Source organism: Pararhizobium arenae (assembly GCF_001931685.1).
GTDB lineage: Bacteria > Pseudomonadota > Alphaproteobacteria > Rhizobiales > Rhizobiaceae > Pararhizobium > Pararhizobium arenae.
Map to the genome: position 1 here is coordinate 1 of NZ_MOOY01000006.1, position 433524 is coordinate 433524.

The window sequence follows — 433524 nt, forward strand, 5'->3', positions numbered from 1 at the left end:
TAACAACCACATGAAATCAAACACTAATTTCAAAAACAAACCACCCAAACACTCAAATCACACACAAAGCCAGCCAAACAACACACAAACCAAATCCCAAAATCTTGTCCAAATAGTCAAAAATACCGGCGGGGCTGATTTGCGCGCTGAAGGGGCTGATGGATGTCGTGAAAACAGGTAAGGCGGTGCCCTGCACCGCCCTTCGACCACACACAAACTTCAGTGTTCCTGGCTGCTGTTCTCAGCCTATTCCGCCGCAGCCATTCTTTGGGACGGAACGTAATTCAGGATCGGCCCCAGCCAACGCTCTGCGGCCTCCACCGCCATACCTTTGCGCGCGGCATAATCTTCCACCTGATCACGCTCGACCTTGGCGACGCCGAAATAGTAGGCGTCCGGATGGCCGATGTAGAGTCCGGAGACGGAGGATCCGGGCCACATCGCAAAACTCTCGGTCAGGCTGACGCCGATTTCGGCCTCGGCCTGTAGAAGATCGAACAGGGTGGTCTTTTCGGTATGGTCAGGTTGTGCCGGATATCCCGGCGCCGGGCGGATGCCGGCATAGGGTTCAGCGATGAGATCGCTGGGTACAAAATCCTCCTGTGGCGCGTAGGCCCAGAGCTCCTTGCGCACATATTCGTGCATCCGCTCGGCGAAGGCCTCCGCAAAACGGTCCGCCAGCGCTTTCACAAGGATCGAGGAATAGTCGTCATTGGCTCGCTCGAAACGTTCCGCAATCGCCACCTCCTCGATGCCTGCCGTCACGACGAAGCCGCCGATGTAATCTCGGCAGCCACTCTCGATCGGCGCGACGAAATCGGAAAGCGCCACATTGGGACGCCCGTCCCGTTTGGTCATCTGCTGGCGCAGCGTGTGGAAGGTGGCCAGCTCGACCTGTCGCGTATCGTCGGTGAAGAGGCGGATATCGTCACCCACTGCCCCCGCAGGCCAGAAGCCGATGACGGCCTTCGGCGCGAACCACTTTTCCGCGACGATCTTTTCGAGCATCGCCTGCGCATCGGCAAAAAGCTGACGCGCGGCTTCGCCCTGTCGCTCGTCATCCAAGATTTTCGGGTAGACGCCTTTCATCTCCCAGGTCTGGAAGAAAGGCGTCCAGTCGATATAGGCGGCAAGCTCTGCGAGATCCCAGCCCTGAAAGACCCGCGTACCCAGAAAGCTCGGTGTTTTCGGCTTGTAGGCCTGCCAATCGATCTTGTGGGCGTTGGCGCGCGCCTTTTCGAGCGGCAAGCGCTGCTTTTCAAGCTCATTGCGGGCATGGGCCTCGGCAACCTTGCGGTATTCGGCCCTCAGAGTTTCGACGTAGCTATCCTTGGCATCCGGAGAAAGCAGGCTGGAAACCACGCCCACGGCACGGCTGGCATCCGTGACATAAACCGTCTGCCCCCGCTCGTAGCGTGGATTGATCTTGACTGCTGTGTGCACCCGGCTCGTCGTTGCGCCGCCAATCAGCAGGGGAATGTCAAATCCCTCACGCTCCATTTCGGAGGCGACATGCACCATCTCGTCGAGCGACGGCGTGATCAGACCCGACAGGCCGATGATATCGACCTTTTCCGCTCGCGCCGTTTCCAGGATTTTTGTTGAAGACACCATGACGCCGAGGTCGATGATCTCGTAGTTGTTACAGGCAAGCACGACGCCGACGATGTTCTTACCGATATCATGCACATCGCCCTTGACGGTTGCCATCAGCACCTTGCCGGCGCTCTGACGCTCTTCGCCGCCGCCATTGGCGCGCTTTTCCTCTTCCATGTAAGGCAGCAACACGGCCACGGCCTGCTTCATCACGCGCGCCGACTTCACCACCTGCGGCAGGAACATCTTGCCGGCACCGAAGAGATCACCCACCACGTTCATGCCGGCCATCAATGCGCCTTCGATGACATGCAACGGCCGCTCGGCATTCTGGCGTGCTTCTTCCGTATCAGCATCGATAAACTCGGTGATGCCGTTGACCAGCGCATGCTCCAGCCGCTTTTCGACCGGCCATTCGCGCCACTTCAGATCCCGCTCCTTGGCTTCCTTGCCGGCCGCACCCTTGAAACGCTCGGCGAGCGTCAACAGCCGTTCGGTCGAATCGCCGCGCCGGTTGAGAACCACGTCCTCACAGGCCTCGCGCAGCTCGGGCTCGATCGTGTCGTAGACGGCGAGCTGCCCGGCATTGACGATGCCCATATCCATGCCGGCCTGGATGGCGTGATAGAGGAAGACAGCGTGCATGGCTTCGCGCACCGGCTCGTTGCCGCGAAACGAGAAGGACAGGTTGGAAACACCACCGGATATGTGCACATGCGGCAGCGTCTCGATGATCGTCCGCGTCGCCTCAATGAAATCGACGCCGTAATTGTTGTGCTCCTCGATCCCAGTCGCCACTGCGAAAATGTTGGGATCGAAGATGATATCCTCGGGTGCGAAACCCGCCTTTTCGGTGAGCAGCCGGTAGGCGCGGGTGCAGATTTCGACCTTGCGTTCCTTGGTATCGGCCTGCCCCAGTTCGTCGAATGCCATCACCACGACGGCCGCTCCATAGGCCCGGCAGAGCCTGGCGTGATGCAGGAAAGCTTCCTCACCCTCCTTCATCGAGATCGAATTGACCAGCGGCTTGCCCTGCACGCATTTCAGGCCGGCTTCGATCACCTCCCATTTGGAGCTATCGATCATCACGGGAACGCGGGCGATATCCGGCTCGGCGGCAACGAGGTTCAGGAACTCGATCATCGCCTGCTTCGAATCGATCAGGCCCTCGTCCATGTTGATGTCGATGATCTGGGCACCGTTGGCCACCTGATCGCGCGCCACACCGAGAGCCGCCGCATAGTCGCCGGCCGTGATCAGTTTTCGGAATTTCGCCGAGCCGGTGACGTTGGTGCGCTCGCCGACATTGACGAAGGGGATATCCTTGGTCAGCGTAAAGGGTTCGAGCCCCGACAGCTTCATCAGGCGCGGCACGTCAGGGATCGCGCGCGGCGGATGCTTGGCAACGGCCTCGGCGATCGCCCTGATATGCGCCGGCGTCGAACCGCAGCAGCCGCCGACGATGTTGACGAGACCGTCACGGGCGAAGCCCTCGATCTGGGCGGCCATTTCCTCCGGGCTTTCGTCATACTGGCCAAATTCGTTCGGGAGACCTGCATTGGGATAGGCGCAGACGAAAGTGTCCGCCACGCCGGAAATTTCGGCGAGGTGCGCGCGCATCGCATTGGCGCCGAGCGCGCAGTTGAGGCCGATGGTGAAGGGATCGGCATGGCGTACGGAATGCCAGAAGGCCGTCGGCGTCTGGCCGGAGAGCGTACGGCCGGAAAGGTCGGTGATCGTGCCGGAAATCATCACCGGCAGACGGATACCCTTTTCGATGAACACTTCCTCGGTCGCGAAAATGGCGGCCTTGGCGTTCAGCGTATCGAAGATCGTCTCGATCAGGATGATATCGGCGCCGCCATCGATCAAACCGCGCAGCTGCTCGGCATAGGCGATGCGCAGATCGTCGAAGGTCACCGCGCGGTAGCCGGGGTTGTTGACGTCAGGCGAGATCGAAGCAGTTCGGTTGGTTGGTCCAAGCGCGCCGGCCACGAAGCGGCGGCGGCCATCGACTTTTTCCGCCCGCAGGGCCGCGCGCCGCGCAAGCCGGGCTCCGTCGCGGTTCAGCTCGTAAACCATCTCTTCCATGCCGTAGTCGGCCTGGGCGATCGAGGTGGAGGAGAAGGTGTTGGTTTCGAGGATATCGGCGCCGGCGATCGCATACTGGTAGTGAATTTCTTCGATCGCGCCGGGTTGGGTCAGCGTCAGAAGGTCGTTGTTGCCCTGCAGATGGCATTCGCAGGCCTGAAACCGCTCGCCCCGAAAATGATCTTCCTTGAGACCGAGCTGCTGGATTTCCGTTCCCATTGCGCCATCCATGATCAGGATGCGCTCACTCGCCGCCGCCTTCAGCGCCCGGAAGATTTCGGTTCCATCCTGTTTCGGCAAGACATCGCCGAAGAGAGCGTTGATGGCGGACATGGGAAATCTCCCGTTCTGAAAACGACAATGGACTATCGAAATCACATAAAGATATCTTTATGTCAATATATGATTGTCGTTGACCTCAAAGCAAACGGCCCGCTTATAAGGCGGGCCGCTTGAGAAATCGGGTTAGGCAATAGGCAATAGAAGAACGGACATGATCAAGCCAAGGCACCAAGGCTTCCGATGGCCTATATCGCCTACTGCCTACTGCCTACTGCCTCCAAACAATCATCCATCTCATAGATTGCGCAGAGAATATGATAGAAGCTGCTGGCCGGTGCGGGCTCTTCGATGTAGCTGCCGTCCTCCTTCTGCTTGTCCCGCCACAGCCCTGCGACAGGAACAGACAGAAAACCCTTGAGAGCATAGGCCGCACGCGTAGCAGAGCGCAGATAGCGCGCCCGCTCTTCGCCATCCGTCAGCGTCGCAAAGCGGATCGCCGCCTTCAGCCATTCCGTCTGTGGCCAGAGGCGCGCGATCGGATCGGCCACCGAAAAATCATCCAGCAAGGTCATCACGGCGACATCGCGGCTGACAGGGATACCGTATTGCTCGCCGATCTCGAACAGCCGCCTCGCCTTGACGATGGCCTCGGCATTGCCGCGCCGCTCGCTCCAGCGAAGCAGCAGCCAGGCCCATTCGAACTGATGGCCCGGTTCGACGATTCGCCCCTTCTCCCCCGCCATCGGCTGCCAGTCGTGATCGAAAAACTCCCGCAGCGCGCCGGTTTCCCGATCGATGAAGCTGTCCATGCAAAGCGTTGCAATCTCGTCGGCGAGGTTGGCCCAGGCGACCTGATCGAAACCCTCGACCTCTTCGCTGGCAAGGCACGCCTCGAACAGATGCATATGCGGATTGGAGCACAACGGCAGCCGCGGCGGATTGTCCTCCTCGAAGCCGGCAACGGGATGTTTGCAATAGGCTTCAAGCTTTTCCCTGAGACCGTTGCTGCGCCCGATCATTTCGGCTCGTCGCTCCGGAAACACTTCGGCCAGATAGGCAAAAGACAGAAGCGCGAAAGCCTGATTGTAGAGATCGAAGCTCGCGTCGATCAGCGTGCCATCCGCATCGGCAAGGGCGCCGTAAAAACCGTTCGGCTGGAGGTAGACCCGATCGAAATAGGCAAGGCCAGCTTCCGCAACCGGCTTCCAGTCCCCCTGCCAGCCGCGCCTTCCAGCCTCCGCAAAACAATAGACCTGCCGCGGCTGCACCCGCGACCGACGATTGGCCCGGGTCGCCTTCCCCGCCATATCGATGGTTTCGACAAAACCGCCGCCCTCCGTGTCGAAACCCTCTTCCCGCCAGAGCGGCAAGGCCTTGGTCTCGAGCCAGTCTTTCAATTCTGCGGCTAGATCATGGACATCCATCGACAGACCTTTCAGTGTTTCTGCTTCAAAGGGGAGACATCGGCTGGAAACGGCTGAAGCTCAGCCAAGTTTCAGGGCATCGTGATCCTTGTTGAGGATTTCGCAGAGTGCTTCGACCACCATTGCATGGTCCTCGCGTTGCGGCAGACCTGAAACGGTGACGGCGCCGATGACGCCTGTGCCCTTGACGGTGATGGGAAAACTGCCGCCGTGACTTGCAAATTCGCTGTCAGGCAGACCGAACTTGGCCTGCAGCGAACTCTCCTGCTTGGCAAGCGAGAGGCCGACGGCATAGCTGCTCTTGAAGAACCGGAACACGCAGTTGCGCTTGCGACGCACCCAGTTCGGATTGTCCGGGGTTGCACCTTCGAGTGCCGTGTAGAAAAGCGGCATGGAGAAAAGCGTAATATCGATGACGACGCCCAGCTTGCGGTCGCTCGCCATCGTCCGCAGTCGCGCGCCAAGCTCCCAGGCGTCTTCCGGATCAAACCGCTCGAACTGCAACTCGCGTTCCTGCAACGCAATCCGCTCGATATCGTCTTCTATCGTCATGCCTCTTCCCTTCCTCGCCGAGAAATTCCGGCAACCATTGCCCGCGGCACCTGCGCCGCGCCTAAAGCGCGTCGCGATCTCTTAGATTCGCTCATACGCTTTAGGTCTCCGTTTTTTTTAAGCATGTCTTTTCGCAAAACCGCAGCACATTGTTGCGAGGCATGCTTTAGTCCTTCCAAAGCCATGCAGCGCCGCGCACGCCGGAACTATCGCCATGAACCGCCTTGCGGATGGGCGTTTCGAACGTGTCTCCGAAAAGATAGTTCACGATGAGCGGCGGCAACTCGTCATAGATTTCGTCAACGTTGGACATGCCGCCGCCCAGCACGAAGACGTCGGGGTCGACCACATTCGTCAGCAGCGCCAGGCTGCGCGCGAGACGATCAACGAAACGGCGATAGACATCCGTTGCGACGAGATCGCCCGCCCGCTTGTCGGCAATGATGTCGCGTCCGCGCCTGTCGATCCCTGTCGTCAGCCGATAGTCCAGCTCCACGCCGGTTCCACAGGCATACATATCGAGACAGCCGTGTTTTCCGCACCAGCATTTGTGGCCCGGATATTCCTGCGGCGTCATCCACGGAAGCGGGTAGTGACCGATCTCCGCGGCCACCCCCTGATAGCCGGCATGCACATGCTTTCCGATCGCCAGACCGCCGCCATGGCCAGTACCGACGATAATGCCGAACACGATATTCGCATTCTTGCCGGCGCCATCGACGGCTTCCGATACGGCAAGGCAATTGGCATCGTTGGCTAGGCGCACGGGTCTTCCAAGTGCCTGCTCGAGATCGCGACCAAGAGCCCGCCCATTCAGGAGAACCGCATTGGAATTGCGCACGATCCCGGTTCGCGGGTTGGGGCTACCGGGAATGCCGATGCCGATCGATCCGCTTTCGCCCGACATCTGCTCGGCAGCGGCAACGAGTTCGAGCACCGCGCGGATGCAGGCATCATATCCGCTTGTGGGCGTTGCTATGCGATGACGGGCTCGCGTTTCACCATTGCGATCAAGCGCAATGATTTCCATTTTCGTGCCGCCCCAATCAATGCCGAAATACATTCCGCCCGCACCCTGTCCTGAAACATGTCACCCCAGATTCGACCGGCAGGGCTACTTCAATACCCTGCGCTGGAAAATCGAAGCGGCTCTCCCCTCACTCGCGAGCTTCCTGATTAACATTGGCAAACAGGCGAATACCAGCCCCGAGATCCGCAATATTTGGAGCCGGTTTATGGACATCAGAGGAGGACGGCGACAAAAGGGCTTGGCTTCGCGCCGGAGCTTTTGTAAGGGTTTTCGCGGCTGGTCCCATAGCTCAGCAGGATAGAGCGCAGGATTCCTAATCCTGAGGCCATTGGTTCGAATCCAATTGGGATCACCACCCTCTTAGTCATGAAGCAGTGACGGCAGGGCCTCCGCAAGCTGCTGCATGGCATTCTGATCCGCCCACCCCTTGTAGATGCCGATCCTTTTCTGCAGCGCAGCAGGATTGAAACGTGTTTTGTCCGGGTTGATGCTCTCCGGCGGAATTCCAAGCCTCTCGAGAAGATCGAGCCTCAAACCGTCATCGCGCACGAAGTCTTCGTAGGCCACGCTCCAGATGTTCGGATGCGAGACCGCTGAAAATTCTTTTACCTGACGGGTGCGACGCTTGACGTAGGTTTCGATGGCGACCGGATCGGCTTTGCTGGCGCGCGCATGGGACACGTATTGATCCCGAACGTCGCGCGTCATCGCAATGCAGGTCGCGTTCTCAAGCAGAGGAAACACGTTGATCTGGCTCTGCGGAATAAGATTATGCCAGTAAAGAAAAGGTCCGTTGCCCTTTATGCGCAAGGCGCTGTTGAGGAAACGGGAGACCGCACCAACAATCTCGCCGTCTTCCGCATCCCGCAGCAGCAGACGCGCATGGGCAAGCAATCTCTCCGTTCGCATCGCATCGTTGCGAAAGAGCGAGGCCAGCGCCTGCTGCTTTGCTTGCCGGGCAGCCGCTTCACTTGGATGTTCTTCAAGTGAAATCCCCAAAACACAGGCGCGGATAAAATTGATGACCGTTTCCCGCGTCGGCTTGGCAAGCACCGCAAGCACGCCGTGCTTTGCACGAATGCAGGACAGGTTGACGGCATCGAACGGCGCTTGGACCACGTTCGATTGGGAGAGATAGGAGCTGAAGGCAGTGGTTCCGGCATATCCGGAATCGCTGGTCAGGATGATGTGCTGATCGCTGGGTGGCGGCGGCACAAAGGCAAGCGGCGCCAGAACCACCTGTGTTGCAAAGCGCTCAATGTCGTCAAGCAGTTCGCGCGCGGCCGGCAGTGAATCCGACGGCAATTCCAGCGTCTCCAGAGACTTTACGTCCGCCTTGTGCCGCGCGTTTTCCGAAAGCCCCTGATGGCGCGGCGGCGATCGACGGATGGCTCCGGATTTTTCCAGCTGCATGATCATGGCAACAGCCTTGGCCGGTGCCTCCATCGGCACATCCTGAAGCACAAACGCGTCGAAGTCCCACCATTTTACCGCCAGCAGGACACGAATGACCTCCGGCGCGAACCGATAGCGCGTGACCCTCGCCGGCGCACCTTCGACAACAGCATAAGGCGGTACATCCTCGGTCACATGCGCTTTTGCCGTGACTATCGCCCCGTCGCCGATCGTCACACCACGCGTTACGGACACGTCGGGACCGATCCAGACATCGTTTCCGATCACCGGATCAGAAAGCAAATCGGGGGCGGGGCGAACCGGGTATTTCCCCAACGCCCACTCGAATGTCTGCTGCTCATGAAATGCTGGCGACGAAGCGAGCCAGTTTGCCTGATAGTCCGCCTCGCCGCATCGAAACCCCGGACCTATCGTGCAATATCGACCAATGGATCCGACCGCTGCAATATCGCTGCTGCGTATGAGCGTGTAGGCTCCGATGCGCGCCGGAACTCTGATCCTGACCGCGCCTTCCGCCCGGAAGGGCCATTCGACAACGGTCTCCGGATGAAGATCGGCGCCCGTGTCCAAGTTTGCAGTCGGCACGTTTATTCCTCACGTCTTTCAGCGGCCTGTTCGAGTTCGATCAAGCCGGTCTCACTATCAAACCGCAGGAACAGCTAGCACATCCCGGCCAAGACCGGACCGCTGTTCTGCTTGCAGCCTGTTCGCGCGGAAAAACCCTGGCGTCAATGGTCAACATGCTCGCGATACAGCCAGCCTCGCGACGATGCCAGGCTTTTCGCCGAAACGCACGCCGGCCGCGGCCGGCATTGTGCGTTGCAATATAGCGGCCTTTCGCTATTGTTACAGAATGATGACAAAAACTTTTTTCAAGCTATTCAGCTGGATTCTGATTGCAGCCGTAGTGTTCGTTACCGTCTCACCCATCGGCCTTCGCCCGCACACCATGCTCACCGTTTCCTTTGATCGCGCGGCAGCTTTCGCTTTGATCGGCTGCGCTTTCGCGATTGCCTATCCGAGGCGCTGGCTTTCGCTGACGCTCTTTCTGCTGGCTGCGGCTTTCGGCATCGAACTCATGCAATTCATCTCGCCCTCGCGTCATCCGCAATTTGCGGACGCCTCTGTGAAGGCGGCTGGTGCGATGGTGGGTATGATCGCCGGCAAGACTGTCCTTATTATACGCAGGGTTCGCATCGCCCGGATGGCGTAGAACGTATCAGATCTCGGCTTACAGCCTGTTGCGGAAAACCGATGCACGCGTTCGAGGAACATGCTTTAAAACTGCCGTGCGTCCGGCCGATATCATCAGATCTCAAGCAGGCATTCCTCGCAGAGAGGTTGAACGACCTCACCGGCTTGCCAGCATTCGAAACTCTTCTGGCACTGGACGCAGGTAACGGTCGTGCGGCGACCCTCGCGTCCGAAACCAAGTTCGTCGAGGCGGTCATGTTTATGATCTTGAACTGTATCGCTGTGATCGAGGTTCATGCGGGGTTCCCAGTTTCGTGAAATCCGCCAGTGCGGGCATCTACGGCTTGCCCATATCGAGCGGAATGCACCACAATTGGTTGTATCGAATAAAAAATCACCAATTAGTATATCAGCATTAATCAAAATTGTAAAATAAAAACCTTCCGGTCTCTGGGCAACATTACCAATCAGACCGGATGTGATACACTGAGTTCCAAAGTATAGAGTAAAAGTTCCACTTAAGGAGGCCCGCGCGTTGACCCCGTTTTATATTCTGGAGGCAATCTACGTGGTCATTGCCTTTGCCTGCGGCTACTATACCTTCGCCGAAGGTGAGAACAATCGCGCCCTGTGGAACCGGCCGCGCCTTATGGGACTGCTAGCCTGCGTTTTCTGGCCGGTCCTGATGCTTGTTGTTCTTTCGCAAGCCCGCCAATCAGGCGCGAAAACCCGGCGGGGAAACACGTAACCCTCCAAAACTGTCTCTCGTCAAGGCGCGCGCTTGCACTCCACGCCGGCATCATCGCCGCCCTTGGTCAAATCGACGAGCGTCGCTGCTTCGCCCTTCGTCCACCACGAATACGGCCCGCCCATATATTTGGCGCCGGACGCCGAGACGACGTTCGAGGCGATCACAACGGTTTCGCCGATCGCCAGTTGAACAAGGGAAATATTACCGGCATTGATATATTCGGCCGTAACGGCAAACCCACCGCAATCGTAGCGTATCTCGGATCGTTCACCGGCCGCCGATGGCACCCGAAGCACGAGGTCGCTCAACGGATCGTGACGGATGAGCCTCAGCGGCACCGTGTAGTCGAGGGCAAAGAAGCGCAGTCCGCCATTTTCCTGAAGTTCGTAGGATAGCCCTTCGGACAGAGCCTTGAAGAACTTCGTTTCCTGATCCATTACCGCCGGCGGACACAGCTTTCGGGTCGCCGCCGCCGGAGCGAAACTGATCTGCAACCCGCTGACCGTGAAGACGCCGGTGTAGCTGTTGCACCCCGCCATCCCGGAATAGGTGCCGTCATCATGAAGCTCAAGCGTGGTCTGCAGATCGTCGATCACACCACCGGAGCGAATATCCTCGACCAGCCATGTTCCCACAAGGCCCGGTGGTACCGTGCCGGCTTCAACGGTTTGGACCGCGCCAGCCTCGATCAACACGCAGGCACATCCCAGAAACAAGACAGATCGCAGCATCTCTTTTCCTCCGTCAACCGGCGCATTCCGAGCCCGAAGCAGCGCTGCCCCCTTCTTATACCAAGGATCGATGATAGGAACCTATAGGATCGGCTCGATCGGGTTTTCCGGCTAGGAGAGGTCCGCAGAGCGATGCTTGCGCATCGGTCAAGGGCCTCGACGCCGCCGGAAAACCCGAGAAGCCGACCGGAGGTGGCATGGGACTGGTTTCTGGCGTCGTTGCGATGCTTGCCCGATGCGCGAGCATCGCCCCTCGCATCGCGCCTAGCCAGAAACCAGTCCGATGCCATCCTATAGGTTCCTATCATCGATCCTTGGTATTACAGCTCACCGCCTGACATTTCCACGACACTCTTGTTGCACGACGCTTTCGACTGTAGAGCCTTCACGAAACAGAAACGGGATTTGGCCATGGCATCCGGCGCCGGGAACAAGCGACGCATCAGCATTCTGGGCTCCACCGGCTCGATCGGCACCAACACGCTGGACGTGGTTGCCCAACTCGGCGGTCGCGATCGCTTCGAAGTCGCCGCGCTCACCGGCAGCAACAACATCACCCTGCTCGTGCAACAGGCAAAGGCAACGGGCGCCGAACTTGCCGTTACGGCCGATGACGCGCTTTACGGTGAGCTTAAGTCCGCATTAGCCGGCACGGGCATCGCCGTTGCCGCCGGCAGAAGCGGCCTGATCGAGGCAGCGGAACGTGACGCCGGCTGGGTCATGGCCGCCATCGTCGGCACCGCCGGTCTCGCTCCCACCCTCGCCGCCGCCCGCCGCGGCGCCGATATCGCGCTTGCCAACAAGGAATGTCTGGTGTCCGCCGGCGACCTCTTCGTCTCCGCCGTCCATGCCGGCGGCGGACGCCTGATCCCGGTCGACAGCGAACACAGCGCCATCTTCCAGTCTCTGGAAGACGACCAGCGCCACGCCGTCGAGCGCATCGTACTGACGGCTTCGGGCGGGCCCTTCCGCACTTGGACGCGCGAACGCATGGCTGGCGTCACCGCCGATATTGCCCGCGCTCATCCCAACTGGTCGATGGGCCTGAAGATCTCCATCGGCAGTGCCTCGATGTTCAACAAGGCACTGGAGATGATCGAGGCAAAGCATCTTTTTGACGTGCACCCCGACCAGATCGAGGTCGTCGTGCACCCGCAATCGATCATCCATTCCATGGTGGGCTACCGCGATGGTTCCGTCATTGCCCAGCTTGGCTGCCCCGATATGCGCACCGCCATCGGCTACGCGCTCACTTATCCGGATCGCCCCTTGCTCAATGTCGATCGTCTTGATTTTGCCAAGCTCGCGCGGCTTGATTTCGAAGCGCCGGATGAAGAACGCTTCCCGGCGCTTCGCCTCGCCCGGACGGCCATGCAGCGCGGTGGCCTTCAGGGCGCGATCATGAACGCGGCGGAAGAAACCGCCTTCCACGCCTTCGTCGACGGCCGCATCGGCTTCCTCGACATGGCCGATATCGCCGAAGCGGTCATGGACCGTCTCGTCTCAACTCCGGCAGCATCGGGCATGGAGGATGTTTTTGCGGCGGATGAAGCAGCCCGGGCGGAAGCAGCCGACGTGATCGCCGCAAAAGAAAAGGCCGCCTGAGACAGACGGCCAATCTTCACTTCATTCCGGCTGAGCTCAAGCGACCGCCCGCGCCAGCGCGCAGCGCGACCAGAGCTGATGCAGCGCGCCAACCAGATGCTCGATATCGGCATCTGAATGCAGCGGCGTCGGCGTGATGCGCAGACGCTCGGTCTTCTTCGGCACTGTCGGATAGTTGATCGGCTGGACATAGACGCCGCAATTGTCGAGGAGCAGGTCCGAAATCCATTTGCACTTGGCGGCATCGCCGACAATCACAGGCACGATATGGCTCGGATTGGCCATATGCGGAATGCCGGCCTTGTCGAGCAGATTGCGCAGCCGGCGCACCCGTTCCTGATGGGCGAAACGCTCGACCTGGCTTTCCTTCAGGTGGCGGATGGAGGCGACGGCACCGGCAGCAAGAGCCGGCGGAAGTGCCGTCGTGAAGATGAAGCCGGAAGCAAACGAACGGATGAAATCGCACAGCGCAGCCGACGCCGCGATATAGCCGCCCATTACGCCAAAAGCCTTGCCAAGCGTGCCTTCGATCACCGTCAGACGATCCATCAGGCCCTCGCGCTCAGCAATACCGCCGCCGCGCGGACCATACATGCCCACCGCATGAACTTCGTCGAGATAGGTCATCGCGCCGTATTTATCGGCGACGTCACAGATGTCCTTGATCGGCGCGATATCGCCGTCCATCGAATAGACGCTCTCGAAGGCAACAATCTTGGGTGCGCGCGGATCGGCGGCGGCAAGCTTCGCTTCGAGGTCCGCCACGGAATTGTGCTTGAAGATAACGCGCTCGCACTTGGAGTGCCTGATCCCCTCGATCATCGAAGCGTGATTCCCGGCGTCAGAGAAGACGATCACACCGGGAATCTTCGAACAGAGCGTTCCGAGTGCGGCCCAGTTGGACACGTAGCCGGAGGTAAACAACAGCGCGGATTCCTTGCCGTGCAGGTCGGCAAGCTCACGCTCCAGAAGAACATGGTGGTGGTTGGTGCCCGAGATATTGCGGGTGCCACCCGCGCCAGCGCCGCATTCGTCGATTGCGCGCTTCATCGCCTCGGTCACCTTCGGATGCTGCCCCATGCCGAGATAGTCGTTGGAGCACCAGACCGTGACATCATGCTTGTTGCCGTTGGCATCGTAACGGATCGCCTTGGGAAACTGCCCGCGCTGGCGCTCCAGATCGGCAAAAACGCGGTAGCGACCTTCCTGGTGCAGCCCGGCGATCTCGCCTTTGAAGAAACTTTCAAAATCCATCATCGTCTCCAGAACCAGGCCGTCTTCTTGATGCAAACATGCCTGGGGTCAACCCGAAATGGGCGTCGCGGGCCAGCCTGCGGCAAATGGCCCCTAGTTTTGAACCATTCCAGACTATTTTACCGGTTTCAATCCTCCCATTCTTGATTTGCGTCAAGCTGGCGAAAAAATGATCAGTTTATTGTAAAAATGAGCAATCGGAATTCAAAACCACCAAAACCTGTGACGCAGGGAACAGACCTTTCAGCCCTTGTTCAGCTTTGATGGCCTTCTCTTGCTCCGGAAGGAAACGTTTGCGCTGTCTGTAGACTTTATCGAGCGACAAATTATCCTCTCGTTTGCAAGCTTATAGGGATGAAACCCAGAGGTTTCCTCCTCCCCGGGGGTAAGGTCGGACGCGAAACATCGCGCTGCCCATTTTTGGAGATTGAAATGAAGAAAACTATTGCTCTGGTCCTGGTTGCCCTGGCTGCCGCAAGCTGCACCCAGACGGAGAAGGGCGCCGGCATCGGCGCGGTTTCCGGCGCCATCATCGGCGGCGCCATTACCGGCGACGTCCGCGGTGCAGCGGTAGGTGCTGCAATCGGCGGGGTTTCCGGCGCGGTCATCGGCAATGTCACGGAGCAGCCCGGCCAGTGCTACTACCGCGACCGTTACGGCCGCCGCTACATCGATGATTGCCCGCGTTGATCACGCTTGATTTTTAACGATTGAACTCTTGAAGCCCTGGCCTTGCCGGGGCTTCTGTTTCTTCAAGGTCACAGCCTGTATCGCTTTTTTCAGAAAATCACCTCCACGGCTTCATCAATCCGGCCGAGGTGTGTAGGGTCGCCGTTAACAAAGGGAGAACCTTGCCATGCAATTCTGCGCCTGCCATGACGGCGGGCCTGTGTCGAGAGTAGCCTGAAGGACGGAATGCGGAAGCGTCTGCCGACTGTAAGTAGTGCGTATCGGAAGACTGGGACTGCACTTGCGGTTCTGGCCGTGATGCTGTGTGCCCCGCCATCGCTGCGCGATGCCCATGCTTTCAAGATCTTCGGCATATCGTTTTTCGAGGATGATGACGAAAGCGCCGAGGTTATCGACCCCGTCAATTACACGCTCGATCTCGACACCGGCAAAGCCGACGACGACCTGAAGGAATCTCTGGAAAATGCCTCGCGCCTCTTCCAAGAGAAAGAAGAGCCGGTTTCCGGCAATCTCGGCCTCGTCATCCGCGCCCGCGATGATCGCGACCGGCTGCTGGCGGCGCTTTACGAAAACGCCCGTTATGGCGGCGTCGTTGCGATCACCGTCAATGGCCAGGATATCGACAGCCTTCCGCCGGACCCGGTTTTCCCGGAAGGCGCGCCGATCCCCGTGAGCGTCACCGTTACGCCCGGGCCTGTCTTTACCATCGGCAAGGTCACGCTCCAGGGCGATGCGCTTGGCAAGGACCCCGAAGATTACGACCTTGTTCCCGGCGCGCAGGCCAACTCGACACTGATCATCAAGGCCGGCGAACAGGTGGTTGAGGACCTGAAGACGGAAGGCCGCCCGCTCGCCAGGCTCACCCGCCGGGCCGCCGTCGCCGATCACACCACCAATACCGTCGATATCGATATCGCTGCCGAGGGCGGTACTGTCGCGCCGTTTGGCGCGGTCACCGTCATCGGCACAAAGACCGTCGATCCGCAATTCGTGGCGGACTATTCCCGCCTGAACACGGGCGGTCGCTATTCGCCGGAAGAAATCCGCAAGGCCAATGAGCGATTGCGCGCGCTCGGCGTCTTTGCCAGCATTACCATCAAGGAGCCGACGGCACTGGCACCCGATGGTTCGCTGCCGCTGACCATTGAGGTCTCCGAAGGCAAGCATCGCTATTTCGGCGGCGGCGCACAGTATTCGACAACGGACGGCTTCGGTATCCAGGGCTATTGGGGCCACCGCAACCTGTTCGGCCAGGCCGAGTCGCTGCGTGTCGAAGGCTCGGTCAGCAGGCTCGGCGAAAACGACATCAGCTCGCTGGATTACAACGCCGGTATCCTCTTTGCCAAACCGGGCGCTTTCGGCCCGGCGTCCACCTTCAACGCCAGCCTCAAGGCGTCCCTGCTCGACCCTGATGCCTACAGCGCAACGGTTTTCACCGGAGCGGCCGGCGCCACCTTCGAGCTTTCGGACGTCGATACGCTCTCCGGCGGCGCGGAACTGAGCTGGGCCGATATCGAAGACCCCTTCGGCACCAACGAATACCTCACGGCTGCTCTACCGTTCGAATTCGTGCGCGACACGCGCGACAACAAGCTCAACCCGACCGAAGGCTACCGCGCCTCGATCAATGCCAAGCCAAGTTACGAATTCAACGGCCAGACCTTCTTCTCGTCTTTCGAAGGCTCGATTTCCGGCTATTACGGATTTGGCGACGAGAACAGCACCGTGCTGGCCGGTCGCCTTGCCGCGGGAACCATTGTCGGCGGCGACGGTCTGGTCGATATTCCCGCGACCCGGCGCTTCTATCTCGGCGGCGGCGGCACGGTGCGCGGTTATTCCTATCAGGAAATCAGCCCGCGCAACGACGATGACGAGCTTCTGGGCGGTCGTTCCTATGTGAACGCAACTGTCGAGGCGCGAATCGGGATCACCGATACGATCGGTCTCGTGCCTTTTGTCGATGTCGGCACGGTCTCGGCCAACACGGCGCCTGATTTCTCCGATATCAAGGCCGGTGCCGGTATCGGTGTTCGGTACCTGACGCCGTTCGGCCCGATCCGTCTCGACGTTGCGGTACCGCTCAACCCTTATCCGGGCGGCACGAGCTACGGCATCTATGCAGGTATCGGCCAGTCCTTCTGAGGATCAGCCGTCTGACACCTGTCCGGCGCCAGCGCCGACCAAATCCTTGACGCGGAATGAATTTCGCCGCGACACAACTTGCGTTATGGGTAGAGCATGAATCGTCCGGTCCAGATCCTCAAAGTCGCTGCACGCTGGCTTGCCTATTTCCTCGGTTTCGGTGTCGTTGCCGTCGTCCTGCTGTTCCTGTTCGCCGGTTTCACCGCGCCCGGGGCGCGCATGGTCGCGTCGCTGATTGAAAAATATGCCTCGACCCCGGACCAGATCGTCCGCATCTCGGACCCCAGCGCGCTTCTGACCGGCGATTTCAAGGCCTCGGCCGTCACGCTCTTCGACAGCAAGGGCGTCTATGCCGAAATCCGCGACGTCGCCATCGACTGGTCGCCGACCGCGCTTTTCTCTTCACGCTTCGATGCCAATCTGATCAAGGCCGGCACCGTACGCGTCGAGCGCCTGCCCATCCCCTCGCAGGAAACCAAGGAAGTCCGCTCGACCTTCGCGCTGCCGCTCGACGTGAAAATCGGGGCTATCGACCTGCCCGAAATCGTCATCGGCAAGGAGATCGCCGGCGCCGACCAGTTCCTGAGCCTTACCGGCAATCTTGACGCCACCAACACCAGCATCGCCACTTCGCTCGCCGTCGCTCAGCGCGATCAGCCGGATGCGAAGGCCATCGCCAACATCGTCTTCAATCCCTCGGCCAATACGCTGAAGCTCGATGCGACCGTCAACGATATCAGCGGCGGCCTGCTTTCGCGCGCCCTGCAGCTTCCAGGCACGCCGGCCGTGCAAATCGCCGTCAAGGGCGACGGCCCGCTCTCCAACTGGGCGGGCAAGGCAACCGCCGCACTTGATGGCAGCCAGATTCTCGATGTCGATGCCCGTCATGTCGAAAACACCGATGGCAGCCGCAATGTGGCCGTAACCGGCGGCGGCACCTTCGCCTCGCTGCTACCGGAGAACCTTCGTCCGCTCTTTGAGGGCGACACCGCAATAGACCTCGCTGCCGTCCTGTCCGGCGGCACCCGGATCAGCATCGAACGTGGCACGCTGTCCAGCGGCGCGCTCGATATCGCCGCATCCGGCACCTACGACACCGCCGGCGAAAACGACCTGCAGGCAACACTCTCGGGTAAGAACGGCCCTGTCGGTCTGACGATTGCCGGCCGCGAGGGCGACACCAAACTCGCTCTCAATTCGGCCATGCTCTCGCTCGATGGTCAGGCAAATGCAGCCAAGCTGGAACTCTCCGCCAATCTGGCGACCGTCTCGCTGCCGCAAGGTGTCATCGAGGCGGTCAAGCTCACGGCCACCAGCGACAGCTTCGATCTCGCCGGCCGCAGCGGCCCGGTGCAGGCGCATGTCGAAACAGGTGCGATCAATCTTATCGACCCGAATCTCGCCCGCCTCGTGCGCGGTCCGGCAAAGGTCGATGCGACGCTTGCCGTCTCGCCCGAGACCATCGTCTTCAACCCGGCGACGCTGGAAAGCCCTGGCATTGGCGGCACGCTTGGCGGCACCTACCACCTGACGGACAACACCCTTGACATGGCCTTCAAGCTGTTTGCCATGCCTGACACACTGCCACCGGCGCTTTCGGAAAAATTCGACACCACCATCGCCGCAACCGGCAATCTCGCGCTCGCCGAAGACGGCGCGGTCTCCGTGAGCGATCTCGCAGTCACATCCGGTACGCTGGAACTCGCCGGCAATGTCAGTTTCGATGCCGGCAACCTGACCACGGCCATCACCGGCACGCTGCCGGATCTCGGCAAGCTTCTCGCCGACGCCAAGGGTGTTGCCGCCTTCAAGATCGAGACATCCGGCGCCATCGCCACGCTGGGCGTGAAAGCCGAAATCACGTCCGACGGCGCGACCCTGGCCGGCCGCGCGCTGAGCGATCTCGTCGTTACCGCCAATGGCACGGCCAACCCATCGAGCCCGCTCGCCGATATCACCGCCACCGGTGCGATCGACGGTCAGGCCATCGACGTGAAGGCGAGCCTGGCTTCGCAAAACAACAACATCACCATCCCGACGCTCGAAGCGACAATCGGCACCAACACGCTCAACGGCTCGCTGATGCTGACGCCGGAGTTTCTTCCAAATGGCGAATTGGCCTTCAACCTGCCCGACCTCGCCCTTCTCGCCGCCATGGCCGGCCAGCAGGCAACCGGCGATCTCGCCGGTTCCGTCGTCATCGGAAGCCGCAATGGCACGACATCCGCCACCATCAAGGCCAATGGCTCCGGTATCGAGCGCAACGGTCTGAAGATCGTCAAACCGGTTGCGGACGTTTCGATCGCCGATCTCCGGACGCTCGCCATCCGCGGGAATGTTTCCGTCGAGGAAATCGTCCAGGGCGACAACCGCCTGCAGGCGCTGACGCTCGGCTTCCAGCAGCAGGACGGAAAGACGGATTTCGATCTCAAGGGCAGCTATGGCGACAAGCCGCTTGCGCTGACCGGCGCGCTCGCCAGCAACGGTACCCGCACGGATATCACCCTCAATTCGCTGGCCGCGACGCTGAAGGACATCCCGCTCTCCATATCGACCCCGACAACCGTCGCGATCGAAAACGGCGCCGTCCAGCTCAAGGATTTCGTGATCGGAACCCAAGGCGGCACCCTCACCGTAAACGGCACCGCTGGAGAGACGCTCGATCTCGTGGCCACGCTTGCCGGCAGCCCGCAGCTCGAATTCACGCTTCCTCAGGAAAACGGCGAAATGCGCGCCCTGATCAATGGCGCCACGGCCACCGTGAAGGGCCGCCTTGAAGCGCTCGCGCTTGACGTGAGTGCGGATATAGCAAGCCTTTCCCTGCCACAGGGCGAAATCGGCGCCGTTACCTTGAAGGCCCACAGTGATGCCTTCAATGCCACGGCCCAGAGCGGTGTCATCACCGCCCGCATCGAAGCCGGCTCCACCCGGTTCGTCGATGCCAATATCGATCGTCTCATGAAGGCCCCCGTGGCAATCGATGCGCGCTTGAACATCGCCAACCGCGCCATCGCGTTCGAACCGGTTGCCATAGACAGCGCCAATCTGGACGGCGCGCTGAATGGCCGCTTCACGCTTGACGACAATCTCCTGTCGATGACCTTTTCGCTGCAGGCAGCGCCCGGCGCACTGCCACCGGCTGCAGCAAGCCGTTTCGATGCACCGATCGCCATCACCGGTCGCGTCGCCACCGGCGCGGAAGGCGCGGTTGATGTCAGCAATCTGCAGATCGCATCGGGCACGGTCAACGCCGCGGGCTCCGTATCGCTGAAGGCTAACCAGCTGCAAGCCGCCCTTGCCGGCGAACTGCCGGATATCGGCAAGGCACTTGCCGATGCTTCCGGCATGGCGCGTTTCAAGATCGACGCCACAGGCCCGCTCGAAGCCCCCGTCATCAAGGCCGAAATCACATCCAGCGGCGCGACGATGGCCGGCCGCACCCTGAGCGACCTCGTCGCCAGCATCGATGCAACCGCCGATCCGAAAAACCCGCAGGCAAAGGTAACCGCGACCGGCGCCATCGGCGGACAGGCGATCAACGTCAAGGCCGACCTGGTTTCCCAGGACGGCCGCACGAGCATCCCGACACTCGAAGCCCGCATCGGTGACAACACGCTGAATGGCGCGGTCAATTTCAGCGAGGATTTCAAGCCGGATGGCGCCGTCACCTTCAATTTTCCAGATGTCGCACTTCTGGCGGCCATGGCGGGCGAAAAGGCGAGCGGCGATATCGCCGGCTCGGCAGACATCCGCACGGCCAATGGCACGACATCCGTTGCTCTGAAAGCGAGCGGTAGCGGCATCAAGCGCGGCGATCTCGTAATCTCCAAGCCCGTCGCCGATATCACCATCGCCGACCTTTCAGCGCTTGCCATTCGCGGCAATCTATCGGTCGAAACCTTCTCGCAAGGGACCAACCGCCTCACCGGCCTGAAGCTCGATTTCGACCAGCAGGGGGGAAAAACCAACGTCCGCCTCGACGGCAAATATGATGGCGCCCCGCTCGCGCTGCGCGGCGATATCCAGAACGCGAGCGGCAAGACCACCGTCAACCTCGCCTCCTTCAACGCCGCACCGCGCAAGGTCGCTGTCAAGCTCGCTCGCCCCACGACCATCGTCATCGAGAACGGCACGGTAACACTCGACAGCCTCGCCTTCGGCGCTTCGAGCGGCACCGTCACGGTTAGCGGAAAGGCCGGCGAAAACCTCGGCCTCGACGTCAGGATCGCCTCGCTGCCGGCGGCCTTGATCAACACATTCGTCCCATCGCTCGGCGCAGAGGGCGCGATTACCGGCACCGTCAACGTCAAGGGCACGGCGGCAGCACCGGTCGTCGCCTACGATCTCCGCTGGAACAACGCCAATGTCGCCCAGGCCCGCAGTGCAGGCGTCGGCAGGCTGAACATCGTGGCCAACGGTCGCTTCGCCAACAACACGGTCGACCTTCAAACGACGATTTCGGGTGCTGGCGGCCTCTCCTTCCGCGGCGGCGGCAAGGTCGGCATCGCCGGCAACCGGCCGATCTCGATGAAATTCGATGGCGATCTGCCCTTCTCGCTTCTGTCGGCCATTCTCTCCCAACAGGGCTTCACCCTGACGGGCAACGCCCGTGTGGACGTCGCAATCGCCGGCAACGCCAGCGCGCCTGTCGTCACCGGAACCATCACCACATCAGGCGCCCGTTTCGTCGATGTGCGCCGCAATCTGGCGATCACCAATCTGGCGGCCAATATCGCACTTGATGGCCGGCAGGCGCGAATCAACGAACTTGGCGGACGGCTTGCCAGCGGCGGCAACGTTTCGGCAACGGGCACGGTCGGCATCCAGCCCGGCTCAGGCTTTCCCGCCGATCTCTCCATCCGCCTCGACAATGCCAATTATGTCGATGGAACGCTGCTGACCGCCCGCCTTGACGGCACCGTGACGATCAAAGGCTCGCTGGTCGCCTCGCCTGTGGTGGGCGGCCAGGTGACGATCACCAAGGCGGCGATCACCATTCCCGAAAAGCTGCCGCCTTCGCTCTCGGACATCGATATCAAGCACCGCAATGCGCCGGCCGACGTCCGCCGGATGCAAGCCGACCTCAAGAAGGACACGGGCGGCCGCAGCAAAAGCAACGACATCAATTTCGATCTCGTCGTCAGCGCGCCGAACAACCTGTTCGTTCGCGGCCGCGGCATCGATGCCGAACTCGACGGCGATCTGACGATCCGTGGCACCGCATCACAACCCGCCGTCGCCGGCGGTTTTGAAATGCGTCGCGGTCGCCTCGAAATCCTCGGCAAGCGCCTGACTTTCACCGAAGGCACCATCACCTTCGGCGGCGATCTTATTCCCGCACTCGATCTCGTTGCGACGTCTTCTGCCGGCTCGACGACGATCACCGTCAATGTCGTTGGCCTCGCCAACAATCCGACGGTCACCTTCTCCTCCTCGCCTGCCTTACCGCAGGATGAAATCCTGGCGCAGCTGATCTTCAACCGCTCGCTCTCCAACCTTTCCGCTTTCCAGATCGCACAACTTGCCAGCGCCGTGGCCGAGCTCGCCGGCGGCGGCTCGAATTCGCTGCTTGGCGGGCTTCGCAACAAACTCGGCGTCGATGATCTGGACGTCAGCACCGATTCCAGCGGCGGCGCGCAGGTCACGGCCGGCAAATATCTGAACGATCGCACCTATCTGGAACTGCAATCAGGCTCCGAAGCTGGCGGCGGCAAGGCGATCATCAACCTCGATGTCGGCCGCGGCGTGAAGCTGCGCGGCGAAGCCGGCGCCAACGGCACAGGCGGCGGCATCTTCTATGAAAAGGAATACTGACCGAGAAGCTTGAAGGCTCGCAAACGTCAAACGATCGGCGTCGAAATCTTGCTGGTCTTCAGGAGAATGTTGGTCTCCGTCAGGTTGATACCGTCGATCAACCGGATACGCCGCAGCGTTTCGTCGAAACTTGAGAGGTCGCGATCGGTCAGCTCGGCGATGAAATCCCAGCGGCCGTTGGTGGAATGCAGCGACGTCACCTGCGGCATGCCGCGCAACTGGTCGGCCACCTTGTCGGCCATCTTGCCGTGAACCTCGATCATCACGATCGCCCTCACCCCGCCCCCATGCACCTCGGTTCCGGTACGGATGGTGAAGGCCGCAATGGTGCCCGACGAGACGAGGCGATCGATGCGGGCGGCAATCGTGGCGCGCGATACACCTGTCACGGCCGATAGCGCCGAAACGGAAGCGCGGGCATTGCGCCGAAGAGCGCCGATCAGTTCATAATCGAGGTCGTCAAGGCTTATCATTATGCGAACTCATACCCGTCAAAATGGTCATCTGATGTTATCTTTTTGACAGAATTTCCTCTTTTTGCCCACAGGCGAAACGGCAATAATGCCGGAAAATTCCAACAAGCGGCTTACGGAAATCTGCGGGGAAACCATGGCTGAAACCACCAAGAAAATTGCCCTCATCGGCGCTCCTCTTGAAGAAGGCTCCGGCCGTCGGGGTGCCGCCATGGGACCGGCTGCGCTGCGCATCGCCGGCATCGATACGATGCTCGCCGAGCTTGGCCACGATGTCACCGACGAAGGCGACGTGCGTCCCTTGCCGGCTCGCGACCTCGCCAACTATCCAGGCGCCAACAACCTGCAGATCGTCGCCGCCTTTACCCGCGAGTTGGATGCTGCCGTGCACGATGCCGCCCGCGCGGGAAGATTTCCGCTGATCCTCGGTGGCGATCATGCGCTGGCCATGGGCACGGTTTCCGGCATGGCGCGTTATGCCGCCGAGCAGAACCGTCCGCTCTTCGTGCTCTGGCTCGATGCCCATGCCGACTTCAATTCGCCGGCCACCTCGCCGTCCGGCAACATGCACGGCATGCCCGTCGCCTTTTATTGCGGCGAAGCTGAATTCGCGCCGATCCTGGACAGGAACCGCCCTCTGGTTGATCCGAAGCGGGTCTATCAGGTCGGCATCCGCTCGGTCGACCCGCGCGAGCGCGAGGAAATCAACGAGCATGGCGTCAATGTCTATGACATGCGCGCCATCGACGAGATCGGCGTTGCGCCGATCATGCGCGAGATCCTTGCCGAAGTGCGCGCACAAAATGGCCTCCTGCATGTAAGCTTCGACGTCGATTTCCTCGATCCAGACATTGCCCCCGGCGTCGGCACCACCGTTCCCGGCGGCGCAACCTTCCGCGAAGGGCACCTGATCATGGAAATGCTCTGCGACAGCGGCCTCGTCTCTTCGCTCGATCTCGTCGAACTCAACCCGTTCCTCGACGATCGCGGCAAGAGCGCCCGTATCCTTGTCGAAATGACCGCCAGCCTTTTTGGCCGCCGCATCTTCGATCGCCCCACCCGCAGCGCCTGAACCTCGGAGACCGCAATGAACACGACATCCGCTTTGATCGAAACCGAATACCGGCTCGGCGCCCACAATTACAAGCCACTCGACGTCATCCTGTCGCGCGGTGAAGGCGTTTATGTCTGGGATATCGACGGCAACCGTTATCTTGACTGCCTCTCGGCCTACTCCGCCGTCAACCAGGGCCATTGCCACCCGAAGATTCTCGCCGCGATGATCGAGCAGGCGCAGAAGCTGACGCTCACCTCCCGCGCCTTCCGCAACGACCAGCTCGCCCATCTCTATGAAGAGCTGGCGGCCCTCACCGGCAGCCACAAGATCCTGCCGATGAACTCCGGCGCCGAAGCGGTGGAGACGGCGATCAAGGCCGTGCGCAAGTGGGGCTATGAAGTGAAGGGCGTGCCGGAAGACAAGGCGGAGATCATCGTCTGCTCCAACAACTTCCACGGCCGCACCATGGGCATCGTCGGCTTCTCCACCGATCCGGATGCCCGCGCCAACTTCGGCCCCTTCGCGCCGGGCTTCAGGACCGTGCCATTCGGCGATATCGAAGCCTTCCGCAATGCCATCACCGAAAACACCGTCGCCTTCCTGATCGAGCCGATCCAGGGCGAAGCCGGCGTGATGATCCCGTCGGCCGGTTACTTCCCGGAAGTCCGCGCACTCTGCACCCGCCACGGCGTGACGCTGATCCTTGATGAAATCCAGACCGGCCTTGGCCGCACCGGCAAGCTGCTGGCGGAAGAGCATGAAGGCATCGAGGCCGACGTGACGCTGATCGGCAAGGCGCTTTCGGGTGGTTTCTATCCGGTCTCGGCGGTGCTTTCGAACTCCGAGGTTCTGGGCGTGCTGAAGCCCGGCCAGCACGGCTCGACATTCGGCGGCAATCCGCTTGCCTGCGCCATCGCCCGCGCGGCGCTGAAGGCCCTGACCGAGGAAGGCATGATCGAGAACTCGGCCGTCATGGGCGAGCGCTTCATGACCGGCCTCAAGGACATCCGCTCCAACATCATCAAGGAAGTGCGCGGCCGCGGCCTGATGATTGCCGTCGAACTCGTTCCGGAAGCCGGCGGCGCCCGCAAATATTGCGAAGCCCTGAAGGACCGCGGCATCCTCGCCAAGGACACCCATGGCGACACGATCCGAATCGCCCCGCCGTTGGTCATCAATGCGGATCAGGTGGATTGGGCTGTCGAGCAGTTTGCCGGCGTGCTTTCGGCAGCGTAATCAGCCAAACAACCCCTTGTGGCCGCAGCCATGCGGCCACATCACGCCCACTCAGACCGCAGGCGGCGAAACGAACTGGTAATAGGCCCAGACAAGCACGACGGCAGCGATCACGGCAAGCCAGATCAGGACCTTGCGCCCCTTGGGGCTGAGTTTCGGCGGCTCTTTCTGCGGCTTGGGGCGCTGAAACTTGATGACGTTGTCGTTCATGCGATCTTGGTTCCTCCCATACTTGGCGCACCGGCACGCGGCCGGGCACCCTTTCTGACGCAGTTTTCAGGAAATCGCTACCGTGCTTTTTCTGCCGGCATGGCATTTCTTGGTTCCGGCACCAGCCACGTCTCTCCGGTGGGCTGCGTGCGCGACAGGGAAAACAGCGACCAGACCGCCAGAAACAGAGCGGCCACCAATGGACCGACGACAAAGCCGTTCATGCCAATTGCCGAAATGCCGCCAAGCGTCGAAATCAGCACCAGCCAGTCCGGCATCCGCGTTGCGGCGCCCACCAGAGGCGGGCGGAGCAGATTGTCGATCATGCCGATCACGAAGACGCCGACAACGATCAGAATGCCCCCCTTGATATAGCTGCCGGCAATAAGCAGCGTCGCAGCCGTCGGTCCCCAGACGAGGAAGGCCCCCACCGCGGGCAGAAGCGACAGCACCGCCATCAGAGCGCCCCAGAGTAAGGCCGCCTGGATGCCGAGCAGCCAGAAGGCAATGCCACCGATAGTGCCCTGCAGCACGGCGATGATGACGTTGCCCTTCACCGTCGCCGAAACGACCGAGGAAAACTGCCGGATCAGATGATCCGTGTGGCTGCGGTTGAGCGGGCTTGAGGTGCGCAGCGTCGCGACCAGTTGCGGCCCGTCACGAAACAGGAAAAACAACAGATAGATCATAACCCCGAGGCTGATCAGCAGTTGCGCCGTGTTCTGGCCGATCGACAGCGCCCTGCTCGCGATCATCTGGCTGACCTGCCCGATTAAGGATGTGAGCCGCGCCTGGATTTCCGAAAATTCGGCCAGATTGAGGGCCGCCAAGGCGTCCAGCACGAAGCCCGGCAACATATCGCGTCCTTGCGCCAGAACAGCGGCGGGATCGAATTCGCGGTTGCTGAGGCGCGTGACGAGGCCGCTTGCCTCCCGCGTCAGCGACGCCAGAAGCAGCGAGACGGGAATGACCACGATGAAGACGCAGATCAGCGTGCTCGCACCCGCCGCCAGACCACGCCGCTCACCAAACGGCGTCGTGAGCCTGCCTTGCAACGGATTGAAGAGGATCGCGAGAATGACCGCCCACAGGATCGCTCCGTAAAACGGCAGAACGAGAGCAAAAAAAGCGATGGAGACGAGCACGACCAGCGTGATGAAACTGGCCCTCTGGATTTTCGACGTATTCAACACTCTTCTCCAAGCAGGGCTCCGTCCGGAAAGGATAACCTTCCCGAACAAGCCGACGCAACCGCCGGATTGTCGATACAGGCGAGATGCGTCTTCCAACCCCGGTGTTTGATGCCGCTTAAAACCCTTCGAGCACCATCTTGCCTTTGGCCTTGCCGCTTTCGATCACCGCATGCGCCTTCTTCAGATTGGCGGCATTGATCGGAGACAGCGTTTCCGTCACGGTCGATCGGATTTTGCCGGCATCGATCAAGTCGGCAACGGCGTTCAGGAGCTTGCCCTGCTCGTCCATATCCGGCGTTTCGAAGATGGGCCTTGTGAACATCAGCTCCCAATGGGTGGAAACCGACTTGCGCTTGAAACCCATGACGTCGAGCGTCGCCGGATCGTCGATCAGGCCGAAACGCCCCTGCGGCGCGATCAATTCAATGATCTCCTTCAGGTGCTGGTGCGTTTCGGTGGTCGAGAAGACAAAGGCAGGCGCGCCGATCCCAAGTGCCGCGACTTCCGCCGCCAGCGGCTTCGAATGATCGATTACGTGGTGGGCGCCGAGTTCCTTCACCCAGGCCTGCGTCTCCGGCCGGGACGCGGTGGCGATGACGGTGAGGTCGGTGAGCGCCCGGGCAAGCTGGATCGCAATCGAGCCGACACCGCCGGAACCACCGATGATCAGGATCGCATTGGCAGCTCCCGGCACCGGCTTTTTCACATCCAGCCGGTCGAACAGCATTTCCCATGCGGTGATCGAGGTCAGCGGCAGGGCGGCAGCTTCGGCATTGCCGAGGCTCTTCGGCTTTTTCCCGACGATACGCTCGTCGACGAGATGGAACTGGCTGTTGGCGCCGGGCCGGATCAGCGAGCCCGCATAAAACACCTTGTCGCCCGGTTTGAACTGGGTGACGTCCGGACCGACCTCCACGACCTTGCCGACAGCATCCCAGCCGAGCACCTTCCACTCGCCCTCAACAGGCGAGACATTCTTTCGGATCTTGGTATCGACCGGATTGACCGAGATCGCCTTGACCTCGACCAGCAGATCGCGCCCCGCCGCAACCGGGCGCGGCAGCTCGATATCCAAGAGGGCATCGTCCCTATCGATCGGGCCGGCAGATGCGTAACCAATGGCTTTCATGGCTCTTCCTTCGTCGCGTTGATATGGAGCCTAATTTGCGCTTATAATCATTTTAAGCAATACGCACAAGAACCGCCTATAGTGTAAAAAGGATACTGTTATGGCCAAGGCGCGCTACTCCCGTTTCGACTGCAGCCCCGGCTGCGCCGTGGAAGCCGCCATCGGGCTGATCGACGGCAAGTGGAAATCGGTGGTGCTGTTTCATCTTCTCGACGGCACGCTGCGCTTCAACGAAATCCGCCGCCATCTCGGCAGCGTCACACCGCGCATGCTGACGAACCAACTCAGAGAACTGGAAGACGATGGGCTGATCGAGCGCAAAGTCTACGCGCAGGTGCCGCCCAAGGTGGAATACACCCTCTCCCCGCTCGGCCGCAGCATGGAGCCTATCCTGCTCTCGCTGAAGGTGTGGGGTGATGCCAATATCGGCCTCTACGGCAAGCCGCGCGGCCACGATCCACGCGAGCCGGCCAATGACGGCAAGATTTCTCCACAGAGCGCCAGTGGCTGAGTGAAAATCGTCAGCTTGACGAAGCCGTGCCGTCACGCTCAAAGATGGGCGCAAGACAGGAAAGTGCGGACATGACGGAACACCAGCAGGGCAATTTTCACGAGCGCATGACGATCACGGGCGAGCTCGATGCCGCATCCTTCCTGCCCTGGATCCGCCGCCATGCCGCCAAGCTTGGCCTTTCACAGGAAATTTCCCATGCTGATGCCGAGCGCATCGAGCTTGAGCTTGCAGGTCCCGTAGAGCTGATCGACATGATGGAAATGGGCTGCTCGCTTGGCCCGATCGATGTCTGGGTGGAGACCATTGAACGCGCGAAGATTGAAGCACGCTGAGCATCTTCATCCTATGCGGTTATTCCCAGTCCTGAATATGTGCAACTTATTTAATCATCGTTGCCATTGCGGAATATTTATGCAAACGTGCATTTCGCTGAACAGACGGACAACACTTCAAGTGGCCCATCTTTAACCGGCAAAACGTTGAAATTGTTCAGAGAGCTTACCCATGCATACCCTTACGACCGGCCCTTGGACGCCAGTCGCGCTTTCCGCCGATCTGCCGGTGGGAACCGTTATTCCGGCGCGTATTCCTGCCGGCTCGATCGCCCTCTGGCGCAGCGAAAGCGGGCGCCTCTCCGCATCCGCTGATCGCTGTCCCCATCGCGGCATGAGCCTATCGCACGGCTTCGTGCGCGGCGAAAACCTGTCCTGCATCTATCATGGCTGGAGCTACGCCCGGAGCGGACAATGCATTCGCATCCCCGCCCATCCCGGCCTGGAACCGCCGGAAACCATTCGCGCCAAGACCTTTACAGTTGAGGAAGTGGGCGGCGTGATCTGGGTGGCCACCGATGAAGCCACGACGGCCCCGCCTGCGTTTGAAGGCCTGGCACCCCTTCGCTCGATGACAACGACGGCCGGCATTGCCGCAATTGAGGCCGCTGCCGGCGCCAAGGCAAGCGCCGAAGGGCTTGTCGTGCCGGTCGGTGACACGCTCTGTCTTCTCGTGTCTACCCGCGATGATGGGCAGACACTGATCCATGTGCTCGTGACGGGCGCGGCGAGCGCAGAGGCCCGTATCGGCGCGTCGCGCGCTGCGGAAAGCCTGCGCCGGGCCGCCGAGGCTGTTCAGAAGGAGAACGCAGCATGAGCGTTCAAGCCATGATCGACGAATGGTATCCGGTCGGCATCGCCGCCCAGCTTGATGCGGCTGGCCGCAACACCATGCTGATGGGCGAGCCGATTGTCGTTGCCAAGGATGCCAATGGTCAGGCGAAAGTGACGGGCGGCAATGGCCGCTTGCTGCCGGTCAAGATGCGCTACGGCCATGTCTGGACCTCGCTCGGTGAGCCGAAGAAAGACCTGTTCCCGATCCCCGAGGCAGACCAGCCCGGCCGCCGCTTCGTCGATGTCGGCGTTGTCCGCGTGCGCTGCTCGCCGCTGCGCGCGGTCGAAAATTTCCTCGATGTCGCCCATTTCCCCTTCGTTCACACCGATATCCTCGGCGCCGAGCCCCATACCGAAGTGCAGAACTACAAGGTGGAAATCCGCGAGGACGTGGATGAGGTCTGGGCAACGCAGGTGAAATTTTACCAGCCGCAGGCGGCGAAATCCGCAAGCGGCGGCATCACCACGGAATATATGTACCGCGTCGCCGCCCCGACCTGCACGGTTCTCTACAAGACTTGCCCGCCGCGTCCCAGCGAATGGGATGTGATCACCCTCTTCGTGCAGCCGCTGACTGAGGAGCTTTGTGACGTCTGGCCGTGGATGGCGCTGTTCGATGACGAAACGTCGATGACCGATCTCATCCATTTCCAGCAGACGATCTTCCTGCAGGACCGCTCGATCCTGGAAAACCAGATCCCCCGCCTGCTGCCGCTCGATCCCGGCATGGAAATTCCCACACGGGCGGACCTGACCTCTATTGCCTATCGTCGCTGGCTGAAGCGCCACAACTATACCTACGGTGCGCAGCTGGTGGCCCAATAATGAAGCTCTACGACTACATCCTCTCGCCCAGCTGCTACAAGGTTCGCCTGATGGCGGCGCTGACCGGCGTGAAGCTAGACCTCCGCCCCGTCGATTTCCACCCCGGCCTTGAGCATCGTAGCCCTGAACTGCTGGCGCTCAATCCGGCAGGCTCGATCCCGATCCTCGAAGAGGGTGATCTGATCCTCACCGAATCCTCGGCAATACTCGTCTATCTCGCGGCACAGGCCGCCCCTGAATGGCTGGCAGGCACGAAGCCGGAAGAGGCCGCAAGGGTGCAGCAATGGCTGTCCTTCTCCGGCCGGCTGACGGCAAATCTCGGCGGCGCGCGGCTGCACGAAATGCTGCTGCGCCCCGGAGATATCGGCGCGCTGCAGGCCCAGGGCATCGCCGCCCTTCGCGAACTCGAAGCCGGTCTCGTCGAGCAGAACCTGCGCGGCGAACGTTTCCTTGCGGCAGATCGGCCGACGGTCGCCGATATCGCCTGCTTCCCCTACGTGGCGCTGGCGCCGGATGGCGGGGTTTCGCTCGATCCTTATCCGGCAATCCGCCTGTGGTCGCGGGCACTGCGTTCGCTCGACGGCTTTATCGAAATGCCGGGCATTCACCGGCTGCATGAACTGAAGGCCGAACCAACGGTCGAGGAAAGCAAGGCATGAGCGGATACCTCCTGAAAAACTGCGCGGCCGTGGTCGTCGACGAAGGCAAGGGGCCGATCGTCAAGCGCAACGTCGATCTGCTGACCGATGGCCCGGCCATCAAGGCGATCGGCGAAAACCTCGTCGCGCCAGTGGGCGTCACGGTTCAGGATGCGACCGGGTGGTTTGTCTATCCCGGCCTCGTCAACACCCACCACCACTTCTTCCAGTGCTTCGTGCGCAACCGCGCCGATCTCGACTGGACCAAACTTTCGGTCATCGAGTGGCTGGACAAGATCTATCCGATCTTCTCGCAACTCAACGAGGAATGCTTCTATCATTCCTCCGTCACCGCCATGGCCGAGCAGATCAAGCACGGCTGCACCACCGCCTTCGATCACCAGTATAATTTCCCGCGCCATGCCGGAAAGCGGCTGATCGACCGCCAGTTCGAGGCGGCTGACCTGCTCGGCATACGTTTCCACGCCGGTCGCGGCGGCAATACGCTGCCGAAGTCGGAAGGCTCCACCATCCCCGACGAGATGCTGGAAACGACGGACGAGTTCATCGCCGATTGCGCCCGCCTGATCGACACCTATCACGACACCAGCCCCTTCAGCATGCGCCAGGTCGTCGTCGCGCCCTGCCAGCCGGTGAACTGCTACCGCGAGACCTTCGTGGAATCCGTCGCACTAGCGCGGGACAAGGGCGTGCTGATGCACACCCATGTCGGCGAAGGCGAAAGCCCGGTCATTCTCGCCCGCCACGGCAAGCGCACCGTCGATTATCTCGAAGAACTCGGCTTTGCCGGTCCTGACGCCTTCTACGCCCATTGCTGGGAACTGACCCATGATGAGCTGCGGACAATGGCGGCGAGCGGCACGGGCGTCGCCCATTGCCCGGAACCGGTCTATCTCGTCGGCGCCGAAGTCACCGATATTCCGGCCATGGCCGCGCTCGGCGTGCGCGTCGGTCTCGGCTGCGATGGTGCGGCCTCCAACGACAACTCGAACCTGATGCACTGCCTGCATTCGGCTTACATGCTGCAATGCCTCGTCGCCTCCACCCGCAGGCATCCCGTTCCGCCCCCGGTCGATTTCCTTGGCTACGGCACGACGGGCGGCGCGAGCCTGCTCGGCCGTAGCGATATCGGCCGTCTCGCCCCCGGCATGGCGGCGGACCTGTTTGCCATCAACACCCGCCGCATGGATTATGTCGGCACGCGGCACGATCCCCTGAGCCTCATCCCGCGCGTCGGCATCGGCATGGCGACCGACATGACCATGATCAATGGCCGCATCGTCTGGCAGGACGGCGCGTTTCCGGGCCTCGACGAAGCCAAGCTTGCCGCCAACGCCGAGGCGGCGCTCGCCACCGTGAATTTCTCATAAAAACCAACAGAGGGAATAAGAACATGACCAACATTACCCGTAGAACCCTGATGAAGGCCGCAGCCGCCACCGGCCTTGCCGGCGCGCTCGGCAGCCGCATGGCCTTCGCCGCCGACGAGCCTTTGGGCATTGCCCTCGTCATTCCCTCGCCGATCGGCGATGTGGGCTGGGGCCATGCGCTTGCCGCCGGCCTCGAGCCGATCAAGGCCGCCTATGGCGACAAGGTGAAAGTCACCATCCTCGAAAACATTCCGGAAGGCCCGGATGCAGACCGCATCATGAACAAGACCGTCGCCGACGGTAACAAGTTCCTGATCGCCGGCTCCTTCGGCTACCAGAACGGCGCGCTGCAGATCGCCCGCCGCGACCCGAGCGTTACGGTCCTTCACGCTTCCGGCTTCCAGGTCGCGCCGAACTTCTCGCCTTTTGCCGCCAAGTATTTCCAGGGCACCTACCTGCTCGGCATGGCCGCCGCCGCTCTTTCCAAGACCGGCAAGCTTGGCTCCGTCTCGGCCTTTGCCATCCCGGAACTGATCACCTCGATCAATGCGTTTACGCTCGGCGCCCAGACCGTCAACCCGAACATCGAAGTCTCGGTCGTCTGGGTCAACTCCTGGTTCGACCCGGCCACGGAGCAGGAAGCCGCCAAGGCGCTGATCGCCCAGAATTGTGACGTGATCTTCTCCAACGCGCAGGACACGCCATCCGTCATCTCCGCGTGCGAGGAAGCCGGCGTCTATTCCTTCAACCTCAATTCCTCGATGAAGAAGTACGCCGAGAAGACCTATCTCGGCTGCGTCGCCACCGACTGGTCGCCCTTCTTCAAGGCTTCGGTCGAAGATCACCTCGCCGGCACCTTCAAGGGCGCGAACGCCTTCCTCGGCGTTGCCGACAAGGTTGTCGAGGTCACCGACTGGAACCCGGCTATCCCGGCCGAGACCATGACCAAGATCAAGGAACTGGAAGCCAAGATCGCAGACGGCAGCTTCTCGCCCTTCACCGGCCCGCTCACCAAGGCTGACGGTTCGGAAGGCGTGGCTGCCGGCGTGACCATGGCCGATGCCGAGATCGTTGCCATGGACTGGCACGTCAAGGGTGTAGCAACACCGCTGCCGAAGTAAGCCGATATGACCACCCCGCTCCTGTCGCTGCGCGGCATTTCCAAGAGCTACGGACCGATCAAGGCCAATCAGGAGATTGACCTTGATGTGGCCGAGAATTCGATCCATGCGATCCTCGGGGAAAACGGGGCGGGCAAATCGACGCTGATGAAACTCATCTACGGCGTGGAACAGCCGGACGGCGGAACCGCCGTCTGGCAGGGAGAACCCTTGCACCTTGCTTCGCCCGCCGAAGCGAGGCGCCGGGGCATCGGCATGGTCTTCCAGCACTTCTCTCTGTTCGAGACCCTGACGGTGGTGGAGAATATCCGCCTCGTCGTGCCCGGTCGCAAGGCCGAGCTCACCGAGCGCATCCGCACGCTGGGCCGCGATTTCGGGCTTGAGGTCGATCCGCTTGCGCATGTGCATGCGCTCTCCGTCGGGGAGCGCCAGCGGGTGGAAATCATCCGCTGCCTGATGACCAATCCCAAGCTCTTAATCCTCGACGAGCCGACTTCGGTGCTGCCGCCGCAGCTGGTCGAGAAGCTTTTCGACACCCTGCGACGCCTGCGCGATGGCGGCGTTTCCATCCTCTTCATCTCCCACAAGCTGGAAGAAATCCGGGCGATCTGCGACCGCGCCACCATCCTGCGCGGCGGCCGCGTCACCGGCCATGTCGATCCGCGCGAGCATGACGCCCATGATCTCGCCCGCATGATGATCGGCCGTGACATGCCCGAGCCGATGCCGGCCGTGGCAACCGAAGGCGGCGACAAGCAGCTCGAGATCATCGGCCTCAGCTACACGCCGGACGATCCCTTCGCCGTGCCGCTCTCGGATATCACGCTGAGCGTCCGCGCCGGCGAAATCCTCGGCATCGCCGGCATTTCCGGCAACGGCCAGAGCGAGCTTGCCGGGCTGATTTCCGGCGAGACTGTCCTCGGCCGCGAGCAGCACGACCGCATCTTCATGATGGGCAAGGACGTCGGTCAGCTTCCCGCCGCCGCCCGCCGCAAACTCGGCTTCGCCTTCGTGCCGGAAGACCGGCTGGGACGCGGTGCCGTTCCGGAAATGTCGCTGGTGATGAACAGCCTGCTGACCGCCCATTCCCTGAAGCTCGTGAACGGCGGCCTCGTCGACAAGTCACGCGCCACCGCCTTCACCAATGACTGCATCCGCGACTACGACGTGCGCACCCCCGGCCCGGAAGCCGAAGCCGGCGCGCTTTCCGGCGGCAACCTGCAGAAGTTCATCGTCGGTCGCGAGATCATGCTGGCGCCGAAGCTGCTGTTCGTGGCGCAGCCGACATGGGGCGTCGATATCGGTGCAGCCTCCGCCATCCGCCGCCGGCTGATCGCGCTGCGCAACGAAGGCATGGCCATCCTCGTCATATCGGAGGAACTGGAAGAGCTGTTTGAACTCTCGGACACCATCCAGGTCCTGCACCACGGCACCTTGAGCCAGCCGCTGGTGACCCGCGACACGAAGGCCGAGGAGATCGGCCGCTACATGATCGGGGCGAGCCCCATGAAAGCCTCCGCATGAGCCTGTTTGCCTCCCTGCCCCATCTTGTCCGACGCCAGCGCGCCTCTCTGGCGGCCACGCTGATCGCACCGCCTGCAGCACTTGCCGTCGCCATCGTGCTCAACCTTATTCTTTATATGATCATGGGTCGCGATCCGCTCGCCGTGCTGCACGCCATGGTCCTCGAACCCTTCCTCTCCTGGGCCTCTTTTTCGGAAGTGCTATTGAAGACCGGCCCGCTGCTTCTGATCGCGCAGGGCCTCGCCATCGGCTTTCGCGCGAAGGTGTTCAACATCGGCGCGGAAGGCCAGTTCATCCTCGGCGCGATCTTCGCCTCGGCCATTCCCGTCTGGTTTCCGCAGGCGACCGGCGGCTGGATCTGGCCGGTCATGCTGCTGCTCGGCGCCATCGGCGGCGCGCTCTGGGCCTCGATCACCGCCTTCTGGCGCGTGCGGCTTAATGCCAACGAAATCCTCGTCTCGCTGATGCTGAGCCTCGTTGCCGCGCAGTTTCTTTATTACCTGCTGCTTGGCCCCTGGAAGGACCCGGCCGGTTTCAATTTCCCGCAGTCCGTGATGTTCCAGTATGACGCCATGGTGCCGACGCTGATTGCCGGTACGCGGCTCAATGTTTCGATCCTGATCGCGCTCGCCCTGTCCATCGTCGCCTGGGTGTTCATGGAAAAGAGCTTCATGGGCTACAAGCTGCAGGTCGGCGGCCTTGCCCCGCGTGCGGCCGGTTATGCCGGCTTCAAGGAAAGCCGCGCGATCTGGCTGTCGTTGCTGATCGGCGGCTTTGCCGCAGGGCTTGCGGGTGCGGCGGAAGTCGCAGGACCGCTTGGCCAGTTGCAACGCTCGATCTCCACCGGCTACGGTTATGCCGCGATCATCGTCGCCTATCTCGGCGCGTTGCATCCCATCGGCATCATCATCTCCTCCGTCGTCATGGCGGTCATCTATATCGGCGGCGACAACGCTATGGTCTCCGCCAATCTGCCGATTGCCGCCGTGCGCGTCTTCCAGGGCAGCCTGCTGCTCGCCTATCTCATCGCCGTCGCCTTCGTGCGCTACCGCCTTGAATGGCCCGCCCAAACATCCGCGAAGGGGAGCACGCCATGAACGCCATCGAGTTCATCCTGGCCGGCATGCTGGCGGCCGCGACACCCTTCCTGCTAGCAGCCCTCGGCGAAATGGTGACAGAGCGCGCCGGCGTGCTCAATCTCGGCGTCGAGGGGCTGATGGCGCTCGGCGCGGTCATCGCCTTCATCGTCGTCTATCATGGCGGCGGCCACTTCTTTGCCTTCATCGCCGCGGGCATCAGCGCCACTCTGCTGTCGCTGGTTTTCGCCTTCGTCGCGCTCGGCTTCCGCGCCAATCAGGTGGCGACCGGCCTTGCCATCGGCATCCTGGGCCAAGGCCTGTCTGCCCTGTTCGGCAAGACCTATGAGAGCCTGACGGTGAAAGGCCTGCCGAAGATCGCCATTCCCGGCCTCTCCGACATCCCTGTCGTCGGTGGCCTGTTCGAGCGGGATATCGTCGTCTGGCTGTCGCTCTTGGCGACGCTGGCGATCTGGGCGACCTTCGCCTTTACCAAGACCGGTCTCGTCATCCGCGCCGTCGGCGAGAACCCGAAGGCGGCGCACGCGATCGGCTATCCGGTCATCGCGGTGCGCGTCGCGGCCATCGCCTTCGGCGGCATGATGGCGGGTTTTGCCGGCGCCTATGCCTCGGTTATCTACACGCCTCTCTGGGCCGACGGCATGATCGCCGGCCGTGGCTGGATCGCGATTGCGCTGGTTGTCTTCGGCACATGGCTGACGGGCCGCATCTTCCTCGGCGCCTGCCTGTTCGGCGCCGTGTCGCTGATGAGCCTTGCAGCGCAGGCAACCGGCCTCGACCTGCCCTCGCAGCTCCTCTCCAGCCTGCCCTACATCGTCACCATCATCGTTCTCGGCATCATCTCCGCAGATCGCCGCCTGCTCAAGCTCAACGGCGTCGCCTCGCTCGGCGAACCGTTCGAGCGGCGGTAAACCATTCCCAGGATTGGCGAAATTTCGCAGTTCTTGGTGCGCCCGGGAATAATCTTGGAATAAACTTGCTTGAAGAAGGGTGCGCAAGCATCGAAAGTGACGCCTGAGGTTTGCCGCCCCGCCGCGGCGCGACATTGTGAGAGAGGATCGACCCCATGAGCTTACGCATCAATCAGACGGCACCGGACTTTACCGCCGACACGACCCACGGCACCATTCAGTTCCATGACTGGATCGGCGACGGCTGGGCAGTCCTGTTCTCTCATCCGAAGAATTTCACCCCGGTCTGCACGACCGAGCTGGGCACCATGGCGGGTCTCGAAGGCGAGTTCCAGAAGCGCGGTGTCAAGATCATCGGCATCTCGGTTGATCCGGTCGAGAACCACGCCAAGTGGAAGCAGGACATCAAGGTCGCGACCAGTTTCGACGTTGAATATCCGCTGATCGGCGACAAGGATCTGAAGGTCGCCAAGCTCTATGACATGCTGCCCGAAGATGCGGGCTCCTCCTCCGAAGGCCGTACGCCCGCCGACAACGCGACGGTTCGCTCCGTCTACGTCATCGGTCCGGACAAGAAGATCAAGCTGATCCTCACCTACCCGATGACCACCGGCCGCAACTTCAACGAAATCCTGCGCGCCATCGATTCGATCCAGCTCACCGCCAAGCATCAGGTCGCGACCCCTGCCAACTGGCAGCAGGGCGACGACGTCATCATCACCGCAGCCGTTTCCAACGAAGATGCCATCACCCGCTTCGGCTCCTTCGACACCGTGCTGCCCTACCTGCGCAAGACCAAGCAGCCAACCGCCTGATCTCGATCGCCCCGACCAAAACCGGACCCTGGCTGCGCGGCGCAGCCGGGGTTTTTCTTTTCGAAGGGCAGGATGGAGCATGCTGAGCCTCAGAAACCTTTACTTCCGCCCCCTTTGCAAGGCCGCCAGTACCGAGCGCTCCGACCTCAGCAGGTAGGCATCCAGCTGCTCTTCTGCGGCAGCGATGGCTCCCTGCCGAAGCAAGTCGAGCAGGGAAGCATTCAGCGCGATGTAGGGCTCATGCAGATGATCCGTATCCCTGAGCTGCCCGAACACAAGCCGCAACTCGGCAAGGACGAGATCGAAGCCGGCGCTGAGCCGCGGGCTGTCGCAAAGCTCAACCATGGCGCGGTGATATTCCATGTTCGTGGTCCCGACCTGACGCCAGTCGCCCTCAGCTTTTGCAAGCTCCGCCTGTGTGACGAGCGAGCGCATACGATCAAGCGCCGGATGGCCGGGCGTTGCCGCCTGCACGGCACCCATTTGAACGACACGCCGCACGCGGTAGATATCGATGACGGCGGCCTCGTCAGGCGCCACGACAAAAACGCCGCGATTGGGAATGTGGGTCAGCAGACCCTGGCTCGTCAAAAGGCGGAAAACCTCGCGCAGGGTGTTGCGAGAAATGCCGAAATGGCCTGCGATCTGCTGTTCTGAAAGCCGTTCAGCAGGCGCAAACGCGCCCGCGATCAGCATATCCCTGATGTTGGCGGCTATGCGGCCGGCAAGCGACTGCTGCGCGTCTTCCCCGGATGATACGTCCACCATTACTGGTTTTTCCGCATGTCAATTCTGCCTTTCTGACAGACGAAAACTCGATGTGCGCCGCCCTCTCGCCAAATATACGACGTGCCGATAACTGCGAGCATCTTTTTAACGATTTTTCTTTTATAATCGCACTTATGGCGCAAGCGATCCCGAAGATCGCGCATGAAGCACTGCGCCCGGACCGGATGTAGCCGGCAATCCAGATCATTTTCCGACGCTCATGCCGCACGTCCCAGGCGCAACGTGCGCTGCATCTGCGTGAGGGTTTACGGCGCAGGAAGGAAACGAGATGACGACTGCTTTGAAAATGGCCGGCTTTGACGGTGAAACGCTCGAGATCATCGCGTTCCGCCTGCATGATCAGGAGTTCTGCGTGCGCACGACGACAATCCGCGAAATCCGCGGCTGGGCGCCGTCGACGCCGATCCCGCATTCTCCGCCGGAAGTCATCGGCGTCATGAACCTGCGCGGCACCGTCATCCCGATCATCGACCTCGCCCACAAGCTGGGCATGAAGAGCACAACCGCCAACGAGCGCAGCGCCATCGTCGTTGCCGAAGTGCACAACATGGTCATCGGCCTCGTCGTCGACCGCGTTTCCGATATCCTGACCATCCAGGGCAATCAGGTTCAGCCGGTTCCAGAAATCACCACATCCTTCGACAAGAGCTATGCGGAAGGCATCATCGCCAATGAAAACGGCATGATCTGCTTCCTCAACCTGGCCCGCATGTTCAAGGAACGCGAGATGGACGACATGGCGGCCTGATCGCCGTTTATTCGTTTCGTGACATTCAAGGGGCGGCCGCAGGGCCGCTCTTTTCGTTTTTGGGCTACTTTTCTGCATCATCCCAGACGTTGAGGCGCGTGACGACATTCGTGCCGAACACATGACTAACAGTCTATACCGGGGCGCCGCACGGGATTACCGATAGGCACATGGACCAGTCGAACGCCGACCTGTTTAGGCTCGCGCGGTCCTGATCGAAGCAACCCTGAGCCGTCGGCCGCCACCACCACGGCTCTGCTCCGGCACCGTTTCCTCCCGGTGTCGGAGCATCCCTCAATCGGATCCAAGCTCCAAGGAGACCTGCCATGTCCCGCGCTTCCATTGCCACCGAGATTCTCTTCGATCAAAACCGCCGCCGGTTTCTCGGCCTCGGACTTTCACTTGCAGCTTTTTCGCTTCTGCCGAAAAGGCTCTTAGCCGCTGAAGCGCCGTCCATCAAACAAGGCGCCTTCGATATCACCGTCCTCAGCGACGGTTTCATCAACCTTCCCGCCAGCATTATCATGCCGGAAGCCAGCGAGGACGAGCGCGATGCTATCCTGAAACGCCTGGGCGGCACCGTCGAGGCGACGCCGACACCGTCGAACATTCCGTTGATCCGGACCGGCAATGACCTGATCCTGATTGATGTCGGCTCCGGCGACAATTTCCAGGCGACGGCCGGCATGCTGGAAACCAACCTGAAGCTCGCAGGGATCAACCCGGCCGATATCACCAAGGTCGTCTTCACCCATGCCCATCCGGACCACACCGGCGCGACGGTGAAGAAGGATGGCACGCTACGCTATCCCAATGCCGATTATATCGTTGGCGAAGCCGAGTGGACTTTCTGGACCGATCCCGATTTTGAACAAAAGTATCCTGAGCCGCTGCATGCCTTCGCTGTTGGCGCCAAGCGTGACCTGCTTGCCGTGAAGGATCGGGTGCGGATGGTGAAGGCCGGCGACGACATCGTGACCGGTATGCGCGTACTCGACACGGCCGGTCATACGCCAGGTCACATCTCGCTGGAACTGGATGGTGGCGACGGCATGATCATCACCGCGGATGCGGCAACCAATGGTGTGGTTTCCTTCGAGCATCCCGGCTGGAAATTCGGTTTCGATACCGATCAGGAGCTTGCAATCCGGAACCGGATGAAGCTGATGGACCGGGTTGCGACAGAAAAGACCATGCTGATCGGCTATCACTGGGCCCATTCCGGCCTTGGCCATGCAGAGCGAGAAGGCACCGCCTATCGTTATGTGCCGCTGAACGGCGCCAAGCTTTGATATCTCCAGATCCAGCGCGCGGACACGATTTTCGTCTCCGCGCGCAAAAACGCCGGAGAGAAAGACAATAAGGCCGGGGCGCCGGAAGCTGCCGCACGGAAAATTATAAAGATGACACCTTCCGGTGCCCCGTTCGGTTTCCAGCAACGCCCCCCGGTTCCTCTTCCAACGGTTGGCGGCGACCCTTTCGGGGTGACACATGCGGACAAGCCGCCATGCACGAAAGGCCAGATGGCCAGTTGCCGCTCCTCTAGCGCCTCACAGGCGCGCACCACTCTCTTTCAAGCAGCAGGGGAACCATTCCGACGTCTCCCTGAACGAAGGCTTGCGTCGCTCCTCCGCCAAGATACCGGTTGCGCCTCGTCGCGACGCCTCGCGATGCAGCCGATGACACAACGCGATGATGGTGGCACAGGCTTAAGATGCGGGGATAAACGGGGAGAAGAATAGTCGCCGCCAAACGAAGAATCGACGCCGAAGTGAGCGGGCCGCTCCGGCGGGACGATCTCAGATGACCCGCAGGCTCAGCTCGTCAGGCGTGGCGAGGTGATGATCTTCTTGAAGAGCGCTTCCATCGCCTCGGTGATGCCTTCGGTCGGGCTGACCTCGAAATAAAGACCGGAAGACGCGCAGGCCTCCATGTTCGAGCCGATCTGCGACTGGAAGGGCGCGATCCATGTGTTGTACCAGTTGTTGGTCGGCAAAGGCAGATACGTCGTATAGAGCACGGCGATCTTGTAGCCCTTGTTCTTCAACGCCGTGCAGTACGAGATATCGATGGGTTCCTGGCAGCGCCCGCCGGTGGTTTTCTTGGTGCAGGTCGATGGCTTGTAGCTATCACCGACGCCATCCGAGACGAAATAGAGGATTTTTTCCGGCGAGGCGGATGTCAGCCCGGTGCCAGGGGTTCCTATCTTGGTCGGGATCTGGGTCAGCGCGCGGTCGAAGTTGGTCTGCTGGTCGTTGTCGTACCCCTGATAAGGGATCGACATCAGCTCGATCTTGCCGGCGTTTTTCTTGGCGTCCGCGAGGTCGGAGGTCAGCGACACGACCTCAAGGAGCTTGGTATCTTCTGCCTTTTCGCCGAAGGTGTAGACGGCCATGCGATACTGGTTGGCGCTGCGACGGGATTCCTGCGCCGTGTCCCTGAGGCTTGCCGTTGCCTGGGCAACCACGTTAATGCGGGTGGAAACGCCGAGGCTTTTGGCCAGATTGTAGTAGCTTTTCTTGTCTTCCACACCGCTCTTGACGATGTGACAGGCAAACGCACATTTGTCGGAGGTACTGGCGACCATCTTCGCGACATCGGACGGGGTCGCGCCGACGCCCATGGACGGCGTGTTGTCGAGAAGCAGGTAGAAATCGCTGAAAGTCTGGGTCTGGTATTCCGCCGTGGAGCGGACATGCATCTTGATCTGCTTCTGCCCGATGATGCGCGAGAACGTGGTGTAAAGGGTCGCTTCCAGCTCGACGCTGGCGGTCAGGATATTGTCCTTCTTGACCACCTTCGCATCGACGGAGTTCAGCACCAGATCGCTATATCCGGCCGATTGGGCGGCGAAGAACTGCTTGGCATACTCCGCGCCGACAGCGACTTCCCCATCGCCGGTCATTTCGAGAGCCTTCTGCACGCCGGCGGATTTTTCGGATATCGCCGCAAGGGCCGCGGCGTCAGCGGCGTCCTGAAGCTGCGTCTTGGACATCAGGGCCGTGCCGTAATCCAGCGCGAGACCAACCGTGCCGAAAATCGGCACGAGCATGATCGCCGTCAGCATACCGAAATTCCCGGAACGATCCTTTTTGAAACGCGCAAACATCAGTCTCTCCTAAGTCTGCGAGAAACGTATCGGCGCGCGGTTAAAAAATGTTGGAATCATCATACTTTATCGCGGTTCCAAACCGGCCTTGCTGCAAATATGATTAACGAAATCCAGCCCTTGCGACAGGATGACGGCCAGCGCTTGACCTGAGCGGGGCTTCGCCGTTATCTCGGCAAACACGGGATGCGGGACGAAGCTGATGACGCTGGACACGATCCGCACGAGATTGCGCGGGCTCTACCTCGGGACGACGAAGAAGGCGATCCGCTTTCAGATCGCCATGGCGCTCATCGATATCGCCATTATTTTCTTCTTCATCCTCGGCCCCTATCTCGGCGATGGCCGCTCCTACCTGATTGTCGATTACACCATCGCCTTCATCATCGCCTGCGAACTGGTGGCCCGCGTTCTCGTCGCGAGCGATCTTCGGCGCTGGCTGCTAAAGCCGATGACATGGGTGGATATCATCGTGCTGGGCACGCTGCTCTTCCCGCAGCAGCTCTCGAATTTCGCGTTTCTCCGGGCCTTCCGCATCTGGTCGCTGGGGCAGAGCAAGGCATTCACGATGCTGGTGGCGCGGGCGCGCTGTTCCGAATGGGAAGACACGATCAAGGCGGTGATCAATTTCGTCACCTTCCTGTTTCTCGTCACCGGCTTCGTCTACACGACGTTTTTCTACCATGAGCCGGGGATCAAGGGGTTCGTCGATGCGCTCTACTTCACGGTGGCGACGATCACCACCACGGGTTTCGGCGACATCACTCTGCCCGGCATGCTGGGCAAGCTGACCTCGATCGTGACCATGATCTTCGGCATCTCGCTGTTCGTGCGGCTGGCGCAGACGATCGTCCGGCCACACAAGGTCTTGTTTCCCTGCCCGCAATGCGGCCTGCAACGGCATGACTATGACGCCGTGCATTGCAAGGCCTGCGGGCATGTGCTGAACATTCCCGACGAAGGGACCTGACGCAGCTCAGATCTTCGTTACTGCGAGCCGTTCCTCATCCAGCACGACACCGAGGCCCGGCGCTTCGCCAAGCTCCAGCCAGCCGTCCTTGTGCTTCAGGGGCGCTGCCATCGGGTAATCGCGACGGGCTTCGCTCCATTCCGGATTGTCGTAGGGGTATTCGAGGAAGGGAGCGTCGCCGCAGCCGGCCGTCAGATGGGCGTTGGCGAGCACGCCGATGCCGTTGGTCCAGGAATGCGGGGTGAACATCACGCCGGCTTCGCGCGCCTGGAAGGCAAGGCGGCGGCAACCGGTGATGCCGCCGACCAGTGCCACATCGGGCTGGATGACGTCGAAGGCGCGTTGTTCAATGATATCCCGGAACTCATAGACTTCGCGGGTCATCTCACCGCCGGCGATGCGGATCGAGGTGGCATCGGACAGGCGGCGCATGCCTTCGCGGTCCGAACGATGCAGCGGCTCTTCCATCCAGTAGACGCCGAGGCGCTCCAGCTCGCGGGCAACGGCCAGCGCATCCTTGAAAGTCCAGGAGAGCGTCGTATCCCAGGGCATGCGCCAGCCCTGGTTACAGTCGACCATCAGCTCCAGCCGGTCGCCGACGCGGGCGCGGATGGCTTCGAGCGCCTTTACATCCGCCTTCCAACTGCCGCGACCGCCGGCAGACGACGAGAAGCGCACCTTCATCGCTGGAAAACCTTCCTCCATATAACGCTCGGCCTGATCGGCCATGGCGGATGGTTCGCGCAGAACGCCGGAGGAGGCATAGAGGCGCACACGATCGGCACGGCCGCCGAGCATGCGCCAGACCGGCTCGGCGGTGATCTTGCCGGCGAGATCCCAGAGCGCGAGATCCATCGGCCAGCAGCGGCCGTAATGGAAATTGATATGGGAGAGGACTTCGTAATGCCGTTCCAGATGGCGCGGGTCCTGACCGATGAACAGCTCCTCGTGCCCTTCGAAACCCTTCATCAGGTCGCCGGAGCCGATGCCCTCGCGGCCTTCATCATCGCGCACGCGCACGATCGTCGCATCGAAATATCTGCGTGGGCGGCCGTCCCAGCTGGCCTTGAAGGCCGGATCGAGGGGCAAACGGTGATGGGTGATTTCGATGGAAGCGATCTTGCTCATGGGGCTCTCCTCTCATTGTGGTCCCCTCTCCCCGCATGCGGGGAGAGGGCTAGGGTGAGGGGCAAGCTCGCATCCTTGAGAATGCCGAGGCTCCTGCCCCTCATCCGGCCTGTCGGCCACCTTCTCCCCGCTCGCGGGGAGAAGGGAAGTCCGCCACCGTATCAGCCGAACTGCTGCCAGATCGTCTTGTAATCACAATATTTATCGATGGCATGCACGGAGCGGTCACGGCCGAAGCCGGATTGCTTGAAGCCGCCGAAGGGGGTGGCGAAGTTCGACATGTCATAGGTGTTGATCCAGACCGTGCCGGCATGGATCGCCTCAGAGAAGCGATGCGCGCGGTTCATATCGCGGGTGAAGACTGCGCCGGCAAGGCCGTAGATCGTGTCGTTGGCGATCTTCAGGGCTTCCTCCTCCGTCTCGAAGGGGATCGCGGCGAGAACGGGGCCGAAGATTTCCTGACGCGCGAGGCTCATGTCGTTGGTGAGATCGACGAAGACACCGGGGGAGACATAATAACCGCCCGTCTCGCTCATCACCTGCTCGGCACCGAAGGCGCGGCGTGCGCCTTCCTTCTCGCCGGCGGCGATCATTGATAGAACTTTGTCCATATGCTCCTTCTCGATCAGCGCACCGATCTGGGCCGATGGTTCGAAGGGATGGGCAAGGGCGATATCGGACTTCGCGACGGCCTCGATCTTTTCGATCAGCGCCTGTTGCACCGAGCGGTGCACGATGAGACGGGTCGAGGCATGGCAGGTTTCGCCGGAATTGTAGAAGCAGCCCCAAGCGGCGGCGGAGGCGGCGGCATCGAGATCGGCATCCTCGAAGACGACGAGCGGCGACTTGCCGCCAAGCTCCAGCGCCACGCGCTTGACGTTGGATTGCGCGGCATAGCCCATAATCAGCTTGCCGACCTCGGTGGAGCCGGTAAACGCGATCATGTCGACATCCATATGCAGCGCCAGCGGCTTGCCGGTTTCTTCGCCAAAACCGGTCACGACATTGAAGACGCCGGCGGGAAGGCCTGCCTCGATAGCAAGCTGGGCAAGGCGGATGGCCGAGAGCGAGGATTGCTCGGCCGGCTTCAGCACCACGGAATTGCCGGCGGCAATCGCCGGACCGAGCTTCCAGGCGTCGATGATCATCGGGTAGTTCCAGGGCGTGATCGCGCCGATGACGCCGAGCGGCACCTTGCGCACGAGGGCGCGGGCATTCGGCCCGGTCGGCGCGATCTCGTCATACATCTTGTCGATCATTTCGCCGTAGAACTGGATGCCATCGGCGCAGAGCCGGACATCGACATTGAGCGAGGCGAGGACCGGCTTGCCGACATCGAGCGTTTCGAGAAGCGCCAGTTCCTCGCCATGAGCACGGATCAGCTCTGCCCATTTCAGCATGATCTTCTTCTTTTCCAGCGGCTCCTTGTGGCGCCAGATGCCGCTTGCGAAGGCGGCGCGCCCAGATGCAACCGCACGGTCGATATCGGCGGCATCACCACGCTGCAGAACGGCGCCTAGCTGGCCATCCATGGGTCGGGTGCGGGTGAAGGTGCGGCCGGAAAGGGCATCGACAGATTGGCCGTCAATGAAATGCTGGCCGTTGATGGCGAGAGCGGAGAGGGCTTTTTCCCAATAGTCGCGAGTGTAGGAGGTGGTCATGATCAGGTGGCCTTCGGCAGGGACATGATGGATGCGGCGAAGTGATCGATATCGGCATCGGTCACCTCGCGGATGGTCGAGCGGCGCATCGGTTGATTTTCCGGCGCCTTCATCTCCGTGGCGAGAGCGTGCCCGTCGAAGGCGGAGAAGCCGGCGGGCAGCGCGCGGACGATGCCGGTGCGATCCATCAACGCGGTGACGAAGGCCGGGAGGGCGTCTGCATCGTCAAGGCCTGCGGCGCGGGCGGCAGCATTGAGGTCGGCGCTATCGGCTTCGGCAAGCCAGGCAATCGTCGCCTCAAAGCCGAGCGCGGTGGCAAGGCCGTGATGAATGGGTGCGAGGCCGGCCATGGCATGGCTGACATTGTGGGCGATGGCCGTGCCGCAATTGTCGATGGCGATGCCGGCATAACAGGAGCCCAGCAGCACCTTACCGCGGGCTTCGAGATTGTCCGGTTCCTTGACCGCCGTTTCCAGCGCCGATGTCAGGAGGCGGATAGCTTCATGGGCGTAGAACTTGCCGCCGGCATGGGCATTACGGTTGGTCGCGGCCTCGAAGGCGTGGATGAAGGCATCCATGCCGCACCATGCGGTGAGGTTGGCCGGCAACGTCGCGGTCAGGACCGGATCGAGGATGACGAGATCGGCCTTGGTCTCTGCACCCCAGATCCAGAGCTTCTTGCCTTCCGGGCCTGCGAAGATGTTAGTCGCAGAAGTTTCAGACCCTGTGCCGGCCGTGGTCGGCACCATGATCTTGTTCAGCGGGTTTTTCGGCAGGGGATTGGCCGCCAGAGCATAATGCATCGCATCTTCGCCGGAGGCGGCGCAACAGGCGGCGATCTTGGCGATATCCAGCGCCGAGCCGCCGCCGACGCCGATGACGAGATCGGTGCCCTTCACAATCTCGCTTGCGGCACGGACATGGGCGAGCTTCGGTTCGCCTGCGAAATCGGAGAAGATTTTGGTTTCGATGCCGTTTTCGGCAAGGCTGGCGGCTATGGTATCGGCGAGGCCGGAGCGGGCGAGAAAACCGTCAATGACGAGTGCGGCGGACTTGATGTCGCCGAGGCCCGCCGCAGCCGCGCCGATGGTGCGATGCAGATCGTTGCCGAAGCGGATTTCGGGCACGAAGGAGGTGGAGAAGCTCAACGGTTTGATATCCTGATGCCAATGTACAGCTTTACCCTGCATCACGATCTGATATTTTCAAATCCGGGCAATTCTCGGGTATATTGATGATCTCAGGTTATGCAGGATGATGCTGAGCCATATTCCGCTCGAAGCGTTTCGCGTGTTCGATGCCGCCTGCCGGCATATGAACTTTTCCCGTGCCGGGCGTGAGCTGAATATTACCCAGGCCGCCGTCAGCCGGCGGATCAAGGGACTGGAGGACCATCTGGGGGCCGACCTCTTCCAAAGGCGCGGCAAGAACCTTGCCCTGACGCCGAAGGGCGAAAGGCTTTTCCAGCGGGTGCGGGCGACGCTGGATTATCTGGAAGAGAGCCTGGAAGCCTTTCGCCCGCAGACGGGCGGCACGATTGCGATCGCGGCGAGCGGCTCGGTCTCGCATCTGTGGCTTGGGCGGCGGCTGCGCGATTTTGGCAACGAGAACCCGCAGACATCGCTGCGCCTCCTGACCTCCGATACGCCCTCGGATCTCGCCTCGGAAAACAACGACCTCGTCATTCTCTATTCCACCGGCGAACATCCGCGCTGGGACCTGACGCTTCTGATGCCGGAGGCGCTAGCACCCGTGGCGGCACCGGCCTATCTCGAAAGCCGGGGGATCGACCCCTCCACGGTCACCACAGACGAGATCGCCCGCCTCGATCTCATCGACTATGAGCGCTTCAACGCCCACTGGATCTCCTTCCGGCAATGGTTCGACCGGGTTTCGCCGGCACCGCGCTCAAAAACACCATCGCCGCGCTATTCCTTCTCGACCTATGTGATGGCGATTGATGCAGCGTTGCGGGGCGATGGCATCGCGCTCGGAAGCCTCGGGCTGATCGACCGGCAGCTTGAGGACGGGCTGCTGGTGCGGGTGGGAACGGCGGCGCTTTCGACCGGCTATGGTTATTATCTCGGCCTGCCACGCCACAAGACGGTGGCGCCAGAGGTGATGCGGCTGCATGCGGCGCTGATCGGCCAATCGCAGGCATGATCTTTTCGCCGGCGTCGAATCGTGCAACTGATAGGTTTATCGCGCCGCTTGCAGGGATTGTATCCGGGTTACCCTGAAGCGAGATAGCCAAGCCCTGGCGTGCGCGCGTAATCTGGAATGTGCCGATGCTCTGGTCCTATCTGTTCTCGACGCTGTATGGCGGGATCGCGCTGCTGTTTCTCGACGGCAGTTTTCGCGAAGGAGAACTCGAGGGCGGCGAATGGGATGTGATGCGGGTGCTAGGGCTGCTGCTCTGCCTCGTCTGGCCGCTGCTGATCGTCTACGTGATCCTCTCGGCCTTCCGTCAAAAACAGATCCATCGCCGGACACGGTAAATTGCGCAGACCGCCGTCCTACCATTAGGGATTCTGCAGTAGATTGCAGATAAGCGGTATGGAACGCGGCGGACGGATCAGGCAATGGCGCAGGGAAAAAGGAGGGGATCGGGAAAACTGTTTTTCCTCATCGCCCTGCTGGTGATTTTTGCCGGCATCCTGACCACCGTTCTGCTTGCCAACGAGGGGCGCAATCTGCGGGTGTTTCTGCGATATTTCGATATCGAGATGCCGGCGGCGATCACGCTGTCACCGCAGACGGAAGAGCCTTTGGGTTTCCGCGCGATCAAGGGCAAAAGGCTGCCGCCGGCGCGCATGGCGCTGCCAACCTATGCCTTCGCCGACATGAGAAGCCCCCCACAGACTTTTTTGCGCGCCATTCGCAGCGATCCGCGCAGCCTGTGCGATCAGGTGAAGGAAGCCGGCTTTCGCGGCATGGACTGGGTGATCAGCAGCAGCAACACGGACAACTGGGAATGCTCGTCGCTGACGACGCTGTTGCCCTCGACGGATGGGGACGGCGCTGCCCAATCCTCGATCTTCGTGCTGATCAAGGGCGACGGCGAAAACCGGGTGACCTCCTTCCGCGTCAAGCTCAACATAGAGCGCCCGGCCGACAGCGGCCCGGTGGCGGCTCTCGCCGCCGATGCGGCGATGATCTTTCTTGAACGGGTGCAGTGGGAAAACAGCGAGGAGGTCGTGCGCCTCGTGCGCTCGCTGAAGGAATTCGAACTCGAAAGCTTCGGCAGCCGCATCCGCTTCAGGAAGGAGATGGGCGAGGTGCCGCGCTACAACTTCATTGCCAGCCAAGCCCCGGGCAAACCCCGCAAATCGCCGGTCGCCGCCTATTTCGACCGCGAACGGTGGCTACCGCTTTCCGACGACTACAAGGCGCCGTTGGTGGGCGGGATGATGGCTGGGGAAGGTTCGGGGGGACTGCCGCTGTCGGACGAAACCACCCAGCCCTGATCAGTTTGCCATCGTCGAGCGATGCGCCCAGCCGGTCATACGTTTTTCCACCCAGGCCATCAGCGCGTACATCGCGATGCCTTCGACAGCCAGCATCAGCAGGCCGGCGAAAACAAGCGGCACGTTGAACTGGCTTTGAGCCGAGCTCATCATATTGCCGAGGCCGTAATTGGAGGCCACGGTTTCCGAGACGACGGAGCCAACGAAAGCGAGCGTGATCGCGATCTTCAGTGAGCCAAAGAAATAGGGCATCGAACGGGGGATACCGACCTTCAGCATGATATCCATCTTTCGGGCGCCGAGCGCGCGCAGCACGTCTTCCGTTTCAGGCTCGATGGTCGCCAGACCGGTCGCGACATTGACGACGATCGGGAAAAAGGAAATCAGGAACGCCGTCAACACCGCCGGCACCGTGCCGATGCCGAACCAGATGACGAGAATCGGAACCAGCGCCACTTTGGGAATGGCATTGAAGCCCACCATCAGAGGATAAAGACCGGCATAGATGGTCTTCGACCAACCGATGAAAAGGCCGATAGCGAGGCCGGCGACAACGGCGATGATGAAACCGAGTGTTGTCGTGTAAAGCGTTTGCAGCGAGTTTTTCCAGATCGGCGACCAGTATTGCACGACAGCCTGGAAGACGCGAGTGGGTGCCGGAAGCACGGTCTGCGGCATGGCGAGCGCGAGGACCAGCAATTCCCAGGCGAGGAAAAGCGCTATCGTATAGACAAAGGGGGCAGCCTTAACCCAATCGATGCGTTGCATCAGCGGCTTGGCGGACGGGGAGAGTTTGACAATCTCTGTCATGCCGCGACCCTCGCCTTGGCGATTTCGCCATGAAGCGCCTGCACCATGTCGTTGAACCCCTTCTCATACATGATCTCAAGCTCGCGAGGCCGCGCGAACGGTACCTCGCGATCGCGGATGACGCGGCCTGGCCGGGCGCTCATGACGAAGATGCGATCGGCCAGAAAGACGGCTTCGCGCAGATCATGGGTGACGAGGATGATGGTGACGCCCTGCGCCGCATGAAGGTCGCGGATTACGCACCACAGTTCCTCACGGGTAAAGGCATCGAGCGCGCCAAAGGGCTCGTCGAGCATCAGAAGCTCCGGCTCGTGGATGAGCGCGCGGCAGAGATTGGCGCGCTGCTGCATGCCGCCGGAAAGCTGCCAGGGAAACTTGCCACCGAAACCGCCAAGGCCGACGATTTCCAGCAACTTCTCCGCCTTGGCCACGTATTGCTTCTTGTTGGCACGAAGACGATGGCGGTGCTTCTCGACGATCTCGAGCGGTAGCAGGATATTTTCCAGCGTCGTGCGCCAGGGCAGCATCGTCGGGTTCTGAAAAGCCATGCCGACAATGGAGACCGGCTTCGTCACCTGCTTTTCCGCAACGATGACGTCGCCAGCCTGCGGAATCTGAAGGCCGGTCACCAGCTTCATCAGCGTCGATTTTCCGCAACCGGACGGGCCAACAACGGCTGCAAACTCGCCTTTTGCCACCTTGAGGTTCAGATTGGAGACGGCAAGCGTTCCAGCTGCACCGCCATAGCGCATGTCGACATTTTCAATGGAAACGAGAGGTGTCATCGGCAATCCCCGGTCGATGCAGGAGGGAAGAAAGCAGCGGCCAGATGGGCCGCTGCCATTCGACATCAGGGAAGCATGCGCTCTTCCTTCGTCGGCAAGTAACTGGCGTCGAAGACCTGCTCCGCCTTGACATTGCCCTTCAGGCCCAGCGACACCTTGAGCGTATCGATCGAGGCGGCGAGACGGGCCGGATCGATGCCGCCCATGCCGTTTTCGACGACATAGGGGGTCTTGATGTTCATGCTGTTGGCCATGTTGAGGCGCTCAAGCTCGATTTCCGGATTGAGCGTTTCATTGCGCTTCAGAACGGCATCGACGCCTTCCTGGGGATTGGCAACCGCATCGGCAAAGCCCTTGGCCAGCGCCTTGAGGAAGCCCTTCACAGCATCCGGATTGGCAGCGGCGAAGTCGCTGTTGACCAGAACGCTGTTGCCATAGAGGTTGAGGCCGTTTTCGGCCATCAGGATGGTGGCGATATCGTCATCCGCGATGCCCTGCGCCTTGAGGTTCAGAATGACGGAGAAGGCGAAACCGAAAACGGCATCGACGTCACCCTTGGCGAGCATCGGCTCGCGCACCGGAAAACCGATGCTTTCGATGGTGATGGCGCTGTCGTCGATCTTGGCAACCTGCTTGAAGGCCGGCCACTGGGCAAAAGCACCATCCGGTGGGGGCGCGCCGAGCTTCTTGCCTTCGAGAGACTTCGGATCCGTGCTGACGCCGAGCGACTTGCGACCAACAACCGCGAAGGTCGGACGCTCATAGACCATGTAGACGGCCTTGATCTTCTGGCTCGGATCTTCGTCGAGGAACTTCATGAGCGAGTTGATATCGCCGAAACCCATTTCATAGGCGCCGGTTGCGACACGCGGGATCGCCTCGACCGAACCATTGCCGGTATCGATCGTGACATCCAGGCCTTCAGCCTTGAAATATCCCTTGTCGAGCGCCAGCAGGAAGCCGGCGGCCGGGCCTTCGAATTTCCAGTCAAGCGTGAACTTGATCGGCGTTTCGGCAAGTGCGGGCGTCGCCTGCAAGGAAATACCGGCCATGAGCGCCCCGGCCAAGGTGGCAATCGTCTTCGTGAAAAACCGACGTGTGAGCAATGTTTTTCTCCCTCTGGATTTGAAGACAACATTGATCCCGATTGGCCGTCGATTGGCAAGAAGAATATGCACATTAAGGAGGCAAAATTTTTATCGTATATATTTTAGGCAGGACTGTTTGACGCGCACAAAAAACCGCCCGGACCTTCATCCGGACGGCTTTCGGGAGTTAGAAATTAGCCGGCTTACTTCTGCCAGCTCTTGACCAGTTCGTCGTAGTTGACGGTGATCGGCTTTTCCTTCTCGTTTTCGATCTTCAGCTGCGGCGCGAGGTTGCCGGCCTTGACGGCTTCCGCGTTCCAGTAGGCGAGATCGTGTTCCTCGGCGAGAACAGGACCCATTTCGCCCTGAACGCCTGCGCGTTCCAGACGTTCCAGGACCTTTTCCTGCTCGGCGCACAGCGAATCCATGGCTTCCTGGGCGGTTTTCGCGCCGGAGGAAGCATCACCGATTGCCTGCCACCACAGCTGGGCCAGCTTCGGATAGTCCGGGATGTTCGTGCCGGTCGGCGACCACTGAACGCGGGCCGGCGAACGGTAGAACTCGATCAGACCGCCAAGCTTCGGCGCACGTTCCGTGAAGCTCGGATGCTGAACCGTCGATTCGCGGATGAGCGTCAGGCCGACATGCGCCTTCTTGACGTCAACGGTCTTCGAGGTGACGAACTGCGCATAAAGCCATGCAGCCTTGGCGCGGTCGTCCGGGGTGGACTTCAGCAGCGTCCAGGAACCCACGTCCTGATAGCCGAGCTTCATGCCGTCCTTCCAGTAGACGCCGTGCGGGCTCGGAGCGAAACGCCACTTCGGCGTGCCGTCCTCGTTGACGACAGGCAGGCCTTCCTTGACGAAATCGGCAGTGAACGCCGTGTAGGTGAACATCTGCTGGGCGACTTCACCCTGGGCAGGCACCGGACCGGCTTCGCCGAAGGTCATGCCCTGGGCAGCGGCCGGAGCGTAAGCCTTCAACCAGTCGAGGTACTTCTGGATGGCGTAAACCGAAGCCGGGCCGTTGGTGTCACCACCGCGCGCAACGCAGGAGCCGACCGGCTGGGACTTTTCGTTGACCTTGATGCCCCATTCGTCGACCGGCAGACCGTTTGGCAGGCCCTTGTCGCCGTTGCCGGCCATCGAAAGCCACGCGTCGGTGAAGCGCCAGCCGAGCGACGGGTCCTTCTTGCCGTAGTCCATGTGACCATAGACCTTCTTGCCGTCGATTTCGCGACCGGTGAAGAACTCGGCGATATCCTCGTAAGCGGACCAGTTGACCGGAACGCCGAGGTCGTAGCCGTACTTCGCCTTGAAGTCGGCCTTGTTCTTCTCGTCGTTGAACCAGTCATAGCGGAACCAGTAGAGGTTCGCGAACTGCTGGTCGGGCAGCTGGTAGAGATCGCCGTCCGGAGCGGTCGTGAACTTGGTGCCGATGAAGTCATCGAGGTCGAGACCGGGGTTGGTCACGTCCTTGCCTTCGTTGGCCATCCACTTGGTCAGCGAACGGGCCTGCTGGTAGCGCCAGTGGGTGCCGATCAGGTCCGAGTCGTTGACATAGGCGTCATAGACGTTTTCGCCGGACTGCATCTGCGTCTGCAGCTTTTCGACGACGTCGCCTTCGCCGATCAGGTCGTGGGTGATCTTGATGCCGGTGATGGCGGTGAAGGCCGGAGCCAGAACCTTTGATTCGTATTCATGCGTGGTGATGGTTTCGGAGACCACCTTGATGTCCATGCCTTCGAACGGCTTGGCGGCATCGATGAACCACTGCATTTCCTTTTCCTGATCCGCGCGGGACAGCGACGAAAGATCGCCGATTTCCGCGTCCAGGAACTGTTTGGCTTCATCCATGCCCGCGAATGCGGTTCCGGTGAATGCCAGGAGCATTGCTGCCGTAGATGTCAGTAGGTGCCGTCGCATGATTTCCTCCCTTAAAGGTTTGCGAGTGCGGTTGCTTTCCGTCCGGCTCCTTCCCGGACGGCATTTCCAGTCCTTGCCTCAGACCAGCTTGAAGACGCCGAAAGCGTAGACAAGCGAGAGGGCAAGAGCCCACCACTGGCCGGTGCCGACGAGGCCCAGCCAAGCGAGATTGATAAACGCGCTGCCAAGCAGCGAGATGAACAGACGGTCACCGCGCGTCGTCTCGAAGCGCAGGATGCCGACGCGCGGATTGCCGCCCGGACGGGCATATTCCCACACCGCCATCAGCGCGAGCAGCAGGAAGATGGTCAGGAAGAACATAGCCGTCGGGAAGGTCCATGCCATCCAGCCGCCGCGAACCAGCGGTGCGAACCAGTCGCGCACGCCATCCTTGACCGGTAGCACCGAGACGAGCAGCCCGGCAATGGCGGCATAGACGGCAAGCACGATGACGAGGGCCACCGGCCAGCGGTTGGGACGTTGCGAAACAGCGGCCATTATACCCTCCCCAGGGCAAAGCCCTTGGCGATGTAGTTTCTGACGAAGTAGATGACGATGGCGCCGGGGATGATGGTGAGCACACCCGCTGCAGCCAGCACGCCCCAGTCCATGCCCGAAGCCGAGACCGTGCGCGTCATGATGGCGGCGATCGGCTTGGCGTCCGTGGTCGTCAGCGTACGGGCAATGAGCAGCTCGACCCATGAGAACATGAAGCAGAAGAAGGCGGCGACACCGATGCCCGAGGCGATCAGCGGGATATAGATGCGCAAGAAGAAGCGCGGGAAGGAATAGCCGTCGATGTAAGCGGTCTCGTCGATTTCCTTTGGCACGCCCGACATGAAACCTTCCAAAATCCAGACGGCGAGCGGCACGTTGAACAAGCAATGCGCGAGGGCAACCGCGATGTGCGTGTCGATCAGGCCGAAGGCGGAATAGAGCTGGAAGAACGGCAGCGCGAACACGGCGGGCGGCGCCATGCGGTTTGTCAGCAGCCAGAAGAACAGGTGCTTGTCGCCGAGGAACCGGTAGCGCGAGAAGGCATAGGCCGCCGGCAGGGCCACCGAAACCGAGATCACCGTGTTCAGCACCACATAGATGATCGAGTTGATATAGCCCTTGTACCAGGACGGATCAGTGAAGATGACGGCGTAGTTGCGCAGCGTCGGCTCGTGCGGATAGAGCGAGAAGGTGCCGGTGATCTCGGTGTTCGTCTTGAAGCTCATGTTGACCAGCCAGTAGATCGGCAGGAGCAGGAAGAGGATGTAGAGGGTCGGCACGATCCAGGAGAGGTTACGGCCGGAAGTCTGTGTTGCTGTGGTCATGGTCGTTCCTCCTTTCTCAATTCTCGGCGTCGCTGTTGGTCATGACGGTGTAGAAGATCCACGACAGCAGCAGGATGATCAGGAAGTAGATGATCGATAGGGCTGCTGCCGGACCGAGGTCGAACTGGCCGATGGCCGTCTTGACGAGATCGATCGACAGGAAGGTCGTGGCATTGCCGGGGCCGCCGCCGGTGACGACGAAGGGCTCGGTGTAGATCATGAAACTGTCCATGAAGCGCAGGAGGAAGGCGATCAGCAGCACGCGCTTCATCTTCGGCAGCTGGATGTAGCGGAACACCGCCCAACGCGAGGCGCCATCGATACTGGCCGCCTGATAATAGGCATCCGGGATCGAGACGAGACCGGCATAGCAGAGCAGCACGACGAGGCTCGTCCAATGCCAGATATCCATGACGATCAGGGTGATCCAGGCGTCGAAGACATTGTTGACGTAGTTGTAGGGAATGCCGAGCGCTGCCAGCGTATACCCGAGCAGGCCGATATCGACGCGACCGAACACCTGCCAGATCGTACCGACCACGTTCCACGGAATGAGCAGCGGCAGCGACATGAAGACGAGGCAGAAGGGCACGCCGAGACCCTTTTTCGGCATGTTGAGCGCGATCAGGATGCCGAGCGGGATTTCGATCGCGAGGATGATCGCCGAGAAGATCAGGTTGCGGGTGAGCGCATCCCAGAAACGGTCCGACTCGAGCACATCGGTGAACCAGTCCGTGCCGGCCCAGAAGAATTCGTTATTGCCGAAGGTATCCTGCACCGAATAGTTCACCACCGTCATCAGGGGGATGACCGCCGAGAAGGCGACGAGCACCAGCACCGGCAGCACCATGAACCAGGCCTTGTTGTTCCAGGTCTTTTCCATGGATCAGCCCTCCCCGCCGACGCGCCAGGAATTGGCATAGATATTGATGGCCGAAGGATCGAAGGTGATCTTCGGATCGGCCGGGATCTCGCCATCCTCATGAACGACGATGGCCAGCGGACGGCCGGCAAAGGAAGCGCGCACGATCTTCTGGCGGCCGATATCCTCCACCTTGGTGATCGAGACCGGCATGCCCTCGCGGCCAAGACGGACGAATTCCGGACGGATACCCAGCTCCGTCCTGGCGCCGGCCGCGATCTTCGGGGCAAACCCGAGAGAAACGCTGCCATCGCCGAGATCGACGGCGGAACCGTCGATCTTAGCCGGCAGCACGTTCATGCCCGGGGAGCCGATGAAATAGCCGACGAAAGTGTGCTTCGGCTTTTCGAAGAGCTCGGCCGGCGTGCCGATCTGCACGATCTCGCCGTCATACATGACGACGACCTTGTCGGCGAAGGTGAGCGCCTCGGTCTGGTCGTGGGTGACATAGACCATGGTGAAGCCGAACTGCTTGTGCAGCCGCTTCAGCTGAGAGCGCAGCACCCACTTCATATGCGGATCGATAACCGTCAGTGGTTCGTCGAACAGGATGGCGCTGACATCGTTGCGCACTAGACCTCGACCGAGCGAGATCTTCTGCTTCTGATCGGCGGTGAGGCCGCGGGCCTTCTTCTTCGCGCGGTCGGCAAGGCCGATCATGTCGAGGATTTCGGTGACGCGACGATCGACCTCGTTTTCCGGAACCTTGCGGTTGCGAAGCGGGAAGGCAAGATTGTCGTAGACGGTCATCGTGTCGTAGATGACCGGGAACTGAAACACCTGGGCGATGTTGCGCTCCTGGGTCGACAGGTTGGTGACATCCTTGCCGTCGAAGAGAATCTTGCCTTCGGAGGGCTGCAGGAGCCCCGAGATGATGTTGAGCAGCGTGGTCTTGCCGCAACCGGAAGGACCGAGCAGCGCATAGGCGCCGCCGTCGTTCCATTCGTGATGGACTTCCTTCAGCGAATAATCCGACGGCGATTTCGGGTTCGGGCCGTAGGCGTGACGAAGATGTTCGAGCGTGATGCGTGCCATGATGGTCTCCTCACGCCGCGTGGGCGGCTAGGCCGCCAGTTGCCCGACCATCCGGCGAAAAGGCCATCAGGTGACGGGTATCGACAAAGAGTTCGATGGCCGTGTCGGGATCGAAATCATGGATGCCATGCTCCAGCATGACCCAGCGGGAACCGGCGGCTTCCACATGGATGAAGCTTTCAGAACCGGCGATTTCCGAGATGATCACCCGCGCCTTGAGGGCGGCGGCAGAGGCATCCGGGCGCGCGATCGACAGATGATGCGGCTGGAAGGCAATGGTCACGGGACCATCGGCAACGGCAGACAGATGCGCCGGAACCGGCAGGACGACGAGGCCATCGCGCTCGAAATGGGCGCCCGCCTTGACGAGATTGACCGTATTCAGCGGCGGGTCGGCGAAAGTCTTGGCCGAAACGAGATCGACCGGGCTGCGATAGACCGAGATGGTGGGGCCGAACTGGGTGACGCGGCCTTCGCTCAAGGTCGCGGTATTGCCGCCGAGAAGCAGTGCTTCGGTCGGCTCCGTCGTCGCATAGACGAAGATCGAGCCGGTGGCGGCGAACAGCTTCGGCAGCTCTTCGCGCAGTTCCTCGCGTAGCTTGTAGTCGAGGTTGGCGAGCGGCTCGTCGAGCAGAACCAGGCTGGCATTCTTGACGATGGCGCGGGCAAGCGCCGTGCGCTGCTGCTGGCCGCCGGAAAGATTGAGAGGGGTGCGATCGAGATAGGGCGTGAGCTTCATCAGCTCGGCGGCCTTCTTGACTTCCCGGTCTATGGTAGCGGCATCCTTGCCGGCAATGCGCATCGGCGAGGCGATGTTTTCATACACGGTCATCGCCGGATAGTTGATGAATTGCTGGTAGACCATGGCGACGCTGCGATCCTGCACGCGCACGCCGGTTACATCCTTGCCGTCGAAATGGATCGTGCCGGAGGTGGGCTTGTCCAGCCCCGCCATCAGCCGCATCAGCGATGTCTTGCCGGAGAGTGTCGGGCCGAGCAGCACGTTCAGCGACCCCCGCTCCAGCACAAGGTTGGTCGGGTGGATATGCGTATCCGCCCCAACAACCTTGGTTATGTTTTTCAGTTCAAGCATTACCAGGCTTCCTCCCAGCCGGAGCTAAAATGGCATATCGCCCTCAGGCGACGTCGCGCATCTTCTCCCGCATAAATTCCTCCAGTCCGGCAACATCAGCCGGACCCACTTTCAGGCCGAGCTTGGTGCGGCGCCACAACACGTCTTCAGCGTATCGCGCCCACTCCCTGTTCATCAGCCAGACAACTTCAACTTCGTAGAGATCCGCACCGAAATGGCGGCCGAGATCGGCAACAGTCTTCGCCTCTCCCAGCAGGCGCGCCGCGAGCGTACCATAAAGACGGACGAGACGCCGCGCATGGCGATCTTCCAGGAATGAATAGCGGCTCTTGAGCGCCGAGACCTGCGCCTCGTAACCGGTCGCGGGAAAATCGCCACCGGGAAGCGAGCTGCCGGCCGTCCAGGGCGCACCCTTGGCACCGATCGCTTCCACGATTTTTTCCATCGCGTGTTCGCCGAGGCGACGATAGGTGGTGAGCTTGCCGCCGAAGATATTCAGAACCGGCGCATTGCCGGCATCGCCCTCGACCTTCAGCACATAATCGCGTGTCGCTTCCTGTGCTTTGGAAGCGCCGTCGTCGAACAGCGGCCGCACGCCGGAATAGGTCCAGACGATATCGGCGGTCTCTACCGGCTCCTTGAAATATTCACTGGCGGCCTTGCAGAGATACTCTGTCTCCGCATCGCTGATGCGGACCTCGTGGGGATCGCCGGTATAGTCCTGATCGGTGGTGCCGATCAGCGTAAAATCCGTTTCGTACGGAATGGCGAAGATGATGCGGCCATCGGGATTCTGGAAGAAATAGGCGCGCGGATCATCGAACTTCTTGCGCACGACGATGTGACTGCCCTGCACGAGGCGGACATTGTGGGCGCTGTTCTTCCCGAACACGCCGGACAAAACCACATCGATCCAGGGGCCGGCCGCATTGACGAGCATGCGCGCCTTGAAGCTGCGGATCGTGCCGGTGGCGCGATCTTCGACATCGATATGCCAGAGACCGCCATCACGCCGCGCCGACGTCACGCGGCTGCGGCTCATGATAAGGGCGCCGCGATCGGCGGCATCGCGGGCGTTCAGCACCACCATGCGGGCATCATCAACCCAGCCATCGGAATATTCGAACGCCTTGGTGAACAGCGCCTTCAGCGGCTTTGCCGCCGGATCGCGCCGCATGTCGAGCGTCTTTGTTGCCGGCAACAGCTTGCGGCCGCCGATATGATCATAAAGGAACAGGCCAAGGCGGATGAGCCAGGCCGGACGAATGCCGCCCTTGTGGAACGGCAGCACGAAGCGCATCGGCCAGATGATATGCGGCGCCATCGCCCAGAGCACTTCGCGCTCCATCAGCGATTCCCGCACGAGACGAAATTCATAATGTTCGAGATACCGCAGCCCACCATGAATGAGCTTGGTCGCGGCCGAGGATGTGCCGGACGCGAAATCGTTCATTTCGGCAAGGGCGACCTTGTACCCACGGCCAGACGCATCGCGTGCGATACCGCAGCCGTTTATACCGCCACCGATGACGAAGATGTCGAATTGATCCTGCGCAGGCACGCCTTCTCTCCCCCCACTTTTCGCATCGCACAATTTTGCGCATTTGCGAAAGTAAATTTAGTTAAAGCGAAAATTTTTCGAATGTCAAACGAATGTTACAGGAAAAACATACGCTCGTGCCCTGCGCTCAGCGCCGCGCACTGGTTTCAATCAGCCGAACGTCCTGTTCCTGGCAGATCACGCGCACGTTTTCGACCGGACAGCTATCGGTGATAAAGGTGTGAACCTGGCTAATATGGCCGATGCGCACCGGGGCCGTGCGTTCGAATTTGGTCGAATCGGAGACCAAGATAACGTGGCGGGCATTGGCGATGATCGCCTGCGCCACTTTCACTTCGCGATAATCGAAATCCAGAAGCGCGCCATCCTGATCGATCGCGGAGGCACCGATGACCGCGTAATCGACCTTGAACTGGCGGATGAAATCAACCGCGGCTTCACCGACGATACCGCCATCGGCACCGCGCACCACGCCGCCGGCAATCACCACCTCGATGGAGGGGAAGACACGCAAGCGATTGGCAACGTTGATGTTGTTGGTAATGATCATCAACTCTTTGTGGTCAAGCAACGCTTCGCCCACCGCTTCTGTGGTCGTGCCGATATTGATGAACAGTGAGGAATTGTGCGGGATCATGGCGGCGGCGGCGGCGCCGATCGCCTGCTTTTCCCCGGCCGCGATCGACCGGCGCGCTTCGTATTTCACATTTTCGTTTCCGCTCGGAAATATCGCGCCGCCGTGAATGCGGGTCAGCACGCGCGCATCACAGAGATCGTTTAAATCCTTGCGGATGGTCTGCGGCGTTACCGCAAAACGGCCGGCCAGTTCATCGACCAGCACACGACCTTCCGTCTTTGCAAGCTCGAGGATTTCGGACTGTCGGCCCGTCAGATACATGGATGTTCCCCCGCCCTATTTCGTTTTCTTTCATAATAGGCAAAAACGAAAGCGGAGCAAATGGGGAAATCAAGCCATTTGGGAGGAGCGACCCCGTTACGGCGGCCATTGCATTGCAATTGCTACATGAATGGGTCAGCGTGATTTTATGACGGGAGGATTGCAAAATGTTTCACCCATCCTTGTTCAAGGGAATGAACGTTGTCGTGACCGGCGCGGGGCGCGGCATCGGCCTTGAGGTTGCGCGCCTGTTTCTCGATTGCGGCGCGCATGTGCTGCTGCATGCAGGACGCAGTTCGCAAGGCGAGATGCCGGATTTCCTTCAGGCCGCAGTCGAGGAAGCGCGCGCGCATATCGTTTATGGCGACTTCCTGACTGATCAGGGCATTGAGGATGTCGTGCGCCGCGCAGACAGCCTGTTCGAACACGTCGATGTGCTGATCAACAATGCCGGCACCATGGTCGGGCGCTTTCCGGCGGCGGAGCTGACGGACGATCAATACGAGACAGTTGTGCAGCTCAACCAGACCTCGGTGGTCGAGATCACCCGCGGACTGCTGCCGCAATTGCGCCGCGCGGCGCAGGGTGCGATCGTCAACACGGTTTCCATTTCCGCGCTGACGGGCGGCAGCGCCGGTTCGGCCATCTATTCGGCGAGCAAGGCTTTTGTCGCCACCTATTCGAAAGCCCTGGCACGCGAACTGGCGCCCGATGGCATCCGCGTCAACTGCGTTTCGCCCGGCACGATTACCACCGATTTCCACGAGCGCTATTCGAGCGCGGAAAAGCTGGAAGCGACGCGGAAATCGATCCCGCTGCAGCGGCTCGGCACGCCGGAAGATTGCGCGCCGGCCTATCTCTTCCTCGCATCATCTGCGCTTTCCGGCTACATCACCGGCCAGGTGCTGGAGGTGAATGGCGGCCAGCTGATCTGCTGACATGATCGACAAGCTGGAATTCTTCATCGCGTTGGCGCAGGAGCGGCATTTCGGCCGGGCGGCGGAGCTGTGCGGCATCACCCAGCCGACGCTGTCCGCCGCCATCCGCCAGCTGGAGGATCAGCTGGGCGTAATGCTGGTCGTGCGCGGCGCCCGTTATCAGGGACTGACGCCGGAGGGCCAGCGGGTGCTGGAATGGGCTCGCCGAATCGTCGGCGACAGCCGCACCATGCGCGAGGAAATGCGGGCGGCGCGCAAGGGGCTCGTCGGTCATATCCGCATCGGCGCCGTCCCGACGACGCTGGCCATGGTGCCGAGCATCACCGGGCCGTTTCAGGAAAAACACCCGGAGGTGACGTTCAGCATCATCTCCACGACTTCGCTGAAAATCCTCGGCCTGTTGGAAAATCTGGAGATCGATGCCGGGCTGACCTATCTCGAAAACGAACCGCTGGGGCGGGTGACCAGCGTGCCGCTGCAGGTGGAGCGCTACCATCTGGTGACGGCGGCGGGAACGCCGCTTGCCGATCGCGAAAGCGTGACGTGGAAGGAAGTGAGCGGTCTTCGGCTTTGTCTATTGACCGCCGATATGCAGAACCGCCGCATCATCAACCAGCATTTTGCCGAGGCCGGCGCGGTTGCGGCACCGACGCTGGAATCCAACTCGATGATCGTGCTGTTTTCACATGTGCGTACCGGTCACTGGGCGAGCATCATGCCCTTCAACGTCGCGAATTCATTCGGTTTTCACAAGGACATCAAGATCATTCCGATCACCGAGCCCGATGCGCACCACACGGTTGGACTGGTTGCGACCCATCGCGAACCGTTCACGCCACTGGTTTCGGCCTTGCTGCACGAAGCACGCCTTTTGAGCGAGCGACAGATGGCTTGATAGAAATTTTCTATCGCCCGACGAAACACCCGTATTGACCCGGAACGGCCCTGCTGCGAAGCTTTTTTTAAAGGAATAGGCGCGCGACGGGCGGGAGGCCTCATGGGCTGCCTTTGCTGATGCCGCATCGACAACAGGCTTTGGCTTGCCGGGAGGGAAGACCGTGAATTTGCATATGCCCGTGCCCGATATCGACGCGCGAACGCTCGCGATCGTCAATGAACTCAAGGGGCTGGAAGGCCCGCTGCTGCCGATCCTGCATGAGATCCAGGCCGAGTTCGGCTATGTGCCGGAAGACTGTCTTCCCGTGATTGCACGCGAGCTCAACCTTTCCCGCGCCGAAGTGCATGGGGTCGTGACCTTCTATCACGATTATCGCCGCCATCCCGCCGGCCGCCATGTATTAAAGCTCTGCCAGGCCGAGGCCTGCCAGTCGATGGGCTCTGATGCCGTCGCCGCGAAGGTAAAGGCGCTGCTCGGCATCGATTTCCATGAAACCACCGAGGATGGCGCGGTGACGCTGGAGCCGGTCTACTGTCTCGGGCTCTGTTCCACCGCACCCGCCGCGATGCTCGATGGCGAGGTGCATGGGAGGCTCGATGACGATGCCATTGCCGACCTCGTTGCGGAGGCGCGCCGATGACCGTCACCATTTTCGTTCCCCGCGATGCCGCAGCGCTGGCCGTCGGCGCAGACAGGGTGGCGAAAGCCATCGAGACGGAAATCGCGGCCCGCGGCCTTGATGCGCGCATCGTGCGCAACGGTTCGCGCGGCATGCTCTGGCTGGAGCCCTTAGTCGAAGTTCGTACCGATCACGGCCGCATCGCCTATGGGCCTGTGCGTCCCGCCGATGTCGCCTCGCTCTTCGATGCCGGCTTCCTTGAAGGCGGCGCGCATCCGCTCTGCCATGGACCGACCCATGACATTCCCTATTATGCCAGCCAGACCCGTCTCACCTTTTCCCGCTGCGGCGTGACCGATCCGCTGTCGATCGAGGACTATCGCCATTATCAAGGCCTGACGGGTCTCACAAAAGCGATCTCGATGACGCCTGCCGAGATCGTCAGCCAAGTTACCGACAGCGGCTTGCGCGGGCGCGGCGGCGCGGGCTTTCCGACCGGAATCAAATGGAAGACGGTGATGGATGCGGCCGGGCCGCAGAAATATATCGTCTGCAATGCCGACGAGGGCGATAGCGCGACGTTTGCCGACCGGATGATCATGGAAGGTGACCCCTTCGTGCTGATCGAAGGCATGGCGATCGCCGGCATCGCGACAGGCGCGACCAAGGGTTACGTCTATATCCGCTCGGAATATCCGCATGCGATCAAGACCATGGACGAGGCGATCCGCATCGCTCGCCAGAACGGGATGCTTGGGCCTTCGGTGCTGGGTTCGGCCTACGCCTTCGACATGGAAGTGCGCAGCGGCGCAGGCGCCTATGTCTGCGGCGAGGAAACATCGCTGCTGAACAGCCTGGAGGGCAAACGCGGCATCGTGCGCGCCAAGCCGCCGCTGCCGGCGCTTCAGGGTTTTCTGGGACGACCGACCGTCGTCAACAATGTGATGTCGCTGGCGTCCGTGCCTGTCATTCTCGACCGAGGACCGGAATTCTACCGTGATTTCGGCATGGGCCGCTCGCGCGGCACGATCCCGATCCAGATCGCCGGCAACGTCAAGTATGGCGGCCTCTATGAGGTTGCCTTCGGCCTGACACTCGGCGAGATCGTTGAAAAGATCGGCGGCGGCACGGCCAGTGGGCGGCCGGTAAAGGCCGTGCAGGTCGGCGGGCCGCTCGGGGCCTATTTCCCGGTCTCGATGTTCGACACGCCGTTTGACTACGAGGCTTTTGCCGCGAGAGACGGCTTGATCGGCCATGCCGGCATCACCGTTTTCGACGATACGGTCGACATGCTGAAGCAGGCGCGGTTTGCGATGGAATTCTGCGCCATCGAAAGCTGCGGCAAGTGCACACCCTGCCGCATCGGCTCGACCCGTGGCGTCGAGACCGCCGACAAGATAGCCCGCGGCATCGAGCCCGAAAAGAACAAGGTGTTGCTTGCCGATCTCTGCAACACGATGAAATTCGGCTCGCTTTGTGCGCTGGGCGGCTTCACGCCTTACCCGGTGATGAGCGCGATGACACATTTCCCGGAAGACTTTTCGCCGGCGCCGGTGGTGGAGGCTGCGGAATGATGAGCCTGACGCACCCTACCCCCCTCTGTCACTTCGTGACATCTCCCCCTCAAGGGGGGAGATCGTTCTTTTTCCAAATGAGCCGCGTTTCAACCGCGAACGTGCCACTTGCGATCTCCCCCCTTGAGGGGAAGATGCCCGACAGGGCAGAGGGGGGTAACGCCTCCGCACCACACTCTTTCCTTTCTTCCGCACAGGAGGTCCGCCATGTCCCTCGTTCCTGAAATCGACTACGGCACGCCGGCTTCCCGCGCGGAAAAGATGGTGACGCTGACCATTGATGGTCGCGATATCACTGTGCCGGAAGGCACCTCGATCATGCGGGCATCCATGGAAGCCGGCATCCAGGTGCCGAAACTCTGCGCCACCGACATGGTCGATGCCTTCGGCTCCTGCCGCCTTTGTCTCGTGGAGATCGAGGGGCGCAACGGCACGCCCGCCTCCTGCACGACGCCGGTTGCGCCCGGCCTCAAGGTACACACCCAGACCTCGCGCCTTAAGGACATCCGCAAGGGCGTAATGGAGCTTTATATCTCCGACCACCCGCTCGACTGTCTGACCTGCGCCGCCAATGGCGACTGCGAGCTGCAGGACATGGCCGGCGCCGTGGGCCTGCGTGATGTGCGCTACGGCTATGAAGGCGACAATCACGTCAAGGCGCGGGAGAACGGCGAAGCCAATGCCCGCTGGATGCCGAAGGACGAGTCCAACCCCTATTTCACCTATGATCCTTCCAAGTGCATCGTCTGTTCGCGCTGTGTGCGCGCCTGTGAAGAGGTGCAGGGCACCTTTGCGCTGACCATCGAGGGCCGCGGCTTCGACAGTCGCGTTTCGCCCGGCATGCACGAAAACTTTCTCTCCTCCGAATGCGTTTCCTGCGGCGCCTGCGTGCAGGCCTGCCCGACGGCGACGCTGACGGAAAAATCCGTCATCGAGATCGGCCAGCCGGAGCATTCCGTCGTTACCACCTGCGCCTATTGCGGCGTTGGCTGCTCGTTCAAGGCGGAGATGCGTGGCGAGGAACTTGTGCGCATGGTGCCGTGGAAGGACGGCAAGGCCAATCGCGGCCACTCCTGCGTCAAGGGCCGCTTCGCCTATGGCTACTCTACCCACAAGGAACGCATCCTCAACCCGATGATCCGCGAGAAGGTCTCCGATCCCTGGCGGGAAGTGACCTGGGAGGAGGCCTATGCCCATGTCGCCTCCGAATTCCGTCGCATCCAGTACCAGTATGGCCGCGAGGCGATCGGCGGCATCACGTCTTCTCGCTGCACCAATGAGGAAACCTTCCTCGTGCAGAAGCTGATCCGGGCCGGCTTCGGCAACAACAATGTCGATACCTGCGCCCGTGTCTGCCATTCGCCGACCGGCTACGGTCTTGGCCAGACCTTCGGCACCTCCGCCGGCACGCAGGATTTCGATTCGGTTGAGCATTCCGATGTCGTCGTCATCATCGGCGCCAACCCGACGGACGGCCACCCGGTCTTCGGGTCGCGGCTGAAAAAGCGGCTGCGGCAGGGCGCGAAGCTGATCGTCATCGATCCACGCCGTACCGATATCGTGCGTTCGCCCCATATCGAGGCTGCCTATCACCTGCCGCTGAAGCCGGGCACCAATGTCGCCGTCATGACGGCGCTCGCCCATGTGATCGTCACCGAAGGGCTTTTCGACGAAAAATTCATCCGGGAGCGTTGTGACTGGTCGGAATTCGAGGACTGGGCCGCTTTCGTCGCCGATGAGAGCCATAGTCCGGAAGCGATCGAAAAATACACCGGCGTGAAGCCTGAGGATATTCGCGGCGCGGCCCGTCTGTTCGCCACCGGCGGCAATGGCGCGATCTATTATGGCCTCGGCGTGACCGAGCACAGCCAGGGTTCGACCACCGTCATGGCAATTGCCAACCTTGCCATGGCGACCGGCAATATCGGCCGCCCCGGAGTCGGGGTGAACCCGCTGCGTGGCCAGAACAATGTGCAGGGCTCGTGCGATATGGGCTCCTTCCCGCATGAACTGCCGGGCTATCGCCACGTCTCTGACGATGCGACCCGCGAGATTTTTGAGAAGATGTGGGGCGTGAAGCTCTCGGACGAGCCGGGACTGCGCATTCCCAACATGCTGGATGCCGCCGTCGATGGTTCGTTCAAGGGTATCTACATTCAGGGCGAGGACATCCTGCAATCCGACCCGGACACCAAGCATGTGGCGGCCGGTCTTGCGGCGATGGAATGCGTGGTGGTGCAGGACCTGTTCCTCAACGAAACCGCCAACTACGCCCATGTCTTCCTGCCGGGCTCGACCTTCCTCGAAAAGGACGGCACCTTCACCAATGCCGAGCGCCGCATCAACCGCGTGCGCAAGGTGATGACGCCGCGCAACGGCTATGGCGACTGGGAAATCACCCAGAAGCTGGCGCAGGCCATGGGCCTCGACTGGAACTACACGCACCCGTTCGAGATCATGGACGAGATCGCGGCAACGACGCCGAGCTTCGCCCTCGTCTCCTACGACTATCTCGACAAGATGGGCTCGGTGCAGTGGCCCTGCAACGAGAAAACGCCGTTGGGCTCCCCGATCATGCATATCGACGGCTTTGTGCGCGGCAAGGGCAAGTTCATCCGCACCGAATATGTCGCGACCCACGAGCGCACCGGGCCACGTTTCCCGCTGCTGCTCACCACCGGCCGTATTCTCAGCCAGTACAATGTCGGGGCGCAGACGCGGCGCACCGACAATGTCGTCTGGCACGAGGAGGACCGGCTGGAAATCCATGCCCATGATGCCGAAAACCGCGGCATTCACGATGGCGACTGGGTAAAACTCACCAGCCGTTCGGGCGATACGACGCTGCGCGCGCTGATCACCGATCGCGTGGCGCCGGGCGTGGTCTACACCACGTTCCACCACCCGACGACGCAGGCCAATGTCATCACCACGGATTTCTCCGACTGGGCGACCAACTGCCCGGAATACAAGGTGACGGCCGTGCAGGTCTCGCCCTCCAACGGGCCTTCGGACTGGCAGGTGGAATATGACGAGCAGGCCCGGCAGTCGCGCCGGATCGTGGCGAAGCTTGAGGCGGCGGAATAAGAGCCGATCAATGTGGAGCTTGCCGCCGATACCCCCCTCTGCCCTGCCGGGCATCTCCCCCTCAGGGGGGGAGATCGGCAAGAAGCGCTTTCTCGCTCAAACAAGGAGAGGCTGCGAGGGAAATGAACGATCTCCCCCCTTGAGGGGGAGATGTCACGACGTGACAGAGGGGGGTAGAGCTGCACCCCGTACGCTCCCATGACGTCTCTCCGCACCACCGCAAAGGTCCCAGAAATCTTTCGCCGCAAAGATTCAGTCGGCGAAGGCGAGCGGGTTGTGCCGGAAGAGACGCCGGTGGCCTTCAGCTATGGCGGCTCGACCCATGCCGTGATGATGGCGACGCCGGATGATCATGAGGATTTTGCGGTCGGTTTCAGCCTGACCGAGGGCATCATCACCGATATCAGCGAGATCGAAGAGGTCGAGGCCATCCGGACCGAAATCGGCATCGACCTGCAGATCCGGCTTGCGGAGGATCGCAACGACCGGCTGGTGGCGCGCCGGCGGCATATGGCCGGGCCGGTGGGCTGCGGGCTTTGCGGCATCGAATCGATCGAGGAAGCCGTGCGGCCAACGCCGGATGTCAGCGCTTCACCGCTTCGAATGAGCGAGCGGGATATCGTCGAAGCCGTCGCCGAGCTTGGCAGCCGGCAGCCGCTGCATTTCGAGACGCGCGCCGTGCATGGCGCGGGCTTTTACGTGCCGGGCAAAGGCATCGTTGCCGTGCGCGAGGATGTCGGGCGGCACAATGCGCTGGACAAGCTGGCTGGGGCGGCCGCCCGGGCCGGCTATGCCGGCCGCGATGGCGCCGTTGTCGTTACCAGTCGCGTTTCTGTCGAGATGGTGCAGAAGACGGCGATGATCGGCAGCCCGGTCATCATCGCCATTTCCGCGCCGACGGCGCTTGCCATCCGCACGGCCGAGAAGGCCGGCATGACATTGGTCGCTCTGGTGCGCGGCGACGAGTTCGAGATTTTCACCCATAGCGACCGTATCTATCCAGGAGCAGCCTCCGATGTCGCATGACCAGCCGCACAAGACGACCGACGACAAGCTCATCTACATGGCCAATCAGATCGCCACTTTCTTCAAGTCGCAACCGGAAGGGGAGCAAGTGAAGGGGATTTCCGGCCATATCAACAAATTCTGGGAACAGCGCATGCGCCGCGCTTTCTTTGTCATGATCGATCAAGGCGATTCGCGGTTTGATCCTCTGGTGGTGAAGGCTGCGGCGCTGATCAAGCGGCCTGCGGAGGTGAAGCAGGTTTAAGCCGTCGATTCGCTCTTCTCCCCTTGTGGGAGAAGATGTCCGAAGGACAGATGAGGGGGTCTTTGCGACAGACTCCGAGCCAGCCGCCCCCTCATCCGGCGCTGCGCGCCACCTTCTCCCACAAGGGGAGAAGTGGGAGAGCGCAGCAAGCATCTGCGCTACAAACGCCTCTCCGCGATTTCAGTTCTCAACACCCGCGAATCAGCGACTGATTCGTGTCGATAACACCACCGATGAAAGCGTGCGCTCCACACCGTCGATCTCGCCTATCCGGTCTATGATCAGGTCGAGCGCGCTGATGGACGGGGCCGCGATAATCGCGATCAGATCGAAACTGCCGCTCACCGAATGCAGCGTGCGGACCTGCTGCAACGCATGAAGCTCCTGCGTCACGCGCGCCAGCGCCTTGGGAGCAAGCGTGATCAGCACATGGGCCTTCACAAGTCCCTGCTCGAAATCGTCCGACAGCCGGATGCCATAGCCGGCGATCACGCCGTCCCGCTCCAGCCTCTCGATCCGGGACTGAACCGTGGTGCGCGACAGGCCGAGCTTCCGCGCCAACATTGCCGTTGGCAACCTGGCGTTTTCGCTGAGCAGTGACAGAAGCTGCCGGTCTTTATCCGATATCGTCATTTCGCTTCTTTTGATCGTCTATCTGCCGATATTGATGCGTCATTTCTAACAGAATGAAGCTACGTTTCAACTGCACTTGGGCCCATCATAAAGCATCGAATGCACATGAGGGGATTGCAGACATGAAAAATATCGTCGTTATTGGAGCCGGAAAAATCGGCTCAACCATTGCGCGGCTTCTGGCAAACTCCGGCGACTATCATGTCACGCTTGCCGACCACAGCGCCGACCAGCTCGCCCATATCGAAAAGCACGCGGCAATCGCCACTGCGCAGATCGATATCGCTGACCAGACGGCTCTCGTATCGCTGCTTTCCGGCAAATTCGCCGTGCTGAGCGCCGCCCCCTACCATCTGACGATCGCAATCGCAGAAGCCGCTGCCAAGGCCGGCGTGCACTATCTCGACCTGACCGAAGACGTCGAATCGACCCGCCGTGTCAAGCAGATCGCCGAGACCGCCAAGACCACCTTCATTCCGCAGTGCGGCCTCGCACCGGGCTTCATCTCGATCGTCGCCAACGATCTCGCCAGCCGTTTCGACACGCTCGACAGCGTGCGCATGCGCGTCGGCGCCCTGCCGCAGTATCCGTCCAACGCGCTGAACTATAATCTCACCTGGAGCACGGACGGCGTTATCAACGAATATATCGAACCCTGTGAAGCCATCGTCGAGGGGCAACTGATCGAAGTGCCAGCGCTGGAAGAGCGGGAAGAATTCTCGCTCGACGGCGTGACCTACGAAGCCTTTAACACGTCAGGCGGCCTCGGCACGCTCTGCGAGACACTGAAGGGCAAGGTGCGCACGCTGAACTACCGCACCATCCGTTATCCCGGCCATGCCGCGATCATGAAGGCGCTGCTGAACGACCTCGGTCTGCGCCATCGCCGCGAAGTGCTGAAGGACATCTTTGAGAACGCCCTGCCCTCTACCATGCAGGATGTCGTTATCGTCTTCGTAACCGTATCCGGCCGCAAGGATGGCCGTCTGGTGCAGGAAACCTATGCCAACAAGGTCTACAGCGCCGTCGTTGCCGGGCGCATGATGAGCGCCATCCAAATCACCACGGCCTGCAGCATCTGCGCCGTGCTCGACATGCTCGCCAAGGGCGAACTGCCGGAAAAGGGTTTCGTCCGCCAGGAAGAAATCAGCCTCGACCCGTTCCTGAAGAGCCGCTTCGGCCACTACTACGAGCAGCGTCACTATTCCGAGAAGGCCGCAAGCTAAGACGGTCACCTGCGGAGGAGGAGAACGCCCGGCGTGATGCCGGGCGTTTTCGTTTGGGGTCAGGTGCGGCCGAAGTCGTCGTCGAGGCGGATGATGTCATCGTCGCCAAGATAAGAGCCGGTCTGTACCTCGATCAGTTCCAGCGGGATCTTGCCGGGATTGCTGAGGCGGTGCACGGCGCCCTGAGGGATATCGACGGACTGGTTTTCATGCAGAAGTCGCGTCTGGCCGTCGATGATGATTTCGGCGGTGCCGCGCACCACGATCCAGTGTTCGGCGCGATGATGATGTTTTTGCAGCGAGATACTGGCACCCGGGCGCACGCGAAGCTTCTTTACCTCAAAACGCTTTCCTGCCAGCACCGATGCGACCGAGCCCCACGGGCGGTATGATGTTGGGTGCGTCTGGGTCAAGATGCTGGTGGACTTGGATGCGCCGAGACGCTTGACGATCTGGCCGACGTTCTGGCTTTCCGACAAAGGGCCGATGTAGACGGCATCTTCGCTGGCGATGACCGCAACCTCGGACAATCCTTGCACGGCGATATGGATATCCCGGGAAAGCACCAGCGAGTTGCGGGTGTTGTTGACCGTCACCTTCTCACCCAGCACGTTGCCATCGGCATCCTTGTCGCCCACGGCCCAGACGGAATCCCAGCTGCCGAGGTCGGACCAGCGAAAGCCGGAGGGCACGACGGCGGCATCGGCCGTCTTTTCGAAAACAGCGTAATCGACCGAAATATCCGGGGCTTGCGAGAATGTTTCCTCATCGAGGCGGATGAAATCCAGATCATGCTTCGCCGCCTGAACGGCCCGCTGCGCAGCGTCATAGACGCCCGGCGCGTGGCGCAGGATTTCGCCTAGGAACTGGCTGACCGGCAGCATGAACATGCCGGAATTCCAGAGATACCGACTGTCCGCAACCAGTTCCTCGGCACGCTGCTGATTTGGCTTTTCGATGAAACGGGCAACCTTGTGGGCCCCTGAATCGAGCGAATCGCCCGTTTCGATATAGCCGTAGCCGGTCGCGGCTTCTGTCGGCCTGATGCCGAAGGTAACGAGTTTTCCGGCATCTGCCGTTTCGCGGGCGAGGCGGATGCAGTCGAAATACGTCGTGTCGGCGTCGATCTCATGGTCGGATGCCAGAACCTGCATGATGGCGCCATCGCCATGATCGCGCAAAATGGCAAAAGCGGCGGCGGCAAGCGCCGGCGCGGTGTTGCGGGCGATCGGCTCAAGCAGGATAGCACCAAGCTCCGCATCCACGCTGCGCGCCTGCTCGGCGACGATGAAACGGAAATCGGCATTTGTGACGATGATCGCGGGTTCGTAAAGCGCAGGATCGGACACCCGCTGAAGGGTGCGTTGAAAAAGAGAAAAGTCGCCGAGAAATTGCAGGAACTGCTTTGGTGCTTCGGCGCGGGAAAGCGGCCAAAGGCGCGTTCCCTTGCCACCGGCCATAATGACCGGGATGATTTTTACAGACATGGATACCTCTATACGCGGTGGCGGATAACCGCCCAAATTCAATTCTGGAAATGGCCAAGCCTAACCCAGGACTGTGTCAAAAGGAAACTAGCGCAGAGGCAAACTGTATCCATGATTAATAACCGAACCGGATCCGTGATCACGACCCGAACGGCGTGTCGTTGAAGCCGTGTTACCCCGAAGCCAACAAAAAACCCCGCCGAAGCGGGGTTCTGAAAACGTCCATCGGGTTGAACCGATCAGGCGGCGACAACGATCTCGTTGAGCTGGGTCAGTTCAGCAAGGAACTGCTCAAGACGAGTCAGATGCTCGTCGCTGTGGTTGTTTTCGTCGATTTGTGCCTTGACGGCAGCGATACGCTTATCAAGGGAAGCCCTATCGAACTCATCGGACGACACGGCGGACTCAGCCAGCAGCGTGCAGCCGGTTGGCAGGATATCGGCGAAACCGCCGAAAACCACGTAGCGGTTCGTTGCACCGGCAGCGGTCTTCACGGTGACGACGCCCGGCTTCAGGGTGGTCATGGTCGGGGCATGGTTGGCCATGACGGTCATTTCGCCTTCCGTTGCCGGAATGACGACTTCCGTCACCCGCTCGGAAAGGAGCAGACGTTCCGGAGAAACAAGCTCGAAGTTGAAATCAGCCATCTCAAATTAGCGAATAGCGAATAGTAAATAGCGAATAGGTTGGAAAAACCGTTCCGCACATTCCAATCTATCCCTATTCGCTACTCCCTATTCGCTATTCGCTTCGATTAAGCGGCTTCAGCAGCCAGCTTCTTGGCCTTTTCGATCGCTTCGTCGATGGAGCCGACCATGTAGAAGGCGGCTTCCGGAAGGTGATCGTACTCGCCGTTGACGAGGCCCTTGAAGCCTTTGATCGTGTCTTCGAGAGCAACAAGCTTGCCCGGGGAACCGGTGAAGACTTCGGCGACGAAGAACGGCTGGCTCAGGAAGCGCTCGATCTTACGAGCACGGGCAACGGCCAGCTTGTCTTCTTCAGACAGTTCGTCCATGCCCAGGATGGCGATGATGTCCTGGAGAGCCTTGTAGCGCTGCAGGGTCGTCTGGACCTTACGAGCAACTTCGTAGTGATCCTCACCGACAACCATCGGGTCGAGCATGCGCGAGGTCGAGTCGAGCGGGTCGACAGCCGGGTAGATACCCTTTTCAGCGATCGAGCGCGACAGAACGGTCGTTGCGTCCAAGTGGGCGAACGAGGTTGCCGGCGCCGGGTCGGTCAAGTCGTCGGCGGGAACGTAAATGGCCTGAACCGAGGTGATCGAACCCTTGGTCGTGGTGGTGATGCGTTCCTGCATCTGGCCCATGTCGGTGGCGAGCGTCGGCTGATAACCAACGGCCGAAGGAATACGGCCGAGAAGAGCCGACACTTCGGAACCTGCCTGGGTGAAGCGGAAGATGTTGTCAACGAAGAACAGAACGTCCTGGCCCTTGTCGCGGAAGTCTTCAGCGATGGTCAGACCGGTGAGCGCGACGCGAGCGCGGGCGCCCGGCGGTTCGTTCATCTGGCCGTAAACGAGCGCAGCCTTGGAGCCTTCGCCGCCGCCATGCTTGTTCACGCCGGACTCGATCATTTCGTGGTAAAGGTCGTTGCCTTCGCGGGTACGTTCACCCACGCCTGCGAACACCGAGTAACCACCGTGCGCCTTGGCGACGTTGTTGATCAGTTCCATGATGAGAACGGTCTTGCCGACCCCGGCGCCGCCGAACAGGCCGATCTTGCCGCCCTTTGCGTAAGGCGCGAGCAGGTCGACGACCTTGATGCCGGTGACGAGTATCTGGGCTTCAGTAGACTGCTCGACATAGGCCGGAGCGTCCTGGTGGATGGCGCGCTTGGAAGCGGTGATCAGCGGGCCTGCTTCGTCAACCGGCTCGCCGATGACGTTCATGATGCGGCCGAGGGTCTCGTCGCCGACCGGAACCGAGATCGGGGAGCCCGTGTCCGTGACCGCCTGACCGCGAACCAGACCTTCGGTCGAGTCCATGGCGATGGTGCGGACGGCGTTTTCGCCGAGGTGCTGGGCAACTTCGAGAACAAGGCGGTTGCCGTTGTTGTCGGTTTCCAGCGCGTTCAGGATCGACGGCAGTTGACCTTCTTCGAAGGCAACGTCGACGACGGCGCCGATGACCTGGGTGACCTTACCGATTGCGCCTGCTGCCGCGACGACAGCAGCCGGAGCCTTGGCAGAAGCTGCCTTCCGCGGTGCAGCCGGTTTCTTCACCGCTGCGGTATCTGTGGGGGTAGCTGCCTTAGCCATAATTCTTACCCTCTTTCCGTAACCTTAGAGCGCTTCCGCGCCCGAAATGATTTCAATGAGTTCCTTGGTGATCTGCGCCTGACGCTGACGGTTGTAGTTGAGCGTCAGCTTGTTGATCATCTCACCGGCATTGCGCGTGGCGTTGTCCATCGCGCTCATCTTGGCACCCATTTCACCCGCGACGTTTTCGAGCAGAGCCCGGAACACCTGGACAGAAATGTTGCGCGGGATCAGGTCGCTGAGGATCTCGCCGGCATCGGGCTCATATTCGTAGATCGCGCCCGTATCGGCAGAGACACCTTCCGGAACAGCAGCCGGGATCAGCTGCAGCGCGGTGGGAACCTGCGAAATGACCGACTTGAACTCCGAATAGAACAGCGTGCAGACATCGAACTCGCTCTTTTCGAAGAGCGAGATGATCTTTTTGCCGATCACATCAGCGTTCTCGAAACCGATCTTCTTGACTTCGCGAAGATCGACACGGTCGATGATCAGCGACGCGAATTCGCGACGCAGGATATCGAAGCCCTTCTTGCCGACGCAGATGATCTTGACCGTCTTGCCCTGAGCCAGAAGCTTGCGGACGTGATCGCGCGCAAAACGGGCGATCTGTCCGTTGAAGCCGCCGCAAAGGCCGCGCTCTGCGGTGCAGACGACGAGAAGATGCGTCTGATCCTTGCCGGTGCCCGTCATCAGCAGCGGGGCGTCGGCGTCGCCGCCGACAGCCTGAGCGATGTTCGAGAGAACAGCACTCATACGCTGCGAGTAAGGCCGAGCGGCCTCGGCCGCCTCCTGCGCACGCCGAAGCTTCGCCGCGGCGACCATTTTCATCGCCTTGGTGATCTTCTGCGTCGCCTTGACGGAGGCGATCCTGTTTTTCAGATCCTTAAGTGAAGGCATCCGTTATCCGTCCTTATGGAACCCGATCAGGCGAAAGACTTGGCGAAGGCATCGAGAGCAGCCTTGAGCTTGCCCTTGGTGTCGTCGCTGATAGCCTTTTCCGTGCGGATGGTGTCGAGGATAGCCTTGCCTTCCGAGCGCATGTAGGACAGCACGCCCTGCTCGAAGGCGCCGACCTTGGCGACCGGAATCTTGTCGAGGTAGCCGTTCACGCCTGCGAAGATGACCGCGACCTGCTCTTCCGTCTTCAGCGGCGAGAACTGCGGCTGCTTCAGGAGTTCCGTCAGGCGGGCCCCGCGGTTCAGGAGACGCTGCGTTGCAGCGTCGAGGTCCGAACCGAACTGGGCGAAGGCAGCCATTTCACGATACTGGGCGAGTTCACCCTTGATCGAGCCGGCAACCTGCTTCATCGCCTTGATCTGAGCGGCCGAACCAACGCGGGAAACCGACAGACCGACGTTAACGGCGGGGCGGATACCCTGATAGAACAGGTCCGTTTCAAGGAAGATCTGGCCGTCGGTGATCGAGATCACGTTGGTCGGGATGAACGCCGAAACGTCGTTACCCTGGGTTTCGATGACCGGCAGAGCCGTGAGCGAGCCAGCACCCATTTCGTCGGAGAGCTTTGCAGCGCGCTCGAGCAGGCGGGAGTGAAGGTAGAAAACGTCGCCCGGATAAGCTTCGCGGCCCGGAGGACGGCGCAGCAGCAGGGACATCTGGCGATAGGCAACAGCCTGCTTGGAAAGGTCGTCGTAACCGATCAGAGCGTGCTGGCCGTTGTCGCGGAAGTATTCGCCCATGGCAGCGCCGGCGAACGGAGCGAGGTACTGCATCGGAGCCGGATCGGAAGCCGTCGCCGCAACGATGATCGAGTACTTCAGCGCGCCGCGCTCTTCGAGCACCTTGACGAATTGGGCAACAGTCGAGCGCTTCTGGCCGATAGCGACGTATACGCAGAACAGCTTTTCAGCTTCCGGGCCGTTATCGTGGATCGCCTTCTGGTTCAGGATCGTGTCCAGAATGATGGCGGTCTTGCCGGTCTGACGGTCACCGATGACGAGTTCGCGCTGGCCACGACCAACCGGGATCAGAGCGTCGATAGCCTTGAGGCCGGTCGACATCGGCTCATGAACCGACTTGCGCGGAATGATGCCGGGAGCCTTGACGTCAACACGCGAACGCTTGGCGGCATTGATCGGGCCCTTGCCGTCGATCGGATTGCCGAGAGCGTCAACGACGCGGCCGAGCAGTTCCGGACCAACCGGAACGTCGACGATGGCGCCAGTCCGCTTAACGGTGTCGCCTTCCTTGATTTCGCGGTCGGCGCCGAAAATAACGACACCGACGTTGTCGGCTTCAAGGTTCAGGGCCATGCCGCGAATTCCGCCCGGGAATTCAACCATCTCACCTGCCTGGACGTTGTCCAGACCGTAGACGCGGGCAATACCGTCACCGACGGAAAGCACCTGTCCGACTTCGGAGACTTCTGCCTCCTGGCCGAAATTTTTGATCTGATCTTTGAGAATTGCGGAAATTTCCGCGGCGCGGATATCCATCAGCCGACCTCTTTCAGTGCAAGCTTAAGGCTCGAGAGCTTTGTGCGAAGGGAAGTGTCAATTTGGCGGGACCCGACCTTAACGATCAAACCACCGAGAATAGACGGATCAACGGTCACGTTGATCGCCACGTCTTTGCCGGTGACGCCTTTCAGCGCCGCCTTCAATTCTGTTTCTTGCGCTGCATCCAGCGCATGGGCCGAAGTCACATCAGCAGCCACTTCGCCACGATGACGGGCGGCGATGACGCGATAGGACTTCACGATGCCCGGCACCGCAAAGAGGCGGCGATTGCGGGCAACGACCTTGAGGAAATTTGCGACCAGACCGGAAATGCCGGCCTTGGTGACGATGGCAGAAATTGCCTTGAACTGGTCGTCGGCAGAAAAGACCGGGCTGACGATCAGGCGCTTCAGATCAGCACTCTCATCGATCATGGACTGGAACCGATCCAGATCAGACCCTACGCTCTCCACGGAGTTTGCCTCGAGGGCAAGCTCAAACAGCGAAGACGCGTACCTTTCTGCAACACCGGAAATGAGCTCGGATGTATCTGCCACGGGTACAAGCTTCTCTCATTTTAATCCAAGGGCGATGTCTGCGGCGAGCCGTAAACCCAACACCTTGAATTTGTTGCGATATTTTTTGAGTTCTTCAAGCCGGGCGGCTTGCTTCCCCCACAAGTCGCGGTTCGTCTAGCATAGGATATCTGGACTCGCAACACGCCAAGGCCACGAATGCGCGATAACTCGGCATCGTCAGGCCAAATTTTGCCAAAAATGAGGTTTGAAATGATGCAGTCTAGCGCCGTCCTGCGATCAGGCGCCTCTCAGATCATGCCAAATACGTAAGCCAAAGGCAGCGCTGCAAGCACCGTCTGGGCGGCGAGATAAAGCCAGTTCCAGAGCGTGTTGCCCCCATCCGACAGCATGGAGAGAATGCGGCCGAAAGCCGCCAGCGCAAAGGCTACGCCCAGTGCCAGATAAACCATCGGCTGGGCAAGAAGCACGGCCGCAAGCCCAAGCCCAAGAGGAAAACCGCCCATGACGGAGCGCGCTTCGGCATAACCGCCACGCCGGCCTTCGCGCAGGTCAAGGCCGATCGCCCTGAAGGCGAGGCCGGGGGCAAAGAGAAAGATGAGACCGATCGCCGCAGTCGCAAGCGCCGCGCAGAACGCCAGGAACTCACCGGTTTCCGTTGGGATATAGAATTCCATAGTTCGGATCCTCGATCTATTTCAGCCATCCAACGCGAGCTTTATCCTAGCCCCGAAGAAAAGGGAATCGGGGATGAAGCCGGTTTCCTCGATCAGTTCTCTCGACCATCACGAGACTTTCTGTGAGTGTCACTCCGCTTCTTCGATTTAAAGAAACAGAGTCCCCTTCAGCAGAAAGTTGCCAATGGCGTTAAGTGTTAAAGTGGTGAAGAGGCTTGCTTCACTGATGATAGTCGTCATCGCCTCTTATGCGGGAGGCCTGCTGCTTACGGAATTGGAAAACGGCACTTTGAATATATGGCCTAAAGACCTCTTTGAGGACACCATGAGGCAGTTGGCCGAAGTCGATCCGGCAACGCACGCTATTTTATCCGATCACATGGAAGAGGCGCGCGCGATCATCGAAGCCGCCGACGAGACACAAGATTGGGATGCTAGCCGCAAAACTATTGTGGCGATGGTGGAAAAATATAGCGCCCCCGCGCTTTCAGGCACCAATGATGCAATCGTGATCGTAGTTGCCGAAAAAGCCCTGAATTTGGTTGAAGTTCTCTCTGTTCACTATCAGGAGGGATGCGTACGCTTCATGGAGGGCAGCATCTCAACTCCTGATTTTTCCATTTCGCAGGTGGGCAAGGCTTACAAAATCTATTCCGAGGCATTGCGAATTGCCTACATCGACGGAAAATCCAACAAACTTGGCGAAAAGCTGCCTATTGAACAACTCGGCCCCATACTCAAGGAGAGGCTGGGTCTGACAGAAAACGATGCCAGCGCCCTTCAGGACCCTAACGGTTCCGAGCCTCGTCAACTGTGCGATGCATTAAAGAAGTTCTTCAATGTAAAGCTTGTTCCTCCCTCGCAGCAGGGACCTTATGCACGAACCATTATTGCCGGCGGATAACAGCTTAATTCAGGTCAGTATACTTGTAGCCTGCATTCATCCGTTGCCAATCTGAAGTCATCACAGAAAACTCTGCGGATCGATATCGAGCTGTACGCTGACCGAACCCCTCACCTTCGGCCCCGCTGCAATCATTGTCTTCACAAAGCTCTGCATGTCGCTGTTACGGCGGCCGTGGACGAGAAGGCGGAAGCGGTGGCGGCCGCGGATCAAGGCTAGCGGGGCTTCGGCGGGGCCGAGGATGCTGATGCCGCTGACCTGAGGGGCTGACTGGCGAAGGCCACGGGCATGACCTTCCGCTTCGGCGCGGGTTTCGGCGGAGACAATCAATGACGCAAGACGGCCGAAAGGGGGAAGCAGTGCCTTTTCCCGCTCGCTGATCTCACGCTCGTAAAAGGCGTGCGAATCGCCGGAAACGATGGCCTGCATGACCGGATGCTGCGGCTGGTAGGTTTGCAGCAGGCCGAGCGATTTCAGACCCGTCCGGCCGGCGCGGCCGGTGACCTGTGATAAAAGCTGGAAGGTCCGCTCCGCAGCCCGCGGGTCACCGTTGGAAAGGCCGATATCGGCATCGACGATGCCGACGAAGGTCATCATCGGAAAGTTATGCCCTTTCGCCACGAGCTGTGTGCCGACAACAATATCCGCTTCTCCGCGCTGGATCGCCTCCAGCTCCAGCCGCAGGCGCTTGACACCCATCAGGTCCGAAGAGAGCACGATCGTTCGCGCATCCGGGAAATGACGATCCACCTCTTCGGCGATGCGCTCGACGCCGGGACCGCAGGCAACGAGGTGATCGAAGGTGCCGCACTCCGGGCAGGCTTCCGGCGTCTTCTGCGCGTAGCCGCAATGGTGGCACTGGATCTGGCCGCGAAAACGATGTTCCACCAGCCAGCTTGAGCAATCCGGGCACTGGAAGCGGTGACCACAGACGCGGCAGAGCGTCAGCGGCGCGTAACCGCGGCGATTGAGGAAGAGCAGTGCCTGCTCCCCGCGCCCGACCGCCTTGCCGATCTGGTTGAGCAGCACTGGCGACAGAAAGCCGCCGCGCTCCGGCGGATGGCGGCGCATATCGACGACGCCGAGATGAGGCAATGCCGCATCGCCGTAACGCGTCGGCAGGTGGATCGCTGCGTAGCGGCCGAGATCGCCGTTGACGCGGCTTTCGACGGACGGGGTCGCAGAGACAAGCACGACCGGGAAATCGCCGATGCGGGCACGCACCACAGCCATGTCCCGCGCATTATAGAAGACACGGTCTTCCTGCTTGTAGGCTGGATCGTGCTCTTCATCGACGATGATGAGACCCAAATCTTCGAAGGGCAGGAAAAGCGCGGAGCGGGCGCCGGCTACAACACGCACACCACCTTCCGTGACCTGCCGCCAGACCTTTTCGCGCGTGCGGGGAGCAAGATCGGAATGCCACTCGGCCGGCTTGGAGCCGAACCGGTCCTGGAAGCGTTCGAGGAAGCTCGCGGTCAGGGCGATTTCCGGCAGCAAGATGAGGACCTGCTTGCCCGCCTTCAGGGTCGCAGCGATCGCCTCGAAATAGACTTCCGTCTTGCCGGAGCCGGTGATGCCATCGATCAGCGAGACGGAAAAACTGCCCGCCCCCACTTTCTCCAGCAGTTCCTCGGCCGCGGCTTTCTGCAGGCCTTCCAGTCTGGCGGGTACGAAATCAGGATCCGGCGCAGCAACCACGGGCGGCGGCGGCATGAAGATCGTCTCGAACACGCCCTGTGCCGTCAACCCATCGATGACGCTGGAAGAGACGCCGGCTGCATGGGCAAGGCCGGAGCGGGTCCAGGCAAAGCCGTTATCTGCCGCCGCGATAACCCGTGACCGTGCATCCGTCATACGCTCCGGGCGCGTATCCGTGAGGCGCAGGGCTTCCACCATCGGCTCGGGATCGAGCGCGGCTGGCGCGCGCAAGGCCATGCGGGCCACGAGACCGGGGGGCGAGACGGTGTAAGAGGAGACCCAATCGAGGAAACGGCGCATCTCGGGCTTCAAGGGCGGGCAATCGAAGACGAGGGTGATTTCCTTCAGTTTCTTCGGATCGACAGGCTCCTGCCCCTCCTCATCCCAAACGACGCCTATGACCTGACGCGGCCCAAGCGGCACCTGCACGATGGAGCCAGGCTGCACCGCCATTCCCTCCGGCACGAGATAGGAGTATGCTTTGGGGGCTGGCATAGGCACCAGCACAGGCACGACCCGCGCAGCAAACAGGGCCCTAAACAAATCGGTCGAATCTTCTGTCATCGGCCGTGACCTTGCCTTCGGTTTGCGTTAAAGGAAACCCCGAACAACAGCGCAGCAGCGTGTCCCAAGGGAGAATTCCATGAAGTTTTTTGTCGATACAGCCGATGTAAAAGAAATCCGGGAACTCAATGACCTGGGTCTCGTGGACGGCGTGACGACCAACCCCTCGCTCATCCTGAAGTCGGGCCGCGACATCCTTGAAGTCACCAAGGAAATCTGCGGCATCGTCGAAGGCCCGGTTTCGGCCGAAGTTGCCGCCACCGACTACGAGACGATCATGAAGGAAGCGGCTGTCATCGCAAAGATCGCCGACAACATCTGCATCAAGCTGCCGCTGACGCTCGACGGCCTCAAGGCCTGCAAGAACCTGACCTCGGATGGTCACAAGACCAACGTGACGCTGTGCTTCTCGGCCAACCAGGCGCTGCTTGCCGCCAAGGCCGGCGCGACCTTCGTTTCGCCGTTCATCGGCCGTCTCGACGACATCGCGCTTGATGGTATGGACCTGATCCGCGAAATCCGCCAGATCTTCGACAACTACGGATTCGAGACCGAGATTCTCGCGGCGTCCGCCCGCACGGTCAACCACATCAAGGAAGCGGCTCTGATCGGCGCCGACGTCGTCACCGCGCCGCCGGCAACGCTGAAGGCGCTCGTCAAGCACCCGCTGACGGATGCCGGCCTTGCCACCTTCCTCGCCGACTGGGCAAAGACCGGCCAGAAGATCGCCTGATCTTTTCCGCATCCCAATCCATCGAAAGGCCTCGCGAACCGCTCGCGGGGCCTTTCTCATATGGGGTTGAGGCCTCAGCATTAACAGAAAGCTTCAGCATTAACAGAAAGCTAAAGCCTTCATCGCAGATTGGCCCTTGAACGAGGACAAGACGGCGATGAACGAACTCCTGATTATCGGCCATCCGGAACTGATGGCCGAGCGGCAGAACTGGCTGGGCGCGCTGGCACGGGAGCGACGGCTGTCGGAAAAGACCGTTGAGGCCTATGAGCGCGACAGCCGGCAGTTTCTCACTTTCCTCACCGGTCATCTGAGCGGACCCGCGCGATTGAGCGACATCGAGGCTCTCCGCCCGGCCGATCTGCGCGGGTTTCTCGCCGCCCGCCGCAAGGATGGCGCCGGGGCACGAACACTCGGGCGCGGGTTGGCAGGGCTGCGCTCCTTCCTGCGCTATCTGGAGCGCAAGGGACTTGCCAATGCGGCCGGCGCCAGCGCCATCCGCTCCCCGAAACAGCCGAAATCTCTGCCGAAGCCGTTGACCGATACGGACGCCCTGCAGGTGGTAACAGAAGGAGCGCAGCTTGCCGAAGAGCCCTGGATCGCTGCCCGCAACGCCGCCGTCCTGACGCTTCTCTATGGCTGCGGCCTGCGTATTGCCGAGGCGCTGGACCTTGTCGGCAACGATTTTTCGGGAACGCCGACAGCGCTGCGCATCACCGGCAAGGGCGGCAAGACGCGTATCGTGCCGCTGATTGCGGCGGCAAACGATGCCGTGAGCCGATACCGGAGCCTTTGCCCGTATCATATCGACGGCGACGCGCCGCTGTTTCGCGGCGCGCGCGGCGGCAAGCTGCAGCCGGGCATCATTCAGCGCGAAATGCAGAAAATGCGCGGCGCGCTCGGCCTGCCGGACACCGCGACACCCCACGCCTTGCGCCACTCCTTCGCCACGCATCTTCTGGCGGGCGGTGGGGATCTCAGGACGATCCAGGAACTGCTCGGCCATGCCAGCCTTTCGACCACGCAGGTTTATACCGGTGTCGATTCCGCGCGGCTGCTCGAAATTTACGATCGCGCCCATCCGCGTGCCTGAACTGCCGCAATAGGATCAAAATTAACCTTTTCCATTAAGCTGGGCGTCAAGGCTTCGACAATAGGGTCGGGCACGCTGATTCTCCAGACGGGACAAGACATGTCGGATTCCATGGTTCTCTCCGCACGCCGCGCTGCCGAATATCTCGGCGATGCCGTCGTCGCGCTGGTGACGACGCTGCATTTGGTTTTTGCGCTCAGCCTGATTGCCACTCTGCTCGCCGTCTCGCAGGCCCGCGCCGAAGACGCCAGCTGCGGCGGGCGCAATCTTGTCGATGACTGGCGCGCCAACGCCCCTGCGCGGCTTGCCGCCGTCGAGAAGGAGGCGGCAAACATCCCGAACGGAAAAGGCCTGTTCTGGAAGATCGAGAAGGATGGCGTCGCGCCCTCCTTTCTGCTCGGCACCATGCATGTGACCGATCCGCGGGTTCTCGCCATGCCGAAGGGGGCCCGTGAAGCCTATAAGGCGGCGGACACCGTCATCATCGAATCGGACGAGATCGTCGACGAAAAGAAGGCCGCCGCCGCCATCATGATGCGGCCGGATCTCACCATGTTCACCGATGGCAAGACGATTGGCGACTTCCTGGCGCCGGAAGAAAAAGAGACACTGGAAACGGGTCTCAAGGCACGCGGCATTCCGCTGGCGCTGGTCTCGAAGATGAAGCCTTGGATGATCGCCAGCTTCGTGGCGTTGCCAGCCTGCGAAATGACCCGCAAGGCAGCCGGCGCCTCCTTCCTCGACAAGCAACTTGCCGAAGAGGCGCTGAAGAGCGGCAAGACGCTGAAGGGGCTCGAAACGCTGGTCGAACAGCTGCAGGCCATGGACGCCCTGCCCGCCGAGTTTCACGTTCAGGCGCTGGTCGAGACGTTGAAGCTTGGCGACACGGTGACGGACGTGATGGAAACGACCACCGAGCTTTATCTGCAGGGCGAAATCGGCATGGTCATGCCGATGATGAAGGCTATCTCCGAAGAACAGGCCGGCAGCGCCGACGATGCCGATTTCGAGCAGCGCATCATCACCGATCGCAATCATACGATGGCATCACGCGCCCGCCCGATCCTCGACCAGGGCAAGGCCTTCATGGCTGTTGGTGCCTTGCATCTGCCGGGCACGGAAGGCCTGATCGAGCTGCTACGCAAGGATGGGTTTACCGTGACTGCGGTGAACTGAAAGCCGCAAATAGCGAGAGACCTGCCCTCCCCGACAGACTGAAACAGCAGCGCTCCGGAAGAGCTGCGAAAAAGATCTGCCCCTTGCATCTCAGCCGCCTCTCTGCCTTTTTGCAGACCTAATCTGCAGGGAGACACTGATTCGTATTGCGCGATCAGCCCGCCGCAGCCTTATCCCGAGGGACACGACGCATGAATGTAAAGAAGCCCGACGTTTCGGAAATGAGACCGAAGATCACTGTCATCGGTGTTGGCGGCGGTGGTGGCAATGCCATCAACAACATGATCTCCGAGGGCCTGCAGGGCGCCGAATTCGTGGTGGCCAACACCGACGCGCAGGCGCTCACCATGTCCAAGGCGACCCGGCTGATCCAGCTCGGTTCCGAAGTGACCCAGGGGCTCGGTGCCGGCTCGCTGCCGGAAGTCGGCCGGGCGGCGGCGGAAGAATCGATCGACGAGATCATGGATCATCTCGGTGGCACGCATATGTGCTTCGTCACCGCCGGCATGGGCGGCGGCACCGGAACCGGGGCTGCTCCCGTCATCGCACAGGCAGCCCGCGCGGCCGGCATCCTGACAGTCGCGGTCGTGACCAAGCCCTTCAGCTTCGAAGGCAAGCGCCGCATGCAGACGGCCGAAGAAGGCATCGAAAAGCTGCGGGCAGCCGCCGATACCGTTATCGTCATTCCGAACCAGAACCTGTTCCGGATCGCCGATGCCAAGACCACCTTCGCCGATGCCTTCGTCATCGCCGACCGGGTGCTTTATTCGGGCGTCGGCTGTATCACCGACCTCATCGTCAAGGAAGGCCTGATCAACCTCGACTTCGCCGACGTGAAGACCGTCATGAAGGGCATGGGCCGCGCGATGATGGGCACGGGCGAGGCTTCCGGGGAAGGTCGCGCGCTAAAGGCCGCGGAAGCGGCAATCGCCAACCCGCTGCTGAGCGAAACCTCGATGCGCGGCGCCAAGGGCGTGCTGATTTCGATCTCCGGCGGCATGGACATGACGCTGTTCGAAGTCGACGAAGCCGCGACCCGCATCCGCGAGGAAGTGTTCGAGGAAGCCGATATCGTGGTCGGCGCGATCTTCGACCGCAATCTGGACGGCGTGTTCCGTGTCTCGGTGGTGGCGACCGGGCTCGATCCGAATGGCATGGGCGCGGCCACGAGACCGATCGATGCCCAGCCTGCGGCAGCGCTACAGCCGCGGACGTTACAGTAAGAATATCGCCTGCGCTTAACCGCCCAGAATGGATCAAAAGCTCGCAAGGCCCCGGCTTTGTGAGCTTTTTTATGGATCAGAAGACGGGGCGCATGAAGCTGCGTTCGAAGCTGATGATGCTGCGGTTACGCTTGTCGAGATCGTAGGCGGCGATGCATTCGGGATCGACGGCCATGCGCTGGCGATAATCTTCGTAAGCCGCAAGGCTCGGAAAGCTGAAGAGCGCAAGCGCGATGTTGTTTGCGCCTTCGCTCGGCAGGAAATAGCCGTGATGCGCGCCGCCCATGCGGTTGACGATCGGGATCCAGAGGCGGGCGTATTCCTCGAACTCCACCAACTTGTGCGGATCGATGACATAGCGCAGGTAGCAGGTGATCATTCGAAATTCCTTTGTGAGTATGCAGCCAAAAGAAAAGGGTGACCGAAGCCACCCTTTCAGAGCCTGTGATGTCAGGCGGGATCACATATGGATCGGCTTGAAGAAGGTCGCGAGTGCGGCTTCCTTCACGGCTTCCGACATGGTCGGGTGCGCGTGGCAGGTACGGCCGAGGTCTTCCGAGGAACCGCCGAATTCCATCAGAACGGCAATCTCGTGGATCATTTCGCCGGCGCCGAAGCCGACGATATGGCCGCCGAGAACGCGGTCGGTTTCCTTGTCGGCGAGGATCTTCACGAAGCCATCCGTCTGCAGCATGGCGCGGGCGCGGCCATTGGCTGTGAACGGGAACTTACCGACCTTGTAGGCGATGCCTGCGGCCTTCAGTTCTTCTTCGGTCTTACCAACAGAGGCGACTTCCGGCTGGGTGTAGACGACGCCCGGAATGACATCGTAGTTCACATGGCCGGCCTGGCCTGCGAGGATTTCGGCAAGGGCCACGCCTTCGTCTTCAGCCTTGTGGGCCAGCATCGGGCCGCGCACAACGTCGCCGATTGCGTAGATGCCATCGACATTGGTCTTGAAGTGACCGTCGATCTCGACGCGGCCGCGGTTGTCGAGGACGACGCCCGCTTCTTCGAGGCCGAGGCCCGCCGTGAAGGGTTTGCGGCCGGTGGCGATGAGCACGACTTCGGCATCGAGCGTCTGCGCTTCGCCGCCCTTGACCGGCTCGAAGGTGACCTTGGCGCCGGCGCCGGACTTTTCAACGCCGGTGACCTTGGCGCCGAGCTTGAAGTCAAAGCCTTGCTTCGCCAGCATGCGCTGGAACTGCTTGGAGACCTCGCCATCCATACCGCCGAGGATGGTGTCGAGATACTCGACGACCGTGACCTTGGCGCCGAGGCGCTGCCAGACAGAGCCGAGTTCGAGGCCGATGACACCGCCGCCGACGACGATCAGGGTCTCGGGAACCTTCTTCAGCGCGATGCCGCCGGTGGACGAAATGATGACCTGTTCGTCGATCTCGACCTGAACGCCGGGAATGCCGGCAACGTCGGAGCCGGTGGCGATGACGATGTTCTTGGTTTCGAGAACCTGCTCGGAACCGTCGTCAGCCTTCACCGCAACCTTGCCGGTCGACACGACGCGGCCCGTGCCCTGGAAGCCGTCGATCTTGTTCTTCTTGAACAGGAAGGCGACGCCATCGGTGTTGGACTTCACCGTCGCATCCTTGTGGGCCATCATCTTGTCGAGGTTCAGTGTCGGCGCAGACACCTCGACGCCGAGTTCTTCAATGCCATGGGCGGTGTGCGCAAAGACTTCCGACGCATGCAGTAGCGCCTTGGAGGGGATGCAGCCGATGTTGAGGCAGGTGCCGCCATAGGTCGCACGCTTTTCGACCACGGCGACCTTCAGACCGAGTTGGGCTGCCTTGACGGCGCACACATAACCGCCGGGGCCGGAGCCGATTACGATGAGATCATAGGCCATGATAAATCCTTCCTTGTGGGGCTAACGGCCGCCGCTGACATTGAGGATGGCACCCGTGACATAGGATGCCGAAGACGAAAGAAGATAGAGAACCGCGTCGGCGACTTCCTGCGCCTCGCCGGGCCGCTGCATCGGAATGCTAGGCGCCATATCTCGAGCACGGTTTGGAAGACCGCCGGAAGCATGGATTTCGGTATCGATGACGCCGGGGCGCACGGCGTTGACGCGCACGCCCTCGGTCGCGACTTCGCGCGCAAGGCCGATGGTGAAGGTATCAATTGCGCCCTTGGCGGCGGCATAATCGACATATTGGCTGGCGGAACCGAGAACGGCTGCCATGGACGAGACATTGACGATCACGCCGCCCTTGCCACCCCGGCTTGTCGACATGCGGCGAACAGCCTCGCCGGCGCAAAGAATGGAGCCGGTGACATTGACGCGCAGCATGCGGTCGATGCGGGCGAAATCCATCTCGTCGATCCGCTGCGGCGCGCCGACGATACCGGCATTGTTGACGAGACCGTCGAGCCTGCCATAGGTGCTGTCGATGGTGGCAAACATCGCCTCGATATCGCGGGGCTCTGCGACATCGCCGGCAACGGCAATTGCCTCGCCGCCGGCATTGACGATATCCGTGACGACGGTTTCCGCGGCGCTCGCATTGGTCGCGTAGTTGACGACCACAAGCCAGCCGGCCTGAGCGGCGGAACGGCAGATGGCAGCGCCGATGCCGCGGCTGCCGCCGGTGACGAGAAGAACGGATTTATCCGTCATGCCGCACATCCTTTCAAGCCGAAGACATCCCAGGGCGTGACCGTGATCCTGTCAGCGATGGAGGAGGCTTTCAGCGCGGGGCCGAAATCGGGAAGCAGCAATTGCTCTGCCGCCACCGCCGTTTCAGCTGGCAGAAGGTCGATCCTGCCGGAGGAGGCAACGGAATAGATCACGCCCTGCCAGATGATGCAGGCGGCGAGATCGTCGCCGGTTACATCGCCCTCCGGGCAATTGTGCATGATCATGCCATTGGCGCGTTCCGGATCGCCCGAGATCATCACGAAGCCTTCGAGCCTCAGATCGGTCTTAAGCACGGCCAGTTCGAAACGGTTGCTGGTGGTGGCGCTCTCCGATTCCACGGGCAGGAAGCGGAGTTCGTAAGCACCATCGGCATCGCCGTAGATCGCTTTGCTCTGCAAGCAATCGGCCGCCTGAACCGAGAGGGGTGCCAAACAGAGAAGAATTGTCGAGGCAACGCGCTTCATCATCCGCTTGCCCCTAAAAGACGACGACGGCCGCCATGATCAGCAGGCCTGCCAGCGAGCCGAGCCAGACCAGCGAGCGGATATAGGGCACGCCGCCAAGATAGAGAGGTATATAGACGAGACGCGAAATCAGCCAGAGCCAGGCGCCGATCAGCCCCCACCCACCGGGATCGCCGGCGATGGCAAGAGCAAGCGCAAGCCCAACAAAGGCCGGATAGGTTTCCCGAAAGTTTTTCGACGCCCGGTCGGCACGCCCGGCATATTTGCCGGACGGTGCCTTCTGTTCGTCTCGCGGACCGGCGTTCCATGCGGAACCAAGTTCCATCGTCGCGAGGTGGCCTTGCAGGCTGATATGGAAGATCAGCAGCACGACGCTGACCGCGAGGAGGGTAAGGAACGGCGAACCGGCCAGTGCTGCTGCATCCATGATCGAAAATCCTTAGAGATCGAGAACCAGACGTTCCGGATCTTCCAGGCTTTCCTTGACACGAACCAGGAAGGTCACGGCTTCCTTACCGTCCACCATGCGGTGGTCGTAGGAGAGCGCGAGATACATCATCGGACGGATGACGATCTGGCCGCCGACGACAACCGGACGATCCTGGATCTTGTGCATGCCGAGAATGCCCGACTGCGGCGCGTTGAGGATCGGCGAGGACATCAGCGAGCCGTAAACGCCACCATTGGTGATGGTGAAGGTGCCGCCCTGCATATCGGCCATCGACAGCGAACCATCGCGAGCAGCCTTGGCGAGACGGCCGAGTTCCTTTTCGACTTCCGCAATCGACATCTGGTCGGCATCGCGGATGACCGGGACGACGAGGCCCTTGTCCGTGCCGACGGCCATGCCGATGTGGCAGAAGTTCTTGTAGACGATATCGGTGCCGTCGATCTCGGCGTTGACGGCCGGGATTTCCTTCAAAGCATGCGTCACGGCCTTGGTGAAGAAGCCCATGAAGCCGAGCTTCACGCCATGCTTCTTCTCGAAGATGTCCTTGTAACGGTTGCGCAGCGCCATGACGGCCGACATATCCACCTCGTTATAGGTGGTGAGCATAGCGGCGGTGTTCTGCGCGTCCTTGAGGCGACGGGCAATCGTCTGGCGCAGGCGGGTCATCTTCACGCGCTCTTCGCGCGGTGCGTCTTCCGCCGACGACGGGGCGCGGGCAGCGACAGTCGGAGCAGCAGCAGGGGCGGAGGTACCCTTGGCGACAGCGGCGAGAACGTCACCCTTCAGAACCTGGCCACGCTTGCCGGAGCCATCGACGTCCGACGCCGACAGGTTGTTTTCTGCGAGCAGCTTTGCGGCAGCCGGAGCGGCCGGCATGGAGGAGGCGGCAGCTGCCGGGGCTGCGGCAGGCGCGGCCGCGGCAGCTGCCGGGGCTGCGGCAGGCGCGGCCGGAGCCGGTTCAGCCTTCTTTTCGGCAGCAGCCGGGGCCGGGGCCGCAGCACCTGCACCGCTTGCCGTGATCTGGCCGAGCAGCGCGCCGAGGCCGACGGTTTCACCGGCATTGGCGACGATTTCGGCGAGAACGCCGGCGGCCGGAGCCGGAACCTCGATCGTTACCTTGTCGGTTTCGAGTTCGAGGATCGGTTCGTCGGCATTGACGGTGTCGCCGACCTTCTTGAACCAGGTACCGACGGTGGCTTCGCTGACGGATTCGCCGAGAGTGGGAACGCGGATTTCTGTGGCCATGGTTTTAACGTCCGTTCTTCAAATATCTGTTGTGGGGAGAGCGGGAGGCTGATCAGCCTCCCAGCGCGTCTTCCAGGAATGCCGCGAGCTGGGCGAGGTGTTTCGACATCAGACCGGTTGCCGGGGAGGCAGCCGCCGGACGGCCGGTGTAGCGCACCCGCTGGTACTTGGCATCGATATGCGCCAGCACCCATTCCAGATACGGATCGATGAACGACCAGGCGCCCATGTTCTTCGGCTCTTCCTGGCACCACACCATCTCGGCGTTGCGGAAGCGCGACAGCTCGTTGATGAGCGCCTTTGCCGGGAACGGATAGAGCTGCTCGACGCGCAGCAGGTAGATGTCGTCGATACCGCGCTTTTCACGCTCTTCCAGCAGATCGTAATAGACCTTGCCGGTGCAGAGCACAACGCGACGGATCTTGGCATCCTTCTGGAGCTTGATCGGGCCGTCCTTGATGACTTCGGCATCATCCCACAGCAGGCGGTGGAAGGAGCTTTCGCCGGCCATTTCCGAAAGGCTGGAAACGGCGCGCTTGTGGCGCAGCAGCGACTTCGGCGTCATCATGATCAGCGGCTTGCGGAAGTCGCGCTTCATCTGGCGGCGAAGGATGTGGAAGTAGTTCGCCGGCGTCGTGACGTTTGCAACCTGCATGTTGTCTTCCGCGCACATCTGCAGATAGCGCTCAAGGCGTGCCGACGAGTGCTCCGGCCCCTGGCCTTCGTAACCATGCGGCAACAGGCAGACGAGACCGGACATACGCAGCCACTTACGCTCGCCCGACGAGATGAACTGGTCGAACACGACCTGCGCACCGTTGGCGAAGTCACCGAACTGGGCTTCCCATAGGGTCAGCGCATTCGGACGAGCCAGCGAGTAGCCGTATTCGAAGCCGAGAACGGCTTCTTCCGACAGCATAGAGTTGATGACTTCGTAGCGACCCTGGGTCGGGGAAAGGTTTGCAAGCGGGATATAACGCTCTTCGGTCTCCTGATCGTAGAGAACCGAATGACGCTGAGAGAAGGTGCCGCGTTCGCAATCCTGACCGGAAAGACGGATCTTCGTGCCTTCGACGCAGAGTGTGCCGAACGCCAGCGCTTCCGCCATGGCCCAGTCGATGCCCTCGCCCGTCGATACCATGTTGGCGCGGTTATCCATGAAGCGCTGGATGGTCTTGTGGGCACGGAAACCTTCCGGAACTTCCGAAAGCTTGCGGCCGATTTCTTTCAGCGTCTTCATCGGCACCGACGTCTTGCCGCGGCGCTGCTCATCCTGATTGTCGGCAGTGCGCAGGCCCGACCACGCACCATCCAGCCAGTCGGCCTTGTTGGGCTTGTAGGACTGGCCGGCCTCGAACTCTTGCTCGAGATGGGCACGCCAGTCGGCCTTCATCTTTTCCAGTTCGCCTTCGGTGATCAGGCCTTCGGCGATCAAACGCTCGCCATAGATCTGAACGACCGTCTTGTGGGCGCGGATGACCTTGTACATCTTCGGCTGGGTGAAGGACGGCTCGTCTCCTTCGTTGTGACCGAAGCGGCGGTAGCAGAACATATCCACGACGACCGGCTTGTGGAACTTCATGCGGAATTCGGTGGCGATCTTGGCCGCGTAAGTCACCGCTTCCGGATCGTCGCCGTTGACGTGGAAGATCGGCGCTTCGATCATCTTGGCCATATCCGACGGATAGGGCGAAGAGCGCGAGAAGGCCGGATTGGTGGTGAAGCCGATCTGGTTGTTGATGATGAAATGCACGGTGCCGGCAACGCGGTGTCCGCGCAGGCCCGACAAGCCCAGGATTTCAGCCGTAACGCCCTGGCCGGCGAAAGCAGCATCGCCATGCAAAAGCAGCGGCATGACCTGCGCGCGCTCGGAAAGGGGGATGACGTCGCCTTCGAACACCTTCGCCATCTGGTCCTGCTTGGCGCGGGCCTTGCCCATGACGACGGGATTGACGATTTCGAGGTGCGACGGGTTTGCCGTCAGCGACAGGTGAACCTTGTTGCCGTCGAATTCGCGGTCGGAGGAAGCGCCGAGGTGGTACTTGACGTCGCCCGAACCCTCGACGTCATCCGGTGCGTAGGAGCCGCCCTTGAACTCATGGAAAACAGCGCGGTGCGGCTTGCCCATGACGTTGGTCAGGACGTTCAGACGGCCGCGATGGGCCATGCCGAGGATGACTTCCTTCAGGCCTTCCTGGCCACCGCGCTTGATGATCTGCTCCAGCGCCGGGATTAGGGATTCGCCGCCGTCGAGGCCGAAACGCTTGGTGCCCTTGTACTTGACGTCGATGAACTGCTCGAAGCCTTCAGCCTCGATCAGCTTCGACAGGATCGCCTTCTTACCTTCCGGCGTGAAATCGACACCCTTGTTCTTGCCCTCGATGCGTTCCTGGATCCAGCCTTTGATCTCCGGATCGGAAATGTGCATGAACTCGACGCCCAAAGTGGAGCAGTAGGTGCGCTCCAAAAGATCGACGATTTCGCGCAGCGTCGCATATTCGAGGCCGAGGACATTGTCGAGGAAGATCTTGCGATCCAGATCGGCCTCGCTGAAGCCGTAGTTGGACGGCGATAGCTCGTGATAGTCCTCGACCGGCGCGGCAATCGCCAGCGGGTCGAGCTTGGCATGCAGGTGACCACGGGCGCGGTAGGCGCGGATCAGCATGATGGCGCGGATCGAATCGCGCGTCGCCTGATGAACATCGGCGGAGGAAACGGCAACGCCGGTTGCGGCAGCCTGCTCCTCGGCCTTGGCCTTTACCTTCTTTTCGATAACCTTCTCGACCGTGCCCCAGTCGCCATCGAGCGCGGAAACGAGCTCGCTGCGCTCAGTGATCGGCCAGTTCGGCTTCTTCCAGGAGGCGCCCTTGGCCGCCTTGACCACATCGGCCGGCTCATCCTGCAGCGCCTTGAAGAAGGACTGCCATTCGCCGGAAACCGACGACGGGTCGCTTTCATAGCGCGCATAAAGCTGTTCGATATAGCTGGCATTCGCTCCGTCGAGGAACGAGGTCAGCAGGAATTGTTCGTTGGCCTCTTGCCTTGCCATTGTGTACCGCGGACCTGTCCGTCCGCCTCCTGACTGGTTGATGCCGCCCGGTCCGTCCGGGCGATCGTGCGCTTCAGGCGCGAGCATTCAATGCTTAGATGGTGCAAAGAAGGCGAAACGCCAGTTTCGCCTTCCGCTTTGTCAGTCTCAGCCCTTGAGGACTTCGACGAGGGTCTTGCCGAGGCGCGCCGGGGACGGCGACACCTTGATGCCGGCGGCTTCCATGGCAGCGATCTTCGATTCCGCATCGCCCTTGCCGCCGGAAACGACAGCGCCGGCGTGGCCCATGGTGCGGCCCTTCGGCGCGGTACGGCCCGCGATGAAACCGGCCATCGGCTTCTTGCGGCCCTTCTTGGCTTCGTCGATCAGGAACTGGGCTGCATCTTCTTCAGCCGAACCGCCGATTTCGCCGATCATGATGATCGAGGTCGTGGCTTCGTCGGCGAGGAACATCTCGAGCACGTCGATGAACTCGGTGCCCTTGACCGGGTCGCCGCCGATGCCGACAGCCGTCGTCTGGCCGAGGCCTTCGTTCGAGGTCTGGAACACGGCTTCATAAGTGAGCGTACCCGAGCGCGAAACGATGCCGACCGACCCCTTGCGGAAGATCGAGCCCGGCATGATACCGATCTTGCATTCTTCCGGAGTCAGGATACCCGGGCAGTTGGGCCCAAGCAGTCGGGACTTCGAACGGTCGAGGCGAGCCTTGACGCGAACCATGTCCATGACCGGAATGCCTTCGGTGATGCAGGTGATGAACGGGATTTCCGCATCGATCGCCTCGATGATCGCATCCGCGGCACCGGCCGGCGGAACGTAGATCACGGATGCGTCTGCACCGGTGCGCTCCTTGCCTTCCGCAACGGAAGCGAAGATCGGCAGGCTTTCGCCCTTCGAGCCGGTCCAGGTTTCGCCGCCCTTCTTCGGGTGGATACCGCCGACCATCTGCGTGCCGTAGTAAGCCAGCGCCTGTTCGGTGTGGAAGCTACCGGTCTTGCCGGTCAGGCCCTGAACCAGGACCTTGGTGTTCTTGTTGACGAGAATCGACATAAGTTCCAGGTCCTTCAATTAGCCGTTGATCGCAGCGACGATCTTCTTGGCAGCGTCGTCCAGATCGTCGGCAGCGGTGATCGCCAGACCCGATTCGTTCAGGATCTTCTTGCCAAGCTCGACATTCGTGCCTTCGAGACGAACGACCAGCGGAACCTTGAGGCCGACTTCCTGCACGGCGGCGACAACGCCTTCCGCGATAACGTCGCACTTCATGATGCCGCCGAAGATGTTGACGAGGATGCCCTCGACCTTCGGGTCAGCGGTGATGATCTTGAAGGCTGCAGCGACCTTCTCCTTGCCGGCGCCACCGCCGACGTCGCAGAAGTTTGCCGGCTCCTTGCCGTAAAGCTTGATGATGTCCATGGTCGCCATGGCGAGGCCGGCACCGTTGACCATGCAGCCGATGTTGCCGTCGAGGGCGACATAGGCGAGGTCCCACTTGGAGGCTTCGATTTCCTTGGCGTCTTCTTCGGTCTCGTCGCGCAGCGCCTTGACGTCGTCGTGACGGAAGATCGCATTGCCGTCGAAGGACATCTTGGCGTCGAGAACGCGCAGATGGCCATTCTTCATGACGATCAGCGGGTTGACCTCGAGCAGGGACATGTCCTTGTCGTTGAAGGCCTTGTAGAGCAGCGGGAAGAGCGACTTTGCGTCTTCTGCAGCCGCACCGGAAAGTTCCAGCGCCTTGGAGATCGCGGCCACGTCGGCATCGGTCACGCCGGTTTCCGGGTCGATGGCGATGGTGTGGATTTTTTCCGGCGTGTCATGGGCGACAGCCTCGATATCCATGCCGCCTTCGGTCGAAACGACGAAGGCAACGCGGCCGACCGAACGGTCAACCAGCAGCGAGCAATAGAGTTCGCGGTCGATATCGGCGCCGTCTTCGATGTAGAGACGGTTGACCTGCTTGCCGGCTTCGCCGGTCTGCGCCGTGACCAGCGTGTTGCCGAGCATGTCCTTGGCGTGGGCCTTGGCTTCCTCGATCGAGAACGCCAGGCGAACGCCGCCCTTGGCATCCGGGCCGAGTTCCTTGAACTTGCCCTTGCCGCGACCGCCAGCATGGATCTGGCTCTTGACGACGTAAAGCGGGCCGGGAAGCGACTTTGCAGCAGCTTCAGCTTCATCGGCGGAGAAGATGGCGACACCTTCCGCAACCGGAGCGCCAAAGGTCTTCAAAAGAGCCTTGGCCTGATATTCATGAATGTTCATGGGAAAATTTCCTGTTTAGCCTTAAGGCGATTACTTGAGGCTCGGAGCAATAGCGACGCAGGCTTCGCAGAGGCCGGCAACGGCTGCGACCGACTTGTCGAAGGCTTCCTGTTCGGCCTTGTTGAATTCGACTTCGATGATGCGCTCGACACCGCCGGCACCGATGATCGTCGGTACGCCGACATACATGTCCTTGACGCCGTACTGGCCGGTGAGGTGAGCGGCAACCGGCAGGACGCGCTTCTTGTCCTTGAGGAAGGATTCAGCCATTTCGATCGCCGAAGCGGCCGGAGCGTAGTAAGCGGAACCGGTCTTGAGCAGGCCGACGATTTCAGCGCCGCCGTCACGGGTGCGCTGGATGATTTCTTCGAGGCGCTCCTTGGTGACCCAGCCCATCTTGACGAGATCGGTCAGCGGGATGCCGCCAACGGTCGAGTAACGGGCGAGCGGCACCATGGTATCGCCATGACCACCGAGAACGAAGGCGGTGACGTCCTGAACCGAAACGTTGAATTCCTGGGAGAGGAACAGGCGGAAACGGGCCGAGTCGAGAACGCCGGCCATGCCGACGACCATGTTCTTCGGCAAGCCGGAGAACTTCTGCAGCGCCCAGACCATCGCGTCAAGCGGGTTGGTGATGCAGATGACGAAGGCGTTCGGGGCGTACTTCTTGATGCCGGCGCCGACCTGTTCCATGACCTTGAGGTTGATGCCGAGGAGATCATCGCGGCTCATGCCCGGCTTGCGGGCAACGCCTGCGGTGACGATGCAGACGTCTGCGCCTTCGATGGCGGAGTAGTCGCTGGCGCCGGTGAGGTTGGCATTGAACCCTTCAACCGGGGAGGACTGGGCGATATCGAGGCCCTTGCCCTGCGGAATGCCGTCGGCGATGTCGAACAGAACGATATCGCCCAGCTCCTTGAGGCCGGCGAGATGCGCCAGCGTGCCACCAATCATTCCAGAACCAATAAGTGCGATCTTGTTGCGCGCCATGAAAGTGCTTCCTTTGCGATCAAATCTGACAAGGCCTGAAACGAGGGCGTCTGAGGACGTGCGAGCGCCAAACCTTACGCGGCAAGGACTTAAGGCGCAAATCCTAAAATATCAACTAATACTTTTGAGGGGAACGATTTCAATCGGTTAGATCATAAAATTCTTACGTAAACGTAAGAATTTCTGTCGTCATTTCGTCAAAATCAGCCAGAAACCGAGGCGCTTCGCTGCGCGTATTCTTCGCTCTGCATCTCTGTGAGACGCGAAACGGTGCGATCGAACTCGAACCCTTCCGTGCCTTTCCTGGCCGTCAGAAGCTCTGCCGGCGCGGATGCCGCGGACGCAACCAGCCGCGCGCCCTGATCGTAAATCGTGTCCACGAGCAGGATGAAGCGCTTGGTCTGGTTTCGCTGCTCAGGCCCGAGATGCGGCACATGATCGACGAAGAGCACGCGGTAATGCGAGAGGATGGCAAGGTAATCCGCAGCCGCCAGTGGCTTTTCGCAGAGGTCGGCGAAGGTGAAGCGCGCGCAATCGCCGGCAGCCTGCGGAACGCGAATGGCGCGCCCCTTGTGCTGAATTTCGGTTGGCGCGATGTTGAGGCCGGCAGTGGCCTGCTTCCACGAGCGGTCCATAACGGCATCCGCAGCAGCATCAAGGGGCGCCGACCAGACCGGCAGACCGGAGGTTTTCAGCATGCGATAGTCTGTATCGGTATCCAGCGGCACGATCTCGGCATGGGCGCGCAGAAGATCGATGAACGGCAGGAAGAGACTGCGATTGAGGCCATCCCGGTAGAGATTGGACGGCTCGACGTTGGACGTCGCGACCAGCACACAGCCTTTGGAAAACAGCTCCCCAAACAGCCGCGACAGGATCATCGCATCGGCAATATCGGTAACGGTAAACTCGTCGAAGCAGAGAAGACGGGCCTCGGCAAACAGCGCGGACGCGACCGGCGGGATCGGGTCGGCCTGTTTCGTTTCCCCACTCTTGAGCTTCTGGCGATGCTCGAAGATGCGATTGTGCACATCGGCCATGAATTCATGGAAATGCGCCCGGCGCTTGCGCCTGATGGCGACCGTCTCGAATAACAGGTCCATCAGCATGGTCTTGCCGCGCCCGACGCCGCCATAGAGATAAAGCCCCTTGACCGGCGCGTGATCCTGTCGGCGCGCGGCAAACAGCCAGCCGAGCGCGCTGGACTTGCGCTCGCCACGGCTGCTTTCGAGCTCCATGGCGAGACGATCGAGCTTGCGCACGATGGCGAGTTGCGCCGGATCGCGTTGCATCGCGCCCTCGGCGATCAAGGCCTCGAGTTTTCGTGAAATGCTGTCTTCGGAATTCGGCACGGAAGGCCCCTCGCCTTTCAGGCGACAAAAAAGCCCGGCGAAGGCCGGGCTCTGATCTTAACGGCTGAGGCTGACGGGCTGGCCGCCATTGGTGGAGCCATCGAAGCGGGCGTCGGCGCTCTTGTAGAGACGGGCGATCGGGTTGCCGTTGCGGTCCTTCAGGATGACCTGTTTGCCGGCCACTTCCCAGGACCCCATCTGTGTCAGTTCGCCGGCGCAGCCGCGCGTACCGCCGCGCGAACCGCTGCCGAGATTGGTCAGCGTCAGGAACATGTCGCAGGACGCGCCGGCATTGGTCACGCGCCAGTTGCCGACCATCGATTCCTTGGTGACATCGAGACCCGTTGCGGCGGCAGCCGTATCGGTCGCGCCTGGGGTCACACCGCCGACGGCAGCCGTGCCGCTGACCGGCGCAGCCGGGAATTGTGACGTGTTGCCCGCAGCGTTCATCGTCGGATCGGGAAGCTGGCTGGCAGACACACCACCAACAGGCTGGGCCTGAAGCGGCGCCGGCTGCGGCGCGGTGTTGAAATCGCTCATGGACGTCCGCTGACATCCTGCCAGCGCCAGCACCACTGCCAGACCTGCTGCCGCATGGATTACCCGCATGTCGAAACTCCCGCTGATTGCATACCCGTTAGCAATATAGGCGCCATTAACTTAAAACTATGTTTTCAATCAAGCCTAGGGACGAATCTTTACCTTGATGTGGCGCGTATGAAACTTTTCAGCGGTCATATCCATGCAGATGGCCATAAGAACGGCCGATATGACAACGCCGGGCAGGCCCGGCGTCTATTCTCATTGCGCGCAAATGGCCGAATCAGACGCGGCGCTCGACCATCATCTTCTTGATCTCGCCGATTGCCTTGGCCGGGTTCAAACCCTTGGGGCAGGTTTGGGCGCAGTTCATGATCGTGTGGCAGCGATAGAGGCGGAAGGGGTCTTCCAGGTTGTCGAGGCGCTCCCCCTTGGCTTCGTCGCGGCTGTCGATCAGCCAGCGATAAGCCTGCAAGAGAACAGCCGGACCCAGGTAACGGTCGCCGTTCCACCAGTAGCTCGGACAGGATGTCGAGCAGCAGGCGCAGAGAATGCACTCGTAGAGGCCGTCGAGTTTCTGGCGATCCTCGTGGCTCTGCTTCCATTCCTTGGCCGGGGTTGGCGACACAGTCTTCAACCAAGGCTCGATCGAGCGGTGCTGGGCGTAGAAATTGGTAAGGTCCGGAACGAGATCCTTGACGACCGGCATATGCGGCAGAGGATAGATCTTCACCGCACCCTTGATCTCGTCCATGCCCTTGGTGCAGGCGAGCGTGTTGGTGCCGTCGATGTTCATAGCGCAGGACCCGCAGATCCCCTCGCGACAGGAGCGACGCAGGGTCAATGTCGGATCGATCTTGTTCTTGATGTACAGGAGGGCATCGAGAACCATCGGCCCGCAATCGTCGACATCGATGTAGAAGGTGTCGATCGACGGGTTATTGCCGTCATCCGGGCTCCAGCGATACACGCGGAACTCGCGGGTGTTTGTGGCACCGGCCGGCTTAGGCCAGACCTTGCCTTCGGATATCTGAGAGTTCTTTGGCAGTGCGAGCTCAACCATCGGCGTTCCTTCGTCTCATCTATATAGTATCGTCGGGTCGTGTGACCACAAGCTTGTTCATCATGGTAGCGGCGTCTGCCGAAGGTCGCGGCTGCGGAGCGCATAAGCCACCATCTGAGCCCTCGTCTCGGCACGCCCGTCTATGGCATCCGATATTATCTTCGCATCGAGTTCTGTCAGGCTCTTAGCATGATGTCTGATCCCCGCATCGGTCACGAACGCGCGCACTTTTTCCCGATTGGTCACGGGGAAAAGCGGTGCCAGCGCCAACGTGGAAAAAATGAGGCCGTGCAGTCGGTTTGTTACGAAGAGCTTGCAAACCTTCAGTTCTGCGACGAAATCCTGCCACGTCACCGGAGCATGATAAGCAATGCCGAAATCGAGTTTCAGCCGCTCCAGATTTTCCCGGTCCTCCGGTTCACACGTTGTCAGCGCTTCCACCGTATGGCCGCCTGCGATCAGCGCAGAGGCCGCTGCGGCCAGCATTTCATAGGTGCCTGTAGCGGCCAGCAGTATGCGCTCGTCATTGCGCCCGGCGGCCGGCGCGATCACGTTCACCTCATCCTGAAGCGCGAAGACGCTGTCCGTCCCCACGTTCGCCGTCAGTCCAGACTTGCCCAAAAACTCCGCGGTGCTTGCATCTCGCACAACCATCACTGGCCGAAGCATCCCGAACAGCCGAGCGATGTTCTTGGATGAATAGAACTTTGCAATCTTGGGCTTCACCGAAAAGGGATAGCAGCGGACCGGCACGCCAAGATCGCTCAGCGCCTTCAACGTCGAGAACATGACGGCGCCAAGCCTGCGCCCGTTCCATTGTTCGCCCCCTGCGACATAAACCGCATCATAGTGTGTGAACGGCTGGAAATCATTGGCCTTCGAGCGTGCCAGCCGATCGATCACCGTCCCCAAACCACCGGGAAGAGCGCCCAACTTCAGCGCCATCATCGTAGAGCCGCCGAGCCTCCTGCCGGGCGACACGCCACGATAATCATACGCTGGCGCGAGCGCGCGGAACGCATCCATGCGCACGGTATCGACAGCGGCGAGCGGATGCGCATATACGTCAACGCTCTGCCCGGGATGGGCAGTTGCCAGCGTCTTCAACATGGCATGAAGGATCGCGAAGTCTCCGACATTGCCCTTCATATTGGCAAAGAGGATTGCTATCGGTCGGTCGGTCGCCGCGTGAGCCTCAGTCATGTGCGTCGACCGGGATGGAAGGGACTGGAATGCGGATATGGGTCATCGATACCGGGCTGCCAGGCGTTAACAACCAATGCCTTGGCCTTGCCGCCGCAATCGCGACCCAGGTGCCCTGCGAAGTTGCTACCGTTCGCGGGAAGATCCGGACCAAGCGACTGCGCGGCCTGCTGCGCTGGGCGCTGCGCCGCAAACTCACCGGCCCAGGTCGGAGAACATTCGTGTCTCGCCTGCTGACACGCCTTATCTTCAACGCGCAGTTCTCCGTGGGAGATGCTCCCGATGTGGTCATCACCGCGCTCGGCCGTTCTGAATACACTGCGGCTCTCCTCGGCGGCACGGAAGGCGCCTTTACGATCCATATCGGTGCGCCCGGCAATATGCCGGCGTCCACCTACGATTTTCTGGTGCTCGTCAATGCCGATACGCCGGCAAACATCGGCTCGCACGTCCATCTCTCTACTTACCCGACCCCCGTCCTGAGGCGGGCGGTCGAGACGAAAGCCGCGGCTGGGCCACGCGATGGGCGCAAGTTGGCCGTCTTTCTTGGCGGGAACGGAGCCGGCTATACCTTCACCGCGACCGACTGGGAGAACCTCGCGTCCGGAATTACCAGTCTTGCAAAGCGCACCTGCACGAAATTGCTGATCACCACCTCTCGGCGCACCGGAAAGGCCGCCGAGAGACAGCTTGCCGCCAGCCTCCCGGGCGACGTGATAGAGGATGCCGTCTGGTATGCCTCCGCGCCGAGACCCGTCATCACCGACTATCTCGCCCGCTCCGACGCAACCTTCGTGACCAGCGACAGCCGCTCCATGATCGCCGACGCGATCGCAGCCGGCAAACCCGTCTACGCCATCGATCCGTCTGAAAAGGCACTCGATGCCGTCCACCGACGGTTCCTCGAGGTTCAGGAGGCGGGCCATCGGCTTCGACGGGTCGCAATGTCCGAACTCGATGCGATCGATGTCGATGCGGATTGTCATGAGTGGTTCAAACCGTTGCCACGCTGTTGGTCGAGCGATTTCCTGGAGGCACTCCTCTCGACCGGTTTTCGTCATATGGTGCCGCAGCCGGAGACCGGCCGCGACGCTTAGTAAACCCGCGCTTTCGGGGCGATCTTGTAGGGGTCGATGCCTTCCGCGATCAGTTCGGTGTGAACCGGGCGATAGTCGAGCTTCACGTCGCCGGCCTCATTAACCCAGGCCAGCGTGTGCTTGCGCCAATTGACGTCGTCACGGCCTGCAAACGGACCATCGGTGTAGTCCTCGCGGGCGTGGGAGCCGCGGCTTTCCTTGCGGGCTTCGGCGCCGTAGATGGTAACGATGGCGTTGGCCATCAGGTTTTCCAGTTCCAGCGTTTCGACCAGATCGGAGTTCCAGATCATGGAGCGGTCGGTGACCTTGATGTCCGGCAGTTCCTTCCAGATCGCGCTCATGCGGCGGCAGCCGTTTTCGAGCGATTCCTGGGTGCGGAACACGGCCGCGTCTTCCTGCATGGTGCGCTGCATCTTCTCGCGCAGCACCGCCGTCGGCGTGCCGCCATTGGCGTTCCGGAGGCGGTCGAAGCGCTCCATGATCTTGTCGCAGGCCTTTTCGTTCAGAGCTGGCACCGGCGCTGCACGATCGATGACCTCGCCGGCGCGGATCGCGGCGGCACGGCCGAAGACCACGAGGTCGATCAGCGAGTTGGAGCCCAGGCGGTTTGCACCGTGAACCGATGCGCAGCCGGCTTCACCAACGGCCATCAGGCCGGGGATAATGCGTTCCGGGTTGGAGCTGTCGGCGTTCAGCACTTCGCCCCAATAGTTCGTCGGAATGCCGCCCATGTTGTAGTGAACGGTCGGCAGAACCGGGATCGGCTCGCGGGTCACGTCGACACCGGCAAAGATCTTGGCGCTCTCGGAAATGCCCGGCAGGCGCTCGTGCAGAACGGCCGGATCGAGATGGTCGAGATGCAGGAAGATGTGGTCCTTGTTCTTGCCGACGCCGCGACCTTCACGGATTTCCAGCGTCATGCAGCGCGAAACAACGTCACGCGAGGCGAGGTCCTTCGCCGAAGGTGCGTAACGCTCCATGAAGCGTTCGCCTTCGGAATTGACGAGGTAACCGCCTTCGCCGCGTGCGCCTTCGGTGATCAGGCAGCCCGAACCGTAGATGCCCGTCGGATGGAACTGAACGAATTCCATGTCCTGCAGCGGCAGGCCGGCGCGGGCAATCATGCCGCCGCCGTCACCGGTGCAGGTGTGCGCCGACGTTGCCGAAAAGTAGGCGCGGCCGTAACCGCCGGTCGCAAGCACCACCATCTTGGCGGAGAAGCGATGGATCGTGCCGTCGTCCAGGTTCCAAGCGACGACGCCGGTGCAATGGCTGCCATCATCGGACATGATCAGGTCGAGGGCAAAATACTCGATGAAGAATTCAGCGTTGTTCTTCAGCGACTGGCCGTAAAGCGTGTGCAGGATGGCGTGGCCGGTGCGGTCGGCAACGGCGCAGGTGCGCTGTACCGGCGGACCTTCGCCGTAGTTCTGCATATGACCGCCGAACGGACGCTGGTAGATCTTGCCTTCTTCATTCCGCGAGAAGGGCACGCCGTAATGCTCAAGCTCATAGACCGCCTTCGGCGCTTCCATGGTGAGATACTGCATGGCATCGACATCGCCGAGCCAGTCAGAGCCCTTCACGGTGTCATAGAGGTGCCACTGCCAGCTGTCCGGCGTCATGTTGCGCAGCGAGGCGGCGATGCCGCCCTGGGCAGCAACCGTATGCGAGCGGGTCGGGAAGACCTTGGTGATGCAGGCGGTACGGAAACCCTGTTCGGCCATGCCGAGCGTCGCGCGCAGACCCGCGCCACCGGCACCGACGACGATCACGTCGTAGGAATGGTCCACATACTTGTAAGCTTTGCCGCCAACGGCAGGAGAGGAGGTGGTTGCCATTTTTGATTACCCTGCAAACGCGATCTTCAGGATGGCGAAAAGACAGAGCCCGCCCACCGCAATCGCAAAAAACATATTGAGCATGACGAGCAGCACTTTCGCGGCTTCACCATGCACGTAGTCCTCGATGATCACCTGCATGCCGAGCTTCATATGGATAAGACCGGAGATGACGACCAGACCCATAATGACGGCGACGAAGGGATTGGCGAGTGCCGCGACGACCTCTTCATAGGGAGCGCCCGCGTGGGTCATCACGAAGAAGATGAAGAACAGGATCAGCGGAACGTTGGCAACAGCCGTGACGCGCTGGCGCCAGAAGTGATCGGTGCCTTCCTTGGCGGAGCCAAGACCGCGAACCTTGCCGAGGGGAGTGCGCATATCCATGGGAAACTCCTTCAGCGGATCGCGTAGCCGACGATCCAGATCAGGAGCGTCAGCACGACGGAGCCAACAGCGTTGGCAATGGCAAGCTTGGTGGCGAAGTTCTTCTCGTAGCCGTGACCGAGATCCCACATGAAGTGGCGGAAGCCTCCAATCAGGTGATGCACCAGCGCCCAGGTATAACCGAACAGAATGATCTGGCCGATGATGGTCCCGAAGAACCAGCTGACCCAGGCATAATAACCCGGACCGCTCGCGGCGGCGATCAGCCACCAGGCGACCAGCAGCGTGCCGAAATAGAGCGCGCCGCCGGTGATGCGGTGCATGATCGACATGACCATGGTGGGAATTGGCTTGTAGATTTGAAGATGCGGCGACAAGGGCCGGCTTTTGGTGACATCCGTCATCGGAACCTCACGGAAGAACCGGCACTCAAATGCCCAAAAACTGGACTATTTTTATCCGGTATTGCACATGATTGTGCACAATTCAGTCTGCCGACCTTTAATCACCATAATCATTAACGACAAGTGTCGTTTGCACTGCAAAATCATTTTAATCGATTAGAGATTACAGGCCTTTCCCGCGAAGGCTCGCTCCTCGTTCGTTAACGATAGATCGCTTTTTGCGCCGTAATTCCGTGACTTTTCCGGCGACATGCCCCAGATTGCCTCTTAAGGATTTGTTAAGAGTTATCCGGAGGGTCGCCAAGATGCGTCCGATCAATCTCCTGAATGCGACGAAGGTACTACTGGCAGCGCTCGCCCTGATCATCGGGACGATCGACATCGCAGCCGCGCGCGACATCGACCAGCGCGTTATCTACCGGCGCGGTCACCATGATCGCCCGGATTATTCGGAGCGATCGATCTCCAGCAAAAACATCCGCCGTCATAACGACCGCCGCGACTGGCGCGCCGACCGTCGCTTCGAGCGGCGCCGTCATCGCGAGTGGCGGGCGGACAATCGCAGGGATCGCCGGTTTGATCGGCGTCGTGAGTTCGTGCGCGAATACAGAGAGCCACGCGGCCGCGGCAATGTCATTGTTTACGGCGGCGGTGATGGCTTCCCCTCGCCGGTACCAGGCATCGGCACCTATGCGGGCAACCTTTCGGCGTGGCAAGATCCCGGCAACGGCATCTATTTCAGCCAAGACTACTATGGCGGCTACGGCGACGTAAGCGTCGATGTCGATCTCGGCGCCTATCTGGGCGGACCACAGATTCTCGACGTCGATCCCCAAGCTGTCGACAATGCCTGCTCTTACGAAAAAGGTGTCTGCGTTATCAGGCGTCGGTAAGGCCGCCGAAGCGCCAGACGGTGGTGCGCTTGACCTCGCCGTCTTCCAGCGCGCGTGTCACCGGCACTTCGTAGGTGTCAAGCGGCTGCATCAGGTGCCGGGGGCAATAGCTGCGCCCGGGATCGCCGACAAGCACCGTGCCGCCATGCTGCACGATGTCGGAAAACCAGGGAATAAGAGCGTCGGCGAAGCCCTTGTCGTAGAACACGTCGCCAGCCAGCAGCACTGTGCCGGGCTTGACCTCGCCAACGATATTCCGATCGGTGAAGGCGATGTCCACGCCGTTCAGCGTCGCATTCAATCGAACAGCCGTTTCCGCCCAGGGATCGATATCGGCGGCCAGCACGGAAGCAGCCCCTATCTTCGCTGCAGCGATACCGACCAGCCCGGAGCCGGCCGCAAAATCGATGACATCCCGGCCGCGTATCTGATCAGGATGATCAAGAACGTATCGAGCCAGTCCCTGGCCGCCCGCCCAGGCAAACGCCCAAAACGGTGGCGGCAGGCCAATCTCCTGCAACTCCTCTTCCGTCTTTAGCCAGAGGTCATGTGCCTCCGTTGCCAGATAGAGCCGGATCTCGGGCACATGCGGCGGCACGAGAACATCGGTGTTTTCGAGGATAAAGGCTTCGGGATCGGTCTTCAAACGGGCCTCAGCGCGGCGGATTTTCCAGACCGCCCATGCGGCAGACTTCCAGATACTCCTCTTCCGTCACACCCTGTACGGAAAGCCGCATCGAGGTAACGAGCTGCATCTTTTCAAGCTTCGGGTTTGCCTTGATATCCTTCAGCGACACCGGTTGCGGCATATCGCAGACGGCACGGATATCGACGCAGTCCCAACGAGCATCGCCATCGGCGGTCGAATCGAGGTGGGAGAGCGCGCAGACTTCGGTGATGCCGACGATCTCAAGTCCTTCGTTCGAATGGTAGAAGAAACCCTTGTCGCCAATCTGCATGGCCCGCATGTTGTTGCGGGCGAGATAGTTGCGCACGCCGGTCCATTCGGTGCCGGCTTGACCCGCATCCTTCTGCATCGCCCAAGACCATTTGAACGGTTCGGACTTGTAGAGCCAGTATCCCACGCTCAGGCCTCCGGCTTGTTGAAGACCCAGTTCCAGGGCTTGATGTCGACCTCGGCGAAAAGACCGGCCTTGGCATAAGGATCGGCCGCCGCCGTCGCCCGAGCTTCTTCGATCGTATCGAGCTTGAAGACGACGAGGCTGCCGTTCGGCTTTCCGGCATCGTCAAGGAAGGGACCAGCAAACGTCAGCACGCCCTTGGCGTTCAGGTCTTCGAGAAAGGCGACATGCTCGGGGCGCGTATCCATGCGCAACTGCAGCGAATCGGGCTTGTCCTTGCAGAGAACGGCAAAAAGCATCGGGTTTTCTCCTGAAATCATTCCTGACGGATGGGGCGGGTCATAAGCTGTTCGAGTGCGGATTTCACATCGAGCCGGCCATCGATAATCGCGGCGACGGCATCGGTGATCGGCATCTCGACGTGGAGTTCAGCGGCAACGGCGGCTGCGACCGAGGCGGCAAAGGCGCCCTCGACCAGCTCGCCGGTTTCCTTGCGCACGCTTCCTTCGCGGCCGATGGCGATGCCGTAACGCAGGTTTCGCGACTGGTGGCTGGTGGCCGTCAGCACGAGATCGCCAAGGCCGGAGAGGCCTCGAACCGTTTCAGCCTCGCCGCCACGCGCGGCAATGAAGCGCGACATTTCCGCAAGGCCACGCGAGATCAGCGCGGCCCGGGCCGAATCGCCAAGCTTTGCGCCCTCGACAATGCCGCAGGCGATGGCGAGCACGTTTTTCAAGGCACCGCCGAGCTGCACGCCGATGCGGTCCGCTGAGGGATAGAGCCGGAAGGTCGGGCTGGAAAGCGCTTCGGCGAGATAGGCAGCGCGCTCGTTGGTTTCCGCAGCAATGGCCATGGCTGTCGGCAGCCCCTTGGCGATATCGGCGGCAAAACCCGGCCCGGAAAGAACAGCGACATTGTGCAGATGCAGTTCCTCGGCAACGACGTCCGTCAGAAGCCGACCGCTCGAGCGCTCCATGCCCTTGGCGCAGATAACGACATCGGTACCCGGACGGATAAACCCGAAGAGAGAACGCGCCGCTTCGCGCTGGGCCTGCGACGGCATGGCAAACAGGACAATATCAGCCGCCTGAAGCACTGTCTGGTTCAGAGAAACCTGCAGCGATTGCGGCAGATCGATATCCGGCAAAGCTTCTTCATTGCGACCGGTGCTTTTGATGTCGTCTATCACGCTTTCACGGCGGGCCAGGAGCGTGACCGGCACCTTGTCGGATGCCGAGGCAACGGCGGCAAGGGCGGTGCCAAAGGCGCCTGACCCGACAACGACGATACCTTTTGACGAACCGTCTGCCATTACGCTTTCGCTCCGCGTTTTCCCGAGCCGAGCAAGGTCTGTGCCGTCTGGTCGAGCGGCCAGCGCGAACGCGGCGCGACAGTGAGATCATCCGACGGCAAGCCGGCCGCCATGCGTTCGGCGCCTGCCCAGGCAATCATCGCGGCATTGTCGGTGCAGAGCTGCAAGGGCGGGGCGATGAAGCGGAAGCCATTGGTATCGCAGAGTGATTGCAGCGTGGCGCGCAGCGCCTGATTGGCCGCAACGCCACCGGCAACGACCAGTGCCGGCTCGGTGGAGAGATTGGAGAACTCCTGTTTGAACCGCTGCAGGCCACGGCCGATGCGGTCCTTCAGCGTACGCGAAATCGCCTTCTGGAAGGAGGCGCAGATATCGGCGATATCCTGCTCGCTCACCGGCTCGATGGACTGCGCCGCCTGCCGCACCGCCGTCTTCAGGCCGGAGAAGGAGAAATCGAGCCGCGCTTCGCCGACCAGAGGCCGGGGAAAAACGAAGCGATCGGGATTGCCGTTGCGGGCTGCCCGTTCAACCGCCGGACCGCCGGGATAAGGAAGGCCGAGCAGCTTTGCCGTCTTGTCGAAGGCTTCGCCGAGCGCATCGTCGATCGTCGTGCCCCAGCGCTCGTAGTCGCCAACGCCGCGCACGAGGATGAGCTGGGTGTGGCCGCCGGAAACGAGCAGCATCAGGTAGGGAAACGCAAGGCCATCGGTGAGCCGCGCGGTCAGCGCATGGCCTTCCAGATGGTTGACGGCGTAGAGCGGCTTGCCGGACGAGCGGGCGATCGCCTTGCCGGTCATCAGGCCAACTAGCAACCCGCCGATCAGGCCGGGGCCGCTGGTGGCGGCAATCGCGTCGATATCCTTCAATGTCTTGCCGGCGCGGGCAAGCGCCTCCTCGATCAGCGTATCGAGCGCCTCGACATGGGCACGGGCCGCAATCTCCGGCACGACGCCGCCATAGACGCTGTGTTCTTCGAGCTGGCTGAGCACCACGTCGCCGAGGATTTCACCATGACCTTCCGCGTCGCGCAGCACGACGGACGCCGCGGTTTCGTCGCAGCTCGTTTCGATGCCGAGGATGGTGAGGGGCGCGGGCATGAGGTACTCGAATGTTGCGGTCGCGGGTAAAGGTGGGTACACGGAACTCCGGTAACAATGGATCGCTGCTGATGCAAACAAAACCTTTCCGGATCGGCACGCGCGGCAGCCCGCTGGCGCTGGCACAGGCGCAAGAAACCCGCAGCCGGCTGATGGTCGCTCATGGCATGCCCGCCGAGATGTTCGAGATCGTTGTGCTTTCGACCGCCGGCGACCGCATTACCGACCGGGCTCTCTCTGAAGTCGGCGGCAAGGGCCTATTCACGCAGGAAATCGAAGACCAGCTTTCCTCCGGCGACCTCGATTTCGCCGTGCATTCCTCCAAGGACATGCCGACGAAACTGCCGGACGGATTGTTCCTCTCCGCCTATCTGCCGCGCGAAGATGTGCGCGATGCGTTCATCGGCCGCACCTTCGACAAGCTGATGGATTTGCCGCAAGGTGCGACGATCGGCTCGTCCTCGCTGCGGCGTCAGGCGCTGATCCGCCGGCTTCGGCCGGATATCAACGTCATCACCTATCGCGGCCTTGTCGAAACCCGCCTGCGCAAGCTGGCCGAAGGACAGGTGGATGCAACCCTGCTCGCCTTTGCCGGCCTGAAGCGGCTTGGCAAGCAGGATGTAGCGACAGAACTGCTGGATGAAGCCGAATTTCCGCCAGCCCCGGCACAGGGCGCGATCTGCATCGAAAGCCGGATCGGGGATGACCGGGTGGGTGCATTGCTTGAGGCCATCAACGATGCCCGCACCCATGAGCGCGTGACCTGCGAGCGTGCTTTCTTGTCAACCCTCGACGGCTCCTGTCGCACGCCGATTGCAGGCCATGCCGTTTCGGATGGCGAAACCCTGCGCTTCTTCGGCATGATCCTGACGCCGGACGGCAGCCGCTTCCACCGCATTTCTGCCGAGGGCAAGGCAACCGATGCCGCCGATATCGGCGAGAAAGCCGGCGCGGAGATCCGTGCGGCAGCCGGAGCGGATTTCTTCGCAAGCTGGACGTAACCCATGCGGGTGCTCGTCACGCGCCCTGACGTTTCAGCCCGGAAAACGGCTGCGAAGCTGGCGGCGCTTGGCCATGAACCCCTGTTGCTGCCGCTGATGAAAGCGGCTCACGACACCGATGCCTCAGGGCGGGCTCTGTCTGAAAGCAGGGGTGCAATAGCCGTGACCAGCGCCGAGGCGCTTCGCACCCTGCCACCGGAAAGCCTCGCGGCGGCCCTTCATCGGCCAATTTTCTGCGTTGGCCCGGCAACGGCAAAAGCCGCCGAGGCGCTTGGTTTCAGAGATGTTCGATGCGGTCAAGGAACGGGGCTCGATCTGGCGGACTTGGTCATTGCAGCGGGTAAGGGTGCCGATCCTCTCACCTATTTCGCCGGCTCTCCTCGCTCCCCGGATTTCGAGCGGCGCCTGACGCAGGCGGGAATTTCCTTCCACACGGTGGATGTCTACCGGATGGTTCCGATTGAACACGATCCGATGGCCGTCACCATGCACCTGCGCGAAAAACGACCGGACGTTATCCTGCTGTACTCGCGTGAAATCGCCCGGCGATTTTTCGAGCTTGTCGAACCCGCCGCCCTGCGGGCGATCGGGAATGTTCGTTTTCTCTGCATGAGCGCCCATGTCGCGGATGCCGTGCCAGCGCATTCCGGCGACATCGTCATTGCCGCGGAGCCGAGCGAGAAGGCGCTGCTTTCACTTCTTTAAGCGCTCCGCATATGCTCTGGTCGCGCAATGTCGCAAGCCGGATCAAGGAATTGTGCGAATAGGGCTTTTCCTGATGGGTCTCGGTCTCTAGGTTTGTTCTTACAACATGCGAATAATGGGAAGAGATGACCATGGGACCGGAAAACCCTCCGCGCCGCTCGAAATCCGACCAGGAGCCGTTGACGATCGATCTGGAAGCAAGCAGCGTCGCATCCGACGAGAAGACGGAAACTGCGGCCGAGCAAACCCTGGAAGCGACAGCGACAGAGCCCGCGACTGCCGTGAGCGAGGACGTGGCTTCGAGGATCGCGGAAGACAACGCTGCCGAGGCTGAGCGTGTAGCCACCGAGGCCCAGATCGACGCGAGCGAAACCGCCGACGATGCGCGCACGCAAGCCGCTGCCGCCGCTTTCGCGGAAGAGCCGGATCACACCGAAACCTACAGCCAAGCGGCTGCTCATCAGCCACCGCCGAAGACATCCAGTTCCGGCGCGCTTGCCGCCGGTATCCTTGGCGGCCTGATCACCTTGCTCGCTGCTGGCGGCCTGCAATATGCAGGGATATTTCCGTCGCTTTCTCCGGAACGCGCAAGTTCCGATGCCGGGCTTTCCGCGGAAATCGAAGCGATCAAAACCCAACTCGCGCAGGCACCTGCAGCCTCTGCACCAGCCGATCTTGGACCGCTCGAGCAACGCCTTGCCGCCCTTGAGAAATCACCCGCCGGCGGCGCGGACAGCGCGGCGCTGAAGGCGCAGGTTGACAGCCTGACGAACGAACTGGCCGCCCTGAAATCCGAACTCGCCGATGCTCGCCAGAGCACACAGGCTTCCGCGTCCGAGCTTGCAAGCCGGCTGGATGCCGCCGAGAAGAAGATCGAGGAACCAGCTAGCGATGTACAGCTTGCCCGAGCTGTCGCTGTTACCGCACTCAAAACCGCGATTGATCGCGGCGGGCCGTTTCTGGCCGAGCTTGATGCGCTGAAGAGTGTGTCGGCCGACGATCCGGCCGTCAGTGGCCTTGCCGGCGATGCGGCAACCGGCGTGGTTTCCCGTGCCGATCTGGTCCGTGACTTTCCGGCTGTCGCCGACAGCATGCTGGCGGCGACGCGCGGCACCGATCCGAACCAGGGCATCTTCGGGCGGCTCGTGGATAGCGCGTCTTCTGCCATCCGCGTTCGCCCCGTTGGAAGCGTCGAAGGCACGGCGCCCGAGGCCATTGTTGCCCGCATCGAAAACAAGCTTGCCAATGGCGACCTGAAGGGTGCGGCGCTGGAATGGGAAACTCTGCCGGCCGAAGCGAAATCCGCCGATGAAGGTTTTAAGGCGAAACTGGACCAGCGTCTTCGCGTCGAAGGGCTGATCGACAGTGCCGTTGCCGGCGCCATGACCGCGAAACAGGGCTGAAGGAGACCTCATGATCCGCATTCTTTCCTTCGCCCTCGTTGTTCTCGCGCTCGCAGCCGGCTTTGCCTGGCTTGCAGACCGGCCGGGTGAACTCTCCCTGATCTGGCAGGGCCAGCGCATCGAAATGAGCCTGATGGTGGCGGCAACCCTGCTCGCCTCGCTGATCGCCGCCATCCTGCTCGTCGTCTGGATCATCCGCGTTGTCTGGCTCTCTCCCCATTCGATTTCCCGTTATTTCCGTGCCCGCAAGCGGGACCGCGGCTATCAGGCGCTTTCGACCGGCCTTATTGCCGCCGGTGCCGGCGATGCCGCCCTTGCCCGCAAGATGACGGCGCGCACCCGCGGCCTGATCAGCGCCGACCAGGAGCCGCTCATCCATCTGCTCGAGGCCCAGACGGCCTTGATCGAAGGCAAGAACGACGACGCGCGCAAAAAATTCGAGCTCATGGCCGACGATCCGGAAACACGGGAACTCGGCCTGCGCGGACTTTATCTGGAAGCCAAGCGCCTCGGCGCCAGTGAAGCTGCGCGGCAATATGCCGAGCGTGCCGCTGAAAAATCCCCGCATCTTCCCTGGGCAACACTCGCGACGCTCGATTATCGCAGCCAGTCTGGCAACTGGGACGAGGCGATCAGCCTCATCGACCAGAGCCGGGCATCCCATGTGATCGAGCGCAAGGAAGCCGATCGCAAAAAAGCCGTCCTGCTCACAGCCCGGGCCAAGGACAAGCTGGAATCCGACCCGAAAGGTGCGCGCGACGATGCGCTTGCGGCACTGAAGGTTTCGGAAAACCTGATCCCGGCGGGGCTTATCGCAGCCAAGGCCTTGTTCCGCGAGGACAACCTGCGCAAGGGCGCCTCGATCCTCGAAAAGCTCTGGAAGCACGAGCCGCAAGCGGAGATCGCCAAACTCTATGTTCGGGCCCGCAGCGGCGATTCGGCCGTAGACCGGCTGAAGCGCGCCACCAAGCTGGAAGCGATCCGGCCCAACAATGCCGTTTCGCTGGCGGCCGTGGCCGAAAGCGCGCTGGAAGCGCGCGAACTTTCGCTTGCGCGTGCCAAGGCGGAAGCCGCGGCCCGTATCCAGCCGACGGAAAGCATTTTCCTGTTGCTGGCAGATATCGAGGAGGCCGACACGGGGGATGACGGCCGTATCCGCCACTGGATGAACCAGGCGCTGAAAAGCCCGCGCGACCCCGCGTGGACGGCCGACGGCATCACCTCGCCGGAGTGGCTGCCGGTCTCTCCGGTGAGCGGACGGCTCGATGCCTTCGAATGGAAGATGCCGATCGCGCAGATCGCCGGCCCGGTCGAGGAGCATGCCGCAGAGACGGTTGATGCCGCCATCCGCAGCCTGCCGCCGGTGTCCGTGAAGGCCGCTGCCGAGCCGGTCAAACGTACGCCCGAGCCGGTCGCGACACCTGTCCGGGAAGAACCGATTACCCGCACGATCGCGGTACCCGCTCCGACCGAATCCGTTCTGGTACCTGAGACAGTCGTGGTCGGGACCACGACGGTTGCGGTGCCCGAGCCGAAATCCGAGAAGCCGAAGACGCCACCACGTCAGGTGCCGGATGATGACGGAGCGCCGGTCGAGCCCTTCTTCGGGCGACCGCCGGATGATCCCGGGGTTCGCGAGACGGCGCCATCTGCTGAAAAGACGAATTTCCGGCTCTTTTAGCCGGATTTCGCTCTCTGTTATTTTACTTTACCTCTTTCCTTCCGTGCGGATGATTTAACCGCGTAGCTTTTTTGACGATATGCCTTCAGGAGACCGTATGTTTGACCGCTTCCGTAGCTTTCTGGAAAGTCTTGCCGGCAACGGAACGGACAAAATCGCAGCCGATGATCCACGCATCGCCGTAATGGCGCTCTGCATTCAGGTCATGGAGGCGGACGGGGAAATTCTCGACAGCGAGCGCCGCAAGGTGCGCATGATGATCAAGGAGCATTACGGGCTCGACGACGCGGCCCTTGATGCACTGATCGCGGCGGGCGAAACCGCGGAAAGCGAGGCGATCGACTTTTTCCGCTTCACCTCCGAAATCAAAAGGCATTTTTCCGAGGAGCAACGTATCGACCTGATCGGCATGTTGTGGGAAATTGTCTATTCCGACGGCAAGCGCAGCGAGATGGAGGACCATGTCATCTGGCGCATTGCCGACCTGCTCGGCGTTTCCGGGCGGGATCGGGTGTTGAAGCGGCAGGAGGCGGCCGCCAAATTGGATGTTGCGGAGGAGACGGCGCAACAGGAAGAATGACATGCTTTTCGACGGTCGATTGATCGGCAGCAGCAAGAACAAGCCGATCCTCATCGTGCTACACCAGGAAAGATCGAGCCCCGGCCGTGTCGGGCATATCCTGCTCGAAAAAGGTTTGAGCCTCGACATTCGTCGCCCCGTGCTCGGCGATCCGCTGCCCTCCACGCTTCACGCGCACTCCGGCGCCATCGTCTTCGGCGGGCCGATGAGCGCCAATGACGAGCATGACTATATCCGGCGGGAAATCGATTGGCTTTCCGTTCCCCTTTCGGAAAACAAGCCGTTTCTTGGCATCTGCCTCGGCGCCCAGATGCTGGTGCGCCATCTCGGCGGCGCTGTCGGCACGCATCATGAAGGCTGGGCCGAAATCGGCTGGTATCCACTTCACGCCACCGAACGCGGCAAGGCGTTGATGGATTGGCCGGATATGGTCTACCAATTCCACCGTGAAGGCTTCGACTTGCCGGATGGAGCGGAGCTGCTGGCCGAAGGGCATCACTATCCGAACCAGGCGTTCCGCTATGGGGAGAATGCCTGGGGCATCCAGTTTCATGGCGAACTCACCCGCGCGATGATGCACCGCTGGGTCGTCCATGGCGCGCATCGCTTCGAATTGCCGGGTGCCCAGATGGGACAGGTTCACCTCGACGGGCGCATGGCCCATGACGCGCCGTTGCGCGCCTTCATGGATCGTTTCCTGACCCACATCTTCCAGCGCACCGGCGAACCGGTCGCTGCCTGCGCCTGAGCGGGTTTTATTTCGCGTGACCGGGTGCGTCGAGCGTATCGATGCGGCGCAACTGCGGGAAGCCGACGGACCAGAGCAGCGCCACCAGCAGAGTGCCAGCGCCGCCGAAGGCCACGGCATGCACCGCACCGAAGCCCGAGGCCATCATACCGGCACGGAACTCTCCAAGTTCGTTCGACGCACCGATGAACACCATGTTGACGGCATTGACGCGCCCGCGCAGCTCATCCGGCGTCCAGAGCGTGATCAGGATTTCGCGGACATAGACAGAGATCATGTCCGCCGCGCCCATGACGATGAGTGCTCCTATCGATATCCAGGGCGTTGTCGAAAGACCGAAGACAATCGTGCCGAGCCCGAACAGGGCGACGCCGATAAACATCAAAACGCCTGCGCGATGGCGGATCGGGTGAGCAGCGAGCCAGATGGCCATGCCGACAGCGCCAATGCCGGGCGCTGCACGCAGGAGACCAAGACCCCAGGGTCCAAGCTCGAGAATATCGCGCGCAAACACCGGCATCAGCGCCACCGCGCCGCCGAGCAACACGGCGAAGAGATCGAGAGAGATCGCTCCAAGCACGACCTTTTCGGCCTTGATATAGCGGAAACCGGCGGTGATCGTGTTCCAGCTCTGGGCCGTGGCGCTGCTGCGTTGCGCCGGTTTCGGCACCGCAAACACCATGACGGCACTGGCGGCAAAGAAGCAGAGCGCGACGATATAGGGAACGGCTGCACCCAAAGCATAGATTAACCCGCCGGCCACCGGACCGACGATCATTGCCGTCTGCCACGAGGTTGAATTCCATGCGATGGCGTTCGGCAGGTCTTCGGCGGGCACGAGATTGGGTGCAAGCGACTGAGAGGCCGGCGCCAGAAAAGCACGCTCGATGCCAAAGACGACAAGGATGCCGTAAACCGGCCAAGGTGAAAAGGTGCCGGTCAGGGTCAACGCCAACAGAGCCGCCGCGCAGCCGGTACTGACCAGCATGCAGATTGCCATGATCATGCGGCGGTTATAGCGGTCGGCGACCGTACCCGTGACGAGGATCAGGACAAGCGACGGCAGGAACTGGAAGAGACCGATCAGGCCGAGGTCAAAGGGATCGCGGGTCTGGTCGTAAATCTGCCAGCCGACGGAAACGCTGATGATCTGGATCGCGAAATAGGCGAGGAAGCGGGCGAAAAAATAGCGCCGGTAACCCACATGCCTGAAGGCTGCGAAACGATGGCCTTGGTGGGGCACTGACATCGGCGTGTTGCTCCTGCTTCCGACACGGCATCCGATCCGACAGCATGTCAATGTCTCGGGTAACGGACGCTGCGTTACTCGGCAATGTCAGCAAGACTGTCAACAACCAATCGGATTTGCTGCGATTTCTGCCTACAGGATGCGTGGAGGTTCAGCTGGTTTGCAGTCTTGAAACAACACATTCTCCTGCCGCCGAAGCAGAAGAGCCACAGCAAAGGTTATCAGAAGCTTTACCGCTGCAGCGTAAAATCCAACCGGAAGGAAGGTGTTTCATGAGCTTTGACGGCAAGACTCTGCGCTACCAGTATTATTTTTATGGCTATGACAAGCTGACCGACGACGATCGGAAATGGGGCTCTGCAACTGACACCCTGATCAAAGGCACCACCACCATAAACGGCCTCAAGATTGGCAGCACGCAGGTCTTCACCATGACCGTAACGGATGCGGCGATCGGCTTTGACTTCCATGGAACGGCGCTCTGGAAGACCGGTTACACCAACGTGAAGAACAAGAACGTCGTCGCCCAGTTCAATGGCGCATTTTTCGAAGACGTCAAGAACACCATGCAGCCAATCATCGGCGTTACCATCAAGACCAATATCAAGGAGATCGACGCCAGCGATGTGCGTTTCCATGAGAACGATCTTGCCGTCGATTTCCGCGGCGCGACGACGTTTGAGGATTCCTCGCTTATTCTGAACGTCATTTTCGCGGCAACGAAGAACGGGGCGATCGTCTTTCAGGGAAAGAAAGACAGCGTTTTCGTCCAGGGACAGGATGCGGCCGACAAGCTTTTCGGCGGCACGGCCAATGACGTGCTGGAGGGCGGCAAAGGAAACGACATCCTTATGGGCAACGCCGGCCACGATACGCTCTACGGCGGGGCTGGCGCCGATGACTTGTACGGGGGCGCGGGTCAGGATGTTTTCGTCTTCAAGGCGGCAAGTGATCTTGGAACCACCGCAAACAACAGCGACACCATCTTCGACTTCAACAGTAAGGACGACAGAATCAACCTTTCAGCGATCGACGCCAATAGCAAGCTCGCCGGAAATCAGGCCTTTGCCTTCATTGCCACGAAATCCTTTTCCGGAACGGCAGGGGAGCTACGCTACGAAAAGAAGAGCTCGGACACCAACATCTACGGCGACGTGAACGGCGACAAGAAGGCAGATTTTGTCGTGCATCTCGATACTGCCCTGACGCTGGCTAAAGACGTCTTTATTCTTTAGAGCACTTGCCTGTCCGCTTCTTCATCGAAAATTCTCCAAACTTGCAGGCCGGACTTCAACTACCGACCGGGAACGCCTACATAGGCGACACGTTCACCTGTCTGGTAAGGATCCAGGCGGTACCAGGACATGAAAAGTTGAAGTCTCTTGCAATCGCGCGATACACGGCCCGTTTTGCCTACACGCTCGCAGAGAAGAGAATTTACGCAATAAAAACAAAGGTAAACGGGGATTGACACCCCTAAGTACGAACAATAGTTTGTGCGACGACGAATTTGGAGACCCGCATGCTCGCTGTCATCGGCACCTTGAACTTCATCATCAACATCGCGTGGTTTCTGATCATCGCGTCGGCCATCTTCTCGTGGCTCTATGCGTTCAATGTGATCAATGTGAACAACCAGGCGATCAACATGATCGGCCGCTCCCTCTATCAGTTGACCGAACCGCTCTATCGCCCGATCCGTCGTGTGCTGCCGGACATGGGCGGGGTAGATCTGTCGCCGCTGGTCGTGCTGGTCATTCTCTACTTCATCCAGCTTTTCCTCAACACGACCATCGCCCCGGCCCTTCTCGGCTACTGATCCGAGCTTCGGGAGAAAAAGAAAACCTCCGGAACGACGCCGTTCCGGAGGTTTTTCAGTTGGTCTTAAAGAAACTTACTTCTTCTTTTCGTTCTCAGCGCGCTCGATCGCCTCGACGATCATCTTGCGGGCGAAGTCCGCATCCTTCCAGCCGAAAATCTTGACCCATTTGCCGGGCTCCAGATCCTTGTAGTGCTCGAAGAAGTGCTCGATCTGCTGCAGGGTGATTTCCGGCAGATCGGTGTAATCCTTGACCTTGTCGTAACGCTTGGTCAGGTGATAGTTCGGCACGGCAACGATCTTCTCGTCCTTGCCGGAATTGTCTTCCATCATCATCACGCCGATCGGGCGGACATTGATTACACAGCCAGGAACCAGCGGACGGGTGGAGGCGATAAGCACGTCGATCGGGTCGCCATCGTCAGAGAGCGTGTGCGGTACAAAGCCGTAATTACCCGGATAGGTCATCGGCGTGTAGAGGAAGCGATCGACAACGAGCGTGCCGGCTTCCTTGTCCATTTCGTACTTGATCGGATGGCCGCCGACCGGCACTTCAACGATGACGTTGATATCGTCCGGCGGGTTTTTGCCGATGGAAATTGCATCGATGCGCATTGGGACTCCCCAGCTGTCGTGTTTTGATGGCAAGTCCGATATCGGGAAAACTGTGGCAACGCAACATGACTTTGCTGCAGATTGTCCAAGCACCCAAGCTTGGCGCATCCGATTCTATAAACATCCGGCCAAGGGATGACGTCCGCGCAAAAGCCATGCACACTGCGAACCGCCCCTTCGGAGACCCCGCATGCACCGATATATCACCCTTCTGGCTTTCTCCGCTTTTCTGCCGAGCTCGATCGCCCTTGCAAACGACAGCGCCTATACGGATGTCGATTTCGATGCATGCCAGAAGCTGTCTGAAGATGAGGCGGGCGTTGCGCTGAAATGCGAAGGCTTGAAGGGCTACGCGATCTACTTCAAAGAAGGGGATTTGCGCCAATCCGTGTCCTATGGGCCGCTGAGCAAGGCTTACATAGACGGCGCCTTCGAAAGCTTCACGCCGTTCAACCGAACCGGCAGCAAGGTGGAGTGGCGTCTCGACCCTTCCGGAAAACCCGTGGCCGCGATTCTTCGCTACTTCCTGGAAAATCCTGATCCCGAGACAGGTGCAAGCAACCCAAAGCTTGAGGGACAGGTTCTTGTCATTTCGCGTGTGGCGCAGGAGGAGGATGGAAAAAGCTGCGTCGCCGGCTATGTCGATGCCCTGGCAAATCGTGATGCCAACATATTGGCCCGCAAGATTGCCGACGACATTGCACCGTCTTTTGTCTGCGGAAAAGAAACGCCCGTCTACCACGGCACGCGCGGTCCCCGCGCGGCAGAACCCGGCCTCTATCTACCGGAAGAACCGACCCCGCAATGAATCTGTCGACTCAGTTCCAGATGTAACCGATTTTTTTCAGGTGTTTTTCGCCGAAATCTTCCATGCCTTCACAGATGTCGTTGCCGCCCGCCATCCGGAAGAATCGGTCCGCGTGATGGCTGTCTTCCAGGCACCAAACCACCAGCCCCTGACAACCGAGTGACTTTAGAAGATTCTTGGCTTCGCCGAAGAGAATTCGGCCGAGTCCGATGCCCTGATATTCGGGCCTCAGATAAATCTCGTAAACCTCGCCTTCCTGCGGAAGCGAGCGAGCGCGATTGAGGCCGAGCGTTGCGTATCCTGCAATGACACCCGCCACTTCGACAACAAGCAGCGTTGAAGGCCCCCGGGTTGCCTTCCGCCACCAGTTTTCATTGCGGCGATCAACCATCTGATTGAGCGGGCGATGCGGGATCAGGCCGCTATAGGCCTGAAGCCAGGAAACGCGATGCACTTCCGAGATGGCAGCGGCATCTTTCGGCTCGCCGGGACGCACCTCGATAGACAATGTTTTCATAGCGCAACTCTAAACCGGTGCCGTGCAAACGGGAATCCCGCGCGGATGTCGACCGCCCTCAACCCACAGACAAGATGGGACGGCGACAGGCAAAAAGTTAACGCAATTTTAACTTTCTGGGCAAGCACCAAAAACAATCAGACACAACAAAGCGCGTGACGAAACGCGGCACATGAATGCCGGTCGCGCGATCAACGGATTTTTCATTATTTTCGCAGAGATGCGGAACCTTTTGCGATTCAGGGCGTTCTGAGGCGTCCGGTTATGCGCGCGAAAGTGTGCCTTCCCACACCGGATGCCAGTCGCAGCCGAACCTCTCCGGCTGTCGGTCAACCAGGAAGTAGGGCGTCTCGATTGCCGGTCAAGATTCAATCACCGAATTCGGCAGCTCGAGCGATTTGGGGCCCTCTCCCGCCACGGGGCATTCACACATGCCCGCCACGGAGCAGCCGATGAAAAATTTCTCCGCAGACAGGCGCATGATCAAGATCGCAATGGCCGCTCCCTATCTGGAACGGCAGGAGGAGCAGGAACTGGCGCAAGCCTGGAAGGACAAGCACGACCAGGAGGCTCGCAACAAGATCGCCATGTCGCACATGCGGCTGGTCATCTCCATGGCGGCCAAATTCCGCAACTTCGGACTACCCATGAGCGATCTGGTGCAGGAAGGGCATCTCGGCCTCCTCGAGGCTGCCGCCCGCTTCGAACCGAGCCGCGAAGTTCGTTTCTCCACCTATGCGACCTGGTGGATAAGGGCCTCGATGCAGGATTACGTGCTTCGCAACTGGTCGATCGTCCGCGGCGGTACAAGCTCTGCTCAGAAAGCACTCTTTTTCAATCTGCGGCGCCTTCGCGCCAAGCTGGCTCAAGGCGACAAACATCTGACCGCCCAGGCCGTCCATCAGGAAATCGCGACGGCTCTCGGCGTGAGCTTGGCAGACGTGCAAACCATGGATGCCCGTCTCTCAAGCAACGACACCTCACTTCAGGCGCCGATTTCATCGGGTGATTCCGATAGCGGCGAGCGGCTCGACATGCTGGCCTGCGATGCACCCCTTCCCGACGAACAGGTATCGGACATGATCGATCAGGAGCGCCGCAGCATTTGGTTGAAGCACGCACTGGGCAAGCTGAACGAGCGGGAAATGAAAATCATCCGCGCACGACGCCTCTCAGAAGACAGCGCGACGCTCGAGGAGCTCGGAGTGGATCTCGGGATTTCCAAGGAACGTGTGCGCCAGATCGAAACCCGCGCCCTGGAAAAACTGAAGATTGCCCTGGTGGCCCAGGCGCCGGTGCTGGCGACAATGCCGCACTGAATACCCTTCACACTCAGCACCGACTGGAAACCCGCCCTCGTGGCGGGTTTTTTTGATCTACTCGGTGATGATCTTCAAACGATCGCCAGGCTTGATCGTCGAGGTCATTTGCAGCGCGTTGATCATGCGGAACAGATCGAGCTTGCGGTCGGTCCCCTGCATGCGCGCCGACAGCGTTGCCAGCGTATCCCCTGACCTTGCCGTCACGACGCGGATACGCAGCGGCTTCAGGGCGCTGATTTCCTGTGGCGTCATGCGACGGAACGAGGCGCGCAGCGCATCTGACGTCGGCCCGAGAGACGCTGCGCCCTTTGGAACCGCGGTCAGGAACCGGTAGATCTGCGTGTCGATACGGATGACCGTCACATCGAAATCCCAACGCTCCGCGGACGCGCGCGCCGTAGCGGCTTCGAGGCCGTTAACACTGACTGCACGGATAGTATCGGGCTGCAGGCCGGTCACCCAGCCGCTGGCGATATAGTCGGTCAGACTGCGACGCTGCGCGTCGGCAACGCCGTCAAAGCGGATCGCAACGTCTCCCGGCCCCGTCGCCAGAACGGCTTCTGCCTTGTTATCGATCTGGAATCCTGCGGGCACATCGAAACGGATCCCGAGCTTTCCATGCAGGAACGTCTGGCCACGGACATAACCCTCCTGCGGGCTGTCCCCATAAAGCAGGCCGTCGATACCATCGAGATAATAGTCGCGGCCACGATCGCCCACGCCTTCCGGTCCGAACGCGCGCGCATGGCGGCGCGCGAGATCCACGCGCTGCGGCGCGCTCGGATGGCTCGAAAGGAAGTCAAGGCTTTGGTCTGCCTCCGGATCGACCGAGGAGAAGCGCGCATAGGCCGCCATCGAATCCAGGAACCGGGCGGCGGCATAGGGATCATAACCTGCTTCGCCCAGCATTCGAACGCCGATCACGTCAGCCTGCAGTTCCTGATTGCGCGAAAAGGCAGCCAGTCTGAGCTTGCCGCGGGCCAACGCCTGCTTGCCGGCGAGATCGCTGGACAGGACTTCCGAAACGACGCGGCTGGCGATGACTTCGGCCTCTTCGCGCTGCTGGCGCTCGATGCCGTGGTTCGCCGTGACGTGTGCCATTTCGTGGGAGAGAACAGCCGCAACTTCGGACGCATCGTCGGCAAGGGCCAGCAGACCACGGGTCACGTAGAGATAACCACCGGGCAGCGCAAAAGCGTTGATCGCCGGAGAATTGAGAATGGTGATGCGATAGGACTGGTTCGGGTTTTCCGACACGGCCGTCAGCGCGCCGGCAATGCGGGCCACCAGACGTTCCGTCTTGGCATCCTTGTATTCACCGCCATAGCTTGCGACGATGCGCGGATGCTCGCGTGCGCCCATTTGCGCCCGAGGATCATTCTTCTGGACTTCATCGACGATCTGGGGCGTCGAAGAAGGCGCAACCTGCGGCTCATAGGTTTGTTCGATCACCGACTGGCAGCTGGCCAAAAGCGGCAAGATGAACAGAAAGGCACCGAGACGCGACGACAATCCGGCGCGCTTCACGGATGATCCTCGATCTGCGCCTGCCTCTGCCTTCATCCCTCAGCCTGCTTCCCGTCTTTCAAATCAGCCCGTCAATCCATCGCGTCCCGTCGGCTCACGACAAATTTGTCATACTTTACAGTCGTATAAATAGGTGCCGTATGACTTTCGGCAATAGAATTGCTCTAACCTATTCCTGTTGTCCGTGCCTAGACAAAGCCCGGACAAACGCATCAGAATTCATCGCCCCGTGGTATAGCAGCAACGCATGCGCGCAGTTTCACTATGCTCAAGCGAGGGCTCGCACGGGGCGGCGTTCAAATTGTGGCAGAACCCCGGGGAAGACTATGCCGGGCTCATTTTCCGAGAAACCGTGCAATTTCAGGGGGTGCGGTGCGAAGCATGAAATCGGTTTTCGCTTCTTGCACGAGAATTTGCCCCCCATCGAGAAACACAACGCTATCGGCGAGTCGCGCGACGTCCTGAGGATGATGCGTTACCAGAAGGATGGTCGCCTCTTCGCTCCTTCGAAGGTCAAGGATCAGGTCTCCCATGCCGCTGCGCAGACCCGGATCAAGCGCCGCAAACGGCTCGTCGAGAAGTATGACGGGTCGACGACGCACCATGGCGCGGGCGAGTGCCACGCGCTGGCGTTCTCCCCCCGAAAGGCTTGCCGGCATGCGCTTGGCAAAACCGTCAAGGCCCACCCTCAAAAGCGCGCCGGCAATGCGCGCCTTGTCAGCGACCCCGAGCCTCAAGCCCGGATTGATACCCAGCCCGACATTGCTCACGACATCGAGATGGGTAAAGAGATTGTGCTCCTGAAAGACAACACTGACCGGCCTTTCTCCCGGGGACATCCGGGTGACATCCTGCCCGAGCAGTTCGATCCTGCCGTCGTCCGGCATGTCGAACCCGGCAACAAGATTGAGAAGCGTCGATTTTCCCGAGCCGGACGGGCCGGTGACTGCGATGATCTCGCCCTTGCGGAAAGCGCAATCGAAAGCAAGTTTTGTCGCGCCGAAATCAATGCCGACACCTTTGAGCCGGATGGCGATATCATCGATTTCAGCGGGCATCCGCATTTCCTTCAACCTTGCGTTCCGGCGGCGTACCGATGATCGTCAGGATCACGCACACAAACCCAAGCACCAGCGCAAGCCCCGCGGCATCTGCTGTGCGATAGCTGCCCATGCGGCTGTAAAGCAAATAGGGCAAAGTCACCATATCCTGCGAACCGAAGAGCGCGACGGCTCCAAGATCGCCCAAGGACAGGGCACAGGCGAAAGAGTAGGCCATCAGAGCAGGCCGGCGCAGGCCGGGCCAGTCGATCAGCCGCAACCGGTTGAAAAAGCCGATGCCAAGGCTCTGAGAAAGCCGCCCTGTGCGAGCGCTATGCGTCGCCATTGCGGGATCGAGAATGCCGTAAACGAAGGGAAGCGCCATCATCGCGTTGATCGCCACGACGACAAACGGGGCGAAGACGGCGACATCGCCGAATGGCCGCAACAACAGAAACCAGCCAGCGCCCAGCACCACCGGCGGCACCAGTAGAACGAGGGCAGAGCTTCCGGAAATTGCGCTCGAAAGACCACGCGCCATCGGGGAAGTCCGCCGCGGCTGCAGCAGCGTCTGGCGCGCAGCGACAAGCGCAAGGCCCGAAAGAACGCAGAAAAACGCGGAAGACAGCGCGATGGCAAGGCTCGTCGACAGGGCGCGATGCACCATCGGATCCGCGGCAAGCCGCACCATGTCGGCGCGAAGACCGGAAACCAGGACTGCGGCAAGCGGCAGCAGAATGAAGATCATACCAAGGGAAATGACCAGCGCATCCGCAATCTTGTCCGTGATGTTTCGGCCATCAAATCGGATAACTCGCCTTCCCGTCGTTACGGCCTCGGCCACAGGCGGGGTGAGTAGCCGCGCCATTGCGAGAAGAACACCGGTCAGGACGATTTGCAGCATGCTCAATGCAATGACCCGTGGCGGATCGAAATCGAAACGCAGCGCCTGATAGATCGCAACTTCGATGGTGCTTGCCGCCGGTCCGCCGCCGAGCGTCAGGACGAGGGTGAAGCTTGTCGCGCAGAGCATGAAGATCAGGCCTGCCACGCCGGGAATGAGCCCGCGTATGGCCGGCCATTCGACAAAGCGGAAGAGGCTGAGCCTGCTCATGCCGAGATTGGTGCCGATCAGCCAGTATTCCCCGGGAATACGCTCCAGCCCCGCCAACATGAACCGCGTTGCGAGCGGCAGGTTGAAAAAGACGTGCGCAAGAAGAATGCCGGAGAGGCCGTAGATGCTGACGGGTTGCGCGAGACCGAGATTGGCGAGCAGCGTGTTCATGACACCCTGGCGTCCCCAGATGCCGATCAGACCGAGAGCCGCAACAAGGGCCGGCAGGCCCAGCGGCAGCGCCAGCAGGCGAACGATCCAGATGCGCCCCGGAAAGGCCGGTCTCCGCGCCAATGCCAGCGCCAGCGGGATCGCCAGAAAAATTGAGATCAGGGTGGAAAGAACGGCCTGAAGCAGCGTGAAACGGGTCACCCGCCGGACATAGGCGTCGAAAAATCGGCCTTCGGAAACCGCAGCCACGTCGGCAGCCAACAACGCCCAGGCGGCAGCCCCAACAAAAAGCATGATGCCGCCGAGGCAAAAGACCCCGGCGGCAATCGTCATTCTTCGTTCGGAGAAAACCACGCCAGCCTCAGTTTTGGCTCATGGCGGAGAGCCATTCGTCGATCCAGGCCTTGCGATTGGCGGCGACCTCATCCGACGACATCAGAAAGGTTTTTTTGGGCGATACCAGCTTGCCGAAGGCTTCCGGCAGCGGCTCGTTGCCGGCAGCAACCGGCATCATCCAGTTGGTGGTCGGGATGATCGATTGGAACGCGGGACCGGTGACGAAGGCAAGGAAGGACTTTGCAAGTTCCGGGTCCTGGGCGCTCTTCGTCATGCCAGCGACTTCGATCTGGATATAGTGACCTTCGGAGAAGGAAGCAGCCTGATAGCGCTCCGTGTTCTCGGCAACCATGTGGTAGGCCGGCGAGGTCGTGTAGGAAAAGACCATCGGCGCTTCGCCCTTGGTGAACAGGCCATAGGCTTCCGACCAGCCGGGGGTGACGGTCAGGACACGATCCTTGAGCTTCGCCCAGGCGGCAGCGGCGTCATCACCGTAAACCGACTTCACCCAGAGCAGAAGACCGAGACCGGGCGTTGAGGTGCGCGGATCTTCGATAACGATCTTTTCGTTCGGATCGCCTTCCACCAGTTCTTTCAGGCTCTTCGGCGGGTTCTTCACCGTCTCGGTGTCGTAGACGACCGCGAAATGGGCGTAGTCATAGGGAACGAAGACATTATCACTGAAACCGCCCGGCACCTTCACGGCAGAGACATCAAGGCCGTGTGGTGCGAAATAGCCGGTAGCCTTGGCTTCGGTGATCAGGTTGGTATCGAGGCCAAGCACGATATCAGCCTTGGACGATGCGCCCTCGAGCTTGAGGCGCGTCAGCAGTTCGACGCCATCGGCGACGCTGACATAGTTGACCTTGCAGGCGCAGGTCTTCTCGAAAGCTTCGGCGACCTTGGCACCGGGACCCCACTCACTGGTGAAGCTTTCATAGGTATAGACCGTGAGGGTCTTATCTTCGGCAAAGGCGGCCGAGGACGAAAGGGCGGCAATTGCCGTCATGAGCGATATGATTTTCGTGCGCATCAGCGCCTCCTCTTCAATAAAAATTGGGAATAGGGCGCTGAACTGTGCCGTCTAATCCCTCCGCCGGTACAAACCGGATCAGGTTCCGCGGGTTGGCTGAAAGCCTCTCAGCCATCGAAAACCGATGGCACCCCGTTAGAGCGACTGGAGATTTAGACGCGGCTGCTGTTCTTGGCAAGAGCCGCGTCAAAAGGCGTGTTCAGGCTGCCTTGTGTGGCAGGCGAACCGATTTCAGGCAGATCGCGCAGACGAGCGCCGTCAGAGCAATAACTGCGGCGGTTAGGAAGAGCGGATGGAAGGCCTGCGTGTAGTGTTCGGCAACCATCTGGCGCGAAGCCTCCGGCAAGACGGCGAGCATTTGCGGCGTCAGCTTCTCGATCGAGTCGACGCCGGGGATGGCGAGATCGTGAAGCCTAAGCCCCCCAGCGATGGTTGCGCCATACAGAGAAATGCCGATCGAGGCGCCACCCATGCGCGAGAGGGTCACCGAGCCGGTCGCGGCACCCACATCCCGTTGCTGCGCACTGTTCTGGACACCAAGGATCGGAACCTGTTGACCAAAGCCGATCCCAAGACCATGCAGCGCCATGATCGCGCCGATCAGGAAAATAGGCGTGCCCGGATGCACCAGGCTCATGAGGAGCAGCGCGAGGATGGCGATCGCAGGACTCGCGATGGCAAACGGCTTGTAGCGACCGGACTTCGAAATCAGCCGCCCCGCCGTCAGCGAACCGCAAACAATGCCGCCCGTCAGCAACACGAACATCAAGCCGGCAAAGGATGGCGAAAGCCCGGTCGTGGTCTGCAGGAAGAGCGCGAAATAATTGACGAGGCCGATGCCGATGGCGCCGCTCGCCAGCGAAATGACAAGGAACAGGCTGAAGGTCGAATTGCGGAACAGGGGCAGCGGCACGACCGGCTCTGGCGCACGTCGCTCAACAAGAACCCATGCGATGGCGCAAAGAAGGCCGACCCCCATAACGGTAAGACCGCCGGTGGACAGGAGCGATCCGAAGAGCTCGGAACCATCGGCCAGCAGCACGACGCTGGTGATTGCACCGGCAAGTAGCAGTGCACCAGCGTAATCGATCTTCGGAACCCGCGTCGGGCGGCGGTAGGGCAGGAAGACGGCAAGCCCTGTCAGCACGAGGATACCGATCGGCACGTTGACGAGGAAGATGGAGCGCCAGCCGAAGAGATCGCTGAGCGTGCCGCCCAGCACCGGGCCGATCGCACCGGAGGCCATCAGCACGAGGCTGGAGTAGCTCTGGTAGCGGGCGCGCTCCCGCGGTTCAAAGAGATCGGCATTGATCGCGAAGATCGAAACCATGATGCCGCCGCCGCCGAGACCCTGCAGCACGCGCGCGGCAATCAGCGTGTTCATGGAGGTGGCAAAGCCGCAGGCGATTGAGCCCAGCGTGAAGATGGTGATCGCCGCGAGCATTACATATTTGCGGCCGAAGAGGTCTCCCAGCTTGCCGTAAAGCGGCATCACCGCACAGGTGGCGAGCAGATAGGCGGAGCCCACCCAGCCGAAACGCTCCATCTGGCCGAACTCGCCAACAATGGTCGGCAAAGCGGTGGAAACGATCTGGTTGTCGAGCGTCGCCATGAACAGCGCCGACATCAGGAAAAGAAAAAGCGTGAGCCGAAGCGCCTTGCTCTCGACGAGCGGCGCGGGCGCGACTTGCATGTCCATGGAAGATATCCCGTTTGACGTTAGGATGAATTTATGTGCTAATAGCATATAATTGTCAAACGCATATTTATGCCTAACGCATACAGGGCTTGGAAGGAGCGGCGGGAAGCTGCTATGGTCTGACCATGGACAAACTCGATGCCACCTCTCCCAAGACCGACCGCGACCGCATCAGCGGCGCGCTGACCCGCATGCGCATGCTGATCGGACGGAGGGTGATCGCACGGCTGGCGCTTGATAGCGTGGCACCGGGATTGGAAATTTCCCATGTCGACGTGCTCGACGTCGTGCGGCGTGCCGCCGATGGCCAGGAGGTGACCGTGGGCATGGTCGCCGACAAGCTGCGCATCGATCCCTCGCGCGCCAGCCGGATCGTGGCGGAGATGGTGACACGCGGCGTGCTGCGGCGGGAAGCATCCCAGGCAGACGCACGCCGGATCGTGCTGGTCATGACCGAGATGGGTGACAGGCTTGTAGCAGAGATGCTCAGCGTCAAGCAGGCGATCATCGCCGATATAGTCGCGGACTGGACAGACGAGGAAATCGCTGACTTTTCGCATCTGTTCGACAGGTTCACCTTAGCCTTTGAACGTGCCTATGAGGCGCGGCAAGCGAGCGGAAACCAAACCGCCGAATAGACGCTAATCAAGGCATCGCCCCTTCCCCTTGCTATCACTTCGCGCTATGGCCTTGCGCCATGATTGATCAGGCTTTCACGATACTCATGGGCGGGCCACTTGCCGCCACCGACCGCCTGCTCGGGCGTTTGAAAGAGACACGGGTCATCGCCGCCGATGGCGGCATGCGTCACGCAGCGGGGCTTGGCCTGACCCCGGAACTCTGGGTCGGCGATTTCGACTCGACGCCGGCATCCCTGATCGCAGAATGGCCTGAAGTTCACCGCGAGCCCTACCCTCCCGCAAAGAACGAAACCGACGGCGAGATCGCCGTGGAGGCTGCCCTTTCGCGCGGCGCCCGCTCACTGATCTTTGCCGGTGCACTGGGCGGCGAGCGCAGCGACCATGCCTTCATGCACCTGATCTATGCGGTACGCCTTGCGGAAACGGGTCTCGCCATCCATCTGACATCCGGCGAGGAGGAGGCAACACCGCTTCTGCCGGGAACACTGGAACTCAACCTGCCGAAAGGCAGCCTGTTTTCGATCCTCGGCCTCAATACGCTCGACGGACTTTCCATCGACGGAGCGCGCTACCCGCTCTTCGGCTTCCATCTGCCCTTCGGCTCTTCGCGCACGATTTCCAACGTCGCTGAAGGACCGGTGCGGTTCACCCTTTCTTCCGGCCGGGCGATCGTTCTCGCCCGTCCCTATGACCATACGGGAGCCTGACCATGGCGCCACCGATCCTGAAACTGGATGACATTTTCCTCTCCTTCGGCGGCACGCCGCTGCTTGCCGGTGCGGCATTGCAGGTCGAGCCGGGCGACAAGATCTGCCTTGTCGGCCGCAACGGCTCGGGCAAATCGACGCTGCTCAAGATCGCGGCCGGTCTGGTCGAAGCGCAGTCGGGCGAAGTTTTCCGTCATCCATCCTCGACCGTGCGCTATCTCGAACAGGCGCCTGACTTTGCCGGCTATTCAACGGTTCAGGCCTATGCGGAAGCAGGTCTTGGGCCGGGCGACGATCCTTACCGCGTCACCTATCTGCTCTCGCATCTCGGCCTGACCGGCGAGGAAAATCCGAAGGATCTTTCGGGCGGTGAAGCGCGCCGTGCGGCGCTCGCTCGCGTCATGGCGCCGGAGCCGGATATCCTGTTGCTAGACGAGCCGACCAACCACCTCGATCTACCGACCATCGAATGGCTGGAAGGCGAACTGATCAAAAGCCGCTCGGCACTCGTGGTCATCTCCCACGACCGGCGCTTTCTTGAAAAGGTTTCCAACGCGACGGTCTGGCTCGATCGCGGCAATTCGCGTCGCCTCAGCCAAGGCTTTGCCTTCTTCGAATCCTGGCGCGACAAGGTGCTGGAAGAGGAAGAACTCGAACAGCATAAGCTTGGCAAGGAAATCGAGCGCGAGGAACACTGGCTGCGCTATGGCGTGACCGCTCGGCGCAAGCGCAACATGCGCCGCCTGGGCGCACTGCAGGACCTGCGCTCGCAATATCGCGGCCATAAGGGACCGCAGGGCACAGTGCAGGCCACCGTCTCCGACGCGCAGGAGAGCGGCAAGCTTGTCATCGAGGCGGACAAGATCACCAAGGCCTATGGCGATCGCATCATTGTCGCCCCCTTCTCGATCCGGGTGCATCGCGGCGATTGCATCGGCCTCGTCGGCCCGAACGGTGCCGGCAAGACGACGCTTCTGAAGATGCTGACGGGCCAGCTGACGCCCGACACCGGCATCGTCAAGCTTGGCACCAATCTGGAAATCGCGACCCTCGACCAGAAGCGCGAAGACCTGAACCCGGAAGACACGCTCGCCCACTACCTGACCGACGGACGCGGCGAGAACCTGCTGGTCAACGGCGAGCAGCGCCATGTCACCGGCTACATGAAGGAATTTCTCTTCCAGCCGGAACAGGCCCGCACGCCGATCAAGAACCTTTCCGGTGGCGAGCGCGCCCGCCTAATGCTGGCGCGCATCCTGTCGCGCCCGACCAACCTGCTGATCCTCGACGAACCGACCAACGACCTCGATATCGAGACGCTCGACCTACTGCAGGAGATCGTCGCCGGCTTTTCAGGCACCGTCATTCTCGTCAGCCACGACCGCGACTTCCTCGACCGCACCGTCACCTCGACCATCGCGCCGGCCAATCCGGAAGAGCCCGATGGTCGCTGGATCGAATATGCGGGCGGCTATTCCGACATGATGGCCCAGCGCAAGGGCGCACAAGAGGAGAAACGCAAGGCGGAAAAGGCGGAGAAGGCACGCTCTGCCCTCGCACCATCCCCGGACACGCCGAAGGCCACCGCCAAGGGCAAGCTCTCCTTCAAGCAGAAATTCGCGCTCGAAAATCTGCCGAAGGAAATGGCCAAGGCCGAAGCGGAAATTGCGAAGCGGGAGGCCGAGATGGCCGATCCGAACCTGTTTTCGAAGAACCCCGCCCGGTTTTCGACGCTCGCCGCGGAGATGGAAAAGTTGCGCGCCTCCGTCACCAAGATGGAAGAAGAATGGCTGGAGCTCGAAATGCTGCGTGAGGAACTGGAGGGGTAGAACCGATAGCCCCCAATTTCCGGCCCATTGCAATTGCCGTGGGCCGGCGCTATTTAAGCATTTCGTGGTGATTTGGCCGGCCGGCTTGCAGCCACGTTAAATAAGTCGCTAAAGGGCCGTGGGTGAAGCGGACCGGTTGCGATATTTTTCGTTGCCGGTTTTTTGTTGCCCGGCTCCTTGTTCATCGAGTGAGAACCCATGCCCATCAAGATTCCCGATACGCTGCCCGCATTCGAAACCCTCACCAAAGAGGGCGTGCGGGTGATGACCGAGACGGTGGCTATCCGGCAGGATATCCGCCCCCTCCAGATCGGGCTCCTCAACCTCATGCCGAACAAGATCAAGACCGAGGTGCAGATGGCGCGCCTTGTCGGCGCATCGCCCTTGCAGGTCGAGTTGTCGCTCATCCGCGTCGGCGGACACAAGGCCAAGAACACGTCCGAAGACCATCTGCTCGCCTTCTACGAGACCTGGGAAGAGGTGAAGCATCGCAAGTTCGATGGCCTGATCATCACCGGCGCGCCCGTGGAAACCCTCGATTATGAGGACGTGACCTATTGGGACGAGATGCAGCAGATCTTCGACTGGACGGCGACCAACGTCCACTCGACGCTCAACATCTGCTGGGGCGCGATGGCAGCGATCTACCATTTCCATGGCGTGCCGAAACATGCGCTCAAGGAAAAGGCCTTTGGCGTCTATCGCCACCATAACCTGAACCCGTCATCGGTCTATCTCAGCGGCTTTTCCGACGATTTCCAGATCCCGGTTTCCCGCTGGACCGAGGTGCGCCGCGCCGATATCGAGAAGGTCGACGGTCTCGAGATCCTGATGGAATCGGATGAGATGGGCGTCTGTTTCGTGCACGAGAAGACCTGCAACCGGCTCTACGTTTTCAACCATGTGGAATATGATTCGACCTCGCTGTCGGACGAATATTTCCGCGATGTCGATGCCGGGGTGCCGATCAAGATGCCGTTTAATTATTTCCCGCACAACGATCCCAGCCTGCCGCCGCAGAACCGCTGGCGAAGCCATGCCCACCTGCTTTTCGGCAACTGGATCAACGACATCTATCAAACCACCCCTTACGAGCTCTCAGCCATCGGTACCGACCGCTGAGCGGACAACGAAATGGAATCCGACGTTCGAACGCCCGAAGAGGCATCGGGCGTTCTTGGCCTATAAATTGTATGACTTTTCGGTTGCCGCGCCTTTGGAAATGACGCAGTTTGCCGCAAACGGGTGCGAGGAGGAGATGCAAGGCCGTGGAAGCATTGAGTAGGGAATTCGGCCGACTGCCGTCTGGCGAAACCGTCCAACAACTGACGATCAAGGGTGGTGGCTTGACGGCCCACATTCTCACATGGGGCGCGGTTATCCAAGATCTCCGTCTGGAAGGCCATGGGGCGCCGTTGGTGCTCGGCTTCGAGAAGCTTGAGGATTACCTCGCGCACTCCCCTTACTTCGGCGCAACGCCGGGTCGCAACGCCAACCGCATCGGCGGGGGACGTTTTTCCATCGATGGCACCGCCTATCAGCTGGAATGCAACGAGAAGGGCGTGACCCATCTGCATGGCGGCAGCGACGGCATCGCAAAGCGCGTGTGGAGGGTGGTCGAGCATGCCGCCGATCGCGTCGTGCTTGAAATCGTCGATCCGGAGGGCCGCGCCGGCTATCCCGGCAATTGCCGTATCACCTGTACCTATGAGCTGAAGGATGGCGGCGTGCTGAGCGTCCGCTATGTCTCAACGACCGACAAGGCGACGATCGCCAATGTCTGCCAGCACAGCTATTTCAATCTCGATGGCGGCCCGGATGCCTTCGGCCACGACATCATGATCGATGCCGGGCACTATCTCCCGACGGACGAACGGCAAGTCCCGACCGGCGAAATCCGCCCGGTCGATGGCACCGTCTTCGACCTGCGCAGCATGACCTCGCTGCGCCGGCAGCTGGAGGGCGACAAAATCGCCTACGACCACAATTTTTGCCTTTCGACCGCCCGCGGCCCGAAGCGCACCGTCGCCCTGGTCCGCAGCGTCAATTCCGGCGTCGCGCTTGAAGTCCGGACCGGCGAGCCGGGGGTGCAGTTCTACACCGGCTTCAAGATGGATGTGCCTGTTCCCGGTCTCGAAGGTCGTAAATATGGCCCCTTCGCCGGCTTCTGCCTGGAAACGCAGATCTGGCCGGATGCCGTGAACCATGCCAACTTCCCCGAAGGCATTCTGCGCCCTGGCGAAACGCTGCTGCAGGAGACGGATTACGTCTTCAGCCGCAACTGATAGGACGATCGGGGAGGATTGAAATGTCAGAGAGCAACAAGGCCGCCGGCAGCATAGCGCTCGTGACCGGCGGCGGCACCGGCATCGGTCGCGCTATCAGTGCGGCCCTGCTGAGCGAGGGTTACACCGTGATCATCGCCGGCCGCCGTGCAGACGTCTTGCTAACGTCGGCTGACGAACTGGCTGGGGAGCATCCCGGCGCAACCGTGCGTGCTGTTGCCGCCGATATCGGCGATCCGCGTTCGGTCGAGGCTCTTTTCTCGACCATTGCTGCGGAGTTCGGCCGTCTCGACTTGCTTGTCAACAATGCCGGCATGGGCCTGCCGGCCATCCCGATGGAAGACATCTCCTTCGAGGACTGGAATGCGATCGTCGCCGTAAACCTGACCGGCACCTTCCTCTGCACCCAGCAGGCCATGAAGATGATGAAGGCGCAGACGCCGCGGGGCGGCCGCATCATCAACAACGGCTCGATCTCGGCCTCGACGCCACGCCCGCTTTCCGCGCCCTATACGGCGACCAAACACGCCGTATCCGGCCTCACCAAGTCCACAGCGCTCGATGGTCGCCCCTTCGACATCGCCTGCGGCCAGATCGATATCGGCAACGCCGCGACCGACATGACCAGCCGCATGAGCAAGGGCGTGCTGCAGGCCAATGGTGAGGTGGCGACAGAACCCACGATCCCCGCCCATCTCGTCGCGGAAGCCGTCGTCTACATGGCCGGTCTGCCGCTGACGGCCAATGTGCTGTCCATGACCGTCATGGCGACGCAGATGCCCTATGTCGGGCGCGGGTAGTCTGCGCGCAGGAAACGGGTGGCTGGCCGCAAGGCATGATGTAAATCGCATAGCGCGGCTCTACATCAGCGTAACTCATCAACCTTTGATTGAGCAACGTCGGTATTTGGCGCCGCTGTAAAGTCCGTTACTGCCATTTGGCAATAGTCTCGTTTAATCAGCCATCGATAAACGCCCGGCTTGCCTTACAAGCTTTGGATAGGAACGGACGAGGCTATATTGGAGGCGGCTTGAGGATATCGTTCCTCCGAAGCGCCTATGTAATTCATCCAACATGCGATCGTGTACCCAATCGCCTGACCTATTCTGTCTCATCAAGCTTAGTAAATCAGTTTGCGCCAACGCCCATAAATTTATAGCGAGCGGCGGAATGGCCTTTTCAACTTTTTTCGAATTGAAAGAGTCGGCAAGGCGTTCGTGCGTGGTGATAGTCCATGTTGGGAGCGTGGGAATTTTCAGCGCCTCCGAAATATCCTCATTTTCGGAAATGCTTTCCTGATCGCGATAGAAAGCATATATTAGCGGCAGCAATACAATCAACTCTATGCGCGCTTTACTCGACCATGCAGAAACAATTGTTTCAAGCGTCATGTACATTTGTTCAACCGACCGAAGGTCTGCGTCGGTCTGCGTGTAAAAGCGGCTCAAGAACTCGAGAAGCTCGATCTCATAAGGCGCGGAAACTTTACTCGCATCAATCGGATTGGCAGCATGAAGCGCGGTGACAAATTCTAGGATAGAGGGTTTCTCGAAAACAAAGCTACTATCGAAGAACCGTTTGAGATATTTCCTACTATCAAAATCGGCGCCGTAGACGGCCCGGATCGCGTGCTGCAACTGCCCGCTATCAGTAGCTACGACAAAGACTAGGTGTGGGGTATCGAATAGATGCTTGATGCGCTCCAGCATAGCGATAGCATATGGCGGACGACATCTATCAAGCTCGTCAACAAGAATGAAGAACGGTCGAGCTTTGCCGTCGGCAGCCTCCATTTCTAAAACAAATTTAGACAGGTTTCCCTTGAAGCTTCGAATGGTCTCTTTGTAGGAGAGAAAGTCGGATACGGAGCGCTCTGCCTGCTCGTTGAGTGTCCTTTCAATTGCCAAAGACGCTTCATCAGTTAAGCTCGATCCTACCTTCTCCAGAGATTCTCTCTCACTGACTGCAGCATATCCACTTGTGATCGCGCCTTCGATTGCAGTCGTGACGGTGGAGGTCAACAAAAGCGACATACCACGCAGTGCGAGGCCTTTGGCGACCAAACCGACCACCTTCCCGCCTGTGGCCTTGGTCACGTCCCAAGCTTTTGCCGCAGCTGACCTTGGCTTTAAATGTGAGGCAACCTCGCTATCAATGCCAGCCATAACGGCCACGAGCGGATCGTCGGCGAAGTCGTCCTGCCAAGCGTTCACATAGACAGCCAAGTGGCCCGCCGCTATCAACTGTCGTCGCAAGCGATCAAGGAAAAAGGTCTTCCCTCTGCCCCATCCTGCATCCAGGTTCAATACGTAGGATTTGGCAGAGTTCGCTTCTGTCAACTCATCGGACTTGTTTCGAAGGAAGGTCGCCAAGAACTCAGCGTCGTCCCGGCGCGACAGTTTGTCGTCAGCCCAAATGTCTTTCAGACTCTCGCCCATAAAGTCCTCATCAAATCGAAAGGGCCAGAATACCGAACTGGATCAGGGGGTAAATCGCAAAGACAGACCTTTGACAACTAGATTCTACAATGCTGCTCGCACTAGATGGACATATCGATAACGCCCAATGATCTACGCTGTACTTGTTGGAAGAATGGAGCGGGTGAGGCGATTCGAACGCCCGACCCCAACCTTGGCAAGGTTGTGCTCTACCCCTGAGCTACACCCGCTCATCATCGACGGCCTGGGGTAGTTGGTGGCCGAAGGTCGCTGCGTTGCGGCGACGGGCGCTATATCGCCCATGACCTTTTCAAATGCAACAGGAAAAACGACGGTGATGGAAAATTTTTTGGAAGATCGGTCCAAGCTCCTGAAAACAAGGCTTTCTTTCGTTCATCGATCCGACAAGATTGCGCCATCGGTGCCTTTGGCGTAAGCACTGGGCGCATTTCCAGACGATGAGGACGCCGCCCATGAGCGATATAAAGCCGAAGACCGCCGACGAGCTGTTTGCCTTTCTCGACAGCCTCGGTATCGCCCATAAGACCAAGCGGCATGAGCCGGTTTTCACCGTTGCCGAATCCGTTGCGCTGCGCGACGAAATTCCGGGCGGCCACACCAAGAACCTCTTCGTGAAGGACAAGAAAGACAACTTCTTCCTGCTGACCGTCGAGGAAAACGCGACGGTCGACCTGAAGACGGTGCACCAGATCATCGGTGCGGCAAGCAAGGTTTCCTTCGGAAAACCGGAAAAGCTGATGGAATATCTGGGCGTCATTCCGGGCGCCGTAACCGCCTTCGGCGTCATCAACGATACCAACAAGAATGTCACGATCATCCTCGACGAAGGCCTGATGAAGGACGAGATCATCAATTGCCATCCGCTGACCAACGATGCGACGACATCCATTGCATCCAAGGATCTGCTGCGCTTTATCGAAGCAACCGGTCACGAGCCGCTTGTCTTGAAAGTGACGGCCTGACATACGATCTTTGCGGCAGAAAACAGTCATTCGGACCAAGGTCCGTGAGGAGCAGACATGAGCGGCAGCAACCCCTATCAAGGATCGTTCGGCACACAGATGACGGGCCAGGTGAGCTACGGCGCAAGCCCCGCCCCCGCAGCCGCCGCGCCCACCGGCGACCTCATCAAGGACACGACCACTGCCGGCTTCACCCGCGACGTTCTGGAAGCGTCGCGCCAGCAGCCTGTTCTGGTTGATTTCTGGGCGCCCTGGTGCGGCCCCTGCAAGCAACTGACCCCGATCATCGAGAAGGTCGTGACCGAAGCTGCCGGCCGCGTCAAACTCGTCAAGATGAACATCGACGACCATCCCTCGATCGCCGGCCAGCTCGGCATCCAGTCGATACCGGCGGTGATCGCCTTTTCCGGCGGTCGCCCGGTCGATGGTTTCATGGGCGCTGTTCCCGAAAGCCAGATCCGGGAATTCATCGATAAAGTTGCCGGGCCCGCCATCGATGACCGTCAGGTCGAGATCGACGGTGCGCTTGCCGAGGCAAAGGCACTGTTCGAGAGCGACGATATCGAAAATGCAGGCGGCCTCTATTCGGCCGTGCTTCACGCCGATCCTGAAAATGCGGCGGCGGTTGCCGGTCTGGCCAACTGCCTGATCGCGCTCGGCCAGGTGGCGGAAGCCCGCCAGGTTCTCTCCGACCTGCCGGAAGCCATGGCCGCGGACGCGGCCGTCACCGCCGTCGCCAAGAAGCTGGACCAGATCGAGGAAGCCCGCAAGCTCGGCGATCCGCAGGCGCTGGAGCAGGCGCTTGCCGCCAATCCGGACGATCACGAAGCCCGGATGAAGCTCGCCAAGATCCGCAATGTCGAAGGCGACCGCACGGCTGCCGCCGATCATCTGCTCATGATCATGAAGCGTGACCGGGCTTTCGACGACGACGGCGCGCGGCGCGAACTCTTGAAATTCTTTGAGGTGTGGGGCGCGACGGACCCGGCGACGCTCGCGGCACGCCGCAAGCTATCCTCCATCCTGTTTTCCTGATTGTCAGCGATGCGCAGCATATAGCTGCAGCTTCCGCTTCGCTCCCTTGAGTTTTCAAGTCGGCGCACCATCTCTGTTTCTCAGGCTGGCTTTCTGTTCGCAGAACCGGCCCTTGAGGAGCCGCACGGTCGGCCCGGCCGAACGAGCCACGGGAAAATTCTGATGCAAGTGGGAAATGCACGATATCTGAAATCGCAGGATTTGCCGGAGACGCTGCCGGTGTTTCCACTGACCGGCGTCTTGCTTCTTCCCGGGGCGCAACTGCCGCTCAATATCTTCGAACCGCGTTATCTCGCCATGTTCGACGATGCCCTTGCCGGAAACCGCCTGATCGGCATGGTGCAGCCCGCCTTCACCGAAGACGCGCACGAGACCGCAAGCAAACCGCATCAGCCGCTTTGCAATGTCGGTTGCGTCGGGCGCATCACGTCTTTTGCGGAAATGGAAGACGGCCGCTATCTGGTCTCGCTGACCGGCATCTGCCGTTTCCGGCTGCTCAGCGAAGGCGGCATGGTCAAAGGATACCGCACGTTCAAGACAGCGCCCTTCGTAGCCGACCTCACTGCACCCGATGACGATGCCCGGGTCGATCGCGAGGCGCTCCTTGCGGCCTTCAAGGCCTATCTCGAGGCCAACAAGCTGGAGGCGGACTGGGAAAGCGTCGAGCGCGCCAGCAACCGCACGCTCGTCAATTCGCTTGCGATGATGTCGCCATACGGTCCGGCGGAAAAACAGGCACTGCTGGAGGCGCCGGATCTAAAATCGCGCGCCGAAACCTTGATCGCCATCACCGAAATCGTGCTCGCCCGCACTTTCGGCGATATCGAAACGATGCTGCAATAGGCCGGACATGGAAGACAGAACCAGCCGGGTCGATCCCAAACTGCTCGAACTGCTCGTTTGCCCGCTGACCAAGGGCCGGCTCAGCTATCATGCCGATGCCGGTGAACTGGTTTCGGAGAAGGCAAGGCTCGCCTATCCCATCCGCGATGGCATCCCGATCATGCTGATTTCCGAGGCCCGCAAGATCGAAGACTGACCCATCAGATAGCGCGGCCACCGAGAAGCTTGGGGTCACGCTCATTGGCCAGCCCTTCCGCCTGCTTGATGAAGAAGGATTTGAGGGTCGGCAGCCTGTCAACCAGACCAAGGCCGAAATCCCTCAGCGCGCGAACAGGCGTGATGTCGTTCGAGAACAGCCTGTTGAGCACATCCGTCGTCACCCCCATACGGAACGTGTCAAAACGCCGCCAGGTCTGGTAGCGCTCCAGCACGGCAAGCGAACCGATATCGAGACCGAGGCGATCGGCATCGACAATGGTCTCGGCAAGAGCGGCGACGTCCTTGAAACCAAGATTGAGACCTTGGCCCGAGATCGGGTGAATACCATGGGCGGCATCACCGGCCAGCGCGAAACGCGGCGCGATGAACTCTCGCGCCAGCGTCAGGCCGAGCGGAAAGGCGCGACGGCCGCCGACAACCTTGAGCGTGCCGAGTTTATGGCCGAAACGACGCTCCAACTCCTCTTCGAAAACCAGATCATCGCCGCGGACGAGTTTTTCAGCGTCCGCCGTCCGCTCGGTCCAGACCAGCGAGGAGCGATTGTTGCGCAAAGGCAGGGTCGCGAAGGGGCCGGCGGGCAGAAAATGCTCTTCCGCTGTGCCGTTATGAGGGCGCTCGTGCTCGACTGTCGTGACGATGCCGGACTGGCCGTAGTCGAACTCGACCGTCTTGATGCCGGCGGCAGCCCGCAGTTTCGATTTTACCCCGTCACAGGCGACAAGCAGACGCGCTTCGATTTCCCCGCCCGCAGCAAGCGCGACCGCGACCGCGTGATCGTCGCTCTTGAAGCCGGTGACCGGCGTGGAGTGGCGGATATCGACGCGAAGTTTTTCGGCGGCATTGCGCAACGCGCCGACCATCACGACATTGGGGACCATATGGGCAAAGGGCCGGCCGCTTTCCTCCGCCTCGCCTGCGCCCTCAAAGGTCAGGAAAACCGGGCGCACGGGATCCGCCGTTTTTGAATCAGTGATGACCATCCGGCGGATCGGCTCGGCTTCGGGTTCGATTTCTGACCAGACACCCAGGGCTTCCAGCATATGGGACGCGGCAGAGGCGATCGCCGAGGCGCGCTCGTCCTTTTTCCAGACGCCTTCCGGCGCGCCATCGACCAAGGTCACGGCAAGGTGCGGAGCCGCCGACTTGATCGCGACCGCCAGGGAAAGACCGACATAGCCGCCACCCGCAATGAGCACATCGATCATTTGCCAACTCCCGTCACTCTTGAGCATTTGTTTGACCCTATATAGAGCATTGATCTGCCTGTTCCTACCGCTCCAAGCCGGCTCTCCGCGTTTTGCAGGGCGAGAGCGCGTTTAGGTCGCAGGCAACGGACAGGCAGCGTCCTCCCTATAGGAGCGCCCCGCGACGCATGGAGAAAGACGATGACGGAAACCGCCGACACGATCGCCCCGATGGATGTGCTGCTGCGCACCCTCGACCTGGAAAAGCTGGAAGAGAACCTGTTTCGCGGGCTCTCGCCGCAGGTCGGCTGGCAGCGCGTTTTCGGGGGGCAGGTGATCGGCCAGGCCCTTGTGGCAGCTCAGCGCACCGTCGATGAGGGACGCTACGTGCATTCGCTGCACGCGTATTTCATGCGGCCGGGTGATCCATCGGTGCCGATCATTTACGAGGTGGATCGCATCCGCGACGGCTCAAGCTTCGCCACCCGCAACGTGATCGCCATCCAGCATGGCAAGGCGATCTTCTCCATGTCGGCTTCGTTCCAGTATGACGAGGATGGCTTCGAGCATCAGATACCGCTTCCGAAAGTGAAGATGCCGGAGGAGTTGCTGGGCGAAAACGAGATCAAGGAGAAGTTTCTCGCCAATGCGCCGGAGGCGATCCGGCGCTACTGGGAGCGGCCCCGGCCGATCGAAATTCGCCCGGTTTCGCTGACCCACTATTTTTCCCGCGACAAGCTCGATCCTTCCCAGAACGTCTGGGTGAAAGCTGTGGGAACGGTCCCGAACGAGCGCCACATCCAGGCGGCGGTCCTGGCCTACCTTTCGGACATGACGCTGCTCGACACTGCGCTTTATGCGCACGGTACATCCGTCTTCGATCGCAACCTGCAGGTGGCGAGCCTCGACCACTCCATGTGGTTCCATCGCCCCTGTCGCATGGATGACTGGCTGCTCTACACGCAGGACAGCCCAAGCGCATCAGGTGCCCGCGGCATGACCCGCGGCAGCCTTTTTGACCGTTCAGGCGCACTGATTGCCTCGGTTGCCCAGGAAGGGTTGATCCGCAAAAAGGCAACTGAGTAATTTGTGAGCAAAATTTATTTTTTGCTCATTTTTTAGACAGTAAAATTGACGATTTTTTTACCTTCCGCCAGCCGAAGCTGACGGAATGTGACTTTTTCATGTCTTTTCATAGAGTTACCTGGCCCATCCGAATCTGGCACGCGCCTTGAATATAAAAAGCGCTGCCGTTGGGGGAACTCAGTTCAACGGCGAGGAGAGACGGCACCGCGCCGCTGATGAACAAGGATGGGAAACCAGATGAAAATCGTAATGGCCATTATCAAGCCGTTCAAGCTCGATGAGGTTCGCGAAGCCCTCACCGCCGTTGGCATCCAGGGCCTGACCGTGACCGAAGTGAAGGGTTACGGCCGCCAGAAGGGACACACCGAAATCTATCGCGGCACCGAATATGCCGTCAGCTTCCTGCCGAAGCTGAAGATCGAAATCGCCGTCGCCTCGGAAATCGTCGACACGGCTGTTGAAGCGATCGCTTCGGCTGCCAAGACCGGTCAGATCGGCGACGGCAAGATCTTCGTCTATTCCATTGACCATGCTGTGCGCATCCGCACCGGCGAAACCGATACTGAAGCGCTGTAATCCACGGCCGTTAGGGAGCTCTATTCTATGTCAGACTTCAAACTTTCCACCTCGCTTGGACGCATCGGCGCCATGGCAGCTGCGCTGCTGGCCCCCGTCGTCGCCTTCGCGCAGGAAGCAGCGCCCGCAGCGGCGGAAGCCGCAGCCGCAGCCGCCCCCGCGATGACGGTCGACAAGGGCGACACCACCTGGATGCTTCTTTCCAGCGCTCTCGTTCTGCTCATGACCGTTCCCGGCCTCGCGCTGTTCTACGGCGGCCTGGTCCGCGCCAAGAACATGCTCTCCGTGCTGATGCAGGTCATGATGATTGCGGCCGTCGCAATGATCATCTGGGTCACCTACGGCTATTCGCTGGCCTTCACAGATGGCGGCTCGCTCAACAGCTTCATCGGCGGCTTTTCCAAGCTGTTCCTCGCCGGCGTCGATACCACGACGCTCGCGGAAAGCTTCTCGAAGGGCGTTGCCATTCCGGAACTGACCTTCGTCGTTTTCCAGATGACCTTTGCCGCCATCACGCCCGGCCTGATCATCGGCGCGTTCGCCGAGCGCATCAAGTTCTCGGCCGTGATCCTCTTCACGATCCTGTGGCTGACCTTCATCTACTTCCCGATGGCCCACATGGTCTGGTTCTGGGGTGGCCCGAGCGCCTATGACGGCCCGACCGGCCTCATCTTCGGCTTTGGCGCGATCGACTTTGCCGGTGGTACCGTGGTTCACATCAACGCCGGTATCGCAGGTCTCGTCGGTGCCATCATGGTTGGCAAGCGTACCGGTTTCGGCAAGGACATGATGGCGCCACACTCGATGACGCTTACCATGGTCGGCGCCTCCCTTCTGTGGGTCGGCTGGTTCGGCTTCAACGCCGGCTCCAACCTCGAGTCGAACGCCTACGCTGCGCTCGCAATGATCAACACCTTCGTTGCAACCGCTGCTGCCATCGTTTCCTGGTCGATCGTCGAAACTTTTGCCCGCGGCAAGGCTTCAATGCTGGGTGCTGCTTCGGGTGCCGTCGCCGGCCTCGTCGTGATCACGCCTGCTGCCGGCTTCGTCGGCCCGATGGGCGCCATCGTGATGGGTCTCATCGTCTCGCCGGTCTGCTACCTCTTCGTGACCACGGTCAAGAACAAGTTCGGCTATGACGATACAGCTGACGTCTTCGGCGTTCATGGTATCGGCGGTATCGTCGGCGCGCTTCTGACCGGCGTGTTCGTCAACCCGGCCCTCGGCGGCGCCGGCATTGTCGATTACTCCACGGCCGACTTCGCAGCAGGCTATGCCGGTACGGCAACGCAGGTCTGGGCACAGGCCAAGGGCGTTATCGTTACCGTCCTGTGGTCCGGCATCGGCTCGGCGATCATCTACAAGATCGTCGATATCATCGTCGGCCTGCGCGTTTCCGTCGAAGCCGAGCGCGAAGGTCTCGACCTCTCGTCTCACGGCGAAGCCGCTTACCACTCTTAAGAAATTCGGAAAGGCCGGACGAACCCGGCCTTCCGTCTCCTCCCGTCGTGGTTCCGTGTGGCACGGAACCACACTTGGCCCGGATGCCTTGCATCCGGGCTTTTTTCTTGCCCGCCAGGACCCAACACCCCTTAAACCAAGCATCAAGGTTAATGTCGCATTAACCCTGCCCGGTTTACGATGGCAGCACGTGCACTATGCGCTTTGCAGACAGAAACGGGCAGCAGGCATCATGAGCAGAAGCAATCAGGCGGTGTTCGACAACCGCTCCAACAGGTTTGTGCTTGCCACCTTCGTGTGGCGCCAGATCGCGAGCCTTCTTGGCTTTGCGATCTTCGGAGGCCTTGGCCTTGTCATTGCCGCCCTCTCCACCTGGAACGTCAACGATCCGAGCTTCTCCTACGCCACGGTAAACGAGCCGACCAATATCCTTGGTTATCCCGGCGCAGCGGTTGCCGATCTATTCATGCAGTTCTTCGGCATTGCCAGCGTTGTCGCACTTCTGCCGATCGTTGCCTGGGCGCTGGTGCTGATTTTCGCAAAACCGTTTGACAAGATTCACAAGCGACTGGCGGCCTGGTTCGGCGGCTCGGTGCTTGCGTCTGCAGCGCTCAGCTGTGTCCCGGCTCCCGTAACATGGCCCCTGCCCAATGGCCTTGGCGGTGTTTTCGGCGATATGATCCTGCGCTTTCCGGCGCTGTTCACCGGTGCCTACCCCACCGGCACCTTTGCGCTGGTCGTTGCCGGCGTCCTCGCGCTGCCCTGCGCCTGGATGCTGATCTACGCCGCCGGTCTGATCGCTGTTGCCGACCCGGAAGACGTAATCGAAGAACCGTTGCCGACACCGAGCAAGGCCCGCACCATCCGCGACGAAATCGATGATGACGAACAGGAAGGCATCATCATGCTCTTTGCGGGGGCATTGACCCATATGCGTTATACGGCGCATGCGCGCATGCGTCGCCTGTTCGGCATGTCGGCACGCAAGCCGCAGCGGGAGTACGACGAGCCCTATGATTTCAACGGCGATGAATTCGGTACCCTGAACGAACCTTCCCGCCCCAAGGCGATCTCGCGTGGCGAACGGATCGAGCCGTCGCTTGATCGCTCCGAACGCCGTGCTGTCGCGCCGCATATCTCCATCGATGATGATGGGGATGGCGACCTCACGACATCCAGCCGCGTTCCCGCGGGCATCATCGGCGATGACGACGACATGGACGACGACCCCGCCGCGGACTGGGCACCGATGCCGGCTCCGCGCAAGCAGATACCGCCGTCGGCCAATGGCCGCGTTGCTTCTGCCGCGCCGCGCCCCAAGCCAAGCCCGCGCCAGGATCGCGAGGCACAAACTTCGTTCGTTGAAAACGAGGGCGATTTTGTGCTGCCGCCGCTGCATTTCCTCGCCGAGCCGAAAAGCGTCGCTCGCGATGCAACGCTCTCCGCCGATGCGCTGGAACAGAATGCCCGCATGCTGGAAGGCGTGCTGGAAGATTTCGGCGTCAAGGGCGAGATCATCCATGTGCGCCCCGGCCCGGTCGTCACACTCTATGAACTGGAGCCGGCTCCCGGCATCAAATCGTCCCGCGTCATCGGCCTGGCCGACGACATCGCCCGCTCGATGAGCGCGATTGCCGCTCGCGTCGCCGTCGTGCCCGGCCGCAACGCGATCGGCATCGAGCTGCCGAACCAGCGCCGCGAAACCGTCTACCTGCGCGAACTGATCGGCAGCCGCGATTTCGAGCAGAGCAAGGCCAAGCTCGCCATGGCGCTCGGCAAGAACATCGGCGGCGAGCCCGTCATCGTCGATGTCGCCAAGATGCCTCATCTCCTTGTCGCCGGGACCACCGGCTCGGGCAAATCGGTCGCCATCAATACCTTCATTCTGTCGCTGCTCTATCGCCTGACGCCGGATCAGTGCCGCCTGATCATGATCGACCCGAAAATGCTGGAGCTTTCGGTCTATGACGGCATTCCGCACCTGCTTTCGCCGGTGGTCACCGATCCGAAAAAAGCCGTCGTTGCCCTGAAATGGACCGTGCGGGAGATGGAAGAGCGCTACAAGAAGATGTCCAAGATTGGCGTGCGCAACATCGACGGCTTCAACAGCCGCGTCGAGCAGGCGCTGGCCAAGGGCGAAACGATGAGCCGCACCGTGCAGACCGGGTTCGACCGCCAGACCGGCGAAGCGATCTACGAAACCGAAGAATTCGACCTGCAGCCGATGCCCTATATCGTCGTGATCATCGACGAAATGGCTGACCTGATGATGGTCGCAGGCAAGGACATCGAAGGCGCCGTGCAGCGGCTTGCCCAGATGGCGCGCGCCGCCGGCATCCATGTCATCATGGCGACCCAGCGCCCCTCGGTCGACGTCATCACCGGCACGATCAAGGCCAACTTCCCGACCCGTATCTCCTTCCAGGTAACGTCGAAGATCGACAGCCGCACCATTCTCGGCGAGCAGGGTGCCGAACAGCTTCTCGGCATGGGCGACATGCTTTACATGGCCGGTGGCGGCCGCATCCAGCGCGTCCACGGCCCCTTCGTTTCGGACACGGAAGTCGAGGAAGTCGTTTCCTACCTGAAGACGCAGGGCGCGCCGCAGTATCTCGACGCCATCACCGAGGATGACGACGAGGAAACCGACGGCGGCGGCCCGGCCGGCACGGGCAATCTCTCCGAATCGGACGACCCCTACGATCAGGCCGTGGCGGTGGTGCTACGCGACGGCAAGGCCTCGACGTCCTACGTCCAGCGCCGCCTCGGCATCGGCTACAACCGGGCAGCCTCGCTGATCGAGCGCATGGAGCAGGAGGGCATCATCGGCCCTGCCAACCATGCCGGAAAGCGGGAAATCCTTGTGCCGACCGAGGACGACATCACCGGCCGCTGACCATCCGGCCGGCATGAAACGATGCCATCCGCGGTGGGAACCGAGACACGAGAATGTGCGTTTGCAATGCCTTGACGCTGCCGCAGTTGAGCGCCACATCACACGCGAAGACCCAAGGAGACTGCAATGACAAATACCAGCGCCGCCCGGAACGAATCCGAGACCAGCAACGCCCTGTCGCGGCGCAGTTTCGTGTTTGGCATGGCCATGCTGTCGGCGCTGGCAGTGACCGGTCTTCCGCTGGAACCGGCCATGGCGCAGCAGTCCGGCGTCGCCCAGAAGATCGCCGATCACTTCGCATCGGTAAAGACGATGGCCGGCGAATTCGTGCAGTTCGGACCCCGCGGCGAGCAGACGGGCGGCAAATTCTACATCAGCCGTCCCGGCAAGATCCGCTTCAATTACGAGGCTCCCTCGCCGATGCGTGTGATCGCCGACGGCAAGGTCGTCGTGATCGGCAACCAGAAACTCAAGACCTGGGATCTTTATCCGCTGTCCAAGACGCCGCTGAAGCTGCTTCTTTCGAACACAATCGATCTGTCGAGCAAGATGGTGCGCGACGTGCGCGAGGAACCCGACCTCATCACCATCGTGCTTGGTGACAGAAGCATCTTCGGCGACGCGACCATCACCATGATGTTCGACCCCAAGACCTATGACCTTCGCCAGTGGACGATTACCGACGCTCAGAAAAAGGATACATCGGTGATGATTTTCAACGTCCAGACCGGACTGCCCATGGATGAGGCAGTCTTCAAGGTCCCTTACGATGAAGTTCGCAAATAGGTTCGGACACGAAGCCCTTGTGGACAGGCGTGTCTACCGCGTGATCGCAATTTCTGACGGGTTGTCGCCTCCGGTCAAACTTGCTTAAACAGGCCCGCTCTAAAGGGATCTGTAGAATGGCATTGTCGATTGCGACCTGGAATATCAACTCCGTGCGACTGCGCATGCCGCTCGTCGAGCACCAGCTGAAAACCTGGTCGCCGGATATCCTGTGCCTGCAGGAAACCAAATGTCCCAATGACCAGTTTCCGTCTTCTCCGCTGAAAGCCCTGGGCTACAAGCACATCGCCATGCACGGCCAGAAAGGCTATCACGGGGTGGCGACCATCTCGCGTCTGCCGCTGCATGAACTCGTCGACCGCCGTGACTATTGCGGTGTCGGCGATGCACGTCATCTTTCGGTGGTCTTCGAAAAGGGCGGCAAGAAAATCCGCCTGCACAATTTCTATGTACCGGCCGGGGGTGACGAGCCGGATCGCACGATCAACCCCAAATTCGGCCATAAGCTCGATTTCATTGAGGAAATGAAACTGCTGCACGCCGAGAGCGAGGCTGGCATCTCCTCCGTGCTTGTTGGCGACCTCAACATCGCGCCGCTGGAGCACGACGTCTGGTCGCACAAGCAGCTCCTGAAAATCGTCAGTCACACGCCGGTCGAAACCGAGGGCCTGACATCGGTGCTGACCGGTGGCGCCTGGGTCGATCTCATGCGCCAGCATGCGCCATCACCGGAGAAGCTTTATACCTGGTGGAGCTACCGCGCCAAGGATTGGGAAGCGGCCGATCGCGGCCGGCGTCTCGACCACGTCTGGTCGTCGGCGGACCTTGCTCCGCATCTGACAAGGGTTGATATCCTGAAGGAAGCGCGCGGCTGGGACCGGCCTTCAGACCACGTTCCCGTGATCGCCCATTTCGACCTCTGATCCCTAATCTCAGGTCTCAGGCAAATTTCGGGGCAAGGCGTTCCATCTTGCGGATCATCGACTGGAGACTTTCGCGAATGCGGGCCTCCACGATGGTTGCGACCTCGGGATACTCTTCGAGCATACGCCGAAACAGCGGGCGGTTGATGCGGATGACTTCGCTGTCTTCCTCCGCCGTCGCCGTAAACTTGCGTTCGACCAGCGAGATCATTGCCAGCTCGGACAGAAGTGTACCGGGACCAACGGTCTCGAATGTATCGGAAGTCCCATCGACCAGGGTGCGCGACAGGGAAAACGAGCCGCTGGCGATAGCAAAGGCACAGTCGGCCGGCGCCCCTTCACGAAAAAGCTGCTGTCCCTGGCTCAAACGGCGACGCTCGGCACCAAACGCGATCAGGCGCAGCTTGTCCTCGTCTATCTCCGCAAAAAGCGGTACGCGAGACAGAAGCGCGATGTCGTCATTGAGCGCCAACGGCAAGTCCTCGGGTTACGGCACGATCTTGTAGCCGCCATTCTCTGTCACCAAAATCTCCGCATTGGAAGGGTCGCGTTCGATTTTCTGGCGCAGGCGATAGACGTGTGTCTCAAGCGTATGGGTCGTCACGCCGGAATTGTAACCCCAGACCTCCTCCAGCAACACATCGCGGGTCACGACCTTCTGGTCGGCGCGGTAAAGATAGCGGATGATCGCCGCTTCCTTTTCCGTGAGCCTGATCTTCTGGCCGTTTTCCAGCGTCAACAGCTTCTGGCCCGGCTTGAAGGTGTAAGGGCCAACCGTGAAGGTCGCGTCCTCGCTCTGCTCGTGCTGGCGCAGTTGGGCCCGGATGCGGGCAAGCAGGACGGCGAAGCGGAAGGGTTTCGTCACATAATCATTGGCACCGGCTTCCAGACCAAGGATCGTATCCGAATCGGTATCATGGCCGGTCAGCATGATGATCGGCGATTTGAACCCGCCCTTGCGCAACAGCTTCACGGCTTCGCGACCATCCATATCGGGCAGGCCGACATCCATGACCAGAAGCGCAACCGGCTGGTTGCGCGCCGTCTGCATGCCCCGGGCGGCCGTCGGCTCCTGCAGGATGGTAAATTCATCATAGAGCGAAAGCTGCTCGACCAGCGTTTCGCGCAGATCGTTGTCATCATCGACGAGAAGAATGGTACGGGCCGACATGCCGATGCTCCTGTTGCTTCCGGTCTGAAACTAGCTCACCCGCCGCTTTTGGCAAGCGAGGGAGGCCCTTCACCCGTTTGTTACATCATGTGACGTGCTATGGTGAGCTTTGCCATCACGGGCAAAGCAAAAATCTGTGAGTAAAATGCGCGTTAAAGCCAACCCGCCTCCACGGCCCGCTCGAACCATCACGGTGAGGCGCAAACCGGGCCATCCGACACGCGCCCTGCTTACCTTCGCCGGCTGGACGGAAGAGGCCGCAATCGGCCGCGGCGGCCTTACATCGAGAAAGCGAGAGGGTGATGGCGGCACACCGATTGCCTCCATGCGACTGGTGGGCGGCTATGTCAGGCATGATAAGGGGATCAGCCGATGCCAAACCCGATTGCCTCTGCGCTTCACGCCGCAAAACCTGCTCTGGTGCGATGAGCCGCGCCATGCGCTTTACAATCGACCGGTCTCGGCCCCGTTCAAACCAAGCCACGAAAAGATGCTCCGGGATGACGGGCTTTACGACGTCTGCATCGTCATGGACTGGAACCTGCGACAACGGAAACGGTTCGCTGGCTCGGCCATCTTCTTTCACATCGCCAAGCCCGGATTTCCGCCAACGGAAGGCTGCGTCGCCATCAGCCTGCCGGCAATGCAACGGCTTTTGCATTTCATCGGTCGAGAGACTGTTTTGAAGGTGCTTCCTTGAGGCAATAAAAAAGGGCGCCTGACGGCGCCCCAGAGGGCCGCGTATAAATACACGGCGGGGAAGAAGATTACTGCCAGTTGCGGATATCGACGAAGTGGCCGGAAACGGCGGCAGCGGCTGCCATGGCAGGCGATACGAGATGCGTGCGGCCCTTGAAGCCCTGACGGCCCTCGAAGTTGCGGTTCGAGGTAGAGGCGCAGCGCTCGCCAGGCTTCAAACGGTCGTCGTTCATGGCGAGGCACATGGAGCAACCCGGCTCGCGCCAGTCGAAACCGGCTGCCTTGAAAATCTTGTCTAGGCCTTCGGCTTCCGCCTGTTCCTTGACGAGGCCTGACCCCGGCACGATCATCGCCGATACGGTCGAGGCAACGGTCTTGCCCTCGACGAGCTTGGCGACTTCGCGCAGATCCTCGATACGACCGTTTGTGCAGGAGCCGATGAAAACGCGATCAATCGCGATATCGGTGATCTTCGTGCCCGGCTTCAGACCCATGTAATCAAGCGCACGCCACTTGGAAGCGCGTTTGTTTTCGTCCTGGATCTCATCCGGGTTCGGGACGACACCCTGAATAGAGATGACGTCTTCCGGCGATGAGCCCCAGGAAACGATCGGAGGCAGCTTGGCCGCATCGAGCACGACGACGCGATCGAAATGGGCGCCTTCATCGGTGTTGAGCGTCTTCCAGTAGGCGATCGCCTGCTCCAGCGCTTCGCCTTTCGGTGCGCGCGGCTTGCCCTTTATGTACTCGAAGGTCTTCTCGTCCGGCGCGATCAGGCCGGCGCGGGCGCCGCCTTCGATCGTCATGTTGCAGATGGTCATGCGGCCTTCCATCGACAGCGCGCGGATGGCTTCGCCGGCAAACTCGATAACGTGGCCGGTGCCGCCCGCCGTGCCGATCTCACCGATGATGGCAAGGATGATGTCCTTGGCGGTGACGCCTTCCGGCAACTGGCCATCGACACGCACCAGCATGTTCTTGGCCTTCTTCTGGATCAGCGTCTGGGTCGCCAAAACATGCTCGACTTCGGACGTGCCGATACCATGCGCGAGGGCGCCGAAAGCGCCGTGTGTCGAGGTGTGGCTATCGCCGCAGACGATGGTCATGCCCGGCAGGGTGAAGCCCTGCTCAGGACCAACGATGTGGACGATGCCCTGACGCTTGTCGCTTGCCGAATAATATTCGACGCCGAAATCGGCGGCGTTCTGAGCAAGTGCCTCGACCTGAATGCGGCTTTCCTCGTTCTTGATGCCGAGATGGCGATCCGGCGAGGTCGGGACGTTGTGGTCCACGACGGCAAGCGTCTTTTGCGGGGCACGCACCTGGCGACCCGCCATGCGCAAGCCTTCGAACGCCTGTGGGCTCGTCACTTCGTGAACGAGATGGCGATCGATGTAGAGAAGACAGGTGCCGTCTTCCTGCTGATTGACGACGTGGTCGTCCCAGATTTTGTCGTAGAGGGTCCGTGGTGCGCTCATGGCTTTGCATCCGATGTAGAGATGAAGATCAGGAAAATGTCCGGCAAGAGGGCGCCGGCAGCCGGTCAGGACAAGCCCGACGGTCAGATAAGTCGGCTGCTAAGGGCGCCGGAAACGCACGCGAAAAAACGTGCCGGCAGACGCTTATGGTCCTGCAGCACGACGATTTTCCGCTCGTAACATCCGAATTTGGATTCCATGGGCCGGGATATACCAGCTTTCGCTATGACCGGCAATATGAACCTTTCGTGACCCGAACAGCCGTGATCAGTAGGATTGCACCATGCACGATCGACGCGGCCCGGAGAATGGCTGATAGGTGTTGTCCGATGCCCGGTAGGACCGGTACTGACGGCGACACCACTCGGCACCATCGAAGCTTGCCTCTTCCTGCAGTTCGCCGGCAGCAGCCGCTGTGCCTACAGAGCTGGTCTCCATCATATCGACGGCCTCGACCATCTCGCTCTGCCCATAGGGCGATTCACATTTTCGCCGCGGCCCACCATAGGGTTGATATGTATCGTCATCGACGCGATAGGAACGGTAGCGGCTCATGCACCAATCGAGGTGCGCGAGATTAACGACGTCGTCCTGCGGTTTTTGCGGCTCCTCCCGGCCCGGCTCCGGCGCCACAATCGCGGCGGTTTCATAAGATGATCCCGCAAATTTCACCTTGGCCTCGCTGAGCGTCAGGTTACCGCGGTTCAGATAGGTGGGCTCGGACGTCCAGAGCGGATTGCCGATATGTTCGAACTCGTGAATCTCATCGCTCGCGAGAATTGACGACGCCGCATACGTCCCCGACAGGAAAAACAGCGCGGCAAAGGCAGTGCCCGACAGAAGCAGCAGAGCGGATTTCATCATTCGTCTCCCGGTTATCCTTTGGAAAAAAGAATGCCGGAAGACGTTGCTGGTTCCCTGAAAAATTATGGAAATCTATCTGAACTCATTCCTGCGCAATCGCTTCTCGAAAGCGCGCAGTGCGAGCGAAAGCCCGATCGTCAGGATCAGATAGATATAGGCGACAATCGAATAGGTTTCGAAAAAGCGGAAGGAGCCGGAGGCGTAGACCTTGCCCATCTGCGTGATATCGGCGACGCCGAGCACCGAAACGAGCGATGAATCTTTCACCATCGCAATAAAATCGTTGCCGAGCGGCGGCAGGATCACCCGGATCGCCTGCGGAAAGACGACGAGGCGGAAACGCTGGTAGCGCGACAGGCCGAGCGCTTTCGCCGCCTCGATCTGCCCCCTGTCGACCGATTGAATGCCGGCGCGAAAAACTTCGCCGATGAAGGCGGAATAGCCGATCATCAGCGCAAGGATTGCCCGCCAGACCAAAGAGATATCCCGCACCAGCATCGGCTCCATCGCACCCGATGATATCAAGGGCGAGCAGATGGCATTGATCAACCAGACAAGACCCGGTGCACCGACGAAGGCGATATAGAACAACAGCACAAGGATCGGAACTCCACGGATGACCTCGGTGTAGAACCGCGCGATCTGGCGCAGGACCTTGCTTTCCGAAAGCGCCATCAAGGCGATACCGAGACCGAGGGTCGTTGCCAGAATGAAGCCGACGATGGTGACAAAGACGGTCACGCCGATACCGGCGGCGACCACCGTGAAAACCTGCGCGTAGAGATCATTTGCAAAGATTACGATCGCAATGATAACCGCGATCACAGCAAGGGCGACTAGCCACCAGGGATAGTCGCCCTTTTCAGATGTATTGTGGTAAGGCGTCATCGACGGGAGATCATTCGCCCATCTTGTAATCGACGAACCACTTCTGGTTCAGCTTGTCGAGCGTACCGTCCGCCTTCAGCGCCGCGATGGCGGCGTTGACCGGTGCAACCAGATCCGAGCCCTTCTTGAAGATGAAGCCGAAATCTTCGGTGCCGAGCGGGCCGCCGACGACCTTCAGGCCGCCGTTGGAGGCATCAACATAGCCCTTGGCCGCAACGCTGTCGGTGAGAACCGTATCCACATCACCGGTCTTCAGGGCCTGAACCGTTGCCCCGAAGGTCTCGAACAGTTTTATACGCGGGTTTTGTTCGTTGCCGTCGAGGATTTCATAGACGGCGGTATAGAAGGGCGAGGTGCCCGGCTGCGCGCCGACCAAGGCATCTTCAATGGCCGCAAAACTCTTGGCATCGGTAAAGCGGGCTTCATCGCCGCGCGCCAGCATGAACTGCTGCGAGCGCATGTAGGGGTCGGAGAAATCGACCTTTTCCTTGCGATCGTCCTTGATGGTGATGCCGGTCATGCCGATGTCGTACTGGCCGTCGGATACCGCCTGGATCATCGCATCCCAGCTGGTGTTCTGGATTTCCAGCTTGAAGTTCAGCCGCTTGGCGATCTCGTTCATCGCGTCATATTCCCAGCCGATCGCCTGTCCGCTCTTCGGATCGACGAACTGCAGCGGCGGATAGGCATTTTCCGTCACCACAACAACGGTCTTGCCGCCGAGATCCGGCAGGTCGGCAGCCATTGCAGCAAGCGGAGAAAGGACGAGGGCTGTGAGCCCGGCGAGAACGGTGCGGCGGCAAAACATTGGCAAGCTCCTGAATTGTGGCGAACCGAAATTGTCACACTCCCCAAGGCCGTGGCAAGGCGCTTTCGCCGGTTGCGGGCTGCTCCGATGAAAAGCTTTTCTTTTGCCAATCCTGCGCATGAAAATTGGAAACAGAAAAGGCGGCCGAAGCCGCCTTTTCCGTCAAACTTTGCCGTTCCGTTATTCGCGGTTTCCGAGGAAGCGCAGGAGGAACAGGAAGAGGTTGATGAAGTCGAGGTAGAGCGTCAGCGCGCCCATGATCGCCTTACGGCCGGCAACATCGGCACCATCGGCTTCGAAGTACATTTCCTTGATCTTCTGGGTATCGAAGGCGGTGAGGCCTGCGAAGATCAGAACGCCGATGGCCGAGATCGCGAAATCAAGAGCCGACGAGGCGAGGAAGATGTTGACGATCGACGCGATGATCAGGCCGAACAGGCCCATGATCAGGAACGAGCCCATGCCGGACAGGTCACGCTTCGTGGTGTAGCCGAACAGCGACAGCGCACCGAACGAGGCAGCGGTGACGAAGAAGGTCTGCACGATGCTCTGGCCGGTGTAGATCATGAAGATCGACGACAGCGAGAGGCCCATCAGGCCGGCATAGACCCAGAAGGTTGTCTGCGCGGCGGAAACGCTCATTGAGTTGATGCGGAAGCTGAGGAAGAAGACGAGCGCCAGCGGGGCGAGCATGACAACCCACTTCAGCGGGCTGACATAGATCGCCTGGCCGAAAGCGGTCAACTGACCGTCAGCAAACGCAAAGGTAAAAGCTGCATAGGCCGCAATGCCGGTGATCGCCAGACCAAGGGCCATCAGGTTGTGAACCCGCAGCATGTAGCTGCGCAGGCCTTCGTCGATGACAGCCCCCGCCTGTGCGCCGGCAGGCGACATCCGGGTTTGGTAGTTTCTAGGATCAGACATTGGTTCCTCTTAATAAGCCCCGGGTGAAATGACGGTGTTCGGGCCTCGGCGTCTCCTCAGGAAACGTCTTCAAGGACCGGGCGCCGCTGCGGGGCTCCAGCATGCCTGGAAAGAATATGATGCTGAAACAACGCCTGTACAAGGCCATTCCGATGGCGAGGCGGCCGAAAAGCGACAAAGACCCGCTTTTCGGCCGCAACGTTAACGCTTTGTAATCGATTCACAATTCGCGCAACACGGGCGCAGCCTTCTGCCCCAGGATACGCCACGTTCCGGCAAGGCCGATTCCCACAGTCACCACCAGGGCAATCGCGATGGTCGCAATGGCGACATCCGGCAGGAAGCGGGACGGCAGGGTCATGATCTGGCTGACGACGAACCAAGCCGCAACACCGCCGGCAAACAGCGCGAAGATCGCAGTCGAAAGACCGAGCATGGCGTATTCGTAGCAGAAGGCGCGGATCAGTGTTGTTCGCGTGGCACCAAGTGTTTTCAACACGACGGCATCATGGACGCGCGCCCGGTTGCCGGCCGCCAGAGCCCCCGCAAGCACCAGCACGGAAGCAACGAGCGCAACGGCGGCGGCGGCACGGATCGCCGTCGCGAGCTGCCCCACGAGTTGGTTGACGATATCGAGGGCATCCTTGACCCGTACGCTGGTGATCGTTGGGTAGGTGTTGGTGATCGCACGAAGCGTCGTCGCCTCCTGCTCGGCCGTCGCCCCGGGATCGATGACGGTCGCAAGCCAGGCATGGGGTGCGCCGGCAAAGGTATTCGGCGAGAAGACCATCACGAAATTGATCGACAGCGACTCCCATTCGACGCGGCGGAAATTGGCGATCTTGGCGGTGATGTTGCGACCGAGCACGTTGACCGTCACCATGTCGCCAATCTTAAGGCCAAGCTCGGACGCCTCCTGCGCGGAGAACGAGACGAGCGGTTCGCCCTGATAGTCGGGAGCCCACCACTGGCCTTTGCTCAGCGTTGAGTTTTCCGGAACGTTCTTGGCATAGGTAATGCCACGATCGCCGCGCAGCACCCATTGACCTTCAGGCGGTACGGTCATCTTGGCGACGTCCTGGCCGTTGAAGGCCAGGATGCGGCCGCGCAGCATCGGCACTTCGATGATCTTGCCGTCCGGCAGGTTCTCCCTCAGCAGATTGCGGAAACCGTCGATCTCCGTGCCCTGGATATCGACGAAGAAGAAGTTCGGCGCGCGTTCCGGGAGATTGCCGGTGAGTTCCCGGCGGAGATTTCCGTCTATGAGCGCCAGCGTGACCAGCAACGCCAGCCCGAGACCCAGCGACAGGACGACCGAAGGCGTCAATGCGCCAGGTCGATGGATATTGCCGATGGCAAGCCGAAGTGCTGGCGATTTCACCCGTGGCGCGCGCTTCGCCAGGAAGGCGACGACGATCGACACCCCGCGCAGCACGACAAAGGAGAAGGCGATCGCACCGAGGAACGTCAGCGAAATCCGGCGATCATAGGCGGTCAGAACCGCCAGGCCCGCCAATGCGGCAAGGCAAGCCCCGGCGGCAACCAGATAGGGCCAACGCGGCCAGGCCTGTCGCTCAAAGCTCTGCTCACGGAAAAGCGCCGTGGCCGGCACATTGCGCGCACGCCCCAGCGGCAGGAAAGCGAACGCCAGCGCCGTCAGCACACCGAACAAGGCTGCAAGACCAAGCGCCGACGGGTAAAGCGCGAAATCGGTCGAGACCGGCAGGACGCCAGCCAGGAACTGGGCGGCGACATAAGGAATAAGGATGCCAAGCAGGAGGCCGGCAGCGATACCGATCGCCGCGATCATCAGGATCTGCATCAGGTAGATCGTGGTGATGAGCGAGCCCGGTGCTCCAAGGCATTTGAAGGCGGCGATAACGCCGCGTTTGCTATCGAGATAGGCGCGCACGGCATTGGCCACGCCAACGCCACCGACGATCAACGCTGTCAATCCGACAAGTGTCAGAAACTGCGAAAAGCGGGTGATATTGGCTGTCAGCGATGGAGCGGCATTGCGGCTGGTGCGGACCGACCATCCGGCCTGCGGGAATTTTTCCTGGGCCTGAGCGACAAGAGCCGGCACGGATGTCGGGTCGTTCACCTTCACCTTGTAGGAATATTCGACAAGGCTTCCGGTCTGGACAAGACCGGAAGCGGCCAGCGTTTCGGAGGAAACAAGCAGGCGAGGTGCAAAGCCGAAACCGTCTGAAAGCGCGTCAGGTTCGGTGACGATCGTACCGGCGATCACGATGCGCGCCTTGCCGAGCAGCAGTTCGTCGCCGACGGCGATGCCCAGCCGGTCGAGAAGCAGCGGCGCGACGAGCGCATTGTGCCGGTCGTCCATCGTCGCCAGCATATCGGCCAAGGGCGCCTTCGGCTCGCTCTCGACGGAGCCGTAGAGCGGATAGGCGCCATCGACGGCCTTCAATTCGACCAGCGCCTGATTGGAACCGTCCGGCAGCCGCGCCATAGAGCGCAAGCCAGCCGACGCAGAAACCTCACCCAGGCTGTCGATGAAGGCACGTTCGTCCGTGTTCGCCTCACGATTGTTGAGCTCGAAGCGGATGTCGCCCGCCAGCAGGTCCCGACCCTGGGATGCAATCGAATTGGTGATCGATTGGGAGAGCGAGTTGACGCCCGCAATCGCTGCCGTGCCGAGTGCGATACAGGCGAGGAAGATGTAAAAGCCCCGAAGACCGCCGCGCATTTCGCGAAGCGCCAAGCGGAAGGCAAGGGGGAGACGCAGGCCTGATATAGTCGGTGCGCTGCTCATGCGGTAAGCGCTTCCGCGCGGGCATCATCGCTCTTGTATCCGTGCGACACGATCTCGCCAGACCGCACCTGAATTTGCCGTGAGCATCGTTCCGCAAGGGACGGATCATGGGTGACAAGCACCAGCGTCATGTCTCGTTCCGCCTGCTTGGAGAATATCAGGTCGGCGATCTGGCGACCGGTTTCGGCATCGAGGTTACCGGTCGGCTCGTCGGCGATCAGGAGCTTCGGCGACGGCGCCAGCGCACGGGCGATCGCCACCCGCTGTTGCTCACCTCCGGAAAGCTGCCCCGGATAATGGGACAGTCGCTCGCCGAGACCAACAGACACCAGCTCGCGACGGGCGATGTCGAAGGCGCCGGGAACGTTTGCCAGCTCCAGTGGCACCGCGACGTTTTCGAGGGCCGTCATGTTCGGAATGAGATGGAAGGACTGGAAGACGATACCGATATTGCGGCCTCGGAAGGCCGCTACCTGATCTTCGCTCAGCCCGTGCAGCGGCGTGTTGTCGATGAAGATTTCACCGGAATCGAGTTTCTCCAGTCCCGCCAGCACCATCAGCAGCGTGGATTTGCCGGAGCCCGAGGGGCCGACGATGCCGACGGACTGACCGGCGCCGATATCGAGCGTCATGGATTTGAGAACATGAACCGAGGCAGCCGCCTGGCCGAGGGTGAGGTCCGCATTTTTCAGCGCGATCATGGTTCTTGCCAAAGAAATCCATCCTATATGTAAAAATATCCATTGCCCCGGAAGGCTCGATCTTCCGCCGACTTAGGGACGAAAGCATGTTCATTAAAGGGTTCGCGGCTTTTTTGTTGACGCTCGCAATCGGCTTTACCGTAACGACAACTGCTCGTGCCGAGCCGCTGCAACTGGTTGGTTTCGGCGATAGTTTGATGGCCGGCTACCAGTTGCCGCCTGAAGATGCCTTTCCGGCGCGACTTGAGAAAGCGCTGAAAGCCAAGGGTCACGACATCGTGATCTCGAATGCCGGCGTCTCCGGCGATACGACCTCCGGCGGGTTGGCCCGGATCGACTGGTCGGTGCCGGAAGGCACCAAGGGCGTGATATTGGAACTCGGTGCCAACGACGCCCTGCGCGGTATTCCCCCGGAGGAGAGCCGCAAGAACCTCATTGCCATGATCGAGAAGCTGAAGAGCCGTAATATTCCCGTGCTGTTGGTGGGCATGCTCGCACCGCCGAACATGGGGGACGATTATGCAGCCCGCTTCAATCCCATTTACCCGGAACTTTCCCAGACCTATTCGGTTGGGCTTTATCCATTCTTCCTTGACGGCGTGATTGAAAACCCGGCGCTGAAAATCGAGGACGGAATGCATCCCAATGCAGATGGTGTTCAAGCCATGGTCGATAAATTTCTTCCCTATGCCGAACGATTTCTTGAAGAGATCGCGGAAAAGAAAACTTGATCGGCATGTGAAGAACTTCTTAATTGGTATGGGACAAATATTGCAGGTGCGAAATTGCAGTTGCGCGGCGAACCCGGTCATGATTCGCTGAGATATCTGCAAGAGATTCGGGGAGCTCGATATGCCGAGACTTTTCACCGCCCTCGAGATACCGCGTAATGCCGCAATGAGCCTTTCATTGTTGCGTGGTGGTCTTCCCGGTGCCCGCTGGATCGACGTAGAAAACTATCACATCACCTTGCGCTTCATCGGGGACGTCGATGGCCGCACGGCTGACGAAATCGTGGATCGCCTCGATCGGATCGACCGGCCGGAATTTCAGCTTCAGCTGACCGGCATGGGCGCCTTCGGTTCCAAGAAGCCGCATTCGATTTTTGCTGGGGTCAGCAATCCACCGGAACTATACGCGCTGCAGGCCGAGATAGAGCGTATCTGCCAGCGCCTCGGTCTGCCTGCCGATCCGCGCAAGTTCACGCCGCATGTCACGCTCGCGCGATTGCGCAATTCGCGTGTAGAGGATGTCGTCAATTATCTTTCCGGCCGGGGCGGCTTCCACACCAACAGCTTCACCGTGCCGCGCTTCGTGCTGCTTTCGTCGCGCGATTCGGTCGGTGGCGGGCCTTATCTGACGGAAGAGGTGTTCCCGCTTCGGGAACCGTTCTCCAACGGCACATCCGACAGCTTCATCCACCCGCTTTGATCTGATTTTCCTTGCGACGCCGATCACGTCGTCCCATGCTGATCGAAACGAAGCAGGGAAGGATATGTCATGGCCAGAGATAAACTCGCTGCCGAGGATGTTGCCGAACGTCTGAAAAGCATGGACGGCTGGGTGCTCGCCGAAGATGGCGCGTCCATCTGGAAGGCTTTCCGTTTCAAGACCTTCGTGCAGGCCTTCGGCTTCATGAGCGAATCGGCTCTGGCTGCCGAAAAGCTCGACCACCATCCTGAATGGTTCAACGTCTACAACAAGGTGGACGTGACGCTGACCACGCATTCGTCCGATGGGCTGACGGAACTCGATTTCAAGCTGGCGGAAAAAATGGACAAGGCCGCAGCCGGCCGCATGCCCGATCATTTGAAATAACCGCCGACTGTCCCATATCAGGGGAATGGAAAACGGATCGCGCAAGATGGATGATGTCAAGATCGGGGAAATTCTCCTGCCCGGCGAGGAAAGCGAACAGGAAGCGCGCGCCAGCAAGGTACGCCGCCGTTTCTGGCCGACCATGAAGCGGGCGATGCGGCAAGTGCCGTTCAGCCGCGATGTCGTTGCTGCTTACTACTGTGCGATGGATCCGACGACGCCCATGCGCACCCGTGGCATCCTGCTGGGGGCGCTCGCCTATTTCGTGCTGCCCTTCGATTTCGTACCGGACGTCTTTGCGCTCGTCGGCTTTTCTGACGATATTGCGGTTTTGACGGCCGCTTTTGCCGCGATCAGCGGTCAGATCAAGGAAGACCACTATCTTAGGGCCGATGACGCCCTAAAGGACGAGCTGGCGGAAACCGGAAAGACCGCCCGCTGAGCGCCACTTTCGGGTTCGTGATGGCGCCGCGACGTCTATGTCAAACTCTTGCCTTTTTCTTCCTTCCATAAACGCTCGCTGGGTACATTCCGGGTTTTCGCTCGATCATGACGATCGTCGAAAGGGAGAAGGCCGGCGGGCTAAAGTTTGAGGTCACTTCCGAAATGTCCTCCTGATCCTTTCGTTTTGCTATTGCAGCCAAAACGCTGGCAATGCGCGGACGGTGGCGGCATACCGGGCGGCTCATGTCGCAATTTGCGTCGCCAGCTGTTCCATATTAAAGCGAGATGGTGACGAATACGGCTGATGTTGACGGTTTGGTAACCCGAATTAAGTCAAAATAAATCTAAACATGCGTGCCCGGCTAATGGCTGAACGGGCGTTGGCTAGCAAGAAACCGGCAGGACAAGATGTTTGTAAGAAAGCTCACCACCGCACTCGCAATCGTAATGGCGTGCGCAAGCGCTGCTTCGGCCCAGTCGCCGACCCGCATCCAGCAGTTCAATGCCTGGGGTGCTTATTCCTACACGGCCGGCAGCGGCAAGGTCTGCTACGTGCTTTCGGTTCCGAAGGAAAAGACCCCGGCAACCGTCGATCACGGCGACATCTTCTTCCTCGTGTCGCAGCGCCCGGGTCAGAACATTTCCTATGAGCCGCAGGCGATGATGGGCTATCCGCTGCAGGAAAATTCCAAGGTCACGGTAACGATCGACAACAAGAGCTTCACCATGTTCACCAAGGGCAACTCCGCCTGGGTGGAAAATGCCGCTGAAGAGCCGGCGCTGGTTGCTGCAATGAAGGGCGGCAAGGCGATGTCCGTTGCTGCGAAGTCGCGCAAGGGCACGGCCACCAACTATTCCTATTCGCTCTCGGGCATTTCGGCTGCACTGAAGCAGATCGAATCCTGCAAGTAAGCGCTTGCTGCGATAGAAGTTGAAAAATCCCGCCGGTCTTTCCGATCTGCGGGATTTTTCGTGTCATGGCGTGCCTGCAAGGCTGCTGTGAGGCTGATAGTGGTGACGCGGGGCAAAAACCGTGCTAAAGCGCCGCCAAAGACGGCTGCGAGGATCGGTTTTCGATCCCGGCCATGAATTCTGATCAGCATCACGACCCATGAGACTGGCGCCAAGGCGCTCGCCAAGTCAGCTTGGAATGGTTTGTGCTTGCTTCAAGGATGGGAAATCGCAGGTATGACCGCTACCGAAACGCTTAATCTGGAACGCCCGGCACCGGTGCGACCCGCAATTCTCTCGGAAAAGCCGACACTGGTCGGGCTGACCCGCGAGGAGATGGGCAAGGCGCTGGTCGAGGTCGGCGTGCCGGAGCGTCAGGTCAAGATGCGCGTCAGCCAGCTATGGCACTGGCTCTATGTGCGCGGTGTGTCCGATTTCGATCACATGGCCAATATATCGAAGGACATGCGCGAGATCCTGCGCCGGCATTTCACCATTGCCCGTCCGGAGATCGTCGATGAGCAGATTTCGAGCGACGGCACCCGCAAGTGGCTGTTGCGCTTTCCGCCGCGCGGTGCCGGGCGTCCGGTCGAGATCGAAACCGTCTATATTCCAGAAGAAGGTCGCGGCACGCTCTGCATTTCGAGCCAGGTCGGCTGCACGCTCACCTGTTCCTTCTGCCATACCGGCACGCAGAAGCTGGTGAGGAACCTTACAGCAGAGGAAATTCTGGCACAGCTGCTGCTGGCCCGTGATCGCCTGGGTGATTTCCCGGACCGCGATACGCCCGCCGGCGCCATCGTTCCCGCTGAAGGCCGCAAGGTCTCCAACATCGTCATGATGGGCATGGGCGAGCCGCTCTACAATTTCGAGAACGTCAAGAAGGCACTGCTGATCGCAACCGATGGTGATGGCCTGTCGCTCTCTAAGCGCCGCGTCACGCTCTCGACCTCCGGCATCGTACCTGAAATTTATCGCACCGGCGAAGAGATCGGCGTCATGCTGGCGATCTCGCTACACGCCGTGCGCGACGACCTGCGCGACATGCTGGTGCCGATCAACAAGAAGTATCCGCTGAAGGACCTGCTTGACGCTTGCCGCGCCTATCCGAGCCTGTCGAATGCGCGCCGCATCACTTTCGAATATGTGATGCTGGACGGTGTCAACGACACGCTTGAAGACGCCAAGGAACTGGTGCGCCTCTTGAAGGGCATCCCCGCCAAGATCAACCTGATCCCCTTCAACCCATGGCCGGGCACGAACTACCAGTGTTCCTCCTGGGAGCAGATCGAGAAGTTTGCCGACTTCATCAATCAGGCCGGCTACGCTTCCCCGATCCGCACGCCGCGCGGCCGCGACATCCTTGCCGCCTGCGGCCAGCTGAAGTCGGAATCCGAGCGCATGCGCAAGGTCGACCGCATGGCCTTCGAAGCCATGATGATCACCAACCACGGTGCCGACGACTGATCACGAAGTTTGATGAGACTGCGACATTTCCGCGATTGATTTTATGGGTTGGCTTTCCTAGAACGCCTAAAAATTAATCGAGGAGACACCCATGCGTTCCATCCTGCTCGCTCTCGCAGCGACTGTCGCCCTTTCCATGCCGGCTCGTGCCGATGACGTAACGGTTGCCGTGACCGCGATCGTTGAGCATCCGGCGCTTGATGCCGTTCGTGACGGCGTCAAGGATGCGCTGGCCGCAGCCGGTTACAAGGAAGGCGAGAACCTGACCTTCCTCTATGAATCGGCTCAGGGCAACCCGGCAACGGCCGCCCAGATTGCCCGTCAGTTCGCTGGCGAAGGCCCTGATGTGATCGTGCCGATCTCCACGCCTTCGGCTCAGGCCGTCGTTTCCTCGACGCGCGATATCCCGGTCGTCTTCACCGCCGTTTCCGATCCGCTCGGCGCGCAGCTCGTCACCGACATGGAAAAGCCCGGCGCCAACGTTACCGGCCTTTCCGACATGTCGCCGGTTGCCGAGCACGTTGCCCTCATCAAGGAAATTGTTCCGGCGGCCAAGTCGATCGGCTTCCTCTACAATTCCGGCGAAGCCAACTCGGTGTCGCTGCTCGCCGCGCTGAAGGCGGAAGCTGAAAAGGCCGGCCTGACCGTCGTCGAATCCGCCGCCACCAAGTCGGCTGAAGTTCAGGGCGCTGCCCGCGCGCTCGTTGGCCGCGCTGACGTGATCTACGTTCCGACCGACAACACGATCATCTCCGCCCTCGAAGGTGCTGTTGCCGTTGCCGAAGAAGCCAAGCTGCCGCTCTTCACCGCTGACACCGATTCCGTTGCCCGCGGCTCGCTCGCAGCCCTCGGCTTCAACTACCGCGATGTCGGCAAGCAGACCGGCGAAGTCGTCGTTCGTATCCTCAAGGGTGAAAACCCCGGCGATATCCCGGTTCGCATCGCTGCCGGCTCCGATCTCGTCATCAACAAGGCCGCCGCGACCAAGATGGGCGTGACCTTCCCGGAAAGCGTGCTGACGCGCGCCAACCGCGTCGTCGAATAAGCTTTCGCCTGTAACAGGCAGAAGTGGCCGCCTCCATCACCGATGGGGGCGGTTTCGTGTTATGTGATGGACAACGTCCCGGGGTTCCGGGGCGAGATTTACGAAAGGGCTGGGAGCCTTGAGTCAGATTGCCTTCTGGGGTGCCTTGGAACTGGGGCTGGTGTATGCCTTCGTCGCGCTCGGTGTTTTCCTTGCCTTCCGCGTGCTGGATTTTCCAGACCTCACGGTCGACGGGTCGTTTCCGCTGGGTGCGGCCGTTGCTGCCGTGCTGATCATCGCCGGTCTCAATCCGTGGCTCGCCTCCGGCGTTGCGATGATTGCAGGCGCTGCCGCCGGCCTCGTGACGGCGATGCTCAATGTGCGCTTCCGCATCCTCAATCTGCTCGCCTCGATCCTGACGATGATCGCGCTGTTTTCCGTCAATCTGCGCGTCATGGGCAAACCCAACGTCGCGCTGCTCAATGTCGAGACGATGCTGAGCCCGCTCTACGGCCATGGTCTCCGGGATTTCTATGTTCGTCCGCTGTTCATCGGCGTGCTGGTTGTCATCGCCGTCATCCTCGTCTGGCGCTTTCTTGAAAGCGATGCCGGCCTCGCGATGCGCGCGACCGGGGCGAACGCCCGCATGTCGCGTGCGCAGGGCATCAATACCGATCGCCAGATCTATCTCGGCATCGCCATTTCGAATGCCCTTGTCGCGCTCGGGGGCGCGCTTTTTGCGCAGACGAACGGCTTTGCCGACGTCACCTCCGGCGTCGGCACCATCGTCGTCGGCCTTGCCGCCGTCATCATCGGCGAAACCCTGCTCGGCACGCGCGGCATCCTGATTGCGCTGATCGGCTGCGTTCTCGGCTCAATCCTCTACCGCATCGCCATCCAGCTTGCGCTCTCGACCGACATGCTGGGCTTGCAGGCCTCCGATCTCAATTTCGTAACGGCGGTGCTTGTGACGTTCGCGCTCATCCTTCCGCGTCTTCGCCGCGGAGGTGCCGCATGATCTCGCTCAAGGATATCAAGGTCGTCTTCGGCAAGGGAACGCCGCTGCAGAAGCAGGCGCTGAACGGCGTCAGCCTCACCATTGACCAGGGCTCTTTCGTCACCGTCATCGGCTCCAACGGCGCCGGCAAGTCGACGCTGCTCGGCGTTCTCGCCGGTGATGTGCTGCCGACGGAAGGTCAGGTGCTGATCGGCACGACCGACGTCACCCGCCGCTCCACCGCAAGCCGTGCCGGCCTCGTTGCCCGCGTTTTCCAGGACCCGCTGACGGGAAGCTGCGGCCCGCTGTCGATCGAGGAAAACCTTGCGCTTGCCGCGCGACGTGGCGAACGCCGCGGGCTGGTCTCGGCCCTTGGCCCCAAGCGTCGCGAACATTTCCGCGAGCGCATCGCCGATCTTAACCTCGGCCTCGAAAACCGCATGCAGGATCGCATGGACCTGCTCTCCGGCGGCCAGCGTCAGGCTGTGTCGCTGGTCATGGCAACGCTTGCGGGCTCCGAAGTCCTGCTGCTTGACGAACATACGGCCGCGCTCGATCCGGGCATGGCCGAGTTCATCATGGGCCTGACACAGAAGATCGTATCAGAACGCAAGCTAACGACGCTGATGGTCACCCACTCGATGCGCCAGGCGCTCGATTACGGCCACCGCACGGTCATGCTGCATGGCGGCGAGATCGTGCTCGATGTCGCCGGTGACAGCCGTAAGGATCTGCAGGTCGAAGACTTGATCGCGATGTTCCGCAAGATGCGTGGCCAGACGCTGGACGACGATGCATTGCTGATCGGGTAATTCCCATCAGCGCGCCTGTGTGAACAGGATCTTCACGGCGAAGATCGAGAAGACACCCGAAAACACGTAGTCGATGGTGCGCAGCACGCTTTTGCGCTGCTGCAGCCAGCCGGACAGCCAATCGGCCGTCAGGATGACGGCGATGTTGATCGGCATGGCCGCGACGATGAAGAAGCAGCCAAGGAACAGCAGCTTCTGCGTTACTGCTGGATCATGGGCGGTCACGAACTGCGGCAGGAAGGTCATGAAGAAGATGATGACCTTGGGGTTCAAGAGATTGACCCAGAGCCCTGTCGAGATATTCGACAGCGGGCTTGCGCCGCCGGTGTCGTTTTCCTTTTTCACCGTCAGCGTCGAGCCGTAACGGATCGCCTGCACGGCCAGCCAGAAGAGATAGGCAGCGCCGCCGGTCTTCAGGATCATGAAGGCGGTCGGCGATGCTGTAATCAACGCTGAGATGCCGAAGGCGACGAGCAGCGTGTGCACGAGGCAGCCCAGACTGGTGCCGACAACGACCCACATGGCAGCACCCTTGCCCTGCGACAGCGCCCGGCTGATCGAAAGCGTCATGTCCGGTCCGGGTGTTGCAGCCAGTAGAAGCGTTGCGGCGGTGAAGGCCAGAAGGGTCGGGAGCGAAGGCAGGAAATCCATGGGTCGGGTCTTTCGCGATAGCGTTCGACAATGTCGGCGGTGCTAGCATATCCGCGACACGTAAGCGATATCTTTGATGCCGCGACAAGCACGGCGCGAAGGCATGAAACCGGGTTACTTACCTCTCCGGCTTGACTTTGCGCCCCATTTCCTGTTTATCCGCGAAAATCTGCTGACAAGTGACAACTTGAAGCCGCCGACCGGGACCCGCAAAGGTATAAAGAGATCCCGGAGGTCAACACCCGACAGCGCGTTGCGCCCTCGGGTGCTTTTTGACTTTGCGTCTTGTTTTCACCGTCGCGGATACCACGTTTCCGGATACCGGAAACAAGAAGGATGAGCTTGATGTTTGAAAGTCTCCAGGACCGCCTTGGGTCAATCCTGAATGGGTTGACCGGCCGTGGCGCGCTGTCGGAAGCCGATGTTTCGGCTGCCCTGCGCGAGGTTCGCCGCGCGCTTCTGGAAGCCGACGTTGCGCTTGAGGTCGTGCGCTCCTTTACGGACAAGGTTCGTGAAAAAGCCGTCGGCGCCGAAATCCTGAAGTCGATCAAGCCCGGCCAGATGGTCGTCAAGCTCGTGCATGACGAACTCGTCGCCATGCTCGGCTCGGAAGGCGTGCCGATCGATCTCAACGCGCCCGCTCCGGTCGTCATCATGATGGTCGGTCTGCAGGGCTCGGGCAAGACGACCACGACCGGCAAGATCGCCAATCGCCTGACGACGCGCGACAAGAAGAAGGTCCTGATGGCCTCGCTCGACACGCGCCGACCGGCCGCGCAAGAGCAGTTGCGTCAGCTCGGCGCGCAGACCGGTGTCGATACGCTGCCGATCATCGCCGGCCAGTCGCCGACCGATATCGCCGCACGCGCCGTGCAGGCCGCCAAGCTCGGCGGCCACGACGTCGTCATTCTCGATACCGCCGGCCGCACCCATATCGACGAGCCGCTCATGATCGAGATGGCCGAGATCAAGCGCCGCTCGAACCCGCACGAAATTCTTTTGGTCGCCGATGCGCTGACCGGTCAGGACGCCGTCAATCTCGCCCGCAATTTCGACGAGCGCGTGGGCATCACCGGCCTTGTGCTCACCCGCATGGATGGCGATGGCCGCGGCGGTGCAGCGCTTTCGATGCGCGCCGTCACCGGCAAGCCGATCAAGTTGATCGGTGTCGGCGAAAAGATGTCGGAGATGGAGGAATTCCATCCTCGCCGCGTCGCCGACCGTATCCTCGGCATGGGCGACATCGTCTCGCTGGTCGAGAAGGCCGCTGAAAACATCGATGCCGAGAAGGCGGCGGCCATGGCCGCCAAGATGAAGACCGGCAAATTCGATCTGAACGACCTTGCCGATCAGCTGCGCCAGATGCAGAAGATGGGCGGCATGGGCGGCATCATGGGCATGATGCCCGGTATGTCCGGCATGAAGGACAAGATGGCTGCCGCCGGTCTCGACGACAAGCTCTTCGGCCGCCAGCTCGCCATCATCTCCTCGATGACCAAGGCCGAGCGCGCCAATCCCGATATCCTCAAGCATTCCCGCAAGAAACGCATCGCCGCCGGTTCCGGCACCGATGCGGCCGACATTAACAAGCTCCTGAAAATGCACCGCCAGATGGCCGACATGATGAAAATGATGGGCGGTAAGAAGGGTGGCGGCATGATGAAGCAGATGATGGGCGGCCTTGCCGGCAAGATGGGTCTTGGCGGCGGAATGGGCGGCATGCCCGATCTGTCGAAGATGGATCCGAAGCAGCTTGAAGCCCTGCAGAAGCAGGCCGAAGCTGCCGGCCTTGGCAAGGGGATGCCGGGCCTCGGTGGGGGCGGATTGCCCGGCCTCGGCAAGCTGCCGGGACTTGGCGGCGGCGGTTACCTGGGTCTGCCCGGCCTGCCGAAGAAGAAGTAAGAGGCGGGGAACAAGAATGATTGATCCTGCTGTCAAACAGGAACTTTCGGGCTACCGGCAGTCGATCGACAATATCGATGCCGCGCTGGTCCACATGCTGGCCGAACGGTTTCGCTGCACCCAGGCAGTGGGCGTTCTTAAGGCCAAATACAGTTTGCCGCCGGCTGATCCGGCGCGCGAGGAATACCAGATCGAACGCCTTCGTCATCTTGCGAAGGATGCCAATCTGGACCCGGATTTCGCCGAGAAGTTCCTGAACTTCATCATCAAGGAAGTCATCCGGCATCATGAAGCAATCGCCGCCGATCTCAAGGATTGACGGACAAACCAGATCAGGCCGCGAGAAACGGCTTAGAAAACTATCTCAAGGAGTACATGACATGGCACTGAAAATTCGTCTCGCCCGCGGTGGTTCCAAGAAGCGCCCGTTCTACCAGATCGTCGTTGCCGACGTCCGCAGCCCGCGTGACGGCCGCTTCATCGAAAAGGTCGGTTCATGGAACCCGATGCTCGCCAAGGACGACGCAAAGCGCGTTGAACTGAACAACGAACGCATCCAGCATTGGATCGCAAACGGCGCCCTGCCGACCGACCGCGTTCTGCGCTTCCTCAACGAAGCCGGTATCGCAAAGCGCGACGCCCGTTCGAACCCGACCAAGGGCCTGCCGGGCAAGAAGGCTCAGGAGCGCGCTGCTGAAGCCAAGCAGAAGGCGGAAGACACCGCTGCTGCCGCCGCTGAATAAGCGTCACGCACAACAGCTAAATCGGACGGGCGGCGTTTTCATGCCGCCCGTTTTCGTTTATTGGCATGGCAGGTTTCTGGAAGGCTAAGACGCATGAGCAAACTCGAAAATCCTGTTCACATGGGAACCATCGGTGCGGCGCAAGGTCTGCGCGGCGAAGTGCGCGTCAAATCCTTCGCAGCCGAACCGACGGCCATCGGCGACTACGGTAACCTCTACAGCGAGGACGGCCGCGTCTTCGAAGTGCTGGAGGTGCGTGAAGCCAAGAATGTCGTGATCGTCCGGTTTCGCGGCATCAACGACCGCAACGCCGCCGAAGCCCTGAACGGACTTGAGCTCTTCATCGAGCGCGACAACCTGCCGGACGACGATCTCGACGAAGACGAATTTTTCTACGCCGATCTGGAAGGCCTTGAAGCGCTGGATGCCGAAGGCAAGAGCTACGGCACAGTCACCGGCGTCTTCGATTTCGGCGCGGGCGATCTCCTGGAACTCAAGGGTCCGGGCCGTCGCCCGGTGCTGATCCCGTTTTCCGAATGGTCGGTGCTGGAAATCGATCTGGAAGCCGGCACGATGCTGGTCGATCCGCTCGCTGCTGGCCTTGTCGATGACAAGGACGAAGATCCCGCCGCCCAGTTTCGCCCGAAGTCAAAGTAAGGCCGCGCGATGAGTTTTCGCGCGACGGTTCTGACGCTTTATCCCGAAATGTTTCCGGGTCATCTTGGCCATTCGCTCTCCGGCAAGGCGCTGGAGCGCGGGCAATGGGCTGTCGATGCCGTACAGATCCGCGATTTTGCCGAAGATAAACATCGCACCGTCGATGATACGCCCGCCGGCGGCGGCGCGGGCATGGTGCTGAAGCCGGACGTGCTGGCGCGCGCCATCGATCATGTCTCTGATGGCGATGAGCGCCCCCGCCTGTTGATGAGCCCGCGTGGCCGTCCGTTGACGCAGCAGCGCGTGCGCGAACTCGCTGATGGCCCTGGCGTGATCATCGTCTGCGGCCGCTTCGAGGGCGTCGACCAGCGGGTGATCGATGGTCGCCATCTGGAGGAAGTTTCGATTGGCGATTACATCCTCTCCGGGGGTGAACCGGCGGCGATGATCCTGCTCGATGCCATCGTGCGCATCCTGCCTGGTGTGATGGGCAATGCGCTCTCCGGCGTGCACGAAAGCTTCGAGGGCGGCCTGCTGGAACATCCGCACTACACCCGCCCGCAGGTTTTCGAAGGCGCGGAAATTCCGGCGGTGCTGACCTCGGGCAACCACGGCGCAATCGAAAAATGGCGCCGCGCAGAGGCGGAAAAGCTGACGGCGGAACGCAGGCCCGACCTGCTCTCTCAGCCCGTTACGAAATAATAGACCGCCAGCAGCAGCCCGACGGCGATAACGAAGCTTCTGATGATGACCAACGGCACCCGGCGGGCAAACCACACGCCGGCATAACCGCCAAGCGCCCCGCCGGGGATCATCACGGCAGCATGCAGCCATCCCACGACATTGCCGCTGGCAAAGACGATGATGGCGATCCCCGCGATCACCATGGCGAGGAAATTCTTCAGCGCATTGACGCGGTGATAATCGCCACCGGTGGAGAGACCGAGCACGGCGAGCATCATAATGCCCATGCCGGCGCCGAAGAAGCCGCCATAGATCGAGGTGATGAATTGCCCGATCTTGCCGCCCCAGCCGATCGGCGCGCCTTCCACGTTGCGCGTCGGCCGCAGGAACGGGCCTGCAGCGAAGATGGCGGTCGCGGCGATCAGCAGCCACGGCACCATGGCGCGGAAGGAAGGGTTGGATAGGGAGAGCAGGATCAGTGCACCGGCAAGGCCGCCAATGGCGGAGATGATGCTGAGCGCGATTGCCTCGCGGGCATCCTTGCGGATTTCCTTGGCATAGGCGAGCGCTGATGTGACATAGCCCGGAAACTGGACAATAGAGGATGTCGCGTTGGCGACGATCGGCGGAAGGCCTGCCAGCGTCATGGCGCCAAAGGTCAGGAACGTGCCCCCACCGGCAATGGCATTGACGGCGCTCGACAGAAAGCCTGCCAGGAACAACAGGATCGCGGTGGTTATTGTCATGGGCTCCTCCCCGAGCTAAATCACGGCATATCCCGGCGAAATCGTCGCGACAAGGCATGAAACCGACAATGCTATTGCCCTGCGCAGGAGAAAATCGCTGCCGAGGGGGTGACAAATCCCTGTATTTGGGGTATTCGCGCGGCCGGTTCGGGAAATTCCCGTCTACCGGAAACCAAAGAATAGTGAACTCGCTCCTGCTTCTTCACCGGAAGAAACAACACTTGGCGGCATGACCAATAAGTCAGAATGAGCGCTCTGGCTGTTTTAGAAAAACTTGAGAAGGTAAGACCATGAACATCATTCAGCAGCTCGAGGCCGAACAGGCCGCCAAGATCGAAGCCAAGCGCACCCTGCCGGAATTCTCCGCTGGTGACACGCTGCGCGTCAACGTCCGCGTGACAGAAGGCACCCGTACCCGCGTGCAGGCCTATGAAGGCGTTTGCATCGCCCGTTCCGGCGGCGGCATCAACGAAAGCTTCACCGTTCGCAAGATCTCCTACGGCGAAGGCGTCGAGCGCGTATTCCCGGTTTACTCGCCGCTCGTCGAAAGCGTCGAAGTCGTTCGCCGCGGCAAGGTCCGTCGCGCCAAGCTCTACTACCTGCGCGATCGTCGCGGCAAGTCGGCTCGTATCGTTGAAGACACCGGCGTTCGCGCCCGTAAGCTCAACGACGCCGAGCGTCAGGCCGTTGCCGACGAAAAGGCACGTCTGGAAGCTGAAAAAGTTGCAGCAGCACAGGCTCTCGCCGCCGAAAAGGCAGCAGCCGAAGCCGCTGAAGCAAAGGCCGCTGCAGAAGCAGCTGCTGCCGCTGAAACCGCAGCAGAATAAGCTTTTAAAGGCTTTGGATTATGAAAGGCGGCCTTCGGGTCGCCTTTTTCTTTGCTCGGCAAAACGCCTGATTCTGGAAAATGAATCTTTTGAAGCCGGATTCTCGTTTGTTGCGAAACAATGGCGGACATACCAGATGTTGTCGGGAACAAAGTCGGAACGCCGCTTTGACTCGATTCGTCGCTGATTCGTTCGATCTTTGGCCCGCGTTTCAGTCAACCTCGATGGAAAACTGATTCCAACCAATGGGTTAAATATTTCAGCAGATGCTGTTATCCGGATTCTGAATCCGCTATAGGCAGTTTCGCACTCACCCATGGGCTCATCGCCCCACGCACGTCCCGCGAACACCGCCCTTGCGTTTCTGCCCGCGGATGGGCATGTGTGCATTGCCCTTGTGCGTCAGCGCCTTAGTTGAACCCTGCGGCAACAGGATAATGCCAGGATAAAAACGTGCCTGACCAACCTATGATTTTGAGCGGTCGCGGTGTCATCGCGGTCCTCGGCCCGACAAATACGGGCAAGACGCATTACGCGATCGAGCGGATGGTTGCGCATGAGTCCGGCGTCATCGGCTTACCGTTGCGCCTTTTGGCACGCGAGGTTTACACGCGTCTCGTCGAACGGGTCGGCGCCCATAACGTTGCCCTCATCACCGGCGAAGAAAAGATCACCCCGCATATGGCGCGGTATTCGGTCTGCACCGTTGAAGCCATGCCACGCGAGACCAAAGCCGCCTTCGTCGCCATCGACGAAGTTCAATTGGCGGGCGATCTCGAGCGCGGCCATATCTTTACCGACCGACTGATGCACCTGCGCGGACGCAGCGAAACGCTGCTGCTGGGTGCCGCCACCATGCGGCCGATCTTGGAGCATCTGCTGCCGGGCATTACCGTGGTGGAACGCCCGCGCCTGTCGCAGCTTCTCTATTCAGGCTCTAAAAAGATCACCCGTCTGCCGCAGCGCACGGCCATTGTCGCCTTCTCCGCAGAGGAAGTCTATGCGATCGCAGAACTCATCCGCCGCCAGCGCGGCGGGGCTGCCGTGGTGCTCGGGGCGCTGAGCCCGCGGACACGTAACGCCCAGGTCGCACTCTATCAGGAAGGTGACGTCGAATATCTGGTGGCGACCGACGCGATCGGCATGGGTCTCAACCTTGACGTCGATCACGTCGCCTTCGCCCAGGACCGGAAATTCGACGGCTACCAGTTTCGCAATCTCAACCCCGGCGAACTCGCGCAGATCGCCGGTCGCGCCGGACGGCACCTGCGCGACGGCACGTTTGGCGTGACCTCGCGCGTGGAGCCTTTCGACAAGGAACTGGTGCACCGCATCGAATCGCACCAGTTCGATCCCGTCAAAGTATTGCAATGGCGCTCCAAGGCGATGGATTTTACATCCATCCAGACCTTGAGGAAAAGTCTCGATGCGCCGCCTCGCGTGCACGGACTGGTGCGCGCCCTTCCAGCGATCGATCAGCAAGCTCTGGAATATCTCACCCAATATCCTGAGGTCATGCGACTTGCGACGACGCCGAAAACCGTAGAAACCCTTTGGGAAGCCTGCGCGTTACCGGATTACCGGCGGATTGCGCCGGCGCAGCATGCCGATCTGATTTCGAGTATCTATGCCGATCTCGTACGCCGTGGCACAGTGAACGAAGATTTTATGGCGGAACAAGTTCGCCGTGCCGACCACACGGACGGTGAAATTGACACATTGTCCGCGCGAATTGCGCAAATCAGGACTTGGACCTATGTGTCCAACCGTCCGGGATGGCTTGCCGATCCGACACACTGGCAAGAAAAGACGCGGGAAATCGAGGATCGATTGTCCGATGCGTTACATGAAAGGTTGACGAAACGCTTTGTTGATCGCAGGACATCTGTGCTCATGAAGCGCCTGAGAGAGAATGCGATGCTGGAAGCTGAAATCAGTGTGAATGGCGATGTCTTCGTTGAAGGACATCATGTGGGACAATTGGCCGGCTTCCGGTTCTCGCTCGCGAGCGCGACCGACGGAATGGATGCGCGTGCCGTGCAGGGTGCTGCCCAGAAGGCGCTGGCGCTTGAATTCGAAGCGCGTGCGGCTCGCCTGCATGCCGCCGGCAATTCCGACCTGGCGCTCGGCTCTGACGGCAGCGTGCGCTGGCTCGGCGATCCGGTTGCACGCCTTGCCGCAAGCGATCACATCATGCGCCCGCGCGTCATCCTGCTGGCTGACGAACAACTGCAGGGTGCGGCGCGTGACCACGTTCAGGCCCGCATCGAGCGCTTCGTCAATCATCACATCTCCACGGTGCTGAAGCCGCTCGACGATCTGTCGCGCGCCGAAGATCTCGAGGGACTGGCCAAGGGGCTTGCGTTTCAGCTCGTCGAGAACCTGGGCGTACTCTTCCGCCGCGACGTTGCAGACGACGTCAAGTCGCTGGATCAGGAGGCGCGTGCCTCGATCCGTCGCCACGGCATTCGTTTCGGCGCATACCACATCTTTATGCCGGCCCTTCTGAAGCCGGCTCCGGCGGAGCTGATCACCCTTCTCTGGGCCCTGAAGAACGACGGCCTCGACAAGCCCGGCTACGGCGACCTGATCCCGGTTCTGGCCGCTGGCCGCACATCGGTCGTTACCGATCCGTCGTTTGAGCGTACCTTCTACAAGTTGGCCGGCTTCCGCTTCCTCGGAAAGCGCGCCGTGCGTATCGATATCCTCGAACGACTTGCCGACCTTATCCGTCCGCTGCTGCAGTGGAAGCCGGGCACCGGCAACCGCCCGGACGGCGCCTATGACGGCCGCCGTTTCACCGCGACGACGGCCATGCTTTCCATCCTCGGCGCGACTCCCGACGACATGGAAGAGATCCTGAAGGGGCTCGGCTATCGCGCCGACGCTGTAAAGGCGGAAGAAGCGGCAGCGTTTCTCGGCGCTCAGGTCGCAACTGCGTCAGAGCAGGCTACGGAAGAGAACGCCCCTGCTGAACAGGCAGATCAGGATGACGCGGACACCGCATCTGAAGAGCAGCCGGCGAGCGAAGCTTCAGCTGAAGCCGGTGCCACTCCGGTAGCCGTGGCAGAAGAAGCTGCTCCCGCAGTCGAAACTGCCGCCGCCGAAATTGCCGCGACCGAAGCCGTTGAGCCCGCTGAAGCCAAGCCCGTACTTCTCTGGCGTCCCGGCGGTGGCCGCGACAACAACCAGCGTACCGGCGGCCGTCCACAGGGCGAACGCCGTGGTGGTGGCCAGCGTGGCCAGCAGGCCGGCGAAGCGCGCGAAGACAATCGCGGCGACAACCGCAAGCCCGGTGGTGGCCGCAACGACCGCAATCGCGGCCGTGACGGCAAACCTCATGAAGGTCGCCGGGACGGACAGCGCGACGGCCAACGTGACGGAAAGCCGCAGGGCGGCCAGCGCCCGGATCGCGGCGAGCGGCCGGATCGCAACGATCGCGGCAACCGCCCGCAGGCGGCCAAGTTCGAGGCTCGTCCCCCGCGCAAGGAAAAGCCGATCGACCCGGATTCACCCTTCGCCAAGCTCGCTGCTCTCAAGGAGCAGATGAAGAAATAAGGCCATGAACGAAAAACAGCCCCAACCCGTCGCGCGCCAGCGCCTCGATAAGTGGCTGTTTTTCACGCGCCTGCAAAAATCACGCTCGATCGCCCAGAAGGCGATCGAGTCGGGAGATGTCCGGGTCAACGACCAGCGCATCACTCAGCCATCCTTTGCCCTGAAAGCCGGTGATATCGTCATCCTCTCGCTCGACAAGCGGGATATCACGGCTCGGGTGCTGAAAGCCGGGGAGCGGCGAGGGCCGTATGAGGAAGCAAAACTCCTGTACGAAGACCTGACGCCGGCGGCTGTTCCCGGCGAAAAGACCACGCCTTTCGAACAGGCAACCCGCGAGCGCGGCAGCGGACGCCCGACGAAAAAGGAGCGCCGCGAGGTCGATAGGCTGAACCCCGGCTTTGATTGGGCCGACGATTAGAAAACCATGCCGCTGCAATGCGATATTGAGCATGGATTATTCTTGCAAAGGCACTGCAAAGCCTTTACCTCACACTTCGACCAAGCAGCCATGTCGCGAGGTTTCGCACGGGGCTGATCATCAGGCGCGGACCGGCGCTGTCTGCCGCCAATGCGAGACATCCTGGAGTACCTCATGACGTATGTCGTGACCGACAATTGCATTCGCTGCAAATATACCGATTGCGTGGAAGTTTGCCCGGTGGACTGCTTCTATGAAGGCGAAAACTTCCTCGTAATTCATCCCGACGAATGCATCGACTGCGGCGTCTGCGAGCCTGAATGTCCGGCAGGCGCCATCAAGCCGGACACAGAGCCGGGCCTTGATATGTGGCTGAAGGTAAACGCAGAATTCGCGACGCAGTGGCCCAACATCACCATCAAGCGCGATGCGATGCCGGAAGCCAAGGAAATGGACGGCGTCGAAGGAAAGTACGAACAGTACTTTTCTCCCAAGCCCGGTCAGGGCGACTGAGGACTGACCGGACAGCGCCAGGGACCGCCGATTGAGCTATCCCGAAAAATGGCGGAATTGCGGGAAGTGAGGCTTAACTATGTCCTTCAGGGGCAAGCTGGGCCCTATGATGCTTGTGAAGCAAATTATTGATTTCGGCAGTTTTTTGTGATAGGGTCGAAAAACTGATCCACATCGCGGCGCAAACGCGCGCCCGAAAACCATCACGAAAGCAAACGAAGTCTAAGGCGCGGCTCACCCCAAATACGCAACGTCTGTTGCTTGTCTGTGATCGCACCGAAGAGCCTGTTTGAATTCATGAAGCGGACCAGAATGGAGTCACCCGACGGTGTCCCCGTCCATTCCGGGCCTGCCTGACCCGGCCCCGGCACTTTCGCCGGGAGTGTAACAGGGAGTTTTTGAAACGAATGACGACCCAGCAGAAAAAATCTTCTACCCGCCACGGCTTCAAGACCGGTGAATCGATCGTTTATCCGGCGCATGGCGTCGGCCAGATCGTCGCTATCGAAGAGCAGGTGGTTGCGGGCATGTCGCTCGAACTGTTTGTAATCGATTTCGAGAAAGACAAGATGCGCCTCAAGGTGCCGGTCGCCAAGGCTGTCAGCATCGGTATGCGCAAGCTCTGTGAAACCGATTTCGTCGAGCGCGCGTTGAAGGTGGTTCAGGGCCGGGCTCGCGTCAAGCGCACCATGTGGTCGCGCCGTGCGCAGGAATATGATGCAAAGATCAATTCCGGCGACCTGATCGCTATCGCCGAAGTGGTTCGCGACCTCTATCGCGCCGAAAACCAGCCGGAACAGTCCTATTCCGAACGCCAGCTTTATGAAGCTGCCCTCGACCGCATGGCTCGCGAAATCGCTGCCGTGAACAAGATGTCGGAAACCGAAGCGGTTCGTCTCGTGGAGACAAATCTTGCCAAGGGACCGAAGCGCGGCAAGGCCGTGGATGAAGACGAGACCCAGGACGAAGCTGCGTAATTTCGCAATCTTTGGTTTTCTGCAAAAAGCCCTGTCAGCGATGACGGGGCTTTTTTTGTTGTTACTGAGCGACCATAAGCTCCCAAAGACGCGCTTTGCCATACCGCCCTCCTTCGCCGCAAATACACACAAAGTCCCTCCTGCGTCGTGATACATTGATCTTTGGCGCCTTATTGCGGTCTGCCGGCGCTCAGGCGTCATTGCAACCGGCAGCGGGAGGAGAAAATGGCAGCCACCGTTTCTTTGCATCCATTGCTTGATAAGGGCATACCCGAGGGTCGTGCGGATTTTTCCGGCAGCACCCTCGTCTGCGCCTGCGCCGACAAGCCTGTAAGGGTCAAAGTCGAAGGCAATGTCGCTCATAACCACGCTTGCGGTTGTACCAAATGCTGGAAGCCCGCCGGCGCGACTTTCTCTGTCGTCGCGGTCGTGCCGCATGACAAGATCACCGTTCTGGAAAATGGCTACAAGCTTGAGGTCGTCGATAAGTCCGCGCTGATCCAGCGCCACGCTTGCAGGGGCTGCGGCGTGCATATGTACGGGCCGGTGGAGCGGGAACATCCGTTCCAGGGGCTCGACTTCATCCATCCCGAACGCTTTGAGGACGATGGCTGGGCACCGCCCGGCTTTGCGGCCTTCGTCTCGTCCATCATCGAGTCGGGCACGAATCCCGACGACATGAGCGCCATACGCGCGCAGCTGACCTCACTGGGGCTGACGCCATCGGATTGCCTGGACAACACCCTCATGGACTACATCGCCACCTGGACGGCAAAGAAAACCGGCGTCCTGAAATCCTGACCTGCACATGAAAAAGGGGCGCAGCGATGGATACCGCTGCGCCCCTTTTTTCTACTTCTCCGGCCGCTGCTTATGCTGCGCCACGCGACTTTTCGAAACGCTTGCGGTCGTTCGAGTCGAGGTAGAGCTTGCGCAGACGGATGTTCTTCGGCGTGACTTCGACCAGTTCGTCGTCCTGGATCCAGGAAAGAGCGCGATCGAGGGTCATGCGGATCGGCGGCGTCAGCTTGACAGCTTCATCCTTGCCGGAAGCACGCATGTTGGTGAGCTTTTTGCCCTTCAGCACGTTCACTTCGAGGTCGTTGTCGCGGGTGTGGATGCCGATGATCATGCCGGCATAGACCTTTTCGCCGGCGTCGATGATCATCGGGCCGCGGTCTTCCAGGTTGAACATCGCGTAAGCGACGGATTCGCCGGCATCGTTGGAGAGAAGAACGCCGTTGACGCGACCACCGATCTCGCCCTTGTACGGCTGATATTCATGGAACAGGCGGTTCATGATCGCCGTGCCGCGCGTATCGGTCAGAAGCTCCGACTGATAGCCGATCAGGCCGCGGGTCGGCGCAAAGAACTTCAGACGTACGCGGTTGCCGCCGGACGGGCGAAGCTCGGCCATTTCGGCCTTGCGCTCGGACATCTTCTGGACGACGACGCCGGAGTGTTCTTCATCGACGTCGATGACGACCTCTTCAACCGGCTCCAGCATCTGGCCTGTCGCTTCATCCTTGTGCATGACGACGCGCGGACGCGAGACGGCAAGCTCGAAACCTTCGCGACGCATGGTTTCGATGAGAACGGCCAGCTGCAATTCGCCACGGCCGGAAACGTAGAAGGAATCCTTTCCTTCGGCTTCTTCGATCTTCAGCGCGACGTTGCCTTCGGCTTCCTTGAACAGGCGGTCGCGGATAACACGCGAGGTGACCTTGTCGCCTTCAGTACCGGCGAGCGGGCTGTCGTTGACGATGAAGGACATGGTGACGGTCGGCGGATCGATCGGCTGAGCGTGCAGAGCTTCAGTCACCGAAGGATCGCAGAACGTGTCGGCAACCGTACCCTTGGAGAGACCGGCGATCGCGACGATATCGCCCGCATGGGCTTCTTCGATCGGCGTGCGCTCGATGCCGCGGAAAGCGAGGATCTTCGAGATACGGCCGTTTTCAATCAGCTTGCCGTCCTGGCCAAGAACCTTGACGGCCTGGTTCGGCTTGATCGAGCCGGAGTGAATGCGACCGGTGATGATGCGGCCGAGGAAGGGGTTGGCTTCCAGGATCGTGCCGATCATGCGGAAAGCGCCGTCTTCTTCGCCGACGCTCGGCTCGGGAACATGCTTCAGAACGAGGTCAAGAAGCGGCGCGAGGCCTTCTTCCTTCGGGCCTTCCGGGTTAACGTTCATCCAGCCGTTGCGGCCCGAACCGTAGAGGATCGGGAAGTCGAGCTGCTCGTCGGTGGCGTCGAGGTTGGCGAAGAGGTCGAAGACTTCGTTGATGACTTCTTCGTGGCGGCCGTCCGGACGGTCGATCTTGTTGATCGCGACGATCGGGCGAAGACCGACCTTCAGCGCCTTGGAGACAACGAACTTGGTCTGCGGCATCGGGCCTTCAGACGAATCGACGAGAACGATCGCGCCGTCCACCATCGACAGGATGCGCTCGACTTCGCCGCCGAAGTCGGCGTGGCCGGGCGTGTCGACGATGTTGATGCGTACACCCTTCCATTCGATCGAAGTCGCCTTGGCGAGAATGGTGATGCCACGTTCTTTTTCGAGATCGTTCGAATCCATCATGCGCTCGGTCGTGCGCTGATTGTCACGGAACGAGCCGGACTGCTTCAGAAGTTCATCGACCAGCGTCGTTTTTCCATGGTCAACGTGTGCGATGATCGCGATGTTGCGCATTTTCATGTGTGAATACTCGGAGGTTTGGGGGCGTATCTGTGGCACGCCGCATCTTCAATGGCCGGGCTCATACAGGTTTTTTCGCTTTTGCGAAAGGGGGGCGGGCAAAGACTTGCCGTGCAAGGGCTGCATAGGTCGCTGGCGGGATCATGAAATTCAAAAACATTGAGGGCCGATGCGGCCCTCAATGACAGATTTCAATGTCGGCTGTTTGACAGGCAGACGCGCTTATTCAGGCATCTGAGCCGGATAGCTCTTCCGTCACGGCAAGACCCTTCTTGCGCAGCATGGCATCCGGGCTCGGCAGCTTGCCACGGAAGGCGCGGTAGGCATCTTCCGGATCGACAGAACCGCCGACGGAATAGATGTTCTCCTTGAGCTTCCTTGCCGTCTCGCCGTTGAAGGCGTCGCCGGTTTCCTCAAAAGCGGAGAAGGCATCGGCATCGAGCACCTCCGACCACATATAGGAGTAATATCCGGCCGAATAACCGCCGGAAAAGATGTGCTGGAAGTGCGGCGTGGCGTGGCGCATGACGATGGACTTCGGCATGCCGATCTCATCCAGAATTTCCGCCTGTACCGCCATCGGGTCCTCGACGGTCTCACGGGTATGGAAGGCCATGTCCACAAGTGCCGACGAGGTGAACTCGACCGTATTGAATCCGGCATTGAAAGTGCGGGCGGCCAGGACCTTGTCGAGCAGCGCTTGCGGCATGGGTTCTCCGGTTTCGACATGCACGGCGTATCGCTTCAGGATATCAGGCACCGTCAGCCAGTGTTCGTAAAGCTGTGACGGCAACTCCACGAAGTCGCGCGAGACGCCGGTGCCGGAAACAGACGGATAGGTCACATCCGACAGCATGCCATGAAGCGCATGGCCGAACTCATGGAACAGCGTGCGCGCATCGTCGAGCGACAGCAACGCCGGCTTTCCTTCGGCGGGTTTGGCGAAATTGCAGACATTGTAGATGATCGGCAATTCGCCCCTGTTGCCGTTCTTGAGCGTCAGCTTGTGCTGCGACTGGAAGGAGCTCATCCAGGCGCCCGAACGCTTCGACGAGCGGGCAAAGTAGTCGCCGAGGAAGAGCGCGACAAGGTTGTCATCGCGATCGCGGATTTCGTAGACCCGCACGTCGGGATGATAGGCTGGAACACCTTTTTTCTCGACGGCGCGGATGCCGAACAGCCGACCGGCGACATCGAAGCAAGCGTCGATGATCTTTTCGAGCTGCAAATACGGCTTCAATTCGGCTTCGGAGAAATCAAATTTCTCAGCCCGGATCTTTTCCGCATAGTGGCGCCAGTCCCAGGGCATGACCTCGTGGTTCTTGCTTTCTCGGGCAATCAGTTCGGCAATATCCGCTTCCTCTTCCCCGGCACGTTTCACGGCCTTGGTCCACACGGCTTTCAGCAGATCATTCACAGCATCAGCAGTCTTTGCCATTGTGTTGTCGAGCTTCAGTTCCGCGAAGTTGCGATAGCCGAGGAGCTTGGCCATTTCGCTGCGCAGCGCCAGCGTCTCGCGAACAATCTCGCGGTTGTCGGTCTCGCCGCCATTTTCCCCACGCGCGGCCCAGGCCTTGAAAGCCTGTTCGCGAAGGTCGCGGTTTTCAGAGAAGGTCAAAAAGGGCTCGATAATAGAGCGCGAGAGGGTCACGGCGTATTTTCCATCCTCGCCGCGATCGCGGGCCGCCGAGGCCATGGCATCGCGCAGGAAGGGCGGCAGGCCCACAAGCTCGGCTTCGTCGGAGAGGATCATGGACCAGTTCTTTTCGTCCGCGAGCACGTTCTGGCCGAAACTTGCACCAAGGCCGGCGAGCTTTTCGTTGATGGCGGCAAGCCGCTCCTGCTCAGCCTTCGGCAGCTTGGCGCCGGATTTCACGAAACTCTTCCAGTGGCGCTCCAGAACGCGGGTCGCCTCAGTGTCGAGGCCGAGGCTCTCTCGATTTTCCCAAAGCTTATCGATGCGCTGGAAGAGCGCAGGGTTCATGCCGATCTTCGAATAATGACGCGACATTTTCGGCGCGATCTCGCGTTCCAGCGCCTGGATCGCATCGTTGGTGTGGGCGCCCGCACGGTTCCAGAAAAGAGCCGAAACGCGCGACAGGCTGTCGCCGGCGATTTCCAGAGCGACGACGGTGTTCTCGAAGGTCGGGGCATCCGGGTTGTTGGCGATGGCGTCGATTTCAGCCTCATGTTCCTTTAAAGCGGCTTCGAAAGCGGGTGCGAAATCGCCGTCGGAAACCGCTTCGAAACGCGGCAGGCCGTTCAGCCCGTTCCATTCGGTCACGGCTGGATTGAGCTTCGTTTCGGAGATCATGGAAAATCCTTTCGCATTGAGATGCCCACGTGCTGCAAGCCGGGGCGACGGGTCGCCAAAGTGGAAATGGGCGTGTTTTGAAATGGGGCTGGTCGCCCAAGTGATCAAGGTTTGCGGACACCCAGAAGACCGGGCGCTGCGTGCCAGATCGCCTGAACAGCAAAGCCCATGAACAGCAGGCCCGAAAGCCGCACGATTGCCAGTTCGTGACGCCGATAGAAGCGGCGCACGAAGGATGCACCGATGATCCCGATCAGGATCACATCGGCGACGAGAAAGCCGAGGAAGGAAACGCCGAGGAGCGCCGGCAGGGCATCGAAATCAAGCGCGTTGGAAGACCCAGCCAGCAGCGCAGTAAAGGTCGCAAGCGCTACCGGATAGCCCTTCGGATTGGTCAGCCCAAAGATCAGGCCACGGCGATAAGGGCGTTGCACTGTCATCAGAGGCTGGTTGTCTCCGCGCGGCTTTGCCCTGAGCGCCGACCAGCCGATCCAGCCCAGATAAAGGCCGCAGAGCAGCCCAAGCACGTCGAAGACTGTGCTGCCGATGGTTTTCGCACCAACGATCGCGACCAAGGCCAATGCCGACCAGAGCAGATCGCCTGCCAGATGTCCGCCCATGAACAGCGCGCCAGCCTTGCGGCCCTGCCCCGCCCCGATCCCGAGCAGCGCGAGAAAGGCCGGGCCCGGAATCAGCACATAGAAAAGGGCCGCGAGAAACGCACCAAAAAGCAGAGTTTGTGACATGGGCTCCCCTGACCGTTGTGATTCCGGGTCTTGCGACGCAACGGCGACATTCGATCCCGCCAGGCCGATTCCGTCAAGCCCACCGCAGCAACGGCGCAGGTGGGAAGATACGTTCCCCATGGACACCGGTTTGCCATGCCTCACGCACCCTCAAGATATATGGTTGTGATGGCTTTCGGTGAATTTGCGCGGAAATTCTCGACTTTCCGTTCCAGACCGTGAAAATAAGCAAAACTTATTATCAGTCTTCGGAAGCTTCATGCCCGTCAAACTCGAATCCGACACGATCGGCATGCTGCTTACCGACGTTTCCCGTCTTCTGCGCGGCGCGTTCGATCGGCGGATCAATGCCTCCGATATAGAGCTTACGCCCGGCGAAGCGCGCACCCTTATCCAGGTGGCGCTCGCCGGCGGTATCAAGCAGGCGGATATAGCGACAAAGCTCGGCATCGAGCCAATGACACTTTCTGCCTATCTGGATCGGCTTGAGGCTTTGGCGCTGGTGCGGCGCATCCCTGATCCTTGCGACCGAAGAGCGAAAAATGTTGTCATTACCAATGCCGCGGACCCAGTTTTAACGGCGATCCGCGCGGAAGTTCACGACCTGATGGAGCAGGTGGCGTCGGGCCTTGAACCATCGGCGCGTGAAATGATGCGGCTCAGCCTTCAGACCTTGCGCGACAATCTGCAACAGATTGATCGCGGTACGCCGATGACCGAGAAAAATTCGGTGAGCAAAACCGGCCCAGATTAATCGGCACTCTCGGATAGTGGCGGATATGGAAGCCCCCGCGAAAGAGCATCTCTGGCGGGGGCTAAATTAGACTTCAGCGTCAGGCCAGTGCAGCGCAAGCCCTGGCGATGCGTTCCAGCGCCACTTTCAATTCCTCCTCCGACGTCGCATAGGAAATGCGGAAGTAGGGCGAAAGACCGAAAGCTGAACCGGGAACGACGGCGACATCGGCGTCATCCAGCAGATAGGCGCAGAAGTCGCTATCCGTCTCGATCTTGCGGCCGGACGGCGTGGTCTTGCCGAGAATGCCGGCACAGCCGGAGAAGGTGTAGAACGCACCTTCCGGCGTGCGGCAATCGAGACCTTCGATGGCATTCAACGCGGACACCACGAGATCGCGGCGGCGCTGAAAGCTGGCCGTGCGCTCCTTCAGGAAATCCTGCGGGCCGTTCAGCGCCTCGACGGACGCCGCCTGGCTGACCGAACAGGGGCAGGACGTTGCCTGGCTCTGCACGACCGCCATGGCCTTGATCAGATCGCGCGGGCCGCCGGCATAGCCGATGCGCCAGCCGGTCATGGCATAGGCCTTGGAGACACCGTTGACGGTCAGCGTGCGGCTCTTCAGACGCGGCTCGATGGCAGCTGGGGTCACGAACTTGAAGCCGTCATAGACGATGTGCTCGTACATATCATCGACCAGCAACCAGACATGCGGGTGCCGCAGCAGCACGTCGAGCAGCGGCCGGTAGTCGGCTTCGCTATAGGCAGCGCCTGAAGGGTTGGACGGCGAGTTCAGCATCACCCAGCGGGTCTTCTGTGTGACCGCCGCTTCCAGCTGCTCGGCCTTCAGGCGGAAACCGGCTTCGGCATCGCAGGCGATCAGCACCGGCTTGCCTTCGGCGATCTCTACAATATCGGAATAGGAGGTCCAATAGGGCGTCGGGATGATCACTTCGTCGCCGGGGTTCAGCGTCGCCATCATGGCGTTGAAGAGGATCTGCTTGGCGCCCGTGGCGACCGTGATCTCGTCAAGCGCGTACGAAACGCCGTTTTCGCGTTCGAACTTGCCCTGGATCGCCTTCTTCAGGTCCGGCGAACCATCAAGTGCGGTGTATTTGGTCGCACCCGCATACATCGCCTTGGCGGCCGCGTCCTTGATGTTGTCAGGCGTGTCGAAGTCCGGCTCGCCTGCACCGAGGATGATGACCGGGCGGCCTTCGCGTTTGAGAGCCTGCGCCCGGGCGCCGATTTTCAGGATTTGCGAAACCCCGATCGTCGAGATCCGCGAGGCGGGCGAAAAGCCCGCCTCCTCGATCGTTGCATTGATGGTCATGGTGGTCGCTCCGACTAGTCGATGTCGAAGGACACGCCCTGCGCCAGCGGCAGGGCCTTGGAGTAGTTCACGGTGTTGGTGGCGCGGCGCATGTAGGCCTTCCACGCATCCGAGCCGGATTCGCGACCGCCGCCGGTTTCCTTTTCGCCACCGAAGGCGCCGCCGATTTCAGCGCCTGATGTGCCGATGTTGACGTTGGCGATGCCGCAATCCGAACCGTCCGGCGAAAGGAAGCGCTCAGCTTCCTGCAGATCGAGCGTGAAGACCGACGAGGAAAGACCGGCTGCAACTGCATTGTGGTCGGCAAGTGCAGCGTCAAAATCGCTGTACTTCATGACGTAGAGGATCGGCGCGAAGGTTTCTTCGGTGACCGGACCGGCCTGCTTCGGCATTTCGACCAGAGCCGGCTTGACGTAGTAGCCATTGGCATAGCCGAGATCGACGCGCTCGCCACCGGTGATGCTGCCGCCGTGAGCCTTTGCCTCTTCCAGCGCCTTCTGCATGTTGTCGAAGGCTGCCTTGTCGACCAGCGGGCCAACGAGGGCCGAGGATTCCAGCGGGTTGCCGACGGAAACGCTCTGATAGGCCTTCTTCAGGCGCGGAACGAGCTGATCATAGACGCTCTCGTGGACGAAGAGGCGACGCAGTGTCGTGCAGCGCTGGCCGGCGGTGCCCATGGCGCCGAAGGCGATGGCGCGGAGCGCCATGTCGAGGTCTGCGGACGGGCAGACGATACCGCCATTGTTGCCGCCGAGCTCGAGGATTGCGCGGGCAAAGCGCTTGGCAAGGCGCGGACCGACATCACGACCCATACGGGTCGAGCCGGTGGCCGACACCAGCGGAACCTTCGGATGGTCGACGAGCACTTCGCCAATGGCGCGGTCGCCGATCAGCACCTGGCTCAGGCCTTCCGGCGCATCACCGAAGCGGGCGATGGCGCGGTCAAGGATAGCCTGCGATGCAAGCGCGGTGAGCGGGGTCTTTTCCGACGGCTTCCAGACAACGGAGTTGCCGCAGACGAAGGCCAGTGCGGCATTCCACGACCAGACGGCAACCGGGAAGTTGAAGGCGGAGATGACGCCGACAACGCCGAGCGGATGCCAGGTTTCCATCATGCGGTGACCAGGACGCTCGGTGGCGATAGTGAGGCCGTAGAGCTGACGGGAAAGGCCGACGGCGAAATCGCAGATGTCGATCATTTCCTGAACTTCGCCGAGACCTTCCGACGGGATCTTGCCGGCTTCGAGCGAAACGAGGCGGCCAAGCTCGGCCTTGTGGGTGCGCAGCTCTTCGCCAAGCAGGCGGACGAGTTCACCGCGCTTCGGAGCCGGAACCAGACGCCATGCACGAAACGCTTCGTCGGCCTTGGCGATCTTCTTGGCGGCTTCATCAGCCGAAACGGTCTTCAGGTCGGCGATCTTCTCGCCGGTGACCGGCGAATAGGATGCCATGTCGCCACCCGTGTAGAGCGCCTTGTCGACACCGAGCTTATCGAGGAGGGCGGCGGCTTCGCTGGCGACGTTCACCGGCTTAGTTGCAATGTTCATGGTGAGAACTCCCGTTTTCTTGATGTCTGTTTTTGTCAGAAGCGAACCGTGCCGAGCGCGCCCGGGGAGGTGATCGCCTTCAGGCCCGCCGCAAGCGTGCGGACCGCATGGGGGGTGTACTGGTCGTAATAGGCCTGGTTCTTGCGGCCGACGGCATGTTCGGCACTGAAGCTGCCTTTGAATTTTTCGACCGCGATCGAAAAGACGAAATCGCGCAGGCGCTTTTCGAAATCCGGATCGGAGGCGGCAGCACTGTCCTTCGGCACCACGAGATTGAAATGCACGCCGCCATCGCCGATATGGCCGAAATCGCAGATGGTGATTTCGGGAAAGGCTTGCGGTATTTCCGCCTTCATATGGTCGCAGAAGGCCATGATGTCACCTCTGCGGAAGGAAAGATCGAAGGCAATGAGCTTTCCGAGGTGTTTTACCCCTTCCGAAAGCGCATGGCGCAGCGACCACATCTCATGGGCCGGACCGACAAAGGCATCGGCGAGCGGCGCGGCGTCACTTTCCCAGATTTCCGCAAGCGCGCTTTCCAGGACGGCATCCATCGACTGTTCGGCTTCACGCGGCTCCCAGGTGCGGGAGATTTCGGCGAGGATAACATAGTCAGGAATGTTTCCGCCCTGGAAGGAGTTCTTGAGCGAAGGCACATGGGCAAGGGCGGCCGAAACCGCATTTTTCGACATGCCTTCGAACGCCGAAAGATAGGCGCCGAGCCGTTCTTCCATGGCGCGCAACAGCGGCATGACATGGGCACCGCTCGCAGGCACCAGATAGGCTGTCGCCATCTGGCGCGGCAGCCGCTCCAGATTGACGACGCATTCGGTAACGATACCGAAGGAACCGGAGGTACCGATGAAAATCTGCTTCCAGTCGACGCCAGTGTTGTTCTTGCGCAGGTCTGAATTGAGATCGAGCACGGTGCCGGCTTCGTCAGCGAGCACGACGGTGAGGCCCAGCGTGTTCCTGCGCACGTCACCATATTTCAGGAAGCGTGAGCCGCCGGTGTTGGTGGCGATCATGCCGCCGAGCCTAGGATCGGCACCGAGGTCGATCGGGAAGAACAGGCCGTGCGGTTCCAGCCGACGGTTGATCTCCGACAGGGTGAAACCGGCATCGAGGCGAAGCGAGCGATTGTCGAGATCGAGATCGAAACGCTTCGTCATGCGATCGAGGCTGAGCACGATCTGCGTGCCCGAGGCGTCCGGCGTGGAGCCCGAAACAAGGCCGGTATTGCCGGATTGCGGAACGAGCGGCAGGCTGTTCTTCACGCAATAGGCAACGACGGCCGAGACCTCTTCCGTTGTCTGTGGGCGCAGGACGAAGGCCGCGCGGCCTTCATCATAGCGCGCACCCTTTTCATAGGCCGCCATGTCGCTGGCGTTCTCGACAAGACCCTTGTCCGACACCAGCGCCTTCAGGGCGACTTTATGAGGTTGATCCAGCATTCTCGTCTCTTACTCGGCAGCTTCAGGCTTTGAAAGCGCCCGGATGCAGTCATCGATCGATGCCTGCTCGATACGGGCATAGTGATCGAACTCATTGAGCACGGTCGCGCCGAGATCGATTTCGAAACGCTGCTGGTTCGGGCTTGCGACAAACTCCTGGGCAGCGCCGTCACCCAGGTTCGACTGGAAGATACCCGCTGCGCTGACCGGCAGGAAGTCTTCATAGACGATCGGGTCGAATTGAACGAGACCGGCCGCGATCAGGCCGTCAACATTCGTGGACGCAACGATACCGGCCTTGCGGCCCTTTTCCGTGAGCGAATAGGAGAAATAGCCGAGACCCTTGGCGCGGATTTCAGCCCATGTGTCCGGGAAATCGACGAAAGCGTCGGCAAGGGCCTTTTCATATTCCGCGGCATTGGAACCGTCGGCGGCCGGACGCACGATCTTGCGCGAGGCGTTCAGCAGTTCATCATAAAGCGAGCGCCCTTTCGGTGTCAGCGCGATACCCCGTTGCTCGATCTCACCGAAACGGGCGGTGTGCGAACCTTCCTGCCAACTGCCATCGGCATTCTGGAAGGAAACGGGCTCTTCAAGCGCCTTGAATGAGGTCTGGCGCAGGAGGATGGCGCATTTGCGGGTTGGCGGGCCTTCGACAACGGCCTTCGGCGCGATGTCATAGTCTGGCATGCGAGCCTGAACGGCATCGATGTCGAGCGTGCGCGGCGTCAGGTGGTTGATATGCGGCCCCTTGAAGGAAACCACATCGGCGATCAGACGATGCGCATCATGCAGGCGGCGGTACATCGCCGGGCTGACATTGGCCTTGTCATGCCAGCGGAAGGTTTCCAGCACTTCCAAAACGAAGCGATCGGAATCAGCCTTATTCAGACCGCCGTCGTGCTCGGCCTTTTCGGTGAGCGCGATGGCAAGCGGCGTAAAAATCTGGCGGCGGGAAAGGATTTCCTCGGCTTCGGCACGCAGGGCCACATCGTCGATAAGATCGAGACGCAAGAGAGACGTGAAAACGCGGAAAGGATTGCGCTTCAGCGCCTCTTCTCCAACCGGACGGAAAGCCGTCGAATGCACCGGCACGCCTGCGGTCGAAAGATCGTAATAACCGACCGGATACATGCCCATCACGGCAAAGACGCGGCGCATCATCGAAAGTTCGGCAGGGGTGCCGAGACGGATCGCGCCATGACGCTCCTCGGAGATGCGCTCCAGCGTATCGGTGTCTTCGAGACGCGCCTTGAGCGACGGATCGGCAGAAAGCGTCTCGGCGTTCACTTTCGCGACCAGTTCCATCAACGTGCCATAGGCCGGGACCTCGGTGCGGTACATGGCGGACATTGCGGCCGAGAAGGCTGAGCGGATGTCATCGGTGGAAACGAAACTATTTTCTTTCACGGCAACACGCCTCGCATTAAGGAATAGAACAGGTGATCATTCTCATTTCGGATCATATAGGAGCCGAATGAGCTTTGATTGCGCCCGTTGTGACTATGATCATGCGAGGTCGGAATGAAGTTGAGCAGAAGGCTGGTGCCGGACATCACCACGCTCCAGGCTTTCGAGTGTGCTGCGCGACACGGCAGCTTCACCCAGGCCGCGGCGGAGCTGAACCTGACGCAAAGCGCCGTCAGCCGTCAGATCAAGGATCTGGAAAGCCAGATCGGCGTGCTTCTGTTCGAGCGCATCCGCCAGCGCGTCGTGCTCTCCGATGCCGGCCAGAAGTTTCTGCCGGAGGTGCGGCGGCTTCTGCATCAGTCGGAAGAGATGATGGTGAGGGCCATGGCTTCTGCGCGCTCCGATTCGTCGCTCTCCATCGCCTCTCTTCCGACTTTCGGCAGCCGTTGGCTGACGCCGCGACTGCCGGATTTCATCGCCCGCCATCCCGGCACCGTCGTCAACATTGCCTCGCGATCCAAGCCCTTCGATTTCGAGGAAGAGAATTTCGATCTCGCCATTCACTACGGCCAGCCGATCTGGGCGCATGCGATCTGCAGCTACCTCTGCAGCGAGATCATCGTGCCTGTGGCAAGCCCCTCCCTCATTTCCCGTCATCCGATGAACGAACCGACCGAGCTTGAAAACAAGCCTCTGCTTCATCTCGCAACGCGGCCGAAAATGTGGGCCCAGTGGTTCGAGCTTTACGGCACCGAAATGAAATCCGCCTACCGCGGCAATCGCTTCGACCAGTTTTCAATGGTGATCGAGGCTGCTGTTGCGGGGCTGGGCTTTGGCCTTGTTCCGCGCTACCTGATCGAACAGGAACTGGCGACGGACCGGCTGCAAATCCTTTTCGACTGCCCCATGCAGACCGAAAACTCCTATTATCTCGTCATACCGGAGGGAAAGCTGGAGAACCCGGTCAGCGAGGCCTTCCGCGCATGGATAACTGCCCAGGTCCCGCAGTCGGGGTGATCGAAGGAACCTTCGGGCAGCAGCCGCGTTTAGCGGGCGATGATCATCTATCCGATTACGGCAAGGACCGCCCCGAGATTCAGTCTCGCCCCCGTGGCCAGCCTTCGCATGTCATTGACAGCGAAACGGAATATATTATGCCTTTCAGACCATCCCACATCCTTGCAAGGCATTGGCTCAACGGCTAAAAAATGCCACTTTCTTGCATCACGCGGCCCTGAACCGACTGCTGCTTTCACGACGTCCTATGCCCTGACGGGCAATGCCCAAGGTTGCGGTTTCGCGCATGCGCGAAACCGGAGCTCTGCCGGCGCGATACCGACGAGTATCTAGGGTCGTGGTGGCGCAAGGTCGCTCATCAGGGGCGCGCCTCACTCTGGCGGAACAGAATGAGGACCACACCCGTAAACTCCGCTTGGACCCAGAACCCGCTCCCATGCTCGAAAAAAATACAAACGTACCGCGCGACGCTGAATCCAGGCAAATCGATTTTAACGATTCGATACGCTCGACCTATTTCTCCATCGAGGAGTTGCGGGCCTGCGGCTTGAACCTCGCGGTAAATGGCGTCTCGACACTGCCGGCGTTTTTCCCCCTCGATTTTCACGCCCGCCATCGCGAGAATGAAAACGAGATTTTCCGCGTCTACAAAGTCATTGCACGCGACGTCGAGGCTGGCGCTTCGATTACGCCTGCGGCCGAATGGCTGCTCGACAATCACTATGTCGTCGAAGAGGCTATCCAGGAAGTCCGCCGCGATTTTCCGCGCAAGTTCTATCGCCAGCTGCCAACGATCAATGTCGATGGGGCTACAATTCCTCGCTCCCTGGCGCTCGCTTGGCTGCACGTTGCCCACACGCATGGCAACGTTTCGCGTGAAAACCTGACGGCCATGGTCGAGGGCTTCCAGGAACACGGCACCTTCAAGATCGGCGAACTCTGGGCGCTGCCGTCCCTGCTGCGTTTCGTGCTGATCGAAAACCTGCGCCGCATCGCCATCCGCGTCGATCGCTCGCGCGGCATGCGACGCAAGGCCAATGACATTGCCGACCAGGTGATCCGCCTGAACGATACGGAGAAGGTCAAGGTTCTTCTCAAAGAAATAGAACCGCTTTCTGCCGACAACACCTTCGTCGCGCAGCTGCTCTACCGTCTGCGTGACGGCTCCCAGACGTCCGGACTGGTGATCAACTGGCTGGAAGAACAGCTCGAAAAACGCGACAGCGATGTCGAAAGCGCCTTGCTTGCCGAGCAGAACCGCCTTTCCTCCGGCAATGCGACGATGAGCAACATCATCCGCAGCCTGCGTGAGATCGACGACAACGACTGGGCCGTGTGGTTCGAAAGCGTCAGCAAGCTCGATGAGGCGCTGCGGCAGGGTTCTGATTACTCGGCGCTCGATTTCGGTTCGCGAAACAAGTACCGCAACACCATCGAGCGCCTTGCACGCCGATCAGGTCATACGGAACTTGAGGTCACGGAACTCGCGCTCTCCATGGTGCGGGGGGAATCCGGAACGCCGCAGGAAGACGGCTCGCTCCGTCAGGCCAATGTAGGCGAATTCCTCGTTGGCAAGAAGCGACGGCTTCTGGAAGCCAGGATCGGCTATCGACCGACTGTGGTGCAGCGGATCGTGCGCGCCAGCCGAAAGCTCGACTGGATGGCGATTGCCGGGCCGAATATCCTGTTGACCATTCTGGCGATGGTGCTGGTCTATATCTTCGTCAGCCCGATGGATATCCCGAGCGGCGCGAAGCTGATCATGCTTCTGCTCTTCGCGCTGCCGGCTTCCGAAGGCGCAATGGGTCTGTTCAACACGCTCGTCACCTTCTTCGTCACACCGTCACGGCTGGTGGGCTATGAATTCCTTGAGGGCATTCCGGAAGACGCACGCACGCTGGTCGTCGTACCCTGCCTGATTTCGAAGCGGGATCATGTTGATGAGCTCGTCCGCAATCTTGAGGTCCATTACCTCGCAAATCCTCGGGGCGAGGTCTATTACGCCCTTGTTAGCGACTGGGCCGATAGCCAGGTCGAGGAAACCACGGCAGATATAGAAGTTCTGGATTATGCCAAGGGTGAAATCGCCACCCTTGCCGCACGCTATGCCCATGACGGCCGTACGCGCTTTTATCTTCTGCACCGCCGCCGGCTTTATAACGAGTCCGAAGGCGCCTGGATGGGCTGGGAGCGCAAGCGGGGCAAGCTGCACGAGCTGAACCTGCTTCTGCGTGGCGACAAGGACACCTCTTTCCTCGTCGGCGCCAATACCGTGCCGGATAACGTGCAATATGTGATGACGCTCGATTCCGATACGCGCCTGATGCGCGATGCGGTCACGAAACTCGTCGGCAAGCTCTATCACCCGATCAATCGCCCGGTGGTGGATCCGGAGACACAGACGGTCGTGGCAGGCTACAGCATTCTGCAGCCTCGCGTCACACCGTCCTTGACGACCGGCAGCGAAGCCTCGGCCTTCCAGCGCATCTTCTCTGCCAATCGCGGCATCGATCCCTACGTTTTCACCGTGTCGGACGTCTATCAGGACATCGCCGGCGAAGGCACGTTCACCGGCAAGGGCCTTTATCACGTCGACGCCTTCGAGACCGCCATCAAGGGCAAGATCGAAGAGAACGCGGTTTTGAGCCACGATCTGCTCGAAGGTTCGCTGTCGCGCTGTGCCCTCGTAACGGATGTCGAGTTGGTCGAGGATTTTCCGATCCGCTACGAGGTCGAAATGTCGCGCCAGCACCGCTGGGCGCGCGGTGACTGGCAATTGCTTCCCTATATCATCAACCCGAAGAACGGCTTGTCGGCGCTCGGCCGCTGGAAGATGTACGATAACCTTCGCCGTTCTTTGATCCCCATCGCCTGGCTCGTCGCATCCGTTATGGGCTGGTACTACATGGAACCGACCCAGGCACTGATCTGGCAGTTTGTGCTGATTTTCAGCCTGTTCGTCGCCCCGACGCTTTCGCTTCTCTCGAGCATCATGCCGCGTCGCAGCGATATCGTCGCCCGCGCCCACCTGCATGCGGTTCTCTCGGAAATCCAATCTGCCAACGCACAGGTTGCCCTTCGCATCGTCTTCATCGCCCATTCTGCGGCGATGATGGCCGATGCCATCATGCGCTCGCTTTACCGCACCTTCGTCAGCGGCAAGCTGATGCTGGAATGGCGCACCGCTGCGCAGGTTCAGAGTTCTGCCGCCGACAGCACGATCTGGGACTATTACCGCTCCATGTGGACTGCGCCGGCGCTGGCGTTGGTCTCGCTGGCGCTTGCGGCGATTTCCGACACGGGCCTGCCCTTTATCGGCATACCCTTCGCCGCGCTCTGGATAGCTTCGCCAGCCATTGCCTGGTTTGTGAGCCAATCGGCAGAAACCGAAGACCAGCTTGTTGTGTCAGAACACGTCGTCGGCGAATTCCGCAAGATCGCGCGCCGTACCTGGCGCTACTTCGAGCAGTTCGTGAATGCCGAGCAGAACTTCCTGCCGCCCGACAATTTTCAGGAAACGCCCCATCCGGTTCTCGCCGAGCGCACGTCGCCCACCAATATCGGCGTTTACCTGCTCTCGGTAATGTCGGCCCGAGACTTCGGCTGGATCGGCTTTGAGGAAACCATCCGCAGGCTGGAAGAAACGGTCGCCACGATCGACCGGATGCAGAAATTCCGCGGCCACCTGTTTAACTGGTACAAGACCGACACGCTGGAACCGATGGAGCCGAAATACATTTCGGCGGTCGATTCGGGCAACCTTGCCGGCCACCTGATCGCAGTTTCCTCCATGTGCCGCGACTGGGCAGAAGCCCCTTCCGCGCATGTTCAGGGCAGCCTTGACGGCATCGGCGACGTCGCGGCCATCCTGAAGGAAACTCTCGCCGAGCTGCCGGACGACCGCAAGACCGTGCGCCCGCTGCGCAAACTGCTCGACGAGCGCATCACCGGCTTCGAGAACGCCCTGCAGGCGGTGAAGCGCGAGCATGAATTCGCCTCGATCCGGGTCATCAACCTCGCGGTCCTGGCGCGCGACATGCACAAGCTCGCGGTCAACCTCGATCACGAGGTAAAGAGTGCCAAAAGTACCGAGGTCTCAAACTGGGCGGCGCTGCTCGTCAACACCTGTGAAGCGCATATCTCGGACGGCGTCTTTGACCTTACGGCCATCGAAAACCTGCGTCAGCGGCTGATCGTTCTGCGCGACCGCACCCGCGATCTCGCCTTCAGCATGGATTTCAGCTTCCTGTTCCGCAAGGAGCGTCGTCTGCTGTCGATCGGCTACCGCGTCAACACCGGCGAACTGGACGAGGCCTGCTACGACCTCCTCGCGTCCGAAGCCCGTCTGACCAGCTTGTTTGCGATCGCAAAGGGCGACCTGCCGACGGAGCATTGGTACAAGCTCGGTCGTCCCGTCGTGCCGGTCGGTGCGCGCGGCGCCCTGGTGTCGTGGTCCGGATCGATGTTCGAATATCTGATGCCGCCGCTTGTCATGCAGGAGCGTCAGGGCGGCATCCTCAACCAGACCAACAATCTGATCGTCCAGGAGCAGATGAACCACGGCCGCCGTCTCGGCACGCCATGGGGCATTTCAGAAGCCGCCTTCAACGCGCGTGACCATGAGTTGACCTATCAGTACACCAACTTCGGTGTCCCGACGCTGGGCCTCAAGCGCGGCCTCGGCCAGAACGCCGTCATCGCGCCCTATGCTTCGATCCTCGCCAGCATGTACGACCCGAAGGCGGCGCTCGCAAACCTCGATCGTCTTCGCGCAGTGGGCGCACTCGGCGTTTACGGCTTCCACGATGCGGTGGATTATACGCCGACCCGCGTGCCGGAAGGCCAGACCTGTGCCGTGGTGCGCAACTACTATGCCCACCACCATGGCATGTCGATCGCGGCCGTCGCCAACGTCGTCTTCGAAGGGCGGCTACGCGAATGGTTCCACGCCGATCCGGTTATCGAGGCGGCCGAACTGCTGCTGCAGGAAAAGGCCCCGCGCGACATCCCGATCATGAACGCCAAGCGCGAGCCGGAATCGCTGGGCAAAGGCCAGGAAGACCTGCTGCGTCCGGAAGTACGTGTCATCGAGGAGCCGCTGCAGAAGGATCGCGAAACCGTTTTCCTCTCCAACGGCCATTACGCTGTCATGCTGACCGCGACCGGCTCCGGCTATTCCCGCTGGAATGGCCAGACCGTCGTGCGCTGGAAGCCCGATCCGACGGAAGATCGCTGGGGCACCTTCCTGTTCCTGCGCGATACGACGACGGGCGAATGGTGGTCCGCCACCGCCGAACCGCGCCGTGCGGCGGGCGAAAAGACCACGACACGCTTCGGCGACGACAAGGCCGAGTTCATCAAGATCGTTGGTGATATCACCAGCGAGGTCGAGTGCATTGTCGCGACCGAACACGATGCCGAAGGGCGTCGCCTCACCCTGCTGAACGGAAGCTCGGAAGACCGCTTCATTGAGGTCACCTCCTATGCCGAGCCGGTTTTGACGACCGACGATACCGACAGCGCTCACCCGCTGTTCGCAAAGATGTTTCTGCGCACCGAGATCGATCCGCGCGGCGATGCAATCCGGGTCAGCCGCAATAAGCGCAGCCCCGGTGAGCCGGATATGGAGATTGCCCATCTGGTGGCCGACGATTCCGGTGGCGAACGCCGCACCGAGGCGGAAACCGATCGTCGCAGGTTTGTCGGCGTCGGACGCACGCTCGCCGAGGCCCAGGCATTTGACGAAGGCGCATCGCTCTCGGGTACGGACGGCTATACGCTCGATCCCGTCATGTCTCTGCGCCGCGTGATCCGCGTGCCTGCCAACAAGAAGGTCAGCATCGTCTTCTGGACGATCGCAGCGCCGAATCGTGAGCAGGTCGACCGCGCGATCGACCGCTACCGCAACCCCGACAGCTTCAACCACGAGCAGATTCACGCCTGGACCCGCAGTCAGGTGCAGCTGCGCCATGTCGGCATTACCTCGCAGGAGGCCGCAAGCTTCCAGATGCTCGGCCGCTATCTTGCCTATCCCGATATGCAGCTGCGTGCCGATTCGGCGACCGTGCATGCGGGGCTTGGTCCGCAATCGGCCCTGTGGCCGCTGGCGATCTCCGGTGATTTCCCGATCTTCACGGTCCGCATCAACGATGATGTCGACATGAACATCGCCCGTGAAGCGCTGAAGGCGCAGGAGTATCTGCGTGCTCGCGGCGTAACCGCCGATCTGGTGATCGTCAACGAGCGCGCCGCTTCCTATGCGCAGGATATGCAGCATGCGCTGGACGCGATGTGCGAAAACCTGCGCCTGCGCGGGGCTTCCGATGGTCCTCGCCAGCATATCTTCGCGGTGCGCCGCGACATCATGGAGCCTCAAACCTGGTCGGCGCTGCTCTCAGCCTCGCGTGCGGTGTTCCATGCCCGCAACGGCACGCTGTCGGATCAGATCAGTCGCGCCGGCTCGCTCTTCTCATCGTCCTCGAAAGCAAAGTCCACGGGCTCATTGCCCTTAATGGCAGCCATGCCAAAGGATGAGATCAAGGTGGAGATTTCCGGCGAAGGCCTGGATTTCTGGAACGGTTATGGCGGTTTCTCCCACGACGGACGCGAATATGTCACTCGTCTGCGCGGCGGGGAAGCAACGCCCCAGCCCTGGATCAACGTCATCTCCAACGAGACATTCGGTTTCCATGTGGCCGCCGAAGGCGCTGCCTTTACCTGGAGCCGCAATTCGCGCGACTACCAACTGACCCCCTGGACCAATGATCCCGTCAGCAACCGCCCGGGCGAGGCGATCTTTGTCCGCGACATGGAAAGCGGTTCGGTCGTGACGCCTTATGGCAGCCTGTCGCGCCGCGGCTCGACTGTGTTCGAAACCCGTCACGGACTTGGATACTCGATTTTCGAAAGCAAGCAGGACGATCTTTCGCTTGAGGTAACCCAGACCGTGCATCGTACGCTGCCGGTCAAGGCTGTCCGCCTGAAGCTTCGCAATGACGCATCGGGCGAGCGCAACCTCAAGGTCTACGGCTATCTCGAATGGGTGCTCGGCAACAACCGGTCGAAGACCGCGCCGTTCGTGCTGTCGAAGCATGACGACGTGACCGGAGCACTGCTCGCGACCAATCCTTACAGCATCGACTATTCCGGCCGCACGAGCTTCTTCGTCGCAAGCGAAACCGTAAGCGGCTTCACCGCCAGCCGGCGTGAGTTCCTTGGCCGCAGTGGCGGCATCCAGGCGCCGGGTGCCGTTCTTTCCGGCTCCACGCTTTCGGGTGCAACCGAAGCTGACGGGGATCCCTGTGCCGCTCTGGCGCTCGATCTTACGCTAAAGGCTGGCGAAGTCAGGGAAATAACCTTCCTCGTCGGTGATGGAGACGATGAAGAGCAGGCTCGGGATATCATCGGGCAAGCGCTCAAGGTATCGGTCGATTCGATGCTGGAAGAGGCGAAAGCCTATTGGGCCGACTTTACCAACGTCCTGACGGTCGACACACCGGACAAGGCATTCAACGCGATGGTCAATGCCTGGCTTCCCTATCAGAGCCTCGGTTGCCGCGTCCTCGCGCGTTCCGCATTTTATCAGGCCAGCGGCGCCTTCGGTTTCCGCGACCAGTTGCAGGATACGCTTGCGTTTCTGGTCCATCGTCCGGAACTGGCTCGTGCGCAAATTCTCAACGCCGCCGCCCGGCAGTTCCCGGAAGGGGACGTTCTGCACTGGTGGCTGCCTGGAAATGGCGCAGGCGTACGTACCCTGATCTCGGACGATGTGGTCTGGCTCGGCCATGCCGTGCAGTATTACTGCAAGGTCACCGGCACGAAGGACATTCTCGACGAGCAGATCGCCTTCATTGAAGGTCCGGCTCTGGCGGAAGGCCAGCACGACAGCTTCTTTCAACCTGCGGTTTCCGAGCAGAAGGCTGGCCTCTACGAGCATTGCGCCGTCGCTCTCGACCTTGCCATTCAGCGCACAGGAGAAAACGGCCTACCCCTGATCCTTGGCGGCGACTGGAACGACGGCATGAACCGCGTCGGCATTGAAGGGCGCGGCACAAGTGTCTGGCTGGGCTGGTTCCTCGCCGCCACTTTGCGCTCGTTCATCGTGATTGCGCAGGAACGCGCGGACACAACCCGCGTCGCAGCCTGGGAAAAGCATCTGGAAACGCTCAAGGCGGCCCTCGAAACGGCTGGCTGGGATGGCAGCCATTATCGTCGCGGCTACTACGATGATGGCACGCCGCTTGGCACCGCCGAGGCAAGCCAATGCCGGATCGACTCGATCGCGCAGTCTTGGAGCGTGCTCTCAGCGGAAGGCGATCCGGAGCGATCGCGTCAGGCGATGGACGCGGTTCTCGCCGAACTTGCCGATTTCGATCACCAGATCATCCGGCTGTTCACGCCGCCGCTCTCCGGCACAGCGCAGGATCCCGGCTATATCAAGGGTTATCCACCAGGCGTTCGTGAAAACGGCGGGCAATATACCCATGCAGCGACCTGGGTCGTTCTGGCGCTGGCCGCGCAAGGGCGGGCGGACGACGCCTGGCATGCGTTCGAAATGCTAAACCCGGTCAACCATGCCAAGGACCGGGACGCTGCCGATCTCTATCGGGTGGAACCCTATGTGGTCGCCGCCGATATTTACGGCGAGGGCGCTCTTTCCGGCCGCGGCGGCTGGACCTGGTACACAGGCTCTGCCGCGTGGCTTTACAGGGCAGCTGTCGAGGGCATTCTCGGTATTCGCAAGCGTGGTGACGAGCTGATTGTCGATCCCGCGCTGCCCCAGAGCTGGAGCGGCTTCAGCGCCAAGCTGCGTATCGATGGGAAGGTTCGCGAAATTTCCGTGAGCCGCAACGCCGACGGTACGGTTGCCGCCAGCATCGATAATAAAACTGTCACAAAAAACGCGCATGAAAGCACATTGCTTTAGCCGCCGTGACGGCCTGAACCGGCCTTGCTGATGCAAGGCCGGTTTCCCGAACATTCGATCGGAACATTCGCGACGGGGCGGGGCGCCACAATGCGAGCGACGATGAATGCTTCAGAGAATGCATCTTGCGACCGGCGGCGACACGGCGAATGCGGTGCCTGTGGTACAGCGCGATTCGCGGCTTGACGTCTGCCGCGCCCTCTGCCTGTTGATGATCTTCATCAACCATGTGCCGGGACAATATTTCGAATATCTCACGTCGAAGAATTTCGGATTTTCCGATTCTGCCGAAGCTTTCGTGCTGATCTCCGGCCTTTCTGCCGGTGTGGCCTACGGTCGGAAGTTCGTTTTGGGCAACCGCCTCGCGATCAGCATCCGCGTCTGGCGCAGGGCCTTCTCGCTTTACATTGCCCATATTATGACCAGCATCATCACGTTGGCGATCTTCGCCGGTGGCGCGCTTTATTTTGGCCGGCACGATCTTGTCGGTGAGATCAACATCCTGCCCATCGTCCAGAACACGGAACAAGGCCTTGTCGCCATGGTGCTGCTGGGTCATCAACTCGGCTATAACAACATCCTGTCGATGTATGCGGTGCTGTTCCTCATGCTGCCGGGCATGCTTTGGCTGCGTTCGAAAAGCGCCCTGCTTTTGCTGATCCTCTCGGGGACCTTATGGCTTTTCGCCGGAATCTATCAAATTGCACCTGTGAATTTCCTGGATGAGGGATACTGGTTTCTCAATCCCTGGTCCTGGCAGTTCCTGTTTGTCATCGGCGTCGTAGCGATGATGCACGTCAGGGAAGGCGGTCAACTGCCGCGGCATCCGCTGCTGATCGGGCTGGCGGCAGGCTATGTCGCCCTCTCCTTCTGCTGGGTTGTTTTTTCCTGGTGGAGCATCGATTTTTCCTACGGCCTGCCAGCCGTACTGACCGGCTTCGACAAGACCTTCTTGTCGTCACCAAGGCTTCTTCATGTGTTGGCGATTGCTTATCTTTTCGCCGTCCTTCCACCGCTCGGCGCCCTCGTAAGGCTCAGGATCGACCATCCTCTGGTGGTGATCGGGCGTCACTCGCTCCCGGTTTTCATTTTCGGCACGATACTGGCCATGGTCGGCCAAGTTTTCGTTTTCGTGACCGACAAGAACGCCATTCTGGGCACGGTCTATGTCGCCGCGGGTATCGGGCTTCACTTCGCTTATGCGCGCTATCTCGACTGGCTAGGTTCGGTCTCTTCGGGCGCGGCAGCGCGGGCCTGAAACGAAAAGACCCTGCCGAAGCAGGGTCCAGAGATCATTCGGGGCGGCTTGGCCCGATCAGGCGGCCGTATGGCTCATACGAACATCGACGTCCGTCAGGATGCCACTGGCACGAAGCAGGGCGGCAAAGCGGCCATTGCTGTGGCTCAGCTCATTGAACCCACCCATTTCGACAATGCGACCGTGATCCATGAAGATCACCAGATCGGCCTCCCGCACAGTCGACAGACGGTGCGCAATGATAAAGGTCGTGCGATCCTTGCGCAGATTGTCGATCGCCGTCTTCACGCGGTTTTCGGTTTCGACGTCGAGGGCCGAGGTGGCCTCATCGAGCACGAGGATCGGCGCGTTCTTCAGGATCGCGCGAGCAATGGCGATACGCTGGCGCTCACCGCCGGACAGACGGTTGCCGCGCTCGCCGACGTGGGTATCGTAGCCACCCTGACGACCTTCGATAAAGTCGGCAGCCGCAGCGGCCTCAGCAGCACGCACGACGTCATCATGCGAGGCATCTTCACGGCCGAGCTTGATGTTTTCGCAGATCGAGCGGTTCAGCAAGCCGGCATCCTGGAACACGGTGGCGATCGAACGACGCAGCGACTTGCGGGTCACGGTCGAGATATCGACACCATCGACAAGAATCTTGCCGGAAGCAGGCTCATGGACGCGCTGAAGCAGGTTGACGAGCGTTGTCTTGCCGGCACCGGTCGGACCGACGATCGCAATCGTCTGGCCGGCCTTCGCCGTAAACGAAACATTGTGCAGGCCTTCGTTAGAATTTGCGAAGTTGAACGATACATCGCGAAATTCGACTTCGCCCTTCACATGGTTCAGTTCACCGGCATCGGCAGCTTCTTCGCGCTCACGCACCGAGTCTTCGAGAACAAAGAAGTCCTCCAGCTTGGCGCGGGCTTCGAAGATTTGCGTGACAAACGCTTTCATCTGGTCGAGGCGACCGATGAGCAGGCCGGCAAAGCCGATGAAGGCAATGACGTCGCCGATGCCAAGCTCGCCACGCTGCACGAGAACCGTACCGATCACGAGGATGGCCATCATGGAGATGGTCGATGCCATGCGGTTCAGCGCCGATGCCAGCGCCCACCAGTCGAGGACCGGCAGCTGGGCCGAGATCAGCTTGCTGGTGAACTCCTTGAGCGCACGGGTTTCCGCTTCGATGCGGTTGTAGCTGTGCACGACCGAAACATTGCTGATCGAATCGGAAACATGGGAGAATACGGTATGGTAATGGTCTTCGACGGCGGCTTGGCCTTCCTTCGTCTTACTCATCACCACCTTGCCGATGATGATATAAAGGATGCCGAGGACGAGCAGGACAGCAGACAGGCGCAGGTCCATGGCCATAGCGGTCGGGACGAGAAGAATAAGGGCCACGGCAGTCGCCAGGTGCTGGCGCATGAATTCGAGCCAAAGGCCGAACAGCGTTTCGCAGGCGCGCAAGAGGGTGTGAAGCGCATTCGACGTGCCGCGGTGACTATGCCACGACAGCGGCATGGCAATGATACGCCCAAAGGCCTCGGTAATCAGCGTCGAGCGGCGGGTATGGGCGAGCCTGTCCGCCTCACGGGCGACCAGAACGAAGGCGACGGTGTTGAAAACGCCGAGCCCTGCCCACAGGAAGAGCATGGAAGACACGCCTTCGTTGGAAGAGATCGCGTCAATGATACGACCGAAGAGAACAGGTTCGGCAATGGTGATCGCAGCGAGCACGACATTGGCCAGCACAATCGCCGACACTCGAAACTTATGAACGCCTAGATACTGAAGCGCTCTTGCATAGACCTGAAACAACGACACGGTCTTCATTCCTTGTTGCCAACTATCGGGTGCGGCGTCGTCTCTGCGCCGCAGGGCAATCGACCTCTCCTGTTCCCGTTCCAGCGACTGCGCGTGAACGTTTTGGAACGGGACTGGAAAATCTGCCCTATTCAATCCATCGGTAAGGTCGGCTAAACAGTCTGCAGGCCGCGCGAACAAAACAGACTTAAGCTTCAACCCGGCTTGCGCCGCGTGTGAATTCCATAGTTTGCTATTGTTTCTCTATTGCAGTGACCTGCGTGACACGTTTATGCCGTACCTTGACGTAACGTTTGGGATTATCGCGGTTGCAACATGAATGAGTGCTGAACGGCATATTCATGCTGCAATGCAAGGTGAATCGGCGGGGGTGGCATGATCCGAGGGGATTTCGAATGAATGTATCTTTGCTGGTAAATTTTCTCGCTCTCATCGACGAGATGAAGACCAGAAACGAGATCGTGAAGGAATTCGAGCGGGTGCTCGATATCTACGGGTTCGACTACTACGGTGTCGTCCGGCAGCCCAAACCCAATGAAAATCCGCTGAGTCTTCTTCTGGCAGGGCGCTGGCCGGATGGCTGGCCGCAGGTCTACATCAAGAAGAAATACGTCATCATCGATCCGACGATCCGCTATCTCGGCCATGCCCAACGGGGCTTCCGCTGGCGCGATACCGTCGTTGCCTTTCGCTCCGATCCGCATCGAAAGCGCATGGAACGCATGATGGTGGAAGCCCGCAGCTACGGCCTCTATGATGGCTACATCTTCCCGATCCACGGCCGTCGCGGGCTCCTGGGCAACATGACGATCGGCGGTCGCATTGTCGATCTGAGCCCGGTGGAGATGAACCTGCTTGATGCGATCGCGAAGAAACTCTTCTGGCGGCTTCTCGAACTGACAGATCCGGCGGTGCTTCAGGAAATGGTATCCAGCGTCGAGGTACAGATGACCCGTCGCGAAATGGAAGCGCTCAACTATCTGGCCGATGGCATGACATCGAACGAGATCAGCAAGGTGCTGAACATTTCGAACCACACCGTCGACTGGTACATGAACGGCATCCAGGAGAAGCTGAAGGCCAAGAACCGTCATCACGTTGTTGCATTGTCGTTCCGCCTCGGCCTCATCAACTAGTCGCAATGAATCGAAGCAACGACTTAAACGGAAATTGAACTTCCTGTGACGAACGGCTAATACTGCTTTTCGCGGTGCAGCATTGCCGTGTTTCAAGTCATGGGGAGTTCGACTTGCGCATTACCAAGATCCTTGTCGCCAACCGGTCCGAAATTGCAATTCGCGTGTTTCGCGCAGCAAACGAGCTGGGAATTAAAACGGTTGCGATATGGGCGGAGGAAGACAAACTTGCGCTGCACCGCTTCAAGGCGGATGAAAGTTACCAGATCGGCCGTGGACCCCACCTTGCCCGCGATCTCGGACCCATCGAAAGCTATCTTTCGATCGAGGAAGTGATCCGCGTCGCCAAGCTTTCCGGCGCCGACGCGATCCATCCCGGTTATGGTCTGCTGTCCGAAAGCCCGGAATTTGTCGATGCCTGTCACGCTGCCGGCATTATCTTCATTGGCCCTAAGGGCGACACCATGCGCCGCCTCGGCAACAAGGTTGCCGCCCGCAACCTGGCGATCGAGATCGGCGTTCCTGTCGTTCCGGCAACCGATCCGCTGCCGGAAGACGAGGCGGAAATCCGCCGTCTGGCCGATGAAATCGGCTATCCGGTCATGCTCAAGGCCTCCTGGGGCGGTGGCGGCCGCGGCATGCGCGCCATTCGCGACCCGAAGGACTTGATCCGCGAAGTTACGGAAGCCAAGCGCGAAGCCAAGGCTGCCTTCGGCAAGGATGAGGTTTATCTGGAAAAGCTGGTCGAGCGGGCCCGCCACGTCGAAAGCCAAGTGCTGGGCGATACGCACGGCAATGTCGTTCATCTGTTCGAGCGCGACTGCTCGGTACAGCGCCGTAACCAGAAGGTCGTCGAACGGGCGCCGGCGCCTTACCTTACCGAAGAGCAGCGCCAGGAACTGGCCGGTTATTCGACCCGCATCGCCCAGGCGACCAACTATATCGGCGCGGGCACGGTCGAATATCTGATGGATATGGATACCGGGAAGTTCTACTTCATCGAAGTCAACCCACGCATCCAGGTCGAGCACACCGTCACCGAAGTCGTGACCGGCATCGACATCGTCAAGGCGCAGATCCATATCCTCGAAGGTGCCGCCATCGGCACGCCGGAATCGGGTGTCCCAAAGCAGGAAGACATCCGTCTCAACGGCCACGCGATGCAGTGCCGCATCACCACCGAAGATCCGGAACAAAACTTCATCCCCGATTACGGCCGAATCACCGGCTATCGCTCCGCGTCTGGCTTCGGCATCCGTCTGGATGGCGGCACGGCCTATCCGGGTGCCGTCATCACCCGCTTCTACGATCCGCTTCTGGTCAAGGTTACCGCCTGGTCGCCAAACCCGCAGGAAACCATCGCCCGCATGGACCGCGCACTGCGCGAATTCCGTATCCGCGGCGTCGCCACCAACCTCACCTTCCTCGAAGCGATCATCTCGCATCCGAAATTCAAGGACAACAGCTACACCACCCGTTTCATCGATACGACGCCGGAACTGTTCCAGCAGGTCAAGCGCCAGGACCGCGCCACCAAGCTGCTGACCTATCTCGCCGATGTCACCGTCAACGGTCATCCCGAAGCCAAGGGGCGGCCGAAGCCAAAGACCGATGCTGCAAAGCCGATCGTTCCCTTCATCGACACGCCCGTGCAGGCCGGCACGAAGCAGAAGCTCGATGAACTCGGACCGAAAAAATTCGCCGAATGGGTGCGCGCAGAAAAGCGCGTGCTGATGACCGATACTACGATGCGTGATGGCCACCAGTCGCTGCTGGCGACCCGCGTGCGCACCTATGACATCGCCCGTATCGCTAGCACCTACGCCAAGGCCCTGCCGAACCTCTTCTCGCTGGAGTGCTGGGGCGGTGCGACCTTCGACGTATCCATGCGCTTCCTGACGGAAGACCCATGGGAGCGTCTTGCCAAGGTGCGGGAGGATGCGCCGAACCTGCTCCTGCAGATGCTTCTGCGCGGCGCCAACGGCGTCGGCTACAAGAATTATCCCGACAACGTCGTTAAGTATTTCGTCCGTCAGGCGGCCAGGGGCGGCATCGACGTTTTCCGCGTGTTCGACTGCCTGAACTGGGTCGACAACATGCGCGTCTCGATGGATGCCGTCATCGAGGAAAACAAGATCTGCGAAGCGACGATCTGCTACACGGGCGATATTCTGAATTCGGCTCGCCCGAAATACGACCTGAAATATTACGCCTCGCTCGCCGCCGATCTCGAAAAGGCTGGCGCGCACATGATTGCGCTGAAGGACATGGCCGGCCTTCTGAAGCCGTCCGCCGCCAAGGTGCTGTTCAAGGCGCTGCGGGAAGCAACGGACCTGCCGATCCACTTCCACACGCATGACACCTCGGGCATCGCCGCCGCCACCGTGCTTGCAGCCGTCGATGCTGGCGTCGATGTCGTCGATGCCGCCATGGATGCCTTCTCCGGCAACACCTCGCAGCCTTGCCTTGGCTCCATCGTCGAGGCGCTGAAGGGCTCCGAGCGCGATCCCGGCCTCGACCCGGAATGGATCCGCCGCATTTCGTTTTACTGGGAGGCCGTTCGCAACCAGTACGCCGCATTCGAAAGCGACCTCAAGGGACCGGCATCGGAAGTCTACCTGCATGAAATGCCGGGTGGTCAGTTCACCAACCTCAAGGAACAGGCCCGCTCGCTCGGGCTTGAGACCCGCTGGCATCAGGTGGCGCAGGCCTATGCCGATGCCAACCAGATGTTCGGTGATATCGTCAAGGTAACGCCATCGTCCAAGGTTGTCGGCGATATGGCGCTGATGATGGTGAGCCAAGATCTGACGGTTGCCGATGTCGAAAACCCGGCAAAGGATATTGCCTTCCCGGAATCGGTCGTCTCCATGTTGAAGGGCGATCTTGGCCAGCCTCCGGGTGGATGGCCGAAGGCGCTGCAGAAGAAAGCGCTGAAGGGCGAAGAAGCCTATACCGCCGTTCCCGGTTCGCTTCTCGCCCCCGCCGATCTCGACGCGGAACGCAAAGCGATCGAAACCAAGCTGGAGCGCGAGGTTTCGGACTACGAATTCGCCTCCTATCTGATGTATCCGAAAGTCTTCACCGACTATGCGCTGGCAGTTGACACCTATGGTCCGGTGAGCGTTCTGCCGACGCCCGCTTATTTCTACGGGCTTTCGACCGGCGAAGAACTGTTGCCGGAACTGGAAAAGGGTGTGTCGCTCGTCATCCTGCATCAGGCAAAGAGCGAGCCGGACGAGCAGGCCATGGTCAAGGTGTTCTTCGAACTCAACGGCCAGCCGCGCCTGATCAAGGTGCCAGATCGCAACCGCGCGGCGTCCTCCGCCGTTCGCCGCAAGGCCGACGTCGGTAATGCAGCCCATCTCGGCGCACCCATGCCCGGCGTCATCTCCACGGTCGCGGTTTCGGCGGGCCAGTCCGTCAAGGCGGGCGACGTGTTGCTCTCCATTGAAGCGATGAAGATGGAAACGGCGCTTCATGCCGAGAAGGACGGCACCGTCGCCGAAGTCCTCGTCCGGACCGGCGACCAGATCGATGCCAAGGATCTGCTGATCGTCTACGAGGGCTAGGACTGCGGCGGTTTCTCAACCCGTCATTCCAGAGAACTGTTTTAAGCCGCGGCGCAGGTTTTGCGTCGCGGCTTTTTATCGCTTGCCTGCTTGAGCGACGGACCTATGGTCGCTCCTTGGGTAGATCCAAAGGGATTAGACGATGCGAAGCAGCAAGATCGTGCATGTGGTTGGTGTCCATGCCGAAGGTGAGGTGGGTGACGTCATTGTCGGCGGCGTGCTGCCGCCGCCGGGCGAAACGCTCTGGGCACAATCACGCTACATCGCCAGGGATGAGACGCTGCGCAACTTCGTGCTCAACGAACCCCGTGGTGGCGTCTTCCGCCATGTGAACCTGCTGGTACCGCCGAAGGACCCGCGCGCCCAGATGGGCTTCATCATCATGGAGCCGGCCGATACGCCACCCATGTCCGGCTCCAACTCCATTTGCGTTTCAACCGCGCTGCTCGACAGCGGCATCATCCCAATGCAGGAACCCATCACCGAAATGGTGCTCGAAGCCCCAGGCGGCATCATCGATGTGCGAGCGGAATGCGCGAATGGCAAGGCCGAGCGCATTCATGTCCGCAACGTTGCCTCCTTTGCGGCCAAGCTGGACGCGACGCTTGAGGTCGAAGGGCTTGGAACGTTGACCGTCGATACGGCCTATGGCGGCGATAGCTTCGTCATGGTCGATGCGTACCGACTTGGCTTTTCGCTGACGGTAGATGAGGCGCGCGATCTCGCCGAAACCGGCATGCGCATTACGGCAGCCGCAAACAAGCAGCTTGGCTTCGTCCACCCTGCCAATCCCGATTGGGATCACATTTCCTTCTGCCAGTTCGCGGCACCCATCGTTCGGGACAATGGCGTGCTGACAGGACGCAACGCGGTCGCCATCCGCCCCGGCAAGATCGATCGTTCGCCAACCGGCACCGCCTGCTCGGCAAGGCTTGCGGTGATGCACGCCCGAGGCCAGATCGGCCTCGGGGAAATCTTCATCGGCCGCTCGATCATCGATTCGGAATTCCACTGCCATATTGAATCGACGACAGAGGTGGCCGGCGTGCCGGCAATCCGCCCCGTCATTTCCGGCCGGGCATGGGTCACGCACACGGCTCAGCTGATGCTCGATCCTTCCGATCCTTGGCCGCAGGGTTATCGGCTGTCTGATACCTGGCCTAACCTTGGTTGAGCCTCAAATATCGTAGCTATGCCCGGCACTCAGCGAGGAAATGAACTTCTTCGTTCTCTCGCGCTCCGGCGTCTGAAAGATTGATTTCGGCGCACCGCTCTCGACGATCAGGCCGCCATCGAGGAACAGCACCTGATAGGCGACGCGTGAGGCGAGTCGCAGATCGTGGGTGGCCATGATCATCGTCGTGCCTTCCCGGGCAAGCCGGCTCAGCACTTCCACAACTTCCTCCGCCAGTTCCGGATCGAGAGCAGACGTCGGCTCGTCGCAAAGCAGCACGCGCGGCGACGGCGCAAGCGCGCGGGCAATCGCCACACGCTGCTGCTGGCCGCCGGAAAGCGTCGCCGGCCACGCATCGGCCTTATGCGCCATGCCGACCTTCTGAAGCAGCTCCTCGGCACGGGCGCGGGCCTTCTCTTTCTGCCACTTCAGCACCGTCACCAGACCTTCCATAACGTTCTCGATCGCGGTCTGATGCGGGAAAAGCTGGAAGTTCTGGAACACCATCCCGGTCTGGCGGCGCAGGCGCTGGATCGCGTCCCAACCGACTTTTTTGCCGGGTGAAAACTGGATCGTTTCATCGCCAAGCTTGATCGTGCCGGAGGTCGGTGTTTCCAGGAGGTTGATGCAGCGAAGCATGGTGCTCTTGCCGCCGCCCGAGGGGCCGACGAGAGCCGTTACCGTGCCTTCGGCGATGGAAACGCTGATATCCTTCAGGACGACGTTGTCGCCGAAGCGTTTTTCGATGTGGGAAAGCTCGATCATGTGCGCGCCTCCAGGAAACCGCCATATCGGGCAAAGCGCTTTTCAAGCCGCACCTGCAAGGCGGACAGCACGGAACTGAGGGCCAGATAGATCAGCGCTGCCTCGATATAGAGAATCAACGGCTCGTAGGTCGTGGCGACGATGCGCTGCGCGGTCTGGAAGAGCTCCGGCACCGTGATCGCGGCGGCGAGCGAGGTATCCTTGACCAGAGAGATGAAGGTGTTCGACAAGGGCGGAACGGCGACACGCGCCGCCTGCGGCAGGATCGTGCGCCGCATTGCCTGGCTCCAGCTCATGCCGATCGAATAGGCCGCTTCCCACTGTCCGCGTGGAACCGAGGAGATGACGGCGCGAATGATTTCCGACGTATAGGCGCCGATATTCAGCGTAAAGCCGATCAACGCGGCCGGGAAGGCATCGAGCAGGATGCCGAGGCTTGGGAGACCGTAGAAGATCACGAAGAGCTGCACCAGAAGCGGCGTGCCGCGGATCACCCAGACATAAAACCGCGCAACCGCCACAAGCGGTTTTGGCCCGAACAGCCGGATCACGGCCGTCGCCAAGCCCAGCGCAAGACCGAAGGTAAATGACAGGAGCGTCAGCGGGATCGTAAAGACCAGACCCGCCCAGAGGAGCGGCTGGAGCGAATCCAGCATGAGTTGAAGCCAGGCGGGCAAGGAGAGATCCCTTCAAAAAACAATCCGCTCCGGCGACCGGAGCGGATCGGACTATAACGGAGCACGGGTCACGGCGAAACGCCCGCGCCTTGTGTCATTACTTTGAAACGTCTGCGCCGAAATACTTCTGCGAGATGGCGTCATAGGTGCCGTCTGCCTTGATCTCGGCCAGAGCCTTGTTGATCGCGTCCAGCAATTCCGGCTCGCCCTTGCGGATGATGATGCCGGAGTAATCGGCATCGGCCTTCTCGGCGGCGATCTTGACCGGCGCGTCCGGCTTCTGCTTCTTGAAATCGAGGAAGGAGAGGCTGTCGTTGATGGTCGCATCGGCGCGGCCGGTCAGCACCAGCTGGATCGACTGGTCGAAGCCATCGGTGCCCACGAGTTCGGCGCCGGACGCCGTGGCAAGTTTGCCGAAATTGCTGGTCAGCGACTGGGCCGCCTTCTTGCCCTTCAGGTCTTCGAAGCTCTTGATGCTGTCATCGTCAGCCTTGACGATCAGCACGGCCTTCGAAGCGATATAGGGCTCGGAGAAATCATACTTCTGCTTGCGCTCTTCGGTAATGCCGACCTGATTGATGACCGCGTCGTAACGGTTGGCATCCAGCCCGGCGATCAGGCCGTCCCACTTGCCTTCCAGGAATTCGGCCTTGACGCCGATCTTCTCGGCAACGGCTTGCCCGATCTCCACATCGAAGCCGACAAGCGCCCCGGAGGCGTCATGGTAGGTGAAGGGAGCATAGGTGCCTTCGGTGCCAATCTTCAGCACGCCGGCCGACTTGACCTCTTCAAGGTTGGAACCGGCCTGGGCAGCGCCGGCGAAAACCAGCTGCGCGGCTGCGGCAGCCGCAAGGAGCGTGTGGGTCCATTTCATGATGATTTTTCCGTTCTTTTTGTGATCCGGCCCGTCTGCCGGGAGTGATCGGACAATTGCATTTCCAGATGCGGTTTGATGCGCAAAAAACTTCAAAAGCATCGGGAAACGGCGAAGTTTTTCTTAAACTTCGCGAATACGGGGGGAAAATTGACCTCACGGTCAAAAAATCAAGCACCCTGCCTAGAATTTCGGCATGCCCGATTGAATTCAGAAAAAAAGCTGCTATGCGTGTTTCTACGCATTTATGCCGATTTATGCACGATTTGGGACACCATGCTGACGGATCTTCTTCTCAGGCAAAGACAGACAATCATCAAGGATCGCCTGAAATCGTCGGGCCGCGTCCTTGCCGTAGATCTTGCGAAGGAATTCGGCGTGTCGGAAGACACAATTCGCCGCGACCTTAGAGACATGGCTGCGGCCGGGCTCTGCGAGCGGGTTTATGGTGGCGCGCTACCATTGGCGCCGGGCGGAACATCGCTGACGACCCGCGTCAGCGAATCGGCGGGGCGCAAGCTGACCCTGGCGCACGCTGCGGTATCGACCATCCGCGAAGGAATGACCGTCTTCTTCGATGCAAGCTCCACCAACGTTGCCATCGCACAGGCTCTGCCCGACGCGATCCGTCTGACCGCCGTGACGAACACGCCGGTCATTGCAGCTGCCCTCATGGAAAAGACCGGTATTGAGGTCATCTTGATCGGCGGAAAGATCGACCGGCAGGTGGGCGCTGCCATCGGCTCGGCGGCGCAACGCGAAATGGCGACATTGCGGCCGGACCTCTGCATTCTGGGTGCCTGCGGCATCGACGTCGACGCCGGCATTACCGCCTTTGAATATGAAGATGCCGCCTTCAAGCGCCTTGCCGTGCATCAGAGCGCGGACGTGCTGGTTGCTGTCACGGCAGACAAAATTGGCACCTCGGCACCTCACGCCGTCATACCAACGGAACGCTGCACGACGCTCGTGGTGGAAGCCGGCACGTCGATCGCCGCCTTCAAGAACATGGGCATCCGCATCATCATCGCCAAGGAAAAGACCTGATGCATATCGGACACGTCGCACTCTGGACGCAGGACGTGGAGCGTCTGGCAACCTTCTGGGCCGAAATCTTCGATGCGGACATCGGCGAACGTTATGAAAGCGCAAGACGGCTCGGTTTCGTATCCCGGTTTCTCTCGCTTTCCGAAGGCCCTACGATTGAACTCATGCAGGGCCCTTGGGTTGACGCACCGGGCGCCATGCAGGAACGGGCTGGATATTCGCATATCGCAGTCTCGCTCGGCAGCCGCGAGGCGGTCGATGCGCTCGCTGCAGACGCTGCCCAACGCGGCATTCTGGTTTCGCCGCCGCGCACGACGGGCGACGGCTTTTATGAGGCGGTCCTATGGGACCCCGACAACAACATCATCGAAATCATGATCTGAACCCGGGCTCCCACCGGGAGGAGTGAGATATGGATCAACACACCATCGACAACCCTGCCCTGCGATCGGGCTACATGCCGAAAAGCAGACTTGCTGTTTCGCTGCTCTTTTTGATGAATGGCTTCGTGACAGGCAGCTGGGCACCGAAAATTCCCGAGTTCAAGGACAAACTCGGAATCGGCGAAAGCGTGCTTGGGTTGCTGATCCTCACGTTCGGCATCGGCTCGCTTGTTCTGATGCCGATCGCCGGCGGCTTTATTGCACGATTGGGCTCGCAGAAGGTGGTCAAGGTCACCGCGATCATTCTCTCGCCACTGCTGCTGCTTCTGACGCTGGTTCCCAACGTCTGGGTCGCCGTCGGGGCGATGTTCCTGCTCGGCGGCTTCGTCGGCGCCATGGATGTGGCCATGAACGCGAACGCGGTGGAAGTGGAAAAATCCATGCGCCGCGCGATCATGTCGTCCTGCCACGCCTACTGGAGTCTTGGAGGCCTTATCGGCTCGGCAATTGGTGGCGTGTTTATCGCCCATTTCGGCGTGCTGCCCCATGCAGTCTTCATCACCATCGTCTGTCTTGCCATGCTTGCCATTGCCTGGCCCATGATCCTGCATGACCAGCCGCACCCGGATACGGCCAAGGAAAAGCTGCGTCTGCCGATGACGCCGCTACCGTGGCTCATCGGCCTCGTGGCGCTGTTTTCGATGGTGCCGGAAGGCACGGTTCTCGATTGGGGCGCGCTTTACCTGCGCAACGAACTCGGCGCGTCCGTCGCGCTTTCCGGCTTCGGTTTTGCCGCCTTCTCCGCGACCATGGCGATCATGCGTTTTGCCGGCGATCATGTTCGCGACCGCTTCGGCGGTGTCAGAACGTTGCGGGTCTGCACGGTGACGGCGCTTGTCGGCCTTGTGCTTGCGGGCATTGCTCCCAATGCGCCAGTCGCAATCCTCGGCTTCGCCTTGGCCGGCATCGGCATATCCAACATGGTGCCGATCGCCTTTTCGGCCGCCGGCAACATGCCTGGCCTCGCTCCCGGCATCGGCCTTTCGGTCGCAACCTTCATGGGCTATTCCGGCATGCTGTTTGCGCCGTCCCTGATCGGCTTCGTCGCGGAACACACGGGCTTTGCGATCATCTTCACCTGCGTACCGGTGCTGTTCATCGTCGTGCTGCTTTTGTCCCATCATGCGGTTCACGCGGACCAGAACCGCGGACATTGATACCCAAGGCCGGGCTGCCCCTGCGGCCCGGCATACCTGCTCCGGCTTTTACAGCCATCAATTCGCCGTCAAGGAATGATCTTGCCGTTGACATCTGGGCTTTCGTCCTCCACCTGAAAGCCAGTTGCCGCACCATCTCCAAGAGGCGTTCATGTCTTCGTCCTTCGATTTCGACCCGCAGCCGCGCCGGGCTTCCGTTGCCGTTGATGTCGGCGGGGTGATCGTTGGTGGCGGGGCGCCGGTCGTCGTGCAGTCGATGACCAATACGGATACGGCCGACATCGACGCCACCGTGGCGCAGGTTGCAGCCCTTCATCGGGCCGGCTCGGAAATGGTACGCATTACCGTCGATCGCGACGAAAGCGCCGCTGCCGTCCCCAAAATCCGTGAGCGACTTGAGCGGCTCGGCCTCGACGTGCCGCTCATCGGCGATTTCCATTATATCGGCCACAAGCTGCTCGCCGATCATCCGGCCTGCGCCGAGGCCTTGGCGAAGTATCGCATCAACCCCGGCAATGTCGGCTTCAAGGCGAAGAAGGACAAGCAATTCGCCGAAATCATCGAACAGGCGATCCGCTTCGACAAGCCGGTGCGCATCGGCGTCAACTGGGGCTCGCTCGATCAAGAACTGCTGACCCGCCTGATGGATGATAATCAGGCCAAGGGTTTTCCATTGACCGCCCAGCAGGTGATGCGTGAAACGATCGTGCAGTCCGCACTGATCTCGGCCGAGCTTGCCGAAGAAATCGGCCTGCCGCGCAACCGCATCATTCTCTCGGCCAAGGTTAGTGCCGTGCAGGACCTGATCGCCGTCTATGCGATGCTGTCGGCGCGCTCCAACCATGCACTGCATCTCGGCCTCACCGAAGCCGGCATGGGATCCAAGGGCATCGTCGCCTCCGCCGCATCGCTCGGCATCCTCATGCAACAGGGCATCGGCGATACGATCCGCATATCGCTGACGCCTGAGCCCGGTGGTGACCGCACCCGCGAGGTGCAGGTGGCGCAGGAACTCTTGCAGGTCATGGGCTTTCGGCAGTTCATCCCCGTTGTCGCCGCCTGTCCCGGCTGCGGCCGCACCACCTCGACGGTGTTCCAGGAACTCGCCCAGAAGATTCAGGACGATATCCGCAAGAACATGCCGGTGTGGCGGGAAAAATATCCGGGCGTAGAGGCGCTGAAGGTCGCCGTCATGGGCTGCATCGTCAATGGGCCGGGCGAAAGCAAACATGCCGATATCGGCATCTCCCTTCCCGGCACCGGCGAACTTCCGGCGGCCCCGGTCTATATCGACGGCAAGAAGGCCATGACCATTCGCGGCACCAACATTGCCGGCGATTTCGAACAGCTCGTCTCCGAGTATATCGAGAAGCGCTTCGGCCAGGGCCAAGCGGCCGCCGAATAAGCGGCTACTCCAATCAGATTTTGCTTGTCAGCAGTTTTACGCCGGCAAGACAATAGAAGGCCGACATGGTGCCTTCGATCCAGCGGCGCATTGACGCGTAAATCGTGACGGCCCGGCCAGTCGAAAAGAGCACTGCATACCCGGTAAAGCATGTGATGCCCAGCAGCAGGCAACCGCCGACGATCACGACGGCGACGGAGGCCGGCGCGCCCGCGGGCATACCGAGCGTGATGATCGCCAGCCAGCCGAAGATCGCCTTGGGATTGGTAAGGTGCAGCAGATAGCCACGGGTCAGCAACGCCTTTGCCGAATAGTTTTCCCGGCGAAGATTTGCCGCCGGAACTTCCGCCTGCGCGGCGGCACGAAAGGCCTTGTAGGCGAGATAGAGCAGATAAAGGCCGCCCAGCACCCGCAGCACTTCCAGCGCAACAGCATAGGTGTGTAAGATGGCTGCAAGACCGAGCACGGCGGCGCTGGCCCACGTGGCCGAACCGGCATAAATGCCGAGCGCCATCAGAAGGCCTGCCTTGCGCCCTTGAGTCATCGAGGTGCTGATGATGGCAAAGACGGCGGGGCCGGGGCTTAAAACCGCGATCACATAGGCTGCATAGGCGGCCAGAATGCTTGGCAGATAAGCGTAGATCGCGTCCATGCGGTGACCCCCGTTTCTTATGAAAGCAAGCTTGCGCGACAGTTGACCTTCAGTGGGTCCGCCGTGCGACAAAACGCGCCGCTTCGATCAGCACATCTGCCTTTTGGCCATAGGGTGCCACAAGCGCGCCGGCTTCGGCAACAAGCCGGGTCAGCGTCTGCTCCGCCCAGTCCATGCCATTCAGCCCCACCAGCGTTCCCTTGCCACGTTCCTTGTCCTTGCCGGTCGCCTTGCCCATGGTCGCGGCATCCGCGGTCAGATCGAGAAGGTCGTCCGCGAGCTGGAAGGCAAGGCCGATCTTTTCGCCGTAGCGACGCAACAGCTGGCGCTTCTCGGCGCTGCTGCCGGCGATGATCGCGCCGGCCTCGCAGGCAAAGCGGATCAAAGCGCCTGTCTTCATCGCCTGCAGCGTCACGATACCCGCTTCATCGGGGGGGGAGACTTCGGCGGCAAGATCGAGCGCCTGTCCGCCGGCCATGCCGCCAATACCGGAAGCGCGAGCGAGTGCCAGGATGAGCGCCGTCTTGGCGGCATCCGGCAGTTTCGTTTCGGGTGCCGCGATGATGTCGAAGGCAAGCGTCAGCAGGCTGTCGCCGGCCAGAATGGCGTTGGCCTCGCCATAGGCGATATGCACGGTCGGCTGCCCGCGGCGCAGATCGTCGTCGTCCATGGCCGGCAGGTCGTCGTGGATCAGCGAATAACAATGCACGCATTCGAGCGCTGCACCCACGCGAAGTGCCGCCTCACGATCGCCTTCGGCGAAAGCCGCGCTCTCCATCACGAGGAAAGGGCGCAGCCGTTTGCCACCGTTCAGCACGCCATGGCGCATGGCCTCAAGCAGGGCCGCGGGTCGTACGATCTCGTCGTTCTGGGCTTCCGGCGCAAGAATGTCCCGCAGGCAAGCCTCGATGGCTGTGGCCTCGCGCTTCAGGCGGGCTTCGAAAGAAAGGTCGCTCATGGCCGGCTCTTTGGCATGGCTTGCGGCCCTCGGCAACGGGATTCTGCGCGACAAAGCTGTGGCGGAAAGTCCTGCAGTAAACTTGATGGAGAGAAAGCCATTCAATTTCGGCTGTCATTGCTTTATGAGAGGCGGTGGAAATTCTGGGCGGGCGCTTGAAGACGTGGACATCGTATCGGAGGAACGAAACGGAGAGGACGCGCCGGAACGACGCGGCTCAGCCGTAATGCGCTTCCTGCGCAAGCGTTGGCGGCAGCTTCTGATTGCTCTCGCGATCCTCGTCGCCCTTCCCTATATCCTCATCATCCTCTACGCCCCGAGTTTCGTGCACCCGATCTCGACGCTGATGCTGCGCGATCTCGTGCTGCTACGCGGCTATGATCGGCAGTGGGTTTCTTTTGACGAGATTTCGCCCAATCTCGTGCGCTCCGTCATGATGTCCGAAGACGGGCAGTTCTGCATGCATGGCGGCGTCGATTGGGTGCAGATGCGTGGCGTCATCGATGACGCGCTGGAGGGCGAATCCACTCGCGGCGCCAGCACCATTCCGATGCAGACAGCCAAGAACCTGTTTTTGTGGAACGGCCGCTCCTTCGTGCGCAAGGGGCTGGAACTGCCGCTTGCCATGGCCGCAGATTTCGTCTGGAGCAAGCGGCGCACCATGGAGCTTTACCTCAACATCGCCGAATGGGCTCCCGGCGTTTACGGTGCGGAAGCCGCAGCTCAGCATCATTTCGGTGTTTCGGCAGCAAAGCTCACGCGCCGCCAGGCAGCGCTTCTGGCCGTCTCGCTTCCCAATCCGCGCGAGCGCAATGCCGGCAAGCCGGGCCGCGGGCTTCGCCGCCTCGCAGGCGTCATCGAGGGTCGGGCAAGCCGTTCCGGCGATTACATCAAGTGCCTTGATGGGTAAGATCAGGTCTTTTCATTGGCCTGAGATACAAACAGTTTCTATAGCTACCGCACCCTGAAACCGGAGGCGCATCCGATGGACACGCTTGTTCTTCATGTCGGCAACAAGAACTATTCCTCCTGGTCGCTGCGCCCGTGGATGGCGTTCGAGGCCTGCGGCATTCCATTCGAGGAAGTCGTAATTCCCTTCGATTTTGCTGCGGGCAACCCCAGGATCAAGGAAGTCTCGCCGACCGGGCGCGTGCCGGTGCTGCATCATGGCGACGCGCGCATCTGGGAATCGCTTGCCATCATAGAATATGCCGCCGAACTCTTTCCGGATGCCGGCCTCTGGCCGAAGGACAGCCACGAGCGAGCACGGGCGCGCAGCTATTCCATGGAAATGCTCTCCGGCTTTCGCGCATTGCGCGGCGCCTGCCCGATGAATATCCGTCGCAGGAAGTCTGCCGTTCCGCTGCAAGAGGGTGTAGCGGCCGATATCGCGCGCATCGAAACCATCTGGCGCGAGGCAATCGCGCTTTCCGGCGGCCCATTCCTGTTCGGCGCCTTTTCCGCCGCCGACGCGATGTTCGCGCCGGTCGTCAGCCGCTTCGAGGTTTACGATCTCACGCGCAATCCGGTCTCTCTGGAATATATGGACGCCGTGAAGACCCATCCCGCGTTCCGGAAATGGCAGGAAGCGGCGATCGCCGAACCATGGATCGTGCCCGAGGATGAAATCTGAACCCTTGCGGCTCAGACAATTCCCTTGAACCCCGCGATGAAAAAATGCCGGGAGGGACTGGTCAAATGCCTGTCGGGCATGTATAAGCCCGGCAAATTCCGAGATTGACGCTTGTTTGTCCCGGCCACCGACTGGCCGCAGAACAGCGTTTTGCCCGATAAGTGGAGTATAAAATGGCTGTACCGAAAAGAAAAACGAGCCCGTCGAAGCGCGGCATGCGCCGCTCCGCTGATGCGCTGAAGTCCCCGACCTATATCGAAGACAAGAACTCGGGCGAGCTTCGCCGTCCGCACCATATCGACCTGAAGACCGGCATGTACCGTGGCCGTCAGGTTTTGACCCCGAAGACCAGCGCATAATCGCTGCCTTATCGGTCAAGCATCAAGGGGCTGGCTTTTGCCGGCCCTTTTCTTTTGCGGCATGCAATCCATCCTCGCTACCCTCGTCTTTTCCCATCACGGCGCTAACTGAGCCCGTGCGCATATTGACCCTGCCGTCGATATAAGAAATGACTGATATGCCGGTACATAGACCGGTCGGGGAGTTCTTCTGATGATTGCCGCCATACCTCTGCTGCTCGTGCCCTTCATCCTGTACAATGTCGGCGTCATGGGCGTATTCGGCACATCGGGCGTGGCTATGTTGGAGCAGCCGGTGACATCGCTCACGATGCCGTCTGGCGCGGCCTGGACGATGAGTGTGGGCGACCTCCTGATCGTCGTAGCGCTCGCTATCCTCTTCATCGAAATCCTGAAGGCGACACGCGCAAGCACACGCGCTCTGCTCGACCATCTGCTGTCGATGGTGCTTTTCGTCGTGTTTCTGGTTGAGTTTCTTCTGGTCGGCAATGCCGCGACGGATGTCTTCTTCATCCTGATGACGATCAGCTTTATCGACGTCATCGCGGGCTTTTCAGTGTCGATGCGCACCGCCGCCCGCGATGTCTCTATAGGCTTGTAAGGCGCTCGTCAGCCGAGCCCATCATCCCAAATTGTCGAGCTTGGTCTGAAGCGCGCGCAGTTGTTCCTTCAGCTCGTCGATATCCTTCGCCTCTGCCTTGCGCGGCTCTTTTGCCTGTGGTGTAGCGGCCATGAAGGGCGAAAACATCTGCATAGCCTTGTGGAACATCTCGGTGTTTCGCCGCACCTGCTCTTCAACGAGCTGAAGCGGTGCCTGCAGGTTCTTGCCAAGCGGCGTATCGCCGAAAGCCTTGGTGATCTGCTCGCGCATCTGCACCTGCTGGTCAGTGAAGGCCTGCATCGAGTGCTCGAGATAACTCGGCACCACCATCTGCATCTGATCGCCATAAAAGGAGATCAGCTGGCGCAGGAAGGAAACCGGCAAAAGCGTATTTCCGGTCTTTGATTCCTGCTCGAAGATGATCTGCGTCAGGACCGAATGGGTGATGTCCTCTCCCGATTTCGCATCCTGAACGGTGAATTCCTCTCCCTTCTTCACCATCACTGCGAGGTCGTCGAGTGTTACATATGTGCTGGTTCCGGTATTGTAGAGCCGGCGGTTGGCGTATTTTTTTATAACGATCTGCCCGTCGTGTTTTGCCATGTGGGTCTCCTCTACCCATGCTCCCGTCTTTATTGTGTTTTTCGAGAGTATCCGCAAAAGCGCTGCTCTGACAATCTCTTTGTGCAATGCGACGAAGCACCTGCAAAATTCCGTGTGTTCGCCCTTGTGATCGCGTTTGACTTGCGCCGTTTCCTTTGCCAGTCTCCGCTAAAGTGAGAAACTGAGGAAACACGCCATGAGCAATTCCATCGTCATCGCAAGCGCCGGCCGCACGGCCGTCGGCTCCTTCAACGGCTCCTTCGGCAACACCCCTGCCCATGAACTCGGCGCCGCCGTCATCAAGGGCGTGCTGGAGCGCGCAGGCGTCGAGGCGGCCGAGGTGGATGAAGTGATCCTCGGACAGGTGCTCGGCGCCGGCGAAGGCCAGAACCCGGCCCGTCAGGCCGCAATGAAGGCCGGCATACCGCAGGAAGCGACCGCATGGGGCATGAACCAGCTGTGCGGCTCCGGCCTGCGCGCCGTGGCGCTGGGCATGCAGCAGATCGCCACCGGTGATGCGAAAATCATCGTTGCCGGCGGCCAGGAGTCCATGTCCATGGCGCCCCACTGCGCGCACCTGCGCGGCGGCGTGAAGATGGGCGATTTCAAGATGATCGACACGATGATCAAGGATGGCCTGACGGATGCCTTCTACGGCTACCACATGGGCATCACCGCCGAAAACGTCGCCCGCAAGTGGCAGCTCTCGCGCGATGAGCAGGATCAGTTCGCGCTCGGCTCGCAGAACAAGGCTGAGGCCGCGCAGAAGGCTGGCCGCTTCGCCGATGAAATCATTCCCTTCGTTATCTCCACCCGCAAGGGCGATGTGACGGTCGATCAGGACGAGTATATTCGCCATGGCGCGACCATCGAATCCATGGCGAAGCTGCGCCCGGCTTTCGACAAGGAAGGCACCGTTACGGCCGCCAACGCGTCCGGCCTTAATGACGGCGCGGCAGCAACGCTGCTGATGAGCGAACCCGAAGCCAATCGCCGCGGCATCGCGCCACTGGCCCGCATCGTCTCCTGGGCGACGGCCGGCGTCGATCCGCAGATCATGGGCACGGGACCCATCCCGGCATCGCGCAAGGCGCTGGAAAAGGCCGGCTGGTCGGTTGCGGATGTGGAGCTGGTCGAAGCCAACGAAGCTTTTGCCGCCCAGGCCTGCGCCGTCAACAAGGATCTCGGCTGGGACCCGGCAATCGTCAACGTCAACGGCGGCGCGATCGCCATCGGCCATCCGATCGGTGCATCCGGCGCCCGCGTGCTCAACACGCTGCTGTTCGAGATGAAGCGTCGCGGCGTCTCCAAGGGGCTTGCCACGCTCTGCATCGGTGGCGGCATGGGTGTCGCCATGTGCGTCGAGCGGCTCTGAGCCACACAACCAAACAGAATATCGGAGACAGCCCACCAACAACAAAACGATCGGGATGAACCCCGCGTCCAACATGCCGCGGGGTGTTGCGTAGAACAACCGAAACTGGGGAAGATACCATGAGCAGGGTAGCATTGGTCACCGGCGGGACACGCGGTATTGGCGCGGCAATTTCGATCGCTTTGAAAGGGGCAGGCTACAGGGTGGCGGCCACCTATGCCGGCAACGAGGAGAAGGCCCGCGCCTTCTCCGACGTAACGGGCATCGCGACCTACAAATGGGACGTGTCGGATTACGCCGCCTGCGCCGGCGGCATCGCCAAGGTGGAGGAGGACATCGGCCCGATCGAAGTGCTCGTCAACAATGCCGGCATCACCCGCGATGCCATGTTCCACAAGATGACGCCCGGCCAGTGGAAAGAGGTGATCGACACCAATCTTACCGGCCTCTTCAACATGACGCATCCGGTCTGGACCGGCATGCGTGACCGTGGTTTCGGCCGGATTATCAACATCTCCTCGATCAACGGCCAGAAGGGTCAGATGGGTCAGGCCAACTATTCCGCGGCCAAGGCCGGCGATCTCGGCTTCACGAAGGCGCTGGCGCAGGAAGGGGCCGCCAAGAACATTACCGTCAACGCCATCTGCCCCGGTTATATCGGCACGGAAATGGTGCTGGCCGTGCCGGAAAAAGTGCTGAACGAACGCATCATTCCGCAAATCCCCGTCGGCCGCCTCGGCGAACCGGAAGAGATCGCGCGCTGCGTGGTGTTTCTCGCTTCCGACGACGCAGGCTTCATCACGGGGTCGACAATCTCTGCAAACGGCGGACAGTTCTTCTCGTAAGAACCTTCCCGGCTTTCCACTCCGGCTTTGTCGCATTGCGATGAAGCCGGATATTTTGTTTCAAACAACCCGGCTACGGACGAGAAGCGTTTGCCGAGGTTCGCCGCACAATCACTTTCCGTCCCCATCCAATTGAAATCCGCCATGTCTTTTCAGCTTCGCGATGCCACGCTTGCCGACATTCCCGACATCACCGCGATCTATGGGGAGTGCGTTCTGAATGGTGTCGCAAGCTATGAAACAGACCCGCCCACGCAGGAAGAGATGGCGAACCGGTTCTTGGCGATTGTCGGGAACGGCTATCCCTACATAGCCGCGGCCGACGAAGAAGGCAGGCTCGTTGGTTACGCCTACGCATCCGCTTTCCGCACGCGTCCCGCCTATCGGTTTCTGGTGGAAGATTCGATCTATCTGGCCCCCGACGCCCGCGGCCGCGGCGTTGGGCGCGCCTTGCTTCAGGACATCATCGCCCGCTGCACAGCGTTGGGCTTTCGCCAGATGATGGCCGTTATCGGCGGCGCTCATCCCGCTTCGGTGGCGCTTCATCGTGCTCTCGGTTTTGCGGAAACTGGCGTGCTCAAGGGGGCCGGCTACAAGCATGGCCGCTGGCTCGATACCACCCTGATGCAACGTGGGTTGGGCGACGGCGTGCTGAGCGACCCCACGCCGGGTCGCTATCCGGACACGCTCTACCAACGCTGAAAAAGCCGAATCAGTTTTTGACGAGCTTCAGCAGCTTGTCGAACACCTTCAGCACCTGTTTCAGCTCGTGTCCACGCTTCAGGATCATGCCATGTGTGTTGACGACGCTGTAGGCGCCCTGCTTGGCGGCAAGCTTCGGATTCTTCTCGATCCGGTAAAGCGGCATTTCGCCGGATCGCTTGAACACTGAAAAGATTGCCTTGTCGGCCATGTGGTCGAGTGCGTAGTCGCGCCATTCGCCTTCGCCCACCATTCGACCGTAGATCCAAAGGATCTGGTCGAGTTCGGTACGGTGAAAGGTGATGGGCAGTGGATCGCGCACACTGCGGTAGCTGTTGAAATCGACGACGACTTCGGAAGTCGCCTGTCTCGCAGATCGTGTTTCGCCGTTCTGCAAATCCGGCTCATCGCTCATCAGGTTTCCGGCCTTTTGTTGTGACAGGACCGTTACAGTGTGCCTGAGCCACATCGAAAAGCAACCCGGGAAGATCGTCTGTGGTTTTTGACCGTTGCCGTATTTCAGCCAAAACCACGCCCCAATTGCGCGAAACACTCCGCGCGCCGGCATCCGATCCCCTACTTCAATCAGATCCCGGCATGCGCGGGGGCTGCGTATCCATCATGTGTCCCTGCGCGACTCGATCCGCAGTGCCGTCCCATTCGTGCCGTTCGGCACGCGGCCGCGGAAACGCCCACATCCTGAACCGCTCAGGATGAAAGCGTATGCTCGGTCCGGCAACATCGAACCCTAAGCCCCAGCCCCTCGACGTTGCCGGACCGGGCTTTCAACAGCACGACTATTTTCAATTCGCGCCAACGTCGGCCGTCGTGCTCTCAGCCGTCTCCGAGGCCAGGGTTGTCGCACCGATAATCGGACCGGGCGTCTCGCCATCCTTCATGCGCTGCAAAAGCACGGCGCAGCCGTCGTTGCGGGTTTTATCCAGCATCGTCGCCGGCAAAACGAAGCTTGCCGGCTTGCCATCCCACATGCCGATGGTCTGCAGATCGTTGACAGAGTGGAGATAGGAGATCGTCTTTCCTCCGTTTTCACCCTTCTCGACCTTAACCTGCTGCTGATAACTGAAATAGGCGACGACGACATTGGCCTTGCCGGTGCCTGCACCGACGCGGATGTCGATCTCTTCGCCTCTTCGCGTTGCCGTTACAGGCACCGTCATGCCCCTGCCCGCCTTGTCGAGAACCGCGACCTTGCCCCGAATACCCGGCAGATCGGCACCATTCAGATGAGCGCGGCCATTGACGATCACTTGTGGCGTATAAACGCCGCTACGACCGAGCATGCGCGCATAGGCGTATTGGCGGGCGGTATTTTCCTTGGACGCCAGCGTATCGGCCCAGCCGAGATAGTTCCAGTAATCGACGTGATAAGCCAGTGCCACCACCTGGCCTTCATCGATCAGGCTCTTGAGCGCCGCATCCGCGGGCGGGCAGGAGGAACAGCCCTGGCTGGTAAAAAGCTCCACAACGCCCTTTGGCGACACCGCATCGCCCGCGGCCACCGGCAGGGCAACGAACCCGAAGGCGCAGCCCAGAAGCAGACGGCGAAGATGGTATGGAAAAGGCATCGGATTTCTATTCCCGGCGGCATCGACAGTGAAGGCGCCTCTTCATACGCCGCAGTGCTGTCAACAGGAAGTCACGTTGGAGTGAAACTCGCAAAGCCCCAAAAAGTGCCCAAGAAAAAGCCGGGGTGCAGGACCCCGGCTCCGTTGATGTCAAACAATCTTCTTAAGCAGCGAGATCGCGCAGAACAGTCTGCAGGATACCACCATTGTTCATGTAGGTAACCTCATCCAGCGTATCGATGCGGCAGATCAGCGGCACGTCCTTCACCGTTCCATCGCCATAGGTAATTTTGGCGATGCGCTTTTCGCGCGGCTGGACATTCGCGAGGTTGTCGATGGTAACGAGTTCGTCGCCCTTGAGACCAAGCGATTCCCAGGTCGTGCCTTCCTCGAAGACGAAGGGCACAATGCCCATGCCGACGAGGTTCGAGCGGTGGATACGTTCGAAGGACTGGGCAATGACCGCCTTGACGCCGAGCAGGTTCGTACCCTTGGCCGCCCAGTCGCGCGACGACCCGTTGCCGTATTCAACACCGGCGAAGATGACGAGCGGAACACCCTCTTCCTTGTACCGCATGGCCGCGTCGTAGATCGACATCTCTTCCTTCGACGGATAGTGGATGGTGTAGCCACCTTCCTTGCCGTTCGGGCCGAGCATGTGGTTGCGGATGCGGATGTTGGCGAAGGTGCCGCGCATCATCACTTCATGGTTACCGCGACGGGTGCCATACTGGTTGAAGTCGGCAACCGCAACGCCGTGACCGGTGAGGTAGGCACCAGCCGGAGAAGCAGCCTTGATCGAACCGGCCGGAGAGATGTGGTCGGTGGTGATCTTGTCGCCGAAGAGGCCGAGAACGCGCGCGCCCTTGATATCGGAGATGCCCGAACCGGTCTTGCCCATGCCAACGAAGTACGGCGGGTTCTGAACGTACGTCGAGTTGTCATCCCAGGCATAGGTCTGGCCGGCCGGAACCTGAACAGCCTGCCAGTTTGCATCACCCTTGAACACGTCGGCATACTTCGACGCATAAAGTTCGCGGGTAACGTACTTGTAGATGAACTCCTGGATTTCCTTCGAGGTCGGCCAGATGTCCTTCAGGAAGACCGGGTTGCCATCCTGATCTTCGCCGATCGGATCCTTGGTCAAGTCCTTCTGCACCGTGCCGGCGAGCGCGTAGGCGACGACGAGCGGCGGCGAAGCGAGGTAGTTCGCCTGGACGTCCGGCGAGATACGGCCTTCGAAGTTACGGTTGCCGGAGAGAACGCCAGAGGCGATCAGGCCCTTGTCATTGATTGTCTTCGACACAGGTGCCGGCAGCGGCCCGGAATTGCCGATGCAGGTGGTGCAGCCGAAACCGACGAGGTTGAAGCCGAGTGCGTCAAGGTCGGTCTGCAGGCCGGACTTGGCGAGATATTCGGCAACGACCTGCGATCCCGGCGCCAGCGACGTCTTGACCCATGGCTTGGTCTTCAGGCCCTTGGCGACGGCGTTGCGGGCGAGAAGGCCGGCAGCGATCAGAACCGAGGGGTTGGACGTGTTGGTGCAGGAGGTGATGGCGGCAATCGCCACGTCGCCATGGCCCAGATCGAAATCCGTGCCTTCGACCGCGTAGCGGTTGTTGAGCTGGCCGGGCTTCTTGTAGTCGTTTTCGAGCGCGGTTGCGAAACCGGAGGCGATGTTTTCGAGCGGAATGCGACCTTCCGGGCGCTTCGGACCGGCCATGGCGGGAACGACGTCGCCGAGGTCGAGTTCGAGCGTGTCGGTGAAGACCAGATCAGAACCGTCATTATCGCGCCACATGCCTTGAGCCTTGGAGTAGGCTTCGACGAGAGCGATGCGCTGCTCCTCGCGACCGGACATGGTGAGGTAGTTGATGGTTTCGGAATCGACCGGGAAGAAGCCGCAGGTCGCGCCGTATTCCGGGCCCATATTTCCGATGGTGGCGCGGTCGGCGAGCGTCATGTTGTCGAGGCCCGAACCGAAGAATTCGACGAACTTCGAGACGACGCCCTTCTTGCGTAGCATCTGCACGACCATCAGAACGAGGTCGGTCGCGGTCACACCTTCCTTGAGCTTGCCGGTGAGCTTGAAGCCGATGACTTCGGGCAGCAGCATGGAGACCGGCTGACCGAGCATGGCAGCCTCAGCCTCGATGCCACCCACGCCCCAGCCGAGCACGCCGAGACCGTTGATCATGGTCGTATGGCTGTCGGTGCCGACGCAGGTATCCGGATAAGCGGTGATCTCGCCATCCTCTTCCTTCGTCCAGACGGTCTGGCCGAGATATTCGAGGTTGACCTGGTGACAGATGCCGGTGCCGGGCGGGACCACGCGGAAATTCTTGAACGCCTGCTGGCCCCACTTCAGGAAGCGATAACGCTCGCCGTTGCGCTCGTATTCGAGCTCGACGTTGCGGGCGAAAGCGTTCGGCGTGCCGAACTCGTCGACAATGACGGAGTGGTCGATGACCAGATCGACGGGAACGAGCGGGTTGATCTTTTCCGGATCGCCACCCAGTGCCTTGATGCCGTCACGCATGGCGGCAAGGTCGACCACGGCCGGAACGCCGGTGAAGTCCTGCATCAGCACGCGGGCCGGGCGATAGGCGATCTCGTTTTCCTCGAGACCCTTGTTGTTCAGCCACTCAGCCACGGCAAGGATGTTTTCCTTGGTGACGGAGCGGCCGTCTTCGAAGCGCAGCAGGTTTTCCAGCAGAACCTTCATCGAATAGGGAAGCTTGGAAACGCCGGCCAAGCCATTGGCTTCCGCCTTCGGCAGGCTGTAATAGACATAGTCTACGCCGTTCACCGAAAGCGTCGAACGACAATTAAAACTGTCAAGGGATTTGGACACTGGATAATACCCCGTTCCGTCTGATCGCCAACAACTGACGTACGAACGCCCGAGCGCTATGGAAGCGCGAATTGGGATGCGGGTACGGTCATTTCCGCTGTCCGTACGTGGAAATCATTCCATGTTCGGCGCTAGGATGAAATTCACGCCGACCGCTGGCGTGTTGGGGCGGTTATAGATAATTTCTAAGAAACGTGCCAGACCAACATTCCCCAAATTGGGACAATTTTTTTGCATTGCGACGAACGTCGTAAAGGGAAGATGAATGCCTCTCAGCCTTGCCGTCGAAGGCCTCGGCGCAAAGCGCGGCGAGGATATGATTTTCAAGGATATTTCCTTCGTTCTGAAAGCCGGAGAAGCCTTGGTCGTCACCGGTCCGAACGGCTCCGGCAAATCAACGCTGCTGCGCGTCGTGGCGGGTCTTCTGGCGGCCGAGGAAGGTTTCGTTTCGGTATCGGGCGCGGAAACCGGACACCCGCGTGAACTCTGCCACTATCTCGGCCACCGCAACGGCATGAAGCGCGAACTGACCGTCGAGGAGAATCTCAGCTTCTGGAAAAGCTTTATGGGTGATTCGCCTGGCGGGTCCGGCATGAACGTTTTCGAGGCCGAAGAGGCTGTGGGTCTGCCGGGTATCGGACATCTGCCGTTCGGTTATCTCTCCGCAGGCCAGCAGCGACGCGTGGCGATGGCCAAGCTGCTGGTGGCCTGGCGACCGATCTGGATCCTCGACGAACCGACAGCAGCACTGGATGCGGCGTCGGAACGGATGTTCGCGGGACTGATGCTGGCGCATTTGGAAAAAGGCGGGATCGCGCTTGCGGCGACGCATCAGCCGCTGGGGCTGGAGAATACCCGCAGGCTGGAAATGCGCGGCTTTGAATTTACGGAGGTGGAGTGATGGCGAGTTTCGTGTTTGCCGTTCTTACCCCCCTCTGTCACTTCGCGACATCTCCCCCTCAAGGGGTGAGATCGGGAGCGAGGGGCCAGCCCCAGCCGATCGCCCACCTTGAGGGGGAGATGCTTGACGGGGCAGAGGGGGGTAAAACCCTCCACACGACAGGACCTCACTTATGACCGCCCTCTTCCTCCGCGACGTAAAGCTCTCGGTTCGAGCAGGCGGCGGCGCGCTGATCGGCGTCCTGTTCTTCCTCACCGTCGTTGCGGTTGTCCCTTTCGCGATCGGCCCGGATCTCAACCTGCTCTCCCGCATCGGTCCTGCCATTCTCTGGATCGGCGCGCTGCTCTCCTGCCTTCTCGGCCTCGACCGGTTGTTCCAGGCCGAACGCGAGGATGGTTCGCTCGACCTGATGCTTATGCAGGAAACGCCGCTGGTACTGACGGTGCTCGTCAAATGCCTCGCCCACTGGGTCGCCTCAGGCCTGCCGCTGGTGCTTGCTGCGCCACTGCTCGGCCTCTTCATGAACATGGACAGCCTCGCAATCGGGGCAACGATGCTGACGCTTCTGGTCGGCACGCCGGCCATCACCTTTATCGGCGCGGCCGGGGCGGGCGTCGCAGTGGCCTTGCCGCGCGGCGGGCTGCTGGTCTCCATCCTGGTACTGCCGCTTGCCATTCCCGTGCTGATCTTCGGCGTCAGCGCCGCCTACGCAGCGGTGCAGGATCCGGCACCCTTCCTGCCGCCTCTGATAATCCTGATCGCCATCACGTTATTCTTTGCGGTCATCGGCCCTGTTGCTGCGGCCGCGGCGTTGCGCTCCTCGTCCGACTGACAGAAATGTGATTGACCCCGATCAATTGAAGCAGGCGGCAATCCGCGTTAAAGAACCGTCATGACCGACAACAGCCTTGCCATCCGGAAATTCAGCGACCTCGCCAACCCGACGCGGTTTCTGGCGCTTGCCGCGCGCCTGCTGCCGTGGCTGGTGGGCGCCACAGCGCTGTTCTTCGCGGCGGGCCTCTATCTCGCCTTCACCACCGAGGGTGATTACCAGCAGGGCGAAACCGTGCGCATCATGTATATCCATGTACCCGCCGCGTGGCTGTCGATGATGTGCTATACGATCATGGCCCTCTCGGCGCTCGGTACGCTCGTCTGGCGCCATCCTCTGGCTGATCTTTCTGCGAAGGCCGCAGCCCCGATTGGCGCGGCCTTTACCCTCATGGCACTGATCACCGGTTCGCTTTGGGGCAAGCCTATGTGGGGAACATGGTGGGTTTGGGATGCGCGGCTTACCTCTGTCTTCGTGCTGTTTCTGATGTATCTCGGCCTCATCGCGCTCAACCGCGCTATCGATGATCCGGGCAAAGCGGCCAAGGTCTGCGCCATCCTCATCCTGATCGGTTTCGTCAATATCCCGATCATCAAGTTCTCGGTCGAGTGGTGGAACACGCTGCATCAGCCGGCAAGCGTGGTGCGCCTTGACGGTCCGACCATCGACCCCGAGTTTCTGCGGCCGCTGCTGGTCATGGCGATCGCCTATACTTTGCTGTTTTTCACGCTGCATATTGCTGCCATGCGCAATGAAATCTGGCGTCGCCGGGTGATGGCTCTGCGCCGGCAAGCGGCGCGCAGCATCGGTCGGGAGGCTTGAGCATGTCCGGACACTTTGCCTATGTCGCCGCAAGTTATGCCGCAGCCGCCATGCTGATCCTTGCTCTGATCGGCTGGGTGTTTATGGATGGGCGAGGGCGTCAAAAAGAACTGAAAGCACTGGAGGACGCCGGCATCCGTCGTCGCTCGCAGGCCGGGCGCCCCTCATGAACGACGAAATTCGCTTTGAAGGTGAAACATCGGAGCGGCCGGGCAAGGCGCGTTATGCGCTGGCGCTCCTGCCCCTAGCCGTCTTCGGCGGCCTTGCCGCGATCTTCTGGAGCCAGCTCGATTCCGGTCGCGATATCAGCGAAATCCCGTCTGCGCTCATTGGCACGAAGGCACCGAGCCTCGATATGCCGCCGCTGGAAGGCGCCAACCTTTCCGGCGCCCCGATGCCGCCGCTCACCGATGCCTCGATCAAGGGCAAGCTCACCCTCGTCAATATCTGGGCATCCTGGTGCATCCCCTGCCGGGAAGAAAACCCGATCATCCTCGAGCTTGCCAAGGACCCGCGCCTGCAGGTCGTCGGCATCAACTACAAGGACAAGACGGAAAACGCGCTGAGCTTTCTCGGCGAACTCGGCAACCCGTTTTCCGCAATCGGCGTCGATCCACGCGGCAAGGCGGCAATCGATTGGGGCGTCTATGGTATTCCGGAGTCCTATCTCGTCGGTGCCGACGGCACGATCCTCTACAAGCGCGTTGGTCCATTTGACGAAAGAAGCCTGAAAGAAGGGCTTTATCCGGCAATAGAAAAAGCGGTCGGGGCGAAAAGCTAGATTGCGCCCTGCCAGGCTTTAACCGTCTCTAGCGGATAGACAAGCATAAGCACGTTGAGCGTGAGATTGTCCCGGATCAGCCAGCCGGTGAAGAGCTCGAAGACGATGGCAACAGTCATCGTAATCAGCACCGGCATGCGCCAGGCAAAGAAGAAGCCGGCCGCCATGAAGATCGTGTCCATCGCCGAATTCAAGATACTGTCGCCGTAATAATCGAGGGAGATCGTTGCCGTGCGGTAGCGGTCGATGATGATCGGCGAGTTTTCGAGCAGCTCCCAGCCGCTTTCGATCAGCACCGCAAACAGCAGGCGCGCCGCCAGTGGCTTTCCGCGGAACAGCAGATGCGCGATGCCGTAGAAGATGAAGCCGTGGATGATGTGGGACGGCGTGTACCAGTCCGCCAGATGTTGGGAATTGCCGGGGCTGTCCACCACCGGCTCAAACAGTTTCACATAACCGCAGGTGCAGATCAGTGTGCGACCCATCCAGTATTGGATGGCGGCTTGCAGGATCAGAACAGCGATGCAAGCGAGCAACCAGATTGTTGCATGCCGCATCGTCTTGTCATGATCCGGCGATATGGCGCTCAAGCGTCGGCTTCCTGCTCGAGCGAGTGCTTCATGATCAACGGCATCTGCGACAGGGTAAACAGAATCGTGATTGGCATAGTGCCCCATACCTTGAAGGCCACCCAGAAATCCGTCGTGAAATTGCGCCAAACGACTTCGTTGAGGATCGCCAGGAAAACGAAGAAGACGCCCCAGCGGATGGTGAGCTTGCGCCAGCCGGCATCGTCAAGCTTGAAGGCGGAATGGAAGACATAACCGAGCAGCGATTTGCCGAACAGAAGGCCGCCGAGCAGGATGGCGCCAAACAGCGAATTGACGATGGTCGGCTTCATCTTGATGAAGGTGTCGTTCTGCAGATAGAGCGTCAGCGCCCCGAAGATGAAGACGACGATGCCCGAGATCAGCGGCATCATCGGCAGGGTGCGAGTGAGAATCCACGATACGGTGAGCGCGATCGCCGTTGCCGCCATGAAGAGGCCGGTCGCGATGAAGATCGGGCCGCCAAGCTCCGTCAACGCCGGGAAATGCGAACCGAGCCATTCGCCCCTGGAATTGGCGAAGAAGAACACAACCAGCGGGCCGAGCTCGAGAGCCATCTTGAGCAGCGGACTGATTTCCTTGCGCGGCTTTGCAGCCTCGATCGATGACATTATGTCGTCCCTAAAGTCTGCTCATGAGAGCGTTAGCTGTGCTTACCCGTTGCGCGGGACTGTCCCTCTGCCGTCATCCTCGGGCTTGACCCGAGGATCTACCCGCGATTCTGCATACGATGGTCCAATCCCGCGTTCTCCGTCAGGATCCTCGGGTCAAGCCCGAGGATGACGAAGTTTCTGGGTGCCCTATAACATCAGCAAAACGGCAAAACTATATCCGGGTCAATGGGCGATGCCGGCAATCGCCTCGGCAAAATCCTTGGCCTCGAACGGTTCGAGATCATCGACGCCTTCACCGACGCCGATGAAATAGACCGGCAACTTGTGTTTGGCGGAGATCGCGACAAGGATGCCGCCCCGCGCCGTACCATCCAACTTGGTCATGATTAAGCCGTTGACGCCAGCGACGTTGCGGAAAATCTCGACCTGATTGAGCGCGTTCTGGCCCGTCGTCGCATCGAGTGTCTGCAGCACCGTATGGGGCGCATCCGGATCGAGCTTGCCGAGCACGCGCACGATCTTTTCAAGCTCGGCCATCAGTTCCGTGCGGTTCTGCAGGCGGCCGGCCGTGTCGATGATCAGCACGTCGCTCTTTTTCAGCCGCGCCTGTTCGAAGGCTTCATAGGCGAGACCGGCGGCATCTGCACCGAGCTTAGAGGAAACGATGTCGGACCCGGTGCGCTCCGCCCAGATCTTCAACTGCTCGATCGCGGCCGCGCGAAAGGTATCGCCGGCGGCAAGCATGACCTTGAGGCCGGCGCCGGAGAGTTTTGCCGCCAGCTTGCCGATGGTCGTTGTCTTGCCGGTGCCGTTGACGCCGACAACGAGGATGACATGCGGCTTGTGGGACAGATCGAGCTGCAACGGCTTGGCGACCGGTGACAGAACCTTGGTGATTTCGGCGGCCATGATGCGCGACACGTCTTCGCCGGTCACATCCTTGCCGTACCGCTCGGAGGCCAGCGTGTCGGTAATGCGAAGGGCGGTTTCGACGCCGAGATCGGCCTGGATGAGCAGGTCTTCCAGTTCCTGTAGCGTGTCTTCGTCCAGTTTGCGCTTGGTGAAGAGCGCGGTGATCTGGCCGGTGAGCTGCGATGAGGTGCGCGCAAGGCCCTGGCGCAGGCGCTGAAACCAGGTGAGCTTCGGCTTCGGCGCTACGGCGACGGGGTAGATGACAGCCGGGCCGGTGGCAAAGCCCTTGGGAAGCACCGGCGCGGCGGCATCCTCCGCCTGATCTCCCCCCTTGAGGGGGAGATGTCCCGAAGGGACAGAGGGGGATGTAACCGCCTCATCGTCAAATGCTTCTCTTGCGGGAGCCTCATCCTCGATTTCGGAGAATGAGGAAAATTCCTCACTCCCCTCTGCCCTGCCGGGCATCTCGCCCTCAAGGGAGGAGATCGCGGGAGGCACGTCTTCCGTTTCGGCCGCGACTTCCGCTTCCAGAAGCGACAGCGGGATAACCCCGAGATCACCGATCTGCTCAGCGGCAGGCAGTGGCAAAGCGGCTTCGATCTCGTCAGCGATGATTTCAGCTTCCAGCGCGATGATATCGTCGGAAGGCCCGCCGGCGGTCTCGATTTCCTCGGCCAGAACCGGATCAGCAGCAAGCGGCAGGTCTTCGTCGCGCGAACGCGGCTCCAGCTCGGCTTCGACGGCGCTCAGCTCTTCCGGTGAAAGCGGCGCTGACTGATCCGCGACCGGCGGCTCGCACTCGGCCGGCTTGTCCTTGCCGAAGGTGAAAACCCTTTTGATGAAGCTCAGCGCCATTGTCTGTCCGTATCGTCAGGCCGCGTCGGCGGCCGTCAATTGCATTTCGAGATGCTTGCCGTTGTGGCCGGTAATCCGCACCGACACCATCTCCCGTGGCGCAAGGCCGGGGGCGGCGACAAGGGTGAAGTTTTCCGTATGCGCTAGCCCGTTGTTCTCAACGAGCAGCCATTGCTGCGTTCCCACCATGCTGTCAAGATGGGCTTCGCTGAGGCGAAGTCCAGTGGCGCGCAGCCTTGCCGCCCGCTCCTTAATGATGGCACGCTCCAGCTGCGGCATGCGCGCTGCCGGTGTGCCCGGCCGCGGGCTATAAGGGAAGACATGCAGATGGGCGATGCCGGCCTCTTCCGCAAGGCTTGCGGCGTTCGAGAACATCTCCTCGGTTTCCGTCGGAAAACCGGCGATCATATCCGCGCCAAAGCTCATTTCCGGGCGAAGACGGCGAACATCCTCGACGAACTTTAACGCATCGGCACGCGAATGCCGGCGCTTCATCCGCTTCAGAATCAGATCGTCGCCATGCTGCAGCGAGAGATGCAGATGCGGCATGAAGCGCGGCTCATCGGCGACCAGGTCCATCAGATGCCCGTCGGCCTCGATGCTGTCGATGGATGAAAGCCGCAGGCGGCGGATATCTGGCACTTGTTTCAGAAGCGTCTTTGCAAGCAGCCCAAGGGTCGGCTGCCCCGGTAGATCAGCGCCGTAGCTCGTCGCATCCACGCCGGTCAGCACGATCTCTGAGTAGCCGCTGTCGATCAGCTTTCGCGCCTGATCCACCACTGCGCCCATCGGCACCGAGCGGGAATTGCCGCGGCCATAGGGGATGACACAGAAGGTGCAGCGATGATCGCAGCCGTTCTGCACCTGCACGAACGCGCGCACATGGCCTTCGATCAACTTTACCATCTGCGGCACGGTTTCGCGCACGCTCATGATGTCGTTGACCCGGAGCTTTTCTTCCGCCGAAACACCGAAATCCGGTAGCGCCCGATAGGCGGCGCGCTTCAGCTTTTCCTCGTTGCCGAGGACGGCATCGACCTCCGGCATGGCGGCGAAGGTATCTTTCTCCGTCTGTGCGGCGCAGCCGGTGACGATGATGCGGGCATGGGGATTTTCGCGCCGGGCGCGACGGATCGCCTGCCGCGCCTGTCGCACGGCCTCGCCGGTCACAGCGCAGGTATTGAAGAGAATGGCGTTGTTCAGCCCCGCCTTCTCCGCCTCGCTGCGCATGACTTCGGATTCGTAAGTGTTGAGGCGACAGCCGAAGGTTATGACGTCGACGCCACTCACTGCGCCTTTGCCTCGGCCGCGTCCTCGCGGCTGAAAGCGCCGGTTGCCGGATCGACCGTGCCCGACCATTCCCACTCGGCCGGGCCGGTCATGATCACATGGTCGTCACGCTCGCGCCATTCGATGGAGAGAATGCCGGGCGGATTGGCGCTGGCAACGCGGATTTCAACCTTGCGGCCGGTGCGCCCCGTGCGGGCGGCGCTGACGGCAGCGGAGCAGGCCGCGGAACCGCAGGCGAGCGTCAAGCCGGCGCCGCGCTCCCAAGTGCGGGTGGTCATCGAGGTGGGCGAGGTCACCTGCGCCAGCGTGATATTGGCGCGCTCGGGAAACATCGGATGGTTTTCCAGCAGCGGCCCGAAGCGTTCGAGATCGAACGACATGACGTCGCGATCGACCCAGAAGATCGCATGTGGATTGCCCATCGACATGACCGAGGGTGAATGCAGCACTGGCGCATCGATCGGCCCGATCTGCAGCTCGATGCGGCTGGTATCATGGAATTCTTCAGAAAGCGGGATGCGGTTCCATTCGAAGACAGGTGTACCCATGTCGACGGAGATCGTGCCGTCGTCATGCTCGACCGCATTCAGGATGCCGGCGACGGTCTGGAAGGTGAAGACTTTGCGGCCGGTCTCGGCGGCCAGCGCCTGCACGACGCAGCGCGTGCCGTTGCCGCAGGCCTGTGCCTTGGTGCCGTCCGAATTCAGGATATCGATAAAGGCATCGGTGCCATCGGCCTTCGGATCATGGATCGCCATGATCTGGTCGAAACGGGTCTGCGGATCGGCATTCAGCGCGATCGCCGCCTCCGGCGTCACACGGTCGCGCCGGCCGCGCATATCGACGACGAGAATCTTGTTGCCAAGCCCGTTCATCCTCGCGAATTCGACCACATCCGTCATTGCCATCGTTCCATGTGTTATCTCGCGGTCTATATGGCGGAAATGCACTCAAATTACCAGTGTCGCCGCAGCGCAACCGATTCGCGGCAACAAGCCTTGCGCCATCCGGCAATCTCGCTAAAAGTGCCGCTGATCTTTCCGGCGCAGTTCCCGCGCCTCCACGACCAGACGGACACCAACCATGGCATCGCACAAGCAAGTGAAAAAGGTCGTTCTCGCCTATTCCGGCGGGCTCGACACCTCGATCATCCTGAAATGGCTGCAGACGGAGCTCGGCGCTGAAGTCGTGACCTTCACCGCAGACCTCGGCCAGGGCGAGGAGCTTGAGCCGGCGCGCAAGAAGGCCGAGATGCTCGGCATCAAGGAAATCTACATCAAGGACGTGCGCGAAGAATTCGTGAAGGATTTCGTGTTCCCGATGTTCCGCGCCAATGCCGTCTATGAAGGCGTCTACCTGCTCGGCACCTCGATCGCCCGTCCGCTGATCTCCAAGCACCTGATCGAGATCGCCCGCGAAACCGGCGCCGACGCGATCGCCCACGGTGCGACCGGCAAGGGCAATGACCAGGTTCGCTTTGAGCTTTCCGCCTATGCGCTGAACCCGGACATCAAGATCATCGCCCCCTGGCGCGACTGGTCGTTCAAGAGCCGCACCGATTTGCTCGCCTTTGCCGAACAGCACCAAATCCCAGTCGCCAAGGACAAGAAGGGCGAGGCTCCCTTCTCCGTCGACGCAAACCTGCTGCACTCCTCTTCCGAGGGCAAGGTTCTGGAAGACCCAGCCCTCGAGGCTCCGGAATACGTGCATATGCGTACCATTTCCCCGGAAGCGGCGCCCGATCAGGCAACGATCATCAAGATCGGCTTCGAGCAGGGTGATGCCGTCTCGATCAACGGCGTGCGCCTGTCTCCGGCAACGCTGCTGGCCAAGCTAAACGATTACGGCCGCGACAACGGCATCGGCCGCCTCGACCTCGTGGAAAACCGCTTCGTCGGCATGAAGTCGCGCGGCGTCTATGAGACCCCCGGCGGCACGATCCTGCTCGCCGCACACCGCGCCATCGAATCCATCACGCTCGACCGGGGTGCAGCGCACCTCAAGGACGAACTGATGCCGCGTTACGCCGAGCTGATCTATTACGGCTTCTGGTTCTCGCCGGAGCGTCAGATGCTGCAGGCAGCAATCGACTACAGCCAGAAGGATGTCGAAGGCGAAGTGACGCTGAAGCTCTACAAGGGCAACGTCATGACCATCGGCCGCGAGAGCGCCAAGTCGCTCTACTCGGACAAGCTGGTCACCTTCGAAGACGACCAGGGCGCCTACGACCAGAAGGACGCCGCCGGCTTCATCAAGCTCAACGCGCTGCGCCTGCGCACGCTGGCAGCCCGCAACCGCGACAAGTAAGCCGGTTACGGCCGAATTTCGCAGCCCGTCCTCGGAAACGAGGGCGGGCTTTTGCGTTCGAGAGCATTGTAAGCTCACCGGGTTTACTGCTATCCGAAATGCTCAACCACGTGGGGTGGTTGAGCAGGGGCCGATCGTTCATGTTCCGTAATTTGCGTCCATCGACTGACATCATCGAGAAGCGGCGGGACAACTCACTCGAACCGGCCCACTCCAATTTTTTCAGAGGCAAATCCAATCCGCTCCGCCTGATCCTGCAAGCCCGGCACGATTTTCTCTCCATATGGCGCAAGACGGACTACGAAGACCAGGTCACGTCCATCAAGCTCCTTGGCCGACAACTGGTTCTGGTCAATTCGCCGGATGCCATCCGCTATGTCGTCGCCAAGCGTCACGAAAATTTTGAACGCAAGACGCCGCAGATGCGCCGCGCGCTGGAGTTTTTGCTCGGTGACGGCCTGTTCATCTCCGATGGCGAGACATGGAAGCAGCGACGTCCCCTCGTCAACGATATCGTTCACAAGAACCGCCTACCCGTCTTCGGCAAGATCATGGAGAAAACGGCGGATGAAATGGTGGAGCGCTGGAATGCTTTGCCCGATGGCGCGGAAGTCAACGTGCTCTTTGAGATGGCGGGACTGACAGCGGAAATCATCTCGCGCAGTGTCTTCGGCAATGATCTGGGCGAAGAGGCGGCCAATGCCGTGTCCGAAGGGTTCGAGAGCTACCAGTCGCTGATCGACTCGATCAACCTCGGCTATTTCCTCGGTTTCGACGATGGCCTGCCGGTTCTGCGCACACCCAAACTGCGTCGCTCCGTGTCCCGCATTCACAAGATCATCGACAAGGTGGTGGAAGACCATCTTGCCGGCCGCGGCGATGACCAGTCGATGGTCGAGCTTCTCGTGCGTCGCCAGCAGCGCAACCCGGAACTTAAGCTGGATGTTGTCGCGTTGCGCAATGAGGCCGCCACGATCTTCATGGCCGGGCATGAAACGACGGCCGCGACCCTCACCTGGGCCTGGTATCTGCTATCGCGCGCGCCATGGATCGAAAAAGCCGTTCACGACGAACTGGCCGAGGTCTGCGGCAATCGCACGCCGACCATGGATGATCTACCCAATCTTGAGTGGTGTCGTGCCGTGATCGAGGAAACACTTCGGCTCTATCCGCCGGTGCCGATCCTTGCACGGCAGGCGACCGAAGCAGACCGTATCGGCGATCTGGATGTCAAGCCGGCGTCGCTCATCCTGATCGTGCCGTGGATTCTGCACCGCACGGAAGCGTTCTTCAAGGACGCGCACCTGTTCAAGCCGGAACGGTTTCTCGGCGACAAGCGCCCGATCCCTTACAGCTACATCCCGTTTGCCGCCGGCCCCCGCGTCTGCCCGGGTCTGCAGTTCGGCCTTAATGAAGCGATTCTCTGCCTTGCGATTCTGGCGCAGCGTTTCCGTATACGTGTGGCCGACGATCTCAGGGTCGAGCCGCAATGCCGCTTGACGCTCAGGCCGCGCGGCGGTCTTCCTGTTACCATCCATCGCCGGGAAAAGGTGTGATAATGGCCCCCGAGACGCAGAAGGTCACCGCCAAGAAAAGACAGGCCTGGGTGTATGAAGCGCCCCCCGTGCCGCCGTTTTCCGATTTCTTCCGGGACAAGCCGCGGCGGCAGGCTGCTTTCAAGTATCATGTGACGGACAACATCCAGAACGGGCTGGAACTTGCAACGCATTTCGGCCTGAAACTGCTTCCGACGGACCTGTGTTCGGCAATCGGCGCGCGTCTTGGCGCTTTCGCGATGCCGCGCTGGCATAAGGGCGCCCTGCGAAAAGCCGAGCGGAACCTGAAGCTGCTCTTGCCTGATGCCTCCGAGGAAGAACGAAAGGCCATTCTGCAACGGAACATCGAAAACCAGGGCCGGGTGATGACGGAATTCTCCCTCATCGAACGCCTGTCAAAGCCTTCGAAGCGGGTGATCTGGAACAATGTCGACTGGATCATCGAAGCCAAGCGCAAGGGACCTGTGATCATGGTCGGTCTCCATCTCGGCAATTGGGAAATTCTCGGGCCGAAACTCGTGGAAATCGGCTTTGAACCCTCGGCGAACTATACACCGCCGACCGGTCGCGCCCGCGCCTGGATCGCCGATCGGCTGCGCATCAAGCTCGGCTACAAGTTGATGCCGCCGGGCAAGGACGGTATTCGGCCGGCTTTGAAAATCCTGAAGAACGGCGGCGTGATCTCGATCTTTTGCGACGAGGGCGTTCAGGGCAAAATCCGCGGCCCGTTCCTGGGTCGGCCGCCGCATCTCGAGGGCAATCTCGCGATCGTTACCCGGCTTGCCCGCATGACCGGCGCAACGATCTGCCCGGGCTACATCCGCCGCAAGGAAGGGGCCTATTTCGAAGCTTTTGCACTGCCGCCGATCACCTTGCCACCGGAAGAAACGCCCGGCGACCGGCTGGTGAAAGATGTCGTGCTGCTGAACGACGCCATCGAACCGGTGATCCGCGCCAATCTTGACCAGTGGTATTTCCTGGACTGCTCGCTATAGGCACTGATCCCTTCAGGCTTTTTGACGAACCTGGCCTTGCTGCAAGGCCTGGATCATCATCGTCAGCATATCGCCGGCGATCGCCAGTGGCCCGCTGTTGTCGATCGTGGTTACATCCGGCTCATGGGCCAACGTCGGGACACGCCGGCTGAGGCGGTTGAAGATTTCCTCTTCACTCTCCCGCCCCCGCGCGATCAACCGTTTTGCGAGCACTTCCGGCGAGGCAATGATGTTGACGACCTTCATCGGCCAGAACGTCGCGCGAAAGAGGGGTAGAGCGCTGCGGCTGCCATTGGCGATTAGGATTTCCCCTGCCGCCAGCCGCGCCTTTGTTTCCTTTGGGATGCCGTAATATAGCCCATGGGCCGACCAGGAAACGGCAAAGGCACCAAGAGCGCGCTGTTCTTCAAACCCGGCTACGGAAATTGCCTCGTGGTCCTCGCCGCCCGCGTCATTCGCGCGGGTGATGACCCGCCGAACGCGCTCAACCCGGGCGCCGGAAAGACGATCGAGGGCATAATTGATAACGCTATCCTTGCCGGCCCCGCTGGGGCCAACGACCACGATGAGCGTGCCGACGCCTGCTTCAGCGGACATCACGCCACCCGCTTGCCTTCGCGCCAGACGGAGCGAACCACCGGAACGCCGTCTATGCGCTCAACCCGCACAAGATCGGCACGCAGGCCCGTTTCGATGCGACCACGATCATTGAGACCCACCGCACGGGCGGGCGTTGCCGTGACCATGGCGATGGCTTGGGGAAGGCTGACCCGTTCGACTTCATCCGCCAGCACAAAGGGCGCGTGGATCAGGCTGAACGGAACGTAGTCCGACGACAGCACGTCGAGAACGCCGCGTTCGGCCAGATCCTTCGCCGCGATATTGCCGGAATGGGACTTGCCGCGAACGATATTCGGGGCACCCATCAGCACGCTGAGGCCGGCCGCATGGGATGCCTCCGCAGCTTCGAAGCTCGTCGGAAACTCCGCGAGGCGAACGCCGAAACCGATCGATTCTTCGACGTGAGCCAGGGTCGCATCGTCGTGGCTGGCCACTGCAATGCCGCGCTCGGCGCAGTGGCGCGCAATCTCGGTACGATGCGGTTCGGCATATTTGGCGGATAGGGCCTGCTGGCGCGCGACAAAAGCAGCAAAAGCTTCGTCCGAAAGGCCGCGCTTGGTTTTGTAGTAGAGCGTGTACTGTTCCATGGTCTGGAACTGGCGTTGACCGGGCGCATGGTCCATCAGGGAGACGAGACCGACCTGGGGATCGTTTTCGAATTCCTGGAAATGATCGAGCACGTTGTCGGTCGAGACTTCGCATCGCAGGTGAATGCGGTGATCGGCACGCAGGCGGCCTTCGCGCGAGGCTTGAGCCAAGGCATCGGCCATCGCCCGCATCTCGCCCTTTTCGAAGCCGCCATCTTCGTCGGAACCCATGCGCAGGCAGTCGAAAACCGTGGTGATGCCGGACGTCACGACCTGAGCGTCATGAGCCTGGATCGCCGCAATCTTCAGCCAGCGAACGCCGGGCCGCGGCGAATAGTGGGCCTCGAGGTGATCTGTGTGCAACTCGACCAGTCCAGGAATGAGATAGTCGCCCTCGAAATCTTCACCGACGGTGCTCATGCCTTCGGAAATGTCCGCGATCTTGCCGTCACGAATAACAACCGATCCATGGATGACCTCGTCTTCAAGGACGATACGGGCGTTTGAGAAAATCTGTTCCATCTCAGGCAATCTTTCGTGTCGATGTGCCGCCAAGCGGCATGAGGGAGTGAACTTTGAAAGGCGCGCCGCGTCGCGGCTCGACGAACAGCGCGAGCGTCGTGATCGAAAGCGGCTTATCGACAAAGCCGGCAAAGGCCTCAACCAGCGCATTTTGCATCGCAGGCTGCTTCACCGAGGGCACCGGACCGGTGAGCGTCATGTGGAAACGGAATTCGTCGAAGACGTATGGGTAACCCCAGTTCTTCAGGTTGTCGCGCTGGGCAAGCGAAAGCTTATCCGGCTTGCGGCGCGCGATATCCTCGGGCGAAAGTGGCGCACGGAAAGGCTCGAAGCGGCGCACGGTCTCCCCGGCAAACGCCTGCAGCGGCGCGCAGAGCCCCGCCGGTACCAGCGCAAAGAACGGTCCGATTTGCCCGACCTTGATCTCCGGAATCTCGAAAGCCTCGCATTCCGCAGAAAACTCGTCCAGCGCCTGTAGCAACTCGCCCTCACTCCGGCCCTCAGCCAGCGTGAACGGCGCCTTCATCGTCGCGTGAAAACCGTAGCGGCGCGGGTCTTCCGTCAATGCCTTCATCTCTTCCGGAGCAAAACCATCGACAACTGGCATCGCAACATTGCCATCGAGAAACGCATCGCGACCGAGCCAGGTCGCCGCCGCCATCGTCAGCGGGTCATCAGCCGGGGGCGTGAAATAGAGGGCGTAACGCACGTCAAAATCCTTCAGCGTCGAACAACCGGCGGCGGTCAAGCGCGTGGCTATACCGGCTTTCCGACATTCTCGTGGTGGCTCGTCCGCCGAGCCACATCTTCCTCAATGTGCCCGTTTCCCGATCAGGCGAGAACGTAGCAGATTCGAAACGCCGTCGAAAATAAACACGACGATCAGGATCAGCAGCACCATATAGGCGACGTTTTCCCAATCCGAGTTCGTGCGCATCGCTTCCCAGAGCTTCAGGCCAATGCCACCGGCACCGACGGCACCGATGATCGTGGCCGAGCGGGTGTTCGATTCCCAGAAATAGAGCGCCTGGCTGGCGAAGACCGGCAGAACCTGCGGCAACACACCGAAACGCTGGACAGCAAGCGGTGCGGCACCGACGGATTTCACGCCCTCACGCTGCTTGTCGTCGATATTCTCAAGTGCTTCCGAATAGAGTTTTCCGAGCGTGCCCGTATCCGTAAAGAAAATCGCGGAGATACCGGCAAGCGGCCCCGGGCCGAAGGCACGGGTGAAGAACAGCGCCCAGATCAGCATGTCGACGGAGCGCAGGAAATCGAAGAGGCGCTTCGTTGCTTGGTTTAGCACGAAGTTTCGAGTGATATTGCGCGCCGCGAGGAAACACAGCGGGAAGGCGATCAGCGTGGCGAACAGCGTACCGACAAAGGCCATGACGATGGTTTGCAGAAGCTTGGTCCAGACATCGAGGTGCTGCCATTCGGAATTGTAGAGGATGTTGTCCCAGGCCAGCGCCAGATTGGACATATCGGGATCGATGCGTTCGCCACTGAAGATCAGGCTCATGATCTCGGAATAGGATTTTCCGAAGAAGGGCGAATTTGTATCGAAGATGAAGTTGGCCCAGCCGAGGAAACGGTTGTGGATGGAAACCTTGTCGGCATCGATATCCGCCCAGCCGGTAAAACCGAAAGCAAGGGTGATTTTTTCGCCGGGATAAGGCTGCGTCGCCCAAGACGGAAGCGCACCCTCGGCGATGACCTTGCCCGGACCATCAAGGCGGACCTGCAGGGTTTCGCCGGCATGGGTCGCCGTTGCCGCGCGATCCGCAACGGTGATGCTCGTGCTGCTGTTGAAGACAATTTCCGCGCGTGTCACGACCTCTTCGGTACGGGTTTGCGGTTCTGCCGCAGTTTCAGTCTGAGGGGAGCCCCCCGTCGCGGCGCCGGGCGCCATGAAGCTGAAGGACGAACTGTTCTTCTGCGTCGGGGCCGCCTGCTCGGTCGCTGCTGGCGTTTCCACCGTCCGCGTCACCGTCTCTTTCTCAAGCCGCACCCAATCCGGAGAGGCATTCGGGCCGAGAGGCGAGAAGCGCGGATAGGTTACCTGCATCGTGCCATCGCCGGCAATGCGCACATCAGGTCGCACTTCGTAGGAAACCCAGTCCGCCAGATAGGTTCCGGCAATATTCCAGTTGGCGTTGCCAAGCACCCCACCGATGGCGAAGAACCACCAGCTGTAGAGCATATACAGAACGAGCCCTGCCACGAGCGCAATCGTGCGAATCCGGCTATGGTTCGAGCCCTTGACCAAAGCCGGGTGGCGGGCGCTGATCGCTTCCATTTCGGCCGCGCTGATCATCGGATGTCCGCTCATGTCACGCTCCTAATGGGCCAGTTGGAAGGCCTGATCGCCAACGAGGCGACGGCGCAGCCAGGCGGAAAACTGATCGACGGCAATAATCGTGGCGAGCAACAGAAGGACGATCGCCAGCGTCTTTGCTTCATGGCCCTGGCCGATCGAGAGACGCAGCAACTCGCCTATTCCCCCGCCACCCACGGCGCCGATAATGGTCGAGGCACGCACGTTGATCTCAAGGCGCAGCAGAAAATAGCTCATGAAATTCGGCAGGACCTGCGGCACGATACCGAACCAGACACGCTCCACCCAATTGCCGCCGACGGCACGAAGACCTTCCTCCGGTTTCATGTCGGCATTTTCGACGACTTCGAAGAACAGCTTGCCCAGGGCGCCGATCGTGTGGATCGAGACGGCGATGATCGCCGGAATGGGGCCGAGCGAAAGGATCGCCAGGAAGAAGCCGGCGATCACGACCTCCGGAAACGCGCGCAGGATTTCCATGAAACGTCGCACGACACCGCGCACGAGAAAATTCGGCATCAGGTTCTTGGCGGCGAAGAAGCAGAGAAGGAAGCCGAAAAACATGCCGATGATGGTGGAGAAGATCGCAATATTGAGCGTCTCCAGCATCTTGTAAAAGTATTCCGGGATGTAGATCGTGTCAGTGATATAGAGCCGACCTTCGGGATAGTTGTATTTGAAGCTGCCGTCGTCATAGGGCGACGGCAGGTCGAACAGCGCGCGAACAACCTCCATGCCATCTCGCGGCACGAGATCGCCGACGAAATCGAAAAGGTGCGGCAACCGGTCGAAGAACTTGCCGGCATTGGTTTCGTTGGCAAACCAGAGCGAGCCGGAGAGGGCGACAAAAAGAGCGAGCAGACCAAGGATGGTATAGGTTCGCCGGCGCCGGCTCAGTTCCTGCCAATGGCGCTCGACGAGCGCACCGCTGTCGCTCAACTGTGGTGAAAGCACGGACATGCCGTTTACGTCTCCGGCGAATTCGACTGTTTGGTCTTACAGATCGCTTGGAATTGAGACGCCGGCCGGAAAGCCGGCCGGCGTTCATGGGAGGACTGATCAGCCGCCGATCGTTGCCTTGCGGGCGTCGATGATCGGCTTGTAGAAGTCGACGTTGACTTCGGTGAAGCCGGTGAAATCACCACCCATAACAGCCGAGAAGCAGGCTGCGTCGGTCTTCGGCAGGTCGAGCATGAACTGCTTGAACTTGGTCTTCATGTCCTGATCCATCGAGGTGCGAACGACGATCGGGCCGTTCGGGATCAGCGGCGACTTCCAGAGTTCGACGAGGTCGTTCATGTTGACGAGACCCTTTTCAACCATCTTGTGAAGGTTGCCCGAGGTGTAGCCATCCTTCCACTCGCCAACGCCCGAACCGAAGGTCGTCCCAGCGTCGAAGGTGCCCTTCAGAACTTCGAGAACGAGGTTTTCGTGACCACCGCCGAAGCCGGTTTCAGCGAAATATTCCTTGACCGGGGCGCCAATGGCTTCCGGCAGGGTAACGAGCGGGACGAGGTAACCCGAAGTCGAATCCGGGTCAGCAAAACCGAGCTTCTTGCCCTTCAGGTCTTCGATCTTGGTGATTCCGGAATCCTTGCGGGCAACCATGATCGAGTGATAGCCGGTCGAACCATCGGTCTGAACGGTGGTCAGGATCGGCTCGACGGCGTCAGCCTTGGCGAGGTAGATCTTGGCGAAACCGGAAGCGCCGAGTTCGGCATAGTCGAGCGTGCCGCCGAGCAGGCCCTGGATCACGCCGTCATAGTCTGCGGCCGGGAAGAAGGAGACCTTCTCGACGCCGAGCGTGGTCTTCAGATGATCGCCGAGGCACTGGTAGTTGCGCAGGCGGTCGGCTTCGTTTTCGCCGCCGATGATGCCGACACGGAATTCCTTGAGGTCTTCGGCCTGAACGTGACCGACCAGGGCGGTGAGGGCAACGGCGCCCAAGAGAAGTTTCTTCAGCATGACAGTCGTCTCCTGTTATCCCGGTCGCACCGGGTTTCCGTTCTGTTGCAATGGCTTGCCCTTGACGCGGGCTAACGATCCTTCAAGCCGGCTTAAAGGCCGGCCAGTACCAGCGGCTTTCGGCCGGTGGATTCCTCATTGTCCTGGGTCAAAGCCCCCGGAATATTGATACTGGTCGAGGTCATTCCTTCCTCGATCTGCGTGCTGCCGTAGATTTCGCTCACGGCGGCGGCCGTCAGTTCCTGCGGCTTGCCGTCGAAAACCACGCGGCCATGGGCCATGCCGATAATGCGCTCACAGTAGTTGCGCGCCGTATCGAGCGTATGAAGGTTGGTGACGACGGTGATGCCGTCGCGTTCGTTAATGTCGCGCAGGGCATCCATCACGATCTTGGCGTTCAGCGGATCGAGCGAGGCGATAGGCTCGTCGGCAAGCAGCACTTTCGGCTGCTGCATCAGGGCGCGGGCAATTGCAACGCGCTGCTGCTGGCCACCCGAAAGCGTGCCGGCCGGCTGCAGCGCCACCTGCTCAATGCCGAGGCGCTCCAGCGCACCAATCGCCATGATACGCTCCTCACGGGTGAACATATTGAGGATGCTGAGCACGGTGGAGCGATGGTTGAGCCGCCCGAGCAGCACGTTGGTCAGCACGTCGAGGCGCGGCACGAGGTTGAACTGCTGGAAGATCATCGCGCAGTCGCGCTGCCAGTGGCGAAGAGCCGCTCCCTTAAGGCGCGACACTTCGATATCGCCGAAATGAATGCTGCCGGAAGAGGGATCTGCGAGGCGATTGATCATCCGCAGAAGCGTCGACTTGCCCGCGCCGGAGCGACCGATGATGCCGACCATCTGCCCTTGCGGGATGTCGAAAGTAACCGAGTCTACGGCTGTCTTCTTGCCGAACTGGCGGGTTACATTCTTCAACTTGAACATGGAATCTCTTCCTCTAATCGGCAGCGCCATCATGGGCATCTCGTTTGCCGTACAGGTGTCCGATGAAACGGGAATGTCAGTTTCATGTTTGTTTTGTAACAGTCTCCAAACCCATGAAACTCAGGGTTTTGAGGTCAAAATCTCACGCATTGTGGCGACGCAGGAATTCGTCGGCTTCAAGGGTTCGAAAATCATCGAGCGCATCGCGGAGCTTGCCGTGATCCCAATCCCACCAGGCGAGCTTTTCAAACCGTGCCGCGATATCGGAACCGAAACGCTCGCGGATCAGGCGGGCCGGCACACCGCCGACGATCGTGTAGGGGGCGACATCTTTTGAGACGACGGCACCCGCGCCGATGACGGCACCATTGCCCACCGAAACGCCCGGCAGGATGGTCGCGCCGTGGCCGATCCAGACATCGTGGCCGATGACGACACGATGATCCCGCCGCCAGGCGAAGAAATCCTGATCCATGTCGGCGTCCGGCCAATAATCGGAGGCGCGATAGGTGAAGTGGTGCAGGGTAGGACGCCATACCGGATGATTGGTGGCGTTGATCCGCACGGAAGAGGCGATATTGGCAAACTTGCCGATCGTGGCGCACCAGACGGAGCCGTCTTCCATGATGTAGGAATAATCGCCCATCTCGACTTCATGGATGCGGCATCGCTCGGCAATCTCGGTGTAACGGCCGATCGTGCTGTCAACCACGCGAGCCGTCGGGCTGATCAAAGGCGCTTCGGAAAGTTTGGTCATGCCGCAACCTTCCTTGGCGAGAAGGCCGAAACATCAAGTATGCGATCGGCAACGGCGTCGCGCACCTCCTCGTCATGGAAGATGCCGAGGAGCGCGACGCCAGCCTCCTTCTTGGCGCGGATCATCTCGACCACGACTGCACGGTTTCGCGCGTCGAGCGAAGCGGTCGGCTCGTCGAGAATGAGAATGGTGTGATCCGTGATGAAGCCACGGGCAATGTTCACGCGCTGCTGTTCGCCGCCCGAGAAGGTTGCCGGCGGCAGCTGCCAGAGATCCTTCGGCAGATTGAGCCGGCTCAGAAGATCCGCAGCCTTTTCGCGTGCATCCTCAGCGGCGACACCGCGCGCCATCAGGGGCTCAGCCACCACATCGAGGGCCGAAACGCGCGGAACCACGCGAAGGAACTGGCTGACATAGCCGAGCGTATCGCGCCGCACCTCCAGAACAGCCCGCGGCGCCGCACTGGCGATATCGATACGCTGGCCGCGATGCTCGATCAGAATCTGGCCGGCATCGACGGCATAGTTGCCATAGAGCATCTTCAGGATAGAGCTCTTGCCGACGCCCGAGGGCCCACCAAGTACGACACATTCGCCGCTCTTCACGGAAAAGGAAACGCCGGAGACCACGGGCAGGCGGATGCCATCACGCAGATGCATCGTAAAACTTTTGGCGACATCGGAAACAACCAGGGGAGTGGCCATAATTACACCTGCAGGATCGAGGAAACGAGAAGCTGGGTATAGGGCTCACGCGGATCGTCGAGCACGCGGTCCGTCAGGCCCTGTTCGATGACCACACCATCCTTCATCACCATCATCCGGTGCGACAACAGACGGGCGACGGCGAGATCGTGGGTGACGATGATCGCCGAAAGGCCGAGGTCGTGCACGAGGCTGCGCACCAGATCGAGAAGCCGTGCCTGAACCGAGACATCGAGACCGCCGGTCGGCTCATCCATGAAGACAAGGCGCGGGGACGTCACCAGATTGCGGGCGATCTGCAGGCGCTGACGCATGCCACCGGAGAAGGCGCGCGGCTGGTCGTCGATGCGGCTTTCGTCGATTTCGACCCGCTGCAGCCAATCGATCGCCGTCTCGCGGATCTTCCCGTAGTGGCGGTCACCGATCGCCATCAGGCGTTCGCCGACATTGGCGCCAGCCGAAACCGTCATGCGCAGACCGTCTGCCGGGTTCTGGTGAACGAAACCCCAGTCGGTGCGCATCAGGAAGCGCCGCTCGGCCTCACCCATGCGGGCGAGATCGCGGTACTGCCCATCACGCATATGATACTCGACCGTGCCGGATGTCGGCATCAACCGGGTGGAAATGCAAGACAGCAGCGTCGTCTTGCCTGATCCGGATTCCCCGACGATGGCCAGCACTTCTCCGGGCCAGAGCTCGAAGGAAACATTCCGGCATCCGACTCGGCTGCCGTAGAATTTCGAGATGTCGTTGACTTTGAGAAGCGGGGTCATTCCGCGGCCTCCTTGTTTGCCAGCATGTGACCGGCATGGCCATGCTCGCGGCGGTCCTCGCAATGATCGGTGTCGGAACAGACGAACATACGCCCGCCCTTGTCATCGAGCACGACCTCGTCGAGATAAACATTTTCCGCGCCACACAGAGCGCAGGGCTTGTCAAACTTCTGGACCTCGAAGGGATGATCTTCGAAATCGAGGCTGACGACATCGGTAAAGGGCGGCACCGCATAGATGCGCTTTTCGCGGCCGGCGCCGAACAATTGCAGTGCTTCGGACCTGTGCATCTTCGGATTATCGAACTTCGGCGTTGGCGACGGGTCCATCACGTAACGGCCCTCGACCTTCACGGGATAGGCATAGGTCGTGGCGATATGACCGTTGCGGGCGATATCCTCGTAGAGCTTGACATGCATGAGGCCATATTCTTCAAGCGCGTGCATCTTGCGCGTTTCGGTCTCGCGCGGCTCCAGGAACCGCAACGGCTCGGGGATCGGAACCTGGTAGACCAGCGTCTGGCCTTCGGTCAGCTTCCCCTCCGGGATGCGGTGACGCGTCTGGATGATTGTCGCTTCGCGGGTCTTCGTCGTGACCGCCACATGGGCGACCTTCTGGAAGAAGGCACGGATCGAAACCGCATTGGTGGTATCGTCAGCCCCCTGGTCGATGACTTTCAGGACATCGTCCGGGCCGAGGATAGCCGCCGTGACCTGCACGCCGCCGGTGCCCCAACCATAAGGCATCGGCATTTCGCGCGAAGCAAAGGGAACCTGATAGCCGGGTATGGCGATCGCCTTCAGGATCGCGCGGCGGATCATCCGCTTCGTCTGCTCATCGAGATAAGCGAAGTTGTAAGTGGCGAGACCGGTGGTCTCAGGAACGTTATCGCGCATGTCGCGTTGCCCTCGACAGGAAAGGAGCCATGGGATGGATATTGGAAACTTTGTCGCCATGCTTTTGGCCGTTCTGGCCTGTGCCGGCGTCTGTTTCGCCTACTGGCACGGCGAATATCGCGGCCGCAGGGACGACTGATCGGAGAGCGATCATTCGGCCGCCTCCCGCAGTTCAGGGGCGGCTTGCTTCTTGTCGTATTCCGCGCGCATGCGGCGGACGAGGTCCAGTTCGGCTTGGAAATCGACGTAGTGCGGCAGCTTCAGGTGTTCCACGAAGCCGGTTGCCTGCACGTTGTCAGAGTGGGAAATGACGAATTCCTCATCCTGCGCCGGCGCGACGATATCCTCGCCGAATTCTTCCGCCCTCAGCGCACGGTCGACCAGCGACATCGCCATTGCCTTGCGCTCGCTCTGGCCGAAAACGAGGCCGTAACCGCGCGTGAACTGCGGTGGGCTCTTGGCCGATCCCTTGAACTGGTTGACCATCTGGCATTCGGTGACCTGGATACGGCCAAGAGACACGGCAAAGCCGAGCTCCGGCAGGTCCAGCTCAACCTCGACTTCGCCGATGCGCACCTCACCGACGAAGGGATGGGTGCGGGCGTAGCCACGCTGGGTCGAGTAGGCGAGCGACAGCAGGAACCCTTCGTCCCCACGGGCGAGAGCCTGCAGCCGAAGATCCCGCTCCAGCGGAAATTCGAGCGGTTCGCGCGTCAGATCGCCGGGGATATGGTCCTGGGGAAGGTCGCCGTCTTCCTCGATCAGGCCTTCGCCGGCCAGAATGTCCAAAACACGAATTAGCGGCTCCGACAGGGGCTCCTTTTCGAGAGGACCGTCGATCTCTTCATCAGACAGAAGCGAGGGGTCGAGAAGCCGATGCGTGTAGTCAAAGGTCGGTCCGAGCAGTTGGCCACCTGGCAGATCCTTGTAGGTGGCCGAGACGCGCCGCTCGATCTGCATGACGGCGGTATCGACCGGAACCGAAGACCCGAAGCGCGGCAACGTGGTGCGGTATGCGCGAAGGATGAAAATCGCCTCGATCATGTCACCACGCGCCTGCCGGACGGCGAGGGCGGCAAGCGCCCGATCGTAAAGCGAGGCTTCCGCCATCACACGATCGACGGCAAGCCCGAGCTGGGCGACGATCTGGTCAATCGAAATAGCAGGCAACGAACGATCACCGCGACGGCGATCGGCGAGCAGGCGGTGGGCATTGGCAATGGCGGCTTCTCCGCCCTTGACGGCAACATACATGCTCAACCCTCCCGACGTTCAAGCTTGGTGGTGCGCGGCAGGCAAACAATATCGGCGCCGGCCACAAGAATGAGATCAACGCCGCGGGGAAACAGCGCCCGGTTTTCGGCCCAGAGCGCCGCGAAGACATCCGGCAAACCGCGTGGCGAAAATTCGATAGCCTCGCGAATACCGGGGCCGCTTGCCGTCATGGGCATGCCGCCGGAAAGGGCTTCTATCTCCAGCACGAGCGTTGTGGAGCGATCCGGATATTCCTGCGTGCCCAAGGCAAACTGGCCGAAGCCGGGAACCACGCCGCCTTTTTCGACAAACGCGAAGCGCGATTCCGCCCTCTGTTCCGTAAAAGCTGCGCCCGTATGAAAACCGACCCACGCTTTCGCCGCAGATTGCCGTAGAGCCGACGTCAGCCATATGGACGTATCCGCATCGCAAAGCGTCAAGGCGACGGCACCGGCAGCCACGCAGAGCGGTGATGGCGGCTTGACGCCGGCAATGGCGGGCTCAAGCGAGCGAATGGTGCCGGGCCGCGCCATCGCATCCATCACGATGCGAAACACACCCTGTCCTTGCAGAACGGGGTTGCCGAAACCGCCCCGATAGGCGGCGGCGCCATTGTTGTCGGTGGTCAGGCTCATCAGTCGTCTCCGCGAACCATGGTGAAGAAATCGACGCGGGTGGCAGCCGTCTGTTCCGCGCGCTTGCGATCCTCGTTCGAGATGCGTGCCTCGACGCGATCGACAAACGCAGCCACGGAAGAGGCGTGCCTCTCCTCCTGGCCCAAAGCGTCGAACAGGGCGGCGAGCAACGCCTTGCGACCATCGGTTCCGAGAACCTGCCCATGACCAACCTCGCCCGATGCAAGCTGTATCGTGGCACGGCTGACGGTTGCTTCGCCGAGGTTGAACGGGGCACCGCCGCCGCCAATCTTGCCACGCACCATGACGAGACCCGTTTCCGGGCCACGCACCACGTCGTGGGACGGCGTCGCGTCCAGCGTCAGGAGTTCGGTTTCAAGCTCCTGTCGGGTAGCCTTGGCGAGCAGACTGATCATCCGCTTGCGGGCGTTCTGCACCGAATTAAGCTCTTGCGTGTTCGTTTCCATTGCTTTCGTCCGAAATGTCTATTAATGTAGACAACCATACATCTAATTATTCAAATATCCCTCTTGCGTGACGGACGTGTGACATGGTGCAGAAAAAAATGGTCGAACGTCAGATCGGCGTCGCGCTCTGGCGGCAGATCGCCGATCGAATCCGGCTTTCCATTTCGAATGGCGACTATGACAAGACCGGCATGGTTCCACCGGAGATAAAGCTCGCGTCCCAGTTCGGCGTCAACAGGCATACGGTGCGCAGCGCGCTGGCGTCACTGGCGGATGAGGGGCTCGTCGAGGCAATCCAGGGGCGGGGCACCATGGTTCGCCGCAAAGAAAGGCTGAGCTTTCCGATCTCCCGCCGCACCCGCCTATCGCAAGGCTTGAGCAACCAGGTGCGCAATATCCGCTCAATACTTCTTGCGCATGACGAGTTGCCGGCAACATCGGAGATTGCCGCCGCGCTCAACCTGCCATTGGGCACGCCCTTGATCCGCATGGACACCACCAGCGCGGCCGACGACCGCCCGGTCTCCTATGCGACAAGCTATTTTCCGGCAGCTCGGTTTCCCGACATGGCCGAACATTTCGGCAGGCTTGGTTCGATCACCAAATCTTTCGCGGCGCACGGCCTGCCGGATTACATTCGCATCTCGACAGAAATCATAGCCCGTCACGCCGATGCCGACGAACTTGCGACGCTCAAGCTTTCAGCCGGCGCGATCGTTCTCGAAACGGTTGCCGTCAATGCCGACCCGGATGGCGTTCCGGTGCAGTTTTCCCGCAGCCGCTTTGCTGCAGACAGGGTAACGCTGAAGCTGGAAACATGAAAATGGGCGCAGAGCCGAAACACCGCGCCCTGTTTTTTAATGCGGCCGGATAATCAGTCCGCGATAACCGTCTGCTTCTGTGTGCCAAGACCCTCTATGCCGAGCTCGATCACGTCGCCGGCTTTCAGGTATTGCGGGGGCTTGAAGCCCATGCCGACACCCGGAGGTGTACCGGTCGAGATGATATCGCCCGGATGCAGCGACATGAACTGGCTGAGATAGCTCACAACATGGGCGACGCCATAGACCATGGTCTTGGACGACCCGTCCTGCTTGGTTTCGCCGTTGACGGTCAGCCACATCTTCAGGTTCTGCGGATCGGCCACTTCATCGCGCGTGACGAGCCAGGGGCCGGTCGGGCCGAAGGTGTCGCAGGACTTGCCCTTGGTCCATTGGCCGGAGCGCTTTGTCTGGAAATCACGCTCGGAAACGTCGTTGATGACGCAGTAGCCGGCGACATGCTCAAGCGCTTCGGCTTCCGAAACGTACTTCGCCTTCATGCCGATGACGACGCCGAGTTCAACTTCCCAGTCGGTCGCGACCGAGTTGCGCGGAATGATGACATTGTCGTTCGGGCCGCAGATGGCGGAGGTCGCTTTCTGGAAGATCACCGGTTCCGGCGGAACGGTGGCGCCGGTTTCGGCAGCGTGGTCAGCATAGTTGAGGCCGATGCAGATGAACTTGCCCGTTCCGGTAACGCATGCGCCGAGGCGCGGGTCGCCCTCAACGACCGGCAGGCTGTCGATATCGAGGCCGTTCGCCCAGCTGAGATCGCTGATCGCAGCGCCGCCGACGTCGGCAATCACGCCGCTCAGATCACGGATCTTGCCGTCCTTGTCCAGCAAGCCAGGCTTTTCGGAGCCTTCCGGCCCGTACCGCAAAAGTTTCATGATGTCTCTTCCCAAAAATCCGTCGCGGCAATGCCGCCTTGCCGATCTGACAAACCAAACGATGTCTCAATTGTAAAGCATTTTTTCACTGGTAAAATTATCAACGACGCTCACCCGATGTATGTCCCGCTGCCAAGACCCGACAGAGCCTCTGAAACAATCTCGTCGAGAGACAGCCTCAGATCGATCGTGATCACGCCGGGCTCTCCCGTCGGCACCTCCAGCGTTGCCAACTGCGTATCAAGAAGTGAGGCCGGCATGAAATGTCCGGGTCGCACCCGCATGCGCGCCTTTAGTACCTCGCGTGGCCCCTCCAGGAACACGAACCAAAGTCTACCGCCCGCCGCTGATCTCAGCCGGTCCCTGTACACTTTCCGCAAGGAAGAGCAGGACACGACAAGACTTTCACGTCGAGTGCGGCTCTCCGAAATCTTCCGGCCGATCGCATCCAGCCATGGCCAGCGGTCATCATCCGTCAACGGAATGCCGGCACTCATTTTCTCGATATTGGCAGCCGGGTGGAGCGCATCTCCTTCGACGAATTCACACTGAAACGCCATCGCAATGCGTTCGCCGACCGAGGATTTGCCGCAACCGCTGACTCCCATAACGACCACAAGGCGAGATTCAGAAGCGGGCTGCAAATCTGGCATCAGGATATATCCATTCCGACAAAACACGGCGCGGCTTCAGACAAAGCCGCACGGATGCCCTTGCGAAGCATTGCTGAGACGAATGCGACGGGCTTGTCTCAGTCTATCAGGCAGCTTTGCCGTAGCTCTTAGCCATATCCGGCAGGCGCTTGACGCGGATTTTGGAGGCCTGGCCGGCAGCATTGAAGGCGATGAAGCGCTCCTTGCAGACTTCCGACATGCGGGCGATCGCCGGCTTCAGATAGTTGCGCGGGTCGAAATTGTCCGGATGCTGCAGATGATGCTTGCGGATTTCGCCGGTAAAGGCGAGGCGAAGGTCGGTGTCGATATTGACCTTGCGCGCACCGAGCGGGATCGCCTTCTGGATTTCCGCAACCGGCACGCCCCAGGTCTTCTTCATCTGGCCGCCATATTCATTGAACAGTTCCTGCAGGTCTTCCGGCACGGACGACGAACCATGCATGACCAGATGCGTGTTGGGCAGGCGCTTGTGAATCTTGGCGATGGTGTCGATCGAGAGAATTTCGCCATCCGGCGCACGGGTGAACTTGTAGGCGCCATGGCTGGTGCCGATCGCAACGGCGAGCGCATCGACGCCGGTCTTCTCGACGAAATCGAAAGCCTGATCGGGGTCCGTCAGCAGCTCTTCACGCGACAGCTTGCCCTCAAAGCCGTGACCGTCCTCCTTGTCGCCGACGCCGGTTTCCAGATTGCCGAGACATCCAAGCTCGCCTTCGACGGACACACCGGCCGCATGGGCGATCTTCACGACTTCTGCGGTGACGCCGACATTGTATTCATAGCTCGCAATGGTCTTGCCGTCGGCGAGCAGCGAACCGTCCATCATGACGGAGGTGAAGCCGTTGGTGATTGCCGAAATGCAAGTGGATGGCTGATCTCCATGGTCGAGATGCAGGCAGACGGGGATATGCGGATACTCTTCGGCAGCGCCCAGGATCAGATGGCGCAGGAAGGCATCGCCGGCATAGGCGCGCGCACCACGGCTCGCCTGCAGGATCACGGGCGAATCCGTCGCATCCGCAGCCCGCATAACCGCCTGGATATATTCGAGATTGTTCACATTGAAGGCCGGAAGCGCGTAGTTGTTCTCGGCGGCGTGGTCGAGCAGCTGCCGCAAGGTAATCAATGCCATTCTCAAATCTCCCAAGTGATCGGCGGTGGGGGTTTTTCTCCAGAATGAGTACCCCTTCGAAAAGGGACGGCGAACCGAACATAAGCCTCCCCTGCAAATGCAGGCAAACAATAGTGGATGAGCATTTTTTGGCAACGCTTTGCCATCAAATCAGGAAGCGCTTTTTATTCACAGCGCTTAAATCTTGATGCCTAAATTAAATTTTGCCCTAAATTTACTCCCTTTTCGGTTGTGGTCACATTTTAACCAGATCGGCGCCGACGGGCGCTGAACAGCCATGAGGCGACGTACGATAATGTCAAGAATTGGGTCGAAGCATTTTACATATTACGTAAGGTGCCTGAACTTGTCTTTCTTCTTGCTTGGACATTGTCCGCCAACCCGCCTGCCCTAACTTCCGCATGTCGCTTCGTGCATATATCCGCGTCGCAGCGACGACATCCGCATGCACAACTCATAGCTGTTGATTTAGCCGGATTGACGCGAGGGTTACAGCTTTACCGCAAAATCTGGGCCTTGCCTTTGCAGAAATTTTGGCATTCTCTCGCCGCTTCGAACCTAAAACAAAAGGGGAAGGATAACAAAATGATCTCGATGAAACTGAACGTCCGTGCCGCAGTGCTGCTCGGCTCTATTCTGATCGGCGCAAGCCCGGCCCTTGCTGAAACGGTCCTGCACCGCGGCAATGCCGGTGAACCTCAGACGCTCGATCAGGCTCACACCTCGATCAACATCGAAGAGTTCATCCTGAAGGATCTCTATGAAGGCCTGACGATTTACGACGCGGCCGGCAAGATCATCCCAGGTGCCGCCGAAAGCTGGACCGTTTCAGATGACGGTACCGTCTACACCTTCAAACTCCGCGAAAACGGCAAGTGGTCGGATGGCTCTCCGGTAACCGCGGCCGACTTCGCCTTTTCCTTCCAGCGCGTCGAAGACCCGAAGACCGCTGCCGGCTATGCCAATATCCTCTTCCCCATCAAGAATGCGGAAAAGGCCAACAAGGGCGAGGTCCCGCTCGACCAGCTCGGCGTCAAGGCCATCGACGACAAGACGCTTGAGATCACCCTGGAGCGCCCGACCCCCTTCTTCCTCGAACTGCTCGCGCACCAGACGGCCCTGCCGGTTTCCAAGGCCAGCGTCGAAAAGAACGGCACCGATTTCGTCAAACCGGGCGTGATGGTATCCAACGGCGCCTACAAGCTCGTTGCTCATACGCCGAACGACAGCCTGACGACCGAAAAGAATGCCAATTACTGGGATGCCGCCAACGTCAAGATCGACAAGGTCATCTTCTACCCGATCGACGATCAGGCCGCCTCGGTTCGCCGTTTCGAAGCCAAGGAAATGGACCTCGTCTACAACTTCTCGGCCGACCAGATCGAGCGCCTGAAGTCATCCTATGGCGATCAGGTGCATATCTCGCCGACGCTCGCAACCTACTACTACGCTTTCGACACCCGTCAGGAACCCTATAGCGACGTGCGCGTCCGTCAGGCGCTGTCGATGTCGGTCGATCGCGACTTCCTTGCCAAGGAAATTTATTCCGGATCGCAGATCCCGGCCTACTCGATGGTACCTCCGGGCATCGAGACCTACGGCGAGCCGTCCAAGGCCGATTTCGGCACGCTGTCGCAGCTCGATCGCGAAGACAAGGCCATCGCGTTGATGAAGGAAGCCGGCTACGGTGAAGGCGGCAAGCCGCTCGAAATTGAAATCCGCTACAACACCAACCCGAACCACGAGCGCGTCGCAACCGCCGTTGCCGATATGTGGAAGAACACGTTTGGCGCCAAGGTGTCGCTGGTGAACCTCGACGTGTCGTCGCACTACGCCTACCTGCAGGAGGGCGGCAAGTTCAACGTCGCCCGCGCCGGCTGGGTTGCCGACTATGCGGATGCTGAAAATTTCCTGGCGCTCAGCGTTTCTACCAACAAGACCTTCAATTACGGGCACTATCAGAATCCGGAATTCGATGCCCTCATGAAGAAGTCTTATGAGGAAACCGACGCAGCGGCTCGATCGAAGATCCTGCATGAAGCCGAAGCCCTGATGATGAAGGAACAGCCGGTCGCCCCGTTCCTCACCCAGGCCGACCTGTGGCTCGTCGCCTCAAAGGTCAAGGGCTGGCAGGACAACGCTGCCAACCAGCACCTGACGCGCTTCCTGAGCGTCGAAGAATAACAAACGATCCGAACCATGGCGGCAGCCTCATGCCGCCATGGCTTCCGGCCGGAGGGCTACCCCATGATCTCCTTCGTCCTGCGCCGCCTCGCGAGCGCTGTGCCGACGCTGTTTATCGTCGTGACGATTTCCTTCTTCCTGATGCGGTTCGCTCCGGGCGGCCCGTTCAATCTGGAGAGACCGCTACCGCCGCAGACGATGGCGAACCTGATGCGGACCTACCAGCTCGATCAACCCCTCTGGCGCCAGTATCTGACTTACATCACCAATGCTGTCACCGGCGACTTCGGGCCAAGCTATATCTACAAGGACAACACGGTTGCCGAACTGATCGCGAAGGGCCTGCCCTATTCGCTCGAACTTGGCTTCTATGCGCTGCTGGTGGCGCTGATCGGCGGCGTGCTTGCCGGCACCATCGCCGCGCTCCGGCAAAACAGCATTCTCGATTTTGCGATCATGTCGGTCTCGACCATCGGCGTAACCGTGCCGAACTTCGTTGTCGGTCCGGTTCTGACCCTGATCTTTGCGGTCATCCTCGCCTGGCTCCCCGCCGGCAGCTGGGGTGACGGGTCGCTGCGTTTCCTCATCTTGCCGATGATCGCGCTTGCGCTTCCGCAGCTCGCGGTCTTTGCGCGGCTCACACGTGGCTCGATGATCGAGGCGCTTCACACCGACCATATCCGCACCGCCCGCGCCTATGGCCTGCCGGCCCGTACGGTCGTCGTCACCCATGCGATGCGGGCAGCCTTGTTGCCGGTCGTGTCGTATCTGGCGCCCTGCGCCGCTGCGCTCCTGACCGGCTCGGCCGTGATCGAAACGATCTTCACCATCCCTGGCGTCGGTCGCTATTTCGTGCTCGGCGCCATCAACCGCGACTACACGCTCGTCATGGGAACCGTGGTGCTGGTCGCCATCTTCGTCATCGTTTTCAACCTGGTGGTCGATATTCTCTACGGCCTTCTTGATCCGAGGGTTCGCCATGACTGATATGGTCTACACCCCGCTCGCGCCGCTGCCGGAAACCAGAAGCCGCAGTCTGTTCCAGCTCGCAGCGCTCCGCTTCCGCCGCAACCGTGCCGCCATGGCCGGCTGTGTCGTTCTGGTCCTGATTGCACTCTTCTCCTTCCTCGGGCCGCTGTTCATCAGCCATAAATACGATCAGGTCTTTCCCTCCTACGTCTCCGTACCGCCGAGCCTCGAAGCTCGCCCGAACGCCGGCAGCCTGCAGGAAGCGATGGAGGGCGTCGCTGCCCGCGCCCGCGTCACGCTGAAGGAATTTGCCGTGGAAGGTCAGGCCTTTACGGCGACTGTCACCTCCGACAGCGAGATCGATCCCCGCACGACGCGCTATTTCGACCGCGCCAACGAATTCGATGAAACGCAGGTCGTTGCCACCGAAGACGGTGGCAAGACACTGAAGCTCGAAGGCAAGGTGAGCCGCGAATATTTCTTCTTCGGCACGGATTCGAACGGCCGCGACATGCTCGCTCGCGTCATGCTTGGCGGTCAGATATCGATCGCCGTCGGTTTGCTTGCCAGCATCGTCTCGCTCGGCGTCGGCGTCATCTATGGCGCGACTTCGGGCTATATCGGCGGCCGCGTCGATAACGTCATGATGCGCTTCGTCGAGATTCTTTATTCGCTGCCCTTCGTCTTTCTCGTCGTCGTGCTCGTCGTCTTCTTCGGCCGCAGCTTCATCCTCATCTTCCTCGTCATCGGCGCCGTGGAATGGCTGGACATGGCCCGCATCGTGCGCGGCCAGACTCTTGCCTTGAAACGTCGCGAGTTTGTTGGAGCGGCACAGGCACTCGGCCTCACCGACTGGCAGATCATCCGCCGCCACATCATCCCCAACACGATCGGCCCTGTCGTGGTCTTCGTGACGGTGGTGGTGCCGAAGGTCATTCTGCTGGAAAGCTTCCTGTCTTTCCTCGGTCTCGGGGTGCAGGCACCGCTGACCAGCTGGGGCGCACTGATTTCTGAAGGCGCCAACAACATTCAGTCGGCGCCGTGGCTCCTGATCTTCCCGGCGATCTTCTTCGTCGTGACGCTGTTTTCCCTGAACTTCGCCGGCGACGGCCTGCGCGACGCGCTCGACCCGAAGGACCGCTGACATGGCCGCAGACTCCATCCTCACCGTCCGGAACCTGAAAGTTGCCTTCGATACGCCTGACGGCGTGGTCGAAGCGGTCAAGGGCATCGATCTCGACGTGAAATCCGGCGAAACGCTGGCGATCGTCGGGGAGAGCGGTTCCGGCAAGAGCCAGACCATGATGGGTATCATGGGCCTGCTTGCCAAGAATGGCCGCGCCATCGGCTCGGCAAGCTATCGCGGTAAGGAGCTCATCGGCCTGCCGATGAAGGAGCTGAACACCGTGCGCGGCGCGAAGATCACCATGATCTTCCAGGAGCCGATGACCTCGCTCGATCCGCTCTACACGATCGGCCGCCAGATTGCAGAACCGATCGTCCATCACCGTGGCGGCAACTTCAAGCAGGCGAAGGCACGGGCGCTGGAATTGCTCGAGTTGGTCGGGATTCCCGATCCGGCGCGGCGCATCAACAGCTACCCGCACGAGCTATCGGGCGGCCAGCGCCAGCGTGTGATGATCGCCATGGCGCTTGCCAACGAGCCGGATATCCTGATCGCCGACGAGCCGACCACCGCGCTCGACGTGACGATCCAGGCGCAGATCCTCGATCTCCTGAAATCGCTGCAGGAGAAATTCGGTATGGCCGTGGTGCTGATCACCCACGACCTCGGCATCGTGCGCCACTTCGCCAACCGCGTCGCCGTCATGCGCCGGGGCGAGGTGGTGGAGACCGGGACGACTATCGATATCTTCGAACGGCCGCAGGCGGACTATACCAGGATGCTGCTTGCCGCCGAGCCGAGCGGTCGCAAGGCTTCGCCGCCCGACAGCGCGCCCATTATCCTCGAAGGCCGCAATGTCTGCGTCGATTATCACACCGGCGGCGGGCTGTTCAGCCGCGCATCCGGCACCTTCCGGGCCGTGGACGATATCACCCTGCGCCTGAAGCAGGGCCAGACCATCGGCATCGTCGGCGAATCCGGATCGGGAAAATCGACACTCGGGCGAGCGCTTTTGAAGCTTTTGCCGGCTAGCGGCCATATCCGCTTCGAAACGAGGGATATCTCCCATTTCGGCCGCAGCACCATGCGCCCCTTGCGGCATGAATTGCAGCTCGTTTTCCAGGATCCCTACGGCTCGCTTTCGCCGCGCCAGACGGTCGGCGAGATCATCACCGAAGGGCTCTACGTCCACGCGCCGCAACTTTCAAAGGTCGAACGGGATCGCCGGGCCATCGAAGCGCTGAAGGAGGTCGGGCTCGATCCGGCTGCTCGCAACCGCTATCCGCACGAATTCTCCGGCGGCCAGCGGCAGCGTATCGCCATTGCCCGCGCCATGATCCTGAAGCCCAAGGTCGTCATCCTCGACGAGCCGACGTCCGCGCTTGACCGTTCGGTGCAGGGCCAGGTCATCGAGCTTCTGCGCGGCCTGCAGACGTCCCATGACCTGTCCTACATATTCATCAGCCACGATTTGTCCGTGATCAAGGCGATGTCGGACTACGTGATCGTCATGAAGAACGGCAAGATCGTCGAGGAAGGCGAAACAGACGCTATCTTCGATGCGCCGAAGCAGGATTACACGAAGACCCTGATGAACGCCGTCTACACCGCGTGAACAGAGGTCTGCGGCTCCGGTTGGTGATCCGGGGCTTAGGCTTGCCGCTTCTTCAACTGCTGTTCGCGGAAAAAGATGAAAAGACCGGAGGCGACGATGAGTGCCGAGCCGATGAGGACGGTCAAGCGCGGCGTATCGCCGAAGAACATCCAGCCGAAGATCACGGCCCAGAAAAGGAGGGTGTACTGAATCGGCACGACCGTCGCAGCGTCCGCCAGTTTCAGGGCGCGGCTGACGAGAATATGCGCCATCATTGCGACGACGCCGAGCAGGCCCAAGAGGATCGTTGCCTCCAGATCGGGGGGCGTCCAGCCGGCCGGATGAATTGCAAGACCGGCCACCGAGAAGATCAATGCACCGACGACCTGCCAGAAGACGAGCGTCGTATCCGGCGTTTCGCGCAGCGTGCGGCCGAGAAGGATTGCGACGGCAAAGGCGGCGCTGCCGATCAGCGCGATGATGGCCGGAAGCGAAAAGCTGTTGCGCGAGGGCTCGAGCGCGATCACCACACCGAGAAAGCCGATCAGGATGGCCGTCCAGCGGCGCCAGCCGACCTTCTCGCCCAGCACGAAAGGCGATGCCGCCGCCACGTAGATCGGCGCTGCCAGCCAATAGGTCATCGTATCGGCAAGCGGCATATAGGCGACTGCGAAATAGAAGGCAGACGCTTCCATGGCGAAAAGAAGCGACCGCAGTGCATGAAGCCAGGGTCGGTCCACGATCACAAAGCTGCGCCAGCCACGCTTGACGATCAGCGGCGCCAGAATGATAAGTGCCGCGAGGCTTCGGATCGTCATCAACTGACTGACGGAATAGGTCCCGACAAGCCATTTGCCCATGACATCGTTGAGCGAAAACATCAGCATCGCCGCAAGCATGACGAACGCGCCGTTGCGCGCGAGGCTGCCCATTCTGGGCAAGGAGGCAATGTGAAGCGACATGGACGATGTTTCCTGAAACGACACCTGCCACTCGCATATTCCACCCGCCCGATCCATACCCGAAAGACGATGGGTTGATCACCAATCGGAATGAGCTTTCGCTGGCGACCGCCAGATCGGGGAAATCCCGTAAATCTACCCTCTTGACCTTCGGTGCCGGATCGCTAATTAATGACTCGCTCCGACCGTCAGACATCGAAAGCGGTGGAGTGAACCTGGTGCCGGGCCCCTCTGGCGAGAGTTTTTACGGCGCTCTCGTGATGTCGGTACCGCCAGCAAATAGCCGGCGGATTACGCACAAATGACACTACACTCTTCGCGACAAGCGCATTCCGTTGGCATGCGCTCCTTCTGCATATCTGCAGGCCTGTTCCTCCCGCTCGTAACGGAGGCACGGCCATGAACCAGCCTCAGACGCACACCACATCCCTCGGTTATTTCAAGTGGGCCTTCATCGTCACGGCTGTCGGGCTTCTGCTCGGCGCCTGGCTTGGCTGGAACTCGACCGGCACGATCTCCGGTACGGCAACTGTCTTCTTCATCTGTACCGTTCTCGCGGTGCTGGAGATTTCCCTTTCCTTCGATAACGCCATCGTCAATGCCAACAAGCTCAAGGACATGACCCCTGAGTGGCAGCATCGGTTCCTCACCTGGGGCATCATCATCGCTGTCTTCGGCATGCGCATCGTGTTCCCGCTGTTGATCGTCGTGATCGCTGCGAATATCGGCCCGATCGACGCGCTCATCCTGGCGGCGGCCCGTCCTGAGGAATATGCGCGCATCATGCACGAGGCCCATCTTCCGATCGCGGCCTTCGGCGGCACCTTCCTGATGATGGTCGGCCTCACCTACTTCTTCGATCACGAGAAGGATGTGCACTGGATCGCCTTCCTCGAACGCCACATGGCGCGGTTCGCGACGATCAAGGGCATCGAGATCGCTTTCGTTCTCATCCTGATTCTCGGCTTCTCACGCCTGCTGGAAGGCGAAGAAGCAACGGTATTCGTGCATTCGGCAATCTACGGTCTGGTGACCTTCCTGGTCGTTGAAGTGATCGGCGGCCTGCTCGATGCTTCCCAGCAGACCATGAGTGCGGCTGCAAAGGGTGGCCTCGGCGCCTTTATTTATCTTGAAGTGCTCGATGCCAGCTTCTCCTTCGATGGGGTCATCGGCGCCTTCGCCCTGACGCAGAACCTCTTCATCATCGCCATCGGCCTCGGTATCGGCGCCATGTATGTGCGCTCAATGACGATCATGCTGGTGGAGAAGGGAACGCTGGCCGAGTACCGGTATCTGGAACACGGCGCGTTTTACGCCATCCTGATCCTTTCGGTGATCATGTACTTCCAGACGCTGGTGCACATCCCCGAGGTGATCACCGGTCTTGGCGGCGCAGCGCTGATCGGCGTCTCGCTCTGGTCATCGATCCGCTACAACCGGCAGGAACAGGCCGAGGATCTGCAGGAGGCGCACCAGTAAGGTGCCTCCTTTCCTGCAGTCGGAAGGTGACCGAACAAACGAAAAGCCCGCCGGGGGAACACCGGCGGGCTTTTGCGTTGGGAGATCAGTATCGTGCAGATCAGCCGCGGTTTACAGAGTGAAACCGTGCCGGATCGATGCCGAGGGTATTGAGGTCGCGATCCAGAGGACGACGGCCACCTTCAACTGCCGCGGCAGCGGCGGAGGCAGCGCCGAACACGGCGATCGCACGACCGAAGAAGCCTTTACGGGTGGAAGAATTACGGGCGGTCATTTTGCTTTCTCGCTTTCGTGATTGGTTGACCACCTGAAGATGGGGCACATCAGCCCTTTCTACAATGCACGAATCATCATCGCAGCTATGCAAGGCAAGCAGGCTACGCAACGCGAACAGGCCGGGTTTCTTTCGAAACCCGGCCTGTTATCTGGTCGCTCGTCGATCAGCTTGGGAGGAGGATCAATCTTCCGAGGCGGCCAATTGCGAGAGAACCTCGCCCCGGCCCCGCGCCCGCAGGATGAGCGGGACGATAAGGGCGGCCGCAGCGATGGTCAGAAGCACGGCTGCGATGGGAGAGGTAAAGAGTACGGTCATATCGCCCTGGCTGATCGACAGCGCCCGGCGCAACTGCTGCTCCGCGAGCGGCCCGAGGATGAGCCCGACGACCACAGGCGCAATCGGATAGCCGAAGATGCGCATGACATAACCGAGCAGACCGAACGCCAGAAGCATGCCAAGCTCGAAGGGCGACGGGTTGGCGCCGATGGTGCCGAGCGTCGCGAAAAGCAGGATGCCGGCGTAAAGCCAGGGCTTCGGTATGGTCAGGAGCCGCACCCAGAGACCGACCAGCGGCAGGTTCAGCACCAGCAGCATCAGGTTGGCGATCAGAAGGCTGGCGATCAGGCCCCAGACAAGTTGCGGGTTGGTTGCAAACAGCAGCGGACCCGGCTGCAGGCCGTATTGCTGGAAGCCTGCGAGCATGATCGCCGCCGTTGCCGTCGTTGGCAGGCCAAGCGTCAGGAGCGGGACAAGCGTACCCGCAGCCGACGCATTGTTGGCCGCTTCCGGGCCGGCCACGCCTTCAATTGCGCCATTGCCGAATTCCTCGGGGTGCTTGGTCAGGCGCTTTTCGGTCGCGTAGGAGAGGAAAGTGCCGATTTCCGCACCACCGGCCGGCATGGCACCAATCGGAAAGCCGATCGCCGTGCCGCGCAGCCATGGCTTCCAGGAACGCGCCCAATCTGCAGCCGTCATCCAGACAGAACCCTTGACCGCTTCCACCTTGTCCGGGCCGCGATCACCCTGGGCGGCGATATAGAGCGATTCACCGATGGCGAACATGGCAACGGCAAGCGTAGTCACCTCGATACCATCAAGGAGATCGGGAACGCCGAAGCTGAGACGCGCCTGCCCCGTCAGTTGGTCGATGCCGATGGTGGCCAGCGCCAGACCGATGAACAGCGACGTCAAACCACGCAGGGTCGAATCGCCGAAAGCCGAAGACACGGTGACAAAAGCGAGAACCATCAGAGCGAAATATTCGCGCGGGCCAAAAACCAGCGCCAGCTTGACGACGAAGGGCGCGATGAAGGCAAGCGCGATGGTTGCGATAAGACCCGCCACGAAGGAGCCGATCGCCGCCGTCGCCAGCGCCGGTCCGCCGCGGCCCGCTCGGGCCATCTTGTTGCCCTCCAGCGCCGTAACGATCGACGAGCTTTCTCCAGGCGTGTTGAGCAGGATCGAGGTGGTGGAGCCGCCGTACATACCGCCGTAATAGATGCCGGCAAACATGATCAGCGAGCCCGCCGGATCGAGCTTGTAGGTAACGGGCAGCAGAAGCGCGACCGTCAGTGCCGGGCCGATACCGGGCAGAACGCCAACGGCGGTGCCAAGTGTGACGCCGATCAGTGCATAGAGCAGGTTCATCGGCTGCATTGCGATGCTGAGACCATGCAGCAGGAATTCGAAAGTGTTCATTGCGCCATGCCCTCAGAGAAACAGATGTTCAAGCGGGCCTGCAGGCAGGGAGAGCTGCAACAGGCCAGCAAAGATCAGCCAGACTCCGAGACAGAGCGCGATGCCAACCGGAAGGGTGATCCAAAGCTTGCGCTTTCCAAAGCCGGCCGCCGCCGCGGCAAACAGGATGCCGGTCGCAATCGAGAAACCGGCAACTTTGAGCAAGAGAAGCTGTGCAACCAGTCCGCCGACGATCCACACGACAGGGCCGATCTCCTGACGCTCCCGCTCGGGAAAATCACCGCGCCAGGCTTCAAACGCCGTCCAGATAGCAAGAACCACGAGCACACAGGCAATCACAAAAGGCACGGTCGCGGGGCCGATGCGCGAATAGCTGGCGATGGCCGCAAGCCGGGAGACATCCCAGAAGATGATTGCAGCGATTGCGGCGAGGAAAACGGCAATGAACAGCGCCGCCCGATCCGGGCGGCGCTTACCGTTCAAAGGGGTGTTACCCTTGTTCATTGAACAAGCCCGATCTCTTTGAGGATGGTCTCGGTCGCGGAAATATCCTTGGCAAGCTGTTCTTCAAAAGCAGGGCCTGCGAGGTAGGTATCCTGCCAGCCCTTGGTCTTCAGGGTTTCCTGCCAGCTGGCCGACTTGGCAAGCTTTTCGATATCTGCGGTAACCGCAGCCTTCTGCTCGTCGCTGAGCCCCGGAGCGGCGGCGACCATGCGCCAGTTCTGAACGACCACATCGAGGCCGCTTTCTTTGATGGTCGGGGCATCGATGCCGTCAATGCGTGCATCCGAGGAAACGGCGAGCAGGCGCAACGTGCCGGACTTCACCTGGGACTCGAACTCGCCGTAACCGGAGATGCCGGCCGTGACCTGGTTGCCGAGGATGGCCGCCAGCGCTTCGCCACCGCCGGAATAGGCGATGTAGTTGATCTTGGTCGGATCAACGCCGGCTGCCTTGGCAATCAGGCCGACCGCAATGTGGTCGGTACCGCCGGCAGACCCGCCAGCCCAGGATACGGCGCCGGGGTCCTTCTTCAGCGCCTCGACCAGATCACCAAACGTCTTAAGCGGTGATTCGGCCGGAACGACGATGGCTTCGTATTCGCCGGTCAGACGGGCGATCGGGGTGACGTCCTTCAAGGAAACCGGCGACTTGTTGGTGAGGATGGCGCCGACCATGACATAGCCGCCGACGATCAGGGCATTCGGATTGCCGTTCGACTGGCTGGCGAACTGGGCAAGGCCGATCGTGCCGCCGGCGCCCGGTACGTTCTGGACCTGAACGTTGCCGGAGATGCCTTCCTGCTGAAGCGAGGTCTGCATCGAACGGGCGGTCTGGTCCCAGCCGCCGCCCGGATTGGCCGGGGCGATAATGGTGTAATCGGCAGCGCTTGCCGAAAAGGCAACAGCGCCGGCAAGGATGGAAGCGATAAGAAACTGTTTCAAGGGTAGTCCTCCGTCGGGCGCCTCTGGCGCGCATGTTAACTGCGCAGACGGAAGGGGTTGCCGTGCCCGAAACGGGGCTGTGGCCGGCGTTCTCCTCCCAACCTGCCTCTTCGTCCGCCTCCACGGACGATGAAGACCTGCAAAGCACCACAGAAAGCTGTCATTTACCTGACATTCATTCTTGTGGCGAAAGCGACGGCAGCTTCCTCCAAAAAACAGCCATCGTCTACTGCAGCCGCAAGGCCTCATTCCAGCGTGCGATCAAGCGTGCGCGCTTCACCTGATCTAGATAGACCATCAATCCCGGACTGACAGGGACGGGACGCAATTGTGCGCCAAGAATTTCCTGCATGGTGCTTGCCGTGTTGTCGCCGGCAACATCCGGATTGACGGCCGCGATATGCAGCTCACGCGCCATGATCGACTGCCCCTCGGGCGACATGAAGAACTCGAGATAGCGACGACCGAGATCCGGCGCCGCTGCGGCCTGCGGCACCAGACCGATGCGCGACATGACGACGGTATAATCCTTGGGAAGAACAATGCCGACGTCCGGATGACGCGAGGCCCAATCGGCAGCATAGGAACCGACGATATTGTAGCCAAGCACGAAACGCCCATCCGAGACCCGCTCGAGGATGGCCGAGCTCGTGGAATAGAGTTTGACACCGGCCGCCCCCATGGCCTGAATCACCGACCAGATATCACCGAACTGCTCCTGATCGCGGGCCATGAACAGGAAGCCGACGCCGGATCGATCGATGTCATAGGTACCGATCTGCCCGAAAACGGAATTGCCCTTTCGTTTCAGGTAGTCGACAAATTCGGCACGGCTTGCAGGCGGCTTTTCATGGACGAAGCTCGGCTTGTGATAGACAAAGACGGCAGGCTCGAAGGTCAGTGCGTAGGCCGTGTTGCGCCAGTTCGCCCACTGTGGCCAACGGCCGCTGAGCGAAAGGTCGCTGCGCTGGGCGTAGCCGTCATTCGAAAGCTTCACCTGGAGGTCCATGGCTGAGGAAAAGGCAAAATCGGCGGTCTTTTCGCCAGCATCGGTCTCATGAACGATGCGGTCGTAGATCTCGCCCGTCAGCATCTCTTCGTAACGCACGGCAATATCCGGGTTCGCCTTCTGGAAGCCTTCGACCATGGGCCGCGCCAACGGGCCATCAAGGGACGAATAGACGGTGAGGACGCGTGCCTCCGCGTCTCCGGATGGAGCAGGATAGAACGTCGCCTCCGCCACGGCCAGCGACGGAAATGCAATAAGGACAAACAGAGACAAGAGGCTGCGCATGACCGGATCATGCAGCAGCGGCAAGGACTTCACAAGCACGCCGCATTTGGCGAGTGACCACTGTGTGCTCTCGCAAAAACTGTTCCGCTGCCGAGTATGTTGCGCTAATTCAAAAGAGCGGATGAAATCTGACCGCTGGAGGATGGCAAGGCGTGCGGATATTGCTAGTGGAGGACAATGCGACGCTGTCGGAGGGGCTTTCGGCCATCCTGCGCTCCAGCGGTTATGCGGTGGATGTCGTGGCCGACGGCGCGTCCGCCAACGCCGTGCTCGCCACGGAGAATTTCGATCTCGTCATCCTTGATCTGACGCTGCCGGAAATGGATGGGCTGGACGTGCTGCGCGCCATGCGGGCCCGCCAGAACAGATCGGCCGTGATGATCCTGACGGCCCGCGGCACGCCGGAGGAGCGGGTCAAGGGCCTCGACCTCGGCGCCGACGACTACATGATCAAGCCCTTCGATGTCGGCGAGTTCGAGGCCCGGGTGCGGGTTCTGCTGCGCCGTCAGGCCGGATTGCGTGCCTCCAATGTCAGCTACGGGAATGTCTCCTTCGACCTGAAGTCGCGCGTCTTTTCGGTTGATGGCGCCATCATCGATATTCCGCTGCGGGAACTCGGGCTTCTTGAAATCCTCTTCCTGCGCGCTGGCAAGGTCGTGGCCAAGGAGGCGATCATCCAGTCTCTTACGGCCTTCGACGACGATCTGAGCTCCAACGCGATCGAGCAATATGTAAGCCGGCTCAGGAAAAGACTTGCGCCGCACGGGCTGACGGTGCGCACCGCCCGCGGCATCGGCTATTATCTCGAAAAGGCGGCGAGTTCTTGAGCGGCGCCTATTCGCTTCGAAGAAGGCTGCTGGCCTGGCTGCTGATCTCGACGGCCGTGATAGGCGTGATCGCGCTCGCGGATACCTATCGCGAGGCGGTGAAAACCGCGAACACCGTTTCCGACCGTGTTTTGGCCGGTTCCGCCCTTGCCATTGCCGAGCGTGTTGTCGTTTCGGAAGATGGCGCTTTGGAAGTCGATATTCCCTATGTGGCCCTGGAGATGCTGACATCCGCGGCACAGGACCGCGTGTTCTACCGGGTCGATGGGCCACCCGGGACGTTTATCACCGGTTATCAAAACCTGCCGTCGATCGACATGAAAGGGGAAGCTTCCGCCTATGCCGATGCAGAATTTCGTGGCGAGCCGATCCGCATCGCCGTACTCGAACGCTCGGCCTCGACCGGCATAAACTCCGTTCCCTTCGTTGTCACCGTCGCGGAAACGACGATTGCGCGCCGTCAACTCGCCCAGACAATTCTGCTGCGTTCCGCTCTCAGGCTCGCCGTCATGATCCTCGGCGCTGCGACCATCGTCTGGATCGCCGTTACCTTCTCGCTGCGCCCGCTTTACAGGCTGGGCGATGCCATTTCGGAGCGCAGCCCGGACGATCTGCATCCGATCCGGCAATCGGTGCCGAGTGAAGTCGAAGGGCTGGTCGAGACAGTCAACTCCTTCATGGTGCGGCTGCAATCGGCGCTCGATGCTCTCCGGCATTTCAGCGGCAATGCCAGCCATCAACTGCGCACGCCGCTCGCCATCATCCGCACCCAGCTTGCTCTTTCTGCCCGCGCGTCCACACTGGAAGAGGCGCAGGCCGCCGCCCGCAAGGGTGACGAGGCCGTGGCCCATGCGGAGCGCATCCTGAAGCAACTCTTGATGATGGCAAAGATCGATGCCGCCGGGTCAAGCCAGCGAGCGCTTCCCGAACCGTTGAACCTGACTTCACTCGCTCAGGAGATCACGGCCGACTATGTGCCGAAGGCCGGCGAAGCCGATGTCGATCTTGGCTTTGAAGGAGAAGGACAAGTGTTCGTCGCCGCCGAGCCGCTGCTGATCGGTGAACTGCTGCGCAACCTGATCGAAAATGCGCTTGCCTATGCCGGCAAGGGTGCTGAAGTGACCGTGCGCGTGGCATCGCTCGCCGGAGTGGCCCGTCTCGAAGTCGAGGACAACGGTCCGGGCATTCCGCCGGAGAAACGGCAGATTGCCCGCCAGCGTTTTGCGCGCGGCGGTGAAACCGATGCTCCCGGCATGGGCCTCGGCCTGCCGATCGTCGAGGAAATAGCCAGCCTGTTCGCCGGAAAGGTTGACCTTTCCGACGGACGTGATGGCAAAGGTCTGAAAGTCTCGGTGACCTTTTCGCCGGTCTGATCAGTCACCGCCCGAAGATGGCAGCAAGCAATTAAGGTTGAATCAGGCCGGAGTGAAAGATTAACGACCGCGAGGTGCGGTGAACAGCTCGGTTTCGCGAGCCCGTCCGAGAAGGAGGGCACTCCAGAGAACCTGGAAAAAACCGGGGTTCGCGAGCTTGCGCTGCGAAGTCATGATAAGCTCCATTGGATATTGACGAAGCTCATATGGCACAGGCGGAAATCTTTTTCCAGAGGGCAAGAGTCAAATCAGCCCTGCGTGGCAAGCATAGCGTTCATTATAGTTTTCTTCAGAAAATATCGGCGTAGATATACTATCGGAAATAGCCACAAAAGAATTCGGAAATCCTCATCAACACGTTGAGCGGTATAGCTTTTCCCCTTCGATCGCCCGGCAGGCTTGTTTGCCTTTCGTCGACATGGCTTTCGTGCCGACCCCATGCCATGGTGGCGCCCACGCGATGTTACCGAGGAGAAAATCATGACCGAACCGTTCCGCGCCCTGATGATCGAGGATCAGAATGGCAAGCCGGTTCCCAGTTTCAGGATGCTGGCGCTTTCAGATCTGCCCGATCATGACGTGCTGGTGGAAGTCTCCTACTCGACGGTCAACTACAAGGACGGTCTGGCCATCACAGGCAAGGGTCGTATCGCTCGCCGCCTGCCGATGGTTGCCGGTGTCGATCTCGCGGGAACCGTGGTTGAATCGCGAGACCCGAACTGGAAGCCCGGCGACAAGGTGGTGGTCAATGGCTGGGGCCTCTCCGAAACGGAATGGGGCGCCTATACGCGCTATCAGCGGCTGAAGCCGGAATGGCTGACACGACTGCCCGATGCCTTCAGCCTTGAGGAAAGCATGGCCATAGGAACCGCCGGTTATACGGCAGCCCTGAGCGTCGCCGCCCTTGAAGATTGGGGCGCCATAAAGATGGGCGATCGTGAGATTATCGTCACCGGTGCGGCAGGCGGCGTCGGCTCCGTCGCCGTTTCACTGCTCACGGCACGCGGCTACCGCGTCACAGCCTCGACCGGACGACCGGAAAGCCACGATTATCTCGCCAAACTTGGCGCGACCGGCTTTATCGACCGATCAACGCTGGCTGAGAAGGGCGGCGTGCTGCAGCCGGAACGTTGGGCGGGCGGCGTCGATTCCGTCGGCTCGACAACCCTCGCCAACGTGCTCGCGCAAACGGCCCGCAACGGCGCCATTGCGGCCTGCGGTCTGGCAGGTGGGGCAGACCTGCCGGCAAGTGTCATGCCGCACATCCTGCGCGGCGTGGCGCTCATTGGCGTGGATTCCGTTTATGCAGATCATAATCGCCGTGATCGCGCCTGGTCCATCCTCGCCGAAAGCCTGGATCGCGCGCATCTTGCTGCGATCAGCCGGGTCGAGCCGCTCTCAAATCTGCCCCAGCTTGCTCAGGATATCGTCGCCGGCCAAATTCAGGGGCGCGTTGTCATAGACGTAACCAAATAAAAAGCCTCCCCAAACGGTTCGGGGAGGCCAGAAGACGAAGCTGCTTTGCGATCACTTCATCGTATAGACGTCGATGGTGAAATACTTGTCGTTGATCGTCTTGTAAGTGCCGTCGGCGCGGATGTCGGCAAGCGCCTTGTTGAGCTTTTCGCGCAGGTCGCTGTCGTCCTGACGTAAGGCGATACCAACGCCATCACCAACGAACTTCTTGTCGGTGATCGGATCACCCACGAGTTCGCAGCACTTGCCGTCCTCAGACTTTGTGACCCAGTCCAGCATGGGCAGCATATCGCCGACCTGCATGTCGAGGCGACCGTTGACCATATCGAGATTGGTTTCGTCCTGCGTCGGATAAAGCTTGATATCGGCATCCGGATAAGTCGCGGCGATGTAATCGGCCTGCGTCGTACCGGACTGCGCGCCGATGACCTTGCCCTTCAGCGCCTCGTTGGTAAATTCCTTGATGTCGGAGCCTTTCGGCAAGACATGGGTCATGGCTGCGAGATAATAAGGATCGGTGAACGCGACCTGCTTCTTGCGTTCTTCTGTAATGAACATCGAGGCGATGATAATGTCGTACTTCTTGGCGATCAGTCCCGGAATGATGCCGTCCCAGTCCTGCGCCACGACTTCGCATTCGACATTCATTTTCGCGCAGAGTGCCAGTCCGATATCGACATCGAAGCCACCGATCTTGCCGGCGGAATCAACGAAGTTGAAGGGCGGATAGGCACCTTCCGTGCCGATCAGCAGCGTGTCGGCGGAGTGAGCAGCAGTCGTTGAAAAGGCGGCGGCACAGGCGAAAGCCCATGCGATCATCTGTTTTCTTATCATGACGTTCCCTCTTTTATCCATCGGTCGGTGATGGTTGCGACGATCCTAAGGCGGCATTTCGCATAACCGAAATAGATAGCGGCAATAGCGGGTATTATTCCGATTGATCCCAGCGATCAGAAGGTCGGCGGCGTATTGATCCAGAGCAGGACTGTTTCGCCATCGTGACGATTTACCCAGGCGTGGTGGCGCCGGCTCGCGAAATAAAGCGAATCCCCCGGGCCGAGATCGTGGAAATGCTCGCCATCGATGATGAATTCTACACGGCCCGAGAGCACATAGACGAACTCTTCGCCCTCATGCCGATAGGCACCCTCGCTTGAAGCGCCTGCCTCCAGTACGAAGCGATGGCAATCCATCTGATTGCGGCCTTCGGCAAGCAGTTGCACCGTCACGCCGGGCGTGGTCCGAGGCCATGCGCGCCACTCGCCGGCCCGAACGACGGCGCGGCTCTCCGGCTCATCCTCGCCGGAAAGGCTGGACACGGTGGTATCGAAGTAAGACGCTAGATTGTGAAGAACGGTGACGGAAACGCCCTGCGATGTGCGTTCAAGGGTCGAAAGAACCGAGGGTGCGATGCCGACGTCGCCGGCCACCTGTTCCAGCGTCTTGCCCGCGGCATGGCGCAGGCTGCGCAGCTTGCGGCCGACCGGCGAAACGCTGCCGCCGTCTGAAACACCGGCGTCATCTCCTGTCTCCGCATCGAGCGCTTCGCGGATCGCAGCCGGGTTAAGCCCACGCTCGGCGCGAAACCAGGAAATCCTCTTCAGCCGGGCAAGATCGCTTTCGCTGTATTGCCGATGGCCTGTCGAGGACCGATCGGGCACCACAAGCCCCTGTGTTTCCCAAAGGCGCAGAGTGGATGCGGAAACGCCTGCAAGCCGCGCGGCTTCGGCAACCTTGTATCGAACAGGGGCGTCAGCGCTCATCACTGACGCCCTCATGCTTTGTGTCAATGTTCCAGGTCACGAAAAAGATCTTCACCATTCTCCATGCGCCGCACCGGCCTTTCGGCGAAAGCTTCAGCTTCCGTATCCTCATAGGTCGGAACTTTCAGCTCAAACGGCAGGCGACGCTCTTCGGCAATACGCAGCATCAACATACGGATGGCATCGGAGAGGGAAAGCCCCATGGCAGACAAGGCTTCCACAGCCCGCTGCTTGGTTCCGGAATCGATGCGGGCCCGAATGATCGTATCTGCTGTCATGGCGTCATTCTCCTGATGCTGAAATGTTTCAAGGAAAGGTTTGTCGACCTGAAAAACAGGAATGTTGAAAATCAGTCTTCGGCATGTATGCAAAGGTCATAGTGCATGGAAATGCCTTTGCATCCGCGGCTTGGAACGCCACTTCCAACGTTGACCGAACGAATAGGTTCGGAGAGGAAAAATGGCGCACGAATAGTCAGTTGCGTACGGCTCGGATTACCTTCGCCGCGTGCCAGATCAAAAAATATCCACTGCTGCAATGTTCCGACAGTGTAGCCACAATGCTTCGCGTTTGACAAGAAAAAGCATCCGAGAGGGTTAGCGTAGGATCACAAAATTTGATTTGCAAACCTACAGAAAAAATATAGGATTTAAAAAAATCACCTCACTTTAGGACGACGATTGTGACTTCTCTCACCGACCGCAAGAATGCCGCCATTTCTCGTGGCGTTGGCATGACCACGCAGATTTACGCCGACCGCGCTGAAAACGCCGAGATCTGGGATAAGGAAGGCAATCGCTACATCGATTTTGCCGCCGGTATCGCCGTCGTCAACACCGGTCACCGCCACCCGCGGGTGATCGAGGCCGTCAAGAACCAGCTCGATCGCTTCACCCACACCTGCCACCAGGTCGTGCCTTACGAGAATTATGTCGAGCTTGCCGAGCGCCTGAATGCTATCACCCCTGGCGATTTCGAGAAGAAGACGATCTTCGTGACGACAGGTGCGGAAGCCGTCGAAAACGCCGTCAAGATCGCCCGTGCTGCCACCGGGCGTCAGGCCGCCATCGCCTTCAGCGGCGGTTTTCATGGACGCACCTTCATGGGCATGGCGCTGACCGGCAAGGTCGTGCCCTACAAGGTCGGTTTCGGCGCCATGCCGGGCGATGTTTTCCACGCGCCCTTCCCGGTCGAAATGCATGGCACCACCGTCGAGCAGTCGCTTGGTGTTCTGAAGAAGCTTTTCGCGGCCGATGTCGATCCGAACCGCGTCGCGGCCATCATCATCGAGCCGGTGCAGGGTGAAGGCGGCTTCTATCCTGTTCCGGTCAACTTCATGAAAGCCATCCGCGAAATCTGTGACCAGCACGGAATTCTCTTGATCGCCGATGAAGTGCAGACCGGCTTTGCGCGTACCGGCAAGCTGTTTGCCATGGAGCATTACGGAATTGCCGCCGACCTGATGACCATGGCCAAGGGTCTGGGCGGCGGTTTCCCGATCGCGGCTGTCACCGGTCGCAAGGACATCATGGATGCACCAGGGCCGGGCGGGCTCGGCGGCACCTATGGCGGTAGCCCGATCGGTATTGCCGCAGCCCATGCTGTTCTCGACGTCATCGAGGACGAAGACCTTTGCAACCGCGCCGAACAGCTTGGCGCTCGCCTGAAGCAGCGCCTTGCAGCGATCCGCGAAAAGGCACCTGAGATCGTCGATATCCGCGGTCCGGGCTTCATGAACGCCGTCGAGTTCAACGACGTCACGACCAATCTGCCGAGCGCCGATTTCGCCAACAAGGTGCGCCTGAAGGCTCTCGAAAAGGGCCTGATCCTGCTGACCTGCGGCGTTCATGGCAACGTTATCCGCTTCCTGGCGCCGATCACCATTCAGGACGGCGTCTTCGCGGAGGCGCTCGATATCCTCGAAGCTTCGATCCTCGAAGCCCGCGCCTAAGAAGCAAAGCAAGATGTCCATCGGCGGCACGTCGCCGATGGACGCGATTACAGCGATCCGCTACATCCAAGGGCCCACCGGCGCCCCCGCAGAGCCGATCCGTTCGCGCATGTAGACCCGCTACTCCGACAAGGACATCGCGGCAGAAAGGATCATCCATGATCTTTACCGCTCAGCTGACACATCACGTCAAGGAACCCGCGCGTCTTGGGCTTGAGAACGGGCCTTTTGCCGAAGGCGGCGAGACGTTTTCGGTCTATAACCCTTCAACGGGTGAACTGCTCGCGACATTGCCCGATATGGGCGTGAGGGAAACCCGTGCGGCAATTGACGCAGCCAGCATCGCGCAGGTGGCCTGGGCTGCCCTGCCCGCCAAAGACCGCAGCGCCGTCATGCGACGCTGGCACGATCTGGTGCTTGCCCATATCGACGACCTCGCCGCCATCCTGACGGCGGAAATGGGCAAGCCACTCGGGGAATCCAGATCCGAACTGCAGCACGCCGCAGCCTATATCGAATGGTACGCGGAAGAAGCCAAGCGCGTTTACGGCGAGACCATCCCCTCCCCCTCGGTCGACAGGCGCATGCTGGTCATCAAACAACCGGTCGGCGTCGTCGGCACAATTACACCGTGGAATTTTCCGGCCTCTATGGTGGCCCGCAAGATTTCTCCGGCGCTGGCCGTTGGCTGCGCCGTCATCCTGAAGCCGGCCGAACAGACGCCGCTGATCGCGCTTGCCATGTACACGCTCGCCCGTCACGCCGGCCTTCCCGAAGGTGTGCTGAGCCTCATCCTTTCTTCTGAGGGCGATGCCGTCGGCCGCGAACTCTGCGGCAATCCGAAGGTGCGCAAGATCAGCTTCACCGGCTCGACGGAGGTTGGTCGCATCCTGATGCGGCAGTGTTCCGACCAGATCAAGAAGGTGAGCCTCGAGCTTGGCGGTAGCGCGCCTTTTATCGTCTTCGATTGTGCCGATATCGACGCGGCCGTCGATGGCGCGATCCAGGCAAAATTCCGCAATGCCGGCCAGACCTGCACCTCGGCCAACCGCTTCTACGTCCAGAGCGGCGTCTATGACGAATTTGCCCGCAAGCTTGCGGACGAAACGAAAAAGCTCGTCGTCGGCGATGGCTTTTCGCCAACCGTGACGATCGGCCCGCTCATCGATGAACGGGCGCTCAAGAAGGTTGAGGCCCATGTTGCCGACGCCGTTTACAAGGGCGCGACGCTGCTCTGTGGCGGCGAAAAATTGGATGGCGCCGGCGCCTTCTATTCGCCTGCCGTGCTCTCGGATGTGCATCGTCACATGCTGGTCGCATGCGATGAAACCTTCGGCCCCGTTGCCCCTATCATCCGCTTTGAGCGGATTGAGGATGTGATCGCCGAGGCCAACGACACGATCTATGGCCTCGCTGCTTACTTCTACGCGACCGAACTGAAGAAGGTGTGGCGCGTGGCGGAGGCCTTGGAATACGGCATGATCGGCATCAATACCGGCCGCATGTCGTCCGAAGCGGCCCCCTTCGGCGGCCTCAAGCAATCCGGCATCGGCCGCGAGGGCTCCCGCCACGGGGCGGAAGACTATCTGGAGATGAAGTATCTCTGCATGGGGAATATTTGAGGGGGTAGTGCGGCAAATTCAGAGCCGGCCGCCCCCTTCATCCGGCCCTTCGGGCCACCTTTTCCCACAAGGGAGAAGAGGGAGCGAGCCGAAGTCTTAGCTCCTCAAACCGATTTCGCGCAGCACTTCATCGGTGTGCTCGCCCAGACGCGGTGAACCGCGCTCCAGTGCAAGCTCTGCACCGGAGAAGGTGATCGGCGTGCGCACGCCCGGCGCCGTGCCGCCCGCTGCACCCGTATGGGATGCATCGACCCGCATTGCCCGATGCTCGATCTGCGGATCGGAAAACACATCCGCTACCGTATTGATCGGCCCGCCGGGCACACCGGCCGCTTCCAGCTTCGCCAACAGGTCGTCGCGCTGGAATTTTGCGGTTTCCTCGGCCAAGGTCGGCGTCAGCGTATCGCGGTGCTGCACACGCAGGGCATTGGTCTGGTAGCGCGCATCCGCCGCCAGATCATGCCGACCGAGCAACTGGCAGAACTTGGCGAATTGCCTGTCATTGCCAACGGCAACAATCAGATGACCATCGGCAACCGGAAAGACCTGATAGGGCGCGATGTTCGGGTGGGCATTGCCGAGCCGGCGCGGCGATTTGCCGGAGACGAGGAAATTCAGCGCCTGATTGGCAAGCACCCCGGTCATGCTGTCATAGAGCGCCATGTCGATATGCTGGCCTTGGCCGGTACGCGCGCGCTGGGCAAGCGCTGCCTGCACGCCGATCACCCCATAGAGCCCGGTGAATATATCGGCAAAGGCAACGCCGATCTTCTGCGGTTCGCCATTTGGATCGCCGGTCAGGTCCATGATCCCGCTCATGCCCTGGATGATATAGTCGTATCCGGCGCGATGGGCATAAGGCCCATCCTGACCGAAGCCGGTGACCGAGCAATAGACAAGGCGCGGATTGATCGCCTTCAGGCTCTCGTAATCGAGCCCGTATTTCTCCAAGCCGCCGACCTTGAAGTTTTCAAGCAGCACATCGGACTGCGCAGCAAGCCGGCGCACGGCTTCCTGCCCCTCCGGCGTGGTGAAATCGAGCACCACGGATCGCTTGCCGCGATTACAGGCGTGAAAATAGGCAGCATCGAGCTGGCTGCCATCCTCACTCTCGACGAAGGGAGGCCCCCAGGTGCGGGTGTCGTCCCCTTGGGGGCTCTCCACCTTGATCACGTCGGCGCCAAGATCGGCGAGCGTCTGGCCGATCCAGGGACCGGCCAGAATGCGCGCGAGTTCGAGAACCTTCAGGCCTTGCAGCGGGGCTGTCATGTCACAGCTCAGAAGAAAGCCTGCAGCCCGGTCTGGGCGCGGCCGAGGATGAGGGCGTGCACGTCATGGGTACCCTCATAGGTGTTGACCGTTTCCAGATTGACCATGTGGCGCATGACCTGGAATTCTTCCGAAATGCCGTTGCCGCCGTGCATGTCGCGGGCCATGCGGGCGATATCGAGCGCCTTGCCGCAATTGTTACGCTTGACGATGGAGATCATCTCCGGCGCCATCTTGCCCTCGTCCATCAGGCGGCCGACGCGGAGCGACGCCTGGAGACCAAGCGAGATTTCCGTCTGCATATCCGCGAGCTTCTTCTGGAAGAGCTGGGTCTGGGCGAGCGGGCGGCCGAACTGCTTGCGATCAAGGCCATATTGACGAGCGGCATGCCAGCAGAATTCGGCGGCACCGAGAGAACCCCAGGAAATGCCGTAGCGAGCGCGGTTGAGGCAACCAAACGGACCCTTTAGCCCTTCGACATTGGGCAGCAGGTGATCTTCGCCGACTTCGACATTATCGAGCACGATTTCGCCGGTGATCGAGGCACGCAGCGAAAGCTTGCCGGCGATCTTTGGGGCGGAGAGGCCCTTCATGCCCTTTTCCAGCACGAAACCGCGGATCGCGCCGCCATGGGCCTCCGATTTCGCCCAGACGACGAAGACATCGGCAACCGGCGCATTCGAGATCCACATCTTGGAGCCCGTAAGCCGATAACCGGTATCGGTCTTGACCGCGCGCGTCTTCATGCCGCCTGGATCGGAGCCCGCATCCGGCTCGGTGAGGCCGAAGCAGCCGATCCATTCGCCGGATATCAGCTTTGGAAGATATTTCTGCTTCTGCTCTTCCGAGCCATAAGCATAGATCGGATAGATCACCAGAGAGGACTGTACGCTCATCATCGAGCGATAGCCGGAATCGACGCGCTCGACTTCGCGGGCAACAAGGCCGTAAGCCACATAGGAGGCGCCGACGCCGCCATAGGTATCCGAAACCGTGATGCCGAGCAGGCCGAGCTCGCCCATTTCGCGGAAGATCGAAGGATCGGTCTTTTCCTCGCGGTAGGCTTCGATGACACGCGGCTGCAGCTTGTCCTGCGCATAGGCGCGGGCCGTATCACGGATCATGCGCTCGTCTTCAGTAAGCTGATCCTCCAGCAGCAAGGCGTCGTCCCATTGAAACTGATTGGGGGCAGCCATGTCGTTCCTCCTGTGGCTCACGTCCTATGGCATCCCTTATGGCAAGCGGGGACAAGCGTTACAAACAAAATTGAGGCACTGCCTCATGCGGCGCGGGAATGGTATGGAACCACATGCAGAGATACAGACATATCTTTACCGGCAGAAGGGAGCAGCCAATGGCTGTAGAAGGCATCAGGCAACGGCCGCTCTCTGAAAACGGTCACGGAATCATAAACCGCCTATACCGCAGCCTCATGAGCGTCTGAGCCATGCAACGCCTTGAGCGCTTCGCCCATAATCTCGACTGGAACCTGCTGCGCACCTTCGTGATCGTGGTCGAGGAAGGCAGTATCACGGCGGCAGCGAACCGGCTGCTTTTGCAGCAACCGGCCGTGAGCATGGCGCTGAAGCGGCTCGAGCAGACGCTCGATCAGAAGCTTATCGACCGGCGCCCGGGCCGTTTCGAACTGACGGAGGCGGGTGCGAAACTCCACCGCCAGTGCCGCGATATCTTTGCAGCCGTCGTGCGGCTTCCTGAGACACTGGAAACGGCCGGCGACGATATCACTGGCCATGTCAGCATCCACACGGTCAGCCACGCGCACAACGATGCCTGGGATCGCAAGCTGCAAGGCTTCTTCGCACGCCATCCCAAAGCGACAATCAGCATCAAGGTCGAAACAACGACGGATGTGCTAAGCGCCGTCGAGCGGGGTGTCGCAACACTCGGCCTCTGCGACGGCAATATCCCCGATGGCCTGGAAAAGGCGTTTCACATCCGCGAGCAATATGCGCTCTATTGCGGTCGCGGCCATCGGCTGTTCGGCGTCAGGGATGCGGGCCTCAACGACCTGCGCGGCGATCCCTATATTGCCTTCACTGCCGATGTGCTCGGCGGCCAGCATATGAATGCGGTGACCGCGGTTCGGGCTATGGGCTCCTTCGGCCAGAAGGTGCGTGCCGTCTCCTCCAATGTCGAAGAGGTCATAAGGCTGATTTCGGCCAATATCGGCATCGGCATGATGCCGGATCATCTGGCAGCGCCCGGTCTCGCCGCAGGTGAACTCTGGCAGCTGCCGCCCTACAGCATGCCGCCGACGACGGATGTGTTTCGCATCACCAACCCCAATGCGATCCTCAACCCGGCGGAAGCCGCCTTCCTTGCCCATATCTCGGATACGGAAGCACTCGATCACAGCCTCTGAAAGCGCGATCAGGCATCAACCAATCTTATAGTCACCTTTGCCTCTATAAATTTGAAGGCAGGCGTGGATTTTCCTAATGTGCGGCCTCCACACAGGCTTACGACAGGACGAAATGCCCATGAAAACCTATGACGTCGCCATTGTCGGCGGGGGTATTGCCGGGCTGTCGCTTGCCTATTTTCTGAGCCCGCATCGCTCTGTCGCGGTGCTGGAGCGGGAGGATGCGCTCGGCTACCACAGCACCGGCCGCTCCGCCGCCGAGTTCGTGCTGCGCTACAATGCGCCGGAAATCTGCTCGCTGGCCCGCATTGCCAAGAGCTTCTTCGATACGCCTCCATCAGGCTTTTCCGACATTCCCCTTCTAAGGCAGCGTGGCGGCGTGATGATCGCCAATGCGGAGAAGGCTGCGCGCCTTGATGAGGTCTTCCGCGAGGAACTGCCATTCACGCCGGAACTGGAACGGCTAAGCCGGCAGGACGCGCTTGATCGTGTTCCTATCCTGCGACCGGACTATGTCGAGGCCGCTTTCTACGATCCCAATTTCTGGGATATCGAGGTCGAAAGCCTGCTGCAGGGCTACACCCGTGGCGCCCGGCACAATGGCGTCGATATTCTCGAAAAGCATGAGGTCATCTCCGCCAGCCGGGAAAATGACGTCTGGATTATCGAAACCGCGAACGGAGTGGTTCGGGCCCGCACCGTCGTCAACGCCGCCGGCGGCTGGGCGGACCAGACGGCAAGCCTGTTCGGCGTCGCGCCGCTCGGCATCGTGCCGAACCGTCGCACAGCGATCACGGTCGATTTGCCCGATGGTATCGATGCGTCAGCCATGCCGGAGATCAACGAGATCGACGAGGATTTCTATATGAAGCCGGATGCAGGGCGACTTCTCGCCTCGCCGGCCGACGCCACGCCTTGCGAACCTGCAGATGTGCAGCCGGAAGAGATCGATATCGCCTGGGCGGCCCACTACATCGAGGAAGCGACGACGGTGCCGGTCAGGCGTATCTTCAAGAGCTGGGCAGGACTGCGCAGCTTCTCTCCCGACAAGCTCCCGGTCATTGGCCCTTGTCCATCGCGGCCGGATTTCTTCTGGCTCGCCGGACAAGGCGGCTTCGGTATCCTGACCTCGCCGGCACTCGGCGCGCTCGCTGCCCACCTTCTGACGAAAACCGACTTGCCAGACGATTTTGCCCGAAACGGCATCGTTAGCCACATTTTCAGCCCGACCCGGTTTTGATCTCCGACACTTGAATGGCGGCTGCCGAAGAACAGTCGTAAGGCAGATTTTTCCGTGCCGATTTCGTCGGAACGTTTGCTGCTGATCCCCGTTAACAGGGCGAACCCTCCTCCCACATCACCAAAGGAGTTGGCAAATGCCCTTCATCAACAAATCCAAAATCCTCATCCTCGCCACCGACGGCTACGAACGCTCCGAACTTCGGTTTCCGCTTGAGGAGCTCAAAAAACGTGGCGCAGAGGTGAAGATTGCCTCTATCGAGAAGCAGCCGATCAAGAGCTGGGACGAGAAAGACTGGGGCGATACCGTCGATGTCGACCTGCTGGCCACGGACGTAAAACTGGAAGATTTCGACGCGCTCGTCCTGCCTGGCGGCCAGATAAATCCCGATATTCTGCGCCACAACGATGACGCAATGCGTGTGGTCAAGGAATTCGTTGCCTCCGGCAAGGTCGTGGCCGCCATCTGCCACGCCCCATGGCTGCTGGTTGAAGCGGGTGCCCTGAAGGGTCGCAAGGCAACCTCCTACGCCTCTATCAAGACCGACCTGAAAAACGCGGGCGCCGAATGGTCGGATACTCCTGTCGTGACCGATAAGGGCATCATTACCTCCCGTTGCCCGGACGACCTGCCGGCCTTCGTCGACAAGATCGTCGAGGAAGTCGAGGAAGGCCGCCACGATCGTCGCGCTGCCTGATTCCAGCCGCTCACATTTCAGAAAGGATAGACAATGGCCGATCTTTCGAAAGCCAAGAACGACCCGCTGCAGCAGCTTTGGGATGTCGTCGAAGACGTGCACGCCGGCATGCTGGGTGTCGAGGATTCCGGACAGCACATGCAGCCAATGGCACCGTTTATCGAGAAGGAAAGCAACTCGATCTGGTTTTATACCCGCGACGACAGCGACCTCGTAAAGGCTGTCAGAACCGGAGAGCGCGCCCATTTCTGTGTGATCAGCAAGGATCACGACTATCACGCTTGCCTCGCAGGCCAGATCGACGAGGTCGAGTCCCGGGAGCACATTGATAAGTTCTGGTCACCAATGGTGGCGGCTTGGTTTGAGGGCGGCAAGGATGATCCGCGCCTGGCTATGCTGCGCCTGCGTCTTGACGACGTTGCAATCTGGGCCTCGACCAACAGCACACTGCGCTTCGGCTGGGAAATGGCGAAGGCCAATCTTACTGGCAAGGAGCCGGATGTGGGCTATCATACCCAGATTTCCCTGCCCCACTGATGATCAAAACAGAAGCCCGGCCGCGTTCTCACGGCCGGGCTTTAGCGTGCAGGAAATACCGACTGCTATCAGACGGAAAAACGGCCGTAGCCACCATTGTTATACAGAAGGGAATGTCCCTCGCCCGTGACGATCGATACGACACGACCAAGAATGATCGCGTGGCTGTGGCGCTCGATGATTTCGTCCACTTCACAATCTATAGCGGCAAGCGCGCCTCGAAGAGCGGAAGCGCCACTCGCTAACGTATACCATTCAGCACCGTCGTACCGCGCAGTCCCCTTGAGGCCGCCCTTGCCGGCAAAACGATCGGCAACATCCTGCTGCTCTGCGCTGAGGATATTGACGCAGAAATGACCGTAACGGCTGATGATGGGCCAGCTGGACGAGCTGCGATTGATATTGACGATCATGGTCGGCGGATCGACGGAAAGCGCGGTGGCGGACGTCACGGTTGCACCGGTGCGGTCTTCGCCGACACCGGCGGTTATCACCGAGACCCCGCCGGACACCCGTCGCATTGCCGACTTGAGGCTCGCCTCATCGGCCACATGGGTGAACGCGTCATTGCTTGCCTGAAGCGATGACGATAACTCTGATTTCCTCAGCAAGACATTCACTCCGCGATCTCCTCGCCGTTCATTCTTGCGGCAAATTTGCCATCGAATAAGGCAACTCCTCAAGGAAAGAAACTTCGCTCCCAATCGCTCAGGAGAATGCAAATTTCTTTCATGATAAATTTCGTGAGGACGCAGAGGACCGCCGTCGAGTAGGGCACATTTTTAATGGACTATTGACAGCGCCTCGAATTGCGGCAACTTTGTGTCATAATCATTAACGATCCGGCAAGCCGGACAGGAAAAGGGGTTGGCAATGTTCTATCACGGCGGAATGACGCTCGGCTATTTTACGCCTCCTGCGAAACCTGAAAAATCCGTGCGCATTGACAAGCAATCGACACGCAGCAACGACAGTGCCGTCGATGTCGAACCATCCCGCGCCGAGGAACTCAGCCGGGCGTTTTTGACCCCCTGGCACCTGTTTTACTGAGAACTGGCTGGAAAGGCGCGGCGCCCGTATTGCGTTCGGTGATTTCGGAGACGCGGTCCCGGAAAACTATCCCTTGAAGGCTGTGACCTCGATCTCGATCAGCATTTCCGGCTTGATGAGATCGCAGACGATCATGGTGGCGGCGGGACGAATGTCGCCGAAGGCCTCGCCGAGGATCGGGAAGACGATGTCTGCATGGGCCGCATCCGTCACATAATAGTGATTGCGCACCACATCCTTCAGCGAAAACCCGGCTTCGACAAGCGCCGCCTCTATCGTCTTCAGGCAATTGCGCGTCTGTGCCTCGATGCCCTCGGGCATGCTCATGACAGAATAATCATATCCGGTCGTGCCGGAGACGAAGCACCAGTCGCCCTGCACCACGGCACGGGAATAGCCCGCCGTCTTTTCGAACGGCGAGCCGGAGGAGATGAGCTTGCGCGGCATGAGGGCTTAAGCCCAGGGATGGGTAGCGGCGTTTGCCTTTTCGAAGCTATCGATCGAGGAGATCTTCTCCAGCGTCAGGCCGATATCGTCGAGGCCGTTCAGCATGCAGTGACGCTTGAAAGCATCGAGCTCGAAGCTGATCTTGCCGCCATCCGGGCCGGTAATTTCCAGGTTTTCCAGATCGACCGTCAGGATTGCGTTTGCGCCGCGACCCGCATCGTCCAGCAGCTTTTCAAGGTCTTCCGGGGAGACGACGACCGGCAGGATGCCGTTCTTGAAACAGTTGTTGTAAAAGATATCGGCGAAGGACGTGGAGATCACGCAACGGATTCCGAAATCGAGCAACGCCCACGGCGCATGTTCGCGTGAGGAACCGCAGCCGAAATTGTCGCCGGCAACGAGGATCTTGGCGTTCTGATAGGCCGGCTTGTTGAGGACGAAGTCTTCGTTCACCGAACCGTCTTCGTTGTAACGCGCTTCGGCGAAAAGACCCTTGCCAAGGCCGGTGCGCTTGATCGTCTTCAGGTAATCCTTCGGAATGATCATGTCCGTGTCGATGTTGACGACGGGAAGGGGCGCGGCAACGCCGGTGAGCTTGACGAACTTGTCCATGACTGTGCGCTTTCGATTCAAACGTGACACAAGAATTTGCGCCCAGCGTTTAGATCAATTTCACGCCAAAATGAAGGGGAATCTGCATCTCTGGCGAACTCAAAGGCTTGCAGCGCAAGCCTTGCCGGGAAAACACAAGGCATTCCCGGCTGGTCGACAGCTTAGAGATCGATGATCGTGCCGCGACCGTCGTTCCAGATGCGCGGCTCCCTCTGCATGCGCGGGCCTTCGGTACGCGCGGTTGCACGAACAGGCTTCGGGCTAAGGCGCGCGGAAACGGCACTCCCCACCATCAGAACAGCCACGATGCCGGCGAGCGCCAATCCGAGCGACGCCGTGAAGACGAAGGCCATCAGCGTGAACGCGATGCCTGCGGCAGTCAGGAGAAAAGAGCGAATGCTTTGCATGTTCATCACCTTTCGTTACCCGGAATGTGGGAGTGCTGCGAAGACCTTGCAAGGGGCAACGCTCGACTGCATGTCTGCCTTGCGAAAATGGCGAAAGCCGGGCACAAAAGCCGCATGAATTCTTCGTCTCACCCTGCCCGCCTTCGTCGGTCCGTGCTTTGCGTCCCTGCCGACAACGAAAGGGCGCTTTCCAAGATCGCCTCGCTTTCCTGCGACGCCGTCATCTACGATCTGGAAGACGCCATACTGACCGACAGAAAAGCCGAAGCCCGCACGATGCTGGCAAGGCATCTCGGCGAGAACCGACCGGCCGGCATCGAAATCATCATCCGCATCAACAGCTTCAGGTCTCCTTTCGGCGAAACGGATCTTGCGGAAGCGATCGGTCTGCAGCCGGATGCGATCCTGTTGCCCAAGGTGGAAAGCCCGTCGGATATCCAGAGCGTTGCCGACATTCTCTCCGAAAAGGATGCGCCCGACAGCCTGCGCCTCTGGGCGATGATCGAGACGCCCCGCGGCGTGCTCAATGCCGCCGCCATCGCTGAAACAGGCAGAACCTCCGGCGGTCGGCTCGATTGTTTTGTGCCGGGCCTTAACGATCTGCGCAAGGAAACCGGCGTTCCCGCCCTTCCCGGCCGGCCGCATCTTGTGCCTTGGCTGATGCAGATCCTGCTTTCGGCCCGCAGCTGCGGCCTGGACGTGATCGATTCCGTTTTCAACGATTTTCGCGATGCGGATGGTCTGGACGCTGAATGCCGGCAGGGCCGCGACATGGGCTTTGACGGCAAGATGCTCATTCATCCTGCCCAGATCGCCCCCGCCAACGAGGCTTTCGGCGTCTCCCCGGAAGCTGCCGCGGACGCAACCTTGATCATTGATGCCTTCGCGAAACCGGAAAACGCCGGCAAGGGTGTCATCAATCTCGATGGCCGCATGGTCGAGCGCCTGCATCTCGACCAGGCCCTGAAGACCGCCGCCAAGGCAAACGCTATTCAACGCAAGGACAAGACAGCATGAAACTCTACCGCTTCCTGACCGGCACCGACGACGCCGCCTTCTGCCATCGCGTCACCGACGCGCTGAACAAGGGCTGGTCTCTGCATGGGTCGCCGGCCCTGTCCTTCAACAGCCAGACCGGTCAGCCGATGACCGGCCAGGCGATCGTCAAGGAAGTCGAAGGCAAGGATTACCATCCGGACATGAAGCTGTCGGAGCAATAAGGCTTTGACGAAGGCGCGGGAAGCCGCGCCTTCAGCTCACATGCTCTACGCTTGCCTCGATCCGCTCCATGTCGTCGTCCGAAAGACCGAAATGGTGGCCGATCTCGTGGATCAGCACATGGGTGATGATATCGCCGAGCGTTTCGTCATTTTCCGCCCAGTAGTCGATGATCGGACGACGATAGAGCGTGATCCTGTTTGGCATTTCACCGGTTTCCATACTGAACCGCTCGGTGATGCCGCGCCCCTCGAAAAGCCCTAGAAGATCGAAGGGCGTTTCCAGCGCCATGTCTTCGAAGACATCGTCGGTTGGAAAATCCTCGATCTGGATGATGAGATTGGTGGCAAGCGCACGAAACTCTTCTGGCAGATGGCTGTAAGCCTCCAGTGTGAGCGATTCAAAGGTGCTGATCGTCGGCGCGTGTCGTTCTCGCCAATCGCCGGTCTGGTCTATCTGGGCCATGGATACTCCTTAAGCCTTTCATATAGCATTTTGCCCGGCTTTTTCGAGGGCAGAGACCCGTCCTTGCCTCAAAGGAATAAATTCATAAGATTCAGCCGTTGACTCTTTTGAGCAGCTCTGGAATCTATAAGAACATAACAGGAACAACGTGAGCTGGAGAACGTCATGGTTGGCTCGGCCATGGCGCGTGAGCGCCTTTTTGCGCTCCGTGAAACAATCGCACGGCTGGAAGGCAAGACGACGCCCGACCTGTCGGAGAAGTCGCTTCACGATCGGGAAGAGGTGGCATTGCATCACTTAAGCCTTGGCATCGGCGCTTTCGATGACGCGCTTGGTGGGGGTTTGCCGCTGTGGGGCTTGAGTGAAATTCGTTGCCGCCTGCTTGCCGATGCAGGAGCCGCAAGTGGTTTTGCCACGGCCCTCGCGATCCGCATACAGGCGGAGCAAAAACTACGGTCAGACCGGCCGTATCAGCCAGTTCTCTGGATTGGCGATACGGTGGGAATGATGGAAGCAGGCCTTCCCCATGCCATCGGCCTCATGCATTTCGGACTTGCACGCCGCGGCTTTTTTCATGCAGCGCCCCGCAAATTGGAAGATGCGCTCTGGCTCGCAGAAAGCGCCGTCGATAGCGGCGCCTTCTGCGTCATCATCTTCGAAGTCAGGGGCAATCCCACCCATTTCGGCCTGACGGAAAGCCGCCGCCTGAACCTCAGGGCCAAGGCCGCAGGCAAGCCGCTTTTGCTTCTCCGGGAGGGCGGCGAGGAAGAAGCAAGCAGCGCCATCTGCCGCTTTCTTGCCGAACCCTCCCCCGCCCGGCCCCGCAATTTGCCAGATGGCTCGCCGCTCGAAGGCAGCATCGGCAATCCCGTTTTCCGCCTGACGCTCGAAAAAAGCCGAAGCCCGGCTCCCTTGTCCCTTCTTCTGGAGTGGAACGCCCATGAACGCCGATTTATTTCTCTCCAGCAACCGCGGCCGGATGAAAAGCCTGCGCATTCTGGCGCTCGGCTTCCCGCATCTGCCGACGGACCGAATCGCGCGCAGCAAATGGGGGCCGTCCTGGCGTTCGACCGGGCGTCCTGAGGGGCCGGCCATCGCCTGCGTCGGCCGCCATGACAATACGCTGCGCCTGACAGCCCTCGACGAACAAGCCGACGCTATCGGATTGCGCCGGCATCAGGGTCTGACGGAAGCGCGTGCCCTCTACCCGCAACTGGAAATTTTCGAGGAGTATCCGGCGAAGGATCGTGAGCTGCTCTGCGCCATCGCCGACTGGTGCGATCGCTACACACCGCTCGTCGCGGAAGATGGAAAGGACGGCCTTTTTCTCGACATCACCGGCTGCACGCATCTCTTTGGTGGCGAGGAGGCTTTGCTGCACGATATTCTTTCGCGTCTTTTTCGGATGGGGTTTGACGTGCGCGGTGCGATTGCCTCGTCGCCGGCGCTCGCTTGGGCTGCTGCTCACTTCGGCCGCGGCGGGGTGATTGACCATGAGCAAGGTCGCGATGTGCTGCTTCCGCTTCCCATCCAGGCGCTACGGCTCGAAACACAGCTCGTCTCTTCTCTGAGCAAGCTTGGCCTGAAACGCATCCGTGATCTTGCCGCAGCGCCGCGGGCACCGCTTGCACGCCGTTTTGGCGTCAAGCTGATGCAGCGGCTCGATCAGGCCCTCGGCTATGAGGAAGAACCGATTTCGCCACGACGCCCCATTGCCAGCCTTTCAGCGGAACGACGCCTTGCCGAACCGATTGCCTCTGAAGAGGATATTCTTCATGTCGCAGGCCGACTTGCCGCATCCCTGAAACCCGGATTGGAAGCGCGCGGCGCGGGCGGCCGCCTGTTCGAACTCGTGCTGTTTCGCGTCGATGGCAAGGTGCTGCGCCTTGCTGTCGGCGCGTCCCAACCCTTGCGCGATCCCCAAAGGATCAGCCGGCTCTTCTCGGAGCGATTGGCCGCTGTCCATGACGATCTGGACGCTGGCTTTGGCTTCGAGATTCTCCGCCTGAACGTACTGAATCATGAAGATTTCAACGCACGACAGGGAGATTTTGCCGGCAAGGGAGAAAGCGAAACATCGCTTCCCGATTTTATCGACAAGGTCGCGGCCCGGTTGGGCCCGGATTGCCTGAACGGCTTTGTCCTTCGAGAAAGCCACATTCCGGAAAAAGCGGTTCTGACAGTGCCGGCCACACATCATGTCGGCTCTGGAAAGAGCGCAGATGCAGCCCTTCCCGTCACGGACCGGCCGCTCAGGCTCCTCAAGCGCCCCGAACCGATGGAAGCCTTTACCAGCGAGGTGCCCGATGGTCCGCCCGGCAGCTTTCGCTGGCGGCGGGCGCTGCACCGCACGGCTCGCAGCGAAGGTCCGGAGCGGATCGAGCCTGAATGGTGGAACAGCCTCGAGGGCGAGCGTGTGCGCGATTATTTCCGTGTCGAGGACGAGCAAGGCTATCGTTTCTGGATTTACCGCGAAGGGTTTTATGGCAGCCACCCGCCGCCGCGCTGGTTCGTCCATGGGCTTTTCGCATGAGTGCCGCTGTCGCGTATTGCGAGATCGGCGCTCGCACCAATTTTTCTTTCCTTGAAGGCGCTTCCCGCCCGGAGGAGATGGTGGTTGCGGCCTCTCTGCTCGGTCTTTCCGGCCTCGGCATCGCCGACCGCAACTCGGTCGCCGGCGTCGTGCGGGCGTGGCGGCAAATGAAAGAGCTTGAGGAAAAATACAGAAATCCTGAAGCCCGCAGCGAAAAGGAGAAGAGGGAAGGCCCGCCCATCAAACCGATTGGCCAGTTCCAGCCCGGCGCTCGGCTGGTCTTCTGCGACAGCACCCCAGATATTCTTGCCTTTCCCCAGGACCGACGCGGATGGGGCAATCTCTGCCGGCTGCTCAGTGCCGGGAACCTGCGGGCCGAAAAAGGCTCCTGCATCCTGTATATTGCAGATATTCTTGAATGGGGCGACGGGATCCTGTTGGCCGTCGCCCCCCATGCGACCATGGTGCTGGAGAAAACAGGTTTCGAAGACTTGGAGGATCGCGTCGGTCAAATCCGCAAACGCTTTCCGAAGACCCTCTGGGTGGCCCTGTCACCAGCCTATGATGGCCGCGATACCCTGGTTTTTGCTCATCTTGCGCAGCTGGCGGATAAACATCGCCTGCCGTTGATCGCCACCAACCTGCCTCTGCATCACGGCCCGGAGCGCCGTCCTCTTTCCGATATCGTGACTGCCATCCGCGAAGGGGTGACGATCGCCAAGGCCGGTTTTCTCCTCTCGGCCAACGCCGAGCGACACCTGAAACAGGGCAGGGAGATGGCCCGCCTCCTTCGTCACTATCCCCAAGCAATTGCCAATACTCAAAAATTCTTTAGCCAGCTTTCGTTTAACCTGAAGGAGATCAGCCACAACTACCCGGACGAGAGCATCGACGGCGAGCATCCGTTCGAAACTCTCAAACGCTTTACCTATGAGGGCGCGGCCAGGCGCTACCCCACAGGCATCAAAGGAACGGTGCTCGCTCAGATGAGATATGAGCTCGACCTGATCCGGAGGAAGGATTACGCACCCTACTTCCTGACCGTCTACAGGATCGTCCAGCATGCCCGCTACAAGCTCGACATCCTCTGCCAGGGACGTGGATCCGCAGCAAATTCGGTGATCTGCTACTGCCTGGAAATCACGGAGGTCGATCCCAGCAAAAGCACGCTGCTTTTCGATCGCTTCCTGTCCATGGATCGCGACGAGCCGCCCGATATCGACGTTGATTTCGAACACGAACGGCGCGAAGAGGTCATCCAGTTCATCTATGAAACATACGGAATTGCCCATGCCGGCCTGACGGCGGGCGTGACCACCTATCGCAGCCGTTCGGCCGGCCGTGAGGTCGCCAAGGCCTTCGACCTTTCCGAAGATGTGCAGTCGGCGATTTCCCATGCCGTCAGCGGCTGGTGGACGAAGGAACTGACGGACGAGGATGCGCGCGCTGCCGGATTGGACATCAGCGATCCAACGACAAAAAACGTGCTGCATTACGCGACGACCTTGATGGGCTTTCCCCGTCACCTGACCCAGCATGTCGGTGGTTTCGTCATCACCCGCGACCGGCTGGACGAAGTGGTGCCGATCATGAAGACGGCGATGCCGGGCCGCTACATGATCGAATGGGACAAGGACGATCTCGACAGCGTCAATATCCTGAAAATCGACATCCTGGCCTTGGGCATGCTGACCTGCATGCGCAAGGCCTTCAAAATGCTGGAAACGCATTACGGGGTCCAAAAAACGCTTGCCGATCTCGGCAACGCCACGCATCCGGACGAAAAGGATGTCTACGACATGATCTGTCGGGCCGATACGATCGGCGTGTTCCAGATCGAAAGCCGCGCTCAGATGAGCATGTTGCCAAGGCTCCGGCCGCGGAAATTCTACGATCTCGTGATCGAGGTGGCGATCGTCCGGCCGGGGCCGATCCAGGGAAACATGGTTCATCCCTATCTCAAGCAACGCGAGGCGGAGCGAAAGCCAGGATACAGGATTTCCTTCCCGAACGAAGAGCTGCGCCCCATTCTGGCAAGAACATTGGGCGTTCCTCTGTTTCAGGAACAGGCGATGCAGATTGCCATCACGGCGGCGAAGTTTTCTCCTTCCAAGGCCGATAAACTGCGCCGGTCCATGGCCACATTCAAGAGAACCGGAACCATCGACAGTTTTCGCGAAGATATGGTCGATGGCATGATCAAGCGTGGATACGCACGCGATTTCGCCGAACGCTGTTTTAAGCAGATCGAAGGTTTTGGCGAATACGGCTTTCCCGAAAGCCACGCCCAATCTTTCGCCCTTCTGGTCTACGCCTCATGCTGGGTGAAAGCCTATTATCCGGATGTTTTCTGTGCGGCGCTTTTGAACTCCCAGCCCATGGGCTTTTATCCGCCGGCCCAGCTCGTGCGGGATGCGCGCGAACATGGCGTGGAGATAAGGCCGGTCGACGTCAATTTTTCAAACTGGGATACTCGTCTGGAAGACGGCACTTTTAACCCCCGAATGATCGATCGCCGGCACGAGCAGATGAAAACGGTCATTCGCACCCGTCATGCCCTGCGTCTCGGTTTCCATCAGGTCAGCGGCCTTTCGCAAACGGATATGAACAGGCTCGTTGCCTGCCGGGGTGCCGGCTATAGGTCGATCCGTGAACTCTGGCTGCGATCTGGGCTGGAAAGGGCTGCCATCGAACGTCTGGCCGATGCCGACGCTTTCCAGTCCCTCGGCCTCTCCCGGCGCGAGGCGCTTTGGGCTGTCCGGGCACTGGATGGGAAAAGTGCGGCAGAAAAACTGCCGCTCTTTGACATGGTGGCCCATGAAAATCTCCAGCACGAGCCGGAAACGATTCTCCCCGCGATGCCTCTTGGTGAAGAGGTCATCGAGGACTATCGCCATCTTTCGCTTTCGCTCAAGGCACACCCCGTTTCGTTTCTACGCGGCAAACTCTCGCAAATGGGTATCGTGCCGAGCCGGGATCTGCTCAACGTCCCCAACGGACGCCGTGTAACGATCTCAGGCATTGTTCTGGTGCGCCAACGCCCCGGCTCCGCAAACGGCGTGATTTTCATGACCCTGGAAGACGAGACCGGTATCGCCAATGCCATTGTCTGGCCGGCAATCTTCACGCGTTACAGGACGATTGTGCTGGGCGCACGTTTGGTGAGAATCTATGGCAAGCTTCAAAGCAAGGACGGCGTGATCCATGTCGTTGCCGAACATCTGGAGGACCTCACGCCCATGCTGAGCCTGCTGCTTGACCCCTCTCCCGTTCGAGAGGGAACCCCTTCCCTTGAGACCAATCGATCAGGAGCCCCTGGAAGCCCATCCGCGGGACATGAGAAACGAACGGCCCGAATCATCGCTCAAGATGCGCCAGCCGCTGTCATGCCTAGAGGGCGAAATTTCCATTGAGCCCGCATTGCGCAAGCACTCACATGGCTACGGACACGATAATTATGCACTGGAAAGGTCATCTGTAACAAAAAGTGTAAAAATTTTTCGGATCAAAAAATGGTGACTCAAAACCGGATTCAAGGTTACACGCTCATGTTAGAGAACCCTAAGCAAATGAAAATACGATGTTTTTTATCAAGTTTAGAATTCATCTAAACAATCTGATGGTGAAACCGGCACAGCTTTTTAGTTGACAGTAAATGTCCGCTTTTGCTTTATGAAAAAATTCAGTGCTTTGCGTATGACGGGCAGACGTGATGCTGGTTTGCAGCTGTAATTTCATCAGCGAAAAAGAGATCGAGGACACTATCATCAGCCTTCTGGATGAAGACTGTTGGCAGTTGATCGTGCCGGCGAAAGTCTACCACGCGATGGAAAAACGCGGCCGTTGCTGCGGCTGTTTCCCCAATGTCGTCGATATCATCATCCGCACAACCGAACGGTATCACGCCGACCGCGACTCGACGGATGCTGAAATATTTGATTTCATGAGCCGCCTCAAAAAATTCCATGAAGAAAACAGGAGAGCGGACATTGAAAGGCGACAAAAAAGTCATCGAGCAGCTTAACGAAGCGCTCTATCTCGAACTCGGTGCGGTCAACCAATACTGGCTTCATTATCGCCTTCTCGACGACTGGGGTTATACGCTGCTCGCCAAGAAGGAACGCGCCGAATCGATCGAGGAAATGCAGCACGCCGACAAGCTGGTTTCCCGCATCATTTTCCTCGAAGGACACCCGAACCTGCAGACGGTCGCACCGTTGCGCATCGGCCAGAACGTCAAGGAAGTTCTGGAAGCCGACCTTGCCGGCGAATACGACGCCCGCAAGGCCTATAAGAAATCCCGCGACATCTGTCACGACGCCGGGGACTACGTCTCCATGAAGCTTTTCGAAGAGCTGCTGATGGATGAGGAAGGTCATATCGACTTTCTCGAAACACAGCTGGAGCTCTTAAATTCCATCGGTGTGGAGAAATACGGCCAGCTCAATTCGGCACCGGCCAACGAAGCGGAATAACCGAATCCCCATGTGATACCAAACCCGCCCGATCATCTCGCGGCGGGTTTTTTCATGCCTATAGTTTGCTCTGAGAGCTTGTAGAGGCTTGTCCGCATTCGTGAGCGCGCACGATCGAAAACATCAATCGCGCGTATGTCCGGCTCGACATTTCCGTTGTTCCCGCCGGAACATAAACAGCGGCCCAACCCGATATACCCATGGGCATCCGATTGAAAAGGCTGGATGACCCGCCTTTCGAACCGGATCGGCAATCGAAGGAATCCGTCATGGATGGAACAATCTAGTCCGCTCTGCACCTGAACCGGTGCAATCGCGTCCAGCGCTTATTCCAAACAACGCGAACACCTTGCCGCAGACCTTTCCCGGCCTGCGAACGATGGCCGCATGTCTGCAATCAACCCAGGAGACAAAAAATGGGTACGATAATGGGTACGCCAAACGCCGACACACTGATCGGCAGCGATCTCGAAAACGATTTCATCATGGCCATGGCCGGCAACGACAAGATCAATGGCGGCATGGCGAGCGACACGATTCTCGCCGGTGAAGGCGACGATACGGCCGATGGTTCATTCCAGAATGACTCGATCTTCGGCGACGAGGGTAACGACACGCTGAACGGTAACAGCGGCAGCGATATGCTGACCGGCGGCACCGGCAAGGACAAGCTGAACGGCGGCAGCGGCGGTGACACGCTCACGGCCGGTACGATGGCCGAAGCGTCCGGGGATATCGCCGATGGCGGTTCGGGTATCGACCGCCTGGCGATCGATTATTCCGAATCGACGGCGAAACTCGACATCACCATCAAGGACTGGATTACGCCCCAGACCCTGACGGGAGCAGTTCAAGCCAGGAATGTTGAAGCCTTCCAGATCACAGGCAGCAATCTGGACGACAAGATCATCGGCGGAAACTATGCCGACCTCTTCATCGGTGGTGGCGGACATGACACCCTCTCCGGGGGCCGCGGCAACGACATGCTCCTGGGCGGCACCGGCAATGACAAGCTCTATGGCGGTTACGGCGTCGATTACATCTCGGGAGACGAGGGTGACGACACCGTCTACGGCGACAAGGGTATGGACTTCCTCAACGGCGGCATCGGCAACGACAAGCTTTACGGGGGAGACGACTTCGACTGGATCAACGGCGACGACGGCAATGATACGCTCTCCGGCGGCAATGGTGGCGATACGCTGAACGGCGGAAGCGGAAAAGACAATCTCTCCGGCGGCGCAGACGGCGACTACCTCAATGGCGGCACGGGTGATGACATCGTTGACGGCGGGTCCGGTGACGACAGCATCACCTATGTCTACGGCGACGGGAAGGATGTCATCACCGACTCCAGCGGCAGCGATCGGCTCATCCTGAAAAACCTTACCGGAAATTTCACCGCGAAAGCCGCAACCGAGACGAACACCATCTTGGGCGGAACGACCGTGAAAGGCTTCGAGCATTACACCATCGAGGCCAGCGGAACGGGGAAAAACGTCATCAAGACCCTCTCAGGCAATGACGAAATCAATGTCGGGGCAGGGGACGACACCGTCGATAGCGGCTCTGGAAACGACAGGGTCAACACCGGACTGGGCAAGGACAGTGTTGTTGCCGGAAGTGGCAATGATTACGTCACTCTCGGTGATGGTGGCGTCGACAAGGCCGATGGCGGCACGGACACGGACACGGTTGCCGTTGATCGTCGCTCCGCGACGACGGCTCAGACCTTCAGTGCAACCGGCGCGACCGCGACCATCAGCGATGGCACCAGCCTCAAGAACTTCGAGCACTATGTCGTCTCCTTCGGCAAGGGCAACGACGTCGTGAAGTCCGTTGGTTCGGCCAAAAGCGTGGAGTTCTATGGTTACGACGGCAACGACACGCTGATCGGAACCATCGGCAACGACAAGCTGGATGGCGGCGCCGGCAATGACAGCCTGAAGTCCGGTGACGGTAACGACAGCATCTACGACAACGGCGGAACGAATACGATCGATGCCGGCAAGGGCAACGACCTCGTTTTCGTTGGCGACGCCTATATCAGCAATGCAATCGGGAACTACACGGTCAGCCTTGGCGATGGAAACGACAACTTCTACCGCTCAGCTTCAACCGGCAAGCTGGCGCTCGATGGTGGCACCGGCACCGATTTTGCCAGCATCGACTTCAGCAAATATACGAAGGATATCACTTTCAAGCTTTCGCCATCGGTAACCTCCACCAATGCACCGGTTACCGTCAAAAACGTCGAACGCGTTGCACTGACCGGCGGCACCGGAAATGACACGTTCACCGGAGGCAGTCTCAGCGATGACCTTCGCGGCGGCGCTGGGAATGACACGCTTTCGGGCGGCGGCGGCAATGACCACATCCTCGGTGGAGTGGGCAACGATACCTTGCGCGGCGGAGATGGCGATGACGACATCTATGCCGATGGTCCGAAGCTATACGGCGGTAAGGACACGGTTTACGCCGAGGCTGGAAACGATACCGTGTCTATGGGTATCGGCGACAAGGCCGATGGCGGCACGGGCACGGACCGGATCGTCATCGACGCGGGTGATCAGACAAAGGACATCAGCTTCGTCTTTTCAACCGCCAGCGTGACGGTGGACAGCGGCACCTCGTTCAAGGCCTTCGAAGCGCTCGACTATTACGGCAGCAAGGGCAAGGATACGGTTACCGGCAGCGGCCTTGATGACGTGCTTTCCGGCAATGCTGGCAACGACGTCCTGCGTGGCGGCAATGGCAATGACGAGCTTGAGGATGGAAACGGAAGCGATCAGTTGTTCGGCGATGCCGGAAACGAGGCACTTCTGCGCACAGACGCTCTCGGCAAGGATGTCTTCGATGGCGGCTCGGGAGTGGATACGCTTTCCTTCAGGCCCGGGGCTACATCCGTCGTCATCGACCTCATGACCCAGAGCAAAAACAAGGGCATGGCCCTTGGCCTCACGGTCAAGAATGTCGAGATCATCAATGGCAGCGTCAATGATGACGACATCAGGGGCGATGCCGGGAATAACGTCTTCAACGGCGGCGATGCTGACGACATGCTTGACGGTCGTGACGGCAATGACACCCTGAACGGCGGTGGCGGTGACGACTGGCTGACCGGCGGCAAAGGGAATGACAAATTCGTCTTCGATCTTTCCGGCCGGGATGGCGAGGGCGACGTCATTACCGACTTCACCCGCGGTCAGGACAAACTGGTCATCGACAAGGGTGACTACGGCATCGCTCTTGGCGACAGCACCGTCACGCTCGTCGTCGGCGCAGACCCGGTGGCGACGAGCACGAAGGGCACGTTTCTCTTCGAAAGCGACAATGGCCGCCTGTGGTTCGACGCCGACGGCAAGGGCGCGGATGCGGACCTTGAGCTCGTCGCCATTCTGCAGAACGTGAAGACGCTTTCTACGGGCGACTTCAGCTTTATCTGATATTGCCGGAAAAAGGACGCCGCGTCGCTCAGACGCGGCGTTTGATTGTCGCACATTGCCAAGAGCGCTCAGGCTGCCAGGTGGGCGAAGGCTGCAACCACCTGGTCATAGACATTGCGCTTGAACGGCACGATCAGGTCCGGCAGATCCTGCATCGGTTTCCACGCCCACGCATCGAATTCCGCCTCATGTCCTCCCGGCGGCGGATCGATCGCGATCTCGCTTTCGGGGCCTTCAAAACGAAACGCGAACCACCGCTGGGTCTGCCCGCGATATTTGCCCTTGAGGCCGATCCCGATGAGGTGATCCGGGAGATCGTAATTGATCCAGCCCGGCGCTTCTGCCAGCAAGGAGACGCTCGTCATGCCGGTCTCTTCATACAATTCCCGATACGCGGCCTTCAGCGGGTCCTCGCCCTTGTCGATCCCGCCCTGCGGCATCTGCCAAAGTTGCGGCGAGCCGTCATATTCCGAGTTACCGATTGCAATGCGACGACCAGCCCAGACAAGTCCCTCGCGGTTCAGCACCATGACGCCGACACAGGGGCGATAGGGCAAATCCTCGGCCTTGAGTGCCTTTTTTTCGTCCTTGGCCATGCCTGCTTATCCTATTGTTCCCGCTTCGGCCTAAAGCCGCATAGACGGGCTTATCCTATTGTTGTTGCGGATCTTTGACGAGGGCTGAGACGCCGACAAATTCGATCCCACGCCCGGAAGCTTCATCCACCCAGCTTGCGATTGCACCGACGCTTTCATCGAATGCCGAAGCCACCCCGATCGCCTGTCCGTTTCGTCGGGCAATCCGTTCGAGTTCGTCGAGTTTCTTCAGAATTACATTTTTGTCGAGCTGGTCGTCGAGCACCAGATCGGCAAACCCCTGAGGGACATCCAGCGCCTCCGCAAGTGTTCCGGACAACGACTGCGCCGAGGTGCTATCGTCCAGAAAAAGGAGACCGCGCTTGGAAAGATCACGCATGATCGGCTCGAAAGCATCCGCATCCGACAGGAAACGGCCACCCAGGAAGTTCATGACACCGGTATAGTTGGTGATCTCCGCAAGCGACTGATGCAGCAGGGAAAGATTCTTTTTTGCGCCCGCATCGACTGTCAGGGTCAAAGGACCGGGGTCGTTGGATGGATAATCGAACGGCTCGAATGGAATCTGCAGCAGGATTTCATGCCCTGAACGACGCGCTTCCTGCATCCAGCGCTGCAGGCTGTTTCCTGAAGAGGCAAACGCCAACGTCACCTCAGGCTGCAAGATCCGGATGGCACTTTGCGTCCCGGTCTGGCTCAATCCGAGACCGCCGACCACAAGCGCAATCTTTACGCCCCGCGATCCAGACGACGGGCGCGCGTACTGATCCATGGGCCGCGTCCCGTCCGGCCCGATAATGGGAAGGCGGCCCTGGGGGCTGTCTTCCAACAACGCATCGTTCGGAATCGCCGCCATACGCGGGTCTTGCCCCTTGGCACCCTGGACTTGGATAAAGGCAGGTCCGTCGCCGTCTCGTTGTTTCGGAGAAAACTTCGTGACGACGTTACCATTGTCGGTCAACGTCTCCTCGACATGGGCGCCTGATAGGCCGCCGCTGGTCTTTTGACCATGACGGGACGCAACAGCGGTGTCCTGCTCGGTTTTGTTGTCGGGTTGCGCAGCATCCGCGGCGACCGGATTTTCCGTCTCGACCTGTCGCAATCCAGAAGGGGAAAGCGCGATCCAGGCCGATACACCGATCAGAAGCAGGACGCTGAGAAAACCGAAAATCCGGACAAGCGATAAATACGACTGCGATGCACCCGGCCGGCGCGGCTTGCGGTTTTGACCAAGAGGCGCGTTGAGATCCGTTCCCAAGAGTGAACCTATCGACCGGGATAAGGCGGCAGACCATCTGCGCCCTCTTTAAGAATCAGCCGCCCGGCCATGAAGACCGGGCGAGCATAATGATCAGAGCCTTTAAAGCGCTGGAAGCCGGATCAGGGTTTCAATTCCGCCTTTTCCGGATTGGCCGGGAAAGCGGGGTCCGTCTTCTTGCCGCGCAGGAGATCAAGAGCGTAGTTGAGCTGAATATCGTCCTTTGGTTCCGGCGGCACGTAGGCAACCGAGCCGGAACCTTCTTCCGTCTCGTTCTGGCCTTGGATGTGGCCACGCAGACTCGACTCGCTGGTTGCTTCCACCTTCCCAAGCAGTTCCGGCGGCAGAGGCTGCTCTACCTTGATGTCAGGCGAGATGCCCGTGCCTTGGATCGACTTGCCTGACGGCGTGTAATAGAGCGCGGTCGTCAAACGCAACGCACCGGCTTCTCCGAGAGGGATGATCGTCTGGACAGAACCCTTGCCGAAGGAACGGGTACCCAGCACCGTCGCACGCTTCAGGTCTTGAAGGGCACCGGCGACGATTTCCGACGCGGAGGCAGAACCACCGTTGACGAGAACGATGACCGGCTTGCCGTCCGTCAGATCGCCTGGCGTCGCGTTGAAGCGACGGGTTTCGTCGGCATTGCGGCCGCGCGTCGAAACGACTTCGCCGCGATCCAGAAACGCATCCGAAACATTGATGGCCTGATCGAGCAGACCGCCGGGGTTGAGACGCAGGTCGAGCACATAGCCCTTCAGCTTGTCGGCCGGAACCTGTGTCTTGATCTTCTCGATTGCAGTCTTCAGGTCGTCGAAGGTCTTCTCCGTAAAGGAAATAACGCGGACATAGCCGACATCATCCTCTGCGCGGAACTTCACGGCGCGAACTGCGATGATGTCGCGGACGATGGTGAGGTCGATTGGCTTCTCCGCACCCTTGCGCAGGATGGTAAGCTTGATCGGTTTGCCGACTTCGCCGCGCATCTTGTCGACTGCTTCTTCCAGCTTCAGGCCGCGAACATCCTGGCCGTCGATCTTGGAGATGAAATCGCCGGCAAGAACGCCAGCGCGGGCAGCGGGCGTGTCGTCGATCGGGCTGGTGACCTTAACGAGGTCGTCTTCCATCGTGACTTCAATACCGAGACCGCCGAACTCGCCCTTGGTCTGGGTGCGCATGTCTTCGGCGTCAGTCGAGTTCATGTAGCTCGAATGGGGATCGAGCGACGAGAGCATGCCGTTGATCGCATTCTCGATCAGCTTTTCGTCCTGCGGCGGCGTGACGTACTGGGCGCGAACGCGCTCGAAAACGTCGCCGAAAATCGCCAGCTCGCGATAGGTCGACGGATTGGCGGCCACGGCCGGAATGGTGGCCGAATAGACCACGCCCATGGCGGTCGCACCCATCAGTGCCCCGACCAGAACAAGTGATGCCCTACGAATCATTGCGTGCCTTTCCGGTGTCTTGAGCGGTCCACCAAGGTCGGGAATCAACCGGTTTTCCATCTTTTCTGAATTCAATGTAAAGCGTTGGCCGATCCGTTTCCAGCGCCAATGCGGTTGCACTTGCCACTCTTTTTGCCCCCATGACGGCAAGGGGCTCGCCGGCGACGACGAACTGGCCCTGCTGCACGTTGACGCCATCCATTCCCGACAGAACGACATGGTAGCCGTCCCCGGGATTAAGAATGATCATCTGGCCATAGCTGCGGAATGCCCCCGCAAATACGATCCAGCCGTCCGATGGTGCGGTCACGACGGCGCCCGCATCCGTTTCGAGCATCATGCCCTGAAGACTGTGCCCCGTGCCGTCCGCATCGCCAAACCTGCGCACCGGCTTGCCGGCGGCTGGAAAGGCGAGCTTTTTCTGTAAATCGGAAAAAGCATATGCAGGCGCAATGCGGTTTTTGTCAGGCACTGAGTTGCGCGCGAGTTCACGTGCCGCCTCCCGCTGCGCCTCAGACATCTGCCGCTGCCGTTCGGCTTCCGCCCGGGCAGCCTCAGCTGCCTGTTTTACCGAGGAAATCTCTGTTTCGAGCGAGCCGATCAGGCCTTCGAGGCTGGTCGCCCGGGCTGCCAGTTCTTCCGCTTTTTGGCGCTCGGCCAGCAGCTCGGCTGCGTTTTTATCACGAAGTCTTGACTTCTCGGCCACCAGAAGTGACATGCGCCGCTCTTCTTCCATCCGGGCGGTCATATCGTTGGTCAAAGACTGCTTCTGGGCCGCGATATCGGCCCGCAAGGACGACAGTGCCTTCAGGTCCGCAGCAAGGTTTTCAGTCTCTTTTCGGATGCCGGGGACCACCGCGCCGAGAAGAATGGCGCTTCGGACGGAACCGAGCGCATCCTCAGGGGAAACCAGAAGCGCCGGAGGCGGATTGCGCCCCATGCGCTGCAGAGCGGCCAGAACCTCCGCAAGCACCCCGCGTCTTGCGCGAAGCGACGTGTGGACCGCATCTTCCTTGGTCCTTAGATCGTTGAGCTTTGCCTCACCGTCGACAATCTGTTGCTCGAGGGCCTTGCGCTTGCTTGCGGATTCGACAACCGCGGTCCGCAAATTTTCGCTGGTCTTCTCCAGATCAGCAATGCCTTGCTCAAGACTTTGAGCTTTTTCCTTGGAGAGACTGATGGACTTCGAAAGGGCGTCAAGCTCGCTTCGCGTCTTGTCTCGCCGCGCCGTCAGTTCTGCTTCGGGAGCCGGTTGCGTCTCTTGCACAGCCGGGACAGAATCCTGTGCCCACGCACCAGCAGAAAAATGAGCAGTAACGAAAAATGCGGACGCTGCCATGAGCACACGAATACCCTGGCCGATCGCCGAGATCGCCCCTGTCTGATTGACAGCCTTGCTCTTGATTTTTCCCATGCCGCCTGTTGCCGCACCCCTTACCGCGCGAATCTAAGCTGATTTGGCGCGGTCGCCAACAGCAATCGCCCTCAATTGCGGCGGCCAAATGGCGAGAAAGCCGCCAATTGAGTGACAATCAGCCTGCCGCCATGCGCTTCTGCGGCCCGTCTTCCGGCATGGCGGTGAGGCAGGCCTGAATCTGGTCCATTGCCATCGAGGCGAAGCCAGCGAGAAGGTTCTGTTGTTCCCGGCTAAAGGCCGAATGCGGCACCGTATCGACGATGCACAGCGTGCCGATTTTCGCACCACTCACCGCTTCCGTCAGCGGTGCACCGGCGTAGAACCTGAAACCGCGCTCACCTTTGACGAGTTCGTTTCCGGCGAAACGTACATCCTTGGCTGCATCCAGAACCACCATCGTTTCCGAACTCGCAAGGGCGTGGGAACAGATCGCCATATCCCGCGCCGTTGATTCAAGCTCGATACCAAAGCGACCGACAAAGCGCTGCTCTTGCGAATCCACGATCGTTACAACCGCGATTCCTGTTCCAAGGGCCTGTGACGCCATCTGGCTGATGCCGTCAAGCGATTGCCGGACGGTCGGGGTCAAAGCCTTAAGAACCCTCTCGACACAGATCAAGCGTGCAGCTTCGTCAGCCGGCCGAAGCGCCGGTATGCCGCTCGCGACGACGAAACGGCTGATGACCCGGTTTCTCCCGCTACGTTTGGCGCCGTATAGCGCCTCGTCAGCCGCCGCGACCAGCGCATCTGCATTCTGCGGTCCATCGTGTCCTGTGGGCTCAAAGGTTGCCACCCCGAAACTCGCCGTCACACGACCGAGGCTTGAGCGCGCATGCTCAATCGCCAGCTCTTCGATGGCGCGACGAACGTCCTCTGCGATGACATCAGCCAAGGAGGCATCTGTATCTGGAAGTATGATCGCCATTTCCTCGCCACCATAGCGGGCAACGGTATCGGTTTCACGATCAAGCCGGTCGCGGATCGTCTGAGCGATTGCGCGCAGACACTCATCACCCTTCTGATGGCCATAGAAATCGTTGAACAGCTTGAAACGGTCTACATCGATCATGATCACGGACAGAGGCCGTGCCCCCGCCTGGGCGTTTGAAAATGCCTCGTCCAAGCAGATGTCAAATCGGCGACGATTGAACAAACCGGTAAGTTCGTCGATATGAGCCAGCCGGCGATAGCGCATTTCGCTCTTGCGGCGGAACTGGAATTCCCTGGCGAGCATGACCGAAAGAAAGACGACACAGGCTGCCAGGGCCAGAAACGACACCGCGGTCATCGAAGCAAGACGTAGCCAACCTGCGTATATTTCCTCGACCGATAGCCCGACCGTGACAATCAATGGCAGGACGGCGACCCGACCGACGTTGAACAGCCTCTCGACACCATCGATCGCGGATGGCGCGACGAAGGATTTCTCAGCCGTTGCAAGTTTCCAGAAGATATCGGACGCCACATAATTCGCTCCGACAGTGCCTGGAATTTCGGGCGCCCGCAGCAAGAGAGTACCATCCGTGCCGTAGAGGCTGATAGCCCCCTTGTTGCCAAGCTCGAGAGAGCTGAACAAAGGCATGAAGGAGGACAAACGCAGGGAGAAGACGGCTACACCCGAGAACTTGCCTGTTGCGTCCGTCAGTCTGCGACTAAGAATGACCGCGGGCTCCTTTAGGGGGGAAACACCCACCGTCTTGGCCGTAAAAAGAAGATCCTGCCTGCTGCGCTCCTGCGTAAAGAAGAAGGCCTCATTGGCAAAATTCGTTCTCAAGCGCGGACTTGTCTCGGAGCTCAGCTTCAATTCCCCCCGGGCGTCGAGAATATGGATTTCGCCGATACCGACCTCACTGCCGGAGCCGCCCAAAAAGGCGCGACGCTTTTGCGGATCAAAGCGGAAATTGGGGTCGACGCGCAGAAGCTCGCGCACGGACATGAGGGCCTGATCGGCACCATGAAATGTCTGGAGGATCTCGCGCTGAACCGACACGCCGAGATTGTTGGCGGCCACTTCGGCCTGCACCCAATCCTGATGGCGCTGGTCGGAAAGCAGAAGAGCAAAGAGGGCGATGAACCCTGAAAGGGTGACAAGAAGGACCGCGGACCAGAGAACGACAGTGATACGGCGGCGCCTCGAAATCACGACGTCATCTTGCGGCAGAATAGTGGATGCGCCCTTCACATTCGTCCTTCCGAAAGGGACGCGGCGCACGCTCAAGTGCCACCCGCGATTTCCTGCAGTCGCAACTGCAGAAATCAGGCTAACATCGAGACACTTAATGCCGTGTTACATCAGGTAAACAATGTGGGCACGTATTCGAGGCGCGATAGCCGAAGTCAAATACGATGGTATGGGTGGCCGGAAAGAATAGTGACCGCTCGGTATAATTGTTCGGCTATCAGGATACGCACCAGTTGATGGGGCCAGGTCATTTTGCCGAGACACACCACCGCGTCAGCCCGCCCATGAAGTGAAGGATCAAGTCCATCGGCGCCGCCGATGGCGATCATCAAGTCACGCTTGCCCATATCGCGAAAAGACCCGAGGAGCGAGGCAAAAGCAGGTGAATCCAAGGCCCTGCCGCGCTCATCCAGGAGAAGGAGTAGACTGCCCTCGGGCAAGGATTTTTCAAGCATGCCCGCCTCCTCGCGTTTGCGCGTGTCGGAGCTGGAAGCACGGCTCTCAGCCACCTCCACGATGCGGGAAAATTCAAGACCGATGGCCGGCCCTGCTTTGGCAAAGCGATCGAGATAGCGTGCAGCCAGATCTTTTTCCGGGCCGGCCTTGAGGCGTCCGACGGCAAAAAGACCAACACGCATGAGTTTACTCCAATTCGTACACTCGCGGCATCGAGCGACGCCGGGGACCGCTCCGAGAACACGACGTTTCCAAGTCCGGTTCGGGCCGCAGCCGGTCATGCTTGCATTGCCGTCAAAGCGGCGGCAATCCGCATACGCGCGTTATCCGACGCCTCGCAAAGACAGCACCTGCAGCGTCTCTGGCAAACAAGCTTTCCTTAGGCGCGTCTTCCAACGAACCAGAAATGCGTGCCATTAATGCATTGGCTTCAGTCGCCGTTGCGTGACATGCCTAATGCAGCCGACCGTCTTCCATGTCCGGCGCAGCCCACATCTTCTCGATGTTGTAGAACTCGCGGATCTCCGGTCGGAAGATATGGACGATGATGTCGCCGCTGTCGATCAGAACCCAATCGCCCGTTTCCAGACCTTCGACGCGGGCATTGCCATGACCCTCGTCCTTGAGATCGGAAATGAGATGGTCTGCTATCGCCATGACATGCCTGCTCGACCGCCCCGAAACCACGACCATGTAGTCCCCGAGCGCCGACTTTCCGGCAATGTCGATAGTGACAATATCTTCCGCTTTGGAGTCCTCGAGACTGTTGAGGACCAGGTGAAGAGCACGCTCGGCAAGATCGCTGCCTTGGGTCGTGCTGTGAGGGAAAATGCGTGTAACATTTCCCTTCGCGTGTGCTGTTGTCAGGGTCTTTCCTTTCCAGTTTAACAGAACAGGCACCACGACTCGTCTTGTCCAACGAGCCGTCACACCAAATGTAGGCATCAATGCCTTAACGTTTCAAGACACGAGAAATAAATGATGGATTGTTCCCATTGTTCCGAGGCAGATCGGCAACGGTGGATCTGAAGACGCTCATTCCATCTTCGTCCTCAGTGCTGTGGAGCTCAACGGCGAACGCGGCCCATGGATGAACGTCCAGGCGGGGGCAGCGCGCGATGCGAGATTTGCGGCATCCTCCTCATCGACCCGGGCGTAGTCGAAGGTTTTCGCCATCTTCGAGGACAAGTAGGACAGCGTTGCGCCCGGCCGATCAATGACCGCGATCGGATAGGTTTTTGCGATCGTCTGCCAATCCTGCCAGAGATGAAAACTTTTCAGATTGTCCGCGCCCATGATCCAGACGAAACGCACGCCGCGGTTCTTCTGGCGGATCTTTTCCAGCGTACGCGCCGTATAGCTCTGCCCAAACCCCTGCTCGAACGCCGTCACCTTGATGCGTGGATCATGTGCGATCTTTTCACACAGCGCGATGCGTTCGCAAAGCGGCGCCAGTTGATTGCGGCTTTTCAACGGATTACCCGGGGTCACCATCCACCAGAGCTGATCGAGCTTCAACCGGCGCAGCGCGATATCCGCTACCAACTGATGGCCCGCGTGGGGCGGATTGAACGAGCCGCCAAACAACCCTACCCGCATGCCCGGCTCGACATGCGGCATCTTCAGGTAGTGCGTGGCAACGCCGACTTCACTCACTTAAGCGCGAACCTGACCGCTGCCGCGCACCCGGTACTTGAACGAGGTCAGTTGCTCGACGCCAACGGGGCCGCGCGCGTGCATCTTGCCGGTCGCAATGCCGATTTCTCCGCCCATCCCGAACTCGCCGCCGTCGGCAAACTGGGTGGAGGCGTTGTGAAGCAGAATGGCCGAATCTATTTCAGCAAAGAAACGCTCGACCACCGACGGGTCTTCCGCGATGACAGCGTCCGTATGGGAAGACGACCATTTCGAAATATGCTCGATCGCGCCGGAAACGCCGTCGACCAGGGCGACCGAGATGATGGCATCGAGATACTCCGTCGCCCAGTCTTCTTCTGTCGCCGCAATCAGGCCCGGCATCATGGCGCGCAGTTCCTCACACGCCCTGACTTCGCAGCCGGCTTCCAGCAGGGCCGTCAGCAATGGCTCCGCGAAACGATCCTTCACTGCGCGATCGATCAGCAATGTTTCGGCCGCCCCGCAAATCCCGGTGCGCCGCATCTTGGCGTTGACGACGATTTTCCTCGCCATCTCCAGATCGGCAGACTTGTCGACATAGACGTGGCAAACGCCTTCGAGATGGGCAAAGACAGGCACCCGCGCCTCGTTCTGCACGCGCGCAACAAGGCTTTTGCCGCCGCGCGGCACGATGACGTCGATCGTTCCGCCAAGCCCGGTCAGCATCGCCCCGACCGCGGAACGATCGGCAACAGGAACCACCTGGATAGCATGCTCTGGAAGCCCTGCATCCTTCAGCCCCCGCACGAGGCAGGCATGGATAGCCTGCGATGAATTGAGACTGTCCGACCCACCGCGCAGGATCACGGCGTTGCCAGCCTTGAGGCACAAGGCACCCGCATCAGCCGTCACATTCGGCCGACTTTCGTAGATAACGCCGATGACGCCGAGCGGCGTGCGCACACGCTCGATATGCAGACCGTTCGGCCGGTCCCATTGGGCCATGATATGGCCCACCGGGTCAGGCAGCTCGGCAATCGCACGAATGGCATTGGCCATGTCGAGCACGCGGCCTTCCGTCAAGGTCAACCGGTCGAGGAAAGAGGCGGCAACACCGGTCTCACGGGCATTTTCAAGATCAAGCGCATTGGCCGCAAGAATTTCGTCCCTCCGGGCAACGATAGCACTTGCCATGCTCACAAGGGCGGCGTGCTTGCGCTCCGCCGACGCAATGGCCAGTGGCCGGCTGGCGGCGCGCGCCTGACGGCCGATGACCGCCATGATTTCCTGGATTTCCTTTTTGCGCGCATCGTCAAGCATGAGCGTCACTCCTCTCCGACTCGGCTTGCCGCCGGGCCGCCGTCATTACCATGTCATCACGATGAACCATGGCCGCACGCCCGGCATAACCAAGGATCGCGGCAATTTCCGCGGATTTGCGCCCCGCAATCTGGCGCGCTTCATCCGCATCATAACCGGCAAGTCCGCGGGCAATCTCGCGGCCCTCTGAGCCGATGATGGCAATCGTATCGCCGCGGCTGAACGAGCCGATAACCTGGCGAACGCCGGCCGGAAGCAGGCTCTTGCCCGAACCCAGTGCATTTTCCGCACCCGTATCGATCGTGATGCTACCGGCCGGCAGCAATTGCCCGGCAATCCAGGTTTTGCGTGCCGTCACCGGAGAGGCCGATGGTGCAAACCACGACGAACGCGCGCCCTCGACCAAGGCCTGCAGCGGACGCTCCGTCTTGCCAGAAGCGATGATCATGGCGCAGCCGGCCGCCGTCGCGATCTTGCCGGCATCGATCTTTGTGCGCATGCCGCCACGGGACAGTTCGGACGCCGCGCCACCCGCCATCGCCTCGATCTCCGGCGTGATCGCTGCAATGGTTTCGAGGAAACGTGCATCGGGATCGAGATGCGGCGGCGCGGTATAGAGCCCGTCAATATCCGACAACAGCACCAGCAGATCGGCCCCCGTCATGGTCGCCACGCGGGCCGCCAGCCGGTCATTGTCGCCATAGCGGATTTCCGATGTGGCCACGGTATCGTTTTCATTGATGATCGGCACCGCGCCGATCTTCAGGAGTTGGCTGATCGTCGCCCGCGCGTTGAGATAACGGCGGCGCTCTTCGGTATCGCCCAGCGTCAACAAAATCTGCCCGGCCACGATATCATCGTTCGACAGGCTCTCGGACCAGGCGCGGGCAAGCGCAATCTGTCCGACCGCCGCCGCTGCCTGACTTTCCTCAAGCTTCAACGCGCCGGACGGCAGATCCAAGACACTACGGCCAAGTGCGATCGCGCCGGAGGAAACGACGAGCACATCGACGCCCCTCGCCTTCAGCGTGGCAATATCGGCACACATGCCATCAAGCCATTGTTTCTTCAGCCCCGTCTTGCGATCGACCAGCAGCGCCGATCCGATCTTGATGACGATCCGGCGATACTTTTCCAAAGGTTTGCGGGTAGCAGTCATGTCAGTCGTCGTCCCCGACCGTCTGAGCACGCACGATAACATCACGCAGCGCCCGGAGCGTGTCCGTCATTCCGGTTCCGACGATCGCGGAAAGCAGACGCGGCGTCTGGCCGCAGACTTTCGCCAGCGCTTTCTGCTTCTTCTTCAACTCGTCCGGATCAAGCACGTCGATCTGCGATAGGGCGACGATCTCCGTCTTGTCCGTGAGTTCGCCGCCATAGGCTTCCAGTTCGTGTTTTACGGTCTTGTAGGCCTTGGCGACATCTTCTTCCTGCGCGGAAACGAGGTGAAGCAGCACGCGCGTACGCTCGACATGGCCAAGGAACCGGTCGCCGAGACCGATGCCTTCATGCGCGCCCTCGATCAGCCCCGGGATGTCGGCCAGAATGAACTCGCGCCCATCGATCGTGGCGACCCCAAGGTTGGGATGCAGCGTCGTGAAGGGGTAATTGGCGATCTTCGGACGTGCGCGGGTGCAGGTCGCAAGGAACGTGGACTTGCCGGCATTGGGAAGCCCGACCAGACCGGCATCGGCAATCAGTTTCAGGCGCAGCCAGATCGTCTTTTCCTCGCCCTCAAGACCCGGATTGGCCCAGTTCGGGGCCTGATTGGTCGAGGTCTTGAAATGCGCATTGCCGAAGCCGCCATTGCCGCCGGCCGCGAGACGGAACCGCTGACCTTCGGCGATCATGTCAATGATCAGGGTCTCCTGATCCTCTTCGAAAATCTGCGTGCCGACCGGAACCTTCAGCGTCACGTCAGCACCGCCGGCGCCCGTGCGATTGCGCCCCATGCCGTGGATACCCGTGCCGGCCTTGAAATGCTGCTGGAAGCGAAAATCGATGAGCGTATTCAGACCGTTGACGGCCTCCACCCAGACATCGCCGCCGCGCCCGCCATCACCACCGTCCGGCCCCCCGAACTCGACGAATTTCTCGCGCCGGAACGACACGGCACCCGCACCACCATCGCCGGAGCGGATATAGACCTTCGCTTCATCGAGAAATTTCATCGTCTTGCCAATCGTCGTTGTGCGCCTGCGCCGAAGCCGCCATCGATATAGCTGCTCACAGCGCAGGTCAAAGAATATCCTGCTATTTCCGGTCTCAACCGATCATCCGAACCTGTTTTGGCATGATCAGCATCCGGACATATGAAAATGCGCCGGAGGACCGGCGCATTTGATCTTCAATCTATTGCGGCGAGCGAAGTGCAGCCGCCGTGATCGCGGTTTCGATATGGCTCACCATCGCATTGCGCGCGAGCGCGTAAATGTCGCGGCAGCCGGTGATCTCGAAGCCGAGAGCCTTCTGAAGCTTCAGCGATGCGCCATTGTCGGCGAACACGCCGGAATGCAGCACCGCCTGCGGCATCCGCCTGAAGAACCGCTGGATTGTCGCATGCACCGCCTCACAGGCATATCCCCGGCCCCAGTAGTAACGGTTCAGCCAGTAGCCGAGATGCCACTGACCATGGCGCAACTCCAAGCCGACGCAGCCGATGTGAACGTCGTCGCCATCGGTGATCGCCAGCGTCCAGCCTGCGAACAGGCCGGAATTCTGGCGCACCAACCAGTCCAGCGCATCCTGCCGGTGATAGGGCGTCGCCACCCGGGCCAGCATGCGCGAGACCTGATAGTCACCGAGCGACTGGGCAACAGCATCGGCGTCATCGAGCCGGTGTGGTCGCAGGACCAGACGTTCCGTGCGGATGGTGGGGCAGGGACCGAGATCAGGCTTCTGCGCCGCGACCGGCCGTTCCCGCAGATGAGCGGTCATCTCAAGCCTCCCCAGCTGCGCAACGACATCCAGGTCTTGCGGTCGAGCCTGTACCACTCGACGGCCATCATGCCGCCCAGCGCCAGGCTCTCGACCATGCCGCTGCCCTGGAACTGGAAACCGCACTTCTGGATGACCCGCCGTGAGGCGACGTTCATGACCCGGCACCGCGCATCGATCTGGTCGATGTCGCGGGTACGGAAAGCCATGTCGGTCAGCGCCTGGGCGGCCTCCGTGGCGTAACCCTCGTTCCAGTAGGGCTCGCCCAGCCAGTAACCCAGCTCCGCCGTCTTGCCATCGGGATGTGGCTCGATACCGCAACAACCGAGAAACGCGCCGTTATCCGCTTTGGTGATCGCGTAGACGCACTTGCCAATCGTGCCCGTCTTTGTACGTCGTACAAAATCCGCGGCATCTGCCACCGTGTACGGGTGCGGCATGCGCGAAACCATGGTGGCGATATTGGCGTTGTTGGCAAGATGGGCAAGGGCGTCGATATCGTCTTCATGCGGCGTGCGCAAAACCAGCCGTGGCGATAACAATATCGGGCAATCGGTCCTTGACCTTTGAGGCCTTGGCCTCTCCTGGGGGGACCGGGATTGGTCCTGCCTCAACAATTCGGTTTGCATCTTAAGTCCTCCAAAGACACGAAAAAAGGGGAGATGGGTATTGCCCCATCTCCCCTTTTGATCTTTGGCGAAAACCAGATGCGGTCAGCCGGGTCGATGAGACGCCGGCTGTTTTAGAGCGCTACCGGCTTATTCCGCTGCTTCCGCTTTCGGCATGACAGACACGTACACGCGGCCATTGGCCTTCGTACGATAGTCCACGTTGCCTGCCGTAAGCGCAAAAATGGTGTGATCCTTGCCGAGGCCGACATTGGCGCCCGGATGCCACTGCGTACCGCGCTGACGCACGATGATGTTGCCTGCGACGACAACTTCGCCGCCAAACTTCTTCACGCCAAGGCGCTTGGAGTTGGAATCGCGACCGTTACGCGAAGAACCGCCAGCTTTTTTGTGTGCCATGGTATGTCTCCTTTAAACCTTAGATCCTGGGGCTCAGTTGGCAGCTTCGGCGGCTTCAGACTTCTTGGAAGCCTTCTTCGCCTTGCCGGCAGCAACGATGTCCAGAATGCGGACAATCGTCTGGTGCTGGCGATGACCGCGCGAGCGCTTCGAGTTCTGGCGACGACGCTTCTTGAAGGCGATGACCTTCTTGGCGCGACCCTGCTCGACAACCTCGGCGCTGACAACAGCACCTTCGACAAACGGAGCACCGATGGCAGCATCGGCGCCGACGCCGACCATCAGGATCTCGGTGAATTCAATCTTGTCGCCTGCCGCGCCGTCGAGCTTTTCGATCGTGACGACATCGTTGGCGGCCACGCGGTACTGCTTACCGCCGGTCTTGATGACTGCGAACATTTTTTATCCTTTCATGTTCGTTCCGGCTCTCCATCCAGGAATGGGGCCGTCTTTTTCTCAGTCGGACAATGACAAGGCACTAGGCCTTGCCGGTGAACGGGCACAATAGAAGCCCGGCGCGGTGAGGGCATGCCACACCACTTCAAGTGCCGCGATTACTTGAAGCGGCAAAACCTGTCAAGACGAGACATCTGATTTTGCGTCATTTTCATGAATCCGCCCCCTTGCCATCCTGATCGTCTGCCGCTATGAACCGCCTCGCGCTTAAAAGCGTCGACCAAGGATGACCCGGAGAGGTGGCTGAGTGGTCGAAAGCACCGCACTCGAAATGCGGCATACGGGCAACCGTATCGTGGGTTCGAATCCCACCCTCTCCGCCATTATCCCTTTGTCCAACCCGGACACAAAGTCTCTTCTCCTCCGACTTTAGAAATCGGGTTGCCTTGCAGCTGATGTCATGGTGTACGCAAGAGGCCCTGCCCATGCGATGAGAGCACGATGATAAAGCCATACAAAGTTGCCATTGTCGGTGGAGGACCCGCGGGCTTGATGGCTGCGGAAGTGCTGTCTCGGTCCGGCCTCCATGTCACTGTCTATGAAGCCATGCCCACTGTGGCACGGAAATTTCTTCTTGCGGGGAAATCGGGCCTGAACATTACCCATGCCGAGCCCTTTGAGCTTTTTCAAACCCGCTTTGGCGCAGCCAATGACCTATTGCGGCCAGCCTTGGTGGGGTTCACGCCGGGGGATGTCCGTGCATGGGCGAGCTCATTGGGAACCGAAACCTTCGTCGGTTCCTCGGACCGCATCTTTCCCAAAGCGATGAAGGCATCGCCGCTTCTGCGGACGTGGCTGAAGCGACTTGACGAGCAGGGCGTCGACATCCTAACCCGCCATCGCTGGACCGGTTTCTCGGATACGGGCGCTCTCCTGATTGAAACACCACAGGATACGATTTCGGTTGCTTATGACGCCGTGCTTCTGGCTTTGGGTGGCGCCAGCTGGCCGCGTCTGGGATCAGACGGAGCCTGGACGAAGGAGCTTGAAAAATACGGCATCAACATTTCTCGCCTGCGTCCCGCCAATTGCGGCTTCGATGTGGACTGGAGCGAGTTCTTTCGCGAGCGCTTCGCAGGTGCGGCCCTGAAGTCAGTGAAGGCCACGTCGGATGCAGGATGTTTTCCGGGCGAATTCGTCATCTCCGCCACCGGTATCGAAGGCAGCCTCGTCTACGCCCATGCCGCTGCCTTGCGCGATCGCCTTGAACGCGGGGAGGATACCGTCCTGACAGTGGATCTGGCCCCTGGACGGACCCGGGAACGCCTGGCACAGGATCTCGCGAGGCAGGATAGCAAGACCAGCCTTTCAAACCGGCTTCGCAAGGGTGCCGGGTTGGAGGGTGTCAAAGCCGCGCTTGTCCGGGAAATGGCAACCACCAGGGATGCCGCTGCGCTGGCGGACCTTATCAAGGCGCTGCCGATCCAAGTTGTCCGTCCGCGGCCTATCGCCGAAGCCATTTCGTCGGCTGGCGGCATCGATTTTGCGGAGATCGATGGCGACTTCATGCTGAAGAAGATGCAGGGGATCTTTGTCGCCGGGGAGATGCTGGACTGGGAAGCCCCGACGGGAGGTTACCTGCTCACCGCCTGCTTCGCGACGGGAAAGGCCGCGGCGGAAGGGATAGGGCGTTTTTTCTCCCGGAGAACAACATCATAAGGTGAGGCGAGCCTCCACCCCGTCCCCTCGTCCGGTCGCGGGTGATCGCAACTCGAACGTCCCGTTCATCTGGGACACGAGTTTTGCGATGATCGAAAGCCCCAGCCCGGCGCCGGCGGCCATGGTCTTGCCGCGAACAAACCGCGCCGTGAGGGTGGAAAGCGTATGGGCATCGATAAGCGGCCCACCATTCGCAACCACGATTGTACCATCCGCGGCCGCATAAATCCGAACAGGCTGGTGTGCGTCCCCATGAGCAAGCGCATTCTCAAGAAGGTTGCGCATGACGATGGCAAACGCATCGGCGTTGATCGGCCTGACGAGCGTCGTGCCTTCGGCGATTTCCAGCTCGATCTCCGCCCTGGCAAGAAGAAGCCGCCTCATCTCATCCGTCACCGCCCGCAGCACCGGCACCAGATCCGCCGGGTTGTCGTTTACCGCAATACCCGCCTCGGCCCGGGAGAGCTGCAAAAGCTTCTCCGCGAGACGCCCGAGGTTTCCAAGAGAGCGGGCGATCTGTGTCGCCCGTGCCTTTGAGGCCGCGTCGGTCAGCTCCTCAATGAGGCGCTGGGTTTGGGCGAGGGCGCCCGCGATCGGCGTGCGAAGCTCATGCGCGCTGTTGGCCGTAAACTCCCGCTCCGCCTCCAGCGCTGCCTTCAGTCGTTCGAGCAGAAGATTGACCGAATGCGCGATCGGCTGCAGCTCCACCGGCAGAGCAAGCTCTTCAAGCGGCGCCATGTTTCCCCCGTCCTTTCCGGCAATCGTCTTCCGAAGAGCCTCGACCGGTTTCAGCACTCGGCGCACAATCACCCGAATGGCAATGATACTGGCGGGTACCAGCACCAGCAACGGCAGGATCAGCGTGCTGCCAGCTTCGACTGCAGCCTCCCGCCGGAAAGAGAGCGGATCGGCCACCTGAACGAAAATAGAATTATCGGCGGAAACCGCAGTATAAATCCTGTGCGTCGGCGTATCGTGATATCCGCGTTTCAGGGGCGCATCCAGGGGAGGGCCGGACAGGGCATGGGAACGCAGGAGAACGGCTCCATCGGCGTCCCGGACCTGATAGGTGAGATAGGCCTCTTCGGGCAATACATCCGATGCTATGCGTCCCGGTCCATTGGAATTGCCGGCCTCCCGCGCAAGATCATCGAGCACGAGTGGCATAAGCCGATCTGCCGTCTCTTCCAGCACACTGTCGAAGATTTCCCCGAACTCTTCGAGCATCACCATGATACCGAGGCCTGCCGCCACCAGCCAGAAAGCGGTGACCGTGCCCGTCAGGGCGACAATGAGCCGACGGCTCATGCTCGACTTCACCAACCGCGCCCTCATGCCTTCGCATCCAGACTGTATCCAAGACCTCGCACCGTTGCGATTCGATCCCTGCCGATCTTCTTGCGAAGGCGGCTCACATAAACTTCCACCGTATTGCTTTCGATTTCGGAGCCGAAGGCATAAAGAGCTTCCTCGATCTGGATTTTCGAGACGATTGCTCCGGGTCGTTCCATCAGACGCTCCAGCACGGCCCATTCCCGTGCGCTCAGTGATACGGCAGCACCATCGGCAAGCAGGTGACGATTGGCCAGATCGATGACAAGGCCCGGCAACCGGACGATCGACGCCGGCTTTCCGGCATAGCGCCGCGCGACGGCAAGGATACGAGCGGAAAGTTCGTCGAGATCGAAGGGCTTTATCAGATAGTCGTCGGCACCGCTGTTCAGTCCCTCAATCCGGTCACTGATCTGGTCATGCGCTGTCAGGATGATGACGGGCGTGGCATCCCCTCCCGCGCGAAACTGCTTCAGCAACGTCAAACCTGACCCGTCGGGCAGGCGCAGGTCGAGCAGGACAAGTCCATAGCCGGTAACCTCCAGCGCTGCCCTGGCATCCGCTACCGTAGTAAACCAATCGACCGCATGCCCGTTCGCGAGCACATGGTCGCGAACGGCTTCCCCCAGAATTTGATCGTCTTCCACCAACAAGATGCGCACGAGAGTTTACTTAGGTTCGATTTCAATAAGTGCGTGACGCTGACGATAAAGCAAATTGGTCGAGCGTACAGCGTTCGCGATTGAATGTTCAGGACGTTGGGATCGACCGGCAAGCGGCAAATACGTCCAGGTAAGGGTCATAGATGGAGGTCTGGATGTTCATCATTCCGAGAACGGTGTGAAAGAGATTGTCATGGGATTGGGGCTCTTCCGTCGTTTTCTGGACGCAGGACCGTTTGAGACCATTGGTTGCCGCGAAATCCTGATCGAACCAAAGGACAAATGGGATATGGGTCTGTTCTTCCGGCGCCATGAAATAGGGCATGCCGTGCAGATAGATGCCGTTTTCACCCAGCGATTCGCCATGATCGGACATATAGAGCATTGAACCGGCAATCTTGTCTGCGTGCCGCTTCAGGCGATCGATCACCCCAGCGAGCACATGATCCGTGTAGAGGATGGTATTGTCATAGGCATTGACGATCTCCTGGCGGGTACAGGTCGTAAATTCAGCCGAGCGGCAGTCGGGTGTAAATTTGCGGAATTCCTCCGGATAGCGCAGGTGGTAGGCGGGTCCATGGCTTCCAAGCTGGTGGAGCACAAGCACACTGTCGCCCTTGACCGTGCTGAGCCAGGCATCCAGCCGATCGAGGAACATGCCGTCAAGGCACTCCCCATCTTTGCAAAAGCGGGGATCATTGATCGCAGGGAAGCTGACGCTATCAATCCGGTCCGCGACCCCCTTGCTGCCGGTGTTGTTGTCCCACCATGCGACATCGACGCCGGCATGGGCGAGAACATCTGGCAGGGTCTCGGTCGAAAGCCCCTTCATGTGCGTATACTGTTTGCGCGTGTAGATCGAAAACATGCAGGGCAGGGATACGGCAGTTGCGGTGCCGCAACTGGTTGTCTGCGGAAAGTAAAGGACTTGCCTTGCCTTCAGCTGGGGGTTGGTTTCGCGCTCGTATCCTCCGAGCGAGAAATCTGTCGCCCGCGCGGTTTCACCGGCAACGATGATGGTGACGCGCGGCTTTTGCGAGGGCATGCCGACGCTTACACGTTTGGCATCGGAGCCGAGCGGTTCGACGAGGATGTGACGCTCGCCACCACGGTCGATCGTATAGTCGATGGCGCTTGCCAGAGGCAAAAATGGATTGATGATACGCGCCAGATCCTGATGGGTCCGAACCGTCGAGGAAAAGACGCGCGCCTGACTGACTGCCGATATGCCGAAAGCCAGAAGGCAAGGCAGGATGATCGCGAGGTTCCAACCGAGTTTCGACCAGAAGGGGCGATGGCTGATTTCAATCCAGACAAGCAGCAGGCACGGAACAACTGCCGTCAGCGCGAGATGCAGAAACAGGCCGGGCGTGAAAAAACGGCTCGACTCGGGACCAGTTGTTTCCACGACATTGCGGATCATATCGGCGTCAATGATGACACCGTAGTTATCCGTGAACCATGCGGCCACTGAAGCTGTGATAATCAAAAGCCCGAAAAGAGGCTTGGTGAGGTATTTAACCGAAAAAGCCGTCAGGATTGCGGTGAACAGCGCAAGAAGCCCTATGGCAAGGGCACAAAGCGCGACGGTGCTTCCGGACATATAACTGTCGGCGCGCAGCCAGAATGTTCGGTTGAGAACAGACAGCAGAAAGAGCGCGACAACAAAGCTCAAGGTGGCACTGCCGATACGCGGTCTGTTTCGGGCGAGATAGGTAACAAGCGACACGGGATGAAATCCTGACCAGTTTTGACTGGCTACGGATTTCTGCTCTGATGCTGACAGGAACCTGAACGAGGCTGATAAGCGAACAGTGTCTCGACTAGCGCGGCTGTTCTGTTTCATAACCAGCGGGCGAGAAACAGTTGTTTCGACCCGTCAACGCTTCCTGTCGTTGAAGGTAAGGATATCGAGCGTCGCCCGCATCAGGGCAAAAATCGAGGCTAGAACTTTGCGCATGGTTTCCTCCAGAAGCTTTCCGAAGTGCTACACTTCGATGGCCTTGAGGATCACATCATCTTGTTGCCTCGGTTGTTTCGGCGGGAACTTAAACAAAACGACATCATCGACCGAATCTTGCTTCAAGCACGTTTTCCTTGGCAGAAAGTTGCGTTAAGAACGCGCCCGACAAGACGTCCAGACATTGTGCAAACACAAGGAATTCCCCATGACAGTGCGAAACCTGCTCCTTCTGCCCGGCGACGGCATCGGCCCGGAAGCCATGGCGGAAGTTCGCAAGATCATTGCCTACATGAATGACGAGATGGCGGCCGGCTTCACGGTCGATGAAGGCCTCGTCGGCGGATCTGCCTATGACGCCCATGGCGCGGCGATCTCCGACTCCGACATGGAAAAGGCAATGGCGGCGGATGCCGTACTGTTCGGCGCGGTCGGTGGCCCGAAATGGGATGACGTGCCTTACGAAGTGCGCCCCGAAGCGGGCCTTCTGCGCCTGCGCAAGGACATGGAACTGTTCGCCAACCTGCGCCCCGCCATCTGCTACCCGGCGCTTGCTTCGGCGTCCTCTCTCAAGCCGGAGCTGGTCGAAGGCCTCGACATCCTCATCATCCGCGAACTGACCGGCGGTGTCTATTTCGGTGAGCCAAAGACGATCACCGACCTCGGCAATGGCCAGAAGCGGGCGATCGACACGCAGGTCTACGACACCTACGAAATCGAGCGCATCTCCGGCGTCGCCTTTGAAATGGCCCGCACGCGGCAGAACCGCGTGTGCTCCATGGAAAAGCGCAACGTCATGAAGTCGGGCGTGCTCTGGAACCAGGTCGTCACCGCCACTCACAAGGAAAAATATTCCGACGTCCACCTCGAGCACATGCTGGCGGATGCCGGCGGCATGCAGCTGGTCCGCCAGCCCAAGCAGTTCGATGTCATCGTCACCGACAACCTGTTCGGCGACATGCTGTCTGACGTTGCGGCGATGCTCACTGGCTCGCTCGGCATGCTGCCGTCCGCGTCCCTCGGCGCGCCCGATGGAAAGACCGGCAAGCGCAAGGCACTCTATGAGCCCGTGCACGGCTCGGCACCGGACATTGCCGGCAAGGGCATTGCCAACCCGATCGCCATGATCGCATCGTTCGCCATGTGCCTGCGTTACTCCTTCAATCTTGTGAAGGAAGCCGACAATCTGGAAAAAGCCATCGCCAACGTGCTCGACAAGGGCATCCGCACCGGCGACATCATGGCTGAAGGCGCGCGTCAGGTTGGGACCGTCGAGATGGGCGATGCCATCCTCGCCGAGTTCAAGGCACTTTCTGCATAACCGAGCCACACCCGCCTATGTATGAAACGGCACCTGCGTCGCGAGATAAGGGTGCCGTTTTGCGTGGCAGGGTAGAAGCATCGACCATGTAAGCACACGTTCCGGGAAAACGCCGCCTCAATCTTCGTCGTTGGGAAAAGCAGGATTTTCATGCGCAGACCATTCTCTTCCTCTCTCTGGCTGCTGCTCGCCACCGTGCTGCTCGTGGCTATCCTCCTGCCCTTTGATGGAACCCTTTCGCAGCGGGCGCAGGCTTTGCCCGAAGGCGTCGTCGCGTTCAACAATCGCATCACCGACTTCGGCACCTTCGGATGGATGATCTACGGATCCGGATCGATCGCGATCATCACCTACATCGCCAGCCGGGTCGCCAGCAGCACGAGTTTTTCTTCGAAATCAAAAACGGCTTGGCGACTCGCATTGTATTTTCTGGTGACGATTGGCAGCGCCAGTGCCCTGGTGCATGCCGCCAAGCTGATCTTCGGGCGGGCGAGACCGGAACTCTTTGCCGATTATGGCGCCCATAGCCTGTCCTGGCTTGCGGGGCACGAGTGGGTGTACCAAAGCTTTCCCTCCGGCCATTCGGCCGCAGTGGGCTCCTTCTTCGGCGCCTTTTCCATGCTGGTGCCGCGCCTGCGCATCCTGTTCCTGCTCGGCGCAATGACGATCGGCCTCACGCGGGTCGTCGTCGGAGCACATTATCCAAGCGACGTGGCAGCCGGACTGCTGCTGGGCCTGTGGGCAGCGATCATGACCGCCTTTGTGTTTGCCGCCCGCAACTGGCTCTTCCGAAGCGATGAAAACGGCTGGCCCCGACCCAAATCCTGAGCGCGCGGCGCGCGGGATCACACCATTGGAAAATCTGACTAAAAGGTCCATCGTCCTTTCGTTTGCTTGCCCGCATCCGTTCTTTGTGGAACCATGCACACACTGCAAACGGAGGATCTAAAATGTTGGAAACACTCGTCTCTCAGCTCACGGATCCGTTCCGCATAGGATTGATTCTGTTTCTGTTCCTGACGGCATTGCGAACACGCGCAGCCATGGGCCTCGTAAGTCCTCTGGCTCTCGGAGTTGTCTTCGTAGCGATCCTGCTGCCGCTGACGACAGGCGCGGAGACCTTGACGAACAACGAAGCAAAACTCACTGCGATGGCCTGTGGAATCGTCTCGAATGCCATCATCCTCGGGTGCTTTGTCTCGGCATGGGCGGTATGGACGAAGGTTCGGCAATAGCCCACGCAACACCTGCAAGAATCCAACGCCGCCCCCACCAGAACATAGACGATAACAGCAAAACGCCGCGGTTGTCGCCGCGGCGTTTTTGCTGAAATTTCTGCCTGCTGCGAAAAATCGAAACTCGCAGGCTGGCCCGAGGACCAGCCTGCTAGAACGGCAGTTATTTCGCGTCGTCCGCAAAGATATCCTTCTTATGCGTGTTGCCCGGGACGAAGATGGCCCCTATGACAACAGTCGCAGCTGCGATGACGATCGGATACCAGAGACCGCCATAGACGTTGCCGGTCTGCGCCGAGATGGCAAACGCCGTGGCCGGCATCAGGCCGCCGAACCAGCCGTTACCGATGTGATACGGCAAAGACAGGCCGGAATAGCGGATGCGGGTCGGGAACAGTTCGACGAGCATTGCTGCGATCGGTCCATAGACCATCGTCACCAGCAGGATCAGATAGGTCAGGATCAGGATGATCGCGATCTTCTGGCCGGTGAAGATATCGAAGAAGTGCTGCGCACGCGCGACCGTCGTATTGGCTTCTGCCGAGATCGGATAGCCCGCAGCCGTCAGTGCATCGTTGACGCTCTTGTTGAAGGTGGCGGTTGCGGTCTTGAGATCGTCACCGGTTAAAGCAGCAGCGTCATAGGCCGGGATCACCGTTTCGCCGATCTTGACCTGGGCGACGGTTGCAGCCGGATCTTCGACGCTCTGGTAGTTCACCGACGTACGCGCAAGCGTCGCTTTCGCGATATCGCAGGACGAGGTGAACTTTGCCGTTCCGGTCGGATTGAACTGGAACGAGCAATCATCGGGCGATGCGGTGACCGTGATCGGGGTCTGCTGCGCCGCATGAAGGGCCGGATTGGCGGTCTTGGTGAGAAGCGGGAAGACGAACTGATAGGTCACGGCGGCGATGAGGCAGCCTGCGAGGATGATCGGCTTGCGGCCGATGCGGTCGGACAGGCTACCGAAGAAGATGAAGCCGCCGGTGCCGAGGATCAACGACCAGGCCACGAAGACGTTGGCCGAGAAGCTATCGACTTTGATCACGTTCTGCATGAAGAACAGAGCGTAGAACTGGCCGGAATACCAGACAACGGCCTGGCCGGCGACGAGGCCGAGCAGGGCGATGGTGGCGATCTTGGCGTTGCGCCAGCCCCAGATGACGGCAATGACGGCAAACGCGATACCGAGGATCATTGCGATCGAAGAGTTCAGCGTGCCGGTCATGAGGGCGCCGACGAACAGGATCGGGACGATGAGCAGGACGAGAGCGTTGCGGCCAGGACCGAAAGCTTCGCGCAGCGGCGCCTTTGAAGCGGCACCCTCTTCCTTCATTTTCTTGAAGGCAGGAGATTCGTTCATCTGCAAACGAATATAGAGCGAGATCAGCAGCAGAACGATCGATCCCAGGAACGGAATGCGCCAGCCCCAAAGGTCGAATGCTTTGATCATTTTCGGCGTGCCATCGGGATTCATGACGGCTGCACCTGCGGCATCGAGAACCGGTGCCGGATCCCAGTTACCATTGACGTAGCCTTGAACCGCCAGAATGACGATAAGCGAGAGCAGAAGGCCAAGAGTTGCTGTCGTCTGGATGAAAGCCGTGAAATAGCCGCGCTGGTTGGCTGGCGCGTGTTCCGCCACGTAGACCGCAGCGCCACCATATTCGCCGCCCAGTGCCAGACCCTGTAGCATGCGAAGAACGATCAGAATGATCGGCGCCGCAGCGCCCCAGCTGGAGTAACCCGGCAGAAGGCCAACGAGGAAGGTCGAAAGACCCATGATCATGATGGTCATCAGGAAGGTGTATTTGCGACCGATCAGATCGCCGAGCGCACCGAAAACCAGCGCACCGAAAGGACGGACAAGGAAGCCCGCCGCGAAAGCCAGAAGCGCAAAGACGTTGCGGGTCGCTTCCGGGAAGGCCGTGAAGAATTGTGCCCCGATGATCGCGGCAAGCGAACCATATAGATAAAAGTCATACCACTCGAAGATGGTTCCGGCGGACGAGGCCATGATGACCTTCCGCTCCTCTCCCGTCATAGGACGTGAGCGATCCCCAGCGTTCACCTCTGCTATTGCCATTTGTGCCTCCTCCTTGTTCGCCAAACTTGCGATCGGCCCAATCGATGCCTTTGACGAGACACTGCTCCTCAAAGGCACATTTCCTCCACTTAGACAGGGCAGACTAGTTTAGATGCGCCATGTGCCAAGCCCACGATTGGTCGTAAGACCAAAGTCTTAAGCGGCTGGCGCCGCTCCAACAGCCGCACCATCCGGTATATTGTGCTGCCTCGATGGCGCTGACGCCTGAAAACGGCAAGCTTTCGAGGGGGGTGTCTTCAGCGATCAAAGTCGCACACCGCTGAAAGCCGCGCGCACGACGTTGCTGTCTTGACTCTGTTCCAGAAACGCGTATGAGCAACGGCGGAAAAGGAACTGCTTCATGCACCGTTTTGGTTTTGCCATCGCTGCGTTGATTGCCCCGGCATCGTCTGCCGGGCAGGTTTGTTCCTTGCCTATTTTTTCCAAAACTACGGCCAAAACGACGACGAAAACCGTCTAACGTCTCTGGCCCACCGCTCTCTCCCCGGCATGGCCGGGGACATGAAGCCCGCGTCCTTGGCCGGCGGGTTTCTCCCAAAGCCCGCGGAGAGAAGAGAAAGAGAGCAAGACAATGGGTTTCAAGATCGCAGTCGCAGGCGCGACCGGCAATGTCGGCCGGGAAATGCTGAACATCCTTTCCGAACGCGGTTTCCCCGTCGATGAAGTGGTGGCGCTCGCCTCCGCCCGTTCGCAGGGCACCGAAGTTTCCTTCGGCGACAAGACGCTCAAGGTAAAGAATCTCGAGAACTACGATTTTTCCGATACAGACATCTGCCTGATGTCTGCTGGCGGCGCGGTCTCGCTCAAGTGGTCGCCGAAGATCGGCGCGCAGGGTTGCGTCGTCATCGATAACTCTTCGTCCTGGCGCTACGACGCAGAGGTGCCGTTGATCGTGCCGGAAGTAAATCCGGACGCCATCACCGGCTTCTCCAAGAAGAACATCATCGCCAATCCGAATTGCTCGACCGCCCAGCTCGTTGTTGCGCTGAAGCCGTTGCACGACTTTGCCAAGATCAAGCGCGTCGTCGTCTCGACCTACCAGTCGGTTTCCGGCGCCGGCAAGGAAGGTATGGACGAACTCTTCAACCAGACCCGCGCCGTCTTCGTTGCCGATCCGATTGAATCGAAGAAGTTTACCAAGCGCATTGCCTTCAACGTCATTCCGCATATCGATAGCTTCATGGAAGACGGCTATACTAAGGAAGAATGGAAGGTTCTGGCCGAGACCAAGAAGATACTCGACCCGAAGATCAAGGTGACCTGCACCGCGGTTCGCGTTCCGGTCTTCATCGGTCACTCGGAATCGGTCAACATCGAGTTCGAAAACGAGATCACCGCCGATCAGGCGCGCGACATCCTGCGCGAAGCGCCGGGTTGCCTCGTTATCGACAAGCATGAGAACGGCGGATACATCACGCCTTACGAGAGTGCTGGCGAAGACGCGACTTACATCTCGCGCATTCGCGAAGACGCGACTGTCGAAAACGGCCTCAATATGTGGGTCGTCTCCGACAACCTGCGCAAGGGTGCCGCCCTTAACGCCATTCAGATTGCCGAACTGCTCGTCAACCGGGGACTGATCAAGGCGAAGAAGCGGGCCGCCTGAGCATAAAATGTAAGGCCTACCGCAATAAACGCCCCGTCTGTTTCGTAATAGAAACGACGGGGTTTTTCCGTAAGAGTACTTGCCGCCTTCGGGCGACAACAACGACCGGCCGGATTCACGTGAAACGTTTGTAACCCGGGTGAGCGTGACAGCAACCGCAAAGACTGACATCTTGCGGCGAATCTTTTTGAATTTGGCGATGACGGGGTTTTACATGCACAAGACGAAGTGCGTTCTGGCGGGTTTCGCGGCGATGGCCGCAGCCGTCCTCATGCCGGCGACGGCATCTGCAGCGCAATGCGGCAACAACGCTGCCGGTTTCGATGCCTGGGTTCAGGATTTCAAGGCGGAAGCTGCCGCAAACGGCATCAGCAGCTCCGTTTTGAACAAGGCCTTCGCAAACGTCAGCTATAACAAGGCGACAATCCGGGCGGACCGGGGTCAGAAAAGCTTCAAGCTTTCACTCGACCAGTTCCTGCAGAAGCGCGGCGGTCCGACGATCGTTGCTCGCGGCAAGAAGATGAAGGCACAGAACGCAGCGCTCTTCGCTTCGATCGAAAGAAGCTACGGTGTGCCTGCTGGCCCGCTGATCGCCATCTGGGGCATGGAAACCGGCTTCGGCGGCTTTATGGGCAAGGAGCACACCCTTTCGGCAGTCAGCACTCTCGCCTATGACTGCCGCCGCTCGGACTATTTCACCAATCAGCTCTACGCGGCCTTGAACCTCGTTCAGCGCGGCGACCTGAGCCCGGATGCCCGCGGCGCCGCACATGGCGAAATCGGCCAGACGCAGTTCCTGCCCGCCAACGTCCTGAAGTACGGCGTCGATGGTGATGGCAACGGCCATGTCGATATGGTCCGCTCCCGCGCGGATGCTCTGGTCTCGACCGCCAACTTCCTGCGCGGCCACGGCTGGCGGCCGGGGGCCGGTTACCAGCCGGGCGAACCGAATTTTGGTGCGATCCAGAGATGGAATGCAGCAAGCGTCTACCAGCAGGCGATTGCGCTCATGGGCGCCCAGATTGACGGCGGCTGATCGATCAGAATTCCAGTAAAAGCCCGCTGCGTGTCTACGAAGCGGGCTTTTTTGTGCCTCACATTCCGGGTCTGCGGAAATCGCCGGTGGCTGCATCCATGATCCAGAGTTCGCCGGTCGAAATGTCGAACCATGCACCATGCAGATTGAGCTTGCCCTTCTGCTCCAGAATGTTGACGCAAGGGAACGTGCGGAGATTGGCAAGCGAATTGCGGATAGAGACGCGCTCTAACGCACGCTGGCGCTCTCCAGCCGTCATAACGTCGTTCGACTGAATCTGTTCGGCAGCCGGCTTCAGAAGGTTCATCCAGCGACCGATGAAATCACCCGGAGACAGAGGCTCGGCTTCAGGGGCAAGCGCCGCCTTGATGCCGCCACAACGGCCATGCCCCATCACCACGATATCCGAAACCTTGAGCGCCTGAACGGCGAATTCCAATGCGGCCGAGGTCGAGTGGTAATGACCATCCGGCTCATAGGGTGGCATCAGATTGGCGACATTGCGAACGACAAAAAGCTCGCCCGGGCCGGAATCGAAAATTGTCTCTGGCGCGGCGCGGCTGTCACAACATGCAATAACGAGTGTCTTTGGACTTTGTCCGGTTTCAGCCAGCGCCTTATATCGCTGTTGCTGCTCGGAAAAACGGCCATTCATGAAGTTGTTGTAGCCGTTCAGCAAGCGTTCCGGGAAACGGTTCATGACAGTTTATACCCCACCGATCGTCGAGATTTCTACAGATTGGCCGCTCGATGAGTGACGGCTGACCGCCACGGTACTGATCGACCAATCCGTTTAACCGCTGAATAGGTTTTTACGCAAGTGCGGCGGGAAAAAGCTGCCTGCAAGTATCAGGCTAACGGCTCTTTTTCTGGGACGGATGAAACAGACGCCGCATCTGAACCATGGCCATCGGCGTTGAAAGGCTCGCGGCATCCTGCTCCAGCGTCAGTTCATCCGCGTCGCGTTTGCGCGAGCGAGCAACGATCTCGAAAACACCTGCGGTCGCAAGATGGAGGGCCCGCTCCTCATTTAAACCTTCAAGGATGCGAGCCAGGAACAGAGCACTCAACAGATCGCCTGTCCCGTTGGGTGGATTGTCGATCAACCGATGTTCGGCAAGCAGCGCATGATTTCCGGATAGATAGAGATTTCCCGTGCTGCCAGCCATCATCGGCACGGCCGACGTAACGAGAACTCGGGGAGGGCCAAGCGAAAGAGCCGCATCGAGAATGGCAGCATTGCTTTCCAGTTCGGCACCACAAAGCCAGGAAAGCTCGAAGCGATTCGGCGTCGTAAGGGTCGCCAGAGGCAAAAGATGATCGCGGATCGCGCTGGCAGTCTCTTCCGGCACGTAGAGCCCGGACACATCGCCGATGACGGGATCGCAGGTATAAAACAGATCCGGTTTCTTTTCCCGCAGCGTTTTAACGAGGCGTGCGACGGCTGATGCCTGGTGAGCGCTTCCAAGATAGCCTGACAGGACAGCCTTGACTTCTCCGGCCCACGGCGCACGGATCAGATCGTCGATCACGCGATCAAATTGTTCGTCAGGAATTACGATGCGGGTGGAAGGTCCGTGGCCGGGATGCCAGGGAAGCAGGACGGTTGGCAGGGCCCAGACCGGATAGCCAAGGGTCTCCAGAGCAAAAACGGCAGCACGGTTTCCCACGGAGCCACGCACCACATGGCTTGAAATGACAATGATGGCGCCGGCATGAGCTTCGGACATGACAGATTCCCGTTTCCGCGTCTGATTCTGATTGCCCGCGGGGCCAGTGATGTCAACTGCCGCTTGAGCTTTCAAGCAAGCCCAAAAGTCTGACAATTCAGCATTTTTTAGCCGATTTCGCAGGCAAACTGCGCAATTTCCCTGCTTTCTCTTTCCGTTTTTGTGAAACTTCCGTCAAAATCGCATCAAACTGCTCAAATCGCCATAAAAACAATCGCAAAGATCGACCGTTCTGCTAGGTTCTGCGCACTTCATGATGCAGGGAGAGACATTCATGGGCGCCGCGACCAATCCGAAACGCGAAAGGCAGATCGAGGGGGCGCATCATGCCGCCAAATCTCTCGGTGGTACTTTCCTGTCTCCGGATATTCTTTTTGGCAGGGCAAGCCGGGACGACATTGAGGCGTACACGCCCGAAATGCTGGCGCTCGCGGCCCGTCATGCCCAGCATGAGATCGATAACCGGCTAACGGACAAACCGCGCATCACCATCGAAACGGTTGAGGGCATAGCCCCAGCCGGCGTCCCCGTGTCGGTCCTATGCGTGACCGACAAGAACATGCCGTTTCTATACGACTCTGTCATGGGCGAAGTGACAAGCACGCACCGCGATATTCATATGGCGGTGCATCCCATTCTTGTCATTGAGAAGGGCGCTGCGACGCTTTTCGACCCGGAAAAACCAAGCGACCCGGATTTGCGCGTCAGCCACATCCAGATCCATCTTTCTGCCTTGTCCGAGCGTGAGGAGGAAGATCTTCGCACCCGCCTCGAGGACGTGCTCACGCAGGTTCATCAGGCGGTGGGCGATTGGCAGGCCATGAAAAGCCTGCTGGATAAGGTCGTACAGGAGCTTGAAGGCCATAACGCCGGACGACGCAAGCGCGACCGCGATGAAGCCCTCGCGTTTCTGCAGTGGCTGCGAGGCAACAACTTCACTTTCCTCGGCATGCGCGAATATTCTTACTCCGGCGAAGGCGAGACAGCGATCGTCGAGCGTGGCAGCGGCCACGGTCTTGGCATCCTTTCGAATCCGGACGTCCGTGTTCTGCGCCAGGGCAAGGACGCCGTTGTAACCACGCCGGAAATCCTCGCCTTCCTCCAGGGTCCGGACTATCTGATCGTGACCAAGGCGAATGTGAAATCGGTTATCCATCGCCGCGCCTACATGGATTACATCGGCGTGAAGCGCTTCGACGCCGACGGCACGGTGATCGGTGAGCTTCGAATCGTTGGCCTGTTCACATCGACGGCCTATACGAAGCAGGCGGCTGAAATTCCGCTTCTAAGGTTCAAGGTCGAAAAAATCATCGACCATTTCGGCTACGATCCCCAGAGCCATTCCGGCAAGATGCTGGCGAATACGCTGGAGTCCTATCCTCGCGACGATCTGTTCCAGATCGATATCGGGCTTCTCGCAACCTTCTGCGAACAGATCAACGAACTTGGCGATCGGCCGCGCGTCCGGGTTCTGCCCCGTATCGACCATTTCGACCGCTTCGTTTCGGTTCTGGTCTACGTGCCGCGTGAGCAATACGATTCGGATGTTCGCGAGAAGATCGGCAATTACCTGAAGACAATTTACGACGGTCGCGTCTCTGCCTATTATCCGGCTTTTCCGGAAGGCGGGCTTGCGCGTGTCCACTTCATCATCGGTCGTTCGGGCGGCAAGACGCCGCGCATCCAGCAGGCAAAGCTGGAAACGGCTGTACGCGATATCGTCACGCGGTGGGTTGATCGCTTCAATATTCTGGCTCGCGAAGAAGGCGCCCAGATTGAAGCCGGGCAGGCTTATCAAGCCGCTTTTACACCCGCCGAAGCCTACGCCGATCTCAAGGCGATCTCGGCCTGCCGCAAGGATGACCCCATCCGGATCGCTTTCTACCAAAAGCCGGGTAAGGGCGAGCAATCTCTCGAATTGAAAATCTTCCACGCCAACGAACCGGTGTCACTCTCACACCGCGTTCCACTGCTTGAAAATCTCGGCTTCCGCGTCATCAGCGAACAGACGCATGATATCCGCGTCACCGACAGGAGCGGCGATCGGCTTGTCGTACTCCACGACATGGAGCTCGTAAGCCGTGACGGGCAAGTCCTCAATCTCGAGAAGATGGGCCCCTTGCTCGAAGAAGCCTATCTCGCCACGTGGAACGGCCTGATCGAGGACGATACGTTCAACCGTCTCATCCTGCTGACCGGACTTTCGGCTCGTGAAGTGACGGTTCTGCGCGCCTATGCCCGCTATCTGCGCCAGACGGGCATAACCTATTCGCAGGGGTATATCGCCGATACGCTCAACAAATACGCCGATATCGCCAGCGATATCTTCAAGCTTTTCGTTACCCAGCTCGATCCGGCGCTGGACGAAAAGCATCGACACAAGCGTCTGAAGACGCTTGAGGCAGGGATCGAAACTGCTCTGGCCGCTGTCCCGAGCCTCGACGAAGACCAGATCCTCCGTCGCTACGTCAATGCTGTTCACGCGACATTGCGGACCAACTACTTCCAGCGTGATGCCGATGGTCAGCCACGGGCCATGCTCGCCTTCAAGCTCGATCCGAAAGCTCTTGACGGTTTACCCGAACCACGTCCGTTCCGGGAAATCTTCGTCTACGGAACGCAGGTCGAGGGCGTTCATCTGCGCTTTGGAAAGGTGGCACGCGGGGGTCTGCGCTGGTCTGATCGAGCGCAGGATTATCGAACCGAAGTTCTCGGTCTGGTCAAGGCCCAGCAGGTCAAGAACGCCGTGATCGTTCCCGTCGGTGCCAAGGGCGGCTTTTATCCAAAGCAGCTTCCAGTGGGCGGCACCCGCGACGAGATTTTCCAGGCCGGCACCGATGCCTACAAGACCTATATCCGCACGCTGCTGTCGATCACCGACAATATCGTCGATCAGGACGTCGTCCCACCAGCCAATACGCTTCGGCGGGACGGGGATGATCCGTACTTCGTAGTCGCCGCCGACAAGGGAACAGCGACGTTTTCGGATACCGCCAACGGGCTCGCTCAAGAAGCCGGCTTTTGGCTGGATGATGCTTTCGCCTCCGGCGGGTCGGCCGGTTACGACCATAAGAAGATGGGCATTACGGCCCGCGGCGCATGGGAAACCGTGAAGCGTCATTTTCGTGAAATGAACGTCGATATTCAGACCACGCCTTTTGACGTGGTTGGCGTGGGCGATATGTCGGGCGACGTTTTCGGTAACGGCATGCTGCTGTCGGAGAAGATTCGCCTGCTTGCAGCCTTTGACCACCGCGATATTTTCATCGATCCGAATCCGGATATTGAGCGGTCGTTTGCCGAGCGCAAGCGCATGTTCAACCTGCCGCGCTCCAGCTGGCAGGACTATGACCGAGAAACCCTCTCGACCGGCGCCATGATCATCCCGCGCTCCGTGAAGTCGGTCACGCTGACCCCGGAAGCCGCCGCGGCCATCCATCTCGACAAGCTGCAGGCAACACCGTTCGAGATCATGACGGCAATTCTGAAGAACCCGGTGGATCTGCTATGGTTTGGCGGCATCGGAACATATGTCCGTGGCCCAGGCGAGACCGACGCGGAGGTCGGCGACCGCGCCAATGATCCGATCCGTATTTCTGCGGAAGAGGTCGGCGCCAAGGTGATCGGGGAGGGCGCCAATCTTGGTGTGACACAACGTGGCCGCATCGCTTTCGGCCTCAAGGGCGGGCGCTGCAATTCGGATGCGATCGATAATTCCGCGGGCGTCAACTCATCCGACTTCGAGGTCAACATCAAGATTGCCCTGGCTTCAGCCATGAACGATGGTCGCCTCACACGCGCCAAGAGAAACACGCTGCTTGCCTCAATGACGGACCAGGTCGCTCATCTGGTGCTGCGCAACAACTATGAACAGTCGCTTGCCATTTCGCTTACGGAAAAACTCGGCGCAGCCAATCGTACCCCCCTGGCTCGGCTTATGACCCGGCTGGAAGCGGAAGGGCGATTGAACCGGAAAGTGGAAGTCCTGCCCTCGGATCAGACCTTGAGCGAACGTTACCAATCCGGGAAGGCACTCAGTCGCGCGGAAATCGGGGTACTGCTTTCCTACGCAAAAATCGTGCTTTTCGATGAGATCGTCGAAAGCGAGCTGCCTGACGATCCCTATCTCCGCGAAACGCTGATGGGATACTTCCCCGCAAAGATGCACAAGGCTCATGCCGGCGACATCGAAAAACATCGCTTGCGACGCGAGATCATTGCCACCGTCCTTGCCAATGACGTGATTAACCGGGGCGGCCCGGCCTTTGTCAGTACGATGATGGACCTGACAGGCGGTTTGCCGTCCGAAGTGGTGAAGGCCGCGGTGCTGGCGCGTGACGGCTGTGCTCTTTCCCGTATCCAAAGCGAGATCGACGCGCTCGACAACGCTGTCGACGGCCAAGTCCAGAACGAGCTTTATCAGGATGTAAGCCGGGTATTTGCCGTGGTGACCGAGCGCGCCTTGCGCACGAAGGCCGTCAATGGCGGTTTGACCGAAGCGGTCGAGGGTATTCGCCACGCGCTTCTCAAACTGAAGCCAAGTCTGCATGGCTCACTCCCGCCCGACGCGGCGCAACAGCTGCAGGCGAGGGCGGCTTATTTCATCGAGAAGGGCGTTCCCGCCGCGCTTGCCGAGGAAGTTGCCGGTTTGGAAATCATGACGGTCGTCCCGGAGATCATACAGATTTCCGCAGAGACCGGCGTGACCCTTGCCCGCACGGCCCAGAGCTATTTCGGCGTCACCCAGCATCTCCGGGTGTCCCGTCTGCTGGCCGCGGCCGAGAAGGTTTCGACCACAGATCAGTACGAGGCTATGGCCCTCTCGCGAAGCATCGGCGACATTGCCGCTGCTCGACGGCAGATTACCATTGCCGCGCTTGCGGATAAGAAATCGGAGCGCAATCCGGTACTTGCCTGGCAGGAAAGCGACCGAAACCGTATCGATCGGATTAGCGATCAGCTGACCCAGCTGACCGAGACGGGCGAGACGACCCTTGCAAAAATCACCGTCGCGGCCGGCCTGCTCAGCGATCTTGCGCAGACGTCCTCGAAGTGAAACAGTCCGCGCGGCGGCACACATCCGGATTTGGAGCGTGCCGCCGGCAGGCCGTGGTCAATAGGAGCGGCGGCCATAATGCTCTGGTACAGACAGGGCGGGGGAGCGGAAGTTGCAAGAAGGCATGAAGGCTGACGGAACGGGACCTCAGGCAGTGAGCCGTCGCGGTCTTTGGGGCTGGATGCTGTTTGATTGGGCTGCCCAGCCATTTTTCACCGTCGTCATCACCTTCATCTTCGGTCCGTATTTCGTGTCTCGACTGACGACGGATCCTGACTATGGGCAGGCGATGTGGGGATATACGATTGCCGTCTCTGGCATTGTAATCGCAATTATGTCGCCAATTCTTGGCGCGATTGCCGATGCGACGGGCGCGAGAAAACCCTGGATTGCTTTTTTCGCTGCTATCAAGATTGTCGCGCTTGCAAGCCTGTGGTTCGCCGAGCCGGGCTCGCCCCTTATCGTGCCCTTTGTCTGCATCGTGCTCGCAACGATCGCTGCCGAATTCTCCATTGTCTTCAACGATTCCATGTTGCCCAAGCTGGTCGACGAACCGGAAATCGGCCGTGTGTCCAACGTTGCCTGGGGCATCGGCTATCTCGGGGGCATGATCGTTTTGATCGCAGTGGTCGCACTTCTTGCCGGCAGCCCCGATACGGGTAAAACACTGATCGGCGCTGAGCCTCTGTTCGGCCTCGATCCGGCAGCAGGAGAAGACGCACGTATCACCGGCCCGATTTCAGCTCTTTGGTATCTGATTTTCATCCTGCCGATGTTTTTCTTCACAGCGGACGCGCAGCGCGTGACCTTATCGGCTGGTGCCGCTGTTCGGGAAGGTTTTCGGGAGCTCGGCCACTCGCTTGCTGAGCTTCGTCAGCGGGGGGGCATGCTGCGTTTTCTCATCGCGCGCATGATCTACCAGGATGGCGTCAACGGCCTGCTGGCGCTGGGCGGAACCTTTGCCGCCGGCATGTTTGCCTGGCGAACGGTCGAACTCGGTGTCTACGGCATCATCCTGAACGTGGTGGCGATCGGCGGATGTCTTTACGCAAGCCGGCTCGACAGACAGCTTGGTTCGAAGACGATCGTCGTGTTCAGCTTGACGTGTCTTGTGATCGCGACGCTCGGAATCGTGTCGACAGGACCAGGCTTTACACTTTTCGGTCTGCTGCCGTTGTCGACAGTCGACAGTGGCGGTCTTTTTGGCACGGCGGCCGAGAAGGCTTATATCGTTTTTGGCCTGTTGGTGGGCATAGCATTCGGACCGGTGCAAGCCTCTTCGCGCTCGTATCTCGCGCGCAGCGTCAGCCCCGAAGAAGCAGGGCGCTATTTTGGTCTCTACGCCCTTTCGGGCCGCGCGACTTCCTTCCTAGCGCCCGCTTCAGTGGCAACGATCACCTTGGCGACAGGATCGGCGCGGATCGGGATGCTGGCATTGGTCGCATTCCTGGGGCTTGGCCTCCTGCTCATCCTCGTTACGCCTTATCCAGCCAGCAAACGCAAATAAGAAACCCGCCACGCCAGGCCGCGCGGCGGGTTTGTCGTGTCGTTTGCTTTCAGTGACGGAAGTGGCGCATGCCGGTAAAGACCATGGCGACGCCAGCTTCATCCGCTGCCGCAATCACCTCGTCATCCCGCATGGAACCGCCGGGCTGGATAACAGCGGTTGCGCCAGCGGCAACTGCCGAAAGAAGGCCATCTGCGAAGGGCAGGAACGCCTCTGACGCGACCGCGGAACCGATGGTCAAAGGCTTCGGCAGCCCAAGCGCCTTCGCAGCTTCTTCGGCCTTGATGGCAGCGATACGAACCGAGTCGACTCGGCTCATCTGCCCCGCACCAATCCCCACCGTCTGTCCGTCCTTCGCGTAGACAACCGCATTGGACTTCACATGCTTGGCGACCTTGAAGGCAAACTTCATGTCGATCAGTTCCTGAGCGGTCGGCGCGCGTTTTGTCACGACCTTGAGATCGAGGTCCTCGACCATGCCGTTGTCGCGCGTCTGTACAAGCAGACCGCCCGCGACGGTCTTAGCCGTAAGACCCGGCACGCGCGGATCCGGAAGGCCACCTGTTACCAGCAGACGAAGATTGGCTTTGCGTGCGATGATCGCCTTGGCTTCCTCGCTTACACCCGGCGCGATGATGACTTCCGTAAAGAGCTTGACGATTTCTTCAGCGGTTACGGCATCCAGCGTTTGGTTGAGCGCGATGATCCCGCCGAAGGCGGAGGTGGAATCGCAGGCAAGCGCCCGCGAATAAGCCTCTGTCAGGGTCTTGCCGGTCGCAACGCCGCACGGATTGGCGTGTTTGATGATCGCGCAGGCCGGGCCCTGTTCAGCCGGAAATTCTGCGACCAGCTCGAATGCAGCGTCGGTGTCGTTGATATTGTTGTAGGAAAGCTGCTTGCCCTGAAGGAGCGTGGCCGTGGCTACCCCCGGACGGTTCTCGCCGGTCACGTAGAAAGCCGCTTTCTGGTGCGGGTTTTCGCCGTAGCGCATCTCTTCCTTGAGCACGCCGCCGATCGTCCGATGGCGCGGCATCGGCGTATCCAGCACCTCGCCGAACCAGCTGGAGATTGCCGTGTCGTAAGCCGCGGTGCGGGCATAGGCCTTTGCCGCCATTTTCTGGCGGAACGCAAAGGAAGTCGCACCGGAAGCCAGCTCCGCTAACAGTGCATCATAATCGGCCGGATCGGTGATGACTGTAACATAGGCATGATTCTTCGCCGAGGCGCGGATCATCGCCGGGCCGCCGATATCGATATTCTCGACCGTTGTCGGATAATCCCCGCCCTTGGCGCGCACTTCTTCGAACGGATAGAGGTTGATGACGGCAAGATCGATGCCCGTAATGCCGTGCTGAGCCATGGCGGCGACGTGCTCCTCGTCGTCGCGGATAGCAAGAAGGCCACCGTGAACGCCCGGGTGCAACGTCTTGACCCGGCCGTCCATGACCTCGGGAAATCCGGTGAGTTCGGATACGTCACGAACGGGTAGCCCCGCATCTGAAAGCGATTTATGGGTACCGCCGGTCGAGACGAGGCGGATGCCCTTGTCATGTAGCTGGCGTGCAAGATCGACGATGCCGGTCTTATCGGAAACGGAGAGGAGGGCGGTACGGATCGTAACCTGATCCGGAGCGGGGATTTTCTTGGAGGCGACAGCCATCAGCGGGTTCCTTAGTGCGGCGCCGGAGACCTGGAAGGCGATCCAGCCATGAGCTATGGGGTCTGCGGTGCCGTTAGCACAGCTGTATCGGCGAGGAAACCTCGTAAACCGATCTATCCGGGATATTTGGCGCGCTTGGAGCTTGCGCAATTGAGACTCCGACTAACGACCTGAAAGGTTTGTCTCCGAGACGTCACGGGTAAGGATCCATTGTATCTCCGAGATCTGCGCGACATCGAATCCAATCAGCAATTGCTGGGACTTGCGCACCCCGGAAGGATCGGCAAAAAAAATGTCTTCCTCGATGGAAACAGGCGCGTCATGGCACGAAAAAAGCCAGCTCTCGCCATCTGGAGCGGTAAGATACACCTCGTTTACTCCATGCTGGCGAAGCCTTATTGCCGGGTGAATATGAAACCGTGCTTCCGCCCTCAGGGGCTCTCCGACCGATGGATCGGCGCCGTCGAGGGCGGTCAGCCGGTCACGCCCGCGCAGGCTTGTACCGAGACTATTGAGACTTAGATCGCGCTCGTGGAGAACTCCGAAAGCACTGGAATAGCCGTCATGACTGGCGATGACCGCTTCCGCTCCACCAGCCTGGGTTTCGCGTCGCACGTCGACCTTTTTGACCCCACCGGTCATGATGGGGCCAAGGAAACGCGACTGCGACAGTCGGGAGGAAGAGAGATCGTTGATAGTGAGCGTGGAATGCGCCGCCGTGGATCTCGCCATCTGGCGAAATCGATCGCCCGCAAACTTCGGTGATCCCGAATTGATGATGAAACGGTGTTTCCCTGACGACATCTCGAAGGAAAGACACCCGGCATGCGCGGTTCGAGACAGCTCCGGGGAAAGAGGCATGCCGGTATCCATGATGACAACTGCCTGCCCCATGGCAAGCCGCTCATAGTTGACATGGGGCAATCCCTTGAATGGTACCCCCGCCGTCTCGTCATAGCGAAGGACCGACATGAGCTCGTTGGCCAACGTCGATGTCGCGCCGTTGAACAAAGCGAGCTCACCGCCCTGATGACGGAAAAAACGCAGGGCGGGATACATTCGATCGATGCAGGGGATCAGCCTTGCCGGCACGTCATGCCCAAGATTGACGTATGTTTGTCGCAACGGAAGAAGATCGAGAAGAAGCTCTAGTCCAACCCGCGGATTGCGGGAGATATGCCCCCCATCCGGCATGATCTGCCGGTCAAGTTCCTCGTCGAGAAGGCGGGCCACCTTTCGCAGCGTGTTCGCAGAGGCGGGCATCGCCACGGATGCCATGGCAAGCGCAATCCGGACGCGCAATCGCGCCTCTCCGTCCGGCGTCGTATCCGCGACGTGTTTCAGGTATCGCAACTGATACGCAAGGCTCTTGAGAAAGCGCCGATAAAACACATGCTCGGCATTCTTGAGAATTACCGGCGAATGGGAAAGCCATGCGATTACCCGCTGGGCGATGATATCCGGCTCCCATGGCAGGCCACCGATATGGCGGCCGTGAATGGCGATCCAGTCATTTATCATCTGCCGAAGACGCACAAACCCCTTGTCGTCTTCTAGGGAACGCATATGCCGAACCCAGCCAAAGGAATGAAGCCGGACCGCAAACTCGCGGGATGGAAGATCGAGTTCGAAGGGCGACTCTCCCTCGGTTTCAAGCACGCGCCCGGCAAGCGGGAACCGTCCTTGGACAATTTCCCGGGCGACAAACGGATCTATAGCGCGAAGGTCCGTTGGCGCAACGATCAGACGATCTGGCGTTCTGCCGGTGAAACGAAAGGCACTGTTTCGCCCCAAGGCAAGCCTGCGCGAAAATCGGCGCCAGCCTTCACGGATATAGAGATAGAGAAGCCTTTGGCGGTCCGGAAAACGCATTACGCCCGCATGTCTCCCCCAGTTCCAAACAATGAGCAAGACGGCGTCTTCTCAATATCCGGAATTGCCTAAACTTTTACGGATCCGCTCAATGTTGTCCGAGGAAGCCTCCTACGTCAATCGACGTGGAAGCAATCGACTGTTGACAGACAACTTGTCTTTGAAAGGATTGTTATCCTTTTCGAGACAGGACAGCTGCATAAAAGCCGTCAACACCGCCGGAGAACACCCCTTCAGCAGCAATCATCGCTGGAGTCGTTCGAAACTCGCTATCCTTCGTGATCGCCTGCTCCAACCCGGGCCAATCCGAGGGCTGAATGGGGATACGCTCGCACAACCCTGCACCGACAACTGCCCGCACGACATCCTCGCCTTCGCTAGGATCAAGCGAACAGTTGGAGAAAACAACGATCCCGCCCGGTTTCACGAGCGTCAAGGCATGGCGCAGCAAACGCTCCTGCAACGCTGCCAGCTTGGCAATATCCTCCGGGCCCTTGGTCCAGAGAACATCCGGATGGCGACGGATCGTGCCCGTGGATGAGCAGGGGGCATCAAGGAGAGCCGCGTCGAACAGGTCCTCCGTGGTGAACGTCGCCATGTCTTTCTCGATCGTCTCTGCCCTCATGCCAAGTCGCTGAAGATTGGCTTCCAGCCGCTTCAGCCGGCTCCGGGATTGATCAAGTGCGGTTACCTCACCGCCTGCCAGAATAAGTTGGGCGGTCTTTCCACCCGGAGCCGCGCAGAGATCAACGACGCGTTTGCCCTGCAGCGGGCCGAAAAGCTTTACAGGAAGCGACGCTGCGGCATCCTGAACCCACCATTCACCGTCCTCGAAGCCGTCCAGCGCCGGAACACCCCCGTCAAAACTCGCCAGACGAACGGACCCCGTCGGCAGAACGCGGCCGGTAAGCCGCTTGGCCCAACCTTCAGCATCGGACTTGACCGTGAGATCGATAGCCGCCGGCGTTAAAAGGGATGTGGTGATCCGGTCGGCATGATCGGCCCCGTAGGCTGCGACAAGGCGCTCCAGGAACCAGGCCGGGACAACCGAAACCGGAGCACCCACCGTTTCCAGCAAGGTTTCCTTCTCGCGCGCCATACGCCTTAAAACCGCGTTAACCAAGTTTGCGAAGCGCTTGTTACGTGGATCGGTTCGCGCCTGTTCGACCGCAAGATCGACAGCTGAATGATCGGGAACATCAAGATAGAGGATTTGAGCGGCAGCGACAGCAAGCACATGCTCCAAAGCCCTTGCACCCTCTGGCAATGGCGTCGATAAAAGCGAGCCGATCATGGCCTGGATGCGCGGCAGTTGTCGCAGTGCCGAGTTGGTTATGGCGCGTACCAGCGCGCGATCTGCTTCGTTGAGTGCCCGATAGGCAGGGTTGCCATTCGTCGCATCAAGCATGCCATCAAGCGATGTCTTTTTATCGATCACAGCCGCCAGCATTTTTCCGGCGACTTGCCGTGCTCGCAGCCCGGGCTTCTCGCTATGGTTAACCGTAGCGTCAGCGCCACTACGTGATCGTTTCGAGCGCGAATCGTTTTTAGGCTTATCAGAATTCAAGACCAAGGACCTTTTGGCGGCGTGGACCCGCCGCGTCCCCAGCCTGCGGAGGGAACGGAACGCGACTTGCGCAGGGGCTTATCAGGCGTGGCAGGCGGCGTCGAGACCGTCTTCATCTCCTGCGCCATCTGCTGAAGGGCCGCAATTCGGTTTTCAGTGTTGGGGTGCGTCGAAAACAGGTTATCCATTCGCTCCCCGGAGAGGGGGTTGATGATGAACATCGGGGCGGTGGTCGGATTGTGCTCGGCCTGTTGATTGGGAATGCGGTGGGCGGCTCCGGCAATCTTGGCCAAGGCCGAAGCCAGGGCCAACGGCTTCCCGCAGATCTCGGCGCCGCGGCGATCGGCAGAATATTCGCGCGTGCGACTGATCGCCATCTGCACGATCATGGCGGCGAGGGGTGCAACAATTATTGCCACAAGGGTGCCGATAAAACCGAGCGGGTTATTGTTCTCCCGGTTTCCGGTAAAGAAGAAGGCAAAATTGCCCAGCATGGAGATAGCACCAGCGAGTGTCGCCGTGATGGTCATGGTCAGCGTGTCGCGGTTCTGCACATGGGCGAGCTCATGAGCCATGACGCCGGCAACCTCGTCGTAGTTCAGCGCTTGCAGAAGGCCGGTCGAAGCGGCGACTGCGGCATTTTCCGGATTGCGGCCTGTCGCGAAGGCGTTTGGCTGGGGACTGTCGATCACATACACGCGGGGCATCGGCAGTCCTGCCCGTGCCGCGAGGTCGCGGACGATACCGTAGTACTCGGGCGCGCTGCGCTCATCCACCTCCTGAGCGTTGTACATCCGCAGGACCATCTTGTCGGAGTTCCAGTAGGAAAAGATGTTCATGCCGGCCGCGACGAGAAAGGCGATCATCATGCCGCCCCGACCGCCTATCAGGAAGCCAACAGCCATGAAGAGCGCTGTCATGAGTGCGAGAAGCATTGCCGTACGGATCACATTCATGGAAAACTCCTATCTCGAGCCGCGACGTTTCACGTGAATCACGGTTTTCGTCGGCGAAACCATCACCTATATGATGGGGTGGCATCGGCTTTTCTTCAATATTGCAGCGGAGTTTCCATGAGCCCCGATAACGACAACCAGCAGCCTCCTCGCAAACTCTCTCCAGCCGCCGAGCGGGCATTGCAAGAAGCCGAGGAGCGGCGCAAGGCGGCAAAGGCCATAGAAATGCCGAAAGAACTGGGTGGCCGTGGTGGCGCCGATCCCGCGCGCTTTGGAGACTGGGAGATAAACGGTCGAGCTATCGATTTTTAAAAGGAAATAATTCCTGTTGTCGCAGCGGATGATTTGGAATATTTTCCTTTCATGTCAAACCGTGCGCTCTTTTCCCTGCTCCTCGCCGCCTTGTCGATGGGTCAATCCCACGCCAATGCCGCCGGGCGCTGGTCTTCCGAGATTGCCGGCCCTGTCAAAGCGGATGTACTGAAAGTCGTTGATGGCGACACGATACTGGTTGCAGCCCGTCCTTGGCCGCAACAGATCATTGAGGTCTATGTGCGGCTGCGTGGTATCGATGCGCCTGAGATCAAATCCAGATGCGATGCCATTCGAGAGGCGGGCACGAAGGCCCAACGCGCATTGATCACGATGCTTGGCAGCAACCGGACTGTGCTTTTGACCCGCATTTCCGGTGACAAATATTTCGGTCGAGTATTGGCGGATGTCGCTTTGGAAGACGGGAGGAATCCGGCTCAGGAACTTCTTTCGGCAGGATTTGTCACGAGCTACGCGGAACGTCTTGAGACCGCGCAATCCTGTGGCTTCTGGCAATAAAATAGCACAAACCGGCGGTTTCCCGCCGGTTTGCCCCAAAACGCTATGCCTTGTTCTGGCGATTTGCGATCAGATCATCGACGACGGCCGGATCGGCAAGGGTCGAGGTATCGCCGAGCGAAGCGAAATCGTCCTCGGCGATCTTGCGCAGGATACGCCGCATGATCTTGCCGGACCGGGTTTTCGGCAGGCCGGGCGCGAATTGGATCTTGTCCGGCGTTGCAATGGGCCCGATCTCTTTGCGGACATGCTTGATAAGATCCTGCCGCAAGTCGTCAGTACCGACTTCGCCGGCCATCAGGGAAACATAGCAGTATATACCTTGACCCTTGAGGTTATGCGGATAGCCGACCACCGCGGCTTCGGACACGAGATGATGCGACACGAGCGCGGATTCGACTTCCGCTGTGCCGAGCCGATGACCCGACACGTTGAGGACGTCATCCACGCGGCCGGTGATCCAATAGTAACCGTCCTCATCGCGGCGGCATCCGTCGCCGGTGAAGTACTTGCCCTTGTAGGTCGAGAAGTAGGTCTGGGCAAAACGAGCATGATCACCATAGATCGTGCGCATCTGGCCCGGCCAGCTGTCGACGATGCAAAGATTACCGTCGGCGGCGCCTTCGAGAACCCCGCCCTCATTGTCTACCAGCTGCGGCTTGACACCGAAGAACGGGCGGGTCGCCGAACCCGGCTTGAGGTCTGTCGCGCCCGGAAGAGGGGTGATCAGGATACCGCCTGTTTCCGTTTGCCACCAGGTATCGACGATAGGGCAACGGGCGTCGCCGACAACGTTGTAATACCATTCCCAGGCTTCCGGATTGATGGGCTCTCCGACAGAACCCAGCAGACGCAGGGACGAGCGCGCCGAGCGCTTCACGAAAGCGTCGCCAGCCCCCATCAGCGCGCGGATCGCCGTTGGCGCGGTGTAGAAGATATTGACCTTGTGCTTGTCAACGATCTCCCAGAAACGGCCGGCATCCGGGAAATTCGGCACGCCCTCGAACATGACCGTCGTCGCACGGTTCGCAAGCGGCCCATAAACGATGTAGGAATGCCCCGTCACCCAGCCGACATCGGCCGTACACCAGTAGATATCGCCTTCGTGATAATCGAAGACGTATTTGTGGGTCATCGAAGCATAGACCAGATAGCCACCCGTCGTGTGCAGCACACCCTTCGGCTTGCCGGTTGAACCGGACGTGTAGAGAATGAAAAGAGGATCCTCCGCCTTCATGCGTGCCGGTGGGCAATCGCGCGGAACGCTCGCCGTTTCCTGATGGTACCAGAGGTCGCGACCGGGTGCCCAGCCGGTCTTGCCGCCGGTGCGGCGCACCACAAGCACCTTGTTGACGATCACATGCTGCTTGGCGGCGATATCGATCGCCGTGTCGGTGTTTTCCTTGAGCGGCACCGGCTTGCCGCCGCGTACCCCTTCGTCGCAGGTGATAACAAAGGTGGATTCGCAATCGACGATGCGGCCGGCAAGCGCATCCGGTGAAAACCCGCCGAAAACAACGGAATGGATCGCGCCGATACGCGCGCAGGCAAGCATCGCATAGGTCGCTTCCGGCACCATGGGCATGTAGATCGTAACCCGGTCGCCCTTCTTGACGCCGTGTTTCTTCATGACATTGGCGAGACGGCACACCTGCTCGTGAAGCTCGTTGTAGGTGATCTTCTTGTCGATATAGGGATTGTCGCCTTCCCAGATGATGGCAACCTGATCGCCGTGGGTCTTCAGGTGGCGATCAATACAGTTATAGGAAACATTGGTGATGCCGTCCTCGAACCATTTGATCGAGACCTTGCCGGTAAACGACGTATTCTTGACCTTGGTATAGGGCTTGAACCAGTCGATGCGCATGCCGTGCTTGTCCCAGAAACGCTCGGGATTTTCGACGCTTTCGCGATACCATTTCTGATAGGTGTCGTTGTCGATCAACGCACGGCTCTTGGCGGATTTCAGAACCGGATAGATCTTGGCGGACATGCAGTTTCCTCCCTGCGCAGGCGATTGTCGGCGGCACATCTCCCAGTGCGCGCCATGCTCCGGGCGCCATTCTTATCAGGTCAAACCACAGCGGCAATTAGACAAAAGGTCATTTGTTCAAGAAGAATTGCATTTCTGCGACGACGCAGGTATAGAAGCGCTCATTTCCCGGAAATCAGTGGTTACACCCCACGGCCCGCGACACCGGCGCGGCGGACAGAAGGACTATATCCATGGCTCAACAACTGCTTATGCCCAAGGCGACGGCCGTCTGGCTTGTTGACAATACTGCCCTGTCGTTCGACCAGATCGCGCAATTCTGCAAATTGCATCCGCTGGAAGTCAAGGCAATTGCCGACGGTGAATCCGCCCAGGGCATCAAGGGTCTGGATCCGATCGCAACCGGCCAGCTGTCGCGCGACGAGATCGCTCGCGCCGAAGGCAACCCGAACCACAGGCTGAAGCTTTCCGAGCCGAAGGTTCGCGTACCTGAAAGCAAGCGCAAGGGCCCGCGCTATACCCCGGTTTCCAAGCGCCAGGACCGCCCGAATGCTATTCTCTGGCTGGTGCGCAACCATCCGGAGCTCAAGGACGCGCAGATTTCGCGCCTTGTCGGCACCACAAAGTCGACTATCGAGCAGATTCGTGAGCGCACCCACTGGAACTCGACCAACCTGACGGCCATGGATCCGGTGACGCTCGGTCTCTGCACACAGATTGACCTCGACCTCGAAGTCGAACGCGCCTCCAAGGGCCGACCGCTGCCGACCGCAGCCGAACTCGGCGCCACCCTCGAATCCTCGCAGGAAACCGAAAAGCTCGGCTTCTCCTACGAGCGTGAGGAAGAGAAGGAAATGGACGCCGACGCCGTTTTCGCCAAGCTCAAGTCGCTGAAGTCCGACCGCAAGGACGACGAAGACGACGACTATTGAGAGCAGGCGCACAATCGCTTGCCAGTCACGAAACCCGGGCTCAGACGAGCCCGGGTTTTTCTTTGCCGATAGCTTTGATTAAGCGACGCCGATCCCGCGCGCATTGAGCGCCGCGGTAATTTCGTCGAGCACGGCCGGGTCGTCTATCGTTGCCGGCATCTTCCAACTCTCGCGATCCGCAATCTTTTGCATCGTTCCGCGCAAAATCTTGCCGGATCTGGTCTTTGGCAGCCGCTTGACGCAGATTGCCGTCTTAAATGCAGCCACCGGCCCGAGGCGATCCCGCACCAGCCCGATCACCTCCCGCTCTATTTCTGCCGTATCGCGCGTAACATTGGCGTTCACGACCAGAAATCCGGCCGGCACCTGCCCCTTGATCGGATCGGCGATCCCGATCACCGCGCATTCCGCAACATCGGCGTGGCTTGCGCAGATTTCCTCCATCGAACCCGTTGAGAGGCGATGACCCGCGACATTGATGATGTCGTCCGTGCGCGACATGATGAAAATGTAGCCGTCATCATCAATGTAGCCAGCATCGGCGGTTCGGTAATACCCGGGAAACTCCGACAGACAGGCAGTGCGAAAACGCTCGTCCGCGTTCCAGAACGTTGGGAGGCAACCGGGCGGCAGGGGAAGTTCGATAACGATATTGCCGAGCGTGCCAGCCGGCAGCAGATGGCCTGCGTCATCCAGCACGCGAACGGTGTAGCCAGGCATCGGAACCGCCGCGGAGCCATGTTTCACCGGCAGCAGATCCAGACCGATTGGATTTGCGGCAATCGGCCAGCCCGTCTCGGTTTGCCACCAGTTGTCGATCACTGCTGTCCCCAAGATCGATTCTGCCCATTGAACCGTGTCCGGATCTGCTCTTTCGCCGGCGAGAAACAATGCCTTGAAACTGGAAAGATCCTCACGTTTTGCCTGAAGCCCATCGGGGTCTTCCTTGCGGATCGCCCGCAAGGCCGTCGGCGCGGTGAAAAGAACAGAGACCTTGTGATCCGCGATGACCCGCCAGAACGCCCCGGCATCCGGCGTGCCAACCGGTTTTCCTTCGTAGAGGATCGTCGTGCTGCCGGTCAGAAGCGGCGCATACACGATGTAGGAATGACCGACCACCCAACCGATATCGGAGGCAGCCCAGAAGACATCCCCTGGGCCAATGCCGAATATGTTCGGAAGGGACCATCGTAGTGCAACCATGTGGCCGCCATTGTCGCGCACGATGCCCTTGGGCTGGCCGGTCGTGCCCGACGTATAAAGGATATAAAGCGGATCGTTCGCATTCACCCTTGCGCAGGGAACCGATTGTCCGCGCGCAGCACTCACCGCCGCTGCCAGATCGATATCCATGCTATCGTCCATGTTCGCTGCCAACGGCTGTCTCTGAAGAATAAGGCAACGCTTCGGCTTGTGGCTACTGAACGCTATGGCTGCGTCCAGCAGCGGCTTGTAGGCAACGGGTCGGCCGCTTTCGATGCCGCAACTCGCCGACACCACGAGCTTTGCCGCTGTATCATCGATGCGTACAGCAAGTTCGTTGGCGGCAAATCCGCCGAACACCACGGAATGCACCGCGCCGATCCGCGCGGCTGCCAGCATGGCGAACACCGCTTCCGGGATCATCGGCATGTAGATGACAATGCGATCCCCCTTGACGAGGCCCAGATCGAGATAGACGGCAGCCAAAGCCTCGACCTCGGCCAACATCTGCGCATACGTGAAACAGCGGACAGTGCCAGTCACAGGGCTATCGTAGATCAGGGCGTTGCGATCACCATGACCAGCCTCGACGTGCCTGTCCAAGCAATTGTAGCAGGTGTTGGTTACACCGTCGGGGAACCAATGGCCATAAACGCCGAGATCGCCATCGAAGACCCGAGACGGCCTGCAATACCAGTCGATCTCCTCGGCAGCTTTTGCCCAGAAGGCATTCTTGTCCTCATTCCATGCCGAATAGGTGGCATGATAGCCGGTTACCATGGCCGTTTCCTCCCGTCCCGCCGATATGATCGGCTCCTCGCTCGCGAGACTAGGAGAACGACTGGCTCCAGAGAAGCCAGACGAAAGCCTAAAAGGGTCTATCGCGTGCCGAAAATCGCGGAACCGACACGCACACTCGTCGCGCCGAACTCGATGGCCGTCTCGAAATCTCCCGACATGCCCATGGACAGACGCCCCAGGCTGCAACGCGCTGCAAGTTTCGACAAAAGGGCGAAATGCGGCCCCGGATTTTCCTCCGCCGGCGGGATACACATCAGCCCCTCTATCTCGATCCCGATCGTGTCTCTGCAAAGAGCAACAAAAGCCTCGGTCTCGGCGGGAGTGATGCCGGCCTTTTGTGGCTCTAGACCCGTGTTCACCTGAACATAGAGACGCAGTATCCGCTGCTGCTTGCGCATTTCTTCGGCCACCGCGCGGGCGATTTTCTCCCGATCGATCGTTTCGATAACATCGAACAGCGCCACGGCATCGGCAGCCTTGTTGGACTGCAACGGGCCGATCAGGTGAAGCTCAAGCCCCGGTGTTTCGCTTTTAAGCTCGGGCCATTTGCTCTGTGCCTCCTGCACCCGGTTCTCGCCGAAAATACGCTGTCCGGCCGCGATGACGGGGCGAATTGCATCTGCATCGAAGGTTTTCGACACCGCAACCAGTGCTGCCGACCGTTCAGCCCTTCCGGCATAGAGTTCGGCATTCCGAATCCGGCTCAGAACTTCGTTTAGCCTCTCGGTCACGTCCATGGTTCCGTCTCCGTTGTCGGGTTGCGTCCTTGCCTCGTTCCAGCAAGGTCTATCGACCAGATAGCGAAAGCCAACTTCCCTGCCAAGGGAACGGGCATGAACGGGGCCGCCAAGCCCCAAAGTTTTGCCGCAAATGCCTCAAAAACTTGACGCTACCTTCGTTTCATGGTGAAGGTCAGCCCAAATATCGAAGGGCGATTGCCCGCTCAATTTCCGGAACATCATCTCATGGCCACCGAACGTTATAATCCGCGCGATGCCGAGCCCCGCTGGCAGCAGGAATGGGACAAAAACAACGTCTATCTGACGGACAACGACGACCCGCGCGAAAAATACTACGTGCTTGAGATGTTCCCGTATCCGTCCGGTCGCATTCACATGGGCCACGTGCGCAACTATGCGATGGGCGATGTGGTTGCCCGCTACAAGCGCGCCCGTGGTTACAATGTTCTGCACCCGATGGGCTGGGATGCTTTTGGCATGCCGGCGGAAAACGCGGCCATGGAACGAGGCGTGCATCCCGCTTCATGGACTTACCAGAACATCGCCTCCATGAAAGCGCAGCTCAAGGTCATGGGTCTGTCGCTCGACTGGAGCCGCGAATTCGCGACCTGCGACGTGGAGTATTATCAGCGTCAGCAGTACCTGTTCCTGGACTTTCTCGAGAAAGGCCTGGTCTATCGTAAGCAGTCGAAGGTCAACTGGGATCCGGTCGATCATACTGTCCTTGCCAACGAGCAGGTCATCGACGGCCGCGGCTGGCGTTCCGGAGCGCTTGTCGAACAGCGTGAACTCACGCAATGGTTCTTCCGCATCACCGATTTCAGCCAGGATTTGCTGGATTCGCTTGATACGCTCGACCAGTGGCCGGAAAAAGTGCGTCTGATGCAGCGCAACTGGATCGGCCGTTCGGAAGGCCTGACCATTCGTTGGGAAATCGCGGGCGCTCCAGCGAGCACCGACGAAAAGGAAGTGACGGTCTATACGACACGTCCCGATACGCTTTTTGGGGCCTCGTTCCTGGCGATTGCGGCTGATCATCCGCTTGCTCGTCAAGTTGCGTCCGGTAATGCCGAGATCGCCGAGTTCTGTGACGAATGCCGCCGCGCAGGCACCTCGCTCGCCGCTTTGGAAACTGCTGAGAAGAAGGGCATCGACACCGGAATCCGGGTGAGGCATCCGCTGGATCCCAGCTGGGAACTGCCGGTCTATGTGGCAAACTTCGTCTTGATGGACTACGGCACCGGCGCCATCTTCGGTTGCCCCTCCGGTGACCAGCGCGACCTGGATTTCGCCCGCAAATATAACCTTCCCGTCGTCCCCGTCGTTATGCCAAAGGATGGAGACGCGGCGAGTTTCACGATCGGTGATGAAGCTTATGTCGGCGATGGCGTGATGATCAACTCGCGCTTCCTTGACGGCCTTTCAACGGAAGAAGCCTTCGGGAAAGTTGCCGCGACCCTTGAAAGCAAAGAGATCGGCGGGTTACCGCAGGCCGAGCGCAAGGTGAACTTCCGCCTCCGTGACTGGGGCATCTCGCGTCAACGCTACTGGGGTTGTCCGATCCCCGTCATTCACTGTGACGATTGCGGCGTGGTGCCCGTTCCCAAGCAGGATTTGCCGGTCAAGCTGCCGGATGATGTCACATTCGACAAGCCGGGTAACCCGCTTGACCGCCACCCCACCTGGCGGCATGTCGCATGCCCACAATGCGCCAAGGATGCCCGTCGCGAAACAGATACGATGGACACCTTTGTCGATTCCTCCTGGTATTTCACACGCTTTACCGCACCGTGGGAGGACAAGCCGACGGACCCGAAGGTCGCCAGCCACTGGCTGCCTGTGGACCAGTATATCGGCGGCATCGAGCACGCGATCCTGCACTTGCTGTACTCGCGGTTCTTTACCCGGGCAATGAAGGCTACGGGGCATGTGGCGCTGGATGAACCGTTCAAGGGCCTGTTCACCCAAGGCATGGTGGTTCATGAAACCTACAGCCGCGGTGAGGGCGCTCAGCGCGAGTGGATCACGCCGGCGGAAATCCGCATTGAGGAAATTGAAGGAACACGCATCGCCACCCACGTCGAGACGGGTGAAAAGATTAAGATCGGTTCGATCGAGAAAATGTCGAAGTCGAAGAAAAACGTCGTCGATCCCGACGATATCATCGGCTCCTACGGCGCAGACACGGCGCGCTTCTTCGTGCTCTCCGATTCACCGCCGGACCGTGATGTCATCTGGTCTGAAGCCGGCGTGGAAGGGTCTCATCGGTTCGTGCAGCGTGCCTGGCGCCTGATCTCGGAAGCTGCGCCAGCGTTGAAACAGGCGGATGCCCGCCCGGCAAAGACCGGAGCAGCGCGGGAGATATCCCAGATCACCCACAAGACCCTTAAGGCGGTTGAAGCTGACTATGAGAAGCTTGCTTTCAACAAGGCGGTTGCTCGTCTCTATGAGCTGGTCAATGCCCTGGCATCGCCGCTCACGCAGGTTGCTGCGGGTCGGGCTGACGACGACACTGTAAGTGCTGTCAAGGATGCGGTGACCATCCTCATCCACATGATCGCACCGATGATGCCGCACCTTGCAGAGGAATGCTGGCGGGAGATCGGCGGCAACGGCTTGATCGCGCAGTCGCTCTGGCCTGCCTATGACGAAGATCTGGTTGCCGAGAACGAAATCACGCTGCCTGTGCAGATCAATGGTAAGAAGCGCGCGGATTTGACAATCGCGCGTGATGCGGATCAGATTGCGGTTCAAAGCGCTGTCCTCGCCCTGGAGGCCGTCCAGGCAGCCCTGAACGGCCAGAGCCCGAAGAAAATCATCGTCGTGCCGCAGAGGATCGTGAATGTCGTTGTCTGATAAAGCCCGGTCTGTAACCCGTCTGGCTGCAATCGTCGCCATGTTTGGCGCGATCGCTGGTTGCCAGGTGCGACCGCTCTATTCCGAAGGAGCGACCGGCGCTCCCGCTCAGAAGCTCGCATCTATCGAAGTATCCGAAGCCGAAGACAGGGTCGGCCAGGAGGTTCGCAACAGGCTTATATTCCTCGTAGCGGGTGGCGCAGGCGAACCGGCCAATGCCGAATATAAACTGGCTTTGAATGTGACGCGTACGGTGACCGGCGTACTCTACGAGACGGACGAAGCCGACACCGCGGATGCGGGGCGCGTCACAGTCACCGCCGACTACAATCTTTCCCGCGCCGATACGGGACAGACGGTGAAATCCGGAAACCGCAGAGCAGTGGCTCTTGTTGATTTTCCTGACCAGGAATTCGCCAAGCTCCGCGCTATCCGTGACGCCGAAAATCGCGCAGCACGCGAGCTTGCGGAAATTATCAGAGCGGATCTCGCCGCAGCGCTTGGTCGCTAGTCCCGGTGACCGAAGTCAAGTCCCACGAGTTTGACGGCTTCCTTCAGAAGCCGTTGAGCGTCCGGATTTTCGTGATCTACGGGCCCGACCGCGGACTTGTGTCCGAGCGGGCAGGGCAGATCGCAAAGCAAACGGGTGTTGCTCTTGACGATCCCTTCTCCCTTGAGAAGCTGGATGGATCAGATTTGCAGCAAAATCCCGGTCGTCTTCTCGACGAAGTCAATTCCATCGGATTGTTCGGCGGGGAAAAGCTGGTCTGGCTTCGCGCAGCCGGCACCGAAAAGGCGTTGATTGACGGCTTTGCGCTCCTGGCGAAAGAGCCGCCCACCAACAGTTTCGTGCTGCTTGAAGCCGGCGACCTCAAAAAAGGCGCGAGCCTGCGGAAACTTGCGGAGACATCTCGAAGCATCGTTGCCATCGCCTGTTACGCCGATGATGCGCGGGCCGTTAACGCCCTGATCGATCAGGAACTCGGGCAGGAAAATCTCAGAATAAGCTCAGCAGCCCGACAGAGGCTTGTTGAAGCTCTTGGGGGCGACAGGATCGCGTCCCGAAACGAGATCCGCAAGCTTGCGATGTACTGCCGTGGTTTGCCGATGGTCGAAGAGGAACACATCATCGACATAGTGGGAGACGCGAGCGCGATTTCCGTCGACGATGCCATAGACGCAATTCTCAAAGGCGACCCTGATGGCCTTAATCATGCACTGCGGAAGATAACCGCATCAAGGACGGCAGTTTTTCTGGTTCTGCAGGCGTGTCTCAAACAGTTTCAGCTTCTCGACGTGATGCGTTCGGAAATGGACGAGAAGAAACAGCAGCCCGGTCAGGTCCTGGCGACGAGCGGACGACATCTGCACTTTCGCCGCAAACCTCTCGTCGAGGCCGCCCTGCGGCATTGGTCCGGGCCGGCAATTCAGCGGGAACTCACGCGACTGAACGCCGCGATCTATCAAAGCCGGGCGCGTCAGAGCCTCGAGGACAGCATCGCCATGCAGACTTTGCTGTCCATCACCCTTCACTCAGCAAAACGATAACCGATTGATTTAAAACATCTTTGTCAGATAAAATTGGATGAATATCAGCGGCGTTCCAGAAGCCGACATATTTCTTCCAGCTGCTCCAGCGTTTTGTAGTCGATCCGCAGAAACCCGCCAGAGGCTTTGTGGTTCACCGTGACGTCCAGTCCCAGGCTGTCGGTCAGCGTACGCTCAAGCGCCAGCGTGTCCGCATCCTTTTCGGGCCGGGGAGCAGGTTTGCCAAAATTCGGATCGCTTTGGGCACGGATGTCGTTCTGCGCCAGACGTTCCGTATCGCGCACAGACATGCCCTTTGACACCACGGCACGCGCCAAGGCGACAGGATCGGATGTCGGGATCAGCGCTCGCGCATGCCCCGCGGACAGCGTACCGGACGATAGGAGATTCCGAACAGGCTCGGGCAATTTCAACAGCCGCAGGCTGTTCGCCACATGGCTACGGCTCTTACCGATAATCTCGCCGAGATCGTTCTGCGTGTAGCCATGCTCTGCAATCAGTTGCTCATAACCCAGCGCCTCTTCGAGCGGGTTGAGGTCGGAGCGTTGCACGTTCTCGACGATCGCAATTTCCAAAGCGGTACGATCATCCACATCGCGAACGATGACAGGGATATCGGAGAAACCGGCAAGTTGCGCGGCCCGCCAGCGCCGTTCGCCGGCGATGATCTCATAACGATCCGCTGAAAGCGTGCGAACGACCACCGGCTGAACAATACCGTGCTGGCGAATGGAGCTTGCGAGATCCTGCAATTCAGCTTCATCGAAGCTGCGGCGGGGATTGCGCGGGTTTCGGGTCACAAACTCTATAGGAACGCGGCGATCGGCATTGACCGGCTTCGCCGGCGCATCCGGCGTCAACGGCTGATCCATTTCACCGATCAACGCCGCAAGTCCACGACCCAGGCGCCTTCTTGAATTGTCATCATTCATAACGGTACTCACACAATGTCGTTACGGATTCGAATCGATCACGCGGCTTTGCGCTGTCGTTCCCGCTGGATAACCTCAGAGGCCAGTTGAAGATAGGCTTGGCTACCGGCGCATTTGAGATCGTAAAGGATGGCGGGTTTGCCATAAGACGGAGCTTCCGACACGCGGACGTTCCTCGGTATCAGCGTGTGATATACCTTGTCGCCCAAATGCGTGCGGACGTCACTGACCACTTGCTGAGCCAGATTGTTGCGGGAATCGAACATCGTGAGAACGATACCCTGTATGTCGAGCGTAGGATTAACCGAACGCCGGACCTGATCGACCGTCTCAAGAAGCTGACTGAGGCCCTCAAGGGCAAAAAACTCGCATTGAAGTGGCACCAGAACCGAATGGGCAGCCGCCATAGCGTTCATCGTCAAGAGGTTGAAGGAAGGCGGGCAATCCACCAATACATACGAATATGATAGCGCGGCAGGTGAGGCCAACGCCTTGCGAAGTCGGAATACCCGATCATTCTCCTGAGAGATTTCCATCTCCACGCCCAAAAGGTCCATCGTTGAAGGGATGATCGACAGATTGGGTACGGCCGTTTCCTGGACGATCTCATCGATCCCGTTCGTTCCCGTCATGAGCTCGTAGGACGACAGGCGCCGGTCGCGCCTTTGGATTCCAAGCCCTGTGCTGGCATTTCCCTGCGGGTCCAGATCGACAATCAATACTCGCTCACCGATTGCCGCAAGGGCCGTTGCCAGGTTGATAGCCGTGGTCGTTTTACCGACCCCGCCTTTTTGGTTGGCAATGGTGATAATCCGGTTCTTTTCAACGAGCATGTGCGCGTACCGCCGCCGTTATTGTTTGCGCGAGAGATGAGCGATCTCGAGAACCACAGAATCTTTCTCGACAACGCTTGAATGTTTTACCAGATCGAAATCGAACCGACCAACGGCTTTGTCGATCTCCTGCTGATAATCCCGGCCTTTGTGGAAAAAAGCGCGCACTGCCGCGTGCTCAAGCATCCAAGGGCTGACGTAATTGAGCAGCTGCGGCAGGTCGGCAAGCGCCCGTGCCGAGATCGCGTCGCAGTGTTCGACGAGTTTCGGGGCATCCTCGATGCGAACGGGGTGAACAGAGCCTCTGGCCCCCGTTTCAATAAGTGCTACCCGGAGGAATGCAGCTTTCTTGTTGTTGCTTTCAACCAGATGGACCCATCCATCCTCCAACTCGCTCATCAGGATGGCGGTGATGATTCCAGGAAATCCGCCCCCGCTACCCAGATCGATCCATCGTTTCGGACCCGGAAAGAGATTGTATATCTGCATGCTGTCAACGATGTGTCGCGAGTCAAGATCCGACATCGTTGAAGGCGCAACCAGATTGATGGATTTGGCCCATTTCCGGAACAGCTCCGCAAAGTGCTGAAGCTTCTCTGTGGTTTCACGTGAAACACGTAGCCCGTTAGGAAGCCTCTCAAGACTCGCATTCATTGCAATGCCACCTTCGAACTCGCCGCGATCTCGGATTTCTTCAAAACTGTGAGAAGCAAAGAAATCGCGGAAGGCGTCATCCCATCGACTTTCATCGCTTGCGCGATATTCGCTGGTCTTGCCGCATTGAGCTTCTGCTGCAACTCAATCGACAAACCAGGTAACGATGAAAAATCGAAACCTGCGGGGATTGTACGACCTTCTTCACGCTTCACAGCTAAAATATCCGTGGATTGTCTCGACATATAAACTGCGTACTTCGCATCGATCTCCAACGCCTCTGCCAATTTCCTGTCTACAGTGGCAAGCTCCGGCCAAGCCCGGACAAAAGTTTCAAAAGAATGCTCGGGATAAGACAGCAATTCATACGCCGACCGTCTCTGACCGTCATGATTGATTTTCAATCCATGGGACGCAGCCTCGTTGGGCGTGAGTTTCAATTCTCCCAAAAGCGACTTGGCAGCGTGAAATGCTTCGTTCCAGTGTTGGAACTTTGAGTGACGGGCTTGGGACACCGAACCTAGAGCGATTGCCTCGGGCGTCAAGCGCTGGTCAGCATTGTCGGCGCGAAGGGAAAGGCGGTATTCCGCACGAGATGTAAACATGCGATACGGTTCTGTGACACCACGGGACGTAAGATCATCGATCATCACCCCGATATAGGAATTGGTACGGCTGAAGGTGTACTCAGATCGTCTGGCGAGCCGAAGGGCCGCGTTAAGACCCGCAACGAGGCCTTGGGCTGCGGCCTCCTCGTACCCTGTCGTGCCGTTGATTTGTCCGGCAAGAAAAAGACCCGGCAGTTTTCGAACCTCGAGGCTCAGGCTTAATTCCCTGGGATCGACATGATCATATTCGATAGCGTATCCGGGCTGCAGAATAGAGACCTTTTCGAGCCCCGGAATTGTGCGGATAAACGCCTCTTGGACGTCCTCCGGCAACGATGTGGAAATGCCGTTGGGGTAGATCGTATGATCATCAAGCCCCTCAGGTTCTAGAAAAATCTGATGCCCGTCACGTTCTCCGAACTTGACGATCTTGTCTTCGATAGAAGGGCAGTAGCGTGGGCCCACGCCCTCAATCTGGCCAGAGTACATCGCGGAGCGACCGATATTCTCGGAAATGATCTTGTGTGTCGCCTCAGTTGTGCGCGTGACACCGCAATCAATCTGCGGAGTCTCAATGCGATCGGTCATGAATGAAAAAGGGTGAGGTTCTTCGTCGGCGGATTGACGACCTACAGCCGCCCAATTCACCGTCCGGCCATCCAGACGCGCAGGCGTTCCCGTCTTCAGCCTTCCTAGGTTGAGACTGAATCGCTCCAGAGTAGCAGACAGGCCTGTCGAGGGTTCTTCGCCAAGGCGCCCGGCTGGAATTTTCCTATTCCCGATATGGATCAAACCTCGGAGGAATGTTCCCGTGGTCAAAACAACACTGGAGGCGGAATAAACACGCCCGTCTTTAAGGATGACACCCGCTACACAATTATCGCGAATTTTCAGATCGAATGCATCACCTTCGATCACCTCAAGGTTCGGTGTAGAAAATATCTCCCTCTGCATCGCCTGGCGGTACAGTTTTCTGTCGGCCTGAGTTCTAGGACCTCGAACAGCCGGGCCTTTGCGTCTGTTTAGAAGACGAAACTGGATGCCAGCGGCGTCCGCCACGCGACCCATCAGGCCGTCGAAAGCATCAACCTCGCGAACCAAGTGACCTTTCCCCAATCCACCGATTGCAGGATTGCAGGACATGACGCCGATCGTCTCGCGTTTATGCGTTACCAGCGCCGTTTTCGCACCAAGGCGCGCAGCCGCGCTCGCCGCCTCTACCCCAGCATGCCCGCCGCCAATGACAATGACATCAAAACTATTCATGTCGAACTCCATAACGAATCTGGAATCGTTTCACGTGAAACAACCAGCCGGACTCGTTTTCGTTGTATTCCTGTTATTTGCCGATGCAAAATTCAGAGAAGATAATGGAGAGCAGATCTTCCACATCGACCCGACCTGTGATCCTACCCAGCGCCTCGCTGGCCAGCCGCAATTGTTCCGCTTGAATATCAATACCAAGAGGGGCAGACAACAAACTATCAGAAATTGCTTTCAACGCTTGCCGAAGACAGTCCACATGCCTGCGACGCGATGGCAGCGCGAGACTGGATCCGGCCGTCAATCTTGGAAGGCGTGCTGATATCGCGTCAACCAAATGATCAACGCCTTCTCCCGTTTTAACGGAGATGAAGACGTCGGCGCCCAAGTTATCCCACACCTGCCGAGGCGAATCAATCTTTGTACCGACTCGAAGCACCGGCGTGGTAATCGTATCAATCTGTTCAAAGCCAGCCGGCGATTCTGACAAATAAAGCACGAGATCAGCATTTGCAGCGACCGCGCGGGCGCGGCGAATACCTTCGGATTCAACCGGATCAATCGTATCGCGCAGCCCCGCCGTGTCATGGAGTTTGATAATGAATCCGGCTAAAGACAATTCGACCGACAGAACGTCTCTGGTAGTGCCGGCAACTTCAGTCACGATAGCCACGTCTCGCTGAGCAAGAGCGTTCATCAAACTGGATTTTCCCGCGTTCGGTGCGCCGGCAATGACAACGTTTACGCCGTCCCGGATCAGCTCAGCCAGAGGCGCGCCCTCCAGGTGAGTTTGAATTTCGCGCTGAAGACGTTCCATATCCGCCCAGACAGTGTCCGCCACAGATCCGGGAACATCATCCTCGTCTGCAAAATCGAGTTCCGCTTCAATCATGGCCCGCGCGTGCGAAAGTCGCTTCGCCCAGCCATTGTAAATCTGCGAGAGATGTCCACTCGATTGTTCTGTTGCCAAGCGCCTTTGCATCTCGGTTTCAGCTGCCAAGAGATCGGCCAGTCCTTCGACCTCGATCAGATCCATCTTACCGTTATGGAACGCACGCCTCGAAAACTCGCCAGCTTCGGCATGACGCAAGCCAAGATCCGACAACTCCCGCAACAGCGCGTCGATCACCGCTCGACTGCCATGCACTTGGAGTTCTGCGCAATCCTCGCCCGTAAAGGAGGCAGGTCCTTTGAAAAACAGAACCAAACCCTGATCGATGAATTCACCGTTTCGCCTGCGAATCGACCTCAGGGCATTGGTTCGCGGAAAAGGCACCTGTTCAACGAGCGCCCTTAGAGTACCAACCGTCTCCTGGCCGCTGATTCTGATAACAGCTACGCCCGAGGGAACGGCACCCGAGGACAGCGCGTAGATCGTATCTGTGAAACTCATGACATGCCTTGTCGCAGCTCCCTGAATCCAGCTAACCAATTATCCGGCGTAGATGGTCTTCAATTTCACCTTATTGGGTCGCTTTACCCATATAGGTGGAATCCGGATAAAAACTCAAAAGCAAAAAGCCCGAACACTGTCGGGCTTCGCCATCCACTTATCAAGCCAGGCTCAGGTGTTCATGGAGTCGAAGAAGTCGCCATTGGTCTTGGTCTGCTTCAGCTTGTCGATCAGGAACTCGATGGCATCGGTCGTCCCCATCGGTGCCAGAATACGGCGCAGGACAAAAATCTTCTGCAGGTCCTGTCGCGGCACGAGCAGATCTTCCTTGCGCGTGCCAGACTTAAGAATATCCATAGACGGAAAGATGCGCTTATCCGCTACCTTGCGGTCCAGAACGATTTCCGAGTTGCCGGTACCCTTGAACTCTTCGAAGATCACTTCATCCATGCGGCTACCGGTATCGATGAGTGCGGTAGCAATAATCGTGAGCGAACCACCTTCTTCAATGTTGCGCGCCGCGCCGAAAAAACGTTTCGGGCGCTGCAGGGCGTTCGCATCGACACCGCCGGTCAGAACCTTTCCGGATGAAGGAACGACGGTGTTATAGGCCCGGCCGAGGCGGGTGATGGAATCCAGAAGGATCACGACGTCACGACCGTGCTCGACAAGGCGCTTCGCCTTCTCGATCACCATCTCCGCGACCTGAACGTGCCGGGTTGCCGGTTCGTCGAAGGTAGAGGAAACAACCTCGCCCTTGACCGACCGCTGCATGTCCGTGACTTCTTCCGGACGCTCATCAATCAGAAGAACGATCAGATAACATTCCGGATGGTTCGCGGTGATCGAGTGGGCGATGTTCTGCAGGAGAACGGTTTTACCCGTGCGCGGCGGCGCGACGATCAGACCGCGCTGGCCTTTACCGAGGGGTGCGATCAGGTCAATCACCCGAGCGGAGAGATCCTTTGATGTCGGTATCTCCAGTTCCATCTTGAAGCGCTCGTTCGGGTAGAGCGGCGTCAGATTGTCGAAATGGACCTTATGGCGAATTTTCTCGGGGTCTTCGAAGTTGATGGTGTTGACCTTGAGAAGCGCGAAATACCGCTCGCCTTCCTTCGGTCCCCGGATAGGACCTTCGACTGTGTCACCCGTCTTCAGCGAAAACCGGCGGATCTGCGAAGGAGAAATATAAATGTCGTCCGGACCAGGCAGATAGTTGGCATTGGCCGAGCGAAGGAAACCAAAGCCATCCTGAAGAACTTCAACCACGCCTTCTCCGATGATCTCGACATCCTGGCTTGCCAGCATCTTCAGGATTGCAAACATCAGCTCCTGCTTGCGCATGACGCTGGCGTTTTCGACTTCAAGCGACTCGGCAAAAGCGAGCAGATCGGTCGCGGTTTTATTCTTCAAATCTTGTAGCTTCATTTCAGCCATGAAGGGGGACCACACTTAGCAGTTCGGAATGGAAGGTCGGCGTGCTTTAGGTAAGGGGAGCCGCGCGAGAAGGAGGCAGGCTCGTCTCTTTTACACATGCCACGAAAAGATGAGATGACGCGAAAATAGCGATTCACCCGGTGCGCCGCAAGAGGCCTCACCGGATTTAACCGTAATTTCATCTCGGACTTCTGCCCTCTTTAAAAAGGTTTGACAACCGCCATGATCACGATTGCGATCATCAGCAGGGTCGGCGCCTCGTTCATTAGGCGCCAATAGCGGGCGCTTCGCGTGTTGCGGTTCTCGGCGAAGGCACGCACCGAACGACTGAACATCACGTGGACACCGGTCAGCAGCACGACGAAAAGCAACTTCGCGTGCAGCCAGCCTCCCTGAAAACCATAAACGCTCCAGGCAAGATAGAGGCCAAGACCCCAGGAAATCATCATTGCCGGGTTCATGATAACCTTCAGCAATCGCTGTTCCATCATCTTGAAGGTCTCGGACTGCTGCGAGCCAATCTCCGCGTCCGTATGATAGATGAAAAGCCGCGGCATGTAGAGGAGCGCAGCCATCCAGGACATGACGGCAATGATGTGAAGCGCCTTGATCCAGAGATAGAGATTATCAGGCCTGTAGAGGAAAAGCCCTGCCAGCAGCCCGGCAAAAATCCCTATGGCGATAAAGGCACGCGCCCTTGCACGCCGACCCGGCGCACTGTCTGTCTGCCGTTCCGCCTTCACGACGTTTCTCCACCCCGACGCACACGCGCCAAAAGCTGCGTCACATGCGCTGGATCAGCCTGCGGCGTGATCCCATGGCCGAGATTGAAGATCAGCGGACCATTGCCAAGCCGATCCAGAATACGGTCGATACCCTCGTCCAGGGAGTTCCCGCCGGCGACAACCCGCATCGGATCGAGATTGCCCTGAACAGGACCATCCTTCTGCAATTCGGCTGCAAAGCTGAGCGGGACTGACCAGTCGAGACCGATTGCATCTGCACCTGTTTGCTGGCGATAGGTCTTCAGGAGAACGCCCGCACCCTTGGCAAACGCGATGATGCGGGCCTGCGGCCGCCGCGCACGCACGCTGGCGATCATGCGTTTGACGGGCTCGACTGCGTATCGCGCAAATTCCTCTTCACCGAGCACACCGGCCCAGGAATCGAAAATCTGGACCGCGTCAGCGCCGGCATCAAGCTGCTCGACCAGATAATCCGCAGAGACATCCGCGAGCAAATCGAGCAAGCGGCCGAAGGCCTGGGGATAGCGATAGGCAAAGAGACGGGCAGGGGCTTGGTCGGGCGTCCCGTGGCCGGCGATCATGTAGGTCGCGACCGTCCACGGAGCACCGCAGAAGCCAAGCAATGTTGTCTCCCCAGGCAGTTCGGTGCGCAGGCGCGACACTGTTTCGATCACAGGCTTGAGGTGTGACGAAACAGGCAAAGGGTCGAGCCGCGCGATACCTTCGGCATCGATAGGGTCCATTCGTGGACCGTGCCCTTCCTCGAAGCGCACGTTACGCCTCAGAGCATCCGGGATGACCAGGATATCGGAAAACAGAATAGCCGCATCAAAGCCATAACGCCGGATCGGCTGCAACGTCACCTCGACGGCCATATCGGGCGTATAACAGAGATCGAGGAAACTTCCTGCCTGCCGCCGCGTTGCTCGATATTCCGGCAGATAGCGACCAGCCTGGCGCATCAGCCACACCGGGGGTGGAGAGAGGGTCTCACCATTCAAAACCTGCAGCACTTTGCGTTCTAGTGCAGTCACGACCGCATCACTCCAACTTAAAAGAAAATCTATATTGAAGGTTTCTATTTCTTAGAGTCGGTGACTATCAAGGATTAAAATCCATCCACCCTTCATCCACATCGCCAGGAACAATGACGTGTGTGGGGAAGAAATTTTGCCTTGCAGAGAATGCTCCGGGAATATCTGAAAAAGGCGATTGGATTCAGGTAAATGCGGTCCGCATCAATATCTTCGCATGTGTGGATAGCCTGTGAACAGACGTGACACTTTGCCCTAAGCATGAGTCTTCTCCACATCCCACGAAAACCGAAAGCCGCCGCAGTGCCAATTGTGAATAACTCGTGGGTTTTCCCCTTGCCTTCGAGAGGCTCGCGCCTTTACCTGTCGCTGTCCCGCTTTATCAACAGGCCTCGGAGAATAGCGTGGAGAACCACAAAAACTATTTCCATCTGCACCTTATTTCCGACTCAACCGGCGAAACGCTCATCGCGGCAGGACGTGCTGCGGCCGCTCAGTTTCAGGCTTCCCACGCCTTGGAACACGTTTATCCGCTGATCCGCACACGCAAGCAGCTGATGCAGGTTCTGGAAGCCGTCGATGGGGCTCCAGGCATCGTGCTCTATACGATCGTCGATCGGGAACTCGCCGACCTTATCGATCTGCGGTGCAAGGAGATGGGTGTCCCCTGTGTTTCCGTGCTCGATCCGATCATCGACATTTTCCAGACCTATCTCGGCGCCACGTCAAGGCGGAGGTCGGGTGCGCAGCATGTGATGAATGCGGAATATTTTGCGCGCATCGAAGCTTTGAACTTCACCATGGATCATGACGACGGCCAGCTTCCCGCAGATTTCAATGAAGCCGATGTCGTGCTGATTGGTATCAGCCGCACATCCAAAACACCGACCAGCATCTATCTCGCCAATCGTGGCATCAAGACCGCCAATATACCGATTGTGCCAAATGTACCCCTGCCAGAAAGGTTGGCGGAAGCGACAAAACCTCTAATCGTTTGCCTGATCGCCACGGTGGATCGCATTTCCCAGGTGCGACAGAACCGCGTGCTGGGCGCGACACAGGGTTTCCATGCCGACGATTATACCGATCGGGCTACGATCGCGGAGGAGCTGAAATACGCGAGATCGATCTGCGCGCGCAACAACTGGCCGATCATCGACGTCACGCGCCGCTCGATCGAGGAGACGGCGGCGGCGATCGTTGCCCTTCGCCCGCGCCTGCGATAAACCTCGATTAAACTATTGGGCCGAACCGATGACTTCTTCTCTCGTGCTTGCATCAGCAAGCCCCTTCCGACGGATGCTCCTTGAGAACGCCGGTATCGCCTTTCGCCATCGGTCAGCGGATATCGATGAGCGCGCAATTGATGCCCGGCTGGAGGCGGAAGGTGCTGCTCCGGAAGATGTCGCGCTTGAGCTGGCAAAGGAAAAGGCGCGCGATGTTGCCCGTCACTTTCCAGGTGCGGTGGTTATTGGCTCGGACCAAACCATGTCGTTGGGCGCCCGCGTTTATCACAAGCCAAAGGATATGCCGGAAGCCCACGCACATTTGGCTTCACTTTCCGGCAAGACCCATCAACTGAACAGCGCCATCGCCCTTTGCCGTGATGGAGAAATGCTGTGGCAACATCTGTCTTCCGCACGGCTGACAGTCCGACCGCTGACGAACGATTTCATCACGTACCATCTCGCGCGTGTCGGAGAAAAAGCACTATCGAGTGTCGGCGCCTATCAGCTCGAAGGCGAGGGCATTCAGCTTTTCGAGAAGATCGATGGTGATTACTTCACCATCCTTGGTTTGCCCATGCTGCCGCTGCTCGCAAAACTCAGGGAGCTCGACGTCATCCATGGATGATTCACGTGAAACATTTGTTAACCACGCTTTTGTCGCCGGCTATCCAATCCGGCATTCCCGCTCGCCGGTGATCCATGGATACTGGCTGAAGAACCTGAATCTTCAGGGAAGCTATCGGACAATAGAGGTGACTCCGGATAAGTTTTCCGACTTTATCTCCGATCTTAAAAGCGGGACATCGGGTTTCAAGGGCGGCAACATTACCATTCCGCACAAGGAAGCTGCCTTTGCGCTGGCCGATCGGCCGGACGATATTGCCAGTGAAATCGGTGCCGCCAATACACTGTGGTTGGAAGATGGTCTCGTGCATGCCACGAATACCGACGGCATTGGTTTCACCGCCAATCTCGATGCGCTGGCACCAGGATGGCATAGGGTAGAGACAGCCGTCATCCTCGGCGCAGGTGGAGCAAGCCGCGCCGTCATTCAGTCCGTGCGTGACCGTGGGGTGAAGACCATTCATGTGCTGAACCGCACCGTATCGCGTGCACGCGAGTTGGCGGATCGCTTTGGCCCAGCGGTTCACGCGCAATCACTGGAGGCTTTGCGCGAAGTTATGTCCGGCGCCGGATTGCTGATCAACACGACATCGCTGGGAATGGATGGCGGAGAGGTTCCGGACCTCGATTTCAGTTCGATGCGGACGGATGCCGTCGTCACCGATATTGTCTATGTACCGCTCAAGACGCCGATCCTTCGGCAAGCGGAAGCGCAGGGTTTACGTATCGTCGACGGTCTCGGCATGTTGCTGCATCAGGCAGTTCCCGGTTTCGAAAAATGGTTCGGTAGACGCCCCGTCGTTGATGCAGCCCTTCGCCAGTTGATTATCGATGACATGGCTGCTCACGCATGATCATTCTGGGTCTTACCGGGTCGATTGGCATGGGGAAGTCGACGACGGCAGAGATGTTTGCCGAACTCGGCGTTCCCGTGAATGATGCCGATGCGGTCGTACATGATCTCTACAAAGGGGACGCCGTAGGGCCGATTGACGAAGCTTTCCCGGGTGTCATTTCGAACGGTGAGGTCGATCGGGCGAAACTGTCAGCGCTGCTTGCCGAAAATCCGACGCGCTTCAAGGACCTTGAGGCGATTATCCATCCCCTTGTCCGGGACCGGGAAAAGGCGTTCATCGATCGCCATCGCGCGCTGGCGACGCCGCTTGTTCTGTTGGATATCCCGCTGCTATACGAGACCGGCGGGGAAAGCCGGGTTGATGCGGTGGCCGTTGTGACAGCCGATCTGGAAATACAGCGTGACCGTGTCTTGAAAAGGCCGGGGATGACGCCGGAAAAATTCGCACTGATCCAGTCGCGCCAGATGCCTGACGCGCAAAAACGTGCGAAGGCAGATTATATCATCGACACCGGACACGGACTTGATTCGGCCAGAGCGCAGGTAAAGGCGCTGGTCGATCGTCTTCTGGGAAAGGTATGAGTGGATGCGGGAAATCATTTTCGATACGGAAACCACAGGCCTAGACAACCGTCTTGATCGGGTGATCGAAATTGGCGGGGTGGAACTCGACAACCATTTCCCGACAGGCCGTACGTTTCACGTCTACCTCAATCCGGTCGATCGAAAGGTGCATCCCGACGCACTTGCCATTCATGGCATTACGGATGAATTTCTGAAAGACAAGCCCACCTTTGCAGAGGTGGTCGAAGAGATGATCAGCTTCTTTGGCGATGCCCGTTGGGTCGCGCACAATGCGACCTTCGACATGGGCTTCATCAACGCAGAGCTGGCGCGTCTCGACCGAGCGCCGATAGCCGCGGACCTGGTCACGGACACTTTGGCGCTGGCACGACGCAAGCATCCCATGGGTCCGAATTCACTGGATGCCCTTTGCCGTCGTTACGGCATCGACAATACGCACCGCACGAAACACGGCGCACTACTAGACTCCGAACTTCTCGCTGAAGTCTATATTGAGATGATCGGCGGTCGGCAGGCGGCGCTCGGGCTTTCCAGCAACGAAGTGCGCGGCGCGCAGCAGGAAAGCGATGATTCGGTTGTCGTCATAGGACAGAGGCCGCGCCCGCTTCCATCACGATTGAACCAACGGGAACGCGAGAGCCATGCGGCACTGGTTGCGAAGATGGGAGTTAAGGCGATCTGGGGCCGGTACGGAGAACCCCGGTAGATCGACCCCCGGCAAACCTTTCAGACAAAAATGCCCTGCTCCTGCGAGCCGGGCATTTTTCTTAGGTACTTAAGTTGAAATCAGTTGGGAGCGCCGGAAACCTGGGCGCGAACCTTTTCTTCGGCCATGCGCTGGGTGAACATCTGCGCGAAATCGATCGGGTCGATCATCAGCGGCGGGAAACCACCGTTGCGGGTTGCGTCGGCAACGATCTGGCGTGCAAACGGGAACAGCAGGCGCGGGCACTCGATGAAGAGCAGCGGCAGCATATGTTCCTGCGGGAAACCGGTGATCCGGAAAACTCCGCCATAGGCAAGCTCGACATTGAACAGAGTTTTGTCGCCTTCCTTGGCTTCAGCATTCAGCGTCAGCACCACGTCGAACTCGGCTTCCGAAAGCGGGTTGGCGTTGACATTGACATTAATGTTGATGGAGGGGGCCTTGTCGCGGGCCTGCAAGGAACGGGGAGCTGCCGGGTTCTCGAAGGACAGGTCCTTGATGTATTGCGCCAGAACGGTCAGCGACGGGCTTTCCTGTGCGCCGTTCGGGGTGGATGCGGTATCGGTCATGGGGCCTTTTCCTTCGGCTTGATTTGTCGAGGCCATCTAGCATTTCGCCTGCAGCCTTACAACCCGCAGCCTATGGCAGGCAGTCAATCGGAAGGTTTAGCGAAGCCGATTCCGGTCGCTGGCATCCTTCGGATTTTCCGGATTCTCCCGCGAATATTCATCGTCGTCGAGGTCGACAACGCCGGGACTTGAACGACCCGCGCTTCGATTGTCACGATAGCCACTGGGTCCGCGTGAAAACCTGAAACCGCTGCTTACGACTGTCATGCGACTGCGCACGAGCTTCCAGGCGAGATCGCGAACCGATGGGATGAAAAGCAGAAGACCGACGATGTCGCTCAGGAAGCCTGGCACGATCAGGAGCATGGCAGCGACGACGATCATGACGCCGTGCACGAGTTCGCGGCCGGGATCACCGCCCCCCGCTGTTGTCTGCTGCAGGCGACGCAGTGTGCCAAGCCCCTGAACTCGAAGCAGCACGATCCCGGCCAGCATGCTGGCAAGCACCAACATCAAGGTCGTGCCGATGCCAACCTCGCGCCCGACCAGAACGAAGGTCGCGATTTCCGCCAGAGGCAGGAGGAGAAACAGGAATGGAGCGATCAGAATACGCATGGAGCCCGTCGATTGGTCGCGGAAACGCTGTTGGGACAGCTTCCCGGCAAAAGGAAATGATATAGTCGTTTGAATGATGATCCCATGCAGACTATATGGGGTTACCTCAAGGCAAATTAACAGCGGTCGGGATGGAATGGGCTCTTTTGACTTCGTGACATTGTTTTTCTTGGTTGCTGCGGTGATCATCTTCATCCAGTTGCGCAGCGTTCTGGGTCGTCGGACCGGCAATGAGCGTCCACCTATCGATCCGTATTCCAAGCGGGAAACGGCAGAAGCGCCTGATGCAGGCGGCAAGGTCGTTCAGTTGCCGCGGCGCGAGGGTGGCCCCGAAGCCGAAAATCGTTATGCAGCGATCGATGCTTTCACGCCTGCGGGAACGCCGTTGAATGAGGGTCTCCGCAAGATTTCCGACGCCGATCCATCCTTCGAGCCGAAGGAGTTCGTCAACGGAGCCAAGATGGCCTACGAGATGATCGTCATGGCGTTCGCCGATGGTGACCGAAAGACGCTCAAGGGTCTTCTGTCGCGCGAGGTTTATGATGGCTTCGAAGCGGCGATTGCCGAGCGAGAGGCAAAAGGTGAGGTTTTGAAATCGACCTTCGTCGGCATCGAGAAAGCCGAAATCGTTCACGCAGAGGTCAAGGACAATGAGGCCAATATCACTTTGCGCATCATCAGCCAGCTGATTTCTGCAACTTACGACAAGGCAGGTAACGTGGTCGATGGCGACGGCGAGGCGGTTTCCGAGGTCAACGACCTCTGGACCTTTGCTCGCGACACGCGCTCGCGCGATCCGAACTGGAAGCTGATCGCAACCGAATCCGAAAACTGATCGGAACGGCCGATGGATTTCAGCCTGCACAGGATCGGTTTTTCCGATTTGCCCGGTTGGCGCGATGATGATCCGAGCGGGCTGATCGGAGCGCTGGCCCGCTGTCATCGGCAGGTGGTTTCCGTCAAGCCGCACAAGACCGGGTTGCTCGGCGTCACCTCCGCTGATTTGCTGCCCGCTTACAAGGCGGCCAGCGCTGCGGGAAGCATGGATGCAGCGCTGGCGAGGGCGTTTTTTGAAAACCTTTTCGTCCCCTTCGCAATTCGACTTCGCAGCGGCGAACAGGGTTTCGTGACCGGCTTCTATGAGCCCGAGGTGGATGTCCGGTCCGAGCCGGATGCAGATTTCCGTTTTCCTTTCTACCGACGCCCGGATGATCTCGTTGATGTCGATGACAGCAATCGTCCGGACGGCATGGATCCTTATTTCGCGTTCGGTCGTCTGCGAGAGGGCGTCGTTGACGAGTATCCGGACCGACGCGCGATCGAACAAGGCTACCTGAACGGCAAGGGGCTTGAGATCGCCTATGCCCGGTCGATCGTCGATGTCTTTTTCGCCCATGTTCAGGGAGCTGCACGGCTCGTCTTTCCTGACGGAAAACTTATCCGCGTGACCTACGCCGCCAAGACCGGGCACCCTTTCTCCGGTATCGGAAAGCTTCTGATTGATCGCGGTGAGATCGACCCGAAGACGGTGTCGATGCAGAACATCCGTCAATGGCTGACGGATCATCCGAGCCGGGTTGATGAGGTGCTCTGGCACAATCGCTCCTTCATCTTTTTTCGCGAGGCAGAGGTCGATGATACGAAGCTTGGGCCTATTGCTGCGGCAAAGGTCGCGCTTGAACCCGGGCGTTCCCTGGCGGTGGATCGCACCATCCACACATTCGGCGTACCTTTCTTCATCAGCAGCGATACCCTGCTGCATATCGACGGCGGCAAGCCATTCAGGAAACTGATGCTGGCGCTCGATACGGGGTCGGCAATTACCGGCCCCGCTAGGGGCGATATCTTCACAGGATCAGGTGATGAGGCTGGCCGGCTGGCCGGATCGGTCCGCAACAGCGCGGATTTTTTTGTCTTCATCCCTACCGCTGCGGCAGTACGATACGGCCATGGCTAAGGATCGCAAGCTTACCGGCGAAGACCGTATCCTCTGGGGCAAGGTTGCGCGCACGACGCGCCCGCTGCCCGGCCGCATGGAAGATCTCGTTCAGTTTGAGGAGCCGGTCGAGCAAGAGCCGGCAGCTCTCCCTGAGCCGATTAAGGTCAAGGAGGGCAGGTCCCTTTCGAAAGCCTTCAGTTCGGCACCGGAACCTGCAAAGCCGACCGCACATCGGCATCATCCGCTGGAAAAGCCGGTCAAGAAAAAGCTGTCGCGAGGCCATCTGCAGCTCGAAGCGCGCATCGATCTTCATGGCATGATCCAGAGTGAGGCTCATGGCTTTCTCCTGCAATTCCTGATCCGGGCACACGAACGCGGATTGCGCCATGTGCTGGTGATCACCGGCAAAGGCACGTCGCTCGGCAGCGAGGGTGCTCTGAAGCGCGCCGTACCTATGTGGTTCTCGCTGCCGGAATTCCGCCACCTGATTTCCTCTTACGAGCCTGCAGCGCGAACCCATGGCGGAGACGGGGCGCTTTACGTTCGTCTCTCCCGCCCGAAGGGAACAGCGCCTTGACGCCCTTCGGCGAGGCAATGCACCGGCTGCGGCAGAAGAAGGGGGTGTCGCAGAAACAGATGGCCGCTGCCATCGGTGTTTCGGCGGCCTATCTTTCGGCGCTCGAGCATGGCAAGCGCGGTCAGCCGAGTTTCGACTTCCTGCAAAGGGTGGCTGGTTATTTCAACGTCATATGGGATGAGGCGGAGGAATTGTTCGGTCTGGCCGCGCTCTCCGACCCGAAAGTGGTGCTCGATACGTCCGGCTTATCCGCCGCCCATACCGCCTTTGCCAACAAGCTCGCGGCACGAATTCGCAGTCTGCCGGAGGAAACCATCGCGGCTATGGAAGAAGTTTTGGAAATCACATGTTTTCCTGATAAGGAACGTGGATGATCCCCTGTTTTCTGCCGGTTTTGCCACCGCGGGATTTGGAAGCGCCCACAGTTTCCCTATATTCACAAAAGCCGTGGAACGGGTGATTCGCACGCAATCGCCGGCAGGCCCAAGCGGGCCTGAAACCCTGGAAAGACTATATGACCGATACTCCTGAGACCGCCTCCGGTTCCAACGCCGAATACGGCGCCGATTCCATCAAGGTGCTGAAGGGCCTCGATGCCGTTCGCAAGCGCCCGGGCATGTATATCGGGGATACCGACGATGGTTCAGGTCTGCATCACATGGTGTATGAAGTCGTCGATAACGCAATCGACGAGGCTCTGGCCGGTCATGCCGATATCGTGACCGTTACGTTGAATGCCGATGGCTCAGTGACCGTCACCGACAATGGTCGCGGTATCCCGACCGACATACACAAGGAAGAAGGCGTTTCGGCAGCGGAAGTCATCATGACCCAGCTGCACGCCGGCGGTAAGTTCGACCAGAACTCGTACAAGGTCTCCGGCGGTCTGCACGGGGTCGGTGTTTCTGTCGTCAATGCGCTTTCCGTTTCGTTGAAGCTTAAGATCCGCCGCGCCGGCAAGATCCACGAGATGAGCTTTACCCACGGTGTCGCGGATTCGCCTCTGGTCGTGACCGGGGATGCCGGCGACCTGACGGGAACGGAAGTCACCTTCCTTCCAAGCAGCGAGACCTTCACCAAGACGGACTTCGATTACGGAACGCTGGAGCATCGCCTGCGCGAGCTTGCCTTCCTCAATTCCGGTGTCCGTATCGTGCTTACCGATCGCCGCCATTCCGATATCAGGCAGGACGAGATGATGTATGACGGTGGCCTCGAAGCCTTCGTTGCCTATCTCGACCGCGCCAAGAAGCCGCTCGTTGCCAAGCCGGTCGCCATTCGCGGCGAAAAGGACGGCATCACTGTCGAAGTGGCGATGTGGTGGAACGACAGCTACCACGAAAATGTGCTCTGCTTTACTAACAACATTCCCCAGCGGGATGGCGGCACGCACATGGCTGGCTTCCGTGGCGCGCTGACCCGCCAGGTCACGTCCTATGCGGATAGCTCCGGCATCACCAAGCGCGAAAAAGTTTCGCTGCAGGGCGAAGATTGCCGCGAAGGTTTGACAGCCGTTCTGTCGGTCAAGGTTCCCGATCCGAAGTTTTCGTCTCAGACCAAGGACAAGCTCGTTTCCTCCGAGGTCCGCCCGGTCGTCGAAAGCCTCGTCAACGAAGCGCTCAGCACCTGGTTCGAAGAGCATCCGACCGAAGCGAAAATCCTCGTCGGCAAGGTCGTCGAAGCCGCTGCTGCTCGCGAGGCTGCCCGCAAGGCGCGCGAACTCACCCGCCGCAAGGGTGCGCTTGATATCTCGTCGTTGCCCGGCAAGCTTGCCGACTGCTCCGAACGCGACCCGGCGAAATCCGAACTCTTTCTCGTCGAAGGGGACTCCGCTGGCGGTTCCGCCAAGCAGGGCCGCTCGCGGGAAAATCAGGCGATACTGCCGCTTCGCGGCAAAATCCTCAACGTCGAGCGCGCCCGCTTCGACAAGATGCTGTCGAGCCAGGAAATCGGTACGCTGATCACAGCGCTTGGTACTTCGATCGGCAAGGACGAGTTCAACCCGGAGAAGCTGCGTTACCACAAGATCATCATCATGACCGATGCTGACGTCGACGGCGCGCACATCCGCACGCTGCTGCTCACCTTCTTCTTCCGCCAGATGCCGGAACTGATCGAGCGCGGTCATCTCTACATCGCCCAGCCGCCGCTCTATAAGGTAGCGCGCGGCAAGTCAGCCCAATATCTGAAGAACGAGAAGGCGCTGGAAGAATACCTGATATCCATGGGTCTGGAAGACGCTCGCCTTGAGCTTGGCTCAGGCGAAGTTCGGACCGGACAGGACCTGCGCGAAGTCATCAACGATGCCCTGCGCCTTCGGTCGCTGATCGATGGTCTTCATTCCCGTTATAACCGCGAAGTTGTCGAGCAGGCCGCGATTTCTGGCGCGCTTAATCCGGAACTCGTGCACAACCAGGAGCGTGCCGAAGCCACGGCCGCACAGGTTGCCTCACGGCTTGACCTGATTGCCGAAGAAACCGAACGTGGTTGGACGGCGGTCGTTGCCGGTGACGGTGGACTGAAGTTCGAGCGCATGGTGCGCGGCGTCAAGGAAGTCGCTTCCCTCGACATGGCGCTGATCGGCTCGCAGGATGCACGTCTGCTGGATCAGCTTTCCGGTCGCCTTGGCGAAATCTACTCGATTCCGCCGAAGCTGGCGCGCAAGGATGGCGCAATCGAAATCAGCGGGCCGCGCGCGCTTCTAGATGCGATCTTCGCAAGCGGCCGCAAGGGCCTGTCCATGCAGCGCTATAAGGGTCTGGGCGAAATGAACGCCGAGCAGCTCTGGGAGACGACGCTCGATCCAAACGTGCGCTCGCTGTTGCAGGTCAAAGTTCCTGATGCGACCGATGCAGATGGCCTGTTCTCGCGCCTGATGGGCGATGAGGTCGAGCCGCGCCGCGATTTCATCCAGGAAAACGCTCTGAGCGTGGCCAACCTCGATATCTGATCAAATATCTCTCGCAGAGACGAAAATGGCGCCCGTGGAGGCGCCATTTTTGTTGTTGGACCGCTTATTCCGCGATGAACTTGCCGTTGAAGGCAATTTCCGAAAGGCGCCGGCGCGGGCTCGGCGTTTCGCGGGCCTGCAGATAGTCCGGCAGCTGAGCTTTGTCGCCGAGGCGGCCGATGGCGGCAGCGGCCTCGATACGATAGCCCTCCGGGATTCCAAGAACCTCGGCAGCCTTGTCGAAATGAATACCGGTCATGCCATGGGCCTGAAAGCCCGAGATTGCGGCCTGCGCGGCAATTGCACCCCAGGCGGCGCCGGTATCGAAGCTATGGCTGTAGGAGAGTTTTTCTTCCATGGTGCCGGGCGCTGCGAAATGTGTTTTTGAAACGATCAGTACCAGTGCCGAAGCGCTGGAAGCCCAGCTCTGGTTAAAGTCGTTGAGAAGAGGAAGAAGCGTGTTCCATTCTTCCGAGCCGCGCAGAGCGTAGACGAAGCGCCAGGGCTGGGAATTGAAGGCGGAAGGTGCCCAACGGCCAGCTTCGAGAATGGTGAGCAGTTCCTGTTCGGAGATAACATCACCGTTGTAGGCGCGGGGAGACCAACGGTTCAGAAAGACCGGAGAAATCGGGTAATCGGCCTGGCGTTGATTGCTGGCAGTCATGATGACGTTCCTGTCTGAGCATGCGGGACAAATGCCCTGACCACGCGGAGTTGATCATTCGGGAGCGCGCGGTTTCCGAGATCGCGCTTCGCCCTATATTGAGTTGGTATCGGCGCAGAAGGTGGGAGGAGCTTCAGCGCGCCGATCGCACGGGATCGTTGCTGCTTGAGCAGACGCATGTGCGGGCTCTATCGATATAGCGATCAGGCCCATCGCCGTAAGGCACCGTTTCAGCGATAGACTGTTTCCAGATTGTGACCAATCCGACGTGTCGCGTAACCCGTAAGACGCTGAAAATTCCACACCGAGACAATTGTCTTCTGGCATAAAAAAATTGTATAAGTTCTGTAGATTTTAATCGAGGATCGCCCTATGCCCGTTTCCCTGAAAGACCCGTCCCTCTTCCGTCAGGCCGCGCTCGTCGGCGAAAACTGGATCGAGACGGATCCAAAGAACGCAATCGAGGTCAATAATCCCGCAACCGGTGAGATTATCGGTCGGGTGCCGAAGCTGGGTGCTGCTGAAACCAAGACGGCGATCGAAGCTGCTCAGGTTGCCCAGAAGGGCTGGGCGGCCAAAACCGCCAAGGAGCGCGCCGCAATCCTGCGCAAGTGGTTTGACCTTATGATCGAAAACAAAGACGATCTTGGTCGCATCCTGACGCTTGAGCAGGGCAAGCCGCTTGCTGAGGCAACGGGTGAGATCGTTTACGGTGCGAGCTTTATCGAGTGGTTCGCGGAAGAAGGCCGCCGGATCTATGGCGATCTCATCCCCGGCCACCAGCCGGACAAGCGCATCATGGTCATGAAGCAGCCCATCGGCGTCGTCGCGGCGATCACGCCGTGGAATTTCCCAAACGCCATGATCACCCGCAAGGCCGGTCCGGCTTTTGCAGCGGGCTGCGCCATGGTTCTGAAACCTGCGTCGCAGACACCGTTCTCGGCAATTGCGATCGCTGTTCTTGCGGAGCGGGCTGGCCTGCCGAAGGGTCTTTTCAGCGTGATCACCGGCTCGGCCGCAGCGATTGGCGGCGAAATGACGGAAAACCCGGTCGTTCGCAAGCTGACCTTCACCGGCTCGACCGAAATCGGTGCCCAACTTTACAAGCAAAGCGCCCCCACCATCAAGAAGCTGGGCCTTGAACTCGGCGGCAATGCGCCTTTCATCGTCTTCGACGATGCCGATCTTGACGCCGCCGTCGAAGGTGCTCTCATCGCCAAGTTTCGTAACAACGGACAGACCTGCGTCTGCGCCAACCGGATTTATGTTCAGGACGGTGTTTATGACGCCTTTTCTGAAAAGCTGGCAAAGGCAGTTGGCAAATTGAAAACCGGCAACGGTTTCGATGAAGGGGTGATCCTTGGACCGCTGATCGACAAGCCGGCTCTCGAAAAGGTCGAGGAGCATGTTGCCGACGCTTTAAACAAAGGAGCTCGTGTCCTCCAGGGCGGCAAGCCGCATGCGCTGGGCGGCACCTTCTATGAAGCAACCATTCTGGTGGACGTTACGCCCGAAATGGCTGTCGCCCGCGAAGAAACCTTTGGTCCGCTCGCACCGCTCTTTCGCTTCAAGGACGAAAAAGACGTCATTGAGCAGGCAAACGATACCGAGTTCGGTCTTGCCTCATATTTCTATGCCAAGGATCTGGCTCGCGTCTTCCGGGTCGCCGAGGCGCTGGAATACGGCATGGTGGGTGTGAACACCGGCCTGATCTCGACGGCGGAAGCGCCGTTCGGTGGCGTCAAGCTTTCCGGGCTTGGCCGGGAAGGCTCCCGTTACGGCATCGAGGAGTTCACCGAGATCAAATATGTCTGCCTGGGCGGCATTGCCTGAAGAACGTCGTTTGATATGACAGGCCGACCGGAGCGATCCGGTCGGCTTTTTCAATTGCGCGGCAGATGCCTGCGACTACGGAGGAAAGTGCCATGCCGGCTCCGGTCAATCCTTTCAAGGCTGCCATCCGGCAGAAGCAGTTTCAGCTTGGTTTGTGGGTGGCCCTTGCCAGCCCTTATGCGGCTGAAGTGATTTCCGGCAGTGGCTACGACTGGCTTCTTATCGATGGCGAGCATGGTCCGAACGATATTCCCCTTCTGAGCGCCCAGGTTCAGGCCGTGCAACGCTCCGCTTCTCATCCAATCGTTCGCTTGCCTTGCGGCGAAGCCTGGATGATCAAGCAGATCCTTGATGCAGGGGCGCAGACCTTGCTGATCCCGATGGTGGAAAGCGTCGAACAAGCCAAGGCCCTGGTCCGGGCCGTCCGATATCCGCCTCATGGGATTCGCGGCGTCGGCGCAGCACTCGGTCGTGCTTCAGAATTCAGTCGCATCGAAGATTATTTGCAGACGGCGAACGATCAAATCTGCCTGCTTCTGCAGATCGAAAGCCGGGCTGGGCTGGAAGCGCTGGATGAGATTGCTGCCCTTGAAGGGGTGGACGGACTTTTCATCGGCCCGTCTGATCTTGCTGCCGATATGGGTTATCTTGGCCAGCCAGGCCACCCTGCCGTGCTCGAAGCAATAACCGATGCCTTCCAGCGTATCGCCAAGGCCGGCAAGGCGCGCGGTATCATGACGCTCGATCTTGGTCAGGCCCATCACTACCGTTCGCTCGGGGCGGATTTCATGGCGATCGGAACCGACGTGACGCTGCTGGTTTCGGCGACGGAAAAGTTAAAGTCGGAATTTCTTGCCGGCGAATCCGGCGCGACGAAATCAGTTTCCGGCTATTGAGATTTCAGGGAATAGACTGCAGCAGCGTTTCGCGGGCCGAGCGCAGGTGTCTGCGGCAGGCCGCTTCCACCTGGGCGGGATCGCGGGAACGCAGCGCGGCAATATAGTCAAGATGCTCCTCAAGCGCGCGGGCATTGCGCTGGCGCGCATTCGTCTTGTTCCATTGATAATGGTAATGGAAGACGATGGTGATAATATCGTAGAAATCGACGATAAAGCGGTTGGCGGAAGACGTGTGCACCAGCAGGTGGAATCGCTCGTCGAGTTCCGAAAACTCCATGTAGCGGTTTTCGATATCGGCGAGAATGTCGTGGTGGGTTGCTTCGATATCAGCCAGTTCGGTCCAGGCCGCATGTTTAGGCGGCAGCAATGCGAAACTGGCCGCCGAACGCAATTCGAACATCTCGCGCACTTCGGTTAGTTCAAGTGCGAACTCGCGGGTGAAGCCCTTGAGAATCCAGTGGCTGTTCGGTCGTTTTTCGATCAGGCCGAAACGGCTGAATCGTATGAGGAATTCTCGAACGCTCGTCGTCCCGATCCCGATTTCGCGGGCGATTTCAAGCTCGTTGATCTGCATGCCGGGCTCCGCCCCACCGGCCAGAATCCGGCGCATGAAACTGCGCTCGATGATCGCGGAGAGGGAACTGGTTTCGTCTTCCGGATAATAATCGTCCGCTTTGGGCTGGCGCAGCACCGTCTTGGAGCGCTTGTTCCAGCTTATCAACGCCAGCTCTTCCATTCGTGCGAGAATGGCGCGGACCGTCGTCCGGCTGACCCCAAGCATGTTTCCGATCTCAGGCTCCGACGGAAGGGTGGCGGTATGCGCCAGCTGTTGCAAGCAGCGGTTAAACGCATGTTTAAAAACGGTGTTTTGTTTCGCCATGACGCGCCGCTCTTTTTTGCCGGATTATGCCAGGGGAGCGTAGGGCGCTACCCGGCGGAAATTCGGCTCACGCGCGTGCTGGTATTGAACAAAATCAAGCGTCGAAGACACGTCGAGCTTGCGTTTCTTGCCTCGCTGCATGGCTGTGCTCCCAAAATCGTGGCTGCCGGTTCTCGCGGCCGCAGCTTCCCCGCCATAATACCCATTGACGAACATCTGTCTATTGTCGATAAAAGACAAAATAGGCGGACCAAGTCCGAATGCCGTTTGGGAGGACGCATGAAGACGAGACAGATCGGCAAGACCGCGCTCAAGGTGACCGAATATAGCTTCGGTACTGCGGCCCTTGGCGGCCTATATCGCGCCTGCCCTCATGACGTGGCGATGGAAACCCTGCAGGCAGCCTGGGACGCCCACCTGCGCTACTTCGATACCGCTCCCTGGTATGGCCTTGGTCTCGCGGAACGCCGGACGGGCGATTTCCTTCGTGACAAACCTCGCGATCATTATGTGCTCTCCACCAAGGTTGGTCGCCTGTTGCATCCTGTGCCGGACAATGCCGTACCGGATTATTCCTATGTCGATCCGCTGTCCTTCGATGCGACCTACGACTATAGCTACGATGGGATCATGCGTTCCCTCGAGTTCAGTTACGCTCGCCTCGGCCTGAACCGTATTGATATTCTCTATGTGCACGACATCGGGGTTTACACCCATGGCGCGGCGCGCAATGCCGTTTTGTTGCGGCAGTTGCTCGACTCCGGGCTGAAGGCGCTCGACGAGTTGAAGTCAAACGGCGTGATATCCGCCTATGGTTTGGGTGTGAACGAGGTACCCGTCTGTTTGGATGTGCTGCGCCACGCCGATCTGGACTGCATCCTGCTCGCCGGTCGTTATACCCTGCTGGATCGGTCTGCGGTCGCGGAGTTGCTGCCGCTGTGCGAAAAGAAGAAAACCTCGATCATAGTCGGTGGCGTCTTCAATTCCGGCATCCTCGCGACCGGGCCGGTTGCCGGCTCACATTTCGACTACATGCCCGCAACGCCGGAGATTTTGGAAAAAGTCGCGGCCATGGAAGCGATTGCAAAGAAGCAGGGGCTGCCGCTTGCGGCACCGGCGATCCAGTTTGCGCTCGATCATCCCGTTGTCGCTTCGGTCCTTCTCGGTACCGCAAAACCGGCAAGCCTTGTTCGCAATATGGAACTGACAAAGACCACGATCAGCAGCGACGATCTCGCTGCTTATAACGCACATACCCTCGTCGCTCCCGAATTGGGGCAAGATGCCGTACGCGTCTGAAAGCGGCTCAAGGAAAGGAAATACAAATGCTGAAGGGAATTCACCCCTTGCTCGGACCGGAACTGTTGCACGCCATTCGCACCATGGGGCATGGCGATGAGATCGTGGTCGCGGATGCCAATTTTCCTGCGAGCACAATGGGTCCGAAAGTCGTTCGGGCTGATGGTGTCGATGCTCTCTCGATCACCGAAGCCATTCTCGCGCATATGCCGCTCGACACTTTCGTTGACGAAGCCGCTTGGCGCATGGAGGTGGTTGGCGATCCTACGGCGGAGCCGGAGGTCTGTATCGAGTTCCAGAAACTCGTGAGCAAATTGGCGGGTGATTTCAAGGTCGTACCGATTGAACGTTTCGCCTTTTATGAGCGCTCGCGGAAAGCCGCCTACATCGTGGCTACGACTGAATTCCGGCTTTACGGAAACATCATCCTGAAAAAGGGCGTGGTCCTCCCGGAGGAACTCTACCGCCCTTGAGAGTATCGTAATTGGATTAAAAATTCCGAAATCTGAAAAATAGAATGAAATTATCATTTTTCAGTTGCTTTTCGGAACGGCTGATATAGCCTTGAACAAGGGTCGATCGAGGAGAGGAGAACTTCGATCGACGGCCGCGGTGATCCAAGGAAATTGGTCTATCGCTGCTGCTCAGATGTTCTGTCGATCAAATCGGACCATGTGCGCCTGGTGGTCCGATCGAAGAACGAGTGACTGAAGGCGCTTTGGAGGAGAACAATATGACCATCATGAAGCATATTCTGTCGCGTCGCGCCTTCACCAGCTTGGCTGGTGCCGCTGTCCTCGCAACGATGATGCCTGCCGCGTCTTTCGCGCAGGACGTGACCATTCCGATTATCGTCAAGGACACCACGTCCTTCTATTGGCAGATCGTTCTGGCTGGCGCTCGCGCCGCCGGCAAGGACCTCGGCGTCAATGTTCCGGAACTGGGTGCCCAGTCGGAATCCGACGTCAACGGCCAGATCAGCATTCTGGAAAACGCCGTTGCCGGCAAACCGGCCGCTGTCGTCATCTCGCCGACCGAGTTCAAGGCGCTTGGCCAGCCAATCGATGAAGCCGCCAAGGCCGTTCCGGTGATCGGTATCGACTCCGGCGCCGATTCCAAGGCTTTCAGCTCATTCCTTACCACGGACAACGTCCAGGGCGGCCGTATTGCTGCCGACGGTCTCGTCGCCGCGATCAAGGAAGCGACCGGCAAGGAAGAAGGCGAAGTCGCCATCATCACCAGCTTGCCCGGCGCCGGCTCTCTCGAGCAGCGCCGTGAAGGTTTCCTTGATCAGCTCAAGACCAAGTATCCCGGCATCAAGGTTATCGCTGACAAGTATGCCGATGGTCAGGCTACGACCGGCCTCAACATCATGACCGACCTGATCACGGCCAACCCGAACCTCGTTGGCGTCTTCGCTTCCAACCTGATCATGGCGCAGGGCGTTGGTCAGGCCATTTCCGAAAACAACCTCGGCGAAAAGATCAAGGTCATCGGCTTCGACAGCGACGACAAGACGGTTGCCTTCCTGAAGGATGGCGCGCTGGCCGGTCTCGTCGTCCAGGACCCCTACCGCATGGGTTATGACGGCGTGAAGACTGCGCTTGCCGTGTCCAAAGGCGAGAAGGTCGAAGCCAATGTCGATACGGGCGCAAACCTCGTCACCAAGGCGAACATGAGCGAGCCGAAGATCGACGCGCTCCTCAACCCGAAGATCTAAAAAGCAAAAAACCGCGCCGGTTCATGCCGGCGCGGTGTCCTTGTTGATGGCCAGCTTCGGCGGGCCTTGCGACACGGCCTTACGGCTGTGTTTCGCCCTATCGGAGGCAGCTTTCATGACCAGCCTTGAACAACTCGCCCATCGGCACGACGACAGCCCGACGATAACCGAGGGTAATCGTGTTCCGCCGGGTTCGCCCATTCTTGAGCTCAAGGGGCTGCAAAAGAATTATGGCTACGTGCAAGCGCTCAAACCCGCGACGGTGACATTCCTAGCCGGCGAAGTTCATGCCATTGTTGGGGAGAATGGCGCTGGAAAATCCACCCTGATCAAACTTTTGACGGGCGTAATCACGCGCACGGCCGGTGAAATTCTCTGGTGTGGCCACCCGGTTGCTCTGGCAACGCCGAACGAGGCTATCGCCCGCGGCATCAACGCCGTGCATCAGGAAGTCGTGCTTTGTCCGCATCTGACGGTCGCCGCCAATCTTTTTCTTGGGGACGAGATCAACCGCAATGGCCTGATGCGCAAACGCCAGATGGAAAAGACGGCGCAGGCCGTTCTCGACGATCTCGGCTTCCATCTGCCGGCCGCCGCTGTTTTGAGCTCGCTTACCATTGGCCAGCAACAGCTGGTCGCGACCGCGCGCGCTGCCATGCGCGGCACCCAGTTTCTGATCTTCGATGAGCCGACGGCCTATCTTACGCGCCAGGAATCGGCGCAACTTTTCAAGCTGATCCGCCGTCTGCAAAGCGAAGGCGTGACGATCGTTTACATCAGCCACCGCATGGAAGAGGTGTTCGAACTCGCCGATCGCGTGTCGGTGCTGCGCGATGGCACCCATGTCGGCACGCGGCTGGTGGGCGAGACCAATGAAACCGAGCTGATCGCGCTGATGATCAACCGTTCGATCGACCAGATTTATCACAAGGAAGACGTCCCGTTCGGCGAAACCATCCTTGAAGCCAGAGGCCTAAGCGGACCGGGGTTTGAGAATGTTTCGCTTTCCGTTCGCTCCGGCGAGATCGTCGGTCTCTACGGCTTGATCGGAGCAGGCCGGAGCGAATTTGCACTGGGGCTTTATGGCCGGCATCCGGCCACCGCTGGTGAAATCCACTGGATGGGCCGGAAGGTCGATATCAAGAACGAACGTACCGCGATGGATATTGGGATTGCTCTTGCCCCGGAAAGCCGACGCGATCAGGGCCTTTGCCTCAATCTTCCGATCGGTCTCAACATCAACCTGCCGGTGTTTGGACGCCTCAGCCGCGGTCCTGTCATCAGTCGTGGGCAGGAATCGGCAAATGCCGACCAGCAAATTCGCAATCTCGCAATCAAGACGCCGCACCGTAACGTTCTGGTGTCCAGCATGTCCGGCGGTAACCAGCAAAAAGTGGTTATCGGCAAGTGGCTGAGCCACGGCGCCCGGCTTTTCATCTTTGATGAGCCGACTGTCGGCGTCGATGTCGGCACCAAGGCGGAAATCTATCGGTTGTTCGCGACGCTCCTGAAGCAGGGCGCGGGCATCATCCTGATCTCGTCCTACCTGCCGGAAGTGTATGAGCTGGCGGACCGGCTTCACGTCTTCCGCCGAGGCCAACTGGTTGGCAGCCATGATTTCCACGCCGCATCGCATGAAGATGTGCTTGCCGAGGCGATCGGCGTCTGAAAGCGCCTGAAGAACAAGAATGAAGAGGGAGAATATCTAAATGGCCATCACTCCATCCGAGCCGGTTGCAGCCGCCCCGCGACGCGGGATGAATGTCCTCTTCAGCCTGACGCTGATCGGCCTTCTGCTTTTCCTCTGGATTGCGCTGGGTCTCGGCACGGCAAGCTTCTGGACGCCGCTCAACATTTCGAACCTGCTGCGCCAGGGCGCAATGACGGCAATTCTTGCTGTCGGTCAGACATTCGTCATCATCACCGCGGGTATCGATCTTTCCGTGGGCGCGATCGTCGGTTTCTCCAGCGTCATCCTCGCATACCTTCTTCAGGCCGGGGTTCCCCTCGGAATCGCCATCGCGCTGACTCTTCTCATGGGTATTGCGATTGGTGTGTTTCATGGCTTCGGCATTGTCCGCATGGGCCTGCCGCCCTTCATCATAACGCTGGCGACCCTTACCTCGCTGCGCGGCATCGGTCTCCTCATCACGGACGGCTCGACAATCTCGATCACCCATGAAGGATTTACCGCCTTCTCGCGCGCCAACTTCCTGGGCATTCCGAGCCTTTTCTGGATGGTGATCCTGGTGGCGGTCCCGGCCTATATCTTCTTGCACCTGAGCCGTTGGGGCCGCTACCTTTTCGCCGTCGGCTCCAACAGCGAGGCGGCGCGTCTCTCCGGCGTCAATGTCAACCGCACGATTTACATGGCCTATATCCTGTCGGCCACCTGCGCCGCCTTCGTCGGCATCCTGCTTGCCTCGCGCATCGGCATCGGCAACGCCACACAGGCGGAAGGCTGGGAGCTGCAGGCAATCGCGTCCTCGGTGATCGGCGGAACCAGCCTTTTCGGCGCGGTGGGCTCAATCCACGGCCCGCTGATCGGTGCATTCATCCTGGCAACGATCAACAACGGCGCCAATCTGCTAAACGTCAATTCGTTCTGGCAGCGTATCATCACCGGCCTGCTGATCATCGTGATCGTCTATTTCGACCAGCTGCGCCGTCGCGGTTCGCGGTAAGTGGTAAACACAGGACGGGCCAGCACAGCCTGGCCTGTCGGCAAAGACCAGCAATCGGGGTACATCATGAAGGCCGTCATATGCAACGAGCCGGGTCAGCTTGTGCTGGCCGACGTTCCAGCGCCGGGCGCGGTGCCGCCCGGCTGGGTGCGGCTTTCCGTCAGTCATGTCGGCATCTGCGGCACGGACTACCACATTTTCGAGGGCAAGCATCCGTTCCTGCAGTATCCGCGGATCATGGGTCATGAGATCTCGGCGCGGGTGATTGAGACGGGGGAGGGGGCCGCGCTGGCAAATGGCAGCCTCGTTATCGTCAATCCTTACATCGCCTGTGGCCATTGTATTGCCTGCAACAAGGGCAAACCCAACTGCTGCACCGATATCCGCGTACTGGGCGTGCACACCGATGGTGCCCAGTGCGAGGAAATCCTTGTGCCGGAAGTCAATCTTTATCCGGCTGACGGCCTGTCTCCGCAAGCGGCGGCGACGGTCGAGTTTCTGGCGATCGGGGCGCATGCCGTGCGCCGGTCCCTGGCACAGAAAGGGTCGCGCGCGCTTGTCATCGGCGCCGGTCCCATCGGCCTCGGTACCGCGCTCTTCTCCCGGATCGCCGGTCATGATGTAACGCTTGTGGACACCAGCACCGAGCGTCTTGCCATGGCTGCCCGCGTCTTTGGCTTCGACAAGGGCATTCCCGCCGATGAAAAAATTGCCGAGGCTGTGACGGCTGCAAGCAATGGCGATGGTTTCGATGTCGTGTTCGACGCGACGGGGTATGCCGGATCGATGCAACGTTCCTTCACCTACGTCGCCCATGGAGGCTGCCTCGTCTTCGTCAGCGTCGTCAAAGACGAGATCAGTTTCTCCGACCCGGAGTTCCATAAGCGGGAGATGATGCTCGTCGGCAGCCGCAATGCGACAAAAGAGGATTTTGTCCATGTGGCAAATGCGATCCGGGCAGGTCATGTTCCGGTCGATGCGCTGATCACCCATCGCACGACCCTCGATCGCGCTGTCGACGACCTTCCGCGCTGGGCCAGGGAAAAGGCCGGGCTCATCAAGGCGGTGATCGAGATCGCGCCATGACAAATCCTCTGAGAGGATTGCACTGCGGCGGCGAGAACGTCGCAGATTTCACTGTCCCTCCCTTTTGCTTCGCGAGTTTTACGCAAGCAACTTCATGGATTGTAAAAGGATCGGTGAAATTCTGCGTTCCGAGGAAGAACAAAGGACGTTTGGCGCTGCGGTAACAATTGTTGCGATGCACAAGACCTGTTATGCTCCAGCTGCCTGTCGGTGAAGAATGATCGGATGTTGCCGGAGTTTTACCGGTCGCATTTCCCGGTTACGGTAACAGGAGTGTTTCCCGTGTTTTACCAGCTATACGAATTCAATCATGCGATGATGGCGCCCTGGCGCGCGACGGCAGATGCCATGCGCCTTGCGTATGCCAACCCGCTCAATCCGCTTTCCCATACTTATTTCGGCCGGGCTGCCGCCGCCGGGCTCGAGGTTTTTGAGCGCATGACGCGCCGTTACGGCAAGCCCGAATTCGGCCTTCCGGAAACGATCGTCGATGAGCAGACCGTACAGGTGCGTGAAAAGATTGTGTGGCGCCAGCCCTTCTGCAACCTCATACACTTCGAGCGTGCGCTGCCGAAGGGCAGGGCGTCCGACCCCAAGGTGCTGATCGTCGCGCCGATGTCCGGCCATTACGCCACGCTCCTGCGCGGCACGGTTGAAGCATTGCTGCCGCATTCGGATATCTACATCACCGATTGGATCGATGCGCGCACGGTGCCGCTCACCGAGGGCACCTTCGATCTCAACGACTACATCGATTATGTCATTGAGATACTCCATTTCCTTGGGCCCGATACGCATGTGATTGCCGTCTGTCAGCCGGCGGTCCCGGTCCTTGCGGCTGTGGCTGTGATGGAAGGCAATGACGATCCGCTCTCCCCGGCGTCGATGACGCTGATGGGCGGTCCTATCGATACGCGGATCAACCCGACGGCCGTCAATCAGCTTGCCAAGGACAAGCCGATCAAATGGTTCCAGGACAACGTCGTCATGCAGGTGCCGTTCCCGCAGCCGGGCTTCCTGCGGCCGGTTTATCCGGGCTTTCTGCAGCTCTCAGGCTTCATGTCGATGAACCTCGATCGCCATCTGACGGCGACAAAGGATTTCTTCGAGCATCTGGTCAAGAACGACGGCGACGCCGCCGAAAAGCATCGCGATTTCTATGACGAGTACATGGCGGTCATGGATCTGACAGCTGAGTTCTATTTGCAGACTGTTGAAGTCGTCTTCATGCGGCACGCTCTGCCAAAGGGCGAGATGATGCACCGCAACCAGCGGGTTGATACAACCGCGATCCGCAAGGTCGCGCTGCTGACGGTAGAAGGCGAGAACGACGATATTTCCGGCGTCGGCCAGACAAAGGCAGCGCAAACCATCTGCACCAATATCCCCGAAGACATGCGAATGCATTACATGCAGCCGGATGTGGGTCACTACGGCGTCTTCAACGGTTCGCGTTTCCGCCGGGAGATTGCACCGCGCATCGTCGCCTTCCAGCGTCAGCATTCGCGACGTGCAAAACCGGTTGGCCGCGTCATCAAGGGCGGCAAGCAGGCCTAAGGGCGCCGAACAGACTAAATTTAAGGATAGCAATCAGGCGCTTGCTCGATTTTTGCCAGCGTCTGACTTGCGACAGAGTTCGGTTGTTCCCACATCCTAAAGAGCAGGCCCACGGGGGCCTACTTTGAGTGAGGACCTCTGAACATGAATCAATCCGCATTGATCCGTCCGGACTGGACTCCCGCAACCATCGCATTGATGGTGCTTGGCTTTGTGGTCTTCTGGCCGCTCGGTCTCGCCATGCTGGCTTACATCCTTTTCGGTGAACGGCTGAAGTCGTTCAAGAAGGATGCCAATTCGACGATGGACGGCGTTTTCTCGTCGTTCAGGCGCGGTGGCGGTCGCGGCTATCGCGGTCCGCAGTTTGGCACTGGCAATGTCGCATTCGACGATTGGCGTGAAGCTGAACTTGCCCGCCTGGATGAAGAACGTCGCAAGCTCGACGAAATGCGCGAGCAATTCGACGAATATGTTCGCGAACTGCGCCGGGCAAAGGATCAGGAAGAGTTCGACCGCTTCATGCGTGAGCGCAACTCCGGTGGTCCGGGTTCGGTGCCGGGCTTTCCGGCTCACTAAAGAAGACCGAGGCCGGCGCTTTTCTGAGGCGCCGGCTTTTTCCATTTTGCTACTCCATTCTTGCGGCATGCGCGAGATCGGCGAATCGGCTATCACCACTTGATGTTTTCCCTTCTTCGCAAGACGTCAGCGACGAAAAAAAGCCCTCAGCCGACGAAGCGTCTGATCGATGTCGCCGGCCGCTCGATGCCGCTCACCATCAAGCAGAACGCGCGAGCAACCCGGATGACGCTTCGCATCGAGCCGGGCGGTCGCGAACTGAAACTGACGGTGCCGGCCGGACTTCCCGAACGCGAGATCAACGCCTTCCTCAATCGCCATCAGGGCTGGTTGATGACCAAGCTTGCCCGCTTTTCCGGCGAAAGCGTGCTTGAGGAGGGCGGCACGATCCTCATCCGCGGTATCGCCCATCGCATCGAACGCACCGGAAAACTGCGCGGTTTGACGGAAGCGATCGTCGAAGGTGAGGAAGCCGTGCTGAGGGTCAGCGGCGCGCCGGAACATCTGCGGCGTCGCATTTCGGATTTTCTCAAAAAGGAAGCGCGCAGGGATCTGGAGCATCTCGTACAAATTCATGCGCGCATGGTGGGCCGGAAAGTAAAGTCTCTAAGCTTGAAGGATACCCGCAGTCGCTGGGGTTCCTGCGCTGCGGATGGCGCCTTGAGTTTTTCCTGGCGCATTGTCATGGCGCCGCCCAAGGTGATCGATTATCTTGCAGCCCATGAGGTCGCGCACCTTCGGGAAATGAACCATGGGCCAGATTTCTGGGCGCTGTGCGAAGAACTCTGCCCTGCAACTGCCGATGCGCGCCGCTGGTTGAAACGCAACGGAACAATGTTGCACGCCATCGATTTTGATTAACCGAGACGCGCCGAAACCCACGTTTCGCGGGTATTTTAGGCTCGACTCCCACCGAATTTCATGCGACGTCCCTGCTATGAAGACGGAAGTGAAAATTTGCGGTTTGAAGACCGCCGAGGCGATCGACCGCGCGATTGAGCTCGGAGCGTCCCATACGGGGTTCATCTTCTTCGAAAAAAGCCCTCGCAATATCGAACCTGATGACGCAGGTGTGCTGGCAGACCGTATTCGCGGCAAGGCCAAGATCGTGGCTGTCACCGTCGATGCCGACAACGACTTCCTCGATGAAATCATCTCGGCGCTGTCGCCGGATATACTACAATTGCACGGCAGCGAAAGCCCGGAGCGGGTCCTCAATGTCAAGGCTGTCTACGGCCTGCCGGTGATCAAGGCATTTTCAGTTCGGGATGCCGACGACCTGAAGAAGATCGAGCCCTATATCGGCATCGCGGATCGGTTCCTGTTCGATGCCAAGGCGCCAAAAGGCTCGGAATTGCCGGGCGGCAACGGGGTTTCTTTCGATTGGCGTTTGCTTGATGCGCTTGACGGCAGCGTCGATTACATGCTTTCCGGGGGATTGAACGCGGAAAATGTCGGTGAAGCGCTTGCGCTGACCGGCGCGAAGGCTGTCGATACCTCATCCGGGGTCGAGCGTGCGCCCGGGGTCAAGGACCTGAAGCGCATGCAGGAATTTTTCGAAGCGGTGGCTCGCGGGCCAAGCACTACGCCAGGGAGCAAGACGTGAACGAAACGCCTAAACTGAACTCCTTCAAGGCAGGGCCTGACGAAGATGGCCGCTTTGGCATATTCGGCGGTCGCTTCGTTGCCGAAACCCTGATGCCGCTGATCCTCGATCTGCAGAACGAGTGGAGCAAGGCCAAGAACGATCCAGCCTTCCAGGCGGAGCTGCAACATCTCAACACCCACTATACCGGCCGTCCGAGCCCGCTGTATTTCGCGGAGCGCCTGACGCAGGAACTGGGCGGCGCAAAAGTCTACTTCAAGCGCGATGAGCTCAACCACACCGGCTCGCACAAGATCAACAATTGCCTTGGTCAAATCCTTCTTGCCAAGCGCATGGGCAAGACCCGCATCATCGCCGAAACCGGCGCGGGCCAGCACGGCGTGGCCTCTGCCACGGTTGCCGCCCGTTTCGGACTGCCCTGCGTCGTCTACATGGGGGCGACCGATGTCGAGCGTCAGGCGCCGAATGTGTTCCGCATGAAGCTCCTTGGTGCCGAAGTTAAGCCGGTTACGGCCGGCCATGGCACGCTGAAGGATGCGATGAACGAGGCGCTGCGCGACTGGGTCACCAATGTCGACGATACCTACTACATGATCGGCACGGCCGCCGGCCCCCATCCCTATCCGGAAATGGTTCGGGATTTTCAGTCGGTGATCGGCCACGAAGTGCGCGACCAGATGATGGCTGCGGAAGGTCGTCTGCCGGACATGCTGATCGCCGCTGTGGGTGGCGGATCGAATGCTATCGGTCTGTTCCATCCGTTCCTCGACGATGACAGCGTCAAGATCGTCGGCGTCGAAGCCGGCGGCAAGGGACTGGACGGCGATGAACATTGTGCCTCGCTCACCGCTGGTTCACCCGGCGTCCTGCATGGCAATCGCACCTATCTGCTGCAGGACCGCGATGGCCAGATCAAGGAGGGCCATTCGATCTCCGCGGGCCTCGACTATCCCGGCATCGGACCGGAGCATTCCTGGCTGAAGGATGCCGGCCGCGTCGAATATGTGCCGATCATGGATCATGAAGCGCTCGAGGCCTTCCAGTTCCTGACCCGGCTGGAGGGCATCATTCCCGCGCTGGAACCGAGCCATGCCTTGGCCGAGGTCATGAAACGGGCGCCAAAGATGGACAAGGATCAGATCATCGTGATGAACCTCTGCGGCCGGGGCGACAAGGATATCTTCACCGTAGGCAAGCTGTTGGGTATGGGGCTTTAAGAGCATGACCGCACGCATGGACAAACGCTTCGCCGATCTGGCGAACGAGGGCCGCCCGGCTCTGGTCACCTATTTCATGGGCGGCGATCCCGATTTCGAAACGTCGCTGGCAATCATGAAGTCGCTGCCGCTGGCAGGCTCGGATGTGATCGAGCTCGGCATGCCGTTTTCCGATCCGATGGCCGATGGACCGGCGATCCAGCTCGCGGGTCAGCGGGCTTTGAAAGCCGGCCAGACGCTGGAAAAGACACTGGAACTCGCCCGCCGCTTTCGCGCCGACGACAAGGACACGCCGATCGTCCTTATGGGCTACTACAATCCGATCTATATCTACGGCGTGGATCGTTTTATCGAGAATGCTTTGGAGGCCGGCATCGATGGCCTGATCGTTGTCGATCTGCCGCCGGAAATGGATGATGAGCTTTGCATCCCGGCCTTGGCCAAGGGGCTCAACTTCATTCGCCTGGCAACACCGACGACCGACGACAAGCGTCTGCCGAAGGTTCTCGAAAACACCTCGGGTTTCGTCTATTATGTCTCGATGAACGGCATCACAGGTTCCGCCCTGCCGGATCCTTCGCTGATCGGCGGGGCGGTGCAGCGGATCAAGACGCACACGACACTTCCGGTCTGCGTTGGTTTCGGCGTGAAGACGGCTGAACATGCCCGCGCTATCGGCGCCTCGGCTGATGGTGTCGTCGTGGGCACCGCCATCGTCAACCAGATCGCATCCAGCCTGACTGAAGATGGCCAATCGACGGGGGCGACCGTTCCGGGTGTCGAGGCGCTTGTCCGTGGCCTTTCGGCAGGCGTACGTGGCTCAAGGCTTGCCGCGGCCGAATAAATGCCCACATTCTGGGGCATTCCGCATCGCAAGATGCGCCGATGCGCTGGATGAAGTGAATAGAAGCGTCCTTGGCCCTGCAGATGAGTGCGGGGGCCGGATGCAAGCATTCAGGAGTTTGCAGTGAACTGGATCACAAATTACGTTCGCCCGAAGATCAATTCGATGCTCGGTCGGCGCGAGGTTCCGGATAATCTTTGGATCAAGTGCCCCGAGACCGGCGAGATGGTTTTCCATCGCGATCTCGAGGAAAACAAGTGGGTCATCCCGGCCTCTGGCTATCACATGAAGATGCCGGCGAAAGCGCGTTTGAAGGACCTTTTCGACGATGGCGTCTATGAGGCCCTGCCGCAGCCGAAAGTCGCGCAGGACCCTTTGAAGTTCCGGGATTCGAAGAAGTACGCGGACCGTCTGCGGGACAGCCGCGTCAAGACCGATCTGGAAGACACGATCGTTGCCGGTCTCGGCCGTGTCAAAGGTGTCAAGCTCGTCGGCGTTGTGCACGAATTTGCCTTCATGGGCGGCTCTCTCGGCATTGCCGCGGGCGAGGCCATCATCAAGGCATTCGAGAAGGCGATTGCCGAAAAGTGCCCGCTTGTCATCTTCCCGGCTTCGGGCGGTGCCCGCATGCAGGAGGGCATTCTTTCGCTTATGCAGCTGCCGCGCACCACGGTTGCCGTACAGATGCTCAAGGAAGCTGGTCTTCCCTATATCGTCGTTCTCACCAACCCGACCACGGGCGGCGTTACCGCGTCCTATGCGATGCTGGGCGACCTGCACATCGCTGAGCCGGGTGCTGAAATCTGCTTTGCCGGCAAGCGCGTGATCGAACAGACCATCCGCGAAAAGCTGCCGGAAGGCTTCCAGACATCGGAATACCTGATGGAACACGGCATGGTCGATATGGTGGTAAAGCGCCATGATATCCCCGATACGCTCGCTCGGACCTTAAAGATCCTGATGAAAAAGCCTGTCGATGCGGCCAAGCTGAACGGCAGCGGTGCCGCCGTCGTGCCTTTGGCAGCCAGCGTCTGATTGGAAGAATCTAATGATGGCGGTTGACGTCAGCGAGGCCGGGCAGGAAATCGAAAAGCTGCTCGCGCTTCATCCCAAGGGTTTTGACCTTTCGCTCGACCGCATCACCCGGCTTCTGGACAGGCTTGGAAACCCGCAGGATCGCCTGCCGCCGGTCATTCATGTGGCCGGCACCAACGGCAAGGGTTCCGTCACCGCCTTTTCCCGGTCGATTCTGGAGGCAGCGGGGCTTAGCGTCCATGTTCATACCTCGCCGCATCTCGTCAACTGGCACGAGCGCTACCGGCTCGGCCGAAAGGACGGGCGAGGCGAACTTGTCTCCGATTCCGTGCTCGCGGATGCTGTGCGTCGTGTTGCGGACGCGAATGCCGGCGAGAAGATTACCGTCTTCGAAATCTTGACGGCCGTTACCTTCGTCCTCTTTTCAGAGCATCCGGCCGATGTCGCGATCATCGAAGTCGGCTTGGGGGGGCGCTTTGATGCGACCAATGTCATTTCCTCGCCTGCCGTATCGGTGATTATGCCGATCTCGCTTGACCATCAGGCGTATCTTGGCGATCGGGTCGAACTGATTGCCGCGGAAAAAGCAGGTATCATGAAACGCGGTCGTCCGGTGGTCATCGGCCATCAGGAGGAAGACGGTGCGCGCGACGTGCTCGTCTCTACAGCCGAACGCCTGGGCTGCCCTGTCGCGGTTTACGGGCAGGATTTCATGGCCCATGAGGAATATGGCCGGCTCATCTATCAGGACGAGGATGGCCTTGCCGATCTACCCTTGCCGCGTCTGCCGGGGCGTCACCAGTATGCAAATTCCGCAGCCGCTATCCGCGCCGTCAAGGCTGCCGGTTTTGCCCCCTCGGAAGCAGCAATTGAAAAGGGCCTGACGTCCGTCGAATGGCCGGGCCGCCTGCAGCGCCTCACCGAAGGCCGGCTTGCCGCTGTGGCTCCCAAAGGTGCGGAGATCTGGGTCGATGGCGGGCATAACCCCGGCGCAGGGCAAGTGATCGCCGAGACCATGGCCAATCTGGAGGATCGGGATCCGAGGCCGCTGTTTCTGGTCATCGGCATGATCAACACCAAGGACCCAGTCGGTTATTTCAATGCTTTCAAGGGGCTGGCGGAACAGGTTTTCACGGTGCCGATCCGCGGCTCCGATGCTGGTATCGACGCGGTGGCGCTGGCTGACGATGCGGCATCCGCCGGCTTCAAGACATCGCCGGTATCGTCCGTTGCCGAGGCGCTCTCTGAAATCAGCGACATCTTTTCTGACGGTGACGAGGTGCCGCGCATCCTGATCGGCGGCTCCCTTTATCTGGTCGGTGATGTGCTCGCCGATAACGGCACCGTTCCTGCCTGAAATGGAAAAAGCCCGGTTGCCCGAGCTTTTCCGTGAGTTCCCGAGATGAAATGATCTCAGGCTGCAGCGTTCGAAATCCACGACGACAGAGCCGTCTTCGGAGCGGCGCCAACCTTGATGTCGGCGACTTCGCCAGCCTTGAACATGGCAAGCGTCGGGATCGAACGAACACCGTACTGGGCGGCAAGTTCGGGGTTTTCGTCAATGTTGAGCTTGACGACCTTTACCTTGCCGGCGAGTTCGTTGGAAATTTCTTCCAGGCTCGGCGCGATCATCTTACACGGGCCGCACCACTCGGCCCAGAAATCGACGATCACCGGCTCGGCGGCGTTCAGCACTTCATCCTGGAAATTGGAGGTATCGACTTTAACGGTAGCCATAGGCTGCTCCTTGGTTTCGATTCTGGCGTTCTTGGAACGGTTGTTCCTGATGTGATGGCTGAACGCCCGGTTTTCAATGTTTTCTATCTCACTTTGTCGCGAGCTCGACAAGACACCGGTCGAGCATTGCTTCACTGAGCGTAATGCATACCGGCCCTTCCGTATAAATCAGCAGGCATTCAAAGAGGTGGTCCGGATATAGCGGCCGCAGGATCTCGCGGTAGACGGCAAGCTGCGCCCGATAGACGAAGGGCACCTCCTCAGCGGAGGCTGGGATGTCCCGATTTGTCTTGAAGTCTGCGATGATGACGGTTTTGTCGGTCACGGCCAACCGATCGATCCGTCCGGACACGGCGTGATCGCGCTTGCCGAGCGTCAGCGTACCCATGATCGACACTTCTGCCCTGCTTCCCTGCGCAAACAGTCGCTCCAGGCTTTCGTCCTCGATCACGCCAAGTACGGATTGGACCAGAGCCTGCCGTTCCACTGCTGGCCGGTGTGGCACCGAGCGGTCGAGATAACGTTCGGCCGCAGCCGTGCGCTCGTGGGCCGGCATGGCTGGCAGCATCTGCAAGAAGCGATGCAGGATCGCGCCGCGCAACAACGACGTTTGCGGTGCCGTTTTCTGCAGGAACAGCGCGGAGCCGGATTGCGGTTGTGCATCCTCCTCGACGGTGACGCCAGCGCCTGAGGGGCTGAGCGGTCGTGGCAGACGCCTTTGCGGCGGCAGCGGTGTCGATAGCGCCCCCGGCAGGCTGGAAGGAGGGTACACGACGGTTTCCGGTTTGGGGGACTTCACGTTAGAGACATCCGTCGAGGCTGAAACCTGCCAGCGATAGCCGGTCCATTCCTGCCCGCCAGCTGCGAAGTTCCATGGCCGGCTGCGGCCCTTTTCGTCGACGGATAGGCTCGATGTCACCATCGCATGCCAGCTTTCGGCATTGGCGCGCTTACCCTGGTAGCCGCAGACGATGAGGCGATCGGCCGCGCGGGTCATGCCGACGTAAAGCAGGCGGCGATATTCTTCCTCGGCCGCTTGCTTCAACCGTTCGGTGTCGGCGTCGATCAGGCTGTTGGAGGCAGCACCCGGCGGTCGCCAGACCGGCACGTCCGCGGCTCCCGGCCGGTCGATCACCGGCCTTATGCTGCGCAACCCGGAAACATGCTGCGTATTGAAAGCCTTGCCGCCGCCATCCACGAGAAACACGACCGGCGCTTCCAGACCCTTGGCCGCGTGCACGGTCATGATGCGGACTTCGTTACGTTCCTTGTCCTGCTCGCGTTTGACGGTCGGTGCTTCCATTTCAAGACCGGAGATGAAGCTTTGCAGGCCGGGCAGGCCATTCTTCTCGTGATCGAGCGCGAAGGTAAGGAACTCGTCGAGAATATCACCAACCTCGCTGCCGAGCCGCCCGAGATAGGCTGCGCGGCCGCCATCCTGTCCCAGAAGCCGGGCATAGAAATCATAGACCGGCAATTCACGGGAAAGGCCGATGTAGCGCTCCAAACGCCGGAAGATATCCGCATAGGGCGGCTGGTCGTGGAGACCGCGCAGATAGTGCCAGACACTCATACCCGAAGGCCGCGTCGCGAGGACTGCGACATGCTCTTCTGACAGATTGAGAAACGGGCTTTTCAGGATTGCCGCCAGAGACAGGTCGTCTTCGGGCAGGAGAACGAAACGACCAAGTGCCGTCAGGTCCTGTACCGCTATATGGCTGGTCAGCACCAGCCGGTCTGCTCCGGCGACCGGAATATTCCGGCTCGTTTTCAAAGCGCGCGTCAGAGCGTTGACGAAGGCGTCACGCTTGCGCACAAGCACGATCACGTCGCCCGGCCGAATCGGTCGCTCGATACCCTTTTCGATGATGGTTTCGTTGCCGATCCATTCGGCCAATGTGGCGGCGATGCGCTGGGCGAGGATGTTGGCAGGCGCATCCTCGGGGGTCGCGTCGAAAGCGGCCGTCCACTCCTCCTCCTGAATGCTCTCGGCCGGCGCGATCACCTCCCAGACATCGACAATGCCGGGCTGGCCGATGCGGTTGGAGGCGTGCACAACGGGCTCGCTCCGCGCGCTCAGGCCTCGCGCATGGGCGGGATTTTCGAAGACGGCATCGACGGCAGAAAGAACATCTTCCGTCGAGCGGAACGACAATTGCAGCCGGATGGGACTGAAGGCGCTGCCGCTTTCGCGCACCCGCCGCTCGGTCGCGATACTTTCATCCGAGAACCGCTCGGGTCGCGCGCCTTGAAAGGAGTAGATCGACTGCTTCTCGTCGCCCACGGCAAACATCGTGCGGCGGTTTTCGCGCGCACTGCGGCCGGCAAAGAAATCTTCTGCCAGCGACTGGATAATCGTCCATTGCACCGGGCTCGTATCCTGTGCCTCATCGACGAGGATGTGGTCGATGCCCTGATCGAGCTTGTAGTGCACCCAGGCACCGACATCGGCGCGGGAGAGCAGGGCCGCTGTGCGGTGGATCAGGTCGTCGAAATCGAGCTGGCTGCGGGTTTTCTTGATGTCCTCGTAATCGTGGTTCAACCGATCGGCGAGGATCAGCGCCGCGTGGGTCGCCTCGAACATGGCGACGAGGTTCAGCCGGTCGATGGTTTCCACCAGCCGGTCGCGGGCCGCGTAGATGATTGTCTCAAGATCGGGTGCCGCCTTGCGCATCGCTGCCGAAAACAGTCCGGAGTCGGCCTTTGGCTTTCCGCCACCCGTATAGAAGGCACCGCGCAGAAGGTTGAAGCGTTGCAAAGGATCGAGCGTTTTTGCTGCACTTCGCAAGCTCTCCGCTACCTCCATGACCTTCGCGCCACCGGAGACGAGGGCGGCGGATATGTAGCGCTCCAGTGCCGGGCCGCTCAGCGGGGCGAGCGGCCAGAGGCCGGCGATCAGCGCTTGTGAGGTTTCTCCCGGCGCGATGCCGAGAGCTTCGCGAAGGGCGGCATCAATCCCGCCGCGCTGTTCCGCTTCGTTTAGAAATGCCTGAAGGGCCGTGCGGTTGGCGACGATCGCGGCGAGTAGCTTCTCAAGGCCGGTATCATCCGCAAGATCGAGTACGGTGGCGAAGGCCTGCGCGAGTTCGGGGTCGTCTTCGCTTGCGGTCGCCGTGAGCAAGGCGCGTCGGGCGTCGGCCAGCAGGGTGGCGCTGGCGCGGTCGTCTAGCACCGAAAAATGCCCCGCGACATTGGCCTCCAGCGGAAACTGGTGCAGCAACGCCTCGCAGAAAGCGTGGATGGTCTGGATTTTCAGTCCGCCCGGGGTTTCGAGCGCGCGCGCGAAGAGACGACGCGCCTCCTGTCGTTTGAAGAGCGAAGGTTTCTCGCCTTCAATGGCTTCGATCCGGGCGTCCAGTTCATTGTCATCGAGCGTCACCCATTGGGCAAGCCGTTCGAACACCCGATTCGACATTTCCGAAGCAGCGGCCTTGGTATAGGTCAGGCACAGGATCGCCGAGGGGCGGCAACCGGCGAGCAGCAGACGAATGACACGCTGGGTCAGGACATGCGTCTTGCCCGAACCGGCATTGGCAGACACCCAGGCCGACCGCGCAGGATCCGACGCCAGAGCCTGTTTGGCCGATGTCCAGTCCAGCCATCCCTGGGGCGAGAGATCATCTGGCGCTCTATCATTCGCCATTACCGTCCTCCTCGCCATCGGCGGTGGCCCATTCGGCAACGCGGGCCAGATGATCGTATTCGCCGCCGTAATCGCGTTCCTTCTGCACGATCACGCGGGAGGCGAAACCGTACTTGCCGCTGCGCAGCGCGGAGAGCAGGCCGATCAGTTCGCGCAGCGATTCCTCGGCCAGCTGATCGGCCGATTTGGTTTCAGAGCGGCTCTTGCTGTTCTCGTTGTTGACCTCTTCCGCCGCGAAACGGTCGCCGGGTTTCAGCCGGACATAGACAAGCGACTGCGCTTCCTGCCGGCCGATCTTCGGGAAGGCGCCGGCCTTCAGCGCGGCGGCTTCAAGCGCCAGCTGCGGATCGAGCAGGGTGCGGGCTTCCTTCACCGAGGGGCTGGAGCCTGTCTTGTAGTCGAGGATCGTCGCGGTGCCGTCGATGTGGATGTCGATGCGATCGGCGATGCCGGTGAGCTTGACATCGCCGAGCGCCATACTGGCGTAGAGCTCGAGGAAGGATTGTCGGATCGAGCCTTTTCGTCCAGCTTCCCATGCGAGAAACGCCTTGCTGACCGCTGCAAAGCGCGGACGCCAGACCACATCGATGTGGGGCGGCAAAGCTTGTTCGTCGAAAGCCTCCGTAAGGATGCGGTCCATGGTAACGGCGGCCTGTGGCGAGGCGGGATTGAGGTCTTCGGCGACGAAGCGCTCAACGATCTTGTGGTAAAGCGTGCCGCGCTCGGCTGCTCCCGGATCGCGGTTGAATGGATTGAGCGGGTGAAGTCTCAGCACGCGCCGGGCGTATATGGCGTAGGGGTCACGCCTTAACCGGGAGACTTCGCTGAAGGAATAGCTCTCCGGTTGCAGCTCCACCGCCGGCCGGGGTTCGGGGCGCTTGGCCAGAGGTTGGTCATGACCTTCGTCGAGCATGCCCGCCCAGACCGCGTAATCGCGGCCGTTGGCGCGCAGCTGATTTGCCAGCACATCGCCGCCGACCGCAAGCAGCCGCTGCAGCCAACGGGACGCTACAGTCGGGGTCGCGCCTTTGCGCATGGCACGGGTCAGGACCAACCGGCGGGTGCCGCAAGCCATCTGAAAATCATGGGCGAGCTGGCCGATGCGTCGTTCCGGCGGCTCCAGCCCCATCGTCGTCTTCATGGTGCGTGACAGGAAGGGGTCGTTGGCCGTCTGGCCGGGCCATGTGCCTTCATTGAGCCCGCCGAGCACGACGAGGTCGACACTCTGCAGACGCGATTCCATCGCGCCGAAGATAAACACGCGGGGGTGACGCATGGAGCGCGGTTTGATCGCTTCGCTGGCCGCCAGCGCCTCCATCACATCGCTCCATTGCGGCCCGTCGGCGGAGAGCTGGCCATCGGTTTCGATGATCGAGCGCAGGAGATTGGCAAGCGCCTCGCCCGCTTCCCCGGTCCAGAGGTCGGCGAGGCTCTGCTCTTCGTTCATGGCGACGGCCTCGAGCGCCTCGCCGGTGCGTTTTGCCCAGTCGGAAAGCGTCAGGGTCGTCGTCAGCCCGCGCCCGCTGCGATGGCGGCCAACGAGGGTTCCGGTCAGTGGCGCGACGGCCTTGGCAATGGCGCGTGCGAGATCGCGAGCCGCCGCTACATCCGTCTCATTTATTGCGCGTTTCCATTCCGGCTGATGGCGTTCCGTTGCTTTTGCGCTCAACGCCTGATCGAGCAGTGTTTCCAACTCGGAAAGATCGACCGTGCCGGTGCCGCCGCGCAAGGCGAGGCGTTCCAGCACGCTTGCCGCACGCCGCACCGTGTTTTCCGGCAGGCCAAAGTGGGCGAGCGGGTGTTTCAGCAACGCGGTCACAGCCACAGGGTCGCCGGGTCGCAGGCTTGCTTCCAAAACCAGGCGCATAAGGCTTCCGGTCGGTGTTGCAGAGAGCGGTGTGCCCGCGGAATCGTCAGCCTCGATGCCGAAGCGGAGCAGCTCCGCCGTGACCCGGCGGGCGAGATCGCGATCCGGCGTGATCAGTGCAGCCTGACTGTCCTCGTTGCCGTCGAGAGCGAGCCGAAGGGCAATCGCAATGGCGGTCGCCTCCTCACGCTCGTTCGCTGTCTCGATCAAGGCCGCGTCCTTGAAGGCGGCGCTCAGCCTGTCACCATCGGTTTGCTGCTGCAAATCCATCCAGGCGCTGGTCGCCTGCACCGGCAGAAGCGCGTGAGAGAGGATTTCGCCGCGACAGGCGAGATCGGCATCGGCCTGCGCCAGTTCCGGTATCTCGCGACGGGTCAGCCCCATACGTTTCAGCAGGCGATAGAAGCCGTATTGGGGATGGCTGCGGCTCGACGGGTCGGGGCGATCGATGCCCGTTTCGGGGGCGATTGCATTCCACTCCGCATCGCTCATCGTCTGGTCGAGGCCAGGGAGAACGATGATACCGTTTTGAAGCTTCTGCACCGCCGCAATCAGAGCCGCTGTCGCGGGAATGGAGCCGGTCGAGCCTGCGATGACGATCGGGCCAGTCACCTTGCCGGTGGCGATCCGCTGGGTCTCGGCATCAAGGATCGCGTTGCGATGGCGGGCAGGGGAAGACTGGTGCAGCTCTTGCAACCGTGCCGGCCAATAGGTACGGGCGATCTTCAGAAACTCCAGCGTCAGCTGCCACCAAAGCGCATGATCGGCATTTTGTAGATTGTCGAGCGCCTCCCAATCCAACTCTTCCGTTTCCATTGCGTCGATGATATCGGCGAGATTGCGAGCAAGCCAGATGGCATCCGCGGGGCTGGCCGGGGCGATTAGAGGGCTTTCGGAGTGGATATCCAGCACGATCTTCGGAAGCTGGTTGCGCCAGGCGAGAATAAGAAGCCCGAGTTCGATTAACCGCGCTGTCCCAGGAAGCGGCGGAGCGAGATCGAGAATAGCCGGGATTTCCGCATCGAAGAAGCCGCTGTCATCATCCGTCTCGCCGAGCGCCCGGATGACCGGCAGGATGGCCGAGCGTCCGCCGAGGCAATCGACAAGTTCCGAGCGAAGGACACGGGCGGAACGGCGGGTCGGCACGAAAATCGTGATGCCAGCCAATGCCATCGGGTCGGCTGCGTCATACGCATAGCCTGCGATTAATCGGCCGTCGCAGAGCGATTGAACCAGCGTTTTTAGAAACGGTCGCCCGGCGGGGATGGTGAAGACGTTGTTGGCCGCGCGCGCCATTTCAGGCTCCGAACCTGCGGACCGCGTCTTCCGCAGGAGCAATGGCCTCGGGCGTGCCGACCGTCATCCAATGGCCATCGAGAACGATCCCGTAGAGTCGGCCTTTTTCGATGGCCTTGTCGAAATAGATGTTGAGGTTGAAAGCGTCGGAGGGTGCATCGGCGAAGAGGCGCGAATCGAGTGCAATCGCGCCCGCATAGACAACCGGGTTTGGCATGCTGTCTCGGTAGCGCGAAAGTGTTCCGTCCGGAGCCAAAGAGAAATCAAGCTTGCCGTTATGACCGGTCGTGTCCTCGTTGCGGACGCACAGCAGCGCCATGTCCATCTTCTGTGGATCGAAAAAGGAGACGAGGCGCTCTAGATTGGAAGGTTTTTCGGGCGTTTCACCGACCCAGAAAAGATCTGCATTCATGACCAGGACCGGACCGTCCTCAAGAAGCCTTAAACCCTTCACCAGACCGCCGCCGGAATTCATCAACTGCGTGCGTTCATCCGAAAAGAGGATTTTCGGCGTTTTGCGGCCTTCAAGATGCGCTTCCATCTGTTCGGCGAAATGATGGATGTTGACCACCGCCTTGGTCACGCCGGCCTGCTGCAGGAGGTCGAGCACGTAGTCGATCATCGGGCGCCCCGCGATCTTCACCAACGGTTTCGGCATTGTGTCGGTGATGGGGCGCAGGCGGGTGCCGAGCCCTGCGGCAAGCACCATGGCGTTGTGGATGGGCATCGAGGAGTCCGAGTTCTATGTCGTGATTCGGACTCTATAGCATTGGCTATCGATTTGAAGGTTCAGAGAAGACCGCTTCGCTGGCACCAGTCCTTCAGAGGCGCAAGCGCTGGATGGGTCAGCGCCGTTTTCAGATAGCCAAAGGTGCGCGGCATGTGCTTCATGTAGCCGTGCTTGCCGTCGCGCTGCATCAGCCTGACCCATATGCCGACCAGCTTGCAGTTGCGCTGCGCCGACATGAGGTGCCAGTCCCGCAGGAAGGTTTCCTTATCGAAATCCCCGTCTGCCTGCCGGTCCGCCATATAGGCGTCGAGCATGTCCGCCGTCAGCTGCTCTGAAATGGTAACGCGGGCGTCCTGGGTCAGCGAGGCCACGTCGTAGGCGGTCGGGCCGATCATAGCATCCTGAAAATCGATGAGGCCTATTCGCTTCACGCCGAAATCACGTTCACGCCAGATGATGTTGGGGGAATGGAAATCGCGCAGCAGCAGGTTGGTTTCCGACGTTGCCAAAAGATCGATCAACATGTCCCAGACCGCAGCATAATCGTGACGTTCCGCATCCGATGCCGGTTCGCCGCGTTTCCATGGTAGGTACCAGTCGAGCAGCAAACGCGTTTCGATCTTCATTGCACGTCGATCGAAGTCCGGAACCGCGTGGACAATGCCATTTCCGATCGCAATTTTCCGCTGAAACTTTTGCGCGTGTAATGACGCCAGCATGCGTGCGCTTTCGATGTAGCGCTCCGCAATCGGTTTGCCCTCAGCGTCTAAAACGCCGTCGCGACCGAGATCCTCGATCAACAGGATCCCCGCTTCGAGATCGCTTTCATAGATTTCCGGTGCGCTAAAGCCCCTCGCGCGCAAATCCAGGTCGATGGCGACGAAGGGAGTGCAATCCTCGGCGATATGCGCAAGCTGCTGGTAATATTTGCCGTCTTCGAGAATGGGACCGGGCTTGTGCCGCGCCGAATCCATCAGGATCATCGGTTCTTTCTTGCCGACGACGACCGTCTCGTAGGCGCGTGCAGAGGCATCGCCGCTGAGATGTCTGCGCCGTGCTTCCGGAAGTCCACGCTCCTGTAGGAAGCGTCGAATGGATAAGCTCCGGTTGATCCGTGCGACGGTGGCTTCGGGCCCGGATATTTTGACGCGCCTGCCTTCACCTTCATGGGCAAAAGCAAACCATACGGTCGATTCCGGTAGAGATTCCTCGGCTCGCTCCGGCCATTCTACAAGCGCGATGCCATCGTTGAGCGCCTCGTCGAACCCGAGTTCATCAAGCTCGGAGGCATCCGCCAGGCGGTAAAGATCGAAATGAGCGGCAGCGATCCGCAGCGGGTAGCTCTGCACAAGAGTAAAGGTCGGACTTGGGACCTCAAGATCATCGTCATCCGCAAGAGCGCGAAGGAGTGCCCTTGCCAAGGTGGATTTGCCGGCACCGAGATCGCCAGAGAGCGCCAGACAATCACCGGGCTTCACGGCAAGCGCCAAATCCTCGCCCAGCCGCCGGGTATCGGCTTCATCCTTTAAGAGGAGGGTGATGTCGGCCATCATTCGGCGGCGGCAACCTTCGGCATTTCATTGGATGGAATCCGGCAGGTGACTTCCGTTCCCTCCCCCTCGCGGCTGCGGATGGAGACGGTGCCGTGATGCAGGCTGACGAAGCTTTCGACAATGGAGAGGCCGAGGCCGGCTCCGCCGCGTGAACCATGGCTTTCGAAGCGGTTGAAGACCGTCTCGAGGATTTCCTGCGGAATACCCGAACCGCTATCGGTAACCGTGAAGACGAAATCGGTGCCTTCGCGATGGCACTTCAAACCAATAGTCGAGCCATCCGGCGCGAAATTGGCGGCGTTTGTCAGGAGCTTGATGAAAATCTGCTTCAGCCGTTGATGGTCTGCGACGAAACCTCCGAGCATATCCGGTGCGTCGATCCGGAGCGTGACACCGCTTTCCTGCAGGCGGTCGGCCATCTGGGCGGAAACTTCATCAAGGAAGTCCGTGAGATTGATTTCGGACAGATCGAGTTCAACGATGCCCGCATCGACTGTCGCGAGATCGAGAATATCGTTGACGATGGTAAGAAGCAGCGACGAGGACGTGGAGATGTGGTCGACATACTCCGCCTGACGGTCTGTCAGCGTGCCAAAGGTCGGCGTCTTCAGGAGATCCGCGAAACCGATGATATTGGTCAGCGGAGATCGCAATTCGTAGGAAACATGCTGGACGAAATCGTTCTTGAGCGAATCGGCCTTTCGCAGCGCGTCGTTCTTTTCCGTCAGCGCTCGTTCCACGCGCACACTGTCTGTAATATTGACGAAGGTCAGCATTGTCTGGGCATTTGGAAGCGGAATGACGGCGAAATCCAGGATTAGCCCGGTTCGAAGTTCCAGAATACCTTGATAGGAGCTGCGCTCATCGTCGAAGCTGGTGATCAAATGGCCAAACCGCTTCCAGCCGTTCGGTTGATCGTAGGATGCAGCGCATGCCTGCTCGATGGCACGAATATGGGTACCGGGTTGCGCCTCGGTTTCGCTGATGCCCCAAAGAGCCCGAAACGCGGGATTGGACAGCTTGATGCGGCCATCCGGGCCGAACACCGCAACCCCTTCCGAGAGATGGTCGATAGTTTCGCCCTGCACCTGCAAAAGCGTATTGTAGCGCATCTCGAGATCGACCTTCTCCGTCAGATTCTCGAAAACCCAGGTCGCGCCGCCTTGTGGCCGTGCGGTTGCGAAAACGCGCAGCGTCTGCCCGTTGGGCAGGTGCCAAAGGTCCGATTGCGTGTCGATCGCTTGGTAGACGGAAAGGGCGATTTCTTTCCACTGTTTCCAGTTGAGCTGTTCGGGCAGCTTGCCTGCGGCGCGCAGACGATCCAGGATTTCGCCATTGTCGGGCTTGCGTTCAAGGAAGCCCATGTCCAGTTCCCAGAGGCGCTGGAACGCCTGATTGTAGAATTGCAGCCGCTGAGCGCCGTCGAAGGTTGCGACGGGGGTGGCCAGATGATCCAGCGTTTCCGCGTGGCTTTTCAGAGTCCTGTTCAGTTCCTCGCGCACGGCCTCGACATCGGAAATATTGGTGGCCATGCCTGCCGACCCGCCGACGGTGCGTGTGTCCACGACCTCAAAGAAGGTGCGGTTGCCGCGCACCACGGTCGAGACCTTTTCGCGAAACGGCGTATCGTAGGTGCTGACGGCCCGAATCTTTTCCCGCGCAATCGTGGCCAGAAGCTCTTTGCCTTCCTTTACCGCGTCGCCGGGGTTCGCTGATTCAACGGCGTGGCTGTAGGCTTCGTTTACCCAGACGAGCGCACCGTCCGCGCCTCGTACCCACACTGGCAGGTCAATTGCGTCGAGCAGGGTATGGAAGGAATTCAAGGCAGACTGGAGCCTGTCCCGCTCGAGTTTTGCTTCCGCCAGTTCCGCGCGCATGTTGTTGAGCGCGACGAAGCGCACAAAGGCGCGGCCTCCGGAAACGCGCCCCTGTGCCTCCAGAATTTCGTTGCGGTGCGTCTCGACGATCAGGTCGAAGCTCTGGGCCTGTGACCGCAGCAGTTCTATCGCCTTTTCAAGGCCGGACGCTGACATGGGTTTTGCCCAGCGACCGAAGGCGAGGAATTCCCGTTCTTCCTGGGGGGCGCCGGTTTCGGGCGGCAATTGGCCGAGAAACTCAGGCTTGTTCGAAAGGCCATCCCAAATGACGATCCGGCGGTTTTTGTCAGCGATCAATGCCTGCAGCCGTGAAATGCGCTGGTTGGCATCGGCAAGCGCTGCATTGAGTTCCCGGTTGTCGGCCTCCATGTTCCCGCGTTGGCGGATGAGCCAGATCGCGGAAATCATCGCGGCGGAAATGACGCCGATCAGAACCGAAAATGTGATCACTTCAGAGGAGCGAAACACGGAAGCGGTGAGGCCAGGGGTTTGCGCCAGAGCAGGGCTCGAAACGGCGGTCAATATCGAGCCAGCCGCCAATCGTCGCCAAAGACGTTTGAAACGTCCGCCAACGCGACTCGCTGAATCGTTTTCCATGATCATTTCCCCGCTCATACCGCACGCCGACGCGCGCGATTCAGTCGAATCAGCACGCTCACGTTTCAATAAACACCCCGGAGCGTGCCCCGACCTTGTCATCGACAAATCATCGCAATGCGTTACCCGCATCGCGAGCCACAGCGTTCTCTCGTCAGGATCAACGCCGACTTGTCTGTTGCCTGGTGCCGCCATCGTTCAACGGGCGGCTGAGTGTTTCGATTTGCGACGGTCCTGTCCGCATCAATGTCGCGAATCGATACAAAAACCTTACCGCTTTGGGGATTCTGCGGGAAGACTTGCGGCAAAAAAGAAGAGGCGGCCTTGTCAAGGTCGCCTCTTCTATATGTTGTGGATTGTCGTGTCGATATTAATACCGGTAGTGTTCAGCCTTGAAGGGGCCCTGCGGCGTCACACCAATATAATTGGCCTGCTCCTCGGACAGCTCGGTCAACTTGGCACCCAGCTTGGCCAGATGAAGGCGCGCGACCTTCTCGTCCAGATGCTTCGGCAGGATGTGGACCTGCTTCGCGTACTCGCCCGCGCGGGTAAAGAGTTCCATCTGCGCCAGCACCTGATTGGTGAAGGAGGCGGACATCACGAAGGATGGATGGCCGGTCGCGTTGCCGAGGTTGAGGAGACGGCCCTCCGAAAGCAGGATCATGCGGTTGCCCTTCGGGAACTCGATCATGTCGACCTGCGGCTTGATGTTGGTCCACTTGAGATTGCGCAGCGCCGAGACCTGAATCTCGTTGTCGAAGTGGCCGATATTGCCGACGATCGCCATGTCCTTCATCTCGCGCATGTGGTCCATGCGGATGACGTCCTTGTTGCCGGTCGTGGTGATGAAGATGTCCGCGGAGGAAACGACATCCTCGAGCTGGACGACCTCATAGCCGTCCATAGCGGCCTGCAGGGCGCAGATCGGATCGACTTCCGTCACCTTGACGCGAGCGCCAGCGCCCGAAAGCGAGGCGGCCGAACCCTTGCCGACGTCGCCGTAACCGCAGACGACAGCAACCTTGCCGGCCATCATGACATCGGTACCGCGGCGAATGCCGTCAACCAGCGATTCCTTGCAGCCGTACTTGTTGTCGAACTTCGACTTTGTGACGGAATCGTTGACGTTGATCGCGGGGAAGGGCAGGAGGCCCTTGGCATGCAGCTGGTAGAGACGGTTGACGCCGGTGGTCGTTTCTTCGGTCACGCCCTTGATGGCATCACGCTGCTTTGTAAACCAGCCGGGGGATGCTTCGAGGCGCTTCTTGATCTGAGCGAAAAGGATTTCCTCTTCTTCCGAGCCCGGATTCGACAAAACGTCCTCTCCGGCCTCGGCGCGGGCGCCGAGCAGGATGTACATGGTGGCATCGCCGCCATCATCGAGGATCATGTTGGAGAGACCACCGTCCGCCCATTGGAAGATCTTGTCGGTGTAATTCCAGTACTCTTCGAGGGTTTCACCCTTGACCGCGAAGACCGGGATGCCGCTGGCGGCAATAGCGGCGGCTGCATGGTCCTGGGTCGAGAAAATGTTGCAGGATGCCCAGCGAACCTCGGCACCGAGTGCAACCAGCGTCTCGATGAGAACGGCGGTCTGGATGGTCATGTGCAACGACCCGGTGATGCGCGCGCCCTTCAGGGGCTTTGCCGCACCAAATTCCTCGCGGCAGGACATAAGGCCGGGCATTTCAGTCTCGGCAATGGTGATTTCCTTGCGGCCAAAATCCGCAAGGCCGATGTCCGCGACCAGATAATCGTTCGTGTTGCTCATGAGGGTCTCCGCGCTCTTGCGCCGCCGGGGCGTCATCGCCCACGTCAAAATGCAGCGCATCAATGGTCTCTGCTTCCGGGTGAAAGCTTGCCATTTCTCTATCAGGAAACGTTTTATGGAGCAATGGTGATATAAAGAGGTCTTTATATCTTTATGTCAACGTCACATTTCTTCGCCGAACTTGTCGCCCACCAATGCATCCAGCGCATCCATGGCCTCCAGGGCTTGCGCTCCCTCGGCGGTAACGGAGATCGTGCTGCCGGTGCTGGCAGCGAGCATCATGAGACCCATGATCGACGTGCCGCCAACTGTCATGCCGTCCTTGGATACCTTGATTTCGGCATCGAAACCTTCAACGGTCTGGACAAATTTGGCCGAGGCGCGGGCGTGAAGCCCTCTCTTGTTAATGATCAGCAGTTCGCGCGACAGCATGAAGTCCGGCTTTATTTTCCGCTCAGCACGCGGCTGGCAACGTTGATATATTTGCGACCGGCGTCGGAGGCTTCCTGCAAGGCCTTGTCCATGTCGCTTTCGGTACGAACGCCGGCAAGCTTGATCAGCATCGGCAGGTTCACGCCGGCGATAACTTCCACGGTCCCGCTTTGCATCACGGAGATTGCCAGATTGGACGGTGTGCCGCCGAACATATCGGTCAGAATGATCACGCCATTACCCTGATCGGCGGAAAGCACCGCTTCAAGAATATCTTGCCGGCGCTGATCCATATCGTCTTCGGGGCCGATGCAGACCGTCTCGATTGCTTTTTGCGGTCCCACGACATGCTCAAGGGCATGCCTGAACTCCTCAGCAAGCTTGCCATGGGTGACAAGCACAAGTCCGATCATGGTGTTTTTGCTCCGACTGCATCTGCAAAATATTTGATGGTCCAATTATCGCAATGCAGCAATTCCGTCCACCTTTTTGGGCTCGCCATCTTGGTCATGAAAAGGCGAAGTGCAAGTCAAAAATCCCAAAACTTGTGCCACTCTTCTATTTTCGTCGTCAAATCATAAGGTTTCGAGGCAAAACTAACCGTAAAGCGTCGTAAGCCTGAAGGCCAGTTAGCAGCGGAAGCCGAACCAGCGGCAGGGTGGCCCCGTCCGGCAGCAGATAAGTTTCGTTCAAGGGGGGAAGCCGCTCGGTATCGGGGCTTCGCACGGGCAAAACCGCACAATCGATGACCGCGGAACAAAGGGATGGCAAGGTCACAATCCCGCCCCCTCGAAGCTCCGCAATGTTTGCAATGGATGCGGGACGCCTGGCGACAAGGCGACCATTGATCGAGGACACAAAGACCTGATCATCCGCCACGAGCGCGCTGAAACGCCCCTTGTCCGCAGCGGTCAGGAGGCACGACAGCGCGGTTGACGACTTGCCGCACCCGGACGGCCCGACAAACAGCAGTCCGCGACTGCCCAAGACGATAGCTGTTGCATGCACGTTGACGGCGTTTTGTCTCGTCACGTATTCGGCTCGACCGGCAGGGAGAGCGTGAAGCGGGCGCCTTCTACCGCGCCTGTCTCCGGATCGATGATGTTTTCGGCGCGCAGGGTCCCGCCATGCGCCTCGGCGATCTGACGGGAAATGGAAAGCCCAAGCCCGGAATTCTGCCCAAAACCTTCGCTTGCCGGACGATCCGTGTAGAAGCGTTCGAAAATCCGATCGATATTCTCCGCCATGATGCCGGGACCGTTGTCCTCGACGATGACGACGCAGCGATTGCGAATACGTGTCAGCCGCACGATGATGCGGCCGCCTTCCTGGGGAACAAAGGAGCGGGCGTTTTCAATCAGGTTCGTAACGATCTGCCCGATACGCAGATCATGACCGATCACCCGGAAGCGCATTTTCGGATTGTCGCGGCGATCGATCACAAAGCTGATCATGACCGATTTCTTGGCCGCGTGGATTTGGCGCGATATGTCCACGAGATCGCCGAGCAGTTTTTCAAGGTCCACGGATCTGGAATCGCTACGAGCGAGCTCGGCATCGAGTCGAGACGCATCCGAGATATCGGAGATCAGGCGATCAAGACGGCGGACGTCGTGCTGGATCACGTCCATCAGCCGCTTTTTGGAATCCTCGTTTCGCGCCAGGGGCAAGGTTTCGACGGCGCTGCGGAGCGATGTCAGCGGATTCTTGAGTTCATGGCTGACATCGGCAGCAAAACTTTCGATGGCGTCGATACGGTCGTAGAGCGCGGTGGTCATTTCACGCAGCGCAACGGACAGATTGCCGATTTCGTCCTGCCGGATCGAGAAATCAGGAATTTCCTCACGCTCCTTGGCGCCGCCGCGTCGCACGCGAATGGCCGCGGCCGAAAGGCGGCGAAGGGGATTGGCGATGGTGCTCGAAAGAAGAAGCGACAGGATGACGTTGACCAACGCGGCTACGCCGAAAACCCGGATGATCGCGAGGCGTTCGGCGTGCACGATCTTGTCGATATCGCCCGCTTGCGTCGACAGCAGCAACACCCCGAGAACGGCCCGGAAGCGCTGTACGGGCACCGCAACAGAGACGATGAGTTCACCCCTTTCCGTCACGCGGACGACAGCACCCCGAACGCCGGTCAGGGCATTCATCACCTCGGGATAGATCGAACCGTTTCCGCCCGGAGGCTCCTTGTAGAGCGGCAGATTGCCAGGCTGCAGGATGCGGTTGAACCAGGAATTGAGGTAGTCCGAAAAGCTTGTCGATTCCGGCTCGATCGGTGGCAGGTCGAAGCGTAAAACCTGTCCGCCCGTGTAAAGATGGCGGGAATCAAGCAGCAGATCGGCGTCGGCGTCGAAAAGGCGCGCGCGCGTGCGGGTTGGCGAGATCAGTCTTCTCAACACAGGAGCAACGCGCTCCTGATTGATCGGAAATTCAAGATCCTCGTCATTCGGCAGCGGCGTAATGCTCTGGCCGGCCTGCAGTTCCAGAAGTTTTTCAGGGTCGATCGTGATCGAGTTCGTATCGACAGAGGCGGAGGCTGCAATGGCGCCGGCGATGATTTCGCCCTGGGTCAGCAGGCTTTCCACGCGCGCATCGATCAGTCCCTCACGGAACTGGTTGAGGTACATGATGCCGCCGACGAGAACGACGAGCGCGACGAGGTTGAAGAAGACGATACGGCGCGTCAGGCTGGAAAAAACGGCATTGCCGAAGATGCGGCGGATCAGCGTAAAGGGATGCACCCAGCGCCGTCCGGGGGCCAATTTCGCCTCCGGTTCATCCATATCCTTGTTTTGCAAGACTTCGACCAAGTCTCTCAACTCCCGCCCGCGCGGTATTCTGGTTTATGGAGAAGCAGGCGCGTACCGCCGGCCCATCGGCGCGCGGAGCCCTATCATACTGCTGCGGCCGGCGCTATGCCAGCCGCAGTTCCGTGGCCATGGATGTCAGGCGGATTCGCGGAAGCGATAGCCGACGCCGTAGAGCGTTTCGATCATGTCGAAGTCGTTATCGACCATCTTGAACTTCTTGCGCAGTCGCTTGATGTGGCTGTCGATCGTTCGGTCATCGACATAGACCTGCTCGTCATAGGCCGCATCCATCAGCGAATCGCGGCTTTTCACCACGCCGGGACGCTGGGCAAGGGAGTGGAGAATGAGAAATTCGGTAACGGTGAGCGTCACCGGCTCGTTCTTCCAGGTGCAGGTGTGGCGCTCCTGATCCATGGAAAGCTGGCCACGCTCCAGCGAACGAGCCTGGATATCGGCTGCTGTCTTGGCGGGATTGGCGCTCGCGCCAGCTGCTGCGGCTTCGCGATTGGCCGAGCGGCGCAGGATCGCCTTGACGCGCTCGACAAGCAGGCGCTGGGAGAACGGCTTGGTGATGAAATCGTCGGCGCCCATCTTCAAGCCGAACAGTTCATCGATCTCCTCGTCCTTGGAGGTGAGAAAGATCACCGGGATATCCGATTTCTGGCGCAGGCGGCGCAGCAGTTCCATGCCGTCCATGCGCGGCATCTTGATGTCGAAAATGGCAAGCTGCGGCGGGCGTGCCAGCAGGCCATCGAGCGCGGAAGCACCGTCGGTATAGGTCTCGACCTTGTAGCCTTCGTTTTCCAAAGCAATGGACACCGAAGTCAGGATATTCCGGTCATCATCGACCAGTGCAATCGTCTGCATCGTATTTCGCTCCGTCGTATCTGGTGCCGGCTGCCCGACACCTGGGTTCAAGCGTCTTATGCCGGCTTCATGGGTATAAAGGTGGAACAAATTGTGGCGAAGGCAAAGGGTGGTTGCAGCTCTAGGCGCAAATCAAGGTGTCAATCAGGCAAATTTTGCCGTCGCAAACACTCGATTCAACCGATTTAAAAAACTGTAATTTTCTTTAAATCGATTAATATACTGATATTATTATGTTTTTTAAGGCAGCAATCTTGTCATTTACCCGCAATAAATCTAATGTCCCGGTCAGTCACCCGCCAATGGCCAAACGTAGAGGAAAACTTGACCATGGACGAACTCGGCATCCGCAACCCGTCGCTCGGGCTGGAAGCAATCGGATTTAAGGATCTGGACGTCGTCCGGTTTAACTTCGACACCTCCGAACTCTATGAGGAATCGCTGCGTCGCGGCGAAGCCCAGTTGACGGCTGACGGCGCCCTTCGCGCGCTCACCGGCCAGCACACGGGCCGTTCGCCGAAGGACAAGTTTGTCGTTCGCGATGCTGCGACGACCGACCAGATCTGGTGGGACAACAACAAGGAGATGTCGCCGGAGCATTTCGCCGTTCTGCGTGCCGACATGCTCGAGCACGCCCGCGGCAAGTCGCTCTACGTGCAGGACCTGATTGGCGGCGCCGATGCGGACAATGCACTGCCGACCCGGGTCATTACGGAATTCGCCTGGCATTCGTTGTTCATCCGCAATCTCTTGATCCGCCCGGACAAGAGTGCGCTTGCTAGCTTCGCACCGCGCCTGACGATCATCGATCTGCCGGACTTCAAGGCTGATCCGGAACGTCACGGCTGCCGCACGGAAACGGTGATCGCCTGCGATTTCACAAATGGCCTCGTCCTGATTGGCGGCACGTCCTACGCCGGCGAAATGAAGAAGTCCGTGTTCACGGCCCTCAACTACCTGCTGCCCGCTAAGGGCGTCATGCCGATGCATTGCTCTGCCAATGTCGGCCCGGATGGCGATGCTGCCGTGTTCTTCGGCCTTTCCGGCACCGGCAAGACCACGCTTTCGGCCGATCCCAAGCGCACGCTGATCGGTGATGACGAGCACGGTTGGGGTGAAGACGGCATCTTCAACTTCGAAGGCGGCTGCTACGCCAAGACCATCCGTCTCTCGGCTGAAGCGGAGCCGGAAATCTACGCGACCACCCGCCGCTTCGGCACGGTGCTGGAAAACGTTATCCTGGACGAAAACCGCAAGCCGGACTTCAACGATGGTTCGCTCACGGAAAACACCCGCTGCGCCTATCCGCTGGACTTCATCCCGAATGCCAGCAAGACCGGTACGGCCGGCCATCCGCGCACGATCATCATGCTGACGGCCGATGCCTTCGGTGTTATGCCGCCGATCGCCAAGCTCACGCCCGAGCAGGCCATGTACCACTTCCTCTCCGGCTACACCGCCAAGGTTGCCGGTACGGAGAAGGGCGTGACCGAGCCGGAAGCTACCTTCTCGACCTGCTTCGGCGCACCGTTCATGCCGCGCCATCCTTCGGAATACGGCAATCTGCTGCGTGACCTGATCGCCCGTCACGACGTCACCTGCTGGCTGGTCAACACCGGCTGGACCGGCGGCGCCTATGGCACCGGCCACCGCATGCCGATCAAGGCGACCCGCACGCTTCTGGGCGCTGCCCTTGATGGTTCGCTTGCCAATGCCGAATTCCGCACGGATGAAAACTTCGGCTTCGCCGTTCCGATCGCAGTCGAAGGCGTCGATACGACGATCCTCGATCCGCGCTCGACCTGGGCTGATGGCAATGCTTATGACGCCCAGGCCCGCAAGCTGGTCGATATGTTCATCACCAACTTCGCCAAGTTCGAAGCCCATGTCGATGGCAGCGTTCGCGATGCCGCACCAGGAGTTCCGCTCGCAGCCGAGTAAATTTTAGTCGATTGCAGGCTATGATTCACGTGAAACCCGGCTTTTAAGCCGGGTTTTGTCGTTTTACGAAACGGATTTTCAAATCCGGAAAACCGTGAGATAGACGGAGCCGGAGAGACAAACCATGGCCAGCGAACCGCTTTACATCAACGATCGTATCGTCATTGCCGGCTGGGAGCTGACGGAACAGTTCGTGCTGGCCGGTGGTCCCGGCGGGCAGAACGTCAACAAGGTTTCAACGGCTGTGCAGTTGTTCTACGGCATTGCGTCCTCGCCGGCACTTCCGGAGCGGGTTCGTGACAATGCGATCAAGCTCGCCGGGCGAAAAGTCTCCAAGGATGGCGTACTGATGATCGAGGCCAGCCGTTTCCGCAGCCAGGAGCGCAACCGGGAGGATGCGCGTGAGCGGCTGAAGGAGCTGATCCTGAAAGCCGCCGAACCGGCGCCACCCCCGCGCCGGAAAACGAAGCCGACCAAGGGCTCGGTGGAACGACGCCTGAAGGAAAAGGCGGGCAGGGGCGAGGTCAAGAAGATGCGCGGAAGGCCCGCTGGGGATAGCTGATTTTGGATCGTGCGCTTGCCTTCAGCCTGTATTCTCGTTCTGATGTTGGCCGACCGAAGATGCAAGGCACCAACGGGAGGAAGAACTTGATAAAGATGATGGTGCGGGCGTTTTGCCTGCTTCTTTTCACGATAGCAGTCACTCCGTTGCTTCAGGCGCAAACCTTCCGCGAGCCCCCGAAGGGATCGCCGGAGCGTGCCGTGATCCTCGATGCCGTGCGTCCCGCCGTTGAAGCCGAGATGCGCGGTTCGGTGGAGTTCGTTGTCACGACCATGCGTGTGTCACCCGGCTGGGCTTTCGTTCAGGTCGAGCCGCAGCGGCCGGGTGGCGGCGCGATCGACCCGGAAAGAACCGGTTTTCGCGGTGAATCGGATATGATGGACGGTCTGACTGTTTTTGCGCTTCTGACCTTCCAGCTGGGGCGCTGGAATCTCGTGGATCATGTCGTCGGACCGACAGACGTTGCCTATGCCATCTGGCCGGACCGTTACGGCGTTCCGCCCGCGCTTGTCTGCATGGAAGAATGATGCGCAAGCTTCCCGGGGGCATCCGCCATCTTCCGGACTATTTTGATCGGGCCGAACAACAGGCGCTTGTCGATGCGATCCGCCTTGTCGTGGCGGAGGCACCGCTGTTCGTGCCGCGCATGCCGAAAACGGGAAAACCCATGTCGGTGCGCATGACCAATTGCGGCCCGCTTGGCTGGGTTACGGACAAGGAGCGCGGCTATCGCTATCAGCCCCATCATCCGGAGACGGGAAATCCCTGGCCGGCGATCCCCGAACGCCTGCTCGCGCTCTGGCGGGACGTTGCGGAATATGAAAAGCCGCCACAAGCGTGCCTCGTCAATTTTTATACCGACGCGGCCAAGATGGGGCTGCATCAGGACAAGGATGAGCAGGAATTTCAGGCGCCGGTCGTCTCAGTGTCGCTGGGCGATACTTGCCTGTTCCGTGTTGGTGGACAGGAGCGCAGCGATCCCACCATGTCCTTCAAGCTTAATAGCGGCGACGTCGTGGTGTTGGGCGGGCAGGGCAGGCTCGCCTATCACGGCGTTGACCGCATCTATCCCGCCACCTCCACGCTGCTGAAGAACGGCGGTCGCATCAATCTGACGCTGCGCCGCGTGACGCCTTGAACTCTGCAGGGGTCAAAGCTTGCGCAGGGCCACTTTCTCAATCAAGTGGTTAGGCCCTTTCTGAAGAATGAGATCGGCGCGCGGCCGGGTCGGCAGGATGTTCTGACGCAGGTTCTTCAGGTTGATATTGGCCCAAAGACCCTCGGCGATGGCACGGGCTGCCTCTTCGCTGATCTCGGCATAGCGCTTAAAGAAGGATTCCGGGTTGCGGAAAGCTGTCTGGCGCAGGCGCATGAAGCGGTTCACATACCAGCTGTGGATCAGCTCTTCCTCGGCGTCGATATAGATCGAGAAATCAAAGAAGTCCGAAACCATCGGCACGATGCGGCCATCGGCCGGAAGGTTGCGCGATTGCAGGACGTTGATGCCCTCGAAAATCAGGATGTCCGGCCGGTCGATGACCTGGAACGTATCCGGCAGTACGTCGTAGGTCAGGTGCGAATAGCTGGGAGCCTTGACGTTGGGCTGGCCGGCCTTGATCGCCGACAGAAAGCGGAGCAGGGCGCCGATATCGTAGCTCTCTGGAAAACCCTTGCGCTCCATCATGTTTTCGCGCTGGAGAACGGCATTCGGATAGAGAAAACCGTCCGTCGTCACGAGATCGACTTTCGGGCTCGACGGCCAGCGCGACAGGAGTTCCGCCAGAATACGCGCGGTGGTCGATTTGCCCACCGCGACCGAGCCGGCAATACCGATGACGAAGGGCGTCTTCGATTCGTTCGACATGCTGAGGAAGCGCTTGCGCTGCTCGAACAGGATCTGCGACGATTCCACATGGGCGGACAGAAGCCGCGACAGCGACAGGTAGATGCGCCGGACTTCGTCGAGGTCGATCGGGTCGTTCAGCGAGCGCAGGCGATGAACTTCGTCCGCCGTCAACGTCAGCGGCGTATCGGCACGAAACTTCGACCATTCGTCGGCGGTGTAGAACCGGTAGGGCGAATAGTCCTTGTTGTCGAAATGATCGGGAACGTCCGCAGGCGCGAAATCTTTTGCCGCGATGGTCATGGTGTCTGCCGGCTCGCCTTTTCCTGAAGGCCGGATTGCGCCGTTCGCCGCCCGAGCTCTTCCATGACATTCTGCAACGGAACGCCCGCGATGTTCAATACGACCATCAGGTGATAGAGGAGGTCGGCGCTTTCGGCGACAAGATTGTCCTTGTCGTTGGAAATCGCAGCAATCACCGTCTCGACCGCTTCCTCGCCAAGCTTCTTGGCTGCCTTAGGCTGGCCATGGGCAACGAGCTTCGCCGTCCAGGACTGGTCCGGCGATGCCTTTGCCCGCTCGGCAACGATCCGCTCGAGATCGGAAAGATCAAACTCTTTGCTCATTGATGTCCCTCAGTCGAGACGCATGGCAATGCCATGCTCCGCCATATAGCGCTTGGCCTCGCCAATGCTATAGGTGCCGAAATGGAAGATGGAGGCCGCAAGCACTGCGGTCGCATGCCCGTCGCGGATGCCTTCCACCATATGATCGAGATTGCCGACGCCGCCGGAGGCGATGACTGGAACGGAAACCCGGTCAGCGATCGTGCGCGTCAGCGCGATGTCATAGCCGGTCTTCTGGCCGTCGCGGTCCATGGAGGTGAGCAGCAATTCGCCCGCACCGCGCGCGACCATTTTCTCGGCAAAATCGACGGCATCGATGCCGGTCGCCTGCCGGCCGCCATGGGTGAAGATCTCCCAGCGGTCTTCTTCGCCGGGCTGGGACACCTTCTTCGAATCGATCGAGACGACGATGCACTGGTTGCCGAATTTGTCGGCGGCCTCGGCGACGAAATCCGGGTTCTTTACAGCGGCGGAGTTGATCGAGACCTTGTCGGCACCGGCCAGCAGCAGCTTGCGGATATCGGCCACGGTGCGAACACCGCCGCCAACGGTCAGCGGCATGAAACAATGGTCTGCGGTTCGCGCCACGACGTCGAAGATCGTGTCGCGATTGTCGGAAGAGGCGGTGATGTCGAGGAAGCAGAGTTCATCGGCACCAGCAAGGTCATAGGCCTTGGCCGATTCCACCGGGTCGCCGGCGTCGATCAGATCGACGAAGCTCACGCCCTTGACGACGCGGCCATCTTTCACATCCAGGCAAGGAATAACGCGCGCTTTAAGGGTCATGCGGCTTTTCCTTTCGCTGCCCGGATGAGGCCGAGCGCCTCGGCGGGGTCGATACGTCCGTCATAAAGGGCGCGGCCGGAGATCGCACCTTCGAGCTTTGCGGCGTCCGGTTCCAGCATGCGGCGGATATCGCCGATAGAGGCAAGGCCGCCGGAGGCGATGACGGGGATGGAAACGGCATCCGCCAGCTCCAGCGTCGAGGCCCAGTTGATGCCGGTCAGAATGCCATCGCGGTCGATATCGGTATAGATGATCGCCGAGACGCCAGCGCCTTCAAACTTCCTGGCAAGCTCGATGACACCGAGTTCGGAAGCCTCCGCCCAGCCTTCCACGGCGACCTTGCCGCCCTTGGCATCGATGCCGACGGCGACCTTTCCGGGGAATGTCTTACAGGCCTCGATCACCAGCGCCGGATCGCGTACGGCAACGGTGCCGAGAATAACGCGGGCGAGGCCGCGCGACAGCCAGTTTTCGATATGATCGAGTGTGCGGATGCCTCCGCCCAGCTGCACCGGGTTCTTCGTTGCCTTGAGAATGGCATCGACGGCAGCGCCATTGACGGTTTCACCGGCAAAGGCGCCGTTCAGGTCAACGACGTGGAGCCATTCGAAACCCTGGTCCTCGAAGGCTTTCGCCTGTGCGCCGGGATCGGGATTGTAGACCGTGGCCTGCTCCATGTCGCCGAGCTTGAGGCGAACGCACTGGCCATCCTTGAGGTCGATTGCGGGAAAAAGGATCATGTCAGGGCTTCCAACGCAGGAAATTGGAGATCAAGGCGAGGCCGAGCGTCTGGCTCTTTTCCGGATGGAACTGCGAGCCTGCCCGGTTGCCATTGGCGACGAACGCTGTGACCGGCCCGCCGTAATCGGTGGTCGCGACCAGATCGTCGGCATTTTCAACAGCGAGATGGTAGGAGTGCACAAAATAGGCGTGCAACCCGTCCGGCCCGGTCGCGATCCCTTCGAATAGCGGGTGCGGGCGGGCCAGCGTCAGCGTGTTCCAGCCGATTTGTGGGATCTTCAGGTTCGGCGGCGTCATCTCGACAACATCGCCCTTGATCCAGTCGAACCCCTTGGTCGTCGTCTTCTCGAGCCCGCGCGACGACATCAGCTGCATCCCGACGCAGATGCCGAGGAACGGCCGGCCCTTGATGTCGACAACCTCTTCGATCGCCTGCTGCATGCCATCGACGGCATCGAGGCCGGCGCGGCAATCGGCATAGGCGCCAACGCCCGGAAGCACGATCCGGTCGGCCGTTGCCACCCGGTCCGCCTTGTCGGTCAGCTCGATTTCGGCGTTGAGGCCGGCTTCGCGAACGGACCGTTCAAAGGCCTTGGTGGCCGAGCGCAGATTGCCCGAGCCGTAATCGATGATGGTAACGCGCATCAGCGTTCTCCATAGGTTTCGAAGAGCCCGAAGGCCGGCGTGCCGGTCTCCGCTGTGTCATTGCTGACGCCCTTCACTGCGATTGTAGATCTCGGGGTAGCTGGGCTCTCCAGCAAACTGTCGCTGATCGCTTCGGCGGTCGCACGATCATCCGCGGAAATCACCGTCTGAAGCGTCCATCCGGCAGCCTCCATGCGGGCCGCCAAAAACCGCGGGCCTTCCAGCGCAACAAGCAGCCTAAGCGCCAGCTCTGCAAGCAGTCCAGCGATCAGAAAACTTGGCTCGCTCGTTGCGATGGCTAGCGCGCCCTGCAACACGAAAACCGTGATCCCCACCAGCCATTGCCGTTTGAACAGCAGCCAGAAGGCGGGAAAAATGAAGGCGAGCCAGCTAAAACGATCCGCAATGAGGCGGATATCGTCGGCGGGCTTGTCGCCGGGGGGAGTATAGACCAGATAGGACGTCATGAGCGGCTGCTCACTTTCGTATTTGGCCGGTCAGACCAGAGTTCCCTTGGTGGAGGGGACGCGGTCTGCCTGGCGCGGATCAATCTCTGTCGCTACGCGCAGAACGCGGGCAACGGCCTTGAAGCAGGTTTCGGAGATATGATGGTTGTTGGCGCCGTAGATATTCTGCACATGCAGCGTGATGCCGGCGTGCTGGGCAAGCGCGTTGAAGAACTCGCGCACCAGCTCGGTGTCGAAGGTGCCGATTTTCGGTGCCGAGAAATTGACGTTCCAGACGAGGAACGGGCGACCGGAAAGATCAACCGCCGCCTTGGTCATGGTTTCGTCCATGGCAAGATCGAGCGAGGCGTAGCGGGTGATGCCGCGACGGTCGCCGAGCGCCTTCGAAATCGCCTGGCCGATGGCAATGCCGGTATCTTCGACAGTGTGGTGATCATCGACATGGAGGTCGCCCTCTGCCTTGATCTCCATATCGATCAGCGAATGGCGCGAAAGCTGGTCCAGCATATGATCGAAAAAGCCCACGCCCGTCGCGATACGGGATACGCCCGTACCATCGAGATTGACGGATACGCTCACCGAGGTTTCGTTGGTTTTCCGTGAAACACTGCCGGTGCGGCCGGTCTTTTCGTCTGCCATCAGGCTTTCTCCAGAGAAACAGAGCCGCTCCATATCAGGCCGGAGCCCAAATATCCAGAAGTGTGACAGGGATTCTGTCGCTGCCGGAAAGCGCGCGAACCGGCCTATTTGCATTCGGCAAAACGGCTCTTACATAGAACGCAACAATCCCCCCAACGCCCGGCTTCCCGGGCCTGAAGGTACCCCTATGAGTGAACATAATCCTTATGGAACCATGCACGCCACGACGATCATCACGGTGCGCAAGGGCGGACAAGTGGTGATGGCTGGCGACGGCCAGGTGAGCCTCGGTCAGACGGTCATGAAAGGCAATGCCCGCAAGGTTCGCCGTCTTGGCAAGGGCGACGTTATCGCCGGCTTCGCTGGCGCGACCGCCGATGCCTTCACCCTGCTCGAGCGCCTCGAATCCAAGCTCGAGCAGTATCCCGACCAGCTGATGCGCGCCGCCGTCGAACTCGCCAAGGACTGGCGCACGAACAAGTATCTGCGCAATCTCGAAGCGATGATGCTGGTGGCCGACAAGTCGATCACCTTGGCGATCACCGGCAATGGCGACGTTCTGGAGCCGGAGCACGGCACGATCGCGATCGGTTCGGGCGGCAACTACGCCTATGCCGCCGCGCGTGCCCTGATGGACAGCGACAAGACGGCAGAGGAGGTTGCCCGCCGCGCCATGGAGATAGCCGGTGACATCTGCGTCTACACCAACGGCAATATCGTCGTGGAGACCCTGGATGCCGCATGAGCATGCCGGCTCCTACGGTTTTCGCGCTTTGACGGAGGAAGATTTCCCGCTGCTGCGCCGCTGGCTGAGCGAGCCGCATATGGCCGAATGGTGGGGCGAGCCGGAAGAGGAGATGCAGTCATTTGCGGAAGCGATCACAAGTCGATCGACGAAGCCGATGATCGTATCGTTCGAGGACAAGCCGATCGCCTATTTCCAGACATATGACATCCATCTGGAAGACGATCATCCCTATCGCGACCAGCCAGCAGGCACACTTGGTATCGATCTGTCGATCGGACCCCGTGATTTCATTGGCAAAGGTCATGGCTCTGCCATGTTGCGCCAGTTTGTCGAAGCTCTTTCTGCCTCGGTGCCGCGAGTGGTGATCGATCCGCATCCGGACAATGCCCGGGCGATCCGGGCTTACGGGAAGGCGGGTTTCCGCCACCTCGATACCAGAGATACACCCTTCGGTCTCTCCTATCTGATGGGACGGGACCTTACGAAAGAAACGAGTGAACAATGACCACATTTTCCCCCCGCGAGATCGTCTCGGAGCTCGACCGGTTCATCATCGGCCAGCATGATGCCAAGCGCGCCGTGGCGATCGCGCTGCGCAATCGTTGGCGCCGCCAGCAGCTGTCCGACGAGCTGCGCGACGAAGTCATGCCCAAGAACATCCTGATGATCGGCCCGACCGGTGTCGGCAAGACAGAGATTTCCCGCCGCCTCGCCAAGCTTGCCGGCGCGCCGTTCATCAAGGTGGAAGCGACCAAGTTCACTGAAGTCGGTTATGTCGGCCGCGATGTCGAGCAGATCGTGCGCGATCTGGTGGAAGTCGGCATCGGTCTGGTGCGCGAAAAGAAGCGTGCCGAAGTGAAGGCCAAGGCACATCAGAATGCTGAGGAGCGCGTTCTGGACGCGCTGGTTGGAGCCACCGCTTCGCCCGCGACCCGCGACAGCTTCCGCAAAAAACTGCGCGCCAACGAAATCGACGACAAGGAAATCGATATCGAAGTGGCGGATGCCGGCACACCCGGCGGCGGTTTCGAAATCCCCGGCATGCCCGGCGCCAACATCGGCGTGCTCAACCTGTCGGAAATGTTCGGCAAGGCCATGGGCGGCCGTACGAAGAAGGTGCGCACCACCGTCAAGGACAGCTACAACCTGCTGATCAACGACGAATCCGACAAGCTGCTCGACAATGAGCAGATCCAGCGTGAGGCGATCCGCTCGGCCGAGAATGACGGTATCGTTTTCCTCGACGAAATCGACAAGATCGCCGCCCGCGATGGCGGCATGGGTGCCGGCGTTTCGCGCGAAGGCGTGCAGCGCGACCTGCTGCCGCTGGTCGAAGGCACGACGGTTGCCACCAAATACGGCCCGGTGAAGACGGATCATATCCTGTTCATCGCGTCCGGTGCCTTCCATGTGTCGAAGCCGTCGGATCTTCTGCCGGAACTGCAGGGCCGCCTGCCGATCCGTGTGGAACTCAAGGCGCTGACCAAGGAAGATTTCCGCCGCATCCTCACGGAAACGGAAGCGAGCCTTATTCGCCAGTACATCGCACTTCTCGATACGGAAGGCGTCGAGCTGGATTTCACCGACGATGCGCTGGATGCGCTCGCCGACGTAGCCGTCAAGCTCAATGCCAGCGTCGAGAATATCGGTGCCCGTCGTCTGCAGACCGTGATGGAGCGTGTGCTCGATGAAATTTCCTTCGTCGCGCCCGACAAATCCGGTGAAAAGCTGACGATCGATGCGGAGTATGTACGCAAGCATGTCGGCGACCTCGCGGCCAACACCGACCTGTCGCGTTACATCCTGTAAGTTCTTGGACGCCGGGACCTGTCTTGGCCGAATATAACAAGAAGGCGCTTGTCACGCGACAGGCGCCTTCGTTATTTCTAGGTTAAGCGGTAAACAGCACTGGCGGCATGATTCCGACATGATTTTGCCGCATGTCGTGCGGCCCTCATACTATAATATGAAAAATAGCGCGGGCCGCTCCCGGAGATCAGAGGAAAGATGATCGTGCGTTCCATTCTCGTTATGCTTCTTGCGTCGGTTCTCTCGCTCTCAAGTCTTGAGGCTCAGGCCGATGTTCGCCGCATGCCGGAAGGCAATCGCAATGCTGAACAACCGAACGTGCCGGGCGCATCCGTGCGCCGCACCAAGGCAGGCAAGACCTCGTTCGACGCCAAATACGAGAAGGTTCATCGACTGCTCGCGAGCGACCGCAAGCTGATGAGCAAGATCAAATCAACCGCTGCCGCCTATGGCATCGATCCGATCCATATGATCGGCGCGATCGTCGGTGAACATACCTACAACGTCGATGCCTATGACCGGCTGCAATCCTATTACGTCAAGGCTGCCGCCTATGCAGGCGACAGCTTCCGCTTCGGCTATGAAGATGAAACGGTCGCCCAGTTTGTAGCGCGTCCGCAATTTGCCGAATGCCAGGGCAAGAAGAATTCCTATGCGCTTTGGAGCTGCCGCGAAAACGTCTGGGAAAAGGATTTCCGCGGCAAAAACGTTGGCGGCATCTCTTATCCGAACAACCGTTTCAGCGCCGTGTTCTTCCAGCCCTTCTTCGCCGGCCAGACCTTTGGTCTTGGCCAGATCAATCCGCTGACCGCGCTGATGCTGACGGATATGGTCTCGCGCGTATCCGGCTATCAGAGGCTGGACGAGAACGATGCTGCCGAGGTCTATCAGGCGATTATGGATCCCGATCAGTCGCTTGCCTATATGGCAGCCTCGATCCGCCACTCGATCGATGCCTACAGATCGATCGCCGGCGTCGATATCTCGGACAATCCTGGCATCACCTCGACGCTTTATAATATTGGCAATCCCGACCAGCGGGCGGCCGCTTTTGCGGCGAGACGGAACAGCGGCGGTGCCGAATGGCCGGAAGAGAACTATTATGGTTGGCTGGTCAACGACAAGCTCGCGGAACTGCGCGCGCTTCTCTGACGTTGTGAAGCGGCGGTGAACCCGGCTCCTGAGCTGCGCTGCAGGAGGAAATATGGACAAGCGACCCGATCCTTTCGAACCACCGGCCCCTCTTCTGCGGTCACGGCTGCTGAGCCGGCTTGAGGTTATCCGCACGGTGCTGCGCAACCCTCTCGAATTGTGGGGCGAGCCGTCCTATACCCTGCCCTGGATCGAGACGAAGTTCTTCAACCAGCGCACCCTGATCGTCAACGATCCGGATCTCATACGTTACATTTTGGTCGAGAATGCCTCGAATTACGAGATGTCACAGGTGCGCCGGCTTATCTTGCGGCCCATTCTGCGGGACGGTCTGCTGACGGCGGAAGGCGAGGTCTGGAAGCGGTCGCGCAAGGCCATGGCTCCGGTCTTCACGCCGCGCCATGCCCGTGGTTTTGCCGCGCAGATGTTGGCAAAGACCGAAGAATATTCCGCTCGTTACGAGGACGCAGCGCGCGAAGGCGCCGTCGTCAACATCGCCAACGATATGACGGAGCTGACCTTCGAAATCCTCTCGGAAACCCTCTTCTCCGGCCAGATCGCCACCGAGACCGAGGGCTTTGCCGATAGCGTGGATAAACTCCTGCATCGCATGGGCCGCGTCGATCCTATGGATATTATGCTCGCGCCCAAATGGGTGCCGAGGCTGACGCGAATTGGCGGACGCCGGGTCATGGCAAGTTTCTATGGCATCGTCTACGACACTATGGACAGGCGCCGTGTCCTGATAAGAACCGATCCTGATAACGTCCCGCGTGATTTCCTGACGTTGCTTTTGGAGCTGGAAGGTCCGGGGGGACTGTCGATGGGAGAAATCGCCGACAATATCCTGACGTTTATCGGCGCCGGGCATGAGACGACGGCACGGGCGCTCGCCTGGACATTCTATTGTATCGCCAATGTGCCGCATGTGCGCGCTGCCATGGAAGAGGAAATCGACAGGGTCCTTTCAAGCGGCGCCGAGCCGGTCGACTGGCTGGAGCAGATGCCGAATGTCCGGGCTGCCTTCGAGGAGGCGATGCGGCTTTACCCGCCAGCGCCTTCGATCAACCGGGCGGCCATCGAAGATGATCAGTGGACGTCGAAAACAGGCGAAGCGGTTCATATCCCAAAAGGCATTTCCGTGCTCGTCATGCCGTGGACGCTTCATCGCCATCTGCTCTATTGGGACCAGCCGCGCGCGTTCATGCCCGAACGCTTCCTGCCCGGAAATCGCGAAAAGCTGCATCGTTTCCAGTATCTGCCGTTCGGTGCCGGCCCCCGTATCTGTATTGGTGCGACCTTCGCCCTTCAGGAAGCAGTCATCGCTCTCGCGGTTCTGATGAAGCGCTACCGTTTCGACATGACAGATGAAACCGATCCCTGGCCGATCCAGCGGCTGACGACACAGCCTAGGGGCGGCCTGCCGATGCGGGTGACGGCTCGCTGAAGCTTTTTCCGTGCGTTTGCTCCTGCATGGCTTTTACAGGGCTATCGGCCGGCTGCGGTTGCGGCAGAATCTTGCTCGGCTTCTTGATCGTCTTGATCTGGGCGCAGGTTGCATCGCCAACATTGTCGCAGGGCTTGTAAACGACGATTTCACTGCCGGCGCCATCGTCCCACACCACCTGGATCGTGATGGTTTTCGCTTCGCCGCCGGGAAGCGAGATATAGATGTATTTATTGGTGGGATCGTCCGGCAGGTTGAAGGGAACCTGCGGATTGCAGTCTCCGAGCGGCATGCGCTGGTCCAGCAGGTCCGAATTCACCGAGTAGCGAATTTCCGATAGCCGGCAGTGCATCGTCTGCAGCGTGGTGAAATAGATGAGCTGTTTGCCGTCATAATTTCGAAACTGCACCCAGCCCGTCTGCTTGTTGGCGTCGAGCATCGCCTTGTAGATGGAGACATCGGGCAGTTGCGGCTTGTATTCGTCCTCGTCGCCCTCCTGGGCGTGGCTCACAGATGAAAGCAACAACGCGCTCAAGGCGATCATAACGGCTGGCAAACGACGCATGCGGCATCTCCCTGGCAACAACGAACGTCGGTCTGCCGCGTCGCCTGTGCGATAGCCTTGACCGTCAATATGTCCTATCACCTTCGGGACTTCCTTAGAAGCGGCGCCATCCGCCGCCTTTCCAGAGCTGACGGGCATCTTCTTGAGCGATCATCTTCTTCTTGGCATCGACACCGGCGGAACCTACACCGACGCCGTTCTGTTCAGCGAAACCGATGGGGTCGTCGCCCGCGCCAAGTCGCTGACCACGCGGCATGACCTGGCGGTCGGCATTTCCGGCGCGGTGGAGGCCGTGCTTGAAGCGTCCGGTACGCCTGTCACGGCCATCAGCCTCGTGTCGCTGTCAACCACGCTTGCCACCAATGCGCTTGTCGAAGGGCAGGGCGGGCGCGCCGGTCTTGTGATGATCGGTTTTGGCCCAGATGACCTGAAGCGCGACGGTTTGCAGGAGGCCTTGGGTAGCGATCCGGTTATTTTCCTGCCGGGTGGCCACAATGTGCACGGTAGCGAAACGCTGCTGGATATGAGTGCGCTGGACGAAGCCCTGCCGCGGCTTGCAAACGAGGTGTCCTCCTTCGCCATTGCCGGCTATTTCGCCGTCCGCAATCCATCCCACGAGCAACGGGTGCGGGACCGGATTCGCGCGGTGTCGCATTTACCGGTGACGTGTAGCCACGAATTGACCTCCAAACTTGGCGGCCCGCGCCGGGCGTTGACGACGCTGCTCAATGCGCGTCTCGTCTCGATGATCGATCGTCTTATCGGCTCCTGCGAGGATTTCCTGAAGGTCCGTGGCATCGAGGCGCCGATGATGGTGGTGCGTGGCGATGGTGCACTGATCTCGGCGGCCGAGGCCCGTCTGCGGCCCATCGAAACCATCCTCTCAGGCCCCGCTGCCAGCCTCGTCGGTGCCCGTTCCCTCACGGGCCTCGACGATGCCGTCGTCTCCGATATCGGCGGCACCACCACCGACGTTGCGACCCTTGCTGAAGGTCGGCCGCGGCTGGACGAGGAGGGCGCCGTTGTCGGCGGCTTCCGCACCATGGTCGAGGCCGTCGCTATGCGAACCTTCGGGCTCGGCGGTGATTCGGAAGTGCGCATCGACGATCGCGGGCTTGCAGCCGGCATCGCACTCGGTCCACGCCGCTTCCTGCCGCTCAGCCTTGCGGCGGTCGAGCATGAGGCCGCGGTTATCGGCGTGCTCGAGAAGCAGTTGCGGTCGCCCCATGTCGGCCGATATGACGGTAAGCTCGCTGTTCGTACCGGCCTGCCGGATCATCTCGCGGCCGGCCTGACGAACCAGCAGCAGGCGCTGTACGAGCGAATCGGCTCCGTGCCCGTCGCCTTGGAAAACCTGCTCACCAGCACATTGCAGCGCGCGACGCTCGACCGGCTTGTCGAGCGCGGCCTTGTTCATATCTGCGGCCTCACGCCATCCGACGCCATGCACGTTCTCGGTCGTCAGGGCCAGTGGAACGGCGAAGCAGCCCGGCTGGGCGCGGAGCTTGCCGCACGCATCAAGGATGGCCAGGGTCGACCGATTGCAAGCTCCCCGGAAGACATGGCCGAAAAGGTCGTTGCCCGCCTGACTCGGCAATCGGCAGAGGTGATCCTGTCGAGCTGCCTTGCCGAAGATGGCGCGGCGATCGATCCCGCCGTTTCGCTTGCCGTGGACCGCGCCCTGAAGCGCACCCCGGGTATCGTCCGTTTTTCTCTGGCGCTCGATCGTCCACTGGTGGGCCTCGGTGCGTCGGCCCCGGTTTATTATCCGGATATCGCCGAGATGCTGTCCGCCCCCTCCGTCATCCCGGCTGATGCCGGGGTTGCGAATGCCGTGGGTGCGGTCGTCGGCCAGATCCGCGCGTCCGCCACCGTCTTTGTCACCGTGCCGGAAGAGGGCATCTTCATCGTCAACGGCGCCGGCGAAAGCGCGCGCTTCATCGACGAGGAAAAGGCCTTCGGTGAAGCCCGGCAAAGGGCGGAAAGTGCGGCACTCGAAGCGGCACAACGCAACGGCGCGGAAAGCCCGGTGGTGATGTTGACGGAAGACATTGCCGCGCCGGAAATCGAAGGCAACCGGAAACTGATTGAGGCGCGGTTCGTGGCCGTCGCCAGCGGCCGGCCGCGCATCGCCCATCATTGATTTGTTCCTTAAAGGAAATAATTCTTCGCATTTTCTCAGAATTGACAGGCTGTCAAAGAATGAGAGACTGCGGCCTCATTTGAAAAGCTGAGTAGGAGAAGGCCATGAGCCGGATTGAGCGCAACGGTTTGCAGATCGACAAGGGTCTCGACGATTTTCTCGTGAATGAGGCGCTGCCGGGCTCAGGTGTCGATCAGGGGCGCTTTTTCGAGGCGCTGTCGTCCATCATTCACGATCTTGCGCCCAAGAATCGCGCCCTTCTCGAAAAGCGCGATGCGCTGCAGGCAAAGATCGATTCCTGGTATCGCGAAAACGGTATCCCCTCCAATCTTGAGGCCTATCAGGGCTTCCTGAAGAAGATCGGCTATATCGTTCCGGAAGGCCCTGACTTCACGGTCACGACCAGCCATGTAGATCCGGAGATCGCCACGATTGCCGGCCCGCAGCTCGTTGTCCCCGTCATGAATGCGCGCTACGCGCTGAACGCGGCCAATGCCCGCTGGGGCTCGCTGTATGACGCGCTCTATGGAACCGATGCGATTCCGGAGGCCGATGGCGCGGAGAAGGGCAAGGGTTACAATCCCGTCCGCGGCGAAAAGGTCATCGCTTGGGCACGCGGCTTCCTTGATGACAGCGTCCCGCTGAGTGCCGGCAGCTGGAGCGATGTAACCGGCTTCTCGGTCAAGGATGGTAGACTGTCGATTACCAGTAAGGCGGGATCGGCGACGCTCTCAGACGCCGCGCAATTCGCCGGCTACAAGGGCGATGCGGCAGCACCGTCCCATATCCTTCTCGTCAAGAACAAGCTGCACATCGATATCGTCATCGATACATCCACGGCGATCGGCAGAAGCGATCCGGCCCAAATCTCCGATATCGTCATCGAATCGGCGATCACGGCGATCATGGATTGCGAGGATTCCGTTGCCGCTGTCGATGCCGAGGACAAGGTCGTCGTCTACAGCAACTGGCTCGGCCTGATGAAGGGTGATCTGACCGAGGACGTCTCCAAGGCTGGCAAGACCTTTACCCGCAAGCTCAATCCCGATCTCGAATTCACCGGCGCCGATGGAAAACCGCTTGTGCTGAAGGGCCGCGCCCTGATGCTGGTGCGCAATGTCGGGCATCTGATGACCAATCCGGCGATCCTCGACCGCGACGGCCGGGAAGTGCCGGAGGGTATCATGGATGCCATGGTCACCGGCCTGATCGCATTGCGCGATATCGGCAAGGATGGCCGGCGCATGAATTCGCGCGAAGGCTCGATGTATGTCGTCAAGCCGAAGATGCACGGGCCGGAAGAGGTCGCATTCGCCTGCGAGATTTTCTCTCGCGTCGAAGAGGCGCTCGGCATTGCACCGAATACGATGAAAATGGGCATCATGGACGAGGAGCGCCGCACGACTGTCAACCTCAAGGAATGCATCCGCGCCGCTCGCGAGCGTGTCGTCTTCATCAATACCGGCTTCCTCGATCGCACCGGCGACGAGATCCATACTTCCATGGAAGCCGGCCCGATGATCCGCAAGGGCGACATGAAGCAGGCCGCCTGGATTGGTGCCTACGAAAACTGGAACGTCGATATCGGCCTTGAATGCGGTCTCTCTGGCCATGCGCAGATCGGCAAGGGCATGTGGGCGATGCCCGACCTGATGGCGGCGATGCTGGAACAGAAGATCGCTCATCCGAAGGCGGGAGCCAACACCGCCTGGGTGCCGTCGCCGACGGCCGCGACCCTGCACGCAACGCATTATCACAAAGTTGATGTCGCCGAGGTTCAGAAGACCTTGAAATCAAGATCGCGGGCAAAACTCGCCGATATCCTGTCCATCCCCGTCGCCGCGCGCCCGAACTGGACGCCGGAGGAAATCCAGCGCGAACTCGACAACAATGCCCAGGGCATCCTCGGTTACGTCGTGCGCTGGATCGATCAGGGCGTCGGCTGCTCCAAGGTGCCGGACATCAACAATGTCGGCCTGATGGAAGACCGCGCGACCTTGCGCATCTCGGCGCAGCACATGGCGAACTGGCTTCATCACGGCGTCGTCACCGAACAGCAGATCGTCGAGACGATGAAGCGCATGGCGGCTGTTGTCGATGGCCAGAATGCCGGCGATTCGGGCTATACGCCGATGGCCGGCAATTTCGATGGCTCGATTGCCTTCCAGGCCGCTGTCGAACTGGTCCTCAAGGGCCGCGAGCAACCGAACGGTTATACAGAGCCGGTCCTGCATCGCCGCCGGCTGGAACTGAAGGCAAGCCAGGCGGCGTGATTGCCATCAATATTCACGACAAACAAAAACCCCCGGAGTTTCCTCCGGGGGGTTTTGTTTCGCGATGCGAAGAAAGCTTACTGCTGCACGATGACGCGAGTGTTCTTGCCCGGACGGACGCGCGCATACAGGTCGATGATGTCCTGGTTGATCATGCGGATGCAGCCGGAAGACGCAGCCGTGCCGATCGAGGACCATTCCGGCGAACCGTGAATGCGGAACAGCGTGTCCTTGCCTTCATCGTTGAAGAGATACATGGCGCGCGCGCCGAGCGGGTTGCGCAGACCGGGGCCCATGCCTTTTTCGACATACTGCGCGACATCCGGCTTGCGGACCGCCATTTCCTTCGGCGGATGCCAGGTCGGCCATTCCTGCTTCCAGGCCACGTATGCACGACCTTCCCATGCAAAACCAGCCTTGCCGACGCCGATGCCGTAGCGAACAGCCTTGCCGCCCGGCAGCACGTAGTAAAGGAACCTGTTGGGGGTGTTGACGATGATCGTGCCCGGACGCTCTTTCGTCGCGTAATCGACGATCTGGCGGTGGAAGCGCTGATCCACCTTCGAAATCGGAATAGCCGGCAGGGCGTAACCATGATCTTCCACCGCGCCGTAGCTGTCGGAGAAGATCTGGTTGGTAGCGACTTTTTCGCCTGGCGTTGTCGAGACGGGGCCGGTCGAACAACCGGCAAGGGCTAGAGTTGCCGCGAGGCTGCACAGCATGAAGGCATTGCGGAAGCGCATGGGGGTCTCTTAAAAAGATATGAAGAATATCCGGGTCGATTCGACCTTCAGTGATTATGGTTTATTTTCGATTAACATTCCGCGTGCAAGTGAATGCGTTGCAGCATTCTTGACGCGGCGTTCCAAAATCACCACGGCTGGCTTTTTTGCAACAAAACGCGCGCTGTGCCAGAGTTGAAACCATGGCGATTCTCTCTATCCACAACGATAATCCGCTGATCGACGGACGGCAGTCGCAAAGAGCCTTGATGGTGCGGCGCGGTGTGCAGCGCTACCTCTATGACATGCGCCATGCCGTGCTGCCGGAACTGACGCTGGCAAGCGGCCGTCGTGCTGATCTGATCACCATTTCTCCCAAAGGCGAGATTTGGATCATTGAGATCAAGACATCGATCGAGGACTTTAGGGTCGATCGCAAATGGCCGGATTATCGCCTGCATTCTGACCGGCTTTTCTTCGCGACTCACGGCGGGGTCCCGCTGGACATCTTTCCGGAGGAATGCGGCCTTTTCGTTTCAGATGGTTATGGCGCAGAACTGATCCGCGAAGCGCCGGAGCATCGTCTTTCCGCGGCAACACGCAAGAGCGTGACAAACAATTTTGCCCGCGTTTCCGCGCAACGCCTGATGCTTGCCGAATGGTCGACGGATAGAAGCGACGATCCTGCGATGCAGGACATTCTGTCCGGTACGCGCGACACCTTCAAATAGGCAGCACTATTTCGGTGCGCGCTTGGCGAGGATGCGTTGCAGCGTGCGGCGATGCATATTGAGCCGGCGCGCGGTCTCGGAGACGTTGCGCTCGCACATTTCATAAACCCGCTGGATGTGCTCCCAGCGAACCCGGTCCGCCGACATCGGATTTTCCGGCAGTTCTGCCCGTTCGCCGCTCTTTTGCACCAGTGCCGCAAAGATCTCGTCCGCATCGGCGGGCTTGGCGAGATAGTCGATCGCACCGAGCTTTACCGCATTCACGGCGGTTGCGATGTTGCCGTAGCCGGTCAGCATGATAATCCGGGTGTCGTCGCGGCGGGCGCGGATGGCCTCGATCACGTCCAGTCCGCTGCCGTCGCCAAGCCGCAGATCGACGACGGCATGTTTCGGCGGCTTGGTCTTGGCCCGGGCTATACCTTCCGCAACGGATTCCGCGATTTCGACCACAAAACCACGCGCTTCCATGGCGCGCGCCAGACGACGCAGGAAGGGACCATCGTCATCTACAATCAGCAAGGAAGGATCGGGGCCGATCGACGCGCTGTCGGCGCTGTCAACTGCGGGCTCTGTGGTCTTGTCCGTCATCTTCGCTGTTTCCTCGGCGAATTCCTATCGTTCATATAGGCGGCTTTATCCCCGCTTCAAAGTCGAGGGTAAAGTCAATTTGGCGTTCTGGTATCCATCAAATGACGCGGCCATTCGACACGCACCCGCGCGCCCGGTTTTTCAGGGCCGCCGTTCTCGAAGAAAAGTCTGGCGCCCGACCGCTCAAGCAATGTCTTGGCAATGAACAGGCCAAGTCCCAGGCCGCCCGCACTGTCGGCTTTCTGGCGCTGCGTCACATAGGGCTCGCCGATTCTACTGAGAACATCCGGCGCATATCCGGTGCCATCATCCTCGATCGTGACGCTGACTTTGTCGCTGGTATGCTCAACCGTGACGGTGACTTCCTTCTTGGCATAATCCACCGCATTTTCGAGCAAGTTCCCGAGGCCGTAAAGAATGCCGGCATTGCGGTGTCCGACAGGCTCGTCGGCACGGTCGCCGATCTCGACGAGCTTGAGCCCGATGCCGAACTCCCGATGGGGTGCCATGACCTCCTCGATCAGCGAGGAAAGCGGCAGACGGCTCATATGCGCCTCGTCCTCGGAGGACAGCGTGGTCAGACGCCGCAGGATATCGCGGCAGCGTTCGCTCTGGCTGCGCAGCAGATGCACGTCTTCGCCGAATCGCGAATCATTTCCGAGTTCGCGCTCCATCTCCTTGGCAACGACGGTGATGGTTGCGAGCGGTGTGCCGAGTTCGTGTGCCGCTGCCGCTGCCAGCCCATCCAGTTGCGAAAGATGTTTCTCGCGCTGGAGCACAAGTTCGGTCGCGGCGAGCGCTTCGGAAAGCTGGCTCGCCTCAAGCGAAACGCGGTAGATGTAGAAAGCAGCAAAAGCCGTCGTTGATACGATTGCAAACCATACGCCGGCCGTCAGCAGGGATGGAACCGTCAACAGGATTCCGGGATACCAGGGCAGCGGAAAGGGCGTGAATGCAAGTGCGGTGATGCAAAGCACCGCCATGCAAGCCAGTGCAATGCTCTGGCGTTTCGGTTGCGAAGCCGAGGAGATGATAACGGGCACGCAGACAAGCGGCGCAAACGGATTTGCCAGCCCGCCCGTGATGAAGAGCAGTGCCGTCAGCTGCGCAAGGTCAAGTCCGAGAAGCGCGAAAGCGGAGAGGGGCTCCAGCCGGTGCGCCGCCGGGTAACGCACGGTCAGATAGGCATTGACCCAGGCCAGAAACGCGATCAACCCGCAGCTGGCGGCAAGCGGCAGCGGAAATTTCAGCCAGAAGGCAACGATTACTACCGCGATGGACTGGCCGCCGACAGCCAGCCAGCGCAGGCGAACGATCGTCTGTAGCCGGAGCGTGCGGATTGTCATTGCTTCATGGGCGTTGAAGGCGGGCACTGCCATGGAAAAGTCCTTGCTTCATGTGCCGCGCGGTTTGGCGCGGGTTGTCGGGACGGCATTTGCGGGGTCCTCAGGCCATGGGTGCTTGGGGTAGCGCCCACGCATGTCCGAGCGCACATCCTTCCATGAACCGGCCCAGAAACCCGGCAGGTCGCGTGTCGTCTGGATCGGCTTGTGCCCTGGCGATACCAACTCGAGAACCAGCGGCAAGCGTCCGCCGCCGATCGCGGGATGGACCTTCAATCCGAAGAGTTCCTGTACCCTTATCGAAAGAAGGGGCGCTTCACCATCGTAATGGATCGGATGGCGCTGACCCGTCGGTGCCTCGAAATGGGTTGGCGCGAGTTTTGTAAGGTCTCGGCTGACCGCGTGCGGGATGAGCGACATGAGCCCCTCCGACAACGAACCTGGCGTAATATCGTCAAGGCCGCGGGCTTCTGCCTGAAATGGGATGAACCAGGTCTCCAGCGTCTGCAAAAGCCCTTCGTCCGATGTATCCGGCCACGGGTCGCCAATCGTCCTGTTGAGAAAACCGATCCGATCGCGCAGTTGCATCACTTCTTTGGAAAAGGGCAGGGCAGCGAGACCAACCTGATTCAGCCCCTCCGCGAGCGCGCGGGCTACCTCTGCCCCCTTTGGTCTTGATATCGGCGCCTCTTCGAAAATGATGGCGCCGAGCCGCGTCACGCGTCGCGCCCGAACCTGACGGCTTTGCCGATCGAAAAAGGTCTGGTCTTCCTGAACAATGGCACCCGGCATTTGCGCCTCAACATCGGTTCGGCTGATTTCAGCAGCCGCAAGAATGCGCTGGGCACCCGCCCGTCCGGTAAGGTCGGCAATGACGAGCATGGAAGCGCCTGCCAGCCGCTCCGTCTCGGGCAATTCGGCGCCCCGGCCATTGGCCATGACAAAACGCCCGCGTCCGCCGCGCTGCAGCGCGATCCTGTCGGGAAAGGCGTGCATCAGCAAAGCACCGGACTGAACAGACGCTTGGCTTGCTCCGCTCGCGCCAAGGTCCTTCGCCATCCTCCCCGCGAGTCTGCGGGCCGCATCGGAGCGTTCACCGCGTTCGCTGCGAAAACGACGCAGACGATCTTCCAGATTAAGACTGGTGCCGCCCAGCCCTTGTTCCGTCAGCAGCACCGCCAGCAGGCAGGCTTCCTCCGCCAAGCCTTCGGTTGCCGCTCGAACAGCCATGGCTGCAAGACGCGGCGGCAAGGCGAGATCACGGATGCGCCGGCCCGCCGGCGTCAGCTTGCCGGCCTCATCGAGCGCGCCGAGCGAAAAGAGAAGCGCCCTTGCTTCCTGCCATGCGGCAGCGGGCGGTTGGTCCAGAAAGGCCAACGCAGAGGGATCGCCAACACCCCAATAGGCGAGGTCGAGCACAAGGCCTGAAAGGTCGCTCGACAGAATTTGCGGCGGCGTGAAGGCAGGCAGTGCCGCCGTCTGCCCCTGATGCCAGAGGCGGATGGCGATACCGGGCTGGGTGCGGCCCGCGCGTCCGGCGCGCTGCTCTGCCGAAGCGCGCGAAACCCGCACCGTCTCCAGTCGGGTAATGCCAGTCGATGCTTCGAGCGCCGGCAAGCGCTGCAGGCCGCTATCGATGACAATCCGCACGCCGTCTATGGTAATGGAGGTTTCAGCGATGGAGGTCGCAAGGACGACCTTGCGGGTGCCGGATGGCGCCGGTCGAATGGCAGCATCCTGCTCTTTCTGGGTCAGGGTGCCATAAAGGGGCGTGACGATCGTATCCGCAGGCAGCCGACCGTCCAGCCGTTCGACCGTCCGGCGGATCTCTGCCTGTCCGGGAAGGAAGGCAAGAATCGATCCTTCCTCGTTTCGCAGCACATTGAGGACGGTGCGCGTCATCGAATCCTCAATCCGTTCGCCGCTCGGTCTGTCCTGATAGCGAACGTCAACGGGAAAGGCGCGCCCTTCGCTTTCAATCACCGGGGGGCTGTCTAGCAAGCGAGCCACGCGCTCGACATCAAGTGTTGCCGACATCACGACGATGCGCAGATCCGGCCGCAGGGCTTGCTGCACATCGCGCGCCAGAGCCAGCCCCGTGTCGGCATCAAGCGAGCGCTCGTGGAATTCGTCGAACAGCACGGCCGATACGCCCGACAGTTCCGGATCATCCAGCAGCATGCGCGCAAAGACGCCTTCGGTCACGACTTCGATGCGCGTGCGTGTTGATATCCTGCTATCGAGGCGCATGCGGTAGCCAACCGTTTCACCAAGGGGCTCGCCGATCAGGCTTGCCATGCGCGCCGCTGCAGCCCGTGCAGCAAGTCGCCGAGGTTCAAGAAGGATGATGCGTCCATCGCCTCGCCAGCTCTCGCCAAGGAGATAGAGCGGAACGAGTGTCGTCTTCCCGGCGCCCGGAGGTGCCGCCAGCACTGCGCAGGACGATGATGCCAATGCTGCACCAAGCGATGGCAAGACTGCCTTGATGGGAAGCTCCGGCAGGAGCGCAAATCTGTCGTTCATTCAAATGCTCTTTGACCGCTGTATGAAGGGGCGGTTCTAACGCTCCAGAATGCGGATTAAATGCGCCTGGTGCGCGTGGTGCTTATTATAGGGCGGAGACCTTGAGTTTCTGTCCATGGGATAGCAGGCGAACAGTTCAAAGGAAAAGCCCCAAGCATGGATCGCAGACGGTTGGCGCGTTTCTGTAGGGGATGCGGATTTGAAGCGATAAAGGTCTGCTTACGGGTCGTTTTGTCCGCGTTCGCGTTTTTGACCATTTGGACAAATTCGAGTGTCTTGGTTTGTGTGTTGTTTGGCTGGCTTTGTGTGTGATTTGAGTGTTTGGGTGGTTTGTTTTTGAAATTAGTGTTTGATTTCATGTGGTTGTTA

General features: G+C 59.9%; 390 protein-coding genes, 3 tRNA genes and 2 riboswitches. Of the genes, 193 read left to right on the forward strand and 200 right to left on the reverse strand.

The window, feature by feature from the left end; translation table 11 throughout:
- On the forward strand, positions 1-181 hold a 181-nt coding region (locus tag BLX89_RS24870), incomplete at its 5' end, for a hypothetical protein (protein ID WP_210187154.1).
- A gap of 65 nt (positions 182-246) precedes the next feature.
- On the opposite strand, the gene metH is transcribed toward BLX89_RS24870, so the two are convergent.
- From metH to BLX89_RS14125, 4 genes are all read right to left on the reverse strand, one after another.
- A complete protein-coding gene (gene metH, locus BLX89_RS14110) occupies positions 247-4020 on the reverse strand; it encodes a methionine synthase (RefSeq protein ID WP_075291566.1) in 3774 nt (1257 codons plus the stop codon).
- A 203-nt stretch (positions 4021-4223) separates the two neighbouring features.
- Complete coding sequence (locus tag BLX89_RS14115) at positions 4224-5399, reverse strand: AGE family epimerase/isomerase (RefSeq protein ID WP_198935155.1); 1176 nt, start codon at positions 5397-5399, stop codon at positions 4224-4226.
- A gap of 54 nt (positions 5400-5453) precedes the next feature.
- Positions 5454-5945 carry a heme-degrading domain-containing protein gene (locus tag BLX89_RS14120; protein ID WP_075291568.1) on the reverse strand — a complete coding sequence of 164 codons (492 nt, stop codon included), beginning with the start codon at positions 5943-5945 and terminating at the stop codon, positions 5454-5456.
- A gap of 166 nt (positions 5946-6111) precedes the next feature.
- Complete coding sequence (locus BLX89_RS14125) at positions 6112-7008, reverse strand: ROK family protein (RefSeq protein ID WP_075291569.1); 897 nt, start codon at positions 7006-7008, stop codon at positions 6112-6114.
- Between the two features lie 245 nt (positions 7009-7253).
- Between BLX89_RS14125 and BLX89_RS14130 the strand changes: the two genes are divergently transcribed.
- Positions 7254-7330: transfer RNA gene (locus BLX89_RS14130), tRNA-Arg, on the forward strand.
- Between the two features lie 5 nt (positions 7331-7335).
- On the opposite strand, the gene BLX89_RS25340 is transcribed toward BLX89_RS14130, so the two are convergent.
- The gene (locus BLX89_RS25340) at positions 7336-8976 is read right to left on the reverse strand and encodes a CatB-related O-acetyltransferase (protein ID WP_280950583.1); all 1641 of its coding nucleotides are present in this window, start codon (positions 8974-8976) and stop codon (positions 7336-7338) included.
- On the opposite strand from BLX89_RS25340, the gene BLX89_RS25035 reads away from it, so the two are divergent.
- The 3 genes from BLX89_RS25035 to BLX89_RS14150 all read left to right on the forward strand — a co-directional run bounded on the left by BLX89_RS25035 (position 8954) and on the right by BLX89_RS14150 (position 10333).
- A complete protein-coding gene (locus BLX89_RS25035) occupies positions 8954-9604 on the forward strand; it encodes a VanZ family protein (RefSeq protein ID WP_245292832.1) in 651 nt (216 codons plus the stop codon). The two genes, BLX89_RS25340 and BLX89_RS25035, sit on opposite strands and share 23 nt — an antisense overlap.
- 41 nt (positions 9605-9645) lie before the next feature.
- A complete protein-coding gene (locus BLX89_RS14145; RefSeq protein WP_075291572.1) occupies positions 9646-9903 on the forward strand; it encodes a hypothetical protein in 258 nt (85 codons plus the stop codon).
- 217 nt (positions 9904-10120) lie between these two features.
- Positions 10121-10333, forward strand: a complete 213-nt coding sequence (locus tag BLX89_RS14150) for a hypothetical protein (RefSeq protein ID WP_075291573.1) — start codon at positions 10121-10123, stop codon at positions 10331-10333.
- Between the two features lie 20 nt (positions 10334-10353).
- On the opposite strand, the gene BLX89_RS14155 is transcribed toward BLX89_RS14150, so the two are convergent.
- Complete coding sequence (locus tag BLX89_RS14155; RefSeq protein WP_075291574.1) at positions 10354-11067, reverse strand: META domain-containing protein; 714 nt, start codon at positions 11065-11067, stop codon at positions 10354-10356.
- A 411-nt stretch (positions 11068-11478) separates the two neighbouring features.
- Between BLX89_RS14155 and dxr the strand changes: the two genes are divergently transcribed.
- Positions 11479-12672: a 1-deoxy-D-xylulose-5-phosphate reductoisomerase gene (gene dxr / locus BLX89_RS14160; protein ID WP_075291575.1), complete on the forward strand. Its 1194-nt coding sequence runs from the start codon at positions 11479-11481 to the stop codon at positions 12670-12672.
- 36 nt (positions 12673-12708) lie between these two features.
- On the opposite strand, the gene hemA is transcribed toward dxr, so the two are convergent.
- Positions 12709-13926, reverse strand: a complete 1218-nt coding sequence (hemA, locus tag BLX89_RS14165; protein ID WP_075291576.1) for a 5-aminolevulinate synthase — start codon at positions 13924-13926, stop codon at positions 12709-12711.
- 432 nt (positions 13927-14358) lie between these two features.
- On the opposite strand from hemA, the gene BLX89_RS14170 reads away from it, so the two are divergent.
- The 3 genes from BLX89_RS14170 (at position 14359) to BLX89_RS14180 (ending at position 22572) form a co-directional block, all read left to right on the forward strand.
- Positions 14359-14616 (forward strand): YMGG-like glycine zipper-containing protein, encoded by a 258-nt coding sequence (locus tag BLX89_RS14170; protein ID WP_075291577.1) that lies wholly within the window; start codon positions 14359-14361, stop codon positions 14614-14616.
- A 225-nt stretch (positions 14617-14841) separates the two neighbouring features.
- Entirely contained in the window at positions 14842-16758 is a 1917-nt protein-coding gene (locus BLX89_RS14175) for an autotransporter assembly complex protein TamA (protein WP_075291578.1), read from the forward strand.
- A gap of 96 nt (positions 16759-16854) precedes the next feature.
- Positions 16855-22572 (forward strand): translocation/assembly module TamB domain-containing protein, encoded by a 5718-nt coding sequence (locus BLX89_RS14180; RefSeq protein ID WP_075291579.1) that lies wholly within the window; start codon positions 16855-16857, stop codon positions 22570-22572.
- Between the two features lie 26 nt (positions 22573-22598).
- Here BLX89_RS14180 and BLX89_RS14185 read toward each other — a convergent pair whose 3' ends face one another.
- Positions 22599-23045: an Lrp/AsnC family transcriptional regulator gene (locus tag BLX89_RS14185; protein WP_075291580.1), complete on the reverse strand. Its 447-nt coding sequence runs from the start codon at positions 23043-23045 to the stop codon at positions 22599-22601.
- A 136-nt stretch (positions 23046-23181) separates the two neighbouring features.
- Here BLX89_RS14185 and rocF point away from each other — a divergent pair, with 136 nt between their 5' ends.
- Positions 23182-24117: an arginase gene (gene rocF, locus BLX89_RS14190; RefSeq protein ID WP_075291942.1), complete on the forward strand. Its 936-nt coding sequence runs from the start codon at positions 23182-23184 to the stop codon at positions 24115-24117.
- Between the two features lie 15 nt (positions 24118-24132).
- Complete coding sequence (gene rocD / locus BLX89_RS14195) at positions 24133-25338, forward strand: ornithine--oxo-acid transaminase (protein WP_075291581.1); 1206 nt, start codon at positions 24133-24135, stop codon at positions 25336-25338.
- A 51-nt stretch (positions 25339-25389) separates the two neighbouring features.
- Here rocD and BLX89_RS24805 read toward each other — a convergent pair whose 3' ends face one another.
- The 3 genes from BLX89_RS24805 to BLX89_RS14205 form a co-directional block, all read right to left on the reverse strand.
- Entirely contained in the window at positions 25390-25548 is a 159-nt protein-coding gene (locus tag BLX89_RS24805; protein ID WP_198935151.1) for a hypothetical protein, read from the reverse strand.
- A 77-nt stretch (positions 25549-25625) separates the two neighbouring features.
- A complete protein-coding gene (locus BLX89_RS14200; RefSeq protein WP_075291582.1) occupies positions 25626-26738 on the reverse strand; it encodes an AI-2E family transporter in 1113 nt (370 codons plus the stop codon).
- A 118-nt stretch (positions 26739-26856) separates the two neighbouring features.
- Positions 26857-27870 (reverse strand): zinc-binding alcohol dehydrogenase family protein, encoded by a 1014-nt coding sequence (locus BLX89_RS14205; protein ID WP_075291583.1) that lies wholly within the window; start codon positions 27868-27870, stop codon positions 26857-26859.
- Between the two features lie 100 nt (positions 27871-27970).
- Here BLX89_RS14205 and BLX89_RS14210 point away from each other — a divergent pair, with 100 nt between their 5' ends.
- The 11 genes from BLX89_RS14210 (at position 27971) to BLX89_RS14260 (ending at position 37872) form a co-directional block, all read left to right on the forward strand.
- Complete coding sequence (locus BLX89_RS14210; protein WP_075291584.1) at positions 27971-28381, forward strand: winged helix-turn-helix transcriptional regulator; 411 nt, start codon at positions 27971-27973, stop codon at positions 28379-28381.
- A gap of 71 nt (positions 28382-28452) precedes the next feature.
- Positions 28453-28716, forward strand: coding sequence for an acylphosphatase (locus BLX89_RS14215; RefSeq protein ID WP_075291585.1), 264 nt, complete (start codon positions 28453-28455; stop codon positions 28714-28716).
- Between the two features lie 172 nt (positions 28717-28888).
- On the forward strand, positions 28889-29533 hold the full coding sequence (locus BLX89_RS14220) for a Rieske (2Fe-2S) protein (protein ID WP_075291586.1): 645 nt from the start codon (positions 28889-28891) through the stop codon (positions 29531-29533).
- A complete protein-coding gene (locus tag BLX89_RS14225) occupies positions 29530-30375 on the forward strand; it encodes an aromatic ring-hydroxylating oxygenase subunit alpha (protein WP_075291587.1) in 846 nt (281 codons plus the stop codon). The genes BLX89_RS14220 and BLX89_RS14225 overlap by 4 nt, the downstream gene beginning before the upstream one ends.
- The gene (locus BLX89_RS14230; protein ID WP_075291588.1) at positions 30375-31034 is read left to right on the forward strand and encodes a glutathione S-transferase family protein; all 660 of its coding nucleotides are present in this window, start codon (positions 30375-30377) and stop codon (positions 31032-31034) included. The genes BLX89_RS14225 and BLX89_RS14230 overlap by 1 nt, the downstream gene beginning before the upstream one ends.
- The gene (locus tag BLX89_RS14235; protein ID WP_075291589.1) at positions 31031-32404 is read left to right on the forward strand and encodes an amidohydrolase; all 1374 of its coding nucleotides are present in this window, start codon (positions 31031-31033) and stop codon (positions 32402-32404) included. The genes BLX89_RS14230 and BLX89_RS14235 overlap by 4 nt, the downstream gene beginning before the upstream one ends.
- 23 nt (positions 32405-32427) lie before the next feature.
- Positions 32428-33525 carry a BMP family ABC transporter substrate-binding protein gene (locus BLX89_RS14240; protein WP_075291590.1) on the forward strand — a complete coding sequence of 366 codons (1098 nt, stop codon included), beginning with the start codon at positions 32428-32430 and terminating at the stop codon, positions 33523-33525.
- Between the two features lie 6 nt (positions 33526-33531).
- Positions 33532-35049: an ABC transporter ATP-binding protein gene (locus BLX89_RS14245; protein ID WP_075291591.1), complete on the forward strand. Its 1518-nt coding sequence runs from the start codon at positions 33532-33534 to the stop codon at positions 35047-35049.
- The gene (locus BLX89_RS14250; protein ID WP_075291592.1) at positions 35046-36146 is read left to right on the forward strand and encodes an ABC transporter permease; all 1101 of its coding nucleotides are present in this window, start codon (positions 35046-35048) and stop codon (positions 36144-36146) included. Before BLX89_RS14245 ends, BLX89_RS14250 begins: the two co-directional genes overlap by 4 nt.
- Positions 36143-37057, forward strand: coding sequence for an ABC transporter permease (locus BLX89_RS14255; RefSeq protein ID WP_075291593.1), 915 nt, complete (start codon positions 36143-36145; stop codon positions 37055-37057). The genes BLX89_RS14250 and BLX89_RS14255 overlap by 4 nt, the downstream gene beginning before the upstream one ends.
- Positions 37058-37212: 155 nt before the next feature.
- Entirely contained in the window at positions 37213-37872 is a 660-nt protein-coding gene (locus tag BLX89_RS14260; RefSeq protein ID WP_075291594.1) for a peroxiredoxin, read from the forward strand.
- A gap of 99 nt (positions 37873-37971) precedes the next feature.
- On the opposite strand, the gene BLX89_RS14265 is transcribed toward BLX89_RS14260, so the two are convergent.
- A complete protein-coding gene (locus BLX89_RS14265) occupies positions 37972-38640 on the reverse strand; it encodes a GntR family transcriptional regulator (RefSeq protein ID WP_075291595.1) in 669 nt (222 codons plus the stop codon).
- Positions 38641-38929: 289 nt separating this feature from the next.
- Here BLX89_RS14265 and BLX89_RS14270 point away from each other — a divergent pair, with 289 nt between their 5' ends.
- Both BLX89_RS14270 and BLX89_RS14275 read left to right on the forward strand, forming a co-directional pair.
- A complete protein-coding gene (locus BLX89_RS14270; RefSeq protein ID WP_075291596.1) occupies positions 38930-39409 on the forward strand; it encodes a chemotaxis protein CheW in 480 nt (159 codons plus the stop codon).
- Positions 39410-39735: 326 nt separating this feature from the next.
- Positions 39736-40701 carry an MBL fold metallo-hydrolase gene (locus BLX89_RS14275; RefSeq protein WP_075291597.1) on the forward strand — a complete coding sequence of 322 codons (966 nt, stop codon included), beginning with the start codon at positions 39736-39738 and terminating at the stop codon, positions 40699-40701.
- A 524-nt stretch (positions 40702-41225) separates the two neighbouring features.
- Here the strand turns inward: BLX89_RS14275 and BLX89_RS14280 are convergent.
- Positions 41226-42518 (reverse strand): TadE/TadG family type IV pilus assembly protein, encoded by a 1293-nt coding sequence (locus BLX89_RS14280; RefSeq protein ID WP_075291598.1) that lies wholly within the window; start codon positions 42516-42518, stop codon positions 41226-41228.
- 202 nt (positions 42519-42720) lie between these two features.
- Between BLX89_RS14280 and BLX89_RS14285 the strand changes: the two genes are divergently transcribed.
- Positions 42721-43488, forward strand: coding sequence for a potassium channel family protein (locus BLX89_RS14285; protein WP_075291599.1), 768 nt, complete (start codon positions 42721-42723; stop codon positions 43486-43488).
- 6 nt (positions 43489-43494) lie between these two features.
- Here the strand turns inward: BLX89_RS14285 and BLX89_RS14290 are convergent, their stop codons facing one another.
- From BLX89_RS14290 to BLX89_RS14300, 3 genes are all read right to left on the reverse strand, one after another.
- A complete protein-coding gene (locus BLX89_RS14290; RefSeq protein WP_075291600.1) occupies positions 43495-44616 on the reverse strand; it encodes a mandelate racemase/muconate lactonizing enzyme family protein in 1122 nt (373 codons plus the stop codon).
- A 161-nt stretch (positions 44617-44777) separates the two neighbouring features.
- Positions 44778-46277 (reverse strand): aldehyde dehydrogenase, encoded by a 1500-nt coding sequence (locus BLX89_RS14295; RefSeq protein WP_075291601.1) that lies wholly within the window; start codon positions 46275-46277, stop codon positions 44778-44780.
- 2 nt (positions 46278-46279) lie between these two features.
- Entirely contained in the window at positions 46280-47425 is a 1146-nt protein-coding gene (locus tag BLX89_RS14300) for an iron-containing alcohol dehydrogenase (protein ID WP_075291943.1), read from the reverse strand.
- Positions 47426-47534: 109 nt separating this feature from the next.
- Here BLX89_RS14300 and BLX89_RS14305 point away from each other — a divergent pair, with 109 nt between their 5' ends.
- The 3 genes from BLX89_RS14305 to BLX89_RS14315 all read left to right on the forward strand — a co-directional run bounded on the left by BLX89_RS14305 (position 47535) and on the right by BLX89_RS14315 (position 49744).
- Positions 47535-48440 carry a LysR substrate-binding domain-containing protein gene (locus BLX89_RS14305; protein WP_075291944.1) on the forward strand — a complete coding sequence of 302 codons (906 nt, stop codon included), beginning with the start codon at positions 47535-47537 and terminating at the stop codon, positions 48438-48440.
- Between the two features lie 125 nt (positions 48441-48565).
- Complete coding sequence (locus tag BLX89_RS14310; protein WP_075291602.1) at positions 48566-48775, forward strand: hypothetical protein; 210 nt, start codon at positions 48566-48568, stop codon at positions 48773-48775.
- Between the two features lie 84 nt (positions 48776-48859).
- Entirely contained in the window at positions 48860-49744 is an 885-nt protein-coding gene (locus tag BLX89_RS14315; RefSeq protein WP_075291603.1) for a DUF6030 family protein, read from the forward strand.
- Here BLX89_RS14315 and BLX89_RS14320 read toward each other — a convergent pair whose 3' ends face one another.
- The 11 genes from BLX89_RS14320 to BLX89_RS14370 all read right to left on the reverse strand — a co-directional run bounded on the left by BLX89_RS14320 (position 49745) and on the right by BLX89_RS14370 (position 61183).
- Complete coding sequence (locus tag BLX89_RS14320; RefSeq protein ID WP_075291604.1) at positions 49745-50554, reverse strand: ABC transporter permease; 810 nt, start codon at positions 50552-50554, stop codon at positions 49745-49747.
- Positions 50551-51339 (reverse strand): ABC transporter ATP-binding protein, encoded by a 789-nt coding sequence (locus tag BLX89_RS14325; RefSeq protein ID WP_075291945.1) that lies wholly within the window; start codon positions 51337-51339, stop codon positions 50551-50553. Before BLX89_RS14325 ends, BLX89_RS14320 begins: the two co-directional genes overlap by 4 nt.
- A 65-nt stretch (positions 51340-51404) precedes the next feature.
- Positions 51405-52391 (reverse strand): ABC transporter substrate-binding protein, encoded by a 987-nt coding sequence (locus BLX89_RS14330; protein ID WP_075291946.1) that lies wholly within the window; start codon positions 52389-52391, stop codon positions 51405-51407.
- A gap of 239 nt (positions 52392-52630) precedes the next feature.
- On the reverse strand, positions 52631-54352 hold the full coding sequence (locus BLX89_RS14335; protein WP_075291605.1) for an ABC transporter substrate-binding protein: 1722 nt from the start codon (positions 54350-54352) through the stop codon (positions 52631-52633).
- Positions 54353-54430: 78 nt separating this feature from the next.
- Positions 54431-54850, reverse strand: coding sequence for a DUF2160 domain-containing protein (locus BLX89_RS14340; protein WP_075291606.1), 420 nt, complete (start codon positions 54848-54850; stop codon positions 54431-54433).
- Entirely contained in the window at positions 54850-55674 is an 825-nt protein-coding gene (locus BLX89_RS14345; RefSeq protein WP_075291607.1) for a carbohydrate ABC transporter permease, read from the reverse strand. Before BLX89_RS14345 ends, BLX89_RS14340 begins: the two co-directional genes overlap by 1 nt.
- 16 nt (positions 55675-55690) lie before the next feature.
- Positions 55691-56557, reverse strand: a complete 867-nt coding sequence (locus tag BLX89_RS14350) for a carbohydrate ABC transporter permease (protein ID WP_075291608.1) — start codon at positions 56555-56557, stop codon at positions 55691-55693.
- A 3-nt stretch (positions 56558-56560) separates the two neighbouring features.
- On the reverse strand, positions 56561-57631 hold the full coding sequence (locus BLX89_RS14355) for an ABC transporter ATP-binding protein (RefSeq protein ID WP_075291609.1): 1071 nt from the start codon (positions 57629-57631) through the stop codon (positions 56561-56563).
- A 10-nt stretch (positions 57632-57641) separates the two neighbouring features.
- Positions 57642-58724: an ABC transporter ATP-binding protein gene (locus tag BLX89_RS14360; protein ID WP_075291610.1), complete on the reverse strand. Its 1083-nt coding sequence runs from the start codon at positions 58722-58724 to the stop codon at positions 57642-57644.
- A gap of 43 nt (positions 58725-58767) precedes the next feature.
- Positions 58768-60318: a glycerol-3-phosphate dehydrogenase gene (gene glpD / locus BLX89_RS14365; protein ID WP_075291611.1), complete on the reverse strand. Its 1551-nt coding sequence runs from the start codon at positions 60316-60318 to the stop codon at positions 58768-58770.
- Positions 60319-60412: 94 nt separating this feature from the next.
- Positions 60413-61183 carry a DeoR/GlpR family DNA-binding transcription regulator gene (locus BLX89_RS14370; protein ID WP_075291612.1) on the reverse strand — a complete coding sequence of 257 codons (771 nt, stop codon included), beginning with the start codon at positions 61181-61183 and terminating at the stop codon, positions 60413-60415.
- 167 nt (positions 61184-61350) lie between these two features.
- On the opposite strand from BLX89_RS14370, the gene BLX89_RS14375 reads away from it, so the two are divergent.
- The 7 genes from BLX89_RS14375 (at position 61351) to BLX89_RS14405 (ending at position 69569) form a co-directional block, all read left to right on the forward strand.
- Positions 61351-62121 (forward strand): SDR family NAD(P)-dependent oxidoreductase, encoded by a 771-nt coding sequence (locus BLX89_RS14375; protein ID WP_075291613.1) that lies wholly within the window; start codon positions 61351-61353, stop codon positions 62119-62121.
- 1 nt (position 62122) lies between these two features.
- Complete coding sequence (locus BLX89_RS14380) at positions 62123-63016, forward strand: LysR family transcriptional regulator (protein ID WP_075291614.1); 894 nt, start codon at positions 62123-62125, stop codon at positions 63014-63016.
- A gap of 163 nt (positions 63017-63179) precedes the next feature.
- Positions 63180-63659, forward strand: a complete 480-nt coding sequence (locus BLX89_RS14385) for a formate dehydrogenase subunit gamma (RefSeq protein ID WP_075291615.1) — start codon at positions 63180-63182, stop codon at positions 63657-63659.
- Positions 63656-65212: a formate dehydrogenase beta subunit gene (locus BLX89_RS14390; protein ID WP_075291616.1), complete on the forward strand. Its 1557-nt coding sequence runs from the start codon at positions 63656-63658 to the stop codon at positions 65210-65212. Before BLX89_RS14385 ends, BLX89_RS14390 begins: the two co-directional genes overlap by 4 nt.
- 207 nt (positions 65213-65419) lie before the next feature.
- Positions 65420-68299, forward strand: coding sequence for a formate dehydrogenase subunit alpha (gene fdhF, locus BLX89_RS14395; protein ID WP_075291617.1), 2880 nt, complete (start codon positions 65420-65422; stop codon positions 68297-68299).
- A 198-nt stretch (positions 68300-68497) separates the two neighbouring features.
- Positions 68498-69325: a formate dehydrogenase accessory sulfurtransferase FdhD gene (gene fdhD, locus BLX89_RS14400; protein WP_075291618.1), complete on the forward strand. Its 828-nt coding sequence runs from the start codon at positions 68498-68500 to the stop codon at positions 69323-69325.
- On the forward strand, positions 69315-69569 hold the full coding sequence (locus tag BLX89_RS14405; RefSeq protein WP_075291619.1) for a formate dehydrogenase subunit delta: 255 nt from the start codon (positions 69315-69317) through the stop codon (positions 69567-69569). The genes fdhD and BLX89_RS14405 overlap by 11 nt, the downstream gene beginning before the upstream one ends.
- A 201-nt stretch (positions 69570-69770) precedes the next feature.
- Here BLX89_RS14405 and BLX89_RS14410 read toward each other — a convergent pair whose 3' ends face one another.
- Complete coding sequence (locus tag BLX89_RS14410; RefSeq protein WP_075291620.1) at positions 69771-70202, reverse strand: Lrp/AsnC family transcriptional regulator; 432 nt, start codon at positions 70200-70202, stop codon at positions 69771-69773.
- A 122-nt stretch (positions 70203-70324) separates the two neighbouring features.
- Between BLX89_RS14410 and BLX89_RS14415 the strand changes: the two genes are divergently transcribed.
- Positions 70325-71428: a saccharopine dehydrogenase family protein gene (locus BLX89_RS14415; protein WP_075291621.1), complete on the forward strand. Its 1104-nt coding sequence runs from the start codon at positions 70325-70327 to the stop codon at positions 71426-71428.
- Between the two features lie 59 nt (positions 71429-71487).
- Here the strand turns inward: BLX89_RS14415 and BLX89_RS14420 are convergent, their stop codons facing one another.
- From BLX89_RS14420 to BLX89_RS14450, 7 genes are all read right to left on the reverse strand, one after another.
- A complete protein-coding gene (locus BLX89_RS14420) occupies positions 71488-72915 on the reverse strand; it encodes a mannose-1-phosphate guanylyltransferase/mannose-6-phosphate isomerase (RefSeq protein ID WP_075291622.1) in 1428 nt (475 codons plus the stop codon).
- A 239-nt stretch (positions 72916-73154) separates the two neighbouring features.
- Positions 73155-73562: a F0F1 ATP synthase subunit epsilon gene (locus BLX89_RS14425; protein WP_075291623.1), complete on the reverse strand. Its 408-nt coding sequence runs from the start codon at positions 73560-73562 to the stop codon at positions 73155-73157.
- A gap of 107 nt (positions 73563-73669) precedes the next feature.
- Positions 73670-75193, reverse strand: coding sequence for a F0F1 ATP synthase subunit beta (gene atpD, locus BLX89_RS14430; RefSeq protein ID WP_083637528.1), 1524 nt, complete (start codon positions 75191-75193; stop codon positions 73670-73672).
- A gap of 24 nt (positions 75194-75217) precedes the next feature.
- Positions 75218-76093, reverse strand: a complete 876-nt coding sequence (locus BLX89_RS14435; protein WP_075291624.1) for a F0F1 ATP synthase subunit gamma — start codon at positions 76091-76093, stop codon at positions 75218-75220.
- A gap of 26 nt (positions 76094-76119) precedes the next feature.
- On the reverse strand, positions 76120-77649 hold the full coding sequence (gene atpA / locus BLX89_RS14440) for a F0F1 ATP synthase subunit alpha (protein WP_075291625.1): 1530 nt from the start codon (positions 77647-77649) through the stop codon (positions 76120-76122).
- A complete protein-coding gene (locus tag BLX89_RS14445; protein WP_075291626.1) occupies positions 77649-78209 on the reverse strand; it encodes a F0F1 ATP synthase subunit delta in 561 nt (186 codons plus the stop codon). Before BLX89_RS14445 ends, atpA begins: the two co-directional genes overlap by 1 nt.
- A 269-nt stretch (positions 78210-78478) precedes the next feature.
- The gene (locus tag BLX89_RS14450) at positions 78479-78865 is read right to left on the reverse strand and encodes an AGROH133_08824 family phage infection protein (protein ID WP_075291627.1); all 387 of its coding nucleotides are present in this window, start codon (positions 78863-78865) and stop codon (positions 78479-78481) included.
- Positions 78866-79049: 184 nt separating this feature from the next.
- Between BLX89_RS14450 and BLX89_RS14455 the strand changes: the two genes are divergently transcribed.
- Positions 79050-79769: a hypothetical protein gene (locus BLX89_RS14455; protein WP_075291628.1), complete on the forward strand. Its 720-nt coding sequence runs from the start codon at positions 79050-79052 to the stop codon at positions 79767-79769.
- A 60-nt stretch (positions 79770-79829) separates the two neighbouring features.
- Here the strand turns inward: BLX89_RS14455 and BLX89_RS14460 are convergent, their stop codons facing one another.
- Positions 79830-82034, reverse strand: coding sequence for a primosomal protein N' (locus BLX89_RS14460; RefSeq protein ID WP_075291629.1), 2205 nt, complete (start codon positions 82032-82034; stop codon positions 79830-79832).
- A 79-nt stretch (positions 82035-82113) separates the two neighbouring features.
- Between BLX89_RS14460 and fsa the strand changes: the two genes are divergently transcribed.
- The 4 genes from fsa to ftsZ all read left to right on the forward strand — a co-directional run bounded on the left by fsa (position 82114) and on the right by ftsZ (position 86259).
- A complete protein-coding gene (gene fsa / locus BLX89_RS14465; protein ID WP_075291630.1) occupies positions 82114-82767 on the forward strand; it encodes a fructose-6-phosphate aldolase in 654 nt (217 codons plus the stop codon).
- Positions 82768-82924: 157 nt separating this feature from the next.
- On the forward strand, positions 82925-83860 hold the full coding sequence (locus tag BLX89_RS14470) for a tyrosine recombinase XerC (protein ID WP_075291948.1): 936 nt from the start codon (positions 82925-82927) through the stop codon (positions 83858-83860).
- 99 nt (positions 83861-83959) lie between these two features.
- On the forward strand, positions 83960-85036 hold the full coding sequence (locus tag BLX89_RS14475) for a TraB/GumN family protein (RefSeq protein ID WP_083637532.1): 1077 nt from the start codon (positions 83960-83962) through the stop codon (positions 85034-85036).
- 191 nt (positions 85037-85227) lie between these two features.
- Entirely contained in the window at positions 85228-86259 is a 1032-nt protein-coding gene (gene ftsZ / locus BLX89_RS14480) for a cell division protein FtsZ (protein ID WP_075291631.1), read from the forward strand.
- A 76-nt stretch (positions 86260-86335) separates the two neighbouring features.
- Here the strand turns inward: ftsZ and BLX89_RS14485 are convergent, their stop codons facing one another.
- The 14 genes from BLX89_RS14485 to BLX89_RS14550 all read right to left on the reverse strand — a co-directional run bounded on the left by BLX89_RS14485 (position 86336) and on the right by BLX89_RS14550 (position 101543).
- Entirely contained in the window at positions 86336-86638 is a 303-nt protein-coding gene (locus BLX89_RS14485) for an NIPSNAP family protein (protein WP_075291632.1), read from the reverse strand.
- An 81-nt stretch (positions 86639-86719) separates the two neighbouring features.
- Complete coding sequence (lpdA, locus tag BLX89_RS14490) at positions 86720-88126, reverse strand: dihydrolipoyl dehydrogenase (protein WP_075291633.1); 1407 nt, start codon at positions 88124-88126, stop codon at positions 86720-86722.
- Between the two features lie 21 nt (positions 88127-88147).
- Positions 88148-88900, reverse strand: a complete 753-nt coding sequence (locus tag BLX89_RS14495) for an SDR family oxidoreductase (RefSeq protein WP_075291634.1) — start codon at positions 88898-88900, stop codon at positions 88148-88150.
- On the reverse strand, positions 88897-89388 hold the full coding sequence (locus BLX89_RS14500; protein WP_075291635.1) for a hypothetical protein: 492 nt from the start codon (positions 89386-89388) through the stop codon (positions 88897-88899). The genes BLX89_RS14495 and BLX89_RS14500 overlap by 4 nt, the downstream gene beginning before the upstream one ends.
- A gap of 10 nt (positions 89389-89398) precedes the next feature.
- A complete protein-coding gene (locus tag BLX89_RS14505) occupies positions 89399-89812 on the reverse strand; it encodes an MAPEG family protein (RefSeq protein ID WP_075291636.1) in 414 nt (137 codons plus the stop codon).
- Positions 89813-89824: 12 nt separating this feature from the next.
- On the reverse strand, positions 89825-91081 hold the full coding sequence (gene odhB, locus BLX89_RS14510) for a 2-oxoglutarate dehydrogenase complex dihydrolipoyllysine-residue succinyltransferase (RefSeq protein WP_075291637.1): 1257 nt from the start codon (positions 91079-91081) through the stop codon (positions 89825-89827).
- Between the two features lie 52 nt (positions 91082-91133).
- Positions 91134-94130: a 2-oxoglutarate dehydrogenase E1 component gene (locus BLX89_RS14515; protein ID WP_075291638.1), complete on the reverse strand. Its 2997-nt coding sequence runs from the start codon at positions 94128-94130 to the stop codon at positions 91134-91136.
- 147 nt (positions 94131-94277) lie between these two features.
- Positions 94278-95180 (reverse strand): succinate--CoA ligase subunit alpha, encoded by a 903-nt coding sequence (sucD, locus tag BLX89_RS14520; RefSeq protein ID WP_075291950.1) that lies wholly within the window; start codon positions 95178-95180, stop codon positions 94278-94280.
- A gap of 18 nt (positions 95181-95198) precedes the next feature.
- On the reverse strand, positions 95199-96392 hold the full coding sequence (gene sucC / locus BLX89_RS14525) for an ADP-forming succinate--CoA ligase subunit beta (protein WP_075291639.1): 1194 nt from the start codon (positions 96390-96392) through the stop codon (positions 95199-95201).
- 30 nt (positions 96393-96422) lie between these two features.
- Entirely contained in the window at positions 96423-97385 is a 963-nt protein-coding gene (gene mdh / locus BLX89_RS14530; protein WP_075291640.1) for a malate dehydrogenase, read from the reverse strand.
- A gap of 203 nt (positions 97386-97588) precedes the next feature.
- A complete protein-coding gene (gene zapE, locus BLX89_RS14535) occupies positions 97589-98737 on the reverse strand; it encodes a cell division protein ZapE (protein ID WP_075291641.1) in 1149 nt (382 codons plus the stop codon).
- 57 nt (positions 98738-98794) lie between these two features.
- Positions 98795-99346 (reverse strand): protease inhibitor Inh/omp19 family protein, encoded by a 552-nt coding sequence (locus BLX89_RS14540; RefSeq protein WP_075291642.1) that lies wholly within the window; start codon positions 99344-99346, stop codon positions 98795-98797.
- 214 nt (positions 99347-99560) lie between these two features.
- Positions 99561-100340 (reverse strand): succinate dehydrogenase iron-sulfur subunit, encoded by a 780-nt coding sequence (locus BLX89_RS14545; RefSeq protein ID WP_075291643.1) that lies wholly within the window; start codon positions 100338-100340, stop codon positions 99561-99563.
- A 60-nt stretch (positions 100341-100400) separates the two neighbouring features.
- Entirely contained in the window at positions 100401-101543 is a 1143-nt protein-coding gene (locus BLX89_RS14550) for a polysaccharide pyruvyl transferase family protein (protein WP_083637535.1), read from the reverse strand.
- Positions 101544-101572: 29 nt separating this feature from the next.
- On the opposite strand from BLX89_RS14550, the gene BLX89_RS14555 reads away from it, so the two are divergent.
- Entirely contained in the window at positions 101573-102640 is a 1068-nt protein-coding gene (locus BLX89_RS14555) for an ELM1/GtrOC1 family putative glycosyltransferase (protein WP_075291645.1), read from the forward strand.
- On the opposite strand, the gene sdhA is transcribed toward BLX89_RS14555, so the two are convergent.
- The 3 genes from sdhA to sdhC are packed head-to-tail and all read right to left on the reverse strand — an operon-like array spanning position 102637 to position 105272.
- Positions 102637-104481 (reverse strand): succinate dehydrogenase flavoprotein subunit, encoded by a 1845-nt coding sequence (sdhA, locus tag BLX89_RS14560; RefSeq protein ID WP_075291646.1) that lies wholly within the window; start codon positions 104479-104481, stop codon positions 102637-102639. The genes BLX89_RS14555 and sdhA overlap by 4 nt on opposite strands.
- 6 nt (positions 104482-104487) lie before the next feature.
- Positions 104488-104868, reverse strand: a complete 381-nt coding sequence (sdhD, locus tag BLX89_RS14565; RefSeq protein WP_075291647.1) for a succinate dehydrogenase, hydrophobic membrane anchor protein — start codon at positions 104866-104868, stop codon at positions 104488-104490.
- A gap of 11 nt (positions 104869-104879) precedes the next feature.
- Positions 104880-105272, reverse strand: coding sequence for a succinate dehydrogenase, cytochrome b556 subunit (gene sdhC, locus BLX89_RS14570; RefSeq protein ID WP_075291648.1), 393 nt, complete (start codon positions 105270-105272; stop codon positions 104880-104882).
- 305 nt (positions 105273-105577) lie between these two features.
- Here sdhC and BLX89_RS14575 point away from each other — a divergent pair, with 305 nt between their 5' ends.
- The gene (locus BLX89_RS14575; RefSeq protein WP_075291649.1) at positions 105578-106165 is read left to right on the forward strand and encodes a hypothetical protein; all 588 of its coding nucleotides are present in this window, start codon (positions 105578-105580) and stop codon (positions 106163-106165) included.
- Here BLX89_RS14575 and BLX89_RS14580 read toward each other — a convergent pair.
- From BLX89_RS14580 to tsaD, 5 genes are read right to left on the reverse strand one after another with little or no spacing between them, the layout of a single operon-like run.
- Complete coding sequence (locus BLX89_RS14580; protein ID WP_075291650.1) at positions 106152-106811, reverse strand: class I SAM-dependent methyltransferase; 660 nt, start codon at positions 106809-106811, stop codon at positions 106152-106154. The genes BLX89_RS14575 and BLX89_RS14580 overlap by 14 nt on opposite strands.
- A 7-nt stretch (positions 106812-106818) precedes the next feature.
- Positions 106819-107250: an EVE domain-containing protein gene (locus BLX89_RS14585; protein ID WP_075291651.1), complete on the reverse strand. Its 432-nt coding sequence runs from the start codon at positions 107248-107250 to the stop codon at positions 106819-106821.
- Between the two features lie 2 nt (positions 107251-107252).
- Entirely contained in the window at positions 107253-107546 is a 294-nt protein-coding gene (locus BLX89_RS14590) for a YciI-like protein (protein ID WP_075291652.1), read from the reverse strand.
- Positions 107547-107563: 17 nt separating this feature from the next.
- Positions 107564-108559 (reverse strand): NAD(P)H-dependent glycerol-3-phosphate dehydrogenase, encoded by a 996-nt coding sequence (locus BLX89_RS14595; RefSeq protein ID WP_075291653.1) that lies wholly within the window; start codon positions 108557-108559, stop codon positions 107564-107566.
- Positions 108559-109656: a tRNA (adenosine(37)-N6)-threonylcarbamoyltransferase complex transferase subunit TsaD gene (gene tsaD, locus BLX89_RS14600; RefSeq protein ID WP_075291654.1), complete on the reverse strand. Its 1098-nt coding sequence runs from the start codon at positions 109654-109656 to the stop codon at positions 108559-108561. The genes BLX89_RS14595 and tsaD overlap by 1 nt, the downstream gene beginning before the upstream one ends.
- Before the next feature lie 71 nt (positions 109657-109727).
- On the opposite strand from tsaD, the gene hemC reads away from it, so the two are divergent.
- The 6 genes from hemC to BLX89_RS14630 all read left to right on the forward strand — a co-directional run bounded on the left by hemC (position 109728) and on the right by BLX89_RS14630 (position 115774).
- Positions 109728-110657 (forward strand): hydroxymethylbilane synthase, encoded by a 930-nt coding sequence (hemC, locus tag BLX89_RS14605; protein ID WP_075291655.1) that lies wholly within the window; start codon positions 109728-109730, stop codon positions 110655-110657.
- Between the two features lie 3 nt (positions 110658-110660).
- The gene (locus BLX89_RS14610) at positions 110661-111362 is read left to right on the forward strand and encodes a uroporphyrinogen-III synthase (protein WP_075291656.1); all 702 of its coding nucleotides are present in this window, start codon (positions 110661-110663) and stop codon (positions 111360-111362) included.
- Positions 111363-111493: 131 nt separating this feature from the next.
- On the forward strand, positions 111494-112765 hold the full coding sequence (locus tag BLX89_RS14615; RefSeq protein ID WP_075291657.1) for a COG4223 family protein: 1272 nt from the start codon (positions 111494-111496) through the stop codon (positions 112763-112765).
- 10 nt (positions 112766-112775) lie between these two features.
- The gene (locus tag BLX89_RS14620; protein WP_075291658.1) at positions 112776-114446 is read left to right on the forward strand and encodes a heme biosynthesis protein HemY; all 1671 of its coding nucleotides are present in this window, start codon (positions 112776-112778) and stop codon (positions 114444-114446) included.
- A 97-nt stretch (positions 114447-114543) separates the two neighbouring features.
- Positions 114544-115026 carry a tellurite resistance TerB family protein gene (locus BLX89_RS14625; protein WP_075291659.1) on the forward strand — a complete coding sequence of 161 codons (483 nt, stop codon included), beginning with the start codon at positions 114544-114546 and terminating at the stop codon, positions 115024-115026.
- Between the two features lies 1 nt (position 115027).
- Positions 115028-115774 carry a glutamine amidotransferase gene (locus BLX89_RS14630; protein WP_075291660.1) on the forward strand — a complete coding sequence of 249 codons (747 nt, stop codon included), beginning with the start codon at positions 115028-115030 and terminating at the stop codon, positions 115772-115774.
- Positions 115775-115781: 7 nt separating this feature from the next.
- On the opposite strand, the gene BLX89_RS14635 is transcribed toward BLX89_RS14630, so the two are convergent.
- On the reverse strand, positions 115782-117023 hold the full coding sequence (locus BLX89_RS14635) for an MFS transporter (RefSeq protein WP_075291661.1): 1242 nt from the start codon (positions 117021-117023) through the stop codon (positions 115782-115784).
- 272 nt (positions 117024-117295) lie between these two features.
- On the opposite strand from BLX89_RS14635, the gene BLX89_RS25345 reads away from it, so the two are divergent.
- Positions 117296-118258, forward strand: coding sequence for a M10 family metallopeptidase C-terminal domain-containing protein (locus BLX89_RS25345; protein WP_075291662.1), 963 nt, complete (start codon positions 117296-117298; stop codon positions 118256-118258).
- Positions 118259-118545: 287 nt separating this feature from the next.
- A complete protein-coding gene (locus BLX89_RS14645; RefSeq protein ID WP_075291663.1) occupies positions 118546-118842 on the forward strand; it encodes a YggT family protein in 297 nt (98 codons plus the stop codon).
- Between the two features lie 75 nt (positions 118843-118917).
- On the opposite strand, the gene ppa is transcribed toward BLX89_RS14645, so the two are convergent.
- On the reverse strand, positions 118918-119457 hold the full coding sequence (gene ppa / locus BLX89_RS14650) for an inorganic diphosphatase (RefSeq protein ID WP_075291664.1): 540 nt from the start codon (positions 119455-119457) through the stop codon (positions 118918-118920).
- 190 nt (positions 119458-119647) lie between these two features.
- Between ppa and BLX89_RS14655 the strand changes: the two genes are divergently transcribed.
- Complete coding sequence (locus BLX89_RS14655) at positions 119648-120265, forward strand: hypothetical protein (protein ID WP_075291665.1); 618 nt, start codon at positions 119648-119650, stop codon at positions 120263-120265.
- Positions 120266-120275: 10 nt separating this feature from the next.
- Here the strand turns inward: BLX89_RS14655 and BLX89_RS14660 are convergent, their stop codons facing one another.
- Positions 120276-120782, reverse strand: coding sequence for a GNAT family N-acetyltransferase (locus BLX89_RS14660; protein WP_075291666.1), 507 nt, complete (start codon positions 120780-120782; stop codon positions 120276-120278).
- A 452-nt stretch (positions 120783-121234) separates the two neighbouring features.
- Between BLX89_RS14660 and BLX89_RS14665 the strand changes: the two genes are divergently transcribed.
- Positions 121235-122101 carry an RNA polymerase factor sigma-32 gene (locus BLX89_RS14665; protein WP_075291667.1) on the forward strand — a complete coding sequence of 289 codons (867 nt, stop codon included), beginning with the start codon at positions 121235-121237 and terminating at the stop codon, positions 122099-122101.
- Between the two features lie 57 nt (positions 122102-122158).
- Here BLX89_RS14665 and BLX89_RS14670 read toward each other — a convergent pair whose 3' ends face one another.
- From BLX89_RS14670 to BLX89_RS14690, 5 genes are all read right to left on the reverse strand, one after another.
- Positions 122159-123667, reverse strand: a complete 1509-nt coding sequence (locus BLX89_RS14670; RefSeq protein WP_083637544.1) for a M48 family metalloprotease — start codon at positions 123665-123667, stop codon at positions 122159-122161.
- 299 nt (positions 123668-123966) lie between these two features.
- Positions 123967-124677: a thiamine ABC transporter ATP-binding protein gene (locus BLX89_RS14675; RefSeq protein WP_143523645.1), complete on the reverse strand. Its 711-nt coding sequence runs from the start codon at positions 124675-124677 to the stop codon at positions 123967-123969.
- Position 124678: 1 nt separating this feature from the next.
- Complete coding sequence (thiP, locus tag BLX89_RS14680; protein ID WP_075291669.1) at positions 124679-126289, reverse strand: thiamine/thiamine pyrophosphate ABC transporter permease ThiP; 1611 nt, start codon at positions 126287-126289, stop codon at positions 124679-124681.
- Positions 126290-126317: 28 nt separating this feature from the next.
- Positions 126318-127325: a thiamine ABC transporter substrate binding subunit gene (gene thiB / locus BLX89_RS14685; protein ID WP_075291670.1), complete on the reverse strand. Its 1008-nt coding sequence runs from the start codon at positions 127323-127325 to the stop codon at positions 126318-126320.
- A 38-nt stretch (positions 127326-127363) separates the two neighbouring features.
- Positions 127364-127470, reverse strand: a riboswitch (TPP riboswitch).
- A gap of 54 nt (positions 127471-127524) precedes the next feature.
- A complete protein-coding gene (locus BLX89_RS14690; RefSeq protein WP_075291671.1) occupies positions 127525-129024 on the reverse strand; it encodes an MDR family MFS transporter in 1500 nt (499 codons plus the stop codon).
- Between the two features lie 125 nt (positions 129025-129149).
- Here BLX89_RS14690 and BLX89_RS14695 point away from each other — a divergent pair, with 125 nt between their 5' ends.
- The 6 genes from BLX89_RS14695 to BLX89_RS14720 all read left to right on the forward strand — a co-directional run bounded on the left by BLX89_RS14695 (position 129150) and on the right by BLX89_RS14720 (position 135286).
- Entirely contained in the window at positions 129150-129662 is a 513-nt protein-coding gene (locus tag BLX89_RS14695) for a MarR family winged helix-turn-helix transcriptional regulator (protein ID WP_075291672.1), read from the forward strand.
- A 59-nt stretch (positions 129663-129721) separates the two neighbouring features.
- The gene (locus BLX89_RS14700) at positions 129722-130372 is read left to right on the forward strand and encodes a thiamine diphosphokinase (protein ID WP_075291673.1); all 651 of its coding nucleotides are present in this window, start codon (positions 129722-129724) and stop codon (positions 130370-130372) included.
- Positions 130373-130374: 2 nt separating this feature from the next.
- Positions 130375-132201, forward strand: a complete 1827-nt coding sequence (locus BLX89_RS14705; protein WP_075291674.1) for an ABC-F family ATP-binding cassette domain-containing protein — start codon at positions 130375-130377, stop codon at positions 132199-132201.
- A gap of 54 nt (positions 132202-132255) precedes the next feature.
- Positions 132256-132333: riboswitch (SAM riboswitch) on the forward strand.
- A 66-nt stretch (positions 132334-132399) separates the two neighbouring features.
- A complete protein-coding gene (gene metA, locus BLX89_RS14710) occupies positions 132400-133323 on the forward strand; it encodes a homoserine O-acetyltransferase MetA (RefSeq protein ID WP_075291675.1) in 924 nt (307 codons plus the stop codon).
- A gap of 146 nt (positions 133324-133469) precedes the next feature.
- A complete protein-coding gene (locus BLX89_RS14715; RefSeq protein WP_075291676.1) occupies positions 133470-134486 on the forward strand; it encodes an aldose epimerase family protein in 1017 nt (338 codons plus the stop codon).
- 23 nt (positions 134487-134509) lie between these two features.
- Positions 134510-135286, forward strand: a complete 777-nt coding sequence (locus BLX89_RS14720; RefSeq protein ID WP_075291677.1) for an SDR family oxidoreductase — start codon at positions 134510-134512, stop codon at positions 135284-135286.
- A 153-nt stretch (positions 135287-135439) separates the two neighbouring features.
- Here the strand turns inward: BLX89_RS14720 and BLX89_RS14725 are convergent, their stop codons facing one another.
- Together BLX89_RS14725 and BLX89_RS14730 are read right to left on the reverse strand one after the other, a co-directional pair.
- The gene (locus BLX89_RS14725) at positions 135440-136924 is read right to left on the reverse strand and encodes a KAP family P-loop NTPase fold protein (RefSeq protein ID WP_075291678.1); all 1485 of its coding nucleotides are present in this window, start codon (positions 136922-136924) and stop codon (positions 135440-135442) included.
- A gap of 155 nt (positions 136925-137079) precedes the next feature.
- Positions 137080-137154, reverse strand: a tRNA-Gly gene (locus BLX89_RS14730).
- Positions 137155-137397: 243 nt separating this feature from the next.
- On the opposite strand from BLX89_RS14730, the gene BLX89_RS14735 reads away from it, so the two are divergent.
- The 4 genes from BLX89_RS14735 to BLX89_RS14750 all read left to right on the forward strand — a co-directional run bounded on the left by BLX89_RS14735 (position 137398) and on the right by BLX89_RS14750 (position 139981).
- Complete coding sequence (locus BLX89_RS14735; RefSeq protein WP_075291679.1) at positions 137398-137907, forward strand: prolyl-tRNA synthetase associated domain-containing protein; 510 nt, start codon at positions 137398-137400, stop codon at positions 137905-137907.
- A 57-nt stretch (positions 137908-137964) separates the two neighbouring features.
- Positions 137965-138942 carry a thioredoxin gene (gene trxA, locus BLX89_RS14740; RefSeq protein WP_075291680.1) on the forward strand — a complete coding sequence of 326 codons (978 nt, stop codon included), beginning with the start codon at positions 137965-137967 and terminating at the stop codon, positions 138940-138942.
- A 162-nt stretch (positions 138943-139104) separates the two neighbouring features.
- A complete protein-coding gene (locus BLX89_RS14745; RefSeq protein ID WP_075291681.1) occupies positions 139105-139785 on the forward strand; it encodes an LON peptidase substrate-binding domain-containing protein in 681 nt (226 codons plus the stop codon).
- Between the two features lie 7 nt (positions 139786-139792).
- Positions 139793-139981, forward strand: a complete 189-nt coding sequence (locus BLX89_RS14750; protein WP_075291682.1) for a Trm112 family protein — start codon at positions 139793-139795, stop codon at positions 139979-139981.
- 4 nt (positions 139982-139985) lie between these two features.
- On the opposite strand, the gene BLX89_RS14755 is transcribed toward BLX89_RS14750, so the two are convergent.
- Positions 139986-141209 (reverse strand): ubiquinone biosynthesis hydroxylase, encoded by a 1224-nt coding sequence (locus BLX89_RS14755; RefSeq protein WP_075291683.1) that lies wholly within the window; start codon positions 141207-141209, stop codon positions 139986-139988.
- Between the two features lie 180 nt (positions 141210-141389).
- Between BLX89_RS14755 and tesB the strand changes: the two genes are divergently transcribed.
- From tesB to BLX89_RS14785, 6 genes are all read left to right on the forward strand, one after another.
- Complete coding sequence (tesB, locus tag BLX89_RS14760) at positions 141390-142274, forward strand: acyl-CoA thioesterase II (protein WP_075291684.1); 885 nt, start codon at positions 141390-141392, stop codon at positions 142272-142274.
- A 225-nt stretch (positions 142275-142499) separates the two neighbouring features.
- A complete protein-coding gene (locus BLX89_RS14765) occupies positions 142500-142850 on the forward strand; it encodes a P-II family nitrogen regulator (RefSeq protein WP_075291685.1) in 351 nt (116 codons plus the stop codon).
- A gap of 27 nt (positions 142851-142877) precedes the next feature.
- A complete protein-coding gene (locus BLX89_RS14770) occupies positions 142878-144311 on the forward strand; it encodes an ammonium transporter (RefSeq protein WP_075291686.1) in 1434 nt (477 codons plus the stop codon).
- Between the two features lie 232 nt (positions 144312-144543).
- Complete coding sequence (locus BLX89_RS14775; protein WP_075291687.1) at positions 144544-147207, forward strand: DNA translocase FtsK; 2664 nt, start codon at positions 144544-144546, stop codon at positions 147205-147207.
- Between the two features lie 126 nt (positions 147208-147333).
- Positions 147334-147993 carry an outer membrane lipoprotein carrier protein LolA gene (locus BLX89_RS14780; protein ID WP_075291688.1) on the forward strand — a complete coding sequence of 220 codons (660 nt, stop codon included), beginning with the start codon at positions 147334-147336 and terminating at the stop codon, positions 147991-147993.
- Positions 147994-148109: 116 nt separating this feature from the next.
- Entirely contained in the window at positions 148110-148916 is an 807-nt protein-coding gene (locus tag BLX89_RS14785; RefSeq protein WP_075291689.1) for an exodeoxyribonuclease III, read from the forward strand.
- Positions 148917-148932: 16 nt separating this feature from the next.
- Here the strand turns inward: BLX89_RS14785 and BLX89_RS14790 are convergent, their stop codons facing one another.
- The gene (locus tag BLX89_RS14790) at positions 148933-149388 is read right to left on the reverse strand and encodes a cyclic nucleotide-binding domain-containing protein (RefSeq protein ID WP_075291690.1); all 456 of its coding nucleotides are present in this window, start codon (positions 149386-149388) and stop codon (positions 148933-148935) included.
- A 15-nt stretch (positions 149389-149403) separates the two neighbouring features.
- Complete coding sequence (locus tag BLX89_RS14795) at positions 149404-150087, reverse strand: response regulator transcription factor (protein WP_075291691.1); 684 nt, start codon at positions 150085-150087, stop codon at positions 149404-149406.
- Between the two features lie 145 nt (positions 150088-150232).
- On the opposite strand from BLX89_RS14795, the gene BLX89_RS14800 reads away from it, so the two are divergent.
- A complete protein-coding gene (locus tag BLX89_RS14800; protein ID WP_075291692.1) occupies positions 150233-150787 on the forward strand; it encodes a L,D-transpeptidase family protein in 555 nt (184 codons plus the stop codon).
- A 67-nt stretch (positions 150788-150854) separates the two neighbouring features.
- Here the strand turns inward: BLX89_RS14800 and leuC are convergent, their stop codons facing one another.
- The 7 genes from leuC to BLX89_RS14835 form a co-directional block, all read right to left on the reverse strand.
- The gene (gene leuC / locus BLX89_RS14805) at positions 150855-152264 is read right to left on the reverse strand and encodes a 3-isopropylmalate dehydratase large subunit (RefSeq protein ID WP_075291693.1); all 1410 of its coding nucleotides are present in this window, start codon (positions 152262-152264) and stop codon (positions 150855-150857) included.
- A gap of 267 nt (positions 152265-152531) precedes the next feature.
- Positions 152532-153125: a BA14K family protein gene (locus BLX89_RS14810; protein WP_075291694.1), complete on the reverse strand. Its 594-nt coding sequence runs from the start codon at positions 153123-153125 to the stop codon at positions 152532-152534.
- Between the two features lie 75 nt (positions 153126-153200).
- Positions 153201-154016 (reverse strand): amino acid ABC transporter permease, encoded by an 816-nt coding sequence (locus BLX89_RS14815; protein WP_075291695.1) that lies wholly within the window; start codon positions 154014-154016, stop codon positions 153201-153203.
- A 10-nt stretch (positions 154017-154026) separates the two neighbouring features.
- Complete coding sequence (locus BLX89_RS14820) at positions 154027-154824, reverse strand: basic amino acid ABC transporter substrate-binding protein (protein WP_075291696.1); 798 nt, start codon at positions 154822-154824, stop codon at positions 154027-154029.
- Between the two features lie 180 nt (positions 154825-155004).
- The gene (locus BLX89_RS14825) at positions 155005-155748 is read right to left on the reverse strand and encodes a Bax inhibitor-1/YccA family protein (RefSeq protein ID WP_075291697.1); all 744 of its coding nucleotides are present in this window, start codon (positions 155746-155748) and stop codon (positions 155005-155007) included.
- Positions 155749-155968: 220 nt separating this feature from the next.
- Positions 155969-158524 carry an ABC transporter permease gene (locus BLX89_RS14830; RefSeq protein ID WP_075291698.1) on the reverse strand — a complete coding sequence of 852 codons (2556 nt, stop codon included), beginning with the start codon at positions 158522-158524 and terminating at the stop codon, positions 155969-155971.
- The gene (locus tag BLX89_RS14835; RefSeq protein WP_075291699.1) at positions 158521-159237 is read right to left on the reverse strand and encodes an ABC transporter ATP-binding protein; all 717 of its coding nucleotides are present in this window, start codon (positions 159235-159237) and stop codon (positions 158521-158523) included. The genes BLX89_RS14830 and BLX89_RS14835 overlap by 4 nt, the downstream gene beginning before the upstream one ends.
- Before the next feature lie 74 nt (positions 159238-159311).
- Between BLX89_RS14835 and BLX89_RS14840 the strand changes: the two genes are divergently transcribed.
- The 9 genes from BLX89_RS14840 to BLX89_RS14880 all read left to right on the forward strand — a co-directional run bounded on the left by BLX89_RS14840 (position 159312) and on the right by BLX89_RS14880 (position 166738).
- Positions 159312-159956 (forward strand): arylesterase, encoded by a 645-nt coding sequence (locus tag BLX89_RS14840; protein WP_075291700.1) that lies wholly within the window; start codon positions 159312-159314, stop codon positions 159954-159956.
- Positions 159957-160077: 121 nt separating this feature from the next.
- Positions 160078-160656 carry an RNA 2',3'-cyclic phosphodiesterase gene (thpR, locus tag BLX89_RS14845; protein WP_075291701.1) on the forward strand — a complete coding sequence of 193 codons (579 nt, stop codon included), beginning with the start codon at positions 160078-160080 and terminating at the stop codon, positions 160654-160656.
- 69 nt (positions 160657-160725) lie between these two features.
- Entirely contained in the window at positions 160726-161043 is a 318-nt protein-coding gene (locus BLX89_RS14850) for a 4a-hydroxytetrahydrobiopterin dehydratase (RefSeq protein WP_075291702.1), read from the forward strand.
- A gap of 46 nt (positions 161044-161089) precedes the next feature.
- Entirely contained in the window at positions 161090-161485 is a 396-nt protein-coding gene (locus BLX89_RS14855) for a YkvA family protein (protein ID WP_075291952.1), read from the forward strand.
- A gap of 410 nt (positions 161486-161895) precedes the next feature.
- Positions 161896-162399: an invasion associated locus B family protein gene (locus BLX89_RS14860; protein ID WP_075291703.1), complete on the forward strand. Its 504-nt coding sequence runs from the start codon at positions 161896-161898 to the stop codon at positions 162397-162399.
- Between the two features lie 276 nt (positions 162400-162675).
- Entirely contained in the window at positions 162676-163905 is a 1230-nt protein-coding gene (rlmN, locus tag BLX89_RS14865; protein ID WP_075291704.1) for a dual-specificity RNA methyltransferase RlmN, read from the forward strand.
- Positions 163906-163996: 91 nt separating this feature from the next.
- Positions 163997-164950: an ABC transporter substrate-binding protein gene (locus BLX89_RS14870; protein WP_075291705.1), complete on the forward strand. Its 954-nt coding sequence runs from the start codon at positions 163997-163999 to the stop codon at positions 164948-164950.
- Positions 164951-165068: 118 nt separating this feature from the next.
- The gene (locus BLX89_RS14875; protein WP_075291706.1) at positions 165069-165947 is read left to right on the forward strand and encodes an ABC transporter permease; all 879 of its coding nucleotides are present in this window, start codon (positions 165069-165071) and stop codon (positions 165945-165947) included.
- Positions 165944-166738, forward strand: a complete 795-nt coding sequence (locus BLX89_RS14880; protein ID WP_075291708.1) for an ABC transporter ATP-binding protein — start codon at positions 165944-165946, stop codon at positions 166736-166738. Before BLX89_RS14875 ends, BLX89_RS14880 begins: the two co-directional genes overlap by 4 nt.
- Positions 166739-166744: 6 nt before the next feature.
- On the opposite strand, the gene BLX89_RS14885 is transcribed toward BLX89_RS14880, so the two are convergent.
- Positions 166745-167389 carry a LysE family translocator gene (locus BLX89_RS14885; protein WP_075291710.1) on the reverse strand — a complete coding sequence of 215 codons (645 nt, stop codon included), beginning with the start codon at positions 167387-167389 and terminating at the stop codon, positions 166745-166747.
- Between the two features lie 345 nt (positions 167390-167734).
- On the opposite strand from BLX89_RS14885, the gene ffh reads away from it, so the two are divergent.
- The 5 genes from ffh to trmD all read left to right on the forward strand — a co-directional run bounded on the left by ffh (position 167735) and on the right by trmD (position 171393).
- Complete coding sequence (gene ffh, locus BLX89_RS14890; RefSeq protein WP_075291953.1) at positions 167735-169291, forward strand: signal recognition particle protein; 1557 nt, start codon at positions 167735-167737, stop codon at positions 169289-169291.
- Positions 169292-169307: 16 nt separating this feature from the next.
- Positions 169308-169610: a chorismate mutase gene (locus BLX89_RS14895; RefSeq protein WP_075291711.1), complete on the forward strand. Its 303-nt coding sequence runs from the start codon at positions 169308-169310 to the stop codon at positions 169608-169610.
- A 61-nt stretch (positions 169611-169671) separates the two neighbouring features.
- Positions 169672-170034, forward strand: coding sequence for a 30S ribosomal protein S16 (rpsP, locus tag BLX89_RS14900; protein ID WP_075291713.1), 363 nt, complete (start codon positions 169672-169674; stop codon positions 170032-170034).
- Between the two features lie 93 nt (positions 170035-170127).
- A complete protein-coding gene (rimM, locus tag BLX89_RS14905) occupies positions 170128-170691 on the forward strand; it encodes a ribosome maturation factor RimM (RefSeq protein ID WP_075291714.1) in 564 nt (187 codons plus the stop codon).
- A gap of 9 nt (positions 170692-170700) precedes the next feature.
- Positions 170701-171393 carry a tRNA (guanosine(37)-N1)-methyltransferase TrmD gene (gene trmD, locus BLX89_RS14910; RefSeq protein ID WP_075291716.1) on the forward strand — a complete coding sequence of 231 codons (693 nt, stop codon included), beginning with the start codon at positions 170701-170703 and terminating at the stop codon, positions 171391-171393.
- Here trmD and BLX89_RS14915 read toward each other — a convergent pair.
- Positions 171375-172121: a sulfite exporter TauE/SafE family protein gene (locus BLX89_RS14915; RefSeq protein ID WP_075291717.1), complete on the reverse strand. Its 747-nt coding sequence runs from the start codon at positions 172119-172121 to the stop codon at positions 171375-171377. The genes trmD and BLX89_RS14915 overlap by 19 nt on opposite strands.
- 290 nt (positions 172122-172411) lie before the next feature.
- Here BLX89_RS14915 and rplS point away from each other — a divergent pair, with 290 nt between their 5' ends.
- The 6 genes from rplS (at position 172412) to gfa (ending at position 179215) form a co-directional block, all read left to right on the forward strand.
- Complete coding sequence (gene rplS / locus BLX89_RS14920) at positions 172412-172948, forward strand: 50S ribosomal protein L19 (protein WP_075291719.1); 537 nt, start codon at positions 172412-172414, stop codon at positions 172946-172948.
- A 468-nt stretch (positions 172949-173416) separates the two neighbouring features.
- Entirely contained in the window at positions 173417-176506 is a 3090-nt protein-coding gene (locus tag BLX89_RS14925; protein WP_075291720.1) for a helicase-related protein, read from the forward strand.
- A gap of 4 nt (positions 176507-176510) precedes the next feature.
- Positions 176511-176924: an RNA-binding S4 domain-containing protein gene (locus BLX89_RS14930; RefSeq protein ID WP_075291722.1), complete on the forward strand. Its 414-nt coding sequence runs from the start codon at positions 176511-176513 to the stop codon at positions 176922-176924.
- Positions 176925-177098: 174 nt separating this feature from the next.
- On the forward strand, positions 177099-177437 hold the full coding sequence (fdxA, locus tag BLX89_RS14935) for a ferredoxin FdxA (RefSeq protein WP_075291724.1): 339 nt from the start codon (positions 177099-177101) through the stop codon (positions 177435-177437).
- 407 nt (positions 177438-177844) lie between these two features.
- Positions 177845-178414 carry a CarD family transcriptional regulator gene (locus BLX89_RS14940; protein WP_075291726.1) on the forward strand — a complete coding sequence of 190 codons (570 nt, stop codon included), beginning with the start codon at positions 177845-177847 and terminating at the stop codon, positions 178412-178414.
- Positions 178415-178639: 225 nt separating this feature from the next.
- Positions 178640-179215 (forward strand): S-(hydroxymethyl)glutathione synthase, encoded by a 576-nt coding sequence (gfa, locus tag BLX89_RS14945; RefSeq protein WP_075291727.1) that lies wholly within the window; start codon positions 178640-178642, stop codon positions 179213-179215.
- Between the two features lie 70 nt (positions 179216-179285).
- Here gfa and typA read toward each other — a convergent pair whose 3' ends face one another.
- The 3 genes from typA to BLX89_RS14960 form a co-directional block, all read right to left on the reverse strand.
- Positions 179286-181115, reverse strand: coding sequence for a translational GTPase TypA (typA, locus tag BLX89_RS14950; protein ID WP_075291728.1), 1830 nt, complete (start codon positions 181113-181115; stop codon positions 179286-179288).
- A gap of 226 nt (positions 181116-181341) precedes the next feature.
- A complete protein-coding gene (locus BLX89_RS14955; protein ID WP_075291730.1) occupies positions 181342-183429 on the reverse strand; it encodes a M3 family metallopeptidase in 2088 nt (695 codons plus the stop codon).
- Between the two features lie 104 nt (positions 183430-183533).
- Positions 183534-184175, reverse strand: a complete 642-nt coding sequence (locus BLX89_RS14960; RefSeq protein ID WP_075291732.1) for a LysE family translocator — start codon at positions 184173-184175, stop codon at positions 183534-183536.
- Between the two features lie 259 nt (positions 184176-184434).
- Between BLX89_RS14960 and BLX89_RS14965 the strand changes: the two genes are divergently transcribed.
- A complete protein-coding gene (locus BLX89_RS14965) occupies positions 184435-184929 on the forward strand; it encodes a MarR family winged helix-turn-helix transcriptional regulator (protein WP_075291734.1) in 495 nt (164 codons plus the stop codon).
- 79 nt (positions 184930-185008) lie between these two features.
- Here the strand turns inward: BLX89_RS14965 and BLX89_RS14970 are convergent, their stop codons facing one another.
- From BLX89_RS14970 to hglS, 4 genes are read right to left on the reverse strand one after another with little or no spacing between them, the layout of a single operon-like run.
- On the reverse strand, positions 185009-186241 hold the full coding sequence (locus BLX89_RS14970) for a pyridoxal phosphate-dependent aminotransferase (RefSeq protein WP_075291735.1): 1233 nt from the start codon (positions 186239-186241) through the stop codon (positions 185009-185011).
- Positions 186242-186255: 14 nt separating this feature from the next.
- Positions 186256-187788, reverse strand: coding sequence for an L-piperidine-6-carboxylate dehydrogenase (gene amaB / locus BLX89_RS14975; protein ID WP_075291737.1), 1533 nt, complete (start codon positions 187786-187788; stop codon positions 186256-186258).
- A gap of 35 nt (positions 187789-187823) precedes the next feature.
- Positions 187824-189242 (reverse strand): FAD-binding oxidoreductase, encoded by a 1419-nt coding sequence (locus BLX89_RS14980; protein ID WP_075291739.1) that lies wholly within the window; start codon positions 189240-189242, stop codon positions 187824-187826.
- A 9-nt stretch (positions 189243-189251) separates the two neighbouring features.
- Positions 189252-190652, reverse strand: a complete 1401-nt coding sequence (gene hglS / locus BLX89_RS14985; protein WP_075291741.1) for a 2-oxoadipate dioxygenase/decarboxylase HglS — start codon at positions 190650-190652, stop codon at positions 189252-189254.
- A gap of 114 nt (positions 190653-190766) precedes the next feature.
- Between hglS and BLX89_RS14990 the strand changes: the two genes are divergently transcribed.
- The 3 genes from BLX89_RS14990 to BLX89_RS15005 all read left to right on the forward strand — a co-directional run bounded on the left by BLX89_RS14990 (position 190767) and on the right by BLX89_RS15005 (position 201853).
- Positions 190767-191669 carry a LysR family transcriptional regulator gene (locus tag BLX89_RS14990; RefSeq protein ID WP_075291743.1) on the forward strand — a complete coding sequence of 301 codons (903 nt, stop codon included), beginning with the start codon at positions 190767-190769 and terminating at the stop codon, positions 191667-191669.
- 436 nt (positions 191670-192105) lie between these two features.
- On the forward strand, positions 192106-200595 hold the full coding sequence (locus tag BLX89_RS15000; RefSeq protein WP_143523632.1) for a glycoside hydrolase family 94 protein: 8490 nt from the start codon (positions 192106-192108) through the stop codon (positions 200593-200595).
- A 106-nt stretch (positions 200596-200701) separates the two neighbouring features.
- Positions 200702-201853 (forward strand): OpgC family protein, encoded by a 1152-nt coding sequence (locus BLX89_RS15005; protein ID WP_075291747.1) that lies wholly within the window; start codon positions 200702-200704, stop codon positions 201851-201853.
- Positions 201854-201910: 57 nt separating this feature from the next.
- Here BLX89_RS15005 and BLX89_RS15010 read toward each other — a convergent pair whose 3' ends face one another.
- Complete coding sequence (locus BLX89_RS15010; protein ID WP_075291955.1) at positions 201911-203668, reverse strand: glucan ABC transporter ATP-binding protein/ permease; 1758 nt, start codon at positions 203666-203668, stop codon at positions 201911-201913.
- A gap of 395 nt (positions 203669-204063) precedes the next feature.
- On the opposite strand from BLX89_RS15010, the gene BLX89_RS15015 reads away from it, so the two are divergent.
- The 3 genes from BLX89_RS15015 (at position 204064) to BLX89_RS15025 (ending at position 209550) form a co-directional block, all read left to right on the forward strand.
- Positions 204064-204804 (forward strand): LuxR family transcriptional regulator, encoded by a 741-nt coding sequence (locus tag BLX89_RS15015; RefSeq protein ID WP_075291749.1) that lies wholly within the window; start codon positions 204064-204066, stop codon positions 204802-204804.
- Between the two features lie 113 nt (positions 204805-204917).
- Entirely contained in the window at positions 204918-208376 is a 3459-nt protein-coding gene (gene pyc / locus BLX89_RS15020) for a pyruvate carboxylase (RefSeq protein WP_075291751.1), read from the forward strand.
- A 142-nt stretch (positions 208377-208518) separates the two neighbouring features.
- Positions 208519-209550 carry a trans-3-hydroxy-L-proline dehydratase gene (locus BLX89_RS15025; RefSeq protein ID WP_075291753.1) on the forward strand — a complete coding sequence of 344 codons (1032 nt, stop codon included), beginning with the start codon at positions 208519-208521 and terminating at the stop codon, positions 209548-209550.
- A 3-nt stretch (positions 209551-209553) separates the two neighbouring features.
- Here BLX89_RS15025 and BLX89_RS15030 read toward each other — a convergent pair whose 3' ends face one another.
- The 3 genes from BLX89_RS15030 to BLX89_RS15040 all read right to left on the reverse strand — a co-directional run bounded on the left by BLX89_RS15030 (position 209554) and on the right by BLX89_RS15040 (position 211866).
- The gene (locus BLX89_RS15030) at positions 209554-210315 is read right to left on the reverse strand and encodes an amino acid ABC transporter ATP-binding protein (protein ID WP_075291755.1); all 762 of its coding nucleotides are present in this window, start codon (positions 210313-210315) and stop codon (positions 209554-209556) included.
- Positions 210312-210992: an amino acid ABC transporter permease gene (locus BLX89_RS15035; RefSeq protein WP_075291757.1), complete on the reverse strand. Its 681-nt coding sequence runs from the start codon at positions 210990-210992 to the stop codon at positions 210312-210314. The genes BLX89_RS15030 and BLX89_RS15035 overlap by 4 nt, the downstream gene beginning before the upstream one ends.
- Positions 210993-211089: 97 nt before the next feature.
- Entirely contained in the window at positions 211090-211866 is a 777-nt protein-coding gene (locus tag BLX89_RS15040; protein ID WP_075291956.1) for an amino acid ABC transporter substrate-binding protein, read from the reverse strand.
- A 276-nt stretch (positions 211867-212142) separates the two neighbouring features.
- On the opposite strand from BLX89_RS15040, the gene BLX89_RS15045 reads away from it, so the two are divergent.
- The 4 genes from BLX89_RS15045 (at position 212143) to ispG (ending at position 215918) form a co-directional block, all read left to right on the forward strand.
- Positions 212143-212913, forward strand: coding sequence for a DeoR/GlpR family DNA-binding transcription regulator (locus BLX89_RS15045; protein WP_075291957.1), 771 nt, complete (start codon positions 212143-212145; stop codon positions 212911-212913).
- Positions 212913-213296 (forward strand): VOC family protein, encoded by a 384-nt coding sequence (locus tag BLX89_RS15050; RefSeq protein ID WP_075291759.1) that lies wholly within the window; start codon positions 212913-212915, stop codon positions 213294-213296. The genes BLX89_RS15045 and BLX89_RS15050 overlap by 1 nt, the downstream gene beginning before the upstream one ends.
- Positions 213297-213325: 29 nt before the next feature.
- Entirely contained in the window at positions 213326-214513 is a 1188-nt protein-coding gene (locus BLX89_RS15055) for an MFS transporter (RefSeq protein ID WP_075291760.1), read from the forward strand.
- 151 nt (positions 214514-214664) lie between these two features.
- Positions 214665-215918, forward strand: coding sequence for a flavodoxin-dependent (E)-4-hydroxy-3-methylbut-2-enyl-diphosphate synthase (gene ispG / locus BLX89_RS15060; RefSeq protein WP_075291762.1), 1254 nt, complete (start codon positions 214665-214667; stop codon positions 215916-215918).
- 13 nt (positions 215919-215931) lie between these two features.
- Here ispG and BLX89_RS15065 read toward each other — a convergent pair whose 3' ends face one another.
- Entirely contained in the window at positions 215932-216570 is a 639-nt protein-coding gene (locus BLX89_RS15065; protein WP_075291763.1) for a LysE family translocator, read from the reverse strand.
- Between the two features lie 49 nt (positions 216571-216619).
- On the reverse strand, positions 216620-217528 hold the full coding sequence (locus BLX89_RS15070; RefSeq protein ID WP_075291765.1) for a polyprenyl synthetase family protein: 909 nt from the start codon (positions 217526-217528) through the stop codon (positions 216620-216622).
- Positions 217529-217691: 163 nt separating this feature from the next.
- Here BLX89_RS15070 and mtgA point away from each other — a divergent pair, with 163 nt between their 5' ends.
- From mtgA to BLX89_RS15090, 4 genes are all read left to right on the forward strand, one after another.
- Entirely contained in the window at positions 217692-218438 is a 747-nt protein-coding gene (gene mtgA, locus BLX89_RS15075) for a monofunctional biosynthetic peptidoglycan transglycosylase (protein WP_075291958.1), read from the forward strand.
- A 75-nt stretch (positions 218439-218513) separates the two neighbouring features.
- Positions 218514-219161, forward strand: a complete 648-nt coding sequence (locus BLX89_RS15080) for a glutathione S-transferase family protein (protein WP_075291766.1) — start codon at positions 218514-218516, stop codon at positions 219159-219161.
- 173 nt (positions 219162-219334) lie between these two features.
- On the forward strand, positions 219335-219520 hold the full coding sequence (rpmF, locus tag BLX89_RS15085) for a 50S ribosomal protein L32 (RefSeq protein ID WP_056323739.1): 186 nt from the start codon (positions 219335-219337) through the stop codon (positions 219518-219520).
- 193 nt (positions 219521-219713) lie between these two features.
- Positions 219714-220121 (forward strand): hypothetical protein, encoded by a 408-nt coding sequence (locus tag BLX89_RS15090; protein ID WP_075291767.1) that lies wholly within the window; start codon positions 219714-219716, stop codon positions 220119-220121.
- Positions 220122-220142: 21 nt separating this feature from the next.
- On the opposite strand, the gene phaR is transcribed toward BLX89_RS15090, so the two are convergent.
- A complete protein-coding gene (gene phaR / locus BLX89_RS15095) occupies positions 220143-220724 on the reverse strand; it encodes a polyhydroxyalkanoate synthesis repressor PhaR (RefSeq protein WP_075291769.1) in 582 nt (193 codons plus the stop codon).
- 196 nt (positions 220725-220920) lie between these two features.
- Here phaR and BLX89_RS15100 point away from each other — a divergent pair, with 196 nt between their 5' ends.
- The 3 genes from BLX89_RS15100 (at position 220921) to BLX89_RS15110 (ending at position 223646) form a co-directional block, all read left to right on the forward strand.
- The gene (locus BLX89_RS15100) at positions 220921-222099 is read left to right on the forward strand and encodes an acetyl-CoA C-acetyltransferase (RefSeq protein ID WP_075291771.1); all 1179 of its coding nucleotides are present in this window, start codon (positions 220921-220923) and stop codon (positions 222097-222099) included.
- Between the two features lie 119 nt (positions 222100-222218).
- Positions 222219-222944 (forward strand): beta-ketoacyl-ACP reductase, encoded by a 726-nt coding sequence (gene phbB / locus BLX89_RS15105; protein ID WP_075291773.1) that lies wholly within the window; start codon positions 222219-222221, stop codon positions 222942-222944.
- Positions 222945-223088: 144 nt separating this feature from the next.
- Positions 223089-223646, forward strand: coding sequence for a GNAT family N-acetyltransferase (locus tag BLX89_RS15110; RefSeq protein ID WP_075291775.1), 558 nt, complete (start codon positions 223089-223091; stop codon positions 223644-223646).
- A gap of 10 nt (positions 223647-223656) precedes the next feature.
- On the opposite strand, the gene BLX89_RS15115 is transcribed toward BLX89_RS15110, so the two are convergent.
- The 3 genes from BLX89_RS15115 to acnA form a co-directional block, all read right to left on the reverse strand.
- Positions 223657-224061 carry a DUF2794 domain-containing protein gene (locus tag BLX89_RS15115; protein ID WP_075291776.1) on the reverse strand — a complete coding sequence of 135 codons (405 nt, stop codon included), beginning with the start codon at positions 224059-224061 and terminating at the stop codon, positions 223657-223659.
- Between the two features lie 388 nt (positions 224062-224449).
- Positions 224450-225232, reverse strand: coding sequence for a DUF1223 domain-containing protein (locus tag BLX89_RS15120; protein WP_075291777.1), 783 nt, complete (start codon positions 225230-225232; stop codon positions 224450-224452).
- A 163-nt stretch (positions 225233-225395) separates the two neighbouring features.
- A complete protein-coding gene (gene acnA / locus BLX89_RS15125; RefSeq protein WP_075291778.1) occupies positions 225396-228086 on the reverse strand; it encodes an aconitate hydratase AcnA in 2691 nt (896 codons plus the stop codon).
- A 265-nt stretch (positions 228087-228351) separates the two neighbouring features.
- Here acnA and ccmA point away from each other — a divergent pair, with 265 nt between their 5' ends.
- The 5 genes from ccmA to BLX89_RS15150 all read left to right on the forward strand — a co-directional run bounded on the left by ccmA (position 228352) and on the right by BLX89_RS15150 (position 231422).
- Entirely contained in the window at positions 228352-228987 is a 636-nt protein-coding gene (ccmA, locus tag BLX89_RS15130) for a heme ABC exporter ATP-binding protein CcmA (protein WP_075291779.1), read from the forward strand.
- A 172-nt stretch (positions 228988-229159) separates the two neighbouring features.
- A complete protein-coding gene (gene ccmB, locus BLX89_RS15135; RefSeq protein ID WP_075291780.1) occupies positions 229160-229819 on the forward strand; it encodes a heme exporter protein CcmB in 660 nt (219 codons plus the stop codon).
- A 60-nt stretch (positions 229820-229879) separates the two neighbouring features.
- Positions 229880-230641: a heme ABC transporter permease gene (locus BLX89_RS15140; protein ID WP_075291781.1), complete on the forward strand. Its 762-nt coding sequence runs from the start codon at positions 229880-229882 to the stop codon at positions 230639-230641.
- Between the two features lie 2 nt (positions 230642-230643).
- Positions 230644-230811 carry a heme exporter protein CcmD gene (gene ccmD / locus BLX89_RS15145; protein WP_075291782.1) on the forward strand — a complete coding sequence of 56 codons (168 nt, stop codon included), beginning with the start codon at positions 230644-230646 and terminating at the stop codon, positions 230809-230811.
- Complete coding sequence (locus BLX89_RS15150; RefSeq protein WP_075291783.1) at positions 230808-231422, forward strand: DsbE family thiol:disulfide interchange protein; 615 nt, start codon at positions 230808-230810, stop codon at positions 231420-231422. Before ccmD ends, BLX89_RS15150 begins: the two co-directional genes overlap by 4 nt.
- On the opposite strand, the gene BLX89_RS15155 is transcribed toward BLX89_RS15150, so the two are convergent.
- The 5 genes from BLX89_RS15155 to dapF all read right to left on the reverse strand — a co-directional run bounded on the left by BLX89_RS15155 (position 231419) and on the right by dapF (position 236603).
- Complete coding sequence (locus BLX89_RS15155) at positions 231419-232012, reverse strand: DUF2585 domain-containing protein (RefSeq protein ID WP_425348615.1); 594 nt, start codon at positions 232010-232012, stop codon at positions 231419-231421. The genes BLX89_RS15150 and BLX89_RS15155 overlap by 4 nt on opposite strands.
- Positions 232009-232641, reverse strand: coding sequence for a septation protein A (locus tag BLX89_RS15160; protein ID WP_075291784.1), 633 nt, complete (start codon positions 232639-232641; stop codon positions 232009-232011). The genes BLX89_RS15155 and BLX89_RS15160 overlap by 4 nt, the downstream gene beginning before the upstream one ends.
- Before the next feature lie 225 nt (positions 232642-232866).
- Entirely contained in the window at positions 232867-234411 is a 1545-nt protein-coding gene (gene ftsY, locus BLX89_RS15165) for a signal recognition particle-docking protein FtsY (protein ID WP_075291785.1), read from the reverse strand.
- A 15-nt stretch (positions 234412-234426) separates the two neighbouring features.
- On the reverse strand, positions 234427-235701 hold the full coding sequence (gene mtaB / locus BLX89_RS15170) for a tRNA (N(6)-L-threonylcarbamoyladenosine(37)-C(2))-methylthiotransferase MtaB (RefSeq protein WP_075291786.1): 1275 nt from the start codon (positions 235699-235701) through the stop codon (positions 234427-234429).
- Positions 235698-236603, reverse strand: coding sequence for a diaminopimelate epimerase (gene dapF, locus BLX89_RS15175; protein WP_075291787.1), 906 nt, complete (start codon positions 236601-236603; stop codon positions 235698-235700). Before dapF ends, mtaB begins: the two co-directional genes overlap by 4 nt.
- Before the next feature lie 181 nt (positions 236604-236784).
- Here dapF and BLX89_RS15180 point away from each other — a divergent pair, with 181 nt between their 5' ends.
- From BLX89_RS15180 to BLX89_RS15190, 3 genes are all read left to right on the forward strand, one after another.
- Positions 236785-238008, forward strand: coding sequence for an argininosuccinate synthase (locus BLX89_RS15180; RefSeq protein ID WP_075291788.1), 1224 nt, complete (start codon positions 236785-236787; stop codon positions 238006-238008).
- 140 nt (positions 238009-238148) lie between these two features.
- Entirely contained in the window at positions 238149-239564 is a 1416-nt protein-coding gene (locus BLX89_RS15185) for a cytochrome P450 (RefSeq protein WP_075291789.1), read from the forward strand.
- A 2-nt stretch (positions 239565-239566) separates the two neighbouring features.
- Complete coding sequence (locus BLX89_RS15190; protein WP_075291790.1) at positions 239567-240559, forward strand: lysophospholipid acyltransferase family protein; 993 nt, start codon at positions 239567-239569, stop codon at positions 240557-240559.
- Positions 240560-240571: 12 nt separating this feature from the next.
- Here BLX89_RS15190 and phnN read toward each other — a convergent pair whose 3' ends face one another.
- From phnN to phnG, 14 genes are all read right to left on the reverse strand, one after another.
- Positions 240572-241156, reverse strand: a complete 585-nt coding sequence (gene phnN / locus BLX89_RS15195; RefSeq protein ID WP_075291791.1) for a phosphonate metabolism protein/1,5-bisphosphokinase (PRPP-forming) PhnN — start codon at positions 241154-241156, stop codon at positions 240572-240574.
- Positions 241156-242289: an alpha-D-ribose 1-methylphosphonate 5-triphosphate diphosphatase gene (locus BLX89_RS15200; protein ID WP_075291792.1), complete on the reverse strand. Its 1134-nt coding sequence runs from the start codon at positions 242287-242289 to the stop codon at positions 241156-241158. The genes phnN and BLX89_RS15200 overlap by 1 nt, the downstream gene beginning before the upstream one ends.
- 1 nt (position 242290) lies before the next feature.
- Positions 242291-242998, reverse strand: a complete 708-nt coding sequence (locus BLX89_RS15205) for a DUF1045 domain-containing protein (RefSeq protein WP_075291960.1) — start codon at positions 242996-242998, stop codon at positions 242291-242293.
- 102 nt (positions 242999-243100) lie between these two features.
- Entirely contained in the window at positions 243101-244621 is a 1521-nt protein-coding gene (gene phnE / locus BLX89_RS15210; protein WP_075291793.1) for a phosphonate ABC transporter, permease protein PhnE, read from the reverse strand.
- 9 nt (positions 244622-244630) lie between these two features.
- Positions 244631-245587, reverse strand: coding sequence for a phosphonate ABC transporter, permease protein PhnE (gene phnE, locus BLX89_RS15215; protein ID WP_075291794.1), 957 nt, complete (start codon positions 245585-245587; stop codon positions 244631-244633).
- Between the two features lie 99 nt (positions 245588-245686).
- Entirely contained in the window at positions 245687-246592 is a 906-nt protein-coding gene (gene phnD, locus BLX89_RS15220; RefSeq protein ID WP_075291795.1) for a phosphonate ABC transporter substrate-binding protein, read from the reverse strand.
- Between the two features lie 92 nt (positions 246593-246684).
- Positions 246685-247524, reverse strand: a complete 840-nt coding sequence (gene phnC, locus BLX89_RS15225; RefSeq protein WP_075291796.1) for a phosphonate ABC transporter ATP-binding protein — start codon at positions 247522-247524, stop codon at positions 246685-246687.
- Between the two features lie 142 nt (positions 247525-247666).
- Entirely contained in the window at positions 247667-248281 is a 615-nt protein-coding gene (locus tag BLX89_RS15230) for a DapH/DapD/GlmU-related protein (RefSeq protein ID WP_075291797.1), read from the reverse strand.
- Entirely contained in the window at positions 248278-248985 is a 708-nt protein-coding gene (gene phnL / locus BLX89_RS15235; protein WP_075291798.1) for a phosphonate C-P lyase system protein PhnL, read from the reverse strand. The genes BLX89_RS15230 and phnL overlap by 4 nt, the downstream gene beginning before the upstream one ends.
- A 2-nt stretch (positions 248986-248987) precedes the next feature.
- Positions 248988-249758 (reverse strand): phosphonate C-P lyase system protein PhnK, encoded by a 771-nt coding sequence (phnK, locus tag BLX89_RS15240; RefSeq protein ID WP_075291799.1) that lies wholly within the window; start codon positions 249756-249758, stop codon positions 248988-248990.
- Complete coding sequence (locus BLX89_RS15245; protein ID WP_075291800.1) at positions 249755-250654, reverse strand: alpha-D-ribose 1-methylphosphonate 5-phosphate C-P-lyase PhnJ; 900 nt, start codon at positions 250652-250654, stop codon at positions 249755-249757. The genes phnK and BLX89_RS15245 overlap by 4 nt, the downstream gene beginning before the upstream one ends.
- Positions 250655-250804: 150 nt before the next feature.
- Positions 250805-251908 (reverse strand): carbon-phosphorus lyase complex subunit, encoded by a 1104-nt coding sequence (locus tag BLX89_RS15250; RefSeq protein ID WP_075291801.1) that lies wholly within the window; start codon positions 251906-251908, stop codon positions 250805-250807.
- A gap of 2 nt (positions 251909-251910) precedes the next feature.
- Positions 251911-252543, reverse strand: a complete 633-nt coding sequence (gene phnH / locus BLX89_RS15255; protein WP_075291802.1) for a phosphonate C-P lyase system protein PhnH — start codon at positions 252541-252543, stop codon at positions 251911-251913.
- Complete coding sequence (gene phnG / locus BLX89_RS15260) at positions 252543-253010, reverse strand: phosphonate C-P lyase system protein PhnG (RefSeq protein WP_075291803.1); 468 nt, start codon at positions 253008-253010, stop codon at positions 252543-252545. The genes phnH and phnG overlap by 1 nt, the downstream gene beginning before the upstream one ends.
- Positions 253011-253096: 86 nt before the next feature.
- Between phnG and phnF the strand changes: the two genes are divergently transcribed.
- Positions 253097-253831 (forward strand): phosphonate metabolism transcriptional regulator PhnF, encoded by a 735-nt coding sequence (gene phnF, locus BLX89_RS15265; protein WP_198935157.1) that lies wholly within the window; start codon positions 253097-253099, stop codon positions 253829-253831.
- 53 nt (positions 253832-253884) lie between these two features.
- Here the strand turns inward: phnF and BLX89_RS15270 are convergent, their stop codons facing one another.
- The 3 genes from BLX89_RS15270 to fba all read right to left on the reverse strand — a co-directional run bounded on the left by BLX89_RS15270 (position 253885) and on the right by fba (position 256527).
- Positions 253885-254721, reverse strand: coding sequence for a fumarylacetoacetate hydrolase family protein (locus BLX89_RS15270; RefSeq protein WP_075291805.1), 837 nt, complete (start codon positions 254719-254721; stop codon positions 253885-253887).
- A gap of 110 nt (positions 254722-254831) precedes the next feature.
- The gene (locus tag BLX89_RS15275; RefSeq protein ID WP_075291806.1) at positions 254832-255374 is read right to left on the reverse strand and encodes a gluconokinase; all 543 of its coding nucleotides are present in this window, start codon (positions 255372-255374) and stop codon (positions 254832-254834) included.
- 106 nt (positions 255375-255480) lie between these two features.
- Positions 255481-256527, reverse strand: coding sequence for a class II fructose-bisphosphate aldolase (gene fba, locus BLX89_RS15280; protein ID WP_075291807.1), 1047 nt, complete (start codon positions 256525-256527; stop codon positions 255481-255483).
- A 585-nt stretch (positions 256528-257112) separates the two neighbouring features.
- Between fba and BLX89_RS15285 the strand changes: the two genes are divergently transcribed.
- The 4 genes from BLX89_RS15285 (at position 257113) to BLX89_RS15300 (ending at position 262421) form a co-directional block, all read left to right on the forward strand.
- Entirely contained in the window at positions 257113-258711 is a 1599-nt protein-coding gene (locus BLX89_RS15285; protein ID WP_143523636.1) for a peptide ABC transporter substrate-binding protein, read from the forward strand.
- A gap of 63 nt (positions 258712-258774) precedes the next feature.
- A complete protein-coding gene (gene oppB / locus BLX89_RS15290; protein WP_075291808.1) occupies positions 258775-259698 on the forward strand; it encodes an oligopeptide ABC transporter permease OppB in 924 nt (307 codons plus the stop codon).
- Between the two features lies 1 nt (position 259699).
- Positions 259700-260824 (forward strand): ABC transporter permease, encoded by a 1125-nt coding sequence (locus BLX89_RS15295; RefSeq protein ID WP_425348617.1) that lies wholly within the window; start codon positions 259700-259702, stop codon positions 260822-260824.
- Position 260825: 1 nt separating this feature from the next.
- Positions 260826-262421 (forward strand): ABC transporter ATP-binding protein, encoded by a 1596-nt coding sequence (locus tag BLX89_RS15300; RefSeq protein ID WP_075291810.1) that lies wholly within the window; start codon positions 260826-260828, stop codon positions 262419-262421.
- Between the two features lie 35 nt (positions 262422-262456).
- On the opposite strand, the gene BLX89_RS15305 is transcribed toward BLX89_RS15300, so the two are convergent.
- Complete coding sequence (locus BLX89_RS15305) at positions 262457-263362, reverse strand: DMT family transporter (RefSeq protein WP_075291811.1); 906 nt, start codon at positions 263360-263362, stop codon at positions 262457-262459.
- A gap of 399 nt (positions 263363-263761) precedes the next feature.
- Here BLX89_RS15305 and BLX89_RS15310 point away from each other — a divergent pair, with 399 nt between their 5' ends.
- Positions 263762-264841 carry a DUF475 domain-containing protein gene (locus BLX89_RS15310; RefSeq protein ID WP_075291812.1) on the forward strand — a complete coding sequence of 360 codons (1080 nt, stop codon included), beginning with the start codon at positions 263762-263764 and terminating at the stop codon, positions 264839-264841.
- Positions 264842-264941: 100 nt separating this feature from the next.
- On the opposite strand, the gene BLX89_RS24810 is transcribed toward BLX89_RS15310, so the two are convergent.
- From BLX89_RS24810 to BLX89_RS15330, 5 genes are all read right to left on the reverse strand, one after another.
- On the reverse strand, positions 264942-265115 hold the full coding sequence (locus BLX89_RS24810; protein WP_198935152.1) for a hypothetical protein: 174 nt from the start codon (positions 265113-265115) through the stop codon (positions 264942-264944).
- A 183-nt stretch (positions 265116-265298) separates the two neighbouring features.
- Entirely contained in the window at positions 265299-266816 is a 1518-nt protein-coding gene (locus tag BLX89_RS15315) for a tripartite tricarboxylate transporter permease (RefSeq protein ID WP_075291813.1), read from the reverse strand.
- A 12-nt stretch (positions 266817-266828) separates the two neighbouring features.
- Positions 266829-267320, reverse strand: coding sequence for a tripartite tricarboxylate transporter TctB family protein (locus BLX89_RS15320; protein WP_075291814.1), 492 nt, complete (start codon positions 267318-267320; stop codon positions 266829-266831).
- On the reverse strand, positions 267317-268261 hold the full coding sequence (locus tag BLX89_RS15325) for a Bug family tripartite tricarboxylate transporter substrate binding protein (RefSeq protein WP_075291815.1): 945 nt from the start codon (positions 268259-268261) through the stop codon (positions 267317-267319). Before BLX89_RS15325 ends, BLX89_RS15320 begins: the two co-directional genes overlap by 4 nt.
- Positions 268262-268487: 226 nt before the next feature.
- Entirely contained in the window at positions 268488-269555 is a 1068-nt protein-coding gene (locus tag BLX89_RS15330) for an ABC transporter substrate-binding protein (RefSeq protein ID WP_075291962.1), read from the reverse strand.
- A gap of 152 nt (positions 269556-269707) precedes the next feature.
- Here BLX89_RS15330 and BLX89_RS15335 point away from each other — a divergent pair, with 152 nt between their 5' ends.
- The 3 genes from BLX89_RS15335 (at position 269708) to BLX89_RS15345 (ending at position 273231) form a co-directional block, all read left to right on the forward strand.
- A complete protein-coding gene (locus BLX89_RS15335) occupies positions 269708-270382 on the forward strand; it encodes a response regulator (protein ID WP_075291816.1) in 675 nt (224 codons plus the stop codon).
- Positions 270379-271755 carry a sensor histidine kinase gene (locus BLX89_RS15340; RefSeq protein ID WP_075291817.1) on the forward strand — a complete coding sequence of 459 codons (1377 nt, stop codon included), beginning with the start codon at positions 270379-270381 and terminating at the stop codon, positions 271753-271755. The genes BLX89_RS15335 and BLX89_RS15340 overlap by 4 nt, the downstream gene beginning before the upstream one ends.
- A 480-nt stretch (positions 271756-272235) precedes the next feature.
- Complete coding sequence (locus BLX89_RS15345; protein WP_075291818.1) at positions 272236-273231, forward strand: MDR family oxidoreductase; 996 nt, start codon at positions 272236-272238, stop codon at positions 273229-273231.
- A gap of 51 nt (positions 273232-273282) precedes the next feature.
- Here the strand turns inward: BLX89_RS15345 and BLX89_RS15350 are convergent, their stop codons facing one another.
- The 3 genes from BLX89_RS15350 to BLX89_RS15360 form a co-directional block, all read right to left on the reverse strand.
- Positions 273283-274062, reverse strand: coding sequence for an ABC transporter substrate-binding protein (locus tag BLX89_RS15350; protein ID WP_075291963.1), 780 nt, complete (start codon positions 274060-274062; stop codon positions 273283-273285).
- Positions 274063-274181: 119 nt separating this feature from the next.
- The gene (locus BLX89_RS15355; RefSeq protein ID WP_075291819.1) at positions 274182-274994 is read right to left on the reverse strand and encodes a MerR family transcriptional regulator; all 813 of its coding nucleotides are present in this window, start codon (positions 274992-274994) and stop codon (positions 274182-274184) included.
- A 23-nt stretch (positions 274995-275017) separates the two neighbouring features.
- The gene (locus BLX89_RS15360; RefSeq protein WP_075291820.1) at positions 275018-275272 is read right to left on the reverse strand and encodes a type II toxin-antitoxin system RelB/DinJ family antitoxin; all 255 of its coding nucleotides are present in this window, start codon (positions 275270-275272) and stop codon (positions 275018-275020) included.
- A gap of 404 nt (positions 275273-275676) precedes the next feature.
- Between BLX89_RS15360 and BLX89_RS15365 the strand changes: the two genes are divergently transcribed.
- Positions 275677-276945, forward strand: coding sequence for a 4-aminobutyrate--2-oxoglutarate transaminase (locus BLX89_RS15365; protein ID WP_075291821.1), 1269 nt, complete (start codon positions 275677-275679; stop codon positions 276943-276945).
- A gap of 158 nt (positions 276946-277103) precedes the next feature.
- Positions 277104-278567, forward strand: a complete 1464-nt coding sequence (locus BLX89_RS15370) for an NAD-dependent succinate-semialdehyde dehydrogenase (protein ID WP_075291822.1) — start codon at positions 277104-277106, stop codon at positions 278565-278567.
- Between the two features lie 96 nt (positions 278568-278663).
- Here the strand turns inward: BLX89_RS15370 and BLX89_RS15375 are convergent, their stop codons facing one another.
- Together BLX89_RS15375 and BLX89_RS15380 are read right to left on the reverse strand one after the other, a co-directional pair.
- Positions 278664-279836: a CaiB/BaiF CoA transferase family protein gene (locus BLX89_RS15375; protein ID WP_075291823.1), complete on the reverse strand. Its 1173-nt coding sequence runs from the start codon at positions 279834-279836 to the stop codon at positions 278664-278666.
- Positions 279837-279844: 8 nt separating this feature from the next.
- Positions 279845-281032 carry an acyl-CoA dehydrogenase gene (locus tag BLX89_RS15380; protein ID WP_075291824.1) on the reverse strand — a complete coding sequence of 396 codons (1188 nt, stop codon included), beginning with the start codon at positions 281030-281032 and terminating at the stop codon, positions 279845-279847.
- A gap of 251 nt (positions 281033-281283) precedes the next feature.
- Here BLX89_RS15380 and BLX89_RS15385 point away from each other — a divergent pair, with 251 nt between their 5' ends.
- The 4 genes from BLX89_RS15385 to BLX89_RS15400 all read left to right on the forward strand — a co-directional run bounded on the left by BLX89_RS15385 (position 281284) and on the right by BLX89_RS15400 (position 284693).
- The gene (locus tag BLX89_RS15385; RefSeq protein WP_075291825.1) at positions 281284-282219 is read left to right on the forward strand and encodes a LysR family transcriptional regulator; all 936 of its coding nucleotides are present in this window, start codon (positions 281284-281286) and stop codon (positions 282217-282219) included.
- Positions 282220-282337: 118 nt separating this feature from the next.
- Positions 282338-283459 carry an NAD(P)/FAD-dependent oxidoreductase gene (locus tag BLX89_RS15390; protein ID WP_075291826.1) on the forward strand — a complete coding sequence of 374 codons (1122 nt, stop codon included), beginning with the start codon at positions 282338-282340 and terminating at the stop codon, positions 283457-283459.
- Between the two features lie 136 nt (positions 283460-283595).
- A complete protein-coding gene (locus BLX89_RS15395; protein ID WP_075291827.1) occupies positions 283596-284156 on the forward strand; it encodes a DJ-1/PfpI/YhbO family deglycase/protease in 561 nt (186 codons plus the stop codon).
- A 33-nt stretch (positions 284157-284189) separates the two neighbouring features.
- On the forward strand, positions 284190-284693 hold the full coding sequence (locus BLX89_RS15400; protein WP_075291828.1) for a pyridoxamine 5'-phosphate oxidase family protein: 504 nt from the start codon (positions 284190-284192) through the stop codon (positions 284691-284693).
- 68 nt (positions 284694-284761) lie between these two features.
- On the opposite strand, the gene BLX89_RS15405 is transcribed toward BLX89_RS15400, so the two are convergent.
- A complete protein-coding gene (locus tag BLX89_RS15405; protein ID WP_245292839.1) occupies positions 284762-285244 on the reverse strand; it encodes a flavin reductase family protein in 483 nt (160 codons plus the stop codon).
- Between the two features lie 316 nt (positions 285245-285560).
- On the opposite strand from BLX89_RS15405, the gene BLX89_RS24320 reads away from it, so the two are divergent.
- Positions 285561-285743, forward strand: coding sequence for a hypothetical protein (locus BLX89_RS24320; protein WP_143523638.1), 183 nt, complete (start codon positions 285561-285563; stop codon positions 285741-285743).
- A 66-nt stretch (positions 285744-285809) separates the two neighbouring features.
- Here the strand turns inward: BLX89_RS24320 and BLX89_RS15410 are convergent, their stop codons facing one another.
- From BLX89_RS15410 to BLX89_RS15420, 3 genes are all read right to left on the reverse strand, one after another.
- Entirely contained in the window at positions 285810-286190 is a 381-nt protein-coding gene (locus tag BLX89_RS15410; protein ID WP_075291830.1) for a RidA family protein, read from the reverse strand.
- Between the two features lie 6 nt (positions 286191-286196).
- Positions 286197-286802, reverse strand: a complete 606-nt coding sequence (leuD, locus tag BLX89_RS15415; RefSeq protein ID WP_075291831.1) for a 3-isopropylmalate dehydratase small subunit — start codon at positions 286800-286802, stop codon at positions 286197-286199.
- A gap of 161 nt (positions 286803-286963) precedes the next feature.
- Positions 286964-287209, reverse strand: a complete 246-nt coding sequence (locus BLX89_RS15420; protein WP_075291965.1) for a hypothetical protein — start codon at positions 287207-287209, stop codon at positions 286964-286966.
- Between the two features lie 114 nt (positions 287210-287323).
- Between BLX89_RS15420 and BLX89_RS15425 the strand changes: the two genes are divergently transcribed.
- Complete coding sequence (locus BLX89_RS15425) at positions 287324-288226, forward strand: HpcH/HpaI aldolase/citrate lyase family protein (protein ID WP_075291964.1); 903 nt, start codon at positions 287324-287326, stop codon at positions 288224-288226.
- Entirely contained in the window at positions 288223-288429 is a 207-nt protein-coding gene (locus tag BLX89_RS15430; protein ID WP_018328399.1) for a DUF1737 domain-containing protein, read from the forward strand. The genes BLX89_RS15425 and BLX89_RS15430 overlap by 4 nt, the downstream gene beginning before the upstream one ends.
- Positions 288430-288460: 31 nt before the next feature.
- On the opposite strand, the gene BLX89_RS15435 is transcribed toward BLX89_RS15430, so the two are convergent.
- Complete coding sequence (locus BLX89_RS15435; protein WP_075291832.1) at positions 288461-288892, reverse strand: metallopeptidase family protein; 432 nt, start codon at positions 288890-288892, stop codon at positions 288461-288463.
- Positions 288893-289057: 165 nt separating this feature from the next.
- Between BLX89_RS15435 and BLX89_RS25045 the strand changes: the two genes are divergently transcribed.
- The 6 genes from BLX89_RS25045 (at position 289058) to BLX89_RS15465 (ending at position 299346) form a co-directional block, all read left to right on the forward strand.
- Entirely contained in the window at positions 289058-289975 is a 918-nt protein-coding gene (locus BLX89_RS25045) for a hypothetical protein (RefSeq protein WP_075291833.1), read from the forward strand.
- Entirely contained in the window at positions 289872-291425 is a 1554-nt protein-coding gene (locus BLX89_RS15445; protein ID WP_280950586.1) for a Y-family DNA polymerase, read from the forward strand. Before BLX89_RS25045 ends, BLX89_RS15445 begins: the two co-directional genes overlap by 104 nt.
- Entirely contained in the window at positions 291422-294838 is a 3417-nt protein-coding gene (locus BLX89_RS15450; RefSeq protein WP_075291834.1) for an error-prone DNA polymerase, read from the forward strand. The genes BLX89_RS15445 and BLX89_RS15450 overlap by 4 nt, the downstream gene beginning before the upstream one ends.
- Before the next feature lie 299 nt (positions 294839-295137).
- Positions 295138-295449: a (2Fe-2S)-binding protein gene (locus BLX89_RS15455; RefSeq protein ID WP_075291835.1), complete on the forward strand. Its 312-nt coding sequence runs from the start codon at positions 295138-295140 to the stop codon at positions 295447-295449.
- The gene (gene bfr, locus BLX89_RS15460) at positions 295415-295900 is read left to right on the forward strand and encodes a bacterioferritin (protein WP_075291836.1); all 486 of its coding nucleotides are present in this window, start codon (positions 295415-295417) and stop codon (positions 295898-295900) included. The genes BLX89_RS15455 and bfr overlap by 35 nt, the downstream gene beginning before the upstream one ends.
- A gap of 416 nt (positions 295901-296316) precedes the next feature.
- Entirely contained in the window at positions 296317-299346 is a 3030-nt protein-coding gene (locus BLX89_RS15465) for a calcium-binding protein (protein ID WP_075291837.1), read from the forward strand.
- Positions 299347-299414: 68 nt separating this feature from the next.
- On the opposite strand, the gene BLX89_RS15470 is transcribed toward BLX89_RS15465, so the two are convergent.
- The 15 genes from BLX89_RS15470 to rplU form a co-directional block, all read right to left on the reverse strand.
- Positions 299415-299942: an RNA pyrophosphohydrolase gene (locus tag BLX89_RS15470; protein WP_075291838.1), complete on the reverse strand. Its 528-nt coding sequence runs from the start codon at positions 299940-299942 to the stop codon at positions 299415-299417.
- A 55-nt stretch (positions 299943-299997) separates the two neighbouring features.
- On the reverse strand, positions 299998-301200 hold the full coding sequence (locus BLX89_RS15475; RefSeq protein WP_075291839.1) for a divergent polysaccharide deacetylase family protein: 1203 nt from the start codon (positions 301198-301200) through the stop codon (positions 299998-300000).
- A gap of 122 nt (positions 301201-301322) precedes the next feature.
- A complete protein-coding gene (locus BLX89_RS15480; protein WP_075291840.1) occupies positions 301323-302645 on the reverse strand; it encodes a S41 family peptidase in 1323 nt (440 codons plus the stop codon).
- Positions 302635-303984, reverse strand: a complete 1350-nt coding sequence (locus tag BLX89_RS15485; RefSeq protein WP_143523648.1) for a murein hydrolase activator EnvC family protein — start codon at positions 303982-303984, stop codon at positions 302635-302637. The genes BLX89_RS15480 and BLX89_RS15485 overlap by 11 nt, the downstream gene beginning before the upstream one ends.
- A 193-nt stretch (positions 303985-304177) precedes the next feature.
- Positions 304178-306205 (reverse strand): diguanylate cyclase, encoded by a 2028-nt coding sequence (locus BLX89_RS15490; protein ID WP_143523639.1) that lies wholly within the window; start codon positions 306203-306205, stop codon positions 304178-304180.
- 194 nt (positions 306206-306399) lie between these two features.
- Entirely contained in the window at positions 306400-306882 is a 483-nt protein-coding gene (rlmH, locus tag BLX89_RS15495; protein ID WP_075291843.1) for a 23S rRNA (pseudouridine(1915)-N(3))-methyltransferase RlmH, read from the reverse strand.
- Positions 306883-307153: 271 nt separating this feature from the next.
- Positions 307154-307645: a ribosome silencing factor gene (rsfS, locus tag BLX89_RS15500; protein ID WP_075291844.1), complete on the reverse strand. Its 492-nt coding sequence runs from the start codon at positions 307643-307645 to the stop codon at positions 307154-307156.
- Between the two features lie 90 nt (positions 307646-307735).
- A complete protein-coding gene (locus BLX89_RS15505) occupies positions 307736-308320 on the reverse strand; it encodes a nicotinate-nucleotide adenylyltransferase (protein WP_075291967.1) in 585 nt (194 codons plus the stop codon).
- Between the two features lie 36 nt (positions 308321-308356).
- Entirely contained in the window at positions 308357-309637 is a 1281-nt protein-coding gene (locus tag BLX89_RS15510; RefSeq protein ID WP_075291845.1) for a glutamate-5-semialdehyde dehydrogenase, read from the reverse strand.
- Positions 309630-310796, reverse strand: a complete 1167-nt coding sequence (gene proB / locus BLX89_RS15515) for a glutamate 5-kinase (RefSeq protein ID WP_075291846.1) — start codon at positions 310794-310796, stop codon at positions 309630-309632. Before proB ends, BLX89_RS15510 begins: the two co-directional genes overlap by 8 nt.
- Position 310797: 1 nt before the next feature.
- The gene (gene obgE, locus BLX89_RS15520; protein ID WP_075291847.1) at positions 310798-311808 is read right to left on the reverse strand and encodes a GTPase ObgE; all 1011 of its coding nucleotides are present in this window, start codon (positions 311806-311808) and stop codon (positions 310798-310800) included.
- A gap of 181 nt (positions 311809-311989) precedes the next feature.
- Positions 311990-312574 (reverse strand): GNAT family N-acetyltransferase, encoded by a 585-nt coding sequence (locus tag BLX89_RS15525; protein ID WP_075291848.1) that lies wholly within the window; start codon positions 312572-312574, stop codon positions 311990-311992.
- A complete protein-coding gene (locus BLX89_RS15530) occupies positions 312571-313203 on the reverse strand; it encodes a GNAT family N-acetyltransferase (RefSeq protein WP_075291849.1) in 633 nt (210 codons plus the stop codon). The genes BLX89_RS15525 and BLX89_RS15530 overlap by 4 nt, the downstream gene beginning before the upstream one ends.
- Before the next feature lie 129 nt (positions 313204-313332).
- Entirely contained in the window at positions 313333-313602 is a 270-nt protein-coding gene (gene rpmA, locus BLX89_RS15535) for a 50S ribosomal protein L27 (RefSeq protein WP_062586136.1), read from the reverse strand.
- 33 nt (positions 313603-313635) lie between these two features.
- Positions 313636-314001, reverse strand: coding sequence for a 50S ribosomal protein L21 (gene rplU / locus BLX89_RS15540; RefSeq protein WP_075291850.1), 366 nt, complete (start codon positions 313999-314001; stop codon positions 313636-313638).
- A 290-nt stretch (positions 314002-314291) separates the two neighbouring features.
- Between rplU and BLX89_RS15545 the strand changes: the two genes are divergently transcribed.
- Positions 314292-314381: transfer RNA gene (locus BLX89_RS15545), tRNA-Ser, on the forward strand.
- A 118-nt stretch (positions 314382-314499) separates the two neighbouring features.
- Entirely contained in the window at positions 314500-315717 is a 1218-nt protein-coding gene (locus BLX89_RS15550; RefSeq protein ID WP_075291851.1) for a TIGR03862 family flavoprotein, read from the forward strand.
- Here the strand turns inward: BLX89_RS15550 and BLX89_RS15555 are convergent.
- The 3 genes from BLX89_RS15555 to BLX89_RS15565 all read right to left on the reverse strand — a co-directional run bounded on the left by BLX89_RS15555 (position 315712) and on the right by BLX89_RS15565 (position 319440).
- Positions 315712-317025 (reverse strand): sensor histidine kinase, encoded by a 1314-nt coding sequence (locus BLX89_RS15555; RefSeq protein ID WP_245292834.1) that lies wholly within the window; start codon positions 317023-317025, stop codon positions 315712-315714. The two genes, BLX89_RS15550 and BLX89_RS15555, sit on opposite strands and share 6 nt — an antisense overlap.
- A gap of 23 nt (positions 317026-317048) precedes the next feature.
- Complete coding sequence (locus BLX89_RS15560) at positions 317049-317711, reverse strand: response regulator (protein ID WP_075291853.1); 663 nt, start codon at positions 317709-317711, stop codon at positions 317049-317051.
- Positions 317712-317799: 88 nt separating this feature from the next.
- A complete protein-coding gene (locus tag BLX89_RS15565) occupies positions 317800-319440 on the reverse strand; it encodes a phosphoethanolamine transferase (protein WP_075291854.1) in 1641 nt (546 codons plus the stop codon).
- Between the two features lie 439 nt (positions 319441-319879).
- On the opposite strand from BLX89_RS15565, the gene leuB reads away from it, so the two are divergent.
- The 3 genes from leuB to BLX89_RS15580 all read left to right on the forward strand — a co-directional run bounded on the left by leuB (position 319880) and on the right by BLX89_RS15580 (position 322227).
- The gene (gene leuB / locus BLX89_RS15570) at positions 319880-320992 is read left to right on the forward strand and encodes a 3-isopropylmalate dehydrogenase (protein WP_075291855.1); all 1113 of its coding nucleotides are present in this window, start codon (positions 319880-319882) and stop codon (positions 320990-320992) included.
- Between the two features lie 150 nt (positions 320993-321142).
- Positions 321143-321820: a phosphatase PAP2 family protein gene (locus BLX89_RS15575; protein WP_075291856.1), complete on the forward strand. Its 678-nt coding sequence runs from the start codon at positions 321143-321145 to the stop codon at positions 321818-321820.
- Positions 321821-321945: 125 nt separating this feature from the next.
- A complete protein-coding gene (locus BLX89_RS15580; RefSeq protein ID WP_143523640.1) occupies positions 321946-322227 on the forward strand; it encodes a hypothetical protein in 282 nt (93 codons plus the stop codon).
- A 163-nt stretch (positions 322228-322390) separates the two neighbouring features.
- Here BLX89_RS15580 and BLX89_RS15585 read toward each other — a convergent pair whose 3' ends face one another.
- Complete coding sequence (locus BLX89_RS15585; protein ID WP_075291858.1) at positions 322391-324271, reverse strand: MFS transporter; 1881 nt, start codon at positions 324269-324271, stop codon at positions 322391-322393.
- A 634-nt stretch (positions 324272-324905) separates the two neighbouring features.
- On the opposite strand from BLX89_RS15585, the gene BLX89_RS15590 reads away from it, so the two are divergent.
- Positions 324906-325940, forward strand: coding sequence for an aspartate-semialdehyde dehydrogenase (locus tag BLX89_RS15590; protein ID WP_075291859.1), 1035 nt, complete (start codon positions 324906-324908; stop codon positions 325938-325940).
- Between the two features lie 214 nt (positions 325941-326154).
- A complete protein-coding gene (locus BLX89_RS15595; protein WP_075291968.1) occupies positions 326155-326976 on the forward strand; it encodes a lytic murein transglycosylase in 822 nt (273 codons plus the stop codon).
- Between the two features lie 58 nt (positions 326977-327034).
- Here BLX89_RS15595 and BLX89_RS15600 read toward each other — a convergent pair whose 3' ends face one another.
- Together BLX89_RS15600 and pdxY are read right to left on the reverse strand one after the other, a co-directional pair.
- A complete protein-coding gene (locus tag BLX89_RS15600; RefSeq protein ID WP_075291860.1) occupies positions 327035-327676 on the reverse strand; it encodes a carbonic anhydrase in 642 nt (213 codons plus the stop codon).
- A 154-nt stretch (positions 327677-327830) separates the two neighbouring features.
- Positions 327831-328706 (reverse strand): pyridoxal kinase PdxY, encoded by an 876-nt coding sequence (pdxY, locus tag BLX89_RS15605; protein ID WP_075291861.1) that lies wholly within the window; start codon positions 328704-328706, stop codon positions 327831-327833.
- A gap of 274 nt (positions 328707-328980) precedes the next feature.
- On the opposite strand from pdxY, the gene BLX89_RS15610 reads away from it, so the two are divergent.
- Positions 328981-333762 (forward strand): NAD-glutamate dehydrogenase, encoded by a 4782-nt coding sequence (locus BLX89_RS15610; protein WP_075291862.1) that lies wholly within the window; start codon positions 328981-328983, stop codon positions 333760-333762.
- Positions 333763-333886: 124 nt separating this feature from the next.
- Entirely contained in the window at positions 333887-335269 is a 1383-nt protein-coding gene (locus BLX89_RS15615; RefSeq protein WP_075291863.1) for an MFS transporter, read from the forward strand.
- A gap of 49 nt (positions 335270-335318) precedes the next feature.
- Here the strand turns inward: BLX89_RS15615 and purH are convergent, their stop codons facing one another.
- From purH to htpX, 4 genes are all read right to left on the reverse strand, one after another.
- A complete protein-coding gene (gene purH / locus BLX89_RS15620) occupies positions 335319-336929 on the reverse strand; it encodes a bifunctional phosphoribosylaminoimidazolecarboxamide formyltransferase/IMP cyclohydrolase (RefSeq protein ID WP_075291864.1) in 1611 nt (536 codons plus the stop codon).
- A gap of 162 nt (positions 336930-337091) precedes the next feature.
- On the reverse strand, positions 337092-338801 hold the full coding sequence (locus tag BLX89_RS15625; RefSeq protein WP_075291865.1) for a heparinase II/III domain-containing protein: 1710 nt from the start codon (positions 338799-338801) through the stop codon (positions 337092-337094).
- 172 nt (positions 338802-338973) lie between these two features.
- Positions 338974-340368, reverse strand: coding sequence for an RsmB/NOP family class I SAM-dependent RNA methyltransferase (locus tag BLX89_RS15630; protein WP_083637568.1), 1395 nt, complete (start codon positions 340366-340368; stop codon positions 338974-338976).
- Positions 340365-341324 carry a zinc metalloprotease HtpX gene (gene htpX, locus BLX89_RS15635; RefSeq protein ID WP_075291867.1) on the reverse strand — a complete coding sequence of 320 codons (960 nt, stop codon included), beginning with the start codon at positions 341322-341324 and terminating at the stop codon, positions 340365-340367. The genes BLX89_RS15630 and htpX overlap by 4 nt, the downstream gene beginning before the upstream one ends.
- 117 nt (positions 341325-341441) lie before the next feature.
- On the opposite strand from htpX, the gene BLX89_RS15640 reads away from it, so the two are divergent.
- Both BLX89_RS15640 and BLX89_RS15645 read left to right on the forward strand, forming a co-directional pair.
- Positions 341442-341636 (forward strand): DUF1674 domain-containing protein, encoded by a 195-nt coding sequence (locus BLX89_RS15640; RefSeq protein WP_075291868.1) that lies wholly within the window; start codon positions 341442-341444, stop codon positions 341634-341636.
- Between the two features lie 51 nt (positions 341637-341687).
- The gene (locus tag BLX89_RS15645) at positions 341688-342155 is read left to right on the forward strand and encodes a thermonuclease family protein (RefSeq protein WP_075291969.1); all 468 of its coding nucleotides are present in this window, start codon (positions 341688-341690) and stop codon (positions 342153-342155) included.
- Positions 342156-342198: 43 nt separating this feature from the next.
- Here the strand turns inward: BLX89_RS15645 and acs are convergent, their stop codons facing one another.
- Positions 342199-344148, reverse strand: a complete 1950-nt coding sequence (gene acs, locus BLX89_RS15650; protein ID WP_075291869.1) for an acetate--CoA ligase — start codon at positions 344146-344148, stop codon at positions 342199-342201.
- A gap of 233 nt (positions 344149-344381) precedes the next feature.
- Here acs and BLX89_RS15655 point away from each other — a divergent pair, with 233 nt between their 5' ends.
- Positions 344382-345080 carry a DUF1013 domain-containing protein gene (locus BLX89_RS15655; RefSeq protein WP_075291870.1) on the forward strand — a complete coding sequence of 233 codons (699 nt, stop codon included), beginning with the start codon at positions 344382-344384 and terminating at the stop codon, positions 345078-345080.
- A 78-nt stretch (positions 345081-345158) separates the two neighbouring features.
- On the opposite strand, the gene BLX89_RS15660 is transcribed toward BLX89_RS15655, so the two are convergent.
- Both BLX89_RS15660 and BLX89_RS15665 read right to left on the reverse strand, forming a co-directional pair.
- Entirely contained in the window at positions 345159-347063 is a 1905-nt protein-coding gene (locus BLX89_RS15660; protein WP_075291871.1) for an AMP-binding protein, read from the reverse strand.
- Positions 347064-347161: 98 nt separating this feature from the next.
- A complete protein-coding gene (locus BLX89_RS15665) occupies positions 347162-347821 on the reverse strand; it encodes a YggS family pyridoxal phosphate-dependent enzyme (RefSeq protein ID WP_075291872.1) in 660 nt (219 codons plus the stop codon).
- Positions 347822-348049: 228 nt separating this feature from the next.
- Between BLX89_RS15665 and leuS the strand changes: the two genes are divergently transcribed.
- From leuS to holA, 3 genes are read left to right on the forward strand one after another with little or no spacing between them, the layout of a single operon-like run.
- Entirely contained in the window at positions 348050-350680 is a 2631-nt protein-coding gene (gene leuS, locus BLX89_RS15670) for a leucine--tRNA ligase (protein WP_075291873.1), read from the forward strand.
- Complete coding sequence (gene lptE / locus BLX89_RS15675; RefSeq protein ID WP_075291874.1) at positions 350667-351191, forward strand: LPS assembly lipoprotein LptE; 525 nt, start codon at positions 350667-350669, stop codon at positions 351189-351191. Before leuS ends, lptE begins: the two co-directional genes overlap by 14 nt.
- Positions 351192-351196: 5 nt before the next feature.
- Complete coding sequence (gene holA / locus BLX89_RS15680) at positions 351197-352228, forward strand: DNA polymerase III subunit delta (RefSeq protein ID WP_075291875.1); 1032 nt, start codon at positions 351197-351199, stop codon at positions 352226-352228.
- 44 nt (positions 352229-352272) lie between these two features.
- Here holA and BLX89_RS15685 read toward each other — a convergent pair whose 3' ends face one another.
- From BLX89_RS15685 to hemE, 8 genes are all read right to left on the reverse strand, one after another.
- Positions 352273-353160 (reverse strand): ParB/RepB/Spo0J family partition protein, encoded by an 888-nt coding sequence (locus tag BLX89_RS15685; RefSeq protein ID WP_075291876.1) that lies wholly within the window; start codon positions 353158-353160, stop codon positions 352273-352275.
- Positions 353161-353198: 38 nt separating this feature from the next.
- Entirely contained in the window at positions 353199-353993 is a 795-nt protein-coding gene (locus BLX89_RS15690) for a ParA family protein (protein ID WP_075291877.1), read from the reverse strand.
- A gap of 18 nt (positions 353994-354011) precedes the next feature.
- Positions 354012-354647 (reverse strand): 16S rRNA (guanine(527)-N(7))-methyltransferase RsmG, encoded by a 636-nt coding sequence (gene rsmG / locus BLX89_RS15695; protein WP_075291878.1) that lies wholly within the window; start codon positions 354645-354647, stop codon positions 354012-354014.
- Positions 354644-356521, reverse strand: coding sequence for a tRNA uridine-5-carboxymethylaminomethyl(34) synthesis enzyme MnmG (gene mnmG, locus BLX89_RS15700; protein ID WP_075291970.1), 1878 nt, complete (start codon positions 356519-356521; stop codon positions 354644-354646). The genes rsmG and mnmG overlap by 4 nt, the downstream gene beginning before the upstream one ends.
- Before the next feature lie 73 nt (positions 356522-356594).
- The gene (gene mnmE / locus BLX89_RS15705) at positions 356595-357911 is read right to left on the reverse strand and encodes a tRNA uridine-5-carboxymethylaminomethyl(34) synthesis GTPase MnmE (RefSeq protein WP_075291879.1); all 1317 of its coding nucleotides are present in this window, start codon (positions 357909-357911) and stop codon (positions 356595-356597) included.
- 171 nt (positions 357912-358082) lie between these two features.
- A complete protein-coding gene (gene rho / locus BLX89_RS15710; protein WP_143523641.1) occupies positions 358083-359348 on the reverse strand; it encodes a transcription termination factor Rho in 1266 nt (421 codons plus the stop codon).
- A 200-nt stretch (positions 359349-359548) separates the two neighbouring features.
- The gene (gene hemJ / locus BLX89_RS15715) at positions 359549-360091 is read right to left on the reverse strand and encodes a protoporphyrinogen oxidase HemJ (RefSeq protein ID WP_075291880.1); all 543 of its coding nucleotides are present in this window, start codon (positions 360089-360091) and stop codon (positions 359549-359551) included.
- Positions 360088-361128, reverse strand: a complete 1041-nt coding sequence (hemE, locus tag BLX89_RS15720; protein ID WP_075291881.1) for a uroporphyrinogen decarboxylase — start codon at positions 361126-361128, stop codon at positions 360088-360090. Before hemE ends, hemJ begins: the two co-directional genes overlap by 4 nt.
- A gap of 404 nt (positions 361129-361532) precedes the next feature.
- On the opposite strand from hemE, the gene BLX89_RS15725 reads away from it, so the two are divergent.
- The 5 genes from BLX89_RS15725 to dnaQ are packed head-to-tail and all read left to right on the forward strand — an operon-like array spanning position 361533 to position 365128.
- Complete coding sequence (locus BLX89_RS15725; RefSeq protein ID WP_075291882.1) at positions 361533-362354, forward strand: pyruvate, water dikinase regulatory protein; 822 nt, start codon at positions 361533-361535, stop codon at positions 362352-362354.
- 28 nt (positions 362355-362382) lie between these two features.
- On the forward strand, positions 362383-362982 hold the full coding sequence (locus BLX89_RS15730; protein WP_075291883.1) for a Maf-like protein: 600 nt from the start codon (positions 362383-362385) through the stop codon (positions 362980-362982).
- Positions 362975-363835, forward strand: coding sequence for a shikimate dehydrogenase (locus tag BLX89_RS15735; RefSeq protein WP_075291884.1), 861 nt, complete (start codon positions 362975-362977; stop codon positions 363833-363835). Before BLX89_RS15730 ends, BLX89_RS15735 begins: the two co-directional genes overlap by 8 nt.
- Positions 363832-364419: a dephospho-CoA kinase gene (gene coaE, locus BLX89_RS15740; protein ID WP_075291885.1), complete on the forward strand. Its 588-nt coding sequence runs from the start codon at positions 363832-363834 to the stop codon at positions 364417-364419. The genes BLX89_RS15735 and coaE overlap by 4 nt, the downstream gene beginning before the upstream one ends.
- Before the next feature lie 4 nt (positions 364420-364423).
- Positions 364424-365128 (forward strand): DNA polymerase III subunit epsilon, encoded by a 705-nt coding sequence (gene dnaQ, locus BLX89_RS15745; RefSeq protein WP_075291886.1) that lies wholly within the window; start codon positions 364424-364426, stop codon positions 365126-365128.
- An 80-nt stretch (positions 365129-365208) separates the two neighbouring features.
- Here dnaQ and secB read toward each other — a convergent pair whose 3' ends face one another.
- Positions 365209-365697 (reverse strand): protein-export chaperone SecB, encoded by a 489-nt coding sequence (gene secB, locus BLX89_RS15750; RefSeq protein WP_075291887.1) that lies wholly within the window; start codon positions 365695-365697, stop codon positions 365209-365211.
- A gap of 96 nt (positions 365698-365793) precedes the next feature.
- Positions 365794-366312: an FxsA family protein gene (locus tag BLX89_RS15755; RefSeq protein ID WP_075291888.1), complete on the reverse strand. Its 519-nt coding sequence runs from the start codon at positions 366310-366312 to the stop codon at positions 365794-365796.
- A gap of 136 nt (positions 366313-366448) precedes the next feature.
- Between BLX89_RS15755 and BLX89_RS15760 the strand changes: the two genes are divergently transcribed.
- The 5 genes from BLX89_RS15760 to gyrB all read left to right on the forward strand — a co-directional run bounded on the left by BLX89_RS15760 (position 366449) and on the right by gyrB (position 371778).
- Positions 366449-367147 carry a Tim44/TimA family putative adaptor protein gene (locus BLX89_RS15760; protein ID WP_075291889.1) on the forward strand — a complete coding sequence of 233 codons (699 nt, stop codon included), beginning with the start codon at positions 366449-366451 and terminating at the stop codon, positions 367145-367147.
- Positions 367148-367159: 12 nt separating this feature from the next.
- A complete protein-coding gene (gene mltA / locus BLX89_RS15765; RefSeq protein WP_075291890.1) occupies positions 367160-368269 on the forward strand; it encodes a murein transglycosylase A in 1110 nt (369 codons plus the stop codon).
- On the forward strand, positions 368262-368828 hold the full coding sequence (locus tag BLX89_RS15770) for a Smr/MutS family protein (protein ID WP_075291891.1): 567 nt from the start codon (positions 368262-368264) through the stop codon (positions 368826-368828). Before mltA ends, BLX89_RS15770 begins: the two co-directional genes overlap by 8 nt.
- On the forward strand, positions 368825-369202 hold the full coding sequence (locus BLX89_RS15775) for a helix-turn-helix domain-containing protein (protein ID WP_075291892.1): 378 nt from the start codon (positions 368825-368827) through the stop codon (positions 369200-369202). The genes BLX89_RS15770 and BLX89_RS15775 overlap by 4 nt, the downstream gene beginning before the upstream one ends.
- Before the next feature lie 140 nt (positions 369203-369342).
- Positions 369343-371778: a DNA topoisomerase (ATP-hydrolyzing) subunit B gene (gene gyrB / locus BLX89_RS15780; RefSeq protein ID WP_075291893.1), complete on the forward strand. Its 2436-nt coding sequence runs from the start codon at positions 369343-369345 to the stop codon at positions 371776-371778.
- 64 nt (positions 371779-371842) lie between these two features.
- Here gyrB and BLX89_RS15785 read toward each other — a convergent pair whose 3' ends face one another.
- Complete coding sequence (locus tag BLX89_RS15785) at positions 371843-372442, reverse strand: nitroreductase family protein (RefSeq protein WP_075291894.1); 600 nt, start codon at positions 372440-372442, stop codon at positions 371843-371845.
- Between the two features lie 372 nt (positions 372443-372814).
- Between BLX89_RS15785 and gabD the strand changes: the two genes are divergently transcribed.
- On the forward strand, positions 372815-374275 hold the full coding sequence (gene gabD / locus BLX89_RS15790; protein WP_075291895.1) for an NADP-dependent succinate-semialdehyde dehydrogenase: 1461 nt from the start codon (positions 372815-372817) through the stop codon (positions 374273-374275).
- Between the two features lie 92 nt (positions 374276-374367).
- The gene (gene hpaI / locus BLX89_RS15795) at positions 374368-375171 is read left to right on the forward strand and encodes a 4-hydroxy-2-oxoheptanedioate aldolase (protein ID WP_075291896.1); all 804 of its coding nucleotides are present in this window, start codon (positions 374368-374370) and stop codon (positions 375169-375171) included.
- Between the two features lie 4 nt (positions 375172-375175).
- On the opposite strand, the gene BLX89_RS15800 is transcribed toward hpaI, so the two are convergent.
- On the reverse strand, positions 375176-376054 hold the full coding sequence (locus BLX89_RS15800) for a GntR family transcriptional regulator (RefSeq protein WP_075291897.1): 879 nt from the start codon (positions 376052-376054) through the stop codon (positions 375176-375178).
- Positions 376055-376333: 279 nt separating this feature from the next.
- Between BLX89_RS15800 and BLX89_RS15805 the strand changes: the two genes are divergently transcribed.
- From BLX89_RS15805 to BLX89_RS15870, 14 genes are all read left to right on the forward strand, one after another.
- Complete coding sequence (locus BLX89_RS15805) at positions 376334-377353, forward strand: aldo/keto reductase (protein WP_075291898.1); 1020 nt, start codon at positions 376334-376336, stop codon at positions 377351-377353.
- 26 nt (positions 377354-377379) lie between these two features.
- Complete coding sequence (locus BLX89_RS15810; RefSeq protein WP_075291899.1) at positions 377380-377826, forward strand: RbsD/FucU family protein; 447 nt, start codon at positions 377380-377382, stop codon at positions 377824-377826.
- A 260-nt stretch (positions 377827-378086) separates the two neighbouring features.
- Positions 378087-379073 carry an ABC transporter substrate-binding protein gene (locus BLX89_RS15815; protein WP_075291900.1) on the forward strand — a complete coding sequence of 329 codons (987 nt, stop codon included), beginning with the start codon at positions 378087-378089 and terminating at the stop codon, positions 379071-379073.
- 115 nt (positions 379074-379188) lie between these two features.
- A complete protein-coding gene (locus BLX89_RS15820) occupies positions 379189-380742 on the forward strand; it encodes a sugar ABC transporter ATP-binding protein (protein ID WP_075291901.1) in 1554 nt (517 codons plus the stop codon).
- A 40-nt stretch (positions 380743-380782) separates the two neighbouring features.
- Positions 380783-381757, forward strand: coding sequence for an ABC transporter permease (locus BLX89_RS15825; protein WP_075291902.1), 975 nt, complete (start codon positions 380783-380785; stop codon positions 381755-381757).
- A 66-nt stretch (positions 381758-381823) separates the two neighbouring features.
- On the forward strand, positions 381824-382843 hold the full coding sequence (locus BLX89_RS15830; protein WP_075291903.1) for a zinc-binding alcohol dehydrogenase family protein: 1020 nt from the start codon (positions 381824-381826) through the stop codon (positions 382841-382843).
- Positions 382844-383125: 282 nt separating this feature from the next.
- The gene (gene phaZ / locus BLX89_RS15835; protein ID WP_075291972.1) at positions 383126-384400 is read left to right on the forward strand and encodes a polyhydroxyalkanoate depolymerase; all 1275 of its coding nucleotides are present in this window, start codon (positions 383126-383128) and stop codon (positions 384398-384400) included.
- Positions 384401-384544: 144 nt separating this feature from the next.
- Entirely contained in the window at positions 384545-384976 is a 432-nt protein-coding gene (locus BLX89_RS15840) for a DUF2852 domain-containing protein (protein ID WP_075291904.1), read from the forward strand.
- Positions 384977-385078: 102 nt separating this feature from the next.
- Positions 385079-385837 (forward strand): M48 family metallopeptidase, encoded by a 759-nt coding sequence (locus BLX89_RS15845; RefSeq protein ID WP_075291905.1) that lies wholly within the window; start codon positions 385079-385081, stop codon positions 385835-385837.
- Between the two features lie 76 nt (positions 385838-385913).
- The gene (locus BLX89_RS15850; protein WP_075291906.1) at positions 385914-386582 is read left to right on the forward strand and encodes a phosphoribosylanthranilate isomerase; all 669 of its coding nucleotides are present in this window, start codon (positions 385914-385916) and stop codon (positions 386580-386582) included.
- Positions 386579-387799, forward strand: coding sequence for a tryptophan synthase subunit beta (trpB, locus tag BLX89_RS15855; RefSeq protein WP_075291907.1), 1221 nt, complete (start codon positions 386579-386581; stop codon positions 387797-387799). The genes BLX89_RS15850 and trpB overlap by 4 nt, the downstream gene beginning before the upstream one ends.
- Positions 387800-387803: 4 nt before the next feature.
- Positions 387804-388643, forward strand: a complete 840-nt coding sequence (gene trpA, locus BLX89_RS15860) for a tryptophan synthase subunit alpha (protein WP_075291908.1) — start codon at positions 387804-387806, stop codon at positions 388641-388643.
- Positions 388644-388766: 123 nt separating this feature from the next.
- Positions 388767-389678, forward strand: a complete 912-nt coding sequence (accD, locus tag BLX89_RS15865) for an acetyl-CoA carboxylase, carboxyltransferase subunit beta (RefSeq protein ID WP_075291973.1) — start codon at positions 388767-388769, stop codon at positions 389676-389678.
- Between the two features lie 13 nt (positions 389679-389691).
- Positions 389692-391035, forward strand: a complete 1344-nt coding sequence (locus BLX89_RS15870; RefSeq protein ID WP_075291909.1) for a bifunctional folylpolyglutamate synthase/dihydrofolate synthase — start codon at positions 389692-389694, stop codon at positions 391033-391035.
- A gap of 56 nt (positions 391036-391091) precedes the next feature.
- Here the strand turns inward: BLX89_RS15870 and trxA (BLX89_RS15875) are convergent, their stop codons facing one another.
- The 12 genes from trxA (BLX89_RS15875) to BLX89_RS15930 all read right to left on the reverse strand — a co-directional run bounded on the left by trxA (BLX89_RS15875) (position 391092) and on the right by BLX89_RS15930 (position 408861).
- The gene (gene trxA, locus BLX89_RS15875) at positions 391092-391415 is read right to left on the reverse strand and encodes a thioredoxin (RefSeq protein WP_056324155.1); all 324 of its coding nucleotides are present in this window, start codon (positions 391413-391415) and stop codon (positions 391092-391094) included.
- An 88-nt stretch (positions 391416-391503) separates the two neighbouring features.
- On the reverse strand, positions 391504-395058 hold the full coding sequence (addA, locus tag BLX89_RS15880) for a double-strand break repair helicase AddA (protein ID WP_075291910.1): 3555 nt from the start codon (positions 395056-395058) through the stop codon (positions 391504-391506).
- Positions 395048-398221, reverse strand: coding sequence for a double-strand break repair protein AddB (gene addB, locus BLX89_RS15885; RefSeq protein ID WP_075291911.1), 3174 nt, complete (start codon positions 398219-398221; stop codon positions 395048-395050). The genes addA and addB overlap by 11 nt, the downstream gene beginning before the upstream one ends.
- Position 398222: 1 nt before the next feature.
- On the reverse strand, positions 398223-398948 hold the full coding sequence (locus BLX89_RS15890; RefSeq protein WP_075291912.1) for a nucleotidyltransferase family protein: 726 nt from the start codon (positions 398946-398948) through the stop codon (positions 398223-398225).
- Between the two features lie 62 nt (positions 398949-399010).
- Positions 399011-400501: a tRNA (adenosine(37)-N6)-threonylcarbamoyltransferase complex ATPase subunit type 1 TsaE gene (tsaE, locus tag BLX89_RS15895; RefSeq protein ID WP_075291974.1), complete on the reverse strand. Its 1491-nt coding sequence runs from the start codon at positions 400499-400501 to the stop codon at positions 399011-399013.
- Complete coding sequence (locus tag BLX89_RS15900) at positions 400501-402996, reverse strand: PAS domain-containing sensor histidine kinase (protein ID WP_425348616.1); 2496 nt, start codon at positions 402994-402996, stop codon at positions 400501-400503. Before BLX89_RS15900 ends, tsaE begins: the two co-directional genes overlap by 1 nt.
- Before the next feature lie 352 nt (positions 402997-403348).
- Positions 403349-404749 (reverse strand): adenosylhomocysteinase, encoded by a 1401-nt coding sequence (ahcY, locus tag BLX89_RS15905; RefSeq protein ID WP_075291914.1) that lies wholly within the window; start codon positions 404747-404749, stop codon positions 403349-403351.
- Positions 404750-404911: 162 nt separating this feature from the next.
- Positions 404912-405181 (reverse strand): HPr family phosphocarrier protein, encoded by a 270-nt coding sequence (locus BLX89_RS15910; RefSeq protein WP_075291915.1) that lies wholly within the window; start codon positions 405179-405181, stop codon positions 404912-404914.
- Positions 405182-405192: 11 nt separating this feature from the next.
- Entirely contained in the window at positions 405193-405594 is a 402-nt protein-coding gene (locus BLX89_RS15915) for a PTS sugar transporter subunit IIA (protein ID WP_075291916.1), read from the reverse strand.
- 157 nt (positions 405595-405751) lie between these two features.
- Positions 405752-406213 carry a serine kinase gene (locus tag BLX89_RS15920; protein WP_075291917.1) on the reverse strand — a complete coding sequence of 154 codons (462 nt, stop codon included), beginning with the start codon at positions 406211-406213 and terminating at the stop codon, positions 405752-405754.
- Positions 406210-407967, reverse strand: coding sequence for a stimulus-sensing domain-containing protein (locus tag BLX89_RS15925; RefSeq protein ID WP_198935158.1), 1758 nt, complete (start codon positions 407965-407967; stop codon positions 406210-406212). The genes BLX89_RS15920 and BLX89_RS15925 overlap by 4 nt, the downstream gene beginning before the upstream one ends.
- Before the next feature lie 162 nt (positions 407968-408129).
- Positions 408130-408861 carry a response regulator transcription factor gene (locus BLX89_RS15930; RefSeq protein ID WP_075291919.1) on the reverse strand — a complete coding sequence of 244 codons (732 nt, stop codon included), beginning with the start codon at positions 408859-408861 and terminating at the stop codon, positions 408130-408132.
- Between the two features lie 330 nt (positions 408862-409191).
- On the opposite strand from BLX89_RS15930, the gene BLX89_RS15935 reads away from it, so the two are divergent.
- The 4 genes from BLX89_RS15935 (at position 409192) to BLX89_RS15950 (ending at position 412502) form a co-directional block, all read left to right on the forward strand.
- Positions 409192-410802, forward strand: coding sequence for a phosphoenolpyruvate carboxykinase (locus BLX89_RS15935; RefSeq protein WP_075291920.1), 1611 nt, complete (start codon positions 409192-409194; stop codon positions 410800-410802).
- Positions 410803-410926: 124 nt separating this feature from the next.
- Positions 410927-411364 carry an alternative ribosome rescue aminoacyl-tRNA hydrolase ArfB gene (arfB, locus tag BLX89_RS15940; protein ID WP_075291921.1) on the forward strand — a complete coding sequence of 146 codons (438 nt, stop codon included), beginning with the start codon at positions 410927-410929 and terminating at the stop codon, positions 411362-411364.
- 95 nt (positions 411365-411459) lie between these two features.
- A complete protein-coding gene (locus tag BLX89_RS15945; protein ID WP_245292843.1) occupies positions 411460-411891 on the forward strand; it encodes a hypothetical protein in 432 nt (143 codons plus the stop codon).
- Entirely contained in the window at positions 411891-412502 is a 612-nt protein-coding gene (locus BLX89_RS15950; protein WP_075291922.1) for an alpha-ketoglutarate-dependent dioxygenase AlkB family protein, read from the forward strand. The genes BLX89_RS15945 and BLX89_RS15950 overlap by 1 nt, the downstream gene beginning before the upstream one ends.
- Positions 412503-412514: 12 nt before the next feature.
- On the opposite strand, the gene coaA is transcribed toward BLX89_RS15950, so the two are convergent.
- Genes coaA through hisB form a run of 7 tightly spaced genes read right to left on the reverse strand, consistent with a single transcriptional unit; the run spans position 412515 to position 417111 of the window.
- Entirely contained in the window at positions 412515-413510 is a 996-nt protein-coding gene (gene coaA, locus BLX89_RS15955; protein ID WP_075291923.1) for a type I pantothenate kinase, read from the reverse strand.
- Entirely contained in the window at positions 413507-413833 is a 327-nt protein-coding gene (locus tag BLX89_RS15960) for a phosphoribosyl-ATP diphosphatase (RefSeq protein ID WP_075291924.1), read from the reverse strand. Before BLX89_RS15960 ends, coaA begins: the two co-directional genes overlap by 4 nt.
- A 9-nt stretch (positions 413834-413842) precedes the next feature.
- Positions 413843-414619 (reverse strand): imidazole glycerol phosphate synthase subunit HisF, encoded by a 777-nt coding sequence (hisF, locus tag BLX89_RS15965; RefSeq protein ID WP_075291925.1) that lies wholly within the window; start codon positions 414617-414619, stop codon positions 413843-413845.
- The gene (hisA, locus tag BLX89_RS15970; RefSeq protein WP_075291926.1) at positions 414616-415359 is read right to left on the reverse strand and encodes a 1-(5-phosphoribosyl)-5-[(5-phosphoribosylamino)methylideneamino]imidazole-4-carboxamide isomerase; all 744 of its coding nucleotides are present in this window, start codon (positions 415357-415359) and stop codon (positions 414616-414618) included. Before hisA ends, hisF begins: the two co-directional genes overlap by 4 nt.
- A gap of 1 nt (position 415360) precedes the next feature.
- A complete protein-coding gene (gene hisH, locus BLX89_RS15975) occupies positions 415361-416005 on the reverse strand; it encodes an imidazole glycerol phosphate synthase subunit HisH (protein WP_075291927.1) in 645 nt (214 codons plus the stop codon).
- Complete coding sequence (locus BLX89_RS15980) at positions 416005-416472, reverse strand: DUF2628 domain-containing protein (RefSeq protein ID WP_075291928.1); 468 nt, start codon at positions 416470-416472, stop codon at positions 416005-416007. The genes hisH and BLX89_RS15980 overlap by 1 nt, the downstream gene beginning before the upstream one ends.
- A gap of 30 nt (positions 416473-416502) precedes the next feature.
- The gene (hisB, locus tag BLX89_RS15985; protein WP_075291929.1) at positions 416503-417111 is read right to left on the reverse strand and encodes an imidazoleglycerol-phosphate dehydratase HisB; all 609 of its coding nucleotides are present in this window, start codon (positions 417109-417111) and stop codon (positions 416503-416505) included.
- Between the two features lie 187 nt (positions 417112-417298).
- Between hisB and hslV the strand changes: the two genes are divergently transcribed.
- The 5 genes from hslV to BLX89_RS16010 all read left to right on the forward strand — a co-directional run bounded on the left by hslV (position 417299) and on the right by BLX89_RS16010 (position 422267).
- Positions 417299-417856: an ATP-dependent protease subunit HslV gene (gene hslV, locus BLX89_RS15990; protein ID WP_075291930.1), complete on the forward strand. Its 558-nt coding sequence runs from the start codon at positions 417299-417301 to the stop codon at positions 417854-417856.
- Positions 417846-418364 (forward strand): GNAT family N-acetyltransferase, encoded by a 519-nt coding sequence (locus tag BLX89_RS15995; protein WP_075291931.1) that lies wholly within the window; start codon positions 417846-417848, stop codon positions 418362-418364. Before hslV ends, BLX89_RS15995 begins: the two co-directional genes overlap by 11 nt.
- Positions 418361-419668, forward strand: coding sequence for an ATP-dependent protease ATPase subunit HslU (gene hslU, locus BLX89_RS16000; protein WP_075291932.1), 1308 nt, complete (start codon positions 418361-418363; stop codon positions 419666-419668). Before BLX89_RS15995 ends, hslU begins: the two co-directional genes overlap by 4 nt.
- Positions 419669-419890: 222 nt before the next feature.
- Positions 419891-420820: a DUF1402 family protein gene (locus tag BLX89_RS16005; protein WP_143523651.1), complete on the forward strand. Its 930-nt coding sequence runs from the start codon at positions 419891-419893 to the stop codon at positions 420818-420820.
- Positions 420821-420872: 52 nt separating this feature from the next.
- Positions 420873-422267: a cytochrome P450 gene (locus BLX89_RS16010; RefSeq protein WP_075291933.1), complete on the forward strand. Its 1395-nt coding sequence runs from the start codon at positions 420873-420875 to the stop codon at positions 422265-422267.
- On the opposite strand, the gene BLX89_RS16015 is transcribed toward BLX89_RS16010, so the two are convergent.
- Entirely contained in the window at positions 422230-422832 is a 603-nt protein-coding gene (locus tag BLX89_RS16015; protein WP_075291934.1) for a hypothetical protein, read from the reverse strand. The two genes, BLX89_RS16010 and BLX89_RS16015, sit on opposite strands and share 38 nt — an antisense overlap.
- A gap of 142 nt (positions 422833-422974) precedes the next feature.
- On the opposite strand from BLX89_RS16015, the gene BLX89_RS16020 reads away from it, so the two are divergent.
- Both BLX89_RS16020 and BLX89_RS16025 read left to right on the forward strand, forming a co-directional pair.
- Positions 422975-424975, forward strand: a complete 2001-nt coding sequence (locus tag BLX89_RS16020; RefSeq protein WP_075291935.1) for a hydantoinase/oxoprolinase N-terminal domain-containing protein — start codon at positions 422975-422977, stop codon at positions 424973-424975.
- Between the two features lie 104 nt (positions 424976-425079).
- Positions 425080-427248 carry a malate synthase G gene (locus tag BLX89_RS16025; protein WP_075291936.1) on the forward strand — a complete coding sequence of 723 codons (2169 nt, stop codon included), beginning with the start codon at positions 425080-425082 and terminating at the stop codon, positions 427246-427248.
- A gap of 77 nt (positions 427249-427325) precedes the next feature.
- Here BLX89_RS16025 and BLX89_RS16030 read toward each other — a convergent pair whose 3' ends face one another.
- The gene (locus BLX89_RS16030) at positions 427326-427991 is read right to left on the reverse strand and encodes a L,D-transpeptidase (protein WP_075291937.1); all 666 of its coding nucleotides are present in this window, start codon (positions 427989-427991) and stop codon (positions 427326-427328) included.
- 182 nt (positions 427992-428173) lie between these two features.
- Here BLX89_RS16030 and BLX89_RS16035 point away from each other — a divergent pair, with 182 nt between their 5' ends.
- A complete protein-coding gene (locus tag BLX89_RS16035; protein WP_075291938.1) occupies positions 428174-428701 on the forward strand; it encodes an MmcB family DNA repair protein in 528 nt (175 codons plus the stop codon).
- Between the two features lie 6 nt (positions 428702-428707).
- Here BLX89_RS16035 and BLX89_RS16040 read toward each other — a convergent pair whose 3' ends face one another.
- From BLX89_RS16040 to BLX89_RS24875, 4 genes are all read right to left on the reverse strand, one after another.
- Positions 428708-429289, reverse strand: coding sequence for an ActR/PrrA/RegA family redox response regulator transcription factor (locus BLX89_RS16040; protein ID WP_075291939.1), 582 nt, complete (start codon positions 429287-429289; stop codon positions 428708-428710).
- Between the two features lie 74 nt (positions 429290-429363).
- Entirely contained in the window at positions 429364-430668 is a 1305-nt protein-coding gene (locus BLX89_RS16045) for an ActS/PrrB/RegB family redox-sensitive histidine kinase (RefSeq protein ID WP_075291940.1), read from the reverse strand.
- A 15-nt stretch (positions 430669-430683) separates the two neighbouring features.
- Positions 430684-433155: an ATP-dependent helicase HrpB gene (gene hrpB, locus BLX89_RS16050; RefSeq protein WP_075291941.1), complete on the reverse strand. Its 2472-nt coding sequence runs from the start codon at positions 433153-433155 to the stop codon at positions 430684-430686.
- A gap of 56 nt (positions 433156-433211) precedes the next feature.
- Positions 433212-433524 (reverse strand): hypothetical protein (locus BLX89_RS24875; RefSeq protein WP_210187155.1); only part of this gene is annotated, 313 nt, incomplete at its 5' end.

Bases quoted from the DNA above. Each gene is read 5' to 3' on its own strand.
- BLX89_RS15300 (WP_075291810.1), top strand. From the start codon at position 260,826: ATGGCCGCAGACTCCATCCTCACCGTCCGGAACCTGAAAGTTGCCTTC.
- BLX89_RS14170 (WP_075291577.1), top strand. From the start codon at position 14,359: ATGAAGAAAACTATTGCTCTGGTCCTGGTTGCCCTGGCTGCCGCAAGC.
- BLX89_RS14780 (WP_075291688.1), top strand. From the start codon at position 147,334: ATGACAAATACCAGCGCCGCCCGGAACGAATCCGAGACCAGCAACGCC.
- BLX89_RS14245 (WP_075291591.1), top strand. From the start codon at position 33,532: ATGACCACCCCGCTCCTGTCGCTGCGCGGCATTTCCAAGAGCTACGGA.
- BLX89_RS15525 (WP_075291848.1), bottom strand. From the start codon at position 312,574: ATGACCGCTCATCTGCGGGAACGGCCGGTCGCGGCGCAGAAGCCTGAT.
- BLX89_RS14335 (WP_075291605.1), bottom strand. From the start codon at position 54,352: ATGCGACGGCACCTACTGACATCTACGGCAGCAATGCTCCTGGCATTC.
- BLX89_RS14405 (WP_075291619.1), top strand. From the start codon at position 69,315: ATGTCGCATGACCAGCCGCACAAGACGACCGACGACAAGCTCATCTAC.
- BLX89_RS15485 (WP_143523648.1), bottom strand. From the start codon at position 303,984: ATGGCAGCGTCCGCATTTTTCGTTACTGCTCATTTTTCTGCTGGTGCG.
- BLX89_RS15550 (WP_075291851.1), top strand. From the start codon at position 314,500: ATGATAAAGCCATACAAAGTTGCCATTGTCGGTGGAGGACCCGCGGGC.
- BLX89_RS14270 (WP_075291596.1), top strand. From the start codon at position 38,930: ATGACGACTGCTTTGAAAATGGCCGGCTTTGACGGTGAAACGCTCGAG.
- lptE (WP_075291874.1), top strand. From the start codon at position 350,667: ATGTCGTTGTCTGATAAAGCCCGGTCTGTAACCCGTCTGGCTGCAATC.
- rpmF (WP_056323739.1), top strand. From the start codon at position 219,335: ATGGCTGTACCGAAAAGAAAAACGAGCCCGTCGAAGCGCGGCATGCGC.
- hpaI (WP_075291896.1), top strand. From the start codon at position 374,368: ATGCCGGCTCCGGTCAATCCTTTCAAGGCTGCCATCCGGCAGAAGCAG.
- BLX89_RS14260 (WP_075291594.1), top strand. From the start codon at position 37,213: ATGAGCTTACGCATCAATCAGACGGCACCGGACTTTACCGCCGACACG.
- BLX89_RS15595 (WP_075291968.1), top strand. From the start codon at position 326,155: ATGCACAAGACGAAGTGCGTTCTGGCGGGTTTCGCGGCGATGGCCGCA.
- BLX89_RS14410 (WP_075291620.1), bottom strand. From the start codon at position 70,202: ATGACGATATCGGATAAAGACCGGCAGCTTCTGTCACTGCTCAGCGAA.
- BLX89_RS15015 (WP_075291749.1), top strand. From the start codon at position 204,064: ATGAATGTATCTTTGCTGGTAAATTTTCTCGCTCTCATCGACGAGATG.
- BLX89_RS15310 (WP_075291812.1), top strand. From the start codon at position 263,762: ATGAACCAGCCTCAGACGCACACCACATCCCTCGGTTATTTCAAGTGG.
- BLX89_RS16040 (WP_075291939.1), bottom strand. From the start codon at position 429,289: ATGACGGACAAGACCACAGAGCCCGCAGTTGACAGCGCCGACAGCGCG.
- BLX89_RS15275 (WP_075291806.1), bottom strand. From the start codon at position 255,374: ATGCCAGATTTGCAGCCCGCTTCTGAATCTCGCCTTGTGGTCGTTATG.
- BLX89_RS14830 (WP_075291698.1), bottom strand. From the start codon at position 158,524: ATGAGCAGCGCACCGACTATATCAGGCCTGCGTCTCCCCCTTGCCTTC.
- BLX89_RS14360 (WP_075291610.1), bottom strand. From the start codon at position 58,724: ATGCTTGAACTGAAAAACATAACCAAGGTTGTTGGGGCGGATACGCAT.
- BLX89_RS15760 (WP_075291889.1), top strand. From the start codon at position 366,449: ATGGGCTCTTTTGACTTCGTGACATTGTTTTTCTTGGTTGCTGCGGTG.
- trxA (WP_075291680.1), top strand. From the start codon at position 137,965: ATGAGCGGCAGCAACCCCTATCAAGGATCGTTCGGCACACAGATGACG.
- rlmN (WP_075291704.1), top strand. From the start codon at position 162,676: ATGACCGCTACCGAAACGCTTAATCTGGAACGCCCGGCACCGGTGCGA.
- BLX89_RS15080 (WP_075291766.1), top strand. From the start codon at position 218,514: ATGGACACGCTTGTTCTTCATGTCGGCAACAAGAACTATTCCTCCTGG.
- BLX89_RS15435 (WP_075291832.1), bottom strand. From the start codon at position 288,892: ATGGCCCAGATAGACCAGACCGGCGATTGGCGAGAACGACACGCGCCG.
- BLX89_RS14355 (WP_075291609.1), bottom strand. From the start codon at position 57,631: ATGGCACGCATCACGCTCGAACATCTTCGTCACGCCTACGGCCCGAAC.
- BLX89_RS14575 (WP_075291649.1), top strand. From the start codon at position 105,578: ATGCGTCCGATCAATCTCCTGAATGCGACGAAGGTACTACTGGCAGCG.
- BLX89_RS14120 (WP_075291568.1), bottom strand. From the start codon at position 5,945: ATGACGATAGAAGACGATATCGAGCGGATTGCGTTGCAGGAACGCGAG.
- BLX89_RS14840 (WP_075291700.1), top strand. From the start codon at position 159,312: ATGTTCATTAAAGGGTTCGCGGCTTTTTTGTTGACGCTCGCAATCGGC.
- rsfS (WP_075291844.1), bottom strand. From the start codon at position 307,645: ATGCCTACATTTGGTGTGACGGCTCGTTGGACAAGACGAGTCGTGGTG.
- BLX89_RS16005 (WP_143523651.1), top strand. From the start codon at position 419,891: ATGCTTCTTGCGTCGGTTCTCTCGCTCTCAAGTCTTGAGGCTCAGGCC.
- BLX89_RS14475 (WP_083637532.1), top strand. From the start codon at position 83,960: ATGTCGGATTCCATGGTTCTCTCCGCACGCCGCGCTGCCGAATATCTC.
- BLX89_RS15065 (WP_075291763.1), bottom strand. From the start codon at position 216,570: ATGGACGCGATCTACGCTTATCTGCCAAGCATTCTGGCCGCCTATGCA.
- BLX89_RS15730 (WP_075291883.1), top strand. From the start codon at position 362,383: ATGACTTCTTCTCTCGTGCTTGCATCAGCAAGCCCCTTCCGACGGATG.
- hisA (WP_075291926.1), bottom strand. From the start codon at position 415,359: ATGATCCTTTTTCCCGCAATCGACCTCAAGGATGGCCAGTGCGTTCGC.
- BLX89_RS15355 (WP_075291819.1), bottom strand. From the start codon at position 274,994: ATGAGCGCTGACGCCCCTGTTCGATACAAGGTTGCCGAAGCCGCGCGG.
- hisH (WP_075291927.1), bottom strand. From the start codon at position 416,005: ATGCGCGTTACCATCATCGATTACGGCTCGGGCAATCTGCGCTCGGCC.
- BLX89_RS15000 (WP_143523632.1), top strand. From the start codon at position 192,106: ATGCTCGAAAAAAATACAAACGTACCGCGCGACGCTGAATCCAGGCAA.
- odhB (WP_075291637.1), bottom strand. From the start codon at position 91,081: ATGGCCACAGAAATCCGCGTTCCCACTCTCGGCGAATCCGTCAGCGAA.
- BLX89_RS14275 (WP_075291597.1), top strand. From the start codon at position 39,736: ATGTCCCGCGCTTCCATTGCCACCGAGATTCTCTTCGATCAAAACCGC.
- BLX89_RS16025 (WP_075291936.1), top strand. From the start codon at position 425,080: ATGAGCCGGATTGAGCGCAACGGTTTGCAGATCGACAAGGGTCTCGAC.
- ccmD (WP_075291782.1), top strand. From the start codon at position 230,644: ATGTCCGGACACTTTGCCTATGTCGCCGCAAGTTATGCCGCAGCCGCC.
- BLX89_RS14415 (WP_075291621.1), top strand. From the start codon at position 70,325: ATGAAAAATATCGTCGTTATTGGAGCCGGAAAAATCGGCTCAACCATT.
- BLX89_RS15945 (WP_245292843.1), top strand. From the start codon at position 411,460: ATGATGGTGCGGGCGTTTTGCCTGCTTCTTTTCACGATAGCAGTCACT.
- BLX89_RS14990 (WP_075291743.1), top strand. From the start codon at position 190,767: ATGAAGTTGAGCAGAAGGCTGGTGCCGGACATCACCACGCTCCAGGCT.
- BLX89_RS15870 (WP_075291909.1), top strand. From the start codon at position 389,692: ATGATGGCGGTTGACGTCAGCGAGGCCGGGCAGGAAATCGAAAAGCTG.
- BLX89_RS15950 (WP_075291922.1), top strand. From the start codon at position 411,891: ATGCGCAAGCTTCCCGGGGGCATCCGCCATCTTCCGGACTATTTTGAT.
- ftsZ (WP_075291631.1), top strand. From the start codon at position 85,228: ATGAATGTAAAGAAGCCCGACGTTTCGGAAATGAGACCGAAGATCACT.
- BLX89_RS16030 (WP_075291937.1), bottom strand. From the start codon at position 427,991: ATGCGCTTCCGCAATGCCTTCATGCTGTGCAGCCTCGCGGCAACTCTA.
- BLX89_RS14720 (WP_075291677.1), top strand. From the start codon at position 134,510: ATGTCAGAGAGCAACAAGGCCGCCGGCAGCATAGCGCTCGTGACCGGC.
- BLX89_RS14850 (WP_075291702.1), top strand. From the start codon at position 160,726: ATGGCCAGAGATAAACTCGCTGCCGAGGATGTTGCCGAACGTCTGAAA.
- BLX89_RS14870 (WP_075291705.1), top strand. From the start codon at position 163,997: ATGCGTTCCATCCTGCTCGCTCTCGCAGCGACTGTCGCCCTTTCCATG.
- BLX89_RS14370 (WP_075291612.1), bottom strand. From the start codon at position 61,183: ATGTATCTGACGGGCCGACAGTCCGAAATCCTCGAGCTTGCAAAGACG.
- BLX89_RS15100 (WP_075291771.1), top strand. From the start codon at position 220,921: ATGAGCAATTCCATCGTCATCGCAAGCGCCGGCCGCACGGCCGTCGGC.
- BLX89_RS14545 (WP_075291643.1), bottom strand. From the start codon at position 100,340: ATGGTTGAGCTCGCACTGCCAAAGAACTCTCAGATATCCGAAGGCAAG.
- BLX89_RS14660 (WP_075291666.1), bottom strand. From the start codon at position 120,782: ATGAAAACATTGTCTATCGAGGTGCGTCCCGGCGAGCCGAAAGATGCC.
- BLX89_RS15360 (WP_075291820.1), bottom strand. From the start codon at position 275,272: ATGACAGCAGATACGATCATTCGGGCCCGCATCGATTCCGGAACCAAG.
- BLX89_RS15345 (WP_075291818.1), top strand. From the start codon at position 272,236: ATGACCGAACCGTTCCGCGCCCTGATGATCGAGGATCAGAATGGCAAG.
- BLX89_RS15660 (WP_075291871.1), bottom strand. From the start codon at position 347,063: ATGGTAACCGGCTATCATGCCACCTATTCGGCATGGAATGAGGACAAG.
- BLX89_RS14425 (WP_075291623.1), bottom strand. From the start codon at position 73,562: ATGGCTGATTTCAACTTCGAGCTTGTTTCTCCGGAACGTCTGCTCCTT.
- BLX89_RS24805 (WP_198935151.1), bottom strand. From the start codon at position 25,548: ATGAACGACAACGTCATCAAGTTTCAGCGCCCCAAGCCGCAGAAAGAG.
- BLX89_RS15505 (WP_075291967.1), bottom strand. From the start codon at position 308,320: ATGCCGCATGTCGAGCCGGGCATGCGGGTAGGGTTGTTTGGCGGCTCG.
- amaB (WP_075291737.1), bottom strand. From the start codon at position 187,788: ATGAACATTGCAACTAAGCCGGTGAACGTCGCCAGCGAAGCCGCCGCC.
- BLX89_RS15445 (WP_280950586.1), top strand. From the start codon at position 289,872: ATGAAAAGCCTGCGCATTCTGGCGCTCGGCTTCCCGCATCTGCCGACG.
- BLX89_RS14250 (WP_075291592.1), top strand. From the start codon at position 35,046: ATGAGCCTGTTTGCCTCCCTGCCCCATCTTGTCCGACGCCAGCGCGCC.
- BLX89_RS15615 (WP_075291863.1), top strand. From the start codon at position 333,887: ATGAAGGCTGACGGAACGGGACCTCAGGCAGTGAGCCGTCGCGGTCTT.
- mltA (WP_075291890.1), top strand. From the start codon at position 367,160: ATGGATTTCAGCCTGCACAGGATCGGTTTTTCCGATTTGCCCGGTTGG.
- BLX89_RS15430 (WP_018328399.1), top strand. From the start codon at position 288,223: ATGAAACTCTACCGCTTCCTGACCGGCACCGACGACGCCGCCTTCTGC.
- atpD (WP_083637528.1), bottom strand. From the start codon at position 75,193: ATGGCTAAGGCAGCTACCCCCACAGATACCGCAGCGGTGAAGAAACCG.
- arfB (WP_075291921.1), top strand. From the start codon at position 410,927: ATGGCCAGCGAACCGCTTTACATCAACGATCGTATCGTCATTGCCGGC.
- BLX89_RS14460 (WP_075291629.1), bottom strand. From the start codon at position 82,034: ATGACAGAAGATTCGACCGATTTGTTTAGGGCCCTGTTTGCTGCGCGG.
- phnE (WP_075291793.1), bottom strand. From the start codon at position 244,621: ATGAGCGGACATCCGATGATCAGCGCGGCCGAAATGGAAGCGATCAGC.
- BLX89_RS15810 (WP_075291899.1), top strand. From the start codon at position 377,380: ATGCTGAAGGGAATTCACCCCTTGCTCGGACCGGAACTGTTGCACGCC.
- BLX89_RS14225 (WP_075291587.1), top strand. From the start codon at position 29,530: ATGAGCGTTCAAGCCATGATCGACGAATGGTATCCGGTCGGCATCGCC.
- fdhD (WP_075291618.1), top strand. From the start codon at position 68,498: ATGACGTCTCTCCGCACCACCGCAAAGGTCCCAGAAATCTTTCGCCGC.
- ccmB (WP_075291780.1), top strand. From the start codon at position 229,160: ATGACCGCCCTCTTCCTCCGCGACGTAAAGCTCTCGGTTCGAGCAGGC.
- acs (WP_075291869.1), bottom strand. From the start codon at position 344,148: ATGTCCGCCAAGATCTATCCGGTTCTGAAATCCGCCAAGAGCCGTGCG.
- BLX89_RS15110 (WP_075291775.1), top strand. From the start codon at position 223,089: ATGTCTTTTCAGCTTCGCGATGCCACGCTTGCCGACATTCCCGACATC.
- BLX89_RS14505 (WP_075291636.1), bottom strand. From the start codon at position 89,812: ATGGATGCAGCAGCACTGGCCGGTTCGCCGTTCCTTACCCTCCTCGCG.
- BLX89_RS14220 (WP_075291586.1), top strand. From the start codon at position 28,889: ATGCATACCCTTACGACCGGCCCTTGGACGCCAGTCGCGCTTTCCGCC.
- BLX89_RS15395 (WP_075291827.1), top strand. From the start codon at position 283,596: ATGCCCTTCATCAACAAATCCAAAATCCTCATCCTCGCCACCGACGGC.
- BLX89_RS15690 (WP_075291877.1), bottom strand. From the start codon at position 353,993: ATGCTCGTTGAAAAGAACCGGATTATCACCATTGCCAACCAAAAAGGC.
- BLX89_RS14240 (WP_075291590.1), top strand. From the start codon at position 32,428: ATGACCAACATTACCCGTAGAACCCTGATGAAGGCCGCAGCCGCCACC.
- phnN (WP_075291791.1), bottom strand. From the start codon at position 241,156: ATGTCCGCTGAAGCAGGCGTCGGCACGCTCATCGTGGTCGTTGGCCCC.
- purH (WP_075291864.1), bottom strand. From the start codon at position 336,929: ATGGCTGTCGCCTCCAAGAAAATCCCCGCTCCGGATCAGGTTACGATC.
- rocD (WP_075291581.1), top strand. From the start codon at position 24,133: ATGAACACGACATCCGCTTTGATCGAAACCGAATACCGGCTCGGCGCC.
- hemA (WP_075291576.1), bottom strand. From the start codon at position 13,926: ATGGATTTTGAAAGTTTCTTCAAAGGCGAGATCGCCGGGCTGCACCAG.
- BLX89_RS15140 (WP_075291781.1), top strand. From the start codon at position 229,880: ATGACCGACAACAGCCTTGCCATCCGGAAATTCAGCGACCTCGCCAAC.
- BLX89_RS14775 (WP_075291687.1), top strand. From the start codon at position 144,544: ATGAGCAGAAGCAATCAGGCGGTGTTCGACAACCGCTCCAACAGGTTT.
- BLX89_RS14550 (WP_083637535.1), bottom strand. From the start codon at position 101,543: ATGACTGAGGCTCACGCGGCGACCGACCGACCGATAGCAATCCTCTTT.
- addA (WP_075291910.1), bottom strand. From the start codon at position 395,058: ATGGCGAATGATAGAGCGCCAGATGATCTCTCGCCCCAGGGATGGCTG.
- BLX89_RS15185 (WP_075291789.1), top strand. From the start codon at position 238,149: ATGTTCCGTAATTTGCGTCCATCGACTGACATCATCGAGAAGCGGCGG.
- BLX89_RS14625 (WP_075291659.1), top strand. From the start codon at position 114,544: ATGTTTGACCGCTTCCGTAGCTTTCTGGAAAGTCTTGCCGGCAACGGA.
- thiB (WP_075291670.1), bottom strand. From the start codon at position 127,325: ATGCGCACGAAAATCATATCGCTCATGACGGCAATTGCCGCCCTTTCG.
- BLX89_RS14635 (WP_075291661.1), bottom strand. From the start codon at position 117,023: ATGTCAGTGCCCCACCAAGGCCATCGTTTCGCAGCCTTCAGGCATGTG.
- BLX89_RS15005 (WP_075291747.1), top strand. From the start codon at position 200,702: ATGCTTCAGAGAATGCATCTTGCGACCGGCGGCGACACGGCGAATGCG.
- BLX89_RS14785 (WP_075291689.1), top strand. From the start codon at position 148,110: ATGGCATTGTCGATTGCGACCTGGAATATCAACTCCGTGCGACTGCGC.
- BLX89_RS15755 (WP_075291888.1), bottom strand. From the start codon at position 366,312: ATGCGTATTCTGATCGCTCCATTCCTGTTTCTCCTCCTGCCTCTGGCG.
- thiP (WP_075291669.1), bottom strand. From the start codon at position 126,289: ATGACGATTGCCGCCGGGGTCTTTTGCCTCGGCGGCATCATGCTTTTT.
- BLX89_RS14455 (WP_075291628.1), top strand. From the start codon at position 79,050: ATGGCGTTAAGTGTTAAAGTGGTGAAGAGGCTTGCTTCACTGATGATA.
- sdhD (WP_075291647.1), bottom strand. From the start codon at position 104,868: ATGGATATGCGCACTCCCCTCGGCAAGGTTCGCGGTCTTGGCTCCGCC.
- BLX89_RS15160 (WP_075291784.1), bottom strand. From the start codon at position 232,641: ATGTCATCGATCGAGGCTGCAAAGCCGCGCAAGGAAATCAGTCCGCTG.
- BLX89_RS14750 (WP_075291682.1), top strand. From the start codon at position 139,793: ATGGAAGACAGAACCAGCCGGGTCGATCCCAAACTGCTCGAACTGCTC.
- BLX89_RS15915 (WP_075291916.1), bottom strand. From the start codon at position 405,594: ATGATCGGACTTGTGCTTGTCACCCATGGCAAGCTTGCTGAGGAGTTC.
- BLX89_RS14980 (WP_075291739.1), bottom strand. From the start codon at position 189,242: ATGCTGGATCAACCTCATAAAGTCGCCCTGAAGGCGCTGGTGTCGGAC.
- BLX89_RS15410 (WP_075291830.1), bottom strand. From the start codon at position 286,190: ATGCCGCGCAAGCTCATCTCCTCCGGCTCGCCGTTCGAAAAGACGGCG.
- BLX89_RS15315 (WP_075291813.1), bottom strand. From the start codon at position 266,816: ATGAACACTTTCGAATTCCTGCTGCATGGTCTCAGCATCGCAATGCAG.
- BLX89_RS14420 (WP_075291622.1), bottom strand. From the start codon at position 72,915: ATGTCTGTAAAAATCATCCCGGTCATTATGGCCGGTGGCAAGGGAACG.
- BLX89_RS14175 (WP_075291578.1), top strand. From the start codon at position 14,842: ATGCGGAAGCGTCTGCCGACTGTAAGTAGTGCGTATCGGAAGACTGGG.
- BLX89_RS15120 (WP_075291777.1), bottom strand. From the start codon at position 225,232: ATGCCTTTTCCATACCATCTTCGCCGTCTGCTTCTGGGCTGCGCCTTC.
- BLX89_RS15480 (WP_075291840.1), bottom strand. From the start codon at position 302,645: ATGATTCGTAGGGCATCACTTGTTCTGGTCGGGGCACTGATGGGTGCG.
- BLX89_RS15330 (WP_075291962.1), bottom strand. From the start codon at position 269,555: ATGCGCAGCCTCTTGTCTCTGTTTGTCCTTATTGCATTTCCGTCGCTG.
- BLX89_RS15030 (WP_075291755.1), bottom strand. From the start codon at position 210,315: ATGATCGAGCTTTCCCACATCGAAAAACGCTTCGGCGACAACGTCGTC.
- BLX89_RS25045 (WP_075291833.1), top strand. From the start codon at position 289,058: ATGGTTGGCTCGGCCATGGCGCGTGAGCGCCTTTTTGCGCTCCGTGAA.
- BLX89_RS14615 (WP_075291657.1), top strand. From the start codon at position 111,494: ATGGGACCGGAAAACCCTCCGCGCCGCTCGAAATCCGACCAGGAGCCG.
- leuC (WP_075291693.1), bottom strand. From the start codon at position 152,264: ATGAGCGCACCACGGACCCTCTACGACAAAATCTGGGACGACCACGTC.
- BLX89_RS14290 (WP_075291600.1), bottom strand. From the start codon at position 44,616: ATGAGCAAGATCGCTTCCATCGAAATCACCCATCACCGTTTGCCCCTC.
- ccmA (WP_075291779.1), top strand. From the start codon at position 228,352: ATGCCTCTCAGCCTTGCCGTCGAAGGCCTCGGCGCAAAGCGCGGCGAG.
- BLX89_RS16015 (WP_075291934.1), bottom strand. From the start codon at position 422,832: ATGCGTCGTTTGCCAGCCGTTATGATCGCCTTGAGCGCGTTGTTGCTT.
- ahcY (WP_075291914.1), bottom strand. From the start codon at position 404,749: ATGAGCAACACGAACGATTATCTGGTCGCGGACATCGGCCTTGCGGAT.
- metA (WP_075291675.1), top strand. From the start codon at position 132,400: ATGCCCATCAAGATTCCCGATACGCTGCCCGCATTCGAAACCCTCACC.
- BLX89_RS15900 (WP_425348616.1), bottom strand. From the start codon at position 402,996: ATGAGCGGGGAAATGATCATGGAAAACGATTCAGCGAGTCGCGTTGGC.
- BLX89_RS14350 (WP_075291608.1), bottom strand. From the start codon at position 56,557: ATGGAAAAGACCTGGAACAACAAGGCCTGGTTCATGGTGCTGCCGGTG.
- BLX89_RS14620 (WP_075291658.1), top strand. From the start codon at position 112,776: ATGATCCGCATTCTTTCCTTCGCCCTCGTTGTTCTCGCGCTCGCAGCC.
- BLX89_RS14265 (WP_075291595.1), bottom strand. From the start codon at position 38,640: ATGGTGGACGTATCATCCGGGGAAGACGCGCAGCAGTCGCTTGCCGGC.
- BLX89_RS15930 (WP_075291919.1), bottom strand. From the start codon at position 408,861: ATGCAGACGATTGCACTGGTCGATGATGACCGGAATATCCTGACTTCG.
- hemC (WP_075291655.1), top strand. From the start codon at position 109,728: ATGCAAACAAAACCTTTCCGGATCGGCACGCGCGGCAGCCCGCTGGCG.
- BLX89_RS14895 (WP_075291711.1), top strand. From the start codon at position 169,308: ATGATTGATCCTGCTGTCAAACAGGAACTTTCGGGCTACCGGCAGTCG.
- BLX89_RS24810 (WP_198935152.1), bottom strand. From the start codon at position 265,115: ATGACCGCCCGTAATTCTTCCACCCGTAAAGGCTTCTTCGGTCGTGCG.
- BLX89_RS15825 (WP_075291902.1), top strand. From the start codon at position 380,783: ATGGCCATCACTCCATCCGAGCCGGTTGCAGCCGCCCCGCGACGCGGG.
- BLX89_RS14940 (WP_075291726.1), top strand. From the start codon at position 177,845: ATGACGACCCAGCAGAAAAAATCTTCTACCCGCCACGGCTTCAAGACC.
- BLX89_RS14725 (WP_075291678.1), bottom strand. From the start codon at position 136,924: ATGGGCGAGAGTCTGAAAGACATTTGGGCTGACGACAAACTGTCGCGC.
- fsa (WP_075291630.1), top strand. From the start codon at position 82,114: ATGAAGTTTTTTGTCGATACAGCCGATGTAAAAGAAATCCGGGAACTC.
- coaE (WP_075291885.1), top strand. From the start codon at position 363,832: ATGATCATTCTGGGTCTTACCGGGTCGATTGGCATGGGGAAGTCGACG.
- BLX89_RS15805 (WP_075291898.1), top strand. From the start codon at position 376,334: ATGAAGACGAGACAGATCGGCAAGACCGCGCTCAAGGTGACCGAATAT.
- proB (WP_075291846.1), bottom strand. From the start codon at position 310,796: ATGACTGCTACCCGCAAACCTTTGGAAAAGTATCGCCGGATCGTCATC.
- BLX89_RS15800 (WP_075291897.1), bottom strand. From the start codon at position 376,054: ATGGCGAAACAAAACACCGTTTTTAAACATGCGTTTAACCGCTGCTTG.
- pdxY (WP_075291861.1), bottom strand. From the start codon at position 328,706: ATGTCCGAAGCTCATGCCGGCGCCATCATTGTCATTTCAAGCCATGTG.
- BLX89_RS15820 (WP_075291901.1), top strand. From the start codon at position 379,189: ATGACCAGCCTTGAACAACTCGCCCATCGGCACGACGACAGCCCGACG.
- fdhF (WP_075291617.1), top strand. From the start codon at position 65,420: ATGTCCCTCGTTCCTGAAATCGACTACGGCACGCCGGCTTCCCGCGCG.
- BLX89_RS14470 (WP_075291948.1), top strand. From the start codon at position 82,925: ATGAACGAACTCCTGATTATCGGCCATCCGGAACTGATGGCCGAGCGG.
- BLX89_RS14305 (WP_075291944.1), top strand. From the start codon at position 47,535: ATGCTGAGCCATATTCCGCTCGAAGCGTTTCGCGTGTTCGATGCCGCC.
- BLX89_RS14255 (WP_075291593.1), top strand. From the start codon at position 36,143: ATGAACGCCATCGAGTTCATCCTGGCCGGCATGCTGGCGGCCGCGACA.
- tesB (WP_075291684.1), top strand. From the start codon at position 141,390: ATGACGGAAACCGCCGACACGATCGCCCCGATGGATGTGCTGCTGCGC.
- phaR (WP_075291769.1), bottom strand. From the start codon at position 220,724: ATGGCAAAACACGACGGGCAGATCGTTATAAAAAAATACGCCAACCGC.
- BLX89_RS15465 (WP_075291837.1), top strand. From the start codon at position 296,317: ATGGGTACGATAATGGGTACGCCAAACGCCGACACACTGATCGGCAGC.
- BLX89_RS15840 (WP_075291904.1), top strand. From the start codon at position 384,545: ATGAATCAATCCGCATTGATCCGTCCGGACTGGACTCCCGCAACCATC.
- BLX89_RS15090 (WP_075291767.1), top strand. From the start codon at position 219,714: ATGATTGCCGCCATACCTCTGCTGCTCGTGCCCTTCATCCTGTACAAT.
- mdh (WP_075291640.1), bottom strand. From the start codon at position 97,385: ATGGCGCGCAACAAGATCGCACTTATTGGTTCTGGAATGATTGGTGGC.
- BLX89_RS14595 (WP_075291653.1), bottom strand. From the start codon at position 108,559: ATGGCAGACGGTTCGTCAAAAGGTATCGTCGTTGTCGGGTCAGGCGCC.
- BLX89_RS15055 (WP_075291760.1), top strand. From the start codon at position 213,326: ATGGATCAACACACCATCGACAACCCTGCCCTGCGATCGGGCTACATG.
- phnD (WP_075291795.1), bottom strand. From the start codon at position 246,592: ATGCTGAAGAAACTTCTCTTGGGCGCCGTTGCCCTCACCGCCCTGGTC.
- rplS (WP_075291719.1), top strand. From the start codon at position 172,412: ATGAACATCATTCAGCAGCTCGAGGCCGAACAGGCCGCCAAGATCGAA.
- BLX89_RS15400 (WP_075291828.1), top strand. From the start codon at position 284,190: ATGGCCGATCTTTCGAAAGCCAAGAACGACCCGCTGCAGCAGCTTTGG.
- BLX89_RS14855 (WP_075291952.1), top strand. From the start codon at position 161,090: ATGGATGATGTCAAGATCGGGGAAATTCTCCTGCCCGGCGAGGAAAGC.
- BLX89_RS15640 (WP_075291868.1), top strand. From the start codon at position 341,442: ATGAGCCCCGATAACGACAACCAGCAGCCTCCTCGCAAACTCTCTCCA.
- trpA (WP_075291908.1), top strand. From the start codon at position 387,804: ATGACCGCACGCATGGACAAACGCTTCGCCGATCTGGCGAACGAGGGC.
- BLX89_RS14815 (WP_075291695.1), bottom strand. From the start codon at position 154,016: ATGACGCCTTACCACAATACATCTGAAAAGGGCGACTATCCCTGGTGG.
- trxA (WP_056324155.1), bottom strand. From the start codon at position 391,415: ATGGCTACCGTTAAAGTCGATACCTCCAATTTCCAGGATGAAGTGCTG.
- BLX89_RS14885 (WP_075291710.1), bottom strand. From the start codon at position 167,389: ATGGATTTCCTGCCTTCGCTCCCGACCCTTCTGGCCTTCACCGCCGCA.
- mnmG (WP_075291970.1), bottom strand. From the start codon at position 356,521: ATGAATAGTTTTGATGTCATTGTCATTGGCGGCGGGCATGCTGGGGTA.
- BLX89_RS15995 (WP_075291931.1), top strand. From the start codon at position 417,846: ATGCCGCATGAGCATGCCGGCTCCTACGGTTTTCGCGCTTTGACGGAG.
- leuB (WP_075291855.1), top strand. From the start codon at position 319,880: ATGACAGTGCGAAACCTGCTCCTTCTGCCCGGCGACGGCATCGGCCCG.
- BLX89_RS14695 (WP_075291672.1), top strand. From the start codon at position 129,150: ATGGACAAACTCGATGCCACCTCTCCCAAGACCGACCGCGACCGCATC.
- rimM (WP_075291714.1), top strand. From the start codon at position 170,128: ATGAGCAAACTCGAAAATCCTGTTCACATGGGAACCATCGGTGCGGCG.
- BLX89_RS15425 (WP_075291964.1), top strand. From the start codon at position 287,324: ATGAATTCTTCGTCTCACCCTGCCCGCCTTCGTCGGTCCGTGCTTTGC.
- BLX89_RS15470 (WP_075291838.1), bottom strand. From the start codon at position 299,942: ATGGCCAAGGACGAAAAAAAGGCACTCAAGGCCGAGGATTTGCCCTAT.
- trmD (WP_075291716.1), top strand. From the start codon at position 170,701: ATGAGTTTTCGCGCGACGGTTCTGACGCTTTATCCCGAAATGTTTCCG.
- BLX89_RS15510 (WP_075291845.1), bottom strand. From the start codon at position 309,637: ATGCTTGACGATGCGCGCAAAAAGGAAATCCAGGAAATCATGGCGGTC.
- BLX89_RS14965 (WP_075291734.1), top strand. From the start codon at position 184,435: ATGCCCGTCAAACTCGAATCCGACACGATCGGCATGCTGCTTACCGAC.
- BLX89_RS15230 (WP_075291797.1), bottom strand. From the start codon at position 248,281: ATGACCAAACTTTCCGAAGCGCCTTTGATCAGCCCGACGGCTCGCGTG.
- BLX89_RS14330 (WP_075291946.1), bottom strand. From the start codon at position 52,391: ATGGCCGGTATTTCCTTGCAGGCGACGCCCGCACTTGCCGAAACGCCG.
- BLX89_RS14735 (WP_075291679.1), top strand. From the start codon at position 137,398: ATGAGCGATATAAAGCCGAAGACCGCCGACGAGCTGTTTGCCTTTCTC.
- BLX89_RS14665 (WP_075291667.1), top strand. From the start codon at position 121,235: ATGAAAAATTTCTCCGCAGACAGGCGCATGATCAAGATCGCAATGGCC.
- BLX89_RS14590 (WP_075291652.1), bottom strand. From the start codon at position 107,546: ATGCTTTTTGCCGTTCTCTGCAAGGACAAGCCCGATTCGCTGCAGTTG.
- BLX89_RS14210 (WP_075291584.1), top strand. From the start codon at position 27,971: ATGGCCAAGGCGCGCTACTCCCGTTTCGACTGCAGCCCCGGCTGCGCC.
- BLX89_RS15555 (WP_245292834.1), bottom strand. From the start codon at position 317,025: ATGAGCCGTCGGCTCATTGTCGCCCTGACGGGCACGGTCACCGCTTTC.
- rsmG (WP_075291878.1), bottom strand. From the start codon at position 354,647: ATGAATGCGAGTCTTGAGAGGCTTCCTAACGGGCTACGTGTTTCACGT.
- BLX89_RS14185 (WP_075291580.1), bottom strand. From the start codon at position 23,045: ATGATAAGCCTTGACGACCTCGATTATGAACTGATCGGCGCTCTTCGG.
- BLX89_RS14315 (WP_075291603.1), top strand. From the start codon at position 48,860: ATGGCGCAGGGAAAAAGGAGGGGATCGGGAAAACTGTTTTTCCTCATC.
- BLX89_RS15590 (WP_075291859.1), top strand. From the start codon at position 324,906: ATGGGTTTCAAGATCGCAGTCGCAGGCGCGACCGGCAATGTCGGCCGG.
- BLX89_RS14925 (WP_075291720.1), top strand. From the start codon at position 173,417: ATGATTTTGAGCGGTCGCGGTGTCATCGCGGTCCTCGGCCCGACAAAT.
- BLX89_RS14375 (WP_075291613.1), top strand. From the start codon at position 61,351: ATGTTTCACCCATCCTTGTTCAAGGGAATGAACGTTGTCGTGACCGGC.
- tsaE (WP_075291974.1), bottom strand. From the start codon at position 400,501: ATGGCCGACATCACCCTCCTCTTAAAGGATGAAGCCGATACCCGGCGG.
- leuD (WP_075291831.1), bottom strand. From the start codon at position 286,802: ATGGACAAGTTCGTCAAGCTCACCGGCGTTGCCGCGCCCCTTCCCGTC.
- BLX89_RS15890 (WP_075291912.1), bottom strand. From the start codon at position 398,948: ATGCCCATCCACAACGCCATGGTGCTTGCCGCAGGGCTCGGCACCCGC.
- BLX89_RS14765 (WP_075291685.1), top strand. From the start codon at position 142,500: ATGGGAAACCAGATGAAAATCGTAATGGCCATTATCAAGCCGTTCAAG.
- rlmH (WP_075291843.1), bottom strand. From the start codon at position 306,882: ATGCGTGTTGGTCTTTTTGCCGTCGGACGCCTCAAGGCCGGCCCGGAA.
- hslV (WP_075291930.1), top strand. From the start codon at position 417,299: ATGAGTGAACATAATCCTTATGGAACCATGCACGCCACGACGATCATC.
- BLX89_RS14125 (WP_075291569.1), bottom strand. From the start codon at position 7,008: ATGTATTTCGGCATTGATTGGGGCGGCACGAAAATGGAAATCATTGCG.
- BLX89_RS14670 (WP_083637544.1), bottom strand. From the start codon at position 123,667: ATGAAGGCAGAGGCAGGCGCAGATCGAGGATCATCCGTGAAGCGCGCC.
- BLX89_RS14690 (WP_075291671.1), bottom strand. From the start codon at position 129,024: ATGGACATGCAAGTCGCGCCCGCGCCGCTCGTCGAGAGCAAGGCGCTT.
- BLX89_RS14700 (WP_075291673.1), top strand. From the start codon at position 129,722: ATGATTGATCAGGCTTTCACGATACTCATGGGCGGGCCACTTGCCGCC.
- BLX89_RS14495 (WP_075291634.1), bottom strand. From the start codon at position 88,900: ATGACGGATAAATCCGTTCTTCTCGTCACCGGCGGCAGCCGCGGCATC.
- BLX89_RS15040 (WP_075291956.1), bottom strand. From the start codon at position 211,866: ATGAAATGGACCCACACGCTCCTTGCGGCTGCCGCAGCCGCGCAGCTG.
- BLX89_RS14325 (WP_075291945.1), bottom strand. From the start codon at position 51,339: ATGACACCTCTCGTTTCCATTGAAAATGTCGACATGCGCTATGGCGGT.
- BLX89_RS15845 (WP_075291905.1), top strand. From the start codon at position 385,079: ATGTTTTCCCTTCTTCGCAAGACGTCAGCGACGAAAAAAAGCCCTCAG.
- BLX89_RS14235 (WP_075291589.1), top strand. From the start codon at position 31,031: ATGAGCGGATACCTCCTGAAAAACTGCGCGGCCGTGGTCGTCGACGAA.
- BLX89_RS14380 (WP_075291614.1), top strand. From the start codon at position 62,123: ATGATCGACAAGCTGGAATTCTTCATCGCGTTGGCGCAGGAGCGGCAT.
- BLX89_RS15665 (WP_075291872.1), bottom strand. From the start codon at position 347,821: ATGGACGTGACCGAGAGGCTAAACGAAGTTCTGAGCCGGATTCGGAAT.
- BLX89_RS14655 (WP_075291665.1), top strand. From the start codon at position 119,648: ATGCACCGATATATCACCCTTCTGGCTTTCTCCGCTTTTCTGCCGAGC.
- BLX89_RS15770 (WP_075291891.1), top strand. From the start codon at position 368,262: ATGGCTAAGGATCGCAAGCTTACCGGCGAAGACCGTATCCTCTGGGGC.
- oppB (WP_075291808.1), top strand. From the start codon at position 258,775: ATGATCTCCTTCGTCCTGCGCCGCCTCGCGAGCGCTGTGCCGACGCTG.
- BLX89_RS15980 (WP_075291928.1), bottom strand. From the start codon at position 416,472: ATGACGTCCTATCTGGTCTATACTCCCCCCGGCGACAAGCCCGCCGAC.
- BLX89_RS14800 (WP_075291692.1), top strand. From the start codon at position 150,233: ATGCGCGTTAAAGCCAACCCGCCTCCACGGCCCGCTCGAACCATCACG.
- phnL (WP_075291798.1), bottom strand. From the start codon at position 248,985: ATGGCCACTCCCCTGGTTGTTTCCGATGTCGCCAAAAGTTTTACGATG.
- BLX89_RS15685 (WP_075291876.1), bottom strand. From the start codon at position 353,160: ATGAATGATGACAATTCAAGAAGGCGCCTGGGTCGTGGACTTGCGGCG.
- BLX89_RS14215 (WP_075291585.1), top strand. From the start codon at position 28,453: ATGACGGAACACCAGCAGGGCAATTTTCACGAGCGCATGACGATCACG.
- BLX89_RS15270 (WP_075291805.1), bottom strand. From the start codon at position 254,721: ATGAAACTTTTGCGGTACGGGCCGGAAGGCTCCGAAAAGCCTGGCTTG.
- BLX89_RS15180 (WP_075291788.1), top strand. From the start codon at position 236,785: ATGGCATCGCACAAGCAAGTGAAAAAGGTCGTTCTCGCCTATTCCGGC.
- BLX89_RS14320 (WP_075291604.1), bottom strand. From the start codon at position 50,554: ATGACAGAGATTGTCAAACTCTCCCCGTCCGCCAAGCCGCTGATGCAA.
- phnC (WP_075291796.1), bottom strand. From the start codon at position 247,524: ATGTTCAAGTTGAAGAATGTAACCCGCCAGTTCGGCAAGAAGACAGCC.
- BLX89_RS15045 (WP_075291957.1), top strand. From the start codon at position 212,143: ATGCTGACGGATCTTCTTCTCAGGCAAAGACAGACAATCATCAAGGAT.
- BLX89_RS15785 (WP_075291894.1), bottom strand. From the start codon at position 372,442: ATGACTGCCAGCAATCAACGCCAGGCCGATTACCCGATTTCTCCGGTC.
- rocF (WP_075291942.1), top strand. From the start codon at position 23,182: ATGGCTGAAACCACCAAGAAAATTGCCCTCATCGGCGCTCCTCTTGAA.
- sdhC (WP_075291648.1), bottom strand. From the start codon at position 105,272: ATGACGGATGTCACCAAAAGCCGGCCCTTGTCGCCGCATCTTCAAATC.
- BLX89_RS14915 (WP_075291717.1), bottom strand. From the start codon at position 172,121: ATGACAATAACCACCGCGATCCTGTTGTTCCTGGCAGGCTTTCTGTCG.
- BLX89_RS14795 (WP_075291691.1), bottom strand. From the start codon at position 150,087: ATGTCGGCCCGTACCATTCTTCTCGTCGATGATGACAACGATCTGCGC.
- phnE (WP_075291794.1), bottom strand. From the start codon at position 245,587: ATGTCCGTGCTTTCACCACAGTTGAGCGACAGCGGTGCGCTCGTCGAG.
- BLX89_RS15285 (WP_143523636.1), top strand. From the start codon at position 257,113: ATGATCTCGATGAAACTGAACGTCCGTGCCGCAGTGCTGCTCGGCTCT.
- ispG (WP_075291762.1), top strand. From the start codon at position 214,665: ATGTCTTCGTCCTTCGATTTCGACCCGCAGCCGCGCCGGGCTTCCGTT.
- metH (WP_075291566.1), bottom strand. From the start codon at position 4,020: ATGTCCGCCATCAACGCTCTCTTCGGCGATGTCTTGCCGAAACAGGAT.
- hisF (WP_075291925.1), bottom strand. From the start codon at position 414,619: ATGACCCTTAAAGCGCGCGTTATTCCTTGCCTGGATGTGAAAGATGGC.
- BLX89_RS15370 (WP_075291822.1), top strand. From the start codon at position 277,104: ATGATCTTTACCGCTCAGCTGACACATCACGTCAAGGAACCCGCGCGT.
- addB (WP_075291911.1), bottom strand. From the start codon at position 398,221: ATGGCGCGCGCGGCCAACAACGTCTTCACCATCCCCGCCGGGCGACCG.
- BLX89_RS15530 (WP_075291849.1), bottom strand. From the start codon at position 313,203: ATGCAAACCGAATTGTTGAGGCAGGACCAATCCCGGTCCCCCCAGGAG.
- BLX89_RS14145 (WP_075291572.1), top strand. From the start codon at position 9,646: ATGCACGCGTTCGAGGAACATGCTTTAAAACTGCCGTGCGTCCGGCCG.
- BLX89_RS15070 (WP_075291765.1), bottom strand. From the start codon at position 217,528: ATGAGCGACCTTTCTTTCGAAGCCCGCCTGAAGCGCGAGGCCACAGCC.
- dxr (WP_075291575.1), top strand. From the start codon at position 11,479: ATGGCATCCGGCGCCGGGAACAAGCGACGCATCAGCATTCTGGGCTCC.
- fdxA (WP_075291724.1), top strand. From the start codon at position 177,099: ATGACGTATGTCGTGACCGACAATTGCATTCGCTGCAAATATACCGAT.
- BLX89_RS15925 (WP_198935158.1), bottom strand. From the start codon at position 407,967: ATGGATGAACCGGAGGCGAAATTGGCCCCCGGACGGCGCTGGGTGCAT.
- tsaD (WP_075291654.1), bottom strand. From the start codon at position 109,656: ATGCCCGCGCCCCTCACCATCCTCGGCATCGAAACGAGCTGCGACGAA.
- BLX89_RS15295 (WP_425348617.1), top strand. From the start codon at position 259,700: ATGGTCTACACCCCGCTCGCGCCGCTGCCGGAAACCAGAAGCCGCAGT.
- BLX89_RS14390 (WP_075291616.1), top strand. From the start codon at position 63,656: ATGACCGTCACCATTTTCGTTCCCCGCGATGCCGCAGCGCTGGCCGTC.
- sucC (WP_075291639.1), bottom strand. From the start codon at position 96,392: ATGAACATTCATGAATATCAGGCCAAGGCTCTTTTGAAGACCTTTGGC.
- BLX89_RS14630 (WP_075291660.1), top strand. From the start codon at position 115,028: ATGCTTTTCGACGGTCGATTGATCGGCAGCAGCAAGAACAAGCCGATC.
- BLX89_RS14930 (WP_075291722.1), top strand. From the start codon at position 176,511: ATGAACGAAAAACAGCCCCAACCCGTCGCGCGCCAGCGCCTCGATAAG.
- BLX89_RS15575 (WP_075291856.1), top strand. From the start codon at position 321,143: ATGCGCAGACCATTCTCTTCCTCTCTCTGGCTGCTGCTCGCCACCGTG.
- BLX89_RS14540 (WP_075291642.1), bottom strand. From the start codon at position 99,346: ATGCGGGTAATCCATGCGGCAGCAGGTCTGGCAGTGGTGCTGGCGCTG.
- ftsY (WP_075291785.1), bottom strand. From the start codon at position 234,411: ATGGCGCTGAGCTTCATCAAAAGGGTTTTCACCTTCGGCAAGGACAAG.
- ffh (WP_075291953.1), top strand. From the start codon at position 167,735: ATGTTTGAAAGTCTCCAGGACCGCCTTGGGTCAATCCTGAATGGGTTG.
- fba (WP_075291807.1), bottom strand. From the start codon at position 256,527: ATGGCATTGATTACCTTGCGGCAGCTGCTCGACCACGCCGCCGAGAAC.
- BLX89_RS15655 (WP_075291870.1), top strand. From the start codon at position 344,382: ATGGCTCAACAACTGCTTATGCCCAAGGCGACGGCCGTCTGGCTTGTT.
- BLX89_RS15960 (WP_075291924.1), bottom strand. From the start codon at position 413,833: ATGAGCAAAGAGTTTGATCTTTCCGATCTCGAGCGGATCGTTGCCGAG.
- BLX89_RS14880 (WP_075291708.1), top strand. From the start codon at position 165,944: ATGATCTCGCTCAAGGATATCAAGGTCGTCTTCGGCAAGGGAACGCCG.
- BLX89_RS14435 (WP_075291624.1), bottom strand. From the start codon at position 76,093: ATGCCTTCACTTAAGGATCTGAAAAACAGGATCGCCTCCGTCAAGGCG.
- gabD (WP_075291895.1), top strand. From the start codon at position 372,815: ATGCCCGTTTCCCTGAAAGACCCGTCCCTCTTCCGTCAGGCCGCGCTC.
- BLX89_RS15380 (WP_075291824.1), bottom strand. From the start codon at position 281,032: ATGGCTGCCCCCAATCAGTTTCAATGGGACGACGCCTTGCTGCTGGAG.
- phbB (WP_075291773.1), top strand. From the start codon at position 222,219: ATGAGCAGGGTAGCATTGGTCACCGGCGGGACACGCGGTATTGGCGCG.
- secB (WP_075291887.1), bottom strand. From the start codon at position 365,697: ATGACCGATACCGCATCCACCCCGAACGGCGCACAGGAAAGCCCGTCG.
- coaA (WP_075291923.1), bottom strand. From the start codon at position 413,510: ATGACCATCGCGGCAAAAGATTTCGCGCCTGCGGACGTTCCCGATCAT.
- rpsP (WP_075291713.1), top strand. From the start codon at position 169,672: ATGGCACTGAAAATTCGTCTCGCCCGCGGTGGTTCCAAGAAGCGCCCG.
- BLX89_RS14230 (WP_075291588.1), top strand. From the start codon at position 30,375: ATGAAGCTCTACGACTACATCCTCTCGCCCAGCTGCTACAAGGTTCGC.
- phnK (WP_075291799.1), bottom strand. From the start codon at position 249,758: ATGACCCCGCTTCTCAAAGTCAACGACATCTCGAAATTCTACGGCAGC.
- leuS (WP_075291873.1), top strand. From the start codon at position 348,050: ATGGCCACCGAACGTTATAATCCGCGCGATGCCGAGCCCCGCTGGCAG.
- rplU (WP_075291850.1), bottom strand. From the start codon at position 314,001: ATGTTCGCAGTCATCAAGACCGGCGGTAAGCAGTACCGCGTGGCCGCC.
- BLX89_RS14180 (WP_075291579.1), top strand. From the start codon at position 16,855: ATGAATCGTCCGGTCCAGATCCTCAAAGTCGCTGCACGCTGGCTTGCC.
- BLX89_RS14860 (WP_075291703.1), top strand. From the start codon at position 161,896: ATGTTTGTAAGAAAGCTCACCACCGCACTCGCAATCGTAATGGCGTGC.
- BLX89_RS15115 (WP_075291776.1), bottom strand. From the start codon at position 224,061: ATGAGCGATGAGCCGGATTTGCAGAACGGCGAAACACGATCTGCGAGA.
- BLX89_RS16010 (WP_075291933.1), top strand. From the start codon at position 420,873: ATGGACAAGCGACCCGATCCTTTCGAACCACCGGCCCCTCTTCTGCGG.
- BLX89_RS15455 (WP_075291835.1), top strand. From the start codon at position 295,138: ATGCTGGTTTGCAGCTGTAATTTCATCAGCGAAAAAGAGATCGAGGAC.
- BLX89_RS15150 (WP_075291783.1), top strand. From the start codon at position 230,808: ATGAACGACGAAATTCGCTTTGAAGGTGAAACATCGGAGCGGCCGGGC.
- BLX89_RS14345 (WP_075291607.1), bottom strand. From the start codon at position 55,674: ATGACCACAGCAACACAGACTTCCGGCCGTAACCTCTCCTGGATCGTG.
- BLX89_RS14280 (WP_075291598.1), bottom strand. From the start codon at position 42,518: ATGTTTGCGCGTTTCAAAAAGGATCGTTCCGGGAATTTCGGTATGCTG.
- BLX89_RS14295 (WP_075291601.1), bottom strand. From the start codon at position 46,277: ATGACCACCTCCTACACTCGCGACTATTGGGAAAAAGCCCTCTCCGCT.
- BLX89_RS15850 (WP_075291906.1), top strand. From the start codon at position 385,914: ATGAAGACGGAAGTGAAAATTTGCGGTTTGAAGACCGCCGAGGCGATC.
- BLX89_RS14500 (WP_075291635.1), bottom strand. From the start codon at position 89,388: ATGATGAAGCGCGTTGCCTCGACAATTCTTCTCTGTTTGGCACCCCTC.
- BLX89_RS15305 (WP_075291811.1), bottom strand. From the start codon at position 263,362: ATGTCGCTTCACATTGCCTCCTTGCCCAGAATGGGCAGCCTCGCGCGC.
- BLX89_RS15610 (WP_075291862.1), top strand. From the start codon at position 328,981: ATGGGCGCCGCGACCAATCCGAAACGCGAAAGGCAGATCGAGGGGGCG.
- BLX89_RS14820 (WP_075291696.1), bottom strand. From the start codon at position 154,824: ATGTTTTGCCGCCGCACCGTTCTCGCCGGGCTCACAGCCCTCGTCCTT.
- dapF (WP_075291787.1), bottom strand. From the start codon at position 236,603: ATGACGGATGTGGTCGAATTCGCGAGGATGAACGGGCTTGGCAACAAG.
- BLX89_RS15385 (WP_075291825.1), top strand. From the start codon at position 281,284: ATGCAACGCCTTGAGCGCTTCGCCCATAATCTCGACTGGAACCTGCTG.
- BLX89_RS14485 (WP_075291632.1), bottom strand. From the start codon at position 86,638: ATGATCACCTGCTACCTGCGCTATGTCATCGATCCGCACAAGTTGGTG.
- BLX89_RS14340 (WP_075291606.1), bottom strand. From the start codon at position 54,850: ATGGCCGCTGTTTCGCAACGTCCCAACCGCTGGCCGGTGGCCCTCGTC.
- BLX89_RS15245 (WP_075291800.1), bottom strand. From the start codon at position 250,654: ATGCGCGATAACGTTCCTGAGACCACCGGTCTCGCCACTTACAACTTC.
- phnG (WP_075291803.1), bottom strand. From the start codon at position 253,010: ATGGAAACGAACACGCAAGAGCTTAATTCGGTGCAGAACGCCCGCAAG.
- BLX89_RS15935 (WP_075291920.1), top strand. From the start codon at position 409,192: ATGGACGAACTCGGCATCCGCAACCCGTCGCTCGGGCTGGAAGCAATC.
- BLX89_RS14970 (WP_075291735.1), bottom strand. From the start codon at position 186,241: ATGACCATCAATGCAACGATCGAGGAGGCGGGCTTTTCGCCCGCCTCG.
- rho (WP_143523641.1), bottom strand. From the start codon at position 359,348: ATGGCTGAAATGAAGCTACAAGATTTGAAGAATAAAACCGCGACCGAT.
- BLX89_RS15390 (WP_075291826.1), top strand. From the start codon at position 282,338: ATGAAAACCTATGACGTCGCCATTGTCGGCGGGGGTATTGCCGGGCTG.
- BLX89_RS14705 (WP_075291674.1), top strand. From the start codon at position 130,375: ATGGCGCCACCGATCCTGAAACTGGATGACATTTTCCTCTCCTTCGGC.
- BLX89_RS15025 (WP_075291753.1), top strand. From the start codon at position 208,519: ATGCGAAGCAGCAAGATCGTGCATGTGGTTGGTGTCCATGCCGAAGGT.
- BLX89_RS15375 (WP_075291823.1), bottom strand. From the start codon at position 279,836: ATGACAGCCCCGCTGCAAGGCCTGAAGGTTCTCGAACTCGCGCGCATT.
- BLX89_RS14770 (WP_075291686.1), top strand. From the start codon at position 142,878: ATGTCAGACTTCAAACTTTCCACCTCGCTTGGACGCATCGGCGCCATG.
- gfa (WP_075291727.1), top strand. From the start codon at position 178,640: ATGGCAGCCACCGTTTCTTTGCATCCATTGCTTGATAAGGGCATACCC.
- hrpB (WP_075291941.1), bottom strand. From the start codon at position 433,155: ATGAACGACAGATTTGCGCTCCTGCCGGAGCTTCCCATCAAGGCAGTC.
- BLX89_RS15600 (WP_075291860.1), bottom strand. From the start codon at position 327,676: ATGAACCGTTTCCCGGAACGCTTGCTGAACGGCTACAACAACTTCATG.
- BLX89_RS16045 (WP_075291940.1), bottom strand. From the start codon at position 430,668: ATGGCAGTGCCCGCCTTCAACGCCCATGAAGCAATGACAATCCGCACG.
- BLX89_RS15645 (WP_075291969.1), top strand. From the start codon at position 341,688: ATGTCAAACCGTGCGCTCTTTTCCCTGCTCCTCGCCGCCTTGTCGATG.
- BLX89_RS15735 (WP_075291884.1), top strand. From the start codon at position 362,975: ATGGATGATTCACGTGAAACATTTGTTAACCACGCTTTTGTCGCCGGC.
- thpR (WP_075291701.1), top strand. From the start codon at position 160,078: ATGCCGAGACTTTTCACCGCCCTCGAGATACCGCGTAATGCCGCAATG.
- BLX89_RS14155 (WP_075291574.1), bottom strand. From the start codon at position 11,067: ATGCTGCGATCTGTCTTGTTTCTGGGATGTGCCTGCGTGTTGATCGAG.
- rpmA (WP_062586136.1), bottom strand. From the start codon at position 313,602: ATGGCACACAAAAAAGCTGGCGGTTCTTCGCGTAACGGTCGCGATTCC.
- BLX89_RS15585 (WP_075291858.1), bottom strand. From the start codon at position 324,271: ATGACGGGAGAGGAGCGGAAGGTCATCATGGCCTCGTCCGCCGGAACC.
- lpdA (WP_075291633.1), bottom strand. From the start codon at position 88,126: ATGGCCTATGATCTCATCGTAATCGGCTCCGGCCCCGGCGGTTATGTG.
- BLX89_RS14610 (WP_075291656.1), top strand. From the start codon at position 110,661: ATGCGGGTGCTCGTCACGCGCCCTGACGTTTCAGCCCGGAAAACGGCT.
- gyrB (WP_075291893.1), top strand. From the start codon at position 369,343: ATGACCGATACTCCTGAGACCGCCTCCGGTTCCAACGCCGAATACGGC.
- phnH (WP_075291802.1), bottom strand. From the start codon at position 252,543: ATGAGCCTGACCACCGACAACAATGGCGCCGCCGCCTATCGGGGCGGT.
- BLX89_RS15830 (WP_075291903.1), top strand. From the start codon at position 381,824: ATGAAGGCCGTCATATGCAACGAGCCGGGTCAGCTTGTGCTGGCCGAC.
- BLX89_RS14310 (WP_075291602.1), top strand. From the start codon at position 48,566: ATGCTCTGGTCCTATCTGTTCTCGACGCTGTATGGCGGGATCGCGCTG.
- obgE (WP_075291847.1), bottom strand. From the start codon at position 311,808: ATGAAATTTCTCGATGAAGCGAAGGTCTATATCCGCTCCGGCGATGGT.
- BLX89_RS15450 (WP_075291834.1), top strand. From the start codon at position 291,422: ATGAGTGCCGCTGTCGCGTATTGCGAGATCGGCGCTCGCACCAATTTT.
- BLX89_RS15420 (WP_075291965.1), bottom strand. From the start codon at position 287,209: ATGCAAAGCATTCGCTCTTTTCTCCTGACTGCCGCAGGCATCGCGTTC.
- htpX (WP_075291867.1), bottom strand. From the start codon at position 341,324: ATGAATGTGATCCGTACGGCAATGCTTCTCGCACTCATGACAGCGCTC.
- BLX89_RS15625 (WP_075291865.1), bottom strand. From the start codon at position 338,801: ATGCGTTTTCCGGACCGCCAAAGGCTTCTCTATCTCTATATCCGTGAA.
- BLX89_RS14825 (WP_075291697.1), bottom strand. From the start codon at position 155,748: ATGTCTGATCCTAGAAACTACCAAACCCGGATGTCGCCTGCCGGCGCA.
- BLX89_RS15200 (WP_075291792.1), bottom strand. From the start codon at position 242,289: ATGGAACAGATTTTCTCAAACGCCCGTATCGTCCTTGAAGACGAGGTC.
- BLX89_RS15815 (WP_075291900.1), top strand. From the start codon at position 378,087: ATGACCATCATGAAGCATATTCTGTCGCGTCGCGCCTTCACCAGCTTG.
- BLX89_RS14555 (WP_075291645.1), top strand. From the start codon at position 101,573: ATGCGGATATGGGTCATCGATACCGGGCTGCCAGGCGTTAACAACCAA.
- BLX89_RS15050 (WP_075291759.1), top strand. From the start codon at position 212,913: ATGCATATCGGACACGTCGCACTCTGGACGCAGGACGTGGAGCGTCTG.
- BLX89_RS14450 (WP_075291627.1), bottom strand. From the start codon at position 78,865: ATGGAATTCTATATCCCAACGGAAACCGGTGAGTTCCTGGCGTTCTGC.
- hisB (WP_075291929.1), bottom strand. From the start codon at position 417,111: ATGGCAGACGAAAAGACCGGCCGCACCGGCAGTGTTTCACGGAAAACC.
- BLX89_RS14515 (WP_075291638.1), bottom strand. From the start codon at position 94,130: ATGGCAAGGCAAGAGGCCAACGAACAATTCCTGCTGACCTCGTTCCTC.
- ppa (WP_075291664.1), bottom strand. From the start codon at position 119,457: ATGCGCATCGATGCAATTTCCATCGGCAAAAACCCGCCGGACGATATC.
- mnmE (WP_075291879.1), bottom strand. From the start codon at position 357,911: ATGAGTTTCACAGATACGATCTACGCGCTGTCCTCGGGTGCCGTTCCC.
- BLX89_RS14285 (WP_075291599.1), top strand. From the start codon at position 42,721: ATGACGCTGGACACGATCCGCACGAGATTGCGCGGGCTCTACCTCGGG.
- atpA (WP_075291625.1), bottom strand. From the start codon at position 77,649: ATGGATATCCGCGCCGCGGAAATTTCCGCAATTCTCAAAGATCAGATC.
- hslU (WP_075291932.1), top strand. From the start codon at position 418,361: ATGACCACATTTTCCCCCCGCGAGATCGTCTCGGAGCTCGACCGGTTC.
- BLX89_RS16035 (WP_075291938.1), top strand. From the start codon at position 428,174: ATGGCGATTCTCTCTATCCACAACGATAATCCGCTGATCGACGGACGG.
- BLX89_RS14645 (WP_075291663.1), top strand. From the start codon at position 118,546: ATGCTCGCTGTCATCGGCACCTTGAACTTCATCATCAACATCGCGTGG.
- BLX89_RS15190 (WP_075291790.1), top strand. From the start codon at position 239,567: ATGGCCCCCGAGACGCAGAAGGTCACCGCCAAGAAAAGACAGGCCTGG.
- BLX89_RS15910 (WP_075291915.1), bottom strand. From the start codon at position 405,181: ATGCTGTCGCGCGAACTGCTGATCATTAACAAGAGAGGGCTTCACGCC.
- BLX89_RS15320 (WP_075291814.1), bottom strand. From the start codon at position 267,320: ATGAACAAGGGTAACACCCCTTTGAACGGTAAGCGCCGCCCGGATCGG.
- BLX89_RS25345 (WP_075291662.1), top strand. From the start codon at position 117,296: ATGAGCTTTGACGGCAAGACTCTGCGCTACCAGTATTATTTTTATGGC.
- BLX89_RS14745 (WP_075291681.1), top strand. From the start codon at position 139,105: ATGCAAGTGGGAAATGCACGATATCTGAAATCGCAGGATTTGCCGGAG.
- sdhA (WP_075291646.1), bottom strand. From the start codon at position 104,481: ATGGCAACCACCTCCTCTCCTGCCGTTGGCGGCAAAGCTTACAAGTAT.
- BLX89_RS14960 (WP_075291732.1), bottom strand. From the start codon at position 184,175: ATGTCACAAACTCTGCTTTTTGGTGCGTTTCTCGCGGCCCTTTTCTAT.
- BLX89_RS14205 (WP_075291583.1), bottom strand. From the start codon at position 27,870: ATGAAAGCCATTGGTTACGCATCTGCCGGCCCGATCGATAGGGACGAT.
- BLX89_RS14810 (WP_075291694.1), bottom strand. From the start codon at position 153,125: ATGAAATCCGCTCTGCTGCTTCTGTCGGGCACTGCCTTTGCCGCGCTG.
- dnaQ (WP_075291886.1), top strand. From the start codon at position 364,424: ATGCGGGAAATCATTTTCGATACGGAAACCACAGGCCTAGACAACCGT.
- BLX89_RS14955 (WP_075291730.1), bottom strand. From the start codon at position 183,429: ATGATCTCCGAAACGAAGCTCAATCCAGCCGTGACCGAATGGAACGGG.
- typA (WP_075291728.1), bottom strand. From the start codon at position 181,115: ATGAAAATGCGCAACATCGCGATCATCGCACACGTTGACCATGGAAAA.
- BLX89_RS15250 (WP_075291801.1), bottom strand. From the start codon at position 251,908: ATGTATGTTGCCGTCAAGGGCGGAGAAGCCGCCATTGCCAATGCCCAC.
- sucD (WP_075291950.1), bottom strand. From the start codon at position 95,180: ATGTCGATTCTCGTCAACAAGAACACCAAGGTCCTGGTTCAGGGCCTG.
- BLX89_RS14755 (WP_075291683.1), bottom strand. From the start codon at position 141,209: ATGATCGATGTGCTCATTGCGGGTGGCGGCTATGTCGGTCTTTCCCTG.